Source organism: Paenibacillus sp. JCM 18996, from assembly GCF_055392555.1.
In genome coordinates this window covers 459,563-920,935 of sequence record NZ_AP043884.1, presented here as the reverse complement: position 1 = coordinate 920,935, position 461,373 = coordinate 459,563, and the positions used below count along the sequence as shown (strand labels likewise).

Here is a 461,373-nt window from a genome sequence, read left to right as displayed (position 1 = left end):
CAGGTGAGCGGCGTGGATACGGCGGCTTCTTTTCTGGCGCGCGGCGTGTAGGGTGCGGATAAGCTTTTGCCGGCCCAGTGCTGGACATAATCGATATAAATCCGGTCTCCCCGCTCCTTGACAAATCTTTCGATCGTAAACAGCTCGGGGTGCTTCTCTACTAAATACCGGGCGACAAAATGACCAACCGTGCGCAGCTGCCCGAAAGTATAGCCGTCGGCGATCGGAACGATAATTTGCACGCCCGTGGCGCCGGACGTTTTGGGGATCGATTGGATGCCCATGGACTCAAGCACCTCTCCGATCATGGCAACGGCTTCCATCAAACGCGGCTCCTGCGCGCGGCTCGGATCTATATCAAGCACCCATTCCGCGGGGATTTCTCCACCCACATACTCGAAAGATGGATGAAATTCCAGTGCCGCCAAATTGCCGAGCCAAAGAAGAGAGGGAAGCGAATCCAGCTGTATGTAACGGACCCCGTCCTTCTCTGCCGTTTTAATGAAAGAAGGTATGTTTTTGGGAGCATTTTTCTGGTAAAAGGATTCTCCGCCGACGCCGTCCGGAAACCGGATCACAGTTAAATAGCGGTTCCGGCAGTATTTCAGCAAATAAGGGGCAAGAGCGGCCAGCTTTTGCAGGTACAACGCTTTCGTTATTCCCTGCTCGGGCCACAGCAGCTTCTCCGGATGCGTAATCCTGATTTGGTGCCCGTCTACCGTGATCTCTTGCGAGTGGCTTGGAGTCATAGTATTCCTCCTTCAATGGAAAGCAGTTTCGGTTGACGCAAAAAGCCCCCTTCGGTCACCTCTTGTCCTTTCACCCGCGCTTGCACCGGCTTCTCCAGCCACTTGAGCTGCATTCTGTTCATCTCGGGAGGCAGCTGTACGGGAGGCGCTTCCTGCAGCACCGTCTTGAGCTTCAATAATTGTGCTTTTGCAGCATCGTCCAGTCCTGAAGAAACGCGCCCGAAATAAGCGCCTTCGGACCTCATCAGCAAACTGGCCAACCTGCCTTCCCGCATCAAAAAGCCGACGATGTCCACCTCGAAGGTTTGGATCGTTTTGCGCTTAAACCAGTCCGAATGGTCCTTGCCTTCCAGATAAGCGCTTGACAGCCGTTTGGACACGACCCCCTCCCAGCCGTTCTCCTGCACCCACTGCCACAACGCTTGTCCATCCTCGTACAGCTCCGCAGTGAACATTTCAGGGGTACGTTCCGGAAACAGCTCATTCAAAAGGTTGAAACGGGTAACAAAAGGCTCCTGCCGCAAATCCCTGTTCCCAATCCGAAGCACATCGAAAAGCACATAGACCACCGGCTCCCTGCTAATTGCCTTGTCAAACTCCGCGGAATGAACCAGCTTGTTTCTCCGCTGTATTTTCTGAAAACTCGGGCGTTTGGTGGCCTGATCAAAAATGACCGCTTCCCCGTCCAGAACGCAGTCCGTTTCCAATTGGCCCAAAGCCTTCGCCAGCTCAGGGAACGTATTATTGCTCCGCTTCATCGTCTTGGAATACAGGCCCACCCGCCCGCCGCTTACTTCCGTTATGACCCGGTATCCGTCCCATTTGATCTGGTACCCCCAATCGTCGCCTTGGGGAATTGTATCCGTAAGGATCGGGGACATCGGATGAAAAAGCTGCATCGGTCAGGCCCCCGTCTTCTTTGCTTTGGCCCGAGGCTTGCGTCTCGGCTTGACAGGCTCTTCCTTTGCCTCCGGCACCGTGTCCTTTTTCTTCACTTGCTTGAGGCTGGCCTGGAGCGCATCCATCAGATCGATGACGTTCGTCTTCTTCTCTTCGGGAGCCAGCTTGACTTCTTTTCCCTCGATTTTGTCTTGTATGGCGGACATAAGACGGTTTTTGTACTCGTCCTCGTATTTCTCGGGTTCGAATTTCGAAGACAGCTGTTCGATCAGCATTTTGGCCATCTCTAGTTCCTTGCCGTTCGGCTCTTTGCGCTTTGGCAGATTGGGCACCTGGTCGACAGGGCGGATCTCCTCGGCATAAAACATGGTTGACATGGCCAGGCAATCCTTCACAATGCGAATCGCCGCCAGCGAACTTTTATTGCGTATGGTCACATTGGCGATGCCTATCTTGTTCGTCGCTTCCAAAGCGTCCAGCAGCAGATTATATGCGGTCGTACCCGTATTGTCGGGAGCCAGGTAGTATGTTTTCTGGTAATAGATCGGATCGATCTCCTCCAAATCCACGAAATCGAGAATCTTAATCTGCTTCGTGTCCTCAGAGGCCAGTTTATTCAACTCTTCCTTATCAAAGGTCACAAAATGGCCCGGCTCGTATTCATAGCCCTTGACGATCTCGTTCCAGTTGACATCCTTTTCGCATTTGGGGCAGGTCCGGACGTAATGAATCGGTACGGAATATTCCTTGTGAAGCATTTTCATCGGTATATCGTTATCCTGCGTGGCTGAGAACATCTTCACAGGAACATTCACCAGCCCAAAATTGATCGCGCCCTTCCAAATGGTCTGCATTCCTATCCCTCCCATTCTATGTGTAATTGTTATTTAAACCGTTTTGGTCCCGATTTATCATCGTGGCGATGGCAATATCCTCCTGCCTGCGGGGAATGCTAAATTCGAACTTAACTTCAGAACATCAGGCGTAATTTCGACAAAAACGGGCTTTCGTGTCAGTTTTACTAACAGATACTGTTGACATCGTTTTTACTGCCACTTTATAATGGATGAATGTATGACAAGTTAGCTTATATGACAGGAGATGAACGAATGAGCGTCGAGCAATTGACCGGCGGACTTGATACCATATGGGTGATTCTGACGGCTGCAATGATTTTGCTGATGGAAGGCGGATTCGCTCTTTTGGAAGCGGGTTTTGTCAGGCGAAAAAACGCGGCCAGCATAATAATGAAGGTTTTTGTCGATATCGCATTCGGTGCGTTGGTGTTTTTCCTGTTCGGATTCGGCATTATGTACGGGAAAGATGTATGGGGATTGCTGGGAATGAGCGGGTTCCTGATGGGAGGGGATCTCACACATATTAAATTGAACATTTCGCATGAGACCTACTGGCTGTTCCAGTGCGCCTTCGTCATTGCGGTGATCTCCATCGTTTCCGGGGCGGTTGCCGAAAGGATCAACTTTAAAGCTTACATCCTGTACACCATAGCCATGACGGGGCTGATCTACCCGATTGCGGGACATTGGGTATGGGCAGTGGGCGGCTGGTTGGGAAAGCTGGGAATGATCGATTTTGCCGGCTCAGCGGTCATTCACGCGTTAGGGGGATTCTCCGCGCTGGCTGCGGCGAAGCTGATCGGTCCGAGAATTGGAAAATATAACGACGACGGCAGCGCGAACATCGTTCCGCCCTCCAATCTTCCGTTAGCTTCGGTCGGCGCTTTTATTCTTTGGTTCGGCTGGTTCGGGTTTAACTCGGGAAGTACGCTTAGCGCCGCCAATTATTCTGTGGAGATCGGACATATCGCGGTGACCACGATGCTTGCCGCGGCTGCCGGTGCGGCTTCCTGCATTCTGTTCACTATGATGCGATATCAGAAATCCGACCCTCCGATGGTCATCAATGGCGCGCTGGCGGGACTAGTGGGAATTACGGCAGGTTGCGCCTATGTGTCAGAAGGGGTGGCTATCTTCATCGGCGCGGTGTGCGGAATCGTCATGATCTTCGCCACGGAATTCCTTGAAAGCAAAAGGATCGACGATCCGGTCGGTGCCTTCGCCGTGCACGGTGTCAGCGGAAGCATCGGTACTCTGGCTGTCGGGTTGTTTGCCATTCCGGAATGGACTTCCAAATTCAACCTCAGCGGCGCGGGCTTGTTCTACGGCGGCGGCTGGTCTCTGCTCGGCATTCAGGCTTTGGGACTCGCCATCGTCTGTGTGTGGGGCTTTTGCCTGACCTGGCTTGCGATGAAATTGATAAGCCTGCTCGTTCCGGTCCGTGTCAGCAGAGATGAGGAGCTGGTCGGACTCGATGTGGGCATCCACGGTGTTCCCGCCTACAGCGAGGAGCACGATTTTATTGCTGTACCGTCTATCATAGATAAAGAATAATCAGCTGGAACTCTATAATAATCGACTGCGCCCCAAACAACGAAAAAGCCGCTTATCCATTGGATAAACGGCTTTCACTGTCTTCCCCCATCTTATGGAGGAAGCACAACTGTTAGATCTCTTCATTCAATTGAGCTTTAAGCGACTCGATTTCCTGTCTCAGCTGCTTTACCGTCTCAAGCGGCTTCTTAACATAATGGATATACTCTACAGCCAAGTGATGATCCGGTTTTTTGCCTGTCAACAAACGCCTTAAACCTGACATGGATTGATAGCTTTGTTCTTCGCGAAGTCTTCTCTTTTCATAACGCTCAATGGCTTGCTCAATATCCAAGACCTGCTGCTCTTTCTGGGCGATAAGAGATTCCAAAAGGGAGAACACATCCGCATTTTTATCGGTATTTTTGGAAGAATCCATTGAAGGGAAAGAATCCGTTATAAGCGCAGTCAGCATGAGAGTTCACCTACCTGATTATGTTAACTATTTTCACACTGATTCTATTTTACCTCATTTTGCGGCTCTTGAAAAGGTTTATTAAAAAAAGCATTGGTTAAAAAAAAGACCGGAAAAAATTCCGGCCGTCTATATTCAGATAAAGCGTTTGGCGCCAATGTATCTGGATCCCCAATAACCGCTTTGCAGGCTGTCAATTTTAACACCGTCATCGGTGGCGGATATAAATTGATTGTTGCCTAAATAAATTCCGACGTGTGAAGGGACCTTAGCCTGGGCGAAGAATACCAGATCTCCGACCTTGGGCTGGGCGACGGGATTACCTGCGGTGTTCATGTCTCTGGATGTCCGGGGAAGCGATACGCCGTTCTTGCCATAAACATACTGGACAAAACCCGAGCAGTCGAATCCGTCAGGGCTCGTCCCACCATATTGGTAGGCAGTGCCGAGATACTGCTTGGACAACTCCACGATTCTTGTGGAGATTGCTTTCTCCACCACCTTGGACGGTGCCCACCATGCGGGTGCGTGGTATTTTCCGTCCTTACCGAGGATGGCAATATAGTTGGTTTGATCCCATTGGGTAGTAATTCCCAAGTTTTCGCTCACAAAGCGAAGGGGAACCATCACCCTGCCTTCCTGAAACAAAGCCTGCGTGCCAATGCTTACTTTCTCGCCGTTCACCGTGGCATAAGACTGTCCTGTCGTAATCACAATCTTTTTCTCTGGACTGCTTATCGTTACCGTCACCTGCTGACCATCCATCTGCCAATCCACATTGTAGCCCAATTCTTCCGAAATCAGACGAATCGGCGTCTGCAGATTCTGATTGCCGTCTATGAACGGCTGTGCATCAGGAAAAGACACGAGGTGATCGTTAATCTGTACCTTCACACTACTGTTCAATACAGCGGCTTCCGCCGAATGAGCGTGAAAAAGACCGGACAGCAAAAATGCGCCCGTTAACACAAGCGAGCTTGCCAAAACCTTCAACTGCTTTCCTCCTTGTAGCCTCCGAGGTTAGTTGGCGGGTTCGGGTAGAGGTTGCTCCCTGGTCTGGCCTGCGCCAAACGTTCACCCCAAAATAAGTCCCCCGTACCAATGATAGGACCATTGGATTCGGCATCTGTTTTGTTGCTGTTTTTTCAACTATTTCAATGTAACATATGATAAAAGAGGGTAAACACCCATTTTTCAACAAAATTGTGTCCAAATTAAGACAATAAGAAAGAGACCTCATATTGAAGTCTCTTGTCTTCTTCTTGCTTAGTGGCCTTCGTCCCTCAACTAAGTATTTCTTTGACTCTGCCTACCTGTCCATCTGTCAAACGAACCTTGATTCCATGGGGATGCGTGGGAGAATTCGTTAAGATGTCCTTGACGATTCCCTTGGTTAACGCACCTGTCCTCTGGTCTTTCTTCAAAACGATACTGACTTCCAGGCCTGGGCGGATATGGCTCCGGTTCTGACCGTTCATGCTGTCACCTTCTTCATCCTTAACTTATGAGATTCGCGGCAAGCGGGCTAACTATTCTTTAACATCAATAAATCCAGAAAAGACTCAGGCTCCAACCGGCCGAAATATGCCCGCAAATCGATGCCTGACAAGGCTTTTATCACCTCGGACTCTTCATAGCGCACACCTTTGAGCTGATCTTCAATATCCGAGATTTCCCCAGCACCAAAAAAATCGCCGTAAATTTTCAGATCGCTGATAAGGCCTTTCGATATATTCATCCGGACATCTATGGTTCCGACCGTTTCGAAACGCTTCTTGCTATGCAGAGTGCTCTCCGGAGATTTGCCGTAGTTCCAATCCCAGCTCCCATATCTCTCCTTCGACAGACGGCGGATCGCTTCCCAATCCGATTCCTCGAGCTGGACACGGGGCACATCCTGTGGCCACTTGCCGAAAATCGATTGCAGCAGTTCATTCCTGAATTCTTCAATCCTCATCGGCGCATCCAGAAATTCGCTTATGTTGGCCACTCTGCTGCGAATGGATTTTATGCCTTTGGATTGGATTTTTTCCGGGTGCACGTTGAGCGCCGACACGACATTTTCTATTTCGGAATCGAACAAAAGCGTACCGTGGCTGAACATCCGGCCCTTGGTGGTGAATTGGGCATTGCCGGATATTTTGCGCTCGCCGACCTGGATATCGTTTCTCCCAGTCAAATGTGCCTGGACACCAAGCTTCTTCAGCGCCTTGATCACCGGCTCCGCGAATTTCTGGAAGTTGTGGAACGACTCGCCGTCATCCTTTGTAATGAAGCTGAAATTCAGGTTTCCCAGATCATGGTACACCGCTCCGCCGCCGGATAACCTTCGGACTACATGGAGTCCATGCTTTTTGACATACTCGGAGTTGATTTCCTCCAACGTATTCTGGTTTTTTCCAATGATGATCGACGGTTCGTTGATATAAAAAAGCAGGTAGCTTGTGTCCATCGGCAAATTCTTCAAAGCATATTCTTCTATGGCAAGGTTGATTCTTGGATCGGTGATACCTTCATTGTCTATAAAAAGCAACATCTTCCCCTCCTGCCGCTCACTGTATTCTCATTTTAATCTAAAATAGTCCTGTACACAAAAATCGCTAAATCGTATGCAGAGAAGCAGATAAAAACAGCCCCGGCACGGCAGCAAGTCCGACCGAGGCTGTTTCATATTTGCACAGACTGCACCGCCGTCCGGGCTGTTTCTTGCCTGCACACTCGGCACCGCCCCTCGAAGCAGTTTCCTGCCAACACTTGCAGCTTCGACAGCTGCGAGCCTGACAAAACTGCCGGCCGTTACCCTTCGAGCAGCAATGTTTCCGGATCTTCGAGCAGCTCCTTGACGGTGACGAGGAAGCGGACCGCTTCGCTGCCGTCCACAATGCGATGGTCGTATGACAGAGCGATATACATCATCGGCCGGTTCTCCATCCGCTGCTCATCGATCGCCACAGGGCGCAGCTGGATTTTGTGCATGCCCAGAATACCTACCTGAGGGGCATTCAGAATCGGCGTCGATAAAAGGGATCCGAATACACCGCCGTTCGTTATGGTGAAGGTACCTCCCTGCAGATCGGACAGCGCCAGCGTATTGGAGCGCGCTTTGGAAGCGAGCTCCCCTATTTGTCTCTCAATCTCTGCAAAGCTCAGCCGGTCGGCGTCGCGGACAACCGGTACAACCAGGCCTTCTTTCGCAGATACCGCAATTCCGATATCGTAATATTTCTTCGCCAGGATTTGATCCCCGGAAATCTCGGCATTAAGCAGCGGAAACGCCTTTAATGCGCCGACAACGGCTTTAGTAAAGAAAGACATGAATCCCAAGCCCACATCATGCTTCTCTACGAAAGCTTGCTTACGGCGTTTGCGCACATCCAGAATAGCCGTCATATCCACTTCGTTGAACGTGGTTAACATGGCCGCGGTATGCTGGGCTTCGACCAAACGGCTCGCGATCGTCTGGCGGCGGCGGGACATCCGGATGACTTCAACCGGCTTCCCGGGGTCGATGGCTGCCCCTTCGCCAGGCGCTTTTTGCGGTACCGCGGATTGCGGTCTGCTCACTGCCTGTCCAATGTTTGCCGGCTTCGCAGCCTGCCCCCCCGGTTCATAAGACCTGACGTCTTCGGCGGAGATTCTGCCGGCCGGATCGTTCGAAGGGATCCGGCTTAGATCGATGCCGCGCTCCCTTGCCAGCTTTCGCGCCGAAGGAGTCGCGATAAATGCAGCCTTATCATTCGCCGCGGATTCTTCCTGCCGGACGTTTGCTGCCGCAGGCGGATTGGTAATCGCCTGCACCTCAGCCTGAGCCGCTTTCGGAGCGCTGCTCTCCTTCTTTTCCACAGCCACGGCAGATCCTTCACGGATCGTACCGATCACTTCACCGACCTGGACGGTGTCCCCTTCCTGCCTGCGGATTTCCGCCAACACCCCGTCCTGCTCGGCGTTAATTTCCAGGTTCACCTTGTCCGTTTCCAGTTCGAGCAGCAAATCTCCCTGACTCACGGGATCGCCCTCTTTTTTCACCCATTTTGCAATCGTTCCTTCGGTGATGGATTCGCCAATCTCAGGTACTTTGATTTCAGTCATAGCCGATTCCTCCCTGCTTCCATTAGTTTTTCATTAACACTATGATTGAGCGCGTTCGAGATTAACCGCTGCTGTTCGCTGCTATGGACGTGCTGATAACCGCTGGCAGGACTGGACCGGTCAGGACGGCCGATATAGCGCACCTTCGCCTGATCCGGCGCAACCTCACGGATGCGCGGCTCCATAAAGCTCCAGGCTCCCATATTCTTCGGCTCTTCCTGCACCCAGACCATCTCCTTCAAGTTAGGGAACCGCCGGATGATATCTGCGATTTCCGACTTCGGAAAAGGATACAGCTGCTCGACACGCAAAATGTGAAGCCAGGAGCTGTCCGCATTTTTGTCGTTCTCCAAAGCTTCCTCCAAATCAATTGCGACTTTACCGCTGCATAATAGCACACGTTCCACCCGCTCGGGCTCGCTGCCTAAACCGCTCTGCTCCAGTACAGGGCTGAATCCGCCCCCGCTGAAATCCGAACCGGGAGAAGCGACCCGGGCATTACGGATCAAGCTCTTCGGCGACATGATGATAAGCGGGCGGGCCTGTTCCGTTTCGCTTAGCGCAGCCTGCTTCCGCAACAGGTGAAAATATTGCGCGGCGCTGGTCAGATTGGCCACAGTCCAGTTCTCATCGCCGCCAAGCTGCAGGAACCGCTCCAGACGCGCGCTCGAATGCTCGGGCCCTTGGCCTTCATAACCGTGCGGCAGCAGCAGCGCCAGGCTGGACCTTTGCCGCCATTTGTCGCGGCCTGCCGCGATAAATTGGTCGATGATCACTTGGCCCGCGTTGGCAAAATCGCCAAACTGGGCCTCCCACAGCACCAGCGTTTCGGGAGCGAAGACATTGTACCCGTACTCGAATCCGAGAACGGACGCCTCCGACAGTGGGCTGTTATGGACGGCAAAAGAAGCTTTGGCTTGCGCCAGCCCGTGCAAAGGAATGAACAGCTCTCCCGTCTCGGTATCGTGCAGAACGAGATGGCGGTGGGCAAAGGTTCCGCGCTCCGAATCCTGTCCGGACAACCGGATCGGTTTCCCGTCAGCCAATAAAGTGGCAAAAGCCAGCGTCTCCGCGAGCGCCCAGTCCACTTTCTCGCCCTCATCCAGCGCTTTGGCGCGCCTTTCGAGGATCCGCTTCAGCTTTGGGTACACATGAAAGCCTTCCGGCCACTGCAGCAGCGCGCTGTTGATTTCCTTCAATCGCTCCAACGGAACGGCGGTATCAAGCGTGAGACGGCTGCCCCAAGCGGGTATTTCCAAAGCGCTTCCGTTCTTGTCTTCATTTGCTTTCACTTCATCATAAGCCCGCTTGAGCTTTTCTCCGGACTCGTCCCTCATCTGAGCGGCCCGCTCTTCACTCACTATGCCTTCATCCGCAAGCTTCCTCGCATACACTGTGCTCACGGTAGGATGAGTTTTCACCGTGGCGTAGGTGATCGGCTGAGTCGTCTCCGGATCATCCGATTCGTTGTGTCCGTAGCGGCGGTAACCGACAAGATCGATCAGAAAATCCTTTTTAAAGCGGGAACGGTACTCGCATGCCAGACGGATCGCTTTGATGCAAGCTTCCGGATCGTCGGCATTGACGTGTACGATCGGTATTTCGTATCCTTTAGCCAGATCGCTAGCATAGTAAGTGGATCGGGAATCCTTGCTTTCCGTCGTAAAGCCCAGCCGGTTGTTGGCGATAATATGTAACGTCCCGCCGTTGCGGTAGCCTTTCAGCTGATTGAAGTTCAACGTTTCAGCAACGATCCCTTCCCCGGCAAAAGCGGCGTCCCCGTGGATCAGCACCGCAACCGCTTTGCTTACATCATGCTCGGGGTATCCCGGCTGCACGCGCTCCTCCTGAGCGGCGCGGGTGAATCCTTCCACAACCGGGTTCACATATTCCAAATGGCTGGGATTGTTGGCCAACGTTAAACGAATTGGAGGAATCTCGCCTTCCTCCAGCGAACGGTCCGCACCCAAATGGTATTTTACATCCCCCGACCAGCCATGGTTGATTCCTGTGGAGCCTTCCGAAGGCACCAGATCCTTGTTCGGCGAATGATGGAATTCGGAAAAAATTTTGCCGTAAGGCTTTCCAAGCACATGGGCCAGCACATTCAGACGGCCGCGGTGGGCCATTCCCATCAGCACATGCTTCGCCCCGTCCTTGGCCGCGAACCGTACAATTTCATCCAGCATCGGTATCAGCGCGTCCGTCCCTTCCACGGAAAACCGTTTTTGCCCGACGAACGTACGGTGCAGAAAATTCTCGAACTGCTCGACCTGAATCAGCCTGTTAAGCAGCGAGATCCGCTCCTCAGGCGACAGGTTCTCAGAAGCCGACGCTTCGGATTCCACCCGCTTGTTTAACCAGTCCCGTTCATGCTCCTCATGGACATGGCTGAATTCGTAGGCTGTTGATTTCGTATACAACTGACGAAGCAGCTGAATTGCATCCCAGCCGGTAGCTACTTTGGCCGGAGCGTTCTCCCAAAGCAGCGAAGCCGGCATGGCCATCAGATCTTCCTTGCTGAGCTCATACGTCTCCGTTTGAATCAGACGGGTATCCGCCTTCGGCCTCAGCTTCAATGGGTCGAGATCCGCCGCCAAATGGCCGTAAGTGCGAATGTTCCACACCAGCTTTTCTGCGGCGACCACTTTCTTCAGCATACCAATGTCGATTGTTCCTTCTTGCGCAGTCTGACGCTCAGTCAGAGGGCTAATCCCGTCCTTTATAGCAGGAGGAGCTCCCCAGCTTGCAAACATTTCCCTGAAAGTCGGCTCAACCGATTCGGGATCCTCCGTATAGCGCTCATACTGCTCATGGATATAGCCCATGTTAGGGCCATAATAATTCTGCCAAGGCCGAAGCCCGATTTTCTCCTCAATTTTCATTGAAGGTAACCTCCCGCTGCATTTTCATAATCCGTAGGCAAAAGTTATCCGCTTTCTTTTTTATTAACACCACATAATGTCACCCGTTTTCCGACAAAGAGTAAGTATTCCCTTAATGGCAGACTCCTACTCTTCTCGAAAAGAGGATCCTATTTATACTATAAACAGGAATATTAATATTAAAAAATAGTTATTAATCATATAAACGATCTCATTTTGGCATGAATCATGCAAAATAGCAAAAAGCCCGCGAATTATCGCAGGCTTTTGTTTCAATGTGACTGGGGTCTGACACCCGCCGTGCAGCGCAGCAAGTCTCGCTGGAAGAGAAGCGCATTGGAAAAAGAAATTAATCGGGCTTTTACTTCGCGAGCGGTAAAGAAACCGTCACTTCTGTGCCGATCCCTTCTATACTTTGATAGGTTATTTTCCCGTTCATGGCCTCGACAATCCTCATCGCCACCGCAGTCCCGAGGCCGGTCCCCACTTCCTTCGTGGAGAAGAACAAAGTACCGATGCGGGACAGCTGCTCCGAGCTCATCCCTTTTCCCTGATCCTTGATCACAATCCGGCCGCGTTCTTCCACTTCATCTAAAGAAACAATAATCTCGCTGCCTTCGCCGGACGCTTCTATCGCATTTTTGATCAGGTTCACCAGTGCCTGCTGCAGCTGATTGCGGTCGGTATACAGATATAAATCCGCAGCCAGTCGGCTGTGTAATTGTATGCTGTTTTTGGACGCCATAGGCCCGAGCAGCAATAGAATTCCGCCCAGCACATCCGCAATCGCGAATCTTTCAAGGCGTTCCAGCTTGGGTTTGGAAAAATTCAAATAATCGCCGATGATGGCTTCGGCCCTTCCCAGCTCATCGAGTGCTATTGCCAAATAACGCTGGTTGCTGCCGTTTTCATTCGGACGCATCATCTGCAGAAAACCTTTTACAACCGTCAAAGGGTTACGGATCTCATGCGCGACAGACGCCGCCAATTCACCCATCGTGTTTAATTTTTCCGCACGCTGGATTTCTTCTCTCATTCGCGCCCTCTCCAGATTGATCTCCAGCAGCATGGAGGCAAATCCGACGCTTATGAATTGGATCAGGGCGAACAGCAGAGCTCCGACAATGGGATTAAACCCCGCAGAGTTGGGTACTTTGTTAAAAAATGTATAAGAACACAAAATGAATAACATGACCGAGGCAGGCCATACGCTGACAATCGGTCGGCAATAAAACCAGCATCACGGACGGAAAAGGTCAGAAAACCTCTTTCACGTACGATGTACGTAATTTGCTTACCAAAGTGACGGATGCCAAATTAGCAGCAACGTCCTATGGCTATGACGCTGTCGGTAATCGGACGACCGTCACCGATGCAAAGAATAATGTAACATCGTATGGGTATAACGAGATTAACAAAATTTCTAGCATTACCAACCCGTTGAACCAAGTGATTCAATTGGGATACGATAAGAATGGGAATGCGACAAGCCTCACCTTCCCGAAAGGGGACAAGGTATCCTATACCTTCAATGCCCTCAATCGTATGGATGGAATATTATACAACGGCGTCAAGCAATGGAGCATCGCATACGATGCCAATGGCAACATCACTTCGGTCACAGATTCTGCGGGAAAAGCGACGACCTTCACCTTTGATAAAAATAACCGTCTCACCCAGCAGGCAGAAGGGGCATCGAACAAAGTCGATACTGCTTACGATGCCAATGCTAATCCTTCATCGCTAACTGTTACTGCTGGAGCAGCAACAGTTACTACAGGGTATGGTTACAACTCGATGGATCAAGTGGTTTCTCTATCTCGAAATAGCGCAAACCAAGCGAAGTTCGTCTATGATGAGAGAGGGAACGTTATCTCCATCACGCGGGCGAACGGTACGTATACCTCGTATGAGTACGATGCGGCAAACCGTTTACAATCCGTGAAGAATTATAATGCTGCAGGTGCATTGCTGGATTCGTTCACCTACTCTTATGATGCCGATGGCAATCGTACGAGTGTGGTGACGGGCGCGGGAACTATTTCCTATCAATATGATGCCTTGAATCAATTGACACAGGAAACGTTACTGGACGGAAGCACCGTTGCTTACGCTTATGATGCAGTGGGAAATCGGACAACGAAAACGGTCACTCAAGGCGGGATAACGACAACAACCACTTATACGTACGATGCTGCGAACCAGCTCACTGCTGTAAACGGCCAAGCCTATACGTACGATGCTAACGGCAACTTAACAGGCAACGGGGCAAGGACTTTCATTTACGATATAGAAAATCGCCTGATTGAAGTGAAGAATTCTGCCGGAACAAGCTTGGCGACATTCTCCTATGACCATGAAGGCAAACGGACGAGTATGACTACTTCCAGTGGTACTTTAAATTTCCACTACAACGGGAACAAGGTCATCTACGAGACGGATGCGAACAATAATATTGTTGCCGACTACACTTGGGATGCTCAGGGTAATCCTGTCACAATGACAAAGTCAGGTGTAACGTATTACTATCATCTTAATGGTCACGGCGATGTAACGTCATTAACGGATACAACCGGTAATACGGTGGCTCAGTATCAGTACGATGCGTGGGGAAATATTCTTTCCCAAACCGGACCGATGGCTTCCTCCAACCCGTATCGTTATGCAGGTTATCGTTATGATACATCAACAGGGTTGTACTATCTCATGGCTCGATATTATGATGCAGCGGTAGGGCGATTTGTCACTAGGGATACGTTTCACGGGTTTGATAAGGAGCCATTAAGTCTAAATCAGTATGTTTATACAGCAAACAATCCTGTAAATTTGGTTGATCCGACTGGTCATTTCTATAAAGCTTTCAACTTCGGGTTCGATAGCTATTTTGCAGTTAGGGTTACTTCGGAATTTGTACGATTCTACCTCAAGATGACTATCGGTGGGCTATCGCTACTAGGCCTTTCGATCATAATCGGTGGAGAAGTTGGTGTTATTGCTGCTCAACTTATTAGATCTATAATAGCACCGAGGCTTTTAGCCATAGCGGGAGCTTGGATTGCCAATAAAGTAGCAAGCTTCGCCATGAAAACCTCAGTAAAGGGAGCTTTTGACCAAATTGCAAATGGATTCGACACCAGTTACCCATATAATGATGTGATAAATAGTACGGTTTATGTTTGGCCATATTTTAAAGTTATCAATCATTTATCTGGAAACGTGTCATATATCTAAACAAGTTATGTAGACACTGGCATCGGTTGGTGCCGGTGTCTACATTTAGATCCGTTCATTCATTTTCAAGGTTAATACTAATATGAAACACTAGATTGACAGCGGACCAAGCTTTTAAAAGGAAAACTAAAGAAATGGGGTCGTTACTATATGTGGAGGGAAATGACATGGATAGAATTTTTCAAGTTCATTATTATAAGGTTTATCATTATTTTGTGTCTAACTTTGATTATTGCTGCTATTCTGTATTTCCTTGGATTACATTTTAATCCTGTTGGTATCTTTGTTGGGCTGGTTATAGTTTACATCTTCTTACTTTTAATCAAATTATTCTATTTTTAATTAAGTCCGGTAAAATCATATTATCATGGTGTATGTGAATGTTGGTTTTCCAAAATACTGTATAGAGGAATTTTAAGCTATATCTCTAACAATCCGAAGCAGCACGCGGCGGCGGATTGTGATTTTTACAAGCCACGGTTCGCCTCCATACACCAAATCCACAACGGGGACCTTAAAGATAACTTCACATCTTTGTCGTAGATGATTACCTTTTCCAAATACTGTAAAACAATCTAAATAGGCAAGTTTACAAGGATAGCCTTTAGTGACTTCGAATTTTGTCATGAGTTGGTGAATAATCCGACTATCCCTACCTCAAATTGAGTTCGTGTACCTCAGCTACGAGGTGAGCGGCGCCGAGAATTGTTATCGCCGGTATTTCTAGGAGTTTTATGAATAAGAGTAGGGTTGGCACTTGGTGACAGCTTCGCTGGTACTACCCCGAGTTGTATGAGGCTCAGTATCAATATGATGCATGGGGGAATATTACCTCTCAAACAGGTACGGTGGCTTCTTCTAACCCTTATCGCTATGCAGGTTATCGATTTGATGAGTCAACAGGATTGTACTACCTCATGTCTCGATATTATGACGCTGGGGTGGGGCGATTTATCACACGGGATACGTTCCACGGGTTGGAGATTGACCCATTAAGTCGACGCTTACGATACCAATGACAATCGCACGAGTGTGGTGACGGGCTTTGGAACTATTTCGTATCAGTATGATGCCTGGAATCAATTGACACAGAATATGTTGTGAATTTGCACATTAATCCGGCAAAGGATTTGCAAAATAAAAGTGCAAAAAAACCAACCTTTTTCCGATGGTTTGCAAATTAATTGCGCACGAACGGACAACCTTTTGCACATAATCACGGTATTCCCGCTGACATATATATACAAAAAGGCAGCCAGGAACGTGGTTCCCAACTGCTTTTTCTCTTGCCAGCGCCACGGAGTTTCCTGTATACTCCGTTTACAGCCCTCTAACGCTGTAGCTTTTTTTCGGATGGAGATGAAATATCGTCGTATTGGTGAAGATGACGAAGCAATACAGCGTGCGGCCTTGTTTCTGCATCTTGATGCTCCCCTCCTTTCGGGAAGAAGTGGAGCGGCGCCTTGCAAGATACACGTTGTTAAAGAGAAAGGCCGCTTGCTCGCCTGCCATGTCAAGTTCGGTCTGTGAGGAAGCCCGGAATTGGCGGGGCAGGCGCGGCCAGCAATTATGATGTCGGCATCAATTTGTTCGGCTTTCCGTAAGAATCCATACAGAAATTCGACAAAATCACAGCCATATTTTGAATAATTTTTTTCAGTCCGAGGTGTGGTTGAAATAAATAATCCCCTACGAAAGTAGGAGGAAAGCTAATTTGATGGTGCAAGGAAACCCTTGTCCTATCTGCCTCGGCGAATGCCGAGAGGCTATTAAAAAATGAACGAGGTGACCTACTAGGGCGAGTTATAATTGGGTTAGTGACGGGTATAGCTGCCCTAATATGTACTCTTGTGGTTAGCTTAGTAAAAAAAGTCGTAGAGATATAGTGACTCAATCTAAGCTTATACTAAAAATCACCTTGTAATGTATTCTGTTCCAACTGGACATTTTTTTAAAAACAACGGAGAGTGCATTTGAATGTCAGACAATATCTATTTGAAAAGTCAACTGGACACGAAAGAATTGCTGCTGCTTGATGCGGAAGTTAAAAGAAGCGGGAAATCGATGCTTGTGGCGTATGTGCTCTGGTATTTCCTTGGCGTTGTCGGCGGGCATCGCTTCTACTTGGGCAAAAAAGGATCGGCAGCAACGATGCTGATTCTATCTATTACTATTGTTGGCCTGATTGCTACGGTCATTTGGTCACTGGTAGATGCATTCCTGACTTACAAGATTGTGAATGAAACCAACAAGCAAATCGAGTCGCGTCTTCTCGAGCAGATCATTCATCGCAGTAATCATCGTGCGGAAGGAGACTTGTCTGTACAATGACCTCCCGATTCGATCTGACGGAAAAAGAATTATTGATCCTTGAGTCCGAACTGCGGTTCACCGAAAAGTCACTGGGACTCGCCTATTTCATGCTGCTTGGCGGACATTTGGGGCTGCATCGTTTTTACTTGGGCAGAAGAATTACCGGTTGTATCCAGTTAATATTATTTATCATCTCCTCGTTTCTATATTTCTTGCCACCCATTTTTTCATTGGACTCCCCAGTTTCCGGGAATGCTTTAATCACCCCTCTATTATTGACTGGGATAACTCTCACCATTTGGATTCTGATTGACCTTTTTGTGCTGCCTAGGTATGTCAGAGCCTGGAATGCCGGAGTGGAGCGGGAATTGATCGATAAAATGCTTCTTCTGAGAGACAATGAGAATATCAAATAGCGGCTGCGCAAGGAGCAGGGGAATATGCTCACACGAAAAGCTCGGCAGCTCCTATTCGTGCGATTGACGACATCCAGGAGCAGAAGCATAAAGCTGGACTTATTTGTACGCGTTGCCACAGCCTTACAGTTGTGCGGTTTGGAAACTACGTGAGAACGTGAATAGCTACCATAGCCATCAGAAACGCTGGATGGACCGATTCAACGGCGTTGCGACGAAGTACCTGCAACATTATTTGGCTTGGTTCCGTTATATTGATAACAAGGAATATGAGAATACTGCGTTGAATAACAAGGTTGAGGTGATATTCTTTGATAAAAGCTGAAATTATTCTCGTATTTATAGCCACTATTCTTATAGTCGGATGTCAGGCAAATAAGTCTCCTCAGGCTACTCAACAAAATAGCAGTGGGCTGGTGATAGCGACAGAAGGAGTAAAATGGTTTCAAGATAAGGATGCTTTGCCTTTCGATGAAGCAATCAAAAAAATCCCTTTTGATGTGCAACAGCCGCAACTGCCATTTATAGTAACCCACAAGGCTGCTGGCATCATGAATGCCCCATTTGACATGATTAAAATAACTTATGCCAACGAACAAGAGGGGCTTCAACTAATATTAGCTGAATCAAATGCTACGAATAAATCATCACCCAAGGGAACGTTAGGACCTAATCTCAGCGACGGTTCGCAAACTTGGATTCAAGGAGACGAAAACTTCAGTGGATTGTATTGGAGACGCGATGGGCACACCTATTCGTTAGCGTCAAACAAAATTGAGAACGGAAAATTTGTTCCTTTATATGATGAGTCTAAATTGATTGAGATTGCGAACACTATAAAGTAAAAGGATGGCAATTAGCCGTCCTTTTTTTGGGGATTGCATGGCAGGAAACTCATTGAAATCAACCTCGAATTTGCTGTTGCTCAAAAAACAACAACGAATAATAACATAGCCTATAACAGTAGTTAACTTTGTTGCCGTGGTTTTGAAAGATTTACCCTGGTGGACAGTAAGTGTGGTCTATATTCTGATTGGAGCTGGAGTTGCTCACTTAGGTTATAAGTGGCTCAGCTGAATGCCCATATCGTTCAGCTTCAACCGGATTTGAAGCACCAATGTCTCAGCGTCACCCGGGGTGTTGATGATGTCCGTCTTGTCCATATCCACGGTCAGCACATCGGACGCTTTATAATGTTTGCTTACCCATTCGTCGTATCCCGACCACAGCTTGTAATAATAGTCCACCAACGCTTCATTCTGCTCGAATTCCCGGCCCCGCAAACCGATTCTGTACAATACGGTATCGAAGGACGCTTTTAAATAGACCATCAAATCAGGGGCTTTCTTCGGCAGCTCATCCAGCTCGGCCATCATGTTATCAAGCAGACTCTCATAAACCCCGAATTCGAGTTCGGATATTCTGCCCAAATCTTTGTTGACTTTGGCGAAATACCAATCCTCGTAGATGCTTCGATCCAGCACATTGCTCCGTTTAACAAGAGCCTGCTTGATGGCGCGATACCTGGTGTCCAGAAAATAAAGCTGAAGCAGAAAAGGATACCGGTATTTCTCTATCTCCTCGGGCGTTGCCGTATAAAATAACGGAAGAATCGGGTTGTTGTCCACATCCTCATAGAACACTTCCGAATTCAATTCTTTGCCAAGCAGACCAGCGACGGAAGTTTTGCCCAAACCGATCATTCCACCAACTACAATCACTGCCATACTTCCCCTTTCCCCTTTTACCCGAAACATGAAATTTAGGCGATCTTCTTGTGAAGGAGTTTTACCATGTTAAAATCTAACCGTCCAACCGGCTTTCACCTGCCGTCGGGTGTAGGAAACACCGTGGACCTTCAGTCCATACTCGTCGGTGAGAGTGATGATATCTCCGTCGTCCCGCAGGAAAGCTTTAGGCAGCTGGACCGTGAAATGCTGGGCAGGCAGAATTTCCCCCTGCAGCTTGAAGGCCTGATGAATCCGGTTCATCAGCGTCCACCCCGTTAATCCGACGGACCGGTCGGACCGGTTCAGCAGGGTTACAGTCTCCCCCGCCGAGGAGCCTGCCGGTTTCACCAGCGCGGCCGTAATAAGGATCGCTTCGTCTGCCGGGATTTCACGGTTATCCGGAGGGGACGGCGGCAGGACGGGATTCTGATTTATAGCATGGCCGCTCTGGTCATCCGTATGCCACGATTGTGATTGAAAAGCAAGAAAGGTCGCTATCCATCTCTCCTCGGAAGGAAAATGGATCAGCAGCCCGCCGTCCTGAAATACTCCGTCATCCTTCCTGAATTGGGCCGTATTTCCCTGATTCATATGGATGTCGTGAATGCCGTTGCCGGGGAGAAATCCGAATATTTTATCCTTGGTGGAGGGTTCCGGTCCCCAGGCGGCGCCAAAAGCATACAACACGGCGTCCTTATTCAGGATAGCTCTTTGAATGTAAATATCGAGCTTCTCGTTCAGATCGTTATCCTGCCCGGGCACATCAAAAGACAGCGGCACCATCCGGCCGGGTTGAAATAAATTGCTGCGGATATAATCCAGTGCGGTCCCGCCGGGCCTGCTTTCCAAACGAGTAAAACCAAAAGGAAGCTTGGCCGCTTCCGAAGTGACCGGATGGGAGAAATGCTCATCCGTATAATAAAGGATTTCAGACGGGCTCATCTGCGATTTCACATTCACGGCAATGCGATAATGAATCTCTTGCGCCACCACATGAATCTGATAGTGGGCGTTATCGTTCGTGCCGACACGCCGGTCAATGGCTTGGCATTTCAATACTCCGTAATGTTTAAGCATCGTTTCTCCTCCACTCTCCGTATGGATTCTATACGCCGCAGCGACATTTTAGGCGCTTATTGAGTAGCTTCGGTTCTCTCGTCTGAATGCTTGTGCCATTGCTCAACCAATTTATCCAACCGGGCAATTTGATGGCCGTAATCATAGATGACCGCCGCCACGATCGACAACCTGAGCTTGCCTTCCTTGGAAATGCCGTAAAGATCCATATAGTCTCTCATGAACTGGTCATTGTCTTCCTCGATCCGGGTGTTGTCATAAGTGTCAGGCTTCAGCTTGTTGTCAAATTTCATCAGCACGTGCTCATGGTAATGGATCAAATGCTCTACATGGTTGTCAAAAAATTCATTCAGCTCCGCCGTCCGGCGCGCCTGAAAATAGTGCTCCTCGACGGTTTCCAGGATATCCCAGCCTCTTTCCGCGGCCGCCAGCATCTGTTTGTACACGACCATCAGCCTGATATCGGAATGCTTCCGCCTTTTCAGCTTCTTGTGCTCCTCTTCAAACAAAGTGTACCGGTCGCCTAGCGTTTTTACGGCGCTGCCCAAAGCCTGCTTTTCTCCCTGATACACGTTTTCCTTCATATCATTCGAAATAGACGTCCTGAGAAGCACGGAAAGCTGGCCGAACACATGACGCACGGTCTCGATATATTTCTCTTCCGGCTTGGGCGGCAGGAATAGCGCGTTCACGATAAAGGCCGCCCCGATCCCCGTCATAATCAGCACAAACCGCGTCAAGGCGAAAGAGTAATGCGCCGGAGCGTTCATAATGGCGGTGACCGTCACCAAAGTAAGGCCTATGGAATCTTCCATCTTTAGGCGCAGACAAATGATAATTACGATAATGCATACGATTCCGACGGCTAAAGGATTATTCTGAAAAAATTGCACGCCGATCCAGGCCAGAATAGCGCCCAGCGTATTGGTCTGCACCTGCTCCAGAATGTGCCTCCAGGAACGATAAATCGTGGGCTGCAGGGCGAAAATGGAGGCCACCGCCGCGATAATGGGCGGGGATAAATTCAAAAACGCGGATATATACAGCGCAAGACTTACCGCTACACCCGTTTTGAGCACGCGAGCGCCAAGCTTCACAAAAGATCCCCTTTCTGAGCAGTAGTCTAGTCACATTGTACACGGAACGGCGAAGCCAATGCAAAATGCACGGCGTTAAAAAAGCCGGTTACCCGGCTTGTCTTTACTCTCTCGTCAACCCTTCCAGCTCATCTGCCTCTTTCTGCTTATTCTTTATTATGGGAGAGTCCGAGCTGCCGTACTCCTCGACCGTCCCCCAGGCGCTGCTGTCGTCAATTTCATTCTCTACGACACCGTCTTCCTCCTGGCGGCCATGGATCATCGGTTCCAGCACTTCCTCCTCCACTGGTCTCTGTCTGTCCGGATTACGGTTAGACGCGTGCTCCACGCAGTAAGCGGTGTAGGGGACCGCCTCCAATCTTTCATAGGGAATCGGCTCGCCGCATTCCGCACATAGGCCGTATTTACCCTTCTTCATCCGCTGCAGCGCGGCCTCAACTTCTTCCAGCTGACCTTCGAGATTATCGTGTATGGCCGTATCCCGGCTGCGTTCGAACGCTTCCGTGCCGATATCCGCCGGATGATTATCGTAAGCCGACAGCTCTCCTGTCGAATCGTTCAGAGATTCCGCTTCACCCGTGTGTTCCACAACCTCCTGCAGGTCGGCCTTCTCTTCCAGCAGGCGGGTTTCCAGATCTTTCAACTCGGTTTTTGTCAATGTACTCATATGGCCAGCCTCCCTAATGGAAATTATTCTTCATAGGCGATGCTTATCCTGTATATACCCGTAAAAGGCGAACATTGACTCACTTTCGGCAGCCGCCCCTCAGTTTCAGGCCCGGTACGGATGACTACAAACAATCCTTAATCTGCTGCCAGGCAGCAAGCTTCTTTTCAAACGAAAGCGTATGGGCCGGAGAAGACGACGGCAGCCGGATCAGCTGCTTTCCAGCCAGTCCATTCAGCGTCGGAGCTGCCTTTTGCATGAACAATTTGCAGGCCGCTGCGCCGTTGAAAAACAGACATCGGATGCGTGGATAGTCCTCCAGCAATAGTCCAAAATCATTGACGACAGGATTGCGGATTTGCGCATCCAGGCTCCCTGCACGCTCACATTCGCTCAGCACATCCCATAACGCGATTCCCTGGGCAAGAGCAAAATCCGTGCGGGCTTCATAATCCCCGTTAGGCTCCCGGCCAAAAAGAGCGTACAGCAGCCTCCAGAAATGATTGCGTTCGTTGCCGTAATATTGGACTTTACTCAGCGATATTTTTCCGGGCATCGAGCCCAAAATAAGTACAGAGCAGCGGTCGTTTATTAACGGGGGAAATGCGGTCAGCTTCATCGGCTGTTGATCCTCCTTTATCTTGGCAGCAGTCAGGTGTAAGCATGTGCCCTGGAAAGTTCCTGCCGAATAAGGTAACATGGATAAGATACAATTTTATAAGGGGGCATCCATGTGGAAGAAGCCATTATAGTCGGGGCAGGTCCATGCGGCATAGCCGCGGCTGTAGAATTGACCAAAGCGGGAATCTCCCCGCTCGTCATAGAGAAGAATTGTCTGGTCTACTCCATTTACCAGTATCCGACGAACCTGCAGTTTTTCAGCACTCCGGAGATGCTCGAGATCGGGGATATCCCCTTTGCGACGCCTAACGATAAGCCTTACCGGCAGGAAGCGTTGGCCTATTACCGCAAGGTGGCCGAACATTACCGGCTGCGGATCCATTCCTATGAAACCGTGACCTCCGTTGTCAAAGAAGGGGAACTTTTACGTCTGCAAACGATTGACAAAAGCGGCAGTGCAGTAACTTACTCCGCCCCTTACGTCATTCTCGCCACAGGCTATTTTGACCATCCGAATCTGCTTGGCATTCCCGGAGAAGAGCTGTCCAAAGTCACCCATTACTACAAAGAAGCCCATCCCTACACGGGAATGAAGGTTGCCATCGTGGGAGGCAATAACTCCGCCGTAGACGCGGCGATGGACTTGATCCGCGTAGGCGCGGAAGTCACCATCGTTTACCGGAAAAGCGACTATTCCCCTAATATCAAGCCTTGGGTGCGGCCGATTTTCGAAAGTATGGTAAATAAAGGGCGCATCCGCATGTTGTTCAACTCACGGCTGGCCTCCATCGAGCAGGATTCGGTGACCGTCGAGACGGATGGAAGACAGTACAAGGTGGACAACGACTTCGTGCTTGCTATGACTGGCTTCCGTCCGAACCGCAGCTTCCTGGAAAAGATCGGCGTTAAACTTGAGGGAGATTATCTGATTCCCGAGCACGATCCGGAGACGATGCAGACCAATGTAGAAGGTCTCTACATAGCCGGCGTCATCTCTTCCGGCGCCAACGCGAATGAAATCTTTATCGAAACAGGGCGCAAGCACGGCCTTTGGATCGCGCAGCACATCATGGCCCGCAAGAGCCTGGTTTGAGTCGAAGAGGAGGGGCCGATGCCCCTCCTCCTATTATTACCGTCCGCCAGCCCTTCGCTATCATTATGTATAACGCTTTTTGTACAACGCCACCAGAATGAGCAGGAAAATTGCATAAATACACAGGATCAGCAGTGCACTCTTCCAATCCGTAAACATGTGCCCGCCGACGTAGGCATACACCAGCATGCCGGGTATTTTTCCCGCTGCGGTCGCAATTACAAAGGTCAGGAACGGCACTGAGGAGATCGCCATGTAAGTATTGATAATGTGCTGTGGAACTAAAGGAATAAGCCTGGAAGCAAGGACCGAGATAAACGGCTCACGCTCGACAGCCTCGGTGAGACGTTCCACTTTATCATAGCGGAAGAGAAGCTCTCTGCCCTGCTTGCGAAAAAAATACCTCACGATAAGGAACATCAGAAATGAGGCCGTGAGCGAACCCGCCCAACTGATTGCGGCTCCCCACAAAGAACCGTACACAAAACCGAGAATGCCGATAATCAGGCTGAACGGAGCCACCGGAAAAAAACAAAAGAAAGCGGCGATCAAAACGGCCATTGTCAAAGGCAGAGGTTTGTTCCTCAAAAGATCCATGATTTCATTTTTATGGCTGAAGGCTATGCAAATGATGGAGAGATAAAGCAGAAGGACAATCCATTTTTTCATGCGAATCACCGAGCGTTTCAGTTGTTTTTCCTGGTTGGTTTATTCCAGTTGTTCAATTGCTGGACGAATTCACGGGAATTGCGGAAGCCGGCTGATTTCAGAGTTTCAACCACGTCGCTTTCAAATTCTTCATCCCCGGTCGGAAACCCTTTTCTTTTTAACCAGTCACAAACATCTTTTTCAAGCTTTTTCTTGCTTTTATTCAATTTCATCAGCCTGTCTACCTTTTTTTGTATGCGGACCGGTACTATAACCTCTTTCATTTACACTGCCCCTTTCCGGATTTCGCGCCTGTTGAAAAAAGCGATGCACAAGGACAGCCAAACTCCGCTCGCCAAGTACCCTGCCATCACATCGCTGGGGTAATGCACCCCCAAATAAATGCGGCTTAACCCGATCATCATCGTCAGCAAGGCGCAAACGAGGAGAAGAATCAATCTGCCCATTCCTTCGGCATGCCGCCATAAAAAATAAGCGGTTGTGGCATATAACGCAAACGCAGCCATGGAATGCCCGCTCGGAAAACTGAAACCCGTGATATCGATCAACCTGTGAAGATTGGGCCTTTCCCGATGGAACAGCAGCTTGAGCAAAATATTCAGCACCTCGGAGCCGACAATCGACCAAACAAATAAAACGAGCTCTCTGCGGTGCCCTAATACCTTGTACAGATAAAACATGATGACAAGTGAGAGAATGGCCACCACGAGCACCGATCCGACAAAGGTAAAAAACTTCATGACCCGGGTCAGTCCGGGCGACTCCAGACCTTGCACCAAAGCAATAAGCCTATTGTCAAAACGGGGAAGCCTGCCCAACCCCAGAAGTACCGCAACCAGCCCGAATCCCAAAGCCAAAAGCAAGCTTACCATAAATGCCCGTTTCGATTGTATCATAAAATTCATTATGCGTGCCCCCGCTGCCTGATCTCGCATCCTTACAAGCTTAAATGTATTTTAAACCAAAAGCCGGCCTTCTAACACATTCTGGCAAACAAGTCAGCTATTCCTCTGCATTACTCGCTGCCGCCAAATATCATAATTTCCTATACAAAGTAAAAACCGCACGCTATGAAGCGTACGGTTCGTTTTGCTTTTGCCTGCACATTATCTATCGCGCCAACTGGACTCCCAATTGTGGTATTCTTTTTCCGCGTTGTCCTTCGAATGCCCATAGCGCTCCTGCAGCTTGCCTACAAGCTTGTCCTTCTCTCCGTCAATTACATCCAGATCATCATTGGTCAGTTTTCCCCACTGCTTTTGGGCTTCACCTTTTACTTGTTTCCATTTTCCTTTAAGAACGTTGTTATCCATTTCGGCTCATCCCCTTATATGTTAGTTTCAACGACCTATTCCTTTTTACCCACGGCATAGGCCTTTGAAACTTCAACAAGCTATAGGCGAACATCACCCGTCGCTCGGAATACAATGAACAGTATTGAATAACCGACATTCAGGAGGAACTTGTGTATCGAGACCACCCTCATCACACCCATGGGGCTGCCATCAGTTCGCCTACCGGGAAGCTGGCTCCCCATGAAACGCTTGAGCTCCACGAGCTCCTTGCCCTCAAATCGAACGCCCTGATTCAAATGAAGCTGATATTGCCCAAAATCAAGGATCCTGAGCTAAAACAAATCTACCTGCACGCCATCCAAGGCACGCAGCACGCTATAACCGAAATTATGCACCTGCTGCAGCACAGACCCCATATCACTTAGAACGGAGATGCGACAATGTTAACCATGGAAGACCGCTTTGCCGCCGGAACACTGCTCGGAATTGCCAAAAATGGAGTACATGTTGAAGCTTGGGCGATCACAGAAACTTCCACTCCTCAAGTTAGAGAGGCGCTCGTCCGTCAACTTCAGACGGGAATCGGGCTGCATGCGCAAATTTTCAGCTATATGCTGTCCCGTGGATTGTATCCGAGCTATCATGTGGAACAAGAGATCCAACAAGATTTCAAAAACGCACAAACCGCTCTTCACATGCCTATCCAGGCGTAATGAACAGCCAAAACTACGCTATCGCCCTTGTCCGCGCGGCCGCCGTGCAGACGAGGGCGATTTCGTGCTTTCACCGGTCTATCTCCGGCCCTCCCACTCTTCGTAGAACTCCTCCAAATACTGCACCATGAACTCATGGCGCTGTTCCGCAAGCTTTTTCCCGTACTTCGTGTTCATCAAATCTTTAAGCTTTAACAGCTTCTCATAAAAATGGTTCACAGCCGTATCGTTTCCGCTGCGGTATTCCTGCTCGCTTAGTGTCTCTCTCGGCCGGACAGCGGGATCGTGGATCGGGCGGCTCTTCCATCCGGAATAGGCAAACACTCTGGCGATGCCTATCGCCCCGATCGCATCCAGCCGGTCCGCATCCTGCACGATTTGGCCTTCAAGAGTTTTCATCGGCGGGCGGCCGCCTCCTTTAAACGACATTGAGCCAATGATGTCCAGCACTTGCTCCGACTCTCTGCTTTCTGTCCCGCTTTGAGCAAACCACTCTCGCAGCTCCTGCCAGGCCAGTTTTACATCGTCATTCAGCTTTTCATCGACCATATCATGCAGCAGAGCTGCCAGCTCACAAACGAACACATCGGCTTTCTCTTCTTTGGCGATCTCAACCGCCGTTTGCTTCACTCGGTAAATGTGCCACCAGTCGTGTCCGCTGCCTTCCCCTTCCAATTTGTGCTTCACGGCTTGCTCCGCAGATTTCAAAATCGACTGTCTATCCATTTGCATGCTCCTTCTCGCAATCCCAATATTTCACAAAATATTCAAATTGCACTTGCAATACCTGACATAAAGTGTTATATTAAAAGTGTGATACATCAAGGTTTTCACCACATCAAACACCTATTCATCGCTATAAATTCTGTCGGACCGGAAGATCAGAGATCTTTATCAATGATGAAGAACAGGAGTGATGAGCATGGAAACGAAGCTTCAAATTCCTCAAGGCGAAGAGAAAATTTGGGTGGAAATGACTGTAAAAGAAGCGTTAGCTTTAAGCGGAAATAAGTTCAACCAGGACCACCAGCTGGAAGCGAGCGCCATCAAGAAAGTGCGTCTTTCATTAGAAGACAAATTGCTGTCCAACCAATGATAAGAAATTGGCCCTCCTGATGCGGGATCCGCTCGGAGGGCCTTTTAATGGCATTGAAAGCCGCTCCTCCGCGGAGCGTCCTCTGTCCTCTGCCTTATTACAGCTTTAATACCGTCCTGCCCCGTACCTGTCCCTTCAAAATCGCAGACAAAACTTCCGGCAGCTCCTTCAACTCTACTTCCTGTGAAAGCTCTTCTAAGGCGGCAGCCGGTTTCCATTCCTCGGATAGAAGCTTCCATATCTGCTTGCGCACATCCATCGGGCACAACACGGAGTCAACCCCCAGCAAATTCACTCCCCGCAAAATAAACGGATACACTGTCGCCATCAGTTCCGTTCCCCCTGTTAATCCGCTGGATGCGGCGGCTCCTCCGTACTTTGTCATCCTCAGAGCGTTCACCAATGTTCGGCCGCCTACAGGATCCACGGTGCCGGCCCATTTTTCTTTCAGCAGCGGTTTGTCCGAAGCGTCGATCCACTCGTCCCGTCCTATGACCTCCGAGGCTCCGAGCCCTTTCAGGTAGTCATGTTCTGCTTCCTTGCCGGTACTGGCTGTCACGGAATAACCCAGCTTGGCCAATATCGAGACCGCCATGCTGCCGACTCCGCCCGTCGCGCCGGTCACCAAAACGGGGCCCTGCTCCGGAGTCAGTCCGTTCAACTGCAGCTTTTGTACCGAGAGAGCGGCGGTAAACCCAGCAGTTCCGATGATCATACATTCTCTCATCGTCAGCCCGGCAGGAACCGGCACAATCCAGTCGGCAGGCACACGGGCCAGCTCGCTGAATCCTCCCGAATGGGACACCCCAAGGCCGTAGCCGGTGACAAGAACCTCATCGCCAGCCCGAAAGCGGCCATCCTCCGATTGCATAACGGTTCCCGTCAGATCGATTCCGGGGATAAGCGGATAGCTTCTTGCGACGCGGCTCTTGGGATCGCAGGCTAATCCGTCTTTGTAATTGACGCTGGAGTAGGCCACTTTCACCACAACCTCTCCGGGCGACAAATCGTCAATGCTCATGTTTTCAACCGCCAAAGAAATGTTATCGCTTTCTTTTCGCGCAACCAAAGCCTTAAAGGGTTCGTTCATTCCATTCACCCGCTTCTATAAGTTATATAGTAAGATGCTCCCCTCATTTTACCATATAGAAAGCGTTTAAATCTAATTGATGTTACCGGCGCCTCCTAATGGGCACAATAAAGCGTCACAATTCGCACGAAGCTCATATGAGCTTCGTGCGAATTGTGGCGCCCTTTTTCACTAGTGTGTGAGATCAATCGTCTATTGCAATAATTTTAAAGTTTCGCGGATGAAGGCCGGCTCGTCTTTTGGCGTCCGGGAAGTGACGAAGTTGCCATCTACGACCACCTCTTTATCGACGAACTCAGCTCCGGCGTTTCGCATATCGTCCTGCAGCGGAGGGTAGGAGGTGATGGTTTTCCCTTTTAGCAGACCAGCGCTTGCCAGAATTTGCGGCCCGTGGCAGATGGCTGCGATCGGCTTGCCGCTTTGGTCCATTTGCTTGACGAAAGAGAGTACATGCGGGTCCAGGCGCAGATTCTCCGGGGAAGAGCCTCCGGGAATGACCACAGCGTCGTAATCATCCGCTTTGGCCTCGCTAACCGCCAATTCCGTCTTGTACGCGGCGGATTTATTTTTGCCATTAAGCTCCTCGCCCTGCTTCAGTCCTATAATAACCGCCTCATGTCCGGCCTCTCTAATCTTCTCGTATGGCTTCTGCATTTCGGAATCCTCAAAACCGTCGGCTAACAAGAAAGCTACTTTACTCATAAACTTGTCCACTCCTTTTTTGCGGGTTTTTCGGAATATGGGTCCTTTTTGTATTACCCCGGATGGACAATAATTAAACTGGACAATTGTTTACATAATTATTGTTATGTTAACTATTGTCTTCATTTCTGCGTATGAGCCTGGATCAGTTCCATTTTGAGATTCCATAGTTTCGTACTCAGGTCGACAGGATATATTTCAGGGTTCAGCTTACGCAAATATTCCGGCCAAAAATATTCGAGTTGGAGTTTATGGTGTTTGCGAATCTGGTCAAGATCAGGCATTGGATACACCAGCTGTCCATCATTAATAATCGCTCTCAGCATCGGAATCGCTTCGTATCGATCCACAAACTTATAAATATAAGGATGCACCGGGTCAAAAAGCTTAATGCGCTTCCCTTCAACCACATCCATTTCGTCAATTAACGCGATATAATCGGCCTCCGCCTTGCCGGACTCCTGATTAATAATCCGATATACCTGCTTAAGCCCGGGAGTCGACACCTTTTCCGGATTGCCGGACAGCTTGATCGTAGGAATCCATTCCCCGTCTTTTTCCCTCGCCACCATTTTATATACTCCGCCAAGTGCCGGCTGGTCCGCCGCGGTTATGAGCTGAGTCCCTACACCCCAAATGTCGATCCGGGCTCCCTGGGCTTTCAGGTTCAGGATCGTATTCTCATCCAGATCATTGGATGCGCAAATTTTCACATCCGGGAATCCGGCTTCATCCAGCATCCTCCGGGCTCTAATCGACAAAAACGACAGGTCGCCGCTGTCCAGGCGGATGGCGTTCAGCCTCTTGCCTTTACTCTGAAGAAACTTCGCAGCTTTAATCGCATTAGGAATTCCGCTTTTTAAAGTATCATAGGTATCGACCAGCAATGTGACGCTATCCGGCAATGCCTCGCAAAAACGGAGGAAGGCCTCCTCTTCGGTTTCATGGGCCTGCACCCAGGCATGCGCATGGGTGCCTTTCGCAGGGATATTGAACATCATCCCGGCTCTCATGTTGGATGTCGCATCAAAGCCGGCGATATAAGCCGAGCGCGCTCCCCAAACCGCCGCATCCGCCTCCTGCGCCCTTCTTGTGCCAAATTCCAGCAGGACGTCGTCACCGGCAACTTGTTTGATTCTGGACGCCTTGGTCGCAATCAACGTCTGGAAGTTTGTAAAATTCAACAAGGCCGTCTCCACAAGCTGGGCCTCGAATACCCGCGCTTCTACTCTGATCAAAGGCTCGTTAGGAAAAACCAGGCTCCCTTCCTCCACGGAATAGAGAGAACCGGTGAACTTGAAATTGCGCAGCTCCTCAAGAAAGCCTAGGTCATAATGTTCTTCCTGCCTGGACAGATAGTCCAATATTTCATCATCAAAGGAAATGTTATGTAAATAATCGATTACTCTCTGAAGCCCGGCAAAAACCGCGAATCCGTTGCCGAAAGGCAGCTTGCGGAAAAAGGTTTCAAACACCGCTTTCTTGTTATGCGTTCCGTGGACCCAATGGGCGTACATCATATTGATCTGATATTTATCCGTCTGAAGCGCTAAATTTTCCATAGTTACAAGATCACCCTGCCTCGTCGAAAACATAGTTACTCTTTACCATACCCAAAAATCGGTTATCCGAAGTAAGATACGAAAAAGGCGGTACGGAGAATATTCCATACCACCCGCTGTCCATACGACTTATATTATTCACTGCAGGAAGACGGATCCTCGGAACTCCCTGGTTCGACATTGATCAAGTCGGATAAAGAATCGCGTATGACCCCCATCACGAGTTGAAGCAAATAGTTCAAGTCTTCCTGTGTTTGTTTAAATTCACTCACGATCGGAATGCCGTCCAGTTCATCCTGCAGGCCGTCGATTTCACCTTCGATTTTCTGCACCATCGCCGGATTTTGGAACGATTCGAAAGCTACGGCTTCCTTCTGCTTTTTCTTAATGTCCTTAATTAGCTGCTGAACACGGTCGTTGGAGCCGATCTGCTTCTCGATTTTCCGAAAGATTTGAACCTCGGAGGAGGTGGAGATCAATTGCGCCAGCTCTTTGGCCTTGGACAATATATCCTCGCGAACGATCAATTCCGTATTGGTGTAAGTTTCCATGCCATGAGCGTTCAGCTTCGGTTGTACGTTGGACATCGCTATCACTCCTAAAGGGAATCATTGAATAATTAATCATATTAAATGAATGGCTATACAGCGGCATCCACCGGCTCGGCAGCTATTTCACCTTTAAGCACCCAAGTTTGGGTTTTCGTAATTTTCACCTGGATGGTCTGCCCGATCAAATCTTTCGAACCCTCGAAATGCACCAGCTTATTCGTTCGGGTACGACCGGAGAGCACATCCGGATTGTTCTTGCTCTCGCCCTCCACCAACACTTCCACGATCTGGCCCAGCAGCTTGTCATTGCTCAGCTTGCTGAATTCATTCAGCGTTTCGTTCAGTCGCGTGAGCCGCCGCTTCTTCACTTCCATAGGAACGTTATCCTCCATCGCCGCGGCCGGAGTGCCTTCCCTTGGAGAGTAGATGAATGTAAAAGCGGAGTCATAACCGACTTCTTTGACAAGGGACATCGTCTCTTCAAACTGCTCGTCGGTTTCGCCGGGGAAACCCACAATGATATCCGTAGTCAGCACGACATCAGGGATCGCCTTCTTAATTCGTGCGACGAGGTCCAAATAATGCTCGCGGCTGTATTTACGGCTCATCTTCTTCAGCACATCGGTGCTGCCGGACTGCACGGGCAGATGGATATGCTCCATCAAATTGCCTTTTTGGGCAAGGACCTCGATCAAACGTCCGTCAAAATCCCGCGGATGGGAAGTCGTAAAACGAACTCTCGGGATATCGATTTTGCGGATATCGTCCATCAAATCCCCGAAAGAATATTCGATATCTTCAAAATCTTTACCGTAAGCATTCACGTTCTGGCCCAGCAGCATGATTTCTTTAAAGCCTTGTCTGGCGAGGTCCCTCACTTCCGACAGGACGTCCTGCGGCCGGCGGCTTCTTTCTTTGCCGCGCGTGTAAGGAACGATACAATAAGTGCAGAACTTGTCGCATCCGTACATGATATTGACCCAGGCTTTGATGCCTTCGCGCTTCTTTGGCAAATTTTCGACGATGTCGCCCTCTTTGGACCATACTTCGATCACCATTTCCTTGCTAAACGCGGCTTCTTTCAGCAGGTTCGGCAGTCTGTGTATGTTGTGCGTGCCAAAAATAAGATCGACGAAAGGATGCTTCTGAAGGATCCGGTTCACCACCGCTTCCTCCTGCGGCATGCAACCGCATACTCCCAGTATAAGAGACGGCTTGGCAGTCTTCAGGTGCTTCAAATGGCCGAGTTCGCCGAACACTTTGTCCTCCGCATTCTCGCGGATCGCACAGGTGTTGAGCAGAATTACGTCCGCCTGCTCGCGGTCATCCGTAGGCCTGTATCCCATCTGCTCGAGCATACCCATAATCGTTTCCGTGTCATGCTCGTTCATCTGGCATCCATAGTTCTTTATGTGATAACTTTTTCCCATCCCGAATTCTTTCATCTCTTCCGGAATTTCAAAGTCATACAATATTTTTATATCTTCCTTGCCGCGCTTTTTTGCAGCCGTTAAGGAAGGAGGTTGAAAATATGTTTCATAGTCTTTGGTTTCCTTGCTCACAGGTGCTGCACCTTCCTTCTATTTAAAACACTTTCCAGTGTGAAAAATCAAGCATCCTGTGAATTATAACATTTTTCAATCATTATATCCATCCTCATAATTTCAATCTTCACTATGCTTTAAACCATGCCGAGTGTCTGTTAGATCGCCGAACGAAGCCGGCCGCAAGGAAGAACAGCGCGGAAAGCAGCATGGGAACCGGCAGCAGGGACAATGAAAAATGAAGAGTGGTTCGTTCCGAAATATAGCCTACCACCATTGCGCTCGGGATATCGCCCAATAAATGCATTATCAGCAGGGCAAGCGACTGGGCCGTATTCCATACCGGCGTTTCCGTTACGTCGAACACGAGCGCGGAGGCTACACCGACATGCCATAACATGAAGAACGTCGAGAAAAACAAAAACAACATATTGTTCACAGCCAGACCGGCGAATAAAAATCCCGCAGACAGCGCCATCGCCAAAGAGAGTGCGTACACCCGGCCGCGGGGATTGCGCTTTTGCAGCGCATCGCCGACCCAACCGCCCAGCGGGGCTCCGAGCAGACCGGCCGCCACCTGCATAGCGCCCGCAATCATGCCGGCGCGGTCAACCGTATATCCGAAACTGCGCTCAAACAGCGATGGGGCAAACAGGACAATAGCGCCGAACGCGAAGCTGATACCGGCGTATCCCAGACAAGCGCATACATAGGCGGGGTTGCGCAAAAGCGAGGCTACGGCCGGCAGTCCCAGCCGCACTCCGGCTTTGCCGGAAGCTGCCATGCTGCCAGCCTGAGGCTCCAACTGCAGACGCCAGGTGAGAATGGCCAAGAACAGACCGGGCAGCCCTACCAGCGCGAAAGCGGTTTGCCAGCCCGCCGAGACTCCGACCATACCGCCCAGGACGACCCCTGCCGCCCCGCCGATCGGCATTCCGAGATTAAACAGTCCGAGAATAAAGGACCTTCGGTTTTTAGGGAAATGCCCGGACAAAATCGTGCTGGCCGTAGCCACATAAGCCGCTTCCCCAACTCCGACAAGCGCGCGAAACGCAAATAAAGAGCTCATCGACCAAGCGAATGCAGACAGCATCGTGGCAACGCTCCATACTGCTACGCCGATCGCGGCCACTTTGTTAGGTTTCCAACGATCAGACCATATGCCGAAAGGAAGCGCCGTAACGGAATAACTGAGCATAAAGGCCGTGCCAAGAGCGCCAAGTGCGATATCCGTTGCGTGAAAATGCTCCTTTAACAGCGGCAGCACGCCCGACGTGATGTTGCGGTCCAAATAATTAACGATATTAAGCAGTAAAAATAAAGTGAACAGCCGTCCCAGCTTCAAAGGTATTCCTCCCGCGATAAAATCCTCTTTTTACCTATTGTACAGCACTTATGCAGTTCCATGTGTTTTTTTCCACATTCACGATTTTTGGAATATTTCCTGCGTAACCGGATATAATTCATCGGAGTCCGGATCGGGTGCAGGCAGCAGGTGCTTCAACAATTGGTGTGCTTCCTCATTTAACGCGTACCTGTACTGATCCTCACTCAAAGGCGGCAGTTCAACTTTTTCTATCAATTTCTTTTCATCATCAAACAGAGATTTGGAACTTTTCTTGTCCTTCCATTCATCCATAACCTCAGCAAATTTGGAAAAACGGTGCCCCCACTCCGTCATTATTTTCTTGTCCATGCCTTCTGCTTGCTTCCATTCGAACAATATACGCTGTATTTCCAATGAATGAAGATAGATCAATTGAATCTGGTACAGCTGCTCTCGATAACGATCCAGACGGTGCCGTTTTTTTCGGAGCAAGGGACTGAATTTTAAAGCTTGTAGCGCCTGCGACGTTCTCTCTGTAGCTTCATCGACGTGATCATACATCCTGCGGGTCGTTTCTTTCAATTTATCGCCTGTTTGCGCATGCAGGTCTCGCTTTATCCACCCGGAAAGCTCCCTGAAATGTTCAGCCAGGTCAGCTGTGGCTTGATCCAAAGATTTCGCTGCCTGTTTCGTAAAGTCCGGGGGAAAAACGAACATGTTGATCAAAGTTGCGGCAGCCGCTCCAATAATGGTTTCCACAATACGATCCAGACCATAAGTGTTATTTCCTTGTCCGACGGTGAGAACCAGCAAGGCGCTCACAGCAATCTGCGAGAATGCGTAGTTCCCGAATTTAAAAAGCTTTGCTGCAGCCAATGTGAAAAAGACGATCAGGCCGATGCTCCAACCGCCTATTGTTACATATTTCGTAGTCCATTCCGAGATAAGGACGCCGGCCACAACGCCCAGTATCCGTTGGTAACCTTTCCACAAGGACTCCTCCACCGTGACTTGCAGACATAAAATCGCCGCCAGCGGCGCAAAAAAAGGATGCTTGGAACCGATCTGTTGGGCAATTTCCCATGCGATGACGGCTGCGAAGGAGGTTTTCCATATTCGGTTAAAGGAGTACAATACGTCAGAGAGGTTCGGATACTTCATGAAAAGCCTCCTTTCTTCTACAGATTATTCACTCCTTCTTACACAATACTCGTCAGCCGTGAAGCAGTATTTTCTCAATCATTTCTCAAGTTATTCCACAATTTCCCCGATATCTCCGGTTTTCAGTCCGGCTGCGTTCGCTTCATCGGTATCGATATGCATGTCCAGAGCGAATTGATACGAAACCCTTGCCAACACTTGGTCGAAAATGACTCCGCGTTCCCCGCGGGCTTTTACCTTCAGCATCTGCTTATCCCGAATTCCCCATCTCTCGGCATCGCTTGTATGGAAATGGATATGCCGCGCCGCTACGATAACTCCTTCTTCGATTGTGATTTCGCCTTTGGGGCCTTTGATCGTCATTCCGGGAGTTCCTGCAATATTGCCTGACTCTCTGACCGGAGCGTGTATGCCGATGGAAAAAGCGTCCGTTCTGGAGATTTCAAACTGCGTAATGCGGCGGGCAGGTCCAAGAATTCTCACATTCGCAAAAGAGCCCTTTGGGCCGATGACTTCCACTGTTTCTTCACAGGCATATTGGCCCGGTTGGGACAGATCCTTTAGAACATGCAATTGATACCCTTCGCCGAATAAAGCCTCCACATGCTGCTGCTTCAGATGAATATGGCGAGCTGAGACGCCTATCGGAACTTGTATCATACTGAACCCTCCTAGGGTAAATGGTTATCCCTCAACATTTTGTATATTCTTCCTAGATTATAATGGACTGCAAAAGAAAAAGCATACGGGATACCCCATATGCCTCGCAAAATTCACGCGAACTACTTGAATTCGGCCATCAATTTTTCAAATTGATCTTGTGTAAGACGAATGTCCTGCTGTGCCAGAGGTTCATCTCTGAATCCCGCAACCTGCTCCTCGTAGCTTGGCTTGCTCTTGTCCTGATAGATAACGCCTGTCAGCATGCCGCCGGTTTCCATCAACTTGGTCATAGCGGTAATACGGTTGGAAGAATCGTACCCTTCCACTTCGTCAAGATCAACAATGTTTTCCTTAAACCAGTCGTAAGTGTTCACTTTGTTGAAAGTAACGCAAGGGCTGAAAACGTTGATCAGGGAGAAGCCTTTGTGCTTCATTCCTTCCTCGATTACATGAGTCAGCTGTTTCAAGTTGGAGGAGAAGGATTGGGCTACGAAAGTAGCGCCTGCCGCAAGAGCCATTTCCAACGGGGCTAATGCAGATTCGATCGAACCGGCAGGCGTGCTTTTCGTCTTGAAGCCCACACTGCTTCGAGGGGACGTCTGCCCTTTGGTCAAGCCATAGATTTGGTTATCCATTACGATGTAAGTCATATTGATGTTGCGGCGGATCGAATGGACGGTGTGTCCCATCCCGATCGCGAAGCCGTCTCCGTCTCCGCCGGCGGCAACCACAGTCAAGTCACGGTTTGCCATTTTGAGCCCCTGTGCAATCGGCAAGGATCTTCCATGGACACCGTGGAAACCGTAAGCGTTGATGTAACCGGAGATGCGGCCGGAGCATCCGATACCGGATACCAGCGCAAGCTGCTCTGGCTCCAGGCCCACGTTGGCAGCAGCTCTTTGAATCGCCGCTTGAACGGAGAAGTCTCCGCATCCGGGGCACCAGTTAGGCTTCACATTGTTACGAAATTCTTTGAATGTTGCCATATTAGATCAGCTCCTTGCAGGCTTTATGAATTTCAGCGGGTAAGAAAGGATTTCCGTTATATTTCAGCAGGCTTTCCAGATTATCGGGGCTGCCTGTGTGCAATTTAATCAACGACGCCAATTGTCCTGTAGCATTGTTCTCAACCACGACGACTTTCTTGGCTTTATCGACGTAAGACTTGATTTGCTCAGCCGGGAACGGGTGAAGCAAACGTACGGTAATATGGTTCGAAGTTACATTATCGCCGGCTAGTCTTTTTCTTGCTTCGTCAATCGTTCCGCCAGTGGAACCCATCCCGATCACCAGTAGATCAGGGTTGTTATGAGGAGCGTCGACCAGGATCGGATTGGTTACTTCGATATGTTTAAGCTTCTCCAAACGCTTATCCATCATTTTCTGACGGTTGACCGGGCTCTCGGACGGGCGTCCAGCTTCATCGTGCTCAACACCGGTCACATGGTGGATACCGTTCTTCTGGCCGGGGATCACGCGCGGCGACACGCCGTCCTCACTGAACTCATAGCGCTTGAACAATTTGTTGTCTTCAATGGCAGGCAGCTCGCCGGATACCAGTCTGCCGCGGTCAATCGTAATTCTGTTGTAATCGAACAGCTCGGAGGATTGTTTGCCCAAGGATAGCTGCAGGTCTGTTACTAGAATAACGGGACATTGATATTTCTCTGCCAGATTAAAGGCTTCGATAGTGTCATAGAAGCATTCTTCAATGGTGCTGGGCGACAATACGATCTTGGGAATCTCGCCGTGCGTACCGTAGATCATCGCGTTGATATCGGATTGTTCCTGCTTGGTAGGCAGACCTGTGCTCGGACCCCCGCGCTGAGTGTCCACGATGACTACAGGCGTTTCAGTCATTCCTGCAAGGCCGATCGCCTCCATCATCAGGGAAAGACCCGGGCCGGCGGAAGCGGTTAAAGTTCTTACACCGCCGTAGTTGGCGCCTATCGCCATAGTGACCGCTGCAATTTCATCTTCGGTTTGGATAACGGTACCGCCGAATTTAGGCAGTGCTTTAATCAAGTACTCCATAATTTCGGAAGCCGGGGTAATCGGGTAAGCAGGCATAAAACGGCAGCCCGCGGCTACAGCGCCCAGACCGATCGCATCGTTCCCGATGATAAATAGCTTCTGTTTGCCGTCCGCAGGGGCCAATTGGAATTCGGACAGCGGACCGCCGGTGAGTTCCAATACGAACTCGGCGGCTTTTTTTACTGCAGCCAGGTTCTTCTCTACTACTGCAGCGCCTTTGCGGCCGAATTCTTCCTCAACAGCTTTGTTGAACACTTCCAAAGGAAGGCCGAGCAGAGCCCAGGAAGCGCCGGACGCGGCCATGTTCTTAAACAGTGAAGAACCGAACTCTTCCGCGATGGCTGTGATCGGGACAGGGAACAGACGGGCGTTCACTCCCTCCGGTACAGTCGGATTGAATTTGGCGTCCGCTACTATGACACCGCCAACGCGAAGCTCGTGGGAGTTCAAATCGATAGTCTCCTGGTCGAATGCGACCAGGATGTCCAGGTCGTCCGATATCGCACGAATCGGCATGGTGCTGATCCGAATCTTGTTGTTCGTATGTCCTCCCTTGATTCGGGAAGAAAAATGACGATACCCGTATAAATAATAGCCAAGGCGATTCAACGCGGTCGAGAAAATTTTATCCGTACTCTCTACCCCTTCACCTTGCTGACCTCCGATTTTCCACGAAAGTTGGTTAATCACTACGAGTCAACTCCTTCAAAGTCGCTAGTAAAAGTTATAGTTAATAATATTCAAGAAAAAGAGATCATGCCGGTGAGGTGCCGGGCGAGTTCTGTCTGGTATGGACAAAAAAATTTCCAGCGCAGGCTGAAATCAATTGGAAACCGCCCTATATGCGGCCAGTAGATTCGCATGTTAAGAATAAATAAAAATTCTCTGCCTCATCAAAGAAATTTTATGCTTAACTATACTAAATTGCAAGCACTTTCCAAAAGATCGAAAGATAGTATTTCGAGATGAAATCCATGCCGGCATGAGATCATTGATCGTGTACCTATAGTCATTTTGTGAATATTTAGCAATCAACCCGGCAGCCGTTCGAGCAAAAATTTCCTCCAATTGAGATAAGCAAAACACCGCACCTGCTCTTCCTTGTAATGCTTCAGCAGTGCATTGATCAAATTTTCATACTCCCCTGCATTCTCTAGTCCACGCACATGATGATCCGTACCGTCAAAATCCGATCCGAAACCTACATTATACTCGCCTCCAAGGCCGCAAACGTGGTCAATATGCTTCAGCAGATCCGAGATAGAAGCACAGCCTTCCCGCTTGGCAAACTTTGGCACAAAGGTAATCCCGATCCTGCCTCCCGTGGCGACAATGGCCTTGATCTGGTCATCCCTTAAGTTTCTCGGGTGAGGGCACAGCTTATATGCGTTGGAGTGCGAGGCGATGAAAGGAACGTCGGTGCGCTCAACCAGTTCCCAAAATCCCGCTACGGAAATATGGGATACATCCATGATCATTCCCAGACGCTTGCACGTCTCGATCAATTTTCGTCCTTTTAGTGTAAATCCGCCGTTTCGGGGCTCCATAATCCCATCTGCGGCCCAGTTCGCGTAATTCCACGTAAATCCAACAGCTCTGACTCCTAGCTGGTACAGCGTTTCCAGGTGGCTGACCTGTCCGTTTAGCCCCTCTACTCCTTCTAAACTCAGTATAGCCCCAATTTGGTTATTTTTTTCAGTCTCTCTCAAATCTTTCGCTGTCCGGATTAAGATAAGTTCATTTGGGAGCGAGGCCGCAATTGTATGCAGAATATGTACGCTTTCCAGCACGTGGTTGATATTCGGATTCAGGATGGATTCAGGCAAATACACTGCAAAAAACTGAACAAGCGCGCTTATATTTTTCAAACGGCTAAAGGTTACATCCAGGTTCGATCGGTCATCAAGAAAATTACAACGTGGATTTGTCAGCATTCTGCTTAGCACATCGCAGTGGGCATCTATAATTTTCATCCTGTATTCCCCCTAAGACAGCATTGTAAGTTCGGTTCTTTTTCTATGCGTTGCTCGCGCTCCCGTAGAAGCACAACAAACCTGACTACCATTAAGGCAATCAGGTCAGTTTATGTGAAAGTCCCATATTACACTTCAGGTCTACCTGGGCTCAACAATGAGTTTAATGGCTGTCCGGTCTTCCCCGTCGATGACGATATCTGTAAAGGCTGGAATACAGATCAGATCAACTCCGCTGGGCGCTACGAATCCTCTTGCGATAGCTACCGCTTTAATTGCTTGATTGAGCGCACCGGCACCGATGGCCTGCAGTTCGGCAGCGCCGCGTTCACGCAGCACGCCGGCGAGTGCACCTGCGACGGAGTTTGGATTGGATTTTGCTGAAACTTTTAATACTTCCATGAAAAGTACCTCCTCAGGAATGATGGATGGATTCCAGTACCATAACTATTCTTGAATTCCTGGAATAATTCCTTTCGAGAGAAAACTTTCAGGCAAGCGTACCCAAACTATTCAAACATTAAATCGTCCTCAAACATTCGAATGAGCTGAATGCTGCGGGACAGTCCGGTTTGTTCATCCATATCAATCAACACGGCGTGGAAGTGCCAGCTCCCTTCATCGACCACAAACCTCGCCGGCAGCTGTGTCCGGAATTTTTGCAGCACTCCTGTCTTTTCCATACCGAGAATGCCGTTCTGAGGACCAACCATTCCCACGTCCGTTACATAAGCGGTCCCGGAAGGCAGAATCCTTTCATCATGGGTCTGTACATGGGTATGTGTTCCGACAACAGCGGATACTCTGCCGTCCAGATGCCAGCCCATAGCGATTTTTTCTGATGTGGCCTCCGCGTGAAAATCCACCAACACGCTTTTTCGCTTCTTATTCAACCCTTGCAGAATTGTATCCGCCGTCGCAAAAGGGCAATCAAGAGGTGGCAGGAACGTCCTGCCTTGCAGATTGACAATGACGAGTTCATGCTGGTTTACCGTGATGGTGGTAAACCCTCTGCCGGGCGTTCTTGCCGGAAAATTGGCCGGGCGAACCAATCGCTGCTCGTCCTCGATAAATTCAAAAATGCTTTTATTATCCCAGGTATGATTTCCCATCGTTATGCCATGCACACCGAGATCGAAAAACTCCTTAGCTATAGCCTGCGTTATGCCGCGGCCGCTTGCTGAATTCTCTCCGTTGACAATAACGATGTGAGGATTATACTTACTTTTTAACCTCGGAAGCACCGCTTTTAACGCTTTTCTTCCGACGGCGCCGACGATATCACCAATGAACAGAACCCTGATAACCATTCACCTTCCTGCTATTCCGTCAATATTCGCTATTCGCCCATTATAGTATTTCCTGAACCGAAAAGAAAAGTGGCCCCATCGAGCCACTTTTCTTCGTTTATCTCGAATGCATGGACAGGGGGCTGAGCAGCCTTATTCCAAGCTTCGGATTGATCTGATTATTTAGCATATTCAACTGCCCGGGTTTCCCGGATGACGGTAACCTTGATGTGTCCAGGATAATCCAGTTCGCCTTCGATTTTCTTTGTAATATCGCGCGCCAGGCGGAAAGCTTCGGTATCGTCTACCTTCTCAGGTTGAACCATGACGCGCACTTCGCGTCCCGCTTGGATGGCATAGGATTTCTCGACGCCTTCAAACGACTCCGAAATTTCCTCCAGCTTCTCCAGACGCTTGATATAAGTTTCCAAAGTTTCACGGCGGGCTCCCGGCCTTGCGGCGGATAATGCATCCGCTGCGCCGACCAGCATCGCAATAACGGATGTGGCTTCGCAATCCCCATGGTGTGAAGCGATACTGTTAATGACTACTGGGTGCTCTTTGTATTTCTTGGCGAGTTCCACGCCGATCTCAACGTGAGAACCTTCAACTTCATGGTCCAGTGCTTTACCGATGTCATGCAGAAGCCCGGCACGTTTCGCCAATGTCACGTCTTCTCCAAGCTCGCCTGCCATAAGTCCAGTCAAGTAAGCAACTTCCATCGAATGTTTCAGCACGTTCTGTCCATAGCTGGTTCTGAACTTCAGTCTTCCGAGGATTTTGATCAAATCCGGATGCAATGCATGGACACCGGTCTCGAATGTTGCCTGCTCACCGTATTCCCGGATTCGCTCGTCAACCTCTTTACGGGATTTCTCCACCATCTCTTCAATTCGAGCAGGATGAATTCTCCCGTCGGCCACCAGCTTTTCCAGAGAGGTTCTTGCAATCTCTCTCCGGATGGGGTCAAATCCCGACAGAATGACCGCTTCGGGCGTATCGTCAATGATCAGGTCAATTCCAGTCAGCGTCTCCAGTGCCCGGATATTGCGGCCTTCACGGCCGATGATCCGTCCCTTCATCTCTTCGTTCGGAAGAGTAACCACTGAAACCGTAGTTTCGGCTACATGATCCGCAGCGCACCTCTGGATAGCAAGCGTGATGATTTCTCTTGCTTTCTTATCAGCTTCTTCCTTCGCCTGCTGCTCGATTTCCTTAATCAGCTGGGCGGTCTCATGTCTGACTTCCTGCTCCACATTGGTCAGGATAATCTCTTTGGCGTCTTCCATAGTCAAAGCTGAGATTCTTTCCAGCTCAGTCACTTGAGCTTTGTAGAGCTCATCAATTTGCGATTGGGTTTCTTCAATTCGTTTCTCTTTGTTGGCGACCTGCTCTTCTTTTCTTTCAAGAGATTCTAATTTTTTATCCAGCGATTCCTCTTTTTGCAACAATCGTCTTTCTTGTCGTTGGGTTTCGTTCCGACGTTCACGAATGTCTTTTTCAGCTTCTGCACGAAGTTTGTGCACTTCGTCTTTCGCTTCCAGGACCGTTTCCCTCTTCAGCGCTTCCGCCTCTTTCTTGGCTGCTTCCAAGATTTGTTCGGCAGCTTTCTCGGCACTGGAAATTTTCGCTTCGGCAAGAGATTTGCGGATAAAATAACCAATCCCTAAGCATAGAACACCAACAACGAGAGCGATCAAGTAGATCATCTTGTTCACCTCCTCGTTGATTCCTCCAAGGGGTTAGCTTGGGATAATTCGGTTTTTTAATCCGTGGAATTATAACTTTTCATAAATCAAGTAAAGTAAAAATTGGCGATTTTACTTCGTGAATTCCATGCCAGTGGGGTGTAACAAAGAATTCACATAAAGATATTATACATCCACATTTTATCTTTTGTCGAAGAAGCTTGTCAAGCATTGCTCTTTAATGGAAAACCGCATAAGTGTATTTCGCTTTAGTGGAACTCCTCAAATTCATCGGCGCCTCCGGCGATCTCTCTTATGACCCGCTGCACTATTCCCACGGGATAACCCCGTCTCAGCAGGAAAGAAGCTGTTTTTCTCTTTCGCTGAACAAGCTCGCCGCTTGTCGACTCCCACTTCATGGAGCCTAAATGAAAAGCGTGCGGGTACTCATCTTCCTCCTTGATCTGCCCGACGGTCTCGAGAATGATATCCTTCCCCACACCTTTTTGCTCAAGTTCCTGACGTACCAGCCTGCGTCCTTTTTTTTGCTCATGTATCCTGTGTTCGCTCCACATTCTGGCAAAATCCGCATCATTCACATAGTTTTGCTCTTTCAAGCTGCGAATTACAATCTCAATGAGCTCGGGCTCGAAGCCCTTTTGCTTCAACCGCTCCCGTATCTCAAACCCCGTACGGGGCTTTCTTCCCAAGTACCGCAGAGCCTGGGCGTAAGCCTGCTGCTTCTCGTCTTCATGCAGCATCTCCTCCATCTGCTCCCGGTTTATCTCGGTACCTTTAAATATTCTATATTTGATCATTACATCTTCATGTATGGAAAAGGAGAAGCTGCCATCAATATAAACATTGTACCTGTGCTGGTTCTTCTTCTGTTTTTCGACCATGGTGACGACAGACGGGACCTCAGACACGGGAAAACCACCTCACTAACAACGAACGCACCTTTACAAGCTTAAAGGTGCGTTCTCAATATTACTCCAAGCCTAATGCCAATGCTTCATCTTCGTCTTCTTCGTCAGCAGTGAAGCCCGCGGGAACGCCTCCCGTCAAGTTGCTGACCTCTCTGATCTTCTTCTCGATCGTCTCGGATATTTGGCGGTTCTCTTTGAGGAACTGCTTCGCGTTCTCGCGTCCTTGCCCAAGCCGTTCGCCTTCGTATGAATACCAGGCACCGCTCTTATTAACGATATCCAACTCAGTGCCGATATCGATAATGCTTCCTTCGCGTGAAATCCCTTCGCCATACATTATGTCAATCTCGGCCTGCTTGAATGGCGGAGCCACCTTATTCTTCACAACCTTGATACGAGTGCGGTTTCCTACCATATCGTTGCCCTGCTTGATCGTTTCGACACGGCGCACGTCCAGGCGAATAGTGGAATAGAACTTCAAAGCTCTTCCGCCCGGCGTAGTCTCCGGATTGCCAAACATAACCCCGACCTTCTCCCGCAGCTGGTTAATGAAAATGGCGATCGTCTTCGACTTGTTGATTGCGCCTGACAGCTTGCGCAGCGCCTGGGACATCAGGCGTGCCTGTAAACCTACGTGCGAGTCTCCCATCTCGCCTTCGATTTCCGCTTTGGGCACCAGCGCCGCGACGGAGTCAATGACGATGATATCCACGGCTCCGCTTCGGACAAGGGCCTCGGCAATCTCCAACGCCTGTTCTCCGGTATCCGGTTGGGAAAGGAGCAGTTCATCTATGTTAATACCAAGTTTGCTCGCGTATAGTGGATCTAAAGCGTGTTCTGCGTCGATAAATGCCGCTTGTCCGCCAACGCGCTGCACTTCCGCAATCGCGTGCAAGGCTACTGTCGTCTTACCGGAAGATTCCGGCCCATATACTTCAATAATTCTCCCCCTTGGATATCCCCCGATTCCCAAAGCGATGTCCAGGGCAAGAGAGCCGCTCGGTATGGTCTCTACCTGCATGTGGGCGGATTCTCCCAGCTTCATGATGGAACCTTTACCGAATTGTTTCTCTATCTGGCGCAATGCCATTTCTAAAGCGGCGCGACGATCTGACAAAACACTCACTTCCTTTTATCAATGTTATAATACTATCATACCTTCTTTTACCTACATTTACAAGCATTTTATCGAACATATATTCGTAAAATTGCAGGTGCCAAGAAAACAAAAAAACCGCAACAAAGAAGGATTCTTCTTGTTACGGTGCTTCCGTTTACTTTTCCATTATACTCTAGACAAGGGCTCACTGCAAGAAAAAATAACCATCTGTCTGAGGCGTTGATATTTGCCTAGGACATCCTGCTTTCGCTCCCGAGCTTTTGCCCCGTCTTAGATTCGGCTCGCGTTAGCACACTCCCATCCCGCTCCAATGATTTAAAGCTGCTTCACCCTGCTCCAGAGCCGGTACAGCGCGTTCTTTGAAGCCCGCAGCTTGATCATTTCGCGGTTGCCCGACAACTGCAGCTTGTGCACCGTTGTATCCGCTCCGCGCTGGGCAACGCCAACATAAACCAGCCCGACCGGCTTGCCTTCGGATTCCGCAGGTCCGGCCACGCCGGTGATGGATACGGCCCAATCCGTATCCATCAGCTGAAGCAGCTGCTCGGCCAAACGAAGTGCCGTTTCCTCGCTCACCGCTCCGGCCGTGTCCAGCACGGATTGCGGCACATTCAGCAGACCCTGCTTCACTTGATTGGTATAGCATACCACCCCGCCCTTAAACACCTCCGAGCTGCCAGGCACCGTGGTGATCATGTCGCTTACCATGCCTCCCGTGCAGCTTTCGGCGGCAGCCAAAGTCATGCCTTTCTGCTTCATGAGGGCGACCAGAGCCGACTCCAAAGAGATATCCTGTTCCGCGTAAATATAGTCCCCAAGACGCTTCCTAATCTCGCTTTCCACGGATTCGATCTTGCGGAACGCTTCCTCCCTGCTCTTCGCTTTGGAGGACAGCCGGATAGTCACTTCGCCTTCCTTCGCATAAGGAGCGATCGTAGGATCCGTCTGGCCGTCGATCAAATCGATCAGCTGATGCTCAAGTAAGGACTCGCCAATTCCGGCGAATTTCAGCATCTTGGAATATAGCGGCGATGAATCGGGCATTTTGGAAAGAATCCAGGGCACAGCGTAATGCTCGAACATCGGCTTCATCTCTTTCGGCGGACCCGGCAGCACCACAAAGTGCGTCCCTTCATGGGTGAGCCCCATTCCGACCGCCATACCGGTGTCGTTGGGCAGAGTGTCTCCGCCTGCCAGCAGGTGCGCCTGCCGGATATTGCTTTCCACCATCTGTATTCCCCTGGCACGGAAAGTACCGGCGATCCTCTCTTCGGCAGTCCGATCCACAAGCAGCGGCCGGTCAAGAAGCTCCGACAGAGCATCCTTGGTCAGATCGTCCTGAGTGGGTCCCAGCCCCCCGGTGCAAAGGACAAGATCAGCCCGTCCGGCTGCCAGACTGAAAGCTTCTTTTAATCTTGCAGCGTTATCCCCCACGACGGTCTGGAAATAAACGTCAATTCCCATGTCAGCACACTGCTGAGATAAGTACTGAGCGTTTGAATTCAGAATCTGCCCGAGCAGCAGCTCGGTTCCAATGGCGATGATTTCCGCTTTCAATGCCGCAACCTCCCCGTATCATCCAAAATACCGTGCGAATAATCGTCAGGTTTGCTGGTTCAACAGCTGCTTCGATTTAATAAAATAATCGATACCGGAATAAATGGTAATAATTGCCGCGATCCAGCTTGCGAACAGATCGAAGCGGAATCCGATAAAAACAAAAGGAAAGTTGTTGATCAAATGCGCGATAATCGCGGTAATCTGGGCTGCCGTCTTCCACTTGCCCCATTGGCTTGCCGCTATGACCACGCCTTCGGTCACGGCAATCTGCCGCAGCCCGGTGACCGCAAATTCGCGGCTGATTATGACAATGGCGATCCAGGCATCCAGTTTCCCCATCTCCACAAGAGAGATCAGCACAGCGGAAACCAGCAGCTTATCCGCGAGCGGGTCAAGCAGCTTTCCCAGATTGGTAACAAGCTTCTGCTTTCGGGCAATATATCCATCCAGACTGTCGGTGCTGGCGGCAATAATGAAAATGATCGCTGCGATAATCTGGTTGTAGGTAATAACGAAATCATGGAAATGGATTACTGGAGTTTTCAGCTTTACCAGCAGAAAGAACATGATGATAGGGACCAGAAAGATCCTCGCTACGGTAATCCGGTTGGCCAAATTCATGAAACAGCCTCCCCGGAAAGATCAAACTCAAACGAATGCGTCACCCGCACTCTCGCGATTTCGCCGATTCCGGAATTGCATTTGGAAACAAACACTTCGCCGTCGATTTCAGGGGCGTCATATTGCGAACGTCCAACATATACATCGTTGCGGCCGTCATAGCGCTCGATCAGAACATCGATTTCCTGGCCGACCCGCAGCCCGTTGCGCTTGCCCGCGATTTCTCTTTGCAGCTCCATCAGCTTGCTGACGCGGTACTCTTTTACATCATCCGGAACCTGGTCGGGCAAGCGGGAAGCAGGCGTATCCTGTTCTTTGGAATAGGCAAACACGCCCAAACGGTCAAACTGGACATCTTTAATGAACTGTTCCAGATTAGCAAAATCCTGCTCGGTTTCCCCGGGGAATCCTACGATAAGGGAAGTTCTGAGAGAAACGCCAGGTATTCTTGCGCGAATTTTCTCTATGAGCCCGCGCGAATCTCTTTGTCTGCCGGGTCTTCTCATCCGCTTAAGGATGGAATCCTCGCTGTGCTGCAAAGGCATGTCGATATATTTGCATATCTTCGGATTACTGGCGATAGTATCGATCAACTCTTCCGTAAAAAATCCCGGATAAGCGTAGTGCAGCCGAACCCATTCGACTCCCGCCACTTCGCTCACTCTGTTCATCAGCTCCGGGAGCTTGAAGCCGTCATACAGATCAGTCCCATAGTTGGTGGAGTCCTGGGCGATAAGGGAAATCTCTTTCACGCCTTGGGAAGCGAGCAGCTCCACTTCATCAAGAATAGACTCCATGCTGCGGCTCCGGAAGCTTCCCCTCATGATGGGAATGGAACAAAAGGTGCAGGCGTTGTCGCAGCCTTCGGCGATCTTAACGTAAGCCGTGTAACGTGGAGTAGCCACCTTCCGTGGAAGCTTCGCTTCATAATTAAACACCGGGTTGCCCACCAGCATCGGTTTTTTCCCGGCCAAGGCTTTATCGATAATATCGTTTATCTTGTCAAAATCACCCGTGCCCACGATCCCGTCTATCTCGGGCATTTCCTGCATCAATTCCTGCTTGTACCTTTGGGTCAGGCAGCCGGAGACGATCAAAGCCTTGAGGCTCGCCGTCTGCTTCAAATCCGCCATATCCAGAATCGTATTGACCGATTCCTCTTTGGCGGCGTCTATGAAACCGCACGTATTGACGATAATCACGGTGGCTTCTTCTTTGTCCTCGACCAAGGTGTAACCGCGTTCATTGACCAAACCGGACATAATTTCGGAGTCCACCAGGTTCTTCTCGCACCCCAATGTGACAACCTTCACTTTTTCTGTCATTTTTTAAATCCTCCATCATCGGCCCATTACAATTCTTATCCAGTATAAACTATGCCTCGCAGGGGTGTCAAAAACGTGAACACCTTTGCCGGCGCAGGCTGACAGGGCGTCGGATATCGCTTATCTAAGATTCAGGAACTGCAATTCCAGCGGAATATCCGCCTTTCTGAGCAAAGCTATCACTTGCTGGAGATCGTCTTTGCTTTTGCCGGACACCCTGATCTGGTCTCCTTGGATTTGGCTTTTTACCTTAAGTTTGGAATCCCGGATCAGATTATTGATCTTCTTGGCATTTTCCTGATCGATTCCCTGCTTTAGCTTGATTCTCTGCTTCACTGTGGACGACGCGGCCGGTTCAATCTTGCCAAGGTCCAAATTTTTGAGGGAAATGCCCCGTTTCGACATCTTGGAATAAAGAATATCCAGCACGTTCTGAAGCTTGAAGTCATCGTCGGAAACGACGACAAGCTCCTCCTTCTCCAATGCGATGCTGCTTTTGCTGCCCTTAAAGTCAAATCGTGTGGCAATTTCCTTCTCCGCCTGCTGAATGGCGTTGTTCAACTCCTGCATGTCCATTTTCGACGCGATATCAAAAGAATTCTCGGTACTCATCGTTCCGCTCCTCTCTAATGTCCTTAATATTCTGGATTATAACAGGCTTAAAACAAGAAAAAAAGCATCACTGCCGAAGCTGATGCCTTCTTGCTTAAATTATGTCCGCACGCTGCACGGAAGTATCGCGGAAAATCTCCATAATCCCGAGCACAATGTGCGCCAGGCCGAAGCCGAAAATCCCATAGCCCCATGCGCCGGGAGTCAAGTACCAACCGATCAGGCTGACGATGACTCCCAGTCCGGTAACGATCCAACCAGCGGTCATACGCATTAACCTCGCTTTTCCGAAGAATAGTTCAGGTCATTCCTTAGTATAACCAGGGTAGGCGGAAATTATGCCTTGAGCTGATTACTGCAGATTTAACTGGAACCTTCTTGGATTTGGGCTTTCTCCCATATTCAACGGGGTTCCGTTCACGGTAATCTGCACAGCGTTCGCCTTACCCACATTAAGAAAAGCAGAACCTTCGACTTCCCAGGTTTTGTCCGGATCGCCCATCTTTACTGTGCCCTGCTCGATCGGCTTCCTGCCGTTCGCCACAGAATCCAATTGGAACCAGCAGGAGTCGCCGGTCACCTTCATTTGAATGGTCAGCTTGCCGGTGTTGGTAATCGTGTAAGTATAAGTTTCCCTTACATTGTCAGTCTGTTTCACTTCAGCTGCAGCCGCAGGAGCCGGTGCGGGAGCGGGAACGATAGGCTCTTCCTTCTTGGGTGCGCCGGCAGGCGGCGTTGGCGTCGTTGCCGCAGAAGGGGCTGGAGCAGGCGCCGGAGTCCCCGGCTTGGCCTCGCCCGGATCCTTCCTTGTCGTAATTTGATTGCCATCTTCAGGTAATACGCTGTTGCGAGGTTTAGAATATACGCTTACAAAGTAATAAACGATTCCGATAATCAAAACGACAAAAGCGATCATCAAGAAAGTGGAAGCCCATTTGCCGCCTCTTTCCGCCTTCTTGTTCGTGCTTCGGGAGCGCAGCATAACCTCAGCCGCTGCCGCCGTCGACTGCGGGGCCGGGTTTGGAATCACATTCTGATACATTTGCAGCACTTCATTCGGGTCTAATCCTACCGCCTCGGAATAGCTCTTGATAAACGCCCTCACGTAAAAATTGCCGGGAAGCACCTTGTAATCTCCCTCTTCAATGGCTTCCAGGTACCTTTTGCGTATTTTCGTCACTTCCTCCAAGGTTTCAATCGACATTCCTTTCTCCAGCCTAGCTTTTTTCAAATGGGCACCGAGATCAGACAAGACTGTTCACCACCAAATGAGTATTAGAAATCTTCATTCATATTTTTCAGAAAATGTTCGTAGGTTATCTCCTCATCGGGAGTATTGCGTAGCTCGACGATCATATTGAATGTATTGTAATCGTAGTGCGACTCGCGGACAAAAATGTCCGGATGCTCGATCACCTTCGTAGAAGGCATGGCCATGATCTCCTGAAGGAGGCTGTAATGCTTTTCATTCGACCGGAGTGTAGAAACGATGCCGTCTATGATGAAAATGTTGTTCGGGTTCATCTCATCCTCGGACAGCTGGCTGCGTACCGTTTGGCGGAGGAGAGTGGACGATACGAAAGTCCATCTTTTATTGGAGCATACGCTTCCCGCGATAATCGATTCGGTTTTGCCGACCCGAGGCATCCCTCTTACGCCTACCACCTGGTTACCTTCCCTTTTGAACACTTCGCCCATAAAATCCACTAAAATCCCTAACTCGTCGCGAGTAAAGCGGAACGTCTTCTTATCGTCGGAATCCCGTTCTATATATCTTCCATGCCGCACTGCTAGAATATCCACCAGCTTTGGCGGCCTTAAAGCCGTAACAGTAATATTATCCACTTTTTTGAGCATTCTACCCATTAAATCAATAATCTCATCGTCATGGGTCTGCAGAAGCATGCCGCGCTTACGGTCCTCCACCCCGTTGATCGATACGATGTTAATGTCCAGCATACCCATAAGGGAAGCGACATCACCCAACAGGCCTGGCCGGTTTTTGTGAATTTTGTACTCCATGTACCATTGCTTCTTTTCCAACCTGACACCTCTTCTTCTACTCGGTTCGGGTAACTAAGAATCTTTTTCTACAAAATTCGCCATAATCCTTTTTTTATTTAAAAAGATACTCTTCAGGTGTATAAGGCTCCGTTCCCGAGTGCCACTTGCTCTCCCGGATAATCTTCGGAACTCCCTGCAAAACCCTGGCCCACTGGACTTCGCCGGCGGGCACGACAGACATATCCACCACAGGAATCCTGAGAGAATTGATTTTTTGGCGGGACGCGGCATCGAGGGAAGAATAAATGACGATCCAGTTGCTGTGATGCGCTCTGGCATTGAGGGTCAGCTGGTTGAACCAATCCGGGCTCAGATCTGTCTTCACGGTATGGTCCTCTTCTTCGGAAGGGGACCATTGGACAGGCACCGGCATGGAGGAAGCGGTCACCCATTCGATCTGCTGATTCCCCTCCAGCTGCGTTCTTACCCACTGCTGCCGGCTGTCGGAGACGGCTTTCGCATCCAGGCTTCTGGACATCACATTCGCCTTGCCCGCGGGCAGCGCTGGCTCATTTCCGTTCTGCAGCACAATCCATTTGGCCTGTTTCAATTTATCGGCTTCCGCGAGAGCGCCCGCTGTCAGGCTCTTTCCTGCGGTCACAATATAATCATAGGTCCGGGCTTCGATTTTCTGCTCCAAATCCGGTTCGAAACCATTTATATCCCTAACCCATTCGTATGTAATCTGAAACCCGTTCCATCCGCTCAAACCGGATTGAATGGCAATTTTCTGTTGGTCAGACAGATCAGGCCCTGTTATGACGAGTGCGGAAAATTTGTTATGCAGAAGCTCCGGCTGAATTTCCGGAAGCTTATTACCGCAGGCGGAAAGAGCCAGGACGGCCGCGAGCCCCAGAATGCCCTGCAGCAAGCGTGTATGTTTCATGTGTGCTTCTCCTCTTGGTGAGTAATCAACTTACAGTATACCACGATCTTTCAGAAAATCTATATGTCGGTTTTACTGGAAGTGAGAAATCCTCCAAAACTGAAGATAACCTTCGGAGCATATACCGACTACTTTTGGGTGCGCCGCTGTATTCACAAAAAAAGGGCCTTCCTGCGGCAGAAGATCTGCTTGGAGGAAGCCCTTTCCGTGTTAGGCGTTGTTTTTGGCCAGTTTTACCATAATGCCTGCCAGCGCTTTTCTTTGCTGCTCGTCGCTGACGTCCCAAAGTTCTTTCAGAACACGCTCTTCCCTGTTCTCCGGATCGATTTTGTCTGCCAGATAATCGCCGATTTCAAAGGCGAGCTTAGAGATCGTCCCGTCGTTCATTCCGACAGCTTCCGCTTTTCTCACTCTCTCGCCGAGGAAATCTTTCCATTTATCATACGAACTAAGCACAGTGGACATGTGGTGAGCCTCCTTTGATTGCTTGAATTGTACTCCGAACAATAGTACTTTCTGCAAAAAGGGGCCGGATTATAACTGGAATCCGCTGCCTGTGACTTAAGTCAGCCACCCTCCGTTAGGAGAAATCACCTGGCCCGTGATATACCCTGATTCAGGCAGAGAAAGAAAGTAAACGACGGAGGCTATTTCGTCCGGTTCCGCGAACCGGCCTGCGGGAATCTCCTGCCTTATGGCGTCTTTCTCCCGCTCGTCGAAACCGGACATCATGCGAGTTTCCACAGGACCGGGGGCTACAGCGTTCACGGTAACACCCGAAGGCGCCAGCTCTTTGGCCAGCGCTTTCGTAAACGCGTTGATCCCGCCCTTGGCGGTGGAATATGCGACTTCGCAGGAGGCGCCCGTGATTCCCCAGATGGAGGATACGTTGATGATCCTGCCGTATTTACGCTTCACCATTTTTTCCATGAATATTTGGCTGCACAGAAATGTGCCCTTCAGGTTCACGTTCATAATATAGTCCCAATCTTCTTCGGAAACGTCTGAAAGCAGGCTGTAGTGGCTGACGCCCGCGTTGTTGACCACGATATCCGGGAGCATTTGATGGGCTTCCAGCTTTTCTTTCATCCGCAGGATCTGTTCTTTGGACCGCAGGTCGGCGGTGACCGTCATGACATTCGAGCCCAGCTGCAAACACCTGCGGGCGACCTCATTAGCCGATTCGTGCGAATTCAAGTAATGGAGAATGATATTCATGCCCACCGAGGCAAACCGCTCCGCTATCGCTGCGCCTATGCCGCGGCTGGCCCCGGTGATAAGTACGGTCTGGGACGTGAACTGCTTGTCGCCGTTCATTTTGCTTCACTTTTCACAATGGACACCGCGGACTGTTCCCAATCAAAATGCTCCCTGAAGCGCCGGTTTACTTGCTCCAAAGACAAGCTTTCATACACAGGAAGAATATCGAAAAAATCGATGCCCTTAAACTGGTAGTTGGTAAATTGATTGGCTATGGCCTCCGGAGAATTCAGCATTCTGAGGAAACCTCCGATCTTTTTCTTGCGGGTCCGCTTAAAATCTTCATCTTGAAAGCCTTGCTGCGCTATTCTCGCGGTTTCTTCCTTAACCCTGGCCAGCAGAGCCTCCGGATCCGGCGTGTCGCCGCCGATAATAGAGAAAGAATAACCTTCATTGCTATTGTACTCGGAACCGAAGTTATCGAAAATAAGCTTCTCGTCATACAGCTTCTGGTAGATCTCCGAGCTTTGGCCGAACAGCAGGTCGAGCACCAACTTCGTGCACAGCTCTTTCTCCAGCAAAGCTCGGCCCTTCTCGTCGGAGGTTTTCTCCTTAAAGCCAAACAAGCATTTCGGCAGGGACACAGGGAGCGAGATCCGTCTTACTTTCTGATCGACTGCGGCAGGCTCCTCAGGAAAAATGCGGTCGATTTCCCCCTGCTTGTCAAACGATTTGGCAGCCTGATTTTTTTCCACAAGTTCAAAGATTCGCTCGGGATCGACCCCGCCCACAACGAACAAAGTCATATTGTTCGGATGGTAAAACGTATGGTAGCAGTCGTAGAGCAGCTCTTTCGTAATTTTGGATATGGACTCCACCGTGCCGGCAATATCGATATGAACCGGATGGTTTTTGAACATCGCCTCGATTAATCCGAAATAAACCCGCCAGTCCGGCTGGTCCTGGTACATTTTAATTTCCTGGCCGATGATCCCTTTTTCCTTCTCCACATTCTCATCGGTGAAATAAGGGTTCTGCACAAAATTAAGCAGGGTGGTCAAATTAGCCTCAATCTGTTCCGTAGCCGAAAAAAGGTATGCGGTCCGGTCAAAGCTAGTGAAGGCGTTGGCTGACGCTCCTTGTGCGGAAAATGTGGCAAAAACGTCGCCTGTCGGCTCCTCGAACATTTTGTGCTCCAAAAAATGGGCGATCCCGTCCGGAACCTGCAGCGGCTGTTGGCCTTCGACTTGAAAATGGTTATCGACGGAGCCGTAATTGGTCGAGAAGGTCGCGTAAGTTTTTTCAAAGCCGGCTTTAGGCAGCACGTATACTTTGAGCCCGTTGTCCAGCTCTTCGAAATACAGCGTTTCTTTCAAATTAGGATAAGGAATGGCTTGCATCGGCTATTCTCCTTTCCGGTCCCGAAGGAAATAGATCGTATCGAGCTTGGTCTTCCGGGCCGCTTTGGCGATATCGTCAGAAGTTGCCTGTTCCACGGCTTCGATCAGATCAGAGACCGGGCGCTCTCTGCCCGATAGTATGGAGTTGAAATCGTACGCTATGATCTCAAATGCGGAATCCTGCATTTCTTTCAGCTGATTGCGGATCATGGCCCGTGTCTGGCTCAGCTCGGTTTCGCTGTATTGTCCGCTTTCCATCGCCTCCAGCTGCTTTTTGATAATATCGGTCGCTTTATCGTAATTGTCCAGTTCAATGCCGGATTGAATCGTCAAAATCCCTTTATGGCCGTCAAAACGGGACGAAGCGTAATAAGCCAGGCTGTGCTTTTCCCTTACGTTGGTAAACAGCTTGGAATGGGGATAGCCGCCCAGAATGCCGTTGTACATTAATGCCGCCGGATATTCGTCGCTGCCGTATGTAATCGGTGTGCGAAGCCCCATATTGAGTTTTCCCTGGTTTACGTCCAGACTTTCCACGACGATGTTGGGCTCTTTGTCCGCGGGTGCGGAAGCTTTGACCGTATAGTTTTTCTGCTCGCCAGCCGAGAGGTCCATAATCTCCCCGATCATCGACTGAACTTCTTCCAAACTCGTGTTGCCGACGACATACAGATCCAGAGGTGCTTTCTGCAGCAGATCTCTGTACTGGGCAGACAACGATTGGGGAGTGATCGGCTCAAGGTCATCAATCCGGCCCAAAGGGTACAACCGGTAGGGCTCATTCTTGCACATTTCCTCTATGCAGCGTTCGGCGGCGTAACGGATTTTGTCATTGACTATGGATTCGATCCGTTTTTGGACGGTTGTCTTCTCGGAAGAGACGTATTTCTCCACAAAATGTCCGTTCTCAAGCGCCGGCTTCGTCACACACTGCCCCATAAATTCGAGCGCCTGCCTTAAAAGCGGATTCGACTCCTTCACAAATTCATCCTGGATAATGTCCATGCGGAATTGAACGATCTGGTAATCTCCCCGCTTGTAGACGTCGAACCCGAAGCCCGCTCCATAGAGATCGTCGAGCCTTTCGCGGAACCGCCGAGTATCCGGATATGTGGACGAGCCCCTCCTTAAGACAAAAGGAATCAACGCTGTCGGCGTCACTTTGCTTTCGTCCAACGTTTGCCCGATATACATCGAAATCGCGTACGTTTTAAATTGGTCGGTCGGCAGCACATGAATCCGCAATTGGTTCAAGGCACCTCGCTCGAATTGAATGGTTTTCAATGGGACGGTCTCCCTTCCTGCGCGTTAGTCGATAGCTTTATACCATTATATTCCTTTACAAAGAGAAGAAGCAACCGAGCCGGTTACTTCCTGTTTGCCTTGTAACTTAAGTATGTTTATCTGCAAAAAATATGCTTCCCGATCGTCTTGACCTGAGGCCTCGACCAGATCCATTTGGAGGTAGCCGTCTCCGGGTTAAAATAATACAGGCATCCGCTTGACGGATCCCAGCCGTTTAGTGCGTCCCTTACCGCTTGTTTCGCCCTGTCGTTAGGCGTCAGCCAGATTTGTCCGTCCGCAACCGCGGTAAATGCCCCCGGCTGAAAAATAACTCCGTGGACTGTATTCGGAAACTGCGAGGAATTGACCCGGTTCAGAATGACCGCCGCAACGGCGACCTGTCCCTCATACGGCTCACCTCTGGCTTCGCCGTATACTGCGTTAGCCATAACATTCAAATCCTGCTCCGAGAGCCCTAGACGATTGGAAGAAGTCATTGAGGACGGCGCCGCATCCGCACCGCCCCCGCCGCCCGATGCGCGGTTTGCTTTAGGCACATCGGCTTCTGTCGGCCTCCAGCTCTGCGTTGCCTGCCACAGCTTAAGCTTGGTTTTGTCCCCCAGCACTCCGTCTACATCCATCCCAAAGCTGCTTTGGAACCATTTGAGCGATTTTAAAGTATTGTAACCGAACACGCCGTCTACATCGCTTTTGTAATAGCCGAGGAATTTCAATCTGCCCTGCAGCTCAACGACATCTTTGCCTGTGTCGCCGTATCTGATTACGGTTTTGCTGAACGTCTCCTCCGCCTGTTTACCGCTGCCGCTTCTTTGTAACTCAATCCCTACGGTGAGGCAGGCAACCAAGAGAAGCGTGATCCAGAAATATCTTTTTATCATGCGAGTAATCAACCTTTCTCCATAGTTGGTGCTTACATCCTGTTTGCCTTTATTATGAGAAAGGGGGATGGCTTCTATGCAAAAAGATTCCGTACAAAGGCAGCAGCGCTTTCCATTGGCGAAAAGCGCTGCGGTCGCGGTTGGCTTTGTGAGCCTGCCATATAAATTGACTCAGGAGCTTAAACGGTTGTGCTGCTGGTATTGTTCCAAGGTAACCAGTACTTCCCTCGGCTTGCTGCCCTCGTAAGGGCCCACCACCCCTTTGGATTCCATGGAGTCGATCAGCCTCGCCGCGCGCGTGTAGCCCACCCGCATGCGTCTCTGCAGCAGCGACACCGAAGCTTGCTTGGCTTCCAGAACGATTTGCACCGCTTGATCATACAGCTCATCCTCAAACTGTTCGCCGGCCTCCTGTGTTTCTTCTACCTGGGGAACGAGCTCTTCCTGGTATTGAGCCTGTTCCTGCGTTCTGCAGAAGTTTACGACGGCTTCCACTTCCTGGTCGGACAGGAAAGCGCCCTGCACACGGACGGGTTTGGATGCGCCGACAGGCAAATACAGCATATCTCCGCGTCCCAACAGCTTCTCGGCGCCGACCATATCCAGGATCGTCCGGGAGTCCACTTGCGAAGACACGCCGAAAGCGATCCTCGAAGGGATGTTTGCTTTGATCAGCCCTGTAATGACATCCACGGAAGGACGCTGGGTTGCGATGATCAAGTGGATTCCCGCCGCGCGCGCCATTTGGGCCAGGCGGCAGATGGAATCTTCGACGTCGTTCGCAGCAACCATCATCAGATCGGCAAGCTCGTCCACAATAATGACGTAATACGGGAGCGGAGCTTCAGCTTTGGTTTCATTCAGAATCGCATTGTAGCCTTCGATATTCCGGGTGCCGCTCTTGGAGAAAAGCTCGTAACGCTTTTCCATCTCCACAACGATTTTCTTGAGCGCGAGCGAAGCGCGGCGAGGATCTGTCACTACAGGAGCCAGTAGATGAGGAATTCCGTTGTAAACGTTCAATTCCACCATCTTGGGGTCGACCATTAGAAACTTCACTTCGTCAGGCTTCGCTTTGTACAGAATGCTGGTAATAATTCCGTTAATGCAGACGGATTTACCGGATCCTGTCGCTCCGGCCACCAATAAGTGGGGCATCCTGGCCAAGTTGCCGACAATGGGCTGGCCGGAAATATCCCGGCCCAACGTGATTGAGAGCTTGGATGCCGCATCCTGAAAAGCGTTCGTCTCCATCACTTCCCTCATCGTTACAACCGAAACCTCGGAGTTCGGCACCTCAATCCCGATCGCGGACTTTCCCGGGATCGGAGCTTCCATCCTGATATCCTTGGCAGCCAAAGCCAATGCGATATCGTCCGTCAAACCTACGATCCTGCTGACTTTGACACCGACGTCAGGTTGGATCTCGTAGCGTGTTACCGCCGGCCCTCTAACCACTTCAAGCACCTTCGCGCGTACTCCGAAGCTTTCCATTGTGGCTTCCAGCTTGCGGGCGTTCGCCTTGTAATCCGATAATTCGCCGCCTTTGCCGGCTCCGGGCTTGGACAGCAATTGCAGCGACGGCAGCTGGTAAGGAGCTGGATTCGGCCGTGGAACCTGCTCTTGAAACCCCTCCTGCTGATCATCCTCTGCCAGCTCCGTTCCTTCCGGTTCAGGCTGCTTCTCGTTCAATACCTGCTCTTGAAAATCGCGGATCAACGGCACAAAATCATCGTCATCCGAAGGAATGTCGATCTTGGGCGGCGTACTGTCGCTGCGGAAGACGGTCTCTTCCTCCATCGATTCGCGTTCATCGTGGTTTGATTCCGGCAGAACATCGTCCATCTTGTTCTTCTTCGAAGTTGGTTTGAGCAGATCGAAGAACATCGGGGATTTCTTTTTGGCTTTCGGTTCCGGCGTGTACAGTTCTTCGTCGAATTCATCTTCATCCAGAGGAAGCGGTTCGCGGTTCGCAGCTTTTTTGGCCTTGGAAGCAGATGTTTTTGCAGGCCGGAGCAGCTTGGAAAAGCCCTTCCACTGCTCCTGCATACCCAACCCCATCGTATTAAATCGGCCGCGGATCTTATGCATGACCTCCACATAGGAAATGCCGGTGAATAAAAGAAACCCGATCGCAAACAAAGTAAACTCGATTAATTTGGATCCGGCCGTGTCGAAAAGAAAAAAAAGCACACTGTACAGCAACGCACCGGTCATACCTCCGCCTACTTCATGCGTCAAAATATCCATCGCTTTGTTCGTAGGGTGAAGGCCGTTCATCATGCTGCGCCACGTTTCGTTCCATATCATTCCCGCCGTGAACTCGCCGTTAGGGTACAAATGGTCGAACAGGCTGATATGGTTCATCAGAAGCAATCCGAGCACAAACAGCAGCGCCCCCACTTTCCTTGTCGACCATAAAGTGGGCCATGCCCTTTTAATCATGACATACAAGCCTATATAAATAAAAATCAACGGGATCAGAAAATCCCAGGTGCCGATCAGGAAACGAAACAAATACGTAAGAGAGCGGGCGACTGAGCCATTTCTGGAAAGAGCGATTACGGAGAAGGTCAAGATCAGGATACCGTAGAGCTCGTATTTAAGATACGATTGCAGAGATTTAGCTTTTTTCCTGCTTTTGGCCAAGCAGAATCACCCCCGATGTATGATTATACCATATCGACGGTGACCATGATAGGTGCCTGGGCCTTGTCTTCGTTAAGGATAAAATTCAATCATGCTGCCGGGAGCCAGACGTCCGTCCAAAAAATGCTTCGGATCCATGCTCAGCACACGTACAATTCTCGCCTGCTGAGGGCTGATCATCTCAACCTGCAGCGTTACCCCGTTATAGTTGATCTCACTGTAAGAAACGGCGGAATTCTCCAGTCCATCCAACACTGTGTCCATCGGCAGCAGAGTGTCAAAAATCATTGAACGACCCCCGCATCAACACCTTTCCGGCGTTCGTCAATCATCCGGTTTAAGGCTGCGATCGCTTCGCCTACTCCGCCTACGCTGTCGATGAGTCCATGCTTCACTGCGTCCTTGCCGATGACCGTCGTACCGATGTCGCGTGTAAGCTCGCCGGTTTTAAACATAAGCTCCTTGAATTTTTCCTCCGTAACATTTGAGTGGCTCGTCACGAAACGGATCACTCTTTCCTGCATTTTTTCCAAATATTCAAATGTCTGTGGAACTCCGATAATCAGCCCGTTCAAACGGATCGGATGGATGGTCATCGTCGCCGTTTCGGCAATCAGTGAATAATTCGAGGAAACGGCTATCGGCACGCCGATGCTGTGACCGCCGCCCAGAACGAGCGTAACGGTCGGCTTCGACAGCGAAGAGATCATCTCGGCAATCGCCAGACCGGCCTCAACATCTCCGCCTACCGTGTTTAAAGTGATAAGAAGCCCCTCGATACTAGTACTTTGCTCGATCGCTACAAGCTGAGGGATCAGATGCTCGTACTTCGTCGTTTTGTTTTGGGGAGGGAGTACGATATGCCCTTCCACCTGGCCGATCACGTTCAAACAGAAAATGTTGGATTCTGCCGCCGGCGTCTGTGTCTGCCCCAACTGTTGGATATTGTCCAGGACCGGATTGCGTCTAATGTCTTCTTCCTGGCGGGACGGATCATTGCCCGGCATAAACGGCGGATTGAGCTGCGGATTCTGCCCTGGATTAGGTACGATGCCCGGGTTCGGGCCGGGGATAGGCCCGGGGCCCGGGTTCGGCCCGGAAACGGGCCTTTGTGTATGTTCGTTCATAAGCGCCTCCTGTTTTTGCAAATGCTCAGTTTAATCATCCGTCTTAGTATGGAATGGGAAGCGGAAAATAATCCCCGGACGACTCCCCCAAAAGTGAAGCAAACCTTCGAAGCATATGCCGATTAGCGAACTTTCTTTAACGTTCAAAAGAGCCCTTCCGGCGTTGCCGAAAAAGCTCTTCTTGCTTAAGTGACTAAGCTATTGGTTTATACTTCCATAATAATGGGCAGGATCATCGGCCTTCTTCTGGTTTGTTCATATAGGAAACGTCCAAGTGCATCTTTCACATGAGTTTTCAGCGATGCCCATTCATTGACATTCTCGCTCATCAGCTTGTTTAACGTGCCGGTCACGATCCGGTTCGCTTCATCCAGCAGCCCTTCGGATTCCCGGACATAGACGAACCCTCTCGAAATAATATCAGGCCCGGAGAGAATCGTACCGTCCTGCTTGCTCAAAGTCACTACGACAACCAGGATTCCGTCCTGGGAAAGCAGCTTCCTGTCGCGCAGAACAATATTCCCTACGTCGCCGACGCCCAATCCGTCGATCAAGACATTGCCTGCCTGTACCTTGGCGCCTTTGCGGGCCGCTCCTCCCTGGATTTCTACAGTGTCGCCGTTATCAAGGATGAAAATATCCTCTTTGGCAACGCCGACGGATTCAGCCAGCAGCGCGTGCATTCGCAGCATACGGTATTCCCCGTGGATCGGGATGAAAAACTTTGGCTTCATGATGTTCAGCATCAGTTTCAGCTCTTCCTGGCTTCCGTGCCCTGATACGTGAACACCTGTGATCGAGCCTGGGCCATAGATTACATTGGCGCCGATTCTCATCAATTCATCCACCGTACGTCCGACATACCGCTCATTTCCCGGAATCGGGGTTGCCGCAATAATTACGGTGTCGCCGGGCAGAATATCCACCTTACGGTGTGTAGAGCGGGCCATCCGGGTCAGCGCGGACATAGGTTCGCCCTGGCTTCCTGTAGACAGTATTGCCACGCGGTCCGCCGCCATTCGATTGACTTCCTCGGGCTCCACCAGCATACCGTCCGGAATGTTCAAATAACCCAATTCCGAAGCGATGCCGACCACGTTAACCATGCTTCTTCCGATAACGGTCAGCTTCCTGCGTGTCGCTACACAAGCGTCGATAACCTGCTGAATCCTGTGAATGTTGGAAGCGAATGTGGCTATAATAACGCGTTGTTTAGCTTTACGGAATACATTCTCTATCTCGACCCCAACGCCGCGTTCAGATCCTGTATGTCCGGCACGCTCCGCATTCGTGCTGTCAGACAGCAGAGCCAAAACGCCTTTTTTACCGATTTCCGCCATCCGGTGAAGGTCTGCATATTGCTCGTTTACCGGAGTCTGGTCGAATTTGAAGTCCCCCGTATGAACGATGTTTCCTTCCGGTGTTTCCAGGCAGACTCCCACCGAATCGGGGATACTGTGGTTCGTCTTAAAAAATGTCGCTGTAATCGTTCCAAGCTTGATTTCCGAATCAGCGTTAATGAGTATCCGCTTAGTTTCTCCCAGCAGGTTGGCTTCCTTCAGCTTGGTCTCGATGAGCCCTAAAGTCAGCTTGGTGCCGTACACCGGAACGTTCAGCGATTTTAACACATAAGGCAAGCCGCCGATGTGGTCCTCATGACCGTGTGTGATGAGGATTCCCCTTACTTTATCACGATTCTCCGTTAGATAGGAAATATCTGGGATTACGATGTCAATCCCCAGCATATCCTCCTCAGGAAATTTCAACCCGCTATCCACGACAACGATATCATTAGCATATTGAATCACATACATATTTTTACCGATCTCACCCACGCCGCCAAGGGCAAAGATCGTAACTTTCTCTATATTCTTCTTTGACAAAACTATTCCTCCTTAATTAAATTGACGACGATCTCCTTATGAACTAAACCAATGAGATACCGCACTAGTCACTTGCCATCATTATACATGAAAAAAAACACCAATTACAAGTTACCCCGGAATCAAAGGTGCAAATCAATGCCGACACTCAAACCATGAACGTAGATAATAATATTCCCAAAAAAAGAAAACCGATGCCATATGAGCATCGGTAATTGCGTCCGAGGGCATTGCCTTCTAAACTCCTGCATAACAAAGCGATGTGACATCATATCAGCTTAGTGCTAAAGCAAGCCGCGGATGAACTCGGCTTCCTGTTCCGTCGCACCTACCAGGGGCAGGCGCACGCCCCCCGCATTCTGTCCTTTTAACGACAGGGCGTATTTGATCGGCGCCGGGCTCGGGAACGCGAACATCCCTTTGAACACCGGAAGCAGACGCCCGTTCAGTTGTGCCGCCTCCGCCACTCTGCCGGAAGTAAAAGCATCCATCATCTGTTTCATTTCTCGTCCGATGACGTGGCTGGTGACACTGACAACGCCGTGTCCCCCGATCGCAAGCACAGGCAGCGTCAACGAATCGTCTCCGCTGTACAGCAGAAACCCTTCCGGCGCGCCGGCAATAATCTCCGTCATCTGGCCCAGGTCCCCGCTCGCTTCTTTAACCGACACGACATTGGCAATTTGCGCCAATCTTAACACGGTTTCCGAGCTGATGTTGGAAGCCGTCCTGCCAGGGACGTTGTACAGCATAACGGGCAGTGAAACGGACTCCGCAACGGTTTTGAAATGCCGGTACAAGCCCTCCTGCGTCGGACGGTTATAATAAGGCGCCACCAATAATAGCCCGTCCACGCCGAGCTTTTCCGCAGCTTGCGAAAGGTGAATGGAATGCGCCGTATTGTTGCTTCCTGTGCCGGCAATGATTTTGCATCTTCCGGCGGCATGTTTGACCGCTTCCTCGAAACACTGAAGCTTCTCTTCGTCGGACAGAGTGGGCGATTCGCCGGTTGTACCGCAGATTACAAGCGCATCGCTGGCCTGCTCTTCGACCAAATAATCGATAATGGCTCTGTATTGTTCCCAGTTAATCTGCAAGTTTTCGTCAAAAGGGGTCACCATTGCTGTAACTATTCTTCCGAAATCCATTGCTTATCCTCCTAATGCTTGCTTTTTCATATCGCTGCAGGACGTTACTTGCTCAGATTAAACTGCTTATGCAGCGCTCTGACCGCCTTGACCATGTCGTCTTCATGGACCAATACCCATATGGTCGTATTCGAGTCCGCCGATTGAAGGATAGAGATTCCCTCTTCCGTGAGCGACTCCACTATCCGGGCCATAATGCCGGGAACACCGTTCATCCCGCCTCCAATGACGGAAACTTTGGCGCAATGCTCCAGCGTCTCAGGCTGAAAGCCCAGTTCTCTCAAAATGCCAACCGCGCGCTCCGATTCATGGTCGAATACGGTGTAGACGACACCGGAAGGATTGACATTTATGAAATCCACGCTGATCCTGTTCTGGGCCATCGCTTTAAACACTTGCAGCTGCAGGTCGTATTGGTCCGGCTCCGCGGTCACCCGCACCTGCGTCACATGGGCATAATGGGCGATCCCGGTGACAAAACGGTCCTGGATCTCCCCGCTGCCTCTTCCGAGCGCATCGGTATGAGTGACCAAGGTTCCTTCGCCTTTGGAAAAAGTGGACCTTACGCGCACGGGGACATTCGCCAGCATGGCGATTTCCACTGCTCTGGGGTGGATCACTTTGGCTCCGGAATGCGCCATGTTGCAAATCTCGGCAAAAGAAACATGGGACAAAGGCTTGGCGTCTTCGACGATACGAGGATCCGCTGTCAGAATCCCGTCAACGTCCGTGAAGATTTCCACCATCTCGGCCTTCAGCGCAGCTCCTAAAGCCGTTGCGGACGTATCGCTTCCTCCGCGTCCCAGCGTAGTCAAGTCATTACCGTTGGTTATTCCCTGAAAACCGGTTACGACAACGACGTTTCCCCGCTCCAGCTCTTCTTCAATCCGGCCCGGCTGAATGGACTGGATCTGAGCGGCGCCAAAACTATCGTTGGTAAAGATCCCCGCCTGGGCTCCCGTAAAAGCTACCGCAGGGATCGAACGGGAGTTCAATTGGCTGCACAACACCGCGGCGGAAATCGTCTCACCGCAGCCAAGAAGCATATCCTTTTCTCTTGCAGGCAGACTGTTTCCATTGTTTGCGATCAGGTCAAGCAGTGTATCCGTTGCATAGGGCTCACCTTTTCTTCCCATAGCCGATACGACGACGACAAGTTTATATTCATGTTTAAGGGCGTCTGAAATATGTTCGATGACGTGTTCTCTGGCTTTGGCAGTGGAAAGGGAGGTGCCTCCAAATTTTTGCACCAAGATGCGCACACTTTGTTCCTCCCTTATTGCTTTTAGTAAGCTGGTGCTCCGAAAAAGCTCCCGCTGCCGGCAACCTTTCCCGAGAATCTTCTGTATGAAATTACTGCTCTAGTGCAATATATTCGGCGATCTGCACAGCGTTCCATGCAGCGCCTTTTAATAAATTGTCGGATACGATCCACATGTTCAGCGCACGCGGATTGTTCAAATCGCGGCGCAGACGCCCGACGAACGTGTCATTCTTGCCTGCCGCTTCCGCAGCGAGCGGATATACCTGCTCCTGAGGGTTATCCTGCAGGACGATTCCCGGGGCCTCGGCAAGCAGCCGTTTCACTTCCTCCAGGTCAAAATCTTCATTCAATTCCACATACACCGATTCCGAATGTCCGTATACTACAGGAATTCTTACGCAGGTAGCGGTGACCTGGATATTGTCGTCCCCCATGATCTTCTTCGTTTCACGGATCATCTTCATCTCTTCCAACGTAAAGCCGTTATCCTGGAACTTGTCGATCTGGGGAATCGCGTTGAAAGCGATTTGGTGCTTCACCGTCAGAGAGCCGACCGGCAGGATTTGAGGATCGACCTCGGTACCGTCGAGGACTGCTCTGGATTGTCTTTTCAGCTCCTCGATCGCCTTGGTTCCGGCTCCGGATACGGCCTGGTAAGTGGACACGATGATTTTGGAAATGCCAAAGCGGTCGTAAAGAGGCTTTAACGCGGCAACCATTTGAATGGTGGAGCAGTTCGGATTGGCTATAATGCCCTTATGTTCGTTAATTTTGTCGATATTGACTTCCGGCACAATCAGCGGAGTTTCCGGATCCATGCGGAACGCGTTCGTGTTATCAATGCACACCGCACCGTGTGAAACCGCATGCGGAGCAAGCTCTTGGCTGACAGAGCCCCCTGCGCTGAAGAGGGCGATGTCTATTCCCTTGAAACTGTCCGCCGCAGCTTCTTCCACTACGATATCCTTGCCTTTAAAAGGAATCTTCGTACCCGCGGATCTGGCGGAAGATAGAAGCTTAAGCTGCTGGATCGGAAAATTCCTTTCCTCCAGGAGACGGATGATTTGTTCCCCTACTGCGCCGGTTGCTCCGACAACTGCAACGTTAAACAATTTTTGATCGGACACGATGGCCTCTCCCCTTATTCTGAAAAAATTCGGTAGCTTGATCTAAGTATATTTGCAGAAAGCTCCTACAAGAACGCGAGGGACGCTGCAGCGTTTTCTCCCGGGCGCCATTATAGAAGCTGTCTCTGGCAAGGTGATATGTGAAAAATAATGCCGGTACGGGAAGCCCTTTAATATTGGAACCTTTCAATTAACACAGGCTGAAGCTGATTGCCCTCAAGCGCCGCTTCACAAGTTTCCACGACCAGATCCATTCGTGCGACCAGCGAGTTGGGCTTAGCCGCAGGCGCGTCTTGGCCGAAAGGAACAAAATAAATGTTCTTCGTAATAAGCAGCTTCGCAATATTCATGGAATTCAATCCCAGACCGTCATTCGTTGAAATCGCGAGCACCAAAGGCCTTCCATTCCGCAGCTGAGCCTTGGCGGCCATCAGGACGGGACTTTCCGTCATGGCATTGGCCAATTTGGAGGTTGTGTTGCCTGTGCACGGCGCAATGACCATAACATCAAGCAGCTTGGAGGGACCCAGCGGTTCTGCGTCCACTATTGAGGCAATAATGTCGTTCCCGGTTATATCCTTCAGCTGTTTCTGCCAATCGGCAGCTTTGCCGAAACGGGTGTCCGTCGTCATGACGGTGTTCGAGATGATAGGCACTACTTTGGCCCCCGCATCCACAAATCTCTGGATTTGCGGCATGACTTCCTCCAAGGTGCAGTGCGATCCGGTTAAAGCATAGCCTACAGTTCTTCCCTGCCAATTCATTCCACATTTCTCCCCTTCTTCACATCTTCGAGAACCAGTTGACTTAACGTATTGGCTATAATACGTCCAGCGCTTTTGGGTGCGACGATGCCGGGTAGACCGGGCGCGAGAATAGCTTTGACGCCTCTCTTCTCGGCAAAACGGAAGTCCGTTCCGCCTGGCTTGGAGGCCAAATCTATGATCACGGCGCGGTGTGGAATATTGGTAATAATCTGTGCTGTGACTATCATAGTCGGAATCGTATTAAAAAGCAAGTCAATATTGGACACGTTCTCGTACAGATTTTTCGTATAAAACGGCTTAAAACCCATCTCCCAGGCGCGTGCGTAATCCTCCGGTTTCCGCAGTCCAACCTTTACGTTGGCCCCAAGCCCCAACAGCGCGCGAGCCATCGTAATTCCTGTCCGGCCAAATCCGAGCACCATACATTGTGAACCGTGTATCGTTATATCCGTGTTCTGGATCGCCATCATAATGGCGCCTTCCGCTGTAGGAATGGAGTTGTAGATGGCCACGTCGTCCCGGTCAAAAAGTTCGACCAGCTCGATGGCAGTCTCGGCGCAGAGCCTCTTTAAATAAGGCTTCGCCATCCCGGTATATACCTTGGCATGCTTGGGAAGCGACTGGATAAGCTCCTCCGTCAGAATGATTTCCTCTTGCGAAAAAATCGAATCGACTCTGCCTTCATCATCCGTCCCGACAGCCGGCAGAAATACGGCGTCCATGCGGGATAGAACCTCCGCCGTCAGTTTCGTTTTGGTGGTACCCGTATACTGGTTCTGCAGATTGTCGAATCCGATCAGCGAAATGGAAGCGTCCAGCTCCGAAAATTTTTGTATCACTTCCAGCTGCCTGGCGTCCCCGCCAATGAACGCCACATGAACTTCGGTAAGCATAAAATTCTGTACTCCTTTCCCGAGGCCGTTATCACCGTTCGAGTAAGATCGTCATCGTCAACGCGTACAGTTATCCTATGCAGCCGCCCAAGGCGAGGTTACAGCTAAGGTTACATCCCGGCTCACTAAATTTCTTTTATGTAAAAAAAGACCGGGCACCGTCCTGCAAACGGCGATCGGTCGTATGATCTTCTTTATTACTGCCTGCCTGTATGTCCAAATCCTCCGGCGCCTCTCTCCGTATCCGTCAATTCCTCCGCCTCGCTGAGTTCAACGGCGGGAACCACGGCGAACACCATCTGGGCGATGCGCTCGTTGCGGCTGATTGTAAAGGGCTCCTGGCCCAGGTTTACCAAAAGCACCTTAACTTCTCCTCTGTAGTCCGAATCGATCGTACCCGGCGTATTCAGGCACGTGATTCCATGCTTTAGCGCAAGTCCGCTTCTCGGCCGGATCTGCGCTTCCAGCTGCGGGGGCATGCTCATCGCAAATCCCGCTGGAATCAATCTTCTTTGGCCGGGCTCAAGAGTCACCGGCTCCGTTACGGCAGCATGGATGTCAAATCCGCTGGCCGCCTCGGACATTTTACGCGGCAGAGGCACATCCTCATTGCCTGGAAGCCGTTTAATTCGAACCGGATACGACAAGCTGATCCCTCCTGAAATCCGCAATCGCTTTGTCGGATTGGCCGACCATCGCCGCTGCGAACGGCTGCGAGAACAGCTTGTTCGTCATCTCCCGGATATGCTCCATCTGCACTCTCTCGATCCGCGCAATGAGTTCGTCCAGCGTAAAGTGCTTTCCTAACATCAGCTCATTTTTGCCTATACGGTTCATCCGGCTGCCGGTGCTTTCGAGACTCAGGATCAAGCTGCCTTTCAGTTGCTCTTTCCCTTTCTTTAATTCCGCGTCGGTGATCCCTTTGGCGATAATCTCCTGGAGCATCTCCATCGTTACCTTCAGCACCTCCTCTGTCTGCTTGGGAGCCGTGCCTGTATAGATCGTAAACAAACCGCTGTCCAGATGGGAAGAATGATAGGAATACACCGAGTACGCGAGACCCCGTTTCTCCCTGATTTCCTGGAATAGCCTTGAGCTCATTCCGCCGCCGACGATATTGTTAAACAGTATCATGGCATACAAGTTGTCGTCCTTAAGTGAAAGACCCGGCAAAGACAAGCAAATATGATTCTGCTCCGTCTTCTTGGAGTGGAACTCCAGCTCGCTCAGAAACTCGGGCTCTTCCAGCAGGGAAGGCTCCCCCTTCACTTGAAAACCGCTGAAATGCCGCTCGATCAATTCCTTCACGCTGTCATCGATATTCCCCGCAATCGCGATCACTGTGGTATCCACGGTATAATGCCCGCTCATATACCTGCGCAGGTCCTCAGGACCGAAAGAATTCAGAACCGGTTCCGTCCCCAAAATGGAATATCCCAGGGAATGCTGGCCGTAAGCCGCTTTGGAGAGCAGGTCGTGCACCAGGTCGTCCGGAGTGTCCTCATACATCGAAATTTCTTCCAATATCACGTTGCGCTCTTTTTCCAAATCCTCCGCGTCCAGCCGGCTGTTGAAAAACATATCCGCTAGCACATCCACGGCAATCGGCAGATGCTCGTCCAGCACCTTGCAGTAATAACATGTATATTCTTTAGACGTGAACGCATTGACATTACCTCCGATGCCGTCGAATACCTCCGCGATATCTTTAGCCGAATAGCGTTCCGTCCCTTTAAATAGCATATGCTCGATAAAATGAGAGATTCCGTTCTGTGCGGCATGCTCATTTCTGGAGCCCGTTTTCACCCAGATTCCAAACGACACCGAACGGCATGTCGGAATAGGTTCCATGATAACCCTTAACCCGTTGGATAGTTCATATTTGATCAACAAGGGTTCCTCCTCAAGTCTATTTTCAAAGCGACTCCGCAAAAAACGATGAAATTCCACGAAATTCGATTCTTATGTATAATATCAAAAAGCGTTCGTTGTCTCAACTGCGGGAATCCTGTCGGATGAGAGCGCCTCGCTTACGGTACCCAAAGCAAGCCCTTTTTGCTTGATCGTACGGATCATCCCTTTTAAGGCGGCGCTTGCGGAATCCGTCGGATGCATCAAGATCAGTGCTCCCGGCTCGGTCTGCCTGGATATCTTCTGCACTATGGAGTCCGGGCTGGGATGCTTCCAGTCCACCGTGTCAACGGTCCACAAGACCGTCGTCAGCTTCAACTCGTGGGCGATCTGCACCGTCTCCTCATTAAAGTCGCCCGATGGCGGTGCGAACAGCGTATTCCTCACTCCCAACCCGGTGAGCAGCTTCTCGGTTTTTAATATTTCCTGCACCGCCCTCTCCCTGCTGATTCGGCTCATGTTTTTATGGGAATAGGCGTGGTTGGAAAGCTCGTGCCCCCGCTTCGCGATTTCCAGCGCCATCTCTTTATTTTGGCTTAACCAGCTTCCGTCCAAAAAGAAAGTGCATCGCACGTTCTCTTCTTCCAGCGTTTTTAAAATCGATGGCAGGTATTCATTGCCCCAGGCCACATTTATCATAATGGAAGCTATTTTCTTCTCGGGATTTGCCCGATAGACCGGCTGCGCCCCAAGATCCTTCAAAACAATGGACGGGGGAACTTCCTTCATGATATAAGTGATAGGTTCCGCGGCAGGCTTCTGCATAGCGAGCTTCCATGTCTTTTCCACATCCACTTCCAATCCGTTGTAACCAGGGATCGCTTTCCATACCCGGTCGATCCTCGCGTCAACAGCCGGGATTTTCCTTTTTGAAGCTTCCTCCTTGATTTGTTGCAAAAGCTTCTGCTCGTCCACTTTCGTTCTTGCGTTTTGGGCAAAGGTTACTGCGGCCGCGTCGATCTGGAACGGTTCGGACAACACGGCGTGCTCGGTTTGTTTTTTAATATGGCCGATGAAGCTCTGCATGCTGGGCGATTGATTGAGTGCCGCCAGCAGGGCCGCCGAAGACAACGCTAGCCCCCATAACTTCGAGTATTTCATGGTTACCTCCCTAACCGCAATCGTTAACGATACATATGAGGGAAAGGACAAGTTTAGACCATAAAAAAGCTCCTGACACCCCGCTTCACAAAGTGAAGCAAAGCTCCGGAGCCAATTGCCTTATTATTGCATTAAAAAAGAAACAGATTTCTCTGTCTCTTTCAGTGTTTTATTTTATTGAGCCGGAACTTGGGGAGCAAGAGCGGCCTTGCGGGAAAGGTTAACTCTGCCCTGCTGGTCAATCTCCGTTACTTTTACTGTGATCGTATCCCCTACAGCTACGACGTCTTCCACTTTGGCTACACGTTCGGTGGACAGCTGGGAAATGTGGACCAGTCCTTCTTTACCCGGCAAAATTTCCACGAAAGCGCCAAATTTCTCGACACGCTTGACCGTACCCAGGTAAGTCTCGCCTACTACCACTTCCTTCACGATGCCTTCGATGATCGATTTCGCTTTCTCGTTCATTTCAGCGTTGGAAGAAGCGATGAAAACGCGGCCGTCCTGCTCGATGTCGATCTTTACTCCGGTTTCCTCAATGATCTTATTGATAATTTTACCGCCTGCGCCAATGACTTCGCGGATTTTGTCGGGATTGATGTGCATGGTCAGAATCTTCGGCGCATAAGGTGAAAGCGCGGATTTCGGTTCCTGGATGCGGCTGAGCATTTTGTTAAGGATGAACATTCTGCCTTCTTTGGCCTGGGCCAGAGACTGAGCCAGAATATCCCTGTTAATGCCGTCGATTTTGATATCCATCTGCAGGGCGGTAACCCCTTCCGCGGTACCTGCCACTTTAAAGTCCATATCCCCGAGATGGTCTTCCATCCCTTGAATGTCGCTTAAAATCGTATAATGCTCGCCTTCTTTGATCAGGCCCATCGCGATTCCCGCAACCGGAGCCTTAATCGGAACGCCCGCATCCATCATCGCCAGAGTGCTGGCACAGATGCTGGCCTGCGAAGTGGAACCGTTGGACTCAAGAACCTCGGAAACAAGGCGGATCGTATAAGGAAAATCGGTTTCGGACGGAATCACCGGCTCGAGCGCTCTTTCCCCCAACGCGCCATGGCCGATTTCGCGGCGGCCCGGCGGGCGGAGCGGTCTCGCTTCCCCGACGCTGAACGGAGGAAAGTTGTAATGATGCATAAAGCGCTTGGTTTCTTCCAGATCGAGACCGTCGAGGATTTGCACGTCGCCAAGCGCGCCTAGGGTACAGACGCTCAGAGCCTGGGTCTGTCCGCGCGTAAACAATCCGGAGCCGTGAGTGCGCGGCAGCAGGTTAATATCGCATTCGATAGGGCGGATTTCGTCAATCTTCCTTCCGTCCGGTCTCACTTTGTCCACTGTAATCAGACGGCGGACTTCGTCTTTAACAATATCGTACAGAGCTTCTTTAACGTCCTTAAGCTTCTCGGGCTCCTCGGCATAGACTGCCGTAAAATGCTCGACCGCTTCGGAGTTGATGGCGTCAATCGCTTCGGCGCGCGCCTGCTTCTCGGCGATGCTGACGGCTTCCTGCAGCCTGGCCGCTGCAAAGCCGCGCACTTCGCGGTTGACATCGGCGTCGACTTCATGCAGCCTTACTTCCATCTTCGGTCTGCCGGCTTCATGGACAAACTCCTCCTGAACCGCGACGATTTTGCGGATTTCGTCGTGCCCGAACATGATCGCTTCCAGCATCACTTCTTCGGGGACTTCCTTTGCGCCCGCTTCCACCATCATGATGGCATCCTTTGTCCCTGCCACTACCAGGTGGATGTCGCTCGCTTCAGCTTGGACTGTGGTCGGATTAATTACGAATTGCCCGTCGACACGGCCTACAATGACGCCGCCTACAGGTCCGTCAAACGGAACGTCGGAAATGCTTAACGCGGCCGATACGCCGATCATGGCGGTGATTTCGGGAGGACATTCCTGGTCTACGCTCATGACCATGGCAACGACCTGAACGTCGTTGCGGAAGCCTTCCGGGAACAGCGGGCGAATCGGGCGGTCGGTGAGACGGCTGGCGAGAATCGCTTTTTCGCTGGGTCTGCCTTCTCTTTTAATGAATCCGCCCGGGATTTTCCCAACGGAATACAATCTTTCCTCGTAATTTACGGTGAGCGGGAAGAAATCCAGATCCTTTGGCTCGGATGAAGCGGTTACCGTACATAATACCGCGGTGTCCCCGTATTTGGCCATCACCGCACCGTTAGCCTGCTTGGCCAGGCGCCCCGTTTCCAGAATGAGCGGGCGGCCTCCCAATTCCATTTGCACTCTTTTCTCCATATGTACCTCCTAGTAGCATGCTGATAAAAGCTATAGCTGCAGACGAGCTTAATTATAAAAATAAATTCTCACACTTATCTCCCGTCTCAAGGGTAACCGGCCGGTGCCGTCTGCCAAAGTCCGCGCCAATTGTCCGGATGATTAAGGGCATTAAGTATAGAGCCCGGACGGCGGCACTTTCTTAACCATGGAAAGTAAGCGGCTTGCGTCGTCCATCTAAAGACATATTCTGCATAATAGACAGTATTTCCTTCTTTTGCGGATTAATTAACCCTGCATTCCATTTTTCTTTCATAACAGGAAAAAAGCAACCAGCTGTAGATGCCTGGCCCGGTTCGGGACCTGCACCAACATACAACATGGTTGCCTTTAGCATCTGATTTATCTGCGCAGACCAAGCTTTTCAATTAACGCGCTGTAACGCTTAACGTCTTTGTTCTTCAAATACGCAAGCAGCTTACGGCGTTGACCTACCATCTTCAAAAGACCACGGCGGGAATGATGATCCTTCTTGTGCTCTTTCAAGTGGTTAGTCAAGTTAACGATGTTCTCCGAAAGGATAGCCACTTGTACTTCCGGAGAGCCAGTATCCGTATCGTGTACCTTATGCTCTTCGATCAACTGATTTTTACGTTCCTGTGTCAATGACATCCCAGTCACCTCCTGAATTTTTTTGATCCCTGAAAATCCCCTTCAGCCCAGAGTAAGCCGGTGATAGCTACAATCCATGCCGAGGTTCTGTCGAACAGCGGAAAGCTCCACTGACAACGAAAAATAGTATATCATACATCCGGTAGAAAAGTAAATGCCATTTCAGTTTCCGGCAAGAATCTGTCGGGCCTGCTCCGCATCCCGCCGGATTTGGGCGACCAGCTCGTCGACGGAATGAAATTTCTGCTCTTTGCGAAGATGAGAAACCAATTCGACCGTCAGCATTTTACCGTACATATCCCCCTCAAAATCAAACAGATGGACCTCGTAAGTACGGTGCAGCCCGCCGCCGAAAGTCGGTTTGAAGCCGATGTTCATCACTGCATTATAGCGTGCTCCGTCGACCGCAGCCCGTACGGCGTATACGCCATTTGCAGGTGTGACGTACCCCTCGCCGGGCTGCATGTTGGCGGTCGGAAAACCGATCGTTCTGCCTCTGCGGTCTCCGGTCACTACAATGCCCGATAATTGATAAGGACGGCCCATATAAGCTTGCGCGAGCTCCACATGGCCTTCTTCCAGAAAAGAACGTATAGAGGTTGAACTCACTTTGCGGTCCGCGATCTGATAAGGCCGAACGATTTCCACCTCGAACAGTCCCGACGCCAAGCGCTCCATCGTATCGGCTTTTCCCTCCCCTTTGTAGCCAAAGGTGAAATCGAATCCGATTACGGCTGTTCTCACATGAAGAGGAACCATGACCTCCTGCACGAATTTCTGCGGTGAAACCCTCATCAGTTTCTCGTTGAAAGCGACAACGTAACTATAATCCACACCGAGAGATTTAAAGATAGACAGTTTGTCTTCCAGAGGAGTGAGCCCCTGCTGGTACCGATCCTGGCCAAGTACGGTCCTTGGATGCGGATCGAACGTCATGATTGAGGCGGGAACTCCAAGCTGACGTGCACGATCCAAAGCGGTGCGAATCACCTGTTGATGTCCAAGGTGTACTCCGTCGAAATCTCCGATCGCCATCACCTGGGAAGCCGGAACATGCTCCAATACGGAAGCTGCCGGGGGGTATGCCATATGGATAACCTGCATGATTAACGTTCACCTGCAATTCTTAATCAAGCAGCCTATCTGTTTCACAAGAAAACTTTATTAGGCTGCAGTGTTTGTAGTTCGGAGTTCCATTCAAAAACACCAATAAACTTGTTCTCATGCGTATATACTCTGGCGTTCATTGTGGAAGTCCGCCCGGAACCGGCGGATTGGGCTTGTGCAACATCAGATGCACGCGCTTCCGGCCTCGTCACATTCATAACCTTGCGGCCGTGCAGAGCATGAACGCTTTGCGTTTCTGTCAACTGAATCCTGGGCAGATGCCGGATCGCGATGTCCATCGGAATCAGTTCATCCTGCAGTTTTCCTGACTGCTGAAGCTCCTCGATCCGCTCAAAGGTCAAGCACTGCCGCCGGGTGATCGAACCTGTCGATGTGCGGACCAAGTCAGCCATCACCGCGGGGTATCCGAGCATCTTGCCGATGTCCGTACACAAGGTGCGAATATAAGTGCCTTTGGAGCAGCATACCCGAAAACGGATTTCCGGATGCGCCTTGTCCAGATTGGCTTCGAGCAGTTCGATTTCATGAATGGTCACTGTCCGTGATTTGCGTTCCACCTGTTCGCCCTGCCTCGCAAGCTCGTACAGCCTCTTGCCGTCCACTTTGACTGCGGAATACATAGGAGGCACCTGCTCAATGTCCCCGGTGAAAGAACCAAGTGTTTCGGATAACCGCTCCGCTGATACATCGGCGCGGTCCACTTCCGAAATGACCGTTCCTGTCATGTCTTCGGTGTCTGTAGCCAGTCCTATAATCATACGAGCCTCGTACTCTTTCGGCAGCTCCTGAATATATTCTACCAGACGCGTAGCGCGGCCGATACACAAAGGAAGGACACCGGTCACCTGCGGATCCAGTGTTCCCGTATGTCCAATCCTTTTGTTGCGGGTAATTCCTCTTACTTTGGCAACTACATCGTGGGACGTGAAGCCTTTGGGCTTCCAAACGGGCAGCACTCCCTCAAGCTCCGGCTTCATGCAGCGACTTCCCTACTTCCTGTACCATCTTGCGGACCGCCTCTTCGAGAGTTCCCGTAAGCGTGCAGCCAGCCGCTTTCACATGGCCGCCGCCGCCCAGCGATTTCGCGATCTGCGCCACATCGACTTTACCCGCTGAACGAAGGCTGACTTTAACCGTCCTGTCGTCCCTCTGCTTGAACAGCAGACCGACTTCCACGCCTTCGATATTCCGTGGATAATTGACCAGCCCGTCCAAATCTTCGTTGGAAACCCCGGTTTCGGCGATATCCTGAGTGGAAACGCAGATCCACGCAATTTCGCCCGACTCATCCAACGATAGAGTAGCGAGTGCTTTGCGGATCATGGACACTTGGCCGAAGGTCAGTTTCTCAAGCACGGTTTCGGCGATCGAGCTACCCTGCACTCCTTCGGCGAGCAGCTCCGAGGCGATCGCCATGACCTTGGCCGTTGTGTTGGAATACCGGAAACCGCCTGTATCTGTGAGCAGACCCGTGTACAAGCTTGTGCTAAGCTCAGGTGAAAGCTCGACTTCCAGCTCATGCGCTAAATCATACAAGATTTCCACGGTGGCGGCGGCGTCCGGTTGAATAAGCTGTACCGTGCCGAAGCCGTCGTTGGTGGGATGATGGTCGATGTTCAAAAGCTCCGCATCATCGTCAAAGCATTCGCTGACCTGCCCGATCCGCGAAAAATCGGCGCAGTCCACCGAGATTACATGCTTGTACTTGCGTGCAGGCACATGAGTCGAATAATTCCGCACCTCGGTATAACCCCATAAAAAATCGAACTTCGCCGGCAAACTGCCTTCATTGAACATAATGAAGTTTTTGCCCAGGGAATGGAGCAGCCAGCCTACCGCAGACGTTGAGCTGGCTGCATCTCCGTCCGGAGAGATGTGGGATACTACCAGATAGTCGTCATGCTGCAGAATGAACTGTTTCGACGCCTTTAATTGGGCTGCATAAGATAAATTTACGCTCATGGACTCACTCTTCCCCATCGTTGATTTGATGGAGAAGCTTTTGAATATGGCTGCCATAATCGATGGAAGCGTCGAACTTGAACTGCAGCTCGGGAGTGACGCGAAGACGGACGCGTTTGGACAATTCCGATCGGATAAAGCCCTTTGCGCGGTCCAGCGATTTGAGCGTTTCCGACTTCTGTTCGTCCGTTCCCAGCACGCTTAAAAATACTTTGGCCTGCGACAAATCATTGGTCACATCTACACCGGTGACGGTGATAAATCCGATTCTCGGGTCTTTCAGTTCTGTCTGAAGAATGGTGCTCAGCTCTTTCTTAATCTGTTCGCCTACTCTTCCCACACGTATTTTCGCCATTCAAATTCACCTCTCAACGGTTTCCATGACGAACGCTTCAATAATATCTCCCTCTTTGAGATCATTGTAACGTTCAAGCGTGATCCCGCATTCGTAGCCTTGGGCCACTTCTTTCACGTCGTCCTTGAATCTCTTGAGCGTATCCAGCTTGCCTTCGAAAATGACGATTCCGCCGCGGATCACTCGGGCTTCCGCATTACGGGTTATTTTGCCTGAAGTGACCATACAGCCCGCGATGGTGCCCACTTTGGAGATTTTAAAGATATTTCTAACTTCAGCATGCCCTATGACATTTTCTTTATATACAGGATCGAGCATTCCTTTCATGGCGGACTCGATCTCTTCGATCACCTTGTAAATAATGCTGTGTTGGCGGATGTCGACCTTCTCCTGCTCGGCGGTTTGTTTGGCCGCAGGCTCAGGGCGCACGTTAAAGCCGATAATGATCGCATTGGAAGCCGATGCCAGAATAATATCGGATTCCGTGATCGCGCCTACACCGGTATGGATGATTTTGACGCGGACGCCTTCCACGTTGATTTTCTCCAAGGAGCCTTTCAACGCTTCGACCGAGCCCTGTACGTCCCCTTTGATGATAACGAACAGGTCTTTCATTTCGCCTTCTTTAATATGCTTATACAAGTCATCCAGAGTAACGCGCGAATTCGTGCCAAGCTCGGCCTGCCTTGCAGTAATCGAGCGCTTCTCGGCGATGTCTCTCGCCTTGCGCTCTTCTTCGAATACAATGAACAAATCTCCGGCTTGAGGAACTTCCGTTAATCCAGTGATCTCTATCGGAGTGGACGGACCTGCGTCTTTCAGGCGTTTGCCTTTGTCATTGACCATTGCCCTTACACGCCCGAAGGATGTGCCGGCAACGAATACGTCGCCGATCTGCAGCGTACCTTGCTGCACCAATACGCGGGCTACCGGTCCGCGGCCTTTGTCCAGCTCGGCTTCGATGACCGTTCCTCTGGCGAGACGGTTAGGGTTCGCTTTCAGTTCCTGCACCTCTGCAACGAGAAGGATCATCTCGAGCAGGTTATCCAAACCGATGCGCTGCTTCGCAGACAGGTTGACGAAGATGGTATCTCCGCCCCACTCTTCCGGAACCAGCTCGTACTCGGTCAATTCCTGCTTGATTTTGTCCGGATTCGCTTCAGGCTTGTCGATTTTGTTAACGGCGATAATAATCGGCACCTTGGCCGCCTTCGCGTGAGAAATCGCCTCCACGGTTTGGGGCATGACACCGTCGTCCGCCGCAACCACGATAATCGCGATATCGGTCACTTGGGCTCCCCGTGCGCGCATGGTCGTAAACGCGGCGTGGCCCGGTGTATCCAGGAAGGTGATTTTCTTGCCGTGTGTCTCCACTTGGTAGGCGCCGATATGCTGGGTGATTCCGCCCGCTTCGCCTTCAGTCACGTTCGTGTGGCGAATCGCGTCGAGCAGAGTTGTCTTACCGTGGTCGACGTGTCCCATGATCGTTACGACCGGAGGCCGCTCTTCCAGGTTCGCTTCATCTTCCACTTCGGCTTCAAGCTCGAAAGGATCCTGCTCGACCGGCAGCTTCAGTTCGACTTCCACCTTGTATTCTTCGGCCAGCAGTTGAATCGCGTCAAGATCCAGCTCTTGGTTGATCGTAGCCATGACGCCGAGGAACAATAGCTTCTTGATGACTTCGGAAGCGTCTTTATGGAGAAGCTTCGCCAATTCACCTACCGTCATATTGCCGCGGACGATGATTTTCTTCGGCGTATTGTCGATCTTTTCTTTCTTTTGCGGCTCCTGCTGGTAACGGCCTCTGTTATTCTTGTTATGCGGTCTGTTGTTATTGCCGCGGTTTCCGCCCGGCTTGTTGTCGTCGAAACGTTTACCGCCGCCGACAGTAGTCGGCTTCGCTTTCTTGCTTGGCACCGGCTTGCCTTTGCTGATCGTCAAATCGTCCATATCCTCCGCGATCGCCGGAGTCGGTTTTTCACTATAAACGGCAGGAGCCGCATTATTGCGGTTACCCGCCTCAAGAGGCCTGCGGTCACCGGGACGCGACCCGTTGTTCGGACGGTTCTGGTTACCTTGGCCGCCTGGGCGATTCTGTGCGCCGGAGCCGCCGCCCGGGCGGTTCTGGTTTTGTCCCTGCGGGCGGCCCGATTGGCCCGATTGGCCCGACTGCCCATAAGATCCCCGGTTGCCCTGGCTGTTTCCTTGGTTCTGCGGGCGGCTGCCCTGCTGGTTTCTGTTATCTCCGCGATGCTGCCCTTGTCCGCCGCCTTGCCCTTGCGTTCTGTTCTGGCCGCCGCCCTGTCCGGATCCCGATTGCTGCGGTCGTCCGGAGTCCTGGCGTTTCACAGGTTCCTCCGTCCGTTTCGCCGGCCCGGGTGTAGTTTGCTGGGTTTGTGGTGATTTCATGTTGTTCAAATCGCTCGGTTTCCTCTCTTCTGCAGCCCTGCTTGACACAGCCAGCTTCTCGCCCGCGGATGGCGCACTGCCCTCGCCGCCCGATCTCTTGGCTGCCGCATTCGCTTTAATATCCCGAAAGAATCTTTCAACAGCGTCCACCGCTTCGTTCTCCATTACGCTCATGTGATTGTTTACGGGAATGTTTAATCTCTTTAATATCGTAATAATTTCTTTGGAGCTCATATTTAAATTTTTAGCATACTCGTAAACTCTTAATTTATCTTTGCTTTCCTGTTTACTCAATACCTTTCACCTCCGCAGGTTATACCTGACACTTCTGCAGCATCTGGGCAAATCCCGTATCCGTGACACCGATGACCACCCGCTCGGCTTTGCCAATCGAAGCGCCCAACTCGGCCCGGCTGAATACCTCCAATATAGGGACATTGTAGTAGGAGCATTTGTCCCGGAATTTCTTCTTGGTATTGTCGGAAGCGTCCTCAGCGATAACAACCAGCTTTGCTTCTCCCGACCGGACTTCCTTCAGAACGCTCTCATCTCCGGTGACGAGCTTTCCCGCGCGCATCGATAATCCTAAATACGAAAGGAATTTATTGTTCATCGCTCAGCTCTTCTTTAGCCGCATTGAATTCGTCCTCTACCCGGATAAAATCTTGCTCAAGCGTGTCGTAAATCTCGGAGCTTACCCCACGCCCCAGAGCCCGGTCGAGAGCTTTGCTCTTTTTGGCGAGCTTGAAGCAGGATACTTTCCCGCACAAGTAAGCCCCGCGGCCGGATTTTTTTCCGGTCAAATCGATCAAAATTTGATCCTCAGGCGTCTTCACGACCCGGATCAATTCTTTCTTGGGCATCATTTGTTGGCAGGCAACGCATTTGCGGAGAGGAATCTTTCTTGGTCTCATGCCGTCACCTCTTTAATCGATGCTGACCGAATCTTGGTGCATCTCTTCCATGTGCGTCTTGGGCCTGCCGTATTCCAGTTCCGCCTGCGTTTCGCTCTTGATATCTATCTTCCACCCGGTCAGCTTGGCGGCCAATCTGGCATTCTGTCCCTTGATCCCGATCGCCAGGGAAAGCTGGTAATCCGGCACGATGACGCGGGCCATTTTTTCGTTCGCGAAAACGTTCACTTCAAGCACTTTGGACGGGCTCAGCGCATTGGCGACATACTCTTCTACGCTGTCCATCCAGCGGACGATATCGATTTTCTCGCCTCTCAGTTCATTCACAATCGTCTGCACTCGCAGTCCCTTAGGTCCCACGCAAGAACCGACCGGATCGACTTCCGGGTTTCTCGAATGAACCGCCAGCTTCGAACGGAAGCCTGCTTCTCTAGCCACGGCACGGATTTCAACGACACCGTCAAAAATCTCGGGCACCTCGAGCTCGAACAGCCGCTTCAGCAAGCCGGGATGGGTCCGGGACAAAATAATCTGCGGCCCCTTCGTCGTATTCTCGACTTTCGTGATAAAGGCTTTGACCCGATCGCCGTGCTTGAACTTGTCCGTCGGCATCAATTCATTGAGCGGCAGCACCGCTTCCACCTTGCCCAAGTCGATGAAAACGCTGCGCTGGTCCTGGCGCTGCACGATTCCTGTCACGATATCTTCCTCTTTATCGATAAAAGCGTTATAAATCAAGCCTCTTTCCGCTTCGCGGATGCGCTGCGTCACCACCTGCTTGGCAGTTTGCGCCGCGATGCGGCCGAAGTCTCTGGGAGTCACTTCTATCTCTACGATATCGTCAAGCTGGTAATTGCCGTTGATTTCGCGAGCCGCGTGCAGAGAGATTTCAAGGCGCGGATCCAGCACATCCTCCGTCACCGTCTTGCGGGCGTAGACTCGAATCACTCCGGTCTGGCGGTTGATGTCGACTCTCACGTTCTGCGCGGTATTGAAGTTCCTTTTATAACTGGAAATGAGAGCCGCTTCGATCGCATCGATCAGAATCTCCTTGGCAATGCCTTTTTCTCTTTCAATGTCGTTTAAAGCTTCGATAAAATCGCTGTTCATGGGAACACTGCTCCCCCTTTCTTAAAATCCCCGTTAAAATACGATCGCCAACCTGGCGCCGGCCACCTTGGAGGTCGGAATAATGTGCTTCTTTTTCTTCAATGTAACCATCGTCATTTCTTCCTCGTTGTAAGACAGCAGCGTACCTTCGAATTCTTTCGCCCCATCCACCGGTTCGTATGTAGTCAGGAACACATTCTGTCCTACTGCTTTGACAAAATCCTGAGGCTTCTTCAGCGGGCGTTCAGCCCCCGGCGAGGACACTTCCAAAAAATAGGCCTGGGGAATCGGATCCTTCTCGTCCAGGCGTGCACTCAGAAATTCGCTCACCCGGCCGCAGTCGTCAATATCTATGCCTCCGTCTTTATCGACATAAACACGTAAAAACCAATTGCTGCCTTCTTTGACAAATTCCACATCGACGAGCTCAAACCCGTTCTCGCTGAGATAAGGCGCAACCATTTCTTCAACTGTCGATTGTATTTGTGCAGAACTCAAGTGCCAACCCCCTTCTGGAATCGTTGTTGGATTATAGTTGGTATACTAAGCGGACTGCCTCATGCTTCATAAGGCCAAAAGGCTATATTAAAATGTAAAGAGTGGGTTGCCCCACTCTCTGATCACGGTAGATATCATCATTATTACCAAAAAATATTATAACATAACCACCTTCAACCATTCAAGAAAAACATTGAGCACCAGGGCAAAGCTTGGAAGCTTCACTTTTCTCAGCAATATTGCTTTCGGGCTCCCCGCAAAGTACCAGAAATAAACTTTGAAGCTTCTCTTCGCTTTGCCATGTTTAGAACAGGGAGAGCTGGTTGGACTCAGGCAGTCCCCTGAAGCATCCCATCGACCCGAGAATCTCTACGATCGTCTTGGAAGCTCTGGAACGTGTCTGGAAATCCTCGATCGACAGGAACTCCCCGCCTTCCCTGGCGGCAGCAATATTCCTGGCCGCGTTCTCTCCGATGCCCGCGATTGCGGAGAAGGGCGGGATCAAAGCGTCGCCGTCGACCTGGAACCGGGTTGCGTCGGAACGGTAGATATCGATCGGCTTGAATCGGAAGCCCCTCGCCGTCATTTCCAGCGCCATCTCGAGCAGCGATACCATCGATTTCTCCTTCGGCGCCGCCTGGAACCCTTTTTCCTCGATCTCGACAAGCTTCTTCAGAATGGCGTCATACCCTTGGCAGAGCAGCTCCAATTCAAAGTCGTCCGCTCGGACGGAGAAATAAGTCGCGTAGTAGGCGATCGGATAATAAAGCTTAAAGTATGCCGTACGCACAGCCGAGATGACATACGCCGCAGCGTGCGCCTTAGGAAACATGTACTCGATTTTCTCGCAGGAATCGATGTACCAGGCAGGCACATTGTGCTTCTTCATATCTTCCTTCCACTCTTCTGTCAAGCCCTTGCCTTTACGCACGCTCTCCGTGATCTTAAACGCCAGCCCCGCATCCATGCCGGCCTTATAGATCAAATAGAGCATAATATCGTCACGGCAGCCGATGACCGTCTTGATGCTGCAAATATTTTTGCGGATGAGCTCCTGGGCATTGCCGAGCCAAACTCCGGTGCCATGGGACAGGCCCGAGATTTGCAGAAGGTCGGCAAAGTTGGTCGGCTTTGCTTCCTCGAGCATCTGCCTTACGAACTTCGTACCCATTTCGGGCACGCCGTATGTGGCGACAGGTGTCCTGATTTGCTCCGGCGTGACGCCAAGAGCGTCGGTGGAATGGAACAGGCTCATCACCTTGGGATCGTTCATCGGGATGCTCGTCGGATCAACTCCGGTCAAATCCTGCAGCATTCTCATCATCGTCGGATCATCGTGTCCCAGAATATCGAGCTTCAGAAGGTTGGCGTCGAATGCGTGATAATCGAAGTGAGTCGTCTTCCAATCCGCGCTCGTATCATCAGCGGGAAATTGAACCGGCGTGATGTCGTCCACCTCGATATAATCGGGAACGACGACAATCCCGCCCGGATGCTGGCCTGTGCTCCGCTTCACACCTGTACAGCCGGCAGCGAGTCTGGAGATTTCGGCGTTGCGCCACTTTTTGCCGTTGTCTTCTTCATACTTCTTCACATATCCGAAAGCTGTCTTCTCGGCAACCGTTCCGATCGTTCCAGCCCGGAATACGCTCTTCTCGCCGAACAGCTCTTTTGTGAAATTATGGGCGACAGGCTGGTATTCCCCCGAAAAGTTCAAGTCGATATCGGGAACCTTGTCCCCTTTAAAGCCGAGGAACGTTTCGAACGGGATATCCTGGCCTTCTCCCTTGAGCTTCCCACCGCAATTGGGGCAATCCCTGTCCGGCAGGTCGAATCCGGAAGGGATCCGGCCGTCCGTGTAAAACTCGTGGAAGGTGCAGCTTGCGCAAATATAGTGCGGCGGCAGCGGATTCACTTCGGAGATGCCCAGCATCGTCGCTACAAAGGAGGAACCGACGGAACCCCTCGAACCGACCAGGTATCCGTCCTGGTTCGATTTTTTCACCAAACGCTCGGAAATGAGATAGTTGGCGGAGAAACCGTATTTGATGATCGGCACCAATTCTTTTTCCAGGCGCGCGGTAACGACCTCGGGGAGATTTTCGCCGTAGATGCTTTTGGCCGTGTTATAGCAAGTGCTGCGTATTTCGTCATCGGCACCGTCGATAATCGGAGTAAACAGCTTCTGCGGGAAAAGCTCGATTTCCTCGAATTGGTCGGCAAGCCCGTTCGTATTTGTTACCACGACTTCAAAGGCCGTATCGGCTCCGAGGAACTGAAATTCGCGCAGCATCTCATCCGTAGTGCGGAGATGGGCGTCGGGCTTGCGGATATCTTTCAGCGGGCTGAAACCCGTGATTCCATGGATCGTGATGTCTCTGGATATTTTGTCGCGCGGATGGAGATAGTGCACATTGCCGGTGGCAATGACCGGTTTCCCCAGTTTCCGGCCGATATCCATAATTCTTGCAACTGTATCCTCCAGCTGAGCTTTACTGCCCACCAGACCTTTTTCCACTAAATGCATGTTGTAGTCCGGAGGCTGGATCTCAAGCACGTCGTAGAACTCCGCCACCTGTTCCGCTTCTTCCACGGATTTGTTCAGGACCGTTTCGAAAAATTCGCCTTTCTCACAGCCCGAAGCAATCAGCAGCCCTTCCCTCAGCTCAATAAGCTTGCTTCTCGGAATACAGGCTGTTTTATGATAATACTCCGTGTGGGAGAGCGAGACGAGCTTGAACAAATTCTTCTTGCCCGCCGCGTTCTTCGCGTAAATGCAGCAATGAAAAGGGCGGGTATTGCGAAGATCTTTACCTATATTATCGTTGAGCCGCTCCAAGTTGGTGAAGCCCTGCTCGGCCGCTTCCTGGATCAAATGGAACAGGACATTGCCGAGTGCTAAAGAGTCGTCAATGGCTCTGTGGTGATTTTCCAGGCTGACTTTAAACTTGTCGGACAGCGTGTTTAACCGGTGATTCTTCAATGCGGGAAAAAGCAGCCTTGCCAGCTCAAGCGTATCGAGCACCGGGTTCTCCATCTGAGGCAGTCCAAGACGCTTGCAGTTTTCCTGGATGAAGCCGACATCGAACCTGGCGTTATGAGCAACAAGCGTGCAATCTTGGGCAAACTCCACAAAAGCGGGCAAAATATCCGAGATATCCTTCGCGTCCTGCACCATTTCGTCCGTAATATTGGTCAGCTGTGTGATGTGATACGGAATTTTCTCGTGGGGATTGACGAATTCGGCAAACCGGTCGATTTCCTTGCCGTCCTTCATCTTCACTCCCGCAATTTCGATAATTTTGTTGTTGATGACCGAAAGACCCGTAGTCTCTATATCGAAAATGATATATGTATCGTCCTTCAGCTCTCTGTCTTTGGCGTTTAGAACAAGGGGCACTCCATCATTGACCACGTTGGCTTCCAGGCCGTAGATCATTTTGATGCCGTGCTTCTTTGCAGCCTTGTTGGCGTCCGGGAACGACTGCACCCCGCTGTGATCCGTTACGGCGATCGCTTTGTGCCCCCATTTGGCGGCAAGCTTCACATACTGGTCGATCGTGGCGATGCCGTCCATCGGGCTCATCGTCGTATGCAAGTGAAACTCCACCCGCTTCTCTGCCGCGTTGTCCATCCGTTCAGGCGGAGCGCTCACTTCGTTGATGTCCGAAGGAATCATGACAAGCTCCGGCACCTGCATAAAGCGGTCGTATTCCACCTTTCCCCTGGCCCGGATCCATTTGCCATTGGCTAACAGGCTGAGAATTCTGAGGTCCTCTTTATTTTTGGCAAACACTTTCATCATCAAGGAGTCCGTGAAATCGGTCAAATTAAAGGTAAACAAGGTCATCCCGTTCTTCAATTCCTTGGTGTCCAGACCGAATACCGTCCCCTGAACCGCGATTTTCTTTTCTTCCTCCTGAATCATCTGCAGAGGCACCGGATTGTCTTTGATCTCGTAGCCCAGCATTAAAGAAACATCCGCTTCGAGAAGCGGCAGCGCTTCCTCTTTCTCTACCTGGCTCATGATCTCTTGGGTGACGAACTTTTCTTCCTCTTCTATCTGTTTGGCGAACTGCTCGAACACTTCGACGTTCGATTCGCTCACTGAATATTTCACATGCAAGGTACGGGAAAAATAGTCGTTAAAAAAACTCCGGATGAACTGGTCCAGGTTCTTCTTTCTCGCCAGCTCCATTCCTATCGCGTCCAACATGATCAAGTGGATAGTCTGATCCTGCACTTCTACCTTTGCTTTAGTCAGCCAGCCGTTGATGGATGCCGCTTCCCGCTGGACCCACTCAATAAACAAACTCCAATATTCCTCTACAAGCTCAGAAGAGGACACCGACTCTTCAAACCTGACCACAAAACGGATTCTTGCAATATGCGAGAATTTGTCCTGAATCATCTTGCAGAAGGAGCGGTAAATATGCTGCGGAACGAGTGTCGATTTCACCAGGCGGAAGGTCCATTCCCGGTTGGACCTGCTGACTTCCACCGTGTCTATGTATCCGTCCATAAAGAAACTGTTGATCGTTTCAAAAGGAACCTCGGCCTGCTGCATCAGCAGCTCAAACCGGGTCCTTTTTTCCGCCAAATTGCTCATGACTCGGTTTTCCTCCCCCAATACAGAACCCAAGAACAAATCCCCCAAAAGTGAAGCAAGCCTTCGAAGCCAATTCCGTTAGAGCAGCTCGCTGCTCGCACCGAAAGTTACATCTGCAACACGAATGTGCTACGGGGAAATACTTCGATAAAAAGCTTTCGGTACTACTTTTGGGGGAGCCCCCTTCATCCACAGAAATTGCTTCCCATAATTTCCTATACAGAAGCAAAAGGGCAAAGAAGAATTGGCATCCCTTTGCCCTTCATAAAACTTATTTAATATGCTTTACCGAATACGACCGTGTGCTTGGCCTGCTCTCCGCAGACTAGGCACTTGGATTTCTTCACCGCAGGCTCGAAAGGAATGTTCCGGCTCGTTGCGCCGTTCTCTTCCTTGACCTGCTCTTCGCAGGCGTCGGAGCCGCACCATCCGGCCAGAACGAATCCTCTCTTCTGTTCCAGGAAGTCGTTCATTTCGTCCAGCGTATCGACCGAAGCCATATAGTCGTCACGGAACTGCTTAGCTTTATCGTACATCCCCCGCTGGATTTCTTCAAGCATTTTTTGCGTTTCTTCGACAAAGGCGTCCTGGGACACAATCCGCTTCTCGCCGGTCAATCTCGACACGAGTACGACTACCCCGTTATCCATATCGCGGGGTCCGAGCTCCACACGAATCGGCACCCCGCGCATCTCGTATTCGTTGAACTTCCATCCCGGGCTCTGCTCTGTGCGGTCATCCACCTTGACCCTCACACCGGCTTTCTTCAATTCGGCAAAGAGCTCGTCGATCCGCCCTACTACCTGCTCCCTCGTCTTTGGCGGCCCGATTGGAATCATGATCACTTGGGTAGGCGCAACCTTAGGCGGCAAGGCCAGGCCCCGGTCGTCCCCGTGGATCATTATGAGAGCGCCGATCAAACGGGTAGACACTCCCCAGGAGGTCGTATGGCAGAATTGATGCTGGTTCTCGCGGTCCAGATATTTAATATCAAAAGCCAAGGCAAAGTTGGTTCCCATATAGTGGGAGGTTCCGGCTTGCACAGCCCTGCCGTCCTTCATCATCGCTTCAATGGAAAAAGTGTCCACCGCACCGGCAAACTTCTCCGAAGGAGTTTTCTGCCCCATTATGACAGGCATCGCCAAAAAGTCCTCGACAAACGCACGGTACACTTCCAGCATGCGCATGGTTTCTTCCCTTGCACCCTCTTCATCCTCATGCGCCGTGTGGCCTTCCTGCCATAAAAACTCGCTGGTTCGCAGGAACGGCAGCGTTCTTTTCTCCCAACGGACCACGTTGGCCCACTGGTTGATCAGCAAAGGAAGATCGCGGTAAGAGTTGATCCACTCCGAGTACATATGTCCGATCATGGTCTCGGAGGTCGGACGGATCGCCAGGCGCTCTTCGAGCTTCTCGCCTCCGGCTTCGGTCACCCAAGGCAGCTCAGGGTTAAAGCCTTCGACATGCTCTTTTTCTTTCTGGAAAAAGCTTTCGGGAATAAACAAAGGAAAATAGGCGTTGCGATGGCCGGTTTCTTTAAATCTCGCGTCCAGTTCACGCTGGATGTTCTCCCAAATTTCATAGCCGTCCGGTTTGAAAACGATGCAGCCCCTGACCGGAGAATAGCTCATCAGATCGGCTTTCTTGATCGTGTCCAGATACCACCTGGAGAAGTCCTCGCTTTGAGGGGTAATTTCTTTTACGAATTGTTTCTCGTTCGACATAGAATCCTCCTGAAAAGTGCAGCAGCCTTTTTATCCACTGATTAGTCGTAAAATATCGTTATAGGTGACGGCGATCATTAGCAGCATCAGCATGGCGAACCCGATTAAATGGACCATGCTCTCACGGTTCGGATCGACCGGCTTCCCTCGTACCGCTTCGATCAACAGGAACAACAGCCTGCTTCCGTCGAGAGCCGGGAAAGGCAGAAGGTTAAAGATGCCAAGGTTCAAGCTCAGCAGCGCCGTCCAGAAAATCAAGTACTCGAAGCCGTATTTGGCGTATTCGCTAGTCACTTCCACAATCCGGACGGGACCGCCCAGATCGTCCATCTTGACTTCGCCGAACACCATTTTCTTAAAGCCGTAGAGGATCAGGCCGGTTGCATTGACCGTATTCTTGTAGGTTCCTTCAAGTGTTTCCCTCACTGTCGGGGTCCTGGTATCGGAGGTAATCTTGATGCCTACATATCCCACACCGTCCTTGGCGGCCGGTATTACTTCCTTTTGCAGCTGTTCTTTGTTGCGCTGGATAATCCAGTTCATTTTTTTGTCGGGAGACGCTTGAATGAGCGAGGTGAGCTTCTTGGTGTCGGCACCGATCGGCTCGTTGTTGACCGACAGGACGACGTCCCCTGGCTTGAGGCCCGCTTTCTCGGCGGCCAGCGACGGAGTTACGTCACCCAGCTTCACATTGCTCGGGACCCCGGAAATAAGGATATATGCAAAAAAGAGAACGACCGCGAGGGCAAAATTCATAATGGGTCCCATCACTATGGAGAGCATACGCTGGCCGACGGTTTTACTCCCGAATTGGCGGTCCAGCGGAGCGATCTGGGTTTCCCTTCCCCGCGCCACCATATGAGCTTGAGGGTGAACAGGCAGCGTTACGCTTTGCTCGTCTACATTCAATTTAATGAATAAATCCTTTTCCAGGTCGATCCCTTCAACCACACCCTGCAGAACGTCCGCGCGCTGGTCCAATTTGTCCAAATAAAGATGGGTGACCATGTCTTTGTTCGTTTGAACCGCAATGGTCTGCCCCTTCTGCACGTCGACTATCTCGGGATCCTCTCCGGCCATCCGCACAAAGCCGCCGATTGGCAGCAAACGAAACGTATAACGGGTTTCTCCCCTTTTATAAGAAAACAGCTTCGGTCCGAAGCCGATGGCAAATTCCCTTACAAGAATGCCGGCTCTCTTGGCAAAATAAAAGTGCCCCCATTCATGGATCGATACCAGCAAGAAGAACATGACCAATATTTGAAAAGCCGTTTGTATCATTGACAAGATGTACCTTCCTCCTTAGCGTTCAACTGTTCCCGCGCAATCCGGGCACAGCACTTTCAGCAGCTTGGCTGTGTACTTAGATTAACATTATTTGTTCATATAATACAAGCAAACGGGAAGAGTTAGAACCTGGGGAGGGAACAGTTTCTGTGCAGATTTTAAAAAAAGCCGGGGAGGGATCCTCTTCGGCTTTTTTGAGGTCTTGGGGGCTCCCTGCAAAGCAATATGAATAGTCTTCTAAGGGTTTCGCTTCACTTTGTGGGGTTAATTTAGCTGTCTATCATCGTACGGAGGCGGTTCGTCTTGCCCATTGATCCGCTTCAGTGATTTCCTGAAGTCCCGGATTTGATACCGCGTCGTGCTTTTCCAGCACATCATAAATAACGTCTTCGATTTGCAAAAAAGTAATCTCACCGCCCAGGAACCGTGCTACCGCGACTTCATTAGCGGCATTAAATACCGTCGGTGCCGTGCCGCCCTGGAGCCCGCAATCATAAGCCATTTGCAGGCATGGAAACCGGTGCATGTCCATTGCCCGAAAATGCAGCTGCCCGAGCATGGCCAGATCAAGCGGCTTGGAAGGAGAGAGAACCCGTCTCGGATAAGTCAGCGCATATTGGATCGGCACCCTCATGTCAGGCATACCCATCTGGGCAATCACGCTGCGGTCCTTGAATTCGACAAAAGAATGGATGATGCTCTCCGGGTGGATCAGCACGTCGATTTGCGAGTACGGCAGGCCGAACAGCCAATGCGCTTCGATCACTTCGAGCCCTTTGTTCACCATGGTCGCCGAATCTATCGTAATTTTGGCTCCCATCGACCAATTGGGATGCTTCAGCGCATCTTCGACCGTCACGCTTGCCAGTTCTTCACGGCTCCGGTCACGGAACGAGCCTCCGGATGCGGTTAAAGTAATTTTCTCGATATCTTCACGGGACTCCCCGTTCAAGCATTGAAAAATGGCTGAATGCTCGCTGTCTATCGGCAGCAGGGTCACATTGCGTTTCTTCGCTTGCTCAGTGACCAAGTGGCCTCCGCTTACCAGCGTTTCCTTATTCGCCAGTCCGATATGCTTGCCCGCTTCGACGGCGGCTAATGTAGGCCTGAAGCCCTGGCTGCCGACAATCGCCGTTACCACGAATTCGGCTTCCGTGCCTGCTGCCACTTCAATCAATCCTTCAATGCCATAATAAACTTCAACGCCAGCAGGTATGTAATGCTTTATTTCTTCGGCAAGCTCCTTGGTCGCCAAAGAAACTTTTTTGGGACGAAACTCATTCACCTGCTGGATGAACAGCGACAGATTCTGCCCGGCCGCCAAACCTTCTACCGAAAACTGCTCTCTATAGTGGGAGATCACGTCCAGAGTTTGTGTGCCGATAGATCCGGTCGAACCGAGAATGCTGATTTTTTTGCTCATAAGTCCTCCTCAACCGGTGTATGGATTAGCAACAGACAAAACTTGATAAACAAAAGGAAAAACAATCAGCCAGCTGTCTACGCGATCCAGCACTCCCCCGTGGCCCGGCAGCACCGTTCCGGTGTCCTTGATTCCTTTCACCCTCTTGTAAGCGGACTGCATCAAATCCCCCAGCTGCCCTACTATGGCGATCACGGCGCCCAGCTGTAGCGCTCTGCTTAAAGAAATAAGATGAGGCTGGAAGAAAGCGAACGCAAGCGCCACAATGACCGCGAGAACAATCCCGCCTATCGAGCCTTCAATCGATTTGTTCGGGGAGATGGCCGGCCAAAGCGGATGCTTTCCAAGCTTGGAACCGACAAAATAAGCCCCGGAATCGGAAGCCCAAATGCATGCGAAAACAAGAAATGTCCAGAACAAACCGTGGTCTGCCAGACGAACAACGATCATATGGTAAAAGCCGGCTCCCAAATAAAGCAGCCCAAGGAACAGTAAAGCCGCTTTATCGATGGTCACGGAGTTTTTGGATATAACCGTAATCGCCAACAGAATAAATAAAGAGACCCATAGAAAAGGTACGGAAAACGTGTTCCAGGGCAGTCCCAGACTGTGCCAGGGAAAGACCAGCAGCAGCAGCAGGACGATTCCGACCGCATAGGTGAGCTTGTACTTTTTCAAATGGTTCATCCGCATAAATTCGTCATAACCGATGACGGCAAGCAAAAGAATAAGTCCTCCGAACCAATAGCCTCCGAGGGTAAGCATCGCTAAAAATACGGCTCCGGCGATAATTCCTGTCACGATTCGCTGCTTCAAAGAAATTCCCCCAAACCGGGTCTATAAACCGCCATATCTTCTTACGCGTTTCTGGTAATCCTGGATTGCTTTATAGAAATGCTCTTCCGTGAATTCAGGCCAATACAGGTCCGTGAACCAAAGCTCCGAATAAGCGAGCTGCCACAGCATGAAATTGCTTATTCTCTCCTCACCGCTCGTGCGGATCATAAGGTCGGGTTCAGGCAGATCGGAAGTGAGCAGATAATTCGAGAACAGCGATTCATCCGCTTCATCCAGATTGACGCTGCCGGATTGGACGTCCTTGTACATTTTCTTCATCCCGTCAAACATCTCTTTGCGGCTGCCGTAGTTCAAAGCAAAATTCAGGATGAGTCCGGTGTTGTGTTTCGTCCTTTCGATGGCGTCTTCCACTGCCTTCAATGTATGGCTCGGCAGGCCTTCCTTCCACCCTGTCATTCGAATCTGTACGTTCTTTTGCATTAACTCGTCAATCTCTTGAGGAAAAAACTCCATAGGAAGCTTCATCAAATAATCCACTTCCTCCGATGGCCGCTTCCAATTTTCCGTAGAAAAAGCATACATCGTGAGAACCTTCACTCCGATGCCGTCCGCCGCAACCGTGATTTTCTTCACATTCTTCATACCCGAATGATGGCCTGCGACCCTGGGCAATCCGCGCTGCTTGGCCCAGCGGCCGTTGCCGTCCATGATAACGGCGACATGCACCGGTATATTCTCTCGGCTCAACTGCAGAGCATCCGGCTCTACGGCGCTTCGGCTCAGCGCTCCGCTGAAACCCAGCCATTTCTTGATTTGTCCAATCATTCTTGTTCCCCCGAACAGCACCTATTGAAGTCGCTTCCGATCCGTATCGGACATGAGCTTCCTTACTTAAAATAAAAACGCCGTAACGGCGTTTTTATCCGTGTATCATTTAAACTTCCATGATCTCTTTTTCTTTAGCCGTCAGCACTTTGTCCACTTCGGCAATAAATTTGTCGGTCGATTTCTGGATTTCCTCTTGATGGCCGCGGGATTCGTCCTCGGAAATTCCGTTTTTTTCCATTTTCCTGATGTCGTCGTTCGCATCTCTGCGGATATTGCGAATGGCCACCTTCGCCTCTTCTCCGGCTTTCTTGGTCAATTTGACCAATTCCGCTCGTCTTTCTTCGGTCAGAGCCGGAATGATGATACGGATAGCATTGCCATCGTTGCTTGGGTTTAGACCCAGATCCGATTTCAGGATCGCCTTCTCGATAGTGGATAACGAGTTTTTGTCCCAAGGCTGGATCATTAAAGTTCTGGCATCCGGCGTTGCGATGTTGGCGAGCTGGTTCACCGGAGTCATAGCACCATAGTATTCTACCTGGACACGGTCCAGAAGGGAAGGCGAGGCTTTACCCGCGCGGTAGCTGTTCAGCTCCCTTTTCAAAGCGTCGATCGCTTTTTCCATACGCTCCTGCGCGCTTTTTTTCACGTTTTGAGGCATTAAATAACACTCCCTTGAACAATCGTCCCGATTTTTTCGCCGAGAACCACACGTTTAATATTGCCATTCTCTGTAATGGAAAACACGATTAGAGGGATATTGTTATCCATACACAGTGAAGACGCTGTGGCATCCATAACACCCAAATTTTTATTCAGAACATCGAGATACGTCAACGTATCGAATTTTTCTGCCGTAGGGTCCTTGAACGGATCTGCAGAGTACACGCCATCCACTTTATTCTTGGCCATCAGAATGACTTCCGCTTCAATCTCCGCGGCGCGCAGCGCAGCTGTCGTATCGGTGGAAAAGAACGGATTGCCTGTGCCCGCCGCAAAAATAACCACGCGTCCCTTCTCCAAATGGCGGATCGCCCTTCTGCGGATGTACGGCTCGGCCACCTGCTGCATTGTAATCGAAGTCTGCACCCGGGTAGGGACTCCGATCGCTTCTAAAGCATCCTGGAGCGCCAAAGAGTTCATCACGGTAGCCAACATGCCCATATAATCGGCTGTCGCCCTGTCGATGCCCTTTTCGCTGCCCGCGATCCCTCTCCAAATGTTTCCCCCGCCCACGACTACGGCAACTTCCACATTCAGCTCAACAACTTCCTTCACCTGTTCCGCGATGGAGGAGATCATTTCCGAGTCAATTCCGTAACCCTGCTGTCCGGCCAGCGCTTCTCCGCTGAGCTTCAATATGACTCTTTTAAAGATTGGTCGTTCCAATACCGGTTACCTCCGTTTCATAACCCCGCATAGTGACATGAAGGCTTGCGATGCATCTATCTCTAAAAAAGAAGGAACACGAAGTGTTCCTGCCATCAAGATTCTATTACTATAGGTTGGCTTGCGCCATAACTTCCTCAGCGAAGTTTTCCTGTTTCTTCTCCAAACCTTCTCCCAGCTCAAAACGGGCGAAGCGGCGGATGGAAATATTCTCTCCGATGGTGGAGATTTTCTCGTTGAGCAAAGTCTGGATCGTCTTGTCCGGATCTTTGATGAATGCCTGCTCAAGCAGACAGAACTCTTCGTAGTATTTGCCGATGCGGCCTTCCACCATTTTGTCGACGATATGAGCCGGCTTGCCTTCGTTGAGCGCCTGGTTTCTCAAGATTTCGCGTTCTTTGTCGAGTGCTTCCTGAGGAACGTCTTCACGGCGGACATAAAGCGGGTTGGCGGCTGCGATCTGCATTGCCACGTCTCTCGCGAAATCGCGGAATTGGTCGGTCTTGCCGACAAAGTCGGTCTCGCAGTTGATTTCAACCAGCACGCCGATACGGCCGCCAGCATGTATGTAAGATTCAACTATGCCTTCCGTCGCGATCCGTCCGGATTTGTTGGCCGCAGCAGCCAATCCTTTTTCACGCAGGATCTCGGACGCTTTAGTGATATCACCGTTCGCTTCTTCAAGAGCTTTTTTGCAATCCAGCATGCCCGCTCCTGTTTTCTCGCGCAATTCTTTAACCAGTGCCGCAGTAACTGCCATTTGTAAAGTCCTCCTTGGAAATTGTCTTTTTAAATTAACCCCACAAAGTGAAGCTAAACCTTCGTAGAGTATTCCTGGTACTTTGCGGGGAGCCCCGAAGACCTTTTAAAAAAAAGGGCGGTGAGAGGCATTACACCTGCAGACCACCCTTTCTGTTTATATATAACGGGATTATGCTGTTGTTTGTTCGCCTTGGTGAGCTTCGATAACAGCGTCGGCCATCTTGGCGGTAAGCAATTTCACAGCGCGGATCGCGTCGTCGTTACCCGGGATAACATAATCGATTTCGTCCGGATCGCAGTTCGTATCAACGATGCCGACGATGGGAATACCCAATTTACGAGCTTCTGCAACGGCAATGCGCTCTTTGCGAGGATCAATAATGAACAAGGCGCTTGGAAGGCCCTTCATTCCTTTGATACCGCCCAGGAATTTCTCAAGCTTTTCTTTTTCCTTGTTAAGGATGATAACTTCTTTCTTAGGCAGAAGCGCGAAAGTTCCGTCCTCTTCCATTCTTTCCAGTTCATGAAGACGGTCGATCCGCTTCTGGATAGTTTGGAAATTAGTCAATGTACCGCCGAGCCAACGCTGGTTGATGTAGTACATTCCGCAGCGCTCGGCTTCCTCTGCAACGGAATCTTGAGCCTGTTTCTTGGTACCTACGAAAAGAATGGTTCCATTCTCTTCGGAAACGGATTTAACGAAGTTGTAGGCTTCCTCAACTTTCTTGACCGTCTTCTGAAGGTCGATAATGTAGATTCCGTTTCTTTCAGTAAAGATGTAACGATCCATCTTCGGGTTCCAACGGCGGGTCTGATGTCCGAAGTGTACCCCAGCTTCCAAGAGCTGTTTCATGGAGATAACTGCCATGCGGTAAATCCTCCTCGATTTGTGGTTTTTGTGGTTTCCTCCGCCGACGTCATTTTCCGATAAAACTCCTTGTCAAAAAGAGCACCGTTATCGAAATTGATCGACGTGTGTAATAACACCGTCAATTACTATAACATACTTGAAAGACGGTTGCAACAGCAGTCTTGCAGCCCCTCGGAGCTTACCGGGGAGCGGGTAAAGCGGTAATTTTTGCGATAACTCCGTTCATGTCGAGGGGGGCGGTGAAGACATGGGCTCCGACCTGGATCTTGCCTGTTTTCTGCTGCCGCGACAGCTCGTCTTCAAACGCTTTTCGGTCTGTGATAATACCGGCTTTAAACAGCATGTCCGAAACACTGGCCGCTTTATAACCGTCCTCGATATATACTACCTTTGTCGAATCCGCCCCAATTTTTGCGTCGGCCGGTTTGCCGGTTTCCCGCTTAAGCAGATCGTCCACTTGAGGCTCAGTATAAACCTTCTCGTCCTTGCCGAACACCTGGTAATAAAGGCCGGCCTGCTGTTTCAACGCCTGCATGTCCAGCTCGCTCGCGGCAGGAGCTTTGGGAGGCTGCGACGGTGCGGGGGCTTTGGCCGCGAAGTTCATTACATAAAGCAGCAGTGCTCCGAGTATGAGCCCTATCCCCAAACCGCCCACGAAAAACCGGTTTTTAAGCATTGAGCTTGTCCTCCTGCCTGGAAAGCTGAAGGATCAAGCCGACCTCGCCTTTGTTCATGCCCAGCTTCTTCGCGATATAATCGACGGACTTTCCCGCCTCATGATAGGAAAACAACTCCGCGTATCTGATCTTGAGATGGATAAGGGACACCTTCTCGTCCGGCTGTCGGCTGCCTTCGATCAGGTTTTCACTGCCGCGTGCCTGCGGGGCAGCGGTTTGCTGCGCTGCAGCTGCCTGTTGTCCCGGCCCAGTCATGGGGTCTGACCACCCGCCGTGCAATGCCGCAACGCGCGCCTGGAGAAGCGCGCCCTCGCGATCGTGTGCGAGCCTTCCAAACTGCCTGGACAGCTCCGCGTTCTGCCGTTCGAGCGTTTCCAGCCTTCCCGCCAGATTCGTGATCTGAAGCTCATATTCCCGTTTCGTTTCCGAAAACAGCTCGATCAGCACCCGGTTCTGCTCTTCCATCTCCGCCCCGAATTGATCAAGCGACTCTTCCATCTCCTTGACCATCAGCCGACTGGGGGAGGAAGAGGCGGATTTTGGCAGAAACCTCGAGAAGACGATCAATATTAAACCGAGTAAAACGACATAGAGTAACGGGTTGTCGGAATTCATTTCTGTTCACCTTTTTTCAAGTAACATAGTTCCCGTCTACAGCGGGATAAGAACGATCTCCCCGCCCAAGATTTTAAAAGTGGCCTGGGAGGTGGAGTCCTTGACAAATTTTGTATGCCGGCCTATTACGATTCTCACGCCGCTGTACACGGCCCCGATCACGTCGATGCTGGCTTGGTCGGAGTCCTCGAGCGATTTCTCGATTTCTAGAATGCGTTCTTTGATTTCATACAACCGTTCGACGGTTTGACGTTTCGTATGCTGCAGCTTTACCCTCATTGCGACCTTGGCGGGAGTCAGGCTTCCCGAGGCGGCCAGCTGGTCCAGAAGCGAGAGCGCCTTCTCCGTCTTATCGAGATTGTCCCTCCCGGTCTTTAGCTCGCCCCGAAGCAGCGCCAGTTCGTTCCGCAGCTCGGGAACGACTCCCGCCTCCAATGCGGTCACCGTGGACATCGAATTGCCGATGGTGCGGGCAACGATATGCCTGCCAGCCTGTACCAGCCCGCCGACGATCAATCCTTTGGAACCTTTGCACAGCACGGTATGCCCGGCGCGGATGGTGGAATGCATAATACTCCGGGAAACGATCACGTCCTCCCCCGCTTCCACAATGCCCTCCTGAATAAATGAACTTTTTACGTTTACTCCCGCTTTAATGAGTCCCTTGTTTTGTCCGAGAATGCCGCCGGCGATATCGATAGAGCCCCCTGCCTGCAGTTCCGCCGCCTCCACGCTTCCTGTCACCCTGATGTCTCCGGACGCTTTCACACGGAAACCGCCCAGCACATTGCCACGGATGACGACCGTACCGACAAAGTCAATGTTTCCGATGCTGAAATCGACATCTCCGTTTACTTCATACACCGGAAACACGTTGATTTTGTCCTTCTCCGTCCTCGTGACCAGTCCGTCTATAGCGGCATAAATGGCTTTGTGCCCAGGGTCCGCGACCACATTCCTGCCGATCTTGAACCGGGCTTCGGCGCCCGCTTTGGACTTGATCTCCTCTCCGGTGACCGTCATTCCCGCAGTGCCTTCCGTGGCGGGGATCCTCTCCGCGATAATCTGGCCCTTCGTGACATTAGGCATCGTGCCCAGCTGCTTAAAATCGACTTTGCCGTCTTCCAGCTCCATCGGCTTCCTGGTTTCGTTGTCAAGGTCGCGGAATAAACGGATGTACCCCGGTTTGCCTTCCACAGAAGGCAGACCCGAAGCAATAGTGGTGGCTGCATGTAAAAAGTTTTTCGGATTTTGCACAATCTCGTTAATCATCTTGAAATCCACGCCGTATACGATTCCCCGCGCCTGTATCAGCTGCTCCAGCTCCTGCTGTGTGACGGAAAAATCATCCTCGCAATGACTGAATTGAAGGACCGCATTCTGGCCGTCGGCCGTAATCATTATTTGGATGTAATGCTCCAAAGGGAACCTTTGTTCAGACATGATGGATTTCCTCCACTTTTCGCATCAGAAACAGAAATCTGGCGTCCATGAGGGCGGGATTTCTGATCAGGAATCTTGGAACAACTGCCCTTTATAGCGTGCCAGAGCGCCGCGCAGCCGCAGGATGGCCTTGGAATGAAGCTGGGATATTCTCGATGGGGACAAAGACATCACCTCGGCAATCTCGCTCAAGGACAAATCCTCATAGTAAAATAAGGAGACGACGGTTCTTTCTTTTTCCGTCAAAAGTTCAATCGCTTTAGCCAAAGACTCCTGCAGGAAAAACTCGCCCACTTTGTACTCCGGGTTTTTGGCGGTTTCATCTATTAATAAAGAAAGGCGGGTTTCTGAATCTTCTTCCCGGATCGGATCGTCTATAGAACAAATCGTGGTCACGGCAATTTCCTGGACCATTTGTTGAAATTCGGATTCTTTAATATTCAAATAAGAGCTAATTTCCGCATCGGTGACGGAGCGCAAATATTTTTGTTCCAGTTTTTGGAAAGCTTCCTCGATTCTTTTAGCCTTTTCCCTAACGGACCTTGGCACCCAATCGCCTTGGCGGAGCCCGTCAATGATGGCGCCCCTGATTCTCCAGGAGGCATAAGTTTCAAACTGCAGTCCTCTTTGATAGTCGAACTTCTGGATAGCGTCGATCAAACCCAGCACTCCAAAGCTGTGCAGATCGTCCTTGCCGATATTCTTCGGCAGCGTGGCGGCCAACCGGTTGGATACGTAATCTACCAATGGCAGATATGACTCGATCAGATCCTGCTTCGCCGGGAGGTCTCCTTCCTCTCTGCACCTGATCCATAAGTCCAAATTCGCTATATTCGACTGCTTTTGCCGGATCATCGTCAATCTCACCATCCTTTATCTTCTGACAGCTGACGCCGCACGGCATTGGCAAGCTCCTCCGGATCCGCGGCCTCCACCGATTTGAGCTTTCCATGCCTCAGCGCCGTAAAAGACGGGCTGTCGCCAAGGGCGGAACTTTCCCCCTTGGCCAGGAGCTGCTTTAGGGCCTGGTCGTCCTCCGGTGTAACGGCCTCGAACCCAGTTCCTTTGAAAGATGCCTCCTCCTGCGGGGAGGCCGCGTCGCGCATATCCGACAAGCCGCCCAGGCTGCCCAGGATGGAGCGGAATGCGAAGGTCATCAGAAACACGGCTGCAAAGCCGTACAGGCTGTGCAAAATCGTAGTCAACCAAATATTGTTGGAAAAGGAAAGTATGAAGATAATTATAAAAGTGAACAAGCCTAGCATCAAATTCCAACGAAGGGTTCCCGCCATAATCAGACTTCCTTTACTCCATACTGGAAACTCCGGATAATGAGCATACCCGTTGACGCCCTGAACTCTATCGTTCTTCCGTAATTGCCCCCGATGTCTTCGGCAAGGAGCGGTATCCTATGCTGTTTGAGCATTTCCTTGCACGATTCCACATTGCGGGGGCCGATTCTCATCGTGTCGCTGCCGTAAGAGAACATCTGCGCCCCGCCGGCCATCTTAGCCTGCATCTGTTTGACCAGCGCGCCCATTTCCGTCATCTTCCTTATCAATTCCGGGATGGCCGTATCCGCGTATTTTGCGGCGTTGAAGCTTCCTTCCCTGGCGATCTCCGCTGTAGGGAGCATCACATGTGCCATACCCGCTATTTTACGCTTAGGATCGTATAATGTCAGCCCTACGCAGGATCCGAGGCCGGTCGTCTTGAGCACTTCGGTCGATTGCGCCACATTCAGGTCCGCCATGCCCACTTTAATAAACTGCTCTTCCATCATGATGATTCGACTCCCAGAGCCCTAAAAACTTTTTCATACGCGCCGGGATCCGGAATCAGGATAAAATGCCCTTCCACTTCCGCCTGGTCCTCGACAAAAGTAGTGTCGATCAACAGCGCATGGTCGCCCATTTGGCCCAATTGCATGAGGCCGCTGCTTAGAATGGCCCCCGCCATGTCGATCGCCAGAGAAGGGACGCTGGGGAACATCGGAAGCTCTGTAAAATCAGCGAGCGAAGACAGATAGGAGCCGGCCAGAATATTACCGATTTCGTTAAGCGCGGACAGTTCCATCTCGGAATACCGCCCTTCTTCCTCCACATCGATTCCCGCCATGTTTTTCAGCAGCCGCTTGGCGGAATTGAGCGACAGAATAATGAACAAATTGCCCGGCGCCTCCCCTTCCACCCGCAGAAAAATGGCGATCACAATCTGCTCCGAGCCCCCGACGGTATCGGCGATTTCTTCGAACTCCTTTATCCTGACTTGAGGCACCAGCATATCCACAGGTTTATCCAATAATTTGGAGAGGGCAGTAGCGGCATGGCCGGCGCCGATATTGCCCACTTCCTTCAGCACATCCAGTTGAAACTCGGCGAGTGGCCTGAAAAGGTTCACCGCGCTACTCCTCTATTTGCTGCAGCTGAATGAGCTCACTTTTATTCAAAACCTCGGACAGATCGAGCATGATCAGCAGCCGCTCGCCGGAAATTTTGGCGATCCCGCGCAAATACTTGGCTCTAATGCCGCCGACGATCTCAGGAGGGGCTTCGATCATATCGGTGTCAACATTGATGACGTCGTTGGCCGAATCGACAATAAGCCCGACCTCCAGGTCATTGACGGCGACAATAATGATGCGGGTGGCGTCCGTGTATTCGCTCTCGGCGAAACCGAATCTTCCTCTCAGGTCGATCACCGGAACTACAATGCCTCTAAGATTGATTACCCCTTTGACAAAAGCCGGAGTCTTGGGGACGCGGGTCATCGGCTGCATTCTTTCAATCGTTTTTACCAGATCCACTTCAACTCCGTATTCTTCTTCCGCAAGAGCAAATATGATAACTTTCACTTCTTCTGCCATTGCCAGGCCTCCCGTCATAATTTAAAATTCGTTAGTTTAGCAAAGCGTTGGTATCGATAATTAAAGCCACTTGTCCGTCGCCTAGGATGGTTGCTCCGGATATGGCGAACACATTCGTCAAATATTTACCCAGCCCTTTCAGCACGATCTCCTGCTGGCCGATGAAATTATCGATGAACAAGCCGGCAAGCTTATCCCCTTTTCGCACGATCACCACTTCGGTCTCTTCCTCACTTTCTTCGGAATACTCGGGTGAATCGAATACTTTGGCAAGCGAAATAAGCGGGATGACGTTGCTGCGGTAGTTCATCATCTTATTTCCGTGTACGTGCCGGATTTGTTCCCTCGAAAGGATCACCGTTTCGACAATGGAAGACAGCGGTATCGCGAATTTTTCATTGCCAAGGCGGACCAGCATTGCTGAAATAATGGACAAAGTTAGCGGGAGCTCAACAGTAAACTTGGTGCCCAGCCCGGGCTTTGAAGTAATATGGATTGTTCCTCCCAGGCTTTGAATTTTGGTCTTCACGACATCCAGCCCAACGCCGCGCCCGGAAATATCGGAAATTTTATCCGCCGTGGAAAAACCGGAAGCGAACAGCAGCTGCTGTACTTCCTCATCCGGCATACGGGCCGCCTGATCTTCGGTCACGATTCCACGCTTTAACGCGGTGGCCAGCACCTTCTCCCGGATTATGCCGCGTCCGTCTTCCTCGATCTCGATGTACACATGATTCCCGGAATGAAAGGCCCGCAAATGAATCGTTCCGGTTTCGCTTTTCCCTGCTGCGATGCGGTCGCCGATCGGCTCCACGCCATGGTCCACCGCATTGCGGAGCAGGTGCACCAGGGGATCTCCGATCTCGTCAATGACGGTGCGGTCCAGCTCCGTTTCCGCCCCGGTGATGAGGAAATCGATCTTTTTATCCAACGACTTGGCCAAATCACGGACCATCCGCGGAAACCGGTTGAACACGGTATCGATAGGCACCATCCGCAGCTTCAGGACGATGTCCTGCAGGTCTCCGCTGACTCTGGCCATATGCTCCACCGTCTCGTTCAGATCGCTGCGCTTGACCTCCGACGCCAGCTGCTCGAGCCGCACCCTGTCAATGAGCAACTCGCTGAACAGGTTCATCAGCGCGTCGAGCCGCTCGATGTCGACGCGGATCGTCCTGCTTGCCGCAGGCGCTCCGGCGGAAGCGGCTGCGGGACGTGCCGCGGCTGGCGCCGCTTTAACGGCGGGTGCAGTCGCAGCCGGTGCTGCCGCAGCGGCGACCTCAGCCGCAGCAGCAGCTGCGGACGACGGAGCTGCTGCTGCGGCCGTCTCCAGGCTTTCCTTTGTGACGGCTGTCACCTGAGCCGACTCAATCTCGGAGACGCTCTCGATCGCCTTCTGCAGCTCTGCCGCATCGATTTCCGAAATGTAGTACACGGAAAATGTCCGGTCAAACTGTTCTTGTTCGATGTCCTGGACGGAAGGCAGAACTTTCACCACTTCCCCGTTCCGCTCAAGCACATCAAACACCATATAAGCTCTCGCGGCTTTCAAGAAGCAGTCCTCACGGACCGCCACATCCACACGGAAGACCTTCATCCCGGCATCCACGGACTGCAGCAGAATGGAAAACTGGAACTCGTCCAGAGCATCTTCGCCCGATGCGGCAGGCGAAACCTTTCCGGAGGGGGATTCCGGCTTCTTGTAATCGCCGGTTACGATCGATTTCAAGGATACGACAATTTCCGTTACATCCGCTTGGCCCGAGCCGCCGCCGATAATATCGCCCACCATGGATTCCAAAGCGTCGATGCTTTGAAACAAGCAGTCAAATATGAAAGGGTTCATCTCCAGCTTCGCGTTCCGGACCAGGTCCAGCACGTTCTCCATTTCATGGGTAAGAGAAGCCAAATCCTCATAGCCCATTGTGGCCGACATGCCCTTCAACGTGTGCGCCGAGCGGAAAATGTTGTGCAGTATGCCTATATCCTGGGGACTGTTCTCCAGGCTGAGCAAATTCTCGTTGATCGCTTGAAGATGCTCCCTCGATTCATCAATAAACAGAGATAAATATTGGTTCATTTCCACAATCGCTTCACCACCGAAAAATTTAGTATGTAGATGTGAGACGCAGCATCCGCCCCTTTAGCTTTCTATTCCCGGTCCCTACCTGCTGACGCAGTCCTCCAGCTTCTTGACCATACCGCCCAGCGGCACCACATGCATTGCCGCGCCCAGCTCCACCGCAGCTCTCGGCATACCGTACACCACGCACGACTCCTCCGATTCTGCAATCGTCGTAACGGCTCCGGCCTGTTTGAGCTCGAGCATCCCTTTGGCCCCGTCGCTGCCCATACCGGTCATCAGCACGATATGCCGTTTTAATTCCTTCAAAGGCAGCAGGGAGCGGAACATCATTTCAACCGAAGGCCGATGGCCCGAAACGGGCTCTTCCTTGCTCAGCTCGATCCGGTAGGATGCCCCAGCACTGACTCTGGCCAATTTCATGTGATAACCGCCCGGCGCCACATAAGCCGTCCCGTTCTCCAGGATCATTCCCTGCTCCGCTTCAACTACCTTCATGGCGGAACAGTTATCCAGCCTTTGCGCCAGCGATTTGGTGAAATTGGGAGGCATATGCTGGACAATGAGGATGGGTGCCGGGAAGTTAGCCTGAATCTGCGAAAACATGGCATGCAGCGCCCTGGGCCCCCCTGTCGATATGCCTAACGCGATAAGATGGCTTACAGCCTTGGCTCCCGGCGGCTTAGGCAAGGACGCAAGGATGGCGCCTTTCCTCGGCTCAGCCGCGGCCGGCTTAGGCTCTCGCGGGATCGGCTTCCTCTCTTCACTAGCAGGCTGCAGGCATTTAACTTTTGTCTGGACGGCAGAGTGCAGCTTTGTTAAAAGGAGTTGTTTTACCTTATATAAATCCAATGAAATAGAACCGGACGGTTTATTGACGAAATCAAACGCCCCGAGCTCCAATGCCCTGATCGTTTCGGCCGCGCCTTCATGCGTCAGGCTGCTCAGCATAATGACGGGCGTCGGACAATCCTTCATTATAAGCTTAAGTGCTTCAAGGCCGCTCAGTTCTGGCATTTCAATGTCGAGCGTCACCGCGTCGGGTTTCCATTGATGAATTTTCTCTATCGCTTCTCTTCCGTTTTTTGCCGTATCAACCACCTCAAAAGCGGCATCGCCGGCAATCAGATCGGAAATCAGCTTTCGCATAAACAAAGAGTCGTCTACAACCAATATTTTATAACGCGCCAATCGATACACACCTCATGTGACTGCCTGCCGCAACAATTATTCTTAAACGAGAACGGGCGGCGTCAGGATAAAAGCTTCAACATCTTGGAAAGGAACCGTTTTACGCCTCCGGTGTCGGATTGGGCGGTGTGCTGCTGTCCAGAGATGAACCGCTGGGCAATATCATAAATCCCTTTGGACGCCTGTGATGCGGGATACATCAAGGTAAAAGGCACCTGCTTTTTTACCGCTTTGGAGACATTGGCGTCGTCGTACACGTAGCCTAGTGTCGGAATGTCAATCCCGAGGAATCTTTTGGCCACCATAGCGATTTTGTCGGCAGTCTGCTTCCCCTCCCCCGGATCAGTGACCCGGTTGATAACCAGCTTGAAATCAATCTCAAGCTCCATGGCGTTGACCATTTTGATAATCGCATACGCGTCCGTAATGGCTGTCGGCTCTGGTGTGGTTACGACCAAGGTTTCCTCTGCGGCAATGATAAATTTTAATGTTTCCTTGGATAAACCGGCCCCCGTGTCGAAGATGATGAAATCCACAAACCCGTTAAGCAGGTTCACCTGTTCCGCAAAATCATTCAGCTCTTCCTCCGTCAGCCGCAGCAGGTCGTTAAAGCCGGAGCCCCCCGCGATAAACTGCAGATCAAGCGGTCCTTTCTGGATGATCTCCCATATGGAATTTTGCTTTTTCAGCAAATGATACAGACTGTACTTTGAGGTAATTCCCATGAGCACATCAATATTGGCAAGGCCGATATCGGCGTCAAACACAAGAACTTTGTATCCCCTCGACTGCAGAGCAAGAGCGAAATTCAGGGTGAAATTGGATTTGCCCACTCCCCCTTTGCCGCTGGTGACGGTAATGATCCTCGTCTTTCGGCTTGGAGCATCCGTCTGCTCGCTCACCAGATTCCTCAGCCCTTGCGCCTGGTCATTCATCGCTTTGTTCCCCCAGGATCCGGGCAATCAGCCGCTGTTCGTCGATCTGCGAGATATCGTCCGGAACGTTCTGCCCATAGGCCACGTAGGACAAAGAAGGCGAGAAATCGTGTACGAGATTGACAATAGAGCCGTAAGTGTCGGTCTCATCCATTTTGGTAAAGAGCACCTTGTCAAGTGTGAATTTATTAAAATTGGAGGTAATCGCCTTCATATCCTTATATTTCATGGTCAGGCTCAGCACCAGAAAACTCTCGCTCTTCCCGCGGCTGCCCAGCAGCGCGTTCAGCTCCGAAACATTCATTTCGTTGCGGAAATTGCGCCCGGCCGTGTCCATAAAAATGATGTCGCAGTCCTCCAGATTGCGGAAAGCCTTTCCCAGGTCCTGGGGCGAGAAGACGACCTCGAGCGGAACGTTGAGAATGGTAGAGTAAGTCTTGAGCTGTTCCACGGCGGCAATCCTGAACGTGTCGGAGGTGATGAAACCGACTTTTCTTCGATGCTTCAACACCTGTTCCGCCGCCAGCTTGGCAATCGTTGTGGTCTTTCCCACACCGGTAGGCCCAACAAAATGGGCGATACGGGTATCCTGGGCGATCGGCTTGGGCTCGTCCGATCGGAGGACGCCAAGGAGCTGCTTCGCCACGTGTTCATACGCTTCGGAGAAGCCTGCCGGCGCCCCATGCTCCTCGGCGGCCTGCAGCGCTTGATCGACCAGCTGCCGGGCAATCGCAGGCTCCACTTCCTGCTCGACCATCCTGGCTTCCAGCACTTGAAATGGTTCGGGCAGAGCCGGGGCCTCCTCGCCTGGAGAGGATAGCTTATGCACCATTGCCTTCATCTGGCGGATTTCGTCCAGCAGCAGGTCTTCCCTGCCTTTCATGGCGGCAAGCGGCTTTTTCTGTTTCTGCGAATGAGCCATTTCCCGCTTCAAACGCTCCGCTTCGTTAAAAAGATCCTTCGGGGCAATAGAGCAGGGAGAGGAAGCGGCGGGCGCGTCCCCGTAATCGGCTGCGCTTTCCCGTGCCTCCGCAAAGTTTAAATGCTCCGCCGCTTCCATTACAGCTACGGACGGTTCCCTTTTGACCGGATTAGGGGAAGAAGCGGCATAACTGGCTGCAGCATGAACGGGCGTTTTATAGGATGCCGGGCCCTTCGGCACGGGTGCGCCGGGAGCTTCACTGATTCCCACGCTTTCGTCAATTGCGGCAATGACCTCGATCTTCTTTTTTCCGAACATTCCCAGAAAACCGCCGGTCCTCAGTTCCTTCGTATTGAGAATGACCGCGTCCTTACCCAGATCAAGCTTGATTTTTTGAAGCGCGTCGGGCATGGAATCCACAATATATTTTTTCACTCTCATAAGTTCACCACTCCCATGCTTTGAATTTCGACGTTGGGCTCAAGCTCGCTGTAGGACAGAACGGGAATGTCCTGCATGGTGCGCTCCAGAAGCTGGCGCAAATACATACGTACGGTAGGCGACGTCAGGATCACAGGCTGCTGGCCCGCCTGAATCAGCTTGGTCAGCTGCTCCGAGAGCTTGCTGTATATCAGCTGGGATGAATTGGGGTCGAGCGCCAGATAAGAGCCTTGGTCGGTTTGCTGTACCGACTCGGCCAGCTTCTTCTCCAGGGCGGGTCCCACCGTGACCACCTTCAAGGAATCGCCGTCGGCCACAAACTGCCGGGTAATCTGTCTCGCCAGCGCCTGTCTCACATATTCCGTCAGAATTTCCGGATCCTTGGTGTAGCCCGCGTAATCGGCCAGCGTTTCCATAATGGTCACCATGTCGCGGATGGAGATTTTTTCCTTGAGCAGCTTGATCAGTACCTTTTGCACTTCCCCGATCGACAATTGGCCTGGAATGAGCTCTTCCACCAGCGCCGGATAAGTTTCCCTGATATTGTCAATCAGAGCTCTCGTCTCCTGTCTGCCCAACAGTTCATGGGCATGGCGCTTGATCACCTCTGTGAGGTGAGTGGCCACCACGGAAGGCGGATCGACTACAGTGTATCCGGACAGCTCGGCTCTTTCCTTCGTGTTTTCGTCGATCCAAAGGGCGGGCAGCCCGAACGCCGGCTCCACGGTGTCGATGCCGACTACGGATTCGTCGTCGATCCCCGGGCTCATCGCTAGATAGTGATTTAACAGCAGCTCGCCGCTGGCCACGGTGTTTCCTTTTATTTTGATCATGTATTCGTTAGGCCTCAGTTGGATGTTGTCGCGGATCCGGATGACCGGCACGACGAGTCCCAGCTCCAAAGCGCACTGCCTGCGGATAAGGATAATGCGGTCCAGAAGATCTCCGCCCTGCCCAGTGTCTGCCAAAGGAATCAACCCGTAACCGAACTCGAATTCGATCGGATCCACCTGCAGCAGATTGATGACACTCTCCGGAGAGCGTACCTCCTCAATCTGCTGCTCTTCGACAAGCTGCTCGTCTTCCGCCTGCTTCCGGTTCAGCTGCTTCTGCATTTTATATGCGGCGAACGCGAGCAACCCGGCTATAGGAGCAGTAATGATGTTATGGATCGGGGTAAACACTCCTAACAGGAAGATCGTCCCTGCCACAATGTAAAGCAAGTGCGGATACTTCATCACTGGTACGGACAAATCCTCGGCCAGGTTGCCCTCTGAAGCGGAACGGGTGACGATGATACCGGCTGCGGTAGAGATGAGCAGCGCAGGGATTTGGCTCACCAAACCGTCGCCGATTGTCAGAATCGAGTATGTGGACGCCGCTGTCGGGAATGAATCGCCTTTCATCGCCATCCCGATCACAAATCCGCCGATCAGGTTGATGAACAGCATGATTATGCCGGCAATTGCGTCCCCTTTCACAAACTTCGAGGCACCGTCCATCGCTCCGTAGAAGTCCGCTTCCCTGGCGATCCGCGTCCGTCTTTCCTTGGCCTGATGCTCATTGATCAGCCCGGAGTTGAGATCGGCGTCGATCGCCATCTGTTTGCCCGGCATCGCGTCCAAGGTGAACCTTGCGGCTACTTCCGCCACGCGCTCGGACCCTTTGGTAATAACGATAAATTGCACGAGCACCAGCACGATAAATACGATAAATCCGACCACAATGTTGCCCTGCGCCACAAACTCCCCGAACGACCGGACCACGTTGCCGGCTTCCCCGTGCGCGAGAATATTCTTGGTCGTCGAAACGTTGAGCGCCAGCCGGAACAGGGTGGTAATGAGCAGCAGCGAAGGGAAGATGGCAAATTCAAGCGTATCCACCGTGCTCATCGCGATGAGGATAATAATCAGCGCGAGCGATATGTTAATGACCAAAAAAATGTCCAGCAATACCGTGGGAAGGGGCAGCACCATCATTAAGACGATCCCGATAATGCCTACCAGGGTCAAAAGCTCTTTCGGTTTTAATTTCATTATCAGCAACCCCTTTCCTTATCCGATGGATTTGCCTTTCAGCTTGTACACATAGGCCAGCACTTCAGCTACCGCCTGAAACATTTCCGCCGGAACCGATTCGCCGATTTCCACCTGGGCGTAAAGGGCTCTGGCTAACGGTTTATTCTCCACTGTGACGATACCGTGCGGTTTGGCCAGGTCTTTTATTTTTAACGCCGTGAAATCGGCTCCCTTGGCGATCACGGTGGGCGCATGCATAACGCCGGCGTCATACTGTACCGCTACGGCAAAGTGAGTGGGATTCGTGATGACCACATCGGCCTTGGGCACTTCCTGCATCATCCGCCGCATGGCCATTTCCCGCTGCTTGCTCTTGATTTTTCCTTTGATAACCGGATCGCCTTCCGACTTTTTATATTCATCTTTGATGTCCTGCTTGGACATGCGAAGATTCTTTTCGTGTTCATATTTCTGGTACAGATAATCAAAAAGAGCCAGGACCACTATACACACCGCGATTTTAATCCCCAAATTCAGAGTGACGGAGCTTGTATACTGAAAAATTTGCTCTATGGGCATACGGCCAAGCTCCAGCAGCTTTTCCTTTTCTTTGATCAGGGTGGTGTACACCATAAAACCGATAACGAGCAATTTCACGATGGTTTTTACAAAATCGACGAGAGCGTGCATTGAGAAAATCTTTTTGGCGCCTTCGATCGGGTTAATCTTGTTAAGCTTGACTGCGAGCGTCTTTGTCGTGAACAGGAGTCCGAATTGGGCATAATTGGCCGCGACCGCCGCAATGACCGATAAGGCAAGGATCGGGGCGAGAAGGATCAGGCCCTGCATCAGCATATCTTTATAGATCACCAGCACATTTTCCTTATCGATGTTCCAAAGCAGGTAAATTTGAAAAATGGTGGTAAACAGCTTGATCAGCCGCTCTTTCATAAATCCGCCCAGCATATAGAACGACATAAACGACACAAGGAGGATAAACGCGGCCGGAAGCTCCATGCTTCGGGCAACCTGGCCTTTTTCACGCGCGTCCTGCCTCTTTTTCGCTGTAGCGGGTTCGGTTTTTTCCTGCGAAAACAGCTGAAGGTCCAGCTGCAGTTGAAAACGGGCCAAGACGGAACCTCCTTTGTCCCTTTTCCGGTGAAAATTCGGGCATTAATCCGCGCGCAGCAGCAGGATCAGCTTTTGCATGGAGTCCAGCATCGTCTTGAACAAATCTTCGAACAATCCGATAAAACCGGGAAACAGCAAAATCAGCAGCAACAGGCCGATAATAATCTTGGCGGGAACGCCTACTACAAAAATGTTAAACTGCGGGGCGACCCTGGCTAAAAGCCCAAGCCCCAAATCCGTAAAGAACATCGCCACCACGATCGGGGCGGACATCTGCAGCGACAGAGAGAACATCCTGATGAACGTCTTTACGATAAAATCCGTCACTTGGCCGCTGTAGATTTTTGCGAATAAATCGTTGGATAAGGGAATCCATTTGTAACTGTCCATGATCGCCTGAAGCAGGTAATGATGTCCGTTGAACGTCAAGAACAGCTCTATGGCCAGCATGAACTTCAGGTTCCCGAGCAGCGGGCTGCTCACACCGGTGATCGGGTCGATGATACTTGCCATACCGAAGCCGATCTGCATATCCATAAACGATCCGGCCATCTGCACCGCCGTGAAAAACATATAAGCGATGTATCCCAGCAGGAGACCGACCAGCATTTCCCTCAGTATTGATACAACAAACAGCGAGTCCATCTGCACCGGCTGCTGCAGCCCGACTGCCGCGAAGGTGACATAAGTGATAAAAAAGCTTAGCCCCGCCTTAAACGTCATCGGGACATTTCGCGAAGAAAACACGGGCACAACGACGAAAAACGAGGTAATTCGACAAAAAACAAGCATAAAGCCGGGCAAATATTGTAACAACTGCTCCATCCGGTCACGACCTAAGAGATAAATTTATGAAGATTGTTCATCAGATTGTAGGTGAAATCGACGAGCGTTGTTAATATCCAGGGCCCAAAGATTAAAGCACCGAACAGCACGGCTACGATTTTGGGAACGAATGCCAGCGTTTGCTCCTGAATTTGCGTTGTGGCTTGAAAAATGCTGATGGCCAGGCCCACAACGAGGGCAAGCACCAGCATAGGGGCGCTAGCTTTCAAAACCGTATAGATGGCCTCCCCCGCGATCCGGATGACGAACTCTGAACTCACCTGCTTTTCCTCCCTTTGCCTGCGCATAATTATGTGTTATAGCTGAGAAGCAGGGACTTTACTACCAAATACCAACCGTCCACCAGGACAAAAAGCAGGATTTTAAACGGAAGCGAAATCATCACCGGCGGAAGCATCATCATCCCCATAGCCATCAGCGTGGAAGAAATCACCATGTCAATGACGAGAAACGGAATAAAGATCATAAAGCCCATCTGGAAAGCCGTTTTCAACTCGCTGATCGCGTAAGCGGGCACAAGCGTTGTGATCTGCACATCCTCCGGCCCGTTGGGAGCGGGCGCTTTGGAGTAATCCAGAAACAGTTTGAGATCCTTCGAACGCGTATGGGTCCACATAAACTTCTTTATCGGCACCGCCGCTTTTTCCAACGCCGCCGTCTGGGTGATCTTGCCGTTCATGTAAGGCTGCAGGGCATTCTGGTTGATCTCTCCCAGCACCGGTGACATGATAAAAAAAGTTAAGAATAAAGCAAGGCCTATCAACACCTGGTTTGGCGGCATCTGCTGGGTTCCCAGAGAGGTTCTTACAAAGCCCAGCACGATCACAATCCTTGTGAAGCTTGTCATCAAAATCAATATGGACGGAGACAGGCTCAGCACGGTCAGCAGCAGGATGAGGGACACCGGGCTGGACGATCCCGCAGCTCCTCCGCCGCTTCCTATATCGATGTTGATGTTAGGGATCGGATCCGCCGCAAAGGCCGTCCGGGCCCCGGCTGAAACCAGGAGGAACACCGTCAAAACAAGAGCGGCTATTCGTTTATTTGTCATAGTTGTCATTCTTCCGATCTTGATTATGTTCATCCTTCAGCAAATCCGCGACTCTTTTCTTTCTGTCCGAGAGTGTGTTCATCTTGTCGAGCAACACCTGCTGGAAAGAAGAATCCAGGTCGACTTCCTCCGCCTCGCGGCTTTGCCCCCCTCTTCTCAGCCTTCCGAGCCACTCGCCCGCCGAAGGAAGCTTAACAGGCCCCGGATTAGTCTGAATCTGCCTGATAAGCTGTTCCACGGCTTCAGTATCTGCGATCTTCTCAAGCAGCTGAATATTGTTTCCGACTCCTACGATATACAGCGCGTCGCCTATTTTGACAATCTGGATTGACTTGTTTTGTCCAAGAGCGACGCCTCCCAAGGTGCGTACAGCCCGTCCTGCGGACATCCACTGGTTTTTTTTGGCGAGAAATTTAACTATAAGCATAAAAATTCCGATAATAACGATAAGATAGACCAGGACTTGCACGATCATAAAAACCGGATTGGTCCCGTTAACGAATCCGCTGTCTGCCACGGCCCATTACCCGAGCGTTTTCTTGATGGCTTCGATCACGCGGTCAGCTTGAAAAGGTTTGACGATAAAATCTTTCGCTCCGGCTTGTATGGCGTCGATGACCATAGCCTGCTGCCCCATTGCGGAACACATAATGACCTTGGCGTTGGCGTCGATTTTCTTGATTTCTTTCAAGGCTTGAATGCCGTCCATCTCCGGCATCGTAATATCCATAGTAATGAGATCCGGCTGCAGTTCTTTATACTTTTCAATTGCCTGCATGCCGTCGTTGGCTTCTCCTACAACCTCATAACCGTTCTTGTTCAGGATGTCCCTGATCATCATTCTCATAAATGCTGCGTCGTCTACGATTAAAACCCGGTTTGCCATTCTGTAAATCCCCCTACGAATTATTATTGTAATTTATGAATTCGATCCCACTGGTTTACGATGTCTGTTACACGTACACCGAAATTTTCGTCGATGACGACAACCTCGCCTTTGGCGATCAGCTTGTTGTTGACAAGAATATCAACAGGCTCGCCTGCCAGCTTGTCAAGCTCAATGATGGACCCCTGGGAAAGCTCCAGAATATCTTTGATCACCTTCTGCGTCCTGCCCAGCTCGACGGTCACCTTCAGCGGAATGTCCAACAGCAGGTTTAAATTCGTTTCATCTCCGTGAGCTGCGGGACCGCCCGGCAGATTGGAAAATTGCACAGATTGGACATTTACATTACGGTTTGCATTGATATTGCCCATTGAAGCTTGAGGCTGAGGATACGCCGGTTGTTGGTACGCAGTCGGCTCGGGATATGTCTGCGGCGGGGCCGTAGGCTGCGTGCTTATCTGCTGCTGATACGAAGGCTCCTGGTGACCCGGCTGCGGGGCTTGGTCAGCTTGCCGAGCAGCGGATGTCAATTCCGGCTCGGGAGCAGGCTCAGGTTCGCCTCCCATCAGAATCGAGATCATCTCTTTTGCAAAAGCTACCGGCAGCAGTTGCATAATCGAAGAATCGATCAAATCGCCAATCGTAAGACGAAACGATACTTTAATAAAAACTTCCTCTTGCAGCAGGCCCGACGAGCTTTTGCCATTCTCGAAATCAAGGATGTCGATACCCGGCGGGGAAATATTCACAAAGCGGTTGAATATGGTGGACATCGATGTAGCCGAGGAGCCCATCATCTGGTTCATCGCTTCCTGCACCGCGCTGATATGGATTTCATCCAGCTCCTTATCGCTTATATCACCGGTGCCGCCCATCATTAGATCGGCGATCACCTGCGCGTCCCTTGCATGAATGACGAGAAGGTTGATTCCATCAAAGCCGTCGACATAGTTTACATGAACGGCCACATGCGGCTCCGGAAATTCCTTCTTCAGCTCCGTGCGCAATATGACGGAAACTTTGGGAGTGGTAATGTCCACTTTCTTTCCCAGCAGAGTTGATAAAGCCGTAGCCGCGCTGCCGAATGTAATATTGCCAATCTCGCCCAACGCGTCCTGCTCCAGGGAAGTAAGGTAATCGTCAACCGCAGGGGATGCGCCGGCGTTGCCTGCGCCGCCGATGCCTTCCGAGGTTTGCTTCAGCAGAGCGTCGATCTCCTCTTGGGACAAATAATCTTTATGATTCGTCATTGATCTCAACTCCTTCACTTACTATCTCGGAAACTTGTACTGCCACCTTGCCTTTGGCGACGCCTGGATTTGCTATAAACTTCGTTTTTCCCCCGATCTTCACTTCCAGCGGTTCCTGGGCCGGTTTATTTAATCGGATCACATCGCCAACGCTAAGGTTCAAAAATTCATGGACGGAGATTTGGGAAGAACCCAGCTCGGCGATTAGTGGGAGTTTGGCTCTGCTCAATCTTTGCTGCAGCGCCTCGACCTCTTCCGGCACTTTCGTTTTCTTGTCGGAAACGAACCAATGGTGGACGGATAACCTCGGCATGATCGGTTCAATCACCACGTGCGGAATACATAAGTTGATCATCCCCGTAGTATCCCCGATTTTGGTGCTGAGCGAGATGAGCGCAATGGTTTCGTTGGGAGACACGATCTGCATAAATTGCGGATTGGTTTCCATCGCCTCGAGCTTCGGAGAAATATCAATCACCGTCTTCCACGCTTCCTGCAGACTTTCAAACGCCCTGCTGAAGATTCTCTCTATCACAATCGTTTCTATTTCCGTGAGAGCGCTGATTTTCGTAGGGGAGACGCCCGTTCCTCCCAGCAAGCGGTCCAGCATCGCGAAAGCGACGTTGGGATGAACCTCGAGTACCATCCGCCCCTCCAAAGGCTCCGCTTCGAAAATATTAAGGATTGTCATCTTCGGAATCGAGCGGATAAACTCGTCATAAGGCAGCTGCTCAACCTGGACGACATTGATCTGTACGAAGGTGCGGAGCTGGGCTGAAAAGTACGTCGTAAGGTATCGCGCAAAATTTTCGTGAATGCGTGTCAGGCTTCGGATATGATCTTTGGAAAAGCGAACCGCTCTTTTAAAATCGTAAGACCTGACCTTTTTCTGCGTTTCTTCCTTTTTAAGCTCCTCTGCGTCCATTTCGCCCGAAGACAGCGCCGCCAGCAAAGCGTCGATCTCATTTTGCGATAAAACATCAACCAATTAAGTCACCCCCTTGCAAGCCATTTCTGAAAGCTTCGAGATGTTATTGAAGCACCATGTCCGTGATGTAAATTTGCTTTAGCTTTCCTTCTTTCATGTAGGGGTTGATTTTATTCATCAAGACGGAAATCAGTTGGGCCTGCCCTTTGCTGCCCTGCACCTGGTCCGACTTTGTATCCGCCAGAGTGGAGATGATATTCGACTTGGCGATAAAATCAAGCGTTTCAAACTCGGTTTTCGCTTTTTTACTGTCCAATTCAAAGGCAAAGCTGATTTTAATAAATTTGTCATTGCCCGAAAGGTTCGTCAAAATATCCTTGACAATGACAGTGTTATCTTTTATTTCAGTGGCTGTAGGCTGTTTAGCATTTGCTTTCTGGCTATTCGCTTGATTAGCGCTGGAGGAACTCCCAGTTTCCATATACTTCCACAACACAAAGGCGGCGGTCATAATTAATGTGATAGACAGCAGAATCGCTACCATCATGATGAATAACCTGTTCTTCATTCCTTAAAACTCCTCCGTACGCAAACTTTGAACCGATGCTCTCACTGCGCCAATGTCTTTCATATATTCCCGGATTAAGCCGATGGTCGTATCGAGATTCTCGAGTACGGTAATTTTCTTTCCGGTCGTCAACGTGATCATGGTGTCCGGGGTCTCCTCGATGCTTTCTATCAGCAAGGCGTTGACCGTGATCTTCTTGCCGTTCAGACGAGTAAGGGATATCATTGCTGCCTCCATAATAAACGGGGGAGAAACTTACAATTCCCCCCCCTTATCCGGTTATTGTTACTGCTTGAGGTTGACAACCTCTTGGAGAATTTGATCCGAAGTAGTGATAATTTTGGAATTCGCTTGGAAGCCCCTCTGGGCAACAATCATTTCGGTAAATTCCGCTGTTAGCTCCACATTGGACATTTCCAGTTCACCCGAGATGATGGCGCCGGTTCCAGCAGCTGGATCGTTAGGAACCGTTGTCCAATCCGGCGTGCCGCCCGAGACCGCGTTAGGCGACACCCGGTACAAGTTGCCTCCGACCTTTTCCAAGCCGGAAGGATTGGCGACTTTTACAACAGCAATCTTGTTTGTCGAAGGAGTTGCCGCACCGGTGCTGTCGACGGTCACAATTTCACCGTTTTTAGAGATGGAGAAAGCCGTAGCGGTGCCCAGATTAATTTTGGCTCCCGCGTTATCCAACAGGTACATACCATCTGCGTTCACGATGTCTTTGTTGGCATCCACCGTAAAGTTGCCCGCGCGGGTTAAGAGAGCTCTGGCCGTCGTGCCGTCGGGGCTGACTGCAAAAAACCCGTCCCCGTCAATTCGCAGGTCTGTGACCACGTTTGTAGTCATTGCGCTGCCCTGTGTGTGAACTGTATCGATTGAGGCCACCGTTGAGCCGAGTCCAATCTGCTTGGCGTTCACTCCGCCGCTGGCAGCCGACGGAGCGGTCACGCCGGACACCGTCTGGCTGAGCATGTCTTTGAACATAACCCTGCTTTCTTTGTAACCCACCGTATTGACGTTAGCGATATTGTTGCCGATGACGTCGAGCTTCGTTTGGAATCCCCGCATGCCGGCAACTCCGGAATATAACGATCTTAACATTGCAATTTCCTCCTCAAGAGATTGGTTTAATAATGTCAGCTGCTTCGGTCGGTCTGCAGCTGAAAGGCTTCCTTTTCGGTCCGGCCTTGTATATTTATCACGATATGACCACAGCACTGTCAATTTGAGTGAACACGTGGTCCTTCATGGACGCAAAATCCATTGCTGTAATAACGGTTTTATTCTTGATATTGACAATCAGCGCCGTGTCATCCATCAGCATCAGAGAATCCTTCGCTCCCTTGGATGCCGCTTTTTCAATCGCAGTTTCAATTTTGGCAAGCTGCTCCGGCTGCAGATCTATTCCTCTCTGCTTCAGTCTCTGCTCGGCATGCTGGCTGATTCGCACGAACCGCTCCTGCAATACCTCGTGGAATGTCCTGGCTCCGGATTCGGCTGCCGAGGAACCGGCAGGCATTCTGCCCACTGAGGCCGGCGGTGCGGCGCGCGGATATAACTGTCCAATCGATATGCGTTCCGTCATGGCTTCACCTCAACGGCGGCAATTTTCACCACTCCGGACAAAGGAACCTCTTCCCCTTGGACTCCGGCATATGGCTTGCCTTGTTTCATAAGAATGGAATCGACAATTCCGGACATTTCCTTGGAGTCCGGGCTTCCAATCGGTTTTAGCCATGTAATCTGTTTGCCGATCAAATTGGATGTCATCCCCATCGCTTCACGAAGACCTTTGATTTCGCTTGAAATATTGGTCAGCTGTTCAAGAGAAGAGAAGGTTGCCATCTGAGCGATAAACTGTTTATCATCCAATGGCTGGGACGGGTCCTGGTTTTTCAGCTGGGTCATCAGGATTTTCAAAAAAGCATCTTTATCCAGGTTGTTGGTTTTTTCTTTCCCGGCTTTTTTCGTCTGCATCAGATCGTTAACATTCCCTGACACGGGATTTACACTTGGCACATCATCACCTCCCGGAATAGTAAGTTATAAATCAAGCCGTTACATCAAAAGTAATGGAATTCCATCGGCCGGCAGCCGCGTGTTTTGCGTCGTTTAACTCCAAAGCGAACTCATCAGCTTCTTCGCCGGTTCTACTGTTGCGGCCTTTCCCGGGCTTCCAGGAGAAGTTTGCGTTATTGTGCTGACGCTGCTCTTGGAACATGCCCGCCGATTGGTAATTCTGGTTTTGCGTCACTTCAAGCTTATCGATCTGCAGTCCTTGATTCTGAAGCGCAGTTTTCAGCTGCGGCAGCTGGTTCTCCAGCATTTCTTTGGCCGCTGCGGATTCGGCGGCGAACTGGGCAGTGAGCTGGCCGTTATGCATGGTCAACTTGACATCCACGTGCCCCAAATGCTGAGGGAACAAAGATAATTTTGTTTCCGTAACGCCGTCTTTCACGCTAAGTTTGAAATTTTTCATCACCATGCCTGTCATCTCTTCCGTAAAGCGTTCCACGGGAACAGGCTGTGAAGCTTGCGGGCCGCGCATCGGTTCGTTAGTTATCGTCTTTAATAGATCATGAACTGGAACGGTCTGAACCGGGCTGCCATTATCTCCAGTAGGAGAGATGGTTGTATCGGCCGTCAAGCCGTATTGATCGTCAGTAGCCGGGCTCCCTTTTAAAGCCGGGGAAGCCTCCGGTTTCTCAGACTGAACAACGAGGGTTGGAATAAAACTCTTGGCCGCAAGCTTCTCAAGGTCGAAGTTTTTTCCTGAACGCCCGTTTTCCGTCAATCCAACCGCAGTGCCGCCGGACAGTTTAGTCCGCTCCTCTTGGCCGCTCAATACGGTAGCAGAGAATGCAGGCCTGGCGTTGACAGCAAAATTGCGGGCACCCGCCGTATCTTCCGGATGATGGGCATTCGATGAGTTGACCTGCGCCATTTCATACGGCTGGCCGTTCATCAAAGAGGGTTCCGCCACTTTAAACAAAGACAATAGGTCGTGGAACGTCTGGGTCACCATTTGCAGGCGGTCCGCCAGGCTTTGCAGTTTCGGATCGACGGAAACAGTATTGTTGACGGAATCGAGCACTTCTTTCACAATCCGCCGCGCGTCCTGCAGATTAATCTGCGAAAAGGTGAGTCCGTTTGCCGGCTGTACGGCCGTATTATCCATATTTTTACTTTTTGTAGGCACATCGTCGGCAGGAGCATTCGTCTTGACAATGATCATGGATGCTACATTGCCATCCGTCGCTGTGCCTTGCAGCAGCTTTGAGGCGTTTTGCAGCCATGACTGCATATCCGCATCCTGAATGATTAGCTCCGCAAGCGGCGTTCCACTGTCGAGTACACTACTTACCATCGCCAAAGCTTCTGAAGGCGGCAGGGGCTTCTCCTGTACGGGCAGCTGCATCAAAGGCAAGCTTTGCATCATTGCGAGCAGTGACATAAGCTCATTGTTTTTCTTCGCAGGATCTTGATGATCCGGTGTCAAAAGCTCTCCAATGACCGAACCAAAACCGGCAGCGTCATTCGAGGCTCCGGATGGAGACGTTCCCGCACTTTCAGTCAGCGCAGAAACCGTATTGCCGGCCGCAGGCATGGCAGCGGAAAGATTCACCGGAACATTTATCGATAGATTCATTTTTTCACCTCCTTTCAATCATTTTCGTCTCCACGACCAACATCTCGTCTCAATTCTGAGCAACCAAACGGGAAGTGATCAGCGCCGCCGTCTCCTTCGATAGCTCGGATAGGGAAGTAAGGACTTTTGATCGAGAAGCGCTGTCCATTGAATTCAGTATGGCGAGCACTTTGTCCGGATTCGATTTTTGCATTTCCAACAGTACGGTGGCCGCGCTCCTCGGCGTCATGCTCGCAAAGGTCTGGCCGACGTCCTCTCTGCTCATGGGGGCTCCCGTTTTTGACGCCTGGCTTTCATTCAGCTTTGCCCTTTCCTGAAGCGCCGCCGTCTGCCTGTCCTTGACAGGCACCGGATCCTTTAACAACGAAGTGACTTCCGCCGCTCTCTTCGGGTTCATCTTCTCCAAAACCCTTACCCTGTCGTCCGGCCTCATCGCGCTCAGGATCAGAACCCCTTCGTTTGGGGTCATGTTCTCTATAATTGGCGCCGATTTACTCGGAGTCATCTTCGAATACATGGACGCGAGCTGCTGGATCTGTGCGGAATACTCTTCATCGGTCTGGGTTTTCGCTTGCATACTCTCATCCAGATTCGAAACCTTGCTCTGCAGATCCTTGATCGTCTGGTCCTTTAGCTGATTGTCCTGCTCCGCTTTCTTGAGCTGTTCGTCCTTTGAGGCCAGCTTTCCGTTCAACTCGCTTACCTGCTTGCCGTCGTTGTTCGACTGCGCCTGGCCGGCCTGCGGCGTTTTCGTCCCCGCTCCCTTGGCGTCCGGAAGCATGGTACCTGCAAGCGGAATCGAACGGACCGTTTTCATCAAGCTGCCGGCGACGTCGTAACCGAAGATCGAGAACAGCACGCCGACCAGCACGGCTGTAAAAACAAGAGGAATAATGAGCCATATCAATATTCTTTCCAGCCAGCCTCCGGATCCGGCCTTCTCCTTAGCCACGTCCTCCACCTCCTTTACCGTCTTTCAGGCTAATGCTTTGTATGACGGTTGGCCGCCATTTCATCCAGCATGATCTGCTCTTTTTTGCGGGATTCTGCGGTGAACTGCTGGTGGGCTTTCTCCTTCGCCTTGAGCCACACCTTTTCCTGCAGCAGGGACGCGGTCAAACGGTGCTGCCGGACATCCACCGACTCCTGGGCGCTGTCCACTTCATCCTTCTTTCTTTTGATCTGCAAGTCCAAATGGTTCACATACTGCTGCAGCAGCTGCATTTCCGAAGCTCTGGCACGCTGGGTGGCCGCCTGGCTCAAATCCTCGCGCAGCTGCTCCTTGATTTCATGCAACTCACTTAAACGCCCCTCTTCCCTGCGCAGGATCCCTATCGCGTCAGACAGCACCCACTCGGCCTGCGTCTTTTCACTCGTCTTTAAATCAACAATTTTCTGGAAGCAATACTGAAACCGCATGAATCAAGTCATCTCCTGTAAAATTCGTTCATTAACCGCTGCAGCGATTCTTCATATGATACTTTTTCGGTCGTTTTCTGCTTGGTAAAATCGTTAATGGACTGAATAAATTCAATCGACATATCTATGTCTTTGTTGGAGCCTTTCTGGTACGCCCCTATATTGATCAAATCCTCCGAATCTCTGTAAGTAGCCAGCATTTGCTTCAGGAATTCGGCCGCTTCCATCTGTTCCGGAGGCACGATTTCCTTCATTACGCGGGATACGCTGGCCAGCACGTCGATTGCCGGATAATGTCCTTTGTTCGCTATTCCCCGGTTCAGTACGATATGCCCGTCCAGTATTCCCCTCACTGCGTCCGCAATCGGTTCGTTCATATCGTCCCCGTCTACAAGCACGGTGTAAAAAGCGGTAATGGAACCCTTGGCGCCGTTTCCGGATCGTTCCAGCAGCCTCGGCAGCATCGCGAACACCGACGGAGTATATCCCCTTGTTGCAGGAGGTTCTCCTACAGCCAGTCCCACTTCTCTCTGGGCCATGGCAAACCGCGTAACGGAGTCCATCATCAGCATCACATTCAAGCCCCGGTCGCGAAAATATTCGGCGATGCTGGTGGCGATCATAGCTCCCTTGATGCGGATTAAAGCCGGCTGATCGGATGTGGCGACGATTACGACTGAACGCGACAAACCCTCGGGGCCAAGGTCCCTTTCGATAAAGTCCAGCACCTCTCTGCCGCGTTCGCCGATCAGCGCGATGACATTGACATCGGCGGAAGTATTGCGGGCAATCATCCCCAATAAAGTACTTTTACCTACGCCGGATCCGGCAAAAATGCCTACACGCTGTCCCTTGCCGATAGTCAGCAGACCGTCTATGCAGCGGACGCCCACGCTCAGAGGATCCAGCACCCTCGGCCTGGACAAAGGATTGCTCGGCTGGTTATGGGTTGAATAACGGCTCATTCTGGGCGGCAAAAACGTCCCGTCCAGCGGCTGTCCCAAGCCGTCAAGCACTTTGCCCAACAATTCGTGACCGACCTGGACGGTAAGAGGCTTGCCTGTACCTGCTACATCGCAGCCGGGGCCGATCGAATGCAATTCTCCGAGAGGCATCAGAATTACCTTATTGTTGCGGAATCCGACCACCTCCGCTTTCAGCGGCTTGGCGGATTTCAAAGGATAGATAAGACAGACGTCACCGACGCTCACATCGGGACCTTCCGATTCTACCGTCAAGCCGATCACTTGAGTCACTTTCCCGTTTACACGGATCGGATCCAACTGATGGAGCTGCTCGATGTACTTCGCTGCCTGGGGTATCTTACCCATCCTCAGCCACTTCCCCGCCTCGCACCGCCATACTCTGCAGTACGGTTTTGATTTCCTTCAATTGAGCGTCCACCCTTGCATCTATGCTTCCAAAGGAGGAACGGATAACGCAACCCTGGTCGTTAACGGACGCATCGGGAATAATCTGCAGCTCCGCTTGGGAATCCAGCGCGAGTGCAAGCTCTTCCCTGGCATCCTGGATATATTGAAAATGTTTCGGTGAAACACACAAAGTAATGGCTCCGTTTTCCCTTCTTCTCGATAGCAGCTGTGAAATATACTGCACGATCCATTCTGGTGCAACTGTCAGCTGGCGTCCGATAATTTTTTCCGCAATAGCACAGCTGAGTTCAATCAGGAACGGCTCCGCTTCCTGGATAATCTGGCTTTTTAAAGCGTAAGACTGTTCAAGAATTTGGCCTGCCTCCGACAGCATGTCCGTATACTTCTGCTGCACTTCATTTCTGGCCTGTTCCAGGCCTTCTTCATACCCCTGGCCGAATGCTTTGCTTCTGGACTCTTCCAACACTTCGCCGTCAAGCTTTCTGCGTTCTTCCCACCACATCTGTATGTCGTGCCCGGCTTGCTCTTTCAGCTGTTCAATTTCCTGCATCGCGTGCCTGAGCTGCTCTTCCGCGTAAGTTTCCGCATCAAGCAGGATCTGGTCTTTCAGCGACTGTGCTTTATGAAGTTCTTCCATCTCTTCGGCAGTCATCGTTTCTTCTTGCACTGCTTCTTCCACAGGAAGGGCTGCGGGAGCTTCAACAATCATGGCGTCATCAACCGAGCAGTAATTCCATACTTTTATGACGTTAGACAATAATATCATCTCCTCCACCCCGGGCGATGATGATTTCACCCGCCTCTTCCAAACGGCGGATCGTGGCCACGATTCGGGTCTGGGCTTCTTCCACATCCCGGAGTCTGACAGGTCCCATATATTCCATTTCTTCTTTGAACGTTTCCGCCATCCTCTTGGACATATTCTTGAAGATCGTCTCGCGCACTTCTTCGCTGGCCACCTTCAGAGCCAACTGCAGGTCGGCGTTTTCCAGGTCCCGAATGATGCGCTGTATGGAGCGGTTATCAATATGCACGATATCCTCGAAGACGAACATCCGCTTCTTGATTTCTTCCGCAAGCTCGGGATCCTGAATTTCCAAGGAATCGAGGATGGTCCGTTCCGTTCCGCGGTCGACGCCGTTCAGAATTTCAACAATCGCCGGAATCCCTCCGGTCGAAGTGTAGTCCTGGGTTACGGTTGCGGACAGCTTCTGCTCCAGTACTCTTTCCACCTGCGCGATAACTTCGGGAGATGTGCTGTCCATGAGCGCAATCCTCTTGGCGACATCCGCCTGTTTCTCCTGCGGCAGCGAGGACAAAATAATGGAAGCCTGCTCCGATTTTAAATAAGACAGAACCAAAGCGATCGTCTGGGAATTCTCATTCTGGATAAAGTTAAGAATTTGGGCAGGGTCCGCTTTTCTGGCAAAATCAAAAGGACGGACCTGCAGCGTAGCCGTTAACCGGTTGATGATATCGATAGCTTTTTGCGAGCCCAACGCTTTCTCGAGAACTTCTTTGGCGTAGGCAATCCCGCCTTGAGAAATAAATTCCTGCGCCAAGCAAATTTCATGGAACTCCTTCAGAATGGACTCCTTATCCAGATTATCAACCTTGCGTACGTTGGCGATTTCCAAAGTTAACTGTTCGATCTCTTCATCTCTTAAGTGTTTGAATATTTGCGCAGAAACCTCCGGGCCCAAGGTGATCAGCAGTATTGCAGCTTTCTGGCGGCCCGTTAATCCCTGTTGCTGAACTCTGGCCAAACATGACACCCCTATTCATCGACTAACCAAGTACGGAGCAAGTTGACGAATTCCTCCGGTTTCTTCTTTGCGAGCGATTCGAGCTGTTTGCGGACTTGATTGTCGTTAGATACAGTTTCAAGATCAATGGTCGGATACTCCGCTTTCGGAGGCGCGGCTGCAAACTCATCTTTTTCCTCACGCTTATGCTTTCTTCTCATCCAGAAGAAAACTCCACCCGCGAGAAGCGCTGTCGCCAATGCGCCGAGCCCTCCGTACAGCAGCCAGCTGGAATTGGTGTTGCTGCTTGCGGCGGCTGCAGTACCTGCAAAAGGCGTCGCCATCACGGATACTTTCTGCGCTAACTGAGCCTCCGTGTAGGTCACTCTGGAATCAGCCAGTGACGCTCTTACGATGTTGACCAGCAGTTTGTTCACTTCATTGATCGTTTGTGGAGATAAAGAATTCGGATCATTTTTATTTGGTGGTTCAATTCCCACATTAATGGTTAAATCTTTAACAACGAATGGAGAGTACGTGATCTCGTCATTGATATGGTTCACTTCGTAATTTACCGTGCGCGAAACCTCTTCGGATTTGGATTTGCCCGAACCGGTCGCTCCCGGATAACCAGGCACGTCCGTCCCCCCCGTACCGGGAGTCCCTCCGGCAGCGGCGCCGCCGTCACTGGTGTAGTTCTTTTGTATCTCCTGCAACGATATTTCCAGGCCCTTCTGGTCAATCTGATTAGGCGCGGTCACCATCTTGCGGCTCGTTTTTTGCTCGTCAAAATTCATGGTGCTGAACACGCTGACAATGACTTTATCCTTGCCCAGAATATTGCCCAGCATCGTTTGCACCGTCTTCTGCACATCGTTGCGGTACTGGTTATTAATTGAGAACATTTGGGCCGGCGTATTCTGGAGCGATCCCGAAGCGCCGCCGGTAGCATTCGGTCCTTTGGAGAAATTAAGCATATCGCCGTTCTGGTCAGAGATGGTAATGTTTTCCGTTGGAAGATTCTTGACGCTGTGAGATACCAGATTATAAAAAGTGTCTATCTTCGCTTGGTCCAATACATAACCTGGTTTGATATTTAGCACGACCGAAGCGGACGCTTTGTCCTGATTGGCAGGAAGGAAGCGATCCGGTTCCGGCAAAGAAATCAGCACTTTTGATGAACCGATGGCTTGATTCTGGTTAATTAACTGCTGCAGCTCCCCTTGAACCGCGTTGATATATTTTACATTGAATTCTTTGTCGCTTGTAGTCATACTGCTTTTGGAGTCAAAAGCGCCGTAACCGACATTGCCGTTCTTGTTCAATCCTTGCGATTCGACGTCCAGCTTTACGCTCGCGACCATATTCCTTGGAACCCCGATGCTTTTTCCGTCCGAACTGAGTTGATACGGTATTTTTGCCGTATCCAGGTAAGTCTTGATCGCCGCCGCATCCCCGGGCTGCAAATTCGTGTAGGCGAGCGCGTACTCTGTTTTGGACAAGTTGTAAGAGATAATGCCGATCGTCGCGATCATGATCAATACCGATGCGACGATCGTTATTTTATTCGCCCTGCTGAATCCATTCCAATACTGCTTGATTCGCGCCCAGTATCGGGCTAACGTTTCGTTCACTTTCTCACCTCATCTACAAATCGGACAGCCGCTTAAGGAATTACAATTGAGTTCGCATGATCTCTTGGTAGGCTTCCACAGCTTTGTTGCGAATTTGAACCGTCAATTCCAATCCAAGCGACGCCTTTTCCGTAGCGATCATCAATTGATGAACATCCGAGGTCTGCCCCGTGACAAACTGTTGATCGAGGCTGTTCACCCGGGCTTGCTGCTCATTAAGCTTGTCCATGGCCTCCGTCAGGAAGCCTCCGAACTGCTTCGACAGCTCCGAAGCCCCCGTCTGTGCGAACAACTGCTTCGGCGCTGCTTGGGCAGCCTGGAGAGGCATACTACCAATGCCGTTAATCATATCCATTCCCCCACCCTGTCATCTGTGATTGTATTATTTTCCGATTTCCAAAGCCTTCGTGATCATCGCCTTGGACGCGTTCAGCGCCGTTACGTTCGCCTCATAGGAGCGGCTGGCCGAAATCATATCCACCATTTCTTTCATGACATCGACATTCGGCATCATGACATATCCGTTCGCATCCGCGTCGGGATGGCTCGGATTATAGACCGGTTTTGCGGGCGCCGTATCTTCAAAAATTTTCGTAACTTTAACCCCCTCGCCTGTGCCGTCAGTCATGGCGTTCTTCAGCATTTGGTCAAAAGATTGTTGCGTCTTGGGTTCCAGTGTCACAAGCTTGCGCTGGTAAGGCTCCCACTTGCCGTTCACTAGTTTGCCGCGAGTCGTATCCGCATTGGCGATATTTGACGAAATCACGTCCATGCGCAGGCGCTGAGCGGTTAAAGCCGAGGCGCTGATGTCGAAACCGTTTGTTAACCTCATGTATTATCGGACTCCTCCAATCGCTGTACGGAGATGTTTAATCTCGCCGCCCACCTGCTGAATGATCGTATTGTAAGTGAGTTGATTCTTGGCCATCAAACTCATTTCATAATCCACATCCACGTTATTCAAATTGTTGTTCAGCGCGGTGTTTCTGTCTTCAACCACTTTAGCTGTCACGGGTGCCGAAGCATTGCCGATATTAAAATGTCTCGAATCCGTGCGGATACCCGTCAATGTCTGCTGGTTGTCCATTTGCTTGCGCAGCAGCTCTTCGAATTGAACATCGGATCGTTTGAACAGAGGAGTGTCGACATTTGCGATATTGTTTGAGATTACCTTTTGCCGGAGTGCCGAAGCGTTAAGGGAATTTTCCAGCAGATTAAAACCGGGATTATTCAATAAGAACATAAACGAAGCCATCCCTTTCGCAAGTAGTAGTGTGCTCTAGATTATTCAACGTTTGAGTGGAATAATCCTCCTTTGTTCGACAAATAAATACAAAAATTTTAAAAGAATTGTCTATTCTTAGAAAAACTTTCTATACTAAATAGTGAATAAATGAAGCGCTGAACACAATAAGAAAAAAGCCCTATCTTTTCAGACAGGGCCTGCTCTTTGTGCTCCGAAATAACTATTTACATTTAACCTTTTAATTGTTCCAATCCCTGCAGCAGCTGATCGTTCAATACACGGATGTAAGTTCCCTTCATGCCGAGCGACCGTGTTTCAATAACGCCCGCACTCTCAAGCTTGCGCAGCGCGTTAACGATGACCGACCTGGTGATGCCAACGCGATCCGCGATTTTACTTGCCACCAGCAGTCCTTCCTTGCCGCTCAGCTCCTCAAAAATATGTTCAACGGCTTCCAGCTCGCTGAAAGAAAGAGACCCGACCGCAACCTGCACGACGGCCTTGCTCCTCGCTTCCACCTCGTTCTCCTCGGCTCTCATTCTCACGATTTCCATGGCCACGACCGTTGCCCCGTACTCCGCCAAGATCAAATCGTCATCGATAAAAGGCTTCTCTTTGCGCGTCAATACCAAAGTGCCGAGCCGATCGCCGGCTCCCAGCACCGGCACCACAGTGACGAATTTTTGTTCCAGCAGGGTGCGGTCCAAGTCCTTTACATTGTTGCCCGCGTCCTCACGGTTTAAGTTGGATGCCGTCTCTTCGATGCGCAGCAAATAGTCGTTATACTCCGGGGGAACTCTGCGGTCTTCCGTGATAAGATTTTGCTCATCCTGGGGGCGGAACTCGTTGGCCATGGAAAATCCCAATATCTTGCCTTTTCTGCTTATCACATACACGTTCGATTCTATAATCCCGCCCAGCACTTCAGCCATCTCCACGAAATTTACCGCATGGCCCGCTTCCTTCTGCAAAAGCCGGTTTAACGTCCTGGTCTTCATTAACAAACTCATTAGTTCCTGCCTCCAACAATTCCTTTAAAAAAAATGTCCATCTCGGTTGTGTTTTTTTTGCAAATGTTCCGTTACAAAATATATTGGCTTAAATCGCGGTTTTGAACAATATCCGACAATTTTTCCCTTACATATTCAGGCGTTATGGTAAAATTATCCAGATTAATGTCGGAAGCTTCAAAGGACAAGTCCTCGAGCAGCTTCTCCAGAATCGTATGCAGCCGCCTCGCTCCGATGTTGTCCGTGTTCTGATTCACTTCCGCGGCAATCCGCGCGATCTCCTCGATAGCCCCGTCGGAAAATTCGACTGTAAGCCCCTCGGTCTGGAGCAGTGCCGTATACTGTTTGGTCAGCGCGTTCTGCGGTTCTTTCAATATCCTGATAAAATCCTCCTGCAGCAGGTTGGTCAGCTCCACCCGGATCGGAAAGCGTCCCTGCAGTTCCGGTATCAGATCCGAAGGCTTTGCGATATGGAAAGCACCCGCCGCGATAAAGAGCACGTAATCCGTTTTGACCGGACCGTATTTGGTCATGATGGTAGAGCCTTCCACAATTGGCAGAATGTCGCGCTGGACGCCTTCTCTTGATACATCCGGGCCGTGCCCCCTGCCTCCCGAGGCGATTTTGTCGATCTCATCGATAAAGATGATACCGTTCTGTTCCGCTCTCCGGATGGATTCCTGTATAACGTCGTCCATATCCATCAGCTTCTGGGCTTCTTCCTGAATCAGCACTTTACGCGCTTCCTTGACGGAAAGCTTGCGCTTCTTCGTTTTTTTAGGCATTAAATTTCCGAACAGCTCCTGCATATTCATTCCCATTTGTTCATTGTTCTGCCCTGCTAGCATATCCATCATAGACGGGGAATTGTCCTCTACATCGATTTCGATGATCTCATCCTCCAGCTCGCCCTGATGCAGCTTGGCAGCCGCTTCACTTCTCTTTGCGCTCAATTGGCTGTCCTTTTGCTCTTCATTGTCGCTGCTTACATTCTGGCCTCCGAAAAACACCTCGAGCGGATTGCGCTGCTGTTTTTGCTTGTTGGGATTAGGCACCAGTATCGACACGAGACGCTCGTTGGCCAGGTTTTCCGCTTTATCCTTAAGCTTCTCCGTCATTTCGGATTTCACCATACGGATAGAAGTTTCCACAAGATCGCGCACCATCGCCTCCACATCGCGGCCGACGTAGCCGACTTCCGTGAACTTGGTGGCTTCCACTTTGATAAAAGGAGCGTTCGCGATTTTGGCCAATCTCCTCGCGATTTCCGTCTTGCCGACGCCAGTAGGGCCAATCATAAGAATATTCTTTGGAATAATCTCGTCGCGGATCGACTCTTCCAGCCGGCTTCTGCGGTAACGGTTTCTGAGCGCCACGGCTACAGACTTCTTCGCATTCTTTTGGCCGACGATGTATTTATCCAATTCCGTTACGATTTCTTTCGGGGTAAGAGAAACATTCCTCACAGTCATTCCTCCTGATCATTACGAAATAGACCGGCTCTAATTCAGTTCTTCGACAATGATATTGTTGTTAGTATAAACGCAAATCTCCGCAGCCATAGTCAGGGCGGCATGGGCGATTTCCTTGGCAGTCATGTGCGGAGCATACCGGTACAACGCTCTTCCTGCAGCCAGCGCGAAGCTTCCTCCAGAGCCGATCGCGACGATGCCGTCGTCAGGTTCTATAATTTCGCCATTGCCGGAAATAAGCAAAAGCCCCTGGGCGTCCATCACGATCATCATCGCCTCCAGCTTTCTAAGCACGCGGTCGGAGCGCCAATCCTTCGCAAGCTCCACTGCCGCTCTTTGCAGATTGCCCTGATGCTCTTCGAGTTTGTTCTCGAATTTCTCAAATAAAGTAATGGCATCCGCAACGGACCCGGCAAAGCCGGCAATCACTTTCCCTCTGTAAAGCCGTCTTACCTTCTTGGCGCTGTTCTTCATAATCATGCTGTTGCCAAAGGTCACTTGGCCGTCTCCGGCGATAGCCCCCATACCGTTATGCTTGATGGCAAAAATGGTCGTCGCGTGAAAGGTTTGTTCCAACGTTCAACCCCCCTTTTATGAATGAGCCGCCTTCATTTGAATAATTTACGAAATACTAACATTCCTGCCCTTAGCAAAGACAAGAGCAATCCTGTGCTCACCCATTCTCTGTCGGTGAAAAAGGGAATGGCCACCTGGAAACGATAACCGTCAATCCTCGGCAAATGCGGGAAAGAAGCTCGCGGGCTCGGTGCTTGAGCAAAGATTGCATCTTTTGTTTGGAATATTGCAAAAATTATAGTAACACGCCGAGGCTTAGCCTAACAAGTTGACTTGTGTAAAAGTTGTGAAAAATTCTGAATACTTCCCAAAGCCCTGTCAGCGATATGTTCATACTTTATTTTTTTGTTCTTTATCCGTTCCTCCAGAGGCGGGAAAAGTCCGAAATTGGCGTTCATAGGTTGAAAATGTTTGAAATCGGCTGTGGTGATATACTGCGCCATACTTCCAAGCGCGGTTTCAGCCGGCAGTACGAGGCTTTCCTGTCCTTTAGCCATTCGTCCGGCGTTAAGCCCCGCAATCAAGCCCGATGCCGCGGATTCGACATAGCCTTCCACCCCGGTCATTTGTCCGGCAAAAAACAGCGTATCCCTGTTCTTGAACTGATAAGTCGGCTTCAGAAGGCTCGGCGAATTGATGAACGTGTTGCGGTGCATCACTCCGTAGCGGACAAACTCAGCGTTATCCAACCCCGGAATCATGGAAAATACCCGCTTCTGCTCCCCCCACTTGAGGTGGGTCTGGAAACCGACGAGATTGTACAGCGTGCCTGCCGCGTTGTCCTGTCTCAATTGAACTACAGCAAAAGGCAGCTTGCCTGTGTGGGGGTTGACCAGGCCCACCGGCTTCATCGGGCCGTACAGCGCAGTCTGCTTGCCGCGCTTCATCATCACCTCGATCGGCATGCAGCCCTCGAAGTAGATTTCCTTCTCGAACTCCTTAACCGGCGCGACTTCGGCAGTGATTAAAGCGTCATAGAAAGCGTTGAATTCCTCTTCCGTCATCGGGCAGTTCAGGTACGCGGCTTCTCCTTTGTCATATCGGGATGCAAGGTATACCTTGTCCATATTGATGGAATCTTTCTCCACGATAGGAGCCGCCGCATCGTAAAAATAAAGATATTCCTCTCCCATCAGCTCCTTCAGCTGTGCGGAAAGCGTGGGAGACGTAAGCGGTCCGGTAGCGACAACGGTGATTCCTTCTTCCGGCAGGCTTTCCACTTCTTCATTGCGGACCTCAATCAGCGGATGGTTCCGCAGAGTGGACGTCACGGCGTCGGAAAACAGGTCGCGGTCCACTGCCAAGGCGCCTCCCGCCGGTACCGCCGTTTCGTCGGCCGCTTTCATAATAAGTGATTTCATTCTGCGCATCTCTTCCTTCAGCACGCCGACCGCGTTGGTCAAGCCGTTGGCGCGCAGCGAGTTGCTGCAGACGAGCTCTGCGAATTTATCGGAAATGTGCGCCGGCGTTTTACGCACCGGGCGCATTTCGTATAATATGACCGGAACGCCCTGGCTTGCGATCTGCCATGCGGCCTCGCTTCCTGCAAGGCCGGCTCCGATCACAGTAACTTTCTGTAAGTCTGACAAAGCGGTTTCCTCCTAAGAGCTTTGCGGAGCAAAGCTGTCATCATAAGCATCAACTTTGAGCTTTGCGGAGCAAAGCTTCATCTTTCACAGCTCATCCTACATCTCATCCAGAGCTTCTTCCTCTTGCGCTTCTTCTTTATGGCTGCACTGTGTGCACTGATAAGTGGTACCGTTCTTCGTCCGCTTCTCGACCATATATGAACCGCAATGAGGGCAAGGTTTGTCTACCGGCTTATCCCAGGAAACAAACTCGCATTCAGGGTAACGGTCGCAGCCGTAGAAAATGCGTCCTTTTCTGCTTCTTCGTTCAATAATATGTCCTTCTCCGCAGGAAGGGCATGTGACGCCGATGTCCTTGACGATCGGTTTGGTATTGCGGCAGTCCGGAAATCCGGAACAGGCCAGAAATTTGCCAAACCGGCCCATTTTATAGACCAGCGGTTTGCCGCATTTTTCGCACACTTCATCTGAGACTTCGTCCTGGATTTCAATTTCCTTCATCTCTTCTTCCGCCACTTCAAGCCGCTTCTCGAACGATCGGTAGAAAGAGTCCAGAACCTTTACCCAATCTTCCTTCCCTTCTTCCACATGATCAAGGTCGTCCTCCATATGAGCGGTGAATTCGACATCAAGGATTTCTGGGAAAAACTCCACCATCAGCTGAATGACCAGCTCGCCCAATTCGGTCGGGACGAATTTTTTCTCTTCGATCGCCACATATCCGCGCTTTTGGATCGTTTCCAAGGTAGGGGCATAAGTGCTCGGCCGCCCGATTCCAAGTTCCTCCAAAGCTTTTACGAGGCGTGCTTCCGTATATCTGGGCGGCGGCTGGGTGAAATGCTGCTTGGGATCTAGCTTGCTTTGCTTGATGGACTCGCCCTGTTTGAGAGGAGGCAGCAGCTTTTCATCATCCGTCGTTTCATCGTCGCTGCCCTCAACGTAAACCTTCATAAATCCAGCAAATTTAAGCTTCGATCCGACAGAACGGAAGGTCGTATCGGCTACCGTGAAATCGACCGTCATTGTATCGAGTATGGCGGAGGACATTTGGCTTGACACGAACCGTTCCCAGACGAGTTTATACAACCGGAACTGGTCCCGGCTTAAATACTCTTTCACCGACTCCGGTTCCCTGCCAACCGAACTGGGCCTTATCGCTTCGTGAGCGTCCTGGGCGTTGGCGTTTTTCTTGAGATAAACACGCGGCGTTTCCGGATAGAATCCGCCGCCGTATTTGTTCAGGATGTACTCCTTCGCTTCTTCCTGGGCAACAGGCGAGATCCGTGTCGAGTCGGTACGCATGTAGGTGATCAAGCCGACAGTGCCTTCTGTTTTGCCGAGGTCAATCCCCTCATAAAGCTGCTGGGCCACAGACATCGTCTTGGCTGCGCGAAAGTTGAGCTTCCTGGCGGCTTCCTGCTGCAGGGAGGAAGTTATGAACGGCGGAGAAGGGTTCCTTTGCCGCTCTTTCTCCTTCACTTCGCTCACTACAAAATCGGCTTTCGCGATACGGTCTACGATGTCTTTAACCTCTGCCTCGTTGTGCAGCTCTTTCTTCTGACCGTTAATGCCATAAAATTTTGCCTCAAATTGACTTCCTTTGCTGATCAATTGAGCCGTAATCGTCCAATATTCTTCAGGCTCAAACGACTTTATCTCATTTTCGCGGTCGATAATGAGCTTGCACGCAACCGACTGCACCCGCCCCGCCGACAGCCCTTTCTTCACTTTCTTCCATAATAAAGGGCTGATTTTGTAACCGACCAGACGATCGAGAATTCTGCGGGCTTGTTGAGCGTTTACAAGATCCTGGTTGATTTTGCGCGGCGTCTTGAACGCGTCCTTGACCGCTTGCTTCGTAATTTCGTTAAAAACGACACGGCAGGCCTCATCTTCATTCAGCTCCAGGTAATGGGCCAGATGCCAGGCAATGGCTTCGCCTTCACGGTCCGGGTCGGCCGCGAGAAATACTTTTTTGACTTTCTTCCTGGCGTCTTTCAATTCTTTGAGTACGGAGCCTTTTCCACGGATGGTAATATATTTAGGTTCGAAATTTTTATCGACTTCTACGCCAATTTGGCTTTTGGGAAGGTCCCTGATGTGCCCCATCGATGCTTTCACGATGTATTTGCTGCCTAAGTATTTACCGATGGTTTTTGCTTTTGCGGGTGATTCCACAATGACTAGAGAATCTGCCATAGGCCTAACCTTCCTCCCAAACCGAAAATAATAAGTTTATGTTAAATCGATGTATATGCGGAACCAGGCAGTAATTTTGCCTTGTTTTTTAAAATTAACGATAACAGAACTGCATGTAAATGTCCAAAATCAAATCGTGTCGTTTCCAATAAGGAATCAAATGTAAGAATTTCCGAATGTATTAAATCGTATACCAATTGTTCCTCATTTGTCAAAATAGTGTGAATTTGCCGGGAGGATTCCACCTCTTGAGAAGGTAATGCATAACCGTATTCCTCCAAAATGTCGCCAGCTTCCGTAACCATCTTGGCTCCCTGTTTGATGAGCTGCAGCGTGCCCCTGCTTTTGGGCGAGGTGGCGGGACCGGGCACGGCGTATACGTCCCTCGATTCTTCCATGGCTTGATCTGCGGTGATGAGAGAGCCGCTCCTTTCCGCCGCTTCCACTACAAGCACTCCCAGGCTCAATCCTGCGATAATCCGGTTTCTCAGCGGAAAAAGGCCCGGATGCACCTTCGTTCCTATCGGATATTCGGAAATGAGCACACCCTGCGCGGCGATATCCCTGTATAATGAGAGGTTTTCAGGCGGATACACCTGATCGACGGGACAGCCCAGCACAGCGATCGTTCCAGCCTTTCCTTTTAACGCTCCAAGATGAGCTTCCGTGTCTATGCCGCGCGCCAAGCCGCTCACCACCGCCATACCGGCTTGGGACAGCTCAAACGACAGGCTCTCCGCCATCTTCTTGCCGTAAGCGGTGGGTGTCCTTGTGCCGACAATGCCGATAGAAGGTTCTCCCAACAGCTCCATTCGGCCTAGGGCATACAAAATCCACGGCGGCTGGGAAACTTGCTTCAAAATGGGAGGATAATCAGCGTCATAAATTGTTATAATCTGAGCGCTTTCCTTCCTGTATAAGCCCAGCCGTTCGAGGATAAATTCCTCGTTCAGCTGTCCCGACACTACTCTGGCTTTATCCTCCCGCAGTCCAAAGGACTTCAGCTGTGCGGCAGACATACACAATAGGGAAGGAAGATCCTCCACAGCGTTTATAAGGGTTAAAATCGTTTTCCAGCCGATCCCGGGCAGCTCGTGCCCCGAATATTACGTCTCTTGCCTCCATTGTCCATTCCCCTTTCAAAAAAAAACCTTTCAATTCCCTTGAGGGAAATGAAAGGTTGCTTACCTTTTGAGAAAATATTATTTTTTGGTGACGCATTTCTCCAGCAGGCCTTTTTCCTCAAGAACGGCTACCAGTGTCGCACCCATCTCGGATGGAGTAGCGGCAACGCGGATTCCGCATGCTTCAAGAGTGGCCACCTTCTCGGCGGCTGTCCCTTTGCCTCCGGAAATGATCGCTCCGGCATGTCCCATTCTTTTGCCGGCAGGCGCTGTTTTACCGCCGATAAATCCGACCACAGGCTTGTTCATGTTGGCTTTGATCCATTCAGCCGCTTCTTCTTCCGCAGCTCCGCCGATCTCGCCGATCATGATGACCGCGTAAGTGTCCTCATCTTCGTTGAATCTTTTCAGGATGTCGATGAACTCGCAGCCCTTCACCGGGTCTCCGCCGATACCTACTGCAGAGGATTGTCCGATTCCGCGGGTAGTGAGCTGATGAACCGCTTCATAAGTCAAGGTTCCGCTGCGGGAAACAACTCCTACATGGCCGGGAGTGTGAATGTATCCCGGCATAATCCCGATTTTGCACTCTCCTGGAGTAATGACGCCCGGGCAGTTCGGTCCGATCAGGACGGTTCTTTTGCCTTCCATATAACGCTTGACTTTCACCATATCGAGGACAGGAATGCCTTCGGTGATACAAATGACCAGATCCAGATCCGCATCGACCGCTTCGATGATGGAATCCGCGGCAAATGCCGGAGGAACATAAATTACGGAAGCTGTCGCGCCGGTTTCCTTCTTGGCTTGCTCTACCGTATTGAATACGGGCAGTTCAACGGTAGTGCCGTTCTCCAATGAAATCTCTACCTTGGTTCCGCCCTTTCCCGGCGTTACCCCGCCGACCATTTGGGTCCCGTAGTCCAGGCCGCCTTTTGTGTGAAACATTCCTGTGGAACCGGTGATTCCTTGAGTAATGACTTTTGTATTCTTGTTCACCAAAATACTCATTCTATTTTCACATCCCCCGAAATATTTGTCCTTACTTCACAAGAGCAACGATTTTTTGGGCTCCGTCCGCCATCGAATCCGCAGCGACAATGTTCAAGCCGGACTCGTTCAGCATCTTTTTGCCCAGATCAACGTTGGTGCCTTCCAGGCGCACAACCAGGGGACGATCAAGCTTCACCTGCTTGGCCGCTTCGATGACTCCGCTTGCGATGACGTCACAGCGCATAATACCGCCGAAAATGTTCACGAAGATTCCTTTTACTTTGCTGTCGGAAAGAATAATCTTGAACGCTTCGGTCACTTTCTCCTCCGTAGCGCCGCCGCCTACGTCAAGGAAGTTGGCAGGGTCTCCGCCGTAGTGCTTGATGATGTCCATAGTCGCCATGGCGAGACCGGCGCCGTTCACCATGCATCCGATATTGCCGTCCAACGCGATATAGCTGAGGTCAAATTTGGAAGCCTGGATTTCCTTGTCGTCTTCTTCATCCAGGTCGCGCAGCTCCAGAATATCCTTGTGGCGGAACAATGCGTTGGAGTCGAAATTGAGCTTCGCGTCGAGAGCCATTACATCGCCGTCGCCTGTTACGACCAGCGGGTTGATCTCTGCGATGGAGCAGTCTTTATCCACAAATGCAGTATATAGGGCGATCATAAATTTAGCCGCTTTGTTAACCAGCTCGTTAGGAATGTTAATTGCATAAGCCAACTTTCGGGCTTGGAACGGCAGCAAACCAACGGCGGGATCAATTACTTCTTTGAAAATTTTCTCAGGCGTGCGCTCGGCCACTTCTTCAATCTCCGTGCCGCCCTCTTCGGACGCCATCATGACTACACGGCCGGTGACACGGTCGATGACCACACCCACGTAGTATTCTTTCTTAATGTCGCAGCCCTGCTCGATGAGCAGACGCTTCACTTCTTTGCCTTCCGGACCGGTCTGGTGAGTGACAAGCACTTTCCCCAGAATCTGCTCGGCATATGTACGAACTTCGTCCAAACTTTTGGCAACCTTCACGCCGCCCGCTTTGCCACGGCCTCCCGCATGAATTTGCGCTTTGACCACAACTACGGATGTGCCTAAATCTTTGGCGGCTTGTACCGCTTCATCCACAGTGAATGCCACTTTGCCTTGGGGTACTTTGACTCCGTACTGGGACAGTACCTGTTTGCCTTGATACTCATGGATATTCATTTGCAAAATCCTCCCAACAGTAGTAGCTTGCAAAAATAAAACGAAGAAGAACGCCTGTCGACGTTATTCAAGGATGAAAAACAACCCTAAATCTATTCGGCGGACTGCAAAAATTTCCCTGCGAATTCTTATAAAGCCTGGGGCTTTTCCAGCATACCTGTTTAATTGTACCATCTTTTCTCGACAGTTTCCTCTTTTTTTCTATCGTAAATAACAATTTTATATATTCTAAATTTTCTGAGAACTAGAATCCTGCCGATTTTTATTATTTTCATGGAAATACAACGGGGCTGTCCCAACAAGTCATAAAAATGACTGAGGGAAGCCTCTCATTTTTTGTAAACAAAAAGAAACCGTTCTTTGTTAAAATGGAAGTACCACCCACCATTTACGAAAGGAACGGTTTCTTTGTACATTCAATATACCATGGATCAACTTTGCCTGCCAATGGACTTAGAAGAGGATATTCCCGCAAATCACCTCGTTCGCGTCGTCAATGCTGCAGTCAATCGTCTGGACGACGCCATCTTCGACGCGGCTTACCCCGGGGGCGGACGAGACAGCTATCACCCCAAGATGCTCACCAAAATCATCATTTACGCCTACACTCAGCGCATCTACTCCTCTCGCCAGATCGCCAAGGCCGTACGCGAAAACATTATGTTTATGTGGATCGCTGGCAGGCAACGTCCGGATTTCCGAACCATCAACCGATTTCGCTCGGAACGAATGAAAACCGTACTGGAAACGGTGTTCACCGCAGTTCTTCAATTCCTGGCTGATGAGAACTACGTGCAACTGGAGCACTACTTTGTGGACGGCACCAAGATCGAAGCCAATGCCAACCGGTATACGTTTGTTTGGGGGAAGGCTGTCGTGAAGCAGAAGGCCAAGCTCCAGGAGAAAGTGCAGACCTTGTTCGCCGCCATTGAGGAAGCCGAGAAGCAAGAAGAAGGAGTGAACGGGGGCCAGGATCTTCGCGAGTTGGGCGAGTCCTCCGCCATCACGAGTGAAAAGCTGGAGCATGCCGTCAAGCAATTGGAGGAGCGCCTGCAGGAGAAGCCAAAAGACAAGCCGCTAAAGAAAGCGGTGCGCATCCTCCGCAAGGACTTGCTTCCTCGCCTCCATAAGTACGAGGCACAGGAAAAAATTTTAGGCGCGAGAAACAGCTACAGTAAGACAGACCATGACGCGACCTTCATGCGAATGAAAGAAGATCACATGCGAAACGGCCAGCTTAAGCCGGGCTACAATGTGCAGATCGGCACCGAACATCAATTCATTGTCGGCTACAGTGTGCACCAGCGACCTACTGATACGCGCTGTCTCATCCCTCATCTCGAAAAAGTAAAATCGCAGTTAGGTAAGCTGCCAAACAACGTCATCGCCGATGCGGGCTATGGCGGTGAAGAGAATTATGACTACTTGGAGCAGAACGAAATCAGTGCCATCGTCAAATACAGCACTTATCACCGTGAAAAAAGCAAGGCATGGCAAAAGGACATTAGCAAGATCGACAACTGGACCTATAACAGCGAGCAAGATACGTGGACATGCGCGGCGGGGCAAACGCTCCATTTCCGCAGATTGAGCAAGGAGAAAACGGAAAGTGGATACGAAATCGAATACCGTCACTACCGAAGTGCCGGTTGTGAGGGCTGTCCGCTGAAGCCGCAGTGTACGAAAGCCCAAGGTGATCGCGAGATCAAAGTTAGCATGAAGTATTTGCGGCTAAAGAACCAAGCCAGTCAAAAGCTCCGCAGCGAAGAAGGCTATGCCCTGGCAGTGAGGCGCATGATCGAGCCGGAGCCCGTGTTTGGCGATATGAAGAATAACCGAGGTTTCAAAAGGTTCCTGCTTCGAGGCTTACCGAAAGTAAGTCTGGAGGTCGGGTGGCTTTCCCTCGCCCACAATCTGCTCAAGAAAGCAGCGGTGGACGCCAAAAACCAAGGAGCTAAGCGTCTACAATCCGCTTAGCTCCTTGGTTTATTCTTTATTTCAACATGTTTTGTCGCTGAGGGCGTTCCAAAGTTTACTTTTGGGACAGCCTCTTGTCAGTTTAGCTCTTGTCCGTCAAACAAAGGAGTTTGTGATCGTCTGCGTACGAGGCTGCCGTTCAGCCTGCTTGATGAATCTCATTTCATTGCCGACAAAGCCGCAGACAGAGCATTGGATCTTTAATTCCGGCGCTTCCACCTGCTCGGGATTGTAGTACTCCTCGATGGCCCCGGTAACCGCGTTCTTGAGAAACTTTTGCGAATAACTGGTTATCACGCTGAATTTTACACGGTTGGAACGGCAGTCAGGACAATAATACGGTTTTTCCTCCATTTTATCACCTCTTGGCGCTAGTATCTCCAGCCGAGCCATTTTTATCTCCAAGGCGTTGACAAAACCGGCCGGCATCTTTATTGTAAGAGCAAAGAGATCTAAACCAATGCGATGGCAATAAGGAAGCACCTTTTGTCTATGGAATGCATCATTCCTTAGAATAGAGGTGTTTTTTGGTGTACGGAAAAGTATTCAGCGCTTGCCTCCACGGTATCGACGGCTGCCTGATCGAAGTGGAAATCGACCTGAGCAGCGGCTTGCCCCAGACAAGTATAGTCGGCTTGCCCGATTCGGCCATCCGGGAATCCATTGACAGGGTAAGGGCGGCGATGAAAAATTGCGGCTACAAATTCCCCTTGGAACGGATCACAGTGAACCTTGCCCCAGCCGATTTGCGCAAGGAAGGCTCCGCCTTCGACTTGGCCATAGCCATCGGCATACTGCTGACAAGCGGACAAATCAAGGGGGCTGAGCTGGAACAGAGCCTGATCTTGGGAGAACTAGCCTTGGACGGTTCGCTGCGGCCTGTGCCGGGTGTTCTTTCCATGGTCGCGCAAGCCAAATCAAGAGGGATCGCGAAAGTCATCGTGCCGAAAGAAAATGAAGGGGAAGCTTCATTGGTTGAGGGAATGGCAGTATGCGGCCTTCAACATTTAAAGCAGCTCGCTGCCGGTATGGAGCAGGAAATTATATTTAATGACTCGAAATATTCGCGTCCTTTAGTATATTCTCCTGCCGGCTCACACAACGAAGAGGACTATTCGGACGTGCGGGGCCAGCATCATGTGAAGAGAGCATTGACCATTGCGGCGGCCGGGATGCACAATATCCTGCTTATTGGCCCGCCGGGCACAGGCAAGACGATGCTCATTAAACGTCTTCCCTCTATCCTCTCCCCTCTTTCGGAGAAGGAGGCGCTGGAAGTGACAAGGATTTACAGCGCAGCGGGCAAGCTCAGCCAAATCAAAGCCCAGTTGATCCAAAGCCGGCCCTTCCGTTCGCCTCACCATACCACCTCGGCAGCGGGGCTCGTAGGCGGCGGTTCGATCCCAAAGCCGGGAGAAGCCAGCCTGGCTCACAGAGGCGTGTTGTTTCTAGATGAACTTCCGGAATTTTCCCGGAATGTGCTGGAAGTGCTCCGTCAGCCGCTGGAAGACCGGCAGGTCACCATATCCAGGGCGAGGGCGGTGTATACTTTCCCCTCCCACTTTATCTTTGCCGCATCGATGAACCCCTGTCCTTGCGGTTACCGCGGCTCTGAAACCGTAATCCGGAGGTGTACCTGCTCGCTGGCCAAAATCCTGCAGTACCGCTCCAAAATCTCGGGGCCGCTGCTTGACCGGATGGATCTGCATGTAGAAGTTCCCCGGATGGAATATGACGAGCTGAAAACACGGGAGAAGCAGCTCTCCTCCGCAGAAATGTACGCCTCCGTCGAGGCGGCCCATACAATCCAGACGGAAAGATACAAATATTCGGCGGTGGAGTTCAACGGTGAACTTACAGGAAGAATGCTGAGAACATTTTGCGAGATGGCGCCCGATGCGGAGGAACTGCTGCTGCAAACATTTGACGCATTAGGATTAAGCGTACGCGCCCATGACCGGATTCTGAAAATCGCACGTACGATAGCGGATCTTGAAGGCGGCGGTACAATAAGCACTCAGCATATAGCCGAAGCGGTCCAATATCGGAGCTTTGACCATAAAATCGACCTTTAGCATAACCGCCTGCAAATAATTTGCCGTCCGCAATAAGATCGCTGGTATAAATAATTTTATGTAAAACTCATCTTATTTTAATGTTTTTGGCGGAGAAAGCTTTATGATTGGAGTGTGTCACAAAACGGACACAAAATAAGGAGGGATTACTAATGAATGCTATCGCGGCGATTTTTAAAGGATTCGGGTTTGCACTGGTGTCGATTGGGACCTTGCCGTTTTTGCTGATCCAGATGTTGAGCGACCTGTAATTATACTCATTTTAGCTAAGACAGACAGAGGCTGCTTCCTGCCAGCAGATTTCTTCTGCTTCTTGAAGCAGCCCATTTTTTTAATCGGTTGTCGAGAACCAGTCGATTTTCTTTACAGCCAGAAGCTTCATTTGGCCCTGATATTGGTCATAAAGCTTCAAATTGTAGGTTTTCAGCGTTTCCAGCTTGAATATGAGACTGGGATCTTTAACGGCAATCTTATAGCCTTCTTCCTTACCTAGTTTCAACTTATCTGAAGAGAAAGCCGAGGACGAGGCGGTTTCGTCTCCCGTTTTAGGTTCGAGATCCTTCAAACTAAATTCTTTGGTGAAATTAATGCTTCCTTTCTCATCCTCCAGGCTCAGGACCAGCTTATGTCCGTCGACGTTGGTTTCAGCTGACAGATTCTTCGTGACTTCATAGTTAAAAATCAGCTTCACCCCCTCGCGGTCGAGCCAGGTATTGATTTTGCCCAATGTGAAGGTATAAGGAAAGATCGCAACCTTGTTCAAATCCTGTTTTACGCCTGCATCCTCAGAAGGCAGCCAATATTCAACCGCGTTCACATAGCCGTCGACCTTGGCTTCTTTTCCGGCAAGCTTGTTATCCGCAACCGATTCGCCTATGATTAGGCGCATTGCATCCGTCGGATAGTCTTTCGGAATCGTGGACCAAATATTAAGAAGCGCTTTGCTTTTGGGGCCGATTTTGGATTTGATTTCCGCTATCGCAGCAGGAAATACGGAGCCGTCCGGCGCTTTCAAGAGCGCTGTAAGTTTGGTGACGTCTGCATAACGTTTTTCCAGGTTTTCGATCTGCAGGGAAACGGAATACACGTCGGCTGAATCGCCTTTGTAGGTGTTGACGGCTTTAGGCATATACGCCGCCAGGCGTCCAATGCTCCGGGTGGTATACTTCTCGCCTTTGCCGATATAAGGAATGGCCATTAGCTCGGAGCTGTGAGAGAATTCCAGCAAATCGATCGTTTTGTCGGGATTTTCTTTTTCCTGCAGGACAAGCCTTACCGTTTTAAAAGTATTTGTATAAGGTATTTTGCCCATTATTTGCAGACTTGCCGATTGATCTGGAGAAAGGCCTATCACCTTGTCGGTTCTTACAAGCTTGGCATCCACCTTTACCGCTCCATCCAGCTCAAAATATCCTGTCAAGTCGGGGATCGGCAAAGAATCCGTCCCCTTATTCGACAAGGACAAATCAGCGGTTACGATGTCCTGGTCCTCCCACGGCAAACGATACAGTGCATTCAGCTTGACATTGTACACACCCGCTTTATCCGAAAAACTGTACTCCTTGCCCAAGGACACATTCTCCGTCACGCTTACGTTAGGAAGCTGATACTGTGCGACCGGCACATTTATTTTTACGCTGTTGTCGATCGAGACCGAATCCAGCATGATCAGCTGCCACCCGTCAGGACTGACGGAAACAGGAACGGATCCGGTGAGCTCCAGCTCTTTGGTAACCCGGGGGTTTATAGTAAGATCCTTGAGCCCCTTGGCCTCCAACGGATACATATAGCCTTCCGTCGTGCGGATCGCGAACTGATACGGTGGAATTACGGCATTCCTGCCGCCGGCGTTCTCGAACTGCAATATGACTGCCGGTAAATAAGTCTGCTCATTTTTGTTCATCAACAGCTTCTTGACATTCGTTTTGACCGCAGTGCCGCCAATCTGCAGCAGACGCCCGCTGCCAGCCGGCGTAATTTCCGAAAACTCGTCGCTGACGGAAATTTCTCCAATGTTATTTTCATAATTGTAAGAACTGAAATCCCACTTAACGAATTGGAACAAAAGATCGGACAAGCTGGTGGAATCGTTTACATAAGAGTAGAAATGAAGATTCTCTGTAGTTTGCGGGGCGATCCGGTTTTTGTCTTTATCGCTTGGCAGCGTTTTCACAGAAAATTGGCTGCCTGACTTGGTGCTGAGCCTTATCCAATAGTTGATGAACATCAGGTCAGACGCCTCTCCGTTATGCACGGATACCGTGAACGTAACTGCACTCTGCCCAGTGTCCGAAAGAAGATGCGCCTCTTTGAGCTCGAAATAGCTGTTCTTTGAGATCTGGACACGGCCAAGGGACGGAGCCTCCAGCATCCGGATGGAGCTGTCTATCGAATCCATCGAGGCAGCTGACGTCACTTCCGGCAAACAGGTCAGGCACAAAACGGCAGCCAAGCCCAACATAAGCTTTTTTCTGGTAAAATGGTTCATTCTGCTTTTCTCCCCTATCATTTGGCGATCTCATACGTTCCGGTAAAAACGGCGTATATGGGTTGCTCTTCATCCGCCGCAGCCGAAAATAGAATCCTGCATTACTATTCGCTTTGAAGGATGCCTTCTCCTTCCGGTTTATGAATTTTATATGAAGGAAAATGAGGATATTGAAAAAAAGCCGAACTGCTTGAGCCGGCTGACATTCCATTCCGTATCCAGGTTTAAAATGCGTTCTGCACATGGTCGATGCCTTCAAACAAACCCTCTTTGCTGAAGTGTACTCCAATGACATCAAAGCGGACTTGCCGCTCGTGCATCCCTTTGACCGTCAAATAATATTGTACGGTCTGGCGGACCTGGAGCTGCTTGGCCGCATTGACCGATTCCCGCGGTGTACCGAAACGGCCGGTGTTCCTCCTCGATCTGACCTCTACGAAGACAAGCAGGCCGTCCTTGTCGGCAACCAGATCGATTTCGCCGCTCCTGCAGCGCCAATTGCGATCGACAACAAGATACTGTTGTTCTTGCAAATACGCAGCCGCCGCATCTTCTCCGAGCGTGCCCAAACGCTTGCGTCCGTCCGGCTTGGAAGACTTCATAAAGGCCGCCCGGCTTGCTGGATTCTGCGGTCTGACTTGTAAAGAAAAGCCAGCACTTCCGCCACCAGATGATACAGCTCCGGCGGAATTTCCTGGTTAAGATCCAGCTTGGACAGCACCTCCACCAAAGAGGGATCCTCCTGGATCGGCACTCCATGGACCCTGGCTTTTTGGATGATCTGTTCCGCAGTCATCCCTTTTCCTTTAGCTGTAACCTTCGGCGCGCTTTCATGTTCCGGAGCATATTTAAGCGCCACCGCTTTCTTGACGGCCGCCGTCGCCGCCTGTTTGCCATTGTCCTTCATATTTTAAGATCCACACCTTTGTAAGGCTTCGTAAAGAACCTGGATTTGTCGATCGTATACCTCTCTTCTTCATTCGCTCCGTGGTCGTTGCGACTGCCTTCGTTAGCGTAGGACGGCTCCGGATAAGGTCCGCTTTTCAATGAGAGAAGCTGGTACCCGCCGGTCTGCAGCCCTTGCGAGATCTCTTCCCTGAAGCTTTCCAACACAGTAGTTGCCGCAGGATGGTCGTTATGAATTTGCAGGCTTACGATTTTATTGACCACCTGTACGTCGACAAGCGTGTCACCCATTGAATGCATCCTCAAATCAAACAGCAGCCTGCAGTTTTCGGAATCAAGCTCACCCCGGTTTCCCTTCCGGGACTGAATATGAACAGCGGCTGTCTGCCGGCCGCTGTCATTAACGAAAGGGATAAACAGCGTCATATGCGAAAAGAGAGCGGAGCGATCCGTTCTAAGCAGAAGCTGTTGGCCCGTCACCTGCTGCAGCGCTTGCTGCGAAGCTTCTTTTAAAGCTGGTGCAGTATCGTCGGAAGAAGCCAGTATCAGCAGAGCGCTTTTTAACGTTTCCGTCACTGACTTCGTATCCGCATCCGAACCCGCTAACGGGATTGCTGCAGCGCCGGAATAAGAGCTTCCTTCCGCTGTCGTCCTGGCCGGCGGCATGGCGGACTCGGGGAGACGGCTTACCCGCTGTTCATGGTCCAGACCGACAGCCTTCAGGATGCGCTCGATCCAACCAGCCTGTTCCCTGGAGGAATTGTAGGAAGCTTGCACATCTTCCGAACCGGAACCTTGTCCGGCAATTGCCGCTCGCTGCCCGTTCGGGGCCGCACGGTCCGCCGTGATACCGGAATCAACCGAGTTTGACGGGGCGGCAGCGGAATTAATAGAAGCCGTGAGAGACGGATTTGAGCTATGTTGTTCTGCGGATGGATGGTCAACTTGTGCTTCAACCGTATTAGCGCCTGAGGAAAGCCTAATCCGCTCGGTAACAAGATCCGTATTTTTGCCTGCTTTGAATGAACCCGACCTGGCAACAATCGCAGTCGACAGTTCGGAAGCATCAGCGTCCTTGCCAGCTGCAAGGCTGGCAGAGTCCCCCTGGTACTCGGAAGCGTCGAGACTTGCAGTGGCTCCATACGCCGCAGGAGCTTGAGGACCCGTAGTGGCGGCCCTGCTCCCCGATTCCCCGACATCCGCCGTGCCTTGAGGCCCCTGTGGCGCAGGCGCAAGGCTCGAGCTAGCCGTTTTCACCAGGCTGTCCTTCACATTCGTATCTGCATTCGCGGTCGCTGCTTCAAACGAGCCCTTCACAGCACCGGCTTTCTCGCCAGGAGCACCTTCCGCTGCTGCTGTACCTCCAGCCCTAACGCCATTGCCGTCGCTTACAACTTCCGCCTCACTCCCTAAACCTGCAGTGCCGCCACGTTGCTCCGCAGCAGGCCCTCCCGCTGAGGCCTCTTCTGCCGCCTGCATGACCTCACTGCCTGGCAGCTCGTCAGGCGACGATCCCGCTATCCTCCAATCTGCCGAAGCTTCCCCGTGTGAAGAAGCTCCTTCAGTAGAAGCCTGTGCAATCTGCCGCAGCACGGTCTGCAGCAATTCCATCGGCCTACGGATGCTTTCAGCAACCGGCTTGCCGTCTTTGAACACCGCTTCCACCTGCTCGCTGAGGTTTCTCAGCGTTTCATGCAGCGGCTGCCCGGCAACAGCCTGATGAATAGCAGTGACTGTGGCTTGCGTAAGCGGCAGTCCTCTGCCGAGCGCCATAACGGCCGCCTCGAGCATGTCCTTGACAGGCATTTCCTGCGGAAGCTGCCGTGCCAATTGCTGGATCTGCTGCACCGTCTCTTTGGACAAGGGAATTCCGGACTGATGGAGCGTCTGAATAATCTCTCGGATGGCGGGCAGATCTTTGAGCCCCATGTTCTTGATAAGATCAGCCAAGGAATCGTCAGCGATCCGGCCCTCAGACTGCTGCAGCGGCTTCAACACAATTTGGCCGCCTGCCGTTGTCTCAGGCTGAACCTGCAGCGTGGTAACCTGTCCGGGTTGAAGCGGCGTCTCCAACCGGGCTTTCACCACTATGCCGTTTATATTCACCAGTGCTTCCTGGTCGCCGCTCACTTGCAGCACGGTCCCTTTTACAATCTGACCCGGCTTCAATTCAAACGTTTTGGCATCGCCCGGCGCAGAATCCCCGATCAGTCCCCGCAAAATCCCGTTCATATTGATGCTCATCCGACACCTCCCCTTCACCGATTTATCGGCAGAACAGCAGCGCTCCTGTACTCCTTTTTCTAAAATAGCTCCAGCTGCTCCTGCTCCATCAACAAATTGCGGATAAACAGCTTTCTGTGAAGCGGCGTAGCTCCGAACTCGATAATTTTCTCCCTGTGCTGCCTGGTGGCGTAGCCTTTATGTATCGCAATTCCATACTGGGGATACTGCCGATCCCACTGAAGACACAGGCGGTCCCGCGTCACCTTCGCGATGATGGACGCCGCTGCAATCGACTGGCTAAGCGAATCCCCGTGTATAATCGCCAGCTGCCGGATCGGCACATCCACCTTTTCCGCGTCGACCAGCAAATACTCCGGCTTTATCCGCAAACCTTCCACCGCTTGCTTCATCGCCAGCCGCGCCGCCTGCTTGATGTTGATCCGTTCTATAGTGAGCACATCGACGACGCCTACGCCGACGCACACAGCTTGCTCCATGATCACCTCGTACAATTGTTCCCGTTTCTTGGCGGACAGCTTCTTGGAATCGTTAATCTCGTCCAGCGTAAAACTTTCCGGAAGGATCACCGCCGAAGCGACAACATCCCCGAAAAGACAGCCCCTGCCCACTTCATCTACTCCCGCTATTGCGGTAAACCCCTGCCTCCAGAGGTCTTGTTCATAATCCAGCATTAAAGGGTACCTCCCGGCTGTATTAGCCCGTTGTCCTTGCTTTTAAAATCGTTGATTCTCTCATTATACCTTATCCCTATGCCCCCTTCTACCGTTTCCGCAGGATTCATAGATTTCAAAATAAGCAAAAAAAAGAAGCCATGAATGGAATTCACGCACTTCCCTGCTTTATTCCTGTTTATCCAAGCCTTCCAAAATAGAGCCGTCCGGCCGCTCCAGGGAGATTCTGCCCAGCTTCCCGGCACGCAGATCGCGCAGGATGACCATCGACGCTTTTTCCAGATCGACGCGGCCTCCGCTCATCAAAGCGCCTCTTTTGCGGCCAACCGCCTCCATCACTTTAACGATTTCGTCCGTGTCCGACGGATCTTCCACCTTCACATCTATGCCGAAGCGCTCCTGGATAGAGAAACCGTAAGTTTGAAGCAGATAGCGGACGACGAAGAAGGCGATATCCTCGGGATGAAGGATTTCCTCGCGGATGGAACCGATCGCGGCGAGGCGCAAGCCCACATTCTGGTCCTCGAACTTGGGCCACAGAATACCCGGAGTGTCGAGCAGCTCCATTTCAGTTCCAACCTTAATCCATTGCTGTCCTTTCGTGACGCCCGGCTTGTCGCCCGTAGCCGCGATTTTGCGCCCTGCCATCCGGTTGATCAGCGTCGATTTGCCGACATTGGGAATGCCCACGATCAGAGCCCTGAGGGCCCTGGGGTTAATCCCTTTGCTTATCTGCTTGTTGATCTTCTCCGCCAAAAGCTTCTTCGAACGGGGGATGATCTCTTTCACCTGCCCGCCGGAAACCGCATCGATTGGAAGAGCCTCCAGGCCCTTTTCCGCAAAATAGTCCACCCATTCGCGGGTAACCTCGGGATCGGCCAAATCGAACTTATTCAAAAGGACAAGCCGAGGCTTGCCCTGTAAAATTTCATCAATCATCGGATTGCGGCTTGAAACGGGCACACGCGCATCGAGCAGTTCAATCGCCATGTCGATCAGCTTAAGCTTTTCCTGGATCTGCCGTTTCGCACGGGTCATATGTCCCGGAAACCATTGAATCGTCATGCACACACCTCATCTTTTATACGGGCATCTTGAAGTTATCGGCCGTTTATACTATTTGCGCACCCATCCGAACTTTTCAAGCGGCCAGAAAATCAAGTCGGCCCGGCCGACGATCTGGCCATAAGAGACAAACCCAACCATCGAAGAACGACTGTCCAGGGAATTGGAGCGGTTGTCTCCCATTACGAAAATTTTGCCTTCCGGCACTTTGGCTTCCGCAAAGTTCGTTGAATTGTAGGGTCTCCCGTTTTTCGACGCTTCATCCAAAGCTTCCTTCAAATAAGGCTCGTCCAGCTGGGCGCCGTTGATATAGACCTTGTCTCCGTCGACTCGAACGGTTTCCCCCGGCAATGCAATGACTCTCTTTATATAATCCTTATCTTTGGTCGCGTGAAAGACGATGACTTCTCCCCGTTGCGGCTTGCGCACCGATAAAATGAATTTGTTCACAATCAGCCTTTCCGCCGTATAAAAGTTAGGCTCCATCGAAGGTCCGTCCACGATAAATGGAGCAAAAACGAACCAGCGGATTATGAACACTAGTGCGGCAGCGATCAGGAGAGCCTTGATCCATTCCCATGCTTCACTTTTTATTGTGCTTTTCTGTTCTGCAGCTTGTTCCTGCCCCATGAATCCATCCCTCTCGCTTATTAAAAATCTTTACAAAGAAAACGAAAGGGGACTTGTTACCAAGCCCCCGGTTACGTTATCGAATTTCTTGAATTCTCGCTGCTTTACCACGCAGGCTGCGAAGATAATAAAGCTTCGCACGACGGACCTTACCACGGCGAGCCACTTCGATCTTATCAATCTTCGGAGAGTGAAGCGGGAAAGTTCTTTCAACGCCTACACCGTAAGAGATTTTACGAACAGTGAAGGTTTCGCTGATGCCGCCGCCGCGGCGCTGGATAACTACACCTTCGAAAAGCTGAATACGCTCGCGGGATCCCTCGATAACTTTAACGTGTACCTTGAGAGTGTCCCCCGGACGGAAATTCGGCAGGTCTTGGCGCAGCTGCTCTCTCGTAATTTCTTGAATCAGATTCATACATGACTCCCTCCTTCCACACAGGTGTTCATTCCGCTTCTATGAATGCAAGGATCTCAGCTGTCAGCGCGTAGAGGACCACCGTATTAAAAAACAATCATAACAGAAGATATATTACCACAACGACCATTAAAACACAATATTAAGTTTCGCTTCCTGCTAGCCGCCATTTTCTCCAGCTTCCGACTCAAGTTCCCGTTTGAGCTCCTCCAGCCACTGCCTGTCCGCCTTGGTCAGCTCAATCCGCGAGAGCAGCTCCGGCCTCCGCTGCAGCGTGCGCTTCAACGACTCTCTGCGCCGCCAGGCCGCGACATTTTCGTGATGTCCGGACAGAAGCACCTCAGGCACTTCCCAATCGCGAAACTTGACCGGTCTCGTATAGTGCGGATACTCAAGTAAACCGGTGCTGAACGAATCCGTAACGGCGGACAGCTCGTTCCCCAGAACGCCCGGCAGCAGACGCACGATACTGTCGATGATCACCATGGCAGGCAGCTCTCCGCCGGTCAGCACGTAATCCCCGATCGACAGCTCGTCCGTCACCAAATGCTGGCGGATCCGCTCGTCATACCCTTCGTAGTGTCCGCAGATGAACGCAAGATGCCGCTCTGCTGCGAGCTCCTCCGCTTTTTCCTGCGTAAAACGCTCCCCTTGGGGACACATCAGTATAACGCGCGGGCGAACGCCGTCTGCCGACTGCAGAGCTTCAACGGCCGAGAACACCGGTTCCGCTTTCAGTACCATTCCACCGCCGCCGCCGTACGGGTAATCGTCCACAGTATTATGCTTGTTGCCTGCGTAATCGCGAAAGTTGATGACATTCAGGGACACGATATTCTTATCTCTCGCTTTCCCCAGAATGCTGGAAGAGAACACGCCTTCGAACATAGCCGGAAACAAACTCAATACGTCAATTTTCATCAATCGATTAATCCTTCCATGATATGCACCTTCACCAGCTTCCGCTCAACATCCACATCCAGAAGAACTTCGTCAATGATGGGAAGAAGGACCGGCTTCCCTTTCGGGCGTTTCACCACCCATACGTCGTTGGCTCCCGGGCTCAGAATCTCTTCCACCGTGCCGAGCTCTTCCCCTTCATCTGTCACCACCGTGCAGCCAATGATCTCGTGATAGTAATACTCGTCCTCTTCCAGGTCCACAAGCTCGTCTTCCGTAACTTTTAGCAGCCAGCCTTTATATTTTTCCACAACATTGATATCATTCATGCCCTGGAAAAGAACCATGTGCATATTTTTATGCTCTCGAGCGCTTTCCACCACAACAGGTACGGCGGTATGCTGCTCCGGATGAAACAGGACGAGCCTGCTGCCTTTGGTGAAGCGGATATCCGGAAAATCGGTCTGCGGCACTACCTTGAGCTCGCCTTTGATGCCGTGCGTGTTCACCACTTTGCCTACCGTATATAAATTTGATTTCAATGCCGTATCCTCCGTCTCAAATTAACTTAAACCCGCAAGGAACGGAACGTCCGAGCTTTCATGAACTTGAACCCCGGGGTGATGGGAAACGTGCGAACTTTCATTAGCTCAACCCGAGGTCATAGGAACGTCCGAACTTTTGTGTGAGTGGAACAATGAGTCTTAAGCGTCCCCGGGAATAGAAGAAAAAGGCTAGGACGGATCCTAACCCTTGCTTCTATCAAGAAAACTTAAGAGACAATCTCGACGGAGACGCGCTTCGTCTCTTTGACCGCCGCCGAGGTGACTACCGTACGAAGGGCTTTGGCGATGCGTCCTTGTTTGCCGATGATCTTGCCCACATCCGAAGGATGGACGGACAGTTCGTAAACTTTGGATGCGTCGTTCTCAACCACATTCACACGCACCTCATCGGGGTAGTCGACTAACGCTTTAGCGATAACGGTAATCAGATCCTTCATCGTACCCTCCGAACAACAGATTATTTCTGCTGCTTAAGCTCGTGGAACTTTGTCAGAATGCCTGCCTTGCTGAAAAGGGAACGCACGGTATCGGAAGCTTGAGCGCCGCTTTGCAGCCATTTCAACGCTTTCTCTTCATCGATGTTGACAAGAGCCGGTTGTGCGACCGGGTTGTAAGTACCGATTTCCTCGATAAAACGTCCGTCGCGCGGAGAACGGGAATCAGAAACTACCAAACGGTAGAAAGGCGCTTTGTGAGCACCGATACGTTTTAGACGAATGCGTGTTGCCATGAAAAATTCACCTCCTACATAAAATTCACTTATTGTAATGTCCCCACAAAGTCAAGATGGCCTCAACCGAACGGGAACTTGAAGCCTTTGCCCAGCTTGCCGGCCAAGCCCTTCATGCCTTTCATGCCTTTCGGGTTCATCATGCCCGAGAACTGCTTCATCATCTTGCGCATATCTTCAAACTGCTTGATGAAACGATTCACATCCTGCAAGGAATTGCCGCTTCCGAGAGCGATCCGCTTTCTGCGGCTTGCATTGATCATCTCGGGTTTGGACTTCTCTTCCTTCGTCATCGAACGGACGATCGCCGTAATCTTGCCGATCTGTTTATCGTCCACCTTCAAGTCCTTCATGCCTTTCATTTGACCGGCTCCCGGCAGCATATCGAGAATTTGGTCCAAAGGCCCGAGCTTCTTCACCTGCTCCATCTGCTCGAGGAAATCGTCGAACGTAAATTCGGCGTTGCGCATCTTGCGCTCCATCTCCTTGGCCTTGTCCGCGTCAATTCCGGCTTGTGCTTTCTCGATAAGCGAGAGTACGTCGCCCATACCGAGGATCCTGGAGGCCATCCGGTCGGGGTAGAACGGCTCCAACGGATCCATCTTTTCGCCCATACCGACAAACTTGATGGGACAGCCGGTGACCGCTTTAACCGATAAGGCTGCGCCGCCGCGGGTGTCGCCGTCCAGCTTTGTCAGCACGACGCCCGTCAGCTCCAGCTGCTTGTGGAAGCTTTCGGCCACATTGACCGCATCCTGGCCCGTCATCGCATCGACGACCAGCAGGATTTCATCAGGGTTAACCGCTTCGCGGATGTTTGTGATCTCTTCCATCAGGCTTTCATCGACATGCAAGCGGCCCGCTGTATCGATAATCATGTAGTCGTGGTTATTTTCTCTTGCAAATTCCAAACCCTTGGCTGCGATCTCCACCGGACTGGTCTGATCCCCCATGGAGAAAACGGGAACTTTGAGCTGCTCACCGAGCACCTGCAGCTGCTTGATCGCGGCGGGACGGTAAATATCGCCTGCCACCAGCAGAGGGCGGTGATTCTGCTTCTTCAGCATAAGCGCCAGCTTCCCGGATGCGGTTGTTTTACCGGCACCCTGTAGGCCCGCCATCAGAATGACCGTAGGAGGCTTGTTCGCTTTCGCCAGCTTGCTCTGCGTGCCTCCCATCAGTTCGGTCAGCTGTTTATTTACAATATCCACGACGATCATTCCGGGAGTGAAGCTTTTCAGCACTTCCTGTCCGATCGCCTGCTCTTTGACTTTGGCTACAAAATCTTTAACCACCTTAAAGTTGACGTCCGCTTCCAGCAGGGCCAGGCGAACCTCGCGAAGGGCTTCATTCACATCTTCTTCAGTAAGCTTTCCTCTGCTTTTCAGCTTGCTGAACACATTCTGCAAACGGCTTGCCAAACCTTCGAATGCCATGAATGATCACCTCTTTCATTTGCTGAACTTCATCATCATATTTATGTGGAATCCTCTAATCCAGCATTTCCCGGATTAAAGACCTTAGCTCGCGCAAGGAGCCGGAGTCCTCAGACAGCCGCTCAAGCGCAGAATCCAGCCGATTCGCGATCTGCGTTCTGTGCTCGTGCTTGGCTGCGAGCCCAAGCTTGCTTTCATAATCGGTCAGCGTCTGTTCGGCACGTTTGATGTGCTCGTAGACAGCCTGTCTGCTGATGCTAAATTCGGCCGCAATTTCCCCTAACGAATAATCGTCATGGAAATAATGCTTGAGAAACATCTGCTGCTTCTCGGTCAGCAGCGGCTCGTAAAAGTCGAACAGCCTGTTGATTCGATTGGTTTTCTCCAATACATGATCATCGGTCAAGTCGTTCGCCCCCGTTAACGTAAAACACTTTACAGCAACATTGACTAGTGTACCCAATCTGCGGACGGTTGTCAAGTATTAAACCTTGTCAGTGTTAACCACGCATCGAATAGTGCCGCTGTCTAACTTCCGCCGGGCTGCAGTGGCGGGAGACCACCAGCCGTGCAACTCCACAACGCGTGCCGGGAGAGGCGTACGTTGTGGCGTTACACCTCTTCTTTCTCGGCTTCCTCGCTGATCAAACCGGCAAACAGTGCGTGAACGAACTGTTCGGAGTCGAACGGCTGCAGGTCGTCCATCTTCTCCCCCAGGCCGACGAATTTGACCGGAATATCCAGCTCCTGGCGGATGGCGATTACTATCCCGCCTTTGGCCGTGCCGTCCAGTTTAGTGAGCACCAGGCCGGTCAAGCCCGTTTTGTCGCCGAACGTCTTCGCCTGGTTCAGCGCGTTCTGGCCTGTAGTCGCGTCGAGCACCAGCAGCACCTCGTGCGGAGCTCCGGGCACCTCCCGGCCAAGCACGCGGTAAATCTTGTTAAGCTCCTCCATCAGGTTCACTTTGTTCTGCAGGCGGCCTGCCGTATCGCACAGCAGAATGTCCGCGCCTCTCGCTTTGGCGGCCTGGACGGCATCGAACATAACCGCGGCAGGGTCGGAGCCCGCAGACTGCTTGATCACGTCAACGCCGGCGCGCTGGCCCCAAGTCTCAAGCTGCTCGATCGCTCCGGCCCTGAACGTGTCGCCGGCGGCAAGCAGCACTTTCTTGCCTTCGGATTTGAAGCGGTGCGCCATTTTGCCGATGGTGGTGGTTTTGCCGACACCGTTGACGCCGACGAACAGGATGACTGTCAACCCTTCGGACGCCATGCGCAGCGACCTGTCCTCGTCTCCCTTGAGCAAGCCGACCAGCTTCTCGGACAGCACCGGCTGCAGCTCGGCCGCGTTCTCGATCTTCCGCTTGCGCACCTCCGCCCGCAAATCGTCGATCAGGTCCATCACTGTGGAAATCCCCACGTCGGCTCCGATCAGAATTTCCTCAAGCTCCTCGTAGAACTCTTCGTCGATTTTTTTCCGGCGTAAGATCAAATCCTCCACACGCTCCACAAACGCCGTCCTGGTCTTGGTCAACCCGTCTTTAAACTTGGAAGTGACCGCCTCGGTCTTGCTCGAAATACTTTCCTTCAGCTTTTTGAAAAAACTCATCGTATAGCCTCCAAAGTTTATCTGATTTGATCCCGAGCAACAATCGGTTAAAAGCTAGAGAATATACAAGGCCTCTGGACAACCGGTTCCCGGAAAGCTTCTCCTGTCCCGGGACAGCTTCGTCAGGACGCCGGAATCATCGCTTCTTCGTCCTCCAGTCGCACGGATACGAGCTTGGACACTCCGCCTTCCTGCATCGTCACACCGTAAAGCACGTCGGCCTCTTCCATTGTTCCTTTGCGGTGGGTGACGACGATGAACTGCGTCTGCTCGGAGAATTCGCGCAGGTATTCGGCGAAGCGGGACACGTTAGCTTCATCGAGCGCAGCTTCAACTTCATCCAGCACGCAGAACGGAACCGGCTTGACGCGCAGAATCGAGAACAGCAGCCCGATCGCCGTCAAGGCACGCTCTCCGCCTGAAAGCAGCTGCAGGTTCTGCAGCTTTTTGCCAGGCGGTTGAGCGACAATTTCGATACCGGTCGTCAGCAGGTTGTCCGGCTCCGAAAGAATCAGGTCGGCCCTCCCGCCGCCGAACAGTTTCGCAAAAACGACGACGAAGTGCTTGCGGATTTCGTCGAAGGTCGTCCGGAACCGTTTGGACATTTCGCCGTCGATTTCCCGGATGATGTTGTAGAGCGTCGTTTTCGCTTCGATCAGGTCGTTCTTCTGCTCATTCAGGAACTGATAGCGCTCATTGACGCGTTCGAATTCATCAATCGCCCCGAGGTTCACATCGCCTAACGCGGAGATTCCGCGCCTCAGCTCCTTCAACGTGGTTTGGGCCGCCTCGATGTCCTCAGGCACCTTGTATCGTTCTTTCGCCAGCTCGAAGCTCAAGAAATACTCCTCCGACAGCTTCTTGAGCAGGTTCTCCAGCTCCACATCCAGACGGTTCACGCGCACCTCCGTCTGTCTCAGCTGTTCCTCGACCTGCTTCAATTCGCTGCGCTGCTCGCGCGTATGGCTCTCCTCCTGCTCCAGCTTGCGCACCCATTCCGAGCGCTCCGCCCGCTTGAACTCGATCTGCTCCGTGCACTTCTGCTTACGCTGCCTGAGCGAGTCCAGCTCCTCAAGCTGCCGCGACAGTTCGCTCTCGTTCGCTTCTCGGTCCCGCTGCAGCCGCTCCAGCAGCTGCAGGTTGGAGGCGAGCTCCCCGCCCAGCGACTGGAGCTCGCTTTCGGAACGGCGCTGCTGCTCCGAAAGCGTTGCCCTTTCCTGAGCGGCTGCCGCCACGCTTACCTTCAGTTCCGTGAGCTGCTCCTGCAGCTCTTCCTTCTGGGATTCGCTCGCCTTGCGCGCAATCTCGGCCTGGCGGATAGCCTCCTGCAGGTCGGCTTCCTCCTGATGCTGCTTCGCAAGCGCCGCTTCCGCATCAGCCTTCTTAGCCTGGAAATCCTGCGTCTCCAGGCCGAACATCTCGCTTTCCTGCTTGTACGCCGCCAGCTGGTTCTCGATCTGTTTGAACTCCGATTCGAGCGAGTTCAGCTCAGCCCTTACCTGCTGCTCCTCGATACGCTTCTGTTCCCCCTCCTGGCGCAGACCTTCCATCGTCATCATATCTGTCGTAATATCGTGCTTGATCCGGGAAGCGTCCGCCTTCAGTGTCTCCAGCCCAGCTTCTGTGTTACGAATTTCCGCGCCCATCTCGTCGATCAGGCGCTGCCGGCCGAGCAGGCTGGTCGTCTTTTTCTGCTGGCTGCCTCCCGTCATCGATCCTCCTGGGTTGACGACGTCCCCTTCGAGCGTCACAACCCGGTAGCGGTACTGTCCTTTAGCCGCAAGCCGGTTCGCATCCTCCAAAGTTTCCGCAATCACAACATGGCCGAGCAGGCTGGAGAAAATCGGGCGATAAGTTTCATCGAACGAAATAAGGTCCACGCCAAGGCCGACAAAACCGGGCGTACTCCCAAGTATCTTCCGTTCTCCGTCCGGCACCGTCCTTCCGCGGATGACGTCCAAAGGCAGGAAGGTCGCCCTTCCGAGCTGTCTCCGCTTTAAGAACGAAATCGCCTCGCGTCCCTCGGCTTCACTGCCGACGACGACATGCTGCAGCGCTCCGCCCAGAGCCGTCTCTATCGCAATTTCCACCTTCGCGGGAACCTTGACCAGCTCCGCCACCGCGCCGTGTATGCCTCGCAGCCCGTCGGGACGGTTCTTGGCTTTCAGCACCTCTTTGACCCCGTGCATAAAGCCGTCGTAGTCGTTCTGCATCTCTACCATCGTATCCCTGCGGGAGACGAGAGCGTCAATCCGCTGCTCCCACTTCCGCACCGTGCCCTGCAACTCGTCCACCTGAGCCTGCTTATTTTTCAAAGCGTGGGTCACGTCCACGTACCGTGTGCGGACCTCTTCGATCCGCTGCACCGCTTCCTCCAGCTTGGCCTTGAGCTCCTTTCGGCGACCGCCCGCCTGCTCCTTCTGCTCGAGCCATCTGGCATGGTCTTCGCCCAGCTTGTCCAGCCTTCGCTTGATGCTCTCCATTTGCTGCTCCGCGTAGCGGATCTCGTTGCGCGTCTGCGCCATCTGGTTGAGCTTTTCCAGCAGCTCCGACTTCAAATGGTCCTCCGCAGTGGAGGAAATGCCGCCCGTCACGCCCAGCAGCCGTTCCTCCTCCCGCGTAAGCTTCGCCTGAAACTCGGCGAGCTCCACCGACCTCCTGATGATTTTTTCCCGCATCGCCTCAATTTCAGCTGTTCGTTCCTTGATCCGGACCTCCTGCGCGGTCACCGTCTGCTCCAGCTGGCTTTGGTTCGCGGCCATATTCCTTCGGCGCTCCTTCAACAGCTCTCCGTGCCCTTCGCATTTCTCGAAATCCTCGCTGATCTGCAGCAAATGGCCCTGCAGCGTCTCCAGCTCCTGCTCCAGCCTGCGGGTTTCATAGCGGTGCTTTTCCAGCTTGGCGTCATGCTGATTGACGATCGAGGCCAGCTGCACCTGCTTCTCCTCCAGCTCGGCCATTTTTTCCTTGGCTGCGCTCCACGATATGTAAATTTGCTCGATTTGGTAGACGTACATCGCAATTTCACTGTGCTTAAGCTCTTCCTTCAGCTTCTTGAATTCCACGGCCTTCCGGGCCTGGTTGCGAAGGGGCTCGATCTGGTCTTCCAGCTCCGACACCAGGTCGTGGATCCGCAGCAGATTTTGCTCCGTGTCCCCAAGCTTCTTCTCGGCTTCCTTCTTGCGCGATTTATATTTGACGATTCCCGACGCTTCTTCAAAAATAACCCGTCGGTCCTCCGATTTCGTGCTTAGAATTTCTTCGATCCGGCCCTGTCCTATAATGGAATAAGCCTCTTTGCCGATACCTGTGTCCATGAACAGCTCTGTAATATCTTTTAAACGGCAGGCCTGTCTGTTGATAAAATATTCACTGTCCCCGCTGCGGTGGACCCTGCGCGTAACCGTCACTTCCGCAAAATCCAAAGAAAGCGCCCCGTCGCCGTTGTCCAGCGTTAAAGACACTTCACCGAAGTTCACAGCTTTTCTCGCGTCGCTGCCGGCAAAAATAATATCTTCCATCTTTCCGCCCCGCAAAGACCGCGCGCTTTGTTCCCCCAGCACCCAGCGGATGCCGTCCGAAATGTTGCTTTTGCCGCTCCCGTTCGGTCCGACGACAGCCGTGATCCCTTTCACAAATTCCAGCTCCGTCTTGTCCGCGAAGGACTTGAAACCGGAAAGCTCGATACGCTTCAAAAACAAATGACTCACCTCAACGCTATTGTAACATATCGTTACGCTTCGCTCTATGCCCAAAGGCTATATTAACCGACAAAGTGGCGTGAAGCATCGGAGCCTGAGCGGTTAGAGCAAAGTGCTGCCGACATTGCCCTCACAGTGGCGTTAACCCTTCGAAGCTCATCCGAATACTTTGCTTTGCGGTGATCCCGGAAGATTACCCGCGGCAAACAAAAAGCAGCAAAACCGGCTTCCCCGTTCTGCTGCTTGTCTTCTATTGCTCACCGGCCAGCTTTTTCAGCGCCTGTGCGGCCGCCTGCTGCTCGGCTTCCTTCTTGGACCTTCCGATTCCCCGGCCCAGCGTCCGGTCGTTCATCCCGGCTTCCGAGACGAATTCCCTTTCGTGCGCGGGGCCCCGTTCCTCTACGATGCGGTACTCGAGTACGCCCATGCCCTGCTGTTGAACATATTCCTGCAGCATCGTCTTGTAATCAACGACTTTGCTTTGTTCCTCATCCGCAAGCTTTGGAAACATATGCCGCCGTAAAAAAGACTGCACCGCTTCCAGCCCCTGATCCAGGTAAAGCGCGCCGATAAACGACTCAAAGACGTCCGCCAACAATGAAGGACGGGTACGTCCGCCGGTCAGCTCCTCGCCTTTTCCCAGAAAAATATACGAGCCGAAATCAAGGTCCTGGGCAAAACCGACCAACGAAGGCTCACATACGATGGAGGCCCTAAGCTTGGTCAATTCCCCTTCCGCCTTCTCAGGATACCGGTTGTACAGATACTCCGAAACGGTGAGCTCGAGCACGGCGTCCCCCAAAAACTCCAACCGTTCATTATCCGTCGGGTGAGTCGCCCGGTGTTCGTTGACATAGGATGAATGTGTAAAAGCCTGCTTAAGCACATCCTTGCCGGCAAACGAAATTCCCAGCTTTTGCTGAAGCTGTTGAAGATCCTGATGCATCTGTCCACCACCTCAATATAGTATTAATTTTCTCCTGAGGCGGTAATTTATGCTTCGTATTTTTTGAGGATAATCGTCGCGTTATGTCCTCCGAAACCGAAGGAGTTGGATAACGCCATCTTCACATCCGCTTTACGGGGCTGATTCGGAACATAGTCCAGATCGCATTCCGGATCCTGGTTATCCAGGTTGATCGTCGGAGGGATGATTCCGTTCTGAAGTGTCAGGGCGCACACTACCGCCTCAACCCCTCCAGCCGCTCCCAGCAGATGGCCGGTCATCGATTTGGTTGAAGAAACCGCCAGCTTGTATGCGTGGTCTCCGAAAGTATTCTTGATCGCGGTCGTTTCGGATTTGTCGCCCACAGAAGTAGACGTGCCGTGCGCGTTGATGTAATCCACTTCCTCCGGATCGATGCCGGCGTCTCTAAGCGCCATCAACATACACCGTCTTGCGCCGTCAGGATCCGGATCTGTGATATGGTAGGCGTCGCCGCTCATGCCGTATCCTATCACTTCGGCATAGATTTTCGCGCCCCTCGCCAACGCATGATCCAATGACTCGACAATGAGCACTCCGGCGCCTTCACCCATCACAAAACCGTCGCGGTCGATATCATATGGACGGCTCGCTTTCTCGGGAGCGTCGTTGCGCGTGGACATCGCTCTCATTGAACAGAATCCCGCCAAGCCTGTCGGCCGTATCGTGGATTCCGCTCCGCCGCAGATCATGGCGTCAATTTCACCCATCTGGATCAGCTTGTAGGAATCCCCAATGGAGTTCGAGCCTGTTGCGCAGGCGGTGACCGTGGTCGTATTCGGACCTTTGGCCCCTGTAGTGATGGATATCTGGCCGGAAGCCATGTTGGCGATCATCATCGGGATAAAGAACGGGGAAACGCGCTTGGGGCCTTTTTCAAGCAAAATCTTATGCTGCTCTTCCCACGTGCCCAGCCCGCCGATTCCGGATCCCACCGATACGCCGATCTGTTCCGCATCAATATTGCCGCCGATCGTCAAACCGGAATCCTTAAGGGCCATTTCACTTGCAACCACGGCAAACTGGACAAAACGGTCCATTCGGCGCGCTTCTTTTTTATCCAAATAATCTTCCGGATTGAAATCCTTGATTTCAGCGGCAATCTGGGTACTGTACTCGCTGACGTCAAAAGATTCGATTCTCGAGACGCCGGACTTTCCTTCCATAAGGCTGCCCCAAAAAGTATCCAAATCCTTGCCTATGGAGGTCATGACGCCCATCCCGGTTATTACAACTCTGCGTTTCATCTCGCACCACCTCTATGAGCCCGTTATATTATATATATTATAAGTCCTGTGTAAGCATAAATAAGCTTTGACGAGGACCGGAAATAAAGGAGAAGTCCCGCTGTTTAAGGACGGGACTTTACATGTTGACAACGTTTGAATCCGACGGCTCCCGCCAAACGGTTAACCGCCGGAGCTTCAAAGGCTGAAAACCTAGGTATGTGATTTTATGTAATCAACAACTTCTCCTACAGTCGTAATTTTCTCTGCGTCTTCGTCAGAGATTTCCATATCAAACTCATCTTCCAATTCCATAACCAATTCTACTACATCTAAGGAATCAGCACCTAAATCCTCTTTAAATGATGCTTCGAGAGAGATTTCAGACTCTTCCACTCCAAGACGATCGACTACAATTCGCTTAACGCGATCCAAAACGTCGGACATCCGGCTCACCTCCTCCATGGTATTATACGAAAACTGAGAACAAATTACCATAGCCCTCTTTTCTATGTTTTTCTGGGCTCCCCGCAAAGTACACGGACTTCACTCCGAAGCTTCACGTCGCTTTGCGGGGTTATATCTACATATACATTCCGCCGTCGACGTGTATAGTCTGGCCTGTCATATAAGAGGCGTCGTCGGAAGCAAGAAACCTCACCGCTCTGGCAATATCGTCCGGCTGTCCCAGCCGGTTCAGCGGAATTTGCGTGAGCAGCGCGGACCGGGTGTCTGCACTCAGCTTATCCGTCATATCGGTCTCGATAAAACCCGGAGCCACCGCATTGACGGTAATTCCCCTGGAGGCCAGCTCTCTCGCTGTGGCCTTGGTCAAGCCGATGACTCCGGCTTTGGCGGCAACATAGTTGGCCTGGCCCGGATTGCCCAACACCCCCACAACGGAGGATATATTGATGATCCTTCCGGAGCGCTGCTTCATCATGGGACGCGTAACGGCTTTAATACAGTTGAACACGCCCTTCAAGTTGGTGGCGATGACCTGATCGAATTCTTCTTCCTTCATGCGCATGATGAGGTTGTCGCGGGTAATCCCGGCATTATTCACCAGTATATCCAATTTTCCGAAAGTTTCCAACGCCTCAGCCACCATCGCTTCCGCTTCGGCTGCCTGGCTGACGTCGGCGCGCACCCTGAACGCCCTGCGTCCCATCGCCTCGATCTCCCGCACCACCTCTGCGGCTGCGTTTTCACTTCCGGCATAATTGACGGCGACGTCTGCTCCCGCATCAGCGAGCTGCAGGGCGATGGCCCGGCCAATCCCTCTGGATGCGCCGGTCACTAAAGCTGTTTTCCCTTGAAGCATAGGATTTTCTCCTCCTGTTCCACTGCTCATGCGATTTAGGCGCCGATATCGGCATGAAATTTTTCAAGCGAATCCAGGCTGTTGATCGAGACGACCTCAACGGTGCGGTCGATCTTTTTGATCAGGCCTGCCAGCACCGTCCCGGAGCCCAGCTCTATGAAAGTCCGGACACCTTGCCCGAGCAGCCACTGCACCGAGTCTTCCCAAAGCACGGGCGAAACGACTTGTTCCACCAGCAGCTGCTTGATCTCGTCCGTGTCCTCGCAAGGCTTGGCGGTCACATTGGCGATCACCGGCACAGCGGGCCGCTTCACTTGCAGCCCGGAGATTACCTTCAGCATTCTGCCAGCCGCCGGATTCATTAACGAAGAGTGGAAAGGGCCGCTCACTTCCAGAGGGATCACCCGCTTGGCCCCGGCTTCTTTGCCGCGGTCCACTACTGCCTGCACCCCTTCCTTGGAGCCCGAAACCACGATCTGCCCCGGACAGTTGATGTTCGCCATCTCCACTGTTCCGGCTTCTTTCGTCACGATGCGGCACAGCTCGGCCAACGCTTCCCTTTCGGCGCCCAGCACGGCGGCCATCGCCCCCTGCCCGTCGGGCACGGCTTCCTCCATGAATTGGCCGCGGGAACGAACCGTCCGCAAAGCGTCCTCGAATTCAATTGCCCCGGCAGCCACGAGCGCGCTGTACTCCCCGAGGCTGTGGCCCGCGACATAATCGGGGGAGATCCCCGACTCCCTGAACGCTTCCAGGAATGCCGTGCTCACGGTTAAAAGGGCCGGCTGCGTATGATAGGTTCTTTTCAGCATTTCCTCGGGCCCGTTAAAGATAAGCTCCACAAGCCCGCCGCCAATGACCCGGTCCGCGCGCTCGAAAACATGCTTTGCAGCCTGATTGGCCTCAAACAGGTCTTTTCCCATGCCAACGGCTTGAGCGCCTTGGCCGGGAAAGACAAAAGCGATTTTGCCCTTCACCACGTAACCATTCCTTTCCGAATGATGCTTTTATATTGGGCCGCAGTTGCCAGCCAAGTGCCGGCGATAAACCTGCGTGCCCCGCATTTTCCATGGCCGTTCATTGGCCTGCGGTTCTCCGAATTACCAGACGATGACGGAAGCCCCCCAGGTCAATCCGCCGCCGAAGCCGACCAGCACGACCGTATCGCCTTCTTTCACGCGCTGCTGCTCGACCGCTTCAGCCAGAGCGATAGGGATCGAAGCCGCAGAGACGTTGCCGTATTTATCCAGATTGATCATACACTTTTCCTCGGGCAGCTCCAGCCTGTTCAAGGCGGATTGGATAATCCGTATATTGGCTTGATGGGGAACGAGCAGATCGATGTCTTCACGGGCAATTCCCGCTTTGGCCAAAGCTTCTTCCGCGGCCGATCCCATGATTCTTACAGCAAATTTGAACACGTCCGCTCCTGCCATCTGAATGTAATGGTGCCCGGCACTCAGAGTTTCCTCCGAAACCGGTAAGCGGGAGCCGCCGCCGCTGATTTTCAGCAGCTCTCCCCCCGAGCCGTCCGCCCCCAGTTCAAAGGATCGGAAGCCGCGGCCTTCAGGTACTTCCCCGATCACGACCGCGCCAGCTCCGTCGCCGAACAGTATGCAGGTATTCCGGTCGGTGTAGTCTGTGATTTTGGACAGGCACTCCGCTCCTATCACCAGCGCATATTTATACGTCCCTACCGCGATAAAATTCGCCGCGTTCGCGAGACCATATATAAACCCGGAGCATGCAGCGGACAAATCGAAAGCCGCGGCCTTTTTAGCCCCAAGTTTGTCCTGCAGGATACAGGCGGTCGAAGGAAACGACATGTCGGGAGTCACTGTAGCCACAATAATCAAATCCAGTTGGTCCGCGGTAATGCCGGCATTCTTCAGTGCCAGCTCCGACGCCGCAAGCGCCAAGTCTGAAGAGGCCTGCTCGGCGGAGGCGATCCTTCTTTCGCGGATCCCCGTGCGCGTTACGATCCACTCGTTGTTGGTTTCCACCATGGTTTCCAGCTGTTCATTCGTCAATACCCGTTCCGGCACATACTTTCCGGTACCCAATATACCCACCGGTTTAACGTTCATCCGTTTCTCCTCGCTTCTCTACGTTGATTTCTCGGGAAATCGACTCCACCAGCCTGTTTTGCAGTGCCGTCCTGGTCTGGCGTATCGCGTTCCTGAAGGCGTTCGCATCCGAGGAGCCGTGGCTTTTCATGCACAATCCGTCGATGCCAAGCAGCGGTGCACCCCCGTGCTCCGAGTAATCCAGCTTATTCTTGAACTGCTTGAGGCCCGACTTCAAAATCGCCGCCGCCAGCTTGTTGTACCAAGTCCGCGTGAACTCCTGCTTTAGCATGGAAAAAATCGTTCCCGCCGCCCCCTCGATCGATTTCAGCATAATATTGCCCGCAAATCCGTCACAAACGACCACATCGCACGGGCCGTTCAGAATATCGCGGGCCTCCACATTGCCCACAAAATGAATCGGCGCCTGCTCCAGCAAAGGAAAAGCCGCCTTCGTCAGGTCATTTCCTTTTCCCGCTTCCGTCCCCACATTCAGCAGGCCGACGCGGGGCTTGTCGATGCCGTGCACCCTGCTGCGGTAAATGCTGCCCATGACCGCATACTGAACCAGATTCTCCGGCGAAGCATCCATATTCGCGCCCAGATCGAGAGCAAGCGTCCCCCGGCCGTCCACGGAGGGAAGCATCGGGGCGAGCGCAGGCCGCTCGATCCCCTTGATGCGGCCGATGATCAGCAAACCGGTTGCCATCAGAGCGCCGGTGTTTCCGGCGGAAATCATCGCATCCGCCTCCTGTTCGCGAACAAGCCTTCCCGCCACAACCATCGAAGCGTTCTTCTTCCTTCGAACGGCTTTCACAGGCTCGTCTTCCGCGGTGATCGTCTCGTCCGCATGGATAATGTCGATATTATCGGGCTTTTCCTTTAAAAAAGGCTCAATCTGCGCCTTGTCGCCGACCAGCAGAATGCGCACATCGTTCCATTCCTTCGCCGCAGCGACGGCTCCTTCCACAACAGCCGAAGGAGCGTGGTCTCCCCCCATGGCGTCAACAGCAATCCGCACAAAGTTTTCCCCCTTATCGCCTATAACCGTTATTTCGCCGAGTGTACAATGAGAAGATTTCCTTCAAACACAAGTTCCTCACCCACATACGTCAGCACTTCCACTTTAGCTTTGCCTTTCGATTTCGATCGGACGTAAGCTTTGGCGACGCATTTTTCGTGCAGCTTCACGGATCGGATGAACCTCAGCTCTGCAGACGCGGTCAGCGCAATTTCATCGTTAATGATCGCGACAGCCAGGGAGTTGGCCTGAGAAAATATGTGATGCCCACGGGCGATTTGCGTTCTGCTGAACACATGCTCTTCCTTGATTTCAAACATCGAGATGCCGCTCTTGTCAAGCTGCAGGTCGATCACTTCGCCGATGACCTCGCTTAAAGGCAGGGATCTTACCTCGTCGTAAGACTCGGCCATCAATTTGATGCGCTCCCTCAGTTCGGGAATTCCCAGTTCCAGCCGGTCCAGCCGGATCGTCTGGATGCTGACACGGAACAGCTTGGTCAATTCCTCATCGGTTATAAAAGGGTTATCTTTAATGGCTTGGGCCAACTCCTGCTGGCGCTGCCGTTTCGGCATCCGTTCGATGGCCGTCACCCCCTGTGTCTGCGCAGTCCGGCTCGTATAGTACGTTGTCTTATTACCAGATACTAATCGTAGTATATATAAAATACGCACAATTGCCAAGTCCGCAAAAATGTCCCAACGCAAAAACTGTGCCACAATCGGGGGGGTCTTTTTTTTTTGCGTTCACGCCGCAGTATCCTTCAAAATTTGATTTACCAGCACTTCTCCACCGCCGCCGAAACTCATAAGTTCCTTCACAACCAAAAAACGGCGCCCCCGTCCCGGAGCGCCGTTTCATGACATTATTGTTTAACAACTTCTCTTCCTTTATAGGAACCGCACACTTTGCAAACGTGATGAGCTGCTTTCAATTCACCACATTGATCACATTTAACCATGCCCGGAACCTCCAGCTTGAAGTGAGTACGACGCTTGTCGCGACGGGTCTTGGACGTTCTTCTCTGAGGTACTGCCATATTTAACACCTCCTTACAATAATTCAAAATACAATTCCGTGATTCCATGTTATGATTTAAAAAAGTCCGCCAAACCCGCCAGCCTCGGATCGATCTTCTCCTGACTGCAGTCGCAGGGCTGTTCGTTGCGGTTCACGCCGCATACCGGACACAGGCCTTTACAGTCCTCATCGCACAAGGGAACGAAAGGAATGGCAAGCAGCACATTCTCTTCCACATAAGGCATTAAATCAATCGAGTCTTCGGTGATGTGGTGGACGTTGTCTTCCTCATCCTCGTCCGAGCCCTCGGTTAGCCGCTGGATAAACACTTCGTGCAGCGGAATATTCAGTTCATGCTTCACAGGAGTCAAACATCGGGAACAAGGCTGGGTAATGCTGGCCTTTAACGTTCCGTCCACTTCCACCGCACCGGCGTTGTAGCCTGCCTGCAGATCGGCGTGCACCGGCCCGAACTCGATAAGATCGGATCGCTCTTTGAGCAGCGGGGTCAGATCCAATGATTCCGTCCATTGGACGGGTTTCGCTTTGGACGCCAACTCTTTAATATGAATTTGCATTTATGATCACCCCAAACAGACAACGATTATTATATCGATATTCATTCTATTTTGTCAACATTTTCAGCTTTACATTCGAAAACAAATTCTTTGCCCGGACGAGCCTTTACCTGCCGGGTTCAGCCTATTTTGCGGGCAGGGCCTCCAAATACTTGAGCGCGTCGTCGACGGTGCCGACCGGCACGACCTTCATCGGGGAGTGAATTTGCTTCGCCCGCTGCACCGCGTCGGAATAGTTGTTCACTGTACCCGAGCCAGGGATCGAAATATCCTTCGGAGCAAAAAAGATCTCTGCCCTTTGTTTGTCCGCCGCAATAATCTTGTGCTGAATGCCGCCGATGGGCCCGACATTGCCCTTGTCGTCTATCGTTCCGGTTCCCGCAATCCGGTATCCTTTGGTCAGATCCCCGGGCTGCAGCTGATTCAGGATCTCAAGCGTGAACATTAGCCCGGCCGAGGGCCCCCCGATTTCTCCCGCTTTGATTTCCACTTGTTTGCCGGGATCCTCCGCGCTGATTTTCTGGATCACGGCCGGCTGGATTCCGAGAATGGTCCTCTCCACATCGTTCGCACCGGGGCCGTCGGGCTGCACCGACTTGGAAGAGACTAGCGCAATGGGCGCGGTTTGCTCTTCCTTCGCGCGTTTGTAGGTGACCTGGATCGTGTCGCCCGGCTTTTTGACGCCGATGATGCTGTCCAGGTCCTTTCTGTCCTTGATGGGCGTATCATTCACCTTGACGATGTAATCTCCGGGAACAAGAACCTCCGCTGCAGGCGTGCCCGGTTCGGCTTTGCGCACCATCACGCCGTCGCTGACGACTTTGTAAGGGATTCCTGCCTTTTGGTAAGCGTTGCGAATGGCGCTGCTCTGCGACTCCATCATGATGTATTCCTGGCGCTCGTTGTATTCCTTCTCCGACTCCCCTTTTTCATACAGCGAGGATTTGGGCCTGATTTCCTGGTAAGGGTCCGCAAGCGCGTACAAATAATTAACCACATTCGACTGGGCTACCCACACCGTAGTGAGCATAAAATTGCCCTTTTCCTCCCCTTGCGGATTTTTGACCGACACCATCGGCTTGATAGGCTCCGAAGTGCCGGGCTTCAATATATAAAAAGGAAGGGGCATGAAGACCAGCACATAGCATAAAATCAAGCCCAGAAGAACCGAAAGAAGGAGGGGCAGTTTTTTCATGCGGGTGCGCCGGCCGCGACCGGGGTGGAGATCCGTTTGTTTACTTTCTTCTTTCATATAAAGCTCCTTCCTTCCGGCAAGCTTTTGCCCATTGTATCTATTGTATGTTGGACAGGTGTGGTCTAAACCGCTGGCAGCCGGCGTACGTATTTAGAAAAGCCTTAACGGATCACGATGGGAGAAAAATACAATGCCGAACATAAAAACGAAGGACCGCGGCCCTTACGTAACTTTACTGTTAGGTTTCCTTGCAGCTGCGGTAGTGGTCATGATTATCCTGTTCCCGGATGCCGCCTTCCGGTCCTCGCTCGAAGGTCTCTCGATCTGGTGGAACTTTGTGTTCCCGGCTCTGCTGCCGTTTCTCATCCTGTCGGAGCTTTGCATCGGATTCGGTTTGGTGCACGGCTTGGGCGCGCTGATGGAACCGCTCATGCGGCTGCTGTTCGGCATTCCGGGGATAGGCGGCTGGGCGCTGGCCATGGGCTTTACCGCGGGACAACCCTCCGGAGCGGCCGTCACCGCACAGCTGCAAAAGCAGCGGCTGCTAACGCATAAAGAAGCGGAGAAGCTGCTTGGCGTTTCCCATCTCAGCTCTCCTGTTTTAATGGTCACCGTCATCGGAACTGGATTCCTCCACAACCCGAAGCTGGGCGTAATCCTGGCTCTGGTGCATTATTTATCGGCTTTCTTGACAGGGCTTCTATGGAGAGGGAAGCCGGGCAGCCGTGTAGAAGAAACAAACCGGACCGCACAGGGTTCGCTGGTTGCGAGAAGCCTGACCGCCATGAAAGAGGCCCAACTGAAAGACGGCCGAAGCTTCGGCAGGCTGCTGGGCGACTCCGTCACCTCTTCCATCCAGTCGCTGATGCTTATCGGCGGATATATGATCATGTTCTCCGTACTGCTTCATGTAATCAGATTGACCGGCATCGCCAGGCATTTCCCTCTCGCTGAGCGGCTGATGTCGGGAATGCTTGAGGTGCACCTGGGCTCTTTCGCGTTGACGAACGCACCGGGACTGCCCGCGCTGTTCCAGACAGCGGCGCTGGGAGCGCTGCTCGGATGGGGCGGTTTGTCCTCCCATCTCCAGGCGAAGAGCCTGCTCCAAGGCAGCGGGCTGCGCTACTCCCGATTCGCGCTGTTCAGGCTCGTTCATTCCGGCTTGGCCGTCGTGCTGACCGCAGCCCTGTGGACGCCGATGAACTACTGGCTCGGAACGAGCCTCACTGTCTTTGGCGCCCGGCATGAGGGGCTCTCCTATTCTTTCCGTGCGGCAAACTTCGTCAAGCTTCTGCCCGGGATGTTCGCGGCCGGAGGGCTGTTTATCCTGGCCATGCTCGCAGTGTCAATCCTTGTGGCACTGTTTCATAAGGCGCCGGACGGGGCATAGCGGGTTCAGGCTGCGTCAGCTGTCCTGATATTTGCGGCGCAAGGCCGCCTCCACCTCAGCGGGCACCAGATCTGCCACAGGGCCATTATACTTCGCGATCTCCTTGACAATGCTGGAGCTAAGAAAGGAATAATTCGGCGAGGATGTCAGGAACAACGTCTCCACCTCCTCGTTCATGGCTCGGTTCGTCGCAGCCAGCTGCAGTTCATGTTCGTAGTCCGATACGGCTCGGAGTCCTCTGACGATAACATGGGCTTGCTTGGCGTTCATATATCTGATCAAAAGATCCCGAAATCCGTCGACCTCCACGTTCGGCAGATGGCTTGTCACTTGGCCCAGCAGCTCGATCCTCTCTTCAACTGAAAACAGCGGATTCTTGGAAGAATTATTAAGGACGGCAACGATCAGTTTGTCGAAAATTTTGGAAGCTCTCTGGATAATATCCAGATGCCCCAAAGTGACCGGGTCGAAACTGCCCGGATAAACGGCTGTCTTTACTGAGGGTGTGGCATGCATTTGTGCTTCAACTCCTCTTATGGGTTATTCTATGTATTGATAAATAGAAATCGCTGTATCCCCATACACCGACCTGCGGTCGAAACCGACCCCGCCGATCGCATGGTCGTACACGTCCGCCGCGTCGCTTTCGATGACAAGGATGGCTCCGGGCCGGAGCAGACCGCCTGTCTCCATAGTTTGAACGAGCTCCTCGATCGATTTCAACCGGTAAGGCGGATCCAGAAACACCAGGTCGAACGAGGCTCCCCTTTTGGCCAACACTTTCAGCGCTCTTCCCGCTTCGTTGCGGTAAACTTCCGAGAGCTCCGTAAAGCCGGTTCCGCGCAAATTTTCCTGAATGATATCGATGCTCTTTTTCTCGATGTCGATAAACACCGCCTGGTCCATGCCGCGGCTGAGCGCCTCAATGCCCAGGCCGCCCGTGCCGGCAAACAGGTCGAGCACTGCGCCTCCGTCAAAATAAGGTCCGATCATGGAAAATACCGCTTCCTTCACCTTGTCCGTCGTTGGGCGTGTCCCTGTGCCGGGCACAGCCTTCAGCGACCGTCCCCGCGCCCTGCCCGAAATGACTCTCATTGCTTTCCCACCCGCTTCCAGGAGTAGACTGCCGCTTGCGCCGATTCGGATACGGCCAGCGCTTTAATGGATATCGTACCATATTCCCGTTTCATTTCACAAAAAATTTGTAAAGCGCATGTATATTTTCGCTCTTTCCAGTTAATGCTTAAATTATCGACATGAAAATTGTCGTAGACAACCGCGGAGAAAGCTTACGTTTCCCCATAAGCTCTTCGTCCGGTTTCTCCTCTCCCATGAGGCGGTCATGCAAATGGCCGCCGTTTTATTGTTGCCCCGGCTGCTCATCCGCCGGCTCGTGCGCAGCCTTCCGCGGCAGCTGGATCGACACCTCTGTGCCCTGGTTCTCTTCACTTTGGATCTGGATCGTCCCTTTGTGCTGCTTGACCAGCGCTTTGGCGATCGACAAGCCGAGTCCGGTGCCGCCGGTCTTGCGCTGCCGCGCTTTATCCACCCGGTAGAACCGTTCGAAAATAAGGTCTTTTTCCTCTTTAGGGATGCCGATGCCGTAATCGATGATCTGCAGGAGCGCCTGCTCCGGACCGCTGTAAGCGACGCGGATTTTGACGGGCTTCTGGCTGTATTTGAGCGCGTTGTCCAGAAGAATCATCAGCAGCTGCTTGATTTTCAAAGGGTCGCCTTCGACATAGACGCTTTCCTTCGCGTTCACCTTCACATCCCGGTCGTACAGCTTCTCCATCAGTTTGGCCGTTTCGTGGCACAGCTGCACCAGATTGAACTCCGTTACCGCAAGGGAGGATTCCGTTCCGCTGGAGGCAAGATCCAGCAGCTGCTGGGTCATTTTCTTCATACGTACCGATTCGTTATAAATGACGTTAATCCCCTCGCGGAGCACATTCTCGTCCTTCATACCCCAGCGCTGCAGCATATGGGCATAGCTTTCCATAATAGTCAGCATCGTTTTGAATTCATGGGAAGCGTCCGAAACGAACTGCCTTTGCTTTAAAAAGCTTTCCTCGAGCCTGTCCATCATCCGGTTAAAAGTAGAGGATAGCTTGTCCAGCTCATCCCGGGTGCCGGCGGGTACCGGAAGCCTTTTGAAGGTCATCGAGCTCTCAACCTGTTCCATCGTTTCGATCATCCGCGTGATGGGTTTGACAATGTATCTCGAAACGAGAATACCGCCGAGCACGGATAAACTTAGGGCGCCGACCGTGGAGAGCAGCAGCACATAAATGAGAATGGCCAAAGACTGCTCCAGATCGGACTGCCTTACGGCGATTTCGATCGATCCGACGAGCAATGTGCCGGCATACAGCGGACTTGAGACCACAAGAACCAGCTTCTGCCCGAACAGGTTGGACTTATCCTTCGGGGAATCGAACCTTTGCAGGACATAACCCGGCGAAATGTCAAATTTCGGTGGAACCTGCAGTAAATCCATGTCTTCATACAACTGGTTGCGGATTTCGCCTCGAGAATCCAGAATACGGATCAGTCCCTCCGATGGAAGGTATTTGCGGATCGCTTGCTCCTGATTCTTTTCCAGAAGCACAGCCGTACCCAAGTCTTCTTTAATCGTCTGGGCCCGCTCCAGCAGTGTTCCCGCCTGATTTTTCACGGTCAGCCTTATAAATTGAATCCCTACAAATACGTTGACGAATACGAGTATAATGAGCAGCCATATGGACGTATGCAGGGCAACTTTATTCCGGATCTTCATGCTCCGCTCACCCTGATGGCATAGCCGACTCCGCGGATCGTCTGGATCAGCTTGGAGTCAAAATCGTGGTCGATTTTTTTTCGCAGATAGCGGATGTACACGTCCACAATATTGGTGTCCCCCATAAAGTCATAGCCCCAGACCTTCGAAATGATCTGTTCCCTGCTAAGCACCTCATTCTTATGCTCCAACAGGAAGACCAGCAGGTCAAACTCGGTGGAGGTCAGCTCGATTTTGCGGTCTTCGCGCTGGACTTCCCTGGTCCGGATATCTACGGTCAGGCTGTCCGCGCTCAGCTGGGTGGCCTCCTCGACAAGCTGCTGCTGAAGCCGTTCGACTGTAGCGGGATGCGTACGGATGCAGGCGCGGATGCGGGCGAGCAGCTCCTCGATTTCAAAAGGCTTCGTCAAATAATCGTTCGCCCCCTGGTCGAGGCCGCTCACTTTATCAATCGTCGTATCCCGTGCGGACAATAAAATGACGGGGGTAAGCTCGTCGACATTCCGCAGGCGCCTGAGCACCTCCATGCCGTTTAAGCCGGGCAGCATAATATCCAGCAGGATCAAGTCCCACGGGTGCTCCAGCGCTTTGTCGAGGCCGTCCCGTCCGGTTTCCGCGGTCTCCACCTCGTACCCTTCATGCGTGAGCTCCAGGCTGAGCAGCCTGGCAATCTGTTCCTCGTCTTCTACAATCAAAATTTTAGCGCTCATCATGATCTCCTCCGGACCGTTATCGCTTTTATTTAGGATGTTCCATTCCTTGTAAAAAAAACATAAGGCCCGGGAACGCATCCCGGACCTTATAGTATTCGGCGGCGCGGCCGCTCTTCAGACTGTAACGGAAAGCAAATTCAAACAGGCGGGTTGATCTTGGTCTCCGCCACAGCTTCTGCTCCCATCTTCAGCGGACCTCTGCCCAGCGCTTGGCGGATGTTCATCACACGGACTTTGCCGTTTACGGATGAGCTCGAGCCGATTTGAAGCACGGAAGCGGCCGATACGGCCGCAACATCCACATAATCGACCCGTATTGTATTTTGTTCGTGCACTGTAGTCAGCTTTACTTCTATATCAAGCTCCGGAGGCGGAATGTCAGGGTAAAAAAACACAGGGAAAAGGTTCAGATTCCCTTCGTTCCCCATAAACACCGCAAACTGCCGCTGCAGCGCAAAAATGCGGGCCGCCGGTGTGACCTCGTCCGCATCCCCGATTTGGACGACGGAGGCGAACAATACGTTGGTAATGTGAACATTAGACACCAACGATACGCGCTTATCCATGGTCATTCTAGGCTTGCGGCGCGAGCGGCGCGAGAGGACCGACAATGTAAGACTCCGGAGGCGTGTCGAAGGCCGACGAGAGGCAGATGGAATCCGTATCCCCCACGAGAATCACGGAAGCGCCGACCACTGCGGTCACGTGGATGGAACCTACCGACAGCTGCTTGTTTACAACCTGAACATTCATGGCTTCTCCTCTTTCTTTAAGGAATTGTCCGGGCTTTCCGGGAAGGTGTTCATATACCTTTCAATGGCCACCCGGATGTCCCGTTTCACTTTATCCATCACTTCCCGATGAAGGGACGCGGTGTTTTCCGGAGCCGCCTGCTTCATTTGGCCGATGTAATAACGGATTCGTTCATCTACCTGGTTCTTGATGTCATTGACGATAAAGCTCCGGTAGTCGTCTCCCAGGAGACGGTTATACCGCTGTTCCAGGCTGATGATTTCTCCCGGAACTTCCTTTTCCAAATATTGATGCGTCTCGTCCGCGATCTCCCTGAAAGGGGAATTCGCATCCTGCACGGGCTGCTGGATATGCGGCTCTGTGCCGTTTACCGCCAGATCGTCGATATTGCCGGCCAAATCCGGATTGAGGCCGATATTCAGGGTGCCGTCCAGCTTTTCCACTTTTAACTGGTCAAAATGGTATTCTATCTTATCGACGGTGACAGCCCGCTGTTGCCTGAGCTCGGCAATTTCGTTCCGCAATGCCTCCACCGTCTGCTCCATTCTGTTAAGTTGATCGGCCTGCAAATGCAGCTGAGTGTAGATGCCCTGCAGCAGCGAGTATAAATACGGATCCATGTACAATCGATGTCACCCCCTGTATATCCTATGTTTCGGGACAGGGAGGACATGACACTGGAAGCTTCGCTTTTATCGAACCCTTTTGTGGCGCCGGTCTTTATAAACTCTAAAGAGTAAATGACACGGGAGGCTTCGCTTTTATAGGAACGGGCTGCTAAGTAGGGGTTGGCAGAGGCACCAAAGGCGCTGTGAAATGGGGAGTGCCCTGCGTTAAGGCCGGGGCCGGCTCGGTATACCCCCCGGTGTTGTATGCGTTGGACAACGCCCTGATCACCCCGGCGCTGCCGATCTGCAGCACGGAGGAATGCGAAATCCCTTCCACCCGCAGCTGATGGATGACGATGGATTGATGCACGATCAGGTTCATGGCGCCGCCACCGCCCCGCCTGAGCCCGCTCCGCTAGAGCTGGCCCCGCTGGCCACTCCGGCATTGACCCCTTTGTTCCCGTTGGAGGTCTGAGTCGAATCCTGGATATCGTTATCCGATGTGTTTGTGGCACTGATCGCGTTATTCGTATGGGCCAGATCCCCGGTGTTGAAAGACCCTGCTCCCGCAAAAGTTTTCGATGTGCTGGCGGGCGCAACCTGCAGCGTATCTCCGATGAGAACGACCGATCCCGAGCTGACACTTACGACTTTGAAGCTCCCGACAATCGATGGCATAGGCAAACACCCTTTGTTTATTTTACTTGTTTATAGTATGTGGGAAGACGCCCTGACGTTCTTATGGTTTGCCGGAGACAAATCATTCACCAACAACCGCCGTTATCATATTCTATAAAAGGAATCATTGTTCGGAAACCGGAAACAGGCACAAGGAGGGATGACCACGTGAGCGACCAAACACCGCGGCCTTTCGGCTTTGACTGGGGCCCTTTCAAAGAGATGCTCGGCGGCATGCTGCCTCCGGCCCAGTCCGATAATCCGCAGGACCTGTCCTGGGTGGAGTCTTATGTGCAGCAGACGCTCCGCTCAGCGTTCCATAAGCCAGAAGTACGGACGAAGTCGGCGGCTTCTCCCTCCCTGCAGTCGGAAGTGTTCGAAACCCATAATTACATTCTGGTCAAAATCAAACTGCCCGGCAGCACACATATCGACAATGTACGGGTCATGGTGAGCTCCACACAGCTGAAGCTGACCATTATTGGGGTCGACGAGCCGCACCTCATCTCGCTGCCGAAAGCGGTGCTCTCCAAATCGGGGAAAGCCTCGTATAAAGATGATGTGCTGCAAATCCGCCTGCGCAAACAGTCCGGACGCAAATCCTTTGTTGAGATTCCCATCCGGTTTATTTAATTGCGCCGGCATATAACCGGAAAAATGGGATGTGACCAGAGCGTCTCAAGCTCCCCGGGGGGAGGCACGCGTTGGGAAAACCGAAAAAAAGTCTGCTTCTCTTGATGAGGAAGCAGACTTTTTTGATGCCGGCTATTCCGGGAACTTCTCATTGACTTCCCATGATTCCACGATTTTATAGGCCGTATCTGAATCGTAGCCCATCCCGATCAGATAAACGATCAGTGCCACTTCCGTCATCGCGTGCGGATAGCCTTGCGACTGGGCTTCGTTCAGACCGTAATGAACCCAGGGACGCACCGTTTTTAAAGAGGCCTCGCGCAATGCCGGATTGATCAGGGCAGGATGAGGCCATTCAGCATGAGTCATTGGCCGATGCGCTTCATAGTAAAAGTCCAGGACATTGGGCCAGCGGGGTGTATTGAGCGGATAAGGAACAGGTGCCGCACCGTTCGGATAACCGGCAGGCACCGCCATGTTAGGGAACGGCTTTTTTGGATAAAGCATATTCGGGTATGCTGCGGGCGGCAAGTTCGGATATGCTGCAAGCGGGACTATGGTAGGCTCGTTGCGATAGCTCGCAGGCGAAACCGCATTCGTTTCGTCAGGCAAAGGCAAAGGGTAACTCATCCGAATTTCTCCTTTTTTCTGAAAATCATGTGAATTTACCCAATATCCTATGTGTTCACCTATGACTTGGTGATTTGCCCGGATGACATTCTGCGAAGCTTCACTGGAAAAAGGGGTGCGAGCGGTAACCCGGCGAAATTTTACAGCAGGGCGCTTAAAGATTAAACACTTAGGGCGCGAGGTGGGGCTGAACACTGCGCAGCTTTGCGGCAGCGAACTTTTATTCCGCTATTTTTGCATTCCCTCTTAAGCCCCTAGTGAAAGGAGCGGAAAGCTATGACAGCACTTCGAGAAAAAATGATCATGGATATGCAATTACGAGGATTGAGCCCTCATACGCAAAAGGCTTACTTGAAAAGCGTCGAAAAATTTGCGCAGCATTACAACAGATCACCCGAAATTCGAGCAGCATAACCGTCATGTGCAATCGTGTATTTGGGGAAGACAGGTGAAGTCTGCCCTTTTGACGACAATACCAGCAAAAGCATCTCCAAAACAATGAATTAAAGGGTTCGTCGGATGCAAATCTGCCTGCAGAACGCGGTTTCGATCAACGAATTGTATCAAAAATTGTACGATCAGTTGGATTGAAACCCCATTATACGTCTACAATTTCTGATACAATCTTAAGAGTTAGCGTTGTTGCCACAGGCGTCGGCGGAAGGTGTCAGCCTCCCGCACATAAGTCATTTCAGCTCAGCAATACATTCCACGCTGTCGTTCTTGACATTCCCCACCATGGGCGCGACCGGATACGCCGACATGAGTTCCTCGGGAAAAGGCTGCAGCAGCGACTCCAGGAAATCCCCATCCGTGCAATCCCGGTCAAGCCATAGCGCTTCGTCCTCACGCTTTAGAATCATCGGCATCCGATCATGGATTTCCCGCATTAATCCGTTCGGTTTCGTCGTGATGATAGTGCAGGTGCTTAATTTCCGCCCGTCCGGTGCCTTCCAGATATCGTATAGGCCTGCCATCGCGAACATCTCCCCGCTTCGAAACATAATCCGCATCGGCCGCTTGCCGTTTTCTATTATTTTCCATTCATAGAAACCGTCGGCGGGAATCAGGCACCTTTTGCGCTGAAGAGGGATGCGGAACGCGGGCTTTGTCCTGACTGTCTCCGCACGAGCGTTAATCATCGTGTAGCCCGCTTTTTCGTCCTTGGCCCATTCGGGTACGAGTCCCCACTTCAATTCCCCCAGCCGGTGCTTCTCCCCGTCATGGATGACCGCCATAATCATCTGCCCTGGAGCAACATTATACCGCGGAGTGTGAAAAGGGGGCATCGGCCCGTCGATCAGAAACCGGCGCATCAGCTCTTCCATCGTCACCGTGATCGTATATCTTCCGCACATAGCGATCCCTCCCTTCTCCATTATAGACCCATGCCCGCCACAATCGAATAAAACGTTTTCCACCCTTCGAATTCACCGGCGCGCCGCAATCCAAGAAAATGCGCTTGACCATCCGTACAATGGACTGAACAAACAATTCTTCCAGCATGGTTTAACTGGGCAGATCCGCCAGGATAGAGAAAACGCTGCAGCTAAATAGAGGCCATACACGTGAATGCTTCTGCCAGTGCCTGCATGCCGGCTTCACGTTCAAGTATGGGAAGTTCTGCAGAATCTCGTCAAGCCGCGACAAAGGTCCCTCTTCTGAAGCTGCCCTCTTCATCCCCGCGTCAGCTCATGGAGCTTGTCCATCGTATTCATATTGCGGGTCGTAATCGATTTCCCCAGCTTCTGAACGTTGTTCGCCAGCTTGGAATCCAGAATTCTTTGCCGGTACAGAAAATAAATCTCCCTCCCGTAAACGCAGAACTCATCCATATGGCCGATGCCGTCCGAAAGGGTGTCGAGCTGCTTCTGCACAGGCGCCTCTGCCATCACGCCCACGTGAATATTTTTCCTGTTCGACTGCGCATCCACCGAATAGGGGCATCGGCTTACAATCTGCTCCAGCTCCTCGGCCGTTCTCATCATGACGTTGGAAGACACTCCGAACAACTTGCTCACTTCGTCCTCGATCCTCCGGCTCAAGAGCTCTGCCGCTTCCTCCGATTCAAAGACAGCGTTGCCGCTGTTAATATAGGTCTGTACTCGAGTGAGCCCCATTATCTCCAGCAATCGCCTCAGTTCAGCCATCTTGATCATGTTCTTGCCTCCGACGTTAATCCCCCGCCAAAGTGCGATGTAGACCGCCATCTAAGTCACCGCCCTCTCTCACGCAAAATATTACTTCTGCCGGCTGTTGCGCATAGCCGCCAATATGTTGGGCGCACCGCCGCACACGAAGCTCTCGTAGTCCGGCGACTCCATGGGTATAAGCGCGATTTTGCCTTCTGCATTGAAGTGAAGTCCCCATCCGTATTTCTTCGGCAGCATCGACGCCCGCAGACAGGGCTGCGGCTTCCGGTAGAATTCGACGCGGATTTGTGTGCCCCTTGCCAGAAGATCCTGTTCGGGGATTTGCTTATGCCGGACGTACGTCTCGTAGAGCAGTTCCTCCTGGGTATAAGTGTACGGATGGTTGGCGAGCAGCTCGTACTCGATTGCGGGCTTGGTTTTACCGCCCCTCCGCTCGAGTGGAACCGTACCGCGCTCAACCGGACAATCCGCGGCTACAGTAATAAACGTATCGTAATAATTCCATTCCATGGGCGATATTCCTTTCGTTAGCCATCTGAAGTTGAACATATTCCCATTATAACCGAACATTCTGACAATAACAGCGCCGCTGGCTTGCCGGTCTATGATATACTGATAGAGTTATACAGGAATGTAGGCTAGAAGGAGACCGACTCGATGATAAAGCTTGTATCTTGGAATGTCAATGGGCTGAGAGCCTGCGTCAATAAAGGATTCAACGACTATTTCAGGCAGACGGGTGCGGATATCTTCTGCGTGCAGGAAACGAAGCTTCAGGAGGGGCAGATCTGTCTGGAGCAGGGGGAAGAATATTCGCAATATTGGAACTATGCGGAGAAGAAAGGGTATTCCGGCACGGCCGTGTTTACGAAGCTGAAGCCGCTGTCCGTGCGCTATGGCTTGGAGGAAGATACTGAGCCGGAGGGCCGAATCATCACCTTGGAATTCAATGACTTCTATCTCGTCAATGTGTACACCCCCAATGCGCGCCGCGACCTGTCCCGTCTGGACTTCCGCCTGGAATGGGAAGAACGCTTCCGTCCGTATCTGCAGGAGCTCGATTCGCGTAAGCCCGTAATCGTCTGCGGCGATCTGAATGTAGCCCACCGGGAGATCGACATCAAAATCGCGAAAGGGAACCGCGGCAACTCCGGATTTACCGAGGAAGAGCGCGGGATGATGACTCGACTGCTGGATGCCGGATTCATCGATACGTTCCGGCAACAGTACCCGGACCGCACGGATGCTTATACATGGTGGTCCAACATGCCGAAGGTGCGAGAGCGGAATGTCGGGTGGCGGATCGATTATTTTCTCGTGTCTGCTCGGCTGGAACCCAAAGTGGCAGAGGCAGAGATTGATACGCATGTCTTGGGCAGCGATCATTGTCCGGTCGTACTGAAGCTTAGGCAGTATTGAAATCCCTTTATATTTGCACCCGTAAAGGGAACCCTACTCAATCTAGGTTGAAATGGACAAAAGATCACTTGCGAACGGTTATACCTAGCTGCACATTCATACTCAAGGCAAAGAAGCACGGTTTGTTCCCGCGCTTCCCGAAGGGCCATAAACAATTATTGCTCCGGTTGGCCGGAAGCTTTGCGCAATTCATTGGCGAGCCGATGAAATTCTTTTTGCGCCTCAGGCACATCCGTGGCCTGATATGCGGCTGACAAAAAGGCGATTACCTTGTTGGCATCGTCCGCTGTCAGTAAGTACGACGGCTGTAAACTGGCCATGAGCTCATCCACACTCCCACTGTATTCATCCAGGTCGACAGGTCCCGAAATGCCGGGCACCGTGCCGGATTCCGAGTATTGTAGAAACACCCAGCGATCCCAACCGCCCCGGTTAGCGGGCTGATTTCTGCTGTAGCTTGCAAGCCACAAAGGAAGGTCGCTGAGCGAGGAACCCAGGTAGTCGTCTATAAAAGACGGATACGTATATAGGATTGAAGTCTTTCCTGTCTTCTCTTTTACCCGGTCAACCCAAGCCCGCACAGCAGCCGGGGTATTTTCGCTGACCTCCGCGTCAATGACGGGGGGAAGGTCCACCTGCCGGAACCCGCCGCTGCGGCCTACGACCTCAATGAAAAAATCGGCTTCCGCTTGAGCCACCGCCTCGGTAGAAGCGCGAAAGAAGTGATAGGCGCCAACAATCAGACCGGCCTGCTTGGCTCCTTGCAAATTTTCCGCATAGCGGTCATCGACAAAGGTCGTCCCCTCCGTCGCCTTCAAGAAAGCAAAAGAGATTCCTGCCGCTTTCACTTTCATCCAGTCGATCGAACCTTGATAGTGAGACACATCGATCCCTTTTGCATTAGAGGGCTTCCTTCGCTGCATCCTCGTTTTCACCCCTTCATCTGAAAAAAACTCCTGTCGCAGTCTTCACTTTATGTTTTTCTAAAAGAAATGCAGAAACGAAGGAGTTCATTTTCCGTCCTTCCTTATATGTTATTCCAATGTTGGAGCGAATCCTGTAGATTTACCCAGAGGAGGCAGCCTATTTGAGAAAAAGAAAAACGGGCCAAGGATCCTCTCCTTAACCCGCTCCATGCGAACGTGCCCTTTAGCGGAACATTCCCCAAAGCTTGATTAAATGAAACGTATTGTTGGGATCGATCTTTTGCGAAATGACGAAATTCACCATCTGCTCGGCCTGCGCTTCCGTCACTTTTTCCCCAAGCGCTTTGGTCAAAAGGCTGACAAACTTTCTCACCTTTACCCTGTCCTGCAAATCTTTTTTCGTCACACCGTTCAAAATCATCTTCACCCGTTCTTTCGTTTCCGGGTTCTTCATTTTGGTTTTCACCCGCTCCACCAGCCCGGGGTCCAACCCGAAATTTTGATAGCCCATCCTGCGCCACCTCCATTGCCGGTAACCTTAGACCAGCGCTTTGGCTGTCCCTTTGGTTCCAAACAGTCATTCATTATTATATGAACAAACGGCGCGCAGCGTGCTTGTCTGCCGGGAATTTTTCCGGTGAAGCGGCAAAGCTGCAGCCAGGGCGGTAACTCCTTCGGCGAAGGAACTTCGCACGTTTTAATCCAGTACTTCTCGCTCCAGCACCTGCTCGCGCTGTAAATAATGCCGCAGGGGTAAATACCGGGTCGACGTCCAGAATTCCCCGCGGCTCACCATTTCAGCGGCTTCATCGCGGGCCTGCTCCATGATTTCAAAATCATTCAGCAGATCGGCCAAACGGAATTCCGGCAGCCCGCTCTGCTTCGTCCCGAAGAAATCCCCGGGCCCTCTCAGTTCCAGATCCCGCCGGGCGATTTCGAAGCCGTCGCTTGTTTCCGTCATCGCCTTCATCCGCTCCTTGCCCACCTCCGTCTTCGGCGTGGCCATCAGCACACAGTAGGATTGATGCTCCCCGCGGCCAACCCGGCCACGAAGCTGATGAAGCTGCGACAAGCCGAAGCGGTCGGCATCATAGACCACCATCAGTGTCGAATTCGGAACGTCCACGCCGACCTCGATCACCGTGGTGGAGACAAGCACTTGAAGCTCCCCCTCGCTGAATGCCCGCATAACCTCATCCTTCTCCTGCGTCGGCAGGCGGCCGTGCAGAAGCCCTATCTTAAGGTCGGGAAAGCGCTGCTGCAGCTGGACATAAACGTCGATCGCATTCTGCACGTCCAGCTTTTCCGACTCCTCGATCAACGGGCAGATGACATAAGCCTGCCGGCCTGCGGCCGCCTCCCGCTCGATGAACCCCATGACGCGGTCCATCATTTCGTGCTGCACCCAGTAAGTCTTGATCGGCTTGCGCCCTTTCGGCAGCTCCCGCAGCGTGGACACATCCATATCGCCGAAGGCGGTGATCGCCAGCGTACGGGGTATGGGAGTGGCCGTCATCGTCAGGACATCCGGATTCATCCCTTTACGGCGCAGGATACTCCGCTGCTGTACCCCGAAACGGTGCTGCTCATCCGTTACGACCAGTCCGAGATTGCGGAAGTACACATCCTCCTGGATAAGGGCGTGAGTTCCGACAACAATGTCAGTCATCCCCATTTGCAGCGCCCCCAGCGCATCCTTCCTCTGCCGGTCGGTCAGCGAGCCGGTCAGCAGGCCCACCGTGATGCCGTAAGGCTCGAACAGCTTGTCCAGGGAACGCTTATGCTGCTCGGCCAGAATTTCCGTCGGCACCATCAGCGCACCCTGGTGCCCCGCCTTCACCACCGCATAGAGCGACACCGCGGCGACCACGGTCTTCCCGGAACCGACGTCGCCTTGCAACAGCCGGTTCATGCAGAAAGGCGACTGGAGATCCTTCAGGATCTCCGCGATGACCTTCAGCTGTGACTCCGTCAGCCGAAACGGCAGCGCCCGCACGAACTCCCGCACAGCGGGGAGGTCCACTTCGTGCGCCACCCCGTCCGCACGCTTGTGCGTCAGCGCGCGGTACGCCTGCATCTTGAGCTGGAACAGCAGCAGCTCCTCAAACACAAGCCGCCTGCGCGCTTCCCTGCCCTCCTCCGTGCCGTCCGGCTGATGGATGGCGGCAATCGCCCGGCGGCGCGGCAGCAAACCGTACCTGCCGGTGGTCTCCTCCGGCAGGATCTCCTCGATGCCGCTCTCGTATTGCTCGAGCGCGTGCTTCACCGCCTTGCGGATCCACTTCTGCGTGATCGATCCGCCGACAGAGTAAACAGGCTGCAGCGTTCCGCTCCGGGGAGTTCCATTGCCGGGAAACTCCGATTCGGAGACGGTCAGATGCAGCCTCTTCTGATCCCACTTCCCGGTCAGTACGATCTCTTGACCGGGCCTGAGACTATCCCGCAGGAAATGGCGGTTAAACCATATTGCCGTAATCATAACTCCGTCCGCCACAACCCGACAGCTCAGCCTCGACTTGTTGCGGCCGTACATATAGATGGCGGGCTCTGCGACGATTTTGGCCTGAAGTGTGACCTTATCTCCGTCCTTTACCTCGGCCAGTTCTTTAATCCGGTAATCTTCGTAACGGTAAGGGTAATACTCCAGCAGATCGGCCACGGTCTGTATGCCGAGGCTTTGAAGTTCCTCCGCCTTCTGGACCCCTACGCCCCGGACCATCTTCACCGGAATTTGATGCAGGTCAAGCATAGGCTTCCATCCTGTTTACAAATACCGCCACCGTTCCGGGACCCGCGTGCGTGGCTATCACCGGGCCCAATGCTGTATACTGCATGATTTCCACCTGCAGCGCCTCCTTGACCATGCCGCCGAGCACTTCGGCCTGTTCCCTCGCATTCGCATGAGCCACGGTCAAATGTAGCCTGGCATCCCCGAATTCCGCTTTCAGCAGTTCAACGATTCTGCCCATCGCCTTCTTCTGGCCTCTTACTTTATCGACAGAATTCACCTGCCCGTCATCGTCGATCGATAAAATCGGTTTAATGTTAAGCAAAGAGCCGACAACCGCCGCCGCTTTGCCGATTCGGCCGCCCTTTTGCAGGTACTGCAGCGTATCGACCAGAAAATAAATCCTCGTATCCGACCTCAAGGTTTGAACGAGCCGTTCGATCTCTTCCGCCGTCCGTCCTTCCTGTGCGGCGCGTGCAGCCGCTGCTGCCAGCAGGCCGATCCCGTAGCAGGCGGATTTGGAGTCGACCACGGTGATTTCGGCGGCGCCTTCGTACATTGATTTCGCCAGTACCGCAGATTGGTAGGTACCGCTCAGCGCGGAAGACAAATGGATGGAAATAATGTGAGTGTCCGGTTCCGCCCCCAATCTGGAGTATACGTCAAGAAACTCGACGGGCGAAGGCTGGGATGTAGTCGGAAGCGAAGCGGACGACACCAGCTTATCGATGAACTGCTCGGAAGTGATGGTCACTCCGTCGAGGAATGCTTCCGAGTCAAAATGTACCTTAAGCGGGACCACCTCAATGTCAAGCTGCTGCCGCACGTCAGCGGGGATGTCTGCCGTACTGTCAGTGACGATGCGAATTTTGCCCAAGCTGGCCACCTCCTGATTTCCTGTCCTGACTTTTTACTCTGCAGCAAAAATATAATAATAAAGTGGTTGTCCCCCGGGATGAATCTCCACTTCCACATCGGGATAAGACTCCGCCAGGAAGCCGCGGATCTGCTCCGTTATCTCTTCTTCGGCATCCGTCCCCGTCATGACCGTAACGATCTCCGGATCCTGAGTCAGCATGGAGCTCAGCAGCAGCTCACAGGAGCGCAGAAGATCCGCTTCGGCGGATACGATCCTGCCGTCCTGGATGCCGATAAAATCACCTTCTTCGATGTCTATGCCATCCATCTGCGTATCCCGCACGGCGAAGGTGACCTGGCCTGACTTGATCTTCCCCATGGCCTCCGTCATCCTGGCCGCGTTATCCTCAGCCTCCGCGGAATCCTGGAACGAGAACACGGCCGCCAGTCCTTGAGGGATCGTTTTGGAAGGGATCACGATGATTTCTTTGTCCTCCACCAGCTCTTTGGCCTGCTGCGCCGCCATAATAATATTGGAGTTGTTCGGCAGAATAAAAATAGTTTGCGCGCTAATCTCCCGAGCCGCGTTAACGATATCCTCCGTGCTCGGGTTCATCGTTTGGCCGCCGGACAGCACATAATCCACGCCAAGCGAGGTGAAAATTTCTGAAATGCCCTCTCCCACGGAAACTGTAATCATGCCGTACCGCTTTCGTTCAGGTCCCGCGCTGTGAACCACCGCTACGGCATAGCTGTCCGCATCTGCCGAATTGCCGAACGCGTGCCTGGCCTCTTCAAGTATATGGGTATGCTGGTCACGCATATTTTCAATTTTGATCCTGCTCAGGTCGCCGTACTGCTGGGCCAAAGTCATCACTTCACCGGGATACTCCGCGTGTATGTGGATCTTGACCAGATCGTCGTCCGCCACGACAAGGAGAGAATCTCCGTGTTTGCTGAGCTCTCTGCGGAAACGCCCCTCGTCGAAGGTCAGCCCTTTCACTTTGCCCGGCACCAGGTTCACCAGAAACTCTGTACAGTATCCGAATTCGATATCCTCGGTAGCCATCATCGTCTGGGCCGGCGCAAAATCGCTGCGGTGGTGCGCTGCTTCCGCCAGATCAAGCGACTCGATCGGCTGCTTCGCCGCCAGGCCGGGCAGCAGCGGAGCCTCTACCGAATCAATTCCATGATCCGCTTCGTCCGTCTGTCCGGTGAGTGCGGCCAGCATTCCCTCGTAAATAAACATCAGCCCTTGTCCGCCGGAGTCCACTACACCGACTTGCTTCAGCACAGGCAGCAAATTCGGGGTGTTGGCAAGTGCCTCATTGCCTGACCGGACAACCTCGCGCATTAAATCCGTCACGTCCGCAGCGCGCCTCGAATAAACCGCCGCTTGCTTGGCCGCTTCCTTGGAGACCGTCAGAATCGTACCTTCCACAGGCTTGACAACCGCTTTATACGCGGTATCCACACCGTTCTGGAGGGCCGCCGCAAACTGCTGCGGATTAATCTGCTCAAATTCCGCCACCGATTTGGCGAATCCCCGGAATAGCTGGGAAAGAATAACGCCCGAGTTCCCTCTCGCTCCCATGAGCAGCCCTTTGGACAGCGCTTCCGCCGTTTTTCCGATATGGATGCCCGCTTTCTTTTTAAGCTCCTCCACCCCGGAAGTCAAAGTCAAGTTCATATTCGTGCCGGTATCCCCGTCGGGAACCGGAAACACGTTCAGCGCGTTGACCTTTTCCACCTTGGACTGCAGGTTCCGGGCTCCCGCCAACACTATATATAAAAAATCATTTCCGTTTATTGAACTAAAGCGCTTACTCAATAGATGATTCCCCTTCCTGGACTACCGGGCTACGCGAACCCCTTGCACGAATACGTTGACTTGCTCTACCCGCAGGCCGATAACATCGTTCAGAACATACTGCAGCTTGGTTTGGACATTGTGGGCCACTTCCGAAATTTTGGTTCCGTAGCTCACGATTATGTACACGTCTATTTCAAGGCTTCCTTCCACATTGCGGATCTCGACGCCTCTTCCGAGGTTGTCTCTTCCGAGCAGCTCCGCGATTCCGTCTTTAAACTGGTTGCGGGAAGCCATTCCTACAAGTCCATAACAATCGAGTGCAGCTGAACCTGCCAATACGGCTACAACTTCATCGGTTACTATGACTTTTCCATTCTCGTTAGCGAGTTCTATCGGCATGATTTCAAATTCATCTCCTTCAATCAATAGAGATATTATGGACTATTCCCCATTGTACTATAAGAAAAGCAATAAATAAAATGGATAAGTAAAATTTCATTCATTGACTTACCGTTTTTTTCTGTGCTATTATATTTAAGTGTGTTTTAGGAATAAGGAGGTGTAACTCATGTCTCGTAAATGCGTTATTACAGGTAAGAAGCCAGGGTCCGGAAATCATGTATCTCACGCCAACAACAGAAACAGACGCTCTTGGGGCGTTAACGTTCAGAAGGTTCGCATCCTTGTCAACGGCAAACCGAAGCGCGTATATGTAAGCGCCAAGGCATTGAAATCCGGTAAAGTCACTCGCGTCTAATCGGAGCCAATCCGGAAAATATCAGAATCCTTGTTCGGAACCGTTTTACTTCTGATATTCATAGACAAAAAGCACCTTAACGGGTGCTTTTTTAGTTTCTCCGGGGCCTCCTAGACATTCAATTGACTTTTACTTGAGTCCAATGGAATAGCCTTGAAGGTCCTGCTTCATTTTACGGAGTAATTAAGCTGCGGGATCGGGCCGCCGGCCCGAGTCACTGACTCGTTCCCCTGCTCCGTCTGCGGATGTAAAATCTCCGGATGGAGGCTTCCGGCCCTGTTCGGTTGTATGCAACCCTCTAATTTTTACTGAACGTGTTAAGCATCGCTTTGACGATGCCGCCCAGAAATTTCGGCAGCTTAATCGTGTAGAATTTCATAGTTAGCCCTCCTAACGATTTTCGGGTATGGCAGCAATCATCCGTTACATCCTATTCGGCCTCTTCGTAAAAAGTGCCTGCATCCGCATCGAGCAAAAAAATACATAAGCGGCGCGCTCTTGTAAATAAGTTATGCGCTTAAATAAGGAGATATTCCTTGCACGCTCTATGCTCTCGGTCGCCCGGCCTGTATGAATTTACGAGCCATATAGAGGAAGAAATGAATACGTGGTCACCCGCGCAGCCGTCTGATAGCCGCCGTACGGTCAGGCTGGCCGAACACGGAACTGCCGGCGACAAGCACATTGGCCCCGGCTTGTACCGCCAGGCGAGCCGTATGTTCATTGATTCCGCCATCCACCTCGATTTCAATATCCACCAGACCCAAGCCGTCCAGCAAATTCCGCAGTTCTTGTATCTTCGGCAGCATGGACGCGATGAACTGCTGACCCCCAAAACCCGGATTGACCGTCATCAGCAGTACATAATCCAGATCGGCCAGCACATGTTGAATAGTTTGGATCGGCGTGGCGGGATTCAGGACGACTCCGCACTTCATTCCCTCTTCTTTGATCAGATGAAGCGTTCGATGCAGGTGGACGCAGGCTTCGGCGTGAATGGAGATCAGGTCCGCGCCGGCAGCCGCAAACGCCTGTACATACCGCTCCGGCTGTTCGATCATCAGATGGACGTCAAGCGGAAGACGGGTATGGGGCCTGACGGCTTCCACAATCAAGGGGCCGATAGTAATGTTGGGCACGAAATGCCCGTCCATGACATCGACGTGGATCCAGTCCGCTCCCGCCTCCTCCGCCTCCTTAATCTCCTCGCCCAGCTTGGAAAAATCCGCAGAAAGTATCGATGGTGCGATTCTGAGCATGATTAATACCTCCTCTTGGCGTCTTTCATCTCGGACATAAAAATCAAATAGTGTTCATACCGGCTGAGTGCGATCTGTCCGTTTTCTACCGCCTCAATCACCTTGCAGCCCGGCTCCTGCATGTGGCTGCAGCCCCGGAATTTGCAATGCGGAGCATATTCGTTGAATTCCTTGAAACAGGAGCCCAGCTCCTCCACCTCAAGCTGTAAAAAATCGAGCTGGCTGAACCCGGGCGTGTCAGCGATGACCGCGCCGTTGTCCAGCCGGATCAGTTCGACATGCCGCGTCGTATGTTTGCCGCGTCCGAGCCTGGAAGAGATGAGGTTGGTCTGCAGCTCCAGACCGGGAACCATAGCGTTAAGCAAGGAGGACTTTCCGACGCCCGACTGACCGGCGAACACACTGAGATGACCGGCCAGCCGAGCCATAATCGCGTCCACGCCTATCCTTTTCCTGGAACTGGTTTGAATCATCTCATAACCTATCTGTTCATAGAGCCGGATGACCGAGTCCAGACTCATATTTTCCTTTTCAATGACGACTTGCTCTGGATCTGCAATCAGGTCGCATTTGGTAAGGCAGATCACCGTATCCAGTCCCGCATTCTCCGCATGAACAAGAAATTTGTCCAGCAAAAGCAGGTTCAACGCAGGCTCCTCGCAGGCGAAGACGAGAACTACCAAATCCACGTTGGCGATCGGCGGCCGGACCAATTCGCTTGCCCTGGGCAGAATATCGTCCACCATCCCTTCTCCGTTCTCCGTCACGCTGTAGACTACACGGTCGCCGACCAGAGGGGAGAGCTCCTTCTTTTTCAAAATCCCGCGTCCTCTGCACTGGACAGAGCCGGAAGCTTCTCCATCGGGCTGCACGTAATAATAACCGCTTAATGCCTTGACGATCCTTCCTTCTGGCATTAATTCGCTCCTCCTGTGCCTTGTTTGCCCTGTTTATCTTTCTTGTCCTGTCCGTTCGCCGGCTTGGAGCCGTCGCCGTTCCCGGCAGCCGCGCCGGTGCCCGGATTCCCCGGAGACGCAGCTCCCGGAGACGCGGTGCCTGGAGCCGCAGCTCCCGGAGCCGTTACTGTGCCGGCGCCCGATCCTCCGGCTGCGGGTCCTGTTCCCGCCCCGGCGGAGCCCGCTGCACCAGTATCTGGTCCCGCCCCCGCGCCGGTGGTTGAACTGCGTTTTGCACCTTTTTGCGCCAAGTAATCCTGATAAGTTTTCGTAATGACGTCCACTACTTTATCGTCCTGCTTCACCTGGATGGTGGCGTTCTTGTCCGGAGCCACGACGATTCTCACATCGATAGCGTCATCCTTCGAGATGGTGGTTGATTTATACTCGAAAGTATCATATTGCGCATCCGTAACGACCAGTTTGATATTCGTCGCCTTCCCCGGGGCGGATGGGTGCACTGGGACATTCACTATCATTTGTCCAGCTTCGTCCGGAAGACCGGAAGAAACGAACAGCTGCACTTGATCCCCGGGAGACACTCCATCGTTCTCATTGAAAGGGAATTGTCTGACCACGGAGCCTTTCGGGATCTTATAGGAAGGCTCGTTCTGCACATCGGCAGATAGCGTCAGGCCCAGCTCTTTGATTTTGTCCGATGCCGCTTTCTGGGTCATACCTACCAAATTCGGCATCTTGAACGTTTCCTTCCCCTTGCTGACGCTTAATTTGATAACAGCGCTCGTGGGGTCGTATTCTTCATTAGCCGCCGGGATTTGCTTGGTCACGACGCCAGGCGGCTGATCTTTGGAGAAGACCTCATCCACCGAAATCTGTTCCTTCTTCAATCCCTGCGCAAGCAGGTTGTCCTGTACCACCGCCAGTTTTTCTCCCACAGCGTTGACCATCTTTTGCTTCTCTGCGCCTTTACTGACGTTAAGCGTGATCACCGTATGGACTTTTTCGTTCATATTGGCGGGAGGGTTCTGTTTAATAACCACATCGACCGGTATGGTCTTTGAGAATTCCTGGATGATATCATATTTCAGCTTCGCGTTATCCAGGATCTGTTTGGCCTCTTCCACATTGCGGTTTTCCACCAGAGGCACAGACACCTCCGGGACCCGGACCAGCTTGTTCATGTAAAATGCCAATCCGCCAAGTATAACGATCAATGCGGCCAGAATCCCCAGCCAAACGGTCGGTCTGACCCAGGGGCTGCGCTTTTTGACCGTTTCTTCAGCAATCTTCACAGGGTGCTGCATGGTTTCTTCCAAATCCTTATAAGCGGTCGGCTTGATCGCGGGAACAATTCTGGTGCGCTCCTCGTCCATGCCGTCGTCTGGAAAAACGATCTTCGGTTCATGGAGCCGTTCGGGCTGCAAGCATGTCTCCAAATCCTTCTGCATCTCCGCAGCGGATTGGTAGCGTTCGTCCGGATTTTTGCGCATCGCTTTGAGGATCACATTCTCCACGCTTTGAGGGATCAGGGAATTGATTTTGCGCGGCTCCTCGACATCCTCTTGCAGATGCTTCAGCGCTACCGAAATGGGACTTTCCCCCAGAAAAGGAAGCGTTCCCGTCAGCATTTGGTACAGCACGATGCCGAGGGAGTACAGGTCGGAAACCTCTCCTGCGGAAGTGCCCTTGGCGTGCTCGGGCGAAAAATAATGTACGGAACCGACGACCGAACCGGTCTGTGTGATCGTAGACGAGGTGGAAGCGCGGGCAATCCCGAAGTCCGTCACCTTCACGCGACCGTTTTTACCGATCAGTATGTTATGGGGTTTAATATCTCGATGTATGATTTGATTATGATGTGCATGGTCCAACGCGTCACAAATCTGCGCAGCGATACGGACCGATTCCTCCACCTGCAGCGGAGCCCTCAGTTTGATAAGGTCGTTGAGCGTTGTGCCTTCTATATATTCCATTACGATGTAGTGGACTTCCCCTTCTTGCCCCACATCGTAAATACTTACAACATTCGGATGGGAAAGAGACGCTGCCGCTTGTGCTTCCCGGCGGAATCGGCTGATAAACTCCTCGTCATGGACATACTGCTGCCTGAGCACTTTGACGGCGACTTTACGATGCAATAAAATATCATGCCCTTTGTAGACCAGCGCCATGCCGCCGCCGCCGATGCGTTCGAGAATCTCATACCTTCCTCCTAGCTGCTTTCCTATCACTTCTGCTTCACCTCATTTCTTCTTGGCCTTCACTGTCATTGACAAGCAGCAGGACCGTGATATTGTCATCTCCGCCCGCTCTCAAGGCGATTTCGACCAGCCGTTCGGCCTTCGTATCCAAATCGGTTTCGTCATGCAGCGTATGTAAAATGGTGTCGCTGTCGACCAAAGAAGACAGCCCGTCGCTGCAAATCAGCAGCATCTCCCCTTTGGACCAGGGATGGGAGCTCACATCCACCTCGACGAAAGGCTCGGTGCCGAGTGCCCTTGTAAGGACGTTCCGCCGAGGATGATGTTCCGCTTCTTCCGACGTGATTTGCCCGGAACGGACAAGCTCGTTCACCAAGGTGTGGTCTTCGGTCAATTGGATCAGGGATGCCGTGTCGGCCTTGTAGGCCCGGCTGTCGCCGATATGCCCGATCAGCACCAAATCCCGGGACGCCAGCGCCGCTACTACCGTAGTTCCCATTCCATAATGGCTTTCCCTCTCCGACGCGAAGCGGTAGATTCTCGCATTGGCTTCTTCCACAGCGCTCCGGATAGCCTGCATACATTCGTCTACAGGCATCCCGGAATGCACTTTGTGCATTTCCTGCTCAATAATATCGACAGCCATCTGGCTGGCTGTGTCGCCGGCTTGATGCCCGCCCATACCGTCGGCCACAATGGCTAACAAGAAACCGTTAAGATCCGTCTGGACCAGCGAGCGGTCTTCGTTAACTTGACGGATCCGTCCGATATCCGTTTTAAGGGCCGTTCTCATTCACTTCACCTCGCGCCTGCCTCCATATGCTTGGCTCTAAGCTGCCCGCACGCCGCTGCAATATCGCTGCCCTGTTCTCTGCGTATGGTGGCATTGATTTGATTACGTTCCAAAATGCGTTGAAATTCAAATATATCTTCTCGAGTAGAACGGGTAAATTTGCGTTCCATCACGAAATTGACCGGAATCAGATTCACATGGCACAAAGGGAGGTTTTCTTTTAACACCTTGGCCAGTTCTTCCGCGTGTTCGGGTTGGTCGTTGACTCCTCCCATGAGCGCGTACTCGAATGTGATTCGGCGGCCCGTTGTTTGTGTATAATATTTACAGGCTTCTATCAGCTCGGCAAAAGGAAATCTGCGGTTCACCGGCATCAGCTTGGAACGAAGCGCATCGTTCGGCGCATGGATGGATATCGCCAGGTTGACCTGCGTATTCTCGTCCGCAAAACGGTATATGTTCGGCACAATGCCGCTGGTAGACACGGTGATATGGCGCTGGCCTATATTCAATCCCTTGGGATGAATCATCACTTTCAGAAACTTCATGGTCGCATCGTAGTTTTCAAAAGGCTCTCCGATTCCCATTATGACAATGGAGGAAATCCGCTCGTCGGTCTCATCCAGCAGCCGCTGCGCCCATACGACCTGGGCGATGATCTCGCCGGGGCTTAAATCTCTCTTCAACCCTCCGAGAGTGGAGGCGCAGAAGGTGCAGCCCACCCGGCAGCCGACCTGCGTGGTTACGCAGATGCTGTTGCCGTAATTATGCTTCATCACGACCGTCTCGATGGCGTTCTTGTCTTCCAGCTCAAACAAAAATTTCACGGTGCCGTCCTTGGACTGCTGTTTGGCAATTTCCGTCAAAGTCACGAACTGGAACTGGTCCTTGAGCTTGTCTCTCAAACTCTTGGACAGGTTGGACATGCCGTCGAAATCGGTCACTCTCTTCACATACAGCCAGTCAAAAATTTGTCCGGCCCTGAAGCCCGGCTCGCCATTCTCTTTCACCCAATCCTGCCAATCCTCGAAACTTAAACTGTATACAAACGGTTTCATAGCTATCACACCTTTAATTTGTTACCCCTATTGTGGCTCATCCTACCTATTTTAACACAACTGTGCCAAACTCTGAAGAAAAAAGCCGCGGATTCAAGCAGGTTTCAGCCCCGTTTTCTCAGCTTTGCTATAAAAAAACCGTCGGAATGGTAGTGATGCGGCAAAATCTGGACCATGCCGTTCCCAGCTTGTCCCGCCAAAGCTTCGGGCATCGACTCCCGCAAAGAAGGATCGGCCGCAAACTCGGGATGCTCTGCCAGGAACTCTTCTACGAGCTCCTGATTTTCGCTCCTTTCGATCGTGCAGGTGCTGTAAACTAGCACGCCGCCGGGCTTCAGCAGCCGGTGGACGTTCCACAGAATGTCCCGCTGAATCCGGCGGATCTGCGGGATCTCGGTTTCTTTCTTGCTCCATTTAAGATCCGGTTTTCTGCGGATGACACCAAAGCCGGAGCAGGGAGCGTCAAGCAGAATCCGGTCGAACGTCTCCGCCGGAAAACGCTTGCCCAGCTCGCGCGCATCCTCCACCAGCGTGCGGATCGAGCCGAGCCCAAGCCGGGCCGCCTGCCCTTCGATCAGCTTCCGCTTGTGTTCATGGATGTCACAGGCGCGGATTTCGCCTTCGTCGCGCATCTTCTCGGCCATATGGGCGGTCTTGCCGCCCGGGGCGGCGCAGCAGTCGAGCACGTTCATGCCCGGCGCCGGGCTGACTGCCTCGGCCACAAGCATCGAGCTCTCGTCCTGCACGGACAGCCGGCCTTCGGTGTACCATGCGGTGAGCGCCATGTTGCCGCCACTCTCCACCACAATGCCGGCCGGAGCCAAAGCGGACGGCGACGCCTCCATGCCTTCGGCGCGGAGTGCGCTGATCAGCTCCTCCCGGCTCATCTTCAGCGGATTAACGCGCACGCTTACGCTGGGCGCCGTATTGTTCGCTTCGCAGATCCTCGCCGTCTCGGCTTCGCCCAGCTGCCCGATCCACCGCCGCACGAGCCATTCCGGGTGCGAATGCTCAAGCGCGATCCGCCCGGCCGGCGGCAGGCCGGAGGGGATCGTGAGCGACGCCTTCTGACGGATCACGCTGCGCAGCACGCCGTTGACCATGCCGGAGATCCCTTGATGGCCTTTCTTTTTGGCCAGGTTCACCGCCTCGTTGACTGCGGCATGATCCGGGATCCGGTCGAGATAAAAAATCTGATAAAAACTAAGCCGCAGCAGGCTTCTTACCCACGGCTGCAGCTTTTCCAACCCTTTCTTCACAAAGCGCGACAAAAAATAATCGATCGTATTAAGCCTCTGGATCGTTCCGTAGACAATCTCGGTAGCCAAAGCGGATTCTTGCCGTTCCAAGCCGTATTTTTGCAGTGTCCCGTGGAGCAATAGATTACTGTAGGACTGGTCCTGCTCCACTCTGGTCAGCACTTCCAGAGCGACCTGGCGGGCGGATGCCGTTCGTCCGGCGGGCCGGTTATCGCTAGATTTCACTCGCTGTTACCTCCAGACCCAAGACCGTATTCTCCGACATTTGTCCGCCCCGCACGAACACGTCCACCGACATCGCTTTCCTGCCGGAAGGCTGCAGCTCCGTAATCCACAACGTACCGTCGCCAGTCAGCACTTCGATGCCGTACTCCTTCACCTGGAGCACCGTTCCGGGCACCTTCCCCTGCCTGTCCGCCTGTCTGCTGCGGGTTGCCGAACCTTCCTGCCTTGGATTCGCGCATGACCAGATTTTCAGTACTTCCCCGTTCCACAAAGTAAAAGCGACCGGAAAAGGATTGAGGCCCCGCACCTGGTTATAAATCTCCCAGGAGCTGCGGGTCCAATCGATCCGTTCGTCCTCCCGCTGAATGTTCGGAGAGTAAACGGCCTCGGCATCGTTCTGCTGGACAGCTTGAATGCGGCCGCCCAGAAGATCGGGCAGCGTCATCTTCAGCAGCTCCGCCCCCGCCAGGCTGAGCTTCTCGAACATCGTCCCCGTCGTATCTTCAGGCCCGATCGGCAGCTCTACCTTGGAGATGATATCTCCGGTATCAAGTCCGGCCGCCATATACATGATCGTCACTCCTGTTGTTTCCTCTCCCCGCATGACGGCATAATGAATCGGCGCACCGCCCCGGTATTTGGGCAGCAGCGAGGCGTGTACATTAATACAGCCGTGTTCCGGCATTGCCAGCACCTGCTTGGGCAGAATCTGCCCGTAGGCGGCCGTCACGATCAAATCCGGCTCATAGCGCCGAAGCTCTTCCACCGCCTCCGGCGCGCGCAGCTTCTCCGGCTGCAGCACGGGCAGGCCGTGTTTTAGCGCTTCCTCCTTGACGGGAGGAGGCGTAAATACTCGCTTCCTGCCTTTGGGCCGGTCAGGCTGCGTGACGACGGCCACAACATTATAGCCTTCGTCCAGCAGCGTCCGCAGGGAAGGCACCGCAAACCCGGGGGTACCCATAAAAACAACGTTCACGCTCATTCTCCTTTTTGCTGCTCGGTACGGTAAACCTTATCCGCCAAATCGGTGAACAGCACCCCGTTCAAATGGTCCACCTCATGCTGGATGCAGCGGGCCAGCAGCTCGCTGCCCTCCACGGTAATCTCTTCGCCGTTCCGGTTCAGCCCTTTGACCACACAGGTCATGGCCCGCTTTACGTCACCGGTCAGACCCGGGATGCTCAAGCAGCCCTCAGGTCCATACTGCTCGCCGTCTTTGGATACGATCTCAGGATTGATCAGCTCGATCAGCCCGTTCTCGTCCCCAACATCCATCACAATGACCCGCTTCAAAATGCCGATCTGGGGAGCGGCGAGACCGACGCCTTCCTCCTCGTACATCGTCTCCGCCATATCATCCAACAGCTTATGGATATTAGGCGTGATCTTGGGAACCGGCTTCGCCACCTCTCTTAATATCGGGTCCGGGTCTTTCACAACAACTCGAATGGCCATAACGACACCTGCCTTAAAATGAATTTACATAATCATCTGCGGATCGACGTCGATGCTGACGAGCAGCTTTTGCTGCCGCACCAGATCGTCCAATGACTTCACCGCCTCCCGGACAAGGGAGGAGACGAAGCTGTCTCCACGATATTTTACCATGCATTGGAACCGATATCTATCTTTGATCCTCGGAATCGGGGAAGCCACGGGGCCGAGCACCTCCATCCCGTGCGTCCGCTCGGCGTACTGCTTCACAAGCTCCTGCAGACGGGTCGCCAGCGATTCCCCCGCTTTCATCGCCATCGGCAGCTGCTCATGCGTCAAGGTGACCAGAATGAGCCGGGTGTACGGCGGGTAGCCCAGCATATAGCGGTGCTTCATTTCCGTCCTTGCAAAAGCTTCGTAATCGTGATGGCCTGCAGCCACAATGCTGTAGTGCTCAGGCGTATAGGTCTGGATAAAGACCTCGCCCGGCAGCTGGTGCCTGCCCGCTCGGCCCGCCACCTGTGTCATCAGCTGGAACGTTTTTTCCGCCGAGCGGAAATCCGGCAGATTCAGAACCGTATCCGCAGCAATGACGCCAACCAGAGTCACATTGGGAAAATCTAGCCCTTTGGCCACCATCTGCGTGCCGAGAAGCACATCGCCTTCCTGCTCGCGGAACCGGGTAAGCAGCTTTTCGTGCGAACCTTTCTCCGCAGTCGTGTCGACATCCATACGAATGACGCGGATGCCGGGAAAAAGCCTCGCCAGTTCCTCCTCAACCTTCTGCGTCCCCGTGCCGAAATGGCGGATATGCGCGCTTTCGCAAGCCGGGCACTGCGTCAGTTCCTTCTCGGAATAGCCGCAGTAATGACAACGGGACATTCGGGTCGTCTGGTGGTAAGTGAGCGAAATATCGCAATGGGGGCACTGGGCCACGTATCCGCACGAGCGGCACATGATGAAAGTCGAATAGCCTCTGCGGTTGAGCAGCAGGACTGTCTGCTCCTTCCTGCGCAGCCGCTCTTCTATCGCTGTATGAAGCGGACGGCTGAACATCGAGCGGTTGCCGTCCCGCAGCTGTTCCCTCATGTCGACGATCCGGACGGCGGGCAAAGGCCGCTGATGGACGCGTGTTTGCATGCTGAGCAGCCGGTAAGGCTTCTTCCTTTCTTCCCCTTCCTCCACCGTTTCCGTCAAGTAAATCGTTTCCAGGGACGGAGTGGCGGAACCGAGCACGACAGCCGCATGGTGCTGCTTCGCCCGCTCTATCGCGACATCCCTGGCATGGTACTTCGGGCTTTCATCCTGCTTATAAGAAGTTTCGTGCTCTTCATCGATAATGATAAGTCCAAGCTTCGTAAAAGGGGCAAAAATTGCCGAACGCGCTCCTATCACGACCTTAACCTTTTTGGAGCTGATTTTGCGCCATTCGTCATACCGCTCGCCGTTGGAAAGCCTGCTGTGGAGCACGGCGACCAGAGCGCCGAAACGTCCTTTAAACCGTTCCACCATCTGGGGGGTGAGCGAAATTTCGGGCACCAGAACGATAGCTTCCTTGTCCTGATCGAGGCATTCCTGAATGGACTGGAGGTATACCTCGGTCTTACCGCTGCCCGTCACGCCGTGAAGCAGGAACACATCATGCTCTGAATTCAGTATAGACTGCCGGATCGGCCGGAATACATTGGACTGCTCTTCGGTGAGCGCCATCGGTACCGTTTTCTCAAAGCTGCGGTCGGCATAGGGATCCCGGTACACTTCAACTTCGCGCAGCTCGATAAACCCTTTTTCCTCCAGCGCTTTGACCGTGCCCGCCCCCGTATCCGTCTCCAGCAGCATATCCTTGAGCGGAACCGGCTGAGGATGCGCGAGCAGCTTTTCCAGCACCGCTTTCTGTTTGGCTGCCCGCTTTGGCCATTCGGCAATAGCCGCCTTCAGCGCGAAGTCATCCGTTTTGCGGTAAACCGTGAGCAGCTTTTTGGCGGACAGCCGGTCTTTAATTTTCTGCACCTCGGTGAGCAGGCCTTGAGAGATCATCTCTTTAATGAAGGCGCCGGCGCTGGGGAAACGTTCCAGCAGGGCTTCGATCTCTACGGACTCCTTTTGCCTGATAAAAGAAAGAATTTGCATGCTGCTGTCCGTTTCCAACGTGAGCTGGTAATCGCCTGATTCCCCGGACAAAGCGACATGCCGTTCGTATTTCGCCTTTAAAGCGCCCGGAACCATCGCCTGCAGCGCCGTAATTTCATGGCAGATATATTTGCGGCTCATCCAGCGCGCGAGCTGGACCAGTTCGGGGGTGAGAGGCGGCGTCAAATCGAGCACATGGTCGATCTTCTTTAGCTTATGCGGCTCGGTGTGTGTTTCATTTCCGGTTTCCACAACGAATCCCTGTATGACCCGGGGACCGAACGGCACACCCACACGGCTTCCCACTTCCACCCAGGACTCGAGGTGTGCGGGAATGATATAATCGAAGGCCCGGTCCGTCTGTTTCGACGGCACGTCCACGATAACTTTTGCAAACATGTTAAGCATCACCCTTTGCTTGTTCCATTCGATCAGCCACCATGGACAGCAGCCGGAATGCGACTTCCCGCTTGGACAGCAGGGGAAGCTGCTCCGCCAATCCGTTCTTGTCGTAGATGGCAACGACGTTGGTGTCCGTTCCGAAGCCCGCGCCCTCCCGGGAAACGTCGTTGGCAACGAGCAGGTCGCAGTTTTTTCTATGCAGCTTGCCGATCGCATTCTCCTGCACATTCTCGGTTTCAGCCGCGAAGCCGACCAAAAACTGATGCTTCTTCCTCCGTCCCAGCTCCTGCAGAATGTCAGGATTCTTTACCAATGTGAGGGTGAGCCGGTCTTCATTCTTTTTCAGCTTCTGTATGTGCGTCTCCACGGGACGGTAATCCGCCACGGCTGCCGCTTTGATCACGATATCCGTTTCTTCGAACCGGATCATGACCGCATCCAGCATTTCTTCCGCAGACTCCACGCTCACAATCTTCATGCCTTCCGGCGGGGCGGCCGTCGTTTTGCCGGTTACGAGTGTCACCTCGGCACCCATTTGGCGGGCGGCTTCCGCTATGGCAAATCCCATTTTGCCGGAGGAATCGTTCGTTATGTACCTTACCGGGTCAATTCTTTCCAACGTTCCGCCGGCGGTTATCAGCAACTTTCTGCCAGACAATCTGGCGGACTCGGCAAAATGGCGGCGCACCGCTTCAAAAATATCCTCCGGCTCCGCGAGCCGCCCTTTTCCCACATAGCCGCAGGCCAGCTGGCCGGTTCCGGGCTCGATGAAGCGGACACCCCGCTGCGCCAGCAAAGACATGTTGTGATCAACCGCCGGATGAGCGTACATGTGGACATTCATCGCAGGTGCGATTAGCACCGGCGCCGTTGCCGCGAGCAATGTTGTGCTGAGCATATCGTCCGCCAACCCGTGCGCGAGTTTGGCAATCATATTCGCCGTGGCCGGTGCCACCACCACCAGGTCGGCGCGGTCCGCCAAATCGATATGCGAAACCACGCCGGGATCCTTCTCATCGAAAGTATCCACGGCGACCGGCTGCCGCGTCAGGCTCTGAAACGTAAGCGGCGCGACAAATTTGACCGCGGATTCCGTCATGACCACCTGCACCCTGGCTCCCGCCTGGGACAGCTTGCTGCAGAGCGCCGCCGCTTTATAAGCGGCTATCCCTCCGCAGACGCCCAATAGTATCGTTTTACCCCGCATTGTAACCGCCCCCTCAGCTATAACAGCACATATATGTATATTTCGCCTGGCAGCCCGCAAAAGTGAAGCTATCCCGCCCAATCTGCTCTTTGCATTGTTCGGGAACCGCCTGCATATAAAGAAAAAAATAACAACCTCTACGGTTGTTATACTTCGTACTCGAAAGTCCCGATAACGCTTATTCCTTGGAAGGCTCCGGAGTGTCTTCAAGCTTCTCATAGCTGATATAATCTTTGTAAAGTTCTTCCAAAGCGACGCCGACCTGCTTATGCGATCTTGGGTTTTTCAGCTCCGACTTCGCTCCGTCACGAAGAAATCTTGCCCGCTTGGAAGCGGCGACGACCAAAGAGTACTTGCTGTCAACTTTGTCCAGCAGCTTGTCAATAGATGGATACAGCATTCAGTTCACCTCATCGATCCATTTCTTAATGGTAGGGTAGATTCTTTCTTTCTTGCAGTGCTCTGCAGTAAGAATGGAACGGATCCGCTCGCAGGCGTGTTCCACCTCATCGTTCACGATGGCGTAATCGTAATATTCCAGCTGCCTGATCTCGTCCAACGCGACCGACATCCGGTTCAGGATCGACTCCTCCGTTTCCGTTCCGCGGGTGGTGATGCGGTTCTTGAGCTCGCCCAGCGTCGGAGGAAGCAGGAAGATAAACACCCCTTCGGGAAACTTCTGCTTCACTTTGAGCGCTCCCTGTACCTCGATCTCCAGGATAATGTCCTTGCCGGAGGCCAGCGTTCGCTCGACAAAATCCTTGGGAGTGCCGTAATAATTGCCCACATATTCCGCCCATTCCAGCATCTGGCCGGCTTCGATCAGCTCCAAAAATTGTTCCCGCGTTTTGAAAAAATAATTCACGCCGTCCACTTCCCCCTGCCGTGGAGCCCGGGTTGTCGCGGAGACAGAATAGACAATGTCGGGACTGCAGCCGCGGAGAGCCGAACAGACTGTACCTTTGCCTACCCCGGAGGGGCCGGATAATACGATGAGAATTCCTCTTTGTTCATTATACTGCAGATTACTCGTCATGTTCATCGTCCTTATTGGAAAGTCGATGTGCCACCGTTTCAGGCTGCACGGCCGATAAAATAACGTGGTCGCTGTCTGTTATGATAACGGCGCGGGTTCTTCGGCCATAAGTCGCATCGATCAGCATATGGCGGTCGCGCGCCTCCTGGATGATCCTTTTGATAGGAGCGGATTCCGGGCTTACGATCGAGATGATGCGGTTCGCCGATACAATATTACCGAAGCCTATATTAATGAGTTTGATCGCCATCGAGTTTCCTCCTAAGAGTTTGCGCCGAAAATATAACTATATTTGCCATGCGAACTTGCAACGTAAGCATCCGCTAAGTTTGCGCCGCATATGATTATATTTGCAAAACAACCTTCATCCTGAGCATCCCCAGAGATTGCGGCAGCCGGTGTCACTCTATATTCTGTACCTGTTCCCTTATCTTTTCCAGCTCCGCTTTCATATGTACCACGCAAGCGCCCATTCCCGCATGATTGGCTTTGGAGCCGACTGTATTCACTTCGCGGTTCATTTCCTGGATCAGAAAATCCAGCTTCCGCCCCACTGGCTCCGGCGAATTCAGCATTCGTCGAAATTGCTCGAAATGACTTTCAAGCCTTGTCAGCTCCTCGTCAACATTGGATTTGTCCGCAAAAAGGATCACTTCCATCGCCAGCCTGTCGTCGTCGACAGGAATCCCGCTCAGCAGTTCTTGCACTCTTCCCCTCAGCTTCTCCGCATATTCCGTTACAGCTTGGGCAGCCATTTGCTGCAGGGAGGAATGATTCTTCTCCAGGACTTCCATACGGCTAAGAAGCTCAGATTGCAAATGGGCGCCTTCCGCCTCCCTCATTCCGACCAGATGCCCTAATGCTTCTCCAAGACAGGCCAGCAACCCCGCCCTTGCCTCTTCCGTACGGTCATCCCCCGTTTCTCCGAATATAAGCAATTCGGGAATGGAGAGAAGGTTAGCCAGCGTAATGTCGTCAGACAGTGCATAACGTTGTTTCAGCTGTGCGGCAGCCCGCACATAGCCGTCGGCAAGGGACCAATCGATATTCACTTCCGCACCGCCCGGATTCTCACGATCCATTGTAATGAAGACGTCCACCCGTCCGCGCTTCACGGAGGCTTGAATCCTCTTCTTCAAGGAGTCCTCGAGGAAACTCCACTCGCGGGGCATCCGGAACGCGGCCTCCAGGTACCGGTGGTTGACGGAACGAAGCTCGATGTAGATCTTGTACCCTCCGGCGGTATGCTCGGCTTGTCCGAATCCGGTCATACTGCGAATCATGCATCGATCACATCCATTACCATATTGTAATTCATTTTAGCAAAGGGTACAAGTGCGAGTCCAGCCGCCTGGACTTCTCCCATACGTAGTGCGTTAGCCGCACGCTCATGTCATACAGCAGAAAGGGAGTGATCAGATAGATCCCGTTAAAATATTGCATCGCGGTATCGAGAAGCTCCTCGGAAATTTGCACGCCCATCCGTCTTCCCTCTTCGCCTTCCAGACCGGACATCCGCTGCCTGATCTCATCCGGCAATTGGATCCCGGGAATTTCGTTATGCAGGAACTCCGCGTTGCGCCCGCTGGCAAGAGGCATAATGCCGATGAAAATCGGGATGTCCAGATGCTTGGTCGCCTCATGCAGCCTCTCGATCAACCGGGGGTCGTAAACCGGCTGCGTCATGATGTAGTCGGCCCCGGATTCGATTTTGCGCTCCAGCCTTTGGACAGCCTTGTCCAGATACTTCACATTGGGATTGAAAGCCGCTCCTACCACAAAGCTGCCCTTCTTCTTCAGCGTTTTGCCGGAAAAACCGACACCGTCGTTGATCTGCTTGATCATCCGGATAATTTCAAAAGAAGTCAGGTCGTACACCGAGCTTGATCCGGGCAGGTCGCCAAAACGGGCAGGATCGCCGGTGACAGCCAGCACATGGTCGATGCCCATGGCATGTAGGCCCATCAAATGGGACTGCGTTCCGATCAAATTCCGGTCCCTGCAGTTAATATGGACCAGAGGCCTTACGCCGGTCTGCTCCTTGATCAGGTAGCCAAGCGCCATATTGCTGCTTCGGGTCACCGCGACGGCGTTATCGGCAAGCGTGATCGCGTCGACGTGCGCTTCCTTCAAAGCTTTGGAGCCTTCCATGAATTTGGCGATGTCCAAATCTCTCGGAGGGTCAAGCTCAACAATGACCGTATGCCTTTGTTTGACAAGCTTTATGATGCTGGGCGCTGCAGGCACTTCGGGTTCAAGCACTTTAACCGGTTCTTGATGAACGGCCACAGCGGAAGTGCCCTTCCTCCCCGATTCCTTGCCGGGATTTGGGACATAACCGTCCAGCGCCTTGGATATGGCCGCAATATGGTCAGGCGTCGTTCCGCAGCAGCCCCCGATAATTTTGGCCCCTGCATCCGCAAAGCTCATTGACATATCTCCGAAATACTCTGGCGTGGCCATATACTTATATCGGCCGTCCACATAATCGGGAATACCCGCGTTGGGAAAAGCGGACAAAGGAACCTCCAAGTCAAAATGGAGCTTCTCCATGGAACGCAAAATCCCGTTCGGGCCGCTTCGGCAGTTGAACCCGACGACATCCGCCCCAGCCTCCAGCACCCTGGCAAAAGCCTCCTGCAGCGGTACGCCGTCCTGGGTGTTGCCTCCCCCCTCGGTCGCAAACTGGCAGATGACAGGCACATCGCTGAGACCGCGGATGATTTGAAGGGCGAGCATCATTTCTTCCAGATCAAAAAACGTCTCCAGCAGCAAACCGTCGACTTCGCATTCAAGCAGCGTCTGGATCTGCTCCTGCATGTCCGCTTTCACCTGGGAAGTCCTGATGTTCTTCTTTCTTCCGTCCCTGACCGGCCCTACGGCTCCCACCACGTACGCGTCCGGACCGACCGCCCTGCGGGCCAGCTCGACTCCGGCCTTATTGATGGCGGCCACTTCGCCTTCCAGTCCGAACTTCGACAGCTTCTCCCTGTTGGCCGAGAACGTATTGGTCTCGATCAGCCGGGCTCCCGCTTCATAATAACGGCGGTGGACATCCATAATGACGTCCGGCCTGAGTAAATTCATTTCCTCATACGAAATTCCGACCGGAAATCCCATCCCGTATAAAAAAGTTCCCATCGCCCCGTCGCCTACAAGAACCTTCGTTTTCAAAGCCTCGCGTAAATCCGGTTTCATCTCCCGTTCCCCCTTTTACTGTCACAAGCTTCCCCTGAACACCTCTTCGGCAGGCCCTGTCATGTACACGCGATTGTCCGTCTCGTTCCACTCAATCAGCAGATCGCCGCCTTTTAAAGAGACGGTTGCCTTACGGTCGGTCAGTCCGTGCAGCACGGAAGCGACCAGGGCGGCGCAGGCTCCCGTCCCGCAAGCGAGCGTCGGGCCGGCCCCCCTCTCCCACACTCTCATATCCAAATGGCTGCGGGATCGGACCGTGGTGAATTCAACATTCGTTTTTCGCGGGAACAGCGGGTGCCGTTCCAGCATTGGACCCCAAGTATGAAGATCAAAGCTGACCGCATCATCAACAAAAATGACGCAGTGCGGATTCCCCATCGATACGGCCGTAAAAGCAAACTCGCGTCCGTCCGCCTCCACAGGATGATTCAGAACCGGCTCGGCATCTACCGTCGTAGGGACTTCCGTGCCTTTCAGCACCGGCTCCCCCATATCCACCCGGACCTTCACCGCTTTTCCTTCCTGCAAGGTCAGCTGCACAGGCTGCACTCCCGCCCCGATCGTTTCAATCTTCAGCTCCGTCTTATCGGACATCCCATGATCATATATATATTTGGCCGCACAACGAATCGCGTTCCCGCACTGCTCCGCTTCGGAGCCGTCGGCGTTAATAATGCGCATCATGAAATCCGCCCTGCCGGACGGCAGAATATAGACCAATCCGTCCGCTCCCACGCCAAAATTGCGGCTGCACAACCGCAAGGCCAGATCGGACACGCTGTGCGGGAGCTTATTTTCCTCTGCAATAACGATAAAATCATTTCCAAGCCCATGCATTTTCGTAAAATTCATATTGGATCGGCACCTTCGAAAACTTTTTTAACCTTTATCATAACGCAAAAAAGGCGGAATTCCTAGAGCAAATTTATTGAGCAATCCAAAATGGGCAAACCGCCAGGATATCATCCTGACGGCAAATTTTCGCCTGAAAACGGCGGAAGGATTATCTGAGCAGCGGCTTGGCGCTGTATTTGGTCGTTTTTTTCCTGGGCGTATGCATCAGGCTGCCGAACCCCATCAGGAACGTAGGAATAGCGGCAAAAACCAGCACGATCAGCCACTCCTTAAAGCCCAGGGCAACGGTTTTGAAAATCGGCTGCAGCTGCGGCAAGTACAGCGTCGGCAGCATCAGCAGCAGCGACGAGACTACAGCAAACACGAGATAGCGGTTCTGCAGCGGATTGCGGTGAAAAATGGAGCGGGAGCTGCGGCAGTCAAACACATGGATCAGCTGGGCCATGACCAAGGTTACAAAAGCGACCGTCTGCGCCTTCATCAGATTTGCCGCACTTTCCGAATCGGCGCTGTAGATAAACAGGAACGCCGCCAAAGTGCAGATGCCGATGAGAAGTCCGCGCGAGATGATTTTCCACCCCAACCTTCTGGCAAAAATATTCTCTTTGGCTGCCCGCGGTTTGTGCTGCATCAAATCCTTCTCTGCCTGATCCACGCCCAGAGCCATGGCGGGCAGTCCGTCCGTCACGAGGTTGACCCATAGAATCTGGATCGGCACCAGCGGCAGCGGGAGTCCCATCATCATGGCGAGGAACATCGTCATAATTTCGCCGACATTGGAAGCCAGCAGGTAGCGGATAAATTTGCGGATGTTTTCGTAGATACCCCGACCCTCTTCGATCGCCGCCACAATAGTCGCGAAGTTGTCGTCGCTCAAAATCAGCGAAGAGGCTTCCTTGGACACGTCGGTGCCGCTTATTCCCATCGCAATCCCGATATCGGCGGCTTTGATTGCCGGCGCGTCGTTCACTCCGTCGCCCGTCATGGCGACAATGTGCCCTTTACGCTGCAGCGACTTGACGATCCTGAGCTTGTGCTCCGGAGAAACGCGGGCGTACACATAAATATCGTCGACCTTCGCGTCAAGCTGGTCGTCCGTCATCGCCGCCAGCTCCTGCCCGTTCCTCGTCAAACCGCCGGACGGAATCATGCCCAGCTGCTTGGCGATCGCTTCGGCCGTGGTTTGGTGGTCGCCGGTAATCATTACCGTCTTGATACCGGCTTTGCGGCATTTCATTATCGCTTCGCGGACTTCCTTGCGGGGTGGATCAATCATCCCGGTTAAGCCGATGAAGACCAGCCCCTGCTCCGCGTCGGACTCATCCTCGCATCTTTCGATCGAACGCACGTCCCTGTAAGCAAGACCGAGCACGCGCAGCGCGTTGGCCGCCATGCCTTCGTTGGCCGCAATCACCTTTTGCTTAAGTGTCGCGGTAAAAGGAATGATTTTGTTGTCCCACAATACATAGGAGCAGTGCTGCAGCAGCACGTCCGGCGCTCCCTTGGCGCACACCATGCGGCCTCCGGGATGATCTACGATGACGGACATTCTTTTGCGTTCCGAATCGAACGGGAATTCCGCCGACCTTTTGTAATGCCCTTCAAGCGAGCTGTGGGTTACTCCCGCTTTTGCCCCCAGCACGACCAAAGCTCCTTCCGTCGGGTCCCCTTTTATATTCCAGACCGCGGCAGGCGCATCCTTGGTCTTTTTCCTCTTGGCGTCCGCGGGCTGCTCTTCATACAGCGTTGCATTGTTGCAGAGGACGGAAACCTGCAGCAGCTTTTTGAGCATAGCGTTCTCACCGGTGTCCACGGAAAGCCCGCGGGATTTGATCTCTCCGTACGGCGCATAGCCGTCTCCGCCGACTTCAAGCACTTGCCCGCCCATCCATAAATGAGTTACGGTCATTTTGTTCTGCGTGAGTGTGCCCGTCTTGTCCGAGCAGATGACCGAAGCGCAGCCAAGGGTTTCCACGGACGGCAGCTTTCTGACGATCGCTCTCCGCTTGATCATCCGCTGCACGCCCAGCGCCAAGGCAATCGTCACGATCGCCGGCAGCCCCTCCGGAATCGCAGCGACCGCCAGGGAAACGCCGGCAAGGAACATGCCGTAAGGCTGCTGTCCGTGCAGTATTCCTGCGAGGACGACCAATACAGTAAGACCAATAGCGACGGCGATCAAAATTTTGCCCAGCTGCTCGAGCCGGTGCTGCAAAGGAGTTTCCATCGTTTCCGTGCTTTGGATAAGATCGGCGATTCTGCCCATTTCCGTTTCCATACCGGTCCGCACGACAATTCCTTTGGCCGTTCCCCGGGTCATCATCGTGCCCATAAAGGCGAGGTTTTTCTGATCTCCCAGCGGGATGTCCTCATAGCTTAACGGACGGGTGAATTTGCCTACAGGCACGGATTCTCCCGTCAGCGCCGATTCTTCAATGTACACGCCGTTCGTTTCGAGGAACCGCAGATCGGCAGGGATGCGGTCTCCGCTCTCAAGCACAACGATGTCTCCTGGCACGAGAAATTTGGCTTGTACCGACTCTACCTCGCCGTCTCTCAATACTTTGGCCGAAGGCGCGGACAGCTCCTTGAGCGCCCGCAAAGATTTTTCCGCCCGAAATTCCTGCACAAAGCCCAGCAGCCCGTTCATTATTATAATGGCCAGAATCGTTATCGCATCCAAATATTCACCCAGAAGTCCTGAGATTAACGTCGCAAGCACAAGCACCAATACCATAAAATCTTTAAACTGGTTCAAAAACAGCGTGATCGGGGACACCGCGGCGCCCTCGGTCAGCTCATTGCGGCCCCGCTGCTCCAGCCGCTGTATGGCCTCTTCCTGCGCCAGCCCTCGTTCGGGATTGACCTGCTGCGTTTCCGCCGCTTCTTCCGGGGTCATTTGGTACCACTTCTTCTGTGTCATCTGATATTTCCCTCCCTACGATTTTAAAACCGCCAGGCTGCTCTAACTTCCTTCCGCCGGGTTAGCCGCAGCATCTTGTACTAGGGTAAATTTATTCAGACAAGCAGCAAAATATCCCTATAACCTGTCTCTCTCCCGAAAAATACAGCTTCCGGACGCGCAGTTCTCCCGGCATGCGTTGCGCCGCCGCAAGTCGGTGGTCAGACCCCGTTCTCTGCCGGCGAATTGACGTGTCTCTTCTCCTTATGGCATGATAAGAGCGGATTATAATGAAATGCGCGGTTATGAAAATTGCTAGGATTTTTTTTCTAAGGCAATTAATGGAATGGAGTGTCAGTTATGGCTTTAGACGGACTTGTCCTGCATGCGCTCGCACATGAGCTGCAAATGCTCGTCGGCGGACGCATCGGTAAAATACATCAGCCCACCGAGAATGACATCGTGATGGCGATCCGCGCCCAGGGAAGCAATGTGAAGCTGCTGCTTTCCGCAAACCCGACTTATCCCCGCATGCACCTCACGGAAATGAGCTTTATGAACCCTTCGGAAGCTCCGATGTTTTGCATGCTGCTGCGGAAGCACTGCGAGGGCGGCACGATCGAGAAAGTGGAACAGGACGGCTTGGAGCGGATCATTCGCCTGCAGGTCAGGCAGAGAGACGAGCTCGGAGATATCAGCTCGAAGACACTGATCATGGAGCTGATGGGACGCCACAGCAATCTGATCCTTACCGATACGGCCACCGGCACGATACTGGACGGAATCCACCACGTCACTCCGGCTATCAGCACGTATCGGATTGTTATGCCCGGAAGCGCCTATACCGCCCCCCCGGAGCAGCACAAAGCGAACCCTCTCGCTATCGACCGTCGATCTTTTGAAGATTTAACGAAAGAACTGCCGGACCCGGGAGCGGAAGATATCCCTGCCGCTGCGGCCGGCCTGAAAGCCGAGCAGTGGATCGTGCAGCGGTTCAGCGGCGTCAGTCCGCTCTCGGCCCGGGAAATCGTGCACCGCAGCGGGCATTCGGCTTACGCACTTTTAGAAGAGATCGATTCCGAAGTGCTGTGGTCTGCGTTTCATGAGGTGATGCAGTCCGTTTCCCGGCACGAGTATAAACCGGTGATAATCGAGCAGGAAGGCTCCGGCAAATCGTTCTTCTCGGTCATTGAACTGGCTCACCTGCAGGGCAGCTCCGTTTTTTTCCATTCGGTGAGCGAATGCCTGGAGGAGTATTACGGGGACAAAGCGGAGAGAGATACCGTGAAGCAGCGGGTGTCCGACCTGCTCCGCTTTCTGCAGAACGAGAAAAACAAGAACATCAAAAAGCTGGAAAAACTGCAAGAAACGCTGCAGGACGCGAAGGGAGCGGATCAATTCCGCATTCTGGGGGAGCTGCTGACCGCCTCGATTCACGCCGTCCACAAAGGCGACAAAGAGATCCAGGTCATCAACTATTATGACGAGCAGCAGGGTACGATCCGCATAACGCTGGATCCGCTGCTTACTCCGTCGGAGAATGCCCAGCGCTATTTTAAAAAGTATACCAAAATGAAGAACAGCCTGGCCGTGGTGCAGGAGCAGATGGAGAGAACGAGCGAGGAGATCGTATATCTGGATAATTTGCTGGCCCAGCTCCATCACGCTTCCCTGTCGGATATCGAAGAAATCCGCGAGGAGCTGGTCGAACAGGGATACATCCGCGACCGGAGCAAAAAAGGCAAAAAGAAAAAGAAAACCGACAAGCCGGCTTTAGCCTGTTATACCTCCAGCGAAGGCGTTCCGATCTATGTCGGCAAAAACAACTCGCAGAACGAGTATCTCACCAACCGGCTTGCCCATCCGTCCGACACCTGGCTGCATACGAAGGATATACCAGGCTCGCACGTCGTGATCCGCAGCGGAACCTTCGGCGACAGGACGCTGACGGAAGCCGCCACTCTGGCGGCCTACTACAGCCAGGCAAGGGAGTCAAGCCAGGTACCCGTGGATTATACCCTGATCCGCCATGTCCGCAAACCCGGCGGCGCGAAGCCCGGGTTTGTGATCTATGACCATCAGAAAACACTGTTCGTCACACCGGATACGGACCTGATCAAGAAACTGCCTGTTGCCGTAAAGTAACAAACCCGTTTGAAGACTGTGGAGGAAAACTTACACCGGAGTCTATTCAAATATAGTGCCAAGCTCTTACATGCCGGCAGAAAGCATAAGCTTTTCAAAAGGAGGGTGTCTCGGAAGCAGATCTGTCTGCGGATGAGATGCCTCCTTTTTCAGTTACCCCCGGCTACTGGATCGTCTCGAAAAACGGCACCCCTTCTTCACGTCCGATCGAGATGTACCTGAAACCCGCCTTGCGCATATCGTCTACCGGGTAGCAGTTCCTCCCGTCAATTACCAACGGCTGATTCAGAAGCCGTTTCACTCTGCCGAGATCCAGTTCTTTGACCGAGTCCCACTCCGTTACAATGACCATCGCATCGGCATCAGTGAGCGCCTCATAAGGATCTTCATATGGTTCCATATCAGGAAGCAGACTGACGGCGCTATGCAAGGCGGCTGGATCGTAAGCCCGGATGCGGGCGCCTTTGCGCTGCAGGATCTCAATGATGTCTAGCGATGGAGCGTCGCGTAAATCGTCGGTGTTCGGTTTAAAAGCGAGGCCCATCACCGCGATGCATTTCCCCTCCACCTCACCGCCAAGGGCCGTTATAATTTTCTCCGCAAAACGTTCCCTCTGCAGGCGGTTGACTTCGATCACCGAGCGCAAGATTTTGAAGTCGTAATCGACGTTCTGGGCGATCCTTAGCTGGGCTGCCGTATCTTTGGGAAAGCACGAACCTCCGTAGCCGATGCCCGCGCCCAGAAAGGCGCTGCCGATGCGCCGGTCCAGACCCATTCCTTTCGCTACCAGACCGATATCCGCCCCGACTCTTTCGCAAACATTCGCCATTTCATTCACAAACGATATTTTCGCCGCCAAAAAAGCGTTCGAGGCGTATTTGATCAATTCGGCGCTTTCAGGGTCGGTGTGCAGCACCTGGGACCCGAAGGGTTCATGCAGCGTTGCGATGACGGCGGCGGCCTCGCTTTCTCTGGCCCCTATCACGACACGATCCATATGAAAAGTGTCCCGCACCGCCGAGCCCTCCCTTAGAAATTCGGGATTGGACACGATGCTGAAAGGAAAAGTCACGGGCATCGCCTCCCGCATCCACTGCTCCGCCTGTTTGTTGGTGCCTACGGGCACAGTGCTCTTCATGACGATCACTTTGGGCCCGTTCATACTAATGGCGATCTGTTTGACCGCTCCTTCCACCTGGCTAAGGTCCGCATCCCCGTTTGCAAGCGCAGGGGTGCCCACGGCAATGAAAATAATGTCCGAGGCGGCCACCGCTTCTTCCAGACAAGTGGTAAAGCTTAACCTTCCCGTTTGCAAAAGCGGAGCCACCATTTCCTTCAAACCGGGCTCGTAAATCGGGATCTGCGCCTTCCTCAGCATCTCGATCTTGGCCGCATCGCGGTCCACGCAGATAACCTTATGCCCGATTTCGGCAAAACAGGTTCCCGATACAAGCCCGACATAGCCGGTGCCGACGACAGTGATCGATTGTGGCATGACAAACCTCCTCGACTGGGATTGACATAAGCTTTCTACTGATTGTTCCAGGTTTTCACAAGCGACGATAAATATTGTTTCAGCTGCGGCTGCAGATCCTTGCGCTCCAGGGCAAGCTCAATCGTCGCTTCGATGTAGCCCAGCTTGTCGCCCACATCATATCTTTTGCCCGTTATTCTGTGAGCCAGCATCGGCTTGCTTCCGTTCAAGACGCGCAGCGCATCGGTGAGCTGGATTTCACCGCCTTTTCCGGGCGGGCTGTTCTCCAGAATCCGGAAAATTTCCGGTTCAATAATATAACGCCCGATAACCGCCAGATTCGAAGGCGCCTGTTCGCGTTCCGGTTTTTCCACCAAATCAGCTATAAACATGGCTCCGTTCTGAGTCTTCGAAGGCGAGATGATCCCGTATTTGTCGACATCGTCCCAAGGCACTTCCTGTACGGCAATGACCGAAGCCTGATACTTTTCATAGAGGTCCATCATAACGGCCAGGCCGGGCGGCTCCGAGCGGATAATATCGTCTCCCAAAAGCACCGCAAACGGCTCGTTGCCGATGAATGTTCTCGCGCACAGTATCGCATGGCCCAGACCGAGCGGCTGCTTTTGCCTGATGTAGTGCACATCCGCCAGATTGGAAACCCTCTGCACAATCTTCAGCAGCTCGTCGTTTCCCTTTTCCTCCAATATGGCTTCGAGCTCGAACGACTTGTCAAAATGGTCCTCGATCGCCCGCTTATTGCGCCCCGTGACGATCATGATGTCTTCAATGCCCGATTGAATCGCTTCTTCCACAATATATTGAATCGCAGGGGTATCCACGATCGGCAGCATTTCTTTCGGCTGCGCTTTGGTAGCGGGAAGGAAGCGGGTTCCGAGCCCCGCCGCGGGGATGATCGCTTTTTTAATTTTCATGGTGTCCGCCCCTCCGTCTCATCAGACCGTCGAGCACAGCTGCATCTATAGTCCTTGCTCCGATCTGGGCGTGATAGACGATGCCTTCCCGTTCGCCGTGAAAATCGGAGCCGGCTGTGATAAGCAGCCCATTGCTCTCCGCCAGCCTGGCATATTTGGCCTCCGTCTCAGGCGAATGCTCCGAGTGGTAGGCCTCGATCCCGTCCAGCCCATAATCGATCAGCTCCGCTACCAACGCGTCGTCGTCATACAAGCCCGGATGGGCGAGCACAGCCGTACCGCCCGCTTCGTGAATCCAGTCGATCGCCTGCCTGGGATGGATTCTTTCCGGGCTCACATAAGCCGGCGCCCCTTTTCCCAAATACATCTCGAACGCTTGCTGCATGGACGAGACGACACCTTTCTTCACCAGTGCGTTCGCAATATGCGGCCGCCCGATGGTCTCATCCAGCGCTTTGACTGTGTCGAGATGTTCCCGTACCTCATCCATTGTGATGTCTATTCCCAGCTCCCGAAGACGCTCGATCAGCATTTCGTTGCGCCGGTCCCTCGTTCTGCGAAGCTCCTCCAAGCGGGACAGCAGTGTGTCGTCAGCGACGTCGATGTAATAGCCAAGCACGTGAATGTCCTGGCCTCCGGCATGAGTGCTGATTTCCACACCCGGCACTACCGTAATCCCGATTCTCTCGCCTTCCTCTACAGCCGCCGGGATACCGGCAACGGTATCATGGTCGGTGATGCCGATTGCGTTCAAACCTTTGCTTTTGGCAATCCGCACATTCTCCGTTGAAGGCTGCATTCCGTCCGAGCTGTTTGTATGCGAATGTAAATCCGCTAATGTGTTGTTCATCCTTCTCCTCCTGGCGACCTTTCCGCATCTTCATTGTAACTGTCGAATGTTTTCGGAATATGAAGCGAATGCATTATATTAAGTTACAGCCACTGGCTCAAATCTTTTTCCCGCAAAAAAGCCAGGAACGTCACAGCCGAAATCGGCAGCAAGGTGGAATTCAAATAGACCGAGTAAAAGCTCCTGGTAAAATCGACTCCCTGAATCCGCTTGGCCTTCAGCAGGCCCAAAGCCGCTTCGTGCTTGACCGAGGACTTTGACAAAATTGAGATCCCGAGGCCCGCTTCAACCGCGGATTTAATCGCCCCCGTACTGCCAAGCTCCATGACGATTTGCATCGGGCTGCCGCTGATCCCTTTTCTTTCCAGCTCTTGCTCCATAACCTGCCTTGTGCCGGAGCCCTGCTCCCTCAACACAAACGGATACTCGAGCACCTCATCCATCGTCACTTCCCTGTCTCCCGACAAAGGATGGTCCGAGGGAACGATGAGCAGCAGTTCGTCGCTTAACACCGCTTCCGTATGTACATCGGGATGATGGACGGGCGCCTCCACCAATCCGAAATTGAGCTGGTGGTTCAGGATATCCTCAATAATCTGCGAGGTGTTCATCACTTTCAGCGAAACGTTAATTTGCGGGTACAGTTTGGAGAACGGTCCAAGCAGCCGCGGCAGGATATACTCCCCGATCGTCAAGGAGGACCCAAGCTGAAGTCGCCCTTGCAGCATATGGGTGAATTTGGACATGCCCAGATCCGTTTCCTTCATCAGCTCGATACTGCGTTTGGCAAAAGGCAGCAACGCCCTTCCGGCCTCCGTCAGTTCGATTTTTTTGGTGGATCGCTGAAAGAGCTTTGTCCCGAAGTATTCTTCCAATGATTGCACCTGCATCGTCACTGCCGGCTGGGTCATATGCAGCGCTTGGGCTGCGTAGGAAAAGCTGCCTTTTTCCGCGACGGTGTAAAAGATGTGCAGTTGATGAAAATTCAATGCCATGAGGTCCCCCGCTTTCCGATTAGAAGCTTCCTACATACACTATACCAAAATTGGATGAAAGTGAGTACACCACACATCCCCTGCAATCAAACAAAAAAGCCCCTTCCTCAAAGGAGCCCGAAGTAAACCATGTTTTACATCGAGAGTATAAAAAAAACCGTTATTTACGCTTGCGGCTGTTCTTGATCAGTGTCATCCTGCGTGAATGCCTGAGCCAGGAATAATATGATTTAAGGTCCCTTAGCTCTATCGTCTCTGACATCCTGCCAAGGAAAGTAACGATAATCATCTTATGGAGAGGATTTCCGGCAATATCGACTTCGTTTTCCAGGTTCGCGAACTCCGCAACCACGACGATATCTTCATCGATCAAATACACGTCCTGCTCATTTCTGTAATAAGATTGAATCCCTTCATTCTTAAGCCGGTCCCACAAAAATAAAGCGATATCTTCGATGCTTGTCTTTTCGTTCTCGATCCGGTCTGCCCATCGGATGCGAGCATGGTTTGTGATCACAATGTCAGCAACTTTCTTGTCGCCTAACTGAACATAAAAGGGCTCATAAGTACTCCACCTGTCCATTATTCTATCCCTCACGACTTTTCTCCTCTCCGTCAAAATGGGTCTAAAAGACTAGTTAAATAAGCTGATCTTATTCTACAACAGTTTCCCGTAAATTTCCATTTAAAAATCTACTAATATTGAAATTCTATTAAGATTTATTTTGCGGTAAAAAAAGCCCGTCCCACGCCGGCTCCTCCCTAACGAGGGATATCTTTCTTTTAACATTAACATAAACGAGCCGTTTTAAAGTCCGGTTTATTGCCTCTTTTTCATTCATCGGCCGCGGAATTTTGCATTTTTCAAAAGAAAGTCTCGTTTCGTTATAACGAACTTCAGCTTTCTTTTAAGAAAAACTGCTACAACGAGTAAAACCGCGTTTTGTCTGTTATATTACTACTATATTCCGTTTTGATTTCGTTCCGGAAAGACCTTTCCACTTTATTCACGTATGGAAGGCGTTGAATATTGCGCATAACTTCCTCCGAACGGTCCGCATGCACGTACAGCACGGCGTAATGCATTTTTTTGGAGATGTAATGAAGCGAACCGTAGCGTTCCAGGTTCCTGGCGGCTTTAAGGTCACTGACCCAGATGATGAGTCCGCAGCGTTCGATAAACATGGTAAAGACCTCTTTTCTATTAAAAAATCGTATGGAGTGATGCAAATGTATACTTCCGAACTCATCGTCCGAATTACCCGTGGAGAAATAACGGAAAGCCAGCACCGCGGCCACATTGCCGTAGCCGATACCGGCGGAAGGGTTCCCTTCTTTGCCGGGAATCCCCGGATTGTTACCTTCGCGAGGTCTGCCGCCAAATTGATCCAGGCCATTCCTGTGATCGAATCCGGCGCGGCGGATCATTTCCGACTGACAGAGGAGGAAATTGCCTTAATCTGCGCTTCGCACAACGGCGAGTATGGGCACATCCGGACAGCGCTTTCCATCCTTGGCAAAGTCGGATTCGGCATTTCCGACCTGCAATGCGGGTCGCATTATCCTTTCCATCCCGGTTCCGCGAAAGCGCTGAAACAAATCCACCAGACCCCGGGTAGCCTGCACAACAACTGCTCCGGCAAGCATGCTGGGATGCTTGCGCTGTGCGCGCAGATGAATGTGCCCTCTGACGATTACTTGAGCATCGGCCATCCGGTCCAGCAGGCGATGCTGCAAACCGTCAGCGAAATGTGCGGCTTATCGCCCGATGAGATCCGGCTCGGAATCGACGGCTGCGGCGTTCCGGTGTTCGGCATGCCGATCGCGAGCCTTGCCCTTGCCTACAGCCGGTTGGCCCGCCCCGACAAGCTGCCCCCGGAGAGAGCCGAGGCTTGTCACCGCATCCTTGCAGCCATTCGGGCGAATCCCTTCCACCTGGCGGGAAGCGGCCGTTACGACACCCGCCTTATCGAAGCGACGGGCGGCCGCATTATCGGCAAAATGGGCGCGGAGGCGATCTATGCCTTGGCGGTTCCCGAACAGGGCTGGGGGATCGTCGTCAAGGTTGAGGACGGGTCGGTCAGAGCATTGTACGCCGCCGTGATGGAGACGCTTGTACAGCTTCAGCTTCTGTCGGAGAAGGAATATGCGCAGCTGGAAGAGTTTCACCGTCCTCCCGTCCGCAACTGGCAGGGCAAAGAGGTTGGCCGCACGGAGCCGGATTTCACGCTTCGCCGCGGCGAATAGCCTAGCCGCAGCCGCCCGAGCAGCCTCCTCCGGAGGAGCAGCCCCCGGAGGAGCAGCTTCCGCCCTCGGTGTTGGAGCTGTTGCTCGGCACTTTCACGCTTTGGGACACTGCGTAGGCGATCGTCGACGAAACGGAATGCAGCATTTCGTCCAGCGCCGCCTCCGCCTGCCTGAAGCGCTTCACGGATTCGACTTCATCCAAAAGGTCCTGCACTTCCTGGACCGCTTCCAGAGCCGCGTGATAGTCCGGGTGAAAATGGCCGAACCGCTCGCAATCCTCGAATGCCGCTTTCTTTTTTTGAAAAAGCGCCAGCAGCTTCTGCGCTTCCGGGTCAGAGTCTTTACGCTGCTTCCAATATAAGTAATCCGCCATTTCGACGGAGGATTTGATCATGTCGCCGACTTCGTAGGCCTGCACAAGAACAGCGGCCATGTCCAACGTGTTGGCTTCAATAACGCTCATTGTACACTAAGTCCATCCTTTTCTTCTTGATATGATTATGCAACTGACACAATCATATCATATTACTCGCCCAGTTTCCCATGGAAAATGAATTATTTTTCGATTATCGCGGGCATAACGAGCTTCATTTCCTCCCAATCCTTCGAGGAAATCGTTTCTTCCTTCCCTTCCCTGACGCCTACAATGCTCCATCCGCCGGCCTGTTCAACGATTTTGAGCGGGATGATGCGAATATCGGAGCCTTGCCGTTTTAACTGAAGATGGGTCTTTAGTCTCACCGCGGCCGCCGCGATTTCTTTTCTTGTGGATAGATGATAAGACCGGTAATCTTTCATCCAATTTGCCGGAATTTCAGTAAATCTCCGCTTCCACTCCTGCAGACTTGCCGGAGCCGATTCCATTTCGTAATACAGCGCGGGGGTCCGGCTGTAAATGATTCCTTTGGCCGCGTCCGGCCAACCGGATAGAACCTTGTTCAGCGTAACGCCTGCCATCTGCTGTAATTCATATGTTCCAGCCGTGGCGTCCGCAAGAAAAGGAAACGTCGCGGAGGATCCGGCTGAGCTTTTGTCCATTTTTTTCGGTGAAAGACCCGAGCGGTAAAGCAGCTCTTCCAACTCCTCTTTCTGCGCGGCGTTCACAATGAAATCTTTTTCCCCCAATCTTCCCAAGAGCAGCGGGGCCGCCGATTCCATTCTTTCCACGGCTTCCGCCGTTTCCCTGTCCCGGCAGCGGAGCAGAACCGCCTCCTGAAGCTGCGTTCTGCCGTACTGTTCCCCCCAGCCGCGCAGCGTGGAGACGATGTTGCCGGACAATCCGTACATGGAACGGCTCTCAAGAAAGTGCAGGACACCTTCCGCCGTTCTTCCGTTTTCACATGCGAATAAGAAGCTTTCCTTCGTGATCCGGTACAGGGAAACGCCATCCGAGCTCAGATGCTGCGACGCCGCTTCCAGCTCCCAACGGTCGGCAAACGAAACCCCGGGAGGGACCATAATTTCAAAATCCGGCTGAACGAGGAACCGTTCATTCATCTCCTCGGCCAGCAGCGCTTCCTCCTTCGTATGAAAAAGCCTTCTCAGCCATCTCCGGCCGTCGCCGGACGTCCCTGTCTGAATCCAGCCGAAACAAGCAAGGGGACGAAGAAAGCAGCTCATCCAACCTTCGGCTTCCGCCTCCGGGTCCCTACCGCTGGCGGAAACTCCATTATCGTCCAGCCAGGTTTGAACACAGCGGATTGACACCCATTCTCCCCGGGGAAGCCGTTCGAGCAGTACGGCAAGATGCTGCTGGCGTATGTCTTCGGGAAACTGCTGCTCTTTCCACAGCCCATACAGCGCCGCCTCCATCTCTTCTCCCCTTAGCTGCAGCCACTCAGCCAATCTTTCAGGTTCGACGACGAAAGCACCCTCCGATTTCTTTATCAGCTCCAACCGGAGCAGGCAGTCGAGCACCAGAGCGGTCCGGGGTTCGTAAACATCGTCATGCGCATAGGAAAAAGTCCCCGACAAATCCTCTTCCCCGAGAGAGATGATTTCCGAAAGCTTCTGGAGCTGGCGTTTGTTCGGCGTTCCCTTTTGCGTCAGCTTCAATTCGTTTTTGGCGATATACACCAAGCTGTGGAACAAATCCCAGACCCATCCTCTGCCTTGCACGGCTTCAGGTTCGATCGCCGTTTCCGCCTTTTCGATGGAACTCGTCACAAGCGGCTGAAGATGGGCAAAGGTGTCCCTCGGCATAAAGTAAAGAAGCTCTCCCCACGCTTTTCGAAAGGTAAACAGCCACCCTTTTTGCCGCAAAAGAATGAACCCCGCTTCGATTTCCGCTCCGGCCATCGATGCTCCGATTTCCCTGGACAGCCGGTTTCCGTCAAAAGGGGTCGCACCCAGCCGCTTAACGACAAGTTCGAGCGTCTTCTGTTCGAGAGCGGACAGCGCCGCAAACCGCAGCCGGACCCGATCTTCATCGGAAAAAGACCCAAGCTGCTCGTCCCCCTGCCGCGCAGGGCTCCTCAGCCAAAGATCCATCTGCTTCCTTACCGCTTCCGGCAATTTCTCTATCAACTGCCTACTGTTCATTAATACACACCCTCCCGGCCAAATAATCCTCTCCCTCTTCCACCCGGTACCGGTATCCCTGTTCTATGAGAAAAAGCTGCCTGTTCACGGCGAAGTCGTGTTCCTTAGTGTCTTTGGATACGAGAGAATAGAAATACCCTTTGTTGTCCCCCGGCTTCGGCCTCAAAATTCTTCCCAGCCGCTGGGCCTCCTCCTGTCTCGAACCGAAGCTCCCCGAGACCTGGATAGCGACCTTGGCATCCGGCAAATCCACGGCGAAATTCGCTACCTTCGAAACCACCAGCAGCTTGACGGCCCCAGACTTGAAATCGGAATAAACGGCCTCGCGCGCCTCGTGCGGCATTTCCCCGCTGATCATCGGAGCCCCGGTCGCATAAGCCAGCTTCTTCAGTTGATCGAGATACTGGCCGATAATCAGCGTCGGCTGTCCCTGATGCTTCTCCACCAGACGCAGGACAACTTCAGCCTTCAAAGGATTCTCTCCGGCGATCCGGATCTGCTGCTTGGGCTCAGAGGCGGCATACCGGTCCCTCTCGCGGTCCGGCAGCCCCACAAGAATCTCGGAACATTCCACATCTGCAATCCAACCCTGCCGCTGTAGCTCCTTCCACGGCATGTCGTACCGTTTGGGGCCTACCAGGGAGAACACATCCTCCTGGCGGCCGTCTTCCCTGACTAAAGTGGCGGTCAAACCGAGACGGCGGGTCGCCTGGATATCCGCGGTGACCCGGAACACCGGCGCCGGAAGCAGGTGCACTTCGTCGTAAATGATCAGACCCCAGTCCCTTTCGTTGAACAAATTCATATAGACGAACGCATCGTCTTTGCTTTTGCGGTATGTGAGAATCTGGTACGTGGCAATGGTCACCGGCCTTACTTCCTTGACAGAGCCGGCGTATTCGCCGACCTCTCTTTCAGTCAGCCCGGTTTTGTCCAGTATTTCCCGCTTCCATTGGCGGACGGAAGTGACATTCGTAGTAAGGATAAGCGTCGCGCACTTGGTCCGGCTCATCGCCGTAATTCCGACCACCGTCTTGCCCGCTCCGCAGGGAAGCACGAGCACTCCGCTTCCCTCCAGCTTGCGTCCCGAACGGTAGAAGCTGTCCGCCGCCTCCTGCTGGTATTCTCTCAGACGAAAAGCATGCCCTGACGCGGATTCCGTACGCAAGGAAACATCCAGAAATTCCCCTTGATGATAGCCTGCCGCATCCTCCACCGGAAAACCTAGGCGGGTAAGCTCCTGCTTCAGCGTCCCCCTGTACACCGAAGGAAACTGGAGCCTGTTGGAGTCCACCTGTCTCAGCCGGTACGGCTCCAGGGACGGATAAGAAAGCAAGTCCTTAAGCAGCTCGGGATCGCCGATCGTCAGCAGAAGTTCGTCTTCCCTGTCCTCGGCCGCTTCCATTAGAACCATCCCGTAGCGCTTGAAAGACTGCCTGATCTCGTCCAGTATAAGTTTGGGAATATCCAGTTTGGCATGATTTTGCAGAAACGTTACCGACTCTTCCTCGCTGCATCCGGCAGCCGCTGCGTTCCATATCGTCAGAGGCGATATACGGTAGGTATGGATATGCTCCGGGCTCTTGACCAGGTCGGCAAACCGGGCCAGCGTCCCGCGCACTTCCTCGAAATCGGGATGCTTCGCCTCGAGCAGCACCGTAAAGTCGCTCTGCACGACCAGCGGCCGATCCTTGTAATAATTCATGGGCCCCTCCGTTGTCCTTTAGCTACACCTGCTAGTATGCCCAGAAAAAGCAAAAACCTTGTCCTTTCGAAAAGGCCGAATAGATCAAGATCGAAGCTTGCCGCAGCGGCCCATAAAAATCGGGCGATCTGTGAAACCTAATCTTCTAGACTGCACGATGAAAAAACAATGGAAATGGGGCACGGGGATGAGGAAAACGTATGACGAAGCTGCCATCCGGGAAATCCAGGCCTATTCCGACAAAATTCTTCACTCCCCCGGGGTGACTACGAGGTCTTTTTAATCTCAAGGATTATGGAAGAATATGAGAAAACGGGAGACAACGACAGGAGCACGGCGGAAGAGCTCCAAAAACGGGAAGCCTCATAACAAGCGCCGCTTTTATCCTGATTGTCGTGGTCGGTTCCTTTATTTTTACAGACATTGAAATTACAAAAGCGCTCGGGCTCGGGCTCTTTTCCGCCGTTTTCATCGATGCCACCTGCATCCGCGTCATTGTTGTCCCCACCCTGATGAAGCTGCTCGGCCGCGCAAACTGGTGGGCTCCCCGGTGGATGGGCGGCAGGTGAACGGGAAATGGCGGGCGGGCTCCCGGCCGCTATTTTTTAGCGCCGTCCGGATCGGCCCAGAGCCCTTTCTTCTTTTCCCGCGCCTCCTTCTCAAGCTTTCGGAAGCTGCCCACGAACATGACATTAGGCGGAATGGTGGATACGTTGGCATAACCGTCCCTGACCAGGATTTCGTTGAACATCACATCCTCCGGCTCGACAAAGACATATCTCAGCAGCCGGCCGTATTTATCCTGATCCCCGGCATCCTGAAACAGGATGACCGTTCTGCCGGTCAGCTTCTTCTTTGTGAAATCGCTGGCTTCCCTTCCGTATTTTTCCACAGGGGAATTGGGCTTTACGGTTTCCGGCGTATTTACTCCGATCAACCTCACCTTGTCCCCTTCCCCGGTCTCGAACGTATCGCCGTCCACGACCCGTTTTACCTCTGCCACGGAGTATTTCTTATCCTTTAAAGAAGGGTAGGCTTTGTAAATCCTCTGCAGGGTTTCCCCATTCAAGGCTGTTTCCTTTGCACCGCCCCCACAGGCTGCCAGCAGCCCGATTGTCATTGCCAGGATCATCGCCAAACCGGCTGTTCTCTTCATAGCAGCTGTCCACTTCCTTCCGGTTGATCTGTGCAGTCGTTAATTACTTTACTGTATGCCATGCTTTTTGAAAAGAAAAAATCTCCACTGCGGCCTGCAGCGGAGATTTGCTCGCGTTAAAGATCAGTGCGTATTGCTGACATCCAGAATTTGGCCTTCGCCAGCTTTCTTCCGGAATGTAGAATTATTGATTCTCTCCTGGAGCTTCTCGTAAAACAAATCTTCATTGATAGGCAGGTCAACCCAGTTATCAGTCCATGTGGACAGATACATGGCGTTGGAAAGCGTCAGGCCTTTAAGTCCCTCTTCACCTGGCGCGAGCAGCGGAGTGCCGCCCCTGATGGCGTTCACCCAGTTTTGCGTGATTCCCGCGTGGCCTGTTGTTTTGCCCGCCACAGGGATCTCGCATGTCCAGCATTCAGGCGCACCGAAGCCCTTGCTCCATGTGCGGTTAAATTCAGGCTCGGGGGTGCGGAGCCGGTAGAATGTAAGCTTGTCGTCCTCCACAAGAAGCTTGCCGTTGTCGCCCGTAATTTCAAAACGGTTCGTCCCCGGAGCTTCCCCGGTAGTGGTCACGAACAGGCCTGTAGCGCCGTTCTCATATTCCACGTATGCCGTGACATCGTCTTCCACTTCAATATTGCGGTATTTGCCGAATTGGCAGAAGGCCCTTACTCTCCTCGGCATCATTTCGGTCGTCCACTGCCACAGATCCAGCTGGTGCGGATCCTGGTTGATCAGGACGCCGCCGCCTTCGCCGGCCCAGGTGGCGCGCCAGCCGCCGGAATCATAGTAGCTTTGGGAGCGGTACCAGTTGGTGATGATCCAGTTAGTTCTTCTTACTTCGCCAAGCTCTCCGGAAGAGATCAGGTCCTTCAATTTCTGATACAAAGGATTCGTGCGCTGGTTGTACATGATGCCGAACACTTTGCGGGAATTCGCCGCCGCTTCGTTCATCAAACGGACTTGCTTCGTGTAAACTCCGGCCGGCTTTTCAATCAATACGTGCAGGTTATGCTTGAAGCCCTCGATCGCGATCGTCGGATGGTCATAATGCGGAGTCGCCACCAAAATTCCGTCTACGGCTTCGGATGCAAGCAAAGCCTCGGCGCTTTCAAAATATTGTGTGGAATCGCCGAATTTCTCCCTCGCTTTCTGCAGTTTTCGGGGATCGGTATCGCAGACGGCGCCCAGTACAGCTCCCTCGATCTCTCCTTTGTGCAGGTAATCGGCATGGGAAAAGCCCATATTTCCGTAGCCGATGACGCCTATTCGCACTTTTTCCATTGCTTTACGCCTCCCTTGTGAATTCCGCTGCGGCCGGGCCTCTCGCCCCAACCGCTGACAGCTTTGTCTGTTGCGCTTACATTGAATGCCCGACAGGCCCGGTTACCCGTCCGTCCGGCAAAATGCATTCGGTAAGCGCTTCCCATTCTCGCATCAGCATTTATGCACACGTGTTCAATGCTCCTTTATTTTACCATAGCGTCCCATTTTCATCCAGTACTATTTTTGTAGAGGAATTTAGAAAGTTTTGTCGAATAAATCCAGGAGATGAGGTCGAAGAATAGCTATGTTCAATACACTTGACAAAAGGCAGGAATCTAATGATTGAATTTCAGAACGTGTCAAAAGTATACTCTAACGGAACGGTAGGGCTGCAAGACATCAATCTGACGATCCGTCAAGGAGAATTTGTAGTCATCGTAGGTTTATCCGGTGCGGGAAAGTCCACCCTCCTGCGGTGCGTCAACAGACTGCACGAAATCACGGACGGCCAAATTCTGATTGACGGCAAATCGATCACGAAAGCGAAAGGAAAGGCATTGCGTTTTATGCGCAGGGACATTGGGATGATCTTTCAGAGCTTTAATCTGGTCAAAAGAGTGTCCGTACTGCAGAACGTGCTTTCCGGCCGCGTCGGTTACCACTCCACTTTCCGCACCCTGCTCGGATGGTTTCCCAAAAAGGACGTGGAGCTTGCGCTGGACGCCCTGGACAGGGTCAATATCCAGGAAAAAGCCTACGTCCGCGCCGACCAGCTGTCCGGCGGCCAGCAGCAGCGGGTATCCATAGCCAGAGCCTTGGCGCAGGAAGCCAAAATTATTCTTGCCGACGAGCCGGTCGCTTCTTTGGACCCTCTGACCACGCGCCAGGTTATGGACGACCTAAAACGGATCAACCAGGAACTGAACATCACCACGATCGTAAACCTCCATTTCATCGATTTGGCCCGGGAATACGCCACCCGCATCATCGGCCTGAGGGCCGGACAGGTTGTTTTTGACGGACCTGTAAGCTCCGCAACGGATGAAGTTTTCTCCGAAATCTATGGACGGCCGATCAAAAAAGACGAGCTTTTGGGAGGCGAAGAATGAACCCATCCAGCCCTGTCAAACCCCCGGCCCGCATAAAAAGCTACGTTACCCTGCTGGTCATTGCGGCGCTCTTGTGGGGCAGCTCGGTGCAAACCGGCACTTCCTTGACCAAGCTGTTTCAGAATTTCCCCGAAATGTTCAAAATTTTGGCCGAGATGCTTCCGCCGGATTGGGGATATATCGATGTCATCTGGAGTCCGATGATGGAAACCGTCAGGATGGCGATCCTGGGTACCACCGTCGGAGCGCTGTTAGCCATCCCCGTAGCTCTCATGGCAGCGGGAAATGTGACCAGGACGGTATGGGTCCAATATCCGGCACGCTTCCTGCTTAATCTGATCCGGACGATTCCGGAGCTGCTGTTTGCCGCTTTATTCGTTACCATATTCGGAATTGGCTCCATTGCGGGTATTGTGGCATTGATTTTCTTTTCTTTCGGGATCGTCTCCAAGCTCTTTTACGAATCGATAGAAGCGATCGACCCCGGCCCGCTGGAAGCGATGACGGCTGTGGGAGCGAACAAGCTGCAGTGGATCCGCTACGCGGTGATTCCGCAAGTGACTGCCCATTTCATGAGCTACTTCCTCTACACCTTTGAAGTCAACATCCGCGCCTCCGCCGTTCTGGGCATGGTGGGAGCGGGCGGTATCGGGATTCTGCTCGACCGGACGCTGAACCAGCTGCGCTATGACCGGGTTGCGATGATTATCCTGCTCACCTTCGCCATCGTTGTGGCCGTGGATTATGCCAGCAACAAAATACGGGAGAGATTGCTATGAAAAGTGCAGCTGTGAAAAAACCTGTCGGTCAGCGCATACGCTTCTGGACCACCCTGGCGATCATCGTCCTGATCTATGTCTGGTCCGTCGGGGGGATTCATTTTACCGGCATCAAACCGACCGCGTGGGAATTCACCGTCGCCATCGTAAAAGGTTTGTTCCATCCCGACTGGAGTTTTGTCTATTTGCCCGAAGGCGAGGATTTGCTGCGCGGCTTATTGGATACACTCGCGATCGCTGTGCTCGGAACCTTCATCTCAGCCGTTTTGTGCATCCCTTTCGCATTCTGGGCCGCCCGCAATATGAGCAAGATGAGATCGGTTTCGGGCTCGGGCAAATTCGTTCTTATCTTTATCCGCACGTTCCCCGAGCTGGTGCTGGCCGTCATGTTTATTAAAGCGGTGGGGCCCGGTTCGTTCGCCGGAGTGCTTGCGCTGGGGCTTCATTCCATCGGCATGCTCGGCAAATTATTCTCGGAAGCGGTAGAAAATATGGACGAAGGCCCTTCGGAAGCGCTGATCGCCTGCGGAGCCAACCGTCTTCAAGTGCTGCGGTTCGCCGTACTTCCGCAGATTCTCCCCGACTTCCTGTCGTTTACACTGTACCGGTTCGAGCTGAGCGTGCGCGCCGCCTCCATTCTGGGCATTATCGGCGCGGGCGGCATCGGGACCCCGTTGATCTTTGCCCTGGAAGCCAGGAGTTGGGCAAGGGTGGGCATTATCCTGCTGGGCATTATTGTCACGGTCACCTTGATCGACTCCATCTCAAGCTATTTGCGCCGCAAATTGGTCTAAGGGGCATATGTTTTAATTAACGCCGTGCTCTTATCCATACAATAAACGATGTTATCGTAGTAAATATTGCAATTGAAATACCAATGAACACATATATCGGATTTGTTGAGATAAGGAACATACCAAAACCAATTAAAAGAATTGTATTAAGGATTGCGTATTTAAATCCAAACATTCTTTTATGAAAATAGTATCCAAGACCAAACACTACTAAATATAAAAAAATCTGCCATTGATGAGACATTGTTGTACATCCCCTATCTTAAGTTCAAAATAATTGAGGAAAGAGCGCAAACTGCGCTCTTTCTCTAGGAATACAATACTTTTATCCCTCATAAATCCTGGATTCCCGGTAACTCATAACGAGGAGGGAGGCTCGACACCCAGGCTGATGTAAATCTCCTTTTGCTTCTCCAGAAGCTCGCCAACACGCAGTTTTTGACCAGGCGCTTCAAAGCATTCGATGACATCGAGCTTGTCCAACATACTTTGCATCGTATACGTTTTAAACAAATCGGTATCCTGCATTTGCTTTTTGATGTATGAAAGATAAATAAGTGCCACAAACTCAACAAACAGCTTGCCCTCCAGACTTTGTTCAGAAGAAACCAGCGTACGGCGCATATTGAGTCGTTCCTTTAAATTGCCAAAGGCTTTCTCCACCACGTCCTTGTTACGGTATAACTCCAGCGCAGTAACGGCATCCATCGTCTCATTGGTCATCAGGGCAAAGTAACCGTAGTAACGCTTGGCCTTGGCAACAGCTTCTTCCTTCACCGTAACTCGCGATCCTCGTTTCGGCGTGGTCTTCACCTCAAAGTATTTTTTCTACAGCGACTCATGCTCCGGAACGCGGCGGCCGGACTCCAACTCCTTGCGCATGCCGATCAACTTGCGGTCGAACGATTTTTCATCCTCGGCGGCTTTGTCAATGTTGTAGTAGTAGTGAATGTAGATCCGTCTGGGTTCATCAAGCGTATCGCCTTTATAGGGACGGTGCTCGGTGTAACTCCACTGCGCCTGCACGGTATGGCAGTAGAGTTCATATTTCTCGTTGTAATGCTCAAACGTGCGAAAGCGATCATAGATGCGATCCAATTCGTTACGAATCAGCGACAAAGACATCTTGGCCGAAATCAGAAATTTCAAGTGCGCTATGAACAGCGCATTGATGTTGCCTTCACTGTAGAATCCGCGATCCATCACGAGCTTTACCTTGGAGAAGCCGAGTACAGCGAATTCCAACAGCAAGTTTGTGATCGTCTTGGCATCCGGGATGTTTCCTGCCAGCTTGCGGTAATAAAACGGAAGATGAGAGATCTCGCCAAACACCAGCGCCAGATTCAGTTGCGCCAGCGGATCCCCCTCTTTATTCCGGCCGTATTGGACTTGACGCAAGCCTTCGGAGTAACTGGAAATGGATGTAATGTCATAGGCCCAGAACTCCTTGTCCATACGTCGTTTCCCTTGGAGGCGGAAGAACCGGCTTTTCGCCTCTTCCGTAATGGAAGCAAAGATTTCGCTGCTGCGCTGGGAGGAAATGTTTTGGCCGTAAGGATTTTCAAAGCGATAGAGCGGATTTTTTATCCTCGAGAATGAGATAGTACACGATCGATAACATCTGCTGCTCCATACCCGGGAAGCATTGTTTCAAATCTTCGGCAATGCCGAGTTTCTCGCCAATTGCATCGAAGAGATAGGTGGCGCCATAGAACCGTCTTGCCCTTTGCGTGGAGGGTACCGGTCCTCTTTTTACAGCGGCAGGCGCTTCTTGCTTTTTTCGCCCTCTGCCGTCGGTCGGGATGATCACCCCCGTCTCATTGTCCACTCGGCCAATGAGTGCACGTTTTGCACGGGATTGTTTCTTTTCTTTGTCCCAATACGAAACGGATTCATAGGCATAAGTAATACCGGAACGCTTGTCTTTTTGATAGACAATGGTTGCCATTCGCTCTCACCTCGTTATGTATATCATAACACCATAACGATGATAAAGTGAAGCAAAAACCGGCATGAAACCCAGCATTTACAGGGGTTTCATGCCGGTTCTACATAGCGCCTCGTTATGTTTCAGCGGGAATCCAGGATAAGAAGGTACAACTCTGAGCGTCCAGTTCCATCGAAATTGTAATACTACACCGCCGCCTTCATTATTTATGATTCCATAACCAATTTACAATGTTACTTGAGAACCAAACTTTCAATCCCCAGTATTTCCATGCATAAGCAAAATCCGGATTATGACCAGTATAAGAAGTGGATACTTCGTTAAGAAAATTTAGGGTAATAATATACTTAACGAGAAAAAGGTGTCCTTTTATGGGAGAACAACAAGGTCACTGCTAATTTAGCATCCGTCACTTTGGTTAGCATAATCGTTTTTATTCTTTTAAAGCAATACCTATCTGGCATAAATAGATACCAAGTAATAAAAATCCAATGGCAATGAGAAATAGTAATGTTTTTGTCATCCACCACGGCATAATTTTGAATAATAGCCCTATAATCACGCTCAATATGATTTCAATTAAAGTGATACCTAATGTGGGAGAATAATCAAGAATACTCTTTTTTTTATGATATTCTTTTGTAATACGAAAACTAAATATGGTCAATGCGAAAGCAAAGAACCATGAAATAATGGGTATAATCCAAAACCAAATCAACGATTTCACCTCGTTTTTCAGATGAATATTTTATTTAGTAACCTTCTGATTTTATTAATAACCGGCACCATTAGATGCCGGTTTATAATTTAAAACATTAATTATGCATTAAGTGAGTCTTTATACTCTTGAGTCCACCACCCCCAAAGTGGAATGGTTTGATCAAAAATAACATTATATGGCCAACTCAAATCAACACCTTCACCAATAACTCCTAAACTTTTTTTGGAAAGATAACTCCAAATTTGCCCGTAAACCTTAGCATAAAGGTTACCTAATTTTGCTGCAAGTTGCGTTGCTATTGCTTTAGCTAAAAAAGATCGAACGAGGAAGCCAACCCCAAAACCAACTCCAATCCCAATCAAATTCACACCTAGCCCACCAAGGGTAACTTTAAGATAACCTCTTGCATAATTCCAACCGGATCTAAAAGCGAACTTACTACCAAACCCTAAATTTAAGCTAAAATAAAGATGCCCACTTGGATCTATTTTTAGTATAAGAATATGGGTTTAATGATTGAACATCATCTTCAATACCATGGAACGTATCTCTTGTGATAAATCGCCCCACCCCCGAATCATAATATCGTGCCATGAGATAATATAAACCTGTTACTTCATCATAACGATAACCTGCATAACGATACGGGTTGGAGGAAGCCATCGGTCCGGTTTGGGAAAGAATATTTCCCCACGCATCGTACTGATACTGAGCCACCGTATTACCGGTTGCATCCGTTAATGACGTTACATCGCCGTGACCATTAAGATGATAGTAATACGTTACACCTGACTTTGTCATTGTGACAGGATTACCCTGAGCATCCCAAGTGTAGTCGGCAACAATATTATTGTTCGCATCCGTCTCGTAGATGACCTTGTTCCCGTTGTAGTGGAAATTTAAAGTACCACTGGAAGTAGTCATACTCGTCCGTTTGCCTTCATGGTCATAGGAGAATGTCGCCAAGCTTGTTCCGGCAGAATTCTTCACTTCAATCAGGCGATTTTCTATATCGTAAATGAAAGTCCTTGCCCCGTTGCCTGTTAAGTTGCCGTTAGCATCGTACGTATAGGCTTGGCCGTTTACAGCAGTGAGCTGGTTCGCAGCATCGTACGTATAAGTGGTTGTTGTCGTTATCCCGCCTTGAGTGACCGTTTTCGTTGTCCTTTCCCACTGCATCATAAGCGTAAGCAACGGTGCTTCCGTCCAGTAACGTTTCCTGTGTCAATTGATTCAAGGCATCATATTGATAGGAAATAGTTCCCGCGCCCGTCACCACACTCGTACGATTGCCATCGGCATCATAAGAGTAGGTGAACGAATCCAGCAATGCACCTGCAGCATTATAATTCTTCACGGATTGTAAACGGTTTGCCGCATCGTACTCATACGAGGTATACGTACCGTTCGCCCGCGTGATGGAGATAACGTTCCCTCTCTCATCATAGACGAACTTCGCTTGGTTTGCGCTATTTCGAGATAGAGAAACCACTTGATCCATCGAGTTGTAACCATACCCTGTAGTAACTGTTGCTGCTCCAGCAGTAACAGTTAGCGATGAAGGATTAGCATTGGCATCGTAAGCAGTATCGACTTTGTTCGATGCCCCTTCTGCCTGCTGGGTGAGACGGTTATTTTTATCAAAGGTGAAGGTCGTCGCTTTTCCCGCAGAATCTGTGACCGAAGTGATGTTGCCATTGGCATCGTATGCGATGCTCCATTGCTTGACGCCGTTGTATAATATTCCATCCATACGATTGAGGGCATTGAAGGTATAGGATACCTTGTCCCCTTTCGGGAAGGTGAGGCTTGTCGCATTCCCATTCTTATCGTATCCCAATTGAATCACTTGGTTCAACGGGTTGGTAATGCTAGAAATTTTGTTAATCTCGTTATACCCATACGTTGTTACATTATTCTTTGCATCGGTGACGGTCGTCCGATTACCGACAGCGTCATAGCCATAGGACGTTGCTGCTAATTTGGCATCCTGTATTGGTCGTATCCGTCGTTTTGACATAACCGCTTAAAATGTATTTATTTCCGGCCACATGAGGAATCTGTTGATCACAAACCGCGATGGCCCAACCTGTAGGGTTCGAAATACTGATCGCTTTTGAACCAAATTTAGCTGTCGAAGACCAGGCATACGTTGCAGTTTTACCGGTTTCCACGATTTGGGACCAGTTATCCGGCCAGTTTTTGGCTGTTGAATCCTTCTCAAATCCTGAATTTAAAATGAGATTATCCGCTGCGGACATCGGATGAGTGGTATACAATAAATTTCCTGTGGGTCCATAAGCACTTGCCGAGGTTTGAACGTTAGGATCTGTAGATTGCGTTTGATTATTTTTCGCGTCATAATCAAACGAGCTGATACTGCTGTTAAAGTCCTGTGTTTTCGTTAGATTATTTTTGTTATCGTACGTGTTGTAGGAAGTTTGGCTTCCGGGAAGCTGCTTCGCGGTGATATTCCCGTTCGCATCATACGTATACACGTACTTGTCTGTACCGCCCACCTTGTTTGTGTTCGGATCCTGTACTTGCGTCAAGTTATTGTTGTTATCATATGCAAATGTGGTGATGGCCTTGTTAGCCGCATCGAGCGGATTTTCCGTTACCTGGACTACATTGCCATTTGGGCTATAAGTATAGTCCACGCGTTTGCCTTCTCCGTCCGTGACCGCCGTAACCATATTGACGGTGTCGTAAGAATAGCTGGTCGTGCTCGTTTGAACGATGCCATTGATCGTAATCGGTTGACCGATGCTGGTTACCCGATTGGATGCATCATATCCGATAGTTGCCGTAATATTACGGGAATTGGTTGTGCCGGTCAGCTTGTGGTTGGCATCGTAAGCAAGCGTTGTAATCATACCGGCCGCATCCGTTACTTGCGTCAAATTCCCGGCCGCATCATACGCGTAACTTATCGTGCGGTTGGCCGGATCAGTGATAGCAGAAACATACCCGTTCGTTCCATAGGCAACGGTGGTGGTACGAAGCGAAGCGTCCTTGATGGTGGTCAACTTGCCGGAAGCATCATACGTTAAGGTTGTTATGTTTCCATTCGTATCTACAATGGAACTGATTTTACCGCTCGTATTGAAATTGACCTTTGAGCCATCCGTTTGCGTGATGGTGTAGGTGGCGTCCGCATTTTTAACCAGCGTGAAATAATCTCCACCTGCAGCGACATACCCTCCTCCAACGTTTTGGCCAAAGATGTGGCGGGTATTGTCCTCATCAATGAACGTGATCGGTCCGCTTCCCGCATCAACGAGCCGCGCTTCCACATTGCTGATCCATCCATAACCGAACATACCGGGTACTGAAGATTTGCGGCTATTGTACGTGCGGGTCATGCTTACCGGTACGCCACGTCCCGGAATGGACAGATCGTTTTTCTGTATAACCAGATTCCCGTTCGATGGATTGACGCCGTCCTTGGTGAGGCTCCAGTAACTTTCCAACCCGATTCCGTCCACCGTATAGTTGATGGTTAACCGTGGCGTGTTAGTTCCGCTGTTTACAGTAGCAAATGCGTGGTAGGGCGACGTGGTTTCATTTTGCTGTTTCAGCATAAATCCGTAGTTCGGCTGCACAGCGTTATACCAGTCCCTGGCAAGCTGCGTGATATCCCACTGCCAGTAGGTATTTGGGGTATTGTTCGTTAATGTAAACTCCGGAGTTGCTCCAATTGTTGGCTGGGTATTCCATGTCACGGAAGAGGGCCAACTGCTCGTCGCCCGATACAGATCGATCGAAACACTCGTAGTATCCGGCTCGGTTTCATAAGCGTTAAAGTTGGCGCTTGAAATTTTGCTGTCACTTGGCAGGCTCGGCAAATAGAATTGCACAAGCGAGCGGGTTGTTCCGAAATAACTGTTATTTCCCGTACCCATGTAGTTGTTGTTGTTAAATATATCGGTTGGAAAGGCGCTCGAAACAAAGTTGTCCCGTTGAACGTCCCAAGTATCAATCGAAGGATCAATCGTCACCGGGTATTTCGTACCCGCGTCTTGGAGAAAAGCCTGATCCGCTACAACATCTACAAACGTTTTCCCGGATTCTTCACGAAGAGCCAAGGTTACCTTGTTCGAATATTTTCCGTTCGCATCGGTCATATACGGTTTTTCAAAGTACCATGCCTTTTTGCCGTCTGTATCTTGAAAGGTAATGGTGCCGTCTTTTTCTACGTTCGCTTTGACCCCATTTAATTTAAGTTCATAGGAAAAGGAGTTTTTAGTATAGCGTTGAAGAATCAAGTCTTCCTTCAAGGTATCGCCATTTATACGATAGCGGGCATCGGTATCAGCAATATGCCGGGGTAGGTGACTTCGTTTCCTTTTACCGCACCTTTGACCTTGTTAGCTTGCACAGGGATAAGCGCAATGCTCTTACCTTCGTTTTCCACCGTGGCAAGATCACCGTTTCCTGCTTGATCGGCTAGCATTGCGGATAAACTATTGGCTGTATTTTCAAAGTTTCCTGATTTTTTGGTGCTTGCCTTAAGGTTATTGTCTATCTTCTTCCATTTTTTATCCGAAGCATCTTGATAGAACTGAGGTTGGTTAAAGATTTCTTCCGTAAAGCTTCCGTCTGGATTGAGATAGCGTGTGGAATATTTCGTGCGCTTGGTGGTTAACTCAAGTTTCGTTTTGGGAAGCTTATTCGGTAATTCACCGATATCCGAATTAAGAGTGTTTTTCTGTGGAGTTCGCTGGGATTCTCCAGGAGCTGCAGTTGCTGTGGTTACAGCAATAAGATTGAAAACCAATGTGGAGGAGATCAGCAGCGATAAATAACGACGGATATGGCGATAAAGTCTGGACAATGTAGTACCTCTTTCCATCTTATAATATGTATCATCCAGATGACGATTTAAATATACTTAGATTATATGAAATGGTATATATCAAAGTTTATGGAATCAAATACTTTATTTCCCATGAAAGTAACTATTTAACTGGTCGTTATTCAGGCTTTCATTCATGCGTGTTGGCCGCGACGGTCGAGCACTCTCGATCTGTCGCATAATTGAGGTAAAAAGTTTGTTTCTGGAAATGAAAAGAACCATCTGATGAGCTCAAGAAGGAGATAGTTAGCAAGAAAGAACCAAATCACGCTTAGGATGAATAAAAACAGAAACCTATTTCAAAGGACAGGGACCTGTCTTGTTCATTCGTTTACCTTTTAACCAAAGGTAAGTGAGGAATAACGTGCCGTTCCATTCTGACGAGGTGGAAACTAGACGTTTTCTGTTTTTATGGAGGGGGATGAGAGTGGGACTTGGCTGGGCCGATCCGGCCGAAAGATGTAGAGCGTCATTTTAAAGAATTGATCATAAAACGACGCGGTCTTGATGTTGAAAAAGTGATCTACAAGGCTGGCTGCTCCCTGCTTTGCGGGGAAATGGAGAGGGTATGTGCTGCCCCGCGGCATGCTGGATTACTTTGATTAACGGGAAATATCCTGATAATTGTCCTGTTTAGTTGCTTTCCTAACCATATCATGGAAAACCTGCCGTTAATTCAACCCATTCCGGTCAAATATTAAAATAATCGCTGATTTTGATGGAACTTTTTCAATTAAATGCATTTCTAACCCTATCGAACTCAAATTAGATTGAGGATTTCCATTTAATTTTTCCTCCCGGCGAGTTGCGACACTGCACAGCGGATGCTCAAAACCCACACTAATGATACTTTATTCCACAGCCTCCGAAATTCAAAATTCTCTATACAAGAGCAAAGCAGCCCAGCAAGGATCATCTCCTTCTCGGCTGCTTTTTCAATCTTTAATCAAATATTAAAGAAATGGACGATCCTAAAGCAAGTTTCTGCCTGCTTTAGGAACATCCCCTTTTTACATCGAAGATTTTACTTTTGGCCTACTTGCTTGCCGTAGTCGCGGACGATATCGAAGTTCTTGTCGTCGGATTTCACGTAACCTTCATGCGAGTAAACATCTCTTACGATTTTCTTGCCTTCTTCGGATTTACCGATTTCGATAAAGGCGTTCTGGATCTTCGTCATCCACTCTTTGTCCATGTCGGAACGAACGCTGATCGTATCGTTAGGAATCGGCTGGGTCAGATAAAGGACTTTGGTTTTGTCGAACACGTCCGGCTTATCCTTCTTCACAGTGTTACGGGCGTCTTCGAAAACCGCGGCCGCGTCAACATCTCCGTTCAATACCGCAAGCACGCCTTTATCATGCCCTTTGACCGTAATTCCTTGAACGTCCTTCTCCGGGTCGACGCCTGCTTTCTTCAGCTCTGCCGCCGGCCATACATAACCTGCGGAAGATGTCACGTCCTGCCAAGCCACCTTCTTGCCTTTGAGATCCTTCAAATCTTTAATATTGGAATCCGCTTTAACGATGAACATCGACTTGTACGAATCCACCAGCTCTGTTGTAGGCTGTCCGCCAGGCTGTTTCACACCAAAACGCTGAGCTTGAAGCAGTACCTCGGCAGCTTTCTTCTCTTTCGCCAAAACGTAGGCGGTTGGCGGCAGGAAGCCGACATCAACCTGCTTGGAAGCCATAGCTTCAATAATCGTATTGTAGTTTGTGGATACGGTCACTTTCACCGGAATGCCCAGCTTATCCGACAGCAGCTTTTCCAGCGGCTTTGCTTTGGCTTCCAAAGTTTCCGCAGATTGCGAAGGAACGAACTGTACCTTCAATTCTTTCGGAACATAACCGGAAGCCGCCGGCTTGGTATCTGTGCCCGATTTGGCCGGTTCTTGCGGAGCCGCCTTGGAGCCGCAGCCCGCCATGATGCCCATGGATAAAACCACGGCGAGTGAAATGGAAGTAAACTTTTTTAACACAATCAGTCCCCCTATATTTATGAAAGAATAAACTTAATATATCACGTATATGTAAAATTATACTAGTGAATTAATTGTAAACCGATAGCGAATTTTGGTAGAATAAGTCTGTAATTTTTTAACGTTAAAGAACGGAGAATGCTAATGGAAACAGGCAGCGGTCAAGTGGTCATCACGATTTTGGAAACGAGCGACGTGCACGGGAGCGCGTATCCGATCCGGTACGCAGACAACTCTCATGCCAACGTCGGTCTGTCCAAATTGTCCACATTAATCAAACAGGAAATGAAGCGCAATCCCAACACGCTTTATATCGACAATGGAGATCTGGTTCAGGGCACCCCTCTCACTTATTATCATGCAAGAATAGACAGCGAGCCGGTTCATCCGATGATCCTGGGACTTAATGAGCTGCAGTGCGCTTGTGCGGTGATCGGCAACCACGAGTTTAACTACGGACTGGAGCTGCTGCTCAAGGCGGTTGACGAATCGCATTTTCCGTGGCTTGCGGCCAACATTGCGGATAAACGGACAGGGGAGCCTTTCTTCGGGAAGCCTTATCTTATCAAACGAATGGCTGGCGACATCAAAGTAGGCGTTCTGGGCCTGACCACACATTATGTGCCTAATTGGGAAAATCCCGATCATATCGCTCCCCTGCATTTTGAGGATGTGGTGGAAAGTGCCCGGAAATGGGTTAAGCTGCTGAAGGATGAAGAGCAGGTCGATCTGCTAATTGTAAGCTATCACGGAGGATTCGAACGGGACCTTGCCACCGGTGAGCCGACGGAAGTGCTGACAGGTGAGAATCAGGGATACCGGTTGTGCCTTGAAGTGGAGGGAATCGATATCCTGCTGACGGGGCATCAGCATCGTACGATTTCCGGCACGCAAATCAACGGAGTCACTGTTGTCCAACCGGGCAGCCTGGGCACCCATCTGGGCAAAGTTCAAGCGGTGATGGAAAAAGCAGACGGAAAATGGAGCTGCGTGGGCAAAAGTTCGGAGCTGCTCTCCGTAGAGGACATCGCCCCGGACCGCGATCTTATGTCCATGCTACAGCCCTACGAGGACGCCACGCAAAAATGGCTCGACCAGCCGATGGGTACATCGACCGGGGATATGACGGTGACTGACCCGCTTGCGGTAAGGACAAAGGACGGCGCGTTGATCGAGTTCATCAATACCGTGCAGATGGACGCTTCCGGTGCCGATATTTCCAACACAGCCCTGTTCGACAATCACTCCCCGGGATTCCCGCCCAATATAACGATGCGCCACGTCGTCTCCAATTACATTTATCCCAATACGCTCAAAGTCATCCGGGTGTCGGGAATGGATATAAAAAATGCTTTGGAGAAGTCCGCATCGTATTTCGGCGGGTATAATAACGGTACTGTGGAGATAAACCCGGAGTTCCTGACTCCGAAGCCCCAGCACTATAACTATGATATGTGGGAAGGGATAGAATACACGATTGACATTTCCAGGCCGATCGGGGACCGTGTCACCCAACTGCTCTATAAAGGTAAGCCTCTGCATCCCGATGAACAATACGACGTGGTCATGAACAACTACCGCAGCGGCGGGGGAGGGAATTATACGATGTTCCAGAACAAACCCGTCATAAAGGACATTCCCATAGATATGTCGGAGCTGATTGCGAATTACATTCTTCAGCGCGGGACAATCGACGCGAAGGTGGACGGCAACTGGAGAGTAGTATATGGCGAGCAGGAGATCAACGGATAATTTCCGCCGCAAGATCAGCAAAAAGGAAGGCCGCCTGCCTTCCTTTTGCTTAATGTTTATGGTCGCTCATCCTAGAATGGCTCTGGTAGAGGCTTTGTTACTTAATGAAGAGTATGATGATGTTCTTCGGAAATGACGCTTAACGCTTCCCCTGCTTCATCCTCGAGGCTGCTTCTCACCGCCAGATCGCCGATAGCGACCACGCCCACCAGATTCCCGTTCTCGACAACCGGCAGGCGCCGGATTTGGTGCTGCGCCATCAGCCGCGCGGCTTCATCAGTTGAAGTGCCGGGCGAGGCGGAGACGATATTGTCGCTCATTACGTCCTTTACCGACGACGAACCGGAGTGCTTCTCCGCATAGCCGCGGATGACAAGGTCACGGTCAGTGACCACGCCGATCAGTTTGGAGCTGTTCTCTTCCACCACGGGCACGAAGCCGATGTCGTTCTTGGCCATTTTTACCGCGATTTCATAAATATTGTCCTTCACTGTAACGGTTACGCAGTCCTTGGTCATGATGTCTCTTAATGTTTTCAAGAAAAATCCCTCCGCATCGGTTATTAGCTTGCTTTGCGTATGGGTTAGGTTCTCCAGGAAGCTGAAAAAAATTCGTTCCGGAGGCAAGGACCGCATTTAAACCGCTGCTTCGCCCAAATAATCCAGAGCCATATCGAACAAAAGCTTGGCCGCGCCTTTCATCGATTGTTCGTCAATATCGAATTTCGGATGGTGGTGGGAGTATTGGGTTGCCTCATCCTCGTTCCGCGCTCCGACAAACATAAAGCATCCAGGGACTTCTTTTAAATAGTAGGCAAAATCCTCGGCAGCCATCACCGGCTGTGCTTGCAGAAGATTCGCTTCCCCGAACAGCCGGCCGGCAACTCTGCGGCAGCGTTCCGCCTCACCGGCGTGATTGATAAGCGGAGGATAGCCCATTTTATAATCTATACTGTACTCTGCTCCGTACATCGAGCATATCCCCGAAAGAGTTTCTTCTATCTGCTCTTTTATCACATGGCGCAGCCCGTCGTTGTAAGTTCTCACCGTGCCTTTAAGCGTGCATGTTTCCGCAATGACATTAAAGCTGTTCCCTGCTTGGAAGGTCCCGACGGATACGACGCAAGGCTCGATCGGATTGACTCTGCGTGAGACAATCGTCTGCAGATTCGTGACAAATTGAGAGCCGACCAGGATCGTATCGATTGTTTCGTGAGGAAGCCCTGCATGGCCCCCCTTTCCTTTGATATTGATAACGAATTCGTCTGCGGAAGCCATCATCGGCCCGGCCGGACTGAACACTGTTCCCGCTTGGAAAGGTGTCCATAGATGGACCCCGTACACGGCTTCGACCCCATCCAGCGCGCCGTCTTCAATCATCGATTTGGCCCCGCCGGGAGTCACCTCTTCTGCAGGCTGGAACAGAAAGACAACCGTCCCCTTCCATTCATTCCTCGCCTCGCTTAATATTTTCGCTGCCGTCAAAAGGGCGGATGTATGGGCGTCGTGGCCGCACGCATGCATAACACCCGGCACCTCAGAGGCGTAATCACAGTGCTTTTCATCCTGTATAGGAAGCGCATCAAGATCGGCCCTTAAAGCGACGGTCTTGCCGGGTTCCGAGCCGTGAAGCCTGCCCACGACCCCATGCCCTCCAACGCCGGTTCGGACCTCAAGCCCCCACGCCTGCAAGCGCTCCGCGACAAACGCCGACGTCCGGCTTTCGTGGAAAGAAAGCTCCGGATTCCGATGGAGAGCTCTGCGCCACTCTACGGTTTGCGGGAACATCGAATCTACTTCCCTATGGTATCTGCTCAAGCACTTTCCCTCCTCTTTATACAAGTTTCCCGAATGTAAAATCTATTATATTATAACAAAATATGTATCGGGATTGCATCCAGGCCAAAGCTTTCGCTGGACACAAGAAGTTCATATTTTCCGTCAACTCCCATACTGGCAGTGTCTTGCGAATCAGTCCAAAACATACTATCATGAGTAAAGGAACTTCACGCATCCGGTGGAAAATTAACCTAACCTATCAGGAGGAAAAGATTGTGATTATTGAAAATAGCGGTTTGACAGGAATGAAAAGCGATCTTGCCTATATGGACGAAGTAATGGGCAGCCTGGGCTTTGTGCGTTGGCAGTGGGAATATTATCGCGCTACATACGATTTGAAACTGGTCGAACAAGCGAGCAAGGAGGAATACTACCTGCGTATAAATACACGCGCGGAGTCCGGCAAGCTGGAATCTCCTGATGCCCTCCTTAATATTGAAGACGTATACATGGGAGTGACTTCCTTCCCGCACGGGCTCGACTACGATTCTCCGATTCCGCAGAATGTCATGTCGAAGGCGCAGCAAACCTTGTCCGAGTTGAAAAAGAAGCTTTCCCAATAAGGCGGCTGCATGAAAGCTGCTCCAAGAGGAACGCCTGACTTCGCCCTCCTGTTTGTCACAATCGTACTGGCCATCTTCGGTTTTGCCATGGTATTCAGCGCCAGTTCCGTGTTGTTCCCCAAACAAGGGCCTTGGTTTCTGTCCCAGAGGAACGCTGTCTATATTATTGTTGGACTGATCATCATGTTAACCTTAATGAATATGCAATTCGCCAAAATCAAAAAGCTGGTCAAACCGTTTTTTCTGTTTGTCACTTTTTTGCTTTTAATGCTCCCTTTCTTCGGTACCTATTACAACGGAGCCAAATCCTGGTTTGTGCTGGGCCCCTTCAACCTTCAGCCGGCGGAGCTCGCAAAGCTGGCTGTTATTCTTTATTTGGCCGCGCTAATCTCCAAAAAGGGTGACAAGTTCAAAGAGTTCAAAAAAGGCCTGCTTCCCGTGCTGTGCATCCTTTTATTCGTAGCCGCGCTGATTATGATTCAGCCCGACTTCGGATCGGCCTGTATTCTGGTAGGAGGCGGTCTTGTAGTTATCGTGTCTGGCGGAGCGAACCTCAGGCATCTATTTCTGGGAGGAATGGGGCTGGCCACGCTCGGCTCCTTTTTTCTCACGGGCCACCGGAAGGATCGGATTACCGCTTATCTAAACCCATGGGCCGACCCTCAAGGGACGGGCTATCAATTGATCCAGGCGCTGTATGCGTTCGGACACGGCGGCCTGACAGGGGCAGGGTTCGGAAAGGGCATCCAGAAGCTGCATTATCTGCCCTTTCCCTATAACGATTTTATCTTTGCGATTATTGGGGAGGAATTTGGCTTTATCGGCAGCTCCGGGCTGCTGCTCGCCTATCTGATCCTGTTCTGGCGCGGTATTATCGTCTCCTTGAGGTGCCGCGATACTTTCGGTATGATGACGGGCGTGGGCATTGTCGGAATGTTCGCGATCCAGGTGTTCATTAATATCGGAGGGGTCACCGGGGCGATTCCTATGACTGGGGTGACTCTGCCGTTTATCAGTTACGGCGGTACTTCAATGGTCGTTTCCTTTATGTGCGTCGGCATCCTGCTCAGCATTTCCAGGGAACAAAGCCGGCTCGACCAGCTGGAAAACCGGCAATCGCCAAAAGAACAAGAAAGGAACTATCCTGCTTAGGAAAGTTCCTTTCTTTGTGCCCGCGCTATTTCACCCGGAGCGCGTCGTCCACACGGGCCTCTTCTTCCGGAAAGGCCACACCTTCCACCTTGACATTCACTTCCACCACGCGCAGACCGGTCATATTTTCAACCGCTTCCCTTACGTTCTGTTGCAGCTCGCTGCAAACCTGATGAACTTTGCTGCCGTAGGTGACCACTACTCTAAGGTCGATCGCCGCCTCAAGCTGTCCCACTTCCACAGATACTCCCTTTTGAACATTCTTGCCGCTCAACTTCTTGGCCAAGCCTTCGGATACTCCTCCGGACATGGCTGCGATGCCGGATGTCTCCAATGCGGCTAAGCCGGCAATGGTTGCAACAACATCATCGGAAATACGGATCAGGCCGGTTTGCAACGAGTCGGACATGGGATCAGCTCCTTTGGGTGAATATACTCTTATTGTAATAATTGGCAGGCATGAACGCAATACCGGCTGCTTGAAGTTGATTTTGGCCAAGATTAATTCAAGTTGTTTCCGGTTAACTAAACAAGAACGGCATAATTATTTACATAGAAGAAAAAGATGAGGTATAGTAAAGAAAGTTTTCTTGCTTTCTCGAGGAAATCTTATCCAGGCACTACTAAGCTCAGGAGGAACTTGCCGTGAAAAAACATGCTTTCAATATCGGACTTATCGCCACTTTCGTGCTCAGCGCATTGGCCCACTACACACATATGCCCACGGCGGTGCAATTTTCGATTTGCTGTATATCCGTTGTGTTTGTAGCCGCTTTTCTGGGAAAAGCGACGGAGAGCGTAGCCCATTACGCCGGCGAACGCATGGGCGGTTTTCTCAGCGCAACCTTCGGTAACGCAGCGGAGCTCATTATCGCTATTTTCCTCATCAAGGACGGATTGTTCAGTATCGTAAAAGCCAGCATCACAGGCTCCATCATCGGAAACCTGCTGCTCGTGCTCGGGCTTAGCGTGTTTCTGGGCGGCCTCAAATACAAAGAGCAAAATTTCAACGTGAAACTGGCCGTCCATAACGCTTCATTAATGCTGCTGGCCGTCATTTCCCTGTTCATACCGGCGACCTTTGTCGGGAGCTTGACGACTAGAGAGACGAAGCTGATGAGTGTGACGGTCGCAGGGATCCTGATTGCCGCCTACTTATTGTGGCTGGTTTTCTCCATGATCACTCACAAAAAGGAGCTGGGCGAAGAACAGAACGAATCCGAGATACCCGGTATCGTGCTGGAAGATGAGGTGCACGAACCGCAGTGGTCCAAATTCGTCTCGGTTTTATACCTGGTTCTCTCTACAGTGATGGTCGCTTTTCTAAGTGAGTGGCTCGTCGGCACGGTGGAAGATTTCGCTAACAGCTTCGGGCTGTCGGAGCTTTTCGTGGGGGGCTTCCTGATCGCCATCATCGGCAACGCCGCGGAACACAGCGCAGCCGTCCTGCTCGCTTTGAAGAACCGGATGGGCGCAGCGGTAGAAATTGCCATCGGCAGCTCTTTGCAAATTGCGCTTTTTGTAGCTCCCGTGTTGGTGATCATAAGCTTCTTTTTCGGCCATACGATGGATATCGTATTCACCAACTATGAGATTGCGGCAATCGCCGTCTCGGTGTTCATAGCCACGGCAATTTCCAGGGACGGCTCGACCAATTGGTTTGAGGGTGTTTTGCTTTTGACGGTTTACTCGATCTTGGGGCTTGTATTCTTCCTGGTGTAAATATTATAACATTTAATCGACAAAAAAAAGCAGCCCGAAGGCTACTCCTTTCCCATCGCTTCATAAAGCTGCGCCAGGTTTCTTTCCAAGCCGCTTAGAAGCTCTTTGCCTGCCATTTCTGAAATAAGCCCTGCCCTGACCGCAAAATCGACTTCTCTGGACAACCCGTACATTTGTGTATCCAGCACTTCCTCGTACAGCGGACACTGGCGGGTGGTCAAATTCTCCATTTGCACTTCGATTAACTTGGCTATTTTATCAGCATCTTCCTGAAGAAGAGTAATGGCTTTAAGATTTAAGTTAATAATTAACTCCGATGAAGACATGTTGCTACCCCCCTCCTGTACTGGTGGCGTCCTTTCATTCCATAAGCTTAGTTTAGTCGAAAATTAACAAATTCACAAGAGAGACTACCCCCGAATCGGGTGAAAAATAAGAAAACCTCTATCGAGGCCATTCTAGGATGAGCGACCGCGATTTAAAGGTAGGTTTTCTTGGTAAACAAAGTTTCATTTCACTTTAATCCTTTAGCGAACTTAAACTTTCTTTAACGTTAAAAAAGCATCTTCCGCGGGGGAAAATGCTTTTTGCGTTATTTTAGCTCAGTCGATGATATTGTTGATTTTCAGGTTGTGCTTCTCGAACACCTCGGCCATAGCCGCTTTCGCTTCTTCCGCATCAGGACCATGCACGTGAAGGTCGTACTGGCTGGAGCTGACCAAAGTAGTGAACAAGCCGAGAATGCTCTTCACATCGATGTATTTGTTCTCATATTGCAATACGATGGAAGACCGGAAACGATTCGCGGTTTGTGAGATTTCTACGATAGCTGCGTTGTTAGAGTTTGTCATAAGTAATCCCTCCGTTATGGTTCCTGCTGAACCTTATTGGTAATATTATGATACATGGTCTGGCCGTCATTTTGCAACTACTATTTCTCACTTCAAATTCTCCGGATTCAACCCCGCCAGCTCGTCCAGCACGAAGCGGCCGTCCTTGCGGACCAGCACATCGTCAAAATAAATCTCTCCCCCGCCGTATTCCGGTCTCTGGATAAGCACCAAATCCCAGTGCACGTTGGAACGGTTTCCGTTATCCGCTTCCTTGTAGGCTTGGCCGGGGGTAAAATGCAGACTGCCGTCGATCTTCTCGTCAAACAGCGTATCTTTCATCGGATGCAGGATATATGGATTGAAGCCCAAACTGAACTCCCCGATGTATCTTGCTCCTTCATCCGAATCCAGCACATCGTTGATTTTATCCGTATGGTTCGAAGCGGCTTTCACGATTTTACCGTTCTCGAATTCGAACACGATATTCTCAAAGACCGTTCCTTTGTACACGGATGTAGTATTGTAAGAGAGGGTCCCGTTGACGGAATCCCGCACAGGAGCCGTATACAGCTCTCCGTCCGGAATGTTCCTGTGGCCCTCGCATTTCACCGACCCGATTCCTTTGATGGAAAAAGTAAGATCGGTTCCAGGCGAAACGATTCGCACTTTGTCCGTCCGATCCATTAAAGTCTTGAGCGGATCCATCGCTTTGGACATTTTGCTGTAGTCGAGATTGCATACGTTAAAATAAAAATCCTCGAACTCTTCCGTGCTAGTATTGGCCAGCTGAGCCATGGACGCGTTGGGATAACGCAGCACGACCCATCGGGTGTGCTTGACCCTTTGCTCCAGATGTACAGGCTTGCTGTAATACAGTTCATAGAGCTTCATCTTGTCATCCGGCACAGCCGAAAGCTCATTTACATTCTCTCCCGCCCGCAGCCCGATATAGCAATCCATTTCCTTCATCAGGCCCAGGTCGATCTCGGCCCACTGCTCGATCTGGTCCTTGGTCGCCCCGCCAATCACCCGTGCCAGCACCGAATGGTCCACAAACTGCACATAAGGGAACCCCCCGGCGGCGGCCACCTCCTCCACCAGACACTTGACGATCTCCCTTTCGGAACCGTACATTTCCACAAGCACCTTCTCGCCCGGCTTAACCCCGAGAGAATAGTTCACAATATTTTTGGCGAGCTGCTTTAAACGTGGGTCTCTCATACCCCAACCTCCATTAGTAAATTGATGGCTCACAGAATGAAAGCCTTTCCAAACTGATACCATTATGTACCGATGATGTTCTTTCACGCTTATTGTATCATTAATCCCGAAAAATACGAAAACCTCCACCAGACGCATTCCAGACGCACTTGCAGGCATTTTCCCCTTTAGAAAAAAATGCCTGCTTGTTAGCTTGACATTAACCTTGTTTATCTTATAAAATAAGAAGTCGAGTACAAGCAATTTTATTTCGTGTGATTCTATGAACACCCTCACTGATTTTGTTGCTGGCAAGACAGCGGCTGAAAAGCTTGTCAGGTACGACGGTTCCACCGTTGTCATAAACAAAGTCGGGCATATAACCACACAACCTATTCGATTGAAAACAACAAATACAACATTACATTGCAAAAGGAGTAACTCATACATGTCACGTTACACTGGTCCTAAATTTAAACTAAGCCGTCGTCTTGGAATTTCACTAAGCGGCACAGGCAAAGAATTGAAGCGTCCTTTCCCTCCGGGCCAACACGGTCAGGGACAGCGCAAGAAAATGAGCAACTACGGCATCCAGCTTCAAGAGAAGCAAAAGCTTCGCCACATGTACGGTTTGAACGAGAAGCAGTTCCGCAACCTGTACACCAAAGCATCCCATATGCAAGGTATTTCCGGTGAGAACTTCATGGTGCTGCTGGAAAGCCGTCTGGACAACCTGGTGTACCGTCTTGGATTGTCCAACTCCCGTTCGGGCGCTCGTCAATTGGTATCTCACGGACACGTTACCGTCAACGGCAAGAAAGTGGACATCGCTTCCTACATCGTGAACACAGGCGACGTAATCGGCCTACGCGAAAGAAGCAGAAACCTTTCCGTGGTCAAAGAAGCTATAGCTAACCGCAACTACCTTCCTGCATACCTTGAGTTCAACGAAAACGCCGTCGAAGGCAGATACGTGCGCCTTCCGGAGCGCGCTGAGCTTCCAGCTGAAATTGACGAAAAGCAAATCGTCGAGTTCTACAGCCGTTAATCTTTCAACTAAGAGAGCGACCCTTGCGGGCCGCTCTTTTTTAACGTTAAAGAAAGTTTAAGTTTGTTAAAGGATTAAAGCGAAATGGTGTTACCAAGAAAACCTGCCTTTAAAACGCGGTCGCTCCTCCTTGAATAGCCTCCATAGAGGTTTTCTTATTGTGATAGAAAGTACTAATCGGGAGATTTAAGGTCCCCTTTTGTAAGACCAAATTACACACTTGATATTTACGAACACTTGTTCTATAATTATAGTGGTGCTTAGAGGGAGTTTCCCATGGAGCTGACGATAAAGAATATTGCAGAAAATGAGTTGGAGGACTTTCTTGCAATTCTCAGGGAAGCCGCATTATGGCTAAAAAACGCAGGCAAGGAAATGTGGAATGACCGTGAATTCTCCCCTGCAAATCTGCTGAAGTATAATACAATCGAGGAATTGTTTATCGCTTATATAGACAAAGAGGCGGCGGCAGTGATGATCCTTCAGGAAGAAGACAGGACATTTTGGCCTGATTCCGGAAATGATTCTCTTTTTCTGCACAAATTGGCCGTACGCAGGAAATATGCAAGCAAAGGGTTATCTAAAGACATGGTTCATTGGGCAAAGGAACGAGCAAAGAGTCTAAAAAAGACATATTTGAGGCTCGATTGTGCTGCCGATAGACCCAAATTGTGCAGCTTTTATGAAATGCAAGGGTTTAGAAAAGTAAGTGAAAGAGTCATGTTTGGCATTTTTCCAACAGCATTTTATGAGGCGGAAATTGAATAAGCGATTCTGGATGGAACTAACTGGAAAACGAGATTTTAATTGATCGCTTTTCCATGGGGCGCATTTCTTTGTATCGAAAACTTAACGTTAAAAACAGCCACTCCGCTTTGCGAAATGGCTGTTAACAGCTCCCACTGGGCTCCCGTCGATTTATACCAGCTTAACCTTTGCAAACTTGCGTTTACCTACCTGCACGATATCTCCTGTCGCAATGGAGATGACAGCATTAATGTCGTCCAGCTTCTGTTCATTGATCTTCACCGCGCCGCCCTGGATGCTTCTTCTCGCTTCTCCGTTCGACGCCTGCAGGCCAAGATCCACCAGCAGCTTAATCAGGCGGATTCCGCCTTCCTCCAGCTCTGAGCTGCTGAGCTCCACCTCTTCAATATCGTCAGGCAGCGCTCTTTGCTGAAACACCGTAATAAAATGCTGCTCCGCCTCGCCCGCCGCTTCTTCCCCGTGGTACATGCGCACGAACGTTTTGGCCAGACGCATTTTTGCGTCTCTCGGATGGACGCTGCCGTCCGACAGACCGGCTTTCAATGCCTCGAATTCGTCCAGCGTCAAGTCCGTCGCAAGCTCATAGTATTTCAGCATCAGCTCATCCGGAACCGACATCGACTTGCCATAGATTTCATTCGGCTCTTCATCGATCCCAATGTAGTTGCCCAAGCTCTTGCTCATCTTGTTGACGCCGTCCAACCCTTCGATCAGCGGTGTCATAATCGCCACCTGCGCCGGCACGTCGTATTCCTTTTGCAGTGTCCGCCCCATCAGCAGGTTAAACTTCTGGTCCGTTCCGCCCAATTCCACGTCGCTTTTCAAAGCGACCGAGTCCATTCCCTGCATCAGCGGATAGAAAAATTCATGAATGTGAATTGGCTGGCCGGTGCTGAACCGTTTGGAAAAATCGTCCCTTTCCAGCATTCTGGCCACAGTCACCTTGGCGGAAAGACCGACGACGTCCGCGAAATTCATTTTGCCCAGCCACTCGGAGTTGAAATGTACCTGAGTTTTCTCAGGATCGAGAATTTTAAAAATCTGCTTCCGGTACGTTTCCGCATTGCGCTTCACGTCTTCTTCCGTCAGCTGTTTCCGGGTCTCGGATTTGCCTGTGGGATCGCCGACACGTCCTGTAAAATCGCCTATAATAAGCTGCACCTGATGTCCGAGCTGTTGGAATTGTCTCAGCTTCTGCATGACTACGGTGTGGCCCACATGAATATCCGGAGCCGATGGATCCAGCCCCAGCTTCACTTTGAGCGGAGTGCCCGTCGCTACCGAATCGATCACCTTTTGCCTCAGCTCATCCTCCGGTACGATTTCCACTACTCCCCGGCGGATCCAATTCAGCTGGCGGTCCACCTCCTGCTGCTGCGCGATCGATAACTCTTCCCATTTTGCCATAAATGATGTCCTCCTCTATTCTCGTTACAGGTCGATCCATTCTCTCATCCTAAGTAAACAAACCCTTTGCAGCACAAAAAGCCCTCTTATCCGTAAGGGACGAGAAGGCTTCGGCTCGCGGTACCACCCTAATTAAAGCAGTGCGCGCTGAACGCGGCCGCTGCTCTCACTTTACAAATGAATAACGGGATTTACCCGGAAAAAGCTACTAATAAAGCCGGCAAAGGCTTTAGGTTCTCTTCTTCTGCTCCGGAGCGTACTTCGAAATGCCTGCCGCTGTCGATTCACACCAACCACCGACTCTCTTGAAGCTCATGCGGGCACTCTACTCGGAATTGCGGGGCAACTCCTCCATCAACGCGATCAAGTATCAATTTTCTCTTTTTATATCATATCAACCGGGAAAATGTCAAATAACTAACACGGGCATCTTCCAAAAATCGCCTGATTGCCTTCAAATTCTCATTTTTGTGCTATAATAAATCTGTTGTAAGGGGGGTCTCGGTTAACAGATGGCACACACGTCCAAATCAGCTTGGAAGAAAGCCGGATTCATTGCTTTGCTCTGTACCAAATGGTTCGTCATAGCCGGTGTGGCGGCCGGTTTTTTGGCGTTTGGAACCGGAGTCGGATATGTGGCGGCACTGGTCAAAGACGACGAAGTGCGCAGCGCGAGCTTCATTACCAAGCAGATGCGCGCCAATGCCATGACAAGCTTTGCTTACTTTAACGACGACGCGGAGATCGGGCAGCTTCGTTCCGAAGAGGACCGCAGGATGGCGGAGCTCAAAGACATTCCGAAAATAATGACGGATGCTGTCGTCGCTATTGAGGATAATCAATTTTATAACCACTATGGTGTAGATTTAAACGGACTGGTGAGAGCGGTCAAACAGAAAATGCTTCACGAGGATGTCCAGACCGGGGGAAGCACAATTACCCAGCAGCTTGCAAGAAGAGTGTTTCTATCCCTGGACAAAGAAGACAGCCGCAAGGCGAAAGAGCTGTTTCTCTCCCTTCGGCTCGAAAGAATCCTTTCCAAGGACGAAATCCTGCTCGCGTACTTAAACAAGATCCCTTACGGAAACGGTTCCAGCGGTTATAACCTGTTCGGGATCAAAGCGGCGGCCAAGGGTATTTTCAATATCGACAACCTCTACGATTTGAACATTGCCCAGGCGGCGTACTTAGCCGGCTTGCCCCAGCTTCCCAGCGCTTACTCGGCTTTTACGAGCAGAGGCAGCTTCGATGAAGCGGGATTTAACAAAGCGGCGGCCAGACAACAGCTTGTCCTGAAACGGATGCTGGAGGAAGGCAAAATCACGGAGCAGCAGCACCAGGAAGCGTTGAAATTCGACCTCAAGGGCTCGCTCGCCCAACCTCAAAAGAAGGCATATGCGACCTACCCTTTCCTCATGCTTGAGGTGGAAAGGGTAGCGGCTGCCGAATTGGTCAAACAGCTTCATCCGGAGATCAATCCGCAGACACAGGCTGCAGTCTACAATGACGCGATAAAAGCTGCGCGGGCCCAGCTGCTTAGAGGCGGTTACCGGATTTACACAACCATCGACAAAACCATTTACGATAAAATGCAGGAAATTGCCAGGAACGATAACAATTTTACCAAAACCGATCCCAAAGACCCGAAGAAGATCGAGCAAATCGGTTCCATTATGATCCAGAACAGGACGGGCGCGATCCTTGGCATGATAGAAGGAAGGGACTTTAACGCGGAACAGTCGAATCATGCCACCCAGACTCTGAGGCAGCCCGGCTCCACGATGAAGCCTTTGGCGGCTTATCTTCCAGCTTTGGAAACAGGCGCCATTCAGCCGGCCAGCGTCATTGACGACGTGCCAGTCGTATTGAAGGACGGGACGAAGAACAGCGGCGGTATTCATATTCCGCGGAACTGGGACACCGATTACCATGGATTGGTAAGCGCGAGAACAGCTTTGAAATGGTCTTATAACATTCCGGCGATCAAGCTGTTCCTGGACACTGTCGGCATCGACAATGCCTGGGGATTTGTCAAAAAGCTCGGCATCACCACGATTGCCAAGGAAGATTACTCCTCTCAGACCGGTGTCATCGGAGGTCTCAAATATGGCGTTTCCGTCGAAGAATTAACAAACGCTTATTCCGCCATAGGCAACAAGGGAATGTTTAATGATGCCTATTTAATACGTAAAATCGTCGATTCCGAAGGGAAAATTCTGTTCGATCACAAAAATTCGCCGACACCGGTCTTCTCCGCGGAGACGGCTTACCTGATGACGGATATGATGAACAGCGTGATAGAATCCGGCACGGCGAGCGATCTGAAAAGTAAATTCTTGCATTACGGCAAGGTACCTTTCGTGGGCAAGACAGGCTCCACACAGGACGACGCCGACGCCTGGTTTATGGGTTATACACCCGATATTACGGTCGGCGTATGGGCCGGTTATGACCAGCCGATCAACAAATTGAGCAAAGCAACGGGCGGCACGAACCGGGCCAAGGACATCTGGGCCAAGGTAATGGATCAGACTATCGACAGCAAGCCCGAGCTTTTCCCTGCTCAGCAGTTCGTCAAGCCTGACAAGATTGTGCAAATGACTGTGTCCAGTTTATCCGGCATGCTGCCAAACGAGCTTACTGCGCAGTCCGGCAAACTGGTCACGGATTTGTTTAACGCGGATTTCGCGCCGAAGGAGGCGGACAACGTGATGGTCCGGATGAAGGTCATTTCCTACCAAGGCCGGAATTACATTCCAAGGCCCGGAACGCCGCCTGAATTCTTAATGGAAAAGATCGTGGTGAAGAGGGAAAAATCGATCAACCAGGTGATAGGCGAGGTCAGCAGCGCCCTTCTGAAGCTTCCTGAAGACAAGAGACAGCCGATCGTCAATTATTACCCTCTGGACTATCAGCTTGACGCTCCGTCGGAGACCGACCCCAGGATAGACGACGGCAAGGAACCGGAGGCCGCTTCAATGGTCGCGTTAAGTCAAGGAAACGGCTCGAATGTGCTCACTTTCCAGGGCAGTTCTTCATCGGACGTTGTCGGCCATCGGGTTTACCGCTCCATCAACAAAGGTCCGTTTGAGGTCGTTCGTTCGATCCCGGCAGGTGCACAGACCCGTATGGAAGAGCAGGCGGCGCCTGGCGCTCTGTATGGTTATTTTGTGACGGCAGTAGATGTCGCCGGCAAAGAGTCCATCAGAAGCAAGGAAGTGTACTCCGACGGAAGCCGGCCTCCCGCCGAGCCTGGGCCCAAGGACAACGGCTCGGTCGGAACAGGTGACCATAAAGGACCACCGTCCATCGATCCGGTTCCGATCCCCGCTCAGCGCAATCCGGGGAGTGTCGACAAGGTACCGGCTGCTCCCGCAGGCTTAACGGTGAAGCAGAAGGATGCCGGAATTATTCTCAGTTGGAAAGCCAATACGGCAGCGGATAAAGTAAAGATGTACTATATTTACTTCAGCGATAATCCGAACGGGCCATACTCTTTATTGGCTTCAACTCCTGATACGGAGTTATATCATTTGGCTATGATCAAAAACGGATATTATCAGGTTTCAGCCGTCAATGAAGCCGGAGAGTCCAAGAAGACCGCTTCCTTCCGATACACCTCCAGGCGATAAGCCATAACATATAAGGCCGAACGATCAGGCAGCTTCACGCAGCCTGATCGTTCGGCCTTTCTTTATCTAACACCTCCGCAGCCATGGCTTGACGGGCGATGAACGATTAATCTTCGATTGTCGACAAATCGCCCGTTGGCAGGTTAAGCTCCCATGCTTTCAGGACACGGCGCATGATCTTGCCGCTTCTTGTCTTGGGAAGCTTATCTTTAAATTCGATCTCTCGAGGAGCGGCATGCGCCGACAGTCCGACCTTTACGAACTTGGCGATATCTTCTTTGAGCTCTTCCGATGGTAAAAATCCTTCTCTCAAAGCAATGAACGCTTTGATAATCTCTCCCCTCACCGGGTCCGGCTTCCCGATGACGCCAGCTTCAGCGACTGCCGGGTGCTCGATTAGATGGCTTTCCACTTCAAATGGCCCGATCCTTTCCCCGGAGGTGTTAATTACGTCGTCGACACGTCCCTGGAACCAAAAGTAGCCGTCTTCGTCGCAGTACGCTGAATCGCCGGAGATATACCAGCCTGGGATACGCATATACTCATTATACTTGGCAGGATTGTTCCAAATTTTTCGCATCATGGAAGGCCATGGTGTCTTGATTGCCAGGTTGCCCATCTGCAGCGGCGGCAGAACGTTGCCTTGATCGTCTATAATGGCGGCCTCGATACCCGGCAGGGGACGTCCCATTGAACCCGGACGGATCTCCATGCACGGATAATTGCAGATCAGGTGAGCTCCCGTTTCAGTCATCCACCAGGTGTCATGGATTCTTTGATTATATACTTTCATCCCCCAGCGGATGACCTCCGGGTTGAGAGGCTCGCCTACGCTGAGTACATGACGGAGCGAGGAAAGATCGAAATTCTTTATCTGGTCGTCTCCGGCCGACATAAGCATCCGCAGTGCGGTTGGCGCGCTGTACCATACGGTAATACCGAACCGTTGGATGGTGCGGTACCAACTTTGCGGACTGAATCTTCCTCCGCGTATCACATTCGTAGCTCCATTCAGCCATGGAGCAAAAATCCCGTAGGACGTTCCGGTTACCCAGCCCGGATCGGCCGTACACCAGTAAATGTCGTCCTCTTGAAGATCCAATACCGCTTTCCCGGAATAATAATGCTGGATCATCGCGTTATGCACGTGATATACGCCTTTGGGCTTCCCTGTCGATCCCGATGTGTAATGGATCAGCAGCCCGTCTTCTCGGTCAACCCATTCGATATCGAGAGTCTCGGACGCTTGAGCCATTTCTTTATAAAAATCGCTCTGGCCTTCTTCCAGTTCAATATTCTCCCCTACTAATATAATATGCTTTAATTCAGGTAGCTGGCTCACAGGCACCCGTCCCAAAAGCGCAGGTGTGGTAATAATAACTGACGCACCGCTGTCCTCCAGACGGTCCTTGACCGCGGATTCCATGAACGCTTCGAACAGCGGGCCTGCGACAGCACCAATCTTGATGGCGCCAATCATCGAAAAATACAGTTCAGGAGTTCTAGGCATAAATATAAAGACGCGGTCTCCTTTGGCCACGCCGAGTTTCCTCAAGACGTTGCCAAACTGATTGGACTTCCGCTTCATCTGCTCGTAAGTGTACTGTTCATCCCTCTCGTCGTCGCTGTAATACAGCGCTACCTTGTTGCCCCTGAACCCTTCCGCATGACGGTCTATGGCTTCGTAGGCAGCATTCACTTTACCGGTTTGATGCCAGGAGAAGGCTTTCTCGACTTCCTCCCAGCTGAAGTTCGCGCGCTCCTGTTCATAATTCTTCATGTTAGGGTTTGATGCAGACGGGACGATGATTTCATTCGGGTTTGAAATCATAAGCAACCTACCTCCTGAGTAAAATAATGTCATAATGAAAGTTAACATAATATTCATACTTTTAAACGTTTTCAAAAAATTATACCATAATTCCGGCTATTCGACTATCCCTCCAAAGGTGGATCCTCTTGTCTCCAGTTTGATCAACAGTACGTTAAGAAACCGTCAGGAAACAGATCATCCTGACGGTTCTTTTTGCTGCTAGCCCATACGTTTGTGCACCGGTAGGGAAAGAGACTGGGACTGCATTCTCGACCTGCTGGCTATATTCGCTTCAAAATCTCATCGATCATCTTATGTGAATTTTGGGAAGCCTGAACCGTAAATTCTTGAAAATTCACATGCGCCGATCCGTCAGCTTTATCGGACATAGAGCGGATCACTACATAAGGAATGCTGTTCATAGCGCACACCTGGGCGACAGCAGCGCCCTCCATTTCCGTGCAAGCTCCCTGCAGCTCCTGGTACAGCTCACGGACGGTATTGCGGCTTGCCACGAACTGGTCGCCCGAGAGAACCCGTCCTTTTTGGGCCCGTCCCGGAAATAAAGCGTTGGACGCTTCTTCAGCCAAGGAGACCAGCCTCGGATCGGCCGGAAACACCGAGGTTTCCGCGTAAGGAATGATTCCTCTGTCATAGCCTAAAGGCCTTACGTCCATATCATGCTGCATACACTCTGTGGAAATAACGATATCTCCGATATCCAAACCGGGATCCAAAGCTCCCGCCACCCCTGTAAAAAGAATTCCTTCCACTGCAAAACGGTCGATAAGAATTTGCGAGCATACGGCCGCGTTTACTTTGCCCACTCCGGACTTGCACACTACGATTTGTTTCCCGTTCAGCTGGCCCGTCCTGAAGGTGATGCCCGCTTTAACCGTATTCTGCACCTGCTCCATGTCGGCGAGAAGCAGCTCGATTTCTTCATCCATCGCTCCGATGATTCCAATATTTTTCAAATGATACACCCGCCCTTCAAACTACTGGATACAAAGGCTGCACACAGAAAAAAGCGGCTCAACTATTTTTGAGCCACTGTGTTTCTTTGGATGGTTTCGTGAGGAAGCACTACCCTGGTCTGGGTGATCGTTTCCTTGTTCATCAGCTTCGTCAGCAAGCGCATCGACACCGCTCCGATATCGTACATAGGCTGCGCTACCGTCGTCAATTGCGGACGCACCATGGAAGCCATCCGAATGTTATCCACACTGATGATAGACATATCGTCCGGTACCTTGTGGCCCGCGTCCTGTACCGTATGTATCGCTCCGATTGCCATTTCGTCCGTTGCTGCAAAAATGGCCGTAGGCCGGTTCGGCAGCTGCAGGAAATAGTTCGCCGCTTCAATGCCCGACTCGTACCGGTAGTTGCCTACGCGCACATACTCCTCTTGCAGCGGAATACCAGCCTCTTCAAGAGCCTTCTTGTAGCCTTGATACCTCGCGTAACCGTTGGCAGGGTCCTGCAAGGTTCCTGATATCATGGCGATATCCCGGTGGCCCCGGTCCAACAACAGTTTAACCGCGTCATATGCCGCTCCTTCATGGTCGATATCGACCGACGGCATCTCGTTGTTCTCGTCCGTTGTCGCGCACAGCACGATAGGCACCGAAGAAGTACGGAACGCCTGAATATGGTCTTCCGTCACCACGCCGCCCATAAAGAGGAGCCCGTCCACCTGCTTTTCGAGCAGTGTGTTGATGACACGGATTTCCTTTTCCTTTCTCTTGTCCGCGTTGCAAAGGATAATGTTATAGTGATACATGTTCGCGATATCTTCTATCCCGCGCGCCACTTCCGCAAAAATCGAGTTGGAAATGTCGGGGATGACCACTCCGACGGTAGTTGTTTTCTTGCTTGCCAGTCCTCTGGCTACAGCATTCGGGCGATAACCCAGGCGCTCAATCGCTTCAAACACCTTCTTGCGTGTCTGCGGCTTCACGTTGGGGTTGTTATTGACTACGCGGGAAACCGTTGCCATGGAAACCCCGGCTTCTCTAGCTACATCATAAATAGTTACAGTCACGGCGACTCTCTCCAATATGTCCAAAGTTTAAGCGATCCTACCTCACTAATTAAAGATATGATACGATATATTCTCTATTTTCGCAAATAGTTGGCGCATAAATAAACGCAGCGCGGCCTGAGCATCGATGCCCGGCTTCGCTTTGTGAGGTTATGAATAGGGTCCGCTAAGCGTTGGTGGGAGTCTGTTTTGTTATTTGCGTCAGCCTGTTGCGCAGGTCCTCCATCCATTCTTTCTCTTTCAAAGATTGGGCCAGAAGAAGCAGGTCAAGCAGCTCGTTCACGCGCTCTTCCGCCAGCACGCTCAAGGATTCCTGGAAATGTTCGCGCTTGGACGCTTTTTTCAATAAATATGCGAATTCGCTGATCTCGCTGAAAAGGACCCGCTGTTTTTCCGGAGCTTCCCCCAAGGAGTGAATCAATTCCTTCAACTGGCTCTTCACCTCGGTAAATACTTCGCAGCTATTGCAGCTGTCGCACGAATATATAGGGACGCTTTCAATTTCCACCGAATTCTGGTATACCACTGTGCGGAGTCTAATCTCCATAGATTGCCCACAATTACACAGCTTTTGCACAAACGACCACTCCTTCATTTCAACAGCGATTACGGTTCTTTTAATGATAAAATTCTACTTTTAAGGTCAAACTCCTGCCGGATCGAGCCTAGTATTTTTTTACAGTTCTTTGACGTTATCGCTCCGGACCGGGCAACCCGTCATGCTTGCAATCATCGGAAAGCACGGCGCAGGAGGAAATGAATATCCGTTTGGAACATGATAAAATAGAGATAGTCTTTGAGATTTTAAAATTATAATATCGAAGCAGCCATTAATCAATATGCCGGAGGGGGAAAACTTTTGAGATTAGAGGGAAAAAAAGTCATTTGTCTCGTTGACGAGCAGTTCGAGGACCTGGAGCTGTGGTATCCCGTGTACCGGGCAAGAGAAGAAGGAGCCATAGTAGATTTAGCCGGAGCGGAGAAAAATAAAACCTACGTCGGAAAATACGGCGTTCCCGCGACAGCGAGCCTATCCTTCGATGACGTAAACGGGGCCGATTATGACGGAGTCCTGGTACCCGGAGGCTGGGCCCCCGACAAGCTGCGCCGCTACGGCATGGTGCTTGAGCTCATAAGGGAAATGGACCGGGCAGGCAAGCCGATCGGCCAAATCTGCCATGCTGGCTGGGTGCTCATCTCGGCGAAGATTCTGCAAGGAAGGCAGGTCACTTCCACCCCGGGCATCCGCGACGATATGGAAAATGCCGGTGCCATATGGCACAACGAGCCTGTCGTTGTGGACGGGCATATCATTTCCTCTCGGCGCCCACCCGACCTGCCGCAATACGCCAAGGCTTACTGTGACGCGCTCGCGGCAGCATCAATCAAATGAACTGACGCTTCCCGTCATGTACAGGCGAGGCTGCAGGACGCTTAGCCCCCGTGTGCAACCACTTTGGAGTTCACCGCGCCTTACCCCGTATTTGAATGCAAAAATGTCCGTAGCCTATTGCAGGAGGCGGGCATTTTTGCTTTATCTCGGCAGGCTATTGGCATTTGACGGAGTCCAATAAAGCTACAATCTCCTCGCTTGTGCGGCAGGAAAGGACTTCCGGCAGCAGCCGGACGCAGCTCCTCGCATCGGAACCCAGCAAGCGTTCCTTGACCGTCAGGATCGAATGGGCGGACATGCTCAGCTCCTCAATGCCCAGACCCAGCCACAGCGGGAGCGCCCTTGGATCCCCCGCAAGCTCGCCGCACACCGTGACCGGTATGCCGGCTGCTTTGGCCGATTCAATGGTATACCTAAGCATGCGGAACACGGAAGGCTGATACGGGTTATACATATGGGCGATCTGCTCGTTCATCCGGTCGACGGCGATCAAGTACTGGACGAGGTCATTGGTGCCGATGGAAAAGAAATCCACTTCCTTTGCCAGCTGATCCGCGATCACTGCAGCAGCCGGGACTTCGATCATAATGCCTGCCTCAATGCCCCGATCATATTCTTTTCCGGCAGCATCGAGCTCCCTTTTCACCTCTTTAAGAATGCTGTGCGCTTTGCGAATTTCCTCCAGGGAGGAGATCATCGGATACAGAATCTTCACTTTTCCGTAACGGCTGGCACGAAGGATGGCTTTAAGCTGGGTTTTAAAAAGATCGACCCGGTCAAAAAGGATGCGTATCGCTCTATAACCCAGCACCGGATTATCCTCCTTGGGCAGGGAGAAATAGTCCAGCTGCTTATCGCCGCCTATGTCCAGGGTGCGGATAACCAGATGCTTGTCCCCAAGCTTCTCGGCGGCTTCCCGGTAAACCGCGAACTGCTCCTCTTCATCGGGAAGAGTGCTGCGGTCCATATATAAAAATTCCGTGCGGAACAGGCCGACTCCTCCCGCACCGTTCTTCAAGGCCTGGTCGAGTTCCTTGAGCGAAGAAATATTCGCGTCCAGCCTGACTTCATACCCGTCCGTTGTCTTCGATGGAAGCCCGGCTATGTTCTGCAGCGCGATCCGGCGGGCCTCCCATTTTTGCTTCATAGCGCGGTATTTTTCCAAAATGGATTCGTTAGGGTTGATAAACACCAGGCCCCCGTCCCCGTCGACAATCAGATTGTCTCCATTCTGGATCGGGCGCTTCAGCTTGCCGTCAAAACCCATGACCAGCGGGATGCCCATCGCCCGGGCCATAATCGCGGTGTGCGAAGTGGTCCCTCCCATCATGGTGACTATTCCCTGCAGCTGGGAGCGCTCCAGATGGGCCATCTGCGACGGTGAGACCTCCTTGGCCACAAGGATATACTGCCCGTCCTGCGGGGGCATCGGATCCTCAAACCCTCCCAGCAGATGCTTCAGCAGCCTGTTTCCCACGTCCTTGATATCGAGCGCGCGCTCTTTCATGTACGTGTCATCCAGAAGGTCGAACATATCTACGAACTTCTCTATCACTTCTTTGACGGCCTTCTCGGCAGGCTTGCTCTGCCTTTGAATGATCGTCTGGATTTCGTTCATAAAAATCGGGTCGTCCAGGATCGCCAGATGGGCGTCAAATATATATGCCTGGTCGCTTCCTATCAGTTCTTCTATTTCCTGCTTGATCTGCTCCAATTCGCTTTTGGAGGTCCGGATGCTGTCATACAGCCTTTCGAATTCATAGGACGCGTCCACCGTATCTCTCAGATTATCCGGCATTTCCAACTCCCAAGCGGGGAGAACAAAAGCTTTACCCATCGCGATGCCTGACGAAGCTCCCACACCTTCCACCACGAGCGTTCTCCTCCTTCTTTACGTAGATTTTAAAACTACCGACATTACAGATTTCTGGCCCTTTTTCACCGCTTTGTAAGGAGCGAAGCTCCAAGAGCGAACCTTCTCCGAATTGGTAATCAGCATTGGAGTGGCGAGCGATTTGCTTTTGACCTTCACTTTCTGCAAATTGAACCGGATCAGCAGCTGCCCTGGTTCAACCGTATCTCCCTGCTTGACAAACGCGGTAAACCATTTTCCTTGCAGACTCGCCGTATCTATCCCTATATGCAGAAGCACTTCGAGTCCGTCCGGAGTCACTATGCCAATAGCATGCAGAGTCGGATAAATATGAGCTACCGTCCCGGCTACAGGTGAAACCAGCTCCCCTTTGTCCGGAATAAAGGCTACTCCGTCTCCCACGATTTTTTTGGCGAAAACGGCGTCCGGGACCTCCTCCAGAGAAATCATACGGCCCTGCATCGGAGAACAGAACAGCACCTGCTGGATGTCCCTTCGCAGCGTCTTCATAATCTCCTCGCGGATCAGCTCGGAGTAGGTTCCAAAGACCACCTGCACGTTCCCTCCTCCAAGCGAAATGACGCCGGCGGCGCCCAGGTGCCTCAGTGCCGCGATGTCCATCAACCGTTCGCTCCCCAAAGTCAACCTCAGCCTGGTGATGCAGGCCTCGATCTGCTTGATGTTGTCCTTGCCTCCCAAGGCCTGCAGTATGAGCGGAGCGCGATAAGGGATATCCCCGGCCCACTCCTCCAAGGAAGAGCCTTCTTCCCTGCCCGGAGTCGGAATACGGAACCGCCGTATCGCCCACCGGAAAAGGAAATAATAAGCCAAGCCGAACGCAAGGCCGATGGGCAGCAGCAGAATGCCGTTCTTGGACAGATGGAAGTTGATCAAATAATCGATCATTCCGGCCGAATAGGAGAAGCCTTGATGAATATCCAATGCCTGGCAGATCCACATGGCGAGCCCGGACAGAATCGCATGCACAACGAACAAATAAGGAGCCACAAACAGGAAAGCGAATTCAATCGGCTCGGACACGCCCGTCAGGAAAGACGCAAGCGCGGCTACCAGGAAAGTGGAGGTCACTTTCGGCTTCAAATCCTCCCTCGCTTCCTGGATGATAGCCAAAGCGATAGCAGGCAGAGCGAACATCATAATGGGATATAATCCCGCCATATAGAAGCCCGCAGTCGGATCTCCGGCAAAATAACGCGGAAGGTCGCCGTACACCATTTGGCCTTCACCCGTCTGATAAGCCCCCAGCTGAAACCAGAAAAAGTTATTCAGTATATGATGGAGCCCTGACGGAACGAGAAGCCGGTGCAAAATCCCATAGATAAACGTGCCGAAGCCTCCGAGACCGAGCAGCACCTTAGTGATCAAGTCCATCATATTTTGCAAAAAAGGGCCGATCGCTATAAACAGGCCGGACAGCAGCAGTGTGAACACACCCATTACGAGAGGAACAAACCGGGGCCCGCCGAAGAACTGGATCACTTCAGGCAGCTTTAAATTTTTGAACCGGTGGAAAGAAACCGCTGCCAGCAGACCGATCAGAATGCCTCCGGATACTCCAAGCTGAAATTGGCCGCCCAAATACATTTGGGTCAAGCGAGTAAATATAAAATAGGACACCAGCGCGGACATGCCGGCGATTCCAGCCCCTTCAGTCAATCCGAGCGCGACGCCTACGGCAAAAATAATTGGCAAATATAGAAAGACCGTACTTCCGGCGTTATCAAGCAGATTGTGCATCCAGTCCAAGCCGAACCAATGCCAGGGGAGCTTGGAGGCGCTTAACAGAATTGCCGCAAAGGGAAGCACGATAGTAGGCATCATTAATGCGCGTCCCAATTGTTGAAGATTTCCCATCCAATTCAATGCAGCCTCAGCCCCTCTCTTATACCGATGGTAAGGCTTAAACCGCCTGTTTGTCAAAAAAATTTTGGCATGAAAAAATAAGCAAAAAAACCGCCCGAGGTGGACGGCTCCAAGCGTTTGGACTTTAGGAACAGAGATTGCTGTTATCTGCCGTTCGGAAACAGGATCGAGTCTTCGACTTTAATACAGCGGTCCATGATGACCTCCATGCCGTTGTCGGCGGCAATCGCGGCGGCTTCCTCGTTGATGATGCCGGTCTGCAGCCAGAATACCTTCGCTCCGGTACCGGAAGCGTCTCTGGCAACGTCGGGCGTATGCTCCGGCCGCCTGAACACATCGATGATATCGATGGAATCCGGAATATCTTTAAGTGAGGCATAGCTCTTCTCCCCTAGAACGTTCTCCGCGTTAGGGTTGACGGGGATGATGCGGTAGCCTTTGGCCTGAAGAGCTGCCGCAACCATGTGGGAAGTTTTGTCAGGATTTTCGGACAAGCCGACGACGGCGATATTGACGGCCGAGCCTAAAATTTCCTTGATCCGGTCTCTGGGCGGATTTTGAAATGCCATCGAGTATTCCTCCTTATTTGCGATAGGATAACGCTTGCTTGCCCATAGCTTCCCAGGTTGCAAGGAAGCGGGCTTTGTCGATCTTTTGCTGCTTCTTCATGGTGATCGGATCGTTGACGTATACATTCTGTTCGTCATAACCCACCAGCAGCACAGCGTGCTCCATAAAGGTGATTGAAATCGGTCCGAGCGGAGTATCGAATTGCACCCATTTATCCGGTACGGCGTAATCTATCGTCGTCCATACGATCGCCGGCATCCCGTCGGAAATCTGCTGCTCGATGTCCGAGAACGGCGCCCCGGTCAGATCGAATCCCGAAGGGATATATTTCTGCAGCAGAGGCAGCAGGGCGCCGTGGTAAATACCATACCCTCTCGATTCCCCGGCGGCGTTTCCGACGAAGCCGGTATTGGGATTCCCCCAATAGGCGATCGAGCCGTCGGAGCGCCATTGAATTGGAGTGGGGTCTATGGGCATCTCCTCCGCCAGCTCTATCTTGTTCTTGTTAATCCCGTTAAACTGCAGCAGCATCGCCAAACTGGTCACTTCACAGCCGGAAGGAAGCTCCGGGTATTGGTTGATGACCGGAGCCGTCAACAATGCCCAGGGCTTCTTCGCCGGCTTGGACGCCGCTTGGGCAGGCGCTTGCGGCGCTGCCGGCATCGTTGCCGCGGATTTGCCGGCAGCCAGCACTTTATTGGCTCTGCTCAGCACCATACCTTCCTGATGCGTGGCCTTCTCATAAAGAAGCAGACCAAGCAGCGCGCAAGTAAACGCAAGGCCGGCGATCAGGAAAAGGCCTATGGTCACTTTCGTGCCTGCCCAAAGAATTCTCATGCTGACCATCCATTCATCAATAAAGTATTACTTTTCGAGGAGCTGAATTTCGGCCCCCAGACTGTGTAAATGCTTAAAATATTGCGGGTACGATTTGGCCACATGGTGAGCGTCTTTAATCGTTAGCCCCTGTGCCGAGCGCAGCCCGACGACCGTCAAAGCCATAATGACCCGATGGTCGAAGTGCGCGTTGATCTCGACTCCGCCTTTCACCCCGCCGGGACGGCCGTGGATAATAATCTCGCTTTGCCGTTCCTCGACATCGGCTCCGGCTTTGCGAAGCTCATTCAGAAAATCGGTAATCCGATCGCATTCTTTATACCGCAAATTCTCGACATTATAGAAACGGGAAGTGCCTTCGGCAAATACCGCGGCCGCAACCATCGCAAGTACAGCGTCAGTGAAATGATCGCCGTCGAACTCCCCCGCCTTAAGCTGCCGGTTGCCTCTGACATGGACGGTGCCTTTATCGTGAGTGAGCGGCACACCCATAGCGCGCAGCACGTCGACCACCGCTCTTTCCCCCTGCTTGCTCGTTTCCGAAAGCCGGTGCACACGGACGTCCGAGTCCGTGACGGCGGCTGCGGCAAGGATCGCGGCGGAGCCGGGATAATCACCCTGTACGGTATATTCGCCAGCCCTGTATTTTTGATTGCCGGGAATTCTGTAATGCATCAAATCTTCGCTTGCGTGGACGATAATTCCCGCCTGCTCCAACACTTCCAAAGTTTGTCCCACGATAATTTGGGATTTGAGGTCGTGGAGCACTGCAATTTCGCTGTCTTCAGACAGCAAAGGAACCGTAAACAGCAGCGAGCTCAAAAACTGGGAAGAAACGCTGCCCGACACGGTGATTTTGCCGCCTCGCGGATGTCCCCCTTTTATATTTATCGGCAGGCGTCCCTCATTATGTTGCACCACTGCTCCCAATTGTTCCAGAGAGCGTATAAGGTCGTAATGCGGCCTTTTCCCGAGCGATTCCGGGTAAGCGTTCACGAAAGTGACATCAGGGCAAAAAGAGGCAACCGACATCAAAAACCGCAGCACCGCTCCGGCATTCCCCACATTCAACTCTTCGACAGGCCTGGGATGCTTTCCGAACCCCGTAATGACGATCTTCTCGTCATCTTCCTCCACAACCGCCCCCAAATCCCGGATGCACCTTCTCATGGCGTCGCTGTCCTCGCTGCGGGCCGGGTAATAAATGGTGGATGTGCCTTCAGCAAGAGCGGCGATAAGCAGGTATCTTGTCGTGTAATTTTTGGAGGATAATGCTTGAATTTCGCCCTCAAGGCGTGCGGTTGGCTTAACGATTGCTTCCATAACGAATCATTCTCTCCCTATATTCCGGCACGGACCCGTACCTTTTTTACGAAACTCGGATTACAGCAAATAGCCGGCAAAGGCCAGCAAAATACCAATAAAATAACTTGCCCCGGAGTAGAGGAACAGACTTCTCCAGTCTTTTTCCAGGAGCATATGCATATTTTCCAGCTGAAACGTCGAGAATGTTGTAAAAGCCCCCAGAAACCCGGTTCCCGCCAAAAGCAGCAGCGATTCGTCCTGCACGTTTCCGAGCAGCAAGCCTATCAGGAAACAGCCCGTCAAATTTACTGTCAGTGTACCATATGGGATTACGGTTGGGAACCTTTTTGCTATTGCGGAGGAAAGCTTGTACCGGCACACGGCCCCGGCAAACCCGCCTGCGGCGACCAACCCAGCCGCCTGTAATGTTATGTTCAACGCGCTATCCCCTTCTTCTCCCGTTTAACCTGAGGCTCACGCCGTGACCGGCCCGCGCCGCCATCAGCCCGCCCAAGCAGCTCAAAGCTGCATACAGAACGGCCTCTGCGGCGTGCCGGTGCCTGAGCATCTGGACGGTCTCCAGGCTCAAGGCCGAGAACGTCGTCAAGCCGCCGAGGAACCCGGTGGTCAATGCCAGCCGCAATCTCGGAAAACGCAGCGCGAGCCGTTTCCAGCCCGACAGCCATCCGATCAAAAGACAGCCAATCAGATTGCACAGCAGTGTGCCCCATGGAAATCCCGGAGAGGATGCATTATATAAAGCGGAGAGCAGGAAACGGGTCAATGAACCCAGAACCCCTCCCGCACCGGCAAAAATAGCGTTCAAGCAGACCCACTCCAATCGGCGTCAGCAGTTTATTTGACACTATATTCTTTTATTTTTATTATGGAAGAGACTGGATTACAAAGACTTTACGGAGGATAGTACAATATGAATACGATACAACCTGCCGAAATACAACAGCGTCTGCAGCAAGGAGAGAAGCTTGTCCTTATCGATGTGCGTGAGGAAGATGAGGTGGCGCAAGGGATGATCCCGGGAGCCAAACACATTCCGCTCGGCGAGCTTCCCGACAGGCACGGCGAGATTCCGCAAGCCGAGGAGATCATCCTTGTGTGCCGAAGCGGAAACCGCAGCAGCAAAGCCTACGGATACCTGGAATCTCTTGGATACAAGGGCCTGAAAAATATGACCGGCGGCATGCTCGAGTGGCACAACCTGTAGCCGCTTTTCCGCCGGACGAACGCCTCTCAATCATCATCCGAATACCGCTGGCTCAGATACCCCGCCCGCAATGTTTTTCCCACTCTGACGCCGCCATGAGTACTACATCAGGCACGGAAGCACTGGAAGAATCGATTGTGACGTCCGCAAAACGGTAAGCGTCCCTGCGCTCCTCCATGATGCGGCGTACCCTTTCTTCCAGGTGGCCCTGCAGCAGCGGACGGTCCCCGTCACCTTTGGCTCTCTGGATAATAACTTCCGCAGGGGAGGTCAAAGCGATTACAAGACCGCTTCGCCGCATGCACTCCCGGTTGGCTTCCGCCAGCACCGCTCCTCCTCCTGTCGCAACGACCTGGTTTTCTCCCTGCAGAACTTCTTCCAAAGTACGGGTTTCCAGTTGCCGAAAGCAGGTTTCCCCTCCATCTTTGAATAGATCGCGAATCGTCCTGCCCGCTTTAGCCTCAATGGCATGATCGACATCGATAAACCGCATATTCAAATATTCCGCCAAAGACCGGCCGACGGTTGATTTGCCGGTGCACATCATCCCGACAAGAATAATATTTTTCCCCATACCCGCATTTCCCTTCATAGTTATGCCTCTGCTTTATTCCTGCTATCATATCATATCCCGCCGCTGCATAAAATCGCTGAATAGCACACAAATTGAACCGCTCCCAAAATAGTCATATCTTCGAAACCGCACCGTATGAATAAGAGTACAAGCTTCCCAATCCTATTAAAGGAGAGATTCCCGTTGAACTGTCCCCCTCTTGCCCGCAGCAGCGCAGCAAACAGAATCGAGCAGATTCTTGACCCATCCAAGCCCTTATGCAAAGAAGATGTCGTCTGGGTCCTGGATTATATCACAAAAAAAGTGGCTGAGGAAGATCCGGTGCTGCTGGATCTGTCTCAACCACGTTTGCTGAAAAACTTTCATTATTTCGCCGAAATCGCCAGGCTGCTTATCCATCAATCCGGCGGCGTTGCAGCTGACCCGCAAAGCTTGAAGAGATGGATCGCAGAGGCTTCCTTCGGGCTGAACAGCGCTTCTTTAAAAGAAACTTAATTTCCCATCCATTGGAAATGGAAAGTTCCCTCTTTGTCCACACGTTGGAAGGTGTGCGCTCCGAAATAATCCCTCTGTGCCTGCAGAAGGTTCGCCGGCAATCTTTCCGTGCGGTAGCTGTCATAGTAGGCCAGGGCGGAGGTGAAACCTGGTACCGGAACGCCAAACGTAACCGCGGTCGATACCACTTTTCTCCAAGCGTCCTGGTATTTCTCCACGACTCCTTGGAAATATTCGTCAAGCAGCAGGTTTTTCAGCCCCGGGTTGCGGTCGTAAGCATCCTTGATATTCTGCAGGAAACGGGCGCGGATAATGCAGCCTCCGCGGAAAATCATGGCGATATTGCCGTACTGCAGATCCCAGCCGTACTCGTCTGACGCGGCTCTCATTTGGGCGAAGCCCTGAGCGTAAGAGCAGATCTTGGACGCGAACAGCGCTTTGCGCACATTCTCGATAAATTCCTTGCGGTCGGCGCCGAAATCCGGCTTCTTGGGTCCGCTGAGAACTTTGCTTGCTTCCACGCGCTCCGACTTCATAGCGGAAAGGAAGCGGGAGAACACGGATTCTGTTATGATCGACAGAGGCACGCCAAGATCGAGCGCGCTTTGGCTTGTCCATTTGCCGGTGCCTTTCTGGCCTGCGGAATCAAGAATGACGTCCACCATCGCTTTGCCCGTTTCCAGATCTTTTTTGGAGAAAATATCGGCTGTAATCTCGATCAAGTAGCTGTCCAGCTCGCCGTTGTTCCACTCCGTGAAAATTTCATGCAGCTCGTCCGGACCGACGTTCAGCACATCTTTCAGCAGGTGGTAGGCTTCGCAGATCAGCTGCATATCGCCGTATTCGATCCCGTTATGTACCATCTTCACGTAATGTCCGGCGCCGTCCGGTCCGATGTAAGTGCAGCAAGGATCCCCGTTCACCTTGGCCGAAATGGCGGTGAGAATCGGCTCCACCAGCTCGTAAGCGTCTTTTTGTCCGCCGGGCATTATCGCAGGCCCTTTCAATGCCCCTTCTTCCCCGCCGGAAACCCCGGTGCCGATGAAACGGAAGCCTTTGGCCTGCAGCTCTTTGTTACGTCTTTGAGTATCCGGGAAGAAGGCGTTACCCCCGTCAATCAGGATATCTCCCTCGTCGAGCAGCGGAACCAGCTGTTCAATCGTCGCGTCAGTGGGAGCGCCCGCTTTGACCATGATCAGAATCTTTCTTGGAGTCTCCAGGGATTGGACAAATTCCTCCATGGAATATGTGCCTGCCAGATTCTTTCCTTTAGCTTCCTTAATCAGCTCATCCGTTTTCTCGCGGGACCGGTTGAACACGGAAACCGTAAATCCTCTGCTCTCGATGTTCAGGGCCAGATTCTTGCCCATTACCGCCAAACCGACTACCCCAATTTGCTGTTTTGACATTCTCGTCATCCTTTCCTGTCCGTCTTGGCTTTCTTCGCTTAAATCGTCATGGCGCCGAATCCGCCGTCAACACGGAGGAGCGTGCCGGTCACAAAGCTTGAAGCCTTATCTGAAGCCAAATAAACAGCCGCACCCTGCAGTTCTTCCGATTCTCCGAAGCGCCCCATCGGAGTGTGCGTCAGTATGGACGCGGTCCGTTCGGGAGACAGAATCTTGCGGTTCTGCTCCGCCGGGAAGAAACCTGGAATAATGGCATTGACCCGTACGCGGCTCGGAGCAAATTCGCGCGCCAAAAATTTCGTCACGTTGTTGACGGCAGCTTTGGAAGCGGAATAAGTAAATACTTTGGACAGCGGCGGTTCTGAAGATACGGAGGAAATGTTGATAATGCTTCCGCCTTCTCCTTTTTCAACCATATGCTTCCCAAAGATTTGGCAGGCTAGTACAACGCTCTTTAAATTGACCTCCATAATAGAATCCCATTCTTCCATGGAAATGTCAAAGAAAGGTGTCGTGCTGTTCTTGCCGGGGCAGTTCATCAGCGTGTCGACACGGCCTGTCCAGTCTAAAACGCCGCGAAGAACCTCGCGCAGATCGTCCGCGCTGATTGCGTCCGCATAGAAGCTTTTGGCTTTGCCGCCCGCCTCTTCAATCCGTCTGCAGACTTTCTCGCATTTCTCCTGGTTGCGGCCGACTACCGCCACTTCTGCTCCATGTCCCCCCAAAGCGACCGCCATCGTTCCGCCCAGCGTGCTGTTCCCGCCGATAACGACGGCAGTTGTGCCCGAAAGATCAAATAAATTCATTGTCCATCCCCCTGTGATCGTGAAAAAGAATTATGAATGCTTGTACATCTGATTCTGATATTCCGCGATGGAGTCGAATTCATTCTTTAATTGATGGTAAACCCTTGTGTAAATATCCGTCAAGCGGCGGTAAGCCCCGAAATTGGCAGGGTCCGGCCGGTATTCGATTTGAATGTTCAGCCAATCCTTGACTTCGGAATAGGAACGGATTTCCCCCATAGCCTTTAGGCCCAATTGGGCCGCTCCCACCGCCGAGCTTTGAATCGATTGCGGGACCGCCACAGGCGTTTCCAACACATCCGCCATGATCCGTGTCCATAATTCGGACCTGGCAAAGCCGCCGGAGGCCCGGATTTCTCTGGCTGGACCGCCAATCTCCTCCAAAGCTTTCATCACCGAGTGTATCCGGTAGGCGACCCCTTCCATAACGGCACGGATCATATGCTTCTTCTCATGGTAAAGCGACAATCCGAAAAACATGCCGCGGGCGTTGGCGTTCCAGTAAGGAGCGCGTTCTCCTGAGAGAAAAGGCAGGAAAATCAAGCCGTCCGAGCCTGGGGCAACCTGCGAAGCGAGTTCCGTCAAGTATAGATACGGATCCTCCCCGCGCTTTCTCCCGCTTTCCGCCTCCAGAGTGGCAAGCTGATCCCTCACCCAGCGAAGCATAATGCCTCCGTTGTTGATAGATCCGCCGATGACCCAATAATCCGGATCCAGCGCATAGCAGAACAACCGCCCTTTGGGATCGGTTATCGGTTTGTCCACCACTCCGCGAACCGCCCCGCTGGTTCCGATGGTGACCGCCAGCACGCCGGGCTCGCTGGCGCCTGTGCCCAGGTTGGCCAGTACGCCGTCCGATGCGCCTACGACGAATGGAGTGTCGGGGTGCAAACCCATGGCCGCCGCATAAGACGCAGGGAGGCCTTTGACCTGGTAAGTCGTCGGCACAGGCTCAGACAGCTTGCCGCGGGAGATTCCCGCCGTCCGCAGCGCCTGCTCGTCCCAATCCAGCCGGTTCAGGTTGAGCAAACCGGTCGCGGAAGCGAGAGAATGATCGGCCACGTACGTTCCGAACAGCTTCGCGAACACAAACTCCTTCATGCCGATAAACTTGTACGCTCTTTCGAAGATGCCCGGCTCGTTATCCTTGAGCCACATCAGCTTCAGCAGCGGGGACATCGGGTGGATCGGGGTCCCCGTGTTCAGGTATATCGCATGTCCAGTGCCGTCGGCCTTGAGCCGCTCGGCATAAGCCGCGCTGCGGTTGTCGGCAAAAGTGATACAGTCTGTCAGAGGGCTCAATTCCCGGTCAACCGCGATCAGGCTGTGCATGGCGGAGCTGAACGAAACGCACAATACCTCCTCCGGCCGGACGCCGGACTTGTCCATAACCGCTTTAGTGCCGATTACCACGGCCCGGAACAGCTCCAAAGGGTCCTGGACGGCCATATCCGGACGAGGGGTGTGCAAAGGGTATTCGACATCGTGGGAAGCCATAATACGGCCGCTGCGATGGATTACCATCGTCTTCGTGCTGGTCGTCCCGATGTCAACGGCTACAACATAACTCATTTGGACAAGTTCCCCTCGTTATCAAATGGCAGTTCATACGGCTCCGACAGAACCTCGATCTGAGGATGCCGCTTCGCCTCCTCAAGCAGATTGACCGAGATTTCGATTTCGCCGAGGTGAAGCGTATCTTTAATCCGGACGAGCCGGCATTTGGCGTAATCCAGAATGTTGCACGTCTTGACCGCAGCCTGAATGGCTCTCAAATCGTCCGGCAGCGTCGTCGCGATCTTCGTCGGCGCGCAGACTGTGGAAGTCAAGCCGTTGGCGGATGTGGCGTCCCTGTCCATCTTGTCGACCAGCCTTTGGGTCGTAAAGTCGGCGGTGCCGACTCCGTTGGCGTTGCCCATCGTCTCGGGAGTGAGGTCGAGCACGACCATCTTGGACACCTCAGGGCCGCCGTGTGCATAAGGAGTCGGGTATCTTCCGGTGATATTCGGATCCATGCCGTCGCCGCTGATGTTCTTGCCGATGTAATCGATCACCAGCACATCGAGCTGGTCGAACAGAAGCTTCGGCAATCTGGCCTTGGCTTCTTCCAGCAGAGCCGTTTCGCGCTCTTCGATCCGCTCGGCGGGCAGCACTTCGACGCGGCACGTCTCGTCGTACGCGTTCTCGACCAGCGCCACGCCGAACACGATCGGCAGCCTGCCGATCATGATGCGCGCCATGGCCGGGACGTTCCCGGCCATGTGCTTGAAGCCCAGCTGATGGCAGGCTTCCGCGCCCTTCTGCTTGCCGAGGCCGATCGCGATCATCTTCATGATCCCGCTCTCGATCGGCCCGCGGAATGCCGTGTGGGGCTTCACACGGTTAATGACCACGATCGCGTCCGCCTGGCTCGCGATCTTGTCCACATACACGGGCAGGCCGTTCGGCAGCTGATCGATCTGGACGACGTCCATGGAAGAGCGGATGGGGCAACCCATCGCCTCTTCCGTGACGCCCAGATGATGCAGCACCTCCCGCTGCCCGTCAGCGGTAGCCCCGCCGTGGCTGCCCATGCACGGCACGATGAACGGCTGCGCCCCGGCAGCCGTTATCGCAGACACCGTCTCGCGGACGAGCGCCGCGAGGTTGGCTATGCCGCGGCTTCCGACCGCCACGGCCACGGATTGGCCCGGCCGGATGCGGTCGACGCCGCCCGGCCTGCGCAGCTGCTCCCGCAGCTCGGCGGCTGGATCCTCCAGCTTCGCGCGGTCAAAATGCTGGCGGACGCGCACCATCTGCGGCACCGGAATATCGCGGACCAGCTCAACAAGTATACTCATCGTGTTTCCCCACTCCCCAAAAAAAGTTATGGTCCAAGCTTCTTCACCGACTGCCTGATCAGCAGTTCAGTGCGGAGCGATACCTTTTGCGGGCCGGCTCCCTTGTTTTCCAATAGCTCCAGAAGCCTTGCCGCGCCTTCCTTGCTCATTGATTCTATAGGACGCTTCACCGTTGTCAGTGCCGGACTGATATACCCGGAAACCAGGTTGTCGTCAAACCCGGCGACCGACAGGTCGTCAGGCACCCTCAGCCCGGCCTCCGTTACGGCTTTCACCGCACCCAGCGCCATATCGTCGTTAAAGCAGAACACTGCTGTCGGCAGCTCCGGCGAGGCCAGCATCTCCTTCATTGCCGCATAGCCGCTTTCCGCGTCGTATTCGCCTTGCTTGCGCCACGACTCCCGGCTGGTCAGGCCGTGCTGCCGCATCGCCTTGATATAGCCCGCTTTGCGCGCTTCCGAAGAGCGGAACCCCCGCTTGCCTTCTATAATCCCTATTCTCCGGTGCCCTTGGCCGATCATGTGTTCCACCAGCTGAAAAGCGCCCGCAAGGTCGTCGGATACAATATTGGTAATGCGCTCATTCCCCACGTCGCGGTTTATGACCACCAGAGGAATTTCCTTCGCCAGAAGCTCCTCGATAAACGGCTGGTCCGCGTCGCTTTGGCTCATTACCAGTATCCCGTCGAACGACTTCTTGGTCAGACCCTGGTAGTGGGTGTAATCGTCGATCCCTTTGACAACCAGGTTGTAGCGGTCTTTTATGACACTGCTTGCTCCTCGTACGGTTTCATGAAAAAACACCGGGGACGTGCCTGAATAGAGGGTGGAAAAAAACAATCCCATGTTGTAGGAGCGGTTAAGCACCAGGCTCTTGGCGCTGTAATTCGGCGTATAACTCAGCTGCTCGGCGATCGTTTTAATCCGTTGCTTCGTTTCTTCGTTGATCAGAGGGCTGTCGTTCAAAGCTCTGGACACCGTCGTGTGGGATACGTTTGCCAGTTTGGCGATGTCTTTTATCGTTGCGGTCAATCTTACCACCCCGGCACCATCATACCATAGGATGCACACGTTAACAATAAGCGAAACCGGACAACGCAAAATCGCCACTCCCCCGGGAAGCGACGATTTTCATTCCGGATCCATTTTCACCAAAGGCAGCTCCTCTTCTTCCGGTTCAAGCCTTTACATCTCCAGCAGCAGCATTTCCTGCCTCAGCAGGGCAAGCTTTTCCTTGCTGCCGTCCACCTGCTCCGCGTCACCGGCTTCAAGCGCGTCAAACAGTAGGGCCAGCTCGTAATCCAGCTCCATCCGCAGCAGCGGAATTCTCTCCTCCGCCCTTTTGGAGCGGAACGCCTGAAGCATTTCCTCCACCGTAACCGTCGAATCCTTCTCATACAGCACCTTATGCTCGACTCCGGATATTTCCACCGTCCTGATAATTTCGCCGAACATAATGTTTTCAATCAGAATCTGCCGGTCCCTGAACCGCTTCACTATCGCATGGCCCCGTGTATCGCCGATCATCCGTTCCATCAGCTCCGCGAGCTTCTCGTCCTTGAAAGAGTAGTCGCCGACGATTTTGAAACGCTCCCCGATCCTTTGGAACTTCAGTTTTACCAGCTTCCTTCCCGTGCGGATGGAGATGATAAAATATTGTTCGCTTTCGTTCCAGTACAATGAATACCCTTCCTGGATCAGTGCCTTGATGAAGATGCGGATTTGCCGGCGGTCAAATCTTAACTCTAGGTTGCAGTATTCCACTTCATGACTTTTGCTCACGGCAATCCCTCCTTTTTTATCTGTTTAAGGATGAATGATGGAATTAATCCTCTTTTTGGCAGAATGTTCTGACAATTAAATAGTTCTTGTTCTTATCTTATTATGATAAATATGTTTTAGCAACTTGGATTATTGACGATTTTTTCAATGGAACGATATTTTTTTGACAAGCTTATACCCTTTATTGTATTTTATCCCCATTCGCGGAAATAGAAACCTGTTTCCATGGCAAAAATCCCCTCAGCGCGCTGTGCACGGCATAAGGGGACGTCAACTTGGCAGAGTGAAGCGAAACTATTGAAGCCTTTTCCTAGTGCGCTGTTTTGGCGGCAGCCGGGGGAGTGAGGGGTTCGATCAATTCGTTGTTATATGAGGTCACTTCATAGCTGACGACGGGGTCCCCGGGCGCCTCCTCTTTTTGAGGTTTGAGAACGATCCTGGACCTGGCCAGCTTGCCGTTGATCGTATGCAAATATTCATACTCGTTCTCGGCGTCAAGCCGTTCGAAAAAAACCGGACGCGAGTAATACTCGATTTTCCCCAATGTGAACTGTCCCGTCATTCGGGCGTATTTATTCAACGCTTCGATCTTCTTTTTATCCGTCTCGCCCGCCACAAGCACAGGGTTGATCGCGTCAAATTCCGTGTAAGCGTAGCCCGGCCTTTCCTTCCACACTTTCTGCAGTTCATTTTCCGTTACGTAAAGCGCGCCGGTGTAGATCTCCTTCGCCTTCTGCAGGCCCCTGGCATCGATGCCCATTTTCTCGACGTCGGAAACCCGGTAATACAACCCGCCAGGCCCGCCAAACTGCAAAATGATGTAGTTCCTCCCCAAGTACTGCACCTGGACCGGCTGGGGATTCGACATCTGGACCTCTTCATACAATCCTTTCTGAGGCTGCTGTGCCTGCTTGTCCGGATAAATGATCCTGTTCACATAGATCGTTTTGGTATCGTCCTTCCAGCTTACCGTCGCTCCCAATAAGGAGGCAATAGCGGTGAAAGGCATATAGCTCTTGTCGTTATAAATCAGAGGAGGGAATTCCAGCGCAGCCGGTTTGCCGTCCACCACCACCTTAAAATCGGGCCGCAAATAGGCCGTTACTTTGATGACCGAATCCTGAGCATAAACGCCCGCCGTAAAACTGAGGGCCATCAAAGCCGCCAGCATTCCGCCCTTTTTCCATCGAGATTTCATGCCTGCATCCTCGCTCCTTCTCCGTGATATATGATTCTGCCAATGCTCCCGCATCGGACAACGTGGCGGCTGCTGAAAAAAAGGGGTTGTGGCGTTGCACGGCGGGTGGTCAGACCCCACCTACTCCATGACTGCCACTTCAGCCTATGCTCCCCACCCTGCACGCCCGCCGGATGATTTCCCAGCAGCAACTGTGATATCATCTATATTAGTTGAACTGCTATTTGAACCAGACGTGTTACTTCATTACTCTGCAGCCATCGGCGCGACAAGGTACGCCACCCGCTTCAGCGTAAAGCACCCGACAAGACCAGCAGGAGAAGCTCCGGCTAACTTGCACGAATGCACTCTATAGGCTCCTTTTACTGGAAAAGCTGCAGCTAATCTTGCCCGGATGCACTCTATAGTCTCCTTTTGCTGGAAAAGCTCCCGTTAATGTTGTAGAAAATGTCTCCTGCATGGTCAGCGTGCCGAATTACAGGCAGAAATTCCCGTTAAATCCCATACATATGTCTAAGAAAGCAGATTAGAGGGAGCTTTCCTGATACTTGATGCGGTAACCGTATCCATTTCAAACTTTCAACTTAATAGACTTTTTTTCATACAAAAGGATGGTACAGCTATGAATTTTATCGGATTTACACCGCGCGATTTTGATACCTTTCAAATTGAAGGCCTGGAGGCCCGTATGGAAGCGATACGTGAACGGATCCAGCCTAAATTCCAGGCGCTTGGAGAAGCGTTAGTCGATGATGTGGCGATGATGGCGGGGACGGAGATGCATGTCCATATCGCAAAGCACGCCCGTCGTACCATTAATGCGCCTAAAGATACGTGGATGGCGTTCTCCCCCAGCAAAAAAGGCTATAAAATGCACCCCCACTTTCAGATTGGCCTGTTTGACGACCATTTGTTTTTTTGGCTAGCGCTCATTTATGAACTTCCTCTTAAAAAGAGCATCGCGCAAACCTATCTGGACCATTTGGACGAGGTGCGCGGGCTAATTCCGCCGGACTATGTCCTCTCCTTCGACCACATGAACAAGGAGGCAGTGCGGGCCGGGAATTTGAGCGGGGAACAGCTGGAAGAAGCGTTAATCCGTTTTCGCGACGTCAAAAAAGCGGAGCTGCTGATCGGACAGCATATCGAGCCGCGTGACCGGCTGCTGAGCGATCCGCCCGCCTTCATGCAAAGCGCCGCAGAAACCTTTCGCTCCCTTGCCCCCCTTTATCGGATGGCGTCCGGCTCCGCGGTTAATGAATTAATATGAATTTAATCTTTCATTAAGTTTGTTTTAAGCGGCGGAGGGTAAACTAGCGATGCTGTACATAAATTTCCAGAAGGAGGATCACCGATGAACAAGGAAAGCGCCAGAAAAATACTGGTCAGCTCGCTGATCGCCTCCGTCGCGTTAGGCGGGGGTTGGCTGTACGCTTCCCGAAGCGAAGCGCATGCTGAGACTCAAACGAATATAGCCAAGCTTGATGCAACCAAAGCCGCTGTCGGCAGCGAGAACCACGCCGGAAATACCGGCAAGAGCGGAACAATCGACCGCGTGAAGGATCTGCCTATCACGGAAGAAGCCGCTTCAGTCCTTGGCATGAAAGAAGCCGATCTGAAGAAAGAGCTCAACTCCGGCAAGAGCATTGTCGACGTCGCCAAGGCGAAAGGCGTCAGCGAAGCGGATCTGACCGCCAAGCTGCTTGACCTCAGGATGAAGAAGATCGACGAAGCCGTCAAAGCCGGCACGCTGGACGCGGTCAAAGCGGACAAGATCAAGCAGCATATGTCCAAGCATCTGACCAAGATCCTGAATCATAAAGGTATGCTCGAACGGGAAGGCAAAGCGCATGGAAAGCACGAAACCGTATTTTCCCATGAGAAGCTGGCGGAAATCCTCGGAATCACCAAAGCCGAGCTGGAGACCCAGCTGAAAGCGGGCAAATCCTTGACCGAGATCGCTCAGTCCAAGGGTATGACTAAGCAGCAGCTGATCGACAAAATCAAAGAGCAGATGACGCCGCGCATTGAAAAAATGGTGGACTACAAAAAAGTGGACGGTAAACAGAAGACGCAAGCAAACTAATAAGCTTGTTCTAGCAAACCGTGCGGTAAGTGCCTAATGTGAAAATGACATTCGAATGTAACAGTTCGAATGTCATTTTTTATATCTTATGGTAAATATCAAAAATAATCAGATCAAATACTTTATCTGGAACAAAGTTATCCACGGGTCCACCGTATAGCGATTATTATAAAATATTTTACATAAATGAGTGATTACTCACTTCAATAATTTCCGCACTTGAGTTATGATTAATTCATCCACAATCACAGAAAACGGAAAGGAGTTACTAACCATGTCAACAGCTGTGCAGGTAGAACAGGTTTCGCAGCGTTTTGGAAGTAAAACCGTGCTCTCGGAGATTTCCCTTCAGGTGCGGGAGGCTGAAATTTTCGGGCTGCTCGGTCCCTCCGGTTCAGGCAAAACAACGCTGGTTAGGATGATAGCCGGTATTGATGAGCCTTCTTCGGGCTATGTGAGTGTTCTTGGGTATCGCATGCCGCAGCTTAGTGTAATGTCGGAGATTGGCTACATGGCTCAAGCCGATGCTCTCTATTCGGAGCTTACCGCTCAAGAAAATTTGGAGTTCTTTGCCGGTCTTTACGGGATACGAGGCCAAAAGCTGAAGGCCAGAATCGGCGAAGTGATGGAGCTTGTTAATTTAAGCGAACACCTCAAGAAGCCTGTGTCGCAATATTCCGGAGGTATGAAGCGCCGACTCTCGCTTGCCGTCGCTCTTCTTCATGAGCCGAAGATCCTTCTCCTCGATGAACCTACTGTCGGGATCGATCCCGTATTACGTAAATCCATTTGGCAGGAGCTTGGACATTTGTGCGCAAGCGGCACTACGATCCTCCTTACCACCCATGTTATGGATGAGGCGGACAAATGCCACAGACTGGGAATGATTCGGGACGGAAAGCTTATCGCCGTCGGAACTCCCGGCGACCTGAAGCAGAAAACCGGCACGCATACGATAGAAGAAGCTTTTCTTCATTACGGAGGTGTTCAAGCATGAGAACGTCCGCAGTCATCCTTCGAATTATCCGCCAGTTTCTGAAAGACAAACGAACGATCGCTTTGCTCTTTGCTGCGCCTCTGCTCGTTCTGACTCTGATGTCCTACGTCTTTAACTCGAATTCGACGGAGCCGAGAATCGGAGCCGTCAATGCTCCTGAAGCTGTCGTGCAAAAGCTGTCGGAGCAGCGCGCAAAGGTCTCCTCCTTTACCAGAGAGCAGGCCGCACAGGAACTGCAGCGGGGCGGCATCGATGCCGTGCTTGAATTCGAAGGTATGAAGCCTAGCCTGACTCTGGAAGGCAGCGATCCCACAGTGAACAAAGCAGTGCTGATGCTGCTGAACAAAACTATGGCTGGGCCTCAGCCGGCGAATGCTCCAGCCCTGTCGGTCACTTATTTGCACGGCTCGGAGAAAATGGAACTGTTCGATTCCTTAGGCCCCGTCCTGATCGGATTTTTTTGCTTCTTTTTCGTTTTCCTTATTGCCGGCGTCTCCTTCCTTAGAGAAAGAACGAACGGCACGCTAGAAAGATTGCTGGCCTCACCGATCCGCAGATGGGAGCTCGTTCTCGGTTATGTCGTCGGCTTCGGGCTGTTCACGATGATTCAAGCTGCTCTTATCACCTGGTATACTATTTATGTATTAGGAATGATGATGAGCGGCTCCATCGGTTATGTGCTGCTGGTCACTTTGCTGCTTTCCTTGACGGCCTTGACGTTAGGAACGTTAATTTCGGCTTTTGCAAACAACGAATTTCAAATGATCCAGTTCATTCCGATTGTGATCGTGCCGCAAATCTTTTTCAGCGGGCTGTTTCGTCTGGAAAATATGGCCGGCTGGCTGCAGTGGCTGAGCAAATTGATGCCTCTTTACTATGGCGCCGATGCGCTAAGAAACGTAATGGTCCGCGGCAAAGGCTGGGCGGATATTTCCTTCGACGTCTATGTTCTCGCGGCCTTCTCAATTGTGTTTATGCTGCTCAATGTGTTAGCTTTACGTAAACACCGCAAAATTTAGCGAAGGGGGTGATGCGGATGCCGGAGAAAGAGCCATGGTTGGAGGAGTTGCTGAAGGTTAATGATGAAACTGTGAAAATGACTGACAAACAAGCCAAGATCGTGCAAGCCGCCGTGGAAATCTTCTCGGAAAAAGGCTACTCCGCCACGTCGACAAGCGAAATCGCGCAAAAAGCGGGGGTAGCGGAGGGCACGATATTTCGCCATTACAAAACGAAGAAAGATCTGCTCCTATCCATCGTTACTCCGATCGTCGGCAAGCTCATTGCTCCTGTGCTGATGAAGGATTTCGGCAAGGTGATCGACCTTCCTTATTCAACCTACGAAGATTTCCTGAGAGCCATAATCCTGAACCGGATGGAATTCGCCCGGACGCATATGCCGATGATTAAAATCCTGCTCCATGAAGTCCCTTTCCAACCGGAAATCAGAGACCCATTCAAGGAATTGGTCATGGAGATCGTATTCAGCCGGGTGACCCTGGTGGTGGAGTATTTTCAAAAGCAGGGCCAGCTGATCGAAATGCCTCCGGCCACGGTGATAAGGCTGACGGTTTCGACTATGGTCGGATTCCTGCTGGCAAGATTTCTGCTTGCGCCCGATTATGCGTGGGATGACGAGAAGGAAATCGAAAATACGATTCAGTTTATTTTATATGGACTGACTCCGCGGCAGCAGACAATTAAATAAGGGGGGAACCCTTAAACTGACTGAAGGGAACCCGGCTGCCCTCAGATTTATCTTCCAAAAAAAGCTTCTGTCCACTCTAGGTGGCAGAAGCTTTTTGCGTGATTTGGCTGCGATAGTCGGCAGCGCTGTACAAGTAGAGCAGAATCAGGGCGGCGATGCACAGGACGGCTCCGCTGAGGAACGGAAGCGAAATATTGTACCCGTACAGGAACGCGCCGAGCAAAGGCCCTAGAATCCTTCCGAGGCTGTCCATCGAAGAGCTCAATCCTGTGGCCACCCCTTGCCCCACCGTCGTTTTCTGGGTAATCAGGGAAGTCACACAGGGCCGGATCAGCCCGTTTCCCGCACCGAATACGGCAAGATAGAGCCCGGCTGTAAATACATTCGTGGAAAACAGCAGAAGAATAAATCCCAAAGCGGACAATACAAGTCCGATGCGGATGAATGTCGTCTCCCCGCCTTTTTTTACATATTTTCGGATGACGACCCCCTGGATCAATGCCCCGATCACTCCGTTAACGGCGAACATGATCCCGATTTGATAGGGTGTTACTCCGATCTTCACCGTTTCAAAAAGCTGCAGCGTCGTCTCGAGCCCTGCCAGCGTAAAAGACACGAAAAAAGAAAGGATATACAAATATTTCATCAGTCCGGTAAATGCAGTCCAGCGTGAAAGGCGCTGCTCGCCGGCATTCGTCCGTCTGTTCAGCGGCAGCGATTCTTTCAAATAAAGAAACGCGAAAAGAAAGGTCGCCAAAGCAAGTCCGGAGGAAACGAAAAAAGGCAGCTCATACGAGGAGACGCTCAGAATGCCGCCAAGCGCCGGACCAAATATAAAGCCAAGCCCGATGGACATGCCTGCCATTCCCATTCCCTTGGTGCGGTTCTCCACGGTAGTGATATCCGCCACATAAGCGACAGCGCAGGAAGTCACGGCCCCTGAGAATAACCCGCCTAGGATACGGGATATGTACATAAGGACGAGATTGCCGCCTGCGAGTCCGAAAATGAGGAAGCTGGCGCTGAAACCAAGCGTACCGAGCATGATGACGGGCCTGCGGCCGACCCGGTCCGAGAGCCGTCCCCACACCGGGGACATAAAGAACGATGCTGCGGAATAAACGGATAGCAATAAGCCCAGATGCACTGCGTCCACAACCGCCGGCAGCACGGGAATGACGACCCCGAATCCGATGAAGGTGGTCATGAGCAGCAGCATGACGATGCCGATTTGTTTGTTCATAACGGATAGGCTCTCCTGTGTAATTTTTACTGTTATCGTATCATATTTTCCCGCTTGTTGGAAACCAGCCTCGTCATGATCAGCAGCAGCATCAGTACCGCCCCGCTCGCCATAAAAGGCGCATGGCTGCCTATCCTCTCCCATAATATTCCCGCCGCGATCGGTCCTATAATCATACCCGCGCCCTCAATGGTAAGAAAAAAACCCCAAATCGAGCCTTTCTTCTCGGGAGGAACCAGGCTGGCAATTAAAGCGTTCCAGGAAGGAATGAGAAGAGCGTATCCGAAGCCCAGGATGACCACGAGCAGGAAAGCCCCGAGCCGGTTATGCACCCATGGAAACACCAGCATCGACAGCGCGCTGATCGCGCAGCCTAGGGTAAGGGTCACTCCGGTCCCGCGCTTGTCCACCATTTTTCCTACAGGAACCATCAGACCTACGGTCACTCCTCCTCCCGCAATGAGAAACAGGCTGTACTCGTTCGGAGTGAGATGCATCACGGTTCGCGCATACAGCGTCAGGATTGGAGTCAGCAGCCCCAGAGCGAAAGTTTGGGCAAACAGCGCGGGATACAGCCATCTGCTGTAATTCAGGGAAGCTTTCAGCTCCGTTAAATAGGCGGTTATCCGCTGTTTCACCGGCACCCTGATCTCGGCTCCCTTCATATCATGCAGAGCACTGATTGCGGCCCGAGGCCCGGCAGCATTAACGGAACGTCTTGGCAGAAAAAGCGCAACCATCACCACGACCGCCATCATGCCCATAAGGATGCGCAGCGCCAGCGAGTAATTGTTGCCTTTTATAAATAAATTGATCAAGACCGGACCAGACCCGGTTCCGATTAACCACGCCATATAGACTACGCTCATGATAGTGCCTCTTGAATTGTCCCCGGCAGTTGCTGTCGTTCCGGAGATAACGCCTGGCCATAAAGGCGCAGTCCCGATCCCCAGCAACGCGCACGCTAGCACAACCAGATAATAATTGGCGCTGAATGAGATAAGGAACACGGATACAAAAGTTACCGCGACGCCGGAAAGCATACAGACCCGGTATCCCAGCTTGTCGATCAGCCAGCCTGAAGGCGTGCGCATCAGATTATCTCCCAAATATTGAACGGACAGCGACCATCCTATGATGAAGGCGGAGGCGCCGAGCACCGAACCTAGATAGACCGGCAGCACCGACAAGAGCAGGGCCCCCTTTACAAACTCCACCAAAAACATGATCACGAGCAGCTTCATCACAAAGGGGGTAAACACCTCGCGCAAATTCTTTTTGTTTACCGGAATCGTATCCATTGTCCACCGCCTGTGCAGAATAAAGATTAAATTGTATGGTTTCCAAGATCGGACAAACTAATTTATAATTTCTAGTTGCATCCAAACCTTAATTTGTTATACTCAATTTTGTTCGCAAATGGATGTTCAACTTTAACGACAGAAGGGAAGATGTTTAAAATGGACCACCAACGCACGCCCCTCTTCACAGCGCTGCGCCGCCACGCGGAAGCCAATCCCGTACAATTTCACATTCCAGGCCATAAAAAAGGGGTAGGCATGGATCCAGAATTTAAACACTTTATAGGAGACAACGCCCTTTCCATAGATTTGATCAATATCGCACCGCTGGACGACCTGCACCAGCCTATGGGAGTCATCGAAGAGGCGCATAAGCTGGCCGCCGACGCTTTTGGCGCGGACTATACGTTTTTCTCCGTGCAGGGTACAAGCGGAGCCATCATCACGATGATTATGAGCGTCTGCTCGCAGGGAGACAAAATCATCGTGCCGCGCAACGTACATAAATCAGTGATGGCTGCGATTATTTTTGCCGGGGCCAAACCGATCTTCCTCTCCCCCGTGCGGGACCAGCAGTTTGGAATCGACCACGGAATCACAAAGAAATCGGTTAAAAGGGCATTGGAAATGCATCCGGACGCCAAAGCGGTGCTTGTCATCAATCCGACTTATTTCGGCGTTTGCACCAATCTCAAAGAAATTGTGGACCTCGTGCACAGCTACAATATTCCGGTTCTTGTGGACGAGGCGCACGGAGTGCTCATTCATTTTCACGATCGGCTTCCCATGTCCGCTATGCAGGCCGGAGCCGATATGGCCGCGACGAGTGTCCACAAGCTGGGCGGCTCCTTGACCCAGAGCTCCGTACTCAACGTGAAAGGACCCCGCGTCAACACCAAGCGGATCCAGACCATTATGAGCATGCTGACGACCACCTCTACGTCTTACATTCTGCTGGCCTCGCTGGATGCTGCCCGCAGGCATCTGGCGCTGAACGGCCGCGAGCTGGCGGAAAGAACTCTGGCCCTCGCAGACTACGCGCGCAAATCGATTAACGAGATTCCGGGCTTATACTGTTTCGGGAAGGAAATTCTGGGCGAGGAAGCCACTTACGACCTGGATCGTACCAAGGTTTGCATCCATATCCGCAAGCTTGGAATCACAGGTTACGAAGCCGAGAACTGGTTAAGGGACCGCTATAACATCGAAGTGGAACTAAGCGATATGTACAATATCCTCTGCCTTGTTACGCCGGGCGACACGCAGGACAATATCGAGACGCTCCTTACCGCGCTAAGAGAGCTGTCCAAGGAAAACTATAGCATTAAAGCCGAGAAGGATCTGGTCGTCGTCGAGATCCCCTCGATTCCGCAGCTTACGTTAACACCGAGAGACGCCTTCTACGGCGACACCGAAGTGATCCCTTTCAAAGAGTCGGCGGACCGGATCATTGCCGAATTCATCTATGTGTATCCTCCGGGCATTCCAATTCTGCTGCCAGGAGAAGTGATCTCCCAGGAACTGATCGATTATATCGTGGATCATGTCGACATCGGCCTGCCGGTGAAAGGTCCTGAGGACAGGAGCGTCCAGAACGTAAAGGTGATCGTGGAGACCAAGGCCATATTCTAGCAGCTGAAGCGGAAATCAGTCATCTGCAGTGGAGCGGCTTATCAAAGCCTTATTAAAAAGGCTACGTTAATTCTCATGTTGATTTTCAACCAAAAATATAACCGCCCTGTAGAGGGCGGTTTATTAAGCTATCGTATCCGCTTAACCTTCAATAGTTATTTGATTTTCTCAGCCAATTCCAAAATAATCCCCTCTGGTCCACGAACGTAGCATAACTTATAACTTTCTTCATATTGTTGTATCTCACTAAAGATTTCCGTGCCCTTCTTTTTCAATTTGGCAACAATGGCTTCAATATCTTCAACAGCAAATGCAATATGTCGGATACCCAGCGTATTTGCAAAGGGTTTCTGAATATCTTGTTCATCTGACGGCGTATAAAATTTGACTAGCTCTATCCATGCCTGATCGTCTGGCGTTCGCAATCCTACACATGCTGTTTTAACGTCAGTAAGCCCAACTACCTCACCCAACCACTCTCCTTCCATTTCCCATTCCCCTTGCACTTCAAGTCCCAAATCGAGAAAAAACGCTTTAGCTGCTGAAAGATCATTTACGTTTACACTCACATGATCTATTCTATTGATCTTCATATCCCATACCTCCTAGTACCTAAAATTAACACACATGTATTCTAAAGATTTCTTCTCGATTGCTAATAGATTTTCCTCTTTATCCAACAAACTGGGGCGTTTGTTATCAATTCGGCGCATTTGCGCAGCGAAAATCCTTCAATCATGAGTTCGATAATCGAACCCATAAATGAGGTCGCCGTGTCCGCTGGATAGGAGTATTCGTAAGGTCATTGAACGTTTGGAGGCATGTTTTGCAACGGTAACGCTGGCGTTTGACTGCTCCCGCGCGTGTTTTAATAACGTACTTGCCGAAACGCACGACTGCTCTATTTTGACAATGCGGACAGACCAGTCCCTCTTTATGTTTTTGCTCTTGAATTTCATCAATCACTCGAATAGGTCCCATACTACCCTTGGTTTCTGACTGCAAAAAGAGAATAAGCTGTTGCTTATCCTTATTTTCCAAGCCCTTAGCAAGTTTAATCAGTTCCTTCAAATCCATAGGGTAATCAGCTCCGAGCCATATGATTATCCTAATAATAGAACAAATGTTCGAAAACTTCAAATATCAACAATAAGATTTATCATAGCCATTAAAAAAAGGAAGAACGACCGTACAGCACACATGGGGTGCGATGCAAACCGGTCCGTCTTCCTTTCTGCTTGCCCATTCATTGCGGTTAATACTCCTGCCCCGTCGGCAGAGAGGATAAGCGGGTTTGAAGAAACTCTGCGAGCTGTTCGGCATCATGGTGAGACCGGATTTGAAAGGTTTGCATCAAATATTCAACGAACTTCAAATCCTGGAGATCCAGCAATGCCGCGTTGCCGGTCTGCAGGCATACAACCAAAGGCTTCCCGAAGAACTGATTCGTATGGATAATGCCAAAGTCGAACCTCTCATTGTCCGTTATGAAGCCGACAAAATCCACCTTGGGCGTTTCCGTCTCATCATAAAGCGTCATGACCATCGCTTTTCCCTCCAGGCTTAAATTCCAACGGTAATCCTGTCTAATGAAGCATCAAACAGGCTTAAAGCTATTTACCCGCCAAATCAAACAATTAAACCACGACTTTACATTTTATTCCGGTCAATCCACCGCACCACATCTGCGACTATCCTTTATATGGAGGCTGCTCCCTCTCTCCTTTCATTATACTATCGCATGATCCGCTTTATGAAAGATTGCCCGGACGCCGGACAGCATTGTCAACCCCATGCTTCCATGCTATGATGATTCCAATATGGGTTAGGGAGTGTATACATATGGCTCAAAGCGCTTACATTCATTTTGTTGAAGGCTCCGCCGTCGCTTCCATGACAATGGACGAACTAAAGCAGCAGCTTCTGCAGTTCAAAGAACAGCTGGAGCGGACTGGGAAACAACTGGGCTGGGATTATGCGGAGGCCGGATTCCCTTATACGATCGAAACCAAGCCGGACAGCGGGGGCCGCTGGTTTTATTTGAAGGGAACGAACTCCTTATATAAGTACATTGTTCTGGGAATGGCGGACTCCCAGGCGGCAGAGGGCACCGGCGCGAGGGAAATTCAGGTGGTCCTTCCCGACGGCTGCACCCATGGGGACAAAAGCAAAGGAAACGAATTGTGCAAATATTTGGCCCGGAAGAACAAAGCCGAGCTGAAACTTTTTAACGGCAGGACGATGTATTTCAACCCGCGGAAATAAAAAAGCCTCCCCTATGAGGGAAGGCTTTTCTCGTGCTTTATTGATTCTCGTCGTTAATAATCTCTTCATACACTTGAGAAACGCGGTTCCATTCCTCTTCGTCCTCAATGCTGACCAGGTAAGCTTCATCATTCTCTTCTTCAATGCGAAAAATGACGCCGTCCGCTTCAGGATCGTTGCGGTCCAACAGCACCGCATAGGCGTTGTCATTGGATTCAAAAGTGTACACAATGACCATCTCGCGCTCTACCCCGTTATCGTCGGTAACCAGGAATACCTCTTCTTCGTGCTCGTGGTCGCAGTTCTCATCATGTACGTGATCGCTCATCGGAAAGACCTCATTTCGAATGGATTGATTCTTCGTTGACAACCGGAGCTGCTGAGAGCGGCCGTCAACATCCCTTATCGTACCAAATCCTTCAAAACAAATCAATGAACACGCGGACGGCCCAATCGCTTATTGGGAAACGATCGTTTTCTCCGCAATGACGGTATAATCGCTGTTCTGATCCGGCTTGATCGAGAACTTGATGGTGTACTTGCCGCTTTCCGCAAAGTTTACTTTATAGAACGGCCAGGGGTACCAGAAGCTTTCCTTTTCCCCTGCTATAACCTTCACGTGAGGCTCAACCACTTCTTTGCCGCTGGGTGATTCTATAGATATTTTGAACGAATGGAAGCTCGTCTTCATGTTGTCGACCTGCGCGAACACCACGAAATCCAGAGTATCACCGGTCTTTACCTTGCCGAACAGCTGCTTGATGGAATAATCCTTGCTGACCTCCAACGCTGTAAATATCGAAACGTTCGGTTTGTACACGGACACCGTCTGTGTGGACGGCTCCCATTTGACAAGCGAATGCAAAGATTCGGATAACGCATCCACGGGTACCATGGCTTTGCCTTTCACCATAATCGCGGGGACATCGGATTCGGAAAACTGTTTTTCCGCGTTGTTGACCATCACTCTGATCTTTTCAAATCCCTGATAATCTCCCCATAAGGAACTTGCAAACACCGTCACTCCGCTCAGCGTGAAAAACAACCCGGATATTACAATTAATCTTTTGACCTTCATGCAAAAAACCTCCAGCGTTGATGTAGCTTTTATTGCTAGTTTATACTCCGTAATCGACAAAGAGTTGCGCCTGAGAAAGTATTTTTTTAACAAAGTCGAATTGTATTTTTATACCAATTATGTTATATATCATGTATCACTGTAAAAATCTATGTGAAAGGCGGCCGCCACGATGTCCCCGGTACTCACTCTGGAACTGCAAATCGAACAGCTCAAAGAGTCTCTTGAGAATGCGGCGGTACAGCACAAATATAACTTCCACCATCCGAGCGTACTCCAGATCAGCGAAAGATTGGACGAGCTCATCGTCGAGGCCATGAAGCGCAGGAATGACGATCTCCTTAACTGACCGTTTCAGCGGCTCCTCTTGCTCCGAAGCAACCACCTGAAAGATGCGGCGGCCGAGTGACCGACCCATCATGCGAGACTGTGCCAAATCCTCCGGTACGGCGGCTCCCCCTTCAAATTCGGCAATAAGCCGCGGAGCTTCCCGTCACTTTGTGAGGATATTTTTGCGAGTAAAAGGATTCAGGGGGTCTGTCTAGAATCCTATACAAAGTAAAGTATAGCTAAGGAATCGGAAATTTTTTTACTGGAGTGGTCTTAATGTTCTTTCAGTGGGCGAGCCCGGTTTTTATCGTTTACGTTCTATTCAGCTCCCTTGTGTTGCACAAATCACAAAATCCAATATGGTTGGTTATCCTTGCGGCATTATATATCGCCATGCACTTCGCAAGAGGCACAAAATCGAAGGCCTATTATTGGACCAAGCTTCCTGTTCTCGCGTTGTTTCACTGGGTTTCCTATCTGAACTGGTGCGCACCGTTGTATTATTTAATGGCGGGGGAGCATTTGTTTGAAACAAAGACCACACGGGGCAGGATAAGTACATTCATCGTATACTGTGCGTGTTACACGATTATTGCCTGCACGTTTCGATTGGAAGACCGTCAATTTTCCGCTTCGGAGCTTTTATTCACTGTGTTCGAGATTCTTTGCTTCATGTTCATTGCCTTTATCTTTCAACTTAAGACCTCTACCGACCAATATACAAGGCTGGCCAGCGTGGAAAATATGCGTTTAGCTTCGTACGATACTTTGACGGGTTTATATAACTACGAGGAATGCCACAGACAGCTGGAGACGCTGCTCAACAAGAAAATGAAGTTAGCCGTTGTCCTGATGGACTGCAATGACCTGAAATCGATGAACAGTTCCAAAGGTTTTCAGGGCGGAAACCGCTTGCTTCAGCAAATTGCCCAACTGTTAAAGGTGATGTTCCCTGACGCGCTGCTTATAGCTCGGTACGGAGGAGACGAATTCCTGCTTGCGCTGCCTGTTAATGAACTGTCCTCCATTCATAGGCAGCTGGATTCGGCGTTCCCCAATCTGACCGGGATTCAGCTTACCTACGGGATGGCCGTATATGGCATCGACGGGTATGGCAAGGATGAACTGCTGCTGGTTGCGGAGAAAAAGTTGTATGACCAAAAGCGCGAGCTGCAGCTGAAAGAAAAGGAGCATCTGCACCGGTCGGAGAAGCTTAGGGTTGTGGGCGAGCTTGCGTCGGGAATGGCCCATGAAATCCGCAATCCCCTGACGACGATCAAGGGCTTCCTCCAGCTTTCCAAAGTGAACGGGTACAATGTGGAGAATTGGTACCAGCTGATCATGCTGGAAATCCAGAGGATGAGCGAGCTTACAGCGGAATTTCTGCAGTTCTCAAAGCCGCATGTAACGCATTTCAAGGAGCAGCCGCTGCAGCAGATCACACAAAGAGTTGTCTCCTTGATGGAAACGGAGGCCGCCCGGCTGGGCCATCAAATCATCCTGGAGCAGCCCGAAGAACCGGTCAGAATTTTGATGGACGGGGATAAAATGGTCCAGCTGTTTCTGAATTTGATCAAAAATGCCATCGAAGCGATGAAACAGGAAGGCACTGTGAGCATTCAGTTATACACGAGCCAGACCCAAGGGATCATCAAGCTGACGGATACCGGGCTTGGAATCCCCCAAGATCAGCTCGATAAAATCTTCCATCCCTTTTATACGACCAAAGAGTCCGGAACGGGGTTGGGGCTTTCCATCTGCCATAAGATCGTGCAGGACCACAACGGGACGATGGAAGTCCACAGCACAGTCAACGAAGGGACCACTTTCGTGATCTCCCTCCCGATCTACGGGTCCGCGGAACAAGTTGAAGAACAGGCTGTCATACAGGCAACATCCGCTTCCTAGAGAATGGATTTCACCATCCTGACATGCGGAATGCCGGCGTCGTCGAAGGGCTCTGCGGAAACCGTCATGTAGCCCAGCTTCCGGTAGAAATTTTCAGCCTGGCACTGGGCATCAAGGACGGATTCCCGCTTTCCGCATAGCCGGGCGTCTTCCTCGAGAGCAAGCAGCAGCTTGGCGCCTATTCCAAGCCCTCTGTACCGTTGCCGCACGGCGATTCTTTGCATCTTCGCCTGGCCTTCGCCGTAAGGCCGCCATCGGGCAGCAGCGGCTTCCTCGCCGTCCAGCATAATAAGGAAGTGACGGCAGCTTCCGCCCAGCTCATCGAATTCGTCTACTTCCTCCTCCGCGGGAACTCCCTGCTCATCAACGAAAACTTCCATACGGATTTTAAGGCACTTGTCCAGTTCTTCTTGCCCAGCGACATGAATAACGTCCACGGCCAGCCCTCTCTTTACTCTAAAATATTTTGAACTTCTCTTTCTCGACTGCTCTCTGTATCTCAGCGAATCGCCAGCCCGCTTTGCTGCTAAGGGCAGAGCCGGCAGACTTCACTTCAAACGCGGCGAGTTCTTTGATATGATGGGTAATGGAATAGAGAATCCGCTTTTATTGAAGGGAGTTTTTAACGTGAATATCGCTTTTTTCTTACTGCCTAAGCGGGAGGTCATTACCACAACCCTTCATTCCACATTGCGACAAACTTTGGAAAGAATGGAATATCACCGCTACACTTCGGTTCCGATCTTGTCGGAAGACGGCAAATATGTAGGAACTGTGACTGAAGGAGACCTTCTTTGGTTTCTGAAAAATACCGAAAATATCACTTTTGAGAATGCACACAGACATACGCTTGCGGAAGTCCCGTTTAAAAGACACAACACGCCCGTCTCTGTTCAGGCTGACATGGAGGATCTGATTGAGCTCGCCAAGGTCCAGAACTTTGTGCCTGTAGTTGACGACTCCGATAATTTCATCGGCATTGTCCGCAGAAGCGACATTATCGATTACTGCGCCAAAAAGCTTTTTCACACACAATCGACCCAAACTAGCTAGCGCCCTGCCTGCCAGGCTTTTTCAAAGGGCCGTATGCGGATCGCCCGGAAATCTGATCGAGAATGCAGCTTTGACCGGCCCTCCAGGGTCGGCTTTTTTTAAAATTGCCTGCCGAAGCTAACACAGCTTGCGGAGCGCATCCTCGATCTCAGGCCTGGGCAGGTTTCCCGCTTCCAGTTCTTCCTCGGTTTTCTCCAGCAGCCTTTTATAGAAGCATTCCGCTTCATCGGTCCATTGGATATTTAGTGTCCGGTCCGCTTTCCTCTCTTTCAGCTCGTACAGCAAATCCTCGGCTTTGGCGAATTGACCCTGCTGTTCATTGTACAGAAACAAGCTGTATAAAGTCTCCTCCGGCAGCGAGAAAGATTTCATTTGGTGAATGAGGTTGTCCAGAGAGTACCGGTATTTTGCGGTAAAATTCTTGTTTTCAAGCAGGGCGACTCCAAGGAAGAGATTCAGGGCTTTGAGATTGTCGTTATAGCTTTGTTGCGTCCTGCCTTGAGCCTCGCCCAGATCCGCTTTTTCCTTTAACAAACGGGCCAGTATGAAGCATTTGTCCGGATTCCACGTGTCCCCGTAGCTCACAAGCTTCGCGAGTTCCTTATACGAAAGCGCGTCAACCGTTTTTGCGTTGATCCCGAGCAGCTCTTTGAGCAAATCGTCGGCCTGCTGGCCTGCCTCCTGCAGCTTATTTTCGCGTTTTAACCCAAGAATCCGGGCTACTCCTCTGGTCAGCTGTTCGATATACCTCATGAAAAAGTCGTCTCTGTGCAAATCTCACTCCACCTCCAACCTATTTCATCAGCCCTCTCAGGCTGTGTTTGCCGCGTTTCTTGCGATCGGCGTAAGCCTGTCTCAGTTCCACGATTCTGGCAAAATAAGCTTCAGCCGCAGGATCGGGCTTATGGCAGGGGATTCGATACGCTGCAGCCAGCTCGCCGTTTTCCAAAACCATTGATATAGAGGAAGAATCCCCTTCCAAATACAATATGGGAATATTCCAGCTTCCTTCGTTCGAACTTTTTTGAAACCAATTCATGCGAATGCAAAAAGAACAGGTATAATAGTGACCTCTATGACAAATTCCCGAAGGAGTGACAGCCGCCTCATCCGGAACCCATGCTTGCTCGACTGTAATCATATGTAAAAACGCTCCTTAAGTAAGATTGAGTGCAAGTAATGATATCGCGGGAGCGCTTCATTTGGCAAGACAGCGAGGCCGGCAGGTGCGATTTACCAAAACCTCTACAAAATAAGCTGATAAAAAATGACATCCTGCCACGCGTCGAATTTGTAGCCGACCTCCTGCAGGCAGCCCACATTTGTGAAGCCGAAAATCTCATGCAGCCTGATGCTGGCCTGGTTGTTTCCCGTTATCGCGGAAATGACTGTGTGATGGCCAAGCTGCTTCGCCTGCCTGAGGATTTCGGTCATGAGCTGCTTGGCGATGCCTTGGCCCCAATGATTCGGGTCTATATACACGGAAAGCTCCACCGTCTTGGAATACGCAGGCTTCGTTCGGAACATCGACAGGCTGCTGTAGCCCACAACCTTGCCATCCTTGACACCGACAATCAGCGGATAGGCGCCGCCATAATGAGAGAACCATTCCAGCCTCTCTGCCAGGTTCTGTTCCTGCAAATCGAAAGTGGCTGCCGTTTCACAAACAGCGTAGTTATAAATATCCAGTATTTGCGGCACATCTTCTTTTACCGCCGGTCTGATCTCTAACATTTTCCCGTCCGCTCCTTCTGTTTGCTCTAGGCAAGACTACTCTCTTAGAGCATCTCTCAACCGATCCGACATTTCCCGCGTCACTTTCTTCAACTGCTGTCCGCGCGCCTTGGCCAGTTCCTGCTTCAGCCGTTCGTTCTCCAAGTGAAGCTCTTCGAACGCAGTGATAAAATCAAGCAGCTCCCGGCTCGTATAACCCGCGTCCTCAAACAGCTTGTCTGCAATCTTACGCAGCTGTGCGGGACGTGTGATGGAAGAATCACTCATAAAAGGCCTCTCTTTCGAACGCTTGAATAAAATATAATTATAAACAATTTTCCGGTCAAAATATAGTTTCATCTTCTGGGAGCATAAAAAAATCACCGCCGATTTCAGCAGATGATTTTTTATTTCAATAGACGTCATTTTTTTACAAAAATTCGTATTTTCTCCAGACAATAAACGACTGTATTTTTCGCTTGGTTCCCCCATAATGAGATAAAAAATACTAGAGAGAAGAGTGCAAGCGATGTCCGTGAATTCAAATCAAAATGTAAACACATCTTGTGAATTAGATATTCTAAAAGTTGCTCACTCTCTCGGAATAGAGCACGAACGTATGTTATTTTACATTTATTCAAATGAGGCTCAAGACACTGGTTCCGTATGCATATCAAAAGTGGATTCAGCCAACGCGATTTAGGAGGATATCAATATGAAGACGTTTATCGTAAAAGTGACCTATGGCAATGGCCAAGTTTCTATTCTAAGAGTGTTCTCTCTTGATGAAGTTTCGCACTTTCATAATGTGGTAAGCACAGAAGTGATAAAGTAGCCCCCATTCGGCCATTCATTCGCGCGTGATTCCAGACCAACTAAACCGAGAGCCTTCCCTGGCCCATTCCTCACTGCCATTTCTCACTCGATCTGCAAGTTAGCCAGAAGCTTTTGCCAGGGAAGCAGCAATCTCGCGTCCTGAAACAGCACCCTCGCTTCCGGATGAACGCCTCTTACTTTTTTATTAATTCAAAAATCGGAACAAAGCGTTTGTAACTGATGAGAATTGTACCCCGTACCGATAATTATTATTCCCTTTTGTTTTCCACACAATAAAGCCGTACATCGGACCAAAAAGAATGTGTTCCAATTTAAGGATGAACTCGCCTTCCGACGGAAAATTTAAATCGCTTTCAAAGCACAGCCCCCCAAGACTGATGTCCTCTACACGCACTAAAATTTTACGTGTGGTTATCTCTGTCTTTTTAATGCAGTGGATGGATAGAGAAACATGCAAAATTCCTTTTGACCGCTTATGCTGTCTTCTCTGATTGTAATCCAAGATATCTCTTCCCGCCTTTTTCCAAAAAATCATTATATTGTAGATATCGGTCTTCAATTGGTAATTATTTAGAGAGATTTGCGCAGACCGGTGGACAGATTTTGGGGTGGTCTATCGCCGGAATAAATTTATTTTCTCTAATTATAACAAATCCAAAGCCGGAAACCGTTAAATGTAATAAAACCTCTAGACTAGGAGTCATGCATGGATAACGTGGAGAAATCAGAGCAGTCTTTAAGCAAGTTTCAGAAAATAATTTATCTGGTAGTTATTCCTCTTGTGTTCGCTTCTGTGCTTGCCGTGGTGGAAATTGGATTGCTGCAGCAAGCAGGAAGCAAGAGCTTTTCTGGAGCTTTGATGAACGTCGGAAAAAGCGCTGCGTCCGGCGTGAATACTATTTCCAAGTTGGCAAGTAGTAAATCACCGGCAGACACAGCGAACAGCAAGACGCAGCCGGCTAAAACGACTGCACCTGGAACTGCCGACAGTGCCCAGCAGAACAGTGGTCAATCCAACTCTTCCGGCACAGCCTCAGGTTCGGGTACAGCAGTGCAAGACCCGAATTCCGGGACGAGTGCGGCACCTGCAGACATGAATGCGGATTTCAAGAAAAAAACTGATGAAGTTGCTTCCGCGTTTACCAAAATGTCGCCTGCGCAAGCCAGCGCAATTATTGGGAATATGTCGCTAAAAGACAGTGCTTTTACCATGTTGGGTATGAAAGCTCAGCAGCGGTCAGCTATATTGGCAAAGATGGATCCAAAAAAGGCGGCGGATATTTCCAAAACTTTGGCGGATTTCCCCCCTGACAGTACTGCCGATCCCGCTTCGGTACAAAAACAATTGGATCTTCTCCCAAGTACGCAGAAGCCGGTCGATGACCTGGTAAAAACATACAGCCAGATGCCTGCATCCAGCGCGGCTTTGCTGTTATCCGAGTTAATGAAAGCAGATCAGAATAAAGCTGTCAGTATTTTTGCGGCAATGGATGCCAGCTCAAGATCTCAGATTCTGGCAGCCATGAGCAATACCAAGACAAATCCGGATGGTATTAAATACGCGACGACTATAACTCAACAACTTTTGCAAACAAAATAATAGCGGTGTGCATTAGCGTTGACAAGTTATTAAAGATTTGTTATGATACTTCTTGTCGCTATAACACATGACTTGATAGCTCAGCTGGGAGAGCACCATCTTGACAGGGTGGGGGTCGTCGGTTCGAGCCCGGCTCAGGTCATAAAGAAAAACCCTTGCACAGCAAGGGTTTTTGCTTTTTCTGCAGAATTTTCAAACTGGACAGAGCGCGAGTTTTAGCCCTTGAGTAACATTGGAGTAACATTTTTTCTTAAAAATATAGCTGTCCCTGTCAAATACACAAATTCCATAAACGCTGGCGTGCGCATAATTCCGTTCCGTACCTATTCAGCAATTTCACGCGGACACGAATACGCGGCTCTACATAAACGTTATTCCGAAAGCGTTCGGTCGTATTTGGCCGCCGAATTTTGAACAGCCTTCAGACTGGACGAAAGATTGGGCGGCATGGAGTTCCTGTACGCAGCAAGTCGAGGTTGGTCGTATAAAAGAAGTTCCGCAGCAGCTTTTTTCAAATCTTCGGAGTCCGCTTGGAGCATAATCCGTTTCGTTGCGCCGTCCCAATGGACCTTTGATTTAGAGCCTCGCCTACAAAACGAAGCGGCACCATTGTATAACCATTGATTATTTTTGACGGCTTGTCAAGTACCACCTTATTTCCGTCCACGGCAGCCGTCCTGCTGTTTATAGCAAGCACAATGGTTTGGGCGTTCACCGTCAGCGTAACGCTTTGATCGTCGCAGTTCCAATCCACCTTGGCCCCCAATGCTTCGCCAATGAACCGGAAAGGAACCATAGTATAATTTCCGTCCAACACAGGAGGCGCCTCAACCGTCTTTTTGCTTCCGTCTATAATAACATCCGGGCTTCCTACCGTAAAAACAATCGAACCTGCCATCGAATTACTTGCTGTTATATCCTTACTGCCGGTAAATGCAAACGTTATGGATAAAACAGATGCCAAGAGCAAACAAACTATCATTCTACAGCTTAAGTTGAGCAATGGGCTACCCATTCATACACTGCATATCAATAAACACCCCCATAGATTGGGAGTGTTCATTTATAGCAGGAGCCTATAATTCTCTTGAATTAGTGCTCCACTCTTTTTTGAATTGCTCTAAAAATTGCTTCATATACTCCGTACGTTCATTTGCAATCGTTCTGCCTGACTCCGTATGCATTTCCTCGTTAAGCTTCAGCAGTTTTTCATAGAAATGAGTCACGGCGGATTGTCTTACACTGGGAAGCGGACTCCAATTTCCCAAGCTTTCATCAGGTGTAAACATAGGATTGCCATAGGCTCCCGCGTACATGAATGTCCGGGCAATACCGATAGCGCCCAAAGCTTCAATCCGGTCCGCATCCTGCAAAATTTTGCTTTCCAGCGTCATGTCGGCTTGATGACCCAGGAATCGATAGGACTCATGTTCCGCGATGCACTGTAATACTGCCTGTTTTTCTTGATCTGCCATTTCAGCTTCGTCAAGAACCTCTTCGATCATTTTTAATGCCTCGGGCCCCCAGTGGGGAATGCCGAATTGTTTTTCTTCCGGATGACAATAATCGTGCAAAAGCCCGGCAACAAAGCATATGTTCAAATTTGCCCCTTCCGCCTTTGCAAATGCTCTGGCCAGATTGGCTACTCTAACGACATGATAATAATCATGGCCTGTTGAGTCTTGACTTAATTTTTCATGCACTCGGGTATGAATAATTTGCAGCCCTTGATCCATTATCATGAATTAACCCCTCTTTACTGCGGGCGCAGTGGATCCTCGGATAATGAGAGGGAGTTCCATTACGCCTTCTTTGATTATCTTTTCGCCTTTCAATAAATTCATTAGTTGTAAGACACCCAGTTCCCCCAACTTGGCGGATGGAATGGATAAAACCGTCAATTCAGGTGTAAGCACTCGGGCAATATCCGTATCGTTTATACTTAACACTGATAATTCAGAAGGTATTTTTATTCCCAAATTTCGAGCCGCCTTATAAACGCCAACGGCAAAAAAATCATCGTCGCAAAAAATGGCGCTAACTTCAGGATGCTGTTTGATCAATTGTTCAACGGCTGAAGTTACATCATCCAAAGAAAAAAGACTTTTCAGGTAGTACTGTGGTTTGACACATATTTTGTATTCTGCCATCACATCTAAATAAGCCCGTCTTCTATCAACCAATGTTCTTCTGTCTACGTCTATCGTAATATGCGCAATATTGCGATGTCCAAGTTCTATTAAATAACGCAGCCCATTTGTAACGTTGTTATAAAAATCTAATGAGATGTTGATTTTGTCATCAATATCTGAATCAATGGAAATAAATTTCCCTTTAATAAAATCAGGTATTTCTTCGTTTTTCAGATCGAGCGAAAATAAAATAAAACCGTCCACCGCCTGACTCGCCTGGGTGTTCAGGATCAGTTTAAGCCAGTCCAGGTCATGCCCGACGTCGAGTAATAACAGAGTGTAGCCATATTGCCTCAACATTTCTGTCGCCTTTTTAATGGCAGGAATATAGACCGGGTTCTCGATATTAGGCACCACAAAACCGATCGTCATAGTAGAACCCATTCTTAGATTTCTTGCGGTTGTATTGATCGTATACCCTAATTCCTCGGCCGAACGGATGACTCTGTCTCTCGTTTCCTGCGACACCCGGCCCTTTTCTTTGCCGTTCATGACAAGGGACACTATAGATTGTGAGACGCCTGCTTTTTTCGCAACGTCTTTACTCGTGGGGTAACTCCCGTTAGTTTGGCGCATGCGGTCCTCCGGATTCAGCACCTATACAACAGATTCTGTTACACAAGGTAAGTTTGCAGTTCCTGCGCTACTTTTACCTCTCCAGCGAATGTTTTTTTCGCCTCTTGAATAATCCAGTTTTCATCTGTGTTAGGTGTAATGTGCGTGATAAGCAACGATTTAACTTGGGCCTCGGCAGCGATTTCCCCGGCTTGCACAGGATTCAGATGCGTTTTGTAAAAACGCCCGTTATCCGCATTTCCGGTTGCCTCGCATAAGAACAGATCGGCCCCTCGTGCAAAATCTGCAAGTGTGTCGCAAGGTGCTGTATCCGCCGAAAACACGATTTTTATTCCTTTATATTCAAATTTCATGGCAAACGCCGGAAAGCCGTGGTTCACTGCCGCAAAAGATACGCGTAACCCGCCAAAGCCTAAAACCTGCTGTTCAACATAGCCGATTTTAGGCAGCAGAGCTGAGAAAAAATCTTTTTCGCCTGCGACAAGGCTTCGAAATTCTTCATAAATCGGACCGTACTCATCCGGTTTTCCGAATACAAACTTTGGATGGCCCAACACTTCGGAAATGCCCTCCAACACCGCCTGTGAGCCATCCGGCACATAAACGGGTATTCGTCTGAGCTTGCGCTCCGTGCTGACTGTCATGCATCTTTCCAATAACAAATAACCTAAAGGCACGAGATCCAGAATGTGATCCGCATGCACATGGCTTAATACGATGGCATCAATTTCATCTATCGCACAAATTTTCATTGCGTTGCTCAGCGCTCCGCTGCCGCAATCGATCATGATTTTGGTTTCATCCGTCTCGATCAAATACCCGGAGGAGGCTCCGCCTCCAGCCGCCGGGAACCCGGCATATCTGCCTAATACATGCAGCTTCATCCTAAAGCCACCTCCTGATCATTCAATTGTTCCAACAGCAGCTTAGCGCATTCCTCATTATTTCTCGGGAGGATGAAATTTTGCTCTTTGCGCAGCTTATAAAACAGTTCAGCGAGTACAGGCAGTTTGATTTGATAAGATTCAAGCAAGTCCTTTTTCTTAAACGCGATCGCAGGATGTTCATCTAAAATTACTGCACCGCCCTCAATAAGAATCATGCGATTGCAGTACTCAAGCACCGCTCTCATTTCATGAGTGAGCATAATAATCGTATGTCCTTGACTGTGAAGTTTCTTTATATATTCGAGCATCTGCGTGGATGTCTTTGGATCGAGTCCTGTCGTTGGTTCATCTAGTATAATGACTTCCGGCTTAAGGATAACAACAGAAGCAATCGCAACTCTTCGTCTCTCTCCCCTGCTCAAAAAATGAGGATGCTGGTCACGGTACGACGAAATTCCGAGAACCTCCATAACCTCATCAACTTTCGCTTTTATTTCCTGCTCAGCAACTTTTCTCAGTCTTAGACCATAAGCAATCTCGTCATAACAAGTTTTATTAAAGAACTGAAAATCCGGGTTTTGAAAAACGTAACCGATTTTCTGGGCCACTTCAATCCGCCGCATATTCCGCAGACGCTCCTCGCCCAGTAAAACGTCCCCTTTGCTCGGCGCCATTAATCCGGTTAACAGCTTGGCAGTCGTAGTTTTTCCCGCGCCGTTTTGCCCTACCAGACCAATAAAATCCCCTGCGTTCACAGTAAGATTGAGATTGCTGATGATGTTTTGCCCTTTGTAGTAACCAAAATCCACCTGATGCATGGAAAGCAAGGGCTGCCTGAAGTTTTCATTTTCATCTTGATGTTGAATTGGCTGTTTGCCGCACGTAAGTGCATATTTATTTATTAATTCATCCACTGTCAATGGTATTCCCCCGGAATGAGGCGTGACAGCAGCCAGCATTGAATCCAGTTCAACAATTTGAGGAGGCCGCAGTCCCGCTTTTATAATAAGCTCCTGATTACCAAAAATCTCTTTAGGAGTTCCTACCGCCTGCAGCTCTCCTTGTGAAACGATCGCCACCCGATCCGCATAGGGAGACAGCATATCAATGTTATGATCGATGAATATGACAGTGAGTCCGAGCTGTTTATTTAACTCAGAAACCTTCTCAAGTACAGTCGCTTTTCCGATCGGATCCAGCTCCGCAATCGGCTCATCCAGCAGAAGAATCGGTGCCTCCAACGCCAAACAGGCAGCAATGGATATTCGCTGTTTTTGACCGCCGGAAAGTTTGTCCGGGGAGGTTTGCAGCAAATGCGATAAATTCATGATTTCCGCCACTGCTTGAATCCGCTGTTTAATTTGGGCCGTCGGAGTACCCAGATTTTCAAGTCCGAAAGCGAGCTCATCTTCGACAGAAAAATTTACAATCTGCCATTCCGGGTCCTGCAAAACAGTTCCTATGGTCTTGATCAGTTTGTTCGGATGATTGTCTCTTATCAGAAAGTCTAAAACCTTGATCTGCCCTGCGGTTTCACTTCCCTCAATTTCATGAGGGATAATGCCGTTGATAGAAAATGCCAAAGTGGACTTGCCTCCGCCGCTCGGACCCATAACCGCTAAAAACTCGCCTTCTTTCACCTCCAAAGAAATCCCCTTAAGGTTCAAGCTTTCCTCTTTGCCGTAACGGCAGCTGTAATCCTTGATTTCAACAACAGTGCGCTCCATGACAATTCACCTCACTTCCAATCAGCTAATAGAACGACCAGAATGATAACAAAGAAAACAACGATAAATCCCCAATCCGTTTTCCTGAATGCCGGACAAAAAATTCTTGTTTTTTTCCCCGGAATGCCAAAAGCTCGCAATGAAAGAGCGAAGCTCATCGTCCGAAAACGTTTCAGCATCAAAAAAATGGCTGGTATGCTTGTGAGCATAATCCCATTTTTAAGTTTAGCGAGCCTGGAAGCACCATCAAAATCAATACCCCTCGCTTTTTGAGCTTCAACAATCTTTTTGATATCCTCCAGAATGTTTCCCCAGAACTTGAGCGTCATTCCAACAGCAACGGACACCTTATGGGGAACTCCCAACTTTTGCAGTCCGACCACGAGCTCTCTGTTAGTAGTCGTGGTCAGCAGCAGAATATAACCGAACACCCAGATGATAGATCTCAAAGACATAGTCACGGCTTTGATGACGGAAAATTCCTTCAGCCGGTAAGTAAAGCCAAACATCGTTGTCTGCCAAAGCACATGACCCCCAAGGTCGACAAAAAGCCAGGAAACGGCGGTAAGCAGTACAATGCCCCAGGCCGGGAAAAAATAAAATAATTGTTTCTTTCCAATTCTGGCGAGCAATATGAAAAAGAACAGCAGAATCACCAATATTAAATTGGTGATCATCTGCTTGGTCAAGAGGGGGACAATCGCTAACAAAACGGCGAACGTAATAATTTTGGAGACAGGATGAAGCTTATGAAAAAAGGAATTTCCAGGCGAATAAAAACCTAATTCCCCCATTTAGCGCACGCCCTTTCTAAAACATAGCTGACTTAAAACATACTTTTGAATTTTAGCCCCGCCTTGCGAATATAAGGAGATACGACATTCAGCAAAATAGGACCGAGCGTAACCATCCAGATAATGTTGCCAAGAATTTGGATCGGATACAAAGTTTTTAATCCAAGCGAGAATGGGACCATGCCGTTCATACTGATATTCCATAATACAACCAGCAATTGCACGGCGGCGGTAAACAAGCAGATGATGGAAAAACGCAGCCAATCTTTGAAATTGTCTACTGTATCTTTTCTGTACAATAGAGCAGGCAGCATGGCGGTGATGACTTGGGAAAGGTTCGCCGGAATCCATACCAAAGGATTCATGCCTGCAGGAAGCTGTGAGATATTAACCCCTAGGACCAAACCTAGCGCTCCCCAACCTTGAAACCAGATACCAAACGCGGGTGCAACTCCGGCTGCCGGATACGTGATCTGCATTCCGAAAATTTTCGGAGCAAACCTTGAAATATAGACTAAGGCAGCAAAAACTAACGCGGATACAACTACAGCAACTACCCGGGTGGCCGCTCCACCTTTCAGCTCCGAAGGGGCTGTTTGAATACCGGATTGATTATCCACACTAAAGACCTCCAATAAATTAATTAAGTTATACGTATAACTTAATTAAAGATTATTATAAAACTATCATCGCAAAGTAAACTGCATAATAAGAATTAGTAAAGGCCATCAGTAAAAAAACAGCCTGTCTCAAGGACGACTGATCAGAGATTTTTATGATTTTAGGAAGCGCTAGTTTCATCTTCACTTAGGTTAGGAGTAAATTGTTCTCTTCATTTCTCTATCAAAGCCTAGGCTGTTTAAAGAACTTCCTTAACAAATAGAATTAAAGAGCACGCTCCACAATTTCCGAAATATCCAGTGTCGCCACCCGCTCTTCCACTTCCTTAAAAAACCGGAGAATATCCGCATGCTTCTTGCTTTGGGATGGTGGCCGTAAAGCCGGTTCGTCTTTAGGTCGAGCGCCGCCAGTAAATGCTTGACGCCATGAGGCCGCGTATAAGTAGCTCGAAGACGCTTGGGCCGACGCTGTTGGAACCACCCTTTGCCGCGGTAGGGCTGAAGCGATAGCGGGCCGAATTCGTCGATACACATTTCCCGCTTCCACGTTTTTGAATGCGTTAATCAACGAAAAAACAACCCTCCAATTGAATATCAGCACACACTTACTGCATAGCCTTTTTTCTATTACCTACTTGAAAGAGGTCTTATGTGCCTGCTTATATTTTGAATCTCTATAAATCCGAAGCCTGTGAGCACAAGTGGTTTTGGTTTTTTCCCATTCTTCAACCCGTTCACTCCACTTGTATTATTCGATTTGCTTGCAATTTCGGAGCGTCCGTTCTTCTCCCCATTTTTCTTTTAAGCAAATTGAGGAAAAAATGGCTGTAGATAGCAGTAACTGACCATCACAGCCGTTTTTATGATCTTTTTGTCCAGCGAGTTTGATTTATAGTGTGATCTTCGCATAATTTTTGCAGGCATTTCTGAATCATAAGGAGGGACCATATGGATAAACCAAGGAGGCAGCGGAGAAGTGAATGAATACAATCGGAACAATGGCAGAACCTCTCTATCTGTAGAAGAACTGCTTGAACAAGTCGAGGGAGCAACCATGAGGCATGTGAAAAACAAAGAGGACAGCACCAACGAAGAACAACCGACGGCATCGGAAGAAGGTTTAACATAGTGCTGTATAACTCCGGAGCGAAGAAACAATCCTATAGCGGTTTACAACAATGACAGAAAGGACGAACCATAGATGCAAAACAAAACCGAGAACGCCGAACTGCGAGATTTAAAAACAACTGCCAACGCAGCCGTGAACATGCACAAAACAATAAAAACGGACAAACCGGTTTTGATCCAGGAAACCGACGGTCCAGGCAGAGTTATGGACAATGAGGGTGAACAATAGACTTCTGGTCACATGAAACCTATTGCGAAAAAATAAACATTCCGATGGATCGGAGTGTTTATTTTTTGTCCAGCTCATTTGATTAATATCCCCAGTCATAACGCACAACAATAATGGAGTTAAAGGAGCTTTTTTGTGCTATCAACATATGCCGGTTTTTCTAAGTACATATATTAGTCCAAGCATTGAATGATAGAAATTCATATAGTACCAACGTAATACAATTTCCACTTTTTGACGAAGGGAGTTATGTGATATGAGAAGCGTTGGAGCTGTACTGGTTTTGTTTATTCTGCTGGTAATCATAATTCGTTCAGTATGGGTTTATTAATTTCGAAGTAAAGTACGGGAAATCAGCCCAGTTGTTTTAAACACTGGGCTTTATATTTGAACACCATTTATTAACACTTAAAGCTGGCTATCCATTCGGGATAACATACCTAACCGCAGTACCCATGGCGAGAAATCTCGCAGCTGAGCTTGCTATGGGCATGATCGTAACGCCTATGACCGCGTCCGCGTTATGTTGAACTGCAATTATAGCCAGCTCCTCCAATGCCGCTTCGTAATCTTCCATCTTCTCACCGCTCCGGACCGTCAGTATTGCTTTAATTAACTCATATTTGTGCGGCAGCGAATGGACTGTGAACACGGGGACAGCCAGTCCAGTATCCTTTTTAACCAGCATGGGCAGCGCTCCTTTACCGCAAGAAGTGTAAGCGTTCAGACCTTCCGTATTAACTTTCATCACGAACAGTATCAGAAAATCTGCTTCCATATATATGCGTTTAAGTGACGCAGTATGCGCTGCCCGCTTAAGCGGAAACCGATTATTTTAATAACAGGCCTAACCCCCGCCCCCTGGCTTTCTGTAAATAATAAGACGCGATTGCGATATCAAATACGGCCATTCCCATAGGATTGAAAAAAACCGGCTCGCTGCTGTCCAGGAAGGCTGAAGGCATTGTTTCACGATCCCCGCAAATCAGCTCCTGCAGGGAAAACACATCGCTGGCGGTTAATCCTTTTTCTTTGTGAAGCATCTCAATATCCGTATTTTCGCGGCACACTTCTTCCCAATCGTCGACAACCACCGCTTTGATCCCTTCCACAGCTTCAGCTGTAAAATCCCTTAAAGAAACGTTCAGCAGCAGGCTGCCTGGCTTAGGCTTACAGTCAATGTAGCGCTCAGGAGAAACCGTACAAGTCATGACCACATTTGAGCTGAGATAAGCTTGCTGCCAGCCTTCTACCCACTCGATTTTCTCCGGATGAAGCAAAACCGGTTCCTTATTATCCGGTCGTATGTCGTGGACTTTTACTCTTTCTATTCTGTCCCCGAACATTTCAATGCACATGCTATAGTGGAAACGGCCGATCGGCCCCCAGCCGATAATGCCAACCTGCGCTGTGGACAGGCCGCGGCTGTTCGTAAACCATTTCAACACGGTGCCGCTGACACCCGCTGTCCTGATTGCGCTTACCAGGGAAGATTGAATGATGGCCTCCGGCACCCCTGTGTCCGCGTCATTCAACACCACCACGCTGTGCGCTCTAGGCAGCCCTTTGCGCAAATTGCCCGGGAAGCTCGCTATCCATTTGATACCGGCCTGGTGAAAGCTTCCCCCCACGTAAGCCGGCATTGCAATAATCCGGTTCTCCGGCTGCTTATACCGCAAGTAAGGCTTGACCGGCTGGACAAACTCGCCCTTGCGCATGGCATTTAGCGATGTTTCAATCACCCCGATGATTTCCGGCCAGTCGATGCCGATTTGAAGGATATCCTCCTCGTTCAGATAGATCATTGTGCTCCCCTTTTCATTCCGGCTGCCAGCCAAAATTGTCAAGCACCCAAGTATCCGAGTACACTGTATCCAGATATCTTTCTCCCCGGTCCGGAAAAATCATTACACAGGTGGATCCGGCCGGAATTCTGTCCTTTAGCTTCTCGAACGCCGAGAAAACTCCTCCGGAGGAACCTCCCGCGAGAATCGCTTCTTCCCGGACCAGCTTACGGCAGCCTTGAATGGATTCGATATCCGATACGTACACTACTTCTTCGACGAGCTCTTTCGGGCAAAGCTCAGGCGTTATTACCGCGCCAAGTCCCGGCAGCAGCCGTTTCGAGGGCGGCCCGCCGAAAATAGCGCTTCCTGCCGCGTCCACAGCAATCAGCTTGGTGCGCATGCCATAGTCCTTCACATACCGGGCGCAGCCGTTCAACGTCCCGCATGTGCTAACACCACAGAACAAGTAATCGATCTGCGGCAGCAGTTCGACGATCTCTTTCATCGTCGTATTGTAGTGGACCAGCGCATTCTGCGTATTAGCGTATTGATTAGGCCAATAGCTGTCCTTCACTTCAGTGAGCAGCTCCTGCACACGCTTCAATCTGGCGGTCAAAAATTCCCCTGTATCCGGATCGGGCTCGGATACATATTCGATCCTGGAATTCAGAGCTTGCATAATCCGCAGATTTTGCTTCGTTGTCTTCGGATCCACCACCACAATCAGCCCCAGTCCGTGATAAGCGCATACCTGAGCGAGCGAAATAGCCATATTGCCCGAGCTCGATTCTATCACCGTGCTGCCAGGCCGAATGATGCCGGATCGCAGCGCTTCCGCCAGAATAGCCGCTCCGGGACGATCCTTGGAGCTTCCTCCGGGATTCATAAATTCCAGCTTCGCGTACACTCTGATGTCATTTTCCCGTCCAATTCGGCTGAGCCTAACTAAAGGTGTGCGGCCGACTGCCGACAAAATCCCCTCTTGTTCGTACATAGCTTCCCTTCTTTCAAAAGCTTTAACTGTACAGCTTCTTGGATTTCACATTTCCCCGGCTCCAGAGCTCATCCTTCTCCATCCGTTCTATTTTGATTTCCTGCAGAATTCCGTTTGCGATCATTTCGCCGATTTCCGGGATCTGGTTCTGGATTCCCTGTCTGATGCGTAATCTTGCCTCTTCATCCATCGAACGGCTGCGTATATAAACGATGAGCCGATTATCCTTCACCCGGACCCGTACGCTGGCCTCGTTTAATTCTTTATATATAACTTCCTCGATATCGTATATCGAAATTTTCTCTCCATGCTTGACTTCAGTGCCGACTCGTTTAACAATGGCCTGGAACGTCTGCCGCTCCCTGCCTCCCACCGTCATCGTACACAAATCACGGACTACATCGTAGGTGACGAACCGGATGGCGGGAAAATATTGCCGTGTCAGAGAAGTTACCACCAAAATATCTTCCCTGCCGCCCAATGGCTCGATATCCAATCCCACTGCCTTCGGCTGAACGCCTTCCGCGAACAGCCCGTCAACCAGCACGTACTTCTGAATCGAATGGTCAAAATAAGCGACCGTGCCGATCTCGATCGATCCCAAAGTGTCCAGGATATCCTCCGGACGGATATTTAATAAGGATGCGGCTTTTTTTTGCCATTCAAGCGGCGCGGGCTCGCCCACCAGAATCACTTTGCGGATGCCTAGAGCGGAAGGTTCCTGTGCCGTGTAGAGGAGACTGTCAAGAATGGATGGCATCGTATACAGCAGCCCCGGCTGAAAATACTCCAGCTTCTTCACATGCTCTCCGATCGGGCTGTCAAAGGCGATGTCCAGGCTGGAAATACCCAGCTGCCGGCAAATTTCCGAAGCGGTGCCCGCCGCATGGCCGGTGCCCATATCCGACGCGGCTTTCCTGATCCCGCTGCCCGTAAGGAAGTCGCCGAACAATTTTACCTTCATTTGAATGTACCGCTGATCGTCTTCTTTTGAATAGAAAATCGATTTTCTTCGTCCTGAGCTCGTTCCGGAGGTGCGGTACACGCTCAACCCGTGCCCATGCATAGGCTCATTATAGTAATGCTTCTCCAGAAGCTCCGCGGTCATCAGCGGCAAACGGGCTATGTCCGCAGTATCCTTTTGCTGTAACAGGCTGCTGTACCAAGGGAACAAAGATGTCATTTTCTCCAGCTTATCCGCCAAACCCGCGTTCGTTATCAATCGACGACCTCCCGGTAGTTGCAAAATACCCTCTTGTCATATATATGTAGGCGGGTCTGACCGCGTTCTTTCAACACAGAACATTCCCTTAACAAAATAGTCGGGTGCCTCAATCAGAAAAGGTCCCATTCCCGTATCGTATAGAAGGACAATCATGACATCATCCGGTCAAAACAAAGGGGCCTGCCTATGGACAAAAAAAGCCAATGCGTCAGCAGCAAGTGGAGGAAAACCGAGGTGCTCATGAAGAGCGGTGAACTGAGAAAGTATATTCCGGAAACGAAAAAATGGAGTACGCAAACATTGAGGGAAATGCTGGACCGGTATATCATGGTGTACCTTAAGCCGGACAGGGGATCGTGCGGTGTAGGCGTCATGAAGGTGGAAAAGCTGGCCGGTCCGAAAGCGGATGCGACCTATTCCTATCATACTGCGCGTAGAATTCGTCAGTTTCAGAGACTGGAAGACCTGGAAGCAGCTTTGGAAAATCGAATCGGAGAGAAGCATTATTTAATCCAAAAAGGCATCCGCCTGCTAAAATACCAGAAACGGAATGTGGATATTCGGGTGATGGTGCAGAAGAATCTTGAGGGCCAATGGGAGACCACGGGCATCCTCGGTCGGATGGGGCCTCCGGGCTCCGCGGTCACCAATATATCCGGCGGAGGCGATATTTTGGAAGTAGCGGAGCTGCTGGCTCCATATGGCCAAAGCAAGACGGTCAAGGACAAATTGAAGCGGCTCGGGCTTGAAGTAGCGGCGCATTTTGAGCAAAGCTTTCCCCGCATGAAGGAAATTGGGATTGATGTCGCCATAGACCGCAGCATGAAGCTGTGGATCCTTGAAGTGAATACGAAGCCTGATCCCCGATTATTCAACAGGCTGGACAACAAACAGACCATCCGCAGAATCGTCCGCTATGCCAAGGCTTACGGTCGTACAATGGACCTGACACCTTCAGCAAAAAGAAAAACCCCTTTACCTTAACCCGAGAGATTCGGATTAATGTAAAGGAGTTTTTTGGTGCCGAGGACCGGACTCGAACCGGTACGGTAGTCACCTACCGCAGGATTTTAAGTCCTGTGCGTCTGCCAATTCCGCCACCCCGGCTTAGGATGTCAACGGAAAAGCGTTGATATGATGTTCGGTAAAGATTATTTTATTCCAATCCACCTATTAAATCAAGTGTTCGGCACAGGATGCACGCTGTATACATCAGGTGCGTGGAGCCTCAATGTAATGCTGGTTTTATCTATCACCGCCGGCTTCATTTGTGGCTGTCGTCAGTTAGTGCTAAGATGGGAATATCACGAAATGATTAGGTGGCATACAATTATGAGCATGATCGAATTAAAAATAGCGGCTATCATCACTGTATGGTTAATTTTATACAAAAAATTTTATCCGGTGATGTTAAAATGGATCAACCATTACAGAGGAAACGGGCAATAATAGAGCTGAGTTGGCTGCACCGTCCTCGCATAGCCATAAGTCCTCGAATGGGGCAATGAGGTGCCGTAACAACGGTTTCGTGACCAAAACGTTAGCAAGCCCGCTGAATCGCTCTATTTTCGGGAGCAAAACAATGGGCTTGATTGGTATCTTTTCGATTAAATCCTTGTACAGCAAGGGTTTGATTAAGTGGGCCCTGAGGGACTCGAACCCCCGACCAATCGGTTATGAGCCGACCGCTCTAACCAACTGAGCTAAGGGCCCTTATTGCCTTATATGACGGTTTTAATAAGTAAATTGGTTGCGGGGGCAGGATTTGAACCTGCGGCCTTCGGGTTATGAGCCCGACGAGCTACCGGGCTGCTCCACCCCGCGACAGTAGCTGTAATAGCGACAAAAATAAATATACACTATATCCCGACCAGTAGTCAACTGTTTTTTTAAGGATAAGTTAATGGATGTACCGAACGCCGAAACGCCCCTTTTTCGAGCGGAAAATTTCCACCTCCTGAGGACACTCGTAGCCGTAAATCCACCAATCCTCTTCCATCCGTTTTGCCAGACAGCCGGCCTGAAATTTATTGTCGTATAATCGGGACCAATAGACCCATTTCATCGCCCATCTCTCCTGTTGAACATTTATCTGGTAAATGTAGTATAACCATTTTATATGCGCTTTATTGTGGTGCTTCTGCAGTGGATTTCTTTTAAATCGTTCTCGGAATATAATAAATAGAAAAGCTGCCGCTTTATTTTGAGGAAAGGTGGGGTTTCCATGAATTTCGGTACCGTGTGGTTTCCATCCAAAGAAGTGCAGGACATAGCTGACAGCTATCGCAAACGTTATGACCCCCATTACAACTTGATCGCTCCGCACATCACCGTTCGTGAGGCGGAAAATTGGGACGAGGCCCGTTTGAGCCAGGCGCTGGCGCATTTGGAACAGGTTACGGAAAAGCTGGCTCCATTCTCCATTTGCTTCAACCGCTTTAGTTCTTTTCAGCCCCAATCTCCCGTGATCTATCTTGCTCTGGACGAGACGCAGGAAATGAACCGGTTATACGGTCAAGTTTGTGCCGGAGTCCTGGCGGAGCCGAATAAGGCTGCTTATACCTTCACTCCTCATTTGACAGTCGGACAGCAGATGGGCCCGGACGAATTGAACGATGTGCTCGCGAGTTTGAAAAATATCAAGATCCACCTGGCCTGCAAGGTAGAACGGCTGGATCTGCTGCAGCAGGCCGAGAACGGCGTATGGAGCGTATATCAAACGTTCCTGTTACGAGGTTAGGTCACCTGCATTTAAAAGGACCGGCAGGGTATCATCCTGACGATCCTTTGTTTAGTATATGCTTTGCCTTATTGTTTGAAGGTTGCGACCAACCGCTTGGCTTCGCCGTTCGGCGTGGTGATCGACTCGTACACATTGACAGTCACCGGATACTCCATTTGCTCCGTGGTAGAGTCGAACATAATATTGTTCTCCCCGGAGATGATCCGGTTCGGACCGGTGAAATTCAAAGCTTTAGTCGAAATGACTCTGCCTGCCGTATCCAGAAGCTCGAATTGCAGCTTAGAGAAATTGCTGTCGACAATTACCTGGTCCGGACGTTTAATGTCAAGCCACAGCTTCAATTTGTAGCCGTAAGTCCTTTGAATTGTGAAATTGGAGCTGATTCTCCAATCCATAATTTTCATACTGAAAGGATACATCGAAATCTGGTCGGGCTCAGGCAGGGCTTCCTTCAAAGCGACCCGGCTTGCGGAAATCGTCGTTTTGTACGGCGCAGCGCTGACAGTATCCTGCAGCTTCAGAATCAGGCTTTCTTTCGTTTCCGAAGGCGGAAGGATAAAAGAATAGCTTAAGGAAAAAGCGGTATTCGGCATTACTTTCTGAGTCGTAATGTTCTGGCGGGCTCCCGTATAAGCGAATCCGTCTTTGCTGGCAAGCTCGGCCTGGAAGGCAGGAATCGCCAGCGGACTATCGCCTTTGTTCATAAGCTTGAATTTGGCGATCGCCGTTTTATAGCCCTCTCCTTCGTTTTCATGCACATTGAGCTCCACCAGCGACACATCCATATCCGGAGATACAATCGGGTTCATCGGATCGAATTTCAAAGGATTGCCTATCTGATAGATCGCAGCAGCCATAGATTCTATTGGATTGGAAGAAGGCAGGATGACATTCAGCCGGCCAACGGTATATTGTACCGGTGCAGCCGCCGGGCTTTCCCCAAGGTTGAATTTTTCCTGAGTCAGCAAATTCAGGGAAATCAATTGTGTGTCAAGCTCGGTAGGGATAGCATAATGGATGTATTTTTTGTCTCCCGGCTCAACCGTCACAGGCCCTTGCTCCACCCTTTTTCCACTGAACACCTTTTTGTCGCTCTTACCGTCGATAACAAAATCAGGTACGGTTTCCCTTGAAGCCGTTCCATTCTCAACCAATAATTGGATCAAAGCCGTCGGAATCTGCCCCGAAACATCGTTTGTAATGCTCACCGGCGTATACTTGAGCGGAGATTGCAGGGACGGGATCGCAAAGCTTTCTCCCCACTTTTTCAAAGCGGAGGCGTCTTTAAAAACCGTACCGCTGCCCTGCCAAGCCTCAGCCGTGACCGGAACGTTCAGCACCGGGGTCTCCTGCTTGGGGTACACATACAAATCGACGTCGACCCAGCCGATTTCTTTAATAGTAACGGTATCGATCCGGTCAATGGTTGCCATATAGCTTAATTCCTGCTTGGTCTTGGGCTGTACCGATTTAGGGTTGGATGCGCTGGGCTTCAGCGTGTACTCCACTCCTTCGTCGGTACGGAACCGAAGCTCGTAGTCCGGGACCCTGACGGGTTTCGAAGCGTTGTTTTTCAAGCGAATGACCACCCCGAGGCGGGTCCCGTCAGTCACTTTCTCATTGAGTACAGATTTGATCTCCACATCAAGCTGGTCGGTCAATTTATAGGAAGCCTGGGTATGTACGGAATCGGCAGCGGCGGGAGCTTCGTCGGCGAAGGCGGCGTAGCCTTGAGTCAAAAGGGTCGATGACAGGATGACGGTTAAAGCTGATTTTTTCCACTGGATTATCAAGTTGTTTCCCTCCATAAAATCGTGAATGATGAATTGGAACGATTACTGTTTGGCGAGCTGCACTTTCTCTTTATCTTTCAGTTGATGCTGCCCGGAGATGACGAGCTGCTCATTCTCTTTCACGCCGGAGAGCACTTCCTGGTAAAGATCGTTCAAGCGGCCTAACTGTACTTTTCTTTTCTCGACGGTATTATCGCTGTTATAAATAAAAACGAAGGTGTCTCCCGCTTCCCTTACAATGCTGGATGTCGGGACAGACGTCACGATCTGGTCGTTGTCCTCAGTCAGCAGCAGCTGCACTTTCATGCCCGGCTTCAATTTGTTGTCACTGTTTGCGACTTCCAGTTCCAATTGGTACGCCTTCGATTGAGCTCCGATCACATCGGACAAATAGGTGACGGTTCCCTTTGTTTTCTCGGCGGAGCCTGGAAGGTAGAAGCTGATTTCCTGCTTCCCCCGGACAAGAGCTGCCGATACTTCCGTTAAATCCGCACGGATTTTGATCGGGTCCATCATTTGAATCTGCCCTGCTTTAAATCCCGGAGACAGTGTCATTCCCGTTTCAATGGGGAGATCTGTAATAATTCCGCTCGTCGGCGCTTTAATCTCCATATTGCTGATGGAACGGTCCACTTCCCTGATGGACAGTGCCGAAGATTCCACTCCGACCTGCAGCTGCACGAGCGGATTTGTGCTTTCCAGCGTCTTCAGCTCTTTCTGCGCCATATCGAGATCCAGCTTGGTGTTATTCAGTTGCGTTTCAAGTTGATCAAGCTGGAATTTGGTGACTAACCCTTGGTCGTAATCGTTTCTCATTTTATTGTAGCTTTTCTGCTGATCCTTCAGGGCCTGCTCGGTTTTCGTAATGCCGTTCTGCATTTTCGTTTTGTTATTGTTAAAATCCTCCTGGGCTTTTCTCAGCTGCTCCTGAGCACTCTTCATCCCCAGTTGGGCCTTCTCCTTCTGCAACGAAGCATCGGTCGTATCCAGCCGGAGGATGACCTCGCCTTTCTGCACGGAATCTCCGCGTTTTTTCAAAATTTGCTGCACATCCCCTCCGGACTTGGCGACAATATCCATTTGGATGGAGGATACCACGTCCGCGATTTGCTCCAGCGGGTCGCCGATTTTTTGCTTCGTTACACCGGTGACTTTTACGGTCTTGATCTGCTCAGCCTGAGCTGCCGGCTTCGGGTCTTTGGCGTTTCCGGCGGCCTGCGCGGTGCAGCCCGACAGCACGGCGGCAGTAAGGACGACAGCTCCGAATAATTTAAAATGGCGGTCTGCGTTTGCTGACAGAAATGGATTCATTTTGTACGATTCTCCTTTTTCCCTCAAATCTTATTGTACAGCGGGTAAAGCAGTGTCTGCAGCCGGATTGTGCCTCTTCTTGAACAGCCGCGACAGGCGGGACATGACCGAACCGATGAGGCTGTATACTACGGGTACTACAACCAATGTAAGAATTGTGGAAGTGGTCAGACCGCCGATGACGACAACTGCCAAACCTTTGGAAATGATCGTTCCTTTCGATAAACCGAGCCCAAGCGGCAACAGCGCAATGATTGTGGCTGCCGCTGTCATGATGATCGGTCTGAGACGTGTTATGCCTGCTTCTACCAACGCATCCTTGATGGAGCAACCGGTCTCCCGCAGCTGCTGCACTCTGTCAACGAGCACGATGGCGTTGGTGACGACAATCCCGATCAGCATCAGGAAGCCGATCAGAGAAGTGATGTTAACCGATTCGCCTGTCACCAGAAGTCCCAGAAGCCCTCCGATCGCCGCAAGCGGCAGGGAGAAAAGGATGGCGAACGGCGCGCTCGCGTTTCCGAAGGCCAGAACCATGATCAGGTAAACGATAAAGATGGAAGCTCCCATGGCTATGAACATTTCCATAAAGCTTTTGTTAATATCGTCGCTTACGCCTTTTACTTCCCGGCTGATGCCTGAGGGCAGTTCAAGCGCGTTAAGTGCTGCGGATACCTTCTTGCTCACCCCGCCTTTATCGACGGCATTGATCTTCGCATTCACTTTCAGCACCTGGTTCTGGCTCTCCCTGCTGATCGCTACCGGGGCGTCCAGCTCCCTTACTTTTGCAATATCGCTGATTGCCACCGTTACGCCGGTCTGCGTCTTTATGGTGAAGGCGCTGATCTTAGCTACCGAGTTTTTGAAGCTTGGGTCCACTGTAACTTTCGCCTTGAACAGGATGTTGTCAAAACGCAGATCACCCAGTTTATCCTCTGTAATCCAGCTGCGTACCGTCTCCAGAACCTGCGCCGAAGACAAACCGTAAATCCTTGCCTTATTCTGGTCTACCGAGATTTCGATTTCTTTCTTTGATTCGCTAAGCGAATCTTTGATATCGCTCAGTTCAGGGAATTCCTTCATCTTCTCCTGCACCAATTGAGAAGCCTGCTGCAGCGTCAGCAGATCGTCTCCTTTCATAGAGTAAGAAAAGTCCGTGCTGCCCCCTCCGCCGCCGGAAAAAGCTATGATCTGCGCGGTGACCTTGGATTTGGCGGGAAGCTCATATTCGATCTTCTTTTTGATGTCATTCATTGCCTGCTTCGCATCCGTCTTTTCGCCTACTGCGGTAAAGATGCTTGCGTGGTAAGGGACTTTCTCCGTGCTGCCGAAATTATATCCGACCATGGATTCCGTATAAGTGAACAAAGGCGCTCCGCCGCCATCCTTTTGTTCCTTGATCAGCGCTTCAATTTCTTTCGTTTTAATGTTCATCGATTCAATCGATGTTTCCCGCGGCATCTTGATATCGATGAGCATCGATTTGTCTTCGTTTGAGTCCGGCATGAAGCTCATGGCCAGCTTGGGAATAATCAGCACCATCGCAAGCACGAACACAAGCCCCGAAAGGAGCAGCGTTTTAATCCGGTTTCTGAGAGACCACAGCAGAGCCTTTTTATAAAGGCCCCCCACTCTTGAAACGCGGGTTTCGTCATGGTGAGGAATTTTCTTCGATCTGAGGACCATTACTTTGGCCAGCATCGGAATGACGGTCAACGCCACCAGCAAAGAGGAAAGCAGCGCACAGGCCAATGTAATTGCAAAAGGTCTGAAGACCTCGCCGACGACACCGCTCACCAGGCCGATCGGACCGAACACGCCGACAGTGGTTAAAGTGGAAGAGGTTATCGCCCCCGATACCTGCTTTGTCGCCAATTTGATGACCGACTCGTTGCGCTCGTGCGTTTTGACCAGTTGGCTGTAAATATTCTCGATCACTACGATACTGTCGTCCACGACCCGGCCAATGGCGATGGCCATGCCTCCGAGAGTCATAATGTTCAGAGAAATGCCGAGCGGCGCCATACAGAGCAGGGTAATGACAATGGATAATGGTATGGATACCAGTACGATCAGGGTCATTCTTATATTTCTCAAGAACAGGAGGATCATCAGAGATGCGAGCACCGCACCCATCGAGCCTTCCTGCACCATGCCCCGGATCGATTCTTTAATTGAAACGGCCCCGTTGAATATGCTGTAAAACTTGATGTTCGGCTCGGTCTTCTCCCACTTCTTGATCATTGCGTCAGCGGCATCCGCGAATTCGACTGCGTTGGCGTCTTTCGTCTTGTAAAGATGAACGCCGATAGCCGGTTTGCCGTCCAGGCGGGCGATAAACTTCGATTCGCTGATCGCTTCGACCTTGGCGATCTGGCTGAGCAGCACCATGTCCCCTTTGGGAGTGTTAATCTTCATATTGTCGAGGCTGTAGATGGTGTTGAATTCTCCTTTGACCCGCACCATCTCCGTGTTCCCGTTGAAATCGACGGAACCCGCCGGGCTTGACATCAGATTGGCTCTGATCAGCTGGGAGACTTGGCCTGGTGTCATGCCATAGTTGTTGATGGCGCCCGCATCCAGCTTCATGTTAAGCACCGCTTCCTGGTTGCCGACGGACTCCACATGGTCCACGCCGTTCAGTGAATTGAAACCGGGCAGGATGACATCGTTGTAAATTTTATCCAACTCGGTTTGGTTCATCCCGTTCTGGCCGTAAATGGACAGATAGTAAACCGGCTGCGAAGCGAAGCCCAATGTCGACACCTTCGGCTTCTCGGCAGACTGCGGCAGCTTCACGTTGGCCACAAGGCTCTCGACATCCTTTTTCACATCCTCGGGTTTCTTCTCTTGATTGAGCTCGAGAACGATCTGCGAGAAATTATCGTTGGAGGTCGAGGTTAAAGTTTTAAGGCCTTCGATGCTTGCGACGGACTTTTCCAAAGGCTTGGTGATGTCCTCCATAACATCCTTGGGCGCCGCCAGGTACTGGGTCGTGATGAAAACGACAGGAAAGGAGATATCCGGCATGCTCTCTACTTTCAGCTTGGTCGTTGAGTAGGCTCCTCCGGCAAACAGCAGCAGAATGATAATCACCACGGCCGAAATGTTCTTCATTGAAAAATTTGTTAACTTGTTCATTCCCTCGACTCCTCTTAAACTTCTTCTTTCTGTACGGGTTACGGTTATGTATTGCTGCTTCGTTGATTATGATAAAAGCTCAGTGCGTCGTTAATCAGCTCTTCCCTCCGGTTGTTCCATTCTTCATCCAGACCTTTCATCCGTTCCAATACCAAGCTTTGCAAAGCGTACATTTCCGCGAACCGCTTGATTGAAATGTGATAAGACGATACCTCCTCCTCCCGTAATCCCTCTTCCGGCGGATAAGCTTCCAATGTGGCTTTCATGCCCGTAAGCTGTCCCTTTAGTTTGGAAAAAGACGACCTGAGGACGGTCAAATTAAAATCTTCAGCAACATAATAGTAGTCCTTCCGGTCATTCGCAGTGGCCCACTTGTAGCAAAGGGAGAGCTGTTCCAATGCCCTCACCTGTACGCTTACGGCGGCTTTGGACACACCGAGCTCGTCGGCCATCTCCTGAAGGCCAAGCGGCTGCGGGGCAAATAGCAGTAGCCCGAATATTTTTCCCACCAATGGGCTCAGCCCGCTGCTCTCAAATAGTATGGATATTCTGTTAGTCACACCGATTTTAAAGTCATGAAAAGAACTCATCGGATCTCCTTAATTAATAAGTTTATATCGTTAAGAATGATGTTAACGATATAAACATAAAGCCGCAGGGGAAAAGTGTCAATATATTCCATGAAAAATCTATCCAAATTTTATCTCTCATCCGTCCTCCTTTTTTCTGGGAAATTGTTCTAATGACACCATCTTATTAGGAAAGCAGAGCAGGTTAAACAGACTGGAGATGGTTTTATAAACTGGACTTTAGTCGGGGAGCACCGTATCGAATGTACATACACTATTGAAGATGGAACAATGCCGAAAGAAATCATAAGGAGGTGCCGTGCGTCATGCATTTGCTGCTCATTGCTCCGGAAGCGATTCCCGTCCCCCCGCCGCGTGGAGGCTCGGTTGAAATATGTATATGGGCTATCGCGCGTCAATTGGCGGTTCATCATCAGGTGACCGTTATATCGAGGAAGGCCGCCGGTTATCCGAACAATACGGTCCTGGGCAACCTCAAGATCATACGCGTTGCGGCCGGAAGTCAAAGAAAGTACCTACAGTCCGTTATGCGTTATGCCAAAGGCCGGCATTACGACTGGATCCAGATCGACAACCGGCCAAAATTCATTCCCGCGGTCAAAGCCGCTTTTCGGGCTACGCCAGTTTCTATCTTTCTCCACTCGCTTACGTTCATCTCCCAGCCTGTGATTTCGCAAAAAACGGCTGCCTTCTGCTTGTCCAAAGCCGACCTCGTAGTGGCCAATTCCGCTTCCGTGGCAAACAAAGTCAAGCAGCGGTATCCGGGTGTAAGCCATAAAACGAGACATGTACATCTCGGTGTGGATATGGTTCTTTTCCGTCCTCCCACACCTTTGGAAAGGGCAAAGTGGAGGCGTGTGTATGGCGTAGAGGGCTCATTTACCGTAGCTTATGCCGGCCGCTTGATTCCGCGCAAAGGAATTCCGCTGCTGATCAAGGCTATGCGCCAGGTGAGGATGAACGTGCCGAATGCCAGGCTGCTCATCGCAGGGGGAAACGCGTCCGGTTCCTACGGCTCATATTTGCGCAAAACCGCCGCAGTCCACAAGGTGCCCGCCAAGTTCATCGGCACGCTTCCCCACCGCAGGGTGCGGCAAGCTTACTGGGCTGCCGATTGTTTTGTATGCCCTTCCCAAAAGCATGAAGCGTTCGGTTTGGTCAATGTCGAAGCGATGGCCTGCGGCCTGCCCCCAGTCGCTTCCAGGAATGGAGGAATCCCTGAAATTATCCGCCATAAGCGCAACGGCCTGCTGGTGGACGGCTACCGCAGGCCAGCTTCTTTTGCCTCAGCGATCCTGGCCGTGGCCCGCAGCCGTTCTTTCGGCCGGAAGCTGGGTCTGCAGGCAAGAAAAGATATGAAACTTAAATTCAGCTGGAGCCGGACAGCGCAGCAGCTTATTGCACTTTACCGCGGCAGAGGATAATTCTCGTCTTCGGATAAATTTAAGGTTATTTTAAGGTAATTTTCATGCTGCATTAAATATTTTGCCTTAAATTTAAGTTCCTTGATAAAAATTTACAAAACAGAAAACTTCAGGATGGAGAGAAACCGTGCATGAACGATAACAGCACCTTACCCATCACCAAGAGCAGTATTCCAATCATACAAGCGATGCGCGGAATTGCCGTCCTGCTGGTTATGCTTTTCCATGCCTCCCAAATGTCGAACAAATATTTCCATTACAACTTTCTGGGTGTGAGCGATATGGGAAGATCCGGCGGCTACGCTTTTTTCTTCGTCCTGACCGGATATCTGATGTATACCATCTATCACTGTCATTTCGGCCGTCCCCAGATGCTCGGTACCTTCCTTATGAAAAGGATCATCCGAATTTATCCGGTTTACTGGATCGTAAATGCAGCGGTCATACCGATTTATTTTCTGTTCCCTTCTTTTGGTTTAGGAGATGAAACCAAACCGGCCGTCATCATTAAATCGCTGCTGCTCTGGCCCCAATCGAACGCGCCGGTGCTGGGCGTGGCTTGGTCTTTGAGCTACATCCTGTTTTTCTATTTAATGTTTTCGCTCGCTTTTATAATGAATTTCCGGACGGTGACCGCCGTGTTTGCCGTGTGGCTCTCCATTATAGCAATGCATGCGTACGGATGGATCCATTTGAAGGAAGATCTGCTCACGCGCTTTCTGTTTGACCCGGTGTATGCCGAATTTATGCTTGGCGCGGTCCTGGCGTATGTGGTGAGAAAGAGGAACTGGCAGCATGGAGGCGCATGGATTGCGCTCGGCGCGCTGATGTTCCCTTTTGCCTGGCTTATCCGTTACGACGCTCCTTCACTGAACTATTCCAACGTATACTATACGATCGGCTCAAGCCTCGCCTTGTTTGGGGTTTCCACGATCAATCCGAAAAATGTCCAATGGTTCGAACCGCTCAGCTTCGTTGGAGACGCGTCGTATTCCGTCCTGCTGACAAGCCTCCCCTTTCTGTCTATTACGCTCAAATTAAGCAGGGGTCTTCATCTCGTTAACGCGTTCGGCGTGTTGGCGACAATCCTGATCTGCTTTGCCGCTGCGGCTGCGCTGTGCTGCCTTTTCTACAAATTTATCGAAAAGCCTCTTGTGAGAATGATGAAAAACGCTCTCAGGTACAAGACGGAAGCTTCCAAAGCCATATATAAAAATACATAGAACAAGACCCGGCATGTCGTCTGACATCCGGGTCTTCGTTTTGCTTAGACCAGCATTATTTTCCGAACTCTGTAGGATTTTCCCTCCATGACCGCAGCAGTTGAAGATCCTCCGGTGCAATAGCTCCACGCTCTACGGCTACTTTCAGCAGTGTGCTGTAGTTGGACAGCGTATCCAAAGGAACTCCCGCGCTGCCGAAGGCCTCCTCCGATTTGGCCAGTTCGTAGGAGAATATGGCGAGAACGGCGAGTGCCCGGCCTCCCGCTTCATTTACGGCCAAAGCCGACTTTAATGAGCTTCCGCCGGTGGAGATCAAATCTTCGATCACGATCACCTTTTGTCCGGGGCGAAGGCTGCCCTCGATCAAATTCTCCTTGCCGTGGCCCTTGGCTTTGTCGCGTATATAAATCATCGGCAGATTCAGCTTTTGGGATACCCAAGCCGCATGGGGAATGCCAGCAGTAGCCGTTCCCGCAATTACATCCGCGTCGGGATACTTGTCTCTGATCAGCTGCGCGAAACCGTCCGCTATCAGCTCGCGGATTTCCGGATAGGACATGGTCAGTCGGTTATCGCAGTAGATCGGCGATCTGATGCCGGAAGTCCAGGTAAAAGGCTGATGCGGCCTTAGAGCGATAGCACCGATTTGTAAAAGCGCCACTGCGATTTGTTCAGCTTGTGCTGATGTCGGGTTCAAAAAATTCACTCCTTAAATCTGTGCAGTCTTTTTGGGTTTTAGCCATCATTTGGCCAAACGGTGCTACCGCAGCCCGGACTCGATAGAAGCGATAATCGCTTCCAGCGCCGCCCGAGGGTCCGGGCTGGCCGTGATCGGGCGCCCGATCACGATAAAGTCGGTCCCCTGGCCGAAAGCTTCGGCCGGGGTCATCACCCGCATCTGGTCGGCGAGCTCCGCTCCCGCCGGCCGGATGCCCGGCGTCACGGTGACGAATCCGTCACCGCACGCCGCCTTCACCGCCGCCACTTCCAGCGGCGATGCGACAACCCCATGCAGCCCGGCGCTCCGCGCCATCCGGGCGTAACGGACCACGGCCTCCTCCACCGTTCCGTGGAGGCCGATCTCGCCGTTCAGCACCGCCTGGCTGGTGCTGGTCAGCTGCGTCACCGCGATGGTGACGGGGCGCTTCATGCCGGTGGACAAAGCCTTGTCCACCCCTTCAAGCGCCGCCTGCATCATCGCGCTGCCGCCCGCGGCGTGGACATTGAACATGTCCACGCCGAGGCGGGTAATGCTGCCCGCGCCGCCTTTCACCGTGTTGGGGATGTCGTGCAGCTTCAGGTCCAGGAATACGAAGTATCCCTGTTCCTTTAGTTTCAGGACAAATTGCGGCCCGGCGGCGTAGAACAGCTGCATTCCCACTTTCAAATAACAGGGAATCCCTTTCAGGGCGGCCACCAGCTTCTCCGCTTCCCCGGTAGAAGGGGTATCCAGTGCGACCATAATCCGCTCCACAGCTTTCAGCTCCGAAGTCACTCTCGTCATAGCTCGCTCTCCTTCCAGCTCTTTTACGCTTGGACCGGCATTGGCCTCGAGCAGAAGTTGATCGCTTCGAGCATATGCAGCAGCGCTCCGACCGTATCCAGAGAAGTCATGCACACGACCCCGTTCTCTACCGCCTCGCGGCGGATCCGGAAGCCGTCGCGCTCCGGAGCCTTGCCTTTGGTCAAAGTGTTGACTACGAAGTGCGCTTGCCCCGTGCGGATCAGATCGAGAATGTTCGGACAGCCCTCGCTCAGCTTGTTCACCGTCGTCACCAGAATGCCGGCGTTCTCCAAAGCTTTGGCGGTGCCGCCGGTAGCAATGATCTTGTACCCCAGCTGGTAGAAGCCCTTCAGGATTTCCACCGCCTCGTCCTTATCTTTATCCGCTACCGTGGCGATAATCGCTCCTGTAGCCGGAATTTTCATTCCGGAACCGAGCAGGCCTTTGTACAGCGCCTTGGCAAAGTTGATGTCCCGGCCCATCACTTCCCCGGTCGATTTCATTTCGGGTCCGAGCGTGGTATCTACCCTGCGCAGCTTGGCAAAGGAGAACACCGGCACTTTGACGGAAACATGGTCGTCTTCAGGCCACAAGCCGGTGGTATAACCGAGGTCGGCCAGCTTTTTGCCCATAATCGCCTGCGTTGCCACATTGGCCATCGGGATGCCCGTGACCTTGCTCAGGAACGGAACCGTCCTGGAGGAGCGCGGATTCACCTCGATCACATACACCTTCTCTTTATATATGACGAACTGGATGTTGACCAGGCCCACTACCTGAAGGCCTCTGGCGATTTTCGTGGTGATCCCGACAATTTGCCGTTTGATCTCGTCGCTCAAAGTTTGCGGAGGATACACCGCGATGGAGTCGCCGGAGTGCACTCCCGCTCTCTCTACATGCTCCATAATGCCCGGAATGAGCACCGTTTCCTTGTCGCAGATCGCGTCGACTTCCACTTCCTTGCCAAGCATGTAGCGGTCGATCAGCACCGGATGCTCCGGATTGATTTTTACCGCATATTCCATGTAGCTGAGCAGCTCCGCATCGGAGTAAACAATCTCCATCGCTCGTCCGCCAAGTACATAGGATGGCCGGACAAGAACCGGATACCCGAACTGCGCGGCGGTGTCTACCGCCTGATCCACCGAAGTTACCGTGCCGCCGGGCGGTTGGGCGATTTCGAGCGAGTTCAGCAGCGCCTCGAATTTTTTGCGGTCTTCCGCGGCGTCGATGCTCTCGAGATCCGTACCGAGAATGCGCACTCCCGCCTTGGCCAGCGGCGCGGCCAGGTTGATCGCCGTCTGCCCGCCGAACTGGACGATTACGCCGACCGGCTGCTCGCGTTCAATTACGTTCATCACATCCTCGAAGAACAACGGCTCGAAGTACAGCCGGTCCGAGGTATTGAAGTCAGTGGACACCGTCTCCGGATTGTTGTTGATAATCACCGCCTCATAGCCTGCGTCCTGGATGGCCCATACCGCGTGGACTGTGGAGTAGTCGAACTCGACCCCCTGCCCGATGCGGATCGGCCCGGAGCCCAGCACGATCACTTTCTGCTTGGCGGTTTCCATCACTTCGTCTTCGGTTTCATACGTCGAGTAATAGTATGGCGTTGTCGCCTCAAATTCTGCGGCGCACGTGTCGACCATCTTATACACCGGCTTGAGGTTCATGCTTAAACGGTAATCCCTTACTTCCGCCTCTGCGGTAAATGAACTCTGTTCGCCGAGCTCCCGAAGCTCGGCGATGGCGCGGTCCGTGAAGCCTTTGCGCTTCGCTTCCCGGAGCAGCTCAGGTGTCAACTGCTGCTTCTGCAGCACGGTTTCAAAAGCCACCAAGCCTTCCAGCTTGCTCAGGAACCACCAGTCAATCTTCGTAAGCTCCTGCAGACTTTCCAGAGTGTAGCCTCTGCGGTAAGCTTCCGCCAGCAGGAACAATCTTTCGTCATCCGGCTTCTGAAGCCGCTGCTCCAAAACATTCCCGTCCAGCAGCTCGGCTTCCTTGAGGTGCAATCTGTGCACGCCGATCTCCAGCGAACGGACCGCTTTATGGAAAGACTCCTCAAAAGTCCGCCCTATCGCCATCACTTCTCCGGTAGCTTTCATCTGCGTCCCCAGCTTGCGGTTGGCGGAGGTGAACTTATCGAAAGGCCAACGCGGAATCTTCGACACGATGTAGTCCAGAGTCGGCTCGAAACACGCATAGGTCTGGCCGGTGACCGGGTTCTTCAGTTCGTCCAGAGTGTAGCCAATGGAAATTTTGGCGGCCATTTTGGCGATCGGATAGCCTGTCGCTTTGGAGGCCAGCGCCGAAGAGCGGCTCACGCGTGGATTGACTTCAATGACATAATATTGGTAACTGTGCGGATCCAGGGCGAACTGCACGTTGCATCCGCCTTCGATGTTCAAAGCGCGAATAATTTTCAATGAAGCCGAGCGCAGCATCTGGTATTCACGGTCCGATAACGTCTGGCTTGGAGCCACGACGATGCTGTCTCCGGTATGGACGCCGACCGGGTCAAAATTCTCCATATTGCACACTACAATACAGTTGTCGTTGGCGTCGCGCATTACTTCGTATTCTACTTCCTTCATGCCGGCAATGCTCTTCTCCACCAGGCACTGGCCGATCGGGCTGTACCGGATCCCGGATGCAACGATCTCCACTAGTTCTTCTTCATTCTGGCAGATTCCGCCTCCCGTTCCGCCCAATGTGTAGGCGGGGCGCACGATGATCGGATAACCGATTTCGTTTGCAAAATCCACGGCTTCCGCCACGGCAGTCACGATGACACTGTCCGGCACGGGCTGCTCCAGCTCTCTCATCAGCTCGCGGAACAAGTCGCGGTCTTCCGCTTTCTCGATCGCTGTCAGCTGCGTTCCGAGCAGCTTCACATTCTCGCGCTCCAGCACTCCGGCCCGCGCCAGCTCAACAGCCATATTCAGCCCGGTTTGCCCGCCTAATGTAGGCAGCAGGCCGTCCGGCCTTTCCTGGCGGATAATTTGCGTGACGAACTCGAGTGTAATCGGTTCGATGTAAACTTTGTCGGCCATGTTGGTGTCCGTCATAATCGTAGCCGGGTTGGAATTGATAAGGATGACTTCCATCCCTTCTTCTTTCAAAGCCTGGCACGCCTGAGTCCCCGCATAGTCAAATTCAGCCGCCTGTCCGATTACGATCGGGCCTGAGCCGATGACCAGAATTTTTTTCAAGTTGTTATTTTTTGGCATATTCCAGTTCTCCCCTCGATGCGTTTTCCGCCGTTGCAGCCGATGTGCGGTTTGCGATCATTTGCTCCTGTCTGGGCCGCTGCGGACGGTCCTTCTTGAACTGGCGGATCGTCGCGATGAAATCATCGAACAAGTAGCTGGAATCAAAAGGCCCCGGGGCCGCCTCCGGATGATATTGCACGGAAAACGCCGGATGAGCCTTATGCTTTAATCCTTCGATCGTGCCGTCATTGTTGTTGATGTGCGTTATAATCAAATCGGTTGAGCCGATGGATTCTTCTTTTACGGTATAGCCGTGGTTTTGGGACGTGATATAGCAGCGGTTCGTGTGCAGATCCTTCACGGGATGGTTTCCGCCGCGGTGCCCGAACTTCAGCTTTTCGGTGTCGGCGCCGCACGCCAGGGCAAGCAGCTGGTGACCCAGGCAGATGCCGAAGATCGGATATTCGCCCAACAGGTCTGCAATCATTCCCGCCGCATGGGGCACATCCTTCGGATCTCCGGGTCCGTTGGACAGCATGATTCCGTCCGGGTCCATTCTTCGGATTTCTTGGGCTGTTACATCTTGAGGAACCACGACGATGTCGCAGCCCCGCTTGCCGAGATCGCGCAGAATTCCGCTTTTGGCGCCGAAGTCGACGACCACAATCCGTTCCTTGTCGCCAGGGCAGCTGAAGACGCTCTTGGTGGAAACGCGGGACACCTGGTCAGTCATCAAAGGAGTTTCCTTGAGCTGCTCCAGCAGTTCGGCGGCGGATTTGCCGGAAGTGGTCAGCATCCCTTTCATCACGCCGAGGTGACGAATTCTGCGGGTGAGCATGCGCGTATCGATCTCGCTGATGCCGATAATTCCGTATTCCTTCAGCAGGCGGTCCAAAGTGTACTGTGCGCGCCAGTTGCTCGGGACCTCTTCATGCTGGCGGACGACGAAGCCGTGGATATAAGGTCTCACCGATTCGAAATCGTCGCGGGTTATCCCGTAATTTCCGATGAGAGGGTAGGTCATCGTCACAATCTGCCCGCAGTAGGACGGGTCCGACAGCACCTCTTGGTAGCCTGTGATCCCGGTGTTAAAAACCACCTCGCCCACGGAATCCCCTTCGCTTCCGAATGCTTTTCCAGTAAAAATCGTTCCGTCTTCCAACAACAACCTTGCCTGCATTGTCTTCAACTCCTTAGCATTTATGTGAACACGTCGTGTGTTGTGCTGTGTGACCGGTTTTGCACTTTCCCGCTCGCTCCATCCGTGCATTCCGCGCCGATTTCGCGCTTCCTCGCTTCATCTGTGCCGCCGAGCCGATTTTACTGCTGCCTGCGGGGCCAGGTATGCCTTTTCCCCAGCATCCTATTCCCCTGTGCCCATGAAAGTGCTGATCCGCCCAAACAGCACCGGGATTATGCGCCAAAAGAGACGCGAGCTGCAACTCTGCACGGAGGCGGTCAGACCACTCACGTCCATTCGGGGAAGGGTTTTACTATTCCGACCACACCACTTTGCCGCCGGCCATCGTAAGCACCGGCCAGCCTCTCAGCTTCCAGCCGGCGAAAGGGGTATTTCGTCCCTTCGACAGGAATTCGTCCGGATTCACTTCTTTTTCCTTCTCCAGATCGATGATGGCAATATCCGCGGCCGCGCCCGCCTGAAGTCTGCCGGTCTCCAGTCCGAACACCTCTGCCGGCTTAGCCGTCATTTTGTCAAGCAGGAACTGCAGCTTCCAGCGCCCTGTCGCCACAAATTTGGTGTAGAGCAGAGGGAATGCCGTTTCAAAGCCTACGATCCCAAAAGGTGCGAGCTGCATGCCTCTCGCTTTCTCCTCCTGGCTGTGGGGAGCGTGGTCCGTCACAATCATGTCGATCGTCCCGTCCTCCAGCGCCTCGATGACCGCTTCCACGTCTCTGGCCGAGCGGAGCGGCGGGTTCATTTTCCAGTTCGCGTCCATACCCGGGATATCTTCCTCGGACAGCAGCAGATGGTGCGGACAGACCTCCGCGGTCACTTTAACGCCGATCTGCTTCCCCAGCCGGATCAGCCTGACCGACTGCTCTGCGGATACGTGGCACACGTGATAATGTACCCCCGTGGCTTCCGCCAGCAGTATGTCGCGGCCTACGTGAATCGCCTCCGATTCGTTCGGTATGCCCTTCAAGCCATTCTTGCCCGCGAAGCTTCCTTCATTCACGGGAGCCCCTTCCACCAATGTGTTGTCTTCGCAGTGGGCGATAACCGGCATATTCATCGAAGCCGCCAGAGCCATCGCATCTTTCATCATCTGCGCGCTCTGCACTCCGACTCCGTCGTCAGTGAAGCCGATCGCCCCTGCCTTTTTCAGCTCTGTGAAATCGGTCAGCTCCCTGCCCAGCTGGTTCTTTGTAATGCAGCCGTATGGCAGTACGCTAATGCCTCTGCCTTCGGTTTCCGCTTTGTCCAGAATGTATCGCACCTTATCCGCCGTATCGACAACCGGCCTGGTATTCGGCATGCAGGCGATCGTTGTGAAGCCTCCTCTGGCTGCCGATGCCGTGCCAGTCGCAATCGTTTCTTTATGCTCGAACCCCGGCTCGCGGAGATGTACGTGCATATCTATGAAACCTGCCGACACCAGCTTGCCGCTTGCGTCAATTACTTGGTGTCCTTCGGTTTCCGGCTTCGCGGTCGCGTATATGATTTTGCCGATCCGTCCGTTTTCGATAAAGATATGCTTCGTTTCCAAATTGTTATAAGCGTCAACTATTTGTCCGTTAATAATCCAAATTCCCATGGCGCCCTCCTGCATTGTCTTTTGTCGTTGTGCTAGATCAGCGCTCTCTCCAGGACCGCCATTCGAACCGGCACTCCGTGGCTCATCTGCGTGAATATTTTGGATTTGGGCCCTTCTACCAGCTCGTCATCGATTTCCACATTCCTGTTAAAAGGCCCCGGATGCATGATGATCGCGTGTTCTTTCATTTCCGCCGCACGCTCGGCGGTCAGGCCGTACTGCTCCCTGTATTGGCCGGCCGATTTGAACAGCCCGCTTTCGTGGCGCTCCAGCTGCACTCTCAGCATCATGACGACGTCCGCCCGCAAAGCTTCCTCCATGCTTACATACGAGGCGTACTCGCTCAGCTCGGGAGCCTGCATCGAGTCCGGCGCGCAGAACACGACTTCCGCTCCGAGCTTGTGCAGTCCCCACAGGTTGGAACGGGCCACCCTGCTGTGCAGGATATCGCCTATGATCGCGACCTTAAGCCCCTTGATCTCGCCAAAATGCTTCCTCATCGTATATAAATCGAGCAGCGCCTGGGTCGGGTGCTCGTTGTTTCCGTCTCCCGCGTTGATCAAAGGCACTTTAATCTTCCTCACGAGGTCCTGCAGGAGGCCGTTCGGCTTCATCCTGATGACTCCCGCTTCGATTCCCATCGATTCCAGCGTCCGCACCGTGTCGTAGATGGATTCACCCTTTTGCACACTTGACACGGCGGCCGAGAAATTGAGCACTTCGGCCCCCAGCCTTTTTTCCGCCACTTCAAAAGAAAACCGCGTCCTCGTGCTGTTCTCGAAAAACATATTGGCGACAAACTTTCCCTGCAGCACTGGAGTCAGCTTTTCCTTCGCGCAGTCCCATTGGGCGGCCCGGTTCAAGATGCTGACGATCTCTTCTTTGGGAAGTCCCTTTAATCCGATCAATTGCCTGCCCGGTAGTGTGTGTATTGCTGCCATCGCTTGCTTCCCCCTCAGTTAGTAGTTATGACGACACCGTCCCGGCCGTCGACTTCGGTCAGCATGACGTCGATTTTTTCCGCTTTGGCGGTGGGCACGTTCTTGCCTACATAATCCGGGCGGATCGGGAATTCCCTGTGCCCCCGGTCCACCAGGACGGCGAGCTGAATCATTTGCGGCCTGCCGAAATCGATCAGCGCGTCCATCGCAGCCCTCACCGTCCGTCCTGTAAAGAGGACATCGTCGAACAAAATGATCTTTCTGTCCTGGGTATGCAGTGAAGTTCCCTGAGACTGCGCGTTCATATTGCTCAGCTGGATGCGGTCGTCCCGGTAGGAGGTAATGTCCAGCTCGCTGACGGGCACAGCCGCGTTCTCGATTTCCCTGATTTTTTGGGCAACCCGCTGGGCCAAGTAGATCCCTCTGGTACGGATGCCGATCAGAACGCAGTTGTCCACGCCTTTATTGCGTTCCAGAATTTCATGGGTGATCCGGGTCAATGCCCGGCGTACCGCCGCTTCATCCATAATGACATGTTCCTGGCTCAATGCAGTTGCCCTCCCGGTTTGGTGCAGAATACTAAAAAACTCCTCGCCCGAAGGCAAGGAGCAGGTAGGCGAGCAGATAGAACCAGCCAAGGCTATGCGAATTCGGACGGTCATTTTGCCGCCATGCACATACCTCTTCTGTTTAATTCCGCTCAAACTCTTTTATCAACGTCTACCTTGCCAGCCTCACGGGACTGTCTTTAAAGGTGCTATTTACTTGAAAAGTATTATCCCACCTTCGACAAAAAATGTCAACAGCTTATCCTTCCCAATTTGCCGATCTTTTTCCCTTGGGCATTGAGCATCGGCAATTGGAATTTACCGGTAAAGATTCGCCGCGTTTTCCCAACCCGTGCCTCGCCCGGCATGTTGGTCGTTGCACGACGGGTGGTCAAACCCCATATGGGGCTTCCGTTGCTTTTTCCCGAGTATCTTATCGTTTGTCTGTCAGCTGTGGGTATGCAGGATTGCCTGGGTCGATTTTTTATGCTATAAAAGAAGGTATTGGCTGCTGTTTTCAACTGACCAGTACATATAATAACAAATGGAGTTGACTCGAATGGCTGAAATGAACACTCAGGAAGTTATCAATTTTCTTAAAAACAGCGTCAAAAAGACCCCTGTGAAAGTATATCTGAAAGGACAACTGGAAGGAATCGATTTCGGCGAATCGATCCAGACATTCGTTTCCGGCGGCAGCGGCGTCATTTTTGGCGATTGGAAGGATGTACAGGCTGTAATTGACGCCAATCAAAGCGCAATCGAGGATTATGTGGTGGAAAACGACCGCCGCAATTCCGGAGTGCCGCTGATCGATTTGAAGAACATTAATGCGAGAATCGAACCGGGCGCCATCATCCGCGATATGGTTGGAATCGAGAACAACGCAGTAATCATGATGGGCGCAGTAATCAACATCGGCGCATCCATCGGAGAAGGCACGATGATTGACATGAACGTTGTCGTGGGCGGACGCGCAAAAATCGGCAAAATGTGCCACATAGGCGCAGGCTCCGTAGTCGCGGGTGTGATCGAGCCTCCTTCCGCACAGCCGGTCATCATTGAAGACAATGTGCTTGTGGGAGCCAATGCTGTGATTTTGGAAGGCGTGCGCATCGGGCAAGGATCCGTTGTTGCTGCTGGAGCTGTCGTCGTTGAAGACGTACCGGAAATGACCGTCGTCGCTGGCACCCCGGCCCGTGTGATCAAGAAAGTGGACGACAAAACCAAATCCAAAACCGAAATTCTGAAAGAGCTCCGCACCTTGTAAGAAAAACCTCTGCCTGAGGCCATTCAAGGATGAAGGACCGCTCTTTAAAAGCAGAATTTTTGGTAAAGAAAGTTTTCTATCGCTTCAATCCTTTAACGAACTTGAATTTTTTCTAGCACGTTAAGAAACTGCACTATGACTCTACTCGAAGATATCTGTGCAATGCTATATTCGTTTGCAAGCATAAGCCTTAGCTTATGCTTTTTCACTTAAGGAGGCTTATCATGACAGCCAGTTCTTTAATCGGCATCCGCCGTCAGCTCCATCAAATACCCGAGCCGGGTTTCCAAGAGTTTAAAACCCAGCAGTTTCTTCTGGATTACATCGCAGGGCTTCCCCAAAACCGGCTCGAAGTGAAAACCTGGCGCACCGGAGTGCTGGTACTCGTCCGCGGCGAGCAGCCTGCCGTCCGCTACGGGTTTCGCGCAGACATGGACGGCCTGCCGATTCCGGAAGACACCTCGTACGATTTCCGTTCCACCCACGAAGGATATATGCACGCCTGCGGACATGACGTGCATATGACGATCGGACTGGGGATATTGGCCCATTTTGCGAAACATCCGCTGAAAGACGACCTGCTTCTAATCTTCCAGCCCGCCGAAGAAGGCCCGGGAGGTGCCCAGCCGATGCTTGAAAGCGAAGAATTCCGCGAGTGGAAACCGGATTATATCTTTGCGCTTCATATTGCGCCGGAATATAAAGTGGGAACCGTCGCGACAAAGCCGGGCATTCTGTTCGCGAATACCTCCGAGCTGTTCATCGATCTCGTCGGCAAAGGCGGTCATGCCGCATTCCCCCACCTGGCCAACGATATGGTCGTTGCGGCCTCCCATCTGGTGACCCAGCTGCAATCGGTCATTTCCCGCAATATCGATCCGCTGGACTCCTCGGTCATCACCGTCGGTAAAATCGAAGGCGGTACCAAACAGAACATCATAGCGGAGAAAGCCCGGCTGGAAGGGACAATCCGAACTTTCTCCGCCGATACGATGGCTAAGGTGAAGTCAAGGATAGAAGCTCTGGTAAAAGGAATCGAAGCCGGTTTCCAGTGCCGGGCCGAAATCGACTACGGTTCCAATTACCGTCAGGTTTACAATCATGAGGAGACAACTGCGGAATTCATGGACTGGGCCGCAGGCTCCGGCCTTGTACAACTGGTCCGCAGCAAAGAAGCAATGACCGGGGAAGATTTCGGCTATTTTCTTGAGGAGATTCCCGGATTCATGTTCTGGCTCGGGGTGGACACCCCCTACGGCCTTCATCATGCGAAGATCGAGCCGGACGATAGCGCCATCGGAGTAGCGGTGCAGCTGGTCACTTCATACCTGGAATGGAAGTCGAACCGCTAGTTTTACACTTGAAGAAACCCCACAAAGTGAAGTGAAGCTTCGAAGCGAAATCCGATTACTTTGCAGGGAGCCCCGGGAATCGGCACCTGCTGAGTACCCGCGTAAAACGTCCAACGGATGGGAGGGTAGGGGCGCGCTGAGGGCGACCTTTCCTCTGCCTCAAAATAGCGCTGTTCCAAACCCTCCTCGTCCATATCTTGAAGCTCTCCGCCCAAAATTTCACAATAATGAACGGGAAGAAAAACTTACCCATAAATACAGAAAGGGAGTCACTTCCGTCCCCCCACAAAATTTTAAGTCCGCTTCTTTACTTCAGGCTTTCTATGAATCTTTCCAATCTGATCATCCCTTCTTGCAACACTTCCATAGAATAAGCATAGGAAATACGCACATACCCTTCCCCATAAGAGGTAAACGCGTCACCGGGGACTACAGCCACCCTCTGCTCTTCCAACAGCCTCATCGTAAAAACCATAGATTCCAATCCAAAGGATTTTACAGACGGAAAAATATAAAAGGCACCTTCCGGCAAAATCACATCAAACCCCATTTCCGCCAACCGCGAATAAACGAAGTCTCTTCTTTTCTTATATTCCCGCTTCATCGGCTCCGCGTCGTCCACACCGTTCGTCAAAGCTTCCAGAGCCGCATATTGAGAAATAGAGCTGGCACAAGTCACATTATACTGGTGAACCTTCACCATATGTTGAGTGAGCGCCGCCGGGGCAAAGGTGAAGCCTATCCTCCAGCCCGTCATTGAGTGGGATTTGGACAAGCCGTTGATGACAATCGTCTTTTCTCTCATACCGGGCAGCGCCGCGATAGAGTGGTGCCTGTCTTCGTAAATGAGCTCGCTGTAGATTTCATCAGAAATGACAAAAATTTCTTTTCCCTCAAGCAGGTCCGCAATTTCCTTAAGCTCCCGGCGGTTCATCAAGCGTCCGGTAGGGTTGGAGGGATAGCACAAAATGATGCAGCGAGTCTTCTCCGTTATTTTAGAGGCAATCAGATCTGCTGTCATTATAAAGCCGTGATCCGTTGTATCGACGTAGACCGGCGTTGCTCCGCACAACCGGATAAGAGGCTCATAACCCGGATAGACCGGAGCGGGAAGAATGACCTCAGAGCCTTCCGCCAGAATCGTGCGCAGCGTTATATCCAAAGCCTGGCTGGCCCCGGTGGTGACAATAACCTCATCTTCCGGACGATAGTCCAAACCGTACTTAATCCGCACGAAATCGCTTGCGGCTTGTCTCAGCTCCAAAAGACCATGGTTAGGCGTGTAAGTTGTCTTATGGGCATCAATCGCTTTCTTGCCGGCTTCAAGAATATGGTTGGGTGTGGCAAAGTCCGGCTGGCCGATCGTCAAGGAAACGACATCCCTGTACCCGCTGACCAGATTCGCGATCCGTCGTATTCCGGATATTTGAATATCTTTTACTCGTTCGTTGATAAGGTGTTCCATTCTGGTTTCCCCCATTATCTGTTTCGCAGTATCGCGAGCAGTTCCTCCATATCCTGCGGCATCGGCGCTTCGAACTCCAAAGTTTCTCCCGACCTCGGGTGGACGAAGCCAAGGACCTTCGCGTGGAGAGCCTGACCTGCAATGGTCGGCCCCTTTTCCTTCGTCTTGCCGTACGACGGGTCGCCGACTAATGGATGGCCGATGAACTTCATGTGCACGCGGATTTGATGAGTCCTGCCGGTCTCCAGCTTTAATTCAACCAAAGTGTAATCTCCAAAACGTTCGAGCACCAGAAAATGTGTTACCGCCTGCTTGCTGTTGTCCTGCCTGACCGTATACAGCTTGCGGTCTTTCGGGTCCCTGCCGATGGGCGCGTCGATGGTGCCGTGATCATGAGGCACATTTCCGTGCACGAGTGCGACGTATTTGCGGCTTACACTGTGTTCCTTGAGCTGTTCGGCCAATCCGGCGTGTGCGAGGTCATTTTTGGCTGCCATAATCAATCCGGAAGTGTCCTTGTCGATGCGGTGTACGATGCCGGGGCGCAGCTCGCCATTAATGCCCGACAGATCTGTGCAGTGATACATGAGCGCATTGACCAATGTCCCGTTGTAGTGGCCTACCGCCGGATGAACGACCATTCCTCTCGGTTTGTTCACCACTATCACATCGGAGTCTTCATACACCACTTCAATCGGTATCGGTTCAGCTTCGATTTCAACAGATTCGGGTTCCGGAATGGTCAACACGACTGAATCATTCAGCGAAAGTTTATAATTAGGTTTTACGGGGCTTCCGTTCACGGTCACATTGCCGTTTTTTACCCACATCTGCACCTGGGTCCGTGAGACTTCTTCTTCGATCGAGTCCGTTATGAATTTGTCGATGCGCTCGGACACCGCGTCCTGCTCCACCGTCCATTCCAAGCTTTCCGCGCTGTCACGCTCAGTTGCCGTCATTGGTCAAACCCCGTCTTTCTTTTCTCCAAGCCAGAAGCGAGTCCACGAAAATAAGGACCACTCCGGCCACGATCGCCGAATCCGCGACATTGAATATAGGATACGTATAGTCTATGTCCTTGCCCAGAAAGTTAAACCGGAAAGTGAACTGGAAAAAATCCACAACCTCGCCGAACAGCGCGCGGTCCACGAAATTCCCTAAAGCTCCTCCAAGCAAAAGGCTTAACGCAAACGGCAGAAGCTTTTTCCGCTCGGCCACTGTACGGTGAAGGTACCATATAATCCCGATCACGACCGCTATCGTAATTGCGATGAAAAACCATCTCTGGTTCTGCAGTATACCGAAAGCCGCCCCGCGGTTGCGATGCGATACGATTTGAAAAAATTCTCCGATCACCGATCTGGATTCGTAAAGCGCCAAATGATTGACAATGTACCATTTCGTCGCTTGGTCCAAAAGAAAGACAACCAGTGCCAACCCATAAAATTTTAACAATTTCAAGCCGAGTCCTCCTAACGAATTCCTATCTGTTCATGCAATTCCCTCACTAGAAAAACCGGATTCTGACCAAGCTATAGGCAAGGCCAAACTGTTTGGGAAGGGAGAAGTTACACTGATGAGCCACTTGACACAGGACCAGCTCAAGCAATTATGGAACACTCTTTTGGACGAAAAGCGGGATTCTGAAAAACAATTCCAACTCAACGACCATTTTAACTTGAACGGCTCTTTGCGGGATAATATGAGTGAACTTTCCACCTACGATAATCATCCTGCCGACATCGGCACCGAAACATTCGAACGTGAAAAGGATATTGCGCTCAATGAAAATGCCACACACCATCTGGAGGATGTGCTTGTGGCCCTTGACGCGTTAAGGCACGGCACATACGGCTCCTGTTCGGTCTGCCGACAGCCCATTCCGTTCGAACGGCTGCAGGCTGTACCGACCACATTGTACTGCATCAAGCACGTCCCTAACCGGTATTCCTCCGACGACAGACCAGTAGAAGAAGAAGTGCTGGCGCCTCCGTTCGGACGGACCAGCCTGGACGAGCTGCCGGAGCAGAACCAGTTTGACGGTGAAGACGCCTGGCAGATCGTTGAAAGGTACGGCTCCTCCAACAGTCCTGCCATGCAGGAAGGACGGGACATTGACGATTACGACGAAATGTACATCGAAGCGGACGAGAACGACGGATATGTCGAACTGTACGAAAGTTTCATAGCCACCGACATGTACGGCCAGAACGTTTCGGTGGTTCGCAATGAAGCTTACCGGAAATATATGTCAGGCCGAGAAGGCCAGGGTCTGCTCGAGCCCGACGACCTTTATGAAGAAGAAAACGACGATCACCTCTATAGCTGACATTCGTAAAACGGCAGCAGAACCGATGCGATGCTCAGCGTTCTGCTGCTGCACCCTCATTCAGAGTTCCAATGTTTCCACTACGGCAGCGCATCGTTTGCACAGAGTCGGATGCTCTTGGCTTTGCCCCACTTCAGGAGTTACGATCCAGCATCTTTCGCATTTCTCCCCATCCGCAACCTCTACTTCAACAGCCATATGCTTGTTCGCGGAGTCCGGAGCGGATTCCTCTTCTCCGTGAACGTACACCGCGGAAACGATAAACAATTGATCCAGCTCACTCAGCTGTGACAGCACTTCCCTTGTTTCCGCCGTCGGGTACAGATGCAGCGCGGCGCTTAAAGAGTTGCCGATGACTTTCCCCTGCCGGGCCTCCTCCAACGCTTTGAGCGCTTCATCGCGGATATCGATAAACCGGTTCCACTTGCTTTCCAGAGTATCGTTATAATACGCAGTGCGGATTGCCGGAAACTCGCTCATCTGTACGCTTGGAAGCTCAGTTCCCGGGATGAATTTCCATACCTCATCCGCAGTATAAGGCAGAATCGGTGCCATCAGTTTGGTAATTGACATCAATGCGTCATACAGCACCGATTGGGCGGCTTTCCTGCCCGCATCGTTCGGAGCGCTCGCGTATAAACGGTCTTTGATGATATCCAGATAGAATGCGCTCAGTTCAACAGCGCAGAAATGATGGATCGATTGATACACCACATGGAATTCGTACTTCTCGTAAGCCTTGAGCACGCGTTCAGCCATCCGGTTCAGCCGGATCAACGCAAATTGGTCGAGCTCATTCAATTGCCCGAATTCCACTTGGTCTTCATACGGATTGAAGCCATTCAAGTTGCCAAGCAGGAATCTTAACGTATTGCGGATTTTGCGGTAATTTTCGGAAATTTGGGTAAGGATGTTATCCGAGATCCTGACGTCCGATTGGTAATCGACAGATGATACCCACAAACGCAGGATATCCGCCCCGAGCTTGTTGCTCACCTGGTTGGGATCAACCGTATTGCCGAGCGACTTGGACATTTTGCGTCCTTCTCCGTCCAGAGTAAATCCATGGCTGAGGATGCCTTCATACGGCGCTTCGCCTTTGGTCGCGACGCCTGTAATCAAGGACGAGTTGTACCAGCCGCGGTATTGGTCGGAACCTTCCAGATACAAGTCCGCAGGCCACTGCAGCTCCGGACGCGCTTGCAGCACGGCCGCATGGCTGGAGCCGGAATCAAACCAGACATCCATAATGTCCGTTTCCTTACGGAAGTGTTCTCCCCCGCACTCCGGACAAACCATACCTTCCGGCAGCAGATCCTTCTCATCTCTAATGAACCATGCGTTGGAGCCTTCCTTGGCAAAAATTTGCGCCACATGCTCGATTGTCGCTTCATTCACAAAAGGATGGCTGCAGCTGCGGCAATAGAACATCGGAATCGGCACGCCCCACGCGCGCTGCCTGGAAATACACCAATCTCCACGGTCTGCGATCATATTGTGCAGCCTTACTTCTCCCCACTCCGGCGTCCATTTGATCTCCTTGATTTCCTCCAGCATTTCCTGCCGGAACTTGTCGATCGACGCAAACCACTGCTCGGTTGCGCGATAGATAACCGGCTTCTTCGTTCTCCAGTCATGCGCGTATTGATGAGTAATGAAACTGAGCTTAAGCAGATGGCCCGATTCCTGCAGCTTCTCGGTGATCAGCTTGTTCGCTTTATCGTAGAACACTCCTTCAAAGCCGGGCGCTTCAGCCGTCAGATGCCCCGCATCGTCAATTGGGCTGAGCACGCCGATGCCGTACCGCTGGCCGACCGCAAAGTCTTCCTCCCCGTGTCCCGGAGCGGTGTGAACGCATCCGGTACCGGCATCCAGGGTTACATGGTCTCCGACCATAACAAGGGAGGCTCGGTCATAGAACGGATGCTGGCACAGCACATACTCCATTTCCGATCCTTTCAGTTTCGACAGGACCGTCCAATCCGTCCAGCCGATTTCTTTGGCCGCCGCTTCCAGCATGCCTTCGGCCAGGACGTATTTTTTGCCCTCCACCTCGACCACCACATAGTCGAAATCCGGATGCACGCTGATTCCAAGGTTCGCAGGAAGCGTCCATGGAGTTGTCGTCCAGATGACAATGGAAGCATCTTCAGGCAGCTTGCCTTTGCCGTCCTTAACCTCGAAAGCCACATAGATGGACGGGGAAGTTTTCTCCTTATACTCGATTTCCGCTTCGGCAAGAGCGCTTTCGGAAGAAGGAGACCAGTACACCGGCTTGAGCCCTTTATAAATGTATCCGCGCTGCACCATCGTTCCGAAGAGGCGGATTTGCTCCGCTTCATATTCAGGCATCAGCGTAATATAGGGATTGTTCCAATCTCCCCTGACTGACAGGCGCTTGAATTGGCTTTTCTGCTTTTCCACCCACTGCAAAGCGTACTCTTTGCAGTATTCACGGAATTCAGGTACCCCCATTTTTTTGCGGTCCACCTTGCCGCTGTTGGAAATGGCCTGCTCGATCGGCAAACCGTGCGTATCCCAACCCGGTACATAGGGCGCGTCAAAGCCCTGCATCGTTTTGAACCGGACGATAAAATCCTTCAAAATTTTGTTCAAAGCATGCCCGATATGAATATCGCCATTCGCATACGGAGGCCCGTCGTGCAGGATAAACTTCGGTTTGCCTTTGCGGCTCTCCTGTACCTGCTTGTAAATATCGATCTCTTCCCACCATTCCTGCATTTTCGGCTCAGCCGCAGGCAGGTTTCCGCGCATTGGGAAATCGGTCTTCAGCAGATTTAAAGTCTTGCCATAATCCATTGCCAATCTCTCCTTTTTCTTTAATAAACCTGGACATCTAATTTGACGGTAAAAAAGCAAAAAAACTTCTCATCCCAGAAGGGACGAGAAGTTACCCGCGGTACCACCCTTATTGAAAGCAGCAAAAGAACCGATCGCCCTTCTGCAAGCTGTCACTCGCCAATTGATAACGGAATTACCCGATTCTCTTTACTGGTCTGGCGTTCAAGAGACGCTCATAGGTGATTTTCGGCCGCTGTCGAAGGTTAGGCTCACACCGTATCCCTAACTCGCTGGCTCCGAATGGAGCGGACTACTCTTCCTATTCATCGCTTTGACGAAAAATATAACGTTACGATGAAGTATATCGGATTTCCCGGGCTCCGTCAACCAACCTGGGCGGCATGGGGTCTGACCACCCGCGTGCAATACCGCATACGAGGAGGACGACGAAATGCTAAAAGAGCAGGATCAAGAACTTCAGCGGCAGTCTCTCAGCTTCATCCGCGCCGGGCGAACCGTGCGTATTCTCTCAGCCCAGCTTCTCCAGCTCGTTGCGCTCCAGTCGATCCATGCGCTCGCTGCGGTCCAGAGCTTCCCATTCCTCTTTGCCCAATATCTCCAGCTGCGCTTCCAGAAGCGTACGGAAACGCGTTCTGTAAACGGAAGCCTGTTTGCGTAACTCTTCAATCTCTATAGCAATCTGGCGGGATTTGACCAACGATTCGTTAATGATGCGGTCAGCGTTCTTCTCCGCCTCTTTAACGATCAGCTGCGCTTCTTTCTTGGCGTTGGTCTTGACCTCGTCGGCTGCTTCCTGCGCCACAATAATCGTTTTGCTCAACGTTTCCTCGATGGTGCTGAAATGGTCCAAACGCTCTTGAATCGTCGTCAGTCGGTTCTGCAGCTCCTTGTTTTCGCGGATCAGCGCCTCATAATCTTTAATGACCTGATCAAGAAACTCATTCACTTCATCCTCGTCATAGCCGCGGAAAGAACGGCCGAACTCCTTATTATGTATATCTAATGGTGTTAACGGCATTGCTGCACCTCCTACATATTTTAAAACCGTTCCGTCCGACGATAAAGGAAAGGACATTACAGCTTATTATTCGACATGAAAAAAGATATTCCTGCCTGGACTTACACATACTTTCCGATTTTGACCCGCCATCTGCCTTTTTTCGTTACGCCTTCGACTTCCAGCATTTTAAACCGGCCAAAGCCCTGAATCGATACCATGTCCCCCGCTTTCAGCGGCGTGCTCGGGTCATCCTCGGCCTTCCAGTTGACGCGGCAGCGTCCGGCTTTGATCGGGAGAAGAATTTTGGCTCTGCTCAGATGGAACACGTCGCTCGCAATCCCGTCGAGACGCAGGGAAGCGACCGAGATATGGGCTTCCTCCAGGGAAGCAGCCGACGTTCGGAGCTCGTCCACCGGCAAAATCTCGGTCAGCACATTCACTTTATGCACCTGTCTCAGCTCAAGCCGCATGAAATCGCTCACTTCCTCCGCGATCAGGCAGTGGCAGCCGTCTTCATGGACGTGTATGTCACCGATCTTGTCCCTTTTCATCCCTAAGCCGAGGATGGCGCCCATGTAATCTCCATGCTCCAAAGTAAGAAACTTATTGTCTCCGGAAGTGATAGAGAGCACCCTGATGCCCATGTCCTCTTCATCAAGCGGCCTGTAGTCCGGGGCTGTAATCGCCCTCTTGCGTTCCGCTTCGCCATATCCTCCGTCAAGGCGGATGTGCACATCCGGTTCGCGGTTGACAAGTGTACTGAGAATAAACGCCTGTCTCGGATCCAGAAAATCAGTTCTTTTGACTGCGTGATTCCGGGCGGCTTTGTCCACCCACTCGGCCGCTTTGTCGATAAATGGCTGCTCATCCGGATGAAAATGCGAATATATATCCATAATCCCTCACATTGTTGAAGATAAAAGGTTAAATAAAGAAGCCGACAACCACTTTAATGCCGAGAATAACGAATCTCAAAGCGATCAGCGCAATAATCGGAGAAAGGTCGATCATGCCACCGATCGGGGGAATAAACCGGCGGAAAACCGAAAGGTATGGCTCGACTAATTTTCCCAGCCATTCGCCGATAAAGCTGTCCCGGACATTCGGGAGCCATGATAATAAAACATATCCTATAATCATATAGGAATAGATGGAGCCTAATAAATCAATCGTCGAGTTAACACTGTTATACAATCCGTTCACCTCATAAAGTTATTATGACTTAAGTTTCTTCGTGTAGTATGTCCTTAATGGATCCTTGAATCTCGATGGAGTCCGGTGTGCACAGAAAAATATTGGTGCCGAGTTTGGACATGTTGCCGTTCAGGGCATACACGGTACCGCTTAGAAAATCCACGATCCGCATTGCGATTTCCGGCCTGACCCTGTGAAGGTTGACGATGACAGGCCTTCTGGAGCGCAAATGGTCCGCAATATCCTGAGTCTCTTCGAAAGAATGGGGTTCGTTCAGCACCACCCGCACATTCTTCTGGGAATGTATGCTCACGATATTATTCTTATTCTTACGCGCATCGGGCGTATTGGTTTCATGCTCTTCCGCCGGGGCTTCCACCACACGCTCGCGCTGTATGATCTCTTCCTCTTCCTGCATTCCGATAAAATGCATGAACTTATTCATTATACCCATTGCCGTCACTCCATTTCTAAGAGATATATTTGCGGAACCGGTTTACAGTTCCTTTCCGACCAAGACGGTGCCCAGCCTGATCCAGGTAGCGCCCTCTTCCACGGCCACCTCAAAATCGCCCGACATCCCCATCGACAGCCCTTCGACCTCGTAGCGGAGCATTCCTGTGCCGTTCAGCTCATCCCGCAGCTCACGCAGCCGCCTGAACACCGGCCGGGTTGCCTCGGGCTCCGCTTCATAGGGCGCCATAGTCATTAAACCGGCGATATGTATATGCTCCATGTTCCGAATTTCTTTCACAAAGGAAAATAACGCTTCCGGTCCCATGCCGAATTTCGTATCTTCGCCCGATATGTTGAGCTGTATGAAACATCGGGCCGTAATCCCGAGAGAGGCGGCTTTCTTCTCGATCTCTTTCGCCAGAGAGAGCCTGTCCAGCGAATGGATATAAGAGAATCTGCCTGCCACTTCCTTCACCTTGTTCGTCTGCAGATGGCCGATAAAATGCCAGGTGCCGGCGCCGTCAAGCGCTTCCCATTTGGGCTGCGCATCCTGCCAGCGGTTCTCGCCGATATGGGTGAATCCGTTCTCCATCACCATACGGGTCGTTTCCAGTGAGACGTACTTCGTAACTGCGACCACCTGCACGTCGCTCCGTCTTCTTCCGCTTCTTTCGCATGCGTTTGCGATTCTGTCCTCTATCTCTTTTACACGTTTTAAAAAGTCCATAAACTATCTCACTTTCCCGCCTGATGCCTTTCCTGTAGAATCCCTAAATAAGCCATGATCCTGCCTGTTTTCCCGCCTTCTTTACGATGGGAGAAAAAAATTTCGTTTTGACAGCTGGTGCATAAATTGCTTATTTCGATATGAGACGGCAAAATTCCTGCTTTTATCATAATGTGTCGATTAGTGTGTTGCAAGTTCAGCATGTATTTTCCGCCCGGTTTTCTTTCGTAAAAAGGCATGGAATCATGATTCCCGGCATCGCCGAAGTTGTCTGGCCCTAACGCTTCCTTTACCCGGTCGATTACCATTTGATCCACCTCGTAGCAGCACACGCCGATCGAAGGCCCTACAGCACCCAGGATATCCTCCGGACGGCTACCGAACGATTCCGTCATAGCCCGGACTGTTTTCTCCGCAATGCGCAGCACTGTGCCTTTCCAGCCCGCATGGGCCAGGCCGACGGCTTTACGCACGGGATCGACAAAATAAAGCGGAACGCAGTCCGCAAACATCGCGCACAGGACGACTCCGGCAACATTCGATACAAACCCGTCGGTTTTCTGCAGGGCGGTTTCCATCGACTCTCTTCCCATGCCACGTTCCCGCTCCGTGATAATGGCAATATCATTCCCGTGCACCTGATCGGCGAAAGTGAGCGCTTCAAAAGAGACTCCCAGCCTCGCGGCCACCTTCCTGCGATTGGCAATGACCGCATCCGGACGGTCCGCCACATGAAGCCCGCAGTTCAGCGATGAAAAGTCCCCTTGGCTGACTCCGCCTTCCCGGGAGGTGACCCCCGCAGTAAGGAAGCTGAAACGGTCGGTCCATTTCTCCAAACGATATAAAACAGGCTGTCCCGGTTCTTTTACAAAAGGTTCCATGCGTCTCCTCCCGTGTCCACAAACTTTGGCGCATGCCAAAGCTTTATTTTTCTAGTGTAACACAACCTGCAGCCGACGCCCTACAAATTTTGACACAGAATTAGGCCGCCAGCAATAGTCCTGCAAAAGTGAAACGAAGCTCCGCAGCTTAATCCCCGCAGTTCGAATGGAGCCCAAAAGACAAGGCACAATAGTGCTGCCCGCTTCATACGGGACGGCCTGTTGTGCCCCTTGCCTTTTCGCTAAATTCCGCATATCCGCCGGAGAGCTGCCAGCACAATATGGGTCGGCTGTTGTGCCTCATTTTGCATTATGCGTTATATTGACGGTTGAAATCGTAGGTCTCTTCTTTATCCTCTGTCCCACGTGTGATTTTGACGTCATCCAGCTTAACGAGCACGACGTCCATGCCGATCTTCACGATGTTCTTCCAAGGGATGATTACATCCGTCGACCCTCCGAACAAACCGAAGAAACGGCCCTGATTTGGCACTACGATGGAATCGATCCTTCCCTGGCGCAGGTCCAGCTCGAGATCGCTGATTTGGCCCAGCTTTTTCCCGTCGACAATATTAATAACGTCTTTTGTTTGAAAATCGGATATTTTCACGATGCGACCACCACGATCTCCATGAATTTTCAAAACGCTTCTCCCTATTACTATATGTGGCAGCAGCCCGAAATGTCCTAATTTACTCACAAAATCACCGCGCGGGTGAAGGCATCCATTCGACTTTTGCAGTGAACCAAACTATTGTGCTTAGGAAGAAAAGGGTACTAGGGCTCCAGCCGCTGTTGGTGCCGTGTTCCTTGATGAGGTTAAGCGGCGGGAACACGGACACCAAAGACGGATCCTGTACTTTTCGCCTCATAGCCTTTTTCTTTGTTAGATCTACTCCGAGACGTCTTCACGTTTCCCGCACTATTTCCCGGAAATTTCCCGGGATTACGGAATGTAATTCCGCTAATGCGGTATTTCCCGATTATTTCCTTGCATTAAGGAATTAAATTCCGTTAATGTCAGGCGGGGCGGGGAGCGGGAAATCCGGGAATAACGGAATAAGAATCCGTTACCGCCGTAAATGCACCGTTCACAATAGTTCTGCCAAGGCAGGGAGTCCTTTGGCCTCGGATTGAATCTTTCTTTAACATAAAAAAACCTGTTCGGCGGCGCCGACAGGTTTTCGGGGTTAATTTTTCACGTATTTTTGCATTTGCGATATGGCCGACTTCTCCAGCCTGGACACCTGGGCTTGGGAAATGCCGATCTCATCGGCGACTTCCATCTGCGTCTTGCCTTCAAAGAACCGCATCGACAGAATCATTTTCTCGCGTTCATTGAGCCTTCTCATCGCTTCCCGCAGGGCAATGCCCTCAATCCACGAGACGTCTTTATTGCGCTCGTCGCTGATTTGATCCATCACATAGATGGGATCTCCGCCGTCATGGTAAATCGGCTCGAACAGCGACACCGGATCCTGGATAGCGTCGAGGGCGAAGACCACATCTTCCTTCGGCACATTCAACGCTTCGGAAATTTCATAGATGGTGGGTTCCCGCGAATTGACATTTGTCAGGCTGTCCCGCACCTGAAGCGCCTTGTAGGCGATATCCCTAAGGGAACGCGACACGCGAATCGGATTGTTATCCCTTAAATAACGGCGAATCTCGCCGATAATCATAGGCACGGCATAGGTTGAAAACTTAACATTCTGGCCCAGATCAAAATTGTCGATCGCCTTCATCAAGCCGATGCAGCCGACCTGGAACAGATCGTCGACGAATTCGCCGCGGTTATTGAACCTTTGTATCACGCTCAGCACAAGCCTCAGGTTGCCGTTAACCAATTTCTCTCTTGCCGCCAGTTCATTTTTCGTTTGAAGCCGGTCGAACAACTCGCGCATTTCCACATTGGTGAGAACAGGCAGTTTGGCGGTATCAACTCCACAAATCTCGACTTTATTCCGGGTCATCGTGATTACCTCCCAAGGAGAAACATTACTGTAAATTATCTCCGCGGGAATCCATTTTATGCGTTTCCGGACGCGTTGCCGCCGACTTGACTTTTACTGTTGAATTGCTCTATCGCATTCCGCATGGAAGTTGACGCTTACACAAAATAAAAACTTTTTTTGCCGCCTACACCATTTTATTGAATTCCTTGCGAAGCCGTTTGATTATCCTTTTCTCAAGCCTGGATATGTACGACTGGGAGATTCCCAGCATATCGGCCACATCCTTCTGCGTCTTCTCCTCGCCGTCCTGCAGCCCAAAACGAAGCTCCATAATAATCCGTTCTCTTTCGCTCAGCTTATCCAAAGCTTTATGCAGCAGCTTCCGGTCCACCTGTTCCTCGATATTGCGATAAATTGTGTCATTCTCTGTGCCGAGCACATCGGAAAGCAGCAGTTCGTTCCCGTCCCAATCGATATTCAGCGGCTCGTCGAAGGATACTTCCGTTCGGATCTTGCTGTTGCGCCGCAAATACATCAGAATCTCATTCTCGATACAGCGGGAAGCGTAGGTGGCGAGCTTGATTTTCTTCTCGGGATCGAACGTATTTACCGCTTTGATAAGGCCAATGGCTCCGATGGACACCAGGTCTTCTATGTTAATTCCGGTGTTCTCGAACTTTCTGGCGATGTAGACGACCAGACGGAGATTGCGTTCAATCAGCATGGCGCGAATCGCCGCGTCGCCGGACGGGAGCTTCTCGAGCAGATACTCCTCCTCTTCCCTCGTGAGCGGCGGCGGCAGTGCTTCGCTTCCTCCGATATAGTAGATCTCTTCCCCTTTTAATCCGAGCAAAAACAAGAAACGATAATACCATATCTGCAGGCGGAGTCTCCATTTCAAGAACATCACTCGTTCCTCCTAACTGTAATGTGCAGAGCTTGCTACTCGACTAAAGCCGGGTGAATAATCGCCTGATATGCCCCTTCCGAGCTTAGTTTTCCTCCGTCCAGACCGATCAGCACCTTCGTCGCTTCCACCTGTTTACCGTCATAGGCAATCACCACCTTATCCGGTTTAAGCGCCAGCATGAACTGCGTCCCGCGGTTGACTCCCCTGTATGGGATCAGCCTCAAGCGATCCTGCCAAGCGAAATCCTCCTTTCCCATCGCCGTCACGATCTGTTCGACATCCGACTGCTGGATTCTTTTCACCCAGGCTTCAGGCAGAACGTCTTTCCAAAAAAGAACCTCCATCACCATCACCGGCGTTCGCGTTAAAGGATCGTACAGCTGGTTGCCCGTATCGATCAAGCCCGTACATTTGGTCTCGTAGGTATCCATTACAATCGTGATCTCCGCCAGAAAAACGGTTAACTGTTCCTTTTCCCGACCGCTGCGGTGCACACTTCTGAACAACGCCACAGCACAGCCGAATACAATCAATATAAAAGGTACTCCCACTTGAAGGCTGCCTGTCTGCGTAAACCAGATTCCCTGAAAAATTTCATCCGCCGACTGAAAAAAATAGTGTGCTCCGAAAATCCCGCCGGCCGCCGCAAAATTAACGACGTAAAATGCTCCCATATTGCGAAGGAAGTGTTGAAGGCTTCCGAAACCGAACGCAGTCATAATCATCACAATGGAAAATATACATTTTACAGCGAACGTAAAAAGAAACTTCGTCTCCGGCAGAAACATCATGGCTACGTAGGAGGCGCCTATCAGTGCCGCAGCCCCGATTCTCCACCATGCCGCCCTGACTCTCCGGGTCCACGCTGTCGTCATTAAGACCGCTCCATCGATCAGCAGGTTGTTCAAAAAAATGACATCCGCGTATACAACCACTGTCCTTCCTCCCGGGTCTGATAGACTGAGACTAGTATATAAAAATGTGTATTCAATGTCTGTCTAATCATGCCGGCAGAGACTCACTTTTTTTGTCGCTTCCTGTTGGCTGTTTCCGTACATCAAGGCCCTGTCTCACCGGAACCGCACAAAAAGCCCGCAATAGAATCTCTCGATTCTCTTGCGGGCCTTGAATACTTGTATAAAATTATTCGTGGTTATTGCGGTTGCGGTTGCGCAGGAAGGTCGGGATATCCAGCTGGTCGCCGGATGTTTGGGCGTTGCCAAAAGACTTGATATGGCTCGGTTTGCTTTCCTGTGTTTCCTGAACCGGCGAACCCGGACGGCGCGAAGGAGCGGCAGGAACATGAGGCTTGTGCTCAAACCCGGTGGCGATCACGGTAACGATAATCTCATCCTTCAGGCTCTCATCGATCACCGCACCGAAGATCATGTTCACTTCCACGTCGGATGCGGATGCGACAATGTCAGCCGCCTCGTTCACTTCATACAGGCTGAGGCTGGAGCCCCCTCTGATATTCATAAGCACGCCTCTGGCTCCGTCAATAGACGTTTCAAGCAGCGGGCTCATAATCGCTTTCTTGGCTGCCTCGGCAGCGCGGTTTTCCCCTGTAGCTTCGCCGATTCCCATTAAAGCCGAACCGCGCTCGGTCATTATCGTCTTGACATCCGCGAAATCCAGGTTGATCAAGCCGGGAACGGCAATCAAATCGGAAATCCCCTGCACGCCTTGGCGAAGCACGTTATCCGCTTCCCGGAAAGCTTCCAGCATTGGAGTCTTCTTGTCCACAATTTCCAACAAACGGTCATTCGGAATGACGATCAGCGTATCAACCTTTTCCTTTAATGCCATAATGCCTTGTTCGGCTTGAGATGCCCGTTTGCGGCCTTCGAAAGTGAAAGGGCGCGTGACGACGCCTACGGTAAGCGCGCCGCACTCTTTGGCTATCTCTGCAATAACGGCTGCGGCTCCGGTACCTGTGCCTCCACCCATCCCGGCGGTGACGAATACCATATCGGCGCCTTTCAGAGTGTTCATGATCACATCCCTGGATTCCTCGGCGGCTTTCTTGCCGACCTCGGGATTGGCGCCCGCGCCAAGACCGCGGGTCAGCTTATCGCCGATCTGCAGCCTGTGCTCTGACTTTGCCAGGTGAAGGGCTTGAGCGTCGGTATTTACCGTAATAAACTCCACGCCCTTCACACCGTTTTCTATCATCCGGTTGACCGCGTTGCTTCCGCCGCCACCCACACCGATTACTTTTATTTGAGCAAACTGGTCCATATCCATGTCAAATTCAAACATATCAGTCCAATGTCCCCCTAACTTATCATTCGTCAGCCGAAGCCTTATTGCCGTGTCCCTCAAAGCTGAAGCGGGTACACTTATATGAATTCGCTCAACCAATTTTTGAAGCGTTCAAAAGTGCCCGGTTTCTCTTCCGCGGCGGCGGCAGTCTGCTTGGCTGCAGCGGCTGTCGTCTTCCTTACGGCCCCCGGCTGGCGGTTGCGCACGTACTTGTTCAAGTAGCAGATGATGCCTACTCCGCTTGTAAAGGAAGGATCGCGGACGCCGATGAAATCGGGCACGCCGATCCGGACGGCATTGTTCAGTTCCGCTTGGGCGACGGCCAGAGTTCCGGGCAAATTCACCGTTCCGCCCGCGAGCACATAACCGCCGTTCACTTGAGAAAAGCCTAACCGGTTTACTTCGCCGCGGATAAGGTGAAATATTTCTTGCACACGGGGTTCGATTATATTCGCAAGGTCCGCCTGGGAGAATTCCTTTTCAATGTTGCTCCCCATACGGGTTACTTTAAACAGCAGATTCGGATCCGCGTCGTCGATAATGGCGCAGCCGTATTTCAGCTTGATCCTCTCAGCCGTATCCTGTACGGTGTGCAGTCCGATCATGATGTCGCTGGTGATAAAATCTCCGCCGACCGGTATGGTGGACGTCGCAACCAGATTGCCTTGCTCAAAAACGGCTATCGTAGTTGCGCCGGCACCGATATCCACCAGCACCGTTCCTATCGCTTTCTCGTCTTTCGACAAAGCCAAATGGCCTGCGGCAAAGCTCATCAGATGCAGTCTGGCTACCTTCAACCCCGCTTTCTCGACGACACGGATCAAATTATGTACTGCGGTTTTGGCACCTGTGACAATGGTAGCTTCAACTTCCAGACGAACGCCGATCATCCCGCGCGGGTCCTGAATCCCTTCCAGGCCGTCAACCAGATACTGATTGGCTACCACCCCGATAATTTCCCGTTCCGGAGGCAGTGCGATCACTTTGGCGGCCTGCAGCACGCGTTCGATATCCTCTTCGCCGATCTCACGGTTCTCGTTGGAGACGGCGACCACGCCATGGCTCGACTGCAGGGCGATATGATTCCCGGAAATCCCCACGTGCACCTCGGATATCTGGATTCCGACCATCCTCTCCGCATGGTCAGCCGCGCTGCGGATGGATTGGACGGTCTTGTCAATATCCACGATAGCTCCTTTGCGAATACCTTCCGAGTCGGCAGATCCAACTCCAATTATATTAATGGTTCCGCCCATAACTTCCCCAATAATAACGCGAACTTTGGATGTACCGATGTCCAAACTAACAATGATGTCATTGCTGCTCAACCCGTGGCACCTCCTATTAAATTTTAAGTTTAGTCGGGATTGGCACAGTGGCCGTTCATTTCATGGATTTCATAATTAATGGGATTAACTTGTTTCTTTGCACGATCGAATTAACATATTCAACATTCATCTGGGTTTCCCTCTTTTTTTTGTATAATTTATTGAAAAACTATACGGAAATCAGCCGAAAAAAAAGACTAATAGAGAGGGAAAAAACGCAGAAGAGCCATAGAATCATGCATACGATTAATTTTACCATCTTTTGAGGCTCATTTGCTAGTGCATTTTTGGAGAATCGTAATTTCTGATAGATTTCTAATGATAAAATCCCCCGCCAAGCGGTTGCAACTTACCGCGCTGCCGGCTTGGGAATATCTTTGGCCGGGTCATTCTTTGGGTCCGTGGCGGACGCCGGCGGCTGCTTCTTGTCTCCTTTATCTTTGGGAAGCTCCTTGCCTGTTTTTTGCTGGTCATTGCCGTACGGGGCGTATTTATCGGCTTCAAGCAGGGTCAGGACTCCCGAGGTGATGCCCGCATCGCGGAGCGCAGCCAAATGGGTGCCCAGCACTTTCATTTTGTCGGGCAGATAACCGATCGTGGTATAGACCTCAAAAGGGTAGCGCGTATACATTTTGATTTTGTCCGGATATGCTTCTGAAGGCTCAGGCCTGATCTCGGAAATATTCTTCAGGGTATCGGCGGATAACAGCGCCAGTGTTTGGCACAGCTGGACTTTGAGCGGATTGTCAGGCTCCCAGCCCGTCAGCACCGGCTTGTCCAAAATTACGCCGGGGTCGACTTTGACCGGGCTGCCGTCGGCGAGCAGCACTTCCTTGCCGCCGTCTGCCGCCATTTGAAACGCAACTCTCGGAAATTCTTTTACGGTAATCTTGACTGATCCCGGAAACTGCTTCGTCACCACAGCCGATTCGATCATTTTCAAAGCTTTCAGCCGCTGCTCCACCTGATCCTTACGGAGGGCAAAATAATGATCCCCTTGCTTGATCCGGGAGGCTCTCAAAATGTCGTCGGCACTTGCGGCTTCGTTGCCGGAGACGGTAATTTGCGAGATTTTGCTGAGCGAAGATTGAAAGAAGAGAATAACCAGCACGATAACGAAAAATAACACCAGCAGGGTCAGCAGCTTACGGTTAGAATGCGGCTTCTTCTTTTCTTGCGGCATTACGGGTATCTTTTGGTTGGAAGGCAACTTCGGCACCACCTATGGGACTAAATTCTGCTGCTGCAATAACGGCATAACGCCTGCATCCCCTCCTGGACTCAGGAAGGGATCTCGGGCGGTGATGATCATACGCTAGTTACTTGCTACCACGTTTCTTCGGAACCGGCGCGATCCGGTGGATACTCGCCCCCAAGCGGGTGAGCATCTGCTCGATCCGGTCATATCCGCGGTCTATATGATGAATCTGTTCGACGATCGTCGTACCGTTCGCCGCCAGTCCGGCAATGACCAGTGCGGCTCCCGCCCTAAGGTCGGTGGCCTCCACGGTCGCTCCGTACAGCCGGGTCACCCCGCGGACGAATGCGGTCGTCAGATCGACGCGGATATCCGCTCCCATGCGGGACAGTTCATCGACATGCTTGAACCGGCCCTCAAAAACCGTCTCTTTAATGATGCTTGCCCCGTCGGCTAAAGAAAGAAGAACCATAATCTGCGACTGCAGGTCCGTCGGAAACGCGGGATAAGGGGAAGTGACAATCTTCTCCACGGCCTTGGGCCGGGTTTTACAGTTCACCACCATTATATCATCGTCGACAGAGATTTGAACACCGGTCCTTCTCAGCACGTGAATCACGGAGGTCAAATGGCCCGGATGCACATTCTCAAGCGTGATGCTTCCTCTTGTAGCCGCAGCCGCCACCATGAACGTTCCCGCGACTATACGGTCGGGAATGACCTTATAGGTGCAGGGAGTCAGATGCTTTACGCCCTTAATTGTTATTGTGCCAGTGCCGGCCCCGATGATCTCTGCCCCCATGGCGTTCAAATAATTTTGCAGGTCCTGAATTTCCGGCTCTCTGGCCGCATTTTGAAGGATCGTAATGCCATCGGCCATGGCTGCGGCCATCATAATGTTTTCCGTGGCCCCCACACTGGGGAAATCGAGCACGATCTCAGTGCCCTGCAGCTCGGAAGCGTTGCAAACTATCGTATCGGGCGACTCCACGATCCTGGCGCCCAGCGCCTCGAGGCCTTTCAGGTGAAGGTCGATTTTGCGCTCCCCGATGGCGCAGCCTCCGGGTTGATAAACCTGCACCTCGCCAAATCTGGCAAGCAGCGGACCCATCAGAAAGATCGAGGACCTCATTTGCTTCATCAATTCTTCCGGAATGTGAAAGCTGTCCGCGGTCGATGTGTCTATCGTGACCGTCTGCCCTTGATGAGCTACCCGGCAACCAAGTGCGCGCAGGATGTTAAGCATAACCTGAATATCCAGCAAGTCCGGTATATTGTGCAGGGTATGCGTTCCGCTTGCCATCATGCTGGCAGCAAGTATCGGCAAAGCGGCATTTTTCGCGCCATGAATTTTAATGGTTCCCGAGAGAGGCCGCCCACCTTCGATAACCAACTTCTCCAATGTCCCACCTCCGATTTACCGTTCACCCACCACCAATACTTCGGATACAAGCGCAACGCCGTATTTTTGCTGAACGGCATGCTTCACCTGCCCAATGAGGGTGAGAACGTCTTCGGCTGCAGCCTGGCCGGTGTTCACGATGAAATTGGCATGCAGAGTGGAGACTTGCGCTCCTCCGACGGTCAAACCTTTCAGTCCCGCCGATTCAATCAGCTTCGCCGCATGATGGCCTTCCGGATTGCGAAATACGCTTCCACAGGACGGCTGATGTAAAGGCTGGGTCCGCAAACGCCTGTCTTTGTAAGCCGCCATGGCTGCCGCTATTTCCTTCCGGTCGCCGTATTCGAGCTCAAACACCGCCTCGGTTACAATCCCGGGCTTGTTTTGAAGCACAGAATGACGGTAAGCGTATTGTAAATCCTCGTTCTGCATAACGATCAAATCACCTGTCTCCGTCAGCACTTCAGCACTTTTGAGTATGCGTGACACATCAGATCCGTGGGCTCCCGCATTCATGTATACGGCGCCTCCGACGGTTCCCGGAATTCCTCCGGCAAATTCAAGCCCGGTTAATCCCTGCTTTCCGGCCATCACGGAGAGCTTGATAAAAGAGTAGGAGCCCCCCGCGCAAACGGCGGTCCCTTCGAAGCGGAGCGTTTCCAGCGCCTCCCCGAGCTTCAGCGTAATGCCCCGGATCCCTTTGTCGGTCACCAGCAGGTTGGAGCCTCTTCCGATCACCGTCCAAGGTACTCCGTGCTTACGCAAAATTTTTACCGTCTCCACCAAAAGATCCTTCGTTTGCGGAATCAGCAGCACATCGGCAGGGCCTCCGATTTTCCAGGTGGTGTGTGCGGCCAATGATTCGTTGAAACGAATTTCGCCGATTTGGGCGGCCTGCAGTTCAGATATAACCTGTTGCATTGATAAATGCCTCCTTCACAGAACATCGGGATAGGCAGGGAAGCCGCCGTTAGCAATTGCCTGTTGCTTTCAGCGGCATCCACACCGGCTTATACTTGAATCTCCGAAAAAACGGCCATTTCCCCGGTATTCCCGTATCGGCTGTCGTCACCTGATCTGTCACGGTTATAATGTAGTTTATGTCGAACCGGCAAGAGTGTGACAAAAGCCCAGAACAGACCTCGCGGATGCCAGGAACGTTTTTTTCGGAGAAATGAGATTACCTTTTGGTCAATTTGCGCAGTTCTCTCAGAATCATCTCGGCGGAATCCTGCTTTCCCAACCGGCGGGCGTGCTTCGACATCGATTCCCAGCGGATGGGATCTTCCATAATCGCGGCGGCTTTGGCAAAAAGCTCGGCGGGACGAAGCTCCTTCTCCAGGACCATTTCGGAAGCTCCTTCCTGCTGGAGTGACCTAGCGTTAGCCTCTTGATGGTTGTTGGTGACATTTGGAGAAGGAATAAGTATGGAAGGAATTCCCAAGGATGTAATTTCCGACAGGAAGGACGCGCCCGCTCTCGAAATGATCAGCGATGTCGCCGCCAGCACCTCCGGCATGTTGTGGACGTAAGGCAGCACCTGCAGGTTGTCAGGGAGCCCGGCCGACGTGCCGCAGATTTGCTCCAATGTATTCTCGTAATAAGGCTGGCCTGTAATATAGACAAAACGAATATGCGGCAGCTGTCGGAGCAGGGGGGCCATTCCCACCATGGCCTCGTTCAAAGCTTTGGCGCCTCTGCTTCCCCCGACGATGACGACAACCCTGGAACGGTCAGGCAGCCCCAGTATCCGGTAGCCCTCCTGGGCGTCGGCCCGGAAGACGGTGGTGGCTCTCGGGTTTCCGGTATAAATCACCCGCCGGGCTTTCGGAAATTCTTTTTCCGTTCCCGGAAAAGACACTGCCATTGTACTCGCGTAGCGGCTCAAAAATTTGTTCGTCAGGCCCGCGATCACGTTCTGCTCGTGGACGAGCGTAGGCAGTCCCAGCCTGGCGGCAGCATAAAGCACCGGCCCGCATACATAGCCGCCGGTACCGACCACCGCGTCAGGCCGAAATTGCTTGATCAGCGCATTGGCGCGCGACACCCCTTGAAAAAACCGGATAACGGTTTTCACATTTTGCAGCGAAAGCTTCCTTCTGAACCCGCTGATTTCAATCGACTCGAACGGCATGTTCGGCGCGGATTTGGCCACTATGTCCCTCTCCAGGCCGGAATTTGTTCCTATGTACAAAAACCGGGAATCCGGCAGCTCCTGCATGCACTGCTCGGCAATCGCCAAAGCAGGATACACGTGGCCGCCGGTTCCCCCGCCGCTAAGTATAATTCGCAATGCATTTCACCTCGCGTAACGCGATATATTTAACAATACTCCGATGGATGTCAGCATCAGCGTCAGTGACGATCCTCCCGCGCTGATCAGCGGAAGAGTAATGCCCGTCACCGGAAACATCCCTATGACGACACCGATGTTGATGACCACCTGGACGGCGATCATTCCCACGATGCCCACGGCCAGCAGGCTGCCGAACATATCCGGCGCCGTTATCGCCGTGCGCATGCCCCGCCAAAGCAGCAGAAGAAACAGCAGAAGCACGATGGAGCCGCCGATAAAGCCCAATTCCTCAGCGATGATGGAAAAGATGAAATCGGTCTGCGGCTCGGGCAGGTAGCTGTATTTCTGGCGGCTCATCCCGAGGCCCAGCCCGACGAGGCCGCCGGGGCCGATCGCATACAGCGACTGGATGATCTGGTAGCCCGCGCCAAGAGGGTCCTGCCAGGGATCCAGGAAGGCTGTGATGCGCTTAAGCCGATAGGGCGCCGCGATGATCAGCCCGGCCAGCCCCGCGGCTCCCACCATGGCCAGACAGGCCAGGTGGAACAGCCGGGCTCCGGCCGTGTAGATGATCAGCAACGACGCGCCGACGAGTACGGCCCCGGTGCCGAGGTCGGGCTGCAGCATGATGAGCCCGAAGGCAAGCCCCATCAGTCCGAGCGGGGGCAGCAGGCCTGTCCGCAACTCGGTGATTTTGTACCGGTGGTCGGAAAGCATTTTGGCGAGGAACATGATCATGCCGATTTTCATAAATTCCGACGGCTGGATGCCGAAGGCGCCGATGCCGAGCCAGCTGCGGGCTCCTCCTCGTACGACGCCGATGCCCGGGACAAGCACAATCAGCAAAAGCGCAAAACATACTATAAGCGCAACCTTACCGTATTTTTTCCACACCCAGTAATCCACGTTCATCATAAACAGCATCGCAGCTACTCCAAGCGCGGCAAACAACAGCTGCCTTTTCAGATAATAATACCAGTCGCCGAATTCATGGTACGAAAGAACGGCGCTTGCGCTGTACACCATAACAACGCCGATGCACAGAATCGCCAAGGTTGAGACCAGAAGGAACAGGTCGGGAGCGGTACGTGATTTACCCATGCGGCACACCTCTTACATCCAATGTAGGAGGCGGACTGGCCTGCCCCCTTAGTTAAAGGTTATGCACGGACTCTTTAAAAATGCGTCCCCTTTCCTCATAAGAGGCAAACATATCCCAACTCGCGCAGGCCGGAGAGAGCAGTACGATGTCCCCTTCTTCTCCGAGTTCGTAAGCGGCGCTTACCGCTTGTTTCAGGGTGTCCTCTGCATTGTTAGCAGTATCGACGGTTTTCACCGAGGCCAACCCCGCGAGCTCCGCTACGCATTTGATTTTATCCCTTGTCTGCCCCAAGGCGACGACAGCCTTGACGCGTTCCCGGAACAAGGGCAGCAGCTCCATGTAATCGGAGCCTCTGTCCAGCCCCCCTGCGATCAGCACGACCGGCGCTTCAAAGGATTCTACCGCTTTGATCGTGGCTGCCGGATTCGTCGCCTTGGAGTTGTTGTAAAACGTCATGCCGTTCTTCTGCGCCACATATTCCAGACGGTGCTCCACTCCGCGGAAGTCCTTCAGGCATTTGGCAATGGCCTCAATCGGGACGCCTGCGGCTATGGCCACGGCGGAAGCCGCCAGGGCGTTCTCGACGTTAAACGAACCGGGGATCCCGATTTCCCGCGTCTTGGCAATGATATGCTTGCGTCCTGCCCGGTCGCGATAGACCGCCTGCGGTTCCACGCCGGAGTCGACGCCCCCTTCCACATACACTCCGTAATCCAACTGCTGCTCCAGGGAAAAAGGCAATATTTGCGCGGCCGCCCCTTGTGCCACCTTCCTGCAGACCTCATCGTCCCAATTTAGAACGGCGGTGTCTTCCTCCGTCTGGTTGGCGAACAGCTTCGCTTTGGACTGGATGTAGTCCTCCATCGACCCGTGATAGTCCAAATGCGTCTCATATACGTTTAATAAACAGGCGATTGCCGGCCTAAACGTCTGTGTTCCTTTCAGCTGGAAAGAACTCAATTCCACAACCATGACGTTCTCCTTGCCGGCCTCCAGGGCGGCTTCCGTCAAAGGCGTTCCGATATTTCCCGCAACAATCGGACGCAGCCCGCCCTGCTCGAGCATAAGGCCGATCCATGTTGTCGTGGTCGTCTTGCCGTTGGAGCCGGTGATGCCGATGATTGGCGCTTCGCACAGACGGTAAGCAACCTCAACCTCGGTCACAACCTCGATACCCAGGCTTACCGCTTTACGGACCGGGTCGATGGTGTAGGGAATGCCCGGGTTTTTCACAATGAGCTTTACGCCCTCATGGATGAGGTTAGCGGGATGGTGCCCGCAAATAACAGAAATACCCAGAGCCGTAAGTTCGTCGGCCTCAGGGCATAGTTCACGCGCTTTCTTATCGTTTGCGACCACTTTAGCTCCCATGTCATGAAACAGCTTGGCGGCGGCAAGTCCGCTTCTGGCCAAGCCGAGAATTACAACTTCCTGATTCTGATAAGAGCCTGGATGCTCCATGGATTACAACACCTCATTAATATAAAGTCCCAAACCGGCAAGCAGCAGGCCGGCCAGCCAAAAGCTGACGACAACCCGCCACTCCGACCAGCCGACCAGTTCAAAGTGGTGATGGATAGGGCTCATCTTGAATACCCTTTTCCCTCTTGTCTTAAACGAAACGACCTGAATGATAACCGACAGCATTTCCACTACGAACACGCCGCCGACAACGACCAGAAGCAGCTCCGCTTTGGTCAGGATCGCCGCAGCCGCAAGGCCTCCTCCAATGCCCAAAGAGCCGGTGTCTCCCATGAACACCTTGGCCGGATGAGCGTTGAATACAAGGAAGCCAAGCACGGCGCCGACCATGGCCGCCGAGAACACGGCGGCTTCAGGCTGCGTGTGGTTCATAGCGATGATCGCGAAAGCCCCGAAGGCGATAGCGCTGGTGCCCGCGAGCAGGCCGTCCAGGCCGTCCGTGAAGTTCACGGCGTTCGAAGTGCCCAGCATGATGATCGCAACCAGCACGTAATAGAACCAGCCGAGAGGGACCATCATGTTCGCAAAAGGAATGAAAACATCGGTGCTGTGTCCGCTGGCCGCAAGCAGGTAACAGACCACGGCGGAGACCAGCAGCTGTCCGAACAGCTTTTGCTTGGCCGTCAGCCCCAAAGAACGTTTAAAAACTATCTTCGTGTAATCATCCAGGAAGCCCACCAATCCATACCCCATCGAGGCGACCACCAGAATGACGAAATCCATATTTTTATCGGCGAATTTCAGCACAGCAAGAAGCAGGGCAAGCAGAATAATCACTCCGCCCATCGTTGGTGTTCCCGCCTTTTTCAAATGGCCTTGTGGACCGTCGGAGCGGATCTGCTGGCCGAATTTCAATCGGCGCAGGAAGGGGATCAGAATCGGCCCCAGAATGACCGCCAGCAAGAAAGCCACACCCAATGTGAACAGTATCGTTTGATTATCCACGTATTTGCCCCCCTGCGTCAGACGCTGCATGAATAAACCCGGCTTTTTCTATCACTTTACTCTGCTCCTTATCGCTTGTCTGGCAACCTCCCGGTCATCAAAGTCGTGCTTTACACCCATGATGTCCTGGTAAGTTTCATGTCCTTTTCCCGCTATCAATACTACATCTTTGGAGCTTGCCATTTCAATAGATTTTTGTATCGCCGTTCTCCGGTCCGTGATCATTTCGTAGCTGTCCGGGGCCATTCCCGCCTTAGCTATGCCCGGTTCGATATCCCGAAGGATGGCATCTGGGTCCTCGCTGCGGGGATTGTCGGAGGTGACGATCATATAATCGCTGTATTTGGCGGCGATCCCCCCCATCACCGGCCTCTTGGTACGGTCGCGGTCGCCTCCGCAGCCGAAGACGCTGATGATCCTGCCTTCGGCGAATTGGCTGACCGTAGCCAGCGCGTTCTCCAGACCGTCCGGCGTGTGCGCGTAGTCGACCAGCACCAGAAAATCCTGGCCTTCGTCGACCACTTCCATCCGTCCGTCGACGCTCCGCACTACTTCCAGGCTGCGTTTCACGCTTTCCACCGGAATACCTTCCGCTAGACAGGCCGCCGCCGCCGCCAGCGCGTTATAAACGTTAAACTTGCCGATCAGCTTCGTGCGGACGGTCGTATTTCCCGCAAAAGTAAGCAGAGTGAACTGGGTTCCTTTTGAGGTGAGATAGATCTCCGCCGCTTTCACATCCGCGTCACGCTCGATGCCGTAAGTAATCACCTGGGCCGATGTGGCCTGCGCATAGTCTTCCGAAACAGGGTCGTCGGCGTTCAGCACCGCATACTTCTGCAGCGCGGGATGGCCGCCGAACGTGTTGCCCAGACGGGAGAACAGCAGCCCTTTGGCTGCTTTGTAGGCTTCCATCGAACCGTGGAAATCAAGGTGGTCCTGAGTCAGGTTCGTAAAAACGGCCGTCCGGAAGCTGACACCCTTCACTCTGCCCAAAGAAAGCGCATGGCTGGAGACTTCCATGATGCAGATCTGGGTTCCTACGTCCCTCATTTGGCGAAAAGTCCTCTGCAGGTCGGGCGCTTCCTGCGTCGTTCTTTCCATAGGGATCGCCGTATGTCCGATTTTGGCTTGGATGGTGCCCATTAATCCGGTTTTAAACCCTTGGTCGCCGAGTATTTTCTCTATCAAATAAGACGTTGTCGTTTTGCCGTTCGTGCCGGTAATCCCGATCACTTTCATTTCCGCGCTGGGACTTCCGTAAAAATGATTGGCGATCAATGCCATTGCATAGCGTGAATCCTTCACCACCAGCTTGGGAAGGTCCACATCCACATCGTGTTCCACAACTAAAGCGGATGCCCCGAGCTTTGCGGCCGCTTCGGCAAATTCATGGCCGTCGACGGTGAGGCCCGGCACGCAGATGAACAGCGACCCGGGCGTGACCTTCCTGCTGTCCGTTTGTATCCCGTTAAATGAAGTTTCCCCGTGGCCGATAATATAGCTTATCGTCAATAAAGAGGCCAGTTCCTTAAGCTGCATGCTGCATTTCCTCCCAGATCAAACCGATTTCTGTAGTCCGGATTATGATTCATTATCGACAGGATACCGAAGAGTAAAACGTGGCGGAACGCGTTTCTTTGGCTTTCAGACCGGCAAGGACAAGAGTGGCTTACGGCGTCCCTTTGTCCTGCTTCTGATCGGCAGGATCGTCGGCCAGATAGACGCGTATCGTCGAGCCTTGGTTCAACCGCGTTCCAGGCTTGGGGACCTGGTTCACGACCACGGTGCCGGATCCTGATTTTTCCAAAAGAAAGTCGGAATTCAAATCCTCGTATATATCTTCCACTCTGGCGCCGAGCAGGTTGGGCACCTCCACCTGCTTCACGTCTCCATAAATATATTTCTTCTCCAGCTGATTCTTGCTTGGCTCCACTTTCATATACTGCAGAGCGTCTGCCAAAATATTTTTAACCATCGGCGCGGCGATCAAACCTCCGAACTGAATCCCTTTGGGATCATCCACGGCGCCGTATACGATCACCTTCGGATTGTCCGCCGGCGCGAACCCGATGAAGGAAACGATGTGTTCGTCAGGAGAATAACGTCCGTTGATTACCTTCTGGGCGGTACCCGTTTTCCCTCCGACCCGGTAGCCGTCCAGAAAAGCGTTTTTACCTGTACCTTTCGCCACTACGCTTTCCAAAGTTTCCCTCACCTGTTTGGAGGTGGCTTCCGAGATCACATTGCGCACCACTTCCGGCTTCACCGTTTCCACAAGCCCGCCTGTGTCCGGATCGTAGAAAGCTTTGGCGACGTGCGGCTTATACAGCTTGCCGCCGTTGATGGCCGCGGACACGGCCGAGATTTGCTGTATCGGAGTCACCGACACGCCTTGGCCGAAAGAAGTGGTGGCGAGCTCGACAGGACCGACGCGGGAAGGCTTGAACATAATCCCGTTCTCTTCCCCTCCCAGGTCGATTCCCGTCTTCTTGCCAAAACCGAAGCGGCCGATGTAATCGAACAGCTTCTCTTTGCCGAGCCTCCGGCCCATTTCGACAAATCCCGGGTTGCAGGAGTTTTCCACCACATTAAGGAACGTCTCGCTTCCGTGGCCGCCCCGTTTCCAGCAGCGGAGCCTGGCTCCGCCGACTTCAATTGAACCCGGATCGTAAAAGCTCTCATTTTGCAAATCCACCTTTTTTTCTTCCAGGGCGGCGGCGAGCGTAATAATTTTAAAAGTGGAGCCCGGCTCATAAGTCATCCAGATCGGCAGGTTGCGGTTATACGTCTCGACAGGGTATTCCTTGTAATTTCCCGGCTCGTAATTCGGCCTGCTGCCCATTGCCAGGATTTCTCCATTATTCGGATCCATCATAATCGCGATGACATCCTTGGCTTGGTATTGCAGCATCGTTTGGTCGAGCTCCCGTTCGAGGATGGACTGCAGGTGGTTGTCGATCGTCAGCTGCAGATTCAAGCCGTCTTTGGGCTTCTCATACTGGTCCGTTGAGTTCGGCATTTTCCTGCCGCCCGCGTCGGCCAAATAAGAAATGTTGCCCTTGAGGCCGGTCAACTGCTTGTCATATTTCGCTTCCACCCCGGTCAACCCGTTGTTATAGGCTCCCGTGAAGCCCAGGATGTGGGAAGCCAAAGAGCCGAACGGGTAGAATCTTTTATTATCCTCGGCAACGACAATTCCCGGAAGATTCAGAGCGCGAATTTGCTGCGCCTTCTCCTGGGTGATTTTACGGCCGCCCGGTTTGATGTCCACGAGACTCTGTTTCTTTGTAATCGTGTTGTACACGGACTCCGGCGTCATCTGCAAAATTCCGCCGATCGTCCGGGACGTCGTCTCGGGATCCTTGATCTGGGCCGGAACCGCCATGACCGATGGCGAACTGACATTGTAGGTCAGCTTCACTCCGTTGCGATCGAGAATTTCTCCCCTGCGGGACGCGAAAGGGACCTCCCTGCGCCAGGAATCCTCCGCCCGCTGTGCGAGTTCGGATCCCATCCACAGCTGTACATAGCCCAGCCTGACCATTAACGCTACAAACAGAACCGTCCCGATCATTAACGAGATGTACAGCCTGCGCCGAACCGTAACGCCGGAAATTTTCATAACCGACTGTTCCTCCCCTCGAATCCCGATAAGTCAAGCCTGTTCATATCAAGACTATTCGGGACAACCGGGGGATAGAACAAGCCGTCCGATTTATCTGCTCACTTCGGCGGCTATCGCCCAGCCTGCTTGGCGTCGGCCGACGCCGGTTTCCTGGCTGCGGATTCCGCGCTTTTCTTTGCAGGCTGATTATCCTTCTTGGCCGAAGGATCGTCCTTTTTGGGCGGGGCGCCTTTGTCCGCCGGGCTGGCCGGTGTGCCGGCGCCAGAATCCGGCGTAGCAGCCTGCGCACTGGCGGAAGGAGCAAGCTGCAGGTTCAATATGGCATTGTCCCCTTCTCCGGCCAAGCTTTGGGAAGAGACATAGCCCTCCCCTGCGGGCTGGCATTTGACGCCAAGGAACGTACACAGCTCCAAAGCTTCACGCAGCGATTTGCCCGTCATATCGGGCACTTGGCGTGATGCGCCCTGCTGCGTCACTATATACATTCGCTGCCCTGCCGTCATTTCTGTACCTGCCGCAGGAAATTGGCTGATGACCTGGTTGCCATTGCCTACCACTTCAAGCGCCAATCCGGCTTTGGCGGCGGCGTTCCTCGCACCTTCGCCGTTCATTCCCGACAAATCCGGCACCTTGACTGCCGCTTCCTTCTCCTTCGTCGCAGTTTGCTGGTCGCTCGCCGCCACTCCCATATATCGCAAGCTTTGCGACATGATTTCTTTAAAAGCGGGCGCGGTGACGTCGCTGCCGCGGTGGAAATCTCCGCCGAGGTCCGGCTGATCCGCAATGACTGCAACCACTATGCGCGGATCTTCCGCTGGAGCGTATCCGATGAAGGAAACCACCCAGGTGAGATCCGAATATTTTCCACTCACGACAACATTGGCTGTACCCGTCTTCCCGGCTACCCGGTAGCCGTCGACGGCCATCTTTTTCCCTGTTCCGTCGGGATCGGTTACGACCTGCTCGAGGTAGCCCGTGACGGTCTTGGCGGTCTTCTCCGATACGACCTGGCGGACGACTTCAGGTTGGTGCTGCAGCACCACTTCATTCGTATTAGGGTCGGTAATTTGCTTGATGACATACGGCTTCATCAGCTTGCCGCCGTTTGCCATGGCCGCGTAAGCCGCTACCTGCTGCATCGCCGTCGCCGTCAAGCCCTGTCCGTAGGTGGCTGTCGCAAACTCCGAAGGATATTTCATATTGATGGAGCCGGGCACTTCTCCCGGCAGATCGATACCTGTCTTTTGTCCGAAACCAAACTTGTCGATCCAGCCTTTCAGCTTGTCCTGTCCCAGCATCTCGTATCCAAGCTTTACGAAAGCCACGTTGGAGGACCGGACCAGACCTTTCAGGTAATTGATGCTTCCCCAGCCGACATAGTAGTCATGGAGCGTTCTACCCGGAACCTGGATCGTACCCGAGGGGTAGTAAGCGTTCGGATTGAACAACCCTTCCTCCACTGTAGCTGCCAAGGTCACCAGCTTGAATGTCGATCCCGGTTCATATTGGGATGAAATCGCCTGATTGACCTCCGAGCCTTTCTCCGCCTGCCAATACTTGTTAGGGTTAAAATCCGGACGGCTCGACATACCCAAAACTTCCATTGTTTTCGGATCCACCGCTATAGCCGTCACACTCTTCGGATGGTACTTCTGGTACACTTTATCCAGTGCGCTGTCTATGTAAAATTGGATATTCTTGTCGATCGTCAATTGGACATTGCTTCCGTCTTTGGCCGGTTGGGAAAACTTCGTGCCGTTCGGAAGCTCGACTCCCTTTCTGTCGCTCTCGTAGGTAAGCGAGCCCTTCTTGCCTTCCAGGTACTTGTTAAGATAGGCCTCCAGCCCGGTGACGACCTGACCCTCCTTGTTCAAATATCCGAGCAGCTGCGAGGCCAGATTTTCTCCCGGATAGTACCGCTTTTGGTCCCTTTTCAAATAAATGCCGACATCATCCGCATCTTTCAATTTAGCCTTCTGTTTAATATATTCTTTCAAATTGTCTATCTTTTCTTTCATCTGCGCGTCGACCTTCCAGCCTTCGTTGCGGATGTCCACACTTACGCTGTAAGCTTCTTCCGGCTTTGCGTTCGGCTTCGGCGTATAGTCGGTGCGCTTCTTGGTCGCCAAGGCTTCGATCTTCTTCTGCAGGTCCCCCCCTATGGCAGGGTCCTCCGAATCTTTCAGCAGACCCGACAAACCTTTCACTACCTCGTCCAGAGTATTATTTTTGAAAATCTTTTGCGGATTAAGAGAAACGTTATAAGCGGGAGCATCTTCAGCCAAAGACCTCCCGTTTCGGTCCAAAATGGACCCCCTCTGGGGCTGCAGAACCCGGTCCGTTTCCCACATCTGCTTCGCTTCCTGCAGACGCTCGGCTCCGTGGACGACTTGAATCCAATAAACACGGCTCATCAAACCGACAAAAAGGAGGGTAAATAACCCTCCGAGCAGCAGCGAGCGAATTTTCACCAATCTAGTCATACATTCTACCTCATTTACGGATGGATTGCCACCAGGCTCTTATTCTTACACAATGGCTTTCTTCGCGGGAAGTAGGGGGTCATCTTTAAAAATTAGCGGGGACATAGCCGCGCTTGGCCGCTTCCGCCTTGAGCCGCTTGGGACTTTGCTGCTGTTCGAGCTCATGCTTGGAGGCGCTTATTTTGGAATCAATTTCCATGATTTTATCATTCGTCGCTTTCATTTGGGAGTGCATTTGATAGATCAGGGCATAACGGTAAATGATCACGCTGGCAATAATACCGCACACAACGGCTCCAAGCACAAGGAAAATCTTTTCTCCCATAGTAATTTGCGATTGGCGGTATACCTTTTTTGTGGTAATGACTTCCTTGACCCGAACCTGTTCTTTGGCTCTTTGTTCCACAGCCAGATTTCCGTGCATATAAGCAGGCATTTCTTATTCCCCTTTCCCTATTTACAGCTTTTCCGCTATTCTCAATTTTGCCGAACGAGCCCTGTTATTGGCTTCCAACTCATCTTCTCTCGCTACAATCGGCTTCCGGTTTACCAACTTCAGAACTCCTTCATTGCTGCACACGCACATCGGGAAATCGGGAGGGCATGTACATTTGCCCACATAGCCTGCGAAGGTCTTCTTGCAGATGCGGTCCTCCAAAGAGTGGAACGTGATGACCGCGAGCCTGCCTCCCGGCGCCAAACAGCGTACCGACTGCTCCAATGCGTCTTCAAAAGCTCTGAGTTCGTCGTTCACTGCAATGCGGAAAGCCTGAAAGCTTCTTTTGGCCGGGTGTGGACCGGTTCTGCGGGCAGCCGCCGGGATGCCGGCTTTGATCAATTCCACCAGCTGGCCTGTCGTTTCGATCGGACCTTGGCTTCGGGCCTGGATAATCTGCGATGCGATCCTTCTGGCGAATTTTTCTTCCCCGTATTCGAATAAAATCCTGGTGATCTCTTCTTCCGGCCATTCGTTGACGATCACCTTGGCGGTAAGCTCCGCCGAACGGTCCATTCTCATATCCAGCTCCGCATCCTGGTGATAGCTGAATCCTCGTTCAGCTTCATCAAGCTGCGGTGAGGACACGCCCAGATCGAACAAAATGCCTTCGACCTGCGGGACTCCGTCTATTGTGGGAATGGACAGCGCGGACAGCTCCTTCTCCAGGTGGCGGAAATTGCTTTTGACGAGTTTTACACGGTCCATATAAGGGGAAAGCTTCTCGGAAGCGCTCCTTAACGCGGAGTCGTCCTGGTCGAAGGCGATCAGCATGCCATTGCCGCTTAGCCGGGAGGCGATCAATGAACTGTGTCCCGCTCCCCCCAAGGTGCAATCCACGTAAATCCCGTCTGGCTTGATGTTCAAGGCGTCAACAGATTGTTCAAGCAAAACCGTAATATGATGAAACACGAAGTGAGGTCCTCCAATAGGCGGCGAAATTTAATGCGATTAAAAATTAAAGTCCACAAGTTTCTCCGCAATTTCGTTAAAAGATTGCTCTGATTCCTGGAAATAGCTTTCCCAAATTTGCTTGCTCCAAATCTCTACCCGGTTGGAAACGCCAATGACAACGCAGTCTTTATCCAGCTTCGCATGGTCTACCAGAGTGCCCGGGATATTGGCCCGCCCCTGCTTGTCCAGCTCGCACTCGGTAGCCCCGGAGAAGAAAAACCGGCTGAATGCACGAGCGTCCGATTTCATAAGCGGCAGTGCCTTGAGCTTGCTTTCCAGAGCCGACCATTCACTCATTGGATACACAAACAAGCATTGATCGAGCCCACGGGTGATGACGAATGTGGTTCCAAGCGCTTCACGGAATTTGACGGGTATGATCATACGGCCTTTTTCGTCGATGCTGTGTTGATACTCTCCCATGAACATCGGCCGTACCCCCTCCCTTTTCCCCCACTTTTCCCCACTTTAAACCACTTTATTTTCATATTCTCTATAATAACAAAAAATCCTGCTAAATTTAACAGGATTAAATGTAAATTATTTTATAATGTATTTTACAGCGTTAACTGTGTTAGGTTTGGGCAGTCGTGAGCCTTCATTTACAATGCCGCTAATGCTCATTCCTGTTTCCTTGTTCAAGCTACTCCCCATACCGCTAAACTAATCCTTCTTGGAATCCTGTTTCCTATACAGCAAAAACCCCTGAAGGCCAGGCTGAGGAGTCGCTCATCCCGGGATTCAGGGGTTACTTTTATATGCAGTTCTACCGAATCAATGCTCGGTCCAACTGTCCAGGTAAGCTTTCTGATCGCTCGTTAGGGAATCCATGGAGATGCCGAGAGATTCCAGCTTAATACGGGCCACCTGCTCATCCAGTTCATACGGCACGTTGACCACCTTGCTGCCGATGCTTTGATGCTGCTCATTCACATATTTTAAAGACATCGCTTGAAGAGCGAACGTCATATCCATAATTTCCGCCGGATGTCCGTCACCCGCTGCAAGGTTCACCAAACGGCCTTCTGCCAGAACATAGATCTTGCGTCCGTCTTTGAGCAGGTACTCTTCGATATTGCGGCGGACAGTACGCTTGGAGGAGGAAAGCGCTTCAAGCTCAGGCTTGTTCACCTCCACGTCAAAATGTCCCGCATTGGACAAAATCGCTCCGTCCTTCATCACCTCATAGTGTTCCCCGCGGATGACATCGCGGTTTCCGGTCACCGTAACGAAAAAGTCGCCTGCTTTGGCCGCCTCTTTCATGGACATGACCGCAAAGCCGTCCATATAAGCTTCAACCGCCCGAATCGCATCGATTTCCGTGACCACAACATTGGCGCCGAGCCCTTTGGCCCTCATGGCCACACCTTTGCCGCACCAGCCGTATCCGGCGACTACCACGGTTTTGCCTGCCACGACCAAGTTCGTAGTGCGGTTGATGCCGTCCCATACCGATTGGCCTGTACCGTAGCGGTTGTCGAACAAGTATTTACAATAGGCGTCGTTAACCGCTACCATCGGGAATTTCAGATTCCCTTCTTTTTCCAGCGACTTCAAGCGCAGAATGCCTGTCGTCGTTTCTTCCGCGCCCCCGCGGATGCCTGCCAGCAGGTCCGTTCTCTCGGAGTGGAGGATCGTGACCAGATCCCCTCCGTCGTCGATAATCAGATCCGGTTTCGTTTCCAACGTTTTAATAAGCAAACCCTTATATTCCTTAGGATCCGGATTATACTTGGCGAATACGCGCACGCCATCTTCCACCAATGCCGCGCACACATCATCCTGGGTGGAAAGAGGATTGCTTCCCGTGATCGTCACCTCGGCGCCGCCGGCTTTGACGACTTTCGCCAAGTATGCCGTTTTTGCCTCCAGATGCAGGGAAATCGCCACTTTTAATCCTTTAAAAGGCTGCTCTTGCTCGAACTGTTCGCGTACCCTGTTCAGCACCGGCATGTGAGCTTGTACCCAGTCGATCTTCAGATGGCCTTCCGGGGCCAGGCCGATATCGGCGATAATGCTTTGCTTCTGCAAAGTGGTCATGGTCTTCTTCCTCCTTCGATTAAAAATGATACAGTTTATGCAATCCATCCAGGGAAAGCGGTTCCTTCACTAAATCATCCAGCCATTTCCGCCCGTATCGGTTTAAATACGCGTATGCGTTGTACACTCTCTCTTGAGGCCTGCCAAACGGAAGCAATGAAACACGGACTCGCTCCAGCTGACTTAAAGCCGCGTCGAACCGGCCTTGATACACATCGGCAGCACGCGTCTCAAGGTATTCCATTTCCCTGATAATCCGTGTGAAATTGGTCTGCCCCAGCTTCTCAAGCGCCGGATTGATTCCTGCAACCGTCTCCAGCAGCGGCTGGTACAGCCTTTGGAACTCGGCCTTAGCCTCCGCGAAACGCTCTTCGAGATGAAGCTCATCCTGCTCTTTCAGCCACTCCGCTTTCTTCTCCTCGAACCGGTGGATGACATCTTCGATGTCAAGGCCATATTTCTCCATATACTTTTGGACCGTTCTATCCATCAAGGTGTATTCGGTTCTCGGCACGATAATCGGCATCAGGAACCCCACTTGTTCAAAAGCTTCGCCGGTTAACGCCCAATAGGCGATTTCGCCGGGCCCCAATACGGTCGCTAGCACGGGAAATAAAAATTCCTGCATGAGCGGCCTGGTCATCACGTTGTTGCTAAGCCTTTCTGGAGCGCTTACAGCCCAATCTAACAGCCTGCTGCGGCTATATTTCCTTTCACCGCGTCTGTCCGTATAATCATTCCCGTCATGGTAAAGCAAAATCCGTTCCTTTTCATCATAAACAAAAAGATTGGCGTTATTCTCCTGCAGCTCCACCTGAAGCGGGTACCCCGCCTGCCGTACTTCAGCCATCCTGGCCAAAACAGATTGATTAACGCCTTCGCTGTCCTCGATCAAAGCCTTGAACATCGGCGCCTCCACTTTTCGCAGATCAGGGTGGTCCGAATCCATCAGGACTAGTCCGTATGATCCGAACAGGTCGCTTAGAAGTCTGGCGAAGCTTCCGACCAAAGTATTCGTTTGTTCCGCGTGTTCTCTCAATCTTCGCATCAAGTCCTGCTTAAACTCGCTGTCCGCCAGTGCGTTGTCCAATTGGCTGACAGCATCTTTAAAGACTTCTCCAGGCAGGATGGTTGAAGACACTGAGGTCTTCAGGCCTGTAGGATGATCGATCTTTAATCTGAGAACCTTGTTCTCGCCCGTCATATAGTGAATATGGTTCACTTCTTCGAAGTCGTGGTCCTCGCCGGCAATCCAGAAAACCGGCACTACAGGCCTGTTCAATGTTGCAGAGGCGGAGCGCGCCAGCTGAATCAGAGTAGCCGCTTTATACAGAACGAGTAAAGGGCCGCCGAACAGTCCCGCCTGCTGTCCGCCCACAACCGCGAGTGTTTCCTGGCTGCGCAGCCGGTGAATCGCTTCTATCGCTTGGGGAGCGTTCTGGATCTCTTCATTAAAATGAAGCAGGGCCTCTGCCAGACGTGCGCGGTCGGCCCTCATCCCCTGATGGTGGTCAAGCCACCGGGCGCGCTCTTCCCATGCTTGCGGATCCCGCGGGTTATAATCGAAGAACGGTTCAACCCGTTCGAAATGGTGCAAATAATCCTCTGTCAAAGGCTGATTTGATTTCCAATGGATGGCTTCTATGATAACCAGCCCCTTCCTCCATCTATGTATAATTTACAAGTATGATTGTACACTTACATTTAGTTATCGTCAAAGCGGAAAAATGACCCCATGAACGATCATCTTCATCCGCGCTGCGTCCGGGCCAACACATTTTCAATCAAATTGGAAAGCGTATGGACAAAAGAGTCCTCATGGTCAATAAGCACCGCGGAGAGATATTTGTTTTGTTCAAATAAAACACTGCAATACTCTCGACTATTCCAAACTCTGCTCAGCTCAGCTAACCTGTTCTCATCTCAACTGGTTAAATAATACTTGATTACCACATTATTATCAATATGGAATGGGAAAAACCGCCTCCAAGGAGGCGGTTTCCTAGTAAAGGTGGCAGGCGACCCAGTGGTTCGGTTCGATTTCCTTGAATTCAGGCATCGCAACCGCGCATTCCGCCATTGCTTTGGGACAGCGAGTGCGGAAGGGGCATCCGCTGGGAGGGTTGAGAGGGCTCGGAACCTCGCCTTCCAGCACGATCCGCTCTCTTCTTCTTTCCACTTCAGGATCGGGGATCGGAATGGCGGAGAGCAGAGCTTGCGTGTAGGGATGAAGCGGCTTGGCATACAAATCCTCCGAGCCGGTCACCTCGACCAGCTTGCCCAAATACATAACGCCGATCCTGTCGGAAATATGCTTCACCATAGCCAGGTCATGCGCGATGAACAAGTAAGTCAAGCCATGCTCCTTCTGCAGCTTCTTGAACAAGTTCACAACCTGGGCTTGTACCGAAACGTCCAGCGCGGAAATCGGTTCATCCGCGATAATTAGCTGCGGCTCGATCGCCAGAGCCCTGGCAATGCCGATCCGCTGTCTTTGGCCGCCGGAGAACTCATGAGGGAACCGTCCCGCATGTTCTTCATTCAAGCCTACGGCGCCAAGCAGCTCGGACACACGCTGTTTTCTCTTCGCACCAGTATATAAACCGTGGATATCGATCCCTTCGGCGATGATATTCCCGACAGTCATTCTCGGGTTCAAAGAAGCGTAAGGGTCCTGAAACACCATCTGCATGCTGCGGTTGAATGCCTTCAGCTTCCTGCCTTTCAGCTCATGGACATTCTCGCCGTTAAAAATCACTTTGCCGTCCGTTGCGCTGTAGAGGTTGATAATCGTGCGGCCAGCGGTGGATTTGCCGCAGCCGGACTCGCCTACCAATCCGAACGTTTCACCGCGTTTGATATGGAAATTGACTCCGTCAACCGCCTTGAGAACCTTGCCTCCGCTCAGTTGAAAATGCTTTTTCAAATTACGGACTTCAAGAATATTATCGGACATTCGTTATCACCTCAATATCTGCCGGCCGCACTACCTTGGGCGCATCTGGATGCAGCAGCCAGCAGGCGGCGGTATGTGTTTGAGTAACCTTCATATGCTCGGGATCCAGCTCAAGACAAACTTCCATAGCGTAGGGACATCTGGCTGCAAAAGCGCACCCTTTAGGCGGAGCGAACAAATCCGGAGGCGTTCCCGGAATAGGCACCAGGTCCCTCTTTGCTTTATTATCCAAACGGGGCATCGAGCGCAGCAATCCCCACGTATAAGGATGCTTGGGAGCGTAGAAAATCTCATCCACCGTTCCCTGCTCGACGACTTTGCCCGCATACATGACAATGACGCGCTGCGCCATTTCCGCAACGACGCCCAAATCGTGGGTAATAAGGATGGTCGAAGATTCAGTCTCCCGGGACAGCTTCTTCATCAATTCGATAATTTGGGCTTGTATCGTCACATCCAGTGCGGTGGTCGGCTCGTCCGCAATGAGCAGCTTCGGGTTGCATGCGAGCGCTATGGCGATAACCACACGCTGCCTCATCCCGCCGGAAAATTCGTGCGGATACTGCTTCATCCGGCCTTGCGGATTGTTGATTCCGACAAGCTTCAGAATTTCTATCGCCCTTGCGTTAGCCTGGGCCTTGCTTACTTTCTGGTGCTTCAGAATTCCTTCCGTTATCTGGTCGCCGATTACCATTGTAGGATTCAATGATGTCATAGGATCCTGAAAGATCATGCCGATCTCCGAACCGCGGATTTTTTCCATTTGGCGGTCCGAGAGCTTGACGATGTCCATTTTGCCGTCGAATCGGATAGATCCGCTTTTAATCACGCTGGGCGGAGAAGGGATGAGCCGCATGATCGTTTGGGCCGTCACGGACTTGCCGCAGCCGGATTCCCCTACGATGGCGAGCACCTCTCCTTTTTGCAGATGAAAATTGACTCCCCGCACGGCCTGGACTTCCCCCGCATAAGTGTTGAAAGAAACTTTCAGGTCTTTTACTTCAAGTATAGTTTTGCTCACAGGATTCCCCCCTCACTTACGCATTTTTGGATCGAGAGCGTCGCGCAGGCCGTCTCCCAATAAGTTAAAGCACAATAATATGAATGAGAACACCAATGTCGGGAACAGGATGCGGTGAGGATACAAGCGCATATATGTCACCCCGTCGTTTAGCAGATACCCCAGCGATGCCATAGGTACGCGGATGCCCAAACCGATAAAGCTGAGGAAGGCTTCAACGAAAATCGCGCTCGGGATAACAAAAGTCAGCTGCACAATAATGATGCCCAGCGCGTTAGGAATCAAATGCCTTGTAATGATCCGGCTTGGAGAAGCTCCCAAAGTACGGGCGGCCAGGACGAACTCCTGCTCTTTGAGGGTAAGGACCTGTCCGCGAACCAAGCGTGCCATCGGCACCCAACCCGTTATCGCATAAGCGATAATAATCGTCGAGACGCCCGGCTCAAGCACCATGATCATAAGAATGGTAATCAGCAGGAACGGAATGGAGTAGACCACTTCGATAATCCGCTGCATAACGTCATCGACACGGCCGCCGTAATATGCGGAGACCCCGCCGTAAATCACACCGAAGACCAGATCGAGCAGCGCTGCCGTAACCCCGATAAACAGGGAAATTCTTGTCCCCATCCATACGCGGACCCATAAATCCCGGCCAAAATCGTCCGTCCCGAATAAATGCTGCCCGCTCGGCTTTTGATTTTTGATATCCAGCATTTGCTGGTCGTAAGTATACTGAGAAAACATAGGTGCGAATATCGAAAGAACGATAAGGGCGATCAATATGATTAAGCCGGCCATCGCCAGTCTGTTTTTCTTCAGTCGGCGCCATGCGTCCTGCCAATAATTCATCGAGGGCCGGACGATGCTTTCTTTCCCCAATTTTTCTCGGGCGACAGGTTGAAATTGGCTTTTAGTCACAGGCTGCATTCTATTTTCCACCCTTCCCTAGACGAATACGGGGATCAACAAGTCCATAAATAACATCGGTAATAAAGAGTACAGCCATCAAAATGACGGAATAAAAAATAGTCAACCCGCAAATCATCGTATAATCGTTGGAAACTATGGCATTTACGAACTGGGTCCCGAGTCCCGGAACGGAAAAAATCCTTTCAATGACAAGAGTGCCCGTGATGATGTTGACAAAAATAGGACCGGAAATCGTCACTATCGGCAGGATGGCGTTTCTGATCGTGTGCCTGGAAATAATGCTGGACTGCGATAATCCTTTGGATTTGGCCGTTTTCATGTAATCCTGGTTCAACACATCGATCATGGAAGTGCGCATCAAACGCGCCATAATCGCAAGAGTACCGAATGAAAGAGCGATAGATGGCAAGATTTTGTAGGTCGGGCCATTCCACAAAGCCGGCGGAAGCAGTCCCCATTTGTTGCCTACGTAGTAAGATAAAAGAGGCCCAAGCACAAAGGAAGGGATGGATATGCCCAAAACCGCGGTAAACATTGCCATATAGTCTAAAGCTTTGTTGTGGTTGAGCGCGGCCACTATACCTAGAAATAAACCGACAACTACCGCGATGGCAAAAGCTATCAAGCCCAGCTCCAGGGAAGCGGGAAAAGCCTTTCTGATCACTTCGCTCACACTTCGCGCCGGATATTGGAAGGATACCCCGAAATCGCCGTGCATGATTTTGTTCAGATAAAGGAAGTACTGCTCCGACAGCGGCTTATCCAATCCGTACTGGGCCAGCAGCATTTTTCTGTTCTCCGCGGGTATTTTCTCGGACCCTTCTCCGAACGGGTCACCAGGAAGGTTCTTCATCAGGATAAAAGTAAAGGTAATAATCACCCACAGCGTAATGAGCATGTATATGAGACGCCTGCTTGCATATTTTAACATGACCGCTCTCCTCTCTTCGGCACATTCCAAAAATCACCCCGCAAAGTGACGTGAAGCTTCGAAGCGTATTCCTGTTACTTTGCGGGGAGCCCTATTAAAGAAAAGGGCCGTTCTTCAGGTGCAAGAACGGCCCCTTCGTAGACAGCATACTATTTGTAACAGCAGACACAGTAATTTACTTCACGCCGGCCCATCTCAATTCCCATTCCAAACCGAAGGAAGGAAGGAACAAGCCTTCAATGTTTGTTTTCTTCACATACATCCTGGTGCGGTGGTATAAAGGAAAGATCGGCATTTCCTGCATGAGCAGCTTCTCTGCCTCGACAAATTTTTGACCGCGCTTTGCGGGATCTTTTTCTATGTCTGCCGCTTTGATCAAGTCGTCGTACTGCTTGTTGGACCATTCCACCTCGTTGAATTCGCCGCCGGAAACCCACATATCCATGAATGTCATCGGATCGTTGTAATCTGCGCCCCACAGGGAAACTACAGCGTCGTAATCATGGTTTTTGGATCTGTCCAAACGCAATTTGTGCGGTACAGGCTCGGCAACGGCTTCCACTCCCAGATTCGTTTTCCATTGGGAAACGAGAAATTCAAGGGATTTTTTGGCGGTTTCGGTATCATCGGCCATTAATTTGAATTTAGGAAGTGCGGTCATGTTCAATTCTTTCATGCCCTCTGCAAGAAGCTGCTTCGCCTTGTCCTTGTCAAACTTAGGCTGAACGTCGCCTGCCTCTTTAGTGTACTCTTTGTTGTTTCCATCCAGAATACCGGTTGGCAGGTATCCGCGGGACGGTACGGAGCCGTTAGCGAGTACGGAGTCTACGAACGCTTTACGGTCAATGGCCATTGCCAATGCCTGGCGGATTTTCGTATTGGCGAAAGCTGGCTGCTTCTTTTCCTGGAACATGATGTAAGAGGTTGTCAGCTCCGGCTTGGGAGTCAGTTCAGGCTTCCCTTCATACAGCTTAACCTGGTCCCCTTTTATTTCAGTAAGGTCCGCCTGGTTCGTTTCAAACAGGTTGAGGCCCGAGTTGGTGTCTTTGACGATGTTTACTGTAATCTTGGCCAGCTTCACGTTAGCCGCATCCCAATATTTGTCGTTCTTTACAAATGTCAAAGTTTGGTCATGAGTCCAGCTTTCCAATTTGTACGGGCCTGCGCCGATGATTTTGTCAGCGTCCGATCCGTACTTCTCGCCTTGAGCTTTGACCATGTCCTCTTTTTGAGGGAAGAAGATCGGAAAGGCCAGCAAGGAGGTAAAGAAGCCCACAGGCTTGCTCAATTTGATTTCAAGAGTTTTGTCATCCAGAGCTTTTACCCCGACAGCGTCTTTCTTCGCCTGCACTTCTTCCGGCTTCGCTTTGTTCAGCTCCGCGCCGCCTTGAATCCAGGCCAGCATGAAGCTGTATTGGGCCTTCGTAGCAGGGTCTAAGGTACGCTTGAATGCTGAAACGAAATCGTTCGCTTTCAAAGGAGTTCCATCCGCCCACACCAGATTGTCGCGCAATGTAATCTTATAAGTCAATCCGTCTGTGGAAACCTCAGGCGCCGCTTTGGCCAAACCCGGCTGCACTTTGCCATCCTTGTCGATGCGGTACAAGCCTTCGTTCAACGCGTTCAGCATAGTAAAGGCCGCGTTGGCGGTCGATTTGGAGCTGTCTAGCGCGGGGGGCTCGGCGGCAAGATTGATTTTAATCTCCTGCTTCGCATTGGAAGCGTTTCCGCCTTCCGCTCCAGGCTTGGGGCTGTCCCCCGTCTTGCTGCCGGAGCAGCCGGCTGCCATTGAACCTGCCAAAGTAAGCGCAAGCGCCGACGATACCCATTTTGATGCTTTCATCCCTTGACCTCCCTTTTTTATAAAAACAAACATAAATAGTCAGGTGCTTTGTATATACTGATTCCGCACCTATCTTAACGGCATACTAATTTACCTCATCATCCAGGACTCTTTCACAGTCAAAAATTAAAATTATGTAAATTGTAACCGTTATCAGATAATCATTATACAACCATCGGTCAATAAAATCTACTATGTTTTTCTGGAAAATTTGTCAGATTTGAAGATTCGCTTAGCTCGAAATATTACATGTTAATTTACATAACGCAAACAACCGGTATGTGTGTATAATAACAGAAATATTTGCATTGAACAATGGCTAAGTTATAAAATTTTCAACTAGAATGTAAGATATTATAACATATTAAAAAGAGCCCGTAGTCAGGCTCCTCCTTTTTTCTTTTGCCCGCACCAGTGTCGAAACGGACACAAAAAAGGTCGTTCAGGCAGCTGCATACGATTTCTTTCGCTCCATTGCGTGCTTCCATGCATTTTCTCATCCGCCCTGTCTGAATGGCTAACTGTTCGCGATAGTCTGTCCTATCCCTACGGCAACTAATATCACATAAATGACGGATAAAAGCAGGAAACCGACGCGAAACTGGAACTTGGCTATTTTGACAATCTGCACCCTTCCCTTAATCCGGGTTTGATAGCCTCCGAGCAGTCCTATGCTGATAAGGGAGATGAGAAGCAGGATCCAGAATCCGAAATTGGTGTGAAACACTTTGTTGAACGTATAAGAAACAGAACCGACGAGAAAAAGAGTCGTTGCATCCATTGCGAGCCGGATCGATTTCTGCTTGTCCCTAGTCCACACATAACCCGTGATTAAGACCGCCAGGAAAACGGCAAAAGGAAACAAAGCCAGCACCTGATATATTTGTATGAACCAATGAATAACCATTTTCACCGCTTCCCCTGCCGGCCATTGAGTTGCTCTATGCCCCGAACCAACCGGTGTACCGTATCGTGAGCCCGAGCATGAATACCATGGCTGCGGCCTATCCTGATTATACTGCCATTAATCCAATCTACCTCGGTTTGGCGGCCGTGTAGAACATCCTGCAGCATAGAAGAATGGTTCTGTGCCGTCTTGGCGCAGACCTCCGCTATCTGTTCCCATAAGCCACCGGACAGCGGGACTCCTTCAGCCTCCGCCACTTGGGCCGCCTCTTCATATAACGAACGCATCAGCCGGGTTAAATGGTTGGATTGCAGCAGCTCCCCGTTGCGAACCCGCAGAATTGCGGTAACGGGATTGATTACGGAATTCATCACTAGTTTATTCCATACAATCTGGTTCATAACATTCGATAAACTTGCAGAAAATCCTGCCTCAACTAACAGGGATTCCAGCTTTTTTTCACTCGGCTCTCCGGCACCCGTCCGGGCCTGTCCGACGGCAGCTTCCGGCCATCGGCCGAACCAGGTCATGCCATTCCCGGTGTGCTCTATCCGGCAGCCCGCTGTCCTGCGCGCCCCTTCCGTTGTCACCGCCGCATAAATGACAGTCCCGGGCAGCTTCTTCGGCAGTTTTTCCATATGTCCGATCCCATTCTGGAAGCAGACGACGGCTGTAAGCGGTCCGGCCCTTAATTTGAGCAGCTTGAGGAGGTCTTCATTAATGGAGGTTTGCTTCACCATAAGAAGGATCCAATCCGGATAGCCCTGCTGCCTGACTTGTTCAATCAGTTCTTGCTGCGAACAGGCGCCGGGGACCTTGTAAGTTTCTTCGCCTTCCGCCTCAACTATTGTAAGACCGCCTCGCCTCAGCTCTTCCGCCTGGTCCCGGGTACGGGTCACCAACCGGAGATCCGGAATGCAGCGCAGCAGCTTTCCCGCATACAAAAGTCCCAACGAGCCCGCTCCGATTACTTCAATTCTCATAGTCCGAGCCCTCCGTTCCGGTTTTGTTCATAATACATGATACATGAAAAAAGACTCCCGGCCTATCTGCCCGAAAGTCTTCTCGTTAAAGTAGCGTTTATCCATTAATCGATGCGTTCCAAATTTCCGTTGGCATCCATCTTGAACCTCGGTTTGTTCTCATCTTCCTCTTCCACCAGGAACGCCATTTTTCTCGCTCTGTCCATAATTTGTATCAGCGCTTTGTAATCGTCGTTCACCACTCTATAATCGGTTTCTACCTCATTTACCTGTTTGCTCAATCTCTCATTTTCTTTTCTTAAGAAAAACAATTCTTCCTCTTTCTCATTCAAGTCCTTTTCTGCACTCTTGATCTGGCGCGCCATCTCCTGATAGGTGGTCTTCCACTGCTTCAAAAACCGGATGACCGCATCAATCGAGATCGCTTCTTCCGTGTATGCTTCGGTTCTGGAAAAGGCTTCGCCTATGTCCATCACTCCGACTCCGGACGAGACGGAGTGGCTGTTTACCGTAGCCACGGCAGAATGGCGTTTGACCTGGTTTCTCTTTTGGCGCTGGGCTTTGGCGATGCCGATCGCTGCCTCGTATTTTTTACGGACAAAGCTGTTCCAGCGAAAACCGCAGGCGGCCGCCGTCCTGCCGATCCTTTCGCCAACCTCTTCAAACGCGGCCAATTGGGTGCCGCCTTCTCTAATTTGACGCAGCGTGACCTCCGCCAAGATCAGGTCATCTTCCTCGCTCCAAGCATCTTGCCTTACAGCTGTCATACGCTTCCTCCTAACGATAGTAATCAAGTATAGCATTAAAGCTTTAAATGATCGCAATAGGGTGTATCCTGTTATTGAACCCGCTAATTTAACTCTATGCCCATAGAAGAATTCATAGAATCTATTTCATACTATCCGGTATTGCCATTTTTTCAGCGCCTCATACGTGCACCATACGTGTAGTTGCATAACGGAACGGGAATGATATAATTTATGGAAAAGTTCATATTTCGCCACTCATTAACCGTTTACACTGCCAAGGGCAGTATGTATAATGAAGGGTAGTTAAAAATGTCAGAAATTGATCGCGAGAACAGAGAGGGGGATGCAGATTATGCCGCGCATGTTTCGAGTTCTGGGCTTTTGGACCTTGGTAATTGCTTTGATGGCTTTGGCCGGCGGAATGATTCCGATGGCTTTGGTTTTCTTTTTTCAAACGGTCATCTTTATGGTCCTGGGGTATATGAATTTGTCTGAACGTACGTACATATTGCTTTTCTGGGGATACATGGTGATCGCCTTCGGCGGATTTACTTACTGGTCTTTCTTCAAAATGAGTGTCTGACAGGCAGCAAGATTCGTGTCTGACAGCAGCAAGCCGCTGTCCCGTAAGTGGCACTTGCACGAGGGCGGATCCTCAAATGAACATGGAACGAAGTTTAGTTCGATACAACATTCATTCGCAATGAGCTTTGTCGACTTGAAAAACCTGCTGTCGAGGTCACCATTTTCGAATGGCCCTTGATAGCAGGTTTAGTCATTTGCGGTGGATGTCCGAGGCCTCTCAAAGCAGCAGGATCAAGGTTTAAAGCTCCTTTCACTGTCCGGTCTTTTTCATCTGGATCAATACCTTGAACAGCTCGCTCATTCCGTCGCTCAGAAGAAGCTGCCGGATCGAACGGTTCCTTTTGGCCCCGGCGGAGAAAGGGTCCCTGCCGTCATGCGCCTGAAGCCGCTCCAATATCCCCTGCCGCACCAGAAACTCCCTTTGCGTCAAAAGCTCCGCTTCGTTCCATCCGAGCTCCTCTCCAACTCTAATGCACGAAGAAAAGTTAACGTGGGAGGTCATGTCCTGCAGTCCCTGAAACTCGTACGGGTTGTCCGCTGCCCGGTGCTCCCGATAGCACAGCAAGGTGCCGTTCATTCTGTGGGGAGTGTACAATTCTTGTGCCGTGTCCCCGTAGTCGATCGAGATAACGGCGCCTTCCTTCAACGAGCTTAATACTCTTTTCAGCCATTCCAAGCCTTCGGTGTGCACTTCAAAGCGCTGGCCCTCCAGCGGCTCTATCCCTTCCAATTCCCGCATAGTCCCGCTGTCCCTTTCCACCGGAAAAAAAACTTCAAAGAAACACTGCCTCCCTGCATCCCACGCCACATAAATTTCCTGCCATATTTTTTTGCTGAAAACGATTCGTTCCACGGGGAATGCGTCTAATAACTCATTAGAGAAAAGGACAGCTTTAGCCATACTGCCTTCAAACCACTCCTCCTCGCTGAGAAACCGGATCCGCTCTTTGTGCTGGCGCAGTTCGGCAGCCTGAAGCGATCTGTGATAAGGGGAAGATTCGATCAATACATACTGCAGTCGGCTGTACCGTTCGGGAGAAAGCCTACGGATCTCGTCCAGAATCTGGCGGGCCAGACGCCCTGTCCCTCCTCCCCATTCAACGAGGTTCCACAATTCCCCGGAATCCGGATCGGCGTGCTGAAGAAAGCAAACGGCCAGCATCTCGCCCATAACCGATCCGACGAATGAGCTTGTATAGAAATCGCCTTGTATTCCAATCTTCGGCCTTTCGGTCCGATAGTATCCGTGCAACGGATGATACAGACATAGCTTCATATATTCCTTAAATGCGATCGCTCTTCGCGGAGAGCTTTGAATCCTTTCTATAATGTCTTGGACCAGCAGTGGGTCCCCCGAACGTTGAACGTTCATCACTCTGCCTCCTTCCAGGCATTAGCGCTTTTTAACACAAGACAAACAGGCTTCCAATCGATATAATAGACTATGCACAAGCATCGGAGGGAGAAATTATACCATGTTGACAAGAAAAAAAGCAGCTACAATCCTGCTCACCGTCGTCTTCAGCATCGCTTTGACCGCCTGCACCTCAGACACGAAGGCCAAGGATGGGGCCATGCAAGCGCTCGCCAAGCAAAAGGAAATAAAGCAGGCCGCTTTCTCCGGAACCGCCGATGTGAAGCTGATCCCCCTGACGGGAACCGCGAATCCGCTGACTATGGGAATGTGGAGCTTTTTTCAGGACAGCAAGACAGAATTTCAAGGGCTTACCAGCACGGATCCCGTACAAATGGAAGCGGATGTGAAGATCACCCCCAAGAGCGCAGGTGCCCCTCTGCAGCTTCCTTTCCTGATTAAGGATAACAAAATGTACTTCCAGCTGCCAATGATAAATAAACCAGATGAATTCTTTGTCGAGGATTTGACCAAAGTGAATAAGCAGCCTTCGGCTTTATCCCCGGACCAGCTGAAAAATACGGCCCAGATGACTACGGACTTATCCAGCACCTTGTTTAATGCCATAGACGCCAAATGGTTCCAAACCGCAAAAGAATCCGTTAAACTGAAGGATGGAACTGCAGCCAAAGCCTATAGGCTGGAAGTGACCAAAAAAAACGAGAAGGAGCTTTCCTCCGCGCTGAACGCGAAGCTTCCCGAGATGATCGATATCCTGAATAAGAATGGAATGATTTCCGCAGATCAGGCCGCCAAAATGAAAGCTGGCCCGAACAAGCCTGTTCAGCTGTTGGCCCCGGGTTTCATTCAGCTTGCCGCGGACGACCAAGGCTTCGTTCGCCAGTTGGACCTGCAGCTTAACTATGCTCCGGAAGGCGCCGGACAAGCCAATACGGTGAGCTTGACTGAAAGCTTCGACGCGATCAACCAGCCGCCCAAATTTGCCAAAGAAATACCGAAAAAGACGCGGTCTTTCGACGAAGTCCTTCAGCTGCTCAAGCCAGCGGCCAAGTAAGAAGTTTCATTTCGCTTTAATCCTTTAACAAACTTAAAACTTTCTGTCATGTTTAACAACCCCCCTGCTGCAATCCAAAACTTCTCGCCGGAGAAGTTTTTGTCATGTTTGTCCACTCCTTATGATAATCTTTAAACAAGGATTAACTGCCTTGCGGAGGGGGTGGCCGGATGAGGTGGAGACTTGCGGTTGGCGGCTTATGCTGCGCTTTTCTCCTGTATACTACGGCAGTCGCGGACGTGCTCGCCGAAACCGGGAGCACGCTGGGCAAAGACGCGCAGAACAAGGATTTGGTGCAGAAGGGCCTGACTTTGTACGAGATTGACCAAGAGCTGGCGCGTATCGCTCTCGAGGACAAGAAGCTCACGGCGGCGATCGGGGAAACCGATACGAAGATCAACTGGCAAAGCCAGAGCGTCTCGGATACGCGAAAGAACGCGGAAAAGGTGCTGAGAGCTTATTACGCGGGGGAACGCGATTCCATCGGGCTGCTTATCTTATCGGCCAAATCCATCAGCGACGCCTTGTTTATTGCTGATTACATGACGATGGTGTTAAATAGCGATGACCGCAAGCTGAAGGATTACTTGACCGCGTATCAACAGATGAAAGAGCTGCAGTCCAAGCAGAAAGAGGACCAGAACCAGCTCAAAGCCGCAAAAGAAAACTACACGGCGATGAGAGCCCGAATGGTGTCCTTGCAGCAGGAACTCAACGCGAAGCTGGCGGGAAAAAACGACTCCAGGCAGGTACTTGACGACATCCGGAACCTGACGTCCCTATGGCAGACTAAGGGAATCCCGGCGTACCGCAAATACTTAATGTCGCTCTCCGAGCAGATGCAGAATATTTCCGAGCTGCTGAGCAGTAACGCAAGCAAAACAACTAGCCTTTCCGTCAATGGCGTCAACTATGTTTTCCAAATGTCGGACACGGATTTAAACGATTTTCTCAGGAAAAAGGACCCTTTGTTCAATACCCTTACCTTCCGTTTCATTGATGGACACGTCCAGGCGGACGGCAGGTATGAGGATATGAACCTGTCCATCCGGGGACATTACGCATTAAATAATACCGGTCCCAAAACGATCGTTCAATTCTACGTGGATGAGCTCAAATTCAACGGGTTTACTCTTCCCGCGACCACAAGCCATGCTTTGGAACAGGAAGTCAAGATGGGGATAGAACCTCAGAAAATCGCGGCTTTTTTGATTCCCGTCGATATTACAATGAATGAAGGCAAACTGACTTTAACGATGAAAATCAAGCTTTGACAGGGGATGAGAAATGATCAAGCTGGCTGTAATTATGGACTTGCCTGAGGGCAAGCTGCCCGGATACTACGCCCAAATCGTAAAAGCGTTGGCAGGCGGCGTCTCCCTATTTGACAGGGAAAAAGAAACGCTGATCGTCAGCGATCCCGAAGAGCTGCAGGCGGTGGAGCGGATAATGGAGCGCTATCGTGTCCCGTTCGACACCGCGAGACTTTTTCTGCTGCCGGATGATGCCCTGCTGACGGGAATATTTACGGATTACGGATTTGAGAGCCGAAGCGGGAACCGTTATATTTTCCAGGAGAAAGCCGCCGTTTTCCGTTTGCAATCCGATCATCGGGAGCTTGCGGAGTCTGATCAAGCCGGAGAACAAATCGCTGAGCATATGATCGCCAAATTCACTCGCGGGCGCGAGGAGATCTATGTGGTGGAAGGCCATTTGCGGGAACTGATGACAGGCATAGCGAAGGCGTACCGCTGCGAGATCGAATGGTTGGCGTAAATCAAATCCGCTTAAAAAGGAAAACCGCCGTGGACCCTGATTGTCCTCGGCGGTTTACTTTCGCTGCGCTCGCTATAATAAATCGGCCGCCAACTGAGCGAGCGGAGAACGCTCCCCTTTTTCCAGCATAATGTGGCCGGCGATGCTCTGGTTCTTGAATCTCTCGATTACGTAGGTCAGCCCGTTGCTCGAGCCGTCCAGGTAAGGATGGTCGATCTGCTCCGGGTCGCCCATCAGCACTATCTTGCTGCCTTCTCCCACGCGGGATACGATCGTTTTCACTTCATGCTTGGATAAATTCTGCGCTTCGTCGATAATGATAAACTGTCCGGGTATGGACCGCCCGCGGATATAAGTTAATGCCTCAACCTGTATACTGCCCAATCCGGCCAGGATTTTATCGATGTCCCCTGATTTTTTCGTATCGAACAAAAATTCCAGATTGTCGTAAATAGGCTGCATCCATGGACGCAGCTTTTCTTCTTTTTCCCCTGGCAGATACCCGATATCTTTGCCCATGGGCACTACCGGCCGGGCAATCAGCAGCTTTTTGTATTTGCGCTCGTCTTCAATCTTCAGCAATCCCGCCGCCAGCGCGAGCAAGGTCTTCCCGGTTCCCGCTTTTCCGCTTAAGGTAACCAACGGAATATCATCGTTGAGCAGAAGCTCGAGGGCCATACGCTGCTGCGCATTGCGCGCCCCTATCCCCCAGATAGGCTCATTGCTGAGATAAAGCGGCTCGAGTCTTTTACCGTCCGCATTTACCTTGAGCAGGGCTGACTTTGAAGTCCCCAGTTCATCTTTCAAAATAATAAATTCATGCGGACGAAGCGGGTAGGCGAGATTCAGCGAATTTACGCTCAGAAACCGGAAAGAGTAAAATTCGTCGATGACCGAGGGATGCACATGAATGGATAAATAGCCTGTATACATATCGGAGATGGGCACAATACTGTCCGTCAAGTAATCCTGGGCAGCGAGTCCCAACACATCCGCTTTTATTCGAACCAACGTATCCTTACTCACCATAATGACAGGTTTAGGATGCTGCTTATCCTGCTCCTCCAAATGGTAATTCAATGCGACAGCCAGAATCCTGTTATCGTTGTTTATGTCGGCAAAAACGTCCTGGAGCTTTAAGAAGCTTTTATGGTTCAATTCGACCTTTAGCATTCCTCCGTTGTCGAGTTCAATTCCGTCGTGCAGCGTGCCTTTTTCCCTCAATTCATCCAAAAGCCGTGAGACATGCCTTGCGTTGCGGCCTATTTCGTCGGCATTCCTTTTCTTGGAGTCAATTTCTTCCAAAACTATGGCCGGGATGATGACATCGTTTTCTTCGAAAGAAAACATCGCATTAGGGTCCTGCAGCAATACGTTGGTATCCAGCACAAAAACTTTTTTCATCTATTGTAGCCCCTCTCCAGCAGTGGTATAGGTTGCGGCGGTACATAGAAAAGGCTTATAAGGATACACTAACAGCAGTATTTCCGATATTATCCGAAAGGAAGCGATCCTTATGAAGCATGCTCTTATCGTATTGCTGTTGGTAATGTTGGCAACAGGCTGTGCCCGGCATAACGTCTCCAGCAAACAAAGCCAGAACCAGAACGCCAATCAGTTAAGCAGGGCCCAGAATTCCACTCCAAGTGGAGACGCAGTGCGTGACAGACAGCCCCAATCTAACAGCTACCTGACTCAAAGCACCAGCGGCTTGAAAGACAATCAGGATGCAACCCGGCAGCAGACGGCTCCTGATCAGACATCATGCGATCATCTCGAGAGGCTGGCTACAGGAATACCTCAGGTAAAAGGCGCTAATTGTGTCAGAGTGGGAAACTATGCGGTCGTAGGAATCGACGTAATCCCAGAACTCGACAGATCCAAAGTGGGCACCGTGAAGTACGCCGTAGCGCAGGCTCTGAAAAAGGATCCTCAAGGAGCTAACGCGGTGGTGACTGCGGATATTGACCTCGGCCAGAGGATCAAATCTTTAAGGGACAGGATCCAGTCTGGTCAGCCGGTATACGGCCTTACCGAGGAAATGTCCAACATTATCGGCCGGATCGTTCCCCAGCTGCCGAGGGATACCCGAGGCCCGGCGGCGAACAGCAACCAGCAGCAGCCCCTCAAAGATAACATGTAATGTCCCATTGAGTACAAAAAGCCATAGGCATAATGCCTAGGCTTTTTTCATGGCTGCAAACACCTGGTTGTCCAGCTTCTCCGCCGCGCGCTTATCGTAAGTTTTCTCAAACTCTGGTTCGACGGAAATGCGAGCGCCATAAAACATGGCGTCCCTAACCGCGGTGATTTTCACCTCGAAACAAGTCAGCTTGAAAGGCACTCCTTCCAATGTGTCGGCGGCCACTTGGGCATGGCCATAAATGGCATGGACCGAGCCGGAACCTATTAAAGTCAACGTTACCAAAGCATTGTTCTGCATATTCGCAATCAATCTTGACCTCTGGTCCACGGCAAACCGCAAGGTTTCGGAATCTACCGGATAAATCCAAGAAATGGCGTTCATGGTAGGGGATCCTGTTTCGAGGTCAATGGTGCTGAGCAGGATCAGCTTCTCCTGCTGAAGGCTGTGAAGCAATGGGTCAGTTAGTACGGTGACAGTTTCAGCCATAAATCCGAGTCCTCCTATGCTTACAAAACATCATTCGCTTAAGCTCAATCTGCAGATCATCGCTGTCGTTCTAGCTTTAGTATAACACAGCAGCGAGCGCGCTTTCTATAAGTTGTGCGCCGCTCTCTTCCAGCAGCGAACCTCTTGAAGAGCGGCATCTACAAAGGCCTGCTGCTTAAAGAGTATAGTCCTATTGTATCGCCTGAGGCACGATTATATGTCCCGCCGTCCCCTGCTTTTTTACAATACTCGGGCCTGTGAGATAAAGGACGATCCTGCCAAAGGCAGTTTTACTTGGAGCGGGGCTTGGCAGACTGAACGGTGTTGTTGTAAACCGGATTGGATTCGATATCGAACAGCAGTTGCTCCGCAGCCTCGCGGTCGAACAGATGGCTATGGGTAGCGCCCTCCAGGGTGTACTGCAGCTCAATCGAGGCGCTGTCGCTCCCCGCTACCGCAAAATCAGTCAAAAGATGGTCTTCTCTCAGCATGGCCTCAAAAAAATGAAGCGTCTCTTTGGCCGCCTCATCGTCAGGCCTTCCCTCGCATACGATTGTCATCTGCAGCCAATTGAACAAAGCGTCCCGAAGGCGCATCCGGATCACCCTTTCCACATGAAAATGCGTACAGTGCTAACCGTTTTTTTTCCGGGTCCTGCCTTCCACAAAATATCTTACCCTGACAAGCAGCATTAACCCGATCGCAACGAGCATGCTTGGCACGATGGGGATCTGCGGCGGCACCAATTGAAAGAACAGCAGGATCAGCGCGCCAACGCCCAGCAGTAAATAAACAATGGCAGCTTTCAGAACGGGCAGCTTGCGTACACGGAACACTTTGTTATAAATGTAAGCCAGGCAGACATAAATGGCAACAAAAGCAATCGATGGATGTTCACTTAACCAGGCGGTCATCGCTTCATCCCTTTCCTGAATTTATGAAAAGGAAAGCCCTGGCCTAAGCCGGACCTTCCTCCTATTGGACAGCCGTATAGTAAATTAAACGTTAGCTTCCGCGGTTTTGCGGTGTTTTTCCGCTCTTTCGCGTTCGTTCTTGTTTAGGATTTTTTTGCGAAGACGAATGGATTTCGGAGTGATTTCGCAATATTCGTCGTCGTTCAAGTATTCCAGCGCCTGCTCCAGGGAGTACAAGCGAGGTGTTTTCATCTTCACGGTGTCGTCTTTACCGGAAGAGCGGACGTTGGTCAGCTGCTTCTCTTTGCATATGTTGACGATAATATCGTTGTCGCGGGTATGCTCGCCCACGATCATTCCCTCATATACCTCGGTTCCGGGTTCCAGGAACAGAATACCGCGGTCTTCGATTGAAAGAATACCGTACAAAGTGGACGTGCCGTTCTCGCTGGAAACAAGTACGCCTTGGTGGCGTCCGCCGATTCCGGAACCCAGATAAGGGCCGTAGCTGTCAAAAGCGTGGTTCATAACCCCGTAACCGCGTGTCAGAGTCAGGAAGTGAGTACGGTAGCCTATCAGGCCGCGGGCAGGGATCAGGAACTCCAGACGGACTTGGCCTGTGCCGTTGTTGATCATGTTCACCATTTCGGCTTTGCGCGATCCCAGGCTTTCCATGACAGCCCCCATGCTTTCTTCAGGCACGTCGATAATGAGACGCTCCAACGGTTCGCTCTTCTGTCCGTCAATCTCCTTGATGATGACCTCAGGCTTGGATACCTGCAGCTCGAAGCCTTCGCGGCGCATATTCTCGATAAGGATGCCCAGGTGGAGCTCGCCGCGTCCGGATACGATAAAAGCATCAGGAGAATCGGTCTCTTCCACGCGCAGGGAAACGTCGGTTTCCAGCTCTTTGAACAAACGTTCGCGCAGTTTTCTGGAAGTGACCCATTTGCCTTCACGTCCAGCAAACGGGGAGTTGTTAACCAAGAAAGTCATCTGCAGTGTAGGCTCATCAATTTTGAGCACCGGCAGAGCTTCCGGGTTCGCCGGATCTGCAATCGTTTCGCCGATATTGATTTCCTTAATTCCGGCGATAGCGATGATGTCGCCCGCTCCTGCTTCAGCGATTTCCACCCGTTTCAAGCCTTGGAACCCGAACAGCTTCTCGATGCGCGCCTGCTTCACAGCGCCTTCCCGAGTCATTACCGCGACAGGTTGGCCCTGTTTAATGATTCCGCGGTTAACGCGTCCCACCCCGATCCGTCCCAAATATTCGTTGTAATCCATCAGTGTTACAAGGAATTGGAGCGGCTGATCGACATTTTCGGTAGGATGAGGGATATGCTCGATGATGGTGTCGTACAGAGCCATCATATTATCGTCCTGCTGTTCCGCATTCAGACTCGAGGTTCCCTGTAAAGCCGACGCGTATACAACCGGGAAATCCAGCTGCTCGTCGTTAGCTCCCAATTCGATAAACAGATCCAATACTTCATCCACCACTTCAGCCGGACGGGCGTTAGGGCGGTCAATTTTGTTGACGACGACGATAGGGGTCAAATTCTGCTCCAAAGCTTTACGAAGGACAAACTTGGTCTGCGGCATTGTGCCTTCGAAGGCGTCAACCACAAGCAGCACTCCGTCGACCATTTTCATGATGCGTTCCACTTCGCCGCCGAAATCGGCGTGTCCCGGAGTATCAACAATATTTATCAGGAAATCCTTGTAATGAATGGCTGTATTCTTGGCAAGAATGGTAATTCCGCGCTCCCGCTCCAGGTCGTTGGAATCCATAGCCCGATCCTGGACGGCTTCGTTGTCCCTGAAAGCGCCTGACTGTTGAAGCAGCTTATCCACCAGAGTGGTTTTACCGTGGTCTACGTGCGCGATAATAGCAATATTTCTAAGTTTTTCTCTTGAGTGCATGGTTCATATCCTCTCAATCCACAAAATAAGCGCCGACTTTGAACGCCGACGCTCCGCTTTTTCATTTATTATATGTTAAAACACGCCAAAAAGCAAGAAAGTTGTCGTTTCTTTACTGAATATTAATACCTGCGACGGTTATCAAAGCCTCCTCTTTCTAAGCAATAATACGACACCGGCTGCCAATAACGCAAAGGCAATCACGTAAATTCCCATGGTGAACAGCATCATAAAGGCGAAGAAAACGGCCGAGACTGCGGCAAGAATGATCGCTGCAGGCAGCGCTCCTCTCAGCGGATAACGGCTGTACAGATGAAGCTCGAATAAACCGACGGCTGCGGCGAGAATAAATCCCGGCCAAATATATTTCATCGTGTGCCAACCGAAAATGTTGCAGAAAAAGAACATCAGCGAGATGGTGACGAGAGCACCTCCCGGTACGAGAATCCATGCCGGAGCGATATTTCCGAAATAAAGGAAATGAAGCAGCAGCCCGGCGCCCAGAATCAAAATCGGCCACAGCACATAGCCTATCTGCGCGAATACTCCGGTCTTACCCAGTAAAAGAAAAATAGCGATTACGATAAACAGAATCCCGATGGAAGCATTGTTCCTGGCCATACGCGCATCCCCTTTTAATGAGCCGATTGAGCCAATTACAAGGTCTGACCCAAATGTTGACGCTTCCTACAGTTTAGTACACATTGCGACAAAATTCCAGTTCCGGCCTAGAATCAGTGCGGCAAAGCTCCCGATCCCACCTGAATCACACCTGCGTACGAACGCCGCCATCCCCTTAAGCGAAGGCTGAACTCCTCCCCTGCTCAAAATCCTTCGAGGAATAAGGTAGTCCCGTTTTCCGGCAGCCTAACGATATTATACGCGTTTATGTGTGTTTCCTGAAGAAAAGAGCATCTTCTTGAGTATGCCGGCAACAACGACCACGATAGTTGCGGCGGCAGGGATGACATGGTGCGCGTTCGGAAGGCCCGCGAGTACGAGCTCATGCATTTTCTGGTCGTTCACGAACATTTCTCCGGCTGTATATCCGAGAATTGCCGCGCCAAGATAGACAAATACCGGATACCGGTTGAGCAGCTTCATTACCAGCGTGCTTCCCCAGACAATAATCGGAATGCTGAGCCCTATACCAAGTATAATGACGGCAGTGTCATTGTTCGCTTTGGCCGCGATCGCAAGCACGTTATCCAGGCTCATGACGAAATCCGCCAGGATAATCGTCCATACGGCGCCGCCGAGCGTGGACGCCTGCCTTACATCAGAGTGCCCTTCCTCGTCAACCAGCAGCTTCAGGGCAATCCACATTAACAGGATAGCACCGGCGGCCTGTATGTATGGAACGTTGAGAATATGTACAGCGGCAATAGTCAAAAGCAGCCTCAGGCCGATCGCTCCGAAGGTCCCCCACCAAATGGCCTGCTTCCGCTGGCTGGATGGAAGATTTTTGCTCGCCAAGGCTATGACTACAGCGTTATCTCCACTAAGCACAATATTAATTAACATAATTTGCAGAAAAAGCAGCAGCCATTCCAGCATGATCGGAAGCCCCCTAATCGTTGAATTTATTTCAGTGGCATGTGGACATCCTTACATATTACGCTTGATGAGGAAAGAACTTTCCTTTTATTTAGAACAACTCCTGCAAGCTTTCGTCCTCGAGGTGCGGACCTATTACCACCGTTTCCGTGTTTTGAACCGTCTCTTCGATCAGACGTTCCAGCCATTCCAGCCGCCCCTCTATATTTTCGATCACCTTGAGATTCGGATTAGTGCTTGGGGATGGCGGCAAAAAGATCGTGCAGCAATCTTCATACGGGAGAATGGAGAGTTCGTAAGTATCGATTTTTCTGGCAATATTAATGATCGTTTGCTTGTCGGACATGATCAGCGGCTGAAGGACAGGAATATTCACTACTCTTCCGATCGCATTCATGCTTGGCAGCGTTTGGCTTGCCACCTGGCCCAGGCTTTCTCCTGTCACAATGGCCAACGCTTCCTGCCTTTCGGCAAGCTTTTCGGTAATCCTGAACATCATCCTGCGCATAATTGTAATCGACAAGTTGTCCTGGTAGGCTTGATGAAGCCTGGTCTGCAGCTCCGTGAAAGGAACAAAATGCAGCTTGAGCTCCCCGCCGTACAGGGAAAGCTTCTCAGTAAGGTCCGCAACTTTCTGTTTGGCTCTTTCGCTCGTATAGGGATAGCTGTGAAAATGGACCGCTTCGATCTCCAGCCCCTTTCTCATCGCCAGCCATCCGGCAACCGGGGAATCGATTCCTCCGGACAGCATCAGCATCGCTTTTCCGTTGCTGCCGTAAGGAAATCCGCCCGCCCCCTCTACCACCTCGGAAAAGATCAAGGCCTGCTCTTCGCGCAGCTCGATTCGGAGCTCGGAGTCAGGCCGGCGCACATCTACCTGCAGCTCTTCCATCGCATGAAGAATATAGCCTCCGACAAGGTCATTCATTTCGGGCGTGTCGTATGGAAAGCGCTTGTTTACTCTTTTAACGGCAACTTTAAAAGTTTTGGGCGCAGGACTAACCGATTTCATCACGCGCAGCGCGGTTTCACGGATAAGCTGCAGGTCGAGCGGAGCGGTGAACACCGGGCTAAACGACTCCAACCCGAAAATACGCTTAAGTACGGCAGCCACTTCTTCATAGGGCTCACCGCTCAAACGAATGTAAATCCGCCCGAACTCCGTGATAAACGTAAGCTTCGTAAAGCGCGCCGCCGCTTTTTTAATATGCCTTAACACTGTGTTTTCGAAACGGGAACGGTTCCTGCCTTTCAAATTCAATTCTCCCAGCCTCAGCATGATCAAATCCGGAATCATTTCGCCCTCCTGCCGCTTTGCGCGGCTATCGGAGCCAACTCCCGGACTACGGCGCGCAATGCTCCGCAGAGCTGTTCGGCTTCCTCCAAAGTGTGTGCGCCTGAATAGCTGATGCGCAATCCGCTAATGGAGTGGGCGCGGTCCAATCCCATCGCAACCAGCACTCTGCTCGGCTGCTCCTCCTCCGAGGAGCAAGCTGAGCGAGTGGAAATGAACATTCCGTGCTTCTCCAGCGCATGGACGACCACTTCGGACTTCATGCCGGGAAAGCGAAAATGGACAATATGGGGGGCCATAAGCGGGGAGTGCGCGGGGCCTGTCAAAGCGAGCTCAGGCAGCGACTGGATCGTTTGTTCCAGCATTTCACGGATTTCGGAGGTGCGGGCCGCCGTGCGCTCCCTATTCTCCATTGCCATTCGTATGGACTTGGCCATGCCGACTATGCCCGGCACATTCTCCGTGCCGGAGCGCAGCCCATGCTCCTGGCCTCCGCCCAGAATAAGCGGTTCCAGCCGGACTCCCTCTCTCCTGTAAAGAAACCCCGCGCCTTTGGGCCCGTTCAATTTGTGCGCCGAAACGCTCAGCATATCGATTCCCCATTCCGCCGGTTCCAGCGGCAGCTTGGTGAACGCCTGCACCGCGTCAACATGAAACGTTATGCGAGGGTGGTCCTTGAGTAGCTTGCCTATTCGTTCCACTGGCTGTATCCTGCCCGTTTCGTTGTTTACATACATAATGCTCACAAGAAAGGTGTCTTCCGTGAGCGCCGACTGCAAATCCTCCAGGCGCACAGCACCCGTGTGGTCCACCGGAAGATATGTCACCTCATATCCTTCATTCTCCAACCTTTTGCAGCATTCATAGACCGATGCATGCTCCACGATCGAGGTGATAATATGTTTGCCCTTATTCTGCATCCTCTCTGCCAGCCCTCTAATCGCCAGATTGCTGCTTTCACTGCCTCCCGAAGTAAACACGATCTCCTTTGGCCTTACTCCCAAAGCGCCGGCTATGGTTTCACGCGATTTTTGCAAAAGCCGCTCAGCCAGCACCCCCTGCTTGTGCAGAGAGGACGGGTTGCCGTAGTATTCTCTCATCACCTGCTCCATCGACTTGATCACTTGTTCAAAGGGAGGAGTGGTTGCTGCGTAATCCCAATATTTCATAGCTTGTCTCCTTAGTATGTCTGACCAGCATTTATACAGACAAAAAGAAAAGACGCCTCCGTCTCTTCTTCTCATTGCGATCTTGTTTTATTATATCATACCGCTTCGAATTGCTTTTTAAAACCGAGCACCTTGGGGATATAATGTTGCGTCTCCTTAGGCAGCAGATGGAGCTTGGACATGAGCTCATTGTCATTGGCCGCGCTGAGAGCGTCTACCCTGCCGGGTCCCGCGTTATACGCCGCCAAAGCCATAGCGGTATTACCGTTATATTTTTTGAGCAGCGCCGAGAGGAACTTGGTTCCGCCTGTGATGTTTTGCTCGGGATCAAGCGGATCCGTTACCCCAAGGCCGCGGCCCGTTTCGTCCATGAGCTGCATCAGACCCTTGGCTCCCGCGCGCGACACCGTCTCCGGATTAAAATCGGACTCCGTGCGGATGACAGCCTTTACGAGGCTGGGTTCAACGCCGAATTTGCGGCTGGCCCTTTCGATGATCGAGTTGTAGTCCGTCGGCGAACTCTTCACTTCGGCAACCTGCACAGGCACATATCCCTTGGCCAGCAGTTGGACCGGGAGAGCCGATGTCTGCTTAAGCTCGTTCGCGGCCCCCGCGGCAGACGCAGAATGATTCTGGTCGGACATCATGCTCTCAAGTAAGGATATAAAATCGGTGTCTGGGCCGGAGCTGTACTCCGCTGTATTTTGGCCGGAAAAATAGTCCATTTTATTCAAAAACTGCAGCCGCAGCACTTCTTTCACCGTACGGGGATCGATATTCATCAGTCTGCTGTCGCTCCTTATCTGTCAAATAACCTTATTGTACCATAGAGCCTGTACGAATCCAGTGAAAATTGTCCTATTCTTTTTTCACAAAGAATCGTATAACTTTTCCCAATGCTGCAAATGCTATTTTTACTAAGTTTTAAGGGGGACCCCATCGATATGAGATCTCTGCTGGATTCGCTGTCCAGATTAAACCTGCTTCTGACATTCGTGGTTCTCCTTGCCGCTCATTTTCTGCTTTACTACTCATTGGGCACGGGCAATTGGTTTGCAGTCGCCCTAGTTGCAGCGTCCGTAGATACAGCTGTGCTTGGTATCCTGCAATTGGTCTTGCGATCGACCCGCGCGCGCTGATAAGCCCTTTACACGTTTATTTAGGCCCTTAATTGGAGTGCGGCTTTCGGCGAATATGAGAAATTCGGGACAGCAGCAGAAACTTAAAAAAGCCCCTTTCGGGGCTCCGCCATTCCTTCTTAAGACTTCTTCGGTTCAAAAGTATGGCAGCACGTGCTGCGGGCGGAAGACGCATGATCCTGATGAGCCGTGTCATAAGCTTCTCCGCCAAACTCCTCGTTGAAATTCATATTCGCATGCTGGTCGATCTCAATCATAATGGAATCGGCGTTACAGTTGTTCCCCTGTGCCCAATAGTTACAGTTCTGTACGCTGCACTTTACAATTGGCTTTGTCATTATCATCACCCCTTTTACAATGTTCCCGTTTCGCAGAGGCGTTATGCTTTACGACAGCCCGGCCTGCCGTGCATTTCGTGGATTGCGCTCCACATCCTGGCAGGCAGTAACCACCCGGACACCGCAAGCAATCCTGCAAAAGCAAATCTTCTCAGCGCAAACCCATTCTTTTTAGCAAGCCTCCTTTCTCCGCAGAAATCGCTTGCATAATTTGCTGCGACAAAAAAAAAGATGCCTCCTCGGCACCTGCATAGTTACGCTTAAACCTTCTCGCCCTGCATGCGTTTCTGGGTGATATAATCCGTCTCGTAGTAAGACAGGTCTTCCCGCAGCACCTCAAACACTTTGGACAGCTCAATCGTTAAATCCCTTACCTCGCGCACCGGCTTTTTGCGGAAACGGATCGCGTCCTGTCCCGTATAGGCATACCGGCCGTCTTCGGAGTAACACTCGTTCCTGGGATAGAAAAAACTGTTGACACAGCTGTGATAAACCTCATACAGCATTTTTTCGGCATAATCGACATTGAAATTCGGGCGCCGCAGGCTCACTCCCAATTTCTCGTAAGCCACTTCGCAAAAGACAAGCAAATGTCTTGTATCGGATAAATACCCCCGGTAAAAATCATCCATGGCGCTGTCATTTTCTTTATTCAAACCGGCTAAGGAATGGTTATTGAGAAACAGCTCCATTTTGGCGATGGCCACTTTCAATTTGGTTCTGGTAGATTCTGAAAGATTTTTGACATTATTAACAGGCATCTGGATAAGACATCTCCTTCAAAATAAAAGCGTATAAGTGCAGAAGTGTGATTAAGCATACTCTTTATATCCTACCATAAAAACGAGGGAAAAGTAATAAGAGGCGAGCGGTTTTTATCTTGAAAAAGTCACCAAAACGAGAAAAGCATAAATCTGTCTGCGCGGTAAACTCTAAACCATAACATCTTTGCCCTGATTGGGCTGAAGGAGGAGTTTACTAATGTGGCGCTATACGATGACCTTACTTTTAATTATGCTGTGCGGAGTCCTTTTGCTCCCTAGAGGGGCGGTAGAGCGCAATCGGCGGGTGACACCGGATCCGGAAACGGAGATGAAGGCGAAGCATACCCTTTTGTCCAAAGATATCCAGGCGACAGACGACTTGTGCAGATCCCAATGTATTTTGTCATTGCAGCAGACGGCCCGGGATTTGGGGGGTGGAAAGCAGCAGGTTGCGCAGGCTCTGAAGAAGCTTCAAAAGGAACATCCCCATATGAAGACGATCTATTGGTCGGACAACAACCAGGACCTCACCCAGGCGATTGTGGCAGGCGAGCCGAACGGCGCGGTCAACCAATTGGCTTCAGCCGATTTGGCGAAGGCCAAGGAAAACGCCAAACGCGGCGAGACTTTTCTGTCAAAGACGATTGAAAAAGACGGCGAGCCTTACATGGTAGCCGAAGTCCCGACCGCAGACGGGAAGGCATCCTTGATTGCCGTCGTGCATCAGCAGATTTTGAAGCAAGTCAAAGACCATCAGGTGAAAAATCTGAGGATCGCTACTTTTCCGAACAGCGGGAATTATAAAATCAAGACAGTGGAGCCTCATACGCTTCAGGACGTGAAAGTGAACCATCCGGAGGATAACCAAGGTGTTTCGCATTATCATAAGAACGAGGTGGTCGTCAAATTCCGTACTCCGCCGACGGATGAGCAGTTAAAACAGATCCAGTCGGAGATCCAGTCGGAGCATATGCGCAAGCTTGGCCATAATTACGTGTTCCGTTCCAAGACTATGGAAGCCCGCCAGCTGATGCAATATTTTAACAATTGGAATGTCCATTACTCCGAGCCGCACTTTCTTTATTTAACCAACGAAACGGCGTCGCCGCTCACACCGGTGGATCCGAAAGTGATCACTCCGAACGATACGCTGTACAGCAGATATCAATGGAACCTTCCCAATATTGATACGGAACGGGGGTGGGCGCTGAACAAGGGGGCGTCGGACGTTATTGTGGGTGTCGTCGACACGGGCGTAGACATGGACCACGCCGACCTGCAGGGCAGGCTAGCGCCAGGCTATAACTTCATCGACCGGGGAAGCAGGCCTATGGACGATGTCGGCCACGGCACCCACGTGTCGGGTGTGATCTCAGCGAACGTGAACAACGGCATAGGCATAGCCGGCATGAACTGGTTCGGTAAAATCATGCCCGTTAAGGTACTGGACTCCTCGGGAACCGGAAATACTTACTCGGTTGCGGAAGGAATTATATGGGCGGCAGACCATGGAGCGAAAGTCATCAATATGAGCCTGGGCAACTACGCCAATGCGCAGTTCCTGCATGACGCGATCCGCTACGCGTTTGACAAGGATGTCGTGCTGATCGCCGCCAGCGGTAACGACAATTCCTCCGAGCCGGGGTATCCTGCGGCCTATCCGGAAGTACTGGCTGTGGCCGCTACCGACTCGCAGAAAAAGAAGGCGAGCTTCTCCAACTATGGCGATTACATCGGCGTGAGCGCTCCGGGAGTGAATATCGCGAGCACTTATCCGCATAACCAGTACGCAGCGCTGTCCGGCACCTCGATGGCCAGCCCGCATGTGACGGCTCTGGCCGCCTTAATCCGCGCGGCCAACCCGGACCTCAAGAACACCGAAGTAATGGAGGTCATCAGGCAATCGGCCAAAGACCTGGGGCCAAAGGGAAGGGATCCGTACTACGGATTCGGTGAGATTGACGTGGCAAGTGCGCTGCAGCTGGCCACCAAACAAAGCGTATCACCGGCCGTCAACAATGAAACGAACCCGCCGCGGCCCGACTCCTGGCTGCCTGCATGGCTTCGCCGCTGGTTTGGATAAAACGGCGTCCAAGTAACGGAAACTTTGAAAATTAGACATAAAGAAAAAACCGCCGATCAACGGCGGTTTTCCCATATTATAAAAGGTGTGCTTGAGTAAAAGAAGTTTTCCGTAAGCCGGGTTCTGTACTTCCAGTGGTCCAAACGGGCTCTTCCCTCCCACCGTTGAAGCGACAATCATCTATCTAGGCCTGCTATTGCCAGCAGGCTCAAGCGACCAACCCGGACGCGCCTCGGGCTAAGGCTGCCGCCGCGCAGACGGCTGCGTCCCTCTTAGGTCTTGCTCCAGATGGGGTTTACCAGGAATATTGTCACCAGTATTCCTCGTGGTCTCTTACACCACGGTTCCATCCTTGCCTGTGCGGCACCATGCGGTGCGCGCCATCGGCGGTCCATTTCTGTGGCACTATCCTTCAGCTCGCGCTGACTGGACGTTATCCAGCATCCTGCCCTATGGAGCCCGGACTTTCCTCTCGCGGCTTATCGCCGCCAGCGATTGTCTGTTAAACTTCCCTAACACACAATTGCTAGTATACAGTGAATCCATGCAGAAAACAACTGCAGCTTCATACCAGCTTTGCCATTACAAAAACTGGAACGGCTCCGTGTCCACAGCGGACACTTGAACGTCGGTTTCGTACTTTCGCTCTGCGAGCTTTTTTTGCAAAAACTCAGCCGAGGCTTTCTTCATGATTTTCTCGGCATGGTGGCCCGGATCGATAATTGACAGTCCCGCGGCCAGTGCGTCCTGCGCGGTATGAAAATCAATATCGCCAGTGACAAGCACATCAGCTCCGGCGAATAAAGCGTGTCTGACGTAATCGCGTCCGGAGCCGCCGAGCACAGCGATTTTACGCACGGAACGGTTTAAATTACCGACTACGCGGACATGGGAAACCTCAAAAGCTCTCTTTACATCGCCCGCCAGCGTTCGCAGTTCTACCGCTTCCGGAAGCTTGCCCACACGCCCTAATCCGAAGTTCCTGCCTTTAAGGTCCATCGGATACAAGTCGTAAGCCACTTCCTCATAAGGGTGCGCTTTGAGCATGGCCTGCACCGCTTTGCGCTCCATGCTTTCAGGAACAACTATCTCGATGCGGATCTCCGGCACCTTCTCAAGCTTTCCTTGTTTTCCGATAAACGGATCTGTTCCTTCCATCGGCTTAAAGGTACCCGTACCGGCGATATTAAAAGAACAATCGCTGTAATTGCCGATCCACCCCGCCCCCGCCTGGAACAAAGCGTCAAGCACTTTCTCGTGGTGCTCCTCCGGGACAAAAACGACCAGCTTCTTCAGCTTTTCCGTATGGATGTTCTCCAGGGCGCTCGTGGACTCCAGGCCGAGGGCACCAGCCATAAGGTCATTCACGCCGCCCTCGGCAACATCCAGATTCGTATGTGCTATGTAAACCGCAATATCATGCTTGATCAGCTTTTCATACAGACGCCCGGCGGGAGAGTCTGTCTGCAGATTCCGCAGCGGACGAAAAATAATGGCATGATGGGCAATGATCAAATCCGCGCCGACACGTATCGCTTCTTCCGCCACAGCTTCGGTCACGTCCAAAGTGACGAGCACCTTGCGGATTTCCTTCCGGAGGGTACCCAGCTGAAGGCCGATTTTATCGTCAGGCACCGCCAAATGCTTGGGAGCCAGTTCCTCGAACAGCTGGATTACCGTTTGTCCGTTTGCAAGCAAGCGAGTATCCCCCTTAATTCTTCAATCTCCCGCTCTAGCTCCCGTTCCTTCATCTTGGAGCTTTCGAGCTGCGACAAAGCCAACCTTGCCCGAATGAATTCCAGCTTCCTTATTTCAAGCTCCCATTTGCGCATCCAAACCGGCGAGCTTTGCCGGATCAAATAAGGGCCCATGCCGAGAAGCCGCTCTTCCGAAACAAGGCAGGCTTTGCCGGACCCAATGTTGCATGTTGAATAAAGCTCTTTATTGGCTTGCTCCGCGTCATCCGAACGCTCTGCGGTCAGGATCTCATAAATCTTGCCGTCTTCCTCAAGGATCTCTTCTTTCACAAGCAGCCACCGCTGTTCCAGCAGCCACTTCCTGACCGCTTCTTCACCCACGTTCGGCTGCAGCACAAGCGTGTGCACCCCGTGCAGCCGGTCCGCACCAGCCTGCAGGATCGAAGCGATCAGGCTTCCGCCCATGCCCGCGATCGAGACGCAGGTGGCTTCGCCGGGCAAAATAACGGACAACCCGTCACCGCGGCGAACGTCGATTTGGGCCTCCAGCCCGGCTTCCTTCACTTGCTTCACAGCCGCCTCGTAAGGGCCGGGATTCAATTCTCCCGCGACCGCTTTCTCAACCCGCCCCTGCTGCACCAAAAAAGTGGGCAGCAACGCATGGTCCGACCCTATGTCCGCAAGAACGCTTCCAGGCGGGACTTGCTCAGCTATTCGATAAAGCCTTTCAGATAATTTTACCATTTATGCAACCCATTCTATCCATTTTTTTCGCAAAAAGAACAGCACCAGCCCGGCGGTTACGATTTTGCCCAACCACATGATCTGTAGGTATGGCTTCAACATCTCCGCAGCATATAACATACCATAAATTTCAGGCATAAACCAAGCAAAGCATCCTGCAACGAAAAGAGCTCCACCCGCAGCTTTAATTTTCCTCTGGATCAGCCATCCTAACCACCCGAACACAAAACTCAGCGGCGACAGCGCGGCCTGGACCATGAGCAGGTTCATTCCGGGCTGCTCATGCAGCACCCAAACATAGATCAGCAGCAGGCCGAACCAACCGCAAAGATGCAATGCAAATTGTCTGGCCGCGAAACCGGTAGCAATCCAGATGATCGAGCATATGGCAAGCAAGATTTGGTAATAACCCGCTTCACGCACTCCATGCAGATCCATTAAATAAATTCCGAGGAACAGCAGCAGAACACAAGCAATGCCGAAGATCGTAAGCGAGAACACAGGGCGTGCCGCCTGCAGCCTTGCACCGGCCCAATATAAAATAATGAGAAGCAGCGCTCCCGAAGCGATTTGCAAAGGAAGACCAAAAGAGGTAAAATTGAGAACGTATAAGAAAATAAGTGCAATACTGGAAATTACTAGGATCCAACTTTTCCAACCGCTGTTCATTATGGATACGGTGGATATGCCTAACAGCTTTTTGGGCCGTTCAGCAGGATCCTCCAAATACAGATTTAACAAGAAATCGCAGTACTGCTCAGGCAGCAGCTTGCTTTTACGCCAATTGTCGATCTCATTTACAATGATCTTTCGCTTCTCCGGTTCCATTGGATCACCTCTTATCCTGTGAGAGATGGTTCTTCACATAACCAGTATATCGGCTAAACCGGACATCTTTTTTACATAAAAAAGAACCCTGCCGGATGAACAAGCAAGGTTCTAAGGGCTTTTATTCCAGAAAATCCTTCAATCTTTTACTGCGGCTTGGATGCCTCAGCTTTCTAAGAGCCTTCGCTTCAATCTGGCGAATCCGTTCGCGGGTGACGCCGAACACCTTGCCCACTTCCTCAAGCGTGCGGGTGCGCCCGTCATCGAGGCCGAAACGAAGCCGAAGCACATTCTCTTCTCTCTCCGTCAGTGTGTCCAGCACATCCTCCAACTGTTCCTTCAGCAGCTCGTAAGCAGCCGCGTCCGCCGGAGCGAGAGCCTCCTGATCCTCTATAAAATCCCCCAGATGAGAGTCGTCCTCTTCTCCGATCGGAGTTTCCAAAGAAACAGGTTCCTGCGCTATCTTCATAATCTCTCTCACCTTGTCCGTGGAAAGATCCATCTCTTTGGCGATTTCTTCCGGCGTCGGTTCACGCCCCAATTCCTGCAGCAGCTGGCGGGAAACCCGGATCAGCTTGTTGATCGTTTCGACCATATGCACCGGAATCCGGATCGTTCTTGCTTGGTCGGCGATCGCGCGGGTAATGGCCTGCCGAATCCACCAGGTAGCATAGGTGCTGAACTTGTATCCTTTGGTGTGGTCGAATTTCTCCACCGCCTTGATCAGACCCATATTCCCTTCCTGGATGAGGTCGAGGAACAGCATTCCGCGGCCGACGTAGCGTTTGGCGATCGAAACGACCAACCTAAGGTTGGCTTCCGCGAGGCGGCGCTTCGCTTCCTCGTCCCCCTGCTCGATGCGCTTCGCCAAATCCACTTCGTCATCTGCGGAAAGAAGAGGCACACGGCCGATTTCTTTCAGATACATCCGCACCGGATCGTTGATCTTGATGCCCGGCGGCAGGGAAAGGTCGTCGTCAAACCGGAATTCATCCGGCTCCTGTTCATCCTGCCCCATTGTTAATTCCTCATCCGAATCGTTGCCTACATCTATTCCCATCTCGGAGAGCTGTTCAAAAAATTCGTCTATCTGCTCAGCGTCCTGTTCAAACGGAGCAAGCTTCTCCATAATATCTTTGTAAGTCAACGATGAACGTTTTTTACCGAACTCTATCAGCTGTTCTTTCACCTGTTCCAAGGTCAATTCACTGTCAAGTTCAGTATGTTGGTCGTTCGCCATTCTTTCAACCCCCTCCTCCCTGGAAAGTCACAAATCATTATAAAGTCAAAATGATTTCAACCGCTTTTCCAGGGCTATTATCTCATTACCTATTTGCGCGGCAAGCAAAACATCTCCTGACCGCTCTGCCCTGACCATTTCTTCTTTTTTCATGTCAATCGCTCTTTGCTGAGGATATTTCTTGATTTCCCTAATATAATCCGCGATGACTTTATCATTCGCACCATGATCCGAACCCATCAGCGCAATCGAGCTCGCCAGGCTTTCCAGAGCCCTGTCTTCCAAGGCGGCTAAATATTTGCTTGTGTTGGGCTCGTTCCCTTGTGCGTAGAAAGCGTATAAATAGGCGGCGAGCGCAGCGTGAGCTTCCACATTGAACGCGGCGCCAAGCTCTTGTTCGACTTGCCGCGCCACTTCGCTGTCGTGCATCATCACGGCCAGCAGCCGGATCTCCGCGTTATGAAAAGCCGGAAGCAAAGACGGAGTTTTTTCCGCTCTTCCCTCATTATTCATAACATTATTCCACGCATTGTCTTTATTATCCCTGAATCTTTCTTTTTTTTGGAAGCCGAGCCTGATTTCGCTCAATTCCTGCTTCATATTTTCATAGGAATAATCGAAATCCGAGGAGATGTCCTTCAAATAATGCTCCCTCTCGGTCGGCGAATTAAGATTCGCTACGATCTTTAACGCTTCCCGGATATAACGGAGCCGGTCGCCATCCTCCTGCAGATTATAATTACGGCGCAAAAAAAGAAGTTTATATTTAATCGACGGTACGGCATGATCAATTATCTCCCGTACGAATCGCTCAGAGCCATATTTGGCGATATATTCATCAGGATCCTGCCCGCCCGGCAAAAGGGCGATCCGGACCTCGCAGCCCGACTTTTCCAGGATTGCAATACTTTTGAAGGCCGCCGTCTGCCCCGCATTATCGCCGTCATAGCACACGACAACCCGGGAAGCGTTTCTGCGGAGCCTGAGCGCATGCGATTCGGTCAGCGCCGTGCCCATAGTCGCTACCCCGTTGTGCACTCCCGCCTCCCACGCTTTCATCGTATCCACATAGCCTTCAAATAATACGGCCTGCTCCGTCTTACGGATCTGGGGCCTGGCTTGATGAAAGTTGTACAGGCTCGCGCTCTTGTTAAAAAGCACGGTTTCCGGGCTGTTCAGGTATTTGGGCTGGATATCGGCCAATGCGCGTCCGCCAAAAGCGATCACCCTGCCTTTGTCGTCCCAAATCGGAAACATGACGCGTTCCCGAAATCGGTCGATATAACCGCTGCCGTCATTTTTGGATAAAGTCAAGCCGCCCTGCTCCATCAGCTTCATGTCAAACCGGTTCTTGGCCAAAGCCTGAGCCAGCGTATCCCACATGGGAGGAGCGTAGCCTATCCCGAAGGTTCCAATGAGCTTGTCGGAAAAACCCCTTTCCTTCAAATACTCCATTGCTTTCCTGCCTTGGTCCGTATTCATAAGAATGTACTGATACAATCTGGCTGCCCGTTCATACGCCTCATAAAGCGCGTTCTTCTCACGCTGCTGCCCGGACTGTTCCTCGCTGACGCTTTCGAAGCCGTAGGTGACATTGGCTTCCTCCGCCAGCTGGCGTACCGCTTCGGTGAAGGTCAGCCCTTCGATTTCCCTGATAAAATGAATGGCGTTGCCGCCGGCGCCGCAGCCGAAACACTTGAAAATCTGTTTCTCGGGCGTAACCGTAAAAGAAGGGGTTTTCTCGGAGTGAAAAGGACACAGCCCTTTCATCGTATGGCCCTGCTTGGTGAGATGAACGTATTTGCCGACGACATCAATAATATCGTGGTGCTTTAGGACAGCTTCAATAACTTCATCGGGAATTCGCCCGTTACTCATCCTATCCACCTTCGTTCAAATTAACACTTATAACTATTCGCTACAGCGTTTCATTCTCCTGCAACGTTGTTAAAACTTTTGTCAGGTTTTGTAGAAAATGTTTGCGGTCCTCTTCCGTGAAAGGCTTCGGACCTTTCGTATGCTTGCCGCTTCGGCGCTTCCTTGCCTGGTTGTGCCTGGTGTCGAGCAGAAACTCAATTGTTGCGTTGTCGTAAATCTGCCCCCGGTTGGAGATGGCAACGGCTCCTTTGCCGAGACCGATAGCCGCAAGCCCGAAATCCTGCGTAACAAGCACATCCCGGGGATGGATGCGGTTGGCAATATACAAATCCACCGATTGGTCGGAGCTGTCGACCTGGACCACCTGTACACCCGCATGCTCCGACAAACGGTGATCATAAGAAGCGATCATCCAAACTGCCGCTCCGTACTGGGCCCCGGCCTGGATGATCTCTTTTTTCACCGGACAAGCGTCCGCATCTACCATTATTCTGGATTGCATGAAACCACCGTTTTCCAACTAAAGTCCTGCCGTAATATTATATACGATGGGAAAGCAAAAAATCCTGCTTCTGTAAGCAATAAATCCCAACCGGGAAATAAAGCTTGAATAAACTGTGACATCCTTCACACATTTCTGATAAAATCCTGAATCAGGCTGGCTGTTTCCTCCACCGCTTTGTTGGACACATCGATGACCACGCAGCCGATCCTGGACATAATGCCGTCCGCGTATTTAAGCTCCTGGTGAATGCGCTCGGAATCCGCATAAATCGCGTTGTCCGCCAAGCCCAGAGTCTTCAACCGTTCCTTGCGGATCATATTCAGCTTGTCCGGATTGATCCTGAGGCCGAACACCTTATGCCTCGGCACGGTGAACAGGGATTCCGGCGGAGCCAGCTCGGGCACAAGCGGTACGTTGGCCACTTTGTATTTTTTATGAGCCAGATACATCGAAAGCGGCGTCTTGGAGGTCCGCGACACTCCCACCAACACCACATCGGCCTGGGTGATGCCGCTGAAGTCTCTGCCGTCATCATATTTCACCGCAAACTCTACGGCCTCCACCTTCTTGAAATAATCCTCGTCCAGAGGGTGGATCTTTCCCGGCAGATGACGGGGTTCCTCATGTATGGCTTCTCCCAGAACAGCTATCATAGGTCCCAACAGATCGATATAGGTAATGCTGTGCTTGCGCGCTTCCCTGATCAGGTGAGTCCGCAGTTCCGGTATCACCAAGGTAAAGGCGATAACCGCACCGGTCTTGATCACTTCGCGGATCACATGATCGATATCCGAAGGATCAATGATGAACGGCGACCTGCGGATATCGATCGTGTGCGGGTAAAACTGCACGGCCGCCGCCCTGACGACGGATTCTCCCGTGTCCCCTGCCGAGTCCGAAACAACGTATACGGTCTGGATCCTTTTGGAATCCGTCATAGGGCAAGCCACCTTCCAAAGGGTTAGTAAACGAGCTTATTGAAATCCGCAAACTGTTTCAATGTGCAGGAAACGGCCAGCAGGAGCGCCAGGCGGTTGCTGCGTATCTTATGGTCTTCCGCCATGACCATCACTTTATCGAAAAAGGCGGTAATCGGCGTCTGCATTTCGGTAAGCTCCTGAAGGGCTTCGTCTTCCGCGCCCTGATGCATGTGACGGGTAAAGGCGTCACTCACTTTAAGCCAGGATTCATGCAGTTCCTTCTCCACCGCCTCGGCAAACAGCTCGGGACGAATTTCCGATTGCTCTGCTTTGGCGGCCAGGTTGTTCACACGGTTGAACGATTCCACCGCAGCCTTGAATTCCGGCGCGGCCGATTTCTCCATCAGTGCCTTGCCCCTTCTTACCACCGAACCTACATGGTCCAATCCGGCAGCCATTACGGCATCGATCACATCATAGCGGATGTCCTGCTCCTGCAGCACATTCTTTATCCGCAGCGCGAAGAAATCGTACAGGTCCCGCCTGATCTCCTCCTTGCTGCGCTTGAGCAGGCCGGCTTGTTCATGGGCCTGCAGCGCGATGCCGAACACATCGGACAATGTCACAGCCAGGCCCAGATCCAGTATGATCTGCACCACTCCGGCCGCCTGGCGGCGAAGCGCATAAGGATCCTGCGAGCCCGTCGGGATAATGCCGATGGAAAAGCAGCCGACGATCGTGTCTATTTTATCGGCAACGCTGACTAAAGCCCCGGTCAGCGAAGCCGGGCTGTCGTCCCCGGAAAATCTGGGCTGGTAATGCTCGAAAATCGCTTTGGCAACTTCCTCTCGCTCCCCGGCTTTGCGTGCGTAGTCTTCCCCCATGACACCCTGAAGCTCGGGGAATTCATAAACCATCCCTGTCACCAGGTCGAATTTGCAGATTGCGGCTGCCCTCTTGACCGCCTCCATGGTGATTGTGTCGGCATGCACGGCATCGGCGAGCTTTTCCGAAATCGCCCGGATCCGCCTGACCTTGTCGCCCACGGTGCCCAGCTCCTCATGGAACACAATCGTCTCCAGACGCTCCAAATACGAATCGATGGAGTTTCTCTGGTCCTCCTCATAAAAGAATTTCGCATCCGACAATCTTGCGCGCAGCACCTTTTCATTCCCTTTGGCTACCAGGTCCAGAGAACGGCCGTCCCCATTGCGCACGGTCACGAAGAAAGGCAGCAGCTGGCCGGAAGCGTCCAGCACAGGGAAGTAACGCTGATGCTCTCTCATCGAAGTAACCAGCACTTCCTGAGGAATATTCAGGAAATCTTCGTTGAAGGTCCCGAACAGCACGGTAGGGTATTCCACCAGGAACAGCACCTCTTCAAGCAGGTCATCCTTGACGGGTATGTTCCAGCCTTTTTCCCGGGCCAAAGACTCAAGCCCTTTCACGATCAGAGCTTCGCGTTCTTCAACGTCGGCATACACAAAAACCTCCCGCAGCTGGTCCACATAGCTTGACGCATCGGAGAATTCCAAACCGCCGGCCAGAAACCGGTGCCCTTTGGATTTGCGCCCGGATTGGATTCCAGCGACTTCCATCGGGATGACGTCGGAACCGAACAGGGCCACGAGCCAACGGATCGGGCGGACAAACCTTAATTCGCTGCTTCCCCAGCGCATATTTTTCGGGAAGGTCATGCCCGTTATGATCGGCACGAGTCCCGCGCTTAAAAGCCCGGCAGTCTCGACTCCCTTGCTGTTCTTGGTGGCATAGACGTACTCCACGCCGTTCAGCTCTTTAAAATACATCTGCTCCGGGTCCACTCCCTGGCCTCTCGCGAAGCCCAACGCGGCCTTGCTCCATCCGCCGTTGTCATCCAGCGCGATTTTCCTGGAAGGGCCTTTGGCCTCTTCGGTGATGTCCGCCTGCTGTTCCGCCAGCGCTTTGACCTGCACCGCAATGCGTCGTGGAGTGGCGAACGCTTTTATTTCCTGAAAGCCGACATGGGAGTCCTTGAGCCATGCTTCCACTTTATCCTTCAATTGCAGCATAGCCGAGCGCAGGAACCTTGCGGGCACTTCTTCCATCCCGATTTCGAGCAGCAGATCCTTACTCATGTACACCCTCTCCTTTCTTCGCCAGCATCGGGAAGCCAAGACGTTCCCGTTCTTCCAGGTAAGTGGCCGCGCATTGGCGGGCCATATTCCGGATGCGGGTAATATAACCCTGCCGCTCCGTTACGCTGATTGCCCCTCTGGCGTCAAGCAGGTTGAATGTATGGGAGCATTTGAGCACATAATCGTAAGCAGGATAAACGAGATTCTGCTCCAGCACTTTCTTCGCTTCATCCTCATAGGTGGAGAACAGGGTAAACAGCATTCTGGCGTCGGATATTTCGAAAGTATATTTGGAATGCTCGAATTCCTGCTGGCGGAAGACGTCGCCGTAGGTCACGCCGTCCACCCACTCCAGCTCGAACACATTTTCTTTGTCCTGGATATACAAAGCCAGCCGTTCCAGTCCATACGTAATTTCTACCGCTACCGGATTCGCGTCGATGCCGCCCACCTGTTGGAAATAGGTGAACTGCGTAATTTCCATGCCGTCAAGCCACACCTCCCAGCCCAAACCCCACGCTCCGAGGCCCGGATGCTCCCAGTTGTCTTCGACAAACCGGATATCGTGATCGAGAGGTTCGATACCGAGGCGGCGAAGGCTTTCCAGATAAAGCTCCTGGATGTTGTCGGGGGACGGCTTCATGACGACCTGAAACTGGTGATGCTGGTAAACCCGGTTCGGATTCTCGCCGTAGCGTCCATCGGCAGGACGGCGGGAAGGCTCGACATAAGCGACGTTCCATGGCTCAGGGCCGATGCTGCGCAGAAAGGTCATCGGGTTGAGCGTCCCGGCGCCCTTCTCCACGTCATAGGGCTGTACGAGGACACAGTTCTGCTCCGCCCAGAAACTCTGCAGAGTCAGGATCATCCCTTGAAAATTCATTGATCGACACTCCTTTATATGTAATATAACTTCCGGCACAGCCAAAAAACTCCCGTCTCTATGCCTGCGCTCCAGACATAGGGACGAGAGTTGTATCCCGCGGTTCCACCCTACTTGATGAACGGCTTCCCGTTCCATCCACTTTTGGCCAATGTACTCGGGAATGCCTGTTCACTGAAGGGAAAGATCGGGCTCTCACTGTTCCCGAATCGCTGGCCTTTCGCTCATTTCAGCTACTTTTTTCCGTCACCGTACGAATACTGCTAACTAGAAAAAAATAATAGCAAATTTCCATTTGGAAGTCAAACGAGCCTCTTGGGCTTGTTCAAGGCTTGTACTTTTCCAGCTGATCCAGGACGGAACGCGATTTCCAGCGAATGCCGATATAATGGTCGATGCACCCCTGGATACACTGCTTCAGCTGCTGCCGGGTCGACTCTTTCACTTCAATCCTGCCCAAACGCCTTATATCTACCTGAGCCAGCAGCTTCAGCAGCTTCCAGCTGCCCTCGGCCAGCGGAATCGCCGACAGGTCCTTCCCTCTGCAAAGGGGGCAGACAATGCCGCCCATCGCAGCGCTGAAAGCCATGCCGCCCTCCGTTCTACCGCAGGATACGCATACTTCCAGAACCGGCATATACCCGCCGAAAGCAAGCATTTTGAGCTCAAACACATGAGTGACAATCTGCATGTCCTTGCCTTCGTCCAACGCGGCCAGGCCGCCGCTGAATTGTCCGAACAGAAAGGCGCTGCCCTCGGAATCTCCGACCATTCGGTCGACCATTTCCGCCATATAAGAGGTGTAAGCTGCGGTGTACAAATCTTCGCGTATGCTTTGAAATGCGTTTATAATTTCGGCAGCGTTCAAACTGCCCATCTGACCGGATTTATAGAAATCAAACTGCGCGTGCGTAAACAGCTGAGTGACGGCCGCATGACGGCTCCTGACCTTCTTCGCTCCCCTCACCATCAGGCCGACCTTACCGTTTTCCTTGGTAAATAACGTAATGATCTTGTTGCCTTCCCCGTAATCTATGCTGCGGATGACAATGCCCTCCGCCGTTTTCAACATATCTTTTCCCCCGCGATCACTGCTCCGGCGCTTTCCTTCAACGCGTCATTTCGGACGGCTCGGCGGTCTCCTCCGCTTCCTCTTCCGAGGCGGCTGCGGGTGAGCCCTCCGAAACCTGCTTGTACAGCATGTAGGCATCCACATCTCCAGTCATTGCAAAATACTTCCACGAAAAATCTTTCATGTGTATCATCCTCCCAATGAATGCGACTCTCTATGATGCCTGGAGTCTATCCGGCTGATTAACGCCTGACAGATTGCCTGGATACTTCTAGGATGATCATATGGGGCGGAAGTATGCTTTGCAAAAAATGGGAGACTGGAAATGACCGTCAGCTACTCGCTCCGGAAGCCCAAGTCTTTAAGCACGCGCTCCTGATTGCGCCAATCCTTCTTTACTTTCACCCACAGCGTGAGAAAAATTTTGGAGCCGAGAAGCGCTTCGATATCCCTGCGGGCCTTCTCGCCCACTTCCTTTAGCAGCGCTCCCTTTTTTCCGATAATGATGCCTTTCTGGGAATCTCTTTCCACAAAAATGACTGCCGAAATGTGGACGACCCCGTTCTCCTCCACCCTCATATCCTCTATGGTTACCGCTATGGAATGCGGGATTTCCTCGTGGGTGAGATGCAGGATTTTCTCCCGGATCAGCTCCGCGCAGACAAACTGCTCGGGGTGATCGGTCACTTGATCTTCAGGGTAATACTGCGGCCCTTCCTCCAAATACTTGACGACTTGCGCCAAAAGCGTGCCCACGTTATTGCCGTTCCTGGCAGAAATTGGAACGATCTCCGCAAACTCATGTAGCGAATTATACTCGGTTATAATCGGCAGCAGCGCTTCCGGTTCCACTTTATCGATCTTGTTGAGCACGAGAATGACCGGAGTTTTCACGTTTTTAAGCTGCTCTATGATGTATCGGTCGCCTCCGCCAAGGCCTTCGGCCACGTCTACAAGAAAGAGCACCGCATCGACTTCACTGAGCGAGCTTTGCGCCTCGCGGTTCATGAAATCGCCTAGCTTGGACTTCGGTTTATGGATTCCCGGCGTGTCCAGGAATACAATCTGCGCCGTATCCGTTGTGTACACGCCGTGGATTTTGTTTCGCGTCGTCTGAGGCTTGTCGGACATGATCGCGACCTTTTGGCCCACTACCTGGTTCAAGAGAGTGGATTTGCCGACATTCGGCCGCCCGACGATGGACACGAAGCCGGATTTGTATGCTTGTTTGCTCATGTAACTAGTTTTCCTCCTCGTTCTTCACCTGATCCTCAAACAATGAAAATGCCCCCGGCAGCAGCGCTCCCACGGTAGTTTCCACAAACATGCCTTGCAGGTTGCCGAGAATAACGGGCATATCAGGCCCGCACAGCTCGACCATCACCTGGCGGCAGACGCCGCAGGGGGAGACGGGGCCATTCGTGTCTCCAATGACGGCGATCGCCCGGAACGATCTCGGCGCGTGCCCGTCCGCTATAGCCCTGAACATTGCGGTACGTTCCGCGCAATTGGTAGGTCCGTAAGCGGCATTCTCGATATTGCAGCCATGGTGGATATGGCCTTCGGAATCGACCAGCGCGGCTCCGACCTTGAAACGCGAATACGGCGTATACGCTTTCTCTCTCGCATTTTGCGCCTCCTTAAGCAGTTGCTTCACGTCCATTTCAGCATCTCCCTTATTTTTGCCAAACAATGCAAATCATTGCACGGACTAATAGATCAAATAAACAAACACCGTGATCGAACTGCCTATAAATGCGCCTAATATTAGGGAAGAGAGCGACCTTCTTTTTTTCTCGTAGAGGACAAACAGGACAAGAAAAGATAAAGCATAAGTCAGCAGGCAGACGATGGTTTGCCCTACGTTCAAGGTAATGACGGTGGATATTCCGAATGCGACCGCGGCCAGAAGGCTGGGCCTTATACCGCCATTTCTCCGGGAGAACCGGGTGTCCATTACGATGACCGAAAGCATAATTAACGCAAGCAGCACCCAGATCATTCCGGCTGTAACCAGATTCCCCGACTCCCTCGCGTGATGAAGGAGCCGGTCAATCGGATCGAAGAATACGATCATGCCCACCGCCACGGCAAAAACCGCGGAAACGAGCACAGCCGCCGCGGCCACATCCTTTGCGATCTTGGCCAGAGGATGCCGGTCCGGCATGGCTAAATCCACCGTCTTCTCCACAGCCGTATTGATCAATTCGGTCACGATCATCAGTGTAATGGCCAAGAGGAGGAACAGCACCTCCAGCTTGGACAGGCTCAGCAGCAAGGCGGCGAGCAGCACTCCAAACGAGGCCAGAAAATGGAACCTCATATTATGCTGGGTGAACAGAGCGTACTTGACTCCTTCGTAAGCATAGCGGAAGCTCCTGAGCCACTTTTGCGCATCGTTCAACGCGTAATCCCCGCCTTTTGCAGGATCATCTCCTGCTTTGTGAACATCGCTTTCTCGCTTTCTTCGTCTTCATGGTCGTAACCCAGCAGATGAAGGAATCCGTGCACGAACAGGAAGCACAGTTCGCGTTCCAGCGAATGGCCGTAATCCTGCGCCTGGGCGACGGCTCTCGGCACTGAAATGATAATGTCGCCCAACGGCTCCGGGTAATCTTCATCAAGCTCATCGGCTTCATCCGTATCCGCAGCTTCTTCGGAATCCTCGTCCGTGAGTTCCTCCACCACAAAATCTTCCTCGTCGTAGCGGATATCCATCTCTCCTTCACCGGTTTCCTGCATGGCAAAAGAAAGCACATCCGTCGGCCGGTCGATGCCCCTGTACTGCTTGTTCAGTTGGTGTATCCTCTCATCGTCCACAAAAGTAAGGGATACGTCTCCCTCGGTGAGCTGTTCCTCTTCGCCGGCAAGCTGCAGAATCATCTCCAGCTTCTCGATCAGCGTTTCTTTTACCGGATACGTTTCCTGTTCATCGCTCCATGCCAATGTTAAGCTCATGCTCGGATTCTCCTTCAAACCTGGTTTTTGGACGCGGGCAGCTCATTCGGGTACTCGATACGCGAATGAAAAATGCCAAGCAGCGTTTCATTCAAAATTTTGGCGACGATATCCAGTTCTTTCAACGTGATATCGCATTCGTCAAACTGTCCGTCGTCAAGCCTGATCTTGATGATTTTGCGTACCATCGTGTTGATTTGCTCCATTGTCGGGCTCCGCAGCGAGCGTACGGCGGCCTCCACACAGTCGGCAATCCCGACGACAGCCGCTTCCTTGGACTGCGCTTTCGGCCCCGGGTAGCGAAAATCGTCCATAGGCACGGGCCTGTCGGCGTCCTTGGCCTTTTCCACCTCCTGCTGCTGCAAGGCTTTGTGGTAAAAAAACTGAAGCAGCGTCGTGCCGTGATGCTGCTCCGCGATGTCGCGGATCGGCTTCGGTATCTGATATTCCTTCAGCATCTCCACTCCGTCCCGGGCGTGAGCCACAATGATGGATTTGCTCAAGGCGGGATCGATTTTATCGTGCGGATTTTCCATCCCGTTCTGGTTTTCGATAAAATACATGGGCCGTTTCGTCTTGCCTATATCATGGTAATAAGAACCGACCCTGCACAGCAGCCCGTTCGCCCCGATCGCCTCCGCGGCCGCTTCCGACAAATTGCCGACCATGATGCTGTGATGATAGGTGCCGGGAGTCTCCGTCAGCAGCTTGCGCAGCAGCGGATGGTTCGGATTCGACAGCTCCACCAGCTTGAGAGGGGACAGAATCCCGAACGCCACTTCAAAAAAAGGCAGCAGCCCGATCACCAATACTGCGGTAAGCAGCCCGCCCGCCACGGCAAACGCAGAGGAGAACAGAACCTCCCGTTTCGAGAAGGCTTCCTGCAGCAGCATGATGGAAGAAATCGCCGCCAGAGCGGACAGAGCCACCATGACTCCCGCTCTCAGAACGGTGGAACGCTGGCTTGTTTTGCGAATCGTAAAGATCGCCGCAAAGCAGATCGTCAAGTGGACCAGGCCAAACCGGAAATCAAACAGATGATTATAGCCCGAATTGAAAATGGCGCTGGACAAAATACAGAAAACGACAGAAGAGACAAACGCAAGCTGCGCGTCCAACAGAACGGCAATCAGCATAGCCCCCATCGCCGTCGGGGCAAGATATCCAATGTATGGATAGTCTAAATTTTGTCCTAAAGCCACAATCTTCATTCCGGCGATGTTAAGCAGAAAAACAAGGACAAGCATAACGAGCTGGGAATTATTGTGCTGGATGGAAAGCTGGCTTTGGCGCACCACCAGGTAGATAAACAGAGTCAGCAGCCCGCACAGAACCGCCAGGCCTGACTGGGCCATGCCGTTGTTTTTGCCTTTCAACAGGTCGAGCGCTTTCAGTTTGTCGTAGATTTCTTCGGTGATGACCTGCCCTTCATTGACCAATACATCGTTCTTGTTGAAGTACACCGGCTTGGTGTTTTCCCTGGCGGCCGTTTTGGCCGCTTCCGTCGCTTTCTGGTCATAGAATTTGTTCGGCGTGATCGCTAAACGGATAATTTCCTGCACCAGCTCGCGGGTCGTGTTCTTGGTCAAAGATGAGGTGCTCACCTGTTCGGCCACTTTGGCCCGCACCGTCTGCGCCTCGGCAATCTGGTCGTTCATCAGCCTGCTGACGATATCGCGGGCCACAGGGGCCATCGCAATCAAATCTTCCTTCGACAGCCGGGGGAATTTATAGAACGCTTCCTCGGGTATTTTGTACTGCTGATCTGTCAGCTTTTTCCTGACTTCGTCGATCAATTGCTCCGGGTACTGCCCTCTATCGGACAAACCTCTTATATACCGGTCCTCGTAATCCTGAACCATAGCGGGAAGCACGGTGCGGTAAATATTGACCTTGTCCGAGTAGGCGACTTCGTTGTCGGCATTCAGCTGATTGAGCTTCTCGAATACGGCATCCACCATCGCATCGTTCTTCAAATCCAAAATCTTGTACAATGGCAGCTGCCTCTGGGCCGCTTCCTCCTGCGCTTTCAGGGTTGCCGTTTTATTCTCCACCTGGGTAGGCGCCGTAATCGTCGTCCCCGCTATCGATCCTACCGAAATATTATAGGTTCTGGGAATCATAGGATTGTATAAAGAGATGTAGAAAATCAGACCAAGCGCAAAAAACAGAAGAAAGCGCACGACGGCGCTATGCTTCCATCCCAAAAGCTGATTCATCCACTGGTGTTGTATAATCTCTTGCTTCTTGATCATTGAAAAGTCATTCCTCTCTAATCAAGACGATGAAAGACCTAAGGCTCAAGCTCCTTATCGACGTTGTAGGCCACAATGATCTTCTGGACCAGAGAATGGCGGACAACGTCCTGGTCGTCAAAATGGATAAATCCGATTTCCTCCACAGAACGGAGAATCCTTTCCGCCTCCACCAGCCCCGAGTTCTTGCCTCTGGGCAGGTCGATCTGCGTAACGTCGCCCGTGATGACCATCTTGGAACCGAAGCCAAGACGGGTCAGGAACATCTTCATCTGTTCGGGCGTCGTATTCTGGGCCTCGTCCAGTATGATGAACGAATCGTCGAGCGTCCTTCCGCGCATGTACGCCAGCGGCGCGATCTCGATCGTTCCCCGTTCGAGAGCTTTCGCCACCTGCTCAAGTCCCAAAACATCGTTAAGTGCATCATACAACGGCCTCAGGTAAGGGTCAACCTTCTCCTGAAGGTCCCCCGGCAGAAATCCGAGGCTTTCCCCGGCTTCCACTGCCGGGCGTGTCAGCACGATCCGCTTGACTTTGCCCTCCTTGAGGGCGCTTACGGCGAGGACGACGGCGAGGTAAGTTTTACCGGTTCCCGCAGGGCCGATACCGAAAACGATATCTTTCTTTTTTATCATCGAAACGTACTGCCGCTGGCCGATGGTCTTTACCCTGATCGGTTTGCCTTTGTGGGTAGTGGCGATGACGCCTTTAAACAGCTCCAGCAGCTCGTCAGCCTTCATCTGCCTGGCCAATTCCAGCGCGTACGTAATATCTCGTTCAGTTAAATTATAATTATTGCGGATTAACTCCAAAAGCACTTCGAACAGCTGCTGAAGCTGGTCTACTTCGGCTGATCCGCCCTGGATCGTTATTTCTTCCTCGCGGGTAAAAATCTGCGCTTCCGTGTCCTGCTCGATCAGGTGCAGAAATTTGTCTTGCGGACCAAATAAGGCGAGCCCTTCTTCCGTGTTGTTAAGCGAAATCTTGACGGTTTGTGCTTTTTCTGCCAACAGGCCTCATTCTCCTTACTGAATTATAGGTTGCTCCTGCGCGATGAGTTCCTCCACCTCGAAAAGTGCTTCCATATAAACTTTACCATTCTCCGCCTTTTCATGCAAAATTTTTTCGGACGTCACCCGGGCTTCCTTGCCTGCGGCAGCAACAATTTCGGACCTCGCCTGCTCCAAGCCGTTCGCTTTGGCCTCAGCCAGAGTAAGAGGATTTTCCTCCATCCTCACTTCCATAATTTTCTCGTTCAGCCATCCTACAGGGAGAACGAAATCCCGCCAGGATACGGACTTGCGGTCCGCTATCACTTCTTTTTGCTCAAAAACCGGTTTGCGGTAACCCGTGAGCTGGAGCGCCCTTTGCCCGAACACAATATATTTTTTCTCGTAGGTTTCACCGGTGTACACTTTATACTTTTGCGTCAAGGGAACTTCAATCTTTGGGGAGTACCATACAAGCCCTTTCACCGTACCCTGCGAAACCACCGTGCTGGAATTCGCCTCGTCTCCGATAATGCCCGAGATCAGGATGTCTCCTTTACGCACGTAGGTGTTGGGCCTCACCATGGGCTTTCCCTTTTCCGCAATAATTTGCGTCACTAACGCGTTCTTGGATGCCACAAGGTGGCGGGGATTCATCAGCGGGCGATCCTCCGGCAGCCTTGATTCCACGACTTTGATAATAAGCTGGGTACCCCTCACCTGCACGCCCACCCAGGCAGTTCCCGGCAGCTTGCCGTGCAGCTCTTTCGACATCGTGTCGGGATCCTTCAGCCTCCACTTCCATTGGTGTACACGAAGGCCCTGCTGCTGCGCCGCCTGCAGAATATCAGCCGTTTTCAGCTTCTCGTTGCCTTCCACTTTGATGGACCATACGACAGAGGAAAGAAGATAAATCCCGGCCACAAACCCGACTATGCCCACGGCAAAAAATTTCCTTTTACCCAGTCTGTCCAAAAAAAAGGGAATCCCAAAACGCTCCTTGACCCGAAGCCGGCAGCCTGTCCCCCGTAAAATCGGACGCAGTTTGAAGAAATGGGGCAGCTGCGCGTAAATTTCCAGCACCTGAAAGTCCAGGAGCCGGATATTCCAGAACTGTATTCCTTTTCTATTGGCGAGATTAATGAACTTCTCGATCCCTTTACCGTGGATTTCCAGCCGCACATAGCCTCTAAGATATGAAACGAATCTATTCATCGTTCATTCCCCTCCGGAACGTCGTTTACTTGAATGGAGCCTGACGGTTACTACGGGATGTATTTGATATCGTCAATGACCCCTTCAATCAGCACTTCCTCGGACAAAATAGCCCGGATCACCAGGTCCCTGCCCCTCACTTCAAGCTGCCCTTTCGTCAGCGCCAAGCGGAGCATTTCGGGTGAAAAATGCTGCACTCCCTGATGGTTTTCGATATAGAGCTGGAGATTGCCGATCATCGTAATTCGCGGCAGGTCCAGAATGACATCTTGAGGAAGGTCCAGAATCCGTGCGGTGAGCTTATTCAAATATTTGGTCAGGCTGCGCATCCGTCAACTCCTTCCCCCCGAAGGCATGGCCCGCCGGTGCCGGCAAACCATGGGGCCTGCTGCTGTACATTCTTATCAATTAAAAATATGCTCCAGATTAGGTGTTTATGAAAAACAAATAACCTCCGTCCGAGGTCTGGAGAGAGCGGGAGACTTTGCCGGCTGCGCAGGGGGGTGAGCATGAGTAGAAGACAGTTGACCATTTTCCGGGAGAGCTGTTACCGCCTGAGAAGCGGGTAAATACAATATTATTATGCTAAGCGAAGGAGGTTGGACCGTGATTCCGCATCTCTTATTTCAAATTGCTCTGATTATTATGGTGGCGCGATCGGGTTATGTTTGCATGCAATTGATCAGCATGCCCGCCAAAAAGGACTGGCTGGACATTTTGTTCCATGCATCCGTCGCTGTCGTATCGCTCAGCTTCCTGCTGTAAAGCAGTCTTCGTAAAAAACCGTCAGGATGATCCGTTTCCAGACGGTCCTTTTTGGTGCTAATCTATACGTTTGTGCGCGGGCAGGGAATGAGTATGGGATTCCAACCGCTGCCCAAGTCATGTAACGTTGTTGTGGTTAAGCCGCGGGAACACGACATAAAAAGGCGGCCCGTGAACTTTCTGCTTCATAACCTTTTTTTGATCTATTCCAAGATGGATTCCGTTTCCTGGATATTTCCCGGATATTTCCCGAATTAAAGGAATTTTAAACCGCTAAAGCTGTATTTCCCGGTTATTGCCCGGAATTAACGCACTGCGCTTCCGTTATTGTGGCCAAAACGCTGGCACGGGTGGGTAAAAAGCCTGTTTGCCCAAAAATAGAGGAATTGCATTCCGCTATAGTCAGGCCGGGAGCGGGAAATCTGCTTATCTTCTTAGAAAGGGAAAGATCAGTGGTGCCGCGTAAGCGGCATGCTACTCTTATACATCAAAGAAAACCTAGCGAAAAATCACCACTAGGTCCACTTTAATGTAATCTATCCCTTGCTCGTTTGACTTATCGGTTTTGGTTTCGTTGAAATTTCCTTGCTTTGGGAGGTCCCAATATTTCCGCCCATACCAGTCCCTTAAGCGCTTCGTCCTGATCGAGTAAGCAAAGGGCAGGGGCACCAGCACCAGCCCGCGACGACGATGAATTGCCGGGCTCCTGGAAGGAGGAGGCTCTGTCGATCGTCTGCGGACTGAGCGGCGCGGCCTCCGATCTTCTCCGGGTGTCGCTGCCGGATTCACCGGCATCCCCCTCAAAGCTGCGTTTTACCGATTCCCTGTAAACAGGCTGGTTTTCTCTTGTCGTCTCCGGCATTCTAACGTCCGTCCAGACCGGGAAGCTTGCGGGTGCTGACGGGTCGCTGCCCGGAACACGCTGCATTGGCGGCTCAGACTGCCGCGGCTTCCGGGCGTGTGGTTCTCCCGGCGCTCGTTGCGGCGCTGCCGGGCGGGTGGCGGCCGGCTTAAAAACGGGAGCGCCGCCGAACTCGGGCATCCGGTTCGGGGACTGGCCTTTGGCTCTATTTTTCAAAAAGCTGCCCAGCAGAAAGAACAGGAAAATGATCGCCGCCGGTATCAACTTAGCAAGAGCGCCGGCTAAATCTAACAGCTGATCCATGCTTTACGCCTCCGTTCAGGCTTCAACCCTATTTATCCTCTTTGCCTTGGTCTGTCATTTTGCCCAGTGAGCTGCGCATCTGCGTGTCGGATTCGATGTTCTTCATGTTAATGTAGTCCATAACTCCAAGCTTGCCGCCTCTCAGCGCGTCCGCCATCGCCTGGGGCACCTGCGATTCCGCCTCTACCACCTTGGCCTTCATCTCCACTACTCTGGCTTTCATTTCTTGCTCGTGGGCCACTGCCATGGCGCGGCGTTCCTCCGCTTTGGCCTGGGCAATCCGCTTATCCGCTTCCGCCTGCTCCGTTTGGAGGTGCGCTCCGATGTTTTTGCCCACATCGACATCCGCGATGTCAATGGAGAGGATTTCAAACGCGGTTCCCGCGTCCAAGCCTTTGCTTAATACGACGCGCGAGATCATATCGGGATTCTCCAGCACATCCTTATGGGATTCGCTCGAACCGACCGTAGTGACAATTCCTTCCCCTACGCGTGCGATGATCGTCTCTTCTCCGGCTCCCCCTACCAGGCGGTCGATATTCGCGCGTACGGTGACCCGGGCAATAACCCGCACTTCGATGCCGTTCTTGGCAACCGCCGATACCGTAGGCGTTTCTATCACTTTCGGATTGACGCTCATTTGCACGGCCATCAGCACGTCACGACCGGCCAAATCAATGGCTGCGGCCCTCTCGAAGGGCAGATGGATGTCGGCACGATGGGCCGCGATCAGCGCGTTCACCACCCTGTCGACATTACCGCCGGCAAGGAAGTGGCTCTCCAGCTGATTAATCGTCAGGCCGAGGCCCGCTTTGGTCGCCTTGATCAGCGGATTGACGATCCGGCTCGGAATGACGCGGCGGATCCTCATCGCGATAAGCGTTGCGATGGACACCCGGACGCCTGATGCCAGCGCGGAAATCCACAGCAGAACCGGCACAAAGTTAAGAAACATAACAACCGCAATTAAAATGACCGCTGCCAAAACAAGATAAGCTACATACATTGCCTTTTTCCTCCCAAAACTCTAATTTAGATTGCTTTTACAACCACCCTTGCACCTTCCACCTCGATCACTTCTATCTCTGAACCGGAAGGAATAAACTCGCCCCTCGTCACCACGTCTACCCGTTCCTCTCCGATGCGGGCTGTGCCTGCAGGTCTCAGCGGCGTCAGTGAGGCCCCCCTCTGATGCAGAAAACGCTGCTTGGGAGAAGTGGAGGAGTAGCCTTTTTCTTCCGTCAAAGCGTCTTTAAGAATAAAACGGTGCCAAATGCCTCTATGGCTGAAATATTTCACCACGATCGCTATAATGACGGCCCCAATGACCAGCGCGATTGTCAATGTAAGCAGACCCTGCCCTGTGTTCTGCGCCGCCAGGACTATGCCGCTCCCCAAGCTGATTATACCCAGAATGCCCAAAATCCCGAAGCTCGGAACGAAGATTTCCGAAATGAGCATGAGGACGCCCGCCACGAACAGCACGATATCCTGGGCACCCGCAAAGCCTGACACATAATGCCCGAAAAAATAAAGCGCAAAGCCGGCAATACCCAGTATTCCCGGCAACCCGAAGCCCGGAACCAGCATCTCCACCCCAACTCCTGCAATCCCTATCAGAAGCAGCAAGGTCATGAGGAAAGGATTCGTCACAAACCCCGCTATTTTGTCCGCCAAGGACGCGCTCGCCCACTGCATTGGGTAATCCTGGGGCAGACCCAGAGCGGGCAAAATCGCCTGCAAAGAATCAGCCGTCCCCTCGGCATATCCTACTTTCACGGCTTCATCGGCGGTTAAAGCGATAATTTCTCCTTTCTGCTTCGTACGGTCGATCTTCGGCATAGGCACGACCAGATTCTTGTCCGCCATGCCTGCCGCAATCAGCGAGTCCCTTCCATGGAGCTCCGCGGCGGCCCTCATCCTGCTCGTCCAGTAGGCGACGATTTTGGGATTCTCCACTTCTTTGCCGCTCCCGTCGACAACGGCCGCGGCACCGATCGAGCTTCCCGGCTCCATGAAGATTTTGCCTGCGCTCAGCGCGATGTAACTGCCTGCCGACGCGGCTTTGCGGTGAACGTAAGCGGCAGTCGGAATGGCGCTGGCTCTGACGATTTCACTGATTTTCTCGGCCGCATCCACACTTCCCCCGTAAGTATCCATATCAAGAATGATCCCTGCGGCCTTTTTCTTCTCCGCTGCGGCGAACCACCTCTGGACAAATTTTTGCAAATCTTGATCGATCGTTTCATGGACCGGGATCACATAGATGGGGGAACGCTCCTCAGCGTATACGGCTTCCTGCGCGGGGTAGAACCATAGAGCTAACACAGCCACAAGCATGACCAGGGCGACGTGCGACCGTCTAACGGTTCCTCTTTGTATCATAAGGCCCCCCTCTTTTCTGCTTTTTCACTTCTCAATGTATTGCACGGACCTTTTGAAAATGTATACGTTATGTATGAAGATTGTGTTTCAAAAAATTCGTATATTTACAGAATAAAAGCCGAGATCAAAGATGATCCCGGCTTTCGTATTTATTGCAATAATTGTGTAACAAACTGATTGACGATCTTGCCGTCAGCCCGCCCTTTAACCTTAGGCATTAAGGCGGCCATTACTTTTCCCATATCCGCTTTGGATGTCGCACCGACTTCTTGGATAGTCTCTTGTACAACTGCTTTAATTTCATCCTCAGTTAACTGTTGCGGCAAGTACTCGGCTATGATGGCAATTTCTTGTTTCAAAGGTTCGGCTAAGTCCTGACGGCCGGCTTTTTCAAATTCTTGGAGGGAATCTTTACGTTGTTTGATCTCGCGACTCAGAATGTCAAGCACTTCATTGTCATCTAAGGTTTTACGCTGATCTATTTCAAGATTCTTGATCGACGCGCGAACCATACGGATTACGGAGAGTTTAAACTTGTCCTGACTCTTCATCGCTTGCTTCATATCTTCGTTCAATCGCTCGCTTAAGCTCATGATTCTGATTAAGCCTCCTAGAACTTTCTCTTACGAGCAGCCTCAGACTTCTTCTTCTTCTTAACGCTAGGCTTCTCATAATGCTTACGTTTCTTTACCTCTGCTAGAACGCCGTCTTTAGCGATGGAACGCTTGAAGCGACGAAGTGCAGCATCTATGGTTTCGTTTTTGCGAACTCGAGTTTCTGACACCAGTTTTCCCTCCCTCCGAACAGACCGTCCAAGACGAATAAAGCAGCTAATCAAACCTCATTATAGATGAAAATACAGAAAGGTGTCAACCCAAAATGAACGTAGTATGTATGCTGCGATGACAGGCCTGATCCAAGCTATTCACTTCCCTTGATAATTCAAAGCTCCGAGCTTTTCACCGCCCAAAATGTGGTAATGAATATGGAAAACCACCTGGCCTCCGTCCGCTCCGCAATTGTTGATCAGACGATAGCCGGATTCCGCGATTCCAAGCTCGCGGGCCGCCAGCTGCGCGGCTTTATGCACCTCGCCGATCAATGCCCAATCCTCTTCCCCGGCATCGTTCATGGTCGCGATATGCTTCTTGGGGATGACCAGAGCGTGAACTGGCGCCGCCGGCTGAATGTCATGGAATACAAGAACATTCTCGTTCTCGTAAATTTTGCTGGAAGGTATCGATCCTTCGACGATTTTGCAGAAAATGCAGTCCATTCTCCAGTAGCGCTCCTTTCGCATTATGGTTTATTTTTCTATCATAGCTTAATTCCGGAAAGAAAGAAAATGAGTGCTGTACGAAAAGAGTTGTTCAGATGAACAACCCCCTCAAAAGCCCGGCTGATGAGGAGGTTGTTTGTTAGTTATTAACGGACCTGACCGTACCAATCAATAGTAAGGCAGCAGGGACAAAGCGGCAAGCGCGGCGAACGGAAAGAAACGGCGGCGGAATCTGCGGCGATAGAATGGATACGGATAATAAGGGTAATACGGATAGTAGGGGTAATAAGGATAACCGTAGCCGTAGCCGAACCCCCTGCTCTCCTCTTCCCTGTCGTCCGTTACGGTACCCACCGGTTCCGCAATATACAAATGATCGCCGTCCATTTCGGAAATGATGCCGTCGTATTCCATACCGTCGTGGGTCCGCACCAGAACATAACGGTGCATATGCTGCGCGCAAATGTCTTTGATTTGTTCGTGAGCCATCGGTCTAACCTCCTATTGAATATACAACAGGATATTCGCCTATGGGCAAAGGGGTACCGACCGGCATAATTTTTTCGTTCATTTTATAGTGAAATTAATTTCGTCTTTAGAACATTTGCTCACGTCGATTTTAAATTTGTCTGTACCAAGCGGTTGTTCATTCAGTTGGGCGGGAGCGCTGTGCCCTCCTGATTGATTAACTTTATCTTTCAACTGATCCGCGGATTGAATAACGGACGGGAGCAAATATTGCTCGGAACCTCTTGTGTAGTTAAAGCCCCTGTGGGAATCGGCTTTCCTGCCGTAATGTCGGCTTTGGTAACGACGACCTGCGCTAACTCTCCCATGCTTTCTTTTGCCGCTTGTATGTAGTTGGAGAACAGGATGGTGGCTATCAATGCCATCACTATGGATATACTCGTAAAAATAACTGCGCGCCGTCTCTACTCAAACATACCTTGTGCACCACTGCTATAATAGTAAAATCAATACGATGCCCGTGCTGACTGCCATAAAAGGCGCCATCGCCAGTTCGGTTATCTTTCCCGCCCGCTCTTTGCGGAATTTCTGAACCAACAGAATCGGCCACGCCACTAAGCCGGCCGCGATAAAGGTAAGAAGCATGGCTGCAAATCCGTCCAGCGCTCCTAAAGCGCAGCCAATGACCGCGAACAACTTGATACCCCCGCCTCCAAGCTGATTTTTGCTCAAGATGGTAACAAGCAGGGAGACCGCCCCAAGCAAGAATGCTCCGGCCACCCCAATATCAGAAAATCTTGTTAATTCCTAAAACCCGAGTTATTTCTAATTTAAACAATAGCTGTCAGCTTTTTTAATAGGCGTGTCTTACTGATTTATAAATCAATCTGTAGCCCTACCGATGGTAGGACTTTGTCGAATCAGGAAGTTTTTCCAAGTTGCACGTATGAACATAAAGAAACCCGACTAACCTGTCGCGGTCAGCGGGCTGTAATTACTCCTATTGTAACATCATGAGCACAGGCGGAGCCGCTCATTACCGGTTAGAAGCTTTCGTTAATAACCGATTTGCTTAGCGGGAAACGCTTTGTTGCCCGTCCAGGGGCCTCTGCTTCACCCATTGCCAACATAAGAACGGGAATATACCGGTCAGGAATGTGCAATGCCTGCACCAGCGCGCTGTGGTCGAAGCCGCCCATAGGGACGGTGTCGTACCCTTTGGCCTTCGCGGCCAGCATCAGCTGCATCGCGGCCAGAGAACTGTTGCGAATCGCTTCGTCGCGGGCAAGCCGGGTATTCCGGTAAGCACCGTCGATCTGTGAGATCATCGAATCCTGGACTTGTGCCGGTGCGTTTGCGTAAACCTCAGGCGCCGACAGGTTCGCCTGCAGATCGCCGAGAACGATAATCACGACAGGAGCGTCAACGACCTGCTGCTGGCCGTATGCTATCGGCAGCAGACGCTCTTTGCCCGCCTGCTCCTGCACAACCAGGAAACGCCAATGCTGCAGGTTCCAGGCGGACGGAGCGGTCGCTGCGAGCTCCAAAATTTCATTTAAAGTTTCCTGCGGAATTTTCATGTCTTTTTTATATTTGCGGACAGAATGACGGTCTTTCATCGCATCCGTTGCGGATAACACAACTTCAGTCTGGCTCATTTCTTTGCACTCCTTATTCTTCTTGATGAACCGATTATAACATCATTCACTTACTTATGTAAAGTTTATGGTTAATAGATAGTTTATATCATTTAACACGTAAGAAGCGGAGAGCTGAAAGAATGCAAAAAAGCCAGCCGCAAAGGCTGACTGTAATGTTCCCGAAGGAGTTTGTTTTATGCCGTTAACAATGAATTTTTTATGCGGATAATGAACGCGGTCATTTTGGAGAAAAAGCTGTCATTAGCGGCATTTCCGGTTTCAGGCTGGTGGGTTGGCGGCAACGCCGATGTGCTTTTGGCGCCGCCGGTTGCTATCTGCACGGTTCTGGAGTTAGCATTCCAGCTCACTTTGCCGCCGAAAGCCTCGCCGACCGCCCTGGCCGGGATCATCGTAAAACCGTTTACCAGCTGAGCCGGTGTTTCAAGAGCTATTGTCTGATTGTTGCGGGTCATGGAGGATTTTCCGATCGCGAGCTTAAGGGTGGTGTCTCCCTTTGTCGCAGTCACGGTTTGAGTGGGCCCTTCCCATTGAATCTGCGCCCCCAAAGCTTCCATCACTGCCCGGAAAGGAGCCAAAGTATTGCCGTCGCGGATGACCGGAGGCTGCTCCATAGATAGCGCCGCCCCATCAATTTCAATGGAAACGCCGGAAGACAACGGGAAGGTTTTGGAGCCGGCCCACCCGCCCTCCCTGTTGTACAAGGCGATTTCCAACGCGGACGGAGCCGGAAGGGACCCGGCGTCGAGCTCGATCCCATAAGGAGGCTCGGTCTGGGAAGCGATCACTTTGCCGTTCAAAATATAATCGAGCCTGCCGATGTAAATGTCGGGTATTTTGACAAAGGGAACGAGTCTCGTCATTTTGTTGAACGGTCTTAAACCGTCCGCTTTCACATATCCAATCCCGCCTGCCGGCTTTGCCCCGTCCTCCACCTTGCTCAGCAAATTCGGGTTCGCGATCAGCTTCATATAGGCTGCCTTGACCTCTTCATTGGCGCTCAGCCTATAGTTATTATTGCCTGGTTGTGTGGACGAAGAGGTCAGATCCACATTGAAATAGGTGATCGCTTTCAGCCGAGGATATTTGTATGGCATCACATCGTAAAGCCGGCTTAAATTGAGAACCGCCCAATCGGTGAGTTTCTGGCCATTCGCTTTGGAGTAATGGGAAACTCCCGTTTCACTGATCATTAGAGGCTTGCGGTCCGAATAGGTCCTGTACAGTTCATCCAACCGTTCCACCGGGCTTGTCATCAACATCGGCTGCTTCAGATCCCCATTGTCGTAAGGCTCGGTATAAAGGGACACGCCAACCCAATCCACCGCATCGTCACCGGGATAGTACGCGTGCATGGAGTATCGCGGCACATCCCCGGGGCTCCACACCATAGCGACATTGGGAGCCTCTTCCTTCATTACCTTGGCAACGAGGCGAAATTTTTCGATATATAGCTTCGGATTGCCGCTCCATACCGTCCAATTGCCGTTCATTTCGCTGGCGTACCTTAGAAAAATGGGAATACCCGACGCCTTGGCGTCCTTGGCCCATTTGCGTAAATAGTCCCCGTCATTGACCGAATCCAGCCCATTGGATGGCTCCCAGGCAATCTGCAGCGCACCGCCGGCCGCTTTGGCCTGATTCGCGTATCCTGCGGGAAAAGGCCTGCCGACTCGATCATAGGCAAGGAAGATCGCATGCTTCTTGCCGTATACTTTTTCCGCTTTGCTGAAAACGTTCCCCATAAACGGATCCTGCTCCGAATAGAGGCCGATGTACGTTCCGTTGACCGGCTCGAACTTCGCGAGGGTACCGTTAGCCGGGGCCGCGCCGGCCCGTACTGCTTCGGGGGCAGCCCCAGTCATGTACAGCTCAATCGTTGTCCTAATCTGCTCCGCGCGCTGGAGGTCCACCGCTCCCCAGTCTTTGCCGTTTTTCAGCCAGTACTGGTTCTCAAGCTCATAATATTTGATGGCATTTGCATAGTCCTTGATTTTATCGAAATAGGTATCCAGCTTGCCCGAAAAAAGCGCTGCGCTCTCCCAGTCGCCGACGCTGTCATAATAGTTCACCAGAAATTGCCAATGAGGGACGGCACCCGTTTCATTTCCTTTGGTGACCGCAGCGTCCGCGGCTTTCCAATGATCCCATATCGCATCTGCGCGGGCTTTGGGCGAAACGGATTCGATACTGACGGCCAGGCAAAGCGAAAAAGCAAATACCCGCCAAAATTTATTTCTATAGTTCATTCCTTCTCCTCCAAAAATCGAATCACGGAGTTATACGTCTCCGTGACAATAAAGTTGCTTTCCGCGGCAGGCAAATGCGCTTGCTGCGGCGGAGAAGGCAGCCATGGCTGGGGAGCCTTCCGGGCTGCATTGCAGAAGCAAGATGAGTTCAGTGAAGCAGGGCTGGACCATTCAGCGAGCGAGTGAAAGATCCATGCCGGTCTTACAGCCGCCATCCAGCGCCGCAAAGTGCCGGGAAGTCGCTTCACCTTGGCTGCCTTTATTGGCTACATGCCTTCCATCACGATTCTGCTGCCGCTTCCGGACGGTTCCGCCGGGTGAACGATCAGCTTCCGGGGAAGCCTTGCCTTGAGTTCGGGCACATGGCTGATGACACCCACCGTAAGCTTATCCATATGCAGCTTCTCCAACGCCGTAATGACTGTTTCCAGCAAATCCTGGTCCAGCGTTCCAAAGCCCTCGTCCAGGAAGAAAAATTGGAGGGGATAGATTCCCTTCAATTGAATCTGTGCGGAGAGAGCGAGCGCGAGCGCCAAGGAAGTGAGGAAGGTTTCTCCGCCCGAAAGAGTGGTGACCGGCCGTCTGACCCCGCCGTTCGCGTCATCCCTTATGACAAATCCGCCTCCGGAGTCGACCTCCAAAGCGTAGCGCTGCCGGGTCAGCTGTCCCAAACGTTCGGAAGCGGCCCGTGAAACCTGCATAAGCTGTTCTTCCGCCATAAATTCCACAAAAGCGCTGCCCCTGAACACGGTCTGCAGCTTGCCCAGCCGCTCATGGAGCACAAGCAGAGCCGTTTTCTTCTCCTCCAGCCGGTTCCACTGCCCATGCCTCGCTTCAACATCCTCCAGGTCTCTTTCGGCCTTTGCCTTCGTTTGCAGATTAGCTTCATCCAACTGCTTGGCTTCAGCCAGCCGGGCCTCTGCCGCAGCCCATTCTTCCGGTGTAATTGCTCTGCCGTTCAACTGTTCGTTTACCCGGAGCAGTTTGATATTGATTTCTTTCTCCCTACTGCGGTGATCGGCGGTCTCTTCCGCTGCAGCCTTGGCTTCGTGTTTGGGAAGCATTGCGGCCTTTACTTCTTCCAGTGCGGCGAATGAGGTGGAAGCTAAGGCTTCCTCCCACTTGCCGCTGTTCTCGGAGAGCTGTTTACGGCAGGACGCTACCGCCTGCTTCTCGCCGCTCACCTGCTGTTCGAGTTGGTGCAGCTTGTGCCCTGCTTCCTCAAAAGCGGCTCTGGCCTGCCTTTCGCCCGATTTCAGCAGGTCAAGCCGGTTCTGGGCCTCGGAGATGAGCGATTCGGCCGAACTGTTGCCGATCCTTTGCTTCAGCAGCTCGGTGGCTGCATCAAGCTGATCTCCTTTCCCCTTCAGGTCGGACTGCAGGGCGATCTCCCGTTTTTCTTCTTCGGAGATGGTTTTCTGGCGCTCTTCGATGGCTGCCGCAATCTTCTCTATGTACGGCACCGAAATATCGATGCGTTTGCGCAGGTCCTCGGCCTGTTCTTCGCTCTGCCGCTGTTGTATATATAGAGCCTCAATCGTATCAAGCGAGGCGATCGGTTCATAGCTGCGTCTCCACTGGGTCTGCAGGGAGTCGATGGTATGCATGAGCCCTGCGTGCTTTTGCTCGACTGCCGCCAGCGCTGCCTGTGCCGCTTCTCTGTGGGCGGCATTCTTATGGTGCTGCCGTTCGAGCTGAGCGAGCTGCTTGAGGAGCTCTGCGAGCCCGCGCTCGAGTTCGCCGAGCGGCGATTCCACCTTGTGGAGCATGGTTTTGGCTTGCTCCACAAGGTTGGCCGCGTCCGGCAGAGCGGCGGGGGCGGGAGCCAGCGGCGCGTCGGGCTCGGCAGCAGAGGCGTGTGCATCCGCGGGAGCGAGAGTTGACGCTCGAGTGTCCAGCTGCTCGGGCGTGGCAGCGAGCGGCGCATCGGGCTCCGCGGCGGCAGCTGCCTCCTGCGCCGCGAACTCCGGTAGGGCAGCCTGCAGCTCCCGCTGCAGGCGGTCCAGGCGCTCGCGCTTATGCCGCGCGGCGTAAGCCAGCTCTCGCGTCTCCTCCGCGAGAGCCTCAAGCCGCGCCGGAGCGTCGTCCGGCGCGTCAGCCCCGGCGGCGCCTGGCCGCGCCGGAGCCGGGTGCTCGGCGGAGCCGCACACCGGGCACGGCTCGCCGGCGGCGAGCTGCTGCGCCAGCTGCGCGGCCAGCTCGGCGCTGTGCCGCGCGAGGCGCAGCCCGCGCTCGCGCTCGAGCAGCCGCGGCAGCGCCGCCTGCGCCTGCGCGGCGAGCCGCTCGGCCGCGCCCAGCGCGCCGTGCTGCGCACGAGCCTGCAGCAGCGCGGCTGCGAGCCGCTCTTGCAGCGCGCGCTGCGCCTGCAGGCCCGCGGCCTCGGCGGCGCCGAGCCGCGCGGCCGCTTCGCGCTGCGCCTCGAGCTCGTGCGCGAGCTCGGCGCCCTGCTGCACGTACGCCGCAAGGCTGCGGGCGTCGTTATACGCCGCCTGCAGCTTCTGCCGCAGCTCTGCGGGCGCCTCCACCGCCTTGAGCTGCTCCTTCAGCGCCGCCTGCTTACGCAGGGCGGCTTCCTTGCGGCCGCTCTCCGCGCGCAGCTCGGCGCGGGCCTGCTGCAGCCTGGCCTCGACCTGCCCGGCTTCCGCCTGCAGCCCGGCGGCTTCGTCCGCCAGCCGCCGCTGCTCCTGCTGCAGCCCGAGCGCCTGCTGCAACTGCTCCAATCGAACGAGCAGGGGCGCTTCGTTCGCCGCCAGCTCGCTGTAAGCGGCCTCGTTGGCTGCGCGAGCCGCTTCACAGCTCTCGCGGGCCGCGGCAGCCTGGGCCACCGCGGTCTCAAGCCGGGCGCTGTGCTCCGCCAGGCTCTTCCGCGCAGACTCCAGAGCCTCACTGTACGGCCGCAGCCGTTCCGCCTGCTCTGCGCGCCGAAGTCTCTCTTCCTGCAAGCGGATGTGGGGCTCCCGCTCAGCCAGCTGCGCCTGCTGCCGTTCGTGCTGCGCCTTCTCCTCCTGCAGCCGCATTACCGTCTTGCGCTCCTCATACTCGCGCTGGCACTCCTGCAGCTGTTTTCGGATTCGCTGCGCCTGTTCCTGCGCCAGGACAAGCCCGTCTTTGGCTTCGTCCAGCGCTTCCTTGGAGGCGGCCCCCAATCCCTGCTGTTCGGCCTGCAGCTGCTTCAGTCCCATATCCGCCGCTTCCCAGCGGCTCTTCAGCTTTTTGTTCAAGCCGTCTCCATACGCTTCCAAATGGAACAACCGTTGAAGCATTTTACGGCGGTCGCTTCCTTTCAATGAAAGAAATTCAGCGAACTTGCCTTGGGGCAGCACCACCGCCCTCGTAAAATCCTCCATCGATAAACCAAGAATTTCCAGAACCTTTTGGTCAACGTCCCTTGCTTTATCGGCAAGCACCACAGACTCTCCGGCTTCACTCAGCCTAAGGATCCGGATAACCGTGGAATTCACGGAAATATCGCTTCCCCGCTTGTATTGGCGGTCCACCCTGTAGCGCTCTCCGCCATCCGCGCCGGCCAGTTCAAAAACAAACGACACCGTCAGCGCATTTTCCGCAGCGTTCATGATCCCTTGGGTCCCGGCGGAGGCTCTTTCGACCTTTCCGTACAAGGCTAAAGTCATGGCGTCGAGAATGGACGATTTTCCGCTGCCCGTAGGACCGAATATTCCGAACACCCCGGCGTCGCACAAGCTTGCAAAATCGATTTTTTGAAGCTCCCGGTAGCTCTGCAGCCCCGCGATATGTAAAGAGATCGGCTTCATGCCGTTTCCTCCCTTCCCGTTCCGGCAGCGTCCTCATCCGCATCCCGGACCAACTCAAGGAACAGCCTGACCAGTTCTTCCTCCGGCTCGGCGCCGCCGGTCTGCTTTGTATAGAACCTGCGGAACAGCTCGTCGACAGGAAGGCTCGACACCCTGATCTGCTCGCTCATAGCCTGCTCCATCTCCGGATAGACCGGCCGGATGCCGATAAAACCGTCACGCGCCCGCCTCAAATTCTGGATCTGTTCCATGGACATCGCTTCAGTCATATGAATTTGCAGATCGATCCATGCGCTTGCGTCTTTTCCTTGATCGAGCCAACTGTGTACTTCGGCAAGCCCTTCTTTAGCCTGCCACCTGACGAGCGGCCTGCCCGAGCTCAGGAACAATTCGCTTATGGCCGCAGGTTTGCCTGGCTCTGCCTCGATCAAAGTGACCGATTTGGCCTGGCCCGCTTCCGAGAAGCTGTAAGCCAAAGGCGAACCGGAATAGCGGATGGGCAGCGGCGCCTTCAGGTTTTGCGGACGGTGCAGGTGTCCGAGCGCCGCGTACTGCAAATGCTCGGCGCATAAAGCGGCTGTGTCCACCGTATAGGCTCCGCCTACCTGGATCGGCCGTTCGGATTCCGTCTCCATCCCGCCCAGCACATAAAGATGGCTCATCAGCAGATTCACCGTATCCCTGCGAAAAGCTTTCCCCTGCCCCGCCACCAAACGCGCAATCCTGTCCGAATAAGCGCTTCGCAGCTTTTCTTCCTCCACCTCTTCCGTCAGGAGCTCCTTCAGCCTGGACTCGGAAGGGTAGGGCAGCGCGTACAAATGCGCTCTTTCCCCTGTGCGGGTAATATCGATCACCTGCAGCTCCGCCGTCGGAAGGCCGACGAGCGTAATGCTCTGTCCCGCAGCCAAAGGAGCCGAAGCGGACAGCCGCTCAGGGTGGTCATGATTGCCTGAAATCACCGCTACCTGCCTCTTTCCTCCGTCCGCCAGCCGGGCAAGCCCTTCGTAGAACAGCATCTCGGCGGATGCGGGAGGATTGACGGAGTCGTAAGCGTCGCCTGCCATCAGCACGATATCTATCGATTGATCCCGCACAAGCTGCACAAGCTCGTCCATAAAAGCTTCCTGTTCGGGAAGCCTGCTCCGTCCTTCCAAAGACCGGCCGAAGTGCCAATCCGCCGTATGCAGAATCCGCATAAACGATCCCTCCTTTTATCATCAAAATTCCCGGGTGGTCCAGACCTCATGCTTTCTTACTCCATGGACAGCACATGTCCCCCGTCAAAAAAGTACAGATATTTTCCGACGATCGGCTTTTTCCATATTTCTTCCACGGCCCTAGAGTAGAGACTTAACTGAACCCGGTAGCGTTCCTTCAACAAATCCAGCCGCTCCCCGTAAACGGCATCCGTCTTGTAATCGATCAGCACCAGACCTTCCGGCGCTTCCACCAGACAGTCGATCACCCCTTGGATCAATACGACGTCTTCCAAGCCTTCCGCACCCGCCCCATAGGCCTCTTCGGCCGAAAGCCCGTAGCTGAAAGGCACCTCACGGTGCACATTCCCGCCGCTCAGCAGCACGCCCCCAAGCTCACTGTCAAAAAATTGCCGGATCGTGGCCGCGTCTACCGCTTCTCTTTGTTCCTTCATCAGCAGCAAACGCTGTACCATCTCGTCCATAACGAAGTCTATTTCCTCCAGACTGAGCAGCCTGTCCAATGGCAGCTGCTGCATCACCGCATGGTAGATCGTCCCCCGCTCCGCCGCATTCATCTTCCTCTGCTCCATAAAACGGGGCCTTCTGGTCAGCTTCGCCGGTCCTTGGACCGATGCTCCTTCACCAAGAGGAACTATAAATGACTCAACACCCACAGGCTCGTCCGAGATGCGTTCCAACACGCGCTCCTCCAGCCGCTTCATCTCGGATACGGTAGTCTTTGAGAAAAATTTCGGCGCCGACTCAAATGGATAGCTCCAATCCAGCCGCTCCGCAATCGCCTTCTTCCAGGGCTCTTGCGGAAGCTCCGCTTTTTGCAGCTTCCTCAGCGACTCCAGCCTTTCTTCTTGCACTGTCGACTCGCTTGCCTGCGTGGAAAACGCGGCGATATCGCCTGCTTTAATCACCCGGATCACCCAGCGCGACGGTTCGTCAGACATGATCGCCGGGGTCGGTGAGCTTTCATAACCGACGAGTTCCCGGAGGCAACCCGCATCGGGGTGACGGATCAGAGCGGGACCCACCCAATCGAGGTAAGAACGGGCACCCGCAAGCTGCGCGTCAGGCAGAGCAAACGAATCGCCCCCCATCGCCATCTGCCAGTTTCGGAGCTGCTTGCCCAGAGAGGACAGCGTCGCGGTGAGGTACAGCTTTTCCCTGGCCCTGGTCAAGGCTACATATAAAATCCGCATTTCCTCGGCGAGCATTTCCATTCTCATCCTTCTGCGGATGGCCAGCATGGGCAGCATCGGGTAGGAGACCCGCAGCTCGGGGTCGACAAATTTCGGACCGAACCCGAGCTCCTTATGAAGCAGGAAGGAGCCGTTCAGGTCCTGCTGGTTGAACATTTTGGCCAATCCCGCAGTAAATACGACCGGAAACTCCAGACCCTTGCTTTTATGGATCGACATGATCCTTACCACATCTTCCTGTTCGCCCAGAGCCCTGGCTGTTCCAAGGTCGCCCCCGCTGTCTTTCATCCGCTCAATAAAACGGAGAAAACGGAACAAGCCCCTTAGCGAGGTCGCTTCATACTGTTTGGCCCGGTCATAGAGAGCGCGCAGATTCGCCTGCCGCTGCAGGCCGCCAGGCATCCCCGCCACAAAATCATAAAAACCGGTCTCGCGGAAAATGCTCCAGATCAAATCCGACAGACAGCCCTGCCTCGCTTCCGTGCGCCAGGCTTCCATTGCGGACAAGAACAGGCCGAGCTTGGCCGCTAATGCGGTAAGCCGCTCCCGTTCCTCCATGAAGGACTGTTCCTCCCCAGCCTCCTCTGTGCCGGTCTCGCGCACCGCAGCCGCTTCATTGGAGCCGAAAGGAAGAATCAGAGGATGGCTCGGGGAACTTGCACTCCACAGTGAACTGTATGAAGGGCCCGCCAACCCCGTAACTCCCAAAATCTGCGATAAAGCAGGCACTTCCTCCAGGACGGGCTGTTCGGCGGTTTCGTCCGCTGGCATAGAGGTATATTTTTCCACAAAAGTTCGCATTGCATCATAATATGCCTCACCTTCACCGTGGATCCGGATTTGCGCCATATCATCTGCGGACAGCCCCAGAATAGGAGAACGAAGCACGGCGGCAAAAGGAATATCCTGATATGGATTGTCGATGATTTTGAGCAGCGACATCATTACTTCCACTTCCGTGGCGGTAAAATATCCGGTGTTCAGGTCGGCGTATCCGGGAATGCCCATCAAGCGGAATTCTTCGATAAAAACAGGCGCCCATTGAGATGTCGCTCGAAGCAGCACAACGATGTCCCGATAAGATACGCTGCGCATTCCGCCAGTCCGCTTATCAAACACTTGAAAAGGCGCCGGCTGTGCGGATGCAGTCCCCTGTCCGGGAGTATTTGCTTCCCCTAAAGTCACGCCTGCATCAGGTTCAGCTGCTCCTGTATTGGCAGCGTGCCCCGCTTCTTCCGCCGCTTGCCCCATAAGCCGCATAATCTCAAGCCCTATGCGCCTCGCTTCCAATCGGGCGGTTTCCATCTCCAGCTCCGCGTCCAGCAATGCGGCTCCTTGTCCATCACCTTCCGCTTTTTCCTGCGCATCCGTGCTCTGTTCTTCTTCCGAACCGTCGTCTTCCACTGCTTCCGCTTTCTCCCGGTCAATGAGCAGCACTTCAATGTTCATCAGGTCGTTGTCCCCGTGTCCCGCAGGGGGAAATGCCGCTCCGCACACGAGCTGCGCGCGCTCGTCGTAGTCGATCTCCCCTACCCGCTCATTCATCAGCTGTTTGAACAGAAAATTGACTCCGTCGACAACCTGGCTGCGACTGCGAAAGTTACGGGCGAGGTCGATTCTTTTGCCGGCTTCAGCGTCTACTTCACCGTAAGCTTTATATTTTTCCAGAAAAAGCCCCGGCTCCGCCAGCCGAAAACGGTAGATGCTCTGCTTGACGTCCCCGACCATGAAACGGTTCCCCGGCAGAGGCCTGGAGATCATCTCGATCATCGCTTCCTGCACTCTGTTGGTGTCCTGATATTCGTCAAGCAGCACCTCCACGAACTGCTCGCGGTATTCAAGAGCGGCGGCAGAAGGAACGAGCTTCCCCGGTTCGGATTCGTCCCCGCACAGAATCTGCAGGCAGTAATGCTCCAGATCGGCAAAATCCAGCAGCCCTTTTCCCTGCTTTGCTTTGCTGTATCTGGCGGAAAATTCGTTAACCAAACCGACCAACGTACGGATGACCGGAGCCATTTCCCGCAGCTCCTCGAGAAACTGCTCCGGTGGCCGGCCGAACAGCTCATCTTTCAGCTTTTGTATTTTGTCCTTGGCTGCATTGCGGAGCTCCTTGGCCTGCTCCTTTAGCTCTATATCCGTTTCATCGCCCTTGATTGTCTTCAGCCGCCCGAAGCCGCCCCCTTGAAAAGCATGGTACATATGCTCCCAGGAAACGCCGCACATCTGCGTTAAATGCTCGATCAGATCAGCATCCTCGCGTAAATTGTCAAGATAGGCGGCCGGTCCGTCGGGCCGTTCAGCGAGTGCGGCCGCCTTCCGGATCAGGCTGCCCGCTCCGTGCAGCTCCAGCAGCACGTCCTTCTTGAGACTCTCCGTCCACAGGCCGGGATCGCCCGTATCAAACAGCGACGCCATGTTCTCCAGCCAGTGCCCGGGCCAGGGATGGCTGCGCGATTCGTCATATATCCGCTGCACCAACCTATATAACGCGTCGTCGCTTCGCTCCCCGCTGAACCTGTCCACCAGCTGCCAGAACGGTCCGCCCTCGTCGGCCGCTCCATACTGCTCTTCGAACAGCTCTTCCAGCACATCCTGCCGAATCAGCTCCGCCTCGGTTTCATTCGCGATCCGGAACCCCGGATCCAGCCGGATCGATTGAATATGGCGCTGGATCACTTCCATACAGAATGAATGCAGCGTCGTGATCGATGCCCGATTGATCAGGGCGAGCTGCCTCCGCAGATGCTCGGATTCCGGCGCTGCGGACAGTGCTTTCTCCAACGCATCGCGAATACGATGACGCATTTCCGCTGCTGCCGCCTTTGTAAATGTCGCGACCAGCAGACGGTCGACATCAACCGGATCCCGTTCATCGGCTACTCTGCGGATGATCCGCTCCACCAGCACCGCTGTCTTGCCGGACCCTGCCGCAGCGGCCACCAGAAGATTCTGCCCCCGGCGGGCAATCGCCTCCCATTGGTCGTCCGTCCATGTGCTGCCTTCGGGCTTCCTCAATCTTTCTTCCACGTACCCTTTCCCTCCAAAGCCTGCCAGATTTCATCCTTGCCATGCCTCTTCCACTGCTTGTATTCATTGCCTTCAAAAAGAGGGTCGAATTGGCACACCGATTTGAACGAACAATGCTGGCACGCCGATTTATTGCCCAGCCGGTAAGGAGAAATATCCACTACCCCATTGGTTATTTCCGTTCCTATCGTCCGTATGCGGTTCCTTACCAAGCTGCGCAGCTGTTCCCAACGGGCAGGCGACGCGACGGATGAACGTTTGCCGAAAGTACCGTCCTTTTTTATCTCCACAGGCAGCAGCTCCGAAGTTCCGTATTCATTCTCCAGCGAGCTGTCCATCATTTTGACGATGCCCGTATCTTCAATGAGCAGTCCTTTCATCTTGAACCTTTTTTTCAATTCCTTCTGGACCATATCCGACGATAGTCCGTTCTTCGTGTGGAGCAGAGGATTATGCACATGAAAATAAAGTACCCCGGCCGGATGAGCTCCATGTCCCAGCCACTTGCTTGCATTGGTGACGACGACATCCAGATACGTGAGCATTTGCAGCGCCAGGCCGTAGTAAACTTCAGCAAGCTGAAGATGGGTTTCGCTCGATTTATAGTCGATCACCCTGAGCAGTGTTCCTTGTTCGCCCTGCGCCTGGTCCACACGGTCGATCCGCCCTATAATTTCCATAGAGGAGCCGTTGTCCAGCTGAAAACGCAGAGGAGGAATCAATTCCCCCGTGCCAAAAGGCAGCTCCAGCCCCACAGGCGTAAACTGCGCCCTGCGCGCGTGTTCTCCAAGCATCATCGACGCTTTCCCGACAATTTGCTTCAGCTTGCGCGCGATATAATGGTAACGCTTCGAGCTGAGCAGAATTTCTCCCTGCAGCCTTGGAGTCAGCTGGTCGACCACCAAAGAGGCCCTCCGCAGACAGTCGTCCGCCGAAAGCGTACCCCAATGGATCCGCTCCTCCTGCAGCTGATCTGAGAACCGGCGAAGCGCTTCGTGGAACAGCTGTCCGATGTCCGGCGCTTCCAGACGGTATATCTTGCGTTCCTTCAGCCTCAAACCGTGTGAAACAAACTGCGAGAACGGGCAAGCCACGAACCTTTCCATCCGGGAAACGCTGGCCCTCAAAGTGCTGCCGTAGAGCTTTGTGCTCGTCCCTCCGCGCAATAAAAGCTCCAAATTTGAATAAAAGAGTGAAGCGGTCATAACTCCAAGACGATGATTCCATTCCGGACGTTCGGCGAACCAATTGTAAACCTCCCACCACATATCAGACATGGGAGCGCCCTTCATCCACTGCTTCAGCCTGACCGCCAGGTAAGACAATGAACGGGCAGGGTGCATCAAATAATCGAGCTGATCTTCCTCCGAAACGGTCGGGGAAGGTTCGCTCATCAGCTGCCGCTGCCGAATCATCGGAAACCATCTCTGTACCCTGCGGATGATTTCCGACGGAAGCAGCGACTTCCCCTCTTCGTCGGCCAGCGGATAAGAAATCCACAGATGCTCCGAAGCCATGCTCAGCGCGTTGTATACGATAAACTGCTCGTCAAGCAGCTTCCTCCGCGAGCCCTCCGCCAGGCTCATACCCGACTGCAGCAGCCAATCACGCTCATTTTCGGATAACACCCCGTCTTCATTCGGCCTTGCCGGCAGCACGCCATCGTTGACTCCGAGAACAAAGGCGTATTTCACCTGCCCCGAACGGGTTCTGTCCAGGGAACCGATCAGCACCCCATCGAGAGACGGGGGAACCTGGCTCAGTTCAAGGCTTTCAAAACCCGTTTCCAGCATCTTCGCATAGATATCGAGCGGCATTTTCTCCTCGCCGGCCAGCTCCACGAGCTGATCGAGCGCATCGAGCACATAGCCCCATACCTGGGTATGCTCCCTCGACTTTTGGGGGCGGCCTTCCCTGATCGCTCCCTCGCTCCAGCTCTCCAGCTTGTCTGCGGCGGAAACTTCCTCCAGCAGGCGGAACAAGGCAGCCGTCATTTCCGCCGCATTACGTGACTGCTTCAAGCCTTTCTGCAAATTGTGCAGAGGCTCGGCGACCAGCCGGCGGCAGCGGTTGATGAGCTCCAGTTCCTGCTGTTCCCCGCCCGCCATCTCCTGTTCCTCATCATCAGATACGGCCCTGAACCGGTAATTCCACGGTTTCCCGTCCGTCCAGCGCGACCCCTGAATGCCGAAGGCAAGCACGTAATTCTCCAGCCGGTCCATCGCTCTGCGGTCAATTGCCGCCTCTTCACCCGTTTCAGATGAATCGGGCAGAGGCAGGAACAGATCGGTTTTGACACAGCGGAACAATGCATCATATTTCCAATAGTGCTGGACAACCTCCAGCGCCGAACGGATAAATTCAACGAGCGGATGATGCATGATGGAACGCTTTTGATCGAGAAAATGAGGGATGCCGTAATCGTTGAATACGGTCGCCACAAGGTCGCTGTATGGCTCCATATTGCGCGCCCGGACGGACAGATCCCTCCAGCGGGCTTTGCCCTCCCTGACCAAAGAGGTGATTTCCCGGGCAAGCCCCTCCACCTCGGCACGGCGGTGGACGGCGGCATGAACGGAGACCTGGCGGGCAACCTCATCTGACGAAAGTTTTCCGCTGTATGGCGCATTGCTTCTGCCTGCCAGAGCATTCTCCATGTAGCGGAGCGCTTCCGCCTGCCTGTATCTTGGGGTATCCTGATTGGTCAGCACGATGACCGGGCTGCTCTCCAGCCCCAGCTCATCGATCATTTCCCGGAGCCGGATCATCGTTCTCGCTGTAGGATGGAATAAATCCAGTTCATGCGGCTTCTCTCCCGCACTATATTCCCTGTCCAGCGTGAGCGTAAGCGTCATGCTCCGGGACCACTGCATGATTTGTCCCAAAGCCGTAAACTCCTGCGGAGTAAATCCGTGAAAGCCGTCGATCCAGAAAGCGGCCGATCGCGCGTAAGAAGACTTTTGAAATTGCTCGGCAAGCAGAGTGACGTAATCCTCGCCGTCCAGATACTGCTGCGAAAGTTCCTTCTCAAAGCTTCCGTAAATCAGTACCAGGTCATGCAGCTTATCCTGCAGCGCTTCGCGGCGGTCTGACGGAACTCCGTACAGCTGCTTGCCGTAATCCTGTAAACCGCCGGAGGTCAAGCAGTACCTCTTGAACTCGCTGAACAACGAATGCAGCCGGTCGATAAACCCGAACCCGCCCGTATTCGGCTGAAAGCTGCGAAGCTCGGTCTCATGTCTATGTACAATGCGGTAAAGCAGCATCTTCTTCCCTATATCGCTCATCGGCAGACGCGCCGTGCCGCCCGCTTCCTGCATAACGCGCCAAGCCAGCCTTCGGAAGCTCAGCACCTGAGCCCGGATCATCCCGCCGATCCCCGGCGTCGATACGAGCGCATGCTCTGCCTGGAACGTCGCCTGCTCCGGCACAAGCAGAATGAGCGGATGTCCCTGCGGGCTGTCCAAAAGGCGACGGCGTATTTGATTCAGACAGAACTCGCTTTTGCCGGTTCCGGCCCTTCCGATGACAAATTCGATAGGCATAATTTCGGCCTCATTTCATCTGGTGTGCCTACTATTCTATCATAATTTATGGCCATTGTGACCAAAAAACGAGAACATAATTTCGCGTTTTGCCGGCAAGCACAAAAAACGGCCTTCCACACGCCGACCCGCCCGGTCGATCCCGCAGATCAAACAAATGAACAGCTCCTCCGCCGCATCAAAAAAGTACCCTTTCTTCAACTCCTCCGCACTGGCTCCCCCAACCTCTATACACGGGTGTCGTGCCGATCAATAACAGATTGGATTTGGCCCGGAACAATAATTTGTCTGTTGTCATTGAAACTAAAACCAGCGAATCATTGACCGAATCCGTCGCCAGGTTGAAGAATAACGGTTACGTTAAAGCGAGGATAGAGGAATGATAGATAAACAAAAATTTCTTGCCTTCTCGCCTTTAGAAGTGATATGCGAGAAGCAACTTATGAATGGCTGGAGCCGCTGGTTATCTTGACGAAAAAAAGCTGTGCAGAACCATACCCATGATCACCAACGCAATTCCACAGCACGACAAAAGAGAGGGCACAGGCATCCCTAAAAGGACGACCTCCCCGATGGCGGTAAACAGGACGGCGACGGATTGGGTAGCTTCTACGGCGGCAAGCTTTGGGATATCGTGTTTCACGGCATCTGTCGCCATGAAAAATAGGACGGTGGCAATGACACCTGAGGAAATCGCCACGATTAGCGACTGGATCGTTTGGGCAGATGAAGGCGGCCCCTCCCAAATCCATCCGATTAGCGAAAGCAGAAGCCACAGCGGCATGCTGGCCGCGGTCATGCCCAGTACCCGTTGATAGGTGTCCAAGCGGCCGCCGCATACTTCCATCATTTTACGGTTGCCCAGCGGATAGGCAAAGCAAGCGATAAGGACAGGAAGCATGCCGATCAGAATTTGCCTTACAGGCAGCTGCTGAGCTTGCTGAATCTGCATCACAGCGATGCCCACCAGGATAAGAAGGGACATGGACAGTCCCTTGAAAGGTATTTTTCTCCTCAATCTCACTGCCCCGCCGGATGTCTCCAACGTCTCATAAAACAGCGGAGCCAGCAAAGAACCACATACAATCGTCGCCTGCCAAGTTCCCGCAACCAGCCAGCCCGGGCCGAATGCAGCTGCAAACGTCAAAGGCGCGTAAAATAATCCGAACCCGACAAAGCTCCAAAGTAACCATGCTTTTTTATTTTTCCCCATTTCTTGCAGCAGAGGCCGTAAATTCCCCCTTCCCACGACAATGACAAGAAGAAAAGGAACCATAAAAGTATACCTAAGCGAAGCGCTCCACATCCAACTTCCGCCTGATAACGACATCGACCGGTTAAGAATAAAAGTAACGGCAAAAAAGAAGGCAGCACAAATCCCTAACCAAACCGGGCGCAAACGTTCCACCTCCCGTGAAGCAGCGTATTTGATAAAGCCTTCTTATTTTTATGTATCGCTTTCTTGTACTAATCCTGAAATTACGGCTGTATGCCCTGGGTTCCGTCAAGCAGGGTGTATGCCTCACTCGATATTGGACCACTGGCTGCCTGTCCATTTCACTTTGTCACCGGGTTTACAATCAGAATTCACTTTCGCTGCCGGAACCTTCGTTTTCCTGCCGTCGACCTCAATGATGAAATGGTGATCCTCTAAACTGTACACCGTCCCTGTTCGTTGAATCTGACATTTATTTTCTCCAGACATAAGTTTCCTCCTGTTGATCCTTCTCCTGCTGCTTAAGCAGTATGCAAAAACGGCCTGTCCGCTGGTAGAACGACCGTTTTTGCATAATATGTAGAAGCCTTTTTCGAGGACTTGCAAGGTACTTTCTTCAATTAAAACAAAGCCGGCTTCACGCAAACGGGTCTCGAACATGCCACCGAGTGGCCTGTAGTCTTCAGCTTCCCAGTAGCTCCGTCAACCCGGAACACGACAAGATTGTTGGTATCGCGGTTTGCGGCGATAAGATATCGGCCTCCAGGCGTCAAAGCAAAATGGCGGGGATGAGCTCCCTCTGTGGATACATGCTCCACCAGAGTCAAGCGGCCGGAGTCCGCGTCCACCGCATACACCACTATGCTGTCATGCCCCCGGTTAGACCCGTACACAAACCTTCCATCCTCGGAAACAGCAATTTCCGCACATGTATTCTCCCCATTGAAGTCCTGCGGCAGCGTCGGCACCACCTCAATCGAAAGCAGTTCCCCCGCTTCGGCGTCATAGCGGTAGGAGGTAATGGTCGAGTCGATCTCATTAATGACAAAAGCAAACCTTCCATTGGGATGGAATACCAGATGCCGCGGCCCCGCTCCCGGATGGGTTTCAGTGTCTCCGTGGAACTCCAGAGTGTTGCGGACGCGATCAATCGTGTAGGCGCGAATTCGGTCAATACCCAGATCAGGCACAAAAAGATAGCGCTGATCGGGACTGAAAAAGGCCGAATGCGGATGAGGCTGATCCTGCCGGGAAGGGTTCGGTCCTGTCCCTTCATGCTGTTTGACATCAAGCGGCCCGCCGACCAGGCCCTCCTCCGTTAAGGAAACCAATCCTACTTTCCCTCCATGGTAGCTCGCCTGGATAAGATAGCGGTCTTCCGCATCCCTTTGGATGTGGCAGGAAGGAGCATCGACAGTGACCGTACGGTTCAGCTCCGTCAAACTGCCTTTACCCGGATCGATGGAGAAACAGACAGCCTCTGCCGTCTTTTTCCCCTGATCCGACACACCTTCCGCAATGGAATAAAGCTTGAGACGCGGCATGTCCAAATTCAAAAAGGTCGGATTCCTCAGTCCCGAAGCCTGATCCACAAGAGAAAGCTGCCCGCTGTTCTCATCAAACGAATACACATACACCCCGTTATCGGAGGCTTCCGCATACGAACCTACAAAAACAAGCAAACTTCCCGATTGAACCGTCATTTATTATTCCTCCCTAAGCGTAGTCGTTACAAGTTGGATTGCTTCTTTAAAAATACAATGTTCCCCCACCTGAAATCAAATGCTGACGCCGACTGTTTTTATCATGCGAATCCGAATATAAGAGCGGACAAAACATTCACTCAATCGGACTTGACACCTGGCTTGGCGAACAAATTATCCGCACCTTTTGCCAGTCATGTGTGCGTCACGTTTCCGGAAACGGCGTTTTTATTCCCCAATGAAAAAGTGAGCGTTACAGGTCTGCCGGTACGGGAGGAGATGTCTCGCGGTGATGCGGCCAGGGGACGATTGCAGTGCGGATTTCCCGGTAGCAAGAAGGTTATTCTGGTAATGGGCGGAAGTCTGGGCTCGAAAAAAGCCGGGCACCCCCCCCGGCTGTTCAGCATCTTCCTATCGGCTTCTCACTTCAAAAATGGCATACTTCAAATAGTGGCCTTCGTCCACACCGAGGATTTGAGGGTGATCTTTACCGGCCCCTCGGAATTCCACCAAGCGCAAAATCTTGCCTGCATCCATTGCCGCATCGTGAATCGTCTCCAGAAACAATTCCGGCCGTATGTGGTACGAGCAGCTCGCTGTGACCAGAAATCCGCCTTCATTGACCAGCTTCATCCCGTGCAGATTGATGTCCTTGTAGCCTCTGCAGGCTCCCTTGATGGCATTTCGCGTTTTGGCGAACGCGGGCGGGTCCAGAATGACCACATCCCAGGTGCGGCCTTCGGCAGTCAACTTCTTGGAAGTATCGACCTTCCCGGAGGCGGAGGCCGCGCGCTGTACTCTTTCTTCCGCGCCTTTCACCTGGCTCCGCAAATAATCGAACGCGTCGGCTACGACAAACTCCACCCGGTCTTCAAAACCGTTCAAGGCCACGTTCGTTTTGGCGTTTTCAATCGCGTGCGCGGAAATATCGAGGCATGTCACTTTCTTGGCACCGTATTTGCAAGCATGGAGTGTGAAGCTGCCCGTGTGGGAGAAGCATTCCAACACCGCAGCACCATCCCAGTAAGGAAAAGTTACCACTTTCCCGTTCGCGTTCACTGGAGCTTTAACAATCCCGTCCTCTGTCTCGACTTCTTTTATTTCAATACCGCTGCGCCGTCCCCAGCCTGTCATGAGCGGTTCGATAGAGGCCCGGTTTTCCCGTTGGTCGAAGAAATATCCCGTTTTCTGGCCTTCGTAAATATCGACCTCTATTGTCAGCCCGTTCTCGCGCACCTTTACATGACGCCGGCACTCTCCATAAAGCAGCCCTGTCATCTGCTCCAGCCCTTCCAGCTCTCTCACGGCAACATCGCTGCGTTCATAAATACCGGCAGGCTTCAATATTCTGACCAAAGCATTTATGATCTGGTCCCGGCATCTGTCCATACCGAGCGTCAGAATCTGTACGACCAGGATATCCGCGAATTTATCCACGATCAAGCCAGGAAGAAAATCCGCTTCGCCGTAGACGATTCTGCAGGAATCCGCGTCTTTCAGAAAACGCTGGCGGTGCTGCCAACAGGCGGAAATACGCTCTGCGAAAAATTCCGGCGTCATCTCTTCGATAGGACGGTAGCCGACTATCCGCACCGTGATCTGGGATTTCGGATTGATATAGCCGCTGGCCAGATACTGGCCCTTGTGATTATGCACGTCGACGATACCGCCGGGGACAATTTCTCCGTCTGTCCTTTCAATTTCGTTATGGAATACCCAAGGGTGTCCCTCTTCCAGCCTTTTTTTACGGTTGCGGTTTAAGTATACGGAAGCCATGCGTTCCCCCCGAAATAAAATAGAAAAATACACAATGCCATCACCAAACGAAAAAGCAGTCCTCTTAATAAGAGGAGCTGCCCGCCGAACCTGTTGTTACAAGAGCCACGCCGGAGCTTGTCCCAAGCCGCGTCGCCCCCGCTTCAATCATCCTAAGGGCGGTGTCCAGATCGCGTACTCCGCCTGAAGCCTTCACTCCGACCGAATCGGAAACGGATGCTCTCATGAGGCGGATATCTTCCACCGTCGCTCCGCCGTAGTTAAAGCCCGTGGAGGTTTTGACAAAATGGGCACCGGCCGCTTCGGACAACCGGCAGCCGATCCGCTTCTGCTCGTCGTTCAACAGTCCTGTCTCCAGAATCACTTTCACGATCGCTTGTCCCTCGACAGCCTTCACTACTTCAGCGATATCCGCCTGAACGAATGAATGGTCCCCGTCCAGCAGGTGTCCCACCGAAATGACCATGTCGATCTCGGATGCCCCGCGCTCGACTGCTTCAGCAGCTTCGAAAGCTTTTGCCGAGCTAAGGCCCGCGCCTAACGAGAATCCGGTCACCACGCAAACTTTCGTGCCGGAGCCCTGAAGCAGCTCCTTGCACAAGGCCGCCCATACGCTGTTAACGCATACGCTGTAAAAATTATATTTGCGCGCTTCTTCGCATAGCCCTTCAATCGTGCTTCTGCGGGCGTCGGGCTTTAAATAAGTATGGTCTATGTATCGGGCTAAAGTGTGCGGGTCCAAACCGTCATTACCCATTCTCATTCACCTCAAATCCAAGTTTATGCAGAGCTTTCTTGAGCACGGAATCGTTGTTTGCATAGCCGGAATGGGACTGCCGGTTCCACGCCTCCAAAGGATGCATCCATTCGACGCCGCGAATTTCCTCGACCTGCGCCTGAAGATGCCCTCCTACCGCTTCCACCAAATAATAATGCACTTCTTTATCTATCAGGCCCACATTGGGCAGCGAGTATTGGTAAGCGATTATTTCCAGTTTCTCCTCAATCCGGCCTTTTATCCCGGTTTCCTCGTCGATCTCCCGCAGCGCGGTCTGTTCAACCGTCTCGCCTGGCTCCATTTTACCTTTGGGCAGCGTAATTTTCCCGTATCTGTCCTGGATCATCTGCACCTGCAGCTGATCTCCCAGCTTGCGGTATACAACGCCGCCGGCGGAAATTTCTTTCATAACCCTCGTCTCCTTTCCCTGCATTGTGTAGAAGAAAAAGGATTCTGTTCCCGCAAGATCAAGCCCAGAATGAAATCCTTTCCTTCTTTAAGTACGCTTAACTCAACGCGACCGTCTCGCCTGAAGCCGCAGATTCGTATACGGCAAGTACCGCCTGAAGCGAGTCTCTTCCCTCTTCCCCGGTAACAAAAGGCTCTCTTCTTCGCTGCACCGCGTCAACAATATCCATAAACTGATAATAATGAGCGTTTCCATAAACGCGATGCTCGACACCCGTCGATTCGGTTTCGGCTGATTTGCTGACCAGGTTGGACTGGGAGTAATCAAGTCCATGAGTCCCTACTCCGTCTCCCTGCTGAAAATGCTCATAAACGAGCTTGTTGTTCTCGATAATGCAGGAGCCTTTTTCCCCGATCACCTCTACCCTGGTGGAAAGGCCCGGATAAGCGCAGGTGGTGGCGGAGAATACGCCAAGTGCGCCGCTCTCGAATTGAATGGCGGCCGTAAGGACGTCCTCCACTTCAATCCGCGGATGAAGAAGGTTGCCGGCGTTAGCGCGGATCGATGAGATCGCGCCGCCAAAGTAGCGGACAAGATCCAGCGTATGGATCGCCTGGTTCATCAATACCCCGCCTCCGTCCAACGCCCATGTGCCGCGCCAATCTCCGCTGGCATAATAAGAATCTGAGCGATACCAATGCACGTGGCCGTTGACAAGCACCACTTTCCCGAAAGCCCCGGCTTCAAGCTGGCGCTTCACCCGCACGGTCGCCTCATCGAAACGGTGCTGAAAAATACAGCTGAGCAGCACACCCGACTCCCGGCAGGCTGCCACCATCCGGTCCGCTACCGCCAGCGAAACGTCAATTGGCTTCTCTACCACGACATGCTTGCCGTACCGTGCGGCCTGAATGGCCATTTCCCCGTGGATTCCGCTGGGAGTGCAGATCGATACAACCTGGACCCGCTCATCCTTCAGCATCTCCTCATAGCTGTCATAGGCTTTACCCCCGAACTCCGCCGCATAGTTCTCAGCTTTAGAACCAACCTCGTCGGCAAAACCTGAAATTTCGGCATCCGGGACCAGCTTCAGCTGCTGCGCATGCAGCTTTCCGATAACCCCGCAGCCTGCAATTCCAAAACGGACCTTCTCTCCCATGTTTCCCCCAACCGCCTTTTTTTCAATTTTTTGGCGTTGTATGTAACCACTGCACCGCAGCAGCTTCCCCGGGGTACAGGGAAGCCTCAAGGAAGCAGCGGGCTAAAAACTTTTATTATGCGTTGACCACTTTTAATGGCTGCGCCGCCGGCATTAAAGAGCCTTTGCTCTCGTTCACCCCGGCCTCGGTCAGCCGTACGGAGCAAACCTGCCCGATCATATCCTCGCTGCCGTCAAACACAAGCTGAATGTAATTGTCAGAGTAGCCCATCATCAAGCCGCTGCCCGGCTGATCTTTGTAAGAACGCTCGGGAATAACCTCAAGCACCTGGCCGACAAATTGTTTGGAGTAGTCCAGCTGCATTCTTTCGGACAAATCGATCAGCTGATGGACGCGCTCGTTCTTCACTTCTTCGTCGATCTGATCTTCCATCCGCGCCGCAGGCGTGCCAGTGCGCTTAGAGTATGGGAACACATGCATTTCCGAGAATTTCATCTGTTCCATGAACTTGTAGCCGCGGCGGAACATCTCTTCGGTTTCGCCCGGGAAGCCCACAATCACGTCCGTCGTAATCGCCACACCCGGCATGATCTTGTGAATTTTCTCGACTTTGCTGCCGAACTCGGCTGTCGTGTATTTCCTTCTCATCCGCTTCAGCACGGAATCGTCTCCCGCCTGCAGCGGGATATGCAGATGACGGCACATTTTGTCCGACGCCTGGAGCACTTCCAGCACTTCGTCCGTAATTTGGCTCGCTTCAATGGAAGAAATGCGGATGCGCTTCAGTCCCTCCACCTTGTCCAAATCCCAAAGCAGCTTGGCCAGCGAATAGTTTTCCATATCCTCGCCGTAGCCTCCGGTATGAATGCCGGTCAGCACGATCTCCTGGTAACCGGCGTCCACCAGCATTCCCGCCTGGCGAATGACGCTTTCCGGCTCCCGGCTGCGCATTAACCCTCTCGACCACGGGATAATGCAGAACGTGCAGAAATTGTTGCAGCCCTCCTGGATTTTCAGGAATGCCCGGGTCCGGTCCGCAAAGTCAGGCACGTCGAGCTCTTCGAACGCCCTTGTCTTCATGATGTTGCGCACCGCGTTGATCGGCTGGCGCTCGGCTTCGAGCTGCTTCACGTAGTCCATAATCTTATCGCGGTCCTGCGTCCCTATGACGAGATCGACACCCGGAATGGCCAAAATTTGCGCTGGCGAAGTTTGCGCGTAGCAGCCGGTTACGGCCACAATCGCTTCCGGGTTCCGGCGGATCGCCCTGCGGATCATCTGCCTCGATTTTTTGTCTCCGGTGTTCGTAACCGTACAGGTATTAATCACATAGATATCGGCCGTCTGTTCAAAATCAACCTGTTCATAGCCTTCGCCCTTGAACTTCTGCCAGATCGCTTCCGTATCGTAAAAATTGACTTTACATCCCAATGTATGAAAAGCAACAGTTGCCATCGTTCATCCTCCAATCTCACCGATTTCATACAATATGCAAGAAAGCCCGACTAAAGCCGCCGTCTCCGTCCTAAGGATTCGTCTTCCCAAAGACACGGAATGGCAGCCCGCTTCGACGGCTTCCGTAATTTCTTGTTCGCTGAACCCGCCTTCCGGCCCTACGATCAGCATGATTTGCAGCTTCGTCCGGGATTCGCGGCCTTCGAGCCTGGATGCGATGTCCTTGACAAGCTCCCTGAAGGCTCCGCCGCTTTCTTTTTCATAGCAAATCCAGGCCTCATCCGCTTCCTTCGCAGCCTGCAGCAGCGCTTTCCAGCCAACCGGCGAATCGACCTCGGGTATCCGGTTGCGGTGCGCCTGCTCCGCCGCTTCTTTGGCGATCTTCTGCCAGCGTTCGAGACGCTTCGCTTCCTTTTTCCCGTCGTACTGGACGACCGTCCTTTCCGAGATAAAAGGCAGAAACCGGGCCGCTCCGACCTCCGTTCCTTTCTGGATGACCGTCTCCAGCTTGTCCCCTTTGGGCAAGCTCTGGGCGATCCACACATCGACGGCAGGTTCCTGCGTCCAGGGAAGCATCTCTACGATGTCCGCTGTTACGCTGTCCTTGGAGAGCGCGGTGATCCGTACCACGGCTTCGCGTTCCACGCCATCGCTGCAGATGAACGTGTCCCCAACCTCGGAGCGCATAACCCGCACGATGTGGTGGGCATCTTCCCCCGTCACGGTAACTGTATTTCCGAAAAATTGCGGGGCCGGAATAAAGTATCTTTGCATGCTGACCTCATTTACTTTTTCTTAAAATAATCACATTCCATCATACCTCGTTTACAACCAAAATGCTACCTTTTACAACAAATCCCTCTAACCGAACAGATGCGCATAAAACGACCTCATCGCGTGAAAAATGTCGCTTCTAAGAGACAGGATCGGCCCGATCGTGACGCGCGAAACCGGCGGGATAAACACCATAATGAGAAACAGAAAAACCGCCCACTGCTCAATCTGCCTCAGTTTGGCCATCATACGGCGAGGCAGCAAATCTTCAAGAATGCGGTAGCCGTCCAAAGGGGGAAGCGGTATGAGATTAAAAATAAAGAGCAGGATGTTGAGGCCCACCATATGGTTGGTGAATACCAGCAATGCGTCCACGCCCCCTTTGGAAAAGGAACGCATAACTCCGGAGACATCCAGCGCGTAGAAGATTCCAAGCCAGACAAATGCGATCAGCAAGTTGCTCACAGGGCCTGCAAGAGAGACGATGACCCCCATAAGCCGCGGATATTTAAAATAAGAGCGGTTGACCGGCACGGGCCTTGCCCACCCGAAGCCTGCGATAAAGATAAGAATGGTGCCGAGCAGGTCCAGATGCGCCATCGGATTGAGGGTGACCCGCCCGGCCTCTTTCGCAGTAGTATCTCCGAATAAGTATGCCGTGTACGCATGGGCAAATTCATGGAGCGTAAAGGCTATCATCAAGGCGAGAAAAATAAACGGCAGTTGATCCAAAGGAAAAGCTAAAAATGAACTCATCCGTCCGCACCTATCCTTTTCTAGCCACAAACACAACCCATTCGCCTTCGTAACGGCGGTCCGTAATTGTGAATCCGGCATTGGTCAATCCTTGCGCAACATCTTCCTCTTTGCTTTTGATGATGCCGGAGGCGATGTAGTGTCCGCCGCTCTGCAGCACATTGTATACGTCATCGAGAAAGAGCAGGATGATCTCGGCCAAAATATTCGCCACCACCGCCTGCACAGGAATCTCTACGCCCAGCCCGCTGCGGTTCGCTTCATCCGACTGGAGCACTCCAAGCAGGTCGCTGAGCTGGATCGTGATGGAATCCTGCAGTGCGTTCAGCCTGGTGTTCTCCTTGGCACTGGAAACCGACACAGGGTCAAGATCGAGCGCCAGCACATGCTTCGCGCCCAGCTTTGCCGCGGCGATGGCGAGAATGCCGGAGCCGGTGCCCACATCGATCACGTCATCTCCGGCCCGGATGACATCTTCAAGCGTCTGAAGGCACAGGGCGGTCGTTGCGTGCGTACCGGTGCCGAAGGCCATCCCCGGATCCAGCTCGAGAATAATTTCTTCCTCCGCCGGAGTATACTCCTCCCATGTGGGCTTCACGGTTAACCGGTTGGACACGCGCAAAGGCTTGAAATACTGCTTCCAGGCGTCCGCCCAATCCTCATCGTTCACAATCTGAAGATCCAGCGACGGTTCACCCGAATCGATGCCGATCACTTCAAGCTCTTCGATGGAGCATTTCAAGCTTGCCATAATTTCGTCCATTTTCGTTTCCTCCGGATAATAGCCTTTAATAATCGCGCGGCCTTCCGGGATATCGTTCAAGGGCATCTCGTACCACTGGCCGAAGGAAGTGTCCCTCTCCTTGTTCAGCGTGCCCGACTCCTCGATCGAGACGCCGCCGGCACCCAGCTCGTTCATAAAATTCGAAATCGCCTCAATCGCTTCTTCCGTCGTATGTACCGTTATTTCATACCAGCGCATGGAAGCCCCCCTCATTATTTATCTCTCATTATCGCCAATCGGTAAACATTTTTTCCAAACGTTCCCAAAAAATTCACACATACAAAACATTTCCATTGTACTACACTTGGGATGGGACGGCAAAAGACCACTCCCGGGCTCGCGGCAAAGCATAATATATTCAAACAGGTAAAAAGCCGGCTTGAGAGAGGAATTGGTTGACAATGGGAAAATGGTTTCTTCACCAGTTTTATTCGAAAGACACCGAAATCCGCAGCTTCTTGCCCCCAACCTCGTTATTTAACGAAGACACCCTGCAAGATTTTATGGAACGATACGGTACCGTCTACATTAAACCCGACAAAGAGCATATGGGTAAGGGAATCATTAAAGCGTGGAAAACGCACGAAGGATACGCTTTTGTCATTTTAAGGGGGGAACCGATACAATGCTTTTCCCTGGATGAGCTGTTTAGAGAAATAAAAAACCGCTCCCTTCCTCAGCCATACATCATTCAAAAAGCGATTCCTTTGGCACAAATCGATAACCGTATTTTCGATATAAGGGTCCTGATGATGCGCAACCGGCAGGACCGGTGGCAGTTCTTCGGTATCCTGTCCAAAGTGGCGGGACCGCAAAGCGTAATAACCAATATTGTCAGGTCGAAGGGCTACGTGACCACCTTTGAAGATTCGCTGGAGCAATCGCTTGGTTATTCTGCGGAGCAAGCCGAAAACGTCAAACAGCAGCTGATCCGCTTAAGCCATAGAATATGCCAAAGGGCCGGGAAAATTAAATACTATCAAAAAATCGGCAATGACTTTGCCATGGATAAAAACGGGAACATTTGGCTCATTGAAGTCAATTTTACTTACCCGGGCCTGAAAGTGTTTGCCAGTCTGCCTGGCAAAAAGTATTACCGGACCGTCAAAAAGATGAACGCGATTTTACGTCTGAGACGGCCGCTGCGAAAAAAAGAAGGTTAAGCGAAAAAAAAAACCAGGGAACTCTCTTGTCCCTGGTCTGGTTCTCCTACATCATTCCGCCGCCGTCGGCAATGATCTGCCTGGCCGCGGCTTCCTCCGCTTCTCCCACAACTACCGTGAGCAGCACGTCCCGGCCTGTAGGGCCGCCCTGCCCGCCGTCGCTTAATCCGCTAGCATTGACGTCCGCAGAAGCCAGAATTCCCGCGCTGCGGTTTGAAATATCGGCGTTCAACGTCATGCTGGCCAAGCTGCGGATGTCGCCGGCCGCCGGATTGAAATAGCTGTTCATTTCACCGTCCGGATAACGGCTGAAACGGTCGATCTGCATATCCGCCACACTCAGCGACTTCAGCTTGGCTGCGGCATTCTCCGCTTCTTCGGGGCTTTTGAAATAAGCCAATATATTTTTTTCAACCATAGAATCAGTCCTCCCGGTATGCTTGATCCGCTTGGCGCGCATCAGCCTGTTCCGCCCGGTGGAGTGCTTCCATATCTTCCTCGTCGGCCAGCCTTTCGCTGAACTCCACATTCTCGTACCGGCCTTCCCTCGGGTCCCGGTCCTCGTAAACCTGCTTCAAGTCAGGCATAGTCTTCCCTCCTTTTTCCTGCTCCCCTTATTGTTGGCCAGGAAGATGGAAACTATGCCACGGGACATCCCGTTTAGTTCATTTCCACTTGTCCGTTCATCTGCTTTTTAATATGAAAACCTTTCCTGTAATAAACGGCTGCCATGAGGATCAGGAACAGGGGTCCAATCACCAATGCGATTCTCGTATCCGGGAAATAAGCCATGATCCCCACTACAAAAGCCAGGAAGGCCAAACAAATATAGCCTGCTGCAGGAGCCAAAGGCATTTTATACGTTAACCTCCCGCGTTCCTGCGGAGTCAAGCTTTTGCGGAAACGGATTTGGGCCACCAAGATCATCACCCATGTCCAAATGGCTCCAAATGTCGCAATGCTGGTGACCCACATGAACACTTTTTCCGGAACGATATAGTTCAGCAGTACTCCTATCAACAAGGCAAGTGAGGAAGCTACGATTGCTGAGCTTGGCACACCGGTTTTGCCCAGCTTGGCGAATCGGGGAGAAGCTTCCCCCTGCTGGGCCAAGTTAAACAGCATCCGCCCGGTGCTGAAAATACCGCTGTTGCAGGAAGACAAAGCCGCGGTCAGCACGACAAAATTGATAATTCCCGCAGCGGCCGGAATGCCGAAGTTGTCGAACATCATGACAAAAGGGCTTCCGTTCTGGCCGATCTCGTTCCATGGATAAATGGAAATGATGACAAACAATGCGCCCACATAGAAAATCAGGATTCTCCAAAATACGGAATCGATCGCTTTAGCCAACGATTTTTTCGGATTCTTCGCCTCACCGGCGGTTACACCGATCATTTCTATCCCGAGGTAAGCGAAAAACACCATCTGCAGCGACATAAGCACCCCTTGAAAACCGTTAGGGAAAAATCCGCCGTGACTCCACAAATTGCTAATGCCGACAGAGGCTCCGCCGTTTCCAAAGCCAAAAATAATCATGCCCAAGCCGGAAACGATCATCGCCAGAATCGTAACGATTTTGATCAGGGCAAACCAGAATTCAAATTCCCCATACGCTTTAACGGCAACCAGGTTGACGATGCTCATGACAATAAGTGCGGCGAAAGCCCAAATCCACCGCGGGGTTCCCGGGAACCAGTGTTCCATATATACTCCTACAGCCGTAATCTCCGCCATACAGGTGACAATCCATAAAAACCAATAATTCCAGCCGGTTAAATAACCGAATACGGGACTTATATAATCGCGGGCATAACGGGAAAACGAGCCTGCCACCGGATTGTGGATTGCCATTTCCCCAAGCGCCCTCATGATGAAAAACATGACCAAACCGCCAAGCCCATAAGCCAAAAGGATTCCGGGGCCGGCTAACTTGATTGCCGAAGCGGAGCCCAGAAACAGGCCCACCCCAATAGCAGCGCCTAAAGACATTAAAGTAATATGGCGTTCTTCCAAGCCTCTCCGTAATTCCATTGACTGCTGATTCCTACTCATATTAGCTGCCTCCTCTTACTTTTATAACACTATACATTGAAAGCGTTTACTTATTGTTTCCATAACGATATTACCATATCTAATACATTGTGATATTGTCAAATCACCAAAAAATAGGCCTTTGAATTTGCTCTGCAGTTGGGAGTGAACACGGCGGACGGTTCGGTAACTTATGTGGCCGTCGCTAAAGACCTCGGATACAATTATGTTCCGGTGGAAAAAGCTTTGGAAAAGGAATTGGCGGCAGTGTAATAAAACGATATAGGCAGACTCCTTTACGAAACAAAAAGCACACCGCGTCTTAAGACTGCACGCGATGTGCTTTTAACGAATTCAGTCGCCGAGAAAGGCTCTCTTCATTCTTTCAAAAACCGACTGCTGCTGCTCGTGCGTATGCTCGCCGCTGAGTCCGGCGAACTGACGCAGCAGCTCCTTCTGCTCGTCGGTCATAGAGGTCGGGGTGACAATCACGACTTTCACGTGCTGGTCCCCCTGGCCGGTGCCGCGCAAGCGCGGAACTCCTTTGCCTCTCAACCGGAAGTAAGTGTCCGTCTGGGTTCCGGCGGGAATCTTCAGCTTTACTTTTTCCGTCAAAGTCGGGATCTCGATTTCATCGCCCAAAGCCGCCTGCGTAAAAGTAAGCGGGACCTCGCAGTAGATGTCTTCGCCTTCACGGTCGAAAAATTCATGCGGCTTCACGCGAAGGACGACGTACAGGTCGCCCGACGGGCCTCCGCGCGTTCCCGTTTCCCCTTCGCCCGAGATCCGCAGCTGCGCACCCTCATCGACTCCCGCGGGAATTTTGACGTGAATTTTGCGCTGCTTTTTCACTTTGCCCGCACCGCGGCAGTCAGAGCATTTTTCTTTGATAAACTGTCCGGTGCCGCCGCAGTTCGTACAAGCCCTGCGGTTTACAATCCTCCCGAAAGGCGTGTTCTGCACCGCTTCCTGCTGTCCGCTGCCGTGGCAAACGGAACAGGTTTCGGGTCTCGTACCCGGCTTCGCACCCGAACCGTGACAAGTATCGCAGGTTTCCGTGCGGGGAATCGTAATGTCCATTTCCTTGCCGAATACAGCTTCCTTAAATTCGATCGTTAGCGTGTACTGCAGATCGTTTCCCCGCTGGGGAGCATTCGGATTCCGCCTGCTTCCCCCGCTTCCGCCGAAGAACATGTCAAACAAATCGCCAAATCCGCCGAAATCCTGGGCTCCGCCAAAACCGCCGCCGCCCATTCCCTGATTCGGATCGACATGGCCGAAACGGTCGTACGTCGCCTTCTTCTGGTCGTCGCTCAATACGTCGTAAGCTTCCTTCGCTTCTTTAAATTTCTCTTCGGCGTCGGCTGCTTTATTGACATCGGGATGAAATTTGCGGGCCATTTGACGATAAGCTTTTTTAATTTCCTCTTGAGATGCGTCCTTGGAAACCCCGAGCACCTCGTAATAATCCCGTTTACTCATCGTTCCACTCCCATTTGATTGCCTTTTCTAACACAAAAGAAAGTGCAGGCCGGAGAACCGCTGCTGCGGCATTATATCCGCCCGCCAGCTCCGGTTCTCCGCAGTCTGCGGCCGCCCGTCCACGCAGATTAAATTTACCTGCCGGGACTTGCGCGACGCGCCGCAGCAGCCTATACTTTCCGCTTGCTTACATCAACGCTAAAGTTGTCTTATTTCTTCTTTTCTTTGTCGTCTACCACTTCGTAGTCCGCGTCAACGACATTTTCCTTCTTAGGTCCTTCCGCGCCGCCTTCAGCTCCGCCTTGAGCCGCCCCGGCCTGCTGGGCCGCCTGCTCGTAAAGCTTCACGGACAGCTGCTGCACCGACTCGGACAGCTTCTCGGTAGCGGCTTTGATTTCGTCCAGGTTGTCGCCTTCCAAAGCTTTTTTCAACGCTTCTTTCGCCTCGTTCGCTTTGTCGACTTCGGCTTGCTCGGCTTTATCGCCCAGGTCCTTGATTGTTTTGTCCACGGAGTAGATCAGCTGATCCGCGTTGTTGCGCGCTTCAACCAGCTCTTTGCGCTTCCGGTCTTCTTCGGCGTGGGCTTCCGCGTCCTTCATCATTTTATCGATTTCCTCGTCGCTGAGGCCGCTGGAGGAAGTAATGGTGATTTTCTGGCTCTTGCCTGTTCCCTTATCCAGAGCGGATACGTTAACGATACCGTTGGCGTCAATATCGAAGGTAACTTCGATTTGAGGGATACCGCGAGGGGCCGGAGGAATGTCTCCCAGCATAAAGCGGCCGAGCGTTTTGTTGTCGCCCGCCATCGAGCGCTCCCCTTGCAGCACGTGGATTTCAACGCTCGGCTGGTTATCCGCGTAAGTGGTGAACACCTGAGACTTCGTTGTAGGGATGGTCGTGTTGCGCTCGATCATTTTGGTGAATACGCCGCCCGCTGTTTCAATGCCCAGGGACAACGGAGTAACGTCCAGAAGCACGACGTCCTTCACGTCACCGGTTAGCACGCCCGCTTGGACCGCTGCGCCAAGGGCAACGACTTCGTCAGGGTTAACGCCTTTGTGAGGCTCTTTGCCGATCAGCTTCTTGATCGCTTCCTGCACCGCAGGAATACGCGTAGATCCCCCGACGAGAACCACTTTATCGATATCGGCCGCAGTCATGCCGGCATCGCTCAGCGCTTGGCGGGTAGGTCCGAGCGTTCTTTCCACCAGGCTCGCTGTCAATTCATCAAATTTGGAACGGCTCAGGTTGACTTCCAAGTGCTGGGGAACTCCGTCCACCACGGTGATAAACGGCAGGGAAATCGTTGTGCTCACTACCCCGGACAGTTCTTTTTTCGCTTTTTCCGCGGCATCCTTCAAACGCTGAACCGCCGCTTTATCTTTGGACAGGTCGATGCCGTGCTCTTTTTTGAACTCGGCTGCCAGATAGTCGATAATCGCCTGGTCGAAGTCGTCTCCGCCCAGCTTGTTGTCGCCGGAAGTCGCTTTTACTTCAAAGAAGCCGTCTCCCAGCTCAAGAATCGATACGTCGAATGTACCGCCGCCCAAGTCATAGACGAGGATCGTCTGGTCTTCGGATTTTTCCAGGCCGTATGCCAAAGCCGCAGCTGTAGGCTCGTTGATGATACGAAGCACTTCAAGTCCCGCGATTTTACCGGCATCCTTGGTAGCTTGGCGCTGGCTGTCGTTGAAATACGCAGGTACGGTAATGACCGCCTGGGTTACGGGAGATCCAAGGTAAGCTTCCGCGTCGGATTTCAGCTTTTGCAGAATCATAGCGGAAATTTCCTGCGGGCTGTATTCGTTGTTGTCGATTTTTTCTTTGTGGTTGGTGCCCATGTGGCGCTTGATGGAAATGATCGTGCGCTCGGGGTTGGTAATCGCCTGGCGCTTCGCCGTCTCCCCGACTACACGCTCGCCGTCCTTCTTAAAGCCCACAACGGAAGGAGTCGTGCGGTTGCCCTCCGGGTTCGGAATGACGACAGCTTCCCCGCCCTCCATTACGGCTACACAGGAGTTTGTTGTTCCTAAGTCAATCCCAATTACTTTACTCATGACCGAGATGGCCTCCTTTTGATTGAGAGAAAAATGTTTGGTGCGGTATATTCTTAATTCGGCATAAATCCGTTAAACGCTGACTTTCACCATGGCCGGACGGATTACTTTGTCCTTCAGCAGATAGCCCTTCTGGACTTCCTCGACTACGATGCCTTCTTCATGCTCCTCGGATTCCACCTGCATGATTGCCTGATGGAATTCCGGGTTGAAAGGCTGACCTACCGCCTCGATCGGCTTCAGGCCTTCCTGTTCTAGCACTCCGTCCAACTGGCGGAATGTCATTTCCAGACCTTTGATCAACGCATCGAAATCCTTGTTGTCTTTGCTGGAACTCAGCGCTCTTTCAAAGTTGTCCACCACAGGAAGCAGCTGCTCGATCAGCTTCAAAGAAGCGTATTTGGCGAACTCCTCCTTCTCCAGGCGGGTGCGGCGGCGGAAATTATCGAAATCAGCTTGTGCTCTCACATAACGCTGATAATTTTCCTCTGCTTGCTGGCGAAGCTCCTCCCATTTGGAGTCCACGTCATCGAAATCGGCGTCTTCGTCCGTCTGCTGTCCTTGCTGGGCGTGGTTTTCACCTGCCTCATATGTAGCCTCGGCATCCTGCTCCACGCTGCCCGCTGCGGATTGAACCTTTTCCTTTTCCTTATCCTCAACGCTCACTTGCAATTCACCTCCTTATATCGGTAGACTTTCGAACACCTATATAACAATTTAACCTAATTTCCGTCAAAAATCACCCTCGCCCGCGGTGCCCTTCATTTTGATCACCGTATGGATTCTCAGCACCGCGGCAGCTACCTCTCCGGCGGCCCGCAGGGCGTACAGCTTCACCAGGGTCGGATCGATCACGCCAAGCCCCATGTAATCGGCAAGCGCCCCCGTGTCGCAATCCATTCCGATGCTGTCGGAGCCCTCCGCGAGCTGTGCCGCGCGGATCTCCTCCAGCTTCTCCAGCGGATTGTAGCCCGCGTTGACCACAATCTGCGACAGCGGCTTGCGCAAAGCCTGGGCGACGGCCGCGACGCCGAAGCCCTCCATGCCTTTGAACGTGTCGCGGAACCGCTCGAGCTCCTGGGCCACCGTGATCTCCACGGTGCCCCCGCCGGGCAGGTAGCCGCCGCGCACGCCGGCCTGCAGCGCGGAAGCCGCATCCTTGGCGATCCGCGCCCGCTCGCCGACGACCTCGCTGGTGCTGGCTCCGACCAGCACCGTGACCGTCGGCCTGCCGCGCCCGCCGCTCAGGCGGACGCGCCGGATCTTGTCGTCGTAGGCGACACGGCCCGCCAGGCCGAGGTAAGCCGACAGCTCCGGCGCGGACTTGCTCAGCGCCGTGCGCTTGACGGGCGTCGCGCCGGTGAACTCCGCGAGCTGCTTAAGCTGCCTGCGGGATACCCGCTGCAGCACCATGATGCCTTGGTCGGCGCAGAACTGCTCCGCCTCGGCGTCGACGCCCCTGTCGGCCGCGATCAGGCCGACCCCGAGCGACGCCAGCAGCGCCAGCTGCCGGCGGAACTGCTCGCGCAGCTCCAGCTGCCGGCGGAAGCCCGCCTCCGTCGTCAGCGCTTCCTCGTCGACGCCCTCCGGCTTCAGCGCGTCGACGAGCACGAGCACCGGAGCGTCCCCGAGGGACCGCTCCATCTGCTCGTTCACGGGCTTCTGCTCCAGCAGAAGCCCGGGCCAAACCTCGCTAACCGCCCGCTCATGGGCGACGACCATATCGGCAAACCGGAAGCTCTCTTCGAGGAGCTTTCCGGTGCCGACGCGCCCGGCGGCCTCGACAACGAGCCGGGCGATATCCGCGTGCTCCCGCCCGGCGATGTACGCCAGGCGGTGCAGCATCGCGTCGTCCAGCCCGTCGATCGGGCGGGACCGCCGCTGCAGCTCGGCCATCGCGCGGGCAATGCCCTCCTGCATGCCGCGCACCACCTTCGCGGCCGGCACGCCTTTCGCGACCATCGCCGCGCCTTCGGCGACGAGGGCGCCGGCGAGCACGGTCGCCGTCGTCGTACCGTCGCCGACCTGCTCCTGCTGGGAGCGCGCCACCTGGATGAGCAGCCGCGCAGCCGGATGGGTAACGTCCATCATCTCGAGGATCGTCACCCCGTCGTTGGTGATAATGACGTCACCCCCGGCCCCGACAAGCATCGTATCGAGCCCCTTGGGCCCCAGCGTGCTTTCCACAGCCGAACAGATCGCACGGATCGCATTGGCGTTATTCATTAAAGTGGAATAGCGTTCGTCCGCCTCCTGATTCCCCTGCTTTCCGTTCATGAAAGGCATTATCCTTTCCCTATGAGTATCGTGTGCTTCACGTGCTTGCGGCCAATCCTTGCGTAACGGTCCTAACGGCAGCTGATCGCAAATCACACTGTCAAAAACATGTGCACACGTCCTATCCTCCCGCTACGGTCCTCACCGCCTGCCAGCGGTCTATCTCCTCCCGCGACAGTCCTCACCACCTGTAAGCCGCCTTCCCTACTTATACCACCGGCCCAGAATGATCTCCAAATCCTTGGTCAAATGGTTCATCAATGAAATGACTTTTCCGTATTCCATCCGGGTAGGACCCAGAATTCCAATCGACCCCAAAGGCTGGCCGCCAATCGAATACGTAGCTGTAATGAGCGAGCAGTCCCGGATGGCTTGCACACTGTTCTCTGCGCCGATTTTCACCTGCAGCCCCTCGCTTTCGCCCGAGACCAGCTGCAGGAGCTGCGTCGTTTCATTAAAGATGTCAAGAATGCTTTTCACCTTATCGACGTCCCGGAATTCCGGCTGGATCATCATGTTCGTAGCTCCGCTCACATAAATGCGGTCGTGGGCGTCGTCCGGCTCAAGCACGCTCTCGATAAGCGAAAGCATCTGCTCGTAGCCCTGCACGTATTTGCTTAGCTCCTGTGAAATTTCATTATATAGCTTCGACTTGAAATGCAGCAAAGACACATTCGCAAGCCGGGAATTTAAAATATTGACCACCTTCTGGATCTCATCCACCGAGACGTTGTCGGGGATTTCAACCGTCTTGTTCTCGACCCGCCCGGTGTTCGTCACCAGAATGGCAACGGCGCTGCGCTCGTTCAAAGGCACAATCTGCAGATGCTTCAAAGTCGTCGTGAACACTTCGGGACCCAGGACGATTGAAGTATAGTTGGTGAGATTGGACATGATGGTCGACGCCTGCTGGAACACTTCCTCGATCTCCTGCATTTTTTGGGCCAGAAAAAGCTTGATCACATCCATTTCATGACCCGTCAGCTTGCTGAAAGGCATCAAATGGTCCACATAATAACGGTACCCTTTATTGGAAGGGACGCGGCCGGCGGAAGTATGGGGCTGCTCGAGAAAGCCCATCTCCTCCAGGTCGGACATTTCGTTGCGGATCGTTGCGGGAGAGAACCCGACATTCGCTTTTTTGGAAATGCTTCGGGAGCCTACCGGTTCCGCCGAACGAATATAATCATCAATGATAGCGTTCAAAATCATCTGCTGGCGTTCAGTTAACATGGCCTGCCCTCCGCTCCTTTGGCTGAATTTGTCCTCTCTCGTCCGGTCGTTAGCACTCCTGTCTTATGAGTGCTAAACCATAATACAAAAATAACAGACCCTAAGGTCTGTTGTCAAGTCAATCCAGCCGCTTCAGGACGGCGATTTCATCGCAGCAGAGCTGCTTCGGACAGTTCACGCAATCCTTCCAGACCTTCTCCGGAAAAATCTCCTTCGGCACCACATGAAACCCGTTTTTCTGGAAAAATTTCACTTCATATGTCAACGCCATCACCTTGGGAATATTCCTGTTCTTCGCTTCGTCCACCAGGTGTGCCACAATCGATTTGCCGATGCCTAACCCTTTATATCCCTCTGTCACGCCCAGAGATCGAATCTCGACCAAATCCTCTCCTAACCGGGTGAGCGACCCGCAGCCGACCAGCCGTTCGTCGACCTCGGCAACGACAAAATCGTCAATCTGCTCGTTCAGCATGGACCTGCTGCGTGGCAGCATAATCCCTTGGGCTGCATAGCCCTGAATAATGTCATATAAAGTTTCCACATCTTCCCGCGTCGCCTTGCGGCAAGTAACCGTCATGATCGCACTCCCACCGTTCACTGCAAAATCGAATCCGCCGGCAGCGGAGCTGTCCAAAAAAGGATTCATGTATAAATATACATCAATTTGTATAAAATGCAATAGGTTCTCGCAAATCTTTCCTATTCCGCATCAAGGAACGCCCCGAACACCTCATTGCCGAAAAGCACTCCCCGCTCCGACAGCCTGTACCCTTCCGCCGTTTCCTCTAGCAGCCCCATGTTCAACTGCCTCTTCAGCACATTGCCAAATGCTTCCTCCAAAGACATCCCGAACTGAGAGGCAAAATCGCTCCTTCGCACGCCCCGCAGCATCCGAAGGCCTACCATCATAAAATCCTCCATCGCTTCCTGACGGGTAACCTCAAAGCTCTCCATCCGGGGCAGCCCTTTTCCGGCCGCTTCGATGAAGGCCCCTACTCCCTTGACGTTTACATGGCGGCGTCCAAGCATATACCCGTGCGCACCCGCGCCGAGGCCGTAGTACGGCTGATTGCGCCAGTACATCATGTTATGGCGGCTTTCATAGCCGGGCCTGGCAAAGTTGCTGATTTCATACTGCCCGCAGCCTGCGGCCCGCAAAGTATTCATTATAAGGTGGAACATGTTCACTTCCTCTTCCTCGTCCGGCAGCGGAAGCTGATTCTTATGGTACAGCGTATGGAACAGCGTGTTCTCCTCAACTTTCAGCGAGTAGATCGAATAGTGCTTCAGGCCGAGCGCCAGCGCTTTGTCCAAAGTGTCGCGCATAATCTCCACCGTCTGCCCAGGCAGCCCGAACATCAGGTCGATCGACATATTGTCAAAGCCTGCCTTGCGCGCGTTTTCCAGGGAACGGTACACATCATCCGTATTATGGATCCGGCCGATCCGCTCGAGCAGCCCGTTGTCAAAAGACTGGACCCCGAACGAAATCCGGTTTACTCCGCCTTCCCTCATCGCAGCGAGCTTTTCCTGGTCTGTTGTGCCCGGGTTCGCTTCCATCGAAAATTCAAGGTTCGGGTCGCTTGACGGGAAGTAGGTCCTCACCATTTTCAGAAAAATCTCCATCTGGTCCGGGAGCAGAACAGTAGGCGTACCTCCTCCGACAAAAATCGTTTCCACATGAGCGGGAGGAAGCTGCTTCACCGTATTCTCCATCTCTTTTTCCAGAGCGAAGAGATAATCCATCACCGGCTGGCCTTTCAGCACAAAAGAGTTAAAATCGCAGTAATGGCATTTGTTCGTGCAAAAAGGGATGTGAATGTACACGGCGCTCGGCTTCACCCGGTGAATATGCGCCCGTTCCGCTTTCGCATCACTCAGTACTGTATTCGTAAAATCTTTTTTTGTCATTGCCTATTCCTTCTTTCCCGCATGGACTTCCCGGTGCTTGTGTTGGCCCCGTATGTCAAAAGCAGGAGCACGCGGCCCCTGCCTTCATTCACTATTTATCGTCAATTCTCAGTACAGCCATAAAAGCTTCCTGAGGCACTTCCACGCTGCCGACCTGCTTCATCCGCTTCTTTCCTTCCTTTTGCTTATCCAGCAGCTTCCGCTTCCGGGATATGTCGCCGCCGTAGCATTTGGCCAGGACGTTCTTGCGCATCGCTTTTACGGTTTCCCTTGCCACGACTTTCTGCCCGATGGAGGCCTGGACAGGCACTTCGAACATTTGGCGCGGAATCAGGTCCTTCAGCTTCTCGCAAATCAAGCGGCCCCGGTTGTAAGCACGGTCCCTGTGCACGATGAAGGACAAGGCGTCGACCTGTTCGCCGTTCAGCAAAATGTCCATTTTGACCAGATTGGACCGTTTGTAGCCGGACAGCTCGTAATCGAACGAAGCGTAGCCTTTGGTGCTCGATTTCAGCTGGTCGAAAAAGTCGTAGACGATCTCGGAAAGCGGAATGTCGTAAGTCAAAGTGACGCGGTTTGCATCCAGATATTCCATGTTGATAAATTCGCCGCGCTTGCCTTGGCAGAGCTCCATAATCGTGCCCACAAAATCGTTCGGCACAATAATGGCAGCTTTCACGTAAGGCTCCTCAATGTACTCGATCTTCTGTACGTCCGGCATGTTCGACGGGTTGTCGATAAGCAGCTCCTCGCCGTTAGTCAGCTTGACCTTGAAAATAACGCTCGGCGCAGTCGTGATCAACGGAATGTTGAATTCCCGTTCGATCCGTTCCTGGATAATCTCCATATGGAGCAGTCCGAGGAACCCGCAGCGGAAACCGAATCCCAGCGCTGTCGAGGTCTCCGGCTCGTAAGTCAGAGACGCGTCGTTCAGCTCCAACTTCTCCAGCGCCTCCCGCAAATCGTTGTAATCCGACGTTTCAATCGGGTACAGTCCGCAGAAGACCATCGGATTGATTTTGCGGTAACCGGGCAAAGCTTCGGCAGCCGGATTCTTCGCGTCCGTCACCGTATCTCCGACCCGTGTGTCTCCCACATTCTTCACCCCGGCCACGATAAAACCGACGTCACCGACCTCAAGCGCATCGACGATGCCCATTCTAGGCTTGAACGCTCCGACCTCAATCACTTCAAAAACAGCACCGGTCGCCATAAACTTGATCTTGGAGCCCGCTTTGATCGATCCGTCCACTACCCGTACGTATACGATAACACCCTTATACGGGTCGTAATGCGAATCGAAAATCAGCGCTTTCAAAGGTTGGTCCGGATCTCCCTGCGGAGCGGGCACTTTAGCGCAGACCTGCTCGAGAATTTCCTTGATCCCGATGCCGGCCTTTGCGGAGGCGAGCACCGCTTCACTGGCGTCGAGGCCGATGACCTCCTCGATCTCCTGCTTGACTCTTTCCGGATCCGCGCTCGGAAGGTCGATCTTGTTGATGACCGGCAGAATCTCGAGGTTGTTGTCGAGTGCCAGATATACATTCGCCAGCGTCTGGGCTTCGATTCCCTGCGCCGCATCGACAACCAGCAGCGCGCCTTCGCAGGCCGCAAGGCTTCGCGATACTTCATAGGTGAAGTCGACGTGCCCCGGGGTATCGATCAGGTTGAGAATATATTCCTCGCCGTTATCGGCCTTATAGTTCAAACGCACCGCCTGCAGCTTGATCGTAATGCCGCGTTCCCGCTCCAGATCCATCTGGTCGAGCACCTGGTCCTGCATTTCGCGCGACGTCAAAGCGCCGGTAAATTCCAGGATCCGGTCCGCCAGAGTGGACTTCCCATGGTCGATATGGGCGATGATGCAGAAGTTTCTTATTTTCTTTTGACGTTCACGAATATCCGCCATGCTTATGGATTACCCCCTGAAAGCTTGAATCACACTGTTATACAGCCAGCTCGTGCAAAATAGCATAATTTTAATTATAACAGTTGGATGGCAAGGCTTCAATTCCTGCAAGGATATTCCCTTTTTCCTGCATGGTGTCCGAGCACCGCCGTGCAGCGCCGCGACACGCGCCTGGAGGCGCGGTCAATTGATTAGGGCGTCGAACAGCGATACGACGATACGGATGACGTGGTAGGACAAAATCTGCAACAGATCCCCGATCTTGTTGCCCGTGCGGTTCACCGCCGATTCGCCCGGATCCTCCGCGCGCTGCGGCTCGGGCTTTTTGGCCGCTTCGGCTTTCGCGGCTTCGGCTTTTGCAGCCTCGGCTTTCGCGGCTTCAGCTATTGCGGCTTCGGCCTTGACGGCCGCGGCAGCCTGGCTGGAGCCTTTGGAGGCTGCGTCCGCATTTGGGCCGGCAAAAACAGACTGCGACCGGGCTTTGGCCCTCTCCACAGCGGCGAATGGGCCCTGGACATTTTCCATCCCCTTGGTCGCAATATCCACTCCAAAGAAAATACAGAAACTGACGAGCAGAATCAACAGGATCCCATGAACGTAAAAGCGCGGCATCTTCCTACTCTCCTTCAGGCGGCCCAAGCTCGGGTAGAGCAAGCCGCATTATTTTCCAACCATTGGCCGGGCTTGTTGTCTGCCTGCACTCGCTCGGCTGACTGCCTAGTTGTTCACTTTCCGGCAGCTCAGCCGGCTTCGCATCTCGTCGCACGGCATCCGCTTTCTCCGGCTAATTCGCCGACTTCACGGTTCCCTGCCCGGCGTCGACTTTCTCGGCGTTCATGATCACCTTGGCCACTGCGGAAGCCAGCACATCTGCCGTGCGGTAGCATTCCTCCAACGAATTGTACGGCCCACCAATCTCAATAAGGATGCTGTTGGGCGAGAACGACTGGTTGTACTCCCCATTTCCTTGGGACGTTTTAGCGTATATGCCTTTGGAAATTCCGCTATGCTTCGCTTCCAGAGCTTCATGAATCTGGCTGGCGAACGCTTCGTTCTTTTTCCAGTTCGGATTCTTGCCCCCCACAATGAAATAGACCTGCGCATAATCTTTGCCGTCTATAGTGACTGTGGTTTTGCTCCTTTCCTGCGAATCTCGGTGGATATCAAAATAAAACTTCAAATCCGGGTGGGCAGCGACAGCCTCCTGCAGCGTTTTTTTGGAGTAGCTGTAAGACAGCGGGTATTTGAAATTTTCGATTGCGGCGTAATTCGTTTTGGACTGGACGGTACCTATCCCTTCTTTTTCCAGCGATTGGGCAAGCCGGAGTCCTACGTCGGTCACATTTACATCGGAGGAGTAGGCGCTGTCCGGGTCTTTGATTCCTTTGAGCTCGGGCAGAAAAGATTCCCGGTTATGTGTCGAATAAATAAAAGCGATGTTCTTTCCCGCGGATTTGGG

The 461,373-nt window shown here is 51.8% G+C and carries 440 protein-coding genes, 4 tRNA genes, 1 other RNA gene, 7 pseudogenes, 1 riboswitch and 2 other annotated features (2 of these 455 only partly in view); of the genes and pseudogenes, 66 read left to right on the top strand and 386 right to left on the bottom strand.

Annotated features, from left to right (window positions below; all coding sequences use genetic code 11):
* The 3 genes in view from ligD to ku are tightly spaced (at most 3 nt apart) and all read right to left on the bottom strand, a layout consistent with a single transcriptional unit that may run on beyond the window.
* On the bottom strand, positions 1-749 hold the 5' portion of the coding sequence (gene ligD / locus ACZ5N7_RS04485) for a non-homologous end-joining DNA ligase (protein WP_464657782.1). 142 nt of this gene lie to the left of the window's left edge; only the first 749 of its 891 coding nucleotides appear in the window; it begins with the start codon at positions 747-749; its stop codon lies off the left edge, out of view.
* Positions 746-1,648 (bottom strand): ATP-dependent DNA ligase, encoded by a 903-nt coding sequence (locus ACZ5N7_RS04480; RefSeq protein ID WP_464657780.1) that lies wholly within the window; start codon positions 1,646-1,648, stop codon positions 746-748. Before ACZ5N7_RS04480 ends, ligD begins: the two co-directional genes overlap by 4 nt.
* A gap of 3 nt (positions 1,649-1,651) precedes the next feature.
* Positions 1,652-2,503: a non-homologous end joining protein Ku gene (ku, locus tag ACZ5N7_RS04475; RefSeq protein ID WP_464657779.1), complete on the bottom strand. Its 852-nt coding sequence runs from the start codon at positions 2,501-2,503 to the stop codon at positions 1,652-1,654.
* A 255-nt stretch (positions 2,504-2,758) separates the two neighbouring features.
* Between ku and ACZ5N7_RS04470 the strand changes: the two genes are divergently transcribed.
* Positions 2,759-4,060, top strand: coding sequence for an ammonium transporter (locus ACZ5N7_RS04470; RefSeq protein WP_464657777.1), 1,302 nt, complete (start codon positions 2,759-2,761; stop codon positions 4,058-4,060).
* A 112-nt stretch (positions 4,061-4,172) separates the two neighbouring features.
* On the opposite strand, the gene ACZ5N7_RS04465 is transcribed toward ACZ5N7_RS04470, so the two are convergent.
* The 7 genes from ACZ5N7_RS04465 to ACZ5N7_RS04435 all read right to left on the bottom strand — a co-directional run bounded on the left by ACZ5N7_RS04465 (position 4,173) and on the right by ACZ5N7_RS04435 (position 12,680).
* A complete protein-coding gene (locus ACZ5N7_RS04465) occupies positions 4,173-4,514 on the bottom strand; it encodes a hypothetical protein (protein ID WP_464657775.1) in 342 nt (113 codons plus the stop codon).
* Positions 4,515-4,649: 135 nt separating this feature from the next.
* Complete coding sequence (locus ACZ5N7_RS04460) at positions 4,650-5,507, bottom strand: C40 family peptidase (RefSeq protein ID WP_464657774.1); 858 nt, start codon at positions 5,505-5,507, stop codon at positions 4,650-4,652.
* A gap of 1 nt (position 5,508) precedes the next feature.
* Positions 5,509-5,649: riboswitch (cyclic di-AMP (ydaO/yuaA leader) on the bottom strand.
* Between the two features lie 148 nt (positions 5,650-5,797).
* Complete coding sequence (locus ACZ5N7_RS04455; protein WP_464657772.1) at positions 5,798-5,992, bottom strand: YwbE family protein; 195 nt, start codon at positions 5,990-5,992, stop codon at positions 5,798-5,800.
* 47 nt (positions 5,993-6,039) lie between these two features.
* A complete protein-coding gene (locus ACZ5N7_RS04450; protein ID WP_464659141.1) occupies positions 6,040-7,047 on the bottom strand; it encodes a lipoate--protein ligase in 1,008 nt (335 codons plus the stop codon).
* Positions 7,048-7,310: 263 nt separating this feature from the next.
* Positions 7,311-8,603: a 2-oxoglutarate dehydrogenase complex dihydrolipoyllysine-residue succinyltransferase gene (gene odhB, locus ACZ5N7_RS04445; protein WP_464657770.1), complete on the bottom strand. Its 1,293-nt coding sequence runs from the start codon at positions 8,601-8,603 to the stop codon at positions 7,311-7,313.
* Positions 8,600-11,488 (bottom strand): 2-oxoglutarate dehydrogenase E1 component, encoded by a 2,889-nt coding sequence (locus ACZ5N7_RS04440; protein WP_464657768.1) that lies wholly within the window; start codon positions 11,486-11,488, stop codon positions 8,600-8,602. The genes odhB and ACZ5N7_RS04440 overlap by 4 nt, the downstream gene beginning before the upstream one ends.
* Before the next feature lie 361 nt (positions 11,489-11,849).
* Positions 11,850-12,680 (bottom strand): ATP-binding protein, encoded by an 831-nt coding sequence (locus ACZ5N7_RS04435; RefSeq protein WP_464657766.1) that lies wholly within the window; start codon positions 12,678-12,680, stop codon positions 11,850-11,852.
* Positions 12,681-12,727: 47 nt separating this feature from the next.
* Here ACZ5N7_RS04435 and ACZ5N7_RS04430 point away from each other — a divergent pair, with 47 nt between their 5' ends.
* The 6 genes and pseudogenes from ACZ5N7_RS04430 (at position 12,728) to ACZ5N7_RS04405 (ending at position 18,293) form a co-directional block, all read left to right on the top strand.
* Positions 12,728-14,719: an RHS repeat-associated core domain-containing protein gene (locus ACZ5N7_RS04430; protein WP_464659139.1), complete on the top strand. Its 1,992-nt coding sequence runs from the start codon at positions 12,728-12,730 to the stop codon at positions 14,717-14,719.
* A 788-nt stretch (positions 14,720-15,507) separates the two neighbouring features.
* The gene (locus ACZ5N7_RS04425; protein WP_464657764.1) at positions 15,508-15,738 is read left to right on the top strand and encodes an RHS repeat-associated core domain-containing protein; all 231 of its coding nucleotides are present in this window, start codon (positions 15,508-15,510) and stop codon (positions 15,736-15,738) included.
* Positions 15,739-16,696: 958 nt separating this feature from the next.
* Positions 16,697-17,050: a TM2 domain-containing protein gene (locus ACZ5N7_RS04420; protein ID WP_464657762.1), complete on the top strand. Its 354-nt coding sequence runs from the start codon at positions 16,697-16,699 to the stop codon at positions 17,048-17,050.
* Positions 17,047-17,448 carry an NINE protein gene (locus tag ACZ5N7_RS04415; RefSeq protein ID WP_464657760.1) on the top strand — a complete coding sequence of 134 codons (402 nt, stop codon included), beginning with the start codon at positions 17,047-17,049 and terminating at the stop codon, positions 17,446-17,448. The genes ACZ5N7_RS04420 and ACZ5N7_RS04415 overlap by 4 nt, the downstream gene beginning before the upstream one ends.
* A gap of 151 nt (positions 17,449-17,599) precedes the next feature.
* Positions 17,600-17,773 (top strand): annotated as a pseudogene (locus ACZ5N7_RS04410) (IS1595 family transposase); the annotation flags it as partial.
* Positions 17,760-18,293 (top strand): hypothetical protein, encoded by a 534-nt coding sequence (locus ACZ5N7_RS04405; RefSeq protein ID WP_464657758.1) that lies wholly within the window; start codon positions 17,760-17,762, stop codon positions 18,291-18,293. The pseudogene ACZ5N7_RS04410 and the gene ACZ5N7_RS04405, both read left to right, overlap by 14 nt.
* Positions 18,294-18,506: 213 nt before the next feature.
* Here ACZ5N7_RS04405 and ACZ5N7_RS04400 read toward each other — a convergent pair whose 3' ends face one another.
* From ACZ5N7_RS04400 to ACZ5N7_RS04380, 5 genes and pseudogenes are all read right to left on the bottom strand, one after another.
* Positions 18,507-19,175, bottom strand: a complete 669-nt coding sequence (locus ACZ5N7_RS04400; protein WP_464657756.1) for a deoxynucleoside kinase — start codon at positions 19,173-19,175, stop codon at positions 18,507-18,509.
* 438 nt (positions 19,176-19,613) lie between these two features.
* Positions 19,614-20,255, bottom strand: a pseudogene (locus ACZ5N7_RS04395) (DUF2278 family protein); the annotation flags it as partial.
* A 56-nt stretch (positions 20,256-20,311) separates the two neighbouring features.
* Entirely contained in the window at positions 20,312-21,352 is a 1,041-nt protein-coding gene (locus tag ACZ5N7_RS04390; RefSeq protein WP_464657754.1) for an FUSC family protein, read from the bottom strand.
* Positions 21,353-21,455: 103 nt separating this feature from the next.
* Positions 21,456-22,019 carry a TraR/DksA C4-type zinc finger protein gene (locus ACZ5N7_RS04385; RefSeq protein ID WP_464657752.1) on the bottom strand — a complete coding sequence of 188 codons (564 nt, stop codon included), beginning with the start codon at positions 22,017-22,019 and terminating at the stop codon, positions 21,456-21,458.
* Positions 22,020-22,143: 124 nt separating this feature from the next.
* The gene (locus ACZ5N7_RS04380; RefSeq protein WP_464657750.1) at positions 22,144-22,638 is read right to left on the bottom strand and encodes a DNA-deoxyinosine glycosylase; all 495 of its coding nucleotides are present in this window, start codon (positions 22,636-22,638) and stop codon (positions 22,144-22,146) included.
* A gap of 114 nt (positions 22,639-22,752) precedes the next feature.
* On the opposite strand from ACZ5N7_RS04380, the gene ACZ5N7_RS04375 reads away from it, so the two are divergent.
* Positions 22,753-23,733 (top strand): YpdA family putative bacillithiol disulfide reductase, encoded by a 981-nt coding sequence (locus ACZ5N7_RS04375; RefSeq protein ID WP_464657748.1) that lies wholly within the window; start codon positions 22,753-22,755, stop codon positions 23,731-23,733.
* A gap of 63 nt (positions 23,734-23,796) precedes the next feature.
* On the opposite strand, the gene ACZ5N7_RS04370 is transcribed toward ACZ5N7_RS04375, so the two are convergent.
* The 4 genes from ACZ5N7_RS04370 to ACZ5N7_RS04355 all read right to left on the bottom strand — a co-directional run bounded on the left by ACZ5N7_RS04370 (position 23,797) and on the right by ACZ5N7_RS04355 (position 25,715).
* The gene (locus tag ACZ5N7_RS04370) at positions 23,797-24,402 is read right to left on the bottom strand and encodes a TVP38/TMEM64 family protein (RefSeq protein WP_464657746.1); all 606 of its coding nucleotides are present in this window, start codon (positions 24,400-24,402) and stop codon (positions 23,797-23,799) included.
* 17 nt (positions 24,403-24,419) lie between these two features.
* Positions 24,420-24,665: a hypothetical protein gene (locus ACZ5N7_RS04365; RefSeq protein ID WP_464657744.1), complete on the bottom strand. Its 246-nt coding sequence runs from the start codon at positions 24,663-24,665 to the stop codon at positions 24,420-24,422.
* Positions 24,666-25,307: a phosphatase PAP2 family protein gene (locus tag ACZ5N7_RS04360; protein ID WP_464657742.1), complete on the bottom strand. Its 642-nt coding sequence runs from the start codon at positions 25,305-25,307 to the stop codon at positions 24,666-24,668. It lies immediately after the preceding gene.
* Between the two features lie 201 nt (positions 25,308-25,508).
* Positions 25,509-25,715, bottom strand: coding sequence for a CsbD family protein (locus tag ACZ5N7_RS04355; RefSeq protein WP_464657740.1), 207 nt, complete (start codon positions 25,713-25,715; stop codon positions 25,509-25,511).
* 152 nt (positions 25,716-25,867) lie between these two features.
* Between ACZ5N7_RS04355 and ACZ5N7_RS04350 the strand changes: the two genes are divergently transcribed.
* Both ACZ5N7_RS04350 and ACZ5N7_RS04345 read left to right on the top strand, forming a co-directional pair.
* Positions 25,868-26,122: a coat protein F gene (locus ACZ5N7_RS04350; protein ID WP_464657738.1), complete on the top strand. Its 255-nt coding sequence runs from the start codon at positions 25,868-25,870 to the stop codon at positions 26,120-26,122.
* A 15-nt stretch (positions 26,123-26,137) separates the two neighbouring features.
* Positions 26,138-26,410, top strand: a complete 273-nt coding sequence (locus ACZ5N7_RS04345) for a spore coat protein (RefSeq protein WP_464657736.1) — start codon at positions 26,138-26,140, stop codon at positions 26,408-26,410.
* Between the two features lie 78 nt (positions 26,411-26,488).
* Here the strand turns inward: ACZ5N7_RS04345 and ACZ5N7_RS04340 are convergent, their stop codons facing one another.
* Positions 26,489-27,136, bottom strand: coding sequence for an HD domain-containing protein (locus ACZ5N7_RS04340; protein WP_464657734.1), 648 nt, complete (start codon positions 27,134-27,136; stop codon positions 26,489-26,491).
* Between the two features lie 196 nt (positions 27,137-27,332).
* Between ACZ5N7_RS04340 and ACZ5N7_RS04335 the strand changes: the two genes are divergently transcribed.
* Positions 27,333-27,506, top strand: a complete 174-nt coding sequence (locus ACZ5N7_RS04335) for a hypothetical protein (protein WP_464657732.1) — start codon at positions 27,333-27,335, stop codon at positions 27,504-27,506.
* A gap of 97 nt (positions 27,507-27,603) precedes the next feature.
* On the opposite strand, the gene ACZ5N7_RS04330 is transcribed toward ACZ5N7_RS04335, so the two are convergent.
* From ACZ5N7_RS04330 to sucC, 107 genes are all read right to left on the bottom strand, one after another.
* Positions 27,604-28,596, bottom strand: coding sequence for an oxidoreductase (locus tag ACZ5N7_RS04330; protein ID WP_464657730.1), 993 nt, complete (start codon positions 28,594-28,596; stop codon positions 27,604-27,606).
* A gap of 192 nt (positions 28,597-28,788) precedes the next feature.
* Positions 28,789-29,298, bottom strand: a complete 510-nt coding sequence (locus tag ACZ5N7_RS04325) for a type 1 glutamine amidotransferase domain-containing protein (RefSeq protein WP_464657729.1) — start codon at positions 29,296-29,298, stop codon at positions 28,789-28,791.
* Between the two features lie 122 nt (positions 29,299-29,420).
* A complete protein-coding gene (locus tag ACZ5N7_RS04320) occupies positions 29,421-30,860 on the bottom strand; it encodes a nicotinate phosphoribosyltransferase (RefSeq protein WP_464657727.1) in 1,440 nt (479 codons plus the stop codon).
* A 134-nt stretch (positions 30,861-30,994) separates the two neighbouring features.
* Positions 30,995-31,447, bottom strand: a complete 453-nt coding sequence (locus ACZ5N7_RS04315) for a YlbF/YmcA family competence regulator (protein ID WP_464657725.1) — start codon at positions 31,445-31,447, stop codon at positions 30,995-30,997.
* Between the two features lie 53 nt (positions 31,448-31,500).
* A complete protein-coding gene (gene miaB / locus ACZ5N7_RS04310; RefSeq protein ID WP_464657723.1) occupies positions 31,501-32,973 on the bottom strand; it encodes a tRNA (N6-isopentenyl adenosine(37)-C2)-methylthiotransferase MiaB in 1,473 nt (490 codons plus the stop codon).
* Between the two features lie 112 nt (positions 32,974-33,085).
* Positions 33,086-34,300 (bottom strand): spinster family MFS transporter, encoded by a 1,215-nt coding sequence (locus tag ACZ5N7_RS04305; protein ID WP_464657721.1) that lies wholly within the window; start codon positions 34,298-34,300, stop codon positions 33,086-33,088.
* A gap of 78 nt (positions 34,301-34,378) precedes the next feature.
* Positions 34,379-35,443, bottom strand: a complete 1,065-nt coding sequence (locus ACZ5N7_RS04300) for an FUSC family protein (protein WP_464657719.1) — start codon at positions 35,441-35,443, stop codon at positions 34,379-34,381.
* A gap of 90 nt (positions 35,444-35,533) precedes the next feature.
* Positions 35,534-36,103, bottom strand: coding sequence for a phosphate propanoyltransferase (locus tag ACZ5N7_RS04295; protein WP_464657717.1), 570 nt, complete (start codon positions 36,101-36,103; stop codon positions 35,534-35,536).
* Between the two features lie 122 nt (positions 36,104-36,225).
* Positions 36,226-37,092 carry a 2-oxoacid:ferredoxin oxidoreductase subunit beta gene (locus ACZ5N7_RS04290; RefSeq protein WP_464657716.1) on the bottom strand — a complete coding sequence of 289 codons (867 nt, stop codon included), beginning with the start codon at positions 37,090-37,092 and terminating at the stop codon, positions 36,226-36,228.
* Position 37,093: 1 nt separating this feature from the next.
* Positions 37,094-38,830: a 2-oxoacid:acceptor oxidoreductase subunit alpha gene (locus ACZ5N7_RS04285; protein WP_464657714.1), complete on the bottom strand. Its 1,737-nt coding sequence runs from the start codon at positions 38,828-38,830 to the stop codon at positions 37,094-37,096.
* 341 nt (positions 38,831-39,171) lie between these two features.
* A complete protein-coding gene (locus ACZ5N7_RS04280) occupies positions 39,172-40,113 on the bottom strand; it encodes a dipeptidase (protein WP_464657712.1) in 942 nt (313 codons plus the stop codon).
* 141 nt (positions 40,114-40,254) lie between these two features.
* Positions 40,255-40,515 carry a stage V sporulation protein S gene (locus ACZ5N7_RS04275; RefSeq protein WP_006286829.1) on the bottom strand — a complete coding sequence of 87 codons (261 nt, stop codon included), beginning with the start codon at positions 40,513-40,515 and terminating at the stop codon, positions 40,255-40,257.
* Positions 40,516-40,622: 107 nt separating this feature from the next.
* The gene (locus ACZ5N7_RS04270; protein ID WP_464659137.1) at positions 40,623-41,417 is read right to left on the bottom strand and encodes a TIGR00282 family metallophosphoesterase; all 795 of its coding nucleotides are present in this window, start codon (positions 41,415-41,417) and stop codon (positions 40,623-40,625) included.
* Positions 41,418-41,581: 164 nt separating this feature from the next.
* A complete protein-coding gene (rny, locus tag ACZ5N7_RS04265) occupies positions 41,582-43,111 on the bottom strand; it encodes a ribonuclease Y (protein ID WP_464657710.1) in 1,530 nt (509 codons plus the stop codon).
* Between the two features lie 248 nt (positions 43,112-43,359).
* Positions 43,360-44,019 carry a RecX family transcriptional regulator gene (locus ACZ5N7_RS04260; RefSeq protein ID WP_464657708.1) on the bottom strand — a complete coding sequence of 220 codons (660 nt, stop codon included), beginning with the start codon at positions 44,017-44,019 and terminating at the stop codon, positions 43,360-43,362.
* Positions 44,020-44,080: 61 nt separating this feature from the next.
* Positions 44,081-45,136 (bottom strand): recombinase RecA, encoded by a 1,056-nt coding sequence (gene recA, locus ACZ5N7_RS04255; protein WP_464657707.1) that lies wholly within the window; start codon positions 45,134-45,136, stop codon positions 44,081-44,083.
* Between the two features lie 318 nt (positions 45,137-45,454).
* The gene (locus ACZ5N7_RS04250) at positions 45,455-46,696 is read right to left on the bottom strand and encodes a competence/damage-inducible protein A (RefSeq protein ID WP_464657705.1); all 1,242 of its coding nucleotides are present in this window, start codon (positions 46,694-46,696) and stop codon (positions 45,455-45,457) included.
* A gap of 45 nt (positions 46,697-46,741) precedes the next feature.
* Entirely contained in the window at positions 46,742-47,320 is a 579-nt protein-coding gene (pgsA, locus tag ACZ5N7_RS04245) for a CDP-diacylglycerol--glycerol-3-phosphate 3-phosphatidyltransferase (RefSeq protein ID WP_464657703.1), read from the bottom strand.
* Positions 47,317-48,645, bottom strand: a complete 1,329-nt coding sequence (gene rimO, locus ACZ5N7_RS04240) for a 30S ribosomal protein S12 methylthiotransferase RimO (RefSeq protein WP_464657701.1) — start codon at positions 48,643-48,645, stop codon at positions 47,317-47,319. Before rimO ends, pgsA begins: the two co-directional genes overlap by 4 nt.
* A 120-nt stretch (positions 48,646-48,765) precedes the next feature.
* On the bottom strand, positions 48,766-49,257 hold the full coding sequence (locus ACZ5N7_RS04235) for a YajQ family cyclic di-GMP-binding protein (RefSeq protein WP_464657699.1): 492 nt from the start codon (positions 49,255-49,257) through the stop codon (positions 48,766-48,768).
* Between the two features lie 94 nt (positions 49,258-49,351).
* Positions 49,352-49,525, bottom strand: coding sequence for a hypothetical protein (locus tag ACZ5N7_RS04230; protein ID WP_464657697.1), 174 nt, complete (start codon positions 49,523-49,525; stop codon positions 49,352-49,354).
* Between the two features lie 84 nt (positions 49,526-49,609).
* Positions 49,610-50,509, bottom strand: a complete 900-nt coding sequence (locus ACZ5N7_RS04225; RefSeq protein ID WP_464657695.1) for a RodZ domain-containing protein — start codon at positions 50,507-50,509, stop codon at positions 49,610-49,612.
* A 23-nt stretch (positions 50,510-50,532) separates the two neighbouring features.
* The gene (locus tag ACZ5N7_RS04220; RefSeq protein ID WP_464657693.1) at positions 50,533-51,300 is read right to left on the bottom strand and encodes a YmfK family protein; all 768 of its coding nucleotides are present in this window, start codon (positions 51,298-51,300) and stop codon (positions 50,533-50,535) included.
* 73 nt (positions 51,301-51,373) lie between these two features.
* Positions 51,374-52,207 carry a hypothetical protein gene (locus tag ACZ5N7_RS04215; protein WP_464657692.1) on the bottom strand — a complete coding sequence of 278 codons (834 nt, stop codon included), beginning with the start codon at positions 52,205-52,207 and terminating at the stop codon, positions 51,374-51,376.
* 210 nt (positions 52,208-52,417) lie between these two features.
* Positions 52,418-52,672, bottom strand: coding sequence for a DUF3243 family protein (locus ACZ5N7_RS04210; protein WP_464657690.1), 255 nt, complete (start codon positions 52,670-52,672; stop codon positions 52,418-52,420).
* 96 nt (positions 52,673-52,768) lie between these two features.
* Positions 52,769-53,524 (bottom strand): elongation factor P 5-aminopentanone reductase, encoded by a 756-nt coding sequence (gene ymfI / locus ACZ5N7_RS04205; RefSeq protein ID WP_464657688.1) that lies wholly within the window; start codon positions 53,522-53,524, stop codon positions 52,769-52,771.
* Positions 53,521-54,807 (bottom strand): EF-P 5-aminopentanol modification-associated protein YfmH, encoded by a 1,287-nt coding sequence (yfmH, locus tag ACZ5N7_RS04200; protein WP_464657686.1) that lies wholly within the window; start codon positions 54,805-54,807, stop codon positions 53,521-53,523. The genes ymfI and yfmH overlap by 4 nt, the downstream gene beginning before the upstream one ends.
* A 3-nt stretch (positions 54,808-54,810) precedes the next feature.
* On the bottom strand, positions 54,811-56,091 hold the full coding sequence (yfmF, locus tag ACZ5N7_RS04195; RefSeq protein ID WP_464657684.1) for an EF-P 5-aminopentanol modification-associated protein YfmF: 1,281 nt from the start codon (positions 56,089-56,091) through the stop codon (positions 54,811-54,813).
* A 116-nt stretch (positions 56,092-56,207) separates the two neighbouring features.
* Positions 56,208-56,990, bottom strand: coding sequence for a spore cortex-lytic enzyme (gene sleB / locus ACZ5N7_RS04190; RefSeq protein WP_464657682.1), 783 nt, complete (start codon positions 56,988-56,990; stop codon positions 56,208-56,210).
* Positions 56,991-57,161: 171 nt separating this feature from the next.
* The gene (locus ACZ5N7_RS04185; RefSeq protein WP_464657680.1) at positions 57,162-59,639 is read right to left on the bottom strand and encodes a DNA translocase FtsK; all 2,478 of its coding nucleotides are present in this window, start codon (positions 59,637-59,639) and stop codon (positions 57,162-57,164) included.
* A gap of 72 nt (positions 59,640-59,711) precedes the next feature.
* Positions 59,712-59,927 carry a YlzJ-like family protein gene (locus ACZ5N7_RS04180; protein ID WP_464657678.1) on the bottom strand — a complete coding sequence of 72 codons (216 nt, stop codon included), beginning with the start codon at positions 59,925-59,927 and terminating at the stop codon, positions 59,712-59,714.
* On the bottom strand, positions 59,924-60,646 hold the full coding sequence (locus ACZ5N7_RS04175) for a ClpP family protease (protein ID WP_464659135.1): 723 nt from the start codon (positions 60,644-60,646) through the stop codon (positions 59,924-59,926). The genes ACZ5N7_RS04180 and ACZ5N7_RS04175 overlap by 4 nt, the downstream gene beginning before the upstream one ends.
* A 326-nt stretch (positions 60,647-60,972) precedes the next feature.
* Complete coding sequence (locus tag ACZ5N7_RS04170) at positions 60,973-62,649, bottom strand: ribonuclease J (RefSeq protein ID WP_464657677.1); 1,677 nt, start codon at positions 62,647-62,649, stop codon at positions 60,973-60,975.
* Positions 62,650-62,933: 284 nt separating this feature from the next.
* Positions 62,934-63,797, bottom strand: coding sequence for a 4-hydroxy-tetrahydrodipicolinate synthase (dapA, locus tag ACZ5N7_RS04165; RefSeq protein WP_464657676.1), 864 nt, complete (start codon positions 63,795-63,797; stop codon positions 62,934-62,936).
* A gap of 44 nt (positions 63,798-63,841) precedes the next feature.
* Positions 63,842-65,059, bottom strand: a complete 1,218-nt coding sequence (dapG, locus tag ACZ5N7_RS04160) for an aspartate kinase (protein WP_464657674.1) — start codon at positions 65,057-65,059, stop codon at positions 63,842-63,844.
* Positions 65,060-65,150: 91 nt separating this feature from the next.
* Complete coding sequence (locus ACZ5N7_RS04155) at positions 65,151-66,188, bottom strand: aspartate-semialdehyde dehydrogenase (protein WP_464657672.1); 1,038 nt, start codon at positions 66,186-66,188, stop codon at positions 65,151-65,153.
* A gap of 170 nt (positions 66,189-66,358) precedes the next feature.
* Positions 66,359-66,952, bottom strand: a complete 594-nt coding sequence (locus ACZ5N7_RS04150) for a dipicolinate synthase subunit B (RefSeq protein ID WP_464657670.1) — start codon at positions 66,950-66,952, stop codon at positions 66,359-66,361.
* Positions 66,949-67,848: a dipicolinate synthase subunit DpsA gene (gene dpsA, locus ACZ5N7_RS04145; protein WP_464657668.1), complete on the bottom strand. Its 900-nt coding sequence runs from the start codon at positions 67,846-67,848 to the stop codon at positions 66,949-66,951. Before dpsA ends, ACZ5N7_RS04150 begins: the two co-directional genes overlap by 4 nt.
* A gap of 197 nt (positions 67,849-68,045) precedes the next feature.
* Complete coding sequence (gene dut, locus ACZ5N7_RS04140) at positions 68,046-68,495, bottom strand: dUTP diphosphatase (RefSeq protein WP_464657666.1); 450 nt, start codon at positions 68,493-68,495, stop codon at positions 68,046-68,048.
* Entirely contained in the window at positions 68,473-69,738 is a 1,266-nt protein-coding gene (locus tag ACZ5N7_RS04135; RefSeq protein ID WP_464657664.1) for a M16 family metallopeptidase, read from the bottom strand. Before ACZ5N7_RS04135 ends, dut begins: the two co-directional genes overlap by 23 nt.
* 84 nt (positions 69,739-69,822) lie before the next feature.
* Complete coding sequence (locus tag ACZ5N7_RS04130) at positions 69,823-70,860, bottom strand: polysaccharide deacetylase family protein (protein WP_464657663.1); 1,038 nt, start codon at positions 70,858-70,860, stop codon at positions 69,823-69,825.
* 174 nt (positions 70,861-71,034) lie between these two features.
* The gene (gene pnp, locus ACZ5N7_RS04125; protein ID WP_464657662.1) at positions 71,035-73,134 is read right to left on the bottom strand and encodes a polyribonucleotide nucleotidyltransferase; all 2,100 of its coding nucleotides are present in this window, start codon (positions 73,132-73,134) and stop codon (positions 71,035-71,037) included.
* 181 nt (positions 73,135-73,315) lie between these two features.
* Positions 73,316-73,510 carry a hypothetical protein gene (locus ACZ5N7_RS04120; protein ID WP_464657660.1) on the bottom strand — a complete coding sequence of 65 codons (195 nt, stop codon included), beginning with the start codon at positions 73,508-73,510 and terminating at the stop codon, positions 73,316-73,318.
* Positions 73,511-73,515: 5 nt separating this feature from the next.
* Positions 73,516-73,785, bottom strand: coding sequence for a 30S ribosomal protein S15 (gene rpsO / locus ACZ5N7_RS04115; RefSeq protein ID WP_464657658.1), 270 nt, complete (start codon positions 73,783-73,785; stop codon positions 73,516-73,518).
* A gap of 162 nt (positions 73,786-73,947) precedes the next feature.
* Entirely contained in the window at positions 73,948-74,889 is a 942-nt protein-coding gene (locus ACZ5N7_RS04110) for a bifunctional riboflavin kinase/FAD synthetase (protein ID WP_464657657.1), read from the bottom strand.
* A gap of 44 nt (positions 74,890-74,933) precedes the next feature.
* Positions 74,934-75,890 carry a tRNA pseudouridine(55) synthase TruB gene (truB, locus tag ACZ5N7_RS04105; protein WP_464657655.1) on the bottom strand — a complete coding sequence of 319 codons (957 nt, stop codon included), beginning with the start codon at positions 75,888-75,890 and terminating at the stop codon, positions 74,934-74,936.
* On the bottom strand, positions 75,874-76,875 hold the full coding sequence (locus ACZ5N7_RS04100) for a DHH family phosphoesterase (protein ID WP_464657653.1): 1,002 nt from the start codon (positions 76,873-76,875) through the stop codon (positions 75,874-75,876). Before ACZ5N7_RS04100 ends, truB begins: the two co-directional genes overlap by 17 nt.
* 4 nt (positions 76,876-76,879) lie before the next feature.
* Positions 76,880-77,230, bottom strand: a complete 351-nt coding sequence (gene rbfA / locus ACZ5N7_RS04095; protein WP_464657651.1) for a 30S ribosome-binding factor RbfA — start codon at positions 77,228-77,230, stop codon at positions 76,880-76,882.
* Between the two features lie 6 nt (positions 77,231-77,236).
* Positions 77,237-79,933, bottom strand: coding sequence for a translation initiation factor IF-2 (infB, locus tag ACZ5N7_RS04090; protein WP_464657650.1), 2,697 nt, complete (start codon positions 79,931-79,933; stop codon positions 77,237-77,239).
* Between the two features lie 19 nt (positions 79,934-79,952).
* The gene (locus tag ACZ5N7_RS04085) at positions 79,953-80,252 is read right to left on the bottom strand and encodes a YlxQ family RNA-binding protein (RefSeq protein WP_464657648.1); all 300 of its coding nucleotides are present in this window, start codon (positions 80,250-80,252) and stop codon (positions 79,953-79,955) included.
* The gene (gene rnpM, locus ACZ5N7_RS04080; RefSeq protein WP_464657646.1) at positions 80,242-80,553 is read right to left on the bottom strand and encodes an RNase P modulator RnpM; all 312 of its coding nucleotides are present in this window, start codon (positions 80,551-80,553) and stop codon (positions 80,242-80,244) included. Before rnpM ends, ACZ5N7_RS04085 begins: the two co-directional genes overlap by 11 nt.
* Before the next feature lie 12 nt (positions 80,554-80,565).
* On the bottom strand, positions 80,566-81,663 hold the full coding sequence (gene nusA / locus ACZ5N7_RS04075) for a transcription termination factor NusA (protein ID WP_464657645.1): 1,098 nt from the start codon (positions 81,661-81,663) through the stop codon (positions 80,566-80,568).
* Between the two features lie 33 nt (positions 81,664-81,696).
* A complete protein-coding gene (gene rimP, locus ACZ5N7_RS04070; protein WP_464657643.1) occupies positions 81,697-82,161 on the bottom strand; it encodes a ribosome maturation factor RimP in 465 nt (154 codons plus the stop codon).
* A gap of 304 nt (positions 82,162-82,465) precedes the next feature.
* Positions 82,466-86,770 carry a PolC-type DNA polymerase III gene (locus ACZ5N7_RS04065; RefSeq protein WP_464657641.1) on the bottom strand — a complete coding sequence of 1,435 codons (4,305 nt, stop codon included), beginning with the start codon at positions 86,768-86,770 and terminating at the stop codon, positions 82,466-82,468.
* A gap of 275 nt (positions 86,771-87,045) precedes the next feature.
* Positions 87,046-88,494 carry a proline--tRNA ligase gene (gene proS, locus ACZ5N7_RS04060; protein WP_464657639.1) on the bottom strand — a complete coding sequence of 483 codons (1,449 nt, stop codon included), beginning with the start codon at positions 88,492-88,494 and terminating at the stop codon, positions 87,046-87,048.
* 30 nt (positions 88,495-88,524) lie between these two features.
* Complete coding sequence (gene rseP / locus ACZ5N7_RS04055) at positions 88,525-89,781, bottom strand: RIP metalloprotease RseP (protein WP_464657637.1); 1,257 nt, start codon at positions 89,779-89,781, stop codon at positions 88,525-88,527.
* 280 nt (positions 89,782-90,061) lie between these two features.
* Entirely contained in the window at positions 90,062-91,204 is a 1,143-nt protein-coding gene (locus ACZ5N7_RS04050) for a 1-deoxy-D-xylulose-5-phosphate reductoisomerase (RefSeq protein WP_464657635.1), read from the bottom strand.
* 9 nt (positions 91,205-91,213) lie between these two features.
* Positions 91,214-92,020, bottom strand: coding sequence for a phosphatidate cytidylyltransferase (locus ACZ5N7_RS04045; protein WP_464657633.1), 807 nt, complete (start codon positions 92,018-92,020; stop codon positions 91,214-91,216).
* 21 nt (positions 92,021-92,041) lie between these two features.
* Complete coding sequence (locus tag ACZ5N7_RS04040) at positions 92,042-92,827, bottom strand: isoprenyl transferase (RefSeq protein ID WP_464657631.1); 786 nt, start codon at positions 92,825-92,827, stop codon at positions 92,042-92,044.
* A gap of 109 nt (positions 92,828-92,936) precedes the next feature.
* Positions 92,937-93,491, bottom strand: coding sequence for a ribosome recycling factor (gene frr, locus ACZ5N7_RS04035; RefSeq protein ID WP_464657629.1), 555 nt, complete (start codon positions 93,489-93,491; stop codon positions 92,937-92,939).
* On the bottom strand, positions 93,491-94,219 hold the full coding sequence (gene pyrH, locus ACZ5N7_RS04030) for a UMP kinase (protein WP_464657627.1): 729 nt from the start codon (positions 94,217-94,219) through the stop codon (positions 93,491-93,493). Before pyrH ends, frr begins: the two co-directional genes overlap by 1 nt.
* 109 nt (positions 94,220-94,328) lie before the next feature.
* A complete protein-coding gene (gene tsf, locus ACZ5N7_RS04025) occupies positions 94,329-94,979 on the bottom strand; it encodes a translation elongation factor Ts (protein ID WP_464657625.1) in 651 nt (216 codons plus the stop codon).
* A gap of 171 nt (positions 94,980-95,150) precedes the next feature.
* On the bottom strand, positions 95,151-95,849 hold the full coding sequence (gene rpsB, locus ACZ5N7_RS04020; RefSeq protein WP_464657624.1) for a 30S ribosomal protein S2: 699 nt from the start codon (positions 95,847-95,849) through the stop codon (positions 95,151-95,153).
* Between the two features lie 181 nt (positions 95,850-96,030).
* On the bottom strand, positions 96,031-96,528 hold the full coding sequence (locus ACZ5N7_RS04015) for a hypothetical protein (RefSeq protein WP_464657622.1): 498 nt from the start codon (positions 96,526-96,528) through the stop codon (positions 96,031-96,033).
* On the bottom strand, positions 96,521-97,144 hold the full coding sequence (locus ACZ5N7_RS04010; protein ID WP_464657620.1) for a hypothetical protein: 624 nt from the start codon (positions 97,142-97,144) through the stop codon (positions 96,521-96,523). Before ACZ5N7_RS04010 ends, ACZ5N7_RS04015 begins: the two co-directional genes overlap by 8 nt.
* 36 nt (positions 97,145-97,180) lie before the next feature.
* Entirely contained in the window at positions 97,181-98,587 is a 1,407-nt protein-coding gene (locus ACZ5N7_RS04005) for a DUF342 domain-containing protein (RefSeq protein ID WP_464657618.1), read from the bottom strand.
* 66 nt (positions 98,588-98,653) lie between these two features.
* Positions 98,654-99,442 carry a FliA/WhiG family RNA polymerase sigma factor gene (locus ACZ5N7_RS04000; RefSeq protein ID WP_464659133.1) on the bottom strand — a complete coding sequence of 263 codons (789 nt, stop codon included), beginning with the start codon at positions 99,440-99,442 and terminating at the stop codon, positions 98,654-98,656.
* A gap of 8 nt (positions 99,443-99,450) precedes the next feature.
* Complete coding sequence (locus ACZ5N7_RS03995) at positions 99,451-99,879, bottom strand: hypothetical protein (RefSeq protein WP_464657616.1); 429 nt, start codon at positions 99,877-99,879, stop codon at positions 99,451-99,453.
* A 2-nt stretch (positions 99,880-99,881) separates the two neighbouring features.
* Positions 99,882-100,370 carry a chemotaxis protein CheD gene (locus ACZ5N7_RS03990; protein WP_464657614.1) on the bottom strand — a complete coding sequence of 163 codons (489 nt, stop codon included), beginning with the start codon at positions 100,368-100,370 and terminating at the stop codon, positions 99,882-99,884.
* Positions 100,367-100,987 (bottom strand): chemotaxis protein CheC, encoded by a 621-nt coding sequence (locus ACZ5N7_RS03985; RefSeq protein WP_464657613.1) that lies wholly within the window; start codon positions 100,985-100,987, stop codon positions 100,367-100,369. The genes ACZ5N7_RS03990 and ACZ5N7_RS03985 overlap by 4 nt, the downstream gene beginning before the upstream one ends.
* Positions 100,988-100,991: 4 nt before the next feature.
* On the bottom strand, positions 100,992-101,453 hold the full coding sequence (locus ACZ5N7_RS03980; protein ID WP_464657611.1) for a chemotaxis protein CheW: 462 nt from the start codon (positions 101,451-101,453) through the stop codon (positions 100,992-100,994).
* Positions 101,454-101,484: 31 nt separating this feature from the next.
* A complete protein-coding gene (locus ACZ5N7_RS03975; RefSeq protein WP_464657609.1) occupies positions 101,485-103,539 on the bottom strand; it encodes a chemotaxis protein CheA in 2,055 nt (684 codons plus the stop codon).
* A gap of 78 nt (positions 103,540-103,617) precedes the next feature.
* Positions 103,618-104,727 carry a protein-glutamate methylesterase/protein-glutamine glutaminase gene (locus tag ACZ5N7_RS03970; protein WP_464657607.1) on the bottom strand — a complete coding sequence of 370 codons (1,110 nt, stop codon included), beginning with the start codon at positions 104,725-104,727 and terminating at the stop codon, positions 103,618-103,620.
* A gap of 62 nt (positions 104,728-104,789) precedes the next feature.
* Positions 104,790-105,662, bottom strand: coding sequence for a MinD/ParA family protein (locus ACZ5N7_RS03965; protein WP_464657605.1), 873 nt, complete (start codon positions 105,660-105,662; stop codon positions 104,790-104,792).
* Positions 105,655-107,025: a flagellar biosynthesis protein FlhF gene (gene flhF, locus ACZ5N7_RS03960; protein WP_464657603.1), complete on the bottom strand. Its 1,371-nt coding sequence runs from the start codon at positions 107,023-107,025 to the stop codon at positions 105,655-105,657. Before flhF ends, ACZ5N7_RS03965 begins: the two co-directional genes overlap by 8 nt.
* The gene (gene flhA, locus ACZ5N7_RS03955; protein ID WP_464657602.1) at positions 107,022-109,061 is read right to left on the bottom strand and encodes a flagellar biosynthesis protein FlhA; all 2,040 of its coding nucleotides are present in this window, start codon (positions 109,059-109,061) and stop codon (positions 107,022-107,024) included. The genes flhF and flhA overlap by 4 nt, the downstream gene beginning before the upstream one ends.
* An 18-nt stretch (positions 109,062-109,079) precedes the next feature.
* The gene (gene flhB, locus ACZ5N7_RS03950) at positions 109,080-110,174 is read right to left on the bottom strand and encodes a flagellar biosynthesis protein FlhB (protein WP_464657600.1); all 1,095 of its coding nucleotides are present in this window, start codon (positions 110,172-110,174) and stop codon (positions 109,080-109,082) included.
* A gap of 42 nt (positions 110,175-110,216) precedes the next feature.
* The gene (fliR, locus tag ACZ5N7_RS03945; protein ID WP_464657598.1) at positions 110,217-110,999 is read right to left on the bottom strand and encodes a flagellar biosynthetic protein FliR; all 783 of its coding nucleotides are present in this window, start codon (positions 110,997-110,999) and stop codon (positions 110,217-110,219) included.
* Between the two features lie 11 nt (positions 111,000-111,010).
* Positions 111,011-111,280 carry a flagellar biosynthesis protein FliQ gene (gene fliQ / locus ACZ5N7_RS03940; protein WP_464657596.1) on the bottom strand — a complete coding sequence of 90 codons (270 nt, stop codon included), beginning with the start codon at positions 111,278-111,280 and terminating at the stop codon, positions 111,011-111,013.
* Between the two features lie 29 nt (positions 111,281-111,309).
* Complete coding sequence (gene fliP / locus ACZ5N7_RS03935) at positions 111,310-112,071, bottom strand: flagellar type III secretion system pore protein FliP (protein WP_464657594.1); 762 nt, start codon at positions 112,069-112,071, stop codon at positions 111,310-111,312.
* Complete coding sequence (locus tag ACZ5N7_RS03930) at positions 112,061-112,588, bottom strand: flagellar biosynthetic protein FliO (protein ID WP_464657593.1); 528 nt, start codon at positions 112,586-112,588, stop codon at positions 112,061-112,063. Before ACZ5N7_RS03930 ends, fliP begins: the two co-directional genes overlap by 11 nt.
* A gap of 6 nt (positions 112,589-112,594) precedes the next feature.
* Complete coding sequence (locus ACZ5N7_RS03925) at positions 112,595-112,957, bottom strand: response regulator (RefSeq protein WP_464657592.1); 363 nt, start codon at positions 112,955-112,957, stop codon at positions 112,595-112,597.
* A 23-nt stretch (positions 112,958-112,980) separates the two neighbouring features.
* The gene (gene fliY, locus ACZ5N7_RS03920) at positions 112,981-114,207 is read right to left on the bottom strand and encodes a flagellar motor switch phosphatase FliY (RefSeq protein ID WP_464657591.1); all 1,227 of its coding nucleotides are present in this window, start codon (positions 114,205-114,207) and stop codon (positions 112,981-112,983) included.
* Positions 114,194-115,195, bottom strand: coding sequence for a flagellar motor switch protein FliM (gene fliM, locus ACZ5N7_RS03915; RefSeq protein ID WP_464657590.1), 1,002 nt, complete (start codon positions 115,193-115,195; stop codon positions 114,194-114,196). The genes fliY and fliM overlap by 14 nt, the downstream gene beginning before the upstream one ends.
* A 43-nt stretch (positions 115,196-115,238) precedes the next feature.
* Entirely contained in the window at positions 115,239-115,703 is a 465-nt protein-coding gene (locus ACZ5N7_RS03910; protein WP_464657588.1) for a flagellar basal body-associated FliL family protein, read from the bottom strand.
* A gap of 3 nt (positions 115,704-115,706) precedes the next feature.
* On the bottom strand, positions 115,707-115,928 hold the full coding sequence (locus tag ACZ5N7_RS03905; protein WP_464657587.1) for a flagellar FlbD family protein: 222 nt from the start codon (positions 115,926-115,928) through the stop codon (positions 115,707-115,709).
* A 60-nt stretch (positions 115,929-115,988) separates the two neighbouring features.
* Complete coding sequence (gene flgG, locus ACZ5N7_RS03900) at positions 115,989-116,807, bottom strand: flagellar basal body rod protein FlgG (protein WP_464657585.1); 819 nt, start codon at positions 116,805-116,807, stop codon at positions 115,989-115,991.
* Between the two features lie 97 nt (positions 116,808-116,904).
* Entirely contained in the window at positions 116,905-117,291 is a 387-nt protein-coding gene (locus ACZ5N7_RS03895; RefSeq protein WP_464657583.1) for a TIGR02530 family flagellar biosynthesis protein, read from the bottom strand.
* Positions 117,288-117,725, bottom strand: a complete 438-nt coding sequence (locus ACZ5N7_RS03890) for a flagellar hook capping FlgD N-terminal domain-containing protein (RefSeq protein WP_464657581.1) — start codon at positions 117,723-117,725, stop codon at positions 117,288-117,290. The genes ACZ5N7_RS03895 and ACZ5N7_RS03890 overlap by 4 nt, the downstream gene beginning before the upstream one ends.
* A 31-nt stretch (positions 117,726-117,756) precedes the next feature.
* Positions 117,757-119,355 (bottom strand): flagellar hook-length control protein FliK, encoded by a 1,599-nt coding sequence (locus tag ACZ5N7_RS03885; protein WP_464657579.1) that lies wholly within the window; start codon positions 119,353-119,355, stop codon positions 117,757-117,759.
* 49 nt (positions 119,356-119,404) lie between these two features.
* Positions 119,405-120,307: a magnesium transporter MgtE N-terminal domain-containing protein gene (locus tag ACZ5N7_RS03880; RefSeq protein WP_464657577.1), complete on the bottom strand. Its 903-nt coding sequence runs from the start codon at positions 120,305-120,307 to the stop codon at positions 119,405-119,407.
* A 29-nt stretch (positions 120,308-120,336) separates the two neighbouring features.
* Entirely contained in the window at positions 120,337-120,774 is a 438-nt protein-coding gene (fliJ, locus tag ACZ5N7_RS03875) for a flagellar export protein FliJ (protein WP_464657575.1), read from the bottom strand.
* Positions 120,775-120,782: 8 nt separating this feature from the next.
* Complete coding sequence (gene fliI / locus ACZ5N7_RS03870) at positions 120,783-122,105, bottom strand: flagellar protein export ATPase FliI (RefSeq protein WP_464657573.1); 1,323 nt, start codon at positions 122,103-122,105, stop codon at positions 120,783-120,785.
* Entirely contained in the window at positions 122,098-122,925 is an 828-nt protein-coding gene (locus ACZ5N7_RS03865; RefSeq protein ID WP_464657571.1) for a FliH/SctL family protein, read from the bottom strand. Before ACZ5N7_RS03865 ends, fliI begins: the two co-directional genes overlap by 8 nt.
* The gene (gene fliG, locus ACZ5N7_RS03860; protein ID WP_464657569.1) at positions 122,918-123,934 is read right to left on the bottom strand and encodes a flagellar motor switch protein FliG; all 1,017 of its coding nucleotides are present in this window, start codon (positions 123,932-123,934) and stop codon (positions 122,918-122,920) included. Before fliG ends, ACZ5N7_RS03865 begins: the two co-directional genes overlap by 8 nt.
* A gap of 11 nt (positions 123,935-123,945) precedes the next feature.
* Positions 123,946-125,547 carry a flagellar basal-body MS-ring/collar protein FliF gene (gene fliF / locus ACZ5N7_RS03855; RefSeq protein WP_464657567.1) on the bottom strand — a complete coding sequence of 534 codons (1,602 nt, stop codon included), beginning with the start codon at positions 125,545-125,547 and terminating at the stop codon, positions 123,946-123,948.
* 40 nt (positions 125,548-125,587) lie between these two features.
* Complete coding sequence (gene fliE / locus ACZ5N7_RS03850; protein ID WP_464657565.1) at positions 125,588-125,896, bottom strand: flagellar hook-basal body complex protein FliE; 309 nt, start codon at positions 125,894-125,896, stop codon at positions 125,588-125,590.
* A gap of 33 nt (positions 125,897-125,929) precedes the next feature.
* The gene (gene flgC, locus ACZ5N7_RS03845; protein ID WP_464657563.1) at positions 125,930-126,379 is read right to left on the bottom strand and encodes a flagellar basal body rod protein FlgC; all 450 of its coding nucleotides are present in this window, start codon (positions 126,377-126,379) and stop codon (positions 125,930-125,932) included.
* Positions 126,380-126,382: 3 nt separating this feature from the next.
* On the bottom strand, positions 126,383-126,790 hold the full coding sequence (gene flgB / locus ACZ5N7_RS03840) for a flagellar basal body rod protein FlgB (protein WP_464657561.1): 408 nt from the start codon (positions 126,788-126,790) through the stop codon (positions 126,383-126,385).
* A gap of 233 nt (positions 126,791-127,023) precedes the next feature.
* Complete coding sequence (codY, locus tag ACZ5N7_RS03835; RefSeq protein WP_464657560.1) at positions 127,024-127,803, bottom strand: GTP-sensing pleiotropic transcriptional regulator CodY; 780 nt, start codon at positions 127,801-127,803, stop codon at positions 127,024-127,026.
* 71 nt (positions 127,804-127,874) lie between these two features.
* Entirely contained in the window at positions 127,875-129,269 is a 1,395-nt protein-coding gene (hslU, locus tag ACZ5N7_RS03830; RefSeq protein ID WP_464657558.1) for an ATP-dependent protease ATPase subunit HslU, read from the bottom strand.
* A 36-nt stretch (positions 129,270-129,305) separates the two neighbouring features.
* Positions 129,306-129,851 carry an ATP-dependent protease subunit HslV gene (hslV, locus tag ACZ5N7_RS03825; RefSeq protein WP_464657556.1) on the bottom strand — a complete coding sequence of 182 codons (546 nt, stop codon included), beginning with the start codon at positions 129,849-129,851 and terminating at the stop codon, positions 129,306-129,308.
* Positions 129,852-130,111: 260 nt separating this feature from the next.
* Positions 130,112-131,440, bottom strand: a complete 1,329-nt coding sequence (trmFO, locus tag ACZ5N7_RS03820; protein WP_464657554.1) for an FADH(2)-oxidizing methylenetetrahydrofolate--tRNA-(uracil(54)-C(5))-methyltransferase TrmFO — start codon at positions 131,438-131,440, stop codon at positions 130,112-130,114.
* Between the two features lie 96 nt (positions 131,441-131,536).
* Entirely contained in the window at positions 131,537-133,639 is a 2,103-nt protein-coding gene (topA, locus tag ACZ5N7_RS03815; RefSeq protein ID WP_464657552.1) for a type I DNA topoisomerase, read from the bottom strand.
* 41 nt (positions 133,640-133,680) lie between these two features.
* Complete coding sequence (gene dprA, locus ACZ5N7_RS03810) at positions 133,681-134,658, bottom strand: DNA-processing protein DprA (protein ID WP_464659132.1); 978 nt, start codon at positions 134,656-134,658, stop codon at positions 133,681-133,683.
* Between the two features lie 183 nt (positions 134,659-134,841).
* Positions 134,842-135,774, bottom strand: coding sequence for a succinate--CoA ligase subunit alpha (gene sucD / locus ACZ5N7_RS03805; RefSeq protein ID WP_464657551.1), 933 nt, complete (start codon positions 135,772-135,774; stop codon positions 134,842-134,844).
* A gap of 31 nt (positions 135,775-135,805) precedes the next feature.
* Positions 135,806-136,966, bottom strand: coding sequence for an ADP-forming succinate--CoA ligase subunit beta (gene sucC, locus ACZ5N7_RS03800; protein ID WP_464657549.1), 1,161 nt, complete (start codon positions 136,964-136,966; stop codon positions 135,806-135,808).
* 408 nt (positions 136,967-137,374) lie between these two features.
* Between sucC and ACZ5N7_RS03795 the strand changes: the two genes are divergently transcribed.
* Positions 137,375-138,943 (top strand): IS1182 family transposase, encoded by a 1,569-nt coding sequence (locus ACZ5N7_RS03795; RefSeq protein WP_464657547.1) that lies wholly within the window; start codon positions 137,375-137,377, stop codon positions 138,941-138,943.
* Positions 138,944-139,039: 96 nt separating this feature from the next.
* Here ACZ5N7_RS03795 and ACZ5N7_RS03790 read toward each other — a convergent pair whose 3' ends face one another.
* Positions 139,040-139,297, bottom strand: a complete 258-nt coding sequence (locus tag ACZ5N7_RS03790; protein WP_464657545.1) for a hypothetical protein — start codon at positions 139,295-139,297, stop codon at positions 139,040-139,042.
* Positions 139,298-139,473: 176 nt separating this feature from the next.
* Here ACZ5N7_RS03790 and ACZ5N7_RS03785 point away from each other — a divergent pair, with 176 nt between their 5' ends.
* Positions 139,474-141,018: a YifB family Mg chelatase-like AAA ATPase gene (locus tag ACZ5N7_RS03785; RefSeq protein ID WP_464657543.1), complete on the top strand. Its 1,545-nt coding sequence runs from the start codon at positions 139,474-139,476 to the stop codon at positions 141,016-141,018.
* A 331-nt stretch (positions 141,019-141,349) separates the two neighbouring features.
* On the opposite strand, the gene ACZ5N7_RS03780 is transcribed toward ACZ5N7_RS03785, so the two are convergent.
* The 27 genes and pseudogenes from ACZ5N7_RS03780 to ACZ5N7_RS03650 form a co-directional block, all read right to left on the bottom strand.
* Complete coding sequence (locus tag ACZ5N7_RS03780; protein ID WP_464657541.1) at positions 141,350-143,506, bottom strand: hypothetical protein; 2,157 nt, start codon at positions 143,504-143,506, stop codon at positions 141,350-141,352.
* A gap of 224 nt (positions 143,507-143,730) precedes the next feature.
* Positions 143,731-144,108 carry a YraN family protein gene (locus ACZ5N7_RS03775; protein ID WP_464657539.1) on the bottom strand — a complete coding sequence of 126 codons (378 nt, stop codon included), beginning with the start codon at positions 144,106-144,108 and terminating at the stop codon, positions 143,731-143,733.
* Complete coding sequence (locus tag ACZ5N7_RS03770) at positions 144,105-144,413, bottom strand: EscU/YscU/HrcU family type III secretion system export apparatus switch protein (protein WP_464657537.1); 309 nt, start codon at positions 144,411-144,413, stop codon at positions 144,105-144,107. Before ACZ5N7_RS03770 ends, ACZ5N7_RS03775 begins: the two co-directional genes overlap by 4 nt.
* Positions 144,410-146,656 carry a DNA polymerase III subunit gamma/tau domain-containing protein gene (locus tag ACZ5N7_RS03765; protein ID WP_464657535.1) on the bottom strand — a complete coding sequence of 749 codons (2,247 nt, stop codon included), beginning with the start codon at positions 146,654-146,656 and terminating at the stop codon, positions 144,410-144,412. The genes ACZ5N7_RS03770 and ACZ5N7_RS03765 overlap by 4 nt, the downstream gene beginning before the upstream one ends.
* Before the next feature lie 59 nt (positions 146,657-146,715).
* Positions 146,716-147,348: pseudogene (locus ACZ5N7_RS03760) on the bottom strand (ribonuclease HII); the annotation flags it as partial.
* A 150-nt stretch (positions 147,349-147,498) separates the two neighbouring features.
* Positions 147,499-148,395, bottom strand: a complete 897-nt coding sequence (ylqF, locus tag ACZ5N7_RS03755) for a ribosome biogenesis GTPase YlqF (RefSeq protein WP_464657533.1) — start codon at positions 148,393-148,395, stop codon at positions 147,499-147,501.
* Positions 148,396-148,446: 51 nt separating this feature from the next.
* Positions 148,447-149,025 (bottom strand): signal peptidase I, encoded by a 579-nt coding sequence (gene lepB / locus ACZ5N7_RS03750; protein WP_464657531.1) that lies wholly within the window; start codon positions 149,023-149,025, stop codon positions 148,447-148,449.
* Positions 149,026-149,101: 76 nt separating this feature from the next.
* The gene (rplS, locus tag ACZ5N7_RS03745; protein ID WP_464657529.1) at positions 149,102-149,443 is read right to left on the bottom strand and encodes a 50S ribosomal protein L19; all 342 of its coding nucleotides are present in this window, start codon (positions 149,441-149,443) and stop codon (positions 149,102-149,104) included.
* 159 nt (positions 149,444-149,602) lie between these two features.
* Complete coding sequence (gene trmD / locus ACZ5N7_RS03740; RefSeq protein ID WP_464657528.1) at positions 149,603-150,364, bottom strand: tRNA (guanosine(37)-N1)-methyltransferase TrmD; 762 nt, start codon at positions 150,362-150,364, stop codon at positions 149,603-149,605.
* A complete protein-coding gene (rimM, locus tag ACZ5N7_RS03735; protein WP_464657526.1) occupies positions 150,364-150,885 on the bottom strand; it encodes a ribosome maturation factor RimM in 522 nt (173 codons plus the stop codon). The genes trmD and rimM overlap by 1 nt, the downstream gene beginning before the upstream one ends.
* A gap of 230 nt (positions 150,886-151,115) precedes the next feature.
* Positions 151,116-151,346, bottom strand: coding sequence for a KH domain-containing protein (locus tag ACZ5N7_RS03730; protein WP_464657524.1), 231 nt, complete (start codon positions 151,344-151,346; stop codon positions 151,116-151,118).
* A 20-nt stretch (positions 151,347-151,366) separates the two neighbouring features.
* Entirely contained in the window at positions 151,367-151,639 is a 273-nt protein-coding gene (gene rpsP / locus ACZ5N7_RS03725) for a 30S ribosomal protein S16 (RefSeq protein ID WP_464657522.1), read from the bottom strand.
* 62 nt (positions 151,640-151,701) lie between these two features.
* On the bottom strand, positions 151,702-153,075 hold the full coding sequence (ffh, locus tag ACZ5N7_RS03720) for a signal recognition particle protein (RefSeq protein WP_464657520.1): 1,374 nt from the start codon (positions 153,073-153,075) through the stop codon (positions 151,702-151,704).
* 55 nt (positions 153,076-153,130) lie between these two features.
* Positions 153,131-153,481 (bottom strand): YlxM family DNA-binding protein, encoded by a 351-nt coding sequence (gene ylxM / locus ACZ5N7_RS03715; RefSeq protein WP_464657518.1) that lies wholly within the window; start codon positions 153,479-153,481, stop codon positions 153,131-153,133.
* A gap of 206 nt (positions 153,482-153,687) precedes the next feature.
* Positions 153,688-154,683, bottom strand: coding sequence for a signal recognition particle-docking protein FtsY (gene ftsY / locus ACZ5N7_RS03710; protein ID WP_464657516.1), 996 nt, complete (start codon positions 154,681-154,683; stop codon positions 153,688-153,690).
* A gap of 122 nt (positions 154,684-154,805) precedes the next feature.
* Positions 154,806-158,384, bottom strand: coding sequence for a chromosome segregation protein SMC (smc, locus tag ACZ5N7_RS03705; protein WP_464657514.1), 3,579 nt, complete (start codon positions 158,382-158,384; stop codon positions 154,806-154,808).
* 250 nt (positions 158,385-158,634) lie between these two features.
* The gene (gene rnc, locus ACZ5N7_RS03700) at positions 158,635-159,330 is read right to left on the bottom strand and encodes a ribonuclease III (protein ID WP_464657512.1); all 696 of its coding nucleotides are present in this window, start codon (positions 159,328-159,330) and stop codon (positions 158,635-158,637) included.
* A gap of 47 nt (positions 159,331-159,377) precedes the next feature.
* Complete coding sequence (fabF, locus tag ACZ5N7_RS03695; RefSeq protein ID WP_464657511.1) at positions 159,378-160,616, bottom strand: beta-ketoacyl-ACP synthase II; 1,239 nt, start codon at positions 160,614-160,616, stop codon at positions 159,378-159,380.
* Between the two features lie 192 nt (positions 160,617-160,808).
* Complete coding sequence (gene acpP, locus ACZ5N7_RS03690; protein ID WP_464657509.1) at positions 160,809-161,042, bottom strand: acyl carrier protein; 234 nt, start codon at positions 161,040-161,042, stop codon at positions 160,809-160,811.
* Positions 161,043-161,178: 136 nt separating this feature from the next.
* Positions 161,179-161,919: a 3-oxoacyl-[acyl-carrier-protein] reductase gene (fabG, locus tag ACZ5N7_RS03685; RefSeq protein WP_464657507.1), complete on the bottom strand. Its 741-nt coding sequence runs from the start codon at positions 161,917-161,919 to the stop codon at positions 161,179-161,181.
* 35 nt (positions 161,920-161,954) lie between these two features.
* Positions 161,955-162,896: an ACP S-malonyltransferase gene (gene fabD, locus ACZ5N7_RS03680; protein WP_464657505.1), complete on the bottom strand. Its 942-nt coding sequence runs from the start codon at positions 162,894-162,896 to the stop codon at positions 161,955-161,957.
* 123 nt (positions 162,897-163,019) lie between these two features.
* Positions 163,020-164,006, bottom strand: coding sequence for a beta-ketoacyl-ACP synthase III (locus ACZ5N7_RS03675; RefSeq protein WP_464657503.1), 987 nt, complete (start codon positions 164,004-164,006; stop codon positions 163,020-163,022).
* Positions 163,996-165,006, bottom strand: a complete 1,011-nt coding sequence (gene plsX, locus ACZ5N7_RS03670) for a phosphate acyltransferase PlsX (protein ID WP_464657501.1) — start codon at positions 165,004-165,006, stop codon at positions 163,996-163,998. Before plsX ends, ACZ5N7_RS03675 begins: the two co-directional genes overlap by 11 nt.
* Positions 165,007-165,035: 29 nt before the next feature.
* Complete coding sequence (fapR, locus tag ACZ5N7_RS03665) at positions 165,036-165,581, bottom strand: transcription factor FapR (protein WP_464659130.1); 546 nt, start codon at positions 165,579-165,581, stop codon at positions 165,036-165,038.
* A gap of 290 nt (positions 165,582-165,871) precedes the next feature.
* Positions 165,872-166,045, bottom strand: coding sequence for a 50S ribosomal protein L32 (gene rpmF / locus ACZ5N7_RS03660; RefSeq protein ID WP_464657500.1), 174 nt, complete (start codon positions 166,043-166,045; stop codon positions 165,872-165,874).
* Positions 166,046-166,094: 49 nt separating this feature from the next.
* Positions 166,095-166,604 carry a YceD family protein gene (locus ACZ5N7_RS03655; RefSeq protein ID WP_464657499.1) on the bottom strand — a complete coding sequence of 170 codons (510 nt, stop codon included), beginning with the start codon at positions 166,602-166,604 and terminating at the stop codon, positions 166,095-166,097.
* 124 nt (positions 166,605-166,728) lie between these two features.
* On the bottom strand, positions 166,729-167,856 hold the full coding sequence (locus tag ACZ5N7_RS03650) for a SepM family pheromone-processing serine protease (RefSeq protein ID WP_464657497.1): 1,128 nt from the start codon (positions 167,854-167,856) through the stop codon (positions 166,729-166,731).
* A gap of 133 nt (positions 167,857-167,989) precedes the next feature.
* Between ACZ5N7_RS03650 and ACZ5N7_RS03645 the strand changes: the two genes are divergently transcribed.
* Positions 167,990-169,189, top strand: coding sequence for a nucleoside recognition domain-containing protein (locus tag ACZ5N7_RS03645; RefSeq protein ID WP_464657495.1), 1,200 nt, complete (start codon positions 167,990-167,992; stop codon positions 169,187-169,189).
* Positions 169,190-169,204: 15 nt separating this feature from the next.
* On the opposite strand, the gene coaD is transcribed toward ACZ5N7_RS03645, so the two are convergent.
* The 9 genes from coaD to ACZ5N7_RS03600 form a co-directional block, all read right to left on the bottom strand.
* The gene (gene coaD, locus ACZ5N7_RS03640) at positions 169,205-169,705 is read right to left on the bottom strand and encodes a pantetheine-phosphate adenylyltransferase (protein WP_464657494.1); all 501 of its coding nucleotides are present in this window, start codon (positions 169,703-169,705) and stop codon (positions 169,205-169,207) included.
* A 24-nt stretch (positions 169,706-169,729) separates the two neighbouring features.
* Positions 169,730-170,284 carry a 16S rRNA (guanine(966)-N(2))-methyltransferase RsmD gene (gene rsmD, locus ACZ5N7_RS03635; RefSeq protein ID WP_464657492.1) on the bottom strand — a complete coding sequence of 185 codons (555 nt, stop codon included), beginning with the start codon at positions 170,282-170,284 and terminating at the stop codon, positions 169,730-169,732.
* A 265-nt stretch (positions 170,285-170,549) separates the two neighbouring features.
* The gene (locus ACZ5N7_RS03630; protein ID WP_464657490.1) at positions 170,550-171,968 is read right to left on the bottom strand and encodes a sensor histidine kinase; all 1,419 of its coding nucleotides are present in this window, start codon (positions 171,966-171,968) and stop codon (positions 170,550-170,552) included.
* Complete coding sequence (locus ACZ5N7_RS03625) at positions 171,965-172,678, bottom strand: response regulator transcription factor (protein ID WP_464659128.1); 714 nt, start codon at positions 172,676-172,678, stop codon at positions 171,965-171,967. The genes ACZ5N7_RS03630 and ACZ5N7_RS03625 overlap by 4 nt, the downstream gene beginning before the upstream one ends.
* Before the next feature lie 140 nt (positions 172,679-172,818).
* A complete protein-coding gene (locus ACZ5N7_RS03620) occupies positions 172,819-173,253 on the bottom strand; it encodes a spore germination protein GerPE (RefSeq protein ID WP_464657488.1) in 435 nt (144 codons plus the stop codon).
* Between the two features lies 1 nt (position 173,254).
* Positions 173,255-173,434 (bottom strand): spore gernimation protein GerPD, encoded by a 180-nt coding sequence (locus ACZ5N7_RS03615; protein WP_464657486.1) that lies wholly within the window; start codon positions 173,432-173,434, stop codon positions 173,255-173,257.
* Entirely contained in the window at positions 173,431-174,054 is a 624-nt protein-coding gene (gerPC, locus tag ACZ5N7_RS03610) for a spore germination protein GerPC (protein WP_464659126.1), read from the bottom strand. Before gerPC ends, ACZ5N7_RS03615 begins: the two co-directional genes overlap by 4 nt.
* A 157-nt stretch (positions 174,055-174,211) precedes the next feature.
* Positions 174,212-174,424 carry a spore germination protein GerPB gene (locus ACZ5N7_RS03605; protein ID WP_464657484.1) on the bottom strand — a complete coding sequence of 71 codons (213 nt, stop codon included), beginning with the start codon at positions 174,422-174,424 and terminating at the stop codon, positions 174,212-174,214.
* The gene (locus tag ACZ5N7_RS03600) at positions 174,421-174,720 is read right to left on the bottom strand and encodes a spore germination protein (RefSeq protein WP_464657482.1); all 300 of its coding nucleotides are present in this window, start codon (positions 174,718-174,720) and stop codon (positions 174,421-174,423) included. The genes ACZ5N7_RS03605 and ACZ5N7_RS03600 overlap by 4 nt, the downstream gene beginning before the upstream one ends.
* Before the next feature lie 168 nt (positions 174,721-174,888).
* Here ACZ5N7_RS03600 and ACZ5N7_RS03595 point away from each other — a divergent pair, with 168 nt between their 5' ends.
* Positions 174,889-175,353: an Hsp20/alpha crystallin family protein gene (locus ACZ5N7_RS03595; RefSeq protein WP_464657480.1), complete on the top strand. Its 465-nt coding sequence runs from the start codon at positions 174,889-174,891 to the stop codon at positions 175,351-175,353.
* A 132-nt stretch (positions 175,354-175,485) separates the two neighbouring features.
* On the opposite strand, the gene ACZ5N7_RS03590 is transcribed toward ACZ5N7_RS03595, so the two are convergent.
* Entirely contained in the window at positions 175,486-175,983 is a 498-nt protein-coding gene (locus tag ACZ5N7_RS03590; protein ID WP_464657478.1) for a hypothetical protein, read from the bottom strand.
* A gap of 276 nt (positions 175,984-176,259) precedes the next feature.
* Between ACZ5N7_RS03590 and ACZ5N7_RS03585 the strand changes: the two genes are divergently transcribed.
* Complete coding sequence (locus ACZ5N7_RS03585; protein ID WP_464657476.1) at positions 176,260-176,397, top strand: phage integrase N-terminal SAM-like domain-containing protein; 138 nt, start codon at positions 176,260-176,262, stop codon at positions 176,395-176,397.
* 272 nt (positions 176,398-176,669) lie between these two features.
* Here the strand turns inward: ACZ5N7_RS03585 and ACZ5N7_RS03580 are convergent, their stop codons facing one another.
* From ACZ5N7_RS03580 to ACZ5N7_RS03570, 3 genes are all read right to left on the bottom strand, one after another.
* Positions 176,670-177,341, bottom strand: coding sequence for an SOS response-associated peptidase (locus ACZ5N7_RS03580; protein ID WP_464657474.1), 672 nt, complete (start codon positions 177,339-177,341; stop codon positions 176,670-176,672).
* A 318-nt stretch (positions 177,342-177,659) separates the two neighbouring features.
* The gene (locus ACZ5N7_RS03575; RefSeq protein ID WP_464657473.1) at positions 177,660-178,193 is read right to left on the bottom strand and encodes a DUF1697 domain-containing protein; all 534 of its coding nucleotides are present in this window, start codon (positions 178,191-178,193) and stop codon (positions 177,660-177,662) included.
* Positions 178,194-178,223: 30 nt separating this feature from the next.
* Positions 178,224-178,646 carry a DUF6157 family protein gene (locus tag ACZ5N7_RS03570; RefSeq protein ID WP_464657470.1) on the bottom strand — a complete coding sequence of 141 codons (423 nt, stop codon included), beginning with the start codon at positions 178,644-178,646 and terminating at the stop codon, positions 178,224-178,226.
* Between the two features lie 150 nt (positions 178,647-178,796).
* On the opposite strand from ACZ5N7_RS03570, the gene ACZ5N7_RS03565 reads away from it, so the two are divergent.
* Positions 178,797-179,555, top strand: a complete 759-nt coding sequence (locus tag ACZ5N7_RS03565) for an exodeoxyribonuclease III (protein WP_464659124.1) — start codon at positions 178,797-178,799, stop codon at positions 179,553-179,555.
* 155 nt (positions 179,556-179,710) lie between these two features.
* On the opposite strand, the gene ACZ5N7_RS03560 is transcribed toward ACZ5N7_RS03565, so the two are convergent.
* The 6 genes from ACZ5N7_RS03560 to ACZ5N7_RS03535 form a co-directional block, all read right to left on the bottom strand.
* Positions 179,711-180,478, bottom strand: a complete 768-nt coding sequence (locus tag ACZ5N7_RS03560) for a glycoside hydrolase family 25 protein (protein ID WP_464657469.1) — start codon at positions 180,476-180,478, stop codon at positions 179,711-179,713.
* A gap of 226 nt (positions 180,479-180,704) precedes the next feature.
* Positions 180,705-180,992, bottom strand: a complete 288-nt coding sequence (locus tag ACZ5N7_RS03555) for a stage VI sporulation protein F (RefSeq protein ID WP_464657467.1) — start codon at positions 180,990-180,992, stop codon at positions 180,705-180,707.
* Positions 180,993-181,178: 186 nt separating this feature from the next.
* On the bottom strand, positions 181,179-183,230 hold the full coding sequence (recG, locus tag ACZ5N7_RS03550) for an ATP-dependent DNA helicase RecG (protein WP_464657465.1): 2,052 nt from the start codon (positions 183,228-183,230) through the stop codon (positions 181,179-181,181).
* Positions 183,223-184,086: a DegV family protein gene (locus ACZ5N7_RS03545; RefSeq protein WP_464657464.1), complete on the bottom strand. Its 864-nt coding sequence runs from the start codon at positions 184,084-184,086 to the stop codon at positions 183,223-183,225. The genes recG and ACZ5N7_RS03545 overlap by 8 nt, the downstream gene beginning before the upstream one ends.
* Positions 184,087-184,119: 33 nt before the next feature.
* A complete protein-coding gene (locus ACZ5N7_RS03540) occupies positions 184,120-185,898 on the bottom strand; it encodes a DAK2 domain-containing protein (RefSeq protein WP_464657462.1) in 1,779 nt (592 codons plus the stop codon).
* 21 nt (positions 185,899-185,919) lie between these two features.
* Positions 185,920-186,279, bottom strand: a complete 360-nt coding sequence (locus ACZ5N7_RS03535; protein ID WP_464657461.1) for an Asp23/Gls24 family envelope stress response protein — start codon at positions 186,277-186,279, stop codon at positions 185,920-185,922.
* Positions 186,280-186,448: 169 nt separating this feature from the next.
* On the opposite strand from ACZ5N7_RS03535, the gene rpmB reads away from it, so the two are divergent.
* Positions 186,449-186,637, top strand: a complete 189-nt coding sequence (rpmB, locus tag ACZ5N7_RS03530) for a 50S ribosomal protein L28 (RefSeq protein WP_464657459.1) — start codon at positions 186,449-186,451, stop codon at positions 186,635-186,637.
* A gap of 298 nt (positions 186,638-186,935) precedes the next feature.
* Here the strand turns inward: rpmB and spoVM are convergent, their stop codons facing one another.
* The 18 genes from spoVM to ACZ5N7_RS03440 all read right to left on the bottom strand — a co-directional run bounded on the left by spoVM (position 186,936) and on the right by ACZ5N7_RS03440 (position 207,534).
* Positions 186,936-187,016, bottom strand: a complete 81-nt coding sequence (spoVM, locus tag ACZ5N7_RS03525) for a stage V sporulation protein SpoVM (protein ID WP_464659122.1) — start codon at positions 187,014-187,016, stop codon at positions 186,936-186,938.
* 232 nt (positions 187,017-187,248) lie between these two features.
* Entirely contained in the window at positions 187,249-187,896 is a 648-nt protein-coding gene (gene rpe / locus ACZ5N7_RS03520) for a ribulose-phosphate 3-epimerase (protein ID WP_464657457.1), read from the bottom strand.
* Between the two features lie 2 nt (positions 187,897-187,898).
* Entirely contained in the window at positions 187,899-188,813 is a 915-nt protein-coding gene (gene rsgA, locus ACZ5N7_RS03515) for a ribosome small subunit-dependent GTPase A (RefSeq protein ID WP_464657455.1), read from the bottom strand.
* A complete protein-coding gene (gene pknB, locus ACZ5N7_RS03510; RefSeq protein WP_464657453.1) occupies positions 188,813-191,044 on the bottom strand; it encodes a Stk1 family PASTA domain-containing Ser/Thr kinase in 2,232 nt (743 codons plus the stop codon). Before pknB ends, rsgA begins: the two co-directional genes overlap by 1 nt.
* Positions 191,045-191,051: 7 nt before the next feature.
* Positions 191,052-191,807, bottom strand: a complete 756-nt coding sequence (locus ACZ5N7_RS03505; RefSeq protein ID WP_464657451.1) for a Stp1/IreP family PP2C-type Ser/Thr phosphatase — start codon at positions 191,805-191,807, stop codon at positions 191,052-191,054.
* Positions 191,808-191,812: 5 nt separating this feature from the next.
* Positions 191,813-192,865 (bottom strand): dual-specificity RNA methyltransferase RlmN, encoded by a 1,053-nt coding sequence (gene rlmN, locus ACZ5N7_RS03500; RefSeq protein WP_464657450.1) that lies wholly within the window; start codon positions 192,863-192,865, stop codon positions 191,813-191,815.
* Positions 192,866-192,969: 104 nt separating this feature from the next.
* On the bottom strand, positions 192,970-194,349 hold the full coding sequence (rsmB, locus tag ACZ5N7_RS03495) for a 16S rRNA (cytosine(967)-C(5))-methyltransferase RsmB (protein ID WP_464657448.1): 1,380 nt from the start codon (positions 194,347-194,349) through the stop codon (positions 192,970-192,972).
* The gene (fmt, locus tag ACZ5N7_RS03490) at positions 194,339-195,325 is read right to left on the bottom strand and encodes a methionyl-tRNA formyltransferase (protein WP_464657446.1); all 987 of its coding nucleotides are present in this window, start codon (positions 195,323-195,325) and stop codon (positions 194,339-194,341) included. Before fmt ends, rsmB begins: the two co-directional genes overlap by 11 nt.
* A gap of 2 nt (positions 195,326-195,327) precedes the next feature.
* Entirely contained in the window at positions 195,328-195,804 is a 477-nt protein-coding gene (def, locus tag ACZ5N7_RS03485; protein WP_464657444.1) for a peptide deformylase, read from the bottom strand.
* A gap of 24 nt (positions 195,805-195,828) precedes the next feature.
* Entirely contained in the window at positions 195,829-198,312 is a 2,484-nt protein-coding gene (priA, locus tag ACZ5N7_RS03480) for a primosomal protein N' (RefSeq protein WP_464657442.1), read from the bottom strand.
* Between the two features lies 1 nt (position 198,313).
* Positions 198,314-199,522, bottom strand: coding sequence for a bifunctional phosphopantothenoylcysteine decarboxylase/phosphopantothenate--cysteine ligase CoaBC (coaBC, locus tag ACZ5N7_RS03475; RefSeq protein ID WP_464657440.1), 1,209 nt, complete (start codon positions 199,520-199,522; stop codon positions 198,314-198,316).
* A gap of 178 nt (positions 199,523-199,700) precedes the next feature.
* Positions 199,701-199,922, bottom strand: a complete 222-nt coding sequence (rpoZ, locus tag ACZ5N7_RS03470; RefSeq protein WP_464657438.1) for a DNA-directed RNA polymerase subunit omega — start codon at positions 199,920-199,922, stop codon at positions 199,701-199,703.
* Positions 199,923-200,558, bottom strand: a complete 636-nt coding sequence (gmk, locus tag ACZ5N7_RS03465) for a guanylate kinase (RefSeq protein WP_464657436.1) — start codon at positions 200,556-200,558, stop codon at positions 199,923-199,925. It lies immediately after the preceding gene.
* Positions 200,548-200,808: an extracellular matrix/biofilm regulator RemA gene (remA, locus tag ACZ5N7_RS03460; RefSeq protein WP_464657435.1), complete on the bottom strand. Its 261-nt coding sequence runs from the start codon at positions 200,806-200,808 to the stop codon at positions 200,548-200,550. Before remA ends, gmk begins: the two co-directional genes overlap by 11 nt.
* Before the next feature lie 151 nt (positions 200,809-200,959).
* The gene (locus ACZ5N7_RS03455; protein WP_464657433.1) at positions 200,960-201,841 is read right to left on the bottom strand and encodes a YicC/YloC family endoribonuclease; all 882 of its coding nucleotides are present in this window, start codon (positions 201,839-201,841) and stop codon (positions 200,960-200,962) included.
* Between the two features lie 31 nt (positions 201,842-201,872).
* Positions 201,873-203,756 (bottom strand): bifunctional homocysteine S-methyltransferase/methylenetetrahydrofolate reductase, encoded by a 1,884-nt coding sequence (locus tag ACZ5N7_RS03450; RefSeq protein ID WP_464657431.1) that lies wholly within the window; start codon positions 203,754-203,756, stop codon positions 201,873-201,875.
* 21 nt (positions 203,757-203,777) lie between these two features.
* Positions 203,778-204,608, bottom strand: a complete 831-nt coding sequence (dapF, locus tag ACZ5N7_RS03445; protein ID WP_464657429.1) for a diaminopimelate epimerase — start codon at positions 204,606-204,608, stop codon at positions 203,778-203,780.
* Positions 204,609-204,759: 151 nt separating this feature from the next.
* On the bottom strand, positions 204,760-207,534 hold the full coding sequence (locus ACZ5N7_RS03440; protein ID WP_464657427.1) for a calcium-translocating P-type ATPase, SERCA-type: 2,775 nt from the start codon (positions 207,532-207,534) through the stop codon (positions 204,760-204,762).
* A 339-nt stretch (positions 207,535-207,873) separates the two neighbouring features.
* Here ACZ5N7_RS03440 and ACZ5N7_RS03435 point away from each other — a divergent pair, with 339 nt between their 5' ends.
* Positions 207,874-209,658 (top strand): Rqc2 family fibronectin-binding protein, encoded by a 1,785-nt coding sequence (locus tag ACZ5N7_RS03435; RefSeq protein ID WP_464657426.1) that lies wholly within the window; start codon positions 207,874-207,876, stop codon positions 209,656-209,658.
* 163 nt (positions 209,659-209,821) lie between these two features.
* Here ACZ5N7_RS03435 and ACZ5N7_RS03430 read toward each other — a convergent pair whose 3' ends face one another.
* The 6 genes from ACZ5N7_RS03430 to ACZ5N7_RS03405 all read right to left on the bottom strand — a co-directional run bounded on the left by ACZ5N7_RS03430 (position 209,822) and on the right by ACZ5N7_RS03405 (position 215,097).
* Positions 209,822-211,153 carry a UDP-glucose dehydrogenase family protein gene (locus ACZ5N7_RS03430; protein ID WP_464657424.1) on the bottom strand — a complete coding sequence of 444 codons (1,332 nt, stop codon included), beginning with the start codon at positions 211,151-211,153 and terminating at the stop codon, positions 209,822-209,824.
* Between the two features lie 35 nt (positions 211,154-211,188).
* A complete protein-coding gene (gene galU / locus ACZ5N7_RS03425; protein ID WP_464657422.1) occupies positions 211,189-212,067 on the bottom strand; it encodes a UTP--glucose-1-phosphate uridylyltransferase GalU in 879 nt (292 codons plus the stop codon).
* Complete coding sequence (locus ACZ5N7_RS03420; RefSeq protein WP_464657420.1) at positions 212,057-212,917, bottom strand: PHP domain-containing protein; 861 nt, start codon at positions 212,915-212,917, stop codon at positions 212,057-212,059. Before ACZ5N7_RS03420 ends, galU begins: the two co-directional genes overlap by 11 nt.
* A gap of 83 nt (positions 212,918-213,000) precedes the next feature.
* Positions 213,001-213,912: a selenium metabolism-associated LysR family transcriptional regulator gene (locus ACZ5N7_RS03415; protein ID WP_464657418.1), complete on the bottom strand. Its 912-nt coding sequence runs from the start codon at positions 213,910-213,912 to the stop codon at positions 213,001-213,003.
* A 160-nt stretch (positions 213,913-214,072) separates the two neighbouring features.
* On the bottom strand, positions 214,073-214,510 hold the full coding sequence (locus tag ACZ5N7_RS03410; RefSeq protein WP_464657416.1) for a hypothetical protein: 438 nt from the start codon (positions 214,508-214,510) through the stop codon (positions 214,073-214,075).
* 323 nt (positions 214,511-214,833) lie between these two features.
* A complete protein-coding gene (locus ACZ5N7_RS03405) occupies positions 214,834-215,097 on the bottom strand; it encodes a YlbG family protein (RefSeq protein WP_464657414.1) in 264 nt (87 codons plus the stop codon).
* A gap of 45 nt (positions 215,098-215,142) precedes the next feature.
* On the opposite strand from ACZ5N7_RS03405, the gene ACZ5N7_RS03400 reads away from it, so the two are divergent.
* Positions 215,143-216,159 carry an asparaginase gene (locus tag ACZ5N7_RS03400; RefSeq protein WP_464657412.1) on the top strand — a complete coding sequence of 339 codons (1,017 nt, stop codon included), beginning with the start codon at positions 215,143-215,145 and terminating at the stop codon, positions 216,157-216,159.
* Between the two features lies 1 nt (position 216,160).
* Here ACZ5N7_RS03400 and ACZ5N7_RS03395 read toward each other — a convergent pair whose 3' ends face one another.
* The 3 genes from ACZ5N7_RS03395 to ACZ5N7_RS03385 all read right to left on the bottom strand — a co-directional run bounded on the left by ACZ5N7_RS03395 (position 216,161) and on the right by ACZ5N7_RS03385 (position 220,405).
* On the bottom strand, positions 216,161-216,622 hold the full coding sequence (locus tag ACZ5N7_RS03395) for a YlbF/YmcA family competence regulator (protein WP_464657410.1): 462 nt from the start codon (positions 216,620-216,622) through the stop codon (positions 216,161-216,163).
* Between the two features lie 92 nt (positions 216,623-216,714).
* Complete coding sequence (locus ACZ5N7_RS03390) at positions 216,715-218,700, bottom strand: helicase-associated domain-containing protein (protein ID WP_464657408.1); 1,986 nt, start codon at positions 218,698-218,700, stop codon at positions 216,715-216,717.
* A complete protein-coding gene (locus ACZ5N7_RS03385) occupies positions 218,690-220,405 on the bottom strand; it encodes a DNA repair helicase XPB (RefSeq protein WP_464657406.1) in 1,716 nt (571 codons plus the stop codon). The genes ACZ5N7_RS03390 and ACZ5N7_RS03385 overlap by 11 nt, the downstream gene beginning before the upstream one ends.
* 264 nt (positions 220,406-220,669) lie before the next feature.
* Between ACZ5N7_RS03385 and ACZ5N7_RS03380 the strand changes: the two are divergent.
* Positions 220,670-220,974: pseudogene (locus ACZ5N7_RS03380) on the top strand (MMPL family transporter); the annotation flags it as partial.
* Between the two features lie 29 nt (positions 220,975-221,003).
* Here the strand turns inward: ACZ5N7_RS03380 and ACZ5N7_RS03375 are convergent.
* Positions 221,004-221,561 carry a thermonuclease family protein gene (locus ACZ5N7_RS03375; RefSeq protein WP_464657405.1) on the bottom strand — a complete coding sequence of 186 codons (558 nt, stop codon included), beginning with the start codon at positions 221,559-221,561 and terminating at the stop codon, positions 221,004-221,006.
* Between the two features lie 123 nt (positions 221,562-221,684).
* Entirely contained in the window at positions 221,685-222,848 is a 1,164-nt protein-coding gene (locus tag ACZ5N7_RS03370) for a Gfo/Idh/MocA family protein (protein WP_464657404.1), read from the bottom strand.
* Positions 222,849-223,168: 320 nt separating this feature from the next.
* Between ACZ5N7_RS03370 and phnC the strand changes: the two genes are divergently transcribed.
* From phnC to phnE (ACZ5N7_RS03355), 3 genes are read left to right on the top strand one after another with little or no spacing between them, the layout of a single operon-like run.
* Positions 223,169-223,939 (top strand): phosphonate ABC transporter ATP-binding protein, encoded by a 771-nt coding sequence (gene phnC, locus ACZ5N7_RS03365; RefSeq protein WP_464657402.1) that lies wholly within the window; start codon positions 223,169-223,171, stop codon positions 223,937-223,939.
* A complete protein-coding gene (gene phnE, locus ACZ5N7_RS03360; protein WP_464657400.1) occupies positions 223,936-224,718 on the top strand; it encodes a phosphonate ABC transporter, permease protein PhnE in 783 nt (260 codons plus the stop codon). Before phnC ends, phnE (ACZ5N7_RS03360) begins: the two co-directional genes overlap by 4 nt.
* Complete coding sequence (gene phnE / locus ACZ5N7_RS03355) at positions 224,715-225,512, top strand: phosphonate ABC transporter, permease protein PhnE (protein WP_464657398.1); 798 nt, start codon at positions 224,715-224,717, stop codon at positions 225,510-225,512. The genes phnE (ACZ5N7_RS03360) and phnE (ACZ5N7_RS03355) overlap by 4 nt, the downstream gene beginning before the upstream one ends.
* 357 nt (positions 225,513-225,869) lie before the next feature.
* Here phnE (ACZ5N7_RS03355) and ACZ5N7_RS03350 read toward each other — a convergent pair.
* From ACZ5N7_RS03350 to ACZ5N7_RS03320, 7 genes and pseudogenes are all read right to left on the bottom strand, one after another.
* A pseudogene (locus ACZ5N7_RS03350) lies at positions 225,870-227,460 on the bottom strand (IS1634 family transposase).
* Positions 227,461-228,279: 819 nt separating this feature from the next.
* Entirely contained in the window at positions 228,280-228,549 is a 270-nt protein-coding gene (locus ACZ5N7_RS03345) for a hypothetical protein (protein ID WP_464657396.1), read from the bottom strand.
* Positions 228,550-228,640: 91 nt separating this feature from the next.
* Complete coding sequence (locus ACZ5N7_RS03340) at positions 228,641-229,318, bottom strand: RHS repeat-associated core domain-containing protein (RefSeq protein WP_464659120.1); 678 nt, start codon at positions 229,316-229,318, stop codon at positions 228,641-228,643.
* Entirely contained in the window at positions 229,236-230,201 is a 966-nt protein-coding gene (locus ACZ5N7_RS03335; protein ID WP_464657394.1) for a hypothetical protein, read from the bottom strand. Before ACZ5N7_RS03335 ends, ACZ5N7_RS03340 begins: the two co-directional genes overlap by 83 nt.
* The gene (locus ACZ5N7_RS03330) at positions 230,137-232,461 is read right to left on the bottom strand and encodes a DNRLRE domain-containing protein (RefSeq protein WP_464657392.1); all 2,325 of its coding nucleotides are present in this window, start codon (positions 232,459-232,461) and stop codon (positions 230,137-230,139) included. The genes ACZ5N7_RS03335 and ACZ5N7_RS03330 overlap by 65 nt, the downstream gene beginning before the upstream one ends.
* Positions 232,462-232,472: 11 nt before the next feature.
* Positions 232,473-233,018 (bottom strand): hypothetical protein, encoded by a 546-nt coding sequence (locus ACZ5N7_RS03325; protein WP_464657391.1) that lies wholly within the window; start codon positions 233,016-233,018, stop codon positions 232,473-232,475.
* 1,045 nt (positions 233,019-234,063) lie between these two features.
* Positions 234,064-235,020: a phosphate/phosphite/phosphonate ABC transporter substrate-binding protein gene (locus ACZ5N7_RS03320; protein ID WP_464657390.1), complete on the bottom strand. Its 957-nt coding sequence runs from the start codon at positions 235,018-235,020 to the stop codon at positions 234,064-234,066.
* Between the two features lie 144 nt (positions 235,021-235,164).
* On the opposite strand from ACZ5N7_RS03320, the gene ACZ5N7_RS03315 reads away from it, so the two are divergent.
* Positions 235,165-236,772 carry a bifunctional metallophosphatase/5'-nucleotidase gene (locus ACZ5N7_RS03315; protein WP_464657388.1) on the top strand — a complete coding sequence of 536 codons (1,608 nt, stop codon included), beginning with the start codon at positions 235,165-235,167 and terminating at the stop codon, positions 236,770-236,772.
* 101 nt (positions 236,773-236,873) lie between these two features.
* On the opposite strand, the gene ACZ5N7_RS03310 is transcribed toward ACZ5N7_RS03315, so the two are convergent.
* Both ACZ5N7_RS03310 and ACZ5N7_RS03305 read right to left on the bottom strand, forming a co-directional pair.
* A complete protein-coding gene (locus ACZ5N7_RS03310; protein WP_464657386.1) occupies positions 236,874-237,311 on the bottom strand; it encodes a CBS domain-containing protein in 438 nt (145 codons plus the stop codon).
* 96 nt (positions 237,312-237,407) lie between these two features.
* Positions 237,408-238,589 carry a M20 family metallopeptidase gene (locus ACZ5N7_RS03305; RefSeq protein ID WP_464657384.1) on the bottom strand — a complete coding sequence of 394 codons (1,182 nt, stop codon included), beginning with the start codon at positions 238,587-238,589 and terminating at the stop codon, positions 237,408-237,410.
* Positions 238,590-238,825: 236 nt separating this feature from the next.
* Here ACZ5N7_RS03305 and ACZ5N7_RS03300 point away from each other — a divergent pair, with 236 nt between their 5' ends.
* Positions 238,826-239,173: a YugN family protein gene (locus tag ACZ5N7_RS03300; RefSeq protein WP_464657382.1), complete on the top strand. Its 348-nt coding sequence runs from the start codon at positions 238,826-238,828 to the stop codon at positions 239,171-239,173.
* Between the two features lie 9 nt (positions 239,174-239,182).
* Positions 239,183-240,325: a putative lipid II flippase FtsW gene (ftsW, locus tag ACZ5N7_RS03295; protein WP_464657380.1), complete on the top strand. Its 1,143-nt coding sequence runs from the start codon at positions 239,183-239,185 to the stop codon at positions 240,323-240,325.
* A 25-nt stretch (positions 240,326-240,350) separates the two neighbouring features.
* Here ftsW and ACZ5N7_RS03290 read toward each other — a convergent pair whose 3' ends face one another.
* On the bottom strand, positions 240,351-240,734 hold the full coding sequence (locus tag ACZ5N7_RS03290) for an Asp23/Gls24 family envelope stress response protein (RefSeq protein ID WP_464657378.1): 384 nt from the start codon (positions 240,732-240,734) through the stop codon (positions 240,351-240,353).
* 236 nt (positions 240,735-240,970) lie between these two features.
* Between ACZ5N7_RS03290 and cax the strand changes: the two genes are divergently transcribed.
* Complete coding sequence (cax, locus tag ACZ5N7_RS03285; RefSeq protein WP_464657377.1) at positions 240,971-242,047, top strand: calcium/proton exchanger; 1,077 nt, start codon at positions 240,971-240,973, stop codon at positions 242,045-242,047.
* A gap of 41 nt (positions 242,048-242,088) precedes the next feature.
* On the opposite strand, the gene ACZ5N7_RS03280 is transcribed toward cax, so the two are convergent.
* The 3 genes from ACZ5N7_RS03280 to ACZ5N7_RS03270 form a co-directional block, all read right to left on the bottom strand.
* Positions 242,089-242,373 (bottom strand): Fpa/YlaN family protein, encoded by a 285-nt coding sequence (locus tag ACZ5N7_RS03280; protein WP_464657376.1) that lies wholly within the window; start codon positions 242,371-242,373, stop codon positions 242,089-242,091.
* 276 nt (positions 242,374-242,649) lie between these two features.
* A complete protein-coding gene (locus tag ACZ5N7_RS03275) occupies positions 242,650-242,898 on the bottom strand; it encodes an HPr family phosphocarrier protein (protein ID WP_464657374.1) in 249 nt (82 codons plus the stop codon).
* A gap of 87 nt (positions 242,899-242,985) precedes the next feature.
* Positions 242,986-244,101: an aminopeptidase gene (locus tag ACZ5N7_RS03270; protein WP_464657372.1), complete on the bottom strand. Its 1,116-nt coding sequence runs from the start codon at positions 244,099-244,101 to the stop codon at positions 242,986-242,988.
* 427 nt (positions 244,102-244,528) lie between these two features.
* Here ACZ5N7_RS03270 and rpsD point away from each other — a divergent pair, with 427 nt between their 5' ends.
* Both rpsD and ACZ5N7_RS03260 read left to right on the top strand, forming a co-directional pair.
* A complete protein-coding gene (gene rpsD, locus ACZ5N7_RS03265) occupies positions 244,529-245,128 on the top strand; it encodes a 30S ribosomal protein S4 (protein WP_464657370.1) in 600 nt (199 codons plus the stop codon).
* A 276-nt stretch (positions 245,129-245,404) separates the two neighbouring features.
* The gene (locus tag ACZ5N7_RS03260) at positions 245,405-245,896 is read left to right on the top strand and encodes a GNAT family N-acetyltransferase (RefSeq protein ID WP_464657368.1); all 492 of its coding nucleotides are present in this window, start codon (positions 245,405-245,407) and stop codon (positions 245,894-245,896) included.
* Positions 245,897-246,046: 150 nt separating this feature from the next.
* Here ACZ5N7_RS03260 and tyrS read toward each other — a convergent pair whose 3' ends face one another.
* On the bottom strand, positions 246,047-247,303 hold the full coding sequence (gene tyrS / locus ACZ5N7_RS03255; protein WP_464657366.1) for a tyrosine--tRNA ligase: 1,257 nt from the start codon (positions 247,301-247,303) through the stop codon (positions 246,047-246,049).
* Positions 247,304-247,395: 92 nt separating this feature from the next.
* Positions 247,396-247,670: a binding site (T-box leader), on the bottom strand.
* Between the two features lie 145 nt (positions 247,671-247,815).
* Between tyrS and ACZ5N7_RS03250 the strand changes: the two genes are divergently transcribed.
* Positions 247,816-250,935, top strand: a complete 3,120-nt coding sequence (locus ACZ5N7_RS03250) for a transglycosylase domain-containing protein (RefSeq protein WP_464657364.1) — start codon at positions 247,816-247,818, stop codon at positions 250,933-250,935.
* Positions 250,936-251,041: 106 nt separating this feature from the next.
* On the opposite strand, the gene acsA is transcribed toward ACZ5N7_RS03250, so the two are convergent.
* The 4 genes from acsA to ACZ5N7_RS03230 form a co-directional block, all read right to left on the bottom strand.
* Positions 251,042-252,766 carry an acetate--CoA ligase gene (gene acsA / locus ACZ5N7_RS03245; protein WP_464657362.1) on the bottom strand — a complete coding sequence of 575 codons (1,725 nt, stop codon included), beginning with the start codon at positions 252,764-252,766 and terminating at the stop codon, positions 251,042-251,044.
* A gap of 263 nt (positions 252,767-253,029) precedes the next feature.
* Complete coding sequence (locus ACZ5N7_RS03240) at positions 253,030-253,725, bottom strand: 5'-methylthioadenosine/adenosylhomocysteine nucleosidase (RefSeq protein ID WP_464657360.1); 696 nt, start codon at positions 253,723-253,725, stop codon at positions 253,030-253,032.
* A gap of 62 nt (positions 253,726-253,787) precedes the next feature.
* Positions 253,788-254,792 carry a catabolite control protein A gene (gene ccpA / locus ACZ5N7_RS03235; protein WP_464657358.1) on the bottom strand — a complete coding sequence of 335 codons (1,005 nt, stop codon included), beginning with the start codon at positions 254,790-254,792 and terminating at the stop codon, positions 253,788-253,790.
* 166 nt (positions 254,793-254,958) lie between these two features.
* Positions 254,959-255,222: a hypothetical protein gene (locus tag ACZ5N7_RS03230; RefSeq protein WP_464657356.1), complete on the bottom strand. Its 264-nt coding sequence runs from the start codon at positions 255,220-255,222 to the stop codon at positions 254,959-254,961.
* Between the two features lie 429 nt (positions 255,223-255,651).
* On the opposite strand from ACZ5N7_RS03230, the gene ACZ5N7_RS03225 reads away from it, so the two are divergent.
* Entirely contained in the window at positions 255,652-256,185 is a 534-nt protein-coding gene (locus tag ACZ5N7_RS03225) for a type 1 glutamine amidotransferase domain-containing protein (protein WP_464657354.1), read from the top strand.
* A 154-nt stretch (positions 256,186-256,339) separates the two neighbouring features.
* Here the strand turns inward: ACZ5N7_RS03225 and ptsP are convergent, their stop codons facing one another.
* From ptsP to crcB, 7 genes are all read right to left on the bottom strand, one after another.
* The gene (gene ptsP / locus ACZ5N7_RS03220) at positions 256,340-258,058 is read right to left on the bottom strand and encodes a phosphoenolpyruvate--protein phosphotransferase (RefSeq protein WP_464657352.1); all 1,719 of its coding nucleotides are present in this window, start codon (positions 258,056-258,058) and stop codon (positions 256,340-256,342) included.
* Between the two features lie 18 nt (positions 258,059-258,076).
* Entirely contained in the window at positions 258,077-259,942 is a 1,866-nt protein-coding gene (locus tag ACZ5N7_RS03215) for a glucose PTS transporter subunit IIA (protein ID WP_464657350.1), read from the bottom strand.
* A 143-nt stretch (positions 259,943-260,085) separates the two neighbouring features.
* Positions 260,086-260,511 carry a CoA-binding protein gene (locus tag ACZ5N7_RS03210; protein WP_464657348.1) on the bottom strand — a complete coding sequence of 142 codons (426 nt, stop codon included), beginning with the start codon at positions 260,509-260,511 and terminating at the stop codon, positions 260,086-260,088.
* 13 nt (positions 260,512-260,524) lie between these two features.
* On the bottom strand, positions 260,525-261,349 hold the full coding sequence (locus tag ACZ5N7_RS03205) for a C39 family peptidase (protein WP_464657346.1): 825 nt from the start codon (positions 261,347-261,349) through the stop codon (positions 260,525-260,527).
* Positions 261,350-261,376: 27 nt separating this feature from the next.
* Positions 261,377-262,672, bottom strand: coding sequence for a 3-phosphoshikimate 1-carboxyvinyltransferase (gene aroA, locus ACZ5N7_RS03200; protein WP_464657344.1), 1,296 nt, complete (start codon positions 262,670-262,672; stop codon positions 261,377-261,379).
* 60 nt (positions 262,673-262,732) lie between these two features.
* Positions 262,733-263,092: a fluoride efflux transporter FluC gene (locus tag ACZ5N7_RS03195; RefSeq protein WP_464657342.1), complete on the bottom strand. Its 360-nt coding sequence runs from the start codon at positions 263,090-263,092 to the stop codon at positions 262,733-262,735.
* A gap of 4 nt (positions 263,093-263,096) precedes the next feature.
* The gene (gene crcB, locus ACZ5N7_RS03190) at positions 263,097-263,480 is read right to left on the bottom strand and encodes a fluoride efflux transporter CrcB (RefSeq protein WP_464657341.1); all 384 of its coding nucleotides are present in this window, start codon (positions 263,478-263,480) and stop codon (positions 263,097-263,099) included.
* A 105-nt stretch (positions 263,481-263,585) separates the two neighbouring features.
* On the opposite strand from crcB, the gene ACZ5N7_RS03185 reads away from it, so the two are divergent.
* Positions 263,586-263,879, top strand: coding sequence for a rhodanese-like domain-containing protein (locus ACZ5N7_RS03185; RefSeq protein WP_464657340.1), 294 nt, complete (start codon positions 263,586-263,588; stop codon positions 263,877-263,879).
* Positions 263,880-263,931: 52 nt separating this feature from the next.
* Here the strand turns inward: ACZ5N7_RS03185 and ACZ5N7_RS03180 are convergent, their stop codons facing one another.
* The gene (locus tag ACZ5N7_RS03180; protein ID WP_464657339.1) at positions 263,932-264,471 is read right to left on the bottom strand and encodes a shikimate kinase; all 540 of its coding nucleotides are present in this window, start codon (positions 264,469-264,471) and stop codon (positions 263,932-263,934) included.
* A 165-nt stretch (positions 264,472-264,636) separates the two neighbouring features.
* Here ACZ5N7_RS03180 and ACZ5N7_RS03175 point away from each other — a divergent pair, with 165 nt between their 5' ends.
* Positions 264,637-264,948, top strand: a complete 312-nt coding sequence (locus tag ACZ5N7_RS03175) for a hypothetical protein (protein WP_464657338.1) — start codon at positions 264,637-264,639, stop codon at positions 264,946-264,948.
* On the opposite strand, the gene gndA is transcribed toward ACZ5N7_RS03175, so the two are convergent.
* The 7 genes from gndA to ACZ5N7_RS03140 form a co-directional block, all read right to left on the bottom strand.
* Positions 264,945-266,366, bottom strand: coding sequence for an NADP-dependent phosphogluconate dehydrogenase (gene gndA, locus ACZ5N7_RS03170; RefSeq protein WP_464657336.1), 1,422 nt, complete (start codon positions 266,364-266,366; stop codon positions 264,945-264,947). The genes ACZ5N7_RS03175 and gndA overlap by 4 nt on opposite strands.
* A gap of 29 nt (positions 266,367-266,395) precedes the next feature.
* Positions 266,396-267,163: an SDR family oxidoreductase gene (locus tag ACZ5N7_RS03165; RefSeq protein ID WP_464657334.1), complete on the bottom strand. Its 768-nt coding sequence runs from the start codon at positions 267,161-267,163 to the stop codon at positions 266,396-266,398.
* 30 nt (positions 267,164-267,193) lie between these two features.
* Positions 267,194-268,735 (bottom strand): gluconokinase, encoded by a 1,542-nt coding sequence (locus ACZ5N7_RS03160; protein ID WP_464657332.1) that lies wholly within the window; start codon positions 268,733-268,735, stop codon positions 267,194-267,196.
* The gene (locus ACZ5N7_RS03155; protein WP_464657330.1) at positions 268,732-270,003 is read right to left on the bottom strand and encodes a nickel pincer cofactor-dependent isomerase, group 22; all 1,272 of its coding nucleotides are present in this window, start codon (positions 270,001-270,003) and stop codon (positions 268,732-268,734) included. The genes ACZ5N7_RS03160 and ACZ5N7_RS03155 overlap by 4 nt, the downstream gene beginning before the upstream one ends.
* Before the next feature lie 26 nt (positions 270,004-270,029).
* Entirely contained in the window at positions 270,030-271,034 is a 1,005-nt protein-coding gene (locus tag ACZ5N7_RS03150; protein WP_464657328.1) for a LacI family DNA-binding transcriptional regulator, read from the bottom strand.
* Positions 271,035-271,187: 153 nt separating this feature from the next.
* Complete coding sequence (locus tag ACZ5N7_RS03145) at positions 271,188-271,784, bottom strand: hypothetical protein (RefSeq protein WP_464657326.1); 597 nt, start codon at positions 271,782-271,784, stop codon at positions 271,188-271,190.
* Between the two features lie 310 nt (positions 271,785-272,094).
* Entirely contained in the window at positions 272,095-272,982 is an 888-nt protein-coding gene (locus ACZ5N7_RS03140; protein WP_464657325.1) for a stalk domain-containing protein, read from the bottom strand.
* 622 nt (positions 272,983-273,604) lie between these two features.
* On the opposite strand from ACZ5N7_RS03140, the gene ACZ5N7_RS03135 reads away from it, so the two are divergent.
* From ACZ5N7_RS03135 to ACZ5N7_RS03115, 5 genes are all read left to right on the top strand, one after another.
* Positions 273,605-274,252: a YktB family protein gene (locus tag ACZ5N7_RS03135; RefSeq protein WP_464657323.1), complete on the top strand. Its 648-nt coding sequence runs from the start codon at positions 273,605-273,607 to the stop codon at positions 274,250-274,252.
* Between the two features lie 84 nt (positions 274,253-274,336).
* Positions 274,337-275,068, top strand: coding sequence for a hypothetical protein (locus ACZ5N7_RS03130; protein WP_464657321.1), 732 nt, complete (start codon positions 274,337-274,339; stop codon positions 275,066-275,068).
* 274 nt (positions 275,069-275,342) lie between these two features.
* Positions 275,343-276,065: an ABC transporter ATP-binding protein gene (locus ACZ5N7_RS03125; protein ID WP_464657319.1), complete on the top strand. Its 723-nt coding sequence runs from the start codon at positions 275,343-275,345 to the stop codon at positions 276,063-276,065.
* Positions 276,062-277,084 carry an ABC transporter permease gene (locus tag ACZ5N7_RS03120; protein ID WP_464657318.1) on the top strand — a complete coding sequence of 341 codons (1,023 nt, stop codon included), beginning with the start codon at positions 276,062-276,064 and terminating at the stop codon, positions 277,082-277,084. Before ACZ5N7_RS03125 ends, ACZ5N7_RS03120 begins: the two co-directional genes overlap by 4 nt.
* A gap of 17 nt (positions 277,085-277,101) precedes the next feature.
* Positions 277,102-277,773, top strand: a complete 672-nt coding sequence (locus tag ACZ5N7_RS03115) for a TetR/AcrR family transcriptional regulator (protein WP_464657316.1) — start codon at positions 277,102-277,104, stop codon at positions 277,771-277,773.
* Between the two features lie 76 nt (positions 277,774-277,849).
* On the opposite strand, the gene ACZ5N7_RS03110 is transcribed toward ACZ5N7_RS03115, so the two are convergent.
* Positions 277,850-279,016, bottom strand: a complete 1,167-nt coding sequence (locus tag ACZ5N7_RS03110; protein ID WP_464657314.1) for an MFS transporter — start codon at positions 279,014-279,016, stop codon at positions 277,850-277,852.
* 32 nt (positions 279,017-279,048) lie between these two features.
* On the bottom strand, positions 279,049-280,317 hold the full coding sequence (locus tag ACZ5N7_RS03105) for an MFS transporter (RefSeq protein WP_464657313.1): 1,269 nt from the start codon (positions 280,315-280,317) through the stop codon (positions 279,049-279,051).
* 159 nt (positions 280,318-280,476) lie between these two features.
* Between ACZ5N7_RS03105 and ACZ5N7_RS03100 the strand changes: the two genes are divergently transcribed.
* Positions 280,477-281,949: an aminotransferase class I/II-fold pyridoxal phosphate-dependent enzyme gene (locus tag ACZ5N7_RS03100; protein WP_464657311.1), complete on the top strand. Its 1,473-nt coding sequence runs from the start codon at positions 280,477-280,479 to the stop codon at positions 281,947-281,949.
* Positions 281,950-282,104: 155 nt separating this feature from the next.
* Here ACZ5N7_RS03100 and ACZ5N7_RS03095 read toward each other — a convergent pair whose 3' ends face one another.
* The 3 genes and pseudogenes from ACZ5N7_RS03095 to ACZ5N7_RS03085 form a co-directional block, all read right to left on the bottom strand.
* Complete coding sequence (locus ACZ5N7_RS03095; RefSeq protein WP_464657310.1) at positions 282,105-282,542, bottom strand: VOC family protein; 438 nt, start codon at positions 282,540-282,542, stop codon at positions 282,105-282,107.
* A 104-nt stretch (positions 282,543-282,646) separates the two neighbouring features.
* Positions 282,647-283,026, bottom strand: a pseudogene (locus tag ACZ5N7_RS03090) (transposase); the annotation flags it as partial.
* A 178-nt stretch (positions 283,027-283,204) separates the two neighbouring features.
* Positions 283,205-283,495: a DUF3055 domain-containing protein gene (locus ACZ5N7_RS03085; RefSeq protein ID WP_464657308.1), complete on the bottom strand. Its 291-nt coding sequence runs from the start codon at positions 283,493-283,495 to the stop codon at positions 283,205-283,207.
* A 296-nt stretch (positions 283,496-283,791) separates the two neighbouring features.
* Between ACZ5N7_RS03085 and ACZ5N7_RS03080 the strand changes: the two genes are divergently transcribed.
* Complete coding sequence (locus ACZ5N7_RS03080) at positions 283,792-284,214, top strand: DUF1885 family protein (RefSeq protein ID WP_464657306.1); 423 nt, start codon at positions 283,792-283,794, stop codon at positions 284,212-284,214.
* A 37-nt stretch (positions 284,215-284,251) separates the two neighbouring features.
* Here the strand turns inward: ACZ5N7_RS03080 and ACZ5N7_RS03075 are convergent, their stop codons facing one another.
* Together ACZ5N7_RS03075 and ACZ5N7_RS03070 are read right to left on the bottom strand one after the other, a co-directional pair.
* Positions 284,252-284,542 (bottom strand): DUF1292 domain-containing protein, encoded by a 291-nt coding sequence (locus ACZ5N7_RS03075; protein WP_464657304.1) that lies wholly within the window; start codon positions 284,540-284,542, stop codon positions 284,252-284,254.
* A 129-nt stretch (positions 284,543-284,671) separates the two neighbouring features.
* On the bottom strand, positions 284,672-285,292 hold the full coding sequence (locus ACZ5N7_RS03070) for a stalk domain-containing protein (RefSeq protein ID WP_464657302.1): 621 nt from the start codon (positions 285,290-285,292) through the stop codon (positions 284,672-284,674).
* A gap of 172 nt (positions 285,293-285,464) precedes the next feature.
* Here ACZ5N7_RS03070 and ACZ5N7_RS03065 point away from each other — a divergent pair, with 172 nt between their 5' ends.
* Together ACZ5N7_RS03065 and ACZ5N7_RS03060 are read left to right on the top strand one after the other, a co-directional pair.
* A complete protein-coding gene (locus tag ACZ5N7_RS03065; RefSeq protein WP_464657300.1) occupies positions 285,465-285,641 on the top strand; it encodes an aspartyl-phosphate phosphatase Spo0E family protein in 177 nt (58 codons plus the stop codon).
* A 257-nt stretch (positions 285,642-285,898) separates the two neighbouring features.
* A complete protein-coding gene (locus ACZ5N7_RS03060; protein WP_464657298.1) occupies positions 285,899-287,530 on the top strand; it encodes an ATP-binding protein in 1,632 nt (543 codons plus the stop codon).
* Here ACZ5N7_RS03060 and ACZ5N7_RS03055 read toward each other — a convergent pair.
* A complete protein-coding gene (locus ACZ5N7_RS03055; protein ID WP_464657296.1) occupies positions 287,527-287,967 on the bottom strand; it encodes a GNAT family N-acetyltransferase in 441 nt (146 codons plus the stop codon). The two genes, ACZ5N7_RS03060 and ACZ5N7_RS03055, sit on opposite strands and share 4 nt — an antisense overlap.
* Positions 287,968-288,157: 190 nt before the next feature.
* On the opposite strand from ACZ5N7_RS03055, the gene ACZ5N7_RS03050 reads away from it, so the two are divergent.
* Positions 288,158-288,583, top strand: coding sequence for a CBS domain-containing protein (locus ACZ5N7_RS03050; RefSeq protein WP_464657294.1), 426 nt, complete (start codon positions 288,158-288,160; stop codon positions 288,581-288,583).
* Positions 288,584-288,700: 117 nt separating this feature from the next.
* Here ACZ5N7_RS03050 and ACZ5N7_RS03045 read toward each other — a convergent pair whose 3' ends face one another.
* The 5 genes from ACZ5N7_RS03045 to ACZ5N7_RS03025 all read right to left on the bottom strand — a co-directional run bounded on the left by ACZ5N7_RS03045 (position 288,701) and on the right by ACZ5N7_RS03025 (position 291,668).
* Positions 288,701-289,357 (bottom strand): DUF6483 family protein, encoded by a 657-nt coding sequence (locus ACZ5N7_RS03045; protein ID WP_464657292.1) that lies wholly within the window; start codon positions 289,355-289,357, stop codon positions 288,701-288,703.
* Positions 289,358-289,376: 19 nt separating this feature from the next.
* Complete coding sequence (locus tag ACZ5N7_RS03040; RefSeq protein WP_464657290.1) at positions 289,377-289,724, bottom strand: hypothetical protein; 348 nt, start codon at positions 289,722-289,724, stop codon at positions 289,377-289,379.
* 104 nt (positions 289,725-289,828) lie between these two features.
* Positions 289,829-290,317 carry an N-acetyltransferase family protein gene (locus tag ACZ5N7_RS03035; RefSeq protein WP_464657288.1) on the bottom strand — a complete coding sequence of 163 codons (489 nt, stop codon included), beginning with the start codon at positions 290,315-290,317 and terminating at the stop codon, positions 289,829-289,831.
* A 36-nt stretch (positions 290,318-290,353) separates the two neighbouring features.
* The gene (locus ACZ5N7_RS03030) at positions 290,354-290,584 is read right to left on the bottom strand and encodes a hypothetical protein (protein WP_464657286.1); all 231 of its coding nucleotides are present in this window, start codon (positions 290,582-290,584) and stop codon (positions 290,354-290,356) included.
* A gap of 733 nt (positions 290,585-291,317) precedes the next feature.
* A complete protein-coding gene (locus ACZ5N7_RS03025) occupies positions 291,318-291,668 on the bottom strand; it encodes a PilZ domain-containing protein (RefSeq protein WP_464657284.1) in 351 nt (116 codons plus the stop codon).
* A gap of 171 nt (positions 291,669-291,839) precedes the next feature.
* Here ACZ5N7_RS03025 and ACZ5N7_RS03020 point away from each other — a divergent pair, with 171 nt between their 5' ends.
* Both ACZ5N7_RS03020 and ACZ5N7_RS03015 read left to right on the top strand, forming a co-directional pair.
* Positions 291,840-292,733, top strand: a complete 894-nt coding sequence (locus ACZ5N7_RS03020; protein WP_464657282.1) for a hypothetical protein — start codon at positions 291,840-291,842, stop codon at positions 292,731-292,733.
* Positions 292,734-292,802: 69 nt separating this feature from the next.
* Positions 292,803-292,875, top strand: a tRNA-Val gene (locus tag ACZ5N7_RS03015).
* A 369-nt stretch (positions 292,876-293,244) separates the two neighbouring features.
* Here ACZ5N7_RS03015 and ACZ5N7_RS03010 read toward each other — a convergent pair.
* From ACZ5N7_RS03010 to ACZ5N7_RS02980, 7 genes are all read right to left on the bottom strand, one after another.
* The gene (locus tag ACZ5N7_RS03010) at positions 293,245-293,631 is read right to left on the bottom strand and encodes a copper amine oxidase N-terminal domain-containing protein (protein WP_464657280.1); all 387 of its coding nucleotides are present in this window, start codon (positions 293,629-293,631) and stop codon (positions 293,245-293,247) included.
* A gap of 178 nt (positions 293,632-293,809) precedes the next feature.
* Positions 293,810-294,475: an HD domain-containing protein gene (locus tag ACZ5N7_RS03005; RefSeq protein ID WP_464657278.1), complete on the bottom strand. Its 666-nt coding sequence runs from the start codon at positions 294,473-294,475 to the stop codon at positions 293,810-293,812.
* 3 nt (positions 294,476-294,478) lie between these two features.
* Entirely contained in the window at positions 294,479-295,501 is a 1,023-nt protein-coding gene (locus ACZ5N7_RS03000; protein WP_464657276.1) for a LacI family DNA-binding transcriptional regulator, read from the bottom strand.
* A gap of 38 nt (positions 295,502-295,539) precedes the next feature.
* Entirely contained in the window at positions 295,540-296,385 is an 846-nt protein-coding gene (locus ACZ5N7_RS02995) for an MBL fold metallo-hydrolase (RefSeq protein ID WP_464657274.1), read from the bottom strand.
* Positions 296,382-298,115: an ABC transporter ATP-binding protein gene (locus tag ACZ5N7_RS02990; RefSeq protein ID WP_464657272.1), complete on the bottom strand. Its 1,734-nt coding sequence runs from the start codon at positions 298,113-298,115 to the stop codon at positions 296,382-296,384. Before ACZ5N7_RS02990 ends, ACZ5N7_RS02995 begins: the two co-directional genes overlap by 4 nt.
* A gap of 11 nt (positions 298,116-298,126) precedes the next feature.
* Positions 298,127-298,909, bottom strand: coding sequence for an energy-coupling factor transporter transmembrane component T family protein (locus tag ACZ5N7_RS02985; RefSeq protein WP_464657270.1), 783 nt, complete (start codon positions 298,907-298,909; stop codon positions 298,127-298,129).
* A 32-nt stretch (positions 298,910-298,941) separates the two neighbouring features.
* A complete protein-coding gene (locus ACZ5N7_RS02980) occupies positions 298,942-299,529 on the bottom strand; it encodes a hypothetical protein (RefSeq protein ID WP_464657268.1) in 588 nt (195 codons plus the stop codon).
* 976 nt (positions 299,530-300,505) lie between these two features.
* Here ACZ5N7_RS02980 and ACZ5N7_RS02975 point away from each other — a divergent pair.
* Together ACZ5N7_RS02975 and ACZ5N7_RS02970 are read left to right on the top strand one after the other, a co-directional pair.
* Positions 300,506-300,658, top strand: a complete 153-nt coding sequence (locus ACZ5N7_RS02975) for a hypothetical protein (protein WP_464657266.1) — start codon at positions 300,506-300,508, stop codon at positions 300,656-300,658.
* 72 nt (positions 300,659-300,730) lie between these two features.
* On the top strand, positions 300,731-300,886 hold the full coding sequence (locus ACZ5N7_RS02970) for a hypothetical protein (RefSeq protein WP_464657264.1): 156 nt from the start codon (positions 300,731-300,733) through the stop codon (positions 300,884-300,886).
* 418 nt (positions 300,887-301,304) lie between these two features.
* On the opposite strand, the gene ACZ5N7_RS02965 is transcribed toward ACZ5N7_RS02970, so the two are convergent.
* The 4 genes from ACZ5N7_RS02965 to ACZ5N7_RS02950 form a co-directional block, all read right to left on the bottom strand.
* Positions 301,305-301,574, bottom strand: a complete 270-nt coding sequence (locus ACZ5N7_RS02965) for a hypothetical protein (RefSeq protein ID WP_464657262.1) — start codon at positions 301,572-301,574, stop codon at positions 301,305-301,307.
* A gap of 142 nt (positions 301,575-301,716) precedes the next feature.
* A complete protein-coding gene (locus ACZ5N7_RS02960) occupies positions 301,717-302,691 on the bottom strand; it encodes a 2,3-diaminopropionate biosynthesis protein SbnB (protein WP_464657261.1) in 975 nt (324 codons plus the stop codon).
* A 13-nt stretch (positions 302,692-302,704) separates the two neighbouring features.
* Positions 302,705-303,667: a 2,3-diaminopropionate biosynthesis protein SbnA gene (gene sbnA, locus ACZ5N7_RS02955; protein ID WP_464657259.1), complete on the bottom strand. Its 963-nt coding sequence runs from the start codon at positions 303,665-303,667 to the stop codon at positions 302,705-302,707.
* A 22-nt stretch (positions 303,668-303,689) separates the two neighbouring features.
* Positions 303,690-304,889: a phenylacetate--CoA ligase family protein gene (locus ACZ5N7_RS02950; protein WP_464657257.1), complete on the bottom strand. Its 1,200-nt coding sequence runs from the start codon at positions 304,887-304,889 to the stop codon at positions 303,690-303,692.
* Positions 304,890-305,078: 189 nt separating this feature from the next.
* Here ACZ5N7_RS02950 and ACZ5N7_RS02945 point away from each other — a divergent pair, with 189 nt between their 5' ends.
* Positions 305,079-305,876 (top strand): YheC/YheD family protein, encoded by a 798-nt coding sequence (locus ACZ5N7_RS02945; RefSeq protein WP_464657255.1) that lies wholly within the window; start codon positions 305,079-305,081, stop codon positions 305,874-305,876.
* Positions 305,877-305,910: 34 nt separating this feature from the next.
* On the opposite strand, the gene ACZ5N7_RS02940 is transcribed toward ACZ5N7_RS02945, so the two are convergent.
* The 4 genes from ACZ5N7_RS02940 to ACZ5N7_RS02925 all read right to left on the bottom strand — a co-directional run bounded on the left by ACZ5N7_RS02940 (position 305,911) and on the right by ACZ5N7_RS02925 (position 306,957).
* Positions 305,911-305,999, bottom strand: a tRNA-Leu gene (locus tag ACZ5N7_RS02940).
* Between the two features lie 532 nt (positions 306,000-306,531).
* Positions 306,532-306,605: transfer RNA gene (locus ACZ5N7_RS02935), tRNA-Ile, on the bottom strand.
* 34 nt (positions 306,606-306,639) lie between these two features.
* A tRNA-Met gene (locus tag ACZ5N7_RS02930) sits at positions 306,640-306,716 on the bottom strand.
* 76 nt (positions 306,717-306,792) lie between these two features.
* Positions 306,793-306,957, bottom strand: a complete 165-nt coding sequence (locus ACZ5N7_RS02925; RefSeq protein ID WP_464657253.1) for a hypothetical protein — start codon at positions 306,955-306,957, stop codon at positions 306,793-306,795.
* A 159-nt stretch (positions 306,958-307,116) separates the two neighbouring features.
* On the opposite strand from ACZ5N7_RS02925, the gene ACZ5N7_RS02920 reads away from it, so the two are divergent.
* Complete coding sequence (locus ACZ5N7_RS02920; protein ID WP_464657251.1) at positions 307,117-307,632, top strand: 2'-5' RNA ligase family protein; 516 nt, start codon at positions 307,117-307,119, stop codon at positions 307,630-307,632.
* Between the two features lie 68 nt (positions 307,633-307,700).
* Here the strand turns inward: ACZ5N7_RS02920 and ACZ5N7_RS02915 are convergent, their stop codons facing one another.
* The 4 genes from ACZ5N7_RS02915 to ACZ5N7_RS02900 are packed head-to-tail and all read right to left on the bottom strand — an operon-like array spanning position 307,701 to position 314,470.
* Positions 307,701-309,428: a hypothetical protein gene (locus ACZ5N7_RS02915; RefSeq protein ID WP_464657249.1), complete on the bottom strand. Its 1,728-nt coding sequence runs from the start codon at positions 309,426-309,428 to the stop codon at positions 307,701-307,703.
* Between the two features lie 42 nt (positions 309,429-309,470).
* On the bottom strand, positions 309,471-310,739 hold the full coding sequence (locus ACZ5N7_RS02910) for an efflux RND transporter periplasmic adaptor subunit (RefSeq protein WP_464657247.1): 1,269 nt from the start codon (positions 310,737-310,739) through the stop codon (positions 309,471-309,473).
* 30 nt (positions 310,740-310,769) lie between these two features.
* Positions 310,770-313,880 (bottom strand): efflux RND transporter permease subunit, encoded by a 3,111-nt coding sequence (locus ACZ5N7_RS02905; RefSeq protein ID WP_464657245.1) that lies wholly within the window; start codon positions 313,878-313,880, stop codon positions 310,770-310,772.
* A gap of 44 nt (positions 313,881-313,924) precedes the next feature.
* A complete protein-coding gene (locus ACZ5N7_RS02900; RefSeq protein WP_464657243.1) occupies positions 313,925-314,470 on the bottom strand; it encodes a GbsR/MarR family transcriptional regulator in 546 nt (181 codons plus the stop codon).
* A 305-nt stretch (positions 314,471-314,775) separates the two neighbouring features.
* On the opposite strand from ACZ5N7_RS02900, the gene ACZ5N7_RS02895 reads away from it, so the two are divergent.
* Positions 314,776-315,894 carry a glycosyltransferase family 4 protein gene (locus ACZ5N7_RS02895; RefSeq protein WP_464657241.1) on the top strand — a complete coding sequence of 373 codons (1,119 nt, stop codon included), beginning with the start codon at positions 314,776-314,778 and terminating at the stop codon, positions 315,892-315,894.
* Between the two features lie 131 nt (positions 315,895-316,025).
* A complete protein-coding gene (locus ACZ5N7_RS02890; RefSeq protein WP_464657239.1) occupies positions 316,026-317,117 on the top strand; it encodes an acyltransferase family protein in 1,092 nt (363 codons plus the stop codon).
* Between the two features lie 55 nt (positions 317,118-317,172).
* Here ACZ5N7_RS02890 and pyrE read toward each other — a convergent pair whose 3' ends face one another.
* The 7 genes from pyrE to pyrR all read right to left on the bottom strand — a co-directional run bounded on the left by pyrE (position 317,173) and on the right by pyrR (position 326,081).
* Positions 317,173-317,814, bottom strand: a complete 642-nt coding sequence (gene pyrE, locus ACZ5N7_RS02885) for an orotate phosphoribosyltransferase (RefSeq protein WP_464657237.1) — start codon at positions 317,812-317,814, stop codon at positions 317,173-317,175.
* Between the two features lie 63 nt (positions 317,815-317,877).
* A complete protein-coding gene (gene pyrF / locus ACZ5N7_RS02880) occupies positions 317,878-318,621 on the bottom strand; it encodes an orotidine-5'-phosphate decarboxylase (RefSeq protein ID WP_464659118.1) in 744 nt (247 codons plus the stop codon).
* A 23-nt stretch (positions 318,622-318,644) separates the two neighbouring features.
* Positions 318,645-321,854 carry a carbamoyl-phosphate synthase large subunit gene (carB, locus tag ACZ5N7_RS02875; protein WP_464657236.1) on the bottom strand — a complete coding sequence of 1,070 codons (3,210 nt, stop codon included), beginning with the start codon at positions 321,852-321,854 and terminating at the stop codon, positions 318,645-318,647.
* Positions 321,841-323,016: a glutamine-hydrolyzing carbamoyl-phosphate synthase small subunit gene (gene carA / locus ACZ5N7_RS02870; RefSeq protein ID WP_464657234.1), complete on the bottom strand. Its 1,176-nt coding sequence runs from the start codon at positions 323,014-323,016 to the stop codon at positions 321,841-321,843. The genes carB and carA overlap by 14 nt, the downstream gene beginning before the upstream one ends.
* Positions 323,017-323,329: 313 nt before the next feature.
* A complete protein-coding gene (locus ACZ5N7_RS02865) occupies positions 323,330-324,613 on the bottom strand; it encodes a dihydroorotase (protein WP_464657232.1) in 1,284 nt (427 codons plus the stop codon).
* 32 nt (positions 324,614-324,645) lie between these two features.
* Positions 324,646-325,554 (bottom strand): aspartate carbamoyltransferase catalytic subunit, encoded by a 909-nt coding sequence (locus ACZ5N7_RS02860; RefSeq protein ID WP_464657231.1) that lies wholly within the window; start codon positions 325,552-325,554, stop codon positions 324,646-324,648.
* Between the two features lie 14 nt (positions 325,555-325,568).
* Positions 325,569-326,081, bottom strand: coding sequence for a bifunctional pyr operon transcriptional regulator/uracil phosphoribosyltransferase PyrR (gene pyrR, locus ACZ5N7_RS02855; RefSeq protein WP_464659117.1), 513 nt, complete (start codon positions 326,079-326,081; stop codon positions 325,569-325,571).
* Between the two features lie 580 nt (positions 326,082-326,661).
* Between pyrR and dapD the strand changes: the two genes are divergently transcribed.
* Both dapD and ACZ5N7_RS02845 read left to right on the top strand, forming a co-directional pair.
* Complete coding sequence (dapD, locus tag ACZ5N7_RS02850; RefSeq protein ID WP_464657229.1) at positions 326,662-327,372, top strand: 2,3,4,5-tetrahydropyridine-2,6-dicarboxylate N-acetyltransferase; 711 nt, start codon at positions 326,662-326,664, stop codon at positions 327,370-327,372.
* Between the two features lie 224 nt (positions 327,373-327,596).
* Positions 327,597-328,724: an N-acetyldiaminopimelate deacetylase gene (locus ACZ5N7_RS02845; RefSeq protein WP_464657228.1), complete on the top strand. Its 1,128-nt coding sequence runs from the start codon at positions 327,597-327,599 to the stop codon at positions 328,722-328,724.
* Between the two features lie 307 nt (positions 328,725-329,031).
* On the opposite strand, the gene ACZ5N7_RS02840 is transcribed toward ACZ5N7_RS02845, so the two are convergent.
* From ACZ5N7_RS02840 to lspA, 3 genes are read right to left on the bottom strand one after another with little or no spacing between them, the layout of a single operon-like run.
* Complete coding sequence (locus ACZ5N7_RS02840; protein ID WP_464657226.1) at positions 329,032-330,189, bottom strand: aminotransferase A; 1,158 nt, start codon at positions 330,187-330,189, stop codon at positions 329,032-329,034.
* A 14-nt stretch (positions 330,190-330,203) separates the two neighbouring features.
* Positions 330,204-331,148, bottom strand: coding sequence for an RluA family pseudouridine synthase (locus ACZ5N7_RS02835; RefSeq protein ID WP_464657224.1), 945 nt, complete (start codon positions 331,146-331,148; stop codon positions 330,204-330,206).
* Entirely contained in the window at positions 331,135-331,650 is a 516-nt protein-coding gene (gene lspA / locus ACZ5N7_RS02830) for a signal peptidase II (RefSeq protein ID WP_464657222.1), read from the bottom strand. The genes ACZ5N7_RS02835 and lspA overlap by 14 nt, the downstream gene beginning before the upstream one ends.
* A gap of 115 nt (positions 331,651-331,765) precedes the next feature.
* On the opposite strand from lspA, the gene ACZ5N7_RS02825 reads away from it, so the two are divergent.
* Entirely contained in the window at positions 331,766-332,518 is a 753-nt protein-coding gene (locus tag ACZ5N7_RS02825; RefSeq protein WP_464657220.1) for a TraR/DksA C4-type zinc finger protein, read from the top strand.
* A gap of 60 nt (positions 332,519-332,578) precedes the next feature.
* Here ACZ5N7_RS02825 and ileS read toward each other — a convergent pair whose 3' ends face one another.
* The 36 genes from ileS to ACZ5N7_RS02645 all read right to left on the bottom strand — a co-directional run bounded on the left by ileS (position 332,579) and on the right by ACZ5N7_RS02645 (position 374,421).
* Positions 332,579-335,338 carry an isoleucine--tRNA ligase gene (ileS, locus tag ACZ5N7_RS02820; protein WP_464657218.1) on the bottom strand — a complete coding sequence of 920 codons (2,760 nt, stop codon included), beginning with the start codon at positions 335,336-335,338 and terminating at the stop codon, positions 332,579-332,581.
* 76 nt (positions 335,339-335,414) lie between these two features.
* Positions 335,415-335,656 (bottom strand) — a binding site (T-box leader).
* Positions 335,657-335,849: 193 nt separating this feature from the next.
* Positions 335,850-336,359, bottom strand: coding sequence for a DivIVA domain-containing protein (locus tag ACZ5N7_RS02815; RefSeq protein WP_464657216.1), 510 nt, complete (start codon positions 336,357-336,359; stop codon positions 335,850-335,852).
* A gap of 101 nt (positions 336,360-336,460) precedes the next feature.
* On the bottom strand, positions 336,461-337,237 hold the full coding sequence (locus tag ACZ5N7_RS02810) for a YlmH family RNA-binding protein (protein ID WP_464657215.1): 777 nt from the start codon (positions 337,235-337,237) through the stop codon (positions 336,461-336,463).
* Between the two features lie 28 nt (positions 337,238-337,265).
* A complete protein-coding gene (locus tag ACZ5N7_RS02805; RefSeq protein WP_464657214.1) occupies positions 337,266-337,535 on the bottom strand; it encodes a YggT family protein in 270 nt (89 codons plus the stop codon).
* A gap of 28 nt (positions 337,536-337,563) precedes the next feature.
* Positions 337,564-337,989, bottom strand: a complete 426-nt coding sequence (locus ACZ5N7_RS02800) for a cell division protein SepF (RefSeq protein ID WP_464657212.1) — start codon at positions 337,987-337,989, stop codon at positions 337,564-337,566.
* A 42-nt stretch (positions 337,990-338,031) separates the two neighbouring features.
* Positions 338,032-338,718, bottom strand: coding sequence for a YggS family pyridoxal phosphate-dependent enzyme (locus ACZ5N7_RS02795; protein WP_464657210.1), 687 nt, complete (start codon positions 338,716-338,718; stop codon positions 338,032-338,034).
* A gap of 8 nt (positions 338,719-338,726) precedes the next feature.
* The gene (gene pgeF, locus ACZ5N7_RS02790) at positions 338,727-339,599 is read right to left on the bottom strand and encodes a peptidoglycan editing factor PgeF (RefSeq protein ID WP_464657208.1); all 873 of its coding nucleotides are present in this window, start codon (positions 339,597-339,599) and stop codon (positions 338,727-338,729) included.
* 310 nt (positions 339,600-339,909) lie between these two features.
* Positions 339,910-340,209: a YlmC/YmxH family sporulation protein gene (locus ACZ5N7_RS02785; RefSeq protein ID WP_464659116.1), complete on the bottom strand. Its 300-nt coding sequence runs from the start codon at positions 340,207-340,209 to the stop codon at positions 339,910-339,912.
* Positions 340,210-340,789: 580 nt separating this feature from the next.
* On the bottom strand, positions 340,790-341,572 hold the full coding sequence (sigG, locus tag ACZ5N7_RS02780) for an RNA polymerase sporulation sigma factor SigG (RefSeq protein WP_464657207.1): 783 nt from the start codon (positions 341,570-341,572) through the stop codon (positions 340,790-340,792).
* A 166-nt stretch (positions 341,573-341,738) separates the two neighbouring features.
* On the bottom strand, positions 341,739-342,461 hold the full coding sequence (gene sigE / locus ACZ5N7_RS02775; RefSeq protein WP_464657205.1) for an RNA polymerase sporulation sigma factor SigE: 723 nt from the start codon (positions 342,459-342,461) through the stop codon (positions 341,739-341,741).
* A gap of 35 nt (positions 342,462-342,496) precedes the next feature.
* Positions 342,497-343,399, bottom strand: coding sequence for a sigma-E processing peptidase SpoIIGA (gene spoIIGA, locus ACZ5N7_RS02770; protein WP_464657203.1), 903 nt, complete (start codon positions 343,397-343,399; stop codon positions 342,497-342,499).
* Between the two features lie 208 nt (positions 343,400-343,607).
* Entirely contained in the window at positions 343,608-344,726 is a 1,119-nt protein-coding gene (gene ftsZ / locus ACZ5N7_RS02765; protein ID WP_464657201.1) for a cell division protein FtsZ, read from the bottom strand.
* Between the two features lie 80 nt (positions 344,727-344,806).
* Positions 344,807-346,057 carry a cell division protein FtsA gene (gene ftsA / locus ACZ5N7_RS02760; RefSeq protein WP_464657199.1) on the bottom strand — a complete coding sequence of 417 codons (1,251 nt, stop codon included), beginning with the start codon at positions 346,055-346,057 and terminating at the stop codon, positions 344,807-344,809.
* A 349-nt stretch (positions 346,058-346,406) separates the two neighbouring features.
* Entirely contained in the window at positions 346,407-347,267 is an 861-nt protein-coding gene (locus ACZ5N7_RS02755) for a cell division protein FtsQ/DivIB (RefSeq protein WP_464657197.1), read from the bottom strand.
* Positions 347,268-347,376: 109 nt separating this feature from the next.
* Positions 347,377-348,657 carry a UDP-N-acetylglucosamine 1-carboxyvinyltransferase gene (gene murA, locus ACZ5N7_RS02750; RefSeq protein ID WP_464657195.1) on the bottom strand — a complete coding sequence of 427 codons (1,281 nt, stop codon included), beginning with the start codon at positions 348,655-348,657 and terminating at the stop codon, positions 347,377-347,379.
* A 15-nt stretch (positions 348,658-348,672) separates the two neighbouring features.
* Complete coding sequence (gene murB / locus ACZ5N7_RS02745) at positions 348,673-349,578, bottom strand: UDP-N-acetylmuramate dehydrogenase (RefSeq protein ID WP_464657193.1); 906 nt, start codon at positions 349,576-349,578, stop codon at positions 348,673-348,675.
* A 259-nt stretch (positions 349,579-349,837) separates the two neighbouring features.
* Positions 349,838-350,950: an undecaprenyldiphospho-muramoylpentapeptide beta-N-acetylglucosaminyltransferase gene (gene murG, locus ACZ5N7_RS02740; RefSeq protein WP_464657192.1), complete on the bottom strand. Its 1,113-nt coding sequence runs from the start codon at positions 350,948-350,950 to the stop codon at positions 349,838-349,840.
* 6 nt (positions 350,951-350,956) lie between these two features.
* Positions 350,957-352,054 carry a stage V sporulation protein E gene (spoVE, locus tag ACZ5N7_RS02735; protein WP_464657190.1) on the bottom strand — a complete coding sequence of 366 codons (1,098 nt, stop codon included), beginning with the start codon at positions 352,052-352,054 and terminating at the stop codon, positions 350,957-350,959.
* 52 nt (positions 352,055-352,106) lie between these two features.
* Positions 352,107-353,516, bottom strand: coding sequence for a UDP-N-acetylmuramoyl-L-alanine--D-glutamate ligase (gene murD / locus ACZ5N7_RS02730; protein ID WP_464657188.1), 1,410 nt, complete (start codon positions 353,514-353,516; stop codon positions 352,107-352,109).
* A 3-nt stretch (positions 353,517-353,519) separates the two neighbouring features.
* A complete protein-coding gene (gene mraY, locus ACZ5N7_RS02725) occupies positions 353,520-354,482 on the bottom strand; it encodes a phospho-N-acetylmuramoyl-pentapeptide-transferase (RefSeq protein ID WP_464657186.1) in 963 nt (320 codons plus the stop codon).
* Between the two features lie 51 nt (positions 354,483-354,533).
* On the bottom strand, positions 354,534-356,021 hold the full coding sequence (locus ACZ5N7_RS02720) for a UDP-N-acetylmuramoyl-L-alanyl-D-glutamate--2,6-diaminopimelate ligase (protein WP_464657184.1): 1,488 nt from the start codon (positions 356,019-356,021) through the stop codon (positions 354,534-354,536).
* Positions 356,022-356,151: 130 nt separating this feature from the next.
* Entirely contained in the window at positions 356,152-358,104 is a 1,953-nt protein-coding gene (locus ACZ5N7_RS02715) for a stage V sporulation protein D (protein ID WP_464657182.1), read from the bottom strand.
* A gap of 113 nt (positions 358,105-358,217) precedes the next feature.
* Positions 358,218-360,590 carry a penicillin-binding transpeptidase domain-containing protein gene (locus ACZ5N7_RS02710; RefSeq protein WP_464657180.1) on the bottom strand — a complete coding sequence of 791 codons (2,373 nt, stop codon included), beginning with the start codon at positions 360,588-360,590 and terminating at the stop codon, positions 358,218-358,220.
* An 85-nt stretch (positions 360,591-360,675) separates the two neighbouring features.
* Positions 360,676-361,026, bottom strand: a complete 351-nt coding sequence (locus ACZ5N7_RS02705) for a cell division protein FtsL (RefSeq protein WP_464657178.1) — start codon at positions 361,024-361,026, stop codon at positions 360,676-360,678.
* 21 nt (positions 361,027-361,047) lie between these two features.
* Entirely contained in the window at positions 361,048-361,998 is a 951-nt protein-coding gene (gene rsmH / locus ACZ5N7_RS02700) for a 16S rRNA (cytosine(1402)-N(4))-methyltransferase RsmH (RefSeq protein WP_464657176.1), read from the bottom strand.
* 39 nt (positions 361,999-362,037) lie between these two features.
* Entirely contained in the window at positions 362,038-362,469 is a 432-nt protein-coding gene (gene mraZ / locus ACZ5N7_RS02695; protein WP_464657174.1) for a division/cell wall cluster transcriptional repressor MraZ, read from the bottom strand.
* Positions 362,470-362,814: 345 nt separating this feature from the next.
* A complete protein-coding gene (locus ACZ5N7_RS02690) occupies positions 362,815-364,080 on the bottom strand; it encodes an adenosylhomocysteinase (RefSeq protein WP_464657172.1) in 1,266 nt (421 codons plus the stop codon).
* Between the two features lie 19 nt (positions 364,081-364,099).
* Positions 364,100-365,716, bottom strand: coding sequence for a bacillithiol biosynthesis cysteine-adding enzyme BshC (gene bshC, locus ACZ5N7_RS02685; protein ID WP_464659114.1), 1,617 nt, complete (start codon positions 365,714-365,716; stop codon positions 364,100-364,102).
* A gap of 366 nt (positions 365,717-366,082) precedes the next feature.
* A complete protein-coding gene (locus tag ACZ5N7_RS02680) occupies positions 366,083-367,036 on the bottom strand; it encodes an ABC transporter ATP-binding protein (RefSeq protein WP_464657170.1) in 954 nt (317 codons plus the stop codon).
* Complete coding sequence (locus ACZ5N7_RS02675) at positions 367,026-368,057, bottom strand: ABC transporter ATP-binding protein (RefSeq protein WP_464657168.1); 1,032 nt, start codon at positions 368,055-368,057, stop codon at positions 367,026-367,028. The genes ACZ5N7_RS02680 and ACZ5N7_RS02675 overlap by 11 nt, the downstream gene beginning before the upstream one ends.
* A 12-nt stretch (positions 368,058-368,069) precedes the next feature.
* Positions 368,070-368,987, bottom strand: a complete 918-nt coding sequence (locus ACZ5N7_RS02670) for an ABC transporter permease (protein WP_464657166.1) — start codon at positions 368,985-368,987, stop codon at positions 368,070-368,072.
* A gap of 1 nt (position 368,988) precedes the next feature.
* Complete coding sequence (locus tag ACZ5N7_RS02665) at positions 368,989-369,921, bottom strand: ABC transporter permease (RefSeq protein WP_464657164.1); 933 nt, start codon at positions 369,919-369,921, stop codon at positions 368,989-368,991.
* Between the two features lie 175 nt (positions 369,922-370,096).
* Positions 370,097-371,764, bottom strand: a complete 1,668-nt coding sequence (locus tag ACZ5N7_RS02660) for a peptide ABC transporter substrate-binding protein (protein ID WP_464657162.1) — start codon at positions 371,762-371,764, stop codon at positions 370,097-370,099.
* 517 nt (positions 371,765-372,281) lie between these two features.
* Positions 372,282-372,671: a DUF3397 domain-containing protein gene (locus ACZ5N7_RS02655; RefSeq protein ID WP_464657161.1), complete on the bottom strand. Its 390-nt coding sequence runs from the start codon at positions 372,669-372,671 to the stop codon at positions 372,282-372,284.
* A 2-nt stretch (positions 372,672-372,673) separates the two neighbouring features.
* Positions 372,674-373,654 carry a ketopantoate reductase family protein gene (locus tag ACZ5N7_RS02650; RefSeq protein ID WP_464657159.1) on the bottom strand — a complete coding sequence of 327 codons (981 nt, stop codon included), beginning with the start codon at positions 373,652-373,654 and terminating at the stop codon, positions 372,674-372,676.
* 104 nt (positions 373,655-373,758) lie between these two features.
* Positions 373,759-374,421, bottom strand: a complete 663-nt coding sequence (locus tag ACZ5N7_RS02645; RefSeq protein WP_464657157.1) for an RsfA family transcriptional regulator — start codon at positions 374,419-374,421, stop codon at positions 373,759-373,761.
* Positions 374,422-374,755: 334 nt separating this feature from the next.
* Between ACZ5N7_RS02645 and ACZ5N7_RS02640 the strand changes: the two genes are divergently transcribed.
* Positions 374,756-374,986 (top strand): DUF2626 domain-containing protein, encoded by a 231-nt coding sequence (locus ACZ5N7_RS02640; protein ID WP_464657155.1) that lies wholly within the window; start codon positions 374,756-374,758, stop codon positions 374,984-374,986.
* A gap of 252 nt (positions 374,987-375,238) precedes the next feature.
* Here the strand turns inward: ACZ5N7_RS02640 and ACZ5N7_RS02635 are convergent, their stop codons facing one another.
* Entirely contained in the window at positions 375,239-376,360 is a 1,122-nt protein-coding gene (locus ACZ5N7_RS02635; RefSeq protein WP_464657154.1) for a class I SAM-dependent methyltransferase, read from the bottom strand.
* Positions 376,361-376,463: 103 nt separating this feature from the next.
* On the opposite strand from ACZ5N7_RS02635, the gene ACZ5N7_RS02630 reads away from it, so the two are divergent.
* The 3 genes from ACZ5N7_RS02630 to ACZ5N7_RS02620 all read left to right on the top strand — a co-directional run bounded on the left by ACZ5N7_RS02630 (position 376,464) and on the right by ACZ5N7_RS02620 (position 379,193).
* Positions 376,464-377,417 carry a hypothetical protein gene (locus ACZ5N7_RS02630; protein ID WP_464657152.1) on the top strand — a complete coding sequence of 318 codons (954 nt, stop codon included), beginning with the start codon at positions 376,464-376,466 and terminating at the stop codon, positions 377,415-377,417.
* A gap of 170 nt (positions 377,418-377,587) precedes the next feature.
* A complete protein-coding gene (locus tag ACZ5N7_RS02625; RefSeq protein ID WP_464657151.1) occupies positions 377,588-378,691 on the top strand; it encodes a coiled-coil domain-containing protein in 1,104 nt (367 codons plus the stop codon).
* A 13-nt stretch (positions 378,692-378,704) separates the two neighbouring features.
* Positions 378,705-379,193, top strand: coding sequence for a hypothetical protein (locus ACZ5N7_RS02620; protein ID WP_464657149.1), 489 nt, complete (start codon positions 378,705-378,707; stop codon positions 379,191-379,193).
* Positions 379,194-379,265: 72 nt separating this feature from the next.
* Here ACZ5N7_RS02620 and ACZ5N7_RS02615 read toward each other — a convergent pair whose 3' ends face one another.
* The gene (locus ACZ5N7_RS02615) at positions 379,266-380,597 is read right to left on the bottom strand and encodes a PhoH family protein (RefSeq protein WP_464657147.1); all 1,332 of its coding nucleotides are present in this window, start codon (positions 380,595-380,597) and stop codon (positions 379,266-379,268) included.
* Between the two features lie 112 nt (positions 380,598-380,709).
* Between ACZ5N7_RS02615 and ACZ5N7_RS02610 the strand changes: the two genes are divergently transcribed.
* Positions 380,710-381,336 (top strand): YhcN/YlaJ family sporulation lipoprotein, encoded by a 627-nt coding sequence (locus ACZ5N7_RS02610; protein ID WP_464657145.1) that lies wholly within the window; start codon positions 380,710-380,712, stop codon positions 381,334-381,336.
* A 36-nt stretch (positions 381,337-381,372) separates the two neighbouring features.
* Here the strand turns inward: ACZ5N7_RS02610 and ACZ5N7_RS02605 are convergent, their stop codons facing one another.
* The 9 genes from ACZ5N7_RS02605 to ACZ5N7_RS02565 all read right to left on the bottom strand — a co-directional run bounded on the left by ACZ5N7_RS02605 (position 381,373) and on the right by ACZ5N7_RS02565 (position 389,467).
* Complete coding sequence (locus ACZ5N7_RS02605) at positions 381,373-381,825, bottom strand: pyridoxamine 5'-phosphate oxidase family protein (RefSeq protein ID WP_464657144.1); 453 nt, start codon at positions 381,823-381,825, stop codon at positions 381,373-381,375.
* Between the two features lie 290 nt (positions 381,826-382,115).
* Positions 382,116-382,421 (bottom strand): hypothetical protein, encoded by a 306-nt coding sequence (locus ACZ5N7_RS02600; RefSeq protein ID WP_464657142.1) that lies wholly within the window; start codon positions 382,419-382,421, stop codon positions 382,116-382,118.
* Between the two features lie 36 nt (positions 382,422-382,457).
* Positions 382,458-382,739 carry a YlaH-like family protein gene (locus ACZ5N7_RS02595; RefSeq protein ID WP_464657140.1) on the bottom strand — a complete coding sequence of 94 codons (282 nt, stop codon included), beginning with the start codon at positions 382,737-382,739 and terminating at the stop codon, positions 382,458-382,460.
* An 84-nt stretch (positions 382,740-382,823) separates the two neighbouring features.
* A complete protein-coding gene (typA, locus tag ACZ5N7_RS02590) occupies positions 382,824-384,665 on the bottom strand; it encodes a translational GTPase TypA (protein WP_464657138.1) in 1,842 nt (613 codons plus the stop codon).
* Between the two features lie 141 nt (positions 384,666-384,806).
* The gene (locus tag ACZ5N7_RS02585) at positions 384,807-385,286 is read right to left on the bottom strand and encodes a hypothetical protein (protein ID WP_464657136.1); all 480 of its coding nucleotides are present in this window, start codon (positions 385,284-385,286) and stop codon (positions 384,807-384,809) included.
* A gap of 255 nt (positions 385,287-385,541) precedes the next feature.
* Positions 385,542-386,222: a TerC family protein gene (locus tag ACZ5N7_RS02580; protein ID WP_464657134.1), complete on the bottom strand. Its 681-nt coding sequence runs from the start codon at positions 386,220-386,222 to the stop codon at positions 385,542-385,544.
* 91 nt (positions 386,223-386,313) lie between these two features.
* Positions 386,314-387,519, bottom strand: coding sequence for a tRNA uracil 4-sulfurtransferase ThiI (gene thiI, locus ACZ5N7_RS02575; RefSeq protein ID WP_464657132.1), 1,206 nt, complete (start codon positions 387,517-387,519; stop codon positions 386,314-386,316).
* On the bottom strand, positions 387,516-388,685 hold the full coding sequence (locus ACZ5N7_RS02570; protein ID WP_464657130.1) for a cysteine desulfurase family protein: 1,170 nt from the start codon (positions 388,683-388,685) through the stop codon (positions 387,516-387,518). The genes thiI and ACZ5N7_RS02570 overlap by 4 nt, the downstream gene beginning before the upstream one ends.
* 95 nt (positions 388,686-388,780) lie before the next feature.
* Complete coding sequence (locus ACZ5N7_RS02565) at positions 388,781-389,467, bottom strand: lytic transglycosylase domain-containing protein (protein WP_464657128.1); 687 nt, start codon at positions 389,465-389,467, stop codon at positions 388,781-388,783.
* Positions 389,468-389,629: 162 nt separating this feature from the next.
* On the opposite strand from ACZ5N7_RS02565, the gene ACZ5N7_RS02560 reads away from it, so the two are divergent.
* A complete protein-coding gene (locus tag ACZ5N7_RS02560) occupies positions 389,630-389,824 on the top strand; it encodes a hypothetical protein (RefSeq protein WP_464657126.1) in 195 nt (64 codons plus the stop codon).
* Between the two features lie 119 nt (positions 389,825-389,943).
* Here the strand turns inward: ACZ5N7_RS02560 and ACZ5N7_RS02555 are convergent, their stop codons facing one another.
* Positions 389,944-390,162, bottom strand: a complete 219-nt coding sequence (locus tag ACZ5N7_RS02555; protein ID WP_464657124.1) for a DUF1540 domain-containing protein — start codon at positions 390,160-390,162, stop codon at positions 389,944-389,946.
* A gap of 260 nt (positions 390,163-390,422) precedes the next feature.
* Positions 390,423-390,923: a YpuI family protein gene (locus ACZ5N7_RS02550; RefSeq protein ID WP_464657122.1), complete on the bottom strand. Its 501-nt coding sequence runs from the start codon at positions 390,921-390,923 to the stop codon at positions 390,423-390,425.
* A 220-nt stretch (positions 390,924-391,143) separates the two neighbouring features.
* Here ACZ5N7_RS02550 and ACZ5N7_RS02545 point away from each other — a divergent pair, with 220 nt between their 5' ends.
* Positions 391,144-393,009, top strand: coding sequence for a S8 family peptidase (locus ACZ5N7_RS02545; protein WP_464657120.1), 1,866 nt, complete (start codon positions 391,144-391,146; stop codon positions 393,007-393,009).
* Positions 393,010-393,106: 97 nt separating this feature from the next.
* Here the strand turns inward: ACZ5N7_RS02545 and rnpB are convergent.
* The 20 genes from rnpB to yqfC form a co-directional block, all read right to left on the bottom strand.
* Positions 393,107-393,520: RNase P RNA component class A (gene rnpB, locus ACZ5N7_RS02540), an RNA gene on the bottom strand.
* Positions 393,521-393,591: 71 nt separating this feature from the next.
* Complete coding sequence (locus ACZ5N7_RS02535) at positions 393,592-394,707, bottom strand: Nif3-like dinuclear metal center hexameric protein (RefSeq protein WP_464657118.1); 1,116 nt, start codon at positions 394,705-394,707, stop codon at positions 393,592-393,594.
* The gene (locus ACZ5N7_RS02530) at positions 394,683-395,450 is read right to left on the bottom strand and encodes a tRNA (adenine(22)-N(1))-methyltransferase (protein ID WP_464657117.1); all 768 of its coding nucleotides are present in this window, start codon (positions 395,448-395,450) and stop codon (positions 394,683-394,685) included. The genes ACZ5N7_RS02535 and ACZ5N7_RS02530 overlap by 25 nt, the downstream gene beginning before the upstream one ends.
* On the bottom strand, positions 395,451-396,278 hold the full coding sequence (locus ACZ5N7_RS02525) for an MFS transporter (RefSeq protein WP_464657115.1): 828 nt from the start codon (positions 396,276-396,278) through the stop codon (positions 395,451-395,453).
* A gap of 121 nt (positions 396,279-396,399) precedes the next feature.
* Positions 396,400-397,518, bottom strand: coding sequence for an RNA polymerase sigma factor RpoD (gene rpoD / locus ACZ5N7_RS02520; RefSeq protein ID WP_464657113.1), 1,119 nt, complete (start codon positions 397,516-397,518; stop codon positions 396,400-396,402).
* A gap of 45 nt (positions 397,519-397,563) precedes the next feature.
* Positions 397,564-399,396: a DNA primase gene (gene dnaG, locus ACZ5N7_RS02515; protein WP_464657111.1), complete on the bottom strand. Its 1,833-nt coding sequence runs from the start codon at positions 399,394-399,396 to the stop codon at positions 397,564-397,566.
* Positions 399,397-399,436: 40 nt separating this feature from the next.
* A complete protein-coding gene (locus ACZ5N7_RS02510) occupies positions 399,437-399,898 on the bottom strand; it encodes a YaiI/YqxD family protein (RefSeq protein ID WP_464657109.1) in 462 nt (153 codons plus the stop codon).
* A 125-nt stretch (positions 399,899-400,023) separates the two neighbouring features.
* A complete protein-coding gene (locus ACZ5N7_RS02505; RefSeq protein ID WP_464657107.1) occupies positions 400,024-400,839 on the bottom strand; it encodes a pyruvate, water dikinase regulatory protein in 816 nt (271 codons plus the stop codon).
* Between the two features lie 23 nt (positions 400,840-400,862).
* Entirely contained in the window at positions 400,863-402,938 is a 2,076-nt protein-coding gene (gene glyS, locus ACZ5N7_RS02500; protein WP_464657105.1) for a glycine--tRNA ligase subunit beta, read from the bottom strand.
* Positions 402,931-403,821: a glycine--tRNA ligase subunit alpha gene (gene glyQ / locus ACZ5N7_RS02495; protein WP_464657104.1), complete on the bottom strand. Its 891-nt coding sequence runs from the start codon at positions 403,819-403,821 to the stop codon at positions 402,931-402,933. Before glyQ ends, glyS begins: the two co-directional genes overlap by 8 nt.
* A 325-nt stretch (positions 403,822-404,146) precedes the next feature.
* A complete protein-coding gene (gene recO / locus ACZ5N7_RS02490; RefSeq protein ID WP_464657102.1) occupies positions 404,147-404,893 on the bottom strand; it encodes a DNA repair protein RecO in 747 nt (248 codons plus the stop codon).
* Between the two features lie 37 nt (positions 404,894-404,930).
* Positions 404,931-405,077, bottom strand: coding sequence for a YqzL family protein (locus tag ACZ5N7_RS02485; RefSeq protein WP_464657100.1), 147 nt, complete (start codon positions 405,075-405,077; stop codon positions 404,931-404,933).
* A gap of 152 nt (positions 405,078-405,229) precedes the next feature.
* Positions 405,230-406,129: a GTPase Era gene (gene era, locus ACZ5N7_RS02480; RefSeq protein WP_464657098.1), complete on the bottom strand. Its 900-nt coding sequence runs from the start codon at positions 406,127-406,129 to the stop codon at positions 405,230-405,232.
* 4 nt (positions 406,130-406,133) lie between these two features.
* Positions 406,134-406,556 carry a cytidine deaminase gene (gene cdd, locus ACZ5N7_RS02475; protein ID WP_464657096.1) on the bottom strand — a complete coding sequence of 141 codons (423 nt, stop codon included), beginning with the start codon at positions 406,554-406,556 and terminating at the stop codon, positions 406,134-406,136.
* Positions 406,557-406,604: 48 nt separating this feature from the next.
* A complete protein-coding gene (locus tag ACZ5N7_RS02470) occupies positions 406,605-407,297 on the bottom strand; it encodes a diacylglycerol kinase (RefSeq protein WP_464657094.1) in 693 nt (230 codons plus the stop codon).
* Positions 407,294-407,851: an rRNA maturation RNase YbeY gene (ybeY, locus tag ACZ5N7_RS02465; protein ID WP_464657093.1), complete on the bottom strand. Its 558-nt coding sequence runs from the start codon at positions 407,849-407,851 to the stop codon at positions 407,294-407,296. Before ybeY ends, ACZ5N7_RS02470 begins: the two co-directional genes overlap by 4 nt.
* A 14-nt stretch (positions 407,852-407,865) precedes the next feature.
* The gene (locus tag ACZ5N7_RS02460) at positions 407,866-410,106 is read right to left on the bottom strand and encodes an HD family phosphohydrolase (RefSeq protein ID WP_464657092.1); all 2,241 of its coding nucleotides are present in this window, start codon (positions 410,104-410,106) and stop codon (positions 407,866-407,868) included.
* Positions 410,107-410,144: 38 nt separating this feature from the next.
* The gene (locus ACZ5N7_RS02455; RefSeq protein WP_464657090.1) at positions 410,145-411,116 is read right to left on the bottom strand and encodes a PhoH family protein; all 972 of its coding nucleotides are present in this window, start codon (positions 411,114-411,116) and stop codon (positions 410,145-410,147) included.
* A 15-nt stretch (positions 411,117-411,131) separates the two neighbouring features.
* Positions 411,132-412,310 carry a sporulation protein YqfD gene (yqfD, locus tag ACZ5N7_RS02450; RefSeq protein WP_464657088.1) on the bottom strand — a complete coding sequence of 393 codons (1,179 nt, stop codon included), beginning with the start codon at positions 412,308-412,310 and terminating at the stop codon, positions 411,132-411,134.
* 50 nt (positions 412,311-412,360) lie between these two features.
* Positions 412,361-412,639, bottom strand: coding sequence for a sporulation protein YqfC (gene yqfC / locus ACZ5N7_RS02445; RefSeq protein ID WP_464657086.1), 279 nt, complete (start codon positions 412,637-412,639; stop codon positions 412,361-412,363).
* Between the two features lie 277 nt (positions 412,640-412,916).
* Between yqfC and ACZ5N7_RS02440 the strand changes: the two genes are divergently transcribed.
* The gene (locus ACZ5N7_RS02440; protein WP_464657085.1) at positions 412,917-413,075 is read left to right on the top strand and encodes a hypothetical protein; all 159 of its coding nucleotides are present in this window, start codon (positions 412,917-412,919) and stop codon (positions 413,073-413,075) included.
* 556 nt (positions 413,076-413,631) lie between these two features.
* On the opposite strand, the gene ACZ5N7_RS02435 is transcribed toward ACZ5N7_RS02440, so the two are convergent.
* The 11 genes from ACZ5N7_RS02435 to ACZ5N7_RS02385 all read right to left on the bottom strand — a co-directional run bounded on the left by ACZ5N7_RS02435 (position 413,632) and on the right by ACZ5N7_RS02385 (position 422,279).
* Positions 413,632-414,240, bottom strand: a complete 609-nt coding sequence (locus ACZ5N7_RS02435) for a hypothetical protein (protein WP_464657083.1) — start codon at positions 414,238-414,240, stop codon at positions 413,632-413,634.
* A gap of 28 nt (positions 414,241-414,268) precedes the next feature.
* Positions 414,269-415,246: a flotillin-like protein FloA gene (floA, locus tag ACZ5N7_RS02430; RefSeq protein WP_464657081.1), complete on the bottom strand. Its 978-nt coding sequence runs from the start codon at positions 415,244-415,246 to the stop codon at positions 414,269-414,271.
* 26 nt (positions 415,247-415,272) lie between these two features.
* The gene (locus tag ACZ5N7_RS02425) at positions 415,273-416,625 is read right to left on the bottom strand and encodes an NfeD family protein (RefSeq protein ID WP_464657079.1); all 1,353 of its coding nucleotides are present in this window, start codon (positions 416,623-416,625) and stop codon (positions 415,273-415,275) included.
* Positions 416,626-416,774: 149 nt separating this feature from the next.
* Positions 416,775-417,218 (bottom strand): GatB/YqeY domain-containing protein, encoded by a 444-nt coding sequence (locus ACZ5N7_RS02420; protein WP_464657077.1) that lies wholly within the window; start codon positions 417,216-417,218, stop codon positions 416,775-416,777.
* A gap of 17 nt (positions 417,219-417,235) precedes the next feature.
* Complete coding sequence (gene rpsU / locus ACZ5N7_RS02415) at positions 417,236-417,409, bottom strand: 30S ribosomal protein S21 (RefSeq protein ID WP_284638695.1); 174 nt, start codon at positions 417,407-417,409, stop codon at positions 417,236-417,238.
* Positions 417,410-417,550: 141 nt separating this feature from the next.
* Positions 417,551-417,901 carry a histidine triad nucleotide-binding protein gene (locus tag ACZ5N7_RS02410; RefSeq protein WP_464657075.1) on the bottom strand — a complete coding sequence of 117 codons (351 nt, stop codon included), beginning with the start codon at positions 417,899-417,901 and terminating at the stop codon, positions 417,551-417,553.
* A 171-nt stretch (positions 417,902-418,072) separates the two neighbouring features.
* Positions 418,073-418,393: a hypothetical protein gene (locus ACZ5N7_RS02405; RefSeq protein ID WP_464657073.1), complete on the bottom strand. Its 321-nt coding sequence runs from the start codon at positions 418,391-418,393 to the stop codon at positions 418,073-418,075.
* Between the two features lie 209 nt (positions 418,394-418,602).
* Positions 418,603-418,800 carry a hypothetical protein gene (locus ACZ5N7_RS02400; RefSeq protein WP_464657071.1) on the bottom strand — a complete coding sequence of 66 codons (198 nt, stop codon included), beginning with the start codon at positions 418,798-418,800 and terminating at the stop codon, positions 418,603-418,605.
* Positions 418,801-418,864: 64 nt separating this feature from the next.
* Positions 418,865-419,137 carry a hypothetical protein gene (locus ACZ5N7_RS02395; RefSeq protein ID WP_464657070.1) on the bottom strand — a complete coding sequence of 91 codons (273 nt, stop codon included), beginning with the start codon at positions 419,135-419,137 and terminating at the stop codon, positions 418,865-418,867.
* Between the two features lie 278 nt (positions 419,138-419,415).
* A complete protein-coding gene (locus ACZ5N7_RS02390) occupies positions 419,416-420,030 on the bottom strand; it encodes a nitroreductase family protein (protein ID WP_464657068.1) in 615 nt (204 codons plus the stop codon).
* A gap of 176 nt (positions 420,031-420,206) precedes the next feature.
* Positions 420,207-422,279: a stalk domain-containing protein gene (locus tag ACZ5N7_RS02385; protein WP_464657066.1), complete on the bottom strand. Its 2,073-nt coding sequence runs from the start codon at positions 422,277-422,279 to the stop codon at positions 420,207-420,209.
* A 42-nt stretch (positions 422,280-422,321) separates the two neighbouring features.
* On the opposite strand from ACZ5N7_RS02385, the gene ACZ5N7_RS02380 reads away from it, so the two are divergent.
* Entirely contained in the window at positions 422,322-422,465 is a 144-nt protein-coding gene (locus ACZ5N7_RS02380; protein ID WP_464657064.1) for a hypothetical protein, read from the top strand.
* A gap of 80 nt (positions 422,466-422,545) precedes the next feature.
* On the opposite strand, the gene ACZ5N7_RS02375 is transcribed toward ACZ5N7_RS02380, so the two are convergent.
* The 15 genes from ACZ5N7_RS02375 to prmA all read right to left on the bottom strand — a co-directional run bounded on the left by ACZ5N7_RS02375 (position 422,546) and on the right by prmA (position 446,043).
* Positions 422,546-426,052 (bottom strand): AAA family ATPase, encoded by a 3,507-nt coding sequence (locus ACZ5N7_RS02375; RefSeq protein WP_464657062.1) that lies wholly within the window; start codon positions 426,050-426,052, stop codon positions 422,546-422,548.
* Positions 426,049-427,248 carry an exonuclease SbcCD subunit D gene (locus ACZ5N7_RS02370; protein ID WP_464657060.1) on the bottom strand — a complete coding sequence of 400 codons (1,200 nt, stop codon included), beginning with the start codon at positions 427,246-427,248 and terminating at the stop codon, positions 426,049-426,051. Before ACZ5N7_RS02370 ends, ACZ5N7_RS02375 begins: the two co-directional genes overlap by 4 nt.
* Positions 427,249-427,304: 56 nt before the next feature.
* On the bottom strand, positions 427,305-431,489 hold the full coding sequence (locus ACZ5N7_RS02365) for a UvrD-helicase domain-containing protein (protein ID WP_464657058.1): 4,185 nt from the start codon (positions 431,487-431,489) through the stop codon (positions 427,305-427,307).
* Positions 431,474-435,034 (bottom strand): helicase-exonuclease AddAB subunit AddB, encoded by a 3,561-nt coding sequence (addB, locus tag ACZ5N7_RS02360; protein ID WP_464657056.1) that lies wholly within the window; start codon positions 435,032-435,034, stop codon positions 431,474-431,476. Before addB ends, ACZ5N7_RS02365 begins: the two co-directional genes overlap by 16 nt.
* Before the next feature lie 463 nt (positions 435,035-435,497).
* Positions 435,498-436,433, bottom strand: coding sequence for a DMT family transporter (locus ACZ5N7_RS02355; RefSeq protein ID WP_464657054.1), 936 nt, complete (start codon positions 436,431-436,433; stop codon positions 435,498-435,500).
* Positions 436,434-436,556: 123 nt separating this feature from the next.
* Complete coding sequence (locus ACZ5N7_RS02350; protein WP_464657053.1) at positions 436,557-436,739, bottom strand: hypothetical protein; 183 nt, start codon at positions 436,737-436,739, stop codon at positions 436,557-436,559.
* Positions 436,740-436,870: 131 nt separating this feature from the next.
* Entirely contained in the window at positions 436,871-437,953 is a 1,083-nt protein-coding gene (locus ACZ5N7_RS02345; RefSeq protein ID WP_464657051.1) for a lactonase family protein, read from the bottom strand.
* A 411-nt stretch (positions 437,954-438,364) separates the two neighbouring features.
* Positions 438,365-439,729 (bottom strand): class I SAM-dependent rRNA methyltransferase, encoded by a 1,365-nt coding sequence (locus ACZ5N7_RS02340; RefSeq protein WP_464657049.1) that lies wholly within the window; start codon positions 439,727-439,729, stop codon positions 438,365-438,367.
* A 64-nt stretch (positions 439,730-439,793) separates the two neighbouring features.
* A complete protein-coding gene (gene deoC, locus ACZ5N7_RS02335; protein ID WP_464657047.1) occupies positions 439,794-440,486 on the bottom strand; it encodes a deoxyribose-phosphate aldolase in 693 nt (230 codons plus the stop codon).
* The gene (locus ACZ5N7_RS02330) at positions 440,479-440,916 is read right to left on the bottom strand and encodes an NUDIX hydrolase (RefSeq protein WP_464657045.1); all 438 of its coding nucleotides are present in this window, start codon (positions 440,914-440,916) and stop codon (positions 440,479-440,481) included. Before ACZ5N7_RS02330 ends, deoC begins: the two co-directional genes overlap by 8 nt.
* 97 nt (positions 440,917-441,013) lie before the next feature.
* A complete protein-coding gene (locus ACZ5N7_RS02325) occupies positions 441,014-442,075 on the bottom strand; it encodes a Gfo/Idh/MocA family protein (protein WP_464657043.1) in 1,062 nt (353 codons plus the stop codon).
* A gap of 115 nt (positions 442,076-442,190) precedes the next feature.
* Positions 442,191-443,531 (bottom strand): tRNA (N(6)-L-threonylcarbamoyladenosine(37)-C(2))-methylthiotransferase MtaB, encoded by a 1,341-nt coding sequence (gene mtaB, locus ACZ5N7_RS02320; RefSeq protein ID WP_464657041.1) that lies wholly within the window; start codon positions 443,529-443,531, stop codon positions 442,191-442,193.
* A 3-nt stretch (positions 443,532-443,534) separates the two neighbouring features.
* A complete protein-coding gene (locus ACZ5N7_RS02315) occupies positions 443,535-444,305 on the bottom strand; it encodes a 16S rRNA (uracil(1498)-N(3))-methyltransferase (protein ID WP_464657039.1) in 771 nt (256 codons plus the stop codon).
* Positions 444,306-444,392: 87 nt separating this feature from the next.
* Entirely contained in the window at positions 444,393-445,061 is a 669-nt protein-coding gene (locus tag ACZ5N7_RS02310; protein WP_464657037.1) for a site-2 protease family protein, read from the bottom strand.
* A 10-nt stretch (positions 445,062-445,071) separates the two neighbouring features.
* A complete protein-coding gene (prmA, locus tag ACZ5N7_RS02305) occupies positions 445,072-446,043 on the bottom strand; it encodes a 50S ribosomal protein L11 methyltransferase (protein WP_464657035.1) in 972 nt (323 codons plus the stop codon).
* Positions 446,044-446,246: 203 nt separating this feature from the next.
* Between prmA and ACZ5N7_RS02300 the strand changes: the two genes are divergently transcribed.
* Positions 446,247-447,008, top strand: a complete 762-nt coding sequence (locus ACZ5N7_RS02300) for a YheC/YheD family protein (RefSeq protein ID WP_464657033.1) — start codon at positions 446,247-446,249, stop codon at positions 447,006-447,008.
* Between the two features lie 46 nt (positions 447,009-447,054).
* On the opposite strand, the gene ACZ5N7_RS02295 is transcribed toward ACZ5N7_RS02300, so the two are convergent.
* The 3 genes from ACZ5N7_RS02295 to ACZ5N7_RS02285 form a co-directional block, all read right to left on the bottom strand.
* The gene (locus tag ACZ5N7_RS02295) at positions 447,055-447,426 is read right to left on the bottom strand and encodes a hypothetical protein (protein WP_464657032.1); all 372 of its coding nucleotides are present in this window, start codon (positions 447,424-447,426) and stop codon (positions 447,055-447,057) included.
* A 4-nt stretch (positions 447,427-447,430) separates the two neighbouring features.
* Entirely contained in the window at positions 447,431-447,595 is a 165-nt protein-coding gene (locus ACZ5N7_RS02290) for a YfhD family protein (protein WP_464657030.1), read from the bottom strand.
* Positions 447,596-447,668: 73 nt separating this feature from the next.
* Entirely contained in the window at positions 447,669-449,063 is a 1,395-nt protein-coding gene (locus ACZ5N7_RS02285) for an amino acid permease (protein WP_464657029.1), read from the bottom strand.
* 129 nt (positions 449,064-449,192) lie between these two features.
* Between ACZ5N7_RS02285 and ACZ5N7_RS02280 the strand changes: the two are divergent.
* A pseudogene (locus ACZ5N7_RS02280) lies at positions 449,193-449,315 on the top strand (alanine dehydrogenase); the annotation flags it as partial.
* A gap of 81 nt (positions 449,316-449,396) precedes the next feature.
* Here ACZ5N7_RS02280 and dnaJ read toward each other — a convergent pair.
* The 10 genes from dnaJ to spoIIP all read right to left on the bottom strand — a co-directional run.
* Complete coding sequence (dnaJ, locus tag ACZ5N7_RS02275) at positions 449,397-450,524, bottom strand: molecular chaperone DnaJ (RefSeq protein WP_464657027.1); 1,128 nt, start codon at positions 450,522-450,524, stop codon at positions 449,397-449,399.
* 209 nt (positions 450,525-450,733) lie between these two features.
* The gene (gene dnaK / locus ACZ5N7_RS02270; RefSeq protein ID WP_464657025.1) at positions 450,734-452,581 is read right to left on the bottom strand and encodes a molecular chaperone DnaK; all 1,848 of its coding nucleotides are present in this window, start codon (positions 452,579-452,581) and stop codon (positions 450,734-450,736) included.
* 72 nt (positions 452,582-452,653) lie between these two features.
* Positions 452,654-453,247, bottom strand: coding sequence for a nucleotide exchange factor GrpE (gene grpE, locus ACZ5N7_RS02265; RefSeq protein WP_464657024.1), 594 nt, complete (start codon positions 453,245-453,247; stop codon positions 452,654-452,656).
* A 66-nt stretch (positions 453,248-453,313) separates the two neighbouring features.
* Positions 453,314-454,858: a TCP-1/cpn60 chaperonin family protein gene (locus tag ACZ5N7_RS02260; RefSeq protein WP_464657023.1), complete on the bottom strand. Its 1,545-nt coding sequence runs from the start codon at positions 454,856-454,858 to the stop codon at positions 453,314-453,316.
* A 204-nt stretch (positions 454,859-455,062) separates the two neighbouring features.
* Positions 455,063-456,091: a heat-inducible transcriptional repressor HrcA gene (gene hrcA, locus ACZ5N7_RS02255; protein ID WP_464657021.1), complete on the bottom strand. Its 1,029-nt coding sequence runs from the start codon at positions 456,089-456,091 to the stop codon at positions 455,063-455,065.
* A gap of 118 nt (positions 456,092-456,209) precedes the next feature.
* Complete coding sequence (locus tag ACZ5N7_RS02250; protein ID WP_464659112.1) at positions 456,210-456,671, bottom strand: N-acetyltransferase; 462 nt, start codon at positions 456,669-456,671, stop codon at positions 456,210-456,212.
* Between the two features lie 122 nt (positions 456,672-456,793).
* The gene (gene hemW / locus ACZ5N7_RS02245; protein WP_464657019.1) at positions 456,794-458,005 is read right to left on the bottom strand and encodes a radical SAM family heme chaperone HemW; all 1,212 of its coding nucleotides are present in this window, start codon (positions 458,003-458,005) and stop codon (positions 456,794-456,796) included.
* Positions 458,006-458,096: 91 nt separating this feature from the next.
* Positions 458,097-459,914, bottom strand: a complete 1,818-nt coding sequence (gene lepA / locus ACZ5N7_RS02240) for a translation elongation factor 4 (RefSeq protein WP_464657017.1) — start codon at positions 459,912-459,914, stop codon at positions 458,097-458,099.
* A gap of 183 nt (positions 459,915-460,097) precedes the next feature.
* The gene (locus tag ACZ5N7_RS02235; RefSeq protein WP_464657015.1) at positions 460,098-460,526 is read right to left on the bottom strand and encodes a DUF3679 domain-containing protein; all 429 of its coding nucleotides are present in this window, start codon (positions 460,524-460,526) and stop codon (positions 460,098-460,100) included.
* Between the two features lie 172 nt (positions 460,527-460,698).
* On the bottom strand, positions 460,699-461,373 hold the 3' portion of the coding sequence (gene spoIIP, locus ACZ5N7_RS02230) for a stage II sporulation protein P (RefSeq protein WP_464657013.1). The gene runs 549 nt beyond the window's last position; the window shows 675 of its 1,224 coding nt (coding positions 550-1,224); its start codon lies off the right edge, out of view; its stop codon occupies positions 460,699-460,701.

Excerpts from the sequence above, each read along its gene's own strand:
- ACZ5N7_RS02405 (WP_464657073.1), bottom strand. The coding sequence starts at position 418,393 with ATGGCTCACGAACAAATCAAAGACATTTGCGCGCAGCATATGCACCGT.
- ACZ5N7_RS03675 (WP_464657503.1), bottom strand. The coding sequence starts at position 164,006 with ATGAACGTTAAACCGGTGGGTATATTGGGTACCGGAAAGTATGTGCCG.
- ACZ5N7_RS03260 (WP_464657368.1), top strand. The coding sequence starts at position 245,405 with ATGGAGCTGACGATAAAGAATATTGCAGAAAATGAGTTGGAGGACTTT.
- pgeF (WP_464657208.1), bottom strand. The coding sequence starts at position 339,599 with ATGGAACCTTTTGTAAAAGAACCGGGACAGCCTGTTTTATATCGTTTG.
- pyrR (WP_464659117.1), bottom strand. The coding sequence starts at position 326,081 with ATGGATGAAGCGGCGGTACGCCGGGCATTGACCCGGATCACCCATGAA.
- def (WP_464657444.1), bottom strand. The coding sequence starts at position 195,804 with ATGGCCATTCGAGTTGTTGTGAAAGACCCGGACCCGATATTAAGAGAG.
- ACZ5N7_RS04355 (WP_464657740.1), bottom strand. The coding sequence starts at position 25,715 with ATGGATAACAACGTTCTTAAAGGAAAATGGAAACAAGTAAAAGGTGAA.
- ACZ5N7_RS04335 (WP_464657732.1), top strand. The coding sequence starts at position 27,333 with ATGGAAACGAAGCTTCAAATTCCTCAAGGCGAAGAGAAAATTTGGGTG.
- ACZ5N7_RS02580 (WP_464657134.1), bottom strand. The coding sequence starts at position 386,222 with ATGCTGGAATGGCTGCTGCTTTTTCTGCAAATTATGTTAATTAATATT.
- ACZ5N7_RS02960 (WP_464657261.1), bottom strand. The coding sequence starts at position 302,691 with ATGATCTATCTGAACGAGGAGGATATCCTTCAAATCGGCATCGACTGG.
- ACZ5N7_RS04000 (WP_464659133.1), bottom strand. The coding sequence starts at position 99,442 with ATGATCCGGCAAAAGCAGTCGAATATAGCGAATTTGGACTTATGGATC.
- ACZ5N7_RS02250 (WP_464659112.1), bottom strand. The coding sequence starts at position 456,671 with ATGACGGTTACTTGCCGCAAGGCGACGCGGGAAGATGTGGAAACTTTA.
- ACZ5N7_RS04150 (WP_464657670.1), bottom strand. The coding sequence starts at position 66,952 with ATGAATTGGCAGGGAAGAACTGTAGGCTATGCTTTAACCGGATCGCAC.
- ACZ5N7_RS03995 (WP_464657616.1), bottom strand. The coding sequence starts at position 99,879 with ATGGCGGGAACCCTTCGTTGGAATTTGATGCTAGGCTTGTTCACTTTT.
- ffh (WP_464657520.1), bottom strand. The coding sequence starts at position 153,075 with ATGGCATTCGAAGGTTTGGCAAGCCGTTTGCAGAATGTGTTCAGCAAG.
- fliI (WP_464657573.1), bottom strand. The coding sequence starts at position 122,105 with ATGGGTAAGATACCCCAGGCAGCGAAGTACATCGAGCAGCTCCATCAG.
- recG (WP_464657465.1), bottom strand. The coding sequence starts at position 183,230 with ATGCTTGACCTGCATCAAATTCCGGTGAAGATGGTCCGGGGCGTAGGG.
- ACZ5N7_RS04465 (WP_464657775.1), bottom strand. The coding sequence starts at position 4,514 with ATGCTGACTGCGCTTATAACGGATTCTTTCCCTTCAATGGATTCTTCC.
- ACZ5N7_RS02505 (WP_464657107.1), bottom strand. The coding sequence starts at position 400,839 with ATGACGGATTCCAAAAGGATCCAGACCGTATACGTTGTTTCGGACTCG.
- ACZ5N7_RS03185 (WP_464657340.1), top strand. The coding sequence starts at position 263,586 with ATGAATACGATACAACCTGCCGAAATACAACAGCGTCTGCAGCAAGGA.
- ACZ5N7_RS04015 (WP_464657622.1), bottom strand. The coding sequence starts at position 96,528 with ATGCTTAAAAACCGGTTTTTCGTGGGCGGTTTGGGGATAGGGCTCATA.
- mraZ (WP_464657174.1), bottom strand. The coding sequence starts at position 362,469 with ATGTTCATGGGAGAGTATCAACACAGCATCGACGAAAAAGGCCGTATG.
- murD (WP_464657188.1), bottom strand. The coding sequence starts at position 353,516 with ATGGAGCATCCAGGCTCTTATCAGAATCAGGAAGTTGTAATTCTCGGC.
- ACZ5N7_RS04110 (WP_464657657.1), bottom strand. The coding sequence starts at position 74,889 with ATGCAGGTTATCCATATGGCATACCCCCCGGCAGCTTCCGTATTGGAG.
- topA (WP_464657552.1), bottom strand. The coding sequence starts at position 133,639 with ATGGCAGATTCTCTAGTCATTGTGGAATCACCCGCAAAAGCAAAAACC.
- ACZ5N7_RS03125 (WP_464657319.1), top strand. The coding sequence starts at position 275,343 with ATGTCAACAGCTGTGCAGGTAGAACAGGTTTCGCAGCGTTTTGGAAGT.
- ACZ5N7_RS03650 (WP_464657497.1), bottom strand. The coding sequence starts at position 167,856 with ATGAAAGAAGAAAGTAAACAAACGGATCTCCACCCCGGTCGCGGCCGG.
- aroA (WP_464657344.1), bottom strand. The coding sequence starts at position 262,672 with ATGGAAGCAATCGTTAAGCCAACCGCACGCCTTGAGGGCGAAATTCAA.
- ACZ5N7_RS04345 (WP_464657736.1), top strand. The coding sequence starts at position 26,138 with ATGTTAACCATGGAAGACCGCTTTGCCGCCGGAACACTGCTCGGAATT.
- dprA (WP_464659132.1), bottom strand. The coding sequence starts at position 134,658 with ATGTCTGCCGCACAGCTGAAGTCCTTTGGACTGCGGGAGGATAAAGCC.
- ACZ5N7_RS02555 (WP_464657124.1), bottom strand. The coding sequence starts at position 390,162 with ATGACAAAGCCAATTGTAAAGTGCAGCGTACAGAACTGTAACTATTGG.
- ACZ5N7_RS04360 (WP_464657742.1), bottom strand. The coding sequence starts at position 25,307 with ATGAATTTTATGATACAATCGAAACGGGCATTTATGGTAAGCTTGCTT.
- tyrS (WP_464657366.1), bottom strand. The coding sequence starts at position 247,303 with ATGGCAAAATGGGAAGAGTTATCGATCGCGCAGCAGCAGGAGGTGGAC.
- ACZ5N7_RS02260 (WP_464657023.1), bottom strand. The coding sequence starts at position 454,858 with ATGAACGGAAAGCAGGGGAATCAGGAGGCGGACGAACGCTATTCCACT.
- ACZ5N7_RS02715 (WP_464657182.1), bottom strand. The coding sequence starts at position 358,104 with ATGAAAATTTCCGGCGTTACGGTTCGGCGCAGGCTGTACATCTCGTTA.
- ACZ5N7_RS03580 (WP_464657474.1), bottom strand. The coding sequence starts at position 177,341 with ATGTGCGGAAGATATACGATCACGGTGACGATGGAAGAGCTGATGCGC.
- fliY (WP_464657591.1), bottom strand. The coding sequence starts at position 114,207 with ATGACGAATCATAAAGATTATTTGTCCCAAGAGGAGATCGACGCTCTG.
- fapR (WP_464659130.1), bottom strand. The coding sequence starts at position 165,581 with ATGCCGAAACGGCAGCGCCAGCAGGAGTTGGCCCAAGCCATTAAAGAT.
- ACZ5N7_RS02645 (WP_464657157.1), bottom strand. The coding sequence starts at position 374,421 with ATGACAGCTGTAAGGCAAGATGCTTGGAGCGAGGAAGATGACCTGATC.
- fabG (WP_464657507.1), bottom strand. The coding sequence starts at position 161,919 with ATGCTTCAAGGGAAAACAGCTTTAGTGACCGGCGCATCCAGAGGGATT.
- fabF (WP_464657511.1), bottom strand. The coding sequence starts at position 160,616 with ATGAAACGCAGAGTTGTAATAACCGGGATGGGCGTCATGACCTCCATA.
- ACZ5N7_RS02680 (WP_464657170.1), bottom strand. The coding sequence starts at position 367,036 with ATGTCCGATAATATTCTTGAAGTCCGTAATTTGAAAAAGCATTTTCAA.
- addB (WP_464657056.1), bottom strand. The coding sequence starts at position 435,034 with ATGCCTATCGAATTTGTCATCGGAAGGGCCGGAACCGGCAAAAGCGAG.
- ACZ5N7_RS03560 (WP_464657469.1), bottom strand. The coding sequence starts at position 180,478 with ATGCAGCGAAGGAAGCCCTCTAATGCAAAAGGGATCGATGTGTCTCAC.
- ACZ5N7_RS04340 (WP_464657734.1), bottom strand. The coding sequence starts at position 27,136 with ATGGATAGACAGTCGATTTTGAAATCTGCGGAGCAAGCCGTGAAGCAC.
- ACZ5N7_RS02435 (WP_464657083.1), bottom strand. The coding sequence starts at position 414,240 with ATGGATCAGCTGTTAGATTTAGCCGGCGCTCTTGCTAAGTTGATACCG.
- ACZ5N7_RS02990 (WP_464657272.1), bottom strand. The coding sequence starts at position 298,115 with ATGGAGCGCACTGTTGTTGAAATCAAGGATTACAGCTGCCGTTACGGC.
- ftsW (WP_464657380.1), top strand. The coding sequence starts at position 239,183 with ATGAAAGCTGCTCCAAGAGGAACGCCTGACTTCGCCCTCCTGTTTGTC.
- ACZ5N7_RS03290 (WP_464657378.1), bottom strand. The coding sequence starts at position 240,734 with ATGTCCGACTCGTTGCAAACCGGCCTGATCCGTATTTCCGATGATGTT.
- acsA (WP_464657362.1), bottom strand. The coding sequence starts at position 252,766 with ATGATTTCAAACCCGAATGAAATCATCGTCCCGTCTGCATCAAACCCT.
- sleB (WP_464657682.1), bottom strand. The coding sequence starts at position 56,990 with ATGATAAAAAGATATTTCTGGATCACGCTTCTCTTGGTTGCCTGCCTC.
- ACZ5N7_RS02660 (WP_464657162.1), bottom strand. The coding sequence starts at position 371,764 with ATGAAAGCATCAAAATGGGTATCGTCGGCGCTTGCGCTTACTTTGGCA.
- murB (WP_464657193.1), bottom strand. The coding sequence starts at position 349,578 with ATGCAACAGGTTATATCTGAACTGCAGGCCGCCCAAATCGGCGAAATT.
- rpsP (WP_464657522.1), bottom strand. The coding sequence starts at position 151,639 with ATGGCAACACGCATTCGTCTAAAACGTATCGGTGCTCACAAAGCGCCT.
- ACZ5N7_RS02860 (WP_464657231.1), bottom strand. The coding sequence starts at position 325,554 with ATGGCAGCAATACACACACTACCGGGCAGGCAATTGATCGGATTAAAG.
- ACZ5N7_RS02545 (WP_464657120.1), top strand. The coding sequence starts at position 391,144 with ATGTGGCGCTATACGATGACCTTACTTTTAATTATGCTGTGCGGAGTC.
- ACZ5N7_RS03655 (WP_464657499.1), bottom strand. The coding sequence starts at position 166,604 with ATGCAAATTCATATTAAAGAGTTGGCGTCCAAAGCGAAACCCGTCCAA.
- ACZ5N7_RS02585 (WP_464657136.1), bottom strand. The coding sequence starts at position 385,286 with ATGGCCAGGAACAATGCTTCCATCGGGATTCTGTTTATCGTAATCGCT.
- ACZ5N7_RS02800 (WP_464657212.1), bottom strand. The coding sequence starts at position 337,989 with ATGGGTATAATGAATAAGTTCATGCATTTTATCGGAATGCAGGAAGAG.
- ACZ5N7_RS02530 (WP_464657117.1), bottom strand. The coding sequence starts at position 395,450 with ATGGTAAAATTATCTGAAAGGCTTTATCGAATAGCTGAGCAAGTCCCG.
- ACZ5N7_RS04320 (WP_464657727.1), bottom strand. The coding sequence starts at position 30,860 with ATGGAAAATTTAGCGCTTCAGACGGATAAATATCAGATCAATATGATG.
- rsmD (WP_464657492.1), bottom strand. The coding sequence starts at position 170,284 with ATGAGAGTCATTTCGGGCAGGGCGCGGGGACGGTCGCTGAAGGCTGTG.
- ACZ5N7_RS04280 (WP_464657712.1), bottom strand. The coding sequence starts at position 40,113 with ATGAAAATTATAGATGCCCACTGCGATGTGCTAAGCAGAATGCTGACA.
- ACZ5N7_RS04130 (WP_464657663.1), bottom strand. The coding sequence starts at position 70,860 with ATGAAATACTCGAAGTTATGGGGGCTAGCGTTGTCTTCGGCGGCCCTG.
- ACZ5N7_RS02845 (WP_464657228.1), top strand. The coding sequence starts at position 327,597 with ATGACAGCCAGTTCTTTAATCGGCATCCGCCGTCAGCTCCATCAAATA.
- mtaB (WP_464657041.1), bottom strand. The coding sequence starts at position 443,531 with ATGGCAACTGTTGCTTTTCATACATTGGGATGTAAAGTCAATTTTTAC.
- ACZ5N7_RS02985 (WP_464657270.1), bottom strand. The coding sequence starts at position 298,909 with ATGGGGGAATTAGGTTTTTATTCGCCTGGAAATTCCTTTTTTCATAAG.
- ACZ5N7_RS02525 (WP_464657115.1), bottom strand. The coding sequence starts at position 396,278 with ATGGAACCGGAGAAGCGAAAGATCATTGTAAATGAGATCGACAATTGG.
- ku (WP_464657779.1), bottom strand. The coding sequence starts at position 2,503 with ATGCAGACCATTTGGAAGGGCGCGATCAATTTTGGGCTGGTGAATGTT.
- ACZ5N7_RS02350 (WP_464657053.1), bottom strand. The coding sequence starts at position 436,739 with ATGTCTGGAGAAAATAAATGTCAGATTCAACGAACAGGGACGGTGTAC.
- trmD (WP_464657528.1), bottom strand. The coding sequence starts at position 150,364 with ATGAAAATTGACGTATTGAGTTTGTTTCCGGCTATGTTCGAAGGCGTG.
- gmk (WP_464657436.1), bottom strand. The coding sequence starts at position 200,558 with ATGACGAGTAATCTGCAGTATAATGAACAAAGAGGAATTCTCATCGTA.
- carA (WP_464657234.1), bottom strand. The coding sequence starts at position 323,016 with ATGCAGGCAAGGTTGTTGTTGGAAGACGGAACGATTTTTACTGGAAAA.
- ACZ5N7_RS02890 (WP_464657239.1), top strand. The coding sequence starts at position 316,026 with ATGAACGATAACAGCACCTTACCCATCACCAAGAGCAGTATTCCAATC.
- ACZ5N7_RS03250 (WP_464657364.1), top strand. The coding sequence starts at position 247,816 with ATGGCACACACGTCCAAATCAGCTTGGAAGAAAGCCGGATTCATTGCT.
- flgB (WP_464657561.1), bottom strand. The coding sequence starts at position 126,790 with ATGTTCTTATTGAATAATCCCGGTTTTAATCTGCTGGAAAATTCCCTT.
- carB (WP_464657236.1), bottom strand. The coding sequence starts at position 321,854 with ATGCCAAAAAATAACAACTTGAAAAAAATTCTGGTCATCGGCTCAGGC.
- ACZ5N7_RS03165 (WP_464657334.1), bottom strand. The coding sequence starts at position 267,163 with ATGAATTTATTTGATCTTTCGGGCACAACTGCCGTCGTTATCGGCGGG.
- ACZ5N7_RS04330 (WP_464657730.1), bottom strand. The coding sequence starts at position 28,596 with ATGAACGAACCCTTTAAGGCTTTGGTTGCGCGAAAAGAAAGCGATAAC.
- ACZ5N7_RS03535 (WP_464657461.1), bottom strand. The coding sequence starts at position 186,279 with ATGCCGATAGAACTCGCTAACGAGAATGGAAAAGTCATAGTAACCGAT.
- ACZ5N7_RS04385 (WP_464657752.1), bottom strand. The coding sequence starts at position 22,019 with ATGAGTACATTGACAAAAACCGAGTTGAAAGATCTGGAAACCCGCCTG.
- ACZ5N7_RS03965 (WP_464657605.1), bottom strand. The coding sequence starts at position 105,662 with ATGAATGACCAGGCGCAAGGGCTGAGGAATCTGGTGAGCGAGCAGACG.
- ACZ5N7_RS03035 (WP_464657288.1), bottom strand. The coding sequence starts at position 290,317 with ATGTTAGAGATCAGACCGGCGGTAAAAGAAGATGTGCCGCAAATACTG.
- flhF (WP_464657603.1), bottom strand. The coding sequence starts at position 107,025 with ATGAGAGTGAAAAAATATATTGTGGATTCCATGCCCGACGCGCTTCAA.
- ACZ5N7_RS02285 (WP_464657029.1), bottom strand. The coding sequence starts at position 449,063 with ATGAGTAGGAATCAGCAGTCAATGGAATTACGGAGAGGCTTGGAAGAA.
- ymfI (WP_464657688.1), bottom strand. The coding sequence starts at position 53,524 with ATGAACGGCGACAAGCAGTTCACGTCCCAGACCGTACTTATCACCGGG.
- ACZ5N7_RS03895 (WP_464657583.1), bottom strand. The coding sequence starts at position 117,291 with ATGACGGAACGCATATCGATTGGACAGTTATATCCGCGCGCCGCACCG.
- thiI (WP_464657132.1), bottom strand. The coding sequence starts at position 387,519 with ATGATTCCGGATTTGATCATGCTGAGGCTGGGAGAATTGAATTTGAAA.
- ACZ5N7_RS02345 (WP_464657051.1), bottom strand. The coding sequence starts at position 437,953 with ATGACGGTTCAATCGGGAAGTTTGCTTGTTTTTGTAGGTTCGTATGCG.
- ACZ5N7_RS04440 (WP_464657768.1), bottom strand. The coding sequence starts at position 11,488 with ATGAAAATTGAGGAGAAAATCGGGCTTCGGCCTTGGCAGAATTATTAT.
- ACZ5N7_RS03010 (WP_464657280.1), bottom strand. The coding sequence starts at position 293,631 with ATGGCAGGTTCGATTGTTTTTACGGTAGGAAGCCCGGATGTTATTATA.
- ACZ5N7_RS03455 (WP_464657433.1), bottom strand. The coding sequence starts at position 201,841 with ATGATTCGCAGTATGACCGGATTCGGACAAGCCGAGCATACCGCCGGA.
- ACZ5N7_RS03160 (WP_464657332.1), bottom strand. The coding sequence starts at position 268,735 with ATGAGTTATGTTGTAGCCGTTGACATCGGGACGACCAGCACGAAGACG.
- ACZ5N7_RS02705 (WP_464657178.1), bottom strand. The coding sequence starts at position 361,026 with ATGCCTGCTTATATGCACGGAAATCTGGCTGTGGAACAAAGAGCCAAA.
- ACZ5N7_RS03040 (WP_464657290.1), bottom strand. The coding sequence starts at position 289,724 with ATGATTACAGTCGAGCAAGCATGGGTTCCGGATGAGGCGGCTGTCACT.
- dpsA (WP_464657668.1), bottom strand. The coding sequence starts at position 67,848 with ATGCTTACCGAAGTTCATGTGGCGTTCATTGGCGGGGACGCCAGGCAG.
- ACZ5N7_RS03315 (WP_464657388.1), top strand. The coding sequence starts at position 235,165 with ATGGAAACAGGCAGCGGTCAAGTGGTCATCACGATTTTGGAAACGAGC.
- ACZ5N7_RS04085 (WP_464657648.1), bottom strand. The coding sequence starts at position 80,252 with ATGAACAATAAATTCCTTTCGTATTTAGGATTATCGATGCGCGCGGGA.
- ACZ5N7_RS02600 (WP_464657142.1), bottom strand. The coding sequence starts at position 382,421 with ATGCGCCTTCGGGACGCTTTGTTCAATTGGCTGCAGATGACAATCGTA.
- pnp (WP_464657662.1), bottom strand. The coding sequence starts at position 73,134 with ATGGAGAAAAGAGTGCAAATGGAATTGGGAGGCCGCCCGCTCATTCTG.
- glyQ (WP_464657104.1), bottom strand. The coding sequence starts at position 403,821 with ATGAATTTTCAAGGGATGATCCTGACTCTGCAGAGTTTCTGGGCGGAG.
- ACZ5N7_RS03085 (WP_464657308.1), bottom strand. The coding sequence starts at position 283,495 with ATGGTCATGACGCTTTATGATGAGACGGAAACGCCCAAGGTGGATTTT.
- ACZ5N7_RS03790 (WP_464657545.1), bottom strand. The coding sequence starts at position 139,297 with ATGGAGGAAAAACCGTATTATTGTCCTGACTGCCGTTCCAACCGTGTA.
- priA (WP_464657442.1), bottom strand. The coding sequence starts at position 198,312 with ATGTTTGCAAAAGTTATCGTGGACGTGCCGTCGAAACAGACGGACCGG.
- ACZ5N7_RS02825 (WP_464657220.1), top strand. The coding sequence starts at position 331,766 with ATGAGCCACTTGACACAGGACCAGCTCAAGCAATTATGGAACACTCTT.
- ACZ5N7_RS03020 (WP_464657282.1), top strand. The coding sequence starts at position 291,840 with ATGGATAACGTGGAGAAATCAGAGCAGTCTTTAAGCAAGTTTCAGAAA.
- ACZ5N7_RS04100 (WP_464657653.1), bottom strand. The coding sequence starts at position 76,875 with ATGAGCGTAAATTTATCTTATGCAGCCCAATTAAAGGCGTCGAAACAG.
- ACZ5N7_RS02390 (WP_464657068.1), bottom strand. The coding sequence starts at position 420,030 with ATGAGCCAGACTGAAGTTGTGTTATCCGCAACGGATGCGATGAAAGAC.
- ftsZ (WP_464657201.1), bottom strand. The coding sequence starts at position 344,726 with ATGTTTGAATTTGACATGGATATGGACCAGTTTGCTCAAATAAAAGTA.
- ACZ5N7_RS03180 (WP_464657339.1), bottom strand. The coding sequence starts at position 264,471 with ATGAAGGGAAATGCGGGTATGGGGAAAAATATTATTCTTGTCGGGATG.
- yfmH (WP_464657686.1), bottom strand. The coding sequence starts at position 54,807 with ATGCAAGCCATTCCTTATCCTAATTTGAAAGAAACGCTGTATTTCGAA.
- recO (WP_464657102.1), bottom strand. The coding sequence starts at position 404,893 with ATGTTGAAAACGGCGGAGGGCATTGTCATCCGCAGCATAGATTACGGG.
- ACZ5N7_RS03280 (WP_464657376.1), bottom strand. The coding sequence starts at position 242,373 with ATGTCTTCATCGGAGTTAATTATTAACTTAAATCTTAAAGCCATTACT.
- fliP (WP_464657594.1), bottom strand. The coding sequence starts at position 112,071 with ATGACAAATAAACGAATAGCCGCTCTTGTTTTGACGGTGTTCCTCCTG.
- ACZ5N7_RS03905 (WP_464657587.1), bottom strand. The coding sequence starts at position 115,928 with ATGATATCCCTTACTCGTCTGAACGGCAAGAAGATCACGGTCAACGCC.
- ACZ5N7_RS03000 (WP_464657276.1), bottom strand. The coding sequence starts at position 295,501 with ATGCGCCAAACTAACGGGAGTTACCCCACGAGTAAAGACGTTGCGAAA.
- rbfA (WP_464657651.1), bottom strand. The coding sequence starts at position 77,230 with ATGGCGAAAATACGTGTGGGAAGAGTAGGCGAACAGATTAAGAAAGAG.
- ACZ5N7_RS03155 (WP_464657330.1), bottom strand. The coding sequence starts at position 270,003 with ATGAGTATACTTGTTGAGCTGGTCCGCGATATTCCGGTGCCGCAGATG.
- ACZ5N7_RS04420 (WP_464657762.1), top strand. The coding sequence starts at position 16,697 with ATGTCAGACAATATCTATTTGAAAAGTCAACTGGACACGAAAGAATTG.
- ACZ5N7_RS03005 (WP_464657278.1), bottom strand. The coding sequence starts at position 294,475 with ATGATAATGGATCAAGGGCTGCAAATTATTCATACCCGAGTGCATGAA.
- dnaJ (WP_464657027.1), bottom strand. The coding sequence starts at position 450,524 with ATGAGTAAACGGGATTATTACGAGGTGCTCGGGGTTTCCAAGGACGCA.
- ACZ5N7_RS03100 (WP_464657311.1), top strand. The coding sequence starts at position 280,477 with ATGGACCACCAACGCACGCCCCTCTTCACAGCGCTGCGCCGCCACGCG.
- ACZ5N7_RS02420 (WP_464657077.1), bottom strand. The coding sequence starts at position 417,218 with ATGAGCTTAAGCGAGCGATTGAACGAAGATATGAAGCAAGCGATGAAG.
- era (WP_464657098.1), bottom strand. The coding sequence starts at position 406,129 with ATGAGCAAACAAGCATACAAATCCGGCTTCGTGTCCATCGTCGGGCGG.
- ACZ5N7_RS02650 (WP_464657159.1), bottom strand. The coding sequence starts at position 373,654 with ATGAGAATTGAAGTAATCGGAGCGGGCTCGTTGGGACTTTTGTATGCG.
- rpsD (WP_464657370.1), top strand. The coding sequence starts at position 244,529 with ATGTCACGTTACACTGGTCCTAAATTTAAACTAAGCCGTCGTCTTGGA.
- ACZ5N7_RS02325 (WP_464657043.1), bottom strand. The coding sequence starts at position 442,075 with ATGGGAGAGAAGGTCCGTTTTGGAATTGCAGGCTGCGGGGTTATCGGA.
- ACZ5N7_RS02610 (WP_464657145.1), top strand. The coding sequence starts at position 380,710 with ATGAAGCATGCTCTTATCGTATTGCTGTTGGTAATGTTGGCAACAGGC.
- codY (WP_464657560.1), bottom strand. The coding sequence starts at position 127,803 with ATGAGTTTGTTAATGAAGACCAGGACGTTAAACCGGCTTTTGCAGAAG.
- ACZ5N7_RS04050 (WP_464657635.1), bottom strand. The coding sequence starts at position 91,204 with ATGAGCAAAAAAATCAGCATTCTCGGTTCGACCGGATCTATCGGCACA.
- ACZ5N7_RS03630 (WP_464657490.1), bottom strand. The coding sequence starts at position 171,968 with ATGAAGATCCGGAATAAAGTTGCCCTGCATACGTCCATATGGCTGCTC.
- ACZ5N7_RS02895 (WP_464657241.1), top strand. The coding sequence starts at position 314,776 with ATGCATTTGCTGCTCATTGCTCCGGAAGCGATTCCCGTCCCCCCGCCG.
- ACZ5N7_RS03140 (WP_464657325.1), bottom strand. The coding sequence starts at position 272,982 with ATGAAATCTCGATGGAAAAAGGGCGGAATGCTGGCGGCTTTGATGGCC.
- ACZ5N7_RS04455 (WP_464657772.1), bottom strand. The coding sequence starts at position 5,992 with ATGAACGGTCAGAACCGGAGCCATATCCGCCCAGGCCTGGAAGTCAGT.
- pgsA (WP_464657703.1), bottom strand. The coding sequence starts at position 47,320 with ATGAATTTGGCCAACCGGATTACCGTAGCGAGGATCTTTCTGGTCCCT.
- ACZ5N7_RS04120 (WP_464657660.1), bottom strand. The coding sequence starts at position 73,510 with ATGCTAAAGGCAACCATGTTGTATGTTGGTGCAGGTCCCGAACCGGGC.
- deoC (WP_464657047.1), bottom strand. The coding sequence starts at position 440,486 with ATGGGTAATGACGGTTTGGACCCGCACACTTTAGCCCGATACATAGAC.
- ACZ5N7_RS03275 (WP_464657374.1), bottom strand. The coding sequence starts at position 242,898 with ATGACAAACTCTAACAACGCAGCTATCGTAGAAATCTCACAAACCGCG.
- ACZ5N7_RS03430 (WP_464657424.1), bottom strand. The coding sequence starts at position 211,153 with ATGCCACAATCGATCACTGTCGTCGGCACCGGCTATGTCGGGCTTGTA.
- frr (WP_464657629.1), bottom strand. The coding sequence starts at position 93,491 with ATGCCTCAAAACGTGAAAAAAAGCGCGCAGGAGCGTATGGAAAAAGCG.
- ACZ5N7_RS02635 (WP_464657154.1), bottom strand. The coding sequence starts at position 376,360 with ATGAACGTTCAACGTTCGGGGGACCCACTGCTGGTCCAAGACATTATA.
- ACZ5N7_RS02595 (WP_464657140.1), bottom strand. The coding sequence starts at position 382,739 with ATGACCGCCTGGTTAAGTGAACATCCATCGATTGCTTTTGTTGCCATT.
- ACZ5N7_RS02295 (WP_464657032.1), bottom strand. The coding sequence starts at position 447,426 with ATGGTTGAAAAAAATATATTGGCTTATTTCAAAAGCCCCGAAGAAGCG.
- ACZ5N7_RS03105 (WP_464657313.1), bottom strand. The coding sequence starts at position 280,317 with ATGGATACGATTCCGGTAAACAAAAAGAATTTGCGCGAGGTGTTTACC.
- yqfD (WP_464657088.1), bottom strand. The coding sequence starts at position 412,310 with ATGAATAGATTCGTTTCATATCTTAGAGGCTATGTGCGGCTGGAAATC.
- ACZ5N7_RS02655 (WP_464657161.1), bottom strand. The coding sequence starts at position 372,671 with ATGGTTATTCATTGGTTCATACAAATATATCAGGTGCTGGCTTTGTTT.
- ACZ5N7_RS02370 (WP_464657060.1), bottom strand. The coding sequence starts at position 427,248 with ATGCGGATTCTGCATACGGCGGATTGGCACTTCGGCCGGTCTTTGGAA.
- phnC (WP_464657402.1), top strand. The coding sequence starts at position 223,169 with ATGATTGAATTTCAGAACGTGTCAAAAGTATACTCTAACGGAACGGTA.
- ybeY (WP_464657093.1), bottom strand. The coding sequence starts at position 407,851 with ATGAGCTTAACATTGGCATGGAGCGATGAACAGGAAACGTATCCGGTA.
- ACZ5N7_RS02835 (WP_464657224.1), bottom strand. The coding sequence starts at position 331,148 with ATGACGGCAACTGAGCGTGACAGCGCGGAAAGCTTGGAATGGACGGTG.
- ACZ5N7_RS02565 (WP_464657128.1), bottom strand. The coding sequence starts at position 389,467 with ATGAATATCGATCCCCGTACGGTGAAAGAAGTGCTGCGGCTGCAGTTT.
- lepA (WP_464657017.1), bottom strand. The coding sequence starts at position 459,914 with ATGGCGGATATTCGTGAACGTCAAAAGAAAATAAGAAACTTCTGCATC.
- ACZ5N7_RS03645 (WP_464657495.1), top strand. The coding sequence starts at position 167,990 with ATGCCGAACATAAAAACGAAGGACCGCGGCCCTTACGTAACTTTACTG.
- tsf (WP_464657625.1), bottom strand. The coding sequence starts at position 94,979 with ATGGCAGTTACTGCGGCACTGGTTAAAGAATTGCGCGAGAAAACAGGA.
- ACZ5N7_RS04040 (WP_464657631.1), bottom strand. The coding sequence starts at position 92,827 with ATGATTGGACAAATCAAGAAATGGCTGGGTTTCAGCGGAGCGCTGAGC.
- ACZ5N7_RS02810 (WP_464657215.1), bottom strand. The coding sequence starts at position 337,237 with ATGGATATATATTCGCATTTTCATCCGGATGAGCAGCCATTTATCGAC.
- ACZ5N7_RS02945 (WP_464657255.1), top strand. The coding sequence starts at position 305,079 with ATGGACAAAAAAAGCCAATGCGTCAGCAGCAAGTGGAGGAAAACCGAG.
- ACZ5N7_RS03415 (WP_464657418.1), bottom strand. The coding sequence starts at position 213,912 with ATGGCATTGAATTTTCATCAACTGCACATCTTTTACACCGTCGCGGAA.
- coaD (WP_464657494.1), bottom strand. The coding sequence starts at position 169,705 with ATGCATGCCACACCCTCAGTAAAGACAGCCGTTTATCCGGGCAGTTTC.
- ACZ5N7_RS02425 (WP_464657079.1), bottom strand. The coding sequence starts at position 416,625 with ATGATACAAAGAGGAACCGTTAGACGGTCGCACGTCGCCCTGGTCATG.
- typA (WP_464657138.1), bottom strand. The coding sequence starts at position 384,665 with ATGCACTCAAGAGAAAAACTTAGAAATATTGCTATTATCGCGCACGTA.
- rpsO (WP_464657658.1), bottom strand. The coding sequence starts at position 73,785 with ATGTCATTGACACAGGAACGTAAAAATCAGTTGATCGAAGAGCATAAG.
- ACZ5N7_RS04275 (WP_006286829.1), bottom strand. The coding sequence starts at position 40,515 with ATGGAAGTATTAAAAGTTTCAGCAAAATCCAATCCAAACTCCGTCGCA.
- sbnA (WP_464657259.1), bottom strand. The coding sequence starts at position 303,667 with ATGTACGAACAAGAGGGGATTTTGTCGGCAGTCGGCCGCACACCTTTA.
- ACZ5N7_RS03770 (WP_464657537.1), bottom strand. The coding sequence starts at position 144,413 with ATGAAGGACAATGGCAAACAGGCGGCGACGGCGGCCGTCAAGAAAGCG.
- ACZ5N7_RS03065 (WP_464657300.1), top strand. The coding sequence starts at position 285,465 with ATGTCCCCGGTACTCACTCTGGAACTGCAAATCGAACAGCTCAAAGAG.
- ACZ5N7_RS02375 (WP_464657062.1), bottom strand. The coding sequence starts at position 426,052 with ATGAAGCCGATCTCTTTACATATCGCGGGGCTGCAGAGCTACCGGGAG.
- ACZ5N7_RS04300 (WP_464657719.1), bottom strand. The coding sequence starts at position 35,443 with ATGAAGTATCCGAACCTCTCTGACGTATTGTACTCCTTTAACCGAATA.
- ACZ5N7_RS02605 (WP_464657144.1), bottom strand. The coding sequence starts at position 381,825 with ATGGCTGAAACTGTCACCGTACTAACTGACCCATTGCTTCACAGCCTT.
- ACZ5N7_RS02720 (WP_464657184.1), bottom strand. The coding sequence starts at position 356,021 with ATGCAGCTTAAGGAACTGGCCTCTTTATTGACGATAAGCTATATTATC.
- gerPC (WP_464659126.1), bottom strand. The coding sequence starts at position 174,054 with ATGGATCCGTATTTATACTCGCTGCTGCAGGGCATCTACACTCAGCTG.
- dnaK (WP_464657025.1), bottom strand. The coding sequence starts at position 452,581 with ATGAGTAAAGTAATTGGGATTGACTTAGGAACAACAAACTCCTGTGTA.
- ACZ5N7_RS04470 (WP_464657777.1), top strand. The coding sequence starts at position 2,759 with ATGAGCGTCGAGCAATTGACCGGCGGACTTGATACCATATGGGTGATT.
- ACZ5N7_RS03585 (WP_464657476.1), top strand. The coding sequence starts at position 176,260 with ATGACAGCACTTCGAGAAAAAATGATCATGGATATGCAATTACGAGGA.
- ACZ5N7_RS03575 (WP_464657473.1), bottom strand. The coding sequence starts at position 178,193 with ATGGCGGTCTACATCGCACTTTGGCGGGGGATTAACGTCGGAGGCAAG.
- rsgA (WP_464657455.1), bottom strand. The coding sequence starts at position 188,813 with ATGCCAGAAGGAAGGATCGTCAAGGCATTAAGCGGTTATTATTACGTG.
- rplS (WP_464657529.1), bottom strand. The coding sequence starts at position 149,443 with ATGAATCTGATTCAAGAAATTACGAGAGAGCAGCTGCGCCAAGACCTG.
- flhA (WP_464657602.1), bottom strand. The coding sequence starts at position 109,061 with ATGAAATTAAAACCGAAAGAGCTTTTGACCCTGGTAGGCATTATCGGG.
- ACZ5N7_RS02410 (WP_464657075.1), bottom strand. The coding sequence starts at position 417,901 with ATGGACTGCATTTTCTGCAAAATCGTCGAAGGATCGATACCTTCCAGC.
- ACZ5N7_RS03435 (WP_464657426.1), top strand. The coding sequence starts at position 207,874 with ATGGCTTTAGACGGACTTGTCCTGCATGCGCTCGCACATGAGCTGCAA.
- rpoZ (WP_464657438.1), bottom strand. The coding sequence starts at position 199,922 with ATGCTGTATCCATCTATTGACAAGCTGCTGGACAAAGTTGACAGCAAG.
- ACZ5N7_RS02340 (WP_464657049.1), bottom strand. The coding sequence starts at position 439,729 with ATGGCTTCCGTATACTTAAACCGCAACCGTAAAAAAAGGCTGGAAGAG.
- hrcA (WP_464657021.1), bottom strand. The coding sequence starts at position 456,091 with ATGTTAACTGAACGCCAGCAGATGATTTTGAACGCTATCATTGATGAT.
- rnc (WP_464657512.1), bottom strand. The coding sequence starts at position 159,330 with ATGCATCAGGATCTTCAACAGCTTCAGCAAAAGCTGGGAATTTCGTTT.
- ACZ5N7_RS03395 (WP_464657410.1), bottom strand. The coding sequence starts at position 216,622 with ATGAGCGTTATTGAAGCCAACACGTTGGACATGGCCGCTGTTCTTGTG.
- ACZ5N7_RS03780 (WP_464657541.1), bottom strand. The coding sequence starts at position 143,506 with ATGAACCATTTTACCAGAAAAAAGCTTATGTTGGGCTTGGCTGCCGTT.
- ACZ5N7_RS02510 (WP_464657109.1), bottom strand. The coding sequence starts at position 399,898 with ATGCAATCCAGAATAATGGTAGATGCGGACGCTTGTCCGGTGAAAAAA.
- odhB (WP_464657770.1), bottom strand. The coding sequence starts at position 8,603 with ATGACTGAAATCAAAGTACCTGAGATTGGCGAATCCATCACCGAAGGA.
- ACZ5N7_RS04235 (WP_464657699.1), bottom strand. The coding sequence starts at position 49,257 with ATGAGTACCGAGAATTCTTTTGATATCGCGTCGAAAATGGACATGCAG.
- ACZ5N7_RS03420 (WP_464657420.1), bottom strand. The coding sequence starts at position 212,917 with ATGAACAACACATTAGCGGATTTACATTCGCATACAAACAGCTCGGAC.
- ACZ5N7_RS03130 (WP_464657321.1), top strand. The coding sequence starts at position 274,337 with ATGAACAAGGAAAGCGCCAGAAAAATACTGGTCAGCTCGCTGATCGCC.
- floA (WP_464657081.1), bottom strand. The coding sequence starts at position 415,246 with ATGTATGTAGCTTATCTTGTTTTGGCAGCGGTCATTTTAATTGCGGTT.
- dapD (WP_464657229.1), top strand. The coding sequence starts at position 326,662 with ATGGCTGAAATGAACACTCAGGAAGTTATCAATTTTCTTAAAAACAGC.
- ACZ5N7_RS04295 (WP_464657717.1), bottom strand. The coding sequence starts at position 36,103 with ATGATACAAGTTCCGATAGGCGTCTCAGCTCGCCATATTCATCTGAAG.
- ACZ5N7_RS03335 (WP_464657394.1), bottom strand. The coding sequence starts at position 230,201 with ATGTCAAAACGACGGATACGACCAATACAGGATGCCAAATTAGCAGCA.
- yqfC (WP_464657086.1), bottom strand. The coding sequence starts at position 412,639 with ATGCGCAGCCTGACCAAATATTTGAATAAGCTCACCGCACGGATTCTG.
- rpsB (WP_464657624.1), bottom strand. The coding sequence starts at position 95,849 with ATGGCAGTTATCTCCATGAAACAGCTCTTGGAAGCTGGGGTACACTTC.
- ACZ5N7_RS03440 (WP_464657427.1), bottom strand. The coding sequence starts at position 207,534 with ATGACACAGAAGAAGTGGTACCAAATGACCCCGGAAGAAGCGGCGGAA.
- ACZ5N7_RS02995 (WP_464657274.1), bottom strand. The coding sequence starts at position 296,385 with ATGAAGCTGCATGTATTAGGCAGATATGCCGGGTTCCCGGCGGCTGGA.
- ACZ5N7_RS02615 (WP_464657147.1), bottom strand. The coding sequence starts at position 380,597 with ATGAAAAAAGTTTTTGTGCTGGATACCAACGTATTGCTGCAGGACCCT.
- ACZ5N7_RS03205 (WP_464657346.1), bottom strand. The coding sequence starts at position 261,349 with ATGAGAATTCTTTGGGCAGGCACGAAAGTGACCATAGGCCTTTTCCTG.
- spoVE (WP_464657190.1), bottom strand. The coding sequence starts at position 352,054 with ATGGGTAAATCACGTACCGCTCCCGACCTGTTCCTTCTGGTCTCAACC.
- ACZ5N7_RS03060 (WP_464657298.1), top strand. The coding sequence starts at position 285,899 with ATGTTCTTTCAGTGGGCGAGCCCGGTTTTTATCGTTTACGTTCTATTC.
- ACZ5N7_RS04210 (WP_464657690.1), bottom strand. The coding sequence starts at position 52,672 with ATGTCCACTGTGCTTAGTTCGTATGATAAATGGAAAGATTTCCTCGGC.
- ileS (WP_464657218.1), bottom strand. The coding sequence starts at position 335,338 with ATGGATTATGGCAAGACTTTAAATCTGCTGAAGACCGATTTCCCAATG.
- ACZ5N7_RS03110 (WP_464657314.1), bottom strand. The coding sequence starts at position 279,016 with ATGAACAAACAAATCGGCATCGTCATGCTGCTGCTCATGACCACCTTC.
- ACZ5N7_RS02560 (WP_464657126.1), top strand. The coding sequence starts at position 389,630 with ATGAGATCTCTGCTGGATTCGCTGTCCAGATTAAACCTGCTTCTGACA.
- prmA (WP_464657035.1), bottom strand. The coding sequence starts at position 446,043 with ATGCGCTGGTATGAAATAACGGTACATACGACGGAAGAAGCGATTGAG.
- galU (WP_464657422.1), bottom strand. The coding sequence starts at position 212,067 with ATGAAAATTAAAAAAGCGATCATCCCCGCGGCGGGGCTCGGAACCCGC.
- ACZ5N7_RS03980 (WP_464657611.1), bottom strand. The coding sequence starts at position 101,453 with ATGGCAGAAGAAGTGAAAGTTATCATATTTGCTCTTGCGGAAGAAGAA.
- ACZ5N7_RS02385 (WP_464657066.1), bottom strand. The coding sequence starts at position 422,279 with ATGAACTATAGAAATAAATTTTGGCGGGTATTTGCTTTTTCGCTTTGC.
- ACZ5N7_RS03390 (WP_464657408.1), bottom strand. The coding sequence starts at position 218,700 with ATGAACAGTAGGCAGTTGATAGAGAAATTGCCGGAAGCGGTAAGGAAG.
- ACZ5N7_RS02910 (WP_464657247.1), bottom strand. The coding sequence starts at position 310,739 with ATGAATCCATTTCTGTCAGCAAACGCAGACCGCCATTTTAAATTATTC.
- phnE (WP_464657400.1), top strand. The coding sequence starts at position 223,936 with ATGAACCCATCCAGCCCTGTCAAACCCCCGGCCCGCATAAAAAGCTAC.
- ACZ5N7_RS02965 (WP_464657262.1), bottom strand. The coding sequence starts at position 301,574 with ATGCTGGTTAAAAAGGATACTGGACTGGCTGTCCCCGTGTTCACAGTC.
- ACZ5N7_RS03730 (WP_464657524.1), bottom strand. The coding sequence starts at position 151,346 with ATGAAGGATCTGATTACCGTTATCGCTAAAGCGTTAGTCGACTACCCC.
- ACZ5N7_RS03270 (WP_464657372.1), bottom strand. The coding sequence starts at position 244,101 with ATGAGAGACCCACGTTTAAAGCAGCTCGCCAAAAATATTGTGAACTAT.
- ylqF (WP_464657533.1), bottom strand. The coding sequence starts at position 148,395 with ATGACGATTCAATGGTTTCCGGGACATATGACCCGTGCGAAACGGCAG.
- ACZ5N7_RS02970 (WP_464657264.1), top strand. The coding sequence starts at position 300,731 with ATGCAAAACAAAACCGAGAACGCCGAACTGCGAGATTTAAAAACAACT.
- ACZ5N7_RS03910 (WP_464657588.1), bottom strand. The coding sequence starts at position 115,703 with ATGAAGAACAGGTTATTCATCATGATGGTAGCGATTCTGCTGTCTATC.
- ACZ5N7_RS03600 (WP_464657482.1), bottom strand. The coding sequence starts at position 174,720 with ATGCCATCGATTGTCGGGAGCTTCAAAGTCGTAAGTGTCAGCTCGGGA.
- ACZ5N7_RS02485 (WP_464657100.1), bottom strand. The coding sequence starts at position 405,077 with ATGAAAGATTTTTCGTGGAAGTATTTTGCAATGACTGGAGATGTGGAT.
- ACZ5N7_RS02670 (WP_464657166.1), bottom strand. The coding sequence starts at position 368,987 with ATGCAGCCTGTGACTAAAAGCCAATTTCAACCTGTCGCCCGAGAAAAA.
- ACZ5N7_RS03505 (WP_464657451.1), bottom strand. The coding sequence starts at position 191,807 with ATGAGAACGGCCCTTAAAACGGATATCGGACGGATCCGTCAAGTTAAC.
- nusA (WP_464657645.1), bottom strand. The coding sequence starts at position 81,663 with ATGAACAGCGATTTTATCGAAGCTTTAAACGACATTGAAAGAGAAAAA.
- ACZ5N7_RS03885 (WP_464657579.1), bottom strand. The coding sequence starts at position 119,355 with ATGAATCTATCGATAAATGTTCCGGTGAATCTTTCCGCTGCCATGCCT.
- sucC (WP_464657549.1), bottom strand. The coding sequence starts at position 136,966 with ATGAATATCCATGAGTATCAAGGCAAACAGGTACTGTCCCAGTACGGA.
- ACZ5N7_RS03450 (WP_464657431.1), bottom strand. The coding sequence starts at position 203,756 with ATGAAACCGGATTTACGCGAGGCTTTGAAAACGAAGGTTCTTGTAGGC.
- ACZ5N7_RS03135 (WP_464657323.1), top strand. The coding sequence starts at position 273,605 with ATGAATTTTATCGGATTTACACCGCGCGATTTTGATACCTTTCAAATT.
- ACZ5N7_RS02640 (WP_464657155.1), top strand. The coding sequence starts at position 374,756 with ATGCCGCGCATGTTTCGAGTTCTGGGCTTTTGGACCTTGGTAATTGCT.
- ACZ5N7_RS02310 (WP_464657037.1), bottom strand. The coding sequence starts at position 445,061 with ATGAGTTCATTTTTAGCTTTTCCTTTGGATCAACTGCCGTTTATTTTT.
- ACZ5N7_RS04290 (WP_464657716.1), bottom strand. The coding sequence starts at position 37,092 with ATGGCAACATTCAAAGAATTTCGTAACAATGTGAAGCCTAACTGGTGC.
- ACZ5N7_RS03775 (WP_464657539.1), bottom strand. The coding sequence starts at position 144,108 with ATGAAGTCTTCCAAGCCGGACGGACGCAAGCGTTTGGGCACGCTCGGA.
- ACZ5N7_RS03765 (WP_464657535.1), bottom strand. The coding sequence starts at position 146,656 with ATGAGCATCAATATGAACGGGATTTTGCGGGGACTGATCGGGGATTCT.
- ACZ5N7_RS04005 (WP_464657618.1), bottom strand. The coding sequence starts at position 98,587 with ATGTCTGAACAAAGGTTCCCTTTGGAGCATTACATCCAAATAATGATT.
- ACZ5N7_RS02235 (WP_464657015.1), bottom strand. The coding sequence starts at position 460,526 with ATGCCGCGCTTTTACGTTCATGGGATCCTGTTGATTCTGCTCGTCAGT.
- dnaG (WP_464657111.1), bottom strand. The coding sequence starts at position 399,396 with ATGAGTAACGGGCGAATTCCCGATGAAGTTATTGAAGCTGTCCTAAAG.
- ACZ5N7_RS02290 (WP_464657030.1), bottom strand. The coding sequence starts at position 447,595 with ATGCCTGACTTGAAGCAGGTTTACGAGGACCGGGACCCGAGGGAAGGC.
- glyS (WP_464657105.1), bottom strand. The coding sequence starts at position 402,938 with ATGAGTAAGGATCTGCTGCTCGAAATCGGGATGGAAGAAGTGCCCGCA.
- fliJ (WP_464657575.1), bottom strand. The coding sequence starts at position 120,774 with ATGCGGTTTCAGTATTGCTTCCAGAAAATTGTTGATTTAAAGACGAGT.
- ACZ5N7_RS03385 (WP_464657406.1), bottom strand. The coding sequence starts at position 220,405 with ATGAATTATTACAAGGATCGGCCGCTGGTCGTGCAGAGCGACTTTACG.
- ACZ5N7_RS04415 (WP_464657760.1), top strand. The coding sequence starts at position 17,047 with ATGACCTCCCGATTCGATCTGACGGAAAAAGAATTATTGATCCTTGAG.
- fliR (WP_464657598.1), bottom strand. The coding sequence starts at position 110,999 with ATGGAGCAGTTGTTACAATATTTGCCCGGCTTTATGCTTGTTTTTTGT.
- proS (WP_464657639.1), bottom strand. The coding sequence starts at position 88,494 with ATGTCGAACGAGAAACAATTCGTAAAAGAAATTACCCCTCAAAGCGAG.
- phnE (WP_464657398.1), top strand. The coding sequence starts at position 224,715 with ATGAAAAGTGCAGCTGTGAAAAAACCTGTCGGTCAGCGCATACGCTTC.
- acpP (WP_464657509.1), bottom strand. The coding sequence starts at position 161,042 with ATGTCCGACGTTTTGGATCGCGTTAAGCGAATTGTAGTCGATCGTCTT.
- ACZ5N7_RS04325 (WP_464657729.1), bottom strand. The coding sequence starts at position 29,298 with ATGAGTAAAGTAGCTTTCTTGTTAGCCGACGGTTTTGAGGATTCCGAA.
- ACZ5N7_RS03615 (WP_464657486.1), bottom strand. The coding sequence starts at position 173,434 with ATGAATGTTCAGGTTGTAAACAAGCAGCTGTCGGTAGGTTCCATCCAC.
- ACZ5N7_RS04365 (WP_464657744.1), bottom strand. The coding sequence starts at position 24,665 with ATGAAAGAGGTTATAGTACCGGTCCGCATACAAAAAAAGGTAGACAGG.
- ACZ5N7_RS03555 (WP_464657467.1), bottom strand. The coding sequence starts at position 180,992 with ATGGGCTATCAAAATTTCGGGTTGGACCCCGGGCTGGTGGAGCGGGTG.
- ACZ5N7_RS02925 (WP_464657253.1), bottom strand. The coding sequence starts at position 306,957 with ATGAAATGGGTCTATTGGTCCCGATTATACGACAATAAATTTCAGGCC.
- ACZ5N7_RS03620 (WP_464657488.1), bottom strand. The coding sequence starts at position 173,253 with ATGACCATGGATAAGCGCGTATCGTTGGTGTCTAATGTTCACATTACC.
- ACZ5N7_RS02315 (WP_464657039.1), bottom strand. The coding sequence starts at position 444,305 with ATGCAAAGATACTTTATTCCGGCCCCGCAATTTTTCGGAAATACAGTT.
- ACZ5N7_RS03080 (WP_464657306.1), top strand. The coding sequence starts at position 283,792 with ATGGCTCAAAGCGCTTACATTCATTTTGTTGAAGGCTCCGCCGTCGCT.
- rlmN (WP_464657450.1), bottom strand. The coding sequence starts at position 192,865 with ATGAAACCGTTTGTATACAGTTTAAGTTTCGAGGATTGGCAGGATTGG.
- ACZ5N7_RS03405 (WP_464657414.1), bottom strand. The coding sequence starts at position 215,097 with ATGTTTATCGAACGCTGCGGACTCATCATCTGGGTCAGTGACCTTAAA.
- ACZ5N7_RS02550 (WP_464657122.1), bottom strand. The coding sequence starts at position 390,923 with ATGCCTGTTAATAATGTCAAAAATCTTTCAGAATCTACCAGAACCAAA.
- ACZ5N7_RS04010 (WP_464657620.1), bottom strand. The coding sequence starts at position 97,144 with ATGAATTCCGACAACCCGTTACTCTATGTCGTTTTACTCGGTTTAATA.
- ACZ5N7_RS02690 (WP_464657172.1), bottom strand. The coding sequence starts at position 364,080 with ATGACCACTTTGCAGAAGCAAAGCATTATCGCCGATATCGGCCTGGCC.
- pyrF (WP_464659118.1), bottom strand. The coding sequence starts at position 318,621 with ATGACGAGAGTGACTTCGGAGCTGAAAGCTGTGGAGCGGATTATGGTC.
- ACZ5N7_RS03075 (WP_464657304.1), bottom strand. The coding sequence starts at position 284,542 with ATGAGCGATCACGTACATGATGAGAACTGCGACCACGAGCACGAAGAA.
- fliE (WP_464657565.1), bottom strand. The coding sequence starts at position 125,896 with ATGATTAACGGCATTGGTAGTATGCCTCTCCAGGCTGCCCAAGCAGCG.
- coaBC (WP_464657440.1), bottom strand. The coding sequence starts at position 199,522 with ATGCGGGGTAAAACGATACTATTGGGCGTCTGCGGAGGGATAGCCGCT.
- ACZ5N7_RS03210 (WP_464657348.1), bottom strand. The coding sequence starts at position 260,511 with ATGGCATTTCAAAATCCGCCCAGAGACCGGATCAAGGAAATTTTAGGC.
- ACZ5N7_RS04480 (WP_464657780.1), bottom strand. The coding sequence starts at position 1,648 with ATGCAGCTTTTTCATCCGATGTCCCCGATCCTTACGGATACAATTCCC.
- ACZ5N7_RS02570 (WP_464657130.1), bottom strand. The coding sequence starts at position 388,685 with ATGAAATATTGGGATTACGCAGCAACCACTCCTCCCTTTGAACAAGTG.
- ACZ5N7_RS02900 (WP_464657243.1), bottom strand. The coding sequence starts at position 314,470 with ATGAGTTCTTTTCATGACTTTAAAATCGGTGTGACTAACAGAATATCC.
- rpmB (WP_464657459.1), top strand. The coding sequence starts at position 186,449 with ATGTCTCGTAAATGCGTTATTACAGGTAAGAAGCCAGGGTCCGGAAAT.
- dapF (WP_464657429.1), bottom strand. The coding sequence starts at position 204,608 with ATGAATTTTACGAAAATGCATGGGCTTGGAAATGATTTTATCGTTATT.
- ACZ5N7_RS03400 (WP_464657412.1), top strand. The coding sequence starts at position 215,143 with ATGTATACTTCCGAACTCATCGTCCGAATTACCCGTGGAGAAATAACG.
- ACZ5N7_RS03070 (WP_464657302.1), bottom strand. The coding sequence starts at position 285,292 with ATGAAGGTCAAAAGATTAATTGTAATATCCGGGTTGTTTTTCACGCTG.
- ACZ5N7_RS02710 (WP_464657180.1), bottom strand. The coding sequence starts at position 360,590 with ATGACTAGATTGGTGAAAATTCGCTCGCTGCTGCTCGGAGGGTTATTT.
- ACZ5N7_RS02905 (WP_464657245.1), bottom strand. The coding sequence starts at position 313,880 with ATGAACAAGTTAACAAATTTTTCAATGAAGAACATTTCGGCCGTGGTG.
- ACZ5N7_RS03925 (WP_464657592.1), bottom strand. The coding sequence starts at position 112,957 with ATGGCAAACCGGGTTTTAATCGTAGACGACGCAGCATTTATGAGAATG.
- ACZ5N7_RS03375 (WP_464657405.1), bottom strand. The coding sequence starts at position 221,561 with ATGAAGAGAACAGCCGGTTTGGCGATGATCCTGGCAATGACAATCGGG.
- ACZ5N7_RS03570 (WP_464657470.1), bottom strand. The coding sequence starts at position 178,646 with ATGGAATGGAATTATTACGATACGTTTATTACTGTAGCCGCGGATTGT.
- ACZ5N7_RS02865 (WP_464657232.1), bottom strand. The coding sequence starts at position 324,613 with ATGGGAATTTGGATTATTAACGGACAAATAGTTGACGCTTATAACAAT.
- ACZ5N7_RS04215 (WP_464657692.1), bottom strand. The coding sequence starts at position 52,207 with ATGAAACATACACGCTTGCTGCAGGGCATTCTGGGGCTCGCGGCCGTC.
- ACZ5N7_RS04175 (WP_464659135.1), bottom strand. The coding sequence starts at position 60,646 with ATGCCGGGCAATGATCCGTCCCGCCAGGAAGAAGACATTAGACGCAAT.
- ACZ5N7_RS04400 (WP_464657756.1), bottom strand. The coding sequence starts at position 19,175 with ATGGCAGTGATTGTAGTTGGTGGAATGATCGGTTTGGGCAAAACTTCC.
- ACZ5N7_RS02920 (WP_464657251.1), top strand. The coding sequence starts at position 307,117 with ATGAATTTCGGTACCGTGTGGTTTCCATCCAAAGAAGTGCAGGACATA.
- ftsY (WP_464657516.1), bottom strand. The coding sequence starts at position 154,683 with ATGAGTTTTTTCAAAAAGCTGAAGGAAAGTATTTCGAGCAAGACCGAG.
- ACZ5N7_RS02665 (WP_464657164.1), bottom strand. The coding sequence starts at position 369,921 with ATGTTAAAATATGCAAGCAGGCGTCTCATATACATGCTCATTACGCTG.
- rny (WP_464657710.1), bottom strand. The coding sequence starts at position 43,111 with ATGATCTACTTGATCGCTCTCGTTGTTGGTGTTCTATGCTTAGGGATT.
- ACZ5N7_RS04230 (WP_464657697.1), bottom strand. The coding sequence starts at position 49,525 with ATGACCGCTGGTTGGATCGTTACCGGACTGGGAGTCATCGTCAGCCTG.
- flgC (WP_464657563.1), bottom strand. The coding sequence starts at position 126,379 with ATGAGGTTAACAAACGGTTTCGACATCAGCGCCTCGGCTTTAACCGCT.
- truB (WP_464657655.1), bottom strand. The coding sequence starts at position 75,890 with ATGAAGCCGGAGCTTGAGGGAGTGCTGCCCGTTTGGAAGCCCAAAGGC.
- gndA (WP_464657336.1), bottom strand. The coding sequence starts at position 266,366 with ATGACGAGAATGTCAAAACAGCAAATTGGGGTAGTCGGTTTGGCGGTA.
- ACZ5N7_RS03605 (WP_464657484.1), bottom strand. The coding sequence starts at position 174,424 with ATGAACCTGATCGTGCATCAATCCATCGTCATCCATCAGCTGCGGGTG.
- sucD (WP_464657551.1), bottom strand. The coding sequence starts at position 135,774 with ATGAGTATTTTGGTGAACAAGAATACAAAAGTCATTACTCAAGGAATC.
- ACZ5N7_RS03990 (WP_464657614.1), bottom strand. The coding sequence starts at position 100,370 with ATGATGGAAGAGCAGTTTATTAAAGTGGGCATGGCGGACCTGAATGTG.
- ACZ5N7_RS03025 (WP_464657284.1), bottom strand. The coding sequence starts at position 291,668 with ATGATTTTTTGGAAAAAGGCGGGAAGAGATATCTTGGATTACAATCAG.
- hemW (WP_464657019.1), bottom strand. The coding sequence starts at position 458,005 with ATGACAAAAAAAGATTTTACGAATACAGTACTGAGTGATGCGAAAGCG.
- ACZ5N7_RS03115 (WP_464657316.1), top strand. The coding sequence starts at position 277,102 with ATGCCGGAGAAAGAGCCATGGTTGGAGGAGTTGCTGAAGGTTAATGAT.
- ACZ5N7_RS02330 (WP_464657045.1), bottom strand. The coding sequence starts at position 440,916 with ATGAAAGAAATTTCCGCCGGCGGCGTTGTATACCGCAAGCTGGGAGAT.
- ACZ5N7_RS02625 (WP_464657151.1), top strand. The coding sequence starts at position 377,588 with ATGAGGTGGAGACTTGCGGTTGGCGGCTTATGCTGCGCTTTTCTCCTG.
- ACZ5N7_RS02840 (WP_464657226.1), bottom strand. The coding sequence starts at position 330,189 with ATGGAACACCTTATCAACGAACGAGTAAAAGATATTCAAATATCCGGA.
- cdd (WP_464657096.1), bottom strand. The coding sequence starts at position 406,556 with ATGGACGTGAAGCAACTGCTTAAGGAGGCGCAAAATGCGAGAGAGAAA.
- ACZ5N7_RS02460 (WP_464657092.1), bottom strand. The coding sequence starts at position 410,106 with ATGATCAAGAAGCAAGAGATTATACAACACCAGTGGATGAATCAGCTT.
- ACZ5N7_RS02815 (WP_464657216.1), bottom strand. The coding sequence starts at position 336,359 with ATGCCGTTAACACCATTAGATATACATAATAAGGAGTTCGGCCGTTCT.
- sigE (WP_464657205.1), bottom strand. The coding sequence starts at position 342,461 with ATGTTCTTGAAATGGAGACTCCGCCTGCAGATATGGTATTATCGTTTC.
- sigG (WP_464657207.1), bottom strand. The coding sequence starts at position 341,572 with ATGACCCGGAATAAAGTCGAGATTTGTGGAGTTGATACCGCCAAACTG.
- ACZ5N7_RS02300 (WP_464657033.1), top strand. The coding sequence starts at position 446,247 with ATGGGAAAATGGTTTCTTCACCAGTTTTATTCGAAAGACACCGAAATC.
- ACZ5N7_RS02795 (WP_464657210.1), bottom strand. The coding sequence starts at position 338,718 with ATGGACTTTTTAAAACGTGTAAAAGAGATAGAGGACAGAATCGCAAAC.
- ACZ5N7_RS04065 (WP_464657641.1), bottom strand. The coding sequence starts at position 86,770 with ATGAGCAATTTGGCGGAAAAAAGGACCCGGTTTGAGCTGCTGATGCAG.
- remA (WP_464657435.1), bottom strand. The coding sequence starts at position 200,808 with ATGGCGATCAAACTCATTAATATAGGCTTCGGTAATATTGTATCGGCG.
- ACZ5N7_RS03030 (WP_464657286.1), bottom strand. The coding sequence starts at position 290,584 with ATGAGTGATTCTTCCATCACACGTCCCGCACAGCTGCGTAAGATTGCA.
- ACZ5N7_RS04380 (WP_464657750.1), bottom strand. The coding sequence starts at position 22,638 with ATGAAGCTGACCGCATTTCCCCCGTTAATAAACGACCGCTGCTCTGTA.
- rpoD (WP_464657113.1), bottom strand. The coding sequence starts at position 397,518 with ATGGCGAACGACCAACATACTGAACTTGACAGTGAATTGACCTTGGAA.
- ACZ5N7_RS03625 (WP_464659128.1), bottom strand. The coding sequence starts at position 172,678 with ATGAGCGCTAAAATTTTGATTGTAGAAGACGAGGAACAGATTGCCAGG.
- ACZ5N7_RS03590 (WP_464657478.1), bottom strand. The coding sequence starts at position 175,983 with ATGAGTTACCCTTTGCCTTTGCCTGACGAAACGAATGCGGTTTCGCCT.
- spoVM (WP_464659122.1), bottom strand. The coding sequence starts at position 187,016 with ATGAAATTCTACACGATTAAGCTGCCGAAATTTCTGGGCGGCATCGTC.
- dapA (WP_464657676.1), bottom strand. The coding sequence starts at position 63,797 with ATGGATTTCGGAAGAATAGTTACAGCAATGGTGACCCCTTTTGACGAA.
- ACZ5N7_RS04435 (WP_464657766.1), bottom strand. The coding sequence starts at position 12,680 with ATGTTATTCATTTTGTGTTCTTATACATTTTTTAACAAAGTACCCAAC.
- rpe (WP_464657457.1), bottom strand. The coding sequence starts at position 187,896 with ATGCTCAGAATCGCACCATCGATACTTTCTGCGGATTTTTCCAAGCTG.
- flgG (WP_464657585.1), bottom strand. The coding sequence starts at position 116,807 with ATGTTAAGATCGTTATATTCCGGAGTTGCCGGCATGCGGGGATTCCAA.
- ACZ5N7_RS02620 (WP_464657149.1), top strand. The coding sequence starts at position 378,705 with ATGATCAAGCTGGCTGTAATTATGGACTTGCCTGAGGGCAAGCTGCCC.
- ACZ5N7_RS04315 (WP_464657725.1), bottom strand. The coding sequence starts at position 31,447 with ATGTCCAACGTACAACCGAAGCTGAACGCTCATGGCATGGAAACTTAC.
- ACZ5N7_RS03095 (WP_464657310.1), bottom strand. The coding sequence starts at position 282,542 with ATGAAGATCAATAGAATAGATCATGTGAGTGTAAACGTAAATGATCTT.
- rpmF (WP_464657500.1), bottom strand. The coding sequence starts at position 166,045 with ATGGCAGTACCTCAGAGAAGAACGTCCAAGACCCGTCGCGACAAGCGT.
- rnpM (WP_464657646.1), bottom strand. The coding sequence starts at position 80,553 with ATGAGACCAAGAAAGATTCCTCTCCGCAAATGCGTTGCCTGCCAACAA.
- ACZ5N7_RS03370 (WP_464657404.1), bottom strand. The coding sequence starts at position 222,848 with ATGGAAAAAGTGCGAATAGGCGTCATCGGCTACGGAAATATGGGCTTT.
- lepB (WP_464657531.1), bottom strand. The coding sequence starts at position 149,025 with ATGGGGCAGGAACAAGCTGCAGAACAGAAAAGCACAATAAAAAGTGAA.
- ACZ5N7_RS04180 (WP_464657678.1), bottom strand. The coding sequence starts at position 59,927 with ATGATTTTTGACACTCTGCTGCCGATGGACACAGTGTTGGATGGACTG.
- ACZ5N7_RS03120 (WP_464657318.1), top strand. The coding sequence starts at position 276,062 with ATGAGAACGTCCGCAGTCATCCTTCGAATTATCCGCCAGTTTCTGAAA.
- ACZ5N7_RS02630 (WP_464657152.1), top strand. The coding sequence starts at position 376,464 with ATGTTGACAAGAAAAAAAGCAGCTACAATCCTGCTCACCGTCGTCTTC.
- rimO (WP_464657701.1), bottom strand. The coding sequence starts at position 48,645 with ATGACAGAAAAAGTGAAGGTTGTCACATTGGGGTGCGAGAAGAACCTG.
- ACZ5N7_RS04370 (WP_464657746.1), bottom strand. The coding sequence starts at position 24,402 with ATGAAAAAATGGATTGTCCTTCTGCTTTATCTCTCCATCATTTGCATA.